Genomic DNA, 437538 nt, shown 5'->3' with positions numbered 1-437538 from the left:
TCTTGCTGCCGTTGTTGCCGTTGCGGGGAAGCCGTCGCGGCGGGGAGGCGAATAATAGGGAGGGCCTACCGGCCTGGCAAGCCATTTCGTGAAGTTTTTTTCAAATTTCTCGTAAGCGCTTGTTCTTTCATGGATCGATGCGCGGCAACGCCGCGCGGCGGCCATGGCGGCCGCCGCGCGAGCCTCAAGCCAGCTTCAAGGCGACGCGCGCGAAGTTGCGCTTGCCGATCTGCAGCACGCCTTCGAAGCCTGGGCCGAACGTGCGCTGGGCGTCTTCCACCACTTCCGAATCGATGCGCACCGCACGCTCCTTGAGCTTGCGGTTCGCTTCCGCATTGCTGGGCGTCAGCCCCGCCGCGGTCAGCAGCGCCGGCAGGCGCAGGCCTTCCGCCGGCACGGCGATCTCGGTCAGCGGCAGCAGGCTGGTATCGCCCTCCCCGCGCACCACCGCATGCCAGCCGGCAATCGCCTGCTCCGCCGCGGCCGCGCCGTGAAAGCGCGCCGCCAGCTCGCGCGCCAGGCGCAGCTTGGCGTCGCGCGGGTTGAGCGCGCCGCTGGCCACTTCGCTCTTCATACGAGCGAGCTCCTCGAGCGACACCTCGAAGCTCAGCAGCTCGAACCACCGCCACATCAACTCGTCGCCGATCTTCAGCGTCTTGGTGACGATGTCGATGGCCGGCTCATTGATGCCGATGTAGTTGCCCAGCGACTTGGACATCTTCTGTACGCCGTCCAGGCCTTCCAGCAGCGGCATGGTCAGCACGATCTGCGGCGGCTGCCCGTGATGCTCCTGCAGCGCGCGCCCCATCAGCAGATTGAACTTCTGGTCGGTGCCGCCCAGCTCCACGTCGCACTGCAGCGCCACCGAGTCGTAGCCCTGCACCAGCGGGTAGAGGAATTCGTGGATGGCGATCGACTGCTGCGCGGCATAGCGCTTGGCGAAGTCGTCGCGCTCCAGCATGCGCGCCACGGTGTGCTGCGCGGCCAGGCGGATCATGTCGGCCGCGCTCATCGTGCCGAACCACTCGGAATTGAAGCGCAGCTCGGTCTTGTCGCGGTCCAGCACCTTGTAGACCTGCTCGGCGTAGGTCTCGGCGTTGCGCAGCACGTCCTCGCGGGTGAGCGGCTTGCGCGTGACGTTCTTGCCGGTCGGGTCGCCGATCATGCCGGTGAAGTCGCCGATCAGGAAAATCACCTGGTGGCCTAGGTCCTGGAACTGCCGCATCTTGTTGAGCAGCACGGTGTGGCCCAGGTGCAGGTCCGGCGCGGTCGGGTCGAAGCCCGCCTTGATGCGCAGCGGACGCCCGGTCTTCAGCCGCTCGACCAGATCCTCCTGCTTGATGATTTCGTCGGCGCCGCGCGCGATGGTGGCCAGCGCCTGCTCAAGCTCGCTCATGTAGTCCTCAATTCCGGTGTTTGATGGTCCAGGGAAATGGCTCGGAGAAGCGACGGCCATCACGTCGGGAGGTTAATTGTGCGTTAACCAGAAAATTCACGCAAACCCTTGATGGGAAAGGCGTTGACGCACTTTGCACAGGGCCGTTATGGTACGCGGCATTACATAAATTTGTACCGCGGGGCACACGGGGCATGGGAGAGGCGAACAAGATCGCGCGCGCGGCGCGCAAACAGGCTATTCGCCGCAAGGCGCAACGACGCCACTCCCACTTCTACGAACGCTTCTCGCACTGGTCCTTCAGCAACCACAGCGAGGCCGAGCCTATCCGCTGGCATCGCGAACGCTGGATGCTCGCCGGCACGGCCCTGCTGCTTACCGCGCTTTCCGGCTTCATCATTCCCGCCTGGGCCAGCGCGATGCGGCCCGATCCGGTTTCTTCCGCGCATGCCCTTATGCCGCTGGCCTTGCCCAAGGCGCTGCCGACCACGGTGCGCACGCCCACGGTGGAAGACTGGCGCATCGTGCAGGTGCAGCCGGGCCAGACGCTGTCGGACATCTTCCAGGGCCAGGGCCTCAGCCTCACCGACCTGCAGAACGTGATGGACCAGGCCGGCGACGCCGCCAAGGCGCTGCACAACATCCGCCCGGGCCAGGAGTTCGACTTCCTGCTGTCCGGCGACGGCGGCCTGCGCGGCATCCGCTTCGACAAGGACGAAGCCAGCCGCGTCATCGTCCGCTTCGACGGCAGCAAGCCGAGCATGACCGCGCAGGCGCGCGAAGTGGAACGCCGCGAGCACGTCGTGCACGGCACCATCGACAGCTCGCTGTTCGCCGCCGGCGCCAAGGCCGGCATGAGCACGGCGATGGTGCTGAAGCTGGCCGACCTCTTCAAATACGACGTCGACTTCGTGCAGGACCTGCGCGAAGGCGACACCTTCACCGTCATCTACGACGACATCTACCGCGACGGCGCCTACCTGCACGAAGGCGAGATCGTCGCCGCGGAATTCGTCAACCAGGGCGAGCGCTACACGGCGTACCGCTTCAAGAAGGATGACGGCTCCTACGGCTGGTTCAGCGAGGACGGCCGCCCGATCCAGAAATCCTTCCTGCGCATCCCGGTCGACTTCACCCGCATCTCCTCGCAGTTCAGCGCGGCGCGCATGCACCCGGTGCTGGGCCTGATGCGCGCGCACAAGGGCGTGGACTACGCCGCGCCCACCGGCACGCCGATCCATGCGGCGGGCGACGGCGTGATCAAGTTCAAGGGCTGGATGAACGGCTACGGCAACTTCGTGATCATCCAGCACAACAGCTCGATCAGCACCGCCTACGGCCATATGTCGAAGTTCGCCAGCGAGCGCGTGGGCCAGCGCGTGAGCCAGGGTTCGGTGATCGGCTATGTCGGCATGACGGGCCTGGCCACCGGCCCGCACCTGCATTACGAATTCCGCATCAACGACGTGCAGCGCGACCCGCAGAAGGTCACCTTGCCCAAGCCCGAGCCGCTGCCGGCCGTGCAGCTGGCCAAGTTCAAGTCGACGGTGGTGCAGCCGCAGCTGGCCCGCCTGAAGGCACTGGACGCCAACGTCAAGCTGGCCCGCGTGGATGGCGCCAAGCGCAACGACGACTGAGCCGCGGCTGCACGTGGCTGAAGCTCCCTCGCTTTATATCGGCCTGATTTCCGGCACCAGCGCGGACGGCATCGACGCCGCGCTGGTGCGCTTCGAACAGGACCGCCCCGAACTCGTCGCCGCCCTGGTCCATCCGTGGCCGGCGGAACTGCGCGCGCGCATCCTGGCAGTGGCGCAGGACGAAACGCGGCTGGACCTCGACGCCTACGGCCGCCTCGACGTCGCCATCGGCCAATGCTTCGCCGACGCCACGCTGCGCCTGCTCGCCGACAGCGGCACGCCCGCCAGCGCCGTGCGCGCGGTCGGCTCGCACGGCCAGACGCTGCGCCACCGGCCGCAGGGCGAACATCCTTTCACCCTGCAGGTGGGCGACCCTGCGGTGATCGCCGAGCGCTGCGGCATCGACGTGGTGGCCGACTTCCGCCGCGCCGACGTCGCCGCCGGCGGCCAGGGCGCGCCCCTGCTGCCGGCCGTGCACGCCATGCTGCTGGGCGCGGCGGGGCGCACCCGCGTGGTGCTCAATCTCGGCGGCATCGCCAACATCACGGTGCTGCGCGCGGACGGCCATGTGTTCGGCTTCGATACCGGCCCGGCCAACGGCTTGATGGATGCCTGGTGCCTGCGCCACCGCGGCACGGCCTACGACCGCGATGGCGCCTTCGCGCTGAGCGGCACGGTCGATGCGCCGCTGCTGGCAGCGCTGCTGGCCGATCCCTACTTCGCCCTTCCCGCGCCCAAGAGCACCGGCCGCGAACACTTCCACCTGGCCTGGCTCGATCGGCATGCGCGCGTCGCCGAACTGCCGCCGGCCGAGGTGCAGGCCACTTTGCTGGAACTGTCCGCCCGCAGCGTGGCCGAGGCGCTCGCGCGGCACGCACCGGATGTCATAGAGGTATTGGCCTGCGGCGGCGGCGTGCATAACGGCGCGCTGATGCGGCGCCTGGCGGCCCTGCTCGACCCGGCCCGGGTGCGCAGCACGGCGGAAGAAGGGGTGGATCCGGATTACCTGGAGGCGACCGCCTTCGCCTGGCTGGCCCGGCAGCGCCTGCTCGGACGGCCCGGCAACCTGCCCGCGGTCACGGGCGCACGCGGCCCGCGCGTGCTCGGCGCGGTCTATCCCGCGCCGCTCCGAATGGCCTAGCCGCCCAGCGGCTCTTCGGACAAAGCGAGCTGCGACGGCGACAGCTGGGTGGGCTGCGCCATCGACAGCGCCTGCACGGCTTCCTGGAAGGCGGCTTTCTCGCGCGCATCCCACTGGCCGCTGAGCACGGTCAGCTCGCCCGGGTCGAGCATGGTTTCGGCAAACACGTTGCCGCTCGGCGCCATGCCCAATCCGTGGCGCAGTGCGTGCAGCACCACGTCATTGATCGACCACTGGCGGTCCTTGGCCAGCGACTTGATGCGCTCGGCCATGAGATTGTCGATATGGCGAATCACGATGTCCGGCACAGGCGCTACTCCGTCTGTCCACGCATGGGCCCCCTGACCGGCATCATGGTGTACAGGCGGCGGCCGGCTTGCAAGTCGGCCATCCGGGGGAATCCGTGGTCAGGTTCGCACTCGTGCGGCGAACGCCATCGCAGTTGCGGGGCCCCGGTCAGCCGGTGCCGCGGGCCCGTTCTTCCGCGCGGTAGTGCGGCCACAGGTACAGGAACAGCGCGGTGGCCGGCAGCACCGCGATCACGGTGATCACGAAGTAAGTGCCGTAACCGGTGGCCGTGGCGATGCCGCCGGCGAAGAAGCCCAGCAGCTTGCCCGGCAGGTTCACCAGGGAACTGAGCAGCGCGTACTGCGTGGCGGTGTGCTGACGGTTGACCAGCGAGGACAGGAAGGCCACGGTCGGCGGTCCCAGGATGCCCAGCGTCAGGTTCTCGCCGGAGATCACCAGGGTCAGCACCAGCAGGTTGCCCGGATACATGATCACCAGCAGGTACAGCAGGTTGCTGGCGCCGCACAGCACGATGCTGGCGCCCAGCGTGCGCCACGCGCCCCAGCGCGCCACCGCGGCGCCGCCGATGAAGACGCCCAGGATGCCAATCCAAACGCCGTAAATCTTGCTTATCGTGCCGATCTGCGTCTTGGTGAACCCCATATCTAAGTAAAACGGGCTCATCACGCCGCCGATGGTGGCCTGCTCAGGGATCTTGAACAGGAGAATGAACGCCAGCGTTATACCCGCCAACAGCCAGCCGTAACGGCGGAAGAAGTCCGCGAACGGGTCGATCACCGCTTCGCGCATTGCCTCGCCCCAGTTACGTGGCGCCGTACGCTCAACGTCTGGCTCACGCGCCAGCAGCGTAGTCAGGATCGGTAGACCCATACCCATCGCCATCACCATGTAGATCAAACTCCATGGCACATGGTCGGCCATGATGGTGGCTAGGGCGCCTGCGACCATCAGGCCGATGCGATAACCCAGCGCATAGGTGGCCACCAGCGCGCCCTGCGCCTCCACCGAGGCGATCTCGATGCGGTAGGCGTCCACCGCGATGTCCTGGGTGGCGCCGAAGAACGCCACCACCAGGGTGGCGGCAATGAATGGCCCCAGGTTGGCCGGCGTCAGCGCGGCCATCGCCAGCAGGCCGCCGGCCACCACCAGCTGCGAGAACAGCAGCCAGCCGCGGCGCTGGCCCAGGCGGCGGAACAGCGGCAGCTTCCAGTGATCGAGCAGCGGCGCCCACACGAACTTGAACGCGTAGAACATGCCCGCGCTGGCGATCATGGTGATTTCTTTCAGCTCGACGCCGTTTTCCTTCAGCCAGTAAGCCAGGGTGCCGGCCACCAGCAGGAACGGCAGGCCGGAGGAAAAGCCGAGCAGGCACATGGTCCAGGCGGCCGGCTGGGAAAACGCCTGCCACACCGACGGACGCCTGGGCGACTGCGCGCCGGGCTTCGCCGCCGGCTCAGTCGGCATAGTCGACCGTATAGGGCGCGTGGTCGGAGAAGCGCTCGTCGCGGTAGATCGAGCAGCTCTTCAGGCGCTGGCGCAGCGAGGGCGTGACCACCTGGTAGTCGATGCGCCAACCCACGTTGTTCTCGCGCGCGCGGCCGCGGTTGGACCACCAGGTGTATTCCACCGCATCGGGCTTGATCGCGCGGAAGCTGTCCACCCAGCCGCGCTGCTTGAACAGCAGGTCCAGCCAGGCGCGCTCCTCGGGCAGGCAGCCGGAGTTCTTCTGGTTGGAGCTCCAGTTCTTGATGTCGTCCTTGGTGTGCACGATGTTCCAGTCGCCGCAGATGACGTAGTCGCGGCCGCTCTCCAGCCACTGCTGGAAGATCGGCGTGATCCACTCCATCACCTGGAACTTGAACTGCTGGCGTTCGTCGCCGGAGGAACCCGAAGGCACGTACAGCGACACCACGCTCAGGTTGCCGAAGCGCGCCTCGATATAGCGCCCCTCGTCGTCGAACGGCGCCCAGCCCAGCGAGGTCAGCACCTGGTCCGGCTCGCGCCTAGCGTAGATCGCCACGCCGCTGTAGCCCTTCTTGGTGCTGGCGTCGCGGTAGAAGCAATGGTGGCCGTCGGGGCGGAACATCGGGTCGCTGAGCTGGTCTTCCTGCGCCTTGGTTTCCTGCAGGCAGACCACGTCGGCCTTCTGCTTGCGCAACCAGTCGAACACGCCTTTGTTGGCGGCGGAGCGGATGCCATTGGCGTTCAGGCTGACGATGCGCATGCGGGGTCCTCGGTGGATACGCCATCATAGCAACCATGTCCGAATCGCCCGCCATCCGCGTCGCGCCTGTCGCGCCCGCGTTCCGCCCCGCCGTGCTGGCCCTGCGCGTGCATCCCGACCAGTACGCCTTCGTCAGCCCGATCGAGGCCTCGCTGGCCGATGCCGAGCAATGCCACGGCAGCACGCCGATGGCGATCCTGCACGGCCATACGCCGGTGGGTTTCTACCGGATCGAGCAGCACGCCAGCACCATCGCGGAGCGCGACTACGCCGTACCCGCGCTGGGCCTGCGCTCGTTCTTCATCGGCGCCGACTGGCAAGGACGCGGCTTCGGCGCCGCCGCCGTGCCCGCGCTGGTCGCCGACCTGGCCACGCGCCATCCCGAAGCCCGCCTGCTGGTGCTAACCGTCAACTGCCGCAACCTGCCCGCGCTGGCGCTGTACCGGCGCGCCGGCTTCGAGGACAGCGGTGAGCTGTACCATGGCGGGCGTTCCGGGCCGCAGCATCTGATGTGGCTCCCCTTGCCCTGAATCCGCTTCCGACGAGAACTCCGCCGTGCACGACTACCAGCGCGACTTCATCGAACTCACCCTGCAGCGCGACGTGCTGCGCTTCGGCGAGTTCACGCTCAAATCCGGCCGCCAGAGCCCGTACTTCTTCAATATGGGCCGCATCGATTCCGGCGCCGCGCTGGCCCGCCTGGGCCGCGCCTACGCCTCGGCCCTGGTGAACTCGGGCGTGCCGGTGGACATGCTGTTCGGCCCCGCCTACAAGGGCATCCCGCTGGCCGCGGCCACCGCCATCGCGCTGGCCGACGAACATGGCCGCGACCTGCCCTGGGCCTACAACCGCAAGGAAGCCAAGGACCACGGCGAAGGCGGCGTGCTGGTCGGCGCGCCGCTGCAGGGGCGCGTGCTGATCGTGGACGACGTGATGACCGCAGGCACCGCCGTGCGCGAATCGCTGGCGCTGATCCGCGCGCAGGGCGCCACGCCGGCCGGCGTGCTGATCGCGCTGGACCGCCAGGAGCGCGGCACCGGCGCGCTGTCGGCCGCCCAGGAGGTGGCCGCCGACTACGGCATCCCGGTCATCGCCATCACCAGCCTCAGCGACGTGATGGCCTACGCCGGCGAGCGGCCGGAGCTGGCGGACGAATACGAACGCTTGATGGCCTATCGGGAACGCTATGGCGTGGCGGCCTGAGGCCACGGGGCGAACGGCGTCACATCCGCGAACATGCCTGAGCCGGACCATGCAGGGGCGAAGGCTATACTCCCAATTCACAGGGGGAATTCCATGCGTCGAACCAGTCTGATCCTAGCCGCCGCCATCGCGGTCGCCTGCGCCCATGCGCAGACGGAAAACACCAACGGCATGCGCTACAAGTGGCGCGACGGCCAGGGCCTGCCGCACTACAGCGACAGCCTCACCGGCGAAGCCATCAAGTACGGCTACGACGTGGTCAACGACCGCGGCCTGGTCATGCGCCACGTCGAGCGCCAGCTCAATCCCGAGGAACGCGAGGCCGCCCGCAAGGCCGCCGAGGAACAGGCCGCGCAGCAGCGCGCGGCGCAGGACCGCTCGCGCAACGACGCGCAGATGCTGGCCGCCTACCCCAGCGAGGCCGACTACAAGGCCTCGCTGCAGCAGGAAATCGACAATATCGACCAGCAGATCCGCACCACCCAGATCAACCTGCACAGCCAGGAAAAGGCGCTGACCGACCTGCTCACCCGCGCCGGCGACATGGAACGCGCCAAGCAGGCGGTGCCGAAGTTCCTCAACGACGGCATCGCCAAGCAGCGCAACGTGGTGGCCGGCCAGCGCGCCGCGCTGGACCGCCAGCAGGCCGCCCGCGACGCAGCCAGCACCCGGATGACCACCCAGCTGCAGCACTACCGCGACCTGAAAGCCGCGCAGAACAAGAAGTAAACCGGCCCCAAAAGAAAACGCCACGCGATGCGTGGCGTTTTTTTATGCCTGGGCCAAGGCCCCGCGGATCAGAACGGCAGCTTCAGCGCCGGATCCACCGCATGCAGCTGCTCGCGGAACACCTGCTGGATGCGCTTGAGCGCCGCGTCGTTGTCGGCGTCGAAGCGCAGCACCAGGATCGGCGTGGTGTTGGACGGGCGCACCAGGCCCCAGCCGTCCGGCCAGTCGGCACGCACGCCGTCGATGGTGGTCAGCGCGGCGTCGCCGAAGGTGGCGCTCTGGCGGAACTTCTCGATGAACTTGTAGTGCTCGCCTTCCTGCATCTCGATCTTCAGCTCCGGCGTGGACACGCCCTTGGGGCAGGTGGCGAAGATCTCTTCCGGCGTACGCTCTTCCAGGTCGCCGGCCAGGATCTCCAGCAGGCGGGCGCCGGCATAGATGCCGTCGTCGAAGCCGTACCAGCGCTCCTTGAAGAAGAAGTGGCCGCTCATCTCGCCGGCCAGTTCCGCGCCGGTCTCGCGCATCTTGCTCTTGATCAGCGAGTGGCCGGTGCGCCACATCAGCGGGCTGCCGCCGGCGTCGAGGATCTGGCCCTTGAGGTGCCCCGTGCACTTCACGTCGTAGATGATGGTGGCGCCGGGCTGGCGCGACAGCACGTCGCGCGCGAACAGCATGAGCGTGCGGTCGGGGAAGATGATCTCGCCCGTCCTGGTGACCACGCCCAGGCGGTCGCCGTCGCCGTCGAAGGCCACGCCGAGATCCGCGCCGGTGCTCTTCACCGCCAGGATCAGGTCTTCCAGGTTGTGCGGGTCGGAAGGGTCCGGATGGTGGTTCGGGAAGGTGCCGTCCACATCGCAGTACAGCGGGATGATTTCGCAGCCGATGCCTTCGAGCACCTGCGGCGCCACCGCGCCCGGGATGCCGTTGCCGCAGTCGACCACCACCTTCATGCGCCGGCCCGCCTGCACGTCGGAGGTGATGCGCTCGACGTAGTCCGGCACCACGTCGATATGGCGCAGCGAACCCTTGCCGCCGCGCTCCAGCTCGTTGGCGGCGATGCGGCGGTAGAGGTCCTGGATGGCGCCTTCGGACAGGGTCTCGCCGCCGACCACGATCTTGAAGCCGTTGTAGTCCGGCGGATTGTGGCTGCCGGTGACGGCCACGCCGCTGCCGGTGTTGAAGCGGTAGGCCGCGTAGTAGACGACCGGCGTCGGCACGGCGCCGACGTCGATCACGTCGATGCCGGCCTCACGCAGGCCGTCGGACAGCGCGCCGGCGAGTTCCGGACCGGACAGGCGGCCGTCGCGGCCCACCACGATCTCGCGCAGGCCCTTCTCGCGCATCACCGTGCCGATGGACTGGCCGAGCAGACGCGCCACGTCGACGGTGAGCGACTTGCCGACGATGCCGCGCACGTCGTACGCGCGGAAGATCGTCGGGTCCACCGTGACCGGACCGGGCGCCGGCGCGGCGGGCTTGGCGGGGCGGGCTTCCGGCTTGGCCGGCTCGGGCGTGTTGTCGATCAGGTCGGACAAAATCGGTTCCTCGTATGAAGTCTTGTGCTTGCCAAGGTTGAGGCCGGGGACGCGGCCGCGCAGCCACAGCAGATAAATGCCGCCGCCCAGTCCCAGCAAGGCCAGCAGGGCGGCCAGCGGCCACGACTTCGGCAGCACGATGTAGGCCGCGGGCAAGGCGGCGACCACGCTCAGGTTGCTGCCCGCCACCGGCTTGCCGGTGGCTTCGCTCTGCGCGGAGGCCGAGCCATGGGCGAGCAGCTGCAGGTCGCCGCGGCCGCGGTCGTCGCCCTGGCGAAGTTCCAGTCTGCCGCTTCCCGGCGGAACGGCGTTGAAACGTTCCTCCAGCGGAGCGAACGGAAGCTCGAACAGCACCCATGCGCTGGGCCGCTGGCGCGCGCCCATCGGCAGCACGAAGCTGAGGCTGCGCTCGCCGGCGCCCTTGGGCAGGGTCTGGGCGAGCGTGTCGCCGTCGGCGGTCTGCGCGGCCATCAGCTGTGCGGCCCTGGCGTAGCCGAAGTCGCGGTAGTTGGCGTGCAGCACCTCGTCCAGGCTGCCGCTGTAGAACTCCACGGCCCGGGTCTGCGGCAGCTTGCCGCGCAGCACGGTGGCCGCGTAGGCGTGGTCGGCCTGGGCGGCGGCAGGGTCGAGGGCGTCGAGCTGCTGCTGCAGGGCGTGGCGTTCGCGCGTCAATTCCTCGGCCAGCGACTGCGCCGCCTGGTCCTGCGCGCGGTGCACGCGCTCGATCGCGGCGCCTTCGTCGGCGATCAGCCAGGTCTGCCAGGCGCAGAACAAACCGCTCACGACCAGCAGCGTGCCGCCGGCCAGCGGCAACAGCCGCCGCCAGTCGGACGCGCGCTCGCGCCATTCCATCGCGATGTCCATCGCCATCGTCCTGTCCCCTCTGCAGGCTCTCGAATACTTAGTTGACGCCGGTGGAGCCGAAACCGCCCTCGCCCCTCTGCGAAGGCTTGAACTCCGTCACCACGTTCAAGCGGGCCTGCGCCACCGGCACCAGCAGCAGCTGGGCGATGCGGTCGCCCACCTCGATGGTGTACGGCTGCGTGCCGCGGTTCCAGCAGGAAATCATCAGCGGCCCCTGGTAATCCGCGTCGATCACGCCTACCAGGTTGCCCATGACGAGCCCGTGTTTATGGCCCAGGCCCGAGCGCGGCACGATCAGCGCGCACCAGAGCGGATCGCCGATATGGATGGCCATGCCGCTGGGCACCAGCGCGCTTTCGCCGGGAGCCAAAGTGAGCGGCGCATCGATCGCGGCGCGCAGGTCCATGCCCGCGCTGCCGGCGGTCGCCGCCTGCGGCAGCGGGATGCTGTCGCCCAGCCGTGGATCGAGGATTTTCAGTTCGACGTCGACCAGGCCCGGCCGCACCGTCATGAGCGCACCGCCCGGTAGCGCTGCGCGATGCTCGCCACCAGCTCGCGGGCGAGTTGTTCCTTGCCGGCGCGCGGCAGCTCCAGCGAGCCGCCGGGCCAGTACACGTTCAATGCGTTGTCGGCGGCCTCGAAGCCGAGGCCGTTGCCCACCAGGTTTGCGGCGATCATGTCCAATCCCTTGCGCCGGAGCTTGTCCTGCGCGTAATCCGCCACATCATGCGTTTCCGCGGCGAATCCGACCAGGAAAGGGTGCACGGTTTGGGCCGCCAGGCTGGCGAGGATGTCGGGATTCTCGGCCAGCGCCAGGGTCAGCCCGGCGCCGTCCTGCTTCTTGATCTTCTGGCCGGCCACGCTGGCCGGGCGGTAGTCGCCCACCGCGGCGGCGCCGACGTAGATGTCCGCCCCGGCGGTGGCGGCCAGCACGGCGGCATGCATTTCGGCGGCGCTGCGCACGTCCACGCGCCGTGCCACGCCATGCGGCGTGGCCAGGTGCACCGGGCCGGCGACCAGGGTCACCTGCGCGCCGGCATCCGCGGCGGCGCCGGCCACGGCGAAGCCCATGCGGCCGGAGCTGCGGTTGCCGATGAAGCGGACCGGGTCGATGTCTTCGTAGGTCGGCCCCGCGCTCACCACCATCTTCAGGCCGCGCAGCGCGCCGTCGCCGAACGAGCCCACCAGGGCCGCGCGCAATTCCAGCGCTTCGAGCATGCGGCCGGAACCGATATCGCCGCAGGCCTGGTCGCCCGAGGCCGGGCCGAGCAGGTGCACGCCGCGGCGGCGCAGGGTGTCGACATTTTCCTGCACGGCCGGATGCGCCCACATCTGCTGGTTCATCGCCGGCGCCACGTACAGCGGCGCGGCGCTGGCCAGGCACAGCGTGGTGAGCAGGTCGTTGGCCATGCCATGCGCGAGGCGGGCGATCAGGTCGGCGCTGGCGGGCGCGACGATGATGCGTTCGGCCCAGCGCGCCAGCTCGATATGGCCCATGGCCATCTCCGCCTGCTCGTCCCACAGGCTCACCCGCACGGCTTCGCCGGACAGGGCCTGGAAAGTGGTGGCGCTGACGAAATGGGTGGCGCTTTCCGTCATCACCACGCGGACCTGGGCGCCCAGGTCGCGCAGGCGGCGGACCAGCTCGCAGGCTTTGTAGGCGGCAATGCCGCCCGACACGCCGAGCAGGATGCGACGGTTGGCAAGTTGCATGTAGGACAGGCCTGACAAACGGGCAGACGCCAAGCTTACCGGAATCAACCGCGTCTTCCGCTGCAGGCGCCGGCGCGATTGCGGCATCGTGAGCGAATGAGCATTCGAGACTGGCCAGCCGGGGAACGTCCGCGCGAAAAACTGCTGCAGCAAGGCACGTCCGCGCTGTCGGATGCGGAGCTGCTCGCCGTGCTGCTGGGCAGCGGCGTGGCCGGCGTCGATGCGCTCACCCTCGGCCGCCAGCTGCTGGCCGAAGCCGGCGGCATCCATGCATTGCTGGCCGACCCCCACACCACCACGCGCATGCCCGGCATCGGCCCGGCCAAGCGGGCACGCGTGATCGCCGCGCTGGAGCTGGCGCGCCGCTCCTTGAACGAACAGCTGCGCACGGGCGCCGCGCTGCGCAGTCCGCGCGACAGCGGCGACTTCCTCCGCGCCAAGCTGCGCCACCTGCCCTACGAAGTTTTCGCCTGCCTGTACCTGGACAACCGCCACCGCGTGCTGGCCTACGAGGAGCTGTTCCGCGGCACCATCGACGGCGCCAGCGTGCATCCGCGCGAAGTGGTGCGCGCCTGCCTCAAGCACAACGCCAGCGCGGTGATCTTCGCCCACAACCATCCGTCGGGCGTGGCCGAGCCCAGCCTGGCCGACCGCGCCATCACCCGCAGCCTGCGCGAGGCGCTGCAGCTGGTCGAAGTGCGCGTGCTGGACCACCTGGTGATCGGCGCCGCCGAACCGGTGTCGATGGCCTCGCTGGGCCTGCTCTGAGCGCGGGCGGGTGCCGTTTGACCCGGAAAGAATAACGGCGCGGTGGGGACCGCGCCGTCAGGCCGTTTTTGGGGAGGTGAGAGGGACGGCGTCTCGCATACCCGTCGGCGGGGAGGGTGCCTGGGGTACGGGCGGCATTGTGGCAGTGCGGCATGACAGGACAGTGACGTGCCGGCGGGCTCCGCCGGAAGCCGGGCCGGCGCGACTTATGCACATCGGCCTCAGATCGCCGCTTAGCGGTCATTCCGTCGACACTCGTGAAATTGTCAATGTAAACTATTGATACTACGTGGAAATTTAAGTGACATATACGTTTCCGCCGCGCAAAAACCCGCGACGCTCCCGCCAGCCCTTACTTTCCCCACAGAGTTATCCACAGCCCCCGCAGCCGCGCCGCAGCATGCCCGCTCGCCGCCTTCGGCCGCCCCGCCCAGGCCTCGGAGCGGGCCGCCCCGCTCTGCTAGGATTGCCGGTTCCATCGAAGCCAGACCCAGCCCCGTGAAACAAGCGCTGCGCGATTTGCTGCTGCAGGCCATCCGGTCCCTGCAGAACGACTCCACCCTGCCCGCCGAGCTCGAAGTGCCGAACTTCGTGATCGAGCGCACGCGCAGCCGCGACCACGGCGATTTCGCCAGCAACGCCGCCATGCTGCTGGCCAAGCCGGCCCGCGCCAAGCCGCGCGAACTGGCCGAGAAACTGGTGGCCGCCCTGCCCGCCAATGCGCAGGTGGCGAAGATCGAGATCGCCGGCCCCGGCTTCATCAACTTCTTCCTGGCGCCCGGCGCCTACCACGCCGAGCTGCGCCGCATCCTGGGCGAGGGCGACGCCTACGGCCGCAACGACAGCGGCAAGGGCGTGGTCGCCGGCGTGGAATTCGTCTCGGCCAACCCGACCGGCCCGCTGCACGTGGGCCACGGCCGCGCCGCGGCGATCGGCGACTGCCTGAGCCGCCTGCTCGACGCCAACGGCTGGGCGGTGCGGCGCGAGTTCTACTACAACGACGCCGGCGTGCAGATCCAGAACCTGGCCATCTCGACGCAGGCGCGCGCGCGCGGCCTGGCGCCGGACCAGGCCGGCTGGCCGGAAGACGGCTACCGCGGCGACTACATCGCCGACGTGGCCCGCGCCTACATGGCCGGCGAATCCGTGCTGGCCGACGGCCACACCGTCACCGGCGCCAAGGATGCCGACGACCTCGAGGCCATCCGCCAGTTCGCCGTGGCCAGCCTGCGCCGCGAACAGGACCTGGACCTGAAAGCCTTCGGCGTCGGCTTCGACACCTATTTCCTCGAGTCCTCGCTGTACAGCGGCGGCAAGGTGGAGGAGACCGTGCGCGAGCTGGTCGCCCACGGCCACACCTACGAGGAAGGCGGCGCGCTGTGGCTGCGCTCGACCGACTTCGGCGACGACAAGGACCGCGTGATGCGCAAGTCCGACGGCACGTTCACTTATTTCGTGCCGGACGTGGCCTATCACCGCAGCAAGTGGCAGCGCGGCTACGTGCGCGCCATCACCGAGCTGGGTTCGGACCACCACGGCAGCCTGGCCCGCGTGAAGGCCGGCCTGCAGGCGCTGGACTGCGGCATCCCCAAGGGCTGGCCGGAATACGTGCTGCACCAGATGGTGACCGTGATGCGCGGCGGCGAAGAGGTGAAGATCTCCAAGCGCGCCGGCAGCTACGTCACCCTGCGCGACCTGATCGACGAAGTGGGCAAGGACGCCACGCGCTTCTTCCTGATCTCGCGCAAGGCCGACTCGCAGCTGGTGTTCGACATCGACCTGGCGCGCTCGCAGAGCAACGACAACCCGGTCTATTACATCCAGTACGCCCATGCCCGCGTCTGCCGCGTGCTGGAAGAACTGGCCGAGCGCGGCCTGCCGGCGCTGGATACCGCCGCGGGCGCGGCGCATTTCGAGCGGCTGGACACGGCGCACGAGCAGGCCCTGTTCGTGGAGCTGTCGCGCTATCCGGAAGTGGTGGAAGCGGCGGCCGGCAATCTGGAACCGCACCTGATCGCGCAGTACCTGCGCGACCTCGCCGGCGCCCTGCACAGTTACTATCACGAGCATAAGTGGATCGTGGACGACGCCGGGCTGCGCAACGCGCGCATCACCCTGGCGGTCGCGGCACGCCAGGTCATCCGCAACGGTTTGGATTTGCTGGGACTCAGTGCCCCGGAGAAGATGTAAATGGCAGCACGCAAGGGCAAGGGCCGTCAGGCCGTGCGCAACAACAGCGGCGGGTTTCCGGCCTGGGGCTGGGCCATCGTCGGCATCGCGGTCGGCGCGCTGCTGATGTTCGCCATGCGCGGCAAGCTGCCCATGGGCGGCCGCGCCGGCGACGCGCCGCAGCCCAACGCGCAGGCCACCGCCCAGCACGGCAGCGATGCCGGCGCGGTGGAACCGGCCGGTGCCGACTCCACGCCCGCCGCGCCGAAGAAGCCGCAGTTCGATTTCTACTCGGTGCTGTCGGAGAAGGAAGTGCGCATTCCCGACGCCGAGATCAGCGCGCAGGCGCGCGCCGAGCAGCAGAAGCAGGCCGCCGCGCAGCAGGCGCAAGCCCAGGCCCAGGCGGCGCAGCAGGCCCAGCAGCAGGCGGCCGCGCAGCGCGCCGCGGCGGCGAATGCGCCGGCCGCGGTCACCGAGAACGTCACCGCGGCGCCGGCTACCGCGGTCGCGCCGCCGGCCGCGGGCGGTGGCGGCTATCTGCTGCAGGTGGGTGCGTTTCCGAGCGCCTCCGATGCGGAAAGCCTGAAGGCCAAGCTGGCGCTGCAGGGTTTCGTCGCCAACGTGGCTTCGGTCAACGTCAACGGCCAGACCTACAACCGCGTGCGCCTTGGCCCGTTCAAGTCGGCCACGGAGCTTGAGTCGACCAAGCAGCGCTTGTCCTCGGCCGGTTTCAATGCGATCGCGCTGAAGGAAGGCCGCTGACTTGAAGCCCCTCTCCCCCCGGGAGAGGGGTTGGGGTGAGGGTACGGGCGGAGCGCGAGAGTGATGTGCACCGCTCCGGCCGTACCCTCATCCGGCTGCCGCCACCTTCTCCCGATGGGAGAAGGATCTCTCCGCTGGAAACAGAGAGAAATTCAGCGCGGCTTGCGCTTGAGCCGGATCAGCGCCGAGATATCGTCGTCGCCATAACCCTGCGCCATCAGCTCGGCGTAGTCGGCCAGCGACTTTTCGATCACCGTGCGGTCCGTGCCCGCGCCCTCGGCGATGCGGTTCACGATGCCCAAGTCCTTGTGCAGCAGGGCCAGCTTGAAGCCCACGCTGAATTCGTCGCGCAGCATGGTGGCGCCGCGCTTCTCCAGGAACCAGCTGCCGGCCGCGCCGGCGCCCAGGGTCGGCAGCAGACGCTCCGCTTCCAGTCCCAGCGCCTCGCCCAGCGCCAGGCCCTCGCACACCGCCTGCGCGATGCCGGCCACCAGCACCTGGTTCACCGCCTTGGTGGCCTGGCCGGCGCCGACGGCGCCCAGGTGGGTGACGCGCAGCGCATAGGCTTCCAGCACCGGACGCGCGCGTTCCAGCACCGCGGCGTCGCCGCCGACCATCACCGAGAGCTTGCCGTTCTTGGCGCCTTCCACGCCGCCGGACACCGGCGCGTCGAGGAAATCCACGCCGGCCGCCGCCAGCCGTGCGGCCGCGCGTTTGGCGGTGTCGGGCGCCACGGTGGAGTGGTCGACCACGATGGCGCCGCGCTTCAAGTGCGGCAGCATGGTGTCGATGGTGGCCAGCACGTCGGCATCGGCAGTCACGCACAGCGCGATCACATCGCACTGCGCGGCCAGCTGTTCCAGCGGCGGGGCGGTCACGCCCAGTTCGCGCGCCAGCGCATCGGCCTTGGCCTGGGTGCGGTTGGCCACCGCGTGCAGCAGGCCCTTGGAGTTCAGATGTCCGGCCATCGGCGCGCCCATGGCGCCGAGACCGACGAAAGCTGCCTTGAGGCTCATCGGGGAGTTCCAGCAGAGGAGAAACACGGCCGCCCCGGAAGGCGGAGCGGCCTATGTTAGCGGCGGTGCACGTCGTGCGTGACGAATGGCTTCTCCGCCGTGGGCCGCTCCAGCCACTGCGGATGCGCCAGCGTGTGGCGCATGTCGGCCAGGCCGCTCTCCCAGTGCGAGTGCATGCTGGTCAGGCTGAACTCGTAGTCCTTGTAATGGCCTTCGTACGGCTTGTCGCGGTAGATCAGGTGGATCAGGTTGGTCAGCGCGCCGGAAGCCTGCGCCTGCGCGCGCTTGAAAGCCGGATCGTCGTGTTTGTCCGCCGGCACCAGGGCCATCAGGTCGTGCAGCAGGCGCTGGTTTTCCTGGTTCAGCCGCATGTATTCGGTGATCAGGCGGGTGCGGCTGGAATACTGGATTTCCTTGGAGCGCTCGGCCACGCCGGACAGATCGCGCGGCAGCTCGCCGGTGGCGCGCCACAGGTCGACCTGGAAGATCAGCGCATCGTGGCAGGGCCGGTCCGATAGCACCTTGTACAGCGGCGTGTTGGAAACCATGCCGCCGTCCCAGTAGAACTCGCCGTCGATCTCCACCGCGGGGAAGCCCGGCGGCAGCGCGCCGGAGGCCATGAAATGCTCCACCCGCAGCTTGCCGTGGCTGTTGTCGAAGTAGGCGAAGTTGCCGGTGCGCACGTTCACCGCGCCCACCGACACGCGCATCGAACGCGGGTCGTTGACGCGGTCGAAATCCACCAGCCGCTCCAGCGTGCTGCGCAGCGGCGCGGTGTCGTACCAGCTCACGTCGCCGGGACCGGAAGCGCGGTGGAACGGCAGGAATGGCGGCGGCAGGCGCGGCACGAAGAAACCCGCCTGTCCTTCGAGCAGCGCGCGCCACGCGGCCAGGCTGCTGAAGCCGTTCTGCAGCGCCAGCGGCCAGCCGCCGCTGTCGAACGCGGGCGTGGCGGGGAAATACGGCGGCTTGCAGATGGTTTCCCAGAATTCGCGCAGCTTCTCCACGCGCTGGCCGATCGGATTGCCGGCAATGATCGCGGCATTCAAGGCGCCGATCGAAATGCCTGCCAGCCAGCGCGGCCGCAGATCCGCCTCGGCCAGCGCCTGGTACACGCCGGCCTGGTAGGCGCCGAGCGCGCCGCCGCCCTGCAGCACCAGGGCCACGGTGGAGTACGACTCGCGCACCATCTTCGCCAGCGCTTCCTTGCTGTCGTCTTGTGTCGCCTTGCCCATGGGCTCAAGCCTCCGCCAGGTAGTCGTACACCACTTCGCCCAGGTCCAGGGTGAGGTCGGTGATGAAGTGCAGCGCCGATTCCACCTTCAGCACCGGCAGGTCCGCCACCGGCGCCAGCGCATGCGAGTGCAGCTCCAGCGCGGCCGGTCCGGTCCAGGCGCCCTTGAGCGTGACATTGGTGGTGAAGTAGCGCACCAGCTCGCAGATGCGCGGGCTGCCGTCCACGTGCGGGATGATCTTGAGCAGGAAATTCGGCGCAGCCAGCGACGCGAGCACCGCGGCGCGATCGGCCTCGGCGTGCTTGAAGCCCATGGTGGCCTTGGCCACGCGCACCTTGCCGTAGTCGAGCGTGCCGACCAGGGTGTCGATCTCGGTTTCCAGCACCGGGCTGGCCAGTTTCTTGGGGAAACCCCACAGCTCGCGGCCACCGGCGATCGGCGGATGGTCGTTCAAATACATCGAATGCACGTAGCCGCCGTGCACGCCGCGGAAATTCACCGGAATCACCTGGCCCGACTCGGTGTAGTCGCCGAAGCCGGTGGAATCGGGCATGCGGATGAATTCGTACTTCACCAGCGGTTCGGTGATCTCCAGCGGCTCCGGCACCACGGCGCGCAGCGCGTCGAGGTCGGTGCGGTAGGTGATGACCAGGAACTCGCGGTTGACGAAACGATAGGGCCCGCGCGGAAACGCGGGGCTGGTCAGCGGCATGGCGAACGCATTGGCCTTGACGTCGGCGATCTTCATCGAGCCATCCTCCTGGCGATCCCGTCGGGCGCGCGCCGGCAGGGCGCACGCTGCATGCAATAGAAAAACGACGCCTGCCCGGCACTCGCCGGGCAGGCGCGCAACGCTTACTGCATGTACCAGCCGTGGCTGACCACGACCGACTGGCCGGTCAGCGCGGCCGACGGGAACGCGGCGAGGAAGAGCGCGGTCTGCGCGATGTCCTCGACGGTGGTGAAGGTGCCGTCCACCGTGTCCTTCAGCATCACGTTCTTGATCACTTCCGCTTCGCTGATGCCCAGTTCCTTGGCCTGCTCGGGAATCTGCTTCTCCACCAGCGGCGTGCGCACGAAGCCGGGGCAGATCACGTGCGAACGCACGTTGTGGGCCGCGCCTTCCTTCGCCAGCGTGCGGGCCAGGCCCAGCAGGCCGTGCTTGGCCGTGACGTAGGCCGACTTCAGCTTCGACGCTTCGTGCGAATGCACGGAACCCATGTAGATGACGGTGCCGCCGCGGTCCCCCTGATACATGTGCTTGAGCGCGGCCTTGGTGGTGAGGAAGCCGCCGTCCAGGTGGATCGCCAGCATCTTCTTCCAGTCGGCGAAGGCGAACTGGTCGATCGGGTTGATGATCTGCACGCCGGCGTTGGAGATCAGGATGTCCAGCGCACCGAAGGCGGCGACCGCCTTGTCGGTGCCGGCATTCACCGCCGCTTCGTCGGTGACGTCCATGGCGATGCCGATCGCCTTGCCGCCGGCCGCATTGATCTCCGCCGCTGCCGCATCGGCGGCCTGCTGGTTGATGTCCGCGATCGCCACGGCGCAGCCGTTCTTCGCATAGAGCTCCGCGATGGCCTTGCCCAGGCCGCTGGCGGCGCCGGTGATCAGAGCGACCTTGCCTTCGAGACTTGCTGCCATAACCACTCCTTCGAATTCGCTAGGGGATGCGGGAGACGACGAAGGCTCGCACAGCTGGGATGCCGCATCCATGCGACGAATGGACATCACGAAGAACCTTCCCTATGCCGTCATTCCGGCGTAGGCCGGAATGACGAGCATGTTTAGTGCGCGCCTTCCGACAGGTACGTATAGCCGGTCAAGCCATCGTTCAATGTGACAAACAGCTGCTCCGCCTGCGCGCCCTCGACGCCCGCGGCCGCGATGCGTTCGCGGTAGCTGCGGCGCAGGGCATCCAGATCGTAGCCGACATAGTCGAGCATCAGGTCGGTGGTGTCGCCGCGGCGGCGATGCGCAAAAACATACGAGTCGCCGTCCACCCGCACGTTCACCGCGTCGGTGTCGCCGAACAGGTTGTGGATGTCGCCCAGGGTTTCCTGGTACGCGCCGACCATGAAGATGCCCAGGCGATAGCTTTCGTCCTCGCGCAGCGCGTGCAGCGGCAGGCTCACGTCCACGCCTTCGGCGTCGACGTAATGGTCGATGCGGCCGTCCGAATCGCAGGTGAGGTCGACGATCACGCCGCGGCGGGTCGGCGCTTCGTCCAGGCGCGCGATCGGCGCGATCGGGAAGATCTGCTCGATCGCCCAGATGTCCGGCACCGACTCGAACACCGAGAAGTTGACGAAGTACTTGTCCACCAGCTTCTCGTCCAGCTCGTCCAGCGCCTGGCGATGCGAGCGCTCGGCCGGCAGCAGGCGCAGGCGCACCGCGTTGGCGATGGCGTAGTACATCTCGTCCAGCTGCGCGCGGTCTTCCAGCGCCAGCTGGCCCAGCGCGTACAGGGTCTGGCCTTCGTTGAGGTGGTGCTGGGCCTCGTGGAACAGTTCCAGCGCGGGGCGCGCGTCCAGTTCCTCGTAGGTCTCGCGCAGGCGGCGCAGCACGGCCGGTTCCTCCTCGCGCGGCGGCGGGATGCTGCCGGCGGGCACTTCTTCCACTTCGGTGACGTTGACCACCATCACCGCATGGTGCGCGGTCATGGCGCGGCCAGCCTCGGTGACGATGTGCGGCGCGGCCAGGCCTTCCTCGGCCACGGCTTCGGCCAGCGACTGCACGATGGTGGAGGCGTACTGCTCGATCGAATAGTTGATCGAGTTGTGGCTGCGCGAGCGCGAGCCTTCGTAGTCCACGCCCAGGCCGCCGCCGACGTCGACGATTTCCAGCGGCACGCCCATGCGGATCAGCTCCACGTAGTAGCGCGTGGCCTCGCGCATGCCGGCGGCGATGTCGCGCACGTTGGAGATCTGCGAGCCCATGTGGAAATGCTGCAGCTTCAGGGTGTGCTTGAGGCCCGCCTCGTCGAGGCGGCGCACCAGGGTCAGCACCTGGTTCGGCGACAGGCCGAACTTGCCCTTGTCGCCGCCGGTGTTCTGCCATTTGCCGGCGCCGATCGAGGCCAGGCGCACGCGCACGCCCAGCAGCGGCTCCACGTTCAGGGCCTTGGCTTCGGCGAAGACGTGATCGAGCTCGGAGAGCTTCTCGATCACGATGTGCACGCGCAGGCCGAGCTTGCGGCCGATCAGCGCCAGGCGCACGTATTCGCGGTCCTTGTAGCCGTTGCACACCACGATCGAGCCGGGCCGCGCCATCGCCAGCACGGCCATCAGTTCGGGCTTGGAGCCGGCTTCCAGGCCGAAGCCATGCTCGCCGGCGGCCACCAGCTCGCCGGCCACGCCGCGCTGCTGATTGACCTTGATCGGATACACCGCGGTGTAGCCGCCACCGTAGTTCCACTCCGCGGTGGCCTTGGCGAAGGCGCCCTGCAGGCGCGCCAGGCGGTCGGCGAGGATGTCGGGGAAGCGCACCAGCAGCGGCAGGCGCAGGCCTTCGGCGCGGGCGCGGTCGACGATGGCCGGCAGCGACAGGGCCGGGCCGCCGGCGCCGCGCGGGCGCATCACGATATGGCCGTGCTCGTCCACGTCCACATAGCCGTCGCCCCAATGCGGGACGGCGTAGGTGTGACGGGCGGCATCGGCGTTCCAGTGCTTCGACATGGACGGGTATTCCTTGGGGTCAGCGGGCGCGGGGCGCCCGTCGGTCATGTCGTCGCAGCGGCGAGCCTTGACGAGGAAGAAGCCGGCCGGCCGGAAGCCTCGCACGCCGCGGGGCCGGATCGGACTCTACGGTCCCGCTGCGACCGGTCGCAGGCGGGACGGCCGTCTATTGTAATGGCCGAATGTGACCATGCGGCATCCGCGCCCGGTACGCCGGGGCCCGGAACGGCTACAATTGCGCCTCTTTGCCCACCGTGACGTCAGGAACAGGAACACACGCCATGTCGCAGCCCAGCTGGTTCACCGAGGCCCACCAGGCCTCCGGCTCCTCCATCGGTTACCGCGTGGAGAAGCTGCTTCATGCCGAGAAAACCCCGTTCCAGACCATCGAGATCTACCAGACCACCGACTGGGGCAACCTGATGGTGATCGACGGCTGCGTGATGCTGACCAGCCGCGACAACTTCCTTTACCACGAGATGATGACCCACCCGGCGCTGTTCACCCATGCGCGCGCCAAGCGCGTGGTGATCATCGGCGGCGGCGATTGCGGCACGCTGCGCGAAGTGCTCAAGCACGAGGAAGTGGAATCGGCCGTGCAGGTGGAGATCGACGAGCGCGTCACGCGCCTGGCCGAGCAGTACTTCCCCGAGCTGTGCGAGGCCAACCACGACCCGCGCGCCGAGCTGCTGTTCATCGACGGCATCAAGTACATGGCCGAGGCCGAGCCGGAATCGCTGGACCTGATCATCGTCGACTCGACCGACCCGGTCGGCCCCGCCGAAGGCCTGTTCAACGCCGCCTTCTACGCCAGCTGCTACAAGGCCCTGCGCCACGGCGGCATCCTGGTGCAGCAGAGCGAGTCGCCGCTGGCGCACATCGAACTGATCAAGTCGATGCGCTCGGCCATGCGCACCGCCGGCTTCAGCGCGGTGAAGACCCTGCCGTTCCCGCAGCCCTGCTACCCCACCGGCTGGTGGAGCTGCACCATGGTGCGCAAGGGCGGCGACCTGGCCGGCTTCCGCGAGCGCGGCGCGCTGAGCAAGAACTTCCCCACCCGCTACTACAACGCCGAGATCCACAAGGGCGCGCTGGCGATGCCGGAGTTCATGAAGGAAGCGCTGGGCGAATAAGCCCGCCGCCTGCAACCCGCCTCGCGGCCACGCGGGGCGGGTTTTTGCGTTTCCGGGGGGACACTCAGAACAGCGTCGAACGCACCTTCGGCAGCAGCACCAGCACCAGGGTCGCGATCGGCCCCAGCAGCAGCGACACCAGGAACCACACCAGGCCGCTGCGATTCTTGCCCTGGGCCAGGCCCGCATTGATCAACGCCAGGGTGCCCCAGCCCACGAACCAGGGGGCTCGCCCGTCGGCCATGATCGCTATCTGATCCATCGTCTCTCCCGTGCGCGGCGCGCGAGCGCGCCCGAAGCATAGTGGTGGCGCGCGGGTGCGCGGCCGAATCGGTGAAGGGCCATGCTAACAAGCGTGGAAGCGCGCGGCGGCCGTGCGCGTTCGCAGGATCAGGCAGGCTTAATGCTGAATAAGTATGCTGGCCGCTTCGTTTTGCGGATGGAGAACAGCATGCGCGGATGGCGCTATCTCGCTTTGGGCCTGGCCGGTGTCCTGTCGATCGCCCCGGTCGCCGCCAAGCAGGCTTCCACCAAGCCGGTGCCCGCCAAGGCCGGCGATGCGCGCAACGACGCGCTGCTGGCCTTCCAGCGCGACCTGATCAGCGTGCTGGCCCCGCGCGCGGACGCCATGCCCCTGCTCGGCGCCGCCCTGCTCGCCCGCCCGCTGCCCAACCAGCCGAAGTACAACGACTTCCATACCCTGATCGAGCGCGCATCCAAAGCCGAGGACACCACCCCCGCCGTGACCTGGCTGCGCCTGAGCGACTGCGACGCCAAGGCCGACGCCTGCCCCAACGCCGACGCGCTGGCCGCGCTGGCCCAGCAGGCGCCGGACAACGCCGCCGTGTGGCTGCTCAAGCTGGGCCAGGACCACCACGACGGCAAGGACCAGGCCGCGCGCGAGGACCTGGCCAAGGCCGCCGCCGCCAAGCTCTACGACGACTACACCGGCACCAGCCTCAAGGCCCTGGCCGCCAACGTCAGCACCTTGCCGCCGCCAGCCGCGACCATCGATCCGTCCTCGCCCACCGGCGCCGCCGGCGTCGAGCTGACCCTGGTCTTCGGCATGGCCGCCACCCAGCCGCAGCCGGGCCTGCAGGCCACCTCGCGGCTGTGCGAGAACGCCGGCGACGATGCCGCGCTGAAAGAGGACTGCCTCAAGCTCGGCCGCCTGCTCGAGTGGGGTTCCAGCCCGCTGGCCCGCTCGCTGGGGCTGCATCTGCGCGAGGTGCTGGCCGCCGATCCGTCGCAGCAGGAAGACGCCAGGCACGCACGCCGCAACCTGGTCTGGCAGGTGCAGAACTTCGCCCAGCTGTCGGCCCGCGCGCAGGGCGACCTGGCCCTGGCCCAGCACCTGCTGGCGCTGGCGCGCAACGGCGGTACCGAGATGAGCCTGGTGCTGGCGGCGTTGCGCGACTACAAGATCCCGACGGATGCGCCGGCGGACTGGGACAGCCAGAAGCCGGCCGGCGCCGGGCAGGCGCAGGCGAAAGGCTGAGCACTGGCGCACGCGGCGCGCTGTTGCCGGTTCCCTCTTCCCGTGTACCCTTGGCCCACCTCGAAACGAAGGGGCGGCGCATGCTGACGGTGCTGGTGGCAAGCAGCAAGGGCGGTTGCGGCAAGAGCACGCTGGTCACCCAGCTGGCTTCGCACTGGGCGCAGGACGGCAAGCACACGGCCATCGTGGACGTCGACCGGCAAGGCTCCAGCTTCCGCTGGGCGGCGCGGCGCGCCGAACAGAACGTTCCCGGCGTGCTCGCCGTGGAAGGCAGCCGCAAGGCGCTGGAGAAACTGCCCGCGGACACCCAGCGCACCCTGATCGACACACCCGCCGGCTCGCACGAGCGCGAGCTGGAACCCTACCTGGAACAGGCCAGCGTGCTGCTGGTGCCGGTGCTGCCGTCCAGCTTCGACATGGACGCCACCATGGACTTCCTCGCCCACCTCCGGGAGATCCCGCGCATCAAGCGCGGCAAGCTGCCGGTGGGCCTGGTCGGCAACCGGCTCAAGCCGTGGACCCACGCCAGCCAGGACGCGATGGAGCGGCTCGCCGCCGACGCGCCGTTCCCGCTGGTGGCCGAGCTGCGCGACAGCCAGGCCTACGTGCTGCTCACCGCGCTCGGCAAGGGCATCTTCGACTATGCCTCCGAACAGGTGCGCAACCACCAGGAAGACTGGAAACAACTCCTGCGCTGGATCAAGCGCCAGCATTAATTCACCGTCCGTCCCGGAGCCGTCCATGCGAGAACTCATCCTGTTGCGCCACGCCGAAGCCCAGCCCTCGCAGCCCGGGGGCGACGACCTAGGCCGCCGCCTGAGCGGACGTGGCGAGCAGGAGGCCCGCGCCGCGGGCCGCTGGCTCGAGCAATGGCTGAAGCGGCATGGCCAGCAGCGGCCCAGCCGCGTGCTCTGCTCGCCCTCCGAGCGCACCCGCGCCACCGCCACGCTGGCGCTGGCCGAAGTGAACGGCGCGCCGGAGCCGGAGCTGTGCGAAGACATCTACGAGGCCACCCAGGGCGAGCTGCTGGCCCTGCTGGACGACCACAGCGACGCCGATTCGGTGCTGCTGGTCGGCCACAACCCGGGCATCGAGCGCCTCGTCGCGCTGCTGGCCGAGGGACGTTCGGACGAATACCGCGGCATGCCGCCGGCCGGCATCGCGGTGTTCCACTCGGACGAGGGCTTCGAACCGGGCCACGCCCGCCTGGAAGCTTTCTGGTCGCCGTGAGCCGCCCGCGCCGCCGCTGGCCTGGCCAGCGCGCCGCCGCCTGCCTCGTTCTCGCTGCCGCGGCCGCCTCGCTCCACGCCGCCGACTACCGCATCGACCCGGCCCGCTCGCACGCCGAATTCGGCGTGCGCCTGCTGTGGCTCACCCAGGTCACCGGCAGCTTCGAGCGCATCGACGGCGACGTGACCCTGAGCGCCCGGCGCGACGTGGCCGTGGTCGACGCGCATATCGCGGTGGACAGCATCCGCATGTCGTCCGAGCGCTTCCGCCGCTGGGTGATGGCGCCGGAATTCTTCGACGCCGAGCGCTACCCCACCATCCACTTCGTCTCCGAGCCGGTGCCGGTGGCCGCGCTGGAACATGGCGGCGAGCTGTTCGGCACGCTCACCTTGCGCGGCATATCGCGGCCGGCACGCTTCGAGCTGCTGCCCTCGCCCTGTCCGCTGAACGAGTCCATCCTCACCAACCCCAGCGACTGCCGCATCGAAGCGCGCGGCGACATCCAGCGCAGCGAGTTCGGTATGACCGGGCATCGCACCGCCTTGTCCGACCAGGTCCGCCTCGGGCTGGTCATCGCCATCGACCGCGCGCCCGCCAGCAGCGGGTCATGAACGCGCGCTGGCCCGGCGCCCGCGCGCCGGCTGGCGGACCGGCGACGGAATGCCCCGGGGTTATTTATCATCGCGGAATGTCACCGCGCTGGACGTGCGTTCTCCTTCTGCTGCTCGCCTCGACCCTGCTGCCGGGATGCAGCCTGTCGGCGGCGAAGATCCGCCGTGCCGACGCCATCGTGGCCGCGCAGACCGACCACCGGATCGACTGCGACAACCCCGGCACCGCCTGCGCCGAAGCCTCGCCCCTGCTGGATGCCGCCAGCGCCGCGATCGCCGCCTCCACCGCGCAGGCGCCGGTGCACGTGGTCACCCTGCTCAACGACAGCGAGCCGGCGATGGTGGCGCGCATCAACCTGATCCGCGCGGCGAAGCACTCGATCGACATCCAGATCTACATCTGGGACCAGGACGACGCCGGCCAGCTGATCCTGGACGAACTGGTGCGCGCCGCGCGCCGCGGCGTGAAGGTGCGCGTGCTGGCCGACCAGCTGTTCTCCTTCAACGACAGCGTGTGGCTGACCCGCCTGGCGCGGGCGCACGAGAACCTGCAGATCCGGCTGTACAACCCGACCTTCCACAAGTCGGAAACCTCGCCGCTGGAATTCGCCGCCGGCATCGTGTGCTGCTTCTACAAGTTCAACCAGCGCATGCACAACAAGATCCTGCTGGTGGACAACAGCATCGGCATCACCGGCGGGCGCAACTACCAGGACCGCTATTTCGACTGGGACAACGACTTCGACTACGTCGACCGCGACGTGATGGTCGGCGGCCCCGCCGCGCAGGCGATGGGTGAGACCTTCGAGCGTTTCTGGGCGCACAAGCGCTCGGTGCCGCTGACTCATCTGCGCGACATCTATCGCTTGCTTGTCGACGGCACGCCCTCGCCCTGGCGCGAGCCGGTGTACCTGCACCCGCAGCGCGTGGCGCGCGTGCAGGAAGAAGCCGACGACCCGGACTGGCTGGACGAATACCTGGTGGCGCCCACCCTGCGCACCACCGCGCCGGTGGAATTCTTCAGCGACCTGCCGGCCAAGACCGACCAGCCGCGCGAACGCGCCGCCCGCGAATTCACCGCCAACGTGATGCGCATGGTCGGCTCGGCCAAGCAGGAAGTGGTGCTGCAGACGCCCTACCTCGTAATGAGCAAGCGCGCGCGGAAGATCTTCGACCGGCTGCAGAAGCAGGACGCGCCGCCGCGCATCGTGGTCTCCACCAATTCGCTGGCCTCCACCGACGCGTTCGCGGTGTATGCGATGTCGTACAAGCACCGCAAGCGCTATCTCAAGGAATACGGCTTCGAGATCTACGAACTGAAGCCGCGCGCGCTCGGCCCCGCGCAGGACAACGCCTGGGCCAGCTCGGACGACGGCCCCGACGACGACACCGCCAGCGATGCCAGACCCACCGCCGGCAAGCCAGCCAGCAAGCGCCGCTACGTGGGCGTGGAGGCGCGCACCCTGCTCGGCCGCGGCGGCAAGCGCAACCGGCCGGCGCCGCTGCTCAGCGCGGGCCGGCGCTTCGGCCTGCATGCCAAGTCCATCGTGGTGGACGACCGCTTCGCCATGGTCGGCTCGCACAACTTCGACCCGCGCTCGGACCACTACAACACCGAGGCCGGCGTGATCGTGTACGACGCCGCCTTCGCACAGCAGCTGCGCACGGCGATCATGCGCGAGACCGAGCCGGAGAACGCCTGGGTGATCGGACCGCGCCAGCGCTCCATTCCGTTGCTGTCGGACCTGAGCGCCGCCATCGGCGACATCTCCGCCGCCCTGCCGCTGTTCGATTTCTGGCCGTACCGCTACGCCACCAGCTATCAGCTCAAGCAGGGCTGCACGCCGATGCGGCCGAGCGACCCGAACTTCTTCAGCTGCTACGAGGCGGTGGGCGATTTCCCGGAAGTGGCCAGCCCGCCCAAGCTGATCTACACGCGCCTGCTGACGGCGTTCGGCGCCGGGGCCAACGGGATTCTTTGATCGGGCGAGGCCGGATCAGGCCTGGCGGTCGTCCGCGGCGAAGCGCATCGGCAGGTTGCCGCTGAGGCCTTCGGGGTGGTCGGCCGGCACGGCGAAGCGCCAGCCCTGCACGGTCTGCACGGCCTCCTGGTCCAGGGCCGGATCGCCGCTGGACTGGTCCACCGTGGCGTGCGTGACATGGCCCTGGCCGTCGACCGAGAGATGCAGCACCACCAGGCCGGCGCGCGCGACGCGGCGGCTGAAGATCGAGCTGGGCGCCTGCGGCATCTCGATGGGCGTCAGCGTCGGCGTGTCTACGGCCGCCGGTGCGGCGATGGCCTGCTCGGCATCCACCGGCGGCAGATGCACGGCATGGGCGGGACGCCGCGGCACGGCAGCCAGGCGTGGATGCGCCGGCACGGCCGGTGCGGCGGCGCGCCTGGCGGCGATCCGCTCCGGCCCCTTCCAGCCTGCGGTCTGTTCGCTCAGCCATGCGGTACCGGCCACGCCCACGGCCAGCGCCAGCAGGCTCAGGGTGGTGGTGGTGCGCAGGCGGAACATGGCGGTGCCTCAGCGCTCGAGGATGGCGGTGACGCCCATGCCGCCGGCGGTGCAGATCGAGATCAGGCCGCGGCCCGAACCCTTCTCTTCCAGCAGCTTGGCCAGGGTGGCGATGATGCGCGCGCCGGTGGCGGCGAACGGGTGGCCCACGGCGAGGCTGGAGCCGTGCACGTTGAGCTTGGCCGGGTCGATGCTGCCCAGCGGCTGGTCCAGCCCGAGGCGGTTGCGGCAGTAGGTTTCGCTCTCCCACGCGCGCAGCGTGCACAGCACCTGGGCGGCGAAGGCTTCGTGGATCTCGTAGAAGTCGAAGTCCTGCAGGCTCAGCCCATGGCGCGCCAGCATGCGCGGCACCGCCACGGTGGGCGCCATCAGCAGGCCCTCGCCGTGCACGAAGTCCACCGCCGCCACTTCCGCGTCGAGGAAATACGCCTGCACCTTCAGGCCGCGCCTGGCCGCCCATTCGTCGTTGCCCAGCAGCACCGCGGCGGCGCCGTCGGAAAGGCCGGTGGAATTGCCGGCGGTGAGCGTGCCGTGGCCGGAGATCTTGTCGAACGCGGGCTTGAGCGTGCCGAGCTTCTCCATGGTGGAGTCCGGACGCAGGAAGCCGTCGCGCTTCAGGCCGCGGAACGGCACCACCAGGTCGTCGAAGAAACCGGCCTCGTAGGCCGCGGCCAGCTTCTGGTGGCTTTCCAGCGCCAGGCGGTCCTGCGGCTCGCGGCCGATATGCCATTCCTTGGCCATGCGCTCGCAGTGGTCGCCCATCGACATGCCGGTGCGCGGCTCGGCCACGCCGGGGAAGGAGGGCTTGAGTTCCTTCAGCGAGAAGCCGCGGGTGAAGGCGGCCATCTTGTCCTGCCAGCCCTTGGCGCGGTTGATCGCCAGCAGGCGCTTGCGGAAGCGCTCGCCCAGCACGATCGGCACGTCGCTGGTGGTGTCCGAGCCGCCGGCGATGCCGGCCTCGATCTGCCCGGTGGCGATCTTGTTGGCGATGATGATGGCGTTGTCCAGCGAGGTGCCGCAGGCGCGCGCCGTGGTGATGCCGGGGGTGGTCGGCGCCAGGCCCGAGGACAGCACCGCCTCGCGCGCCAGGTTCCATTCCGAGGAATGCTTGATCACCGCGCCCATCGCCACTTCGCCCAGCTCCTCGCCATGCAGGCGGAAGCGTTCGACCAGGGCGCCGAGCACCTTGACCGACATGCCGAAATTGCCGACGTCGGCATACGCGGTGTTGTTGCGGCAGAAGGGAATGCGGATGCCGCCGATCACACCGACGCGCTTGGAGGTGTTGTCCATGTCCTAGAAGGTTCCTGCCGGGCCGAGCGTTCAAGGCTAGCGCGCCCCGCCAGCGCGCGAAAGCCCGTGTTAAGTGAATGCTAGACTCCTGGTTCTTTGCCGTTCGGATTCGCCCACGTGGAAGCCTCGTCGCTGGTCGCCCTGCCCATCGTGCTCGCGCTGGAGCTGTCGCCCGGCGAGACGCCGGACCGCCTCACGCTGAGCCGCGACGAAGCCGCCGAACTGGCCGCCCTGGCCGCCGCCGACCTGCACGCGCTGGTGCCGCAGGTGGAGCAGTGCCGCCTGGCCGTAGCCGGGGCGCTGTTCGACGCGGTGGAACTGCTGCGCCCCGGCTTTCCCGTCTGGGCCACGCTGGACGAGCTGGCCCGCCGCGCGCCGCGCGGCCACCTGGACAACGTGGTCGCCTTCGGCACCCACGACGGCCACATGCCGGCCCAGCCGCTGGAGCCGGAACGCGGCTACGCCGACGGCCCGATGCGCCTGCTGCCGCTGAGCCTGCTCGCCCCCGAGGCGCTGGCCGAGGAACTGGCCGAGCGCCTGGAAGTGGAACTGGTCGGCCGCGGCGAAGCCGGCGCGCGCAGCTCGGACTGGCTGATGCGCACGCTGGGTGTGCGCCTGGAACATGCGCGGTACCTCAGCCGCAACGACCTGCTGGCCATGACTTGCGTGCAGTACGAGCACGTCAACCTCGCCGCGCTGTGGTCGCTGCTGGAATGCGCGCTGCTCACGCCCTACCGCGAGGAAGCCACCCTCACCGCCCGCGGCCTGGCGCTGCGCTATACCGAGGGCAAGGTGTGGATCCAGTCGCCGGCCGACTGGGCCGCGGCGCAGGCGATCGAGCCGGCACAACGCACGCATGAGCTGGCCGGCATCGTGTTCGAGCTGCGCCAGTACGCCGCCTTGCTCGATGCCCATCGCATTCCGCAAGCGCTCGAATCGATCGATGCCACCGCCACCGCGGCCGAGCCCGGTTATCTGCTGGAAGTGTTCGGTGCGCTCGACCCGGCCTACGGCGAGGCGCGCCTGCATGCGCACGAGGCGCCGGGCCTGGGCGTGATCGCGGTGACCCTGGCCCAGCGCGGCGAGAACGGCCGCGCACGCGTGCTGGCCAATGGCTATCCGCTGCAGCCGCGCGCACTGGGTCCGCTGGTCGCCGCGCTGGCCGAGCGCAGCGGCATCGCCGCCGAGCTGCATGCCCTGGGGCGCATCGTGCTGGATGAGTCCGGCCGCCTGGGCGCGCCGGCCGAACCGCTGCACTGAGGCCCGCAAGGCACGCTTCAGAAAAGTACGGCGGCTTAGACATTTCCTTCACCTTATCGGGGTCGCCGCCTACTGCCCACCCGCTGCGACTTGGCGCATCATGCGATCTCTAGCGTCCTACAGGGGTGGATGGACGGGCGGTATGGGCATGCAGCGGATCGAACCCGATCGACCGACCGGGCCGGCGTCGTCCGAGCCCGATTGGGCCGCTCGTGTCGTGCACGGCGCGCCGGCGCTGATCGCCTACATCGACCGCGAGCTGCGCATCCGCTTCGCCAACGCCGCGCACCAGTCCTGGCTGGGCGTGGACCCGGCGCAACTGCAGGGCCGCCACGTGGCCGAAGTGCTGGACGAAGCCAGCCTGCAACGCGCCGGCCCCTGCCTGGAAGAAGCCCTGCGCGGCCACGCTTCCGTCTACGAAGGCGAGATGTTCGCCGGCCAGTCGCGCTGCTACGTGCACGGCAGCTTCCAGCCGGACTACGACGCCGACGGCGCCGTCTGCGGCATCTTCACCGTGCTGATCGACATCACCGAGCGCCACGCGCTGGAAACCCGCCTGCGCGAGAGCGAGCAGCGCTTCTTCGGCGCCTTCCAGCATGCCGCCATCGGCATGGGCCTGGTCGCGCCGGACGGCCGCCTGCTGCGCGTCAACGCCGCGCTGTGCCACATGCTGGGCTACCGCGAGCCGGAGCTGCTGCAGCTCAATATCCGCGACATCACCCACCCCGACGACGTGGCCAAGAGCTTCCAGCTGGCCACCGAGCTGATGGAAGGCAAGCGCGATTCCTACCAGCTGGAGAAGCGCTACTTCCACCGCGACGGCCACGTGGTGCACGTGCTGCTGACCGTGTCGCTGGTGCGCGCACCGGACGGCACGCCGTTCCACGCGGTGGCGCAGATCCAGGATATCAGCCAGCGCAAGGCCTACGAGGAAGCGCTGTTCCGCGAGCGCGAACTGGCCGAGGTCACCCTGCGCTCGATCGGCGATGCGGTGATCACCACCGACCTGCAGCTGCGCGTCACCTCGCTCAACCCCATCGCCGAGGCGATGACCGGCTGGAGCCACGCCGAGGCGCTGGGCCGCGCGATCGAAGACGTGTTCCGCCTGCTCGACGGCGACAGCGGCGAACTGCTGCGCAACCCGCTGCGCGAGGCGATCGGCCGCGACACCATCGTCGAACTGCGCGGCAACGCCATGCTGGTGCACCGCAACGGCTTCCGCACGCCGATCGAGGATTCGGCGGCGTCCATCCACGACCACGCGGGCAACGTGATCGGCGGCGTGCTGGTGTTCCATGACGTCAGCGCCACCCGCGCGCTGGTGCTGAAGATGGCGCACATGGCCCAGCACGACACGCTGACCGGCCTGCCGAACCGGCACCTGCTGCAGGCGCGGCTGGCCCAGGTGATCGCCGCGGCGCGCCGCCGCCACGGGCGCGCCGCGCTGATCTTCATCAACCTGGATCACTTCAAGCACATCAACGATTCGCTCGGCCACCAGACCGGCGACCAACTGCTGCGCCTGTTCGCCGCGCACCTGCGCGGCCTGCTCGGCGGCGACCATATCGTCAGCCGCACCGCCGGCGACGAGTTCATGGTGGTGCTGCCGCACGTGGACAGCGCCGGCGACGCGGCCAAGACCTGCGAGCTGCTGATGCGCCGCTGGCACGAGCACCCGCCGCACGAGCTGGCCGAGCTGGCGCTGGGCTTCAGCGCCGGCATCAGCCTGTATCCGGACGATGCGGACGACGCCGAGGCGCTGATCCGCCACGCCGACACCGCCATGTACGAAGCCAAGATGCAGGGCCGCAACAGCTACCGGCTGTTCACCGCGGCGATGACCGAGCGCCCCGCGGCGCAGATGCGCATCGAGCGCGACCTGCGCACCGCCATGCGCCGCGGCGACCTGCAGCTGCATTACCAGCCGAAGGTGGACGCGCTCACCGGCGTGGTGGTCGGTGCCGAGGCGCTGCTGCGCTGGCAGGTGGACGGCCACGACGTCTACCGCCCCGACCAGTTCGTGCCGGTGGCTGAGGAAAGCGGCCTGATCGGCCCGCTCGGCCGCTGGGCGCTGCAGCAGGCCTGCCAGCAGGCCGCCGCCTGGCATCGCTCCGGCCGCAGCGTGTCGATCGCGGTGAACGTGGCGCCGCCGCAGTTCCTGCAACCGGGCTTCCACGACGTGCTGCGCGAGATCCTGCGCGAGAGCGGCCTGCCGCCCGGCATGATCGAGCTGGAACTGACCGAGCGCATGGTGATGGCCGGCGGCGACCACAGCCGCGCGCTGATGCAGCAGCTGAAGGAGCTGGGCGTGAGCCTGGCGCTGGACGATTTCGGCACGGGCTACAGCAGCCTGTCCTACCTCAAGCACTTTCCCATCGACGTGCTGAAGATCCCGCGCGCGTTCGTGCGCGACGTGGCGACGGATACCGACAGCGCGGCGATCGCCGACGCCATCATCACCATGGCGCAAAGCCTGGAGATGAGCGTGGTGGCCGAAGGCGTGGAAACGCCGGAGCAGGCGGATTATCTGCGCCAGGCCGGCTGCCGGCTGCTGCAGGGTTTCCTGTACGGCGCGCCGATGCCGGCGGTGGAGTTCGAACGCTTGCTGGTGCCGGCCTGAAACCCGAAGACCGATGCAGGTTGGGGTGAGCCCTGGGCGAACCCCAACGATGCGGTGCGCTCCGGCCTGGCTGTGTTGGGGTTCGCCTGCGGCTCACCCCAACCTACGCCGCTGCATTAGCTCGTCATTCCGGCGCAGGCCGGAATCCAGTAACGGTATCGCCGGGTTTTCGCGAAGAGCCTGCTCAGCCGCTTTCGCGAAAATCGGACACCGTCGCCACTGGATTCCGGCCTGCGCCGGAATGACGAGCTTTCAGAAGCCCGCCTCGTACATGAAGTAGTGGCACCGCTCCATCCCCAACCCCGCATACGTCCGCTGCGCACGCTCGTTCTCCGTCTCCACATAGAGCCGCACACCCACCGCGCGAGCCTCGCGCGCACGTGCCACCACCGCTTCGTACATCGCACGGAACACGCCTCCGCGCCGCGCGGATGCGGTCACGTACACGCTCTGGATCCAGAAGAAATCCCCGCAGCGCCAGTCGCTCCACTCATAGGTGACCAGCAGGCAACCCACCGGCTCGCCGTCGCGCTCGGCCACCAGGTAGAAGCCGCGCCGCGGTTCGTCGAACACCGCCGCCACGCCGCGCGCCAATACCTCGGGGTCCAGCCGCTTGCTTTCGGTCTCCCAGGCCATCGCCTGGTTCCAGCTGGCGATGTGATGGATATCGCCGCGCTGGGCGGCCCGGACGGTGAGCGACATGGCTGGAACTCCGCTGTGATCGTGAATGCTCAAGGCCGCGACGGCCGCCGCGTGCGCGAGGCGCCGAGCTTGCGCGTCAAGGTATTGCGGCCGACGCCGAGTGCGGCCGCCGCGTTCTGGCGATGGCCACCGTGCACGGCCAGCGCGGCCTGCATCAAGGTGTGATCCATCGCATCGCGGGCGCGCGCGTGGATGTCGCTCTCGCCATCGGCCAGCGCCTGCGCGGCCCATTCGCGCAGCGCATCCGTCCAGTCGCCCAGCGCGGGCACGGCAGGCGCGCCGCCCAGATCGGCCGGCAGGATTTCCGCGCCGGGCGCGATGACCGCCAGGCGGCGGCACAGGTTTTCCAGCTCGCGCACATTGCCCGGGAAATCGCGCTGCGCCACCGCTTTCAGCGCGGCCTTGGCAAAACGCTTCGGCGGCAGCTTCAGTTCGCGCGCCGCCGCGGCGAGGAAATGCTGCGCCAGCAGCGGAATATCCGCGCGGCGCTGGCGCAGCGGCGGCAGCTCGATGCGCACCACGTCCAGGCGATGCTTGAGGTCCGCGCGGAACAGGCCCGCCGCGACGCGCGCATCCAGATCCTGATGCGTGGCCGCCACGATGCGCACGTTGCCGCGGATCAGCTCGCGCCCGCCCACGCGATAGAACTCGCCGCCGGCCAGCACGCGCAGCAGGCGCGTCTGCAGCGCCAGCGGCATGTCGCCGATCTCGTCCAGGAACAGCGTGCCGCCTTCGGCCTGTTCGAAGCGGCCGGCGTAGCGGCGCGTGGCGCCGGTGAAGGCGCCGGCTTCGTGGCCGAACAGTTCGCTTTCCAGCAGCTCGCTGGGAATCGCCGCCGTGTTGAGCGCGACGAAGGGCCGATCGCGCCGCGCGCTTTCCTCGTGCAGCGCGCGCGCCACCAGTTCCTTGCCGGTGCCGGTCTCGCCGGTGATCAGCACATTCAGTTCGCTGGCCGCGACACGGCCGATCAGGCGAAACACTTCGCGCATCGCCGGGCTTTCACCGAGCAGTGCGTGGGCGGGGACGATCGGCGCCGGAGGCGGCGCGGCGCTGACCGGTACATCGGCCAGCGCGCGCTGCACCGCGGCCACGGCCTGATCGAGGTCGAACGGTTTGGCCAGGTAGTCGGCGGCGCCCGCGCGATACGCCGCGGCCGTCGTCGCCACGTCGGTAAAGGCGCTCATCACGATCACCGGCCCGATGCCGCGCGCCTTCAGATCGTTGATCAGCGCCAGCCCGTCCTCGCCCGGCATGCGCACGTCGGTGACCAGCAGGGCCGGCCGCGCATCGCGCAAGGCGTCGCGCACCGATTCCGCATCGCCGAACTCGCGCACCGCCAGTCCCGCGTCGCGCAGCGCCTCGGCCAGCACGAAGCGCACGCCGCGGTCGTCGTCGGCGATCCAGATTTCCTCACTCATGCGTGCGCTCCAGCGGCAGGTACAGCGAAAACACCGTCTCGCCCGGCCGGCTGGCATAGCGCAGCTCGCCGCCGTGCTCGCGCGCGATCTCGCGCGCCAGGGCCAGCCCCAGGCCGCTGCCGTCGGCACGCCCGGAGACCAGCGGTTCGAACAAGGTGTCGCGCAGCGCGGCGGGCACGCCCGGGCCGTCGTCGGCCACGTCCACGCGCAGCGCGGTGCGCAGCATGCGCTCGCCCACGCGCAGGCCGTGCTCGACGCGCGTGCGCAGGGTGAGCGTGCGCGCGCCGGCTTCCACCGCATTGCGCGCCAGGTTCAGCAGCACCTGCTGCAGGCGCTCGGCGTCGCCTTTCACGTCGGGCAGGCTGGGGTCGTAGTCGTGGCGCAGCTGCGGCGGCTCGGGCTCGGCCTGCAGCAGATCCGCCAGCCATTCGAGCTGCTCGTGGATATTCACCGGGCCCAGTCGCGGCGCGCCGTCGTGATGCAGCAGGCGGTTGGCCAGCGAGGCGAGGCGGTCGGCCTCGGCGATCACCAGTCCCGCCAGCGCCTTGAGGTCCTCATCCGCCACCCGCCGCTGCAGCAGCTGCGCCGCGCCGCGCAGGCCGGCGAGCGGGTTCTTCACTTCGTGCGCAAAGCCGCGCAGCGTCGCCGACAGCGGCGACGAAGCCGGTGCGGCCGGCGCCAGCACATGCACTTCGAGCAGCAGCCCGCCGTCCACCGGCTGCAGCGCCACGTCGGCCGGCCATTCGCGCCCGCGCGCCGTGCGCAGCGCCACGCCACGCAACTGCACCGCCCGCTGTTCGGTCAGCGCGCGCCCGGCCTGGGCGAACCAGTCCGGCTCATGCAGCAGCAAACCCAGCGGCTGCCCGGCCGCGCTGCGCGGCCCGGTATCCAACCACTCCGCCAGCGCGGGATTGATCCACAGCACCCGCAGCCCCGCGTCGACCAGGGCCAGCCCGGTCGACATCGGTTCCGCCCAGGCCCGCCAGGATGCCGTGTCCATTGCACCATCATGGACAATGCCTTGGTCTGGTGCAAATGGCGGCGATGCGCTCAGGCCGAAAGGGCCTCGGCGGTGTTCATAGTCGCATAGTCGGTACCGACTAGCGGGCCATAGTTTGTGCAAGAAGGGACCTATCCAAACGCACATTGCCCCCTAAGACGGGGCAAAGCATGTACATCCATATATAAATCAAAGACATATGGCCAATTGGCTTGGCTGCCGCCGGTGAATACCGAGCCAAAGTGTGTTTATTCCAAGCGCCAAACGGTTCTGCGTCTAGTGGGGCGAACTCGGCGCAGTCCCTAGTTGCCACCCAACTGCATTCCATGGCGATTATTGCGAAAGCAGTTTCATGATTAGCAAGAGGGGCTCGGCTCTCAAAGCGGATTCCCGCGACGAGCCGGCAAATCTGACTGCACATTAGGACTCTTGAAAATCTCCGGGCCTGCCACCAAAAGAATCGGACCACACCAAGCTGGAGCGGTGTGGGCGCTCATTACGATGTCAATCGTCGTCCGGGACTCCCGGCCGCCGATCCACATTGATCCGAGCAGCTGAGCAGCAACGAGTTGGGCAGTGATGTCCACGCGAGTGATCCTCAGTGAGCAGTTTAATACCAGTGTGATTACACCAGCGGTGACAGGGCTACGCCCTGTCGAGGGTCCCTCGGGATTCCGGAAGCTGAGGGGGCTAGTATGGGCAGCCGCGGCCCTCCCCCTCAGCTAACTATGAGCAACGACCCGCTTCGAGTCAGGTCCTATCTTCATCTGGATGAGCCGCCCCGACGAAGCGTCATTGCGGCGGCCGTCGCCGACCCTGCTCAAGTTGCCAGGTGGCAGTTCTTGCCCATGATCACGCGGGTCAAGGTGACTCGTAAGATCAAACGCCAGGGCAATGTGTTCATACCGAAAGAGAAGAAGCGCCCCATTAGCTACGCCTCCCATCGTGATGCAGCGCTGTATGCGTTCTACGCTGCCGCGCTTACTAGGCAGTACGAGCATCGCTTAGAGTTACTTGGCCTTAGCGATGTCGTCACGGCATTTCGAACGGGAGATGGACGCTGCAACATCCACTTCGCCCGCGAGGCTTTTGAATGGATTGACTTGATACGTCCTTGCGTAGCACTCGCTTACGATATCAGTGGTTTTTTTGACAATCTTGACCATCGGATCCTGCGGGACAGGTGGGCCGACATCCTCGACGAACGTTCGCTACCGGCGGATCACTACGCGTTGTTTCGGTCGCTTACGCGTTATACGTGGGTATGGCAGGTCACACTTTATGCAATGTTTGGAATCAGTCCGTATGCCCCCAAGGCGTCCGGGCGGACACGCATATGCAGCGCTTTGGAATTTCGAAACAAGGTCGTCCGCGGAAACCACCTAAATAGGCACTTGCTCGACAAGGGCATTCCTCAAGGAACCCCAATCAGCGCAGTGCTGTCAAATATCTACATGCTTGACTTCGATCGCATGCTCAGCGAAAAAATCAAGGCTTGGGGCGGACTCTACCGCCGCTATTGCGATGATGTGTTATGCATCGTGCCGCCGCAGCATGCCGTCGAAGCAAAGGCCTATGTAGAAGCGCTTGTCGCTTCGATCAAGCTGGAAGTACAGCCTGAGAAGCTTGAAGAGTGTTACTTCGGCCTACCGGGGACAGTGACGAAGCCAGCCCTGCAGTATCTTGGGCTCACCTTCGATGGGCGAAAAGTTCGACTTCGGAATGGGGGCGTTGCTAAGTTCTACAGTCGTATGCGCCAAGGTGTTCGTCAGGCACACCGTGCTCGCACCAAGGCTGCGCGCATGAAAGGTGTCCCTGTTGCCTCGGTTCCAATCAAACGAGGGAAGCTCAATCGGTCCTACCTATATGTAGGACCGAGGAATTTTGTGACCTACGCAACCCGCGCCGCTGGCCTCACCCAGAGCGAGGCAATAGGCAAACAGATATCACGCCGCGCACGCGCCATTGATGAAGCTATTGGACGAGTCAGCGAAGCGGATTGATTCATGAGCGAGCGCGTATAGGGATGAGCAAGAAACGCATCAAGGGATTCCGCGAAACCATCAACAGACCGTAGTCAGTAATACTCCCAAAGCCGCCTTGTCGGGTTTTGTAAACTTGTTCCTCCATGATCCCTGGCGACGACGTCCATCTCGATCATCAATGGGGCTGCCTCAAATGCGATTCGATGAATCGCATAAGATCATCGACTATTGTTCCATATTGAAGACGCAATCCTGTGACCCGATCAGTTTCTATGTTGATTGATGGGATATTGCCGGCACGGACCGCAGCAATCGCGGCGCTATAATGTCGCCCCACTAGCAACAACGAGATCAGGTATCGACCTCTCGTCATTGGGATGCGGAGCCCATGCTGAGCAGCCGTCAGGCGGATGGCGTCGACCAATTCTCTGGAATACATGCGAATCTCCTTAGATTCGAACATCAATCATCTGGCATCCCTTCGTGCTGCGCCTCGCAGGGCCATAGCATCGACAAGTGCGTGATGACGCTTAGGTTGTTGCTCAGGGTGAGCTTGCCACCAGCGCTCAAGCTCCGAATGCAGCCCGTCCAGGCGGACCCAAGTCACTGTGGTTATAGGACCCTCCGGCTCAGGTACATCAAAACCAGCGATCACATACTGGCAAAGTGCCCGATCGTGGCCAGAGTCGTAATGGATGCACGGATGCGAGAAGCCGGCCAAAAAGTCACGCAATCGATGCGTTAGGGTGCTGTCATCCAGTGCGGCGCCGCCGCGCTCCAGTAGTGGATAGACGACAGATCGAACCCATGGCATGGGATTAGTGGGGAGCGGATCACGTTCCCCGTAAAAGCTATGTTTCTCGTCGGCAGAGACCAATGCGATCGAAACCAGTTCCGACGCGAGTACATCTGCCCACTCGCAGTCTAGGTACAGGTTCACGGCATCTCCTTCGCGCATGCGCCATGCGCTGATCGTACTAGCCTAAGTCGTAGAACAGCTCTGCATAGTATTCGCCCATGCCGAGCGGTACCTGTTTCAAAGTTTCTCTGACGGCATCAGGAATCCATTGAAGCATTCGCATGACTTCGTCGTCGCTGTCTTCAGTAATTGGCGATGACTTAATGGCGGGATAGAAGTCCTCTTCGATCTTGCTTCTGAGGGTCTTCTCCGCATCTGCCTTGCTGCCCGCCACAGCAACACATACCCGCACGCCTTCCCCTGACGCGTGCCAGACCAGATAACTGATGTGCCAGCCGCTTCCAAGAAATCTTGGCGAAGTGAACTCATTTGCCATGACGAGTGTCCCGAATGTCGCGCATGGAGACCACGGCTTCGCCTCATGCGTCGACGAATTACCTGGTGCACGCATAGTTACGGTTGCCGCTCTCTGAATCGCCATAAGCATTCTACGCCGATGAATCGCACACCATTTCGCTAACGCGAAAAGAGATCCACGAAGTGGCCCTTCATGTCGCTTCATCGCACGTGCATGGCCATACCGAAGCATGGCTTTCTGCCATCGAAAAATACGGATTTGTGAGAATTGTTGGATGACAAAAAGTTGACCAATAGACGTCCAAACGCACCTTGCAATAGTCCGGACGAAGTGGTCTATTTCCAAGCATCCACTGTTTTGTCGAAGGATCAGGTGATCCTATGCAAGAGCAGTACGAGCTATTCCGTCGAGAGTTGTATGACGAGTTCGGACCTTATGTCCCGCTCTCTCGCGTTTGGCGGAAGCTCTCTTATCCAAGCCTAGACGCCGCACGCAAAGCTGCTTCACGTGGCTTGCTGCCGATTCCTTGTGTCTCCTTGCCGGGGCGCCGCGGGACATTTCTGCTAAGCCTTGATGTGGCGGCGTGGCTTTCGGATGCAGTTCAACGCGCCGAGCGGCCCGCATTGGTCAAAAGCGGGCACTTACCATGAAAGGCTTGAGGCGCTCCTTCGCCGAAGCTGGCTCGCGTCCACCAAAGCGAAGTGACGGTGGGTTCGGACAGCGAGCGATTGCGTATATCCGCCTGGATCAGCGGCGCCTGAACGGCAGTGGGCGGCGATCGATGCAACAAGCAAGGCCGCACAGCCGATGAAACAAAGCCGCTGCTCGCGAGGGCGGCGGCTTTAACGTTTTTTAGGCAGAGAAGCAGTCAGTGCTTCAGGAGGGCAGACAAAAACCACGTAGGTCAATCAGCGGGAAACTAAAAAGCCTACCGAGTTTGCGGCTCGCGTAGGCTTTAGTAGGTGCATGACTGGCTGGTCAGCACCTCTAGGTTCCTGCGCCCCATATCAAAAGTCAATAGGCCTTTGTAGAGGCCTAGATGGCTGCGCTCGACCTCACGGCGTCTCTATAGGTCGCCGGCAGGGAAGTGCGCACCTAGAGGAGAAAAAGCATGGCAACAAGCACGCTACAAATCAAACGCCCTGTAGTCGACGAACAGCGACTTGGTGGGCTCAGCGAATGTGAGCGGCATGAGACTTATGGCTGCGCTGGACACAGTCCTTTCCAAATTACGCAGCTGGAATGGATGGTCGCTGATAGTGGCACGCGAGACGTAGGCAAAGGTGCGCTTCGGAACGTCAAGGTCCAATTCGCTTCGGCCAAGTGCGGTGCTATCAGGACACTTGAGAGCCACACCTGTGAACGCCTGTTCGCATACGAGATCGAACTCGACGATGCGGTGAAAGGCTATTACGCGCAGGTTCCTTGCCGACGCATCCTGCGGACTAATGAGGGTGGTACAAAGCACGTTTCCAACGCAACTCTCGATTTCCTCGTCTTTTACCAAGACAGAATCGAGCTAGTTGAGTGTAAGACGGAGGACTGGCTCGCAGACAATCAACGTCATGGCGAGTGGGAGAAGCTCGAAAGCGGTTGGACATGCAGGCCTTATGAGCGGTGGGCTAACGAAAGAGGCTTCTCTTTTCGGGTGTGGACGCCACCCGACCCACTGGCGAATTACCTGCGCAATCTGGAGGCGATGTACGCGGCCAAAAGATTACCGTTAGAGCCATATGAGCTACGAATTGCCGAACGATCGCTAGCTCTTCTGGCGACGAGACCTTACTCCCTCGAAGAACTCGCCGATGCGGTCCCGGGGTTTCGGGAGCGCATCGCCTTAGTTCTTCTGGCAAACCATCGTTGTTATGGCCCAGTTACAAGCACACCGGTCACCTTACCTCAACACTTCTACTTGTACTCCACGTGTGAGCAGGCGAGGCAAGCGGATGTCTTGGCTTTTCAAGCGCTAGTTCAGGCAACGAGCCAACCTGTTGTCCAGGATGCCATCGGGCGTGCGACCACGACGGATTACAACGCTGCGCGGGAGCGGCTAGCACGGCTTGAGCGTATTGAGTATGGAGTCGAGAAACCTACCGTACGCATGAGGCAGCTCGCTTCCGACGTCAAGAAGGCCGTATCGGAGGGCCGGTCGCCCCTGTCGGCTTGTCTGACGAACTACGCAAAGAGTGGCAATCGCCACGAACGCCTGGACGCCACCCAACAGCAATGCCTCGAATGGGTCATCCGTGTGCAGTGGAATCGCGGAAAGGTCAGAACCCGGAAAAACTTGTGGTTTGAATTGGAGAAGGTTTGCAACCTCCACGGTGCTGTCACGCCATCCATAGAAACGCTATACCGATACGTACGACAAGAAGACGCAACCAAGCGAGCGCTTGCTGTAGGCGGCATGCGTGCCTATCAAGCCGCTCGACCCATCTCCGATCCCACTAAGCGATCAGGCAAAGCCATTGGCTTCGGCCATACGCTGCACATCGACTCATCGCAATTCGACAACCGATGCGAACCATGCGTTGAGATTGATTTTTGTGGAGATAAGCCGTGGTTCTATATCGGCATCGACGAAGCGTCGGACTTGCCCCGTCCTGAAACCGCCCCCACCGGCTGATGTCGTAAACAAGAACGGCCCCGAAATCCAGAGACCCAGACTCGACATCGTGGATAAGCCGTTTGAGGGCGTCCCTGCCTTCAAGACTTAGCCCGCTCTTGCCCTCGTCCGCATAGGTACGAACGATGTCCATCCCGTGCTGGGAGGCGTATTTCGCAATGGCGGCCTGTTGATTCTCAGTGGAGTAGCGCTGGTGGTCGGTGGACATGCGCACGTACTGGGCAGCCCTGAGGGGCAGCCCAAGACCACCTTGTGACGACGTTTCCGCCTTCCAGCCCACTGCCGCACCCATCCCCACGGCCCTGAGGCTTGGGATGATTAGGCAAAATATTGGAGTTTGTCAAGAAAATCCAACATTTGTGATTTCGGCTACCTGGCCTCGCCTACGCATCCGCAGTCGGCTCAACCATGACGTCCATCAGCCGCAACAGGGCGCTTCGCTGGCCATGGGAAAGCGCCTGAAACCGAGTAATCAGGCGAACTTCGTCGGCTAGAGGCGGCCCTGGGAGATCGGACGCCACCAATTCCCAAGGGTGGCATTTCAGCGGTTCGGCAAGTCGCAGAAGCCAATCCACTGTAAGGCGGCGCTTTCCAGTCTCCAGGAGACTAACCTGCTGATTTGTGGTGCCTGCTTCGATAGCGAGGGCCTCAAGTGATATCCCTCGGGCTTCACGCATGACTCGGATCCGGTTTTCCACGCAGATAGCAGCCTTCGATGGCGGGGTTGCCCCAAGTTTGCACGGCAGTCGTGCCGATCGCTTCCCAAATAGGAAGTCTAGAAAAATTATCCCCCCAAAATACCCCCACCCGATGCACTCCGGCTGGCTCGGCGTGTGGTGCGAAGTTTCGCGGATGAAGGCTTCGAATCGATCAATCGTCAACGGCGACAGTGCCTTCGCGAAACAACATCCGGGCCTTATCGGCTCGGCACGAAGGTATCAACGACCTCTGAGACGGGCGCGTCTACGCTATAGGCATGGCGTTCGGCGATGCCTTCAGCGGCATCTCGGATCCAGAGCCCACAAGACCAAAGAAGCCTGATCGGCCGACCTGACCTACTTGGGCAAAGGTAACTGCCGGAGCGAAAGATGATGGGTGAATTCATGGCGCCGCTCGAGCGTGGGCGGCGTGATCGCTTCAGATAAAGACCTCAAAACTATAAGATTACGAGGGGGATACGCCGCAGCCCTGTCAAGTTCCCGGGGTCGTGATCGAGGGTCTCGGAATAGGAAGTCGCACAGGGGATGGCAACGGATGACCAAGTCGGAAGCATTAACACGGTCAGAACTGATTGACCAAAAGCTGGCTTGGTCCGGCTGGAACGTCAAAGACCCTACCCAGGTCGTGGAAGAGTTCGGCATCTTGACTGGCCTGCCCGACGGAGTGGCTGAACCTCGTTCCCGCTATGAAGGCCATCAATTCAGCGATTACGTTTTGCTGGGCAAAGATGGCAAGCCGCTTGCGGTTATTGAAGCTAAGCGGACAAGCAAAGACGCTGCGATCGGTCGCGAACAGGCCAAGCAGTACTGCTACAACATCCAGAAGCAACTGGGTGGCGAGCTGCCTTTCTGCTTTTACACCAATGGCCACGAAACCTACTTCTGGGACCTGGAGAACTATCCTCCCCGCAAGGTCGTTGGTTTCCCCACACGCGATGACTTTGAACGCTTTGCCTACATCCGGCGCAATGGCAAACCGCTAACCCAGGAGTTCATCAATACATCCATTGCTGGTCGGGACTACCAAATCCGGGCCATCCGCTCGGTGCTTGAAGGCATCGAGCAGAAACAGCGTACCTTCCTGCTGGTTATGGCCACAGGCACTGGCAAGACCCGTACCTGCATTGCCTTGGTCGACGCACTGATGCGCGCAGGTCATGCGGAGAAAGTGCTGTTTCTGGTGGATCGCATTGCCTTGCGCGAACAGGCTCTCGGGGCGTTCAAGGAGCACCTGCCCAACGAGCCGCGTTGGCCCACAACCGGCGAGAAGGTGTTGGCCAAGGATCGCCGAATCTACGTCGCCACCTATCCCACAATGCTCAACATCATCCGGGATGAAGCGCAAAATCTGTCACCGCACTTCTTCGACTTCATCGTGGTCGATGAAAGCCACCGATCGATCTATAACACCTACGGCGAAGTCCTTGGCTATTTCAGAACCCTTACTCTCGGTTTGACGGCGACGCCGACCGACATCATCGACCACAACACTTTCCAGCTGTTCCACTGCGAAGACGGTTTGCCAACGTTTGCCTACACTTTCGAGGAGGCCGTGAACCACGTGCCACCCTACCTCTGCAACTTCCAGGTCATGAAGATCCAGACCAAGTTTCAGATGGAAGGCATCAGCAAACGTACCATCTCTCTTGAGGATCAGCGAAAGCTGATTCTTCAGGGTAAGGAGATTGAAGAAATTAACTTCGAAGGCAGTCAGCTCGAAAAGCAGGTCATCAATAAGGGCACCAACACCCTCATCGTCAAGGAATTCATGGAGGAATCCATCAAGGATTCCAATGGCGTGCTGCCTGGCAAGACCATCTTCTTCTGTGCGACCAAGGCGCATGCCCGGCGTATCGAGGAGATCTTTGACAAGCTCTACCCGCAATACAAGGGTGACTTGGCCAAAGTGCTGGTGTCTGATGACCCGCGTGTCTATGGCAAAGGTGGGCTGTTGGACCAGTTCACCAACAACGACATGCCTCGTGTGGCAATCAGCGTGGACATGCTCGATACGGGCATCGACGTGCGTGAGCTGGTCAACTTAGTCTTCGCCAAGCCGGTGTATTCCTACACTAAGTTCTGGCAGATGATCGGGCGCGGCACGCGCTTGCTGGAAACCAGCAAGCCCAAACCATGGTGCCTCGGGAAGGACGTCTTCCTGATCATCGATTGCTGGGACAACTTCGAATACTTCAAGCTGCAACCCAAAGGCAAAGAGATCAAGCCACAACTGCCTTTGCCGATACGTTTGGTGAGTTTGCGCCTGGACAAGATCGAAAAGGCTAATGACAGCAGTCTCGCTGATATCGCAGCGCGCGAAGTAAACAAGCTGCGCCGCCAGATCGCCGATCTGCCGCAAAGCTCGGTAGTCATCAAGGAGGCCGCCGCTTCGCTGGCAATACTGGACGAAGAGAACTTCTGGATCAGGCTGACCCACGAGAAGATCGAGTTCCTACGCGCCGAAATCAAACCTCTCTTTCGCACCGTGTCGGAAGCCGATTTCAAGGCGATGCGCTTTGAACGTGATGTACTCGAATACACTCTGGCCGCATTGAATGACGACCAGGAACAGGCCGATACGCTCAAGGAAGGCATCATCGAACAAATCGGCGCGCTGCCGCTCTCAGTAAATTTCGTCAAGCAGCACGAAGCGTTGATCCGGGCTGCGCAGTCCGCTTATTTTTGGGCAATGGCCAACGAAGACAGCTGCGACCAACTTGTCGCCGAGCTGGGCCCACTGATGAAGTTCCGCGAGCAGAACTCGGGTCAGGAGCAAACTCATCTCGATCTTGCCGACGAGCTGCACAAAAAGGAGTGGGTGGAATTTGGGCCGCAGCACGAGTCCGTCAGCATAAATCGCTACCGCGAGATGGTCGAAGCGCTGATTGCCGAGCTGACCGAACACAATCCTGTACTGCACAAAATCAAGAACGGCGAGCCAGTCACCTCAGACGAAGCTGCCCAACTGGCTGAATTGCTCCACGAAGAGCATCCGTACATTACCGAAACCTTGCTGCGTCAGGTCTACAAGAATCGGAAGGCCAACTTCATCCAGTTCATTCGCCACATTCTCGGCATTGAAGTGCTGAAGAGCTTCCCTGACGAGGTGAATGCAGCGTTTGACCAATTCATCCGCGCACACACTACCTTGTCGAGCCGGCAAATGGAATTCCTTAACTTGTTGAAGAACTTCATCATTGAGCGCGAGCGAGTCGAGAAGAAGGACCTGATCAACACCCCTTTCACGGTCATTCATCCGCAGGGCATTCGTGGCGTATTCGGCCCGGCCGAAATCAACGAGATCCTGCAGCTCACTGAACATTTGGCCGCATAACAGACAGGCAAGCCCATGCTGCAAAACAACCCCGAACTCAGAGGCAAGATCGGCCAGCTCTGGAATAAATTCTGGAGCGGTGGCATCAGTAACCCGCTCACCGCCATCGAACAGATAACCTACTTGCTGTTCATGAAGCGGCTCGACGAACTTGATCTGAAACGTCAGTCCGATGCGGAATTCACAGGTGAGAAATACACTTCCAAGTTTGAGGGCGTCTGGGTTCCGCCCGAGTATCGAACCAAGCTCACCGGCAATGAAACCAAGCTGGAGCTCATCGACATCAGGGCTCAGGATGCGAGCAAGTATGGCGTTGAAAAGCGCACCCTGCGCTGGGGCGAGTTCGAGCGCATGCAAGCCGAGGAGATGCTGCAGCACGTTCAGAGCAAGGTGTTCCCCTTCCTCAAAGACCTGAACGGCGCCGAGTCCAACTTCACCCACCACATGAAGAACGCCGTCTTCATCATCCCAAAGCCGGCTTTGTTGGTGGAGGCGGTGAAGACCATCGATGAAATCTTCGAGATCATGGAGAAGGATTCCCAAGATCACGGTCAGGCCTTCCAGGACATCCAGGGCGATGTCTATGAAATGCTGTTATCCGAAATCGCCACTGCCGGTAAGAACGGTCAATTCCGCACCCCGCGCCACATCATCAAATTGATGGCCGACTTGGTGCGGCCGCAGCTGGGACACAGGATTGCCGACCCAGCCTGCGGTTCGGGTGGCTTTCTGCTTGGCGCCTACCAATATATCGTCACTCAGCTGGCCATCAAGGCCGGTAGCACGAACCTCATGGCGGATGAAGACGGTTTTGTACGCACCTCGGTAGCTGCTGCGCTCACCGATAAAGCGCAAGCCATTCTGGCCAGCTCGCTATGGGGCTATGACATCGACGCCACCATGGTGCGCCTGGGGCTGATGAACCTGATGATGCACGGCATCGACGAGCCGCACATCGACTACAAAGACACTCTCAGCAAGAGCTACTTGGAAGAGGCCGAGTACGACGTCGTCATGGCCAATCCGCCGTTTACAGGCAGTATTGACAAGGGGGATCTCAACGAAAATTTGAGTCTCAGCGGCACCACCAAGACCGAGTTGCTCTTTGTCGAGAATATTTATCGATTGTTGAAGAAGGGTGGTACCGGCTGCGTGATCGTGCCGCAGGGAGTGCTGTTTGGATCCGGAGGTGCATTCAAGATTCTGCGGCAGCGATTGGTCGAACGCTGTGACCTCAAGGCCGTCATTACTCTGCCCAGTGGTGTGTTCAAGCCCTACGCGGGTGTTAGCACTGCCATCCTTCTATTCACCAAAGTTTGGGGCCCGAAGGACAAGGTGGCTCAGCCTGCCACAGAGCAGGTGTGGTTCTACGAGATGGCCGCTGACGGCTATAGCTTGGACGATAAGAGGAAGAAAGATCAGGCGAATCCATTCGGTGATCTGCAAGACATTATTACCAAGTACCACGATCGCAATGCTGCCACCGACACAGATCGCCAAGCACAGCACTTCATGGTGCCACGTGCTGAGCTAGAGGCAGAGGGCTACGATCTGTCGCCGTCCCGCTACAAAACGGACGTGTTCGAAGAGGTGAGCTACGACGCCCCCAGCGTCATTCTGGATCGGCTGATTCTGGCTGAGGTAGGTGATCTGGGCGAGGCGGATCTAGCTAAGGTGCCCGGCGGCATCGTGCGCGAATTGCTGCATCTGAAGGGGCTGGTTGGATGAACTGGTTTTCCAAGCCCCTTAGCGAAATACTGGAACAGTCCGGCCAACACCGTGCAGGCGATAAAGATCTTCCTGTGCTTTCGATCACGATGAAACAGGGATTGGTTGATCAATCGGACAAGTTTAAGAAGCGAGTTGCTAGTGCAGACACATCGAGTTACAGAGTCGCTTACAAGAATGAGCTGGTGGTTGGTTTCCCAATCGATGAGGGTGTCCTGGGCTTTCAGACGAAATACCCTGCGGGAATAGTCAGTCCGGCATACGCCATATGGAAGTTGAAGTCCGGGGTTCAGTGCCACATCCCGTACCTTGAACGCTATCTGCGCTCCTCGGAAGCAAGACGCCTTTACGCTAGGCGTATGCAGGGCGCCGTGGCGCGCAGACGAAGTTTGACGAAAGGAGATTTTCTTGAACTAGAGATTCCTTTTCCCGTCATCGACGACCAAATCCGTATTGATCTTCTACTCGGCAAATTGGAGCGACTAATCTCTGAACGGACACAACATCTTCAACAACTCGATGACTTAATCAAGAGCATATTTCTGGAGATGTTTGGGGATCCGGTGCGAAATGAGCGCGGATGGGATAAGCCAGAGCTAAAGAGGTTCGGGAAAGTGTCAACGGGCAATACGCCCCCCAGAAATGATTCAGCGAATTACAACGAAAATTTCATCGAGTGGATCAAGACGGACAACATCAACAGCGATGCTATGTTCGTCACGGCATCAGTCGAGCATCTGTCCGAGACAGGGTCAAGGCGCGCGCGAACTGTTTCAAGTGGCGCGTTGTTGGTTGCCTGCATCGCGGGTAGTGTGGAGTCCATCGGCCGTGCAGCGTTGGCCGACAGAGCGGTGTCCTTTAACCAGCAGATCAACGCCATACAGCCCGCAGACGATGTCAATCCACTCTACCTATATGGCCTGTTCAAGTTATCGCGACCATACATCCAAAGCTACGCAACAAAGGGTATGAAAAAGATCCTGACGAAGGGTGACTTTGAGCAGATCACGATGATTAAGCCTCCCATCGAGTTGCAAGACCTCTTCGCAACGATCGTCGAAAAAGTCGAAGGACTCAAGCTCAAATACCGGCAAAGCTTCACCGACTTGCAGGCACTTTATGGTGCCTTGAGCCAACAGGCGTTCAAAGGCGAGCTTGACCTATCCCGCATACCTCTGCTTGCCATGCCCATCGAAGGAGAAAACGCAGTGACGACCGTTTCTGTGCCAGAGCCGACTGCCGCTTCGGTAATCGATCTTCCTGATACAGATTTGTTGCTGGCAGCATTGGAAAGTCGCAGTAGTCTCAAGCAGTTGCTGCATGAATGGTTAGAGTTCTATTGCGGTCAGCTGGATACTGCGACCTTTTCAATAGAAGACTTCGTGAATGCTGTACAAGACAAAGCGGCTGAGATGTTCCCAGACAAGGACCTCGAGCTGGGCCAAGAAGCTTACGAACATATCAAGAGCTGGGTGTTTGATGCGCTGGCCGATGGTCGTCTCAGGCAATCTCGTGACATCACCGGGCAGGAAGAAAGTGGGAAGCCAGTTTTCGGTAACCTCATCGAGATCCGGCAGGGAGCCGAGCTTTGAAGCTGTTGCGCCTCAAGATCACTGATGCGGAAGGCTTCCGTAGCCTCCCACCTGGTTTTGAGCATGTCTTCCGTACGGAATGGACGCTACAGGATGAGGCGATCGAAGCGGAAGGTTTCGCTCCCTTTGTTTGCGCGGGCCCTAATGGCAGCGGCAAGTCGAACTTGCTTGAGGCTTTGGCGGCAATTTTTTTTCAACTGGAAGTGCAGCGCGTGAGCCGGAGCTTCTTGCCTGAGGCGCTGTCGACCGAGGACCAAGATGGCGCACCGGCGGCTTATGAGCTGGAATACCTGATGAGGCTTCCGCGGGATACGTTGCCTTACGGCGAGCGCTATGCCCACGTACGCGTAATAAAGGAGCCAGGAAAAACCCCGCGGATGTTTTGGCTCAATCCCGAGAACTTTGCCTCTTTTAGCGGGAACCTAGCTGTTGATGGTCTTTGCGGCGAATATGAGCGCGACTTCTTGCTGCCGACTTACGTACTGGGATACTCGTCTGGCGAAAACGAGATTCTAAGTCTGCCATTCTTCAAGATGCGCTTCGTACAGTTTGATGAATACTGGCGCTGCTTGAAGGACCAGATGCCATACCCCGGTCGTCCTGACTCGCGTCTGGCATATCTCGACAATGGCTTCAGCCAAGCAATCCTGCTTTGCAGTCTCCTATTCGAGGATGAACCGTTTCGCCAAGATGTAGGTATCGAGACACTTCAGCAGTTTCGCATCGTCCTCCAGCGCAGTATTCCCCTTCAACCGGAACAACTCGCTGCCTTCGCTAGTAAAGACGAGAGCGAGACCCAATCGTTGGACGAGATCGTCCGAAGCAACCCAGCCATTCGCTTGGAGTCTGACGAGACTGGCGGTACTAGGTATCGCGTGAATCTAATGCAGCTGCTGGAGGGGGATGAAAGGTCATCGCTAGTTGTGAGTGCTCTCAAGCGTTGCGCGACACTGAGCTATCTGGACCAAACCACCGACACGCTGATACTCGACTATTGGGTGAATGAAGCAACCCGCGAGGCATTCCGCGAGAACTTCGATTACGCGTTCTATCAGTCACCTTTGGCGCTGTTCCATGCCTTTCAGGTTTTGCTGACCTTAAACCTGTACGCGGTAAGCGACGCGCTCAAGGACGATCTTTACAAGTCTAAGAGCCACTACGTGACGGAAACGGTGCCGACGCTGGCCTCGGATCAGCGCATCATGCGCTTCAAGAATTTCTACTTTACTAAGCGCGGCGTGGAACGACCCATGCTTCTCAAGGAGCTATCAGACGGAGAACACCAGCTGCTACATAGCCTTGGACTATGTCTACTGTTTCGTCACACCAACGCGCTGTTCTTGCTCGATGAACCAGAGACACATTTCAACCCTGACTGGCGCTCCAACTTCATTAGCCAGTTGCGAAATTGTCTCTATCACGAGCCCCACGAGAATATCGGTCAGGAAATGCTGATCACTACCCATGCGCCGTTCCTGATCTCAGACAGTAAGCCAGACAAGGTACTGATCTTCAAGAAGGACGAGGCCGGGGGCACCGTAAGTGTGTGCTCACCTGGATACAACACCCTGGGCGCGTCGATCAACAAGATAACCATGAACACGTTTGGCAAACGCGAAACAATCGGCGCCTATGCGAAGGAAGTTCTGGACCAGGTGCGCGCCCGTTTTAATGCTGGCAATGAAGATCCTTCCTTACTGATCGACGAACTCAACCGGGAGCTCGGTGACTCCGTCGAGAAAATTCTGCTGATCAAGGCGATCTTGGACAAAGCCGAAGGCGAAGCGACGGGGGTTCAGGTCTGATGATCTTTCCGTACACCTACGTGTCGCACAAGATGGAAAGGATGCAGCGCTTTGTCAATTTCATCTTTTATCAAGTCTGGTGTCGTGCGCCGAAGGCCGGTCCTTATGACTTGAGACTGTTTGATGCCAATCCGGCACTTAAGGAGGTGATGACGGCCTTCGCCTATGACCACACCAAAGCCGGGGATCACTTTTCAACTCTTGTCCAAGCTATTTATAAAAGCTTTGCGCAATTGACCCGTTGTGAAATCGCTCAGTTCAAACGCTGGCACCAAGCCAATAACAACATTCAATTAGTCTGTGCCAACAATTCGACCGCTCATATTGTTCGCTATGCGGATCTGCCTGCTGCCAAAAAGGTCCTTTGCGATCAGCTCGCAGCGTTCTTTAAGGGTCTTTACTCACAGTCCTTGCTCGATTTGGCCGCATTGAAAGAAAAGATCGGCGACATCGACGATCACTACAAATCGTTCGTCAAGGTCAACAATAGAGGCAAGTGCCCGTTCTGCGGCATCAGTGACATGCTTGGTCCGTATCACACCAAGCGAGAGGCCTACGATCACTATCTCCCCAAGGCTCTATACCCCTTCAATTCGATCAACTTCAAAAATCTTGTCCCTGCCTGCCACCAGTGCAACAGCAGCTACAAGACCAGTAAAGATCCGGCACATCCGTTGAAAGATCCGGCAGGTGCGGTGCGGCGTAGGAAGATCTTCTATCCTTACCGAGCGAACGCGCAAGATATCGAGATTTCGGTAAGCGTCGCGAAGAAGGACGTCGACACACTCGTCCCTGACGACATCAGCTTTGACTTTGGCCCTGCCGATTTGGCGGAAGAGCTTGCCACGTGGTGCGATGTATATGGAATTGAGGAGCGCTACAGAGCGAAGCTCCTCGGGGAGAACGACGGCAAATATTGGGTTATGCAGGCACTTGAGGAGTGGTCGAGCGACGGAAAGACTACCGCGGAGCTCTTGGCAGTACTCGCTCGTCAAACCGAGAAAAGGCCCTTTGCCGAGTGCAATTTCCTCAAGAGCGCGTATCTACAGGGCTGCCACAAAGTTGGCATTCTTTGAGTCCCTGTTCAATCGTCGTTGACGATCTGAGCTCAAGCCTTGCCTCTGCGTGGTTGTGCGATGATCTCCAAGTTGATATCCGGTGTTTCGCGACCAGAGCAAAAGTTACTTGCTAAAAGGGCGACATACTTCATCTTTGCATGGACGTTTCCGCATAAAAAAGCCCCGTGCTAAGCGGGGCTTTTCCAGGCTTCTATTAGCTCGCGAATTCTCTTTTGAGGAAGGCTTATGTTTTTCGGAAATCTACTGAGCGCCTCGTCCATCACACCTCTATCAAGGCAGCCGACAAATCTACCAGGGCTGCCATGGACTATCTGACAGAGCGCCTTTGCCGTGTATTCAACGAAAAGCTGATTGCATCCAAGATAAGAGTCGTGGTCCAAGAACGGATGTTTGTCCTTCGACAACTCGATGCACTCGAAAGCCAGATCATCTTTCGCGATCTGCAACTCTGTCATCTTTGAATTGATCAAGAAGCACCTAAGAACGGGCTCTATAAGCGCAGCGACAAAAAACTTGTTTTTTTGCTTCACGCATGTCGCACAATAAAGCTTGAAGACCTGCCCTGGCTTCAATTCCATTCAGTACACGCCTTCTCGCTTTAATTTGCGGTGCCTGGATTAGGATCACTTAAGTGCGCCAACAGCGGCTTAGGATTGGCGAACGTCGCCGCAATTGCAGCTATGCTCATTGCCGGAGCCTTCCCTGGATGCATGCCACGTACTTTTTCCCAAGCGGCATCATGTGCATCCTTGACAACCACGTCCTTGCCGTTGCGCTTCATGTGGTCGAGCGCCCAGTCCAAACATTCAATGTCAGATCGACTCAGCTCGTCATAGTCAACGGCCATCCGCACCCGTAACGCATGATCAGCGCCGCAGGCAAATACCTCCATCGCTTGCTCACGTCCAGGAACGGCTAACTGTTCGCCACGGGCAGCTTTCACTAAGTTGTACGAGCCCTTGGGTACCGGCCCCTCCGGCATAGCAACATATGCATCGCCCGCAATAAACCTGCCGTACCGCTCCAAATGCATGCGGTCGGCCAGATACATCATCTTCATAACCGGATAGAGCGTGGTTTTCGCTCGGTCGGCCAGATAAGCAATAGCGGCAATCGCCTTCTCTGGTTCAAATGTCTTAGGAGCCAGTTCGATAGCCATGTGACAACCTCCTGAGCCGCGCACTCCTGCACTGCAACTCACCAAGCAACCTTGCCAACCGAAGAACAAGGCAAGTTGCTGCTTTCTGTCAGGCGTCGAGACGGCACGGGGCTACGTCAAGCCTTGACAACACTATGATATCAGGTTTACCGCTTAAACTTTTAGGGGTGATTCACTGTTCACGATTCTCAGGAGGGAAGGTCATTGCCTCATGAAATCAGCCAGTTACGCCACCAGAAAGGCGGGCGCCCTCACAAATCTGTTTCGCAATGCGACGCCATCGGCCGTCAAGAACGGTAGCCGGTTCGGCCGTGAATCCATCCCTGGCAAAGGCCATGCGTGGAATCAGTCAAGCTACACCCTGCAACTGTTGAGGGAATAAATTGCCCCGCGGGCGGACGCCACTATAAAAGTTCGCTGTGGAGCTTGTGTCCTTCGATTTGCTGGGCGGCTTGGGGCGAACGTCGTGTCGTTGAGAGGTTCTTGGATGGTGTTTTCATTGCTTTTGGTACCTGCTGCCCGCAGACAAGGCAAAGTCACCCATAGAGGACCGCCGAGTGGCCCGCCGACGGCGAATGGACCCTTAAACCAAAGGGAAATATCGCTCGCGCGAGGCTCTGTTGCCACCTGACAGTCCTGAGGTCCCGATGAAGGATCTTCAATTCATTGTTTTATCGAATTTTTCGGCAAAAATTCGAACGGCATAGTTTGTTGTGGGGTTAAACACCAAAGTTTGTACAACCTGCACAAACTATGGGCTTGGTAATAGCGGGCTGCACGTGTGCCACTGCTGCCGGGGCATCGAGCACCGCGCGGGTGAGCTGGCGAAAGATCGCGCCCAACGCATCCATGCCGGGGTTGCCGGCTTTGGAAAGCATGCGATGCAGGCTCTTGGATGGTGTGCCGGTGGCTTTGGAAAGGCCCTCGAAGCCCATCAGGCCGTGCGTCAGGTCGCGCATCAGAAGGCGGGCCGCTTCCGTCTCGCCGTTGAGCAGCATGGAGGTGGCCTCGTCCAGCAGCGCGCGCGCAAATGCCGGGTCGTTTTGGATGCGGTTCGCGATGGTCTCGCGGTAGTCGACGGTCAGTGCCATGGCATTACGCCTCGCTGGCTGTGGATCCTGGTAAGTGTTTCATCGTGAGGTGGCTCGATCATTCAGTGCTTCCTCGGGGCATCACCCGTTCTCGCTTTTGCTGCAACCGGCACTTTGGCGCCGGCGTTTTTCTTGCGCATCTTGTATTCGGCTACCAACTTGCGCGCCTGGGCAATGGCTTGCTGCTGGTCGCCTTTGTCACTGCCACCAAGCAAGAGAATCAACTCGTCACCGTCCTGATGCACATAGATACGCAGGCCCGGGCCCCAATCGAGACGCCATTCGGCCAGGCCAGCACCCAGGCTCTTGAGGCCTGACGTATTGCCAGTGGCCAGGCGGGCGCTGATGGCCGCCACTTTTGCGGCGGCAACAGCGCCGAGGGCATTGAAGAATGTCCGGTAATGGTTGTGACCGCTCTGGTCGATGTAGTCCCTGACCGCCGCCATGAGGCACCTCTATTCTATGCCAGCATGGTAACTAATAGGTTACCATCAATCGAGGCGCGATCGATCCACTTTCCGGGTGCGAGGGGCTTCTACTGCCCCACCAACCCCAACCGCACCAGGCTCTCCGCCGTCGCCACAATCGCCTCCTCCTGGCTGCGCGGCGCCCACTGGAGCAGGCGGATGGCCTTCTGGCTGGTGGCGTTCATGGTCACGCCCAGCAAGGGAACGATGCCGCGCATGATCGGGTCGCGCAGGGCGCCCAGGCGGATGACCCAGTTCGGCAGCACCCGGGTGGAGACCTTGCCGGCGGCGGCGCCCATGCGCCGGCGCAGCACCTTGGCCACGTCGACCATCCACATGCTCTCGCCGCCGGTGGCGAGGAAGCGCTCGCCCCTGGCGGCGGGGTGGGCCATGGCGAGCAGGTGCAGGTCGGCGACGTCGCGGGCGTCGACGAAGCCGCAGTTGATCTTCGCCGTGGCGAACTGGCCGTCGAGCAGGTTCTTGATCAGGCGGATCGAGTGCGAGTAATCGGCGCCGAGCACCGGGCCGAGCACGCCCACCGGATTCACCGCGGACAGTTCCAGCCCGCGCCCTTCCTTGGCGATGAAGTCCCAGGCGGCGCGCTCGGCCAGCGTCTTCGACTTCTGGTAAAGCCACACCTCGCCCGACAGGTCGCTCCAATCCGATTCGTCGAACGGCCGCTTCATATCTTTGTGTCCCGCGCAGATCGCGCCGAAGGCCGAGGTCAGCACCACGCGCTTCACTCCGGCGTCCCTTGCGGCGCGCAGCACGCGCAGGTTGCCGTCGACGGCGGGCCGCACCCAGTCGTCTTCATGGCGCTGCTCGCCCGAGGGCGTGGGCGAGGCGCCGTGCAGCACGTAGCGGCAGCCGGCCGCGGCGGCGGCCCAGCCCGCGTCGTCGACCAGGTCGGCGCGCACGAACGACAGCCGCTCGCCCGGCTCGGCGCCGCCCACCTTGAGCTGCGCCCGCACCTCCGCCTCGCGTGCCAGCGAGCGCACCGTGGTGCGCACCCGGTAGCCCTGGCGCAGCAGGGCGAGCATGCAGTGCTGCGCGATGAAGCCGGTGCCGCCGGTGACCAATACCGTTTCGTTGTTCATCTCGAATCCTGGGGAATGGCGTTGCCTGGGCGGATAAGCCTAGGCGCGCCCCGCCGCACTTTGAATGCTTGAAAGTGCGAGTTTCTGTCGCGACAGTACGGACATGAGCACCGACCCCTTCTCCGAGATCCTCAAGTTCACCAGCGCCGAATCGCTGCTGACCGGCGGCTTCACCGCCGGCGGCGCCTGGGCCATCCGCTTTCCGGCGCCGGAGAAGATCAAGTTCTTCGCCGTGGTGCGCGGCCATGGCTGGGTGCTGATCGACGGCGAGCCGGCGCCGCTGCGCTTCGACACGGGCGACGTCGGGCTGATTGCGGCGCCGCGCTCCTTCGTGCTGGCCAGCGAACCCGGCGTGGAGCCCATCGATGCGATGGCCGTGTTTGCCGGCACCAACGGCACCGCGCAGTTGGGCGACGGCCGCGACTTCGCGCATATCGGCGGCCATGTGCTGCTCGACCCGGCCAGCGGCAAGCTGCTGGCGGACGTGCTGCCGCCTTGGATCCACGTGCCGGCATCGTCGCCGCATGCCAGCAACTTCCGCTGGCTGCTCGACCAGCTGATGGAAGAACGCGCGCTCGACCAGCCGGGCACGCAGCTGGTGTCGAAGCATCTGGCGCAGTTGCTCTTCATCCAGATATTGCGGGCGCATCTGAAGACATCGCGCCCCATGCCGGCAGGCTGGCTGCGTGCGCTGGGCGATCCACGCATCGCCCCGGCCGTGCGCCTGATGCACGGCGAACCCGCGCGCGACTGGCACCTGGACGAGCTGGCCGCGGCCTGCGCCATGTCGCGCACCAGCTTCGCGCTGCATTTCCGCACGGTGGCCGGCATCACCCCGCTGGCCTATCTGGCCGAATGGCGGATGCGCCTGGCCGAGCGCAGCCTGCGCGAGCACAGCACGCCGGTAGCGGGCATCGCCCGGGCGCTGGGCTATACCTCCGAAAGCGCTTTCAGCAGCGCCTTCAAACGCATGACCGGGCAATCGCCCAAGGCATACCGCAGTGCAGCGCGAACCGTCGGCTGAGCCGGCATAGGCAGCGCTGTCGTGATCGCGCCGTCCTGTATGACAGCGCTGCTCGGCATCTTCTGTGCCAACGGAGCGACAGCGTGCCGACAGCCAGGCCTCATTTTTCACAAATGAAGATGTGCGTGCGCTCACAAAACTGCCCTACTATCACGCGATGCCGACCTCGCCTTCACCACTCGCCAACGAACCCGAACCGCGCCGCGGCAGCCTCGCCTGCGTCGGCCTGGGGATGACCCTCGGGTCGCACCTCACGCCGCTCGCGCGCAGCCATATCCAGCAGGCCGACGTGGTGTTCGCCGGGCTTTCCGACGGCGTGGTGGAGCTGTGGCTGCAGCGCATGCACTCGGACGTGCGCAGCCTTCAGCCGTACTACCGCGAAGGCAAGTCGCGCATGAAGACCTATCGCGAATGGGTCGAGCTGATGATGACCGAGGTGCGCGCCGGCAAGCGGGTATGCGGCGTGTTCTACGGGCATCCGGGCATCTTCGCGTGGTCGCCGCACAAGGTGATCGAAACGGCGCGCGCGGAAGGCTTCCAGGCGCATATGGAGCCGGGCATTTCCGCCGAGGATTGCCTCTACGCGGACTTAGGCATCGACCCCGGCCGCTACGGCTGCCAGCATTTCGAAGCCAGCCAGCTGCTGTTCTACGAGCGCCGCATCGACAACGCCGGTTATCTGGTGCTGTGGCAGGTGGGCCTGGTCGGCGACCGCTCGCTCGGCCGCTTCGCCACCGGCCCGAAGTACCGCGAGCTGCTGGTGGAACTGCTCCACCGCGACTACCCGCTCGACCACGAAGTCATCATCTATCGCGGCGCGACGCTGCCGATCGAGAAGCCGCGCATCCGCCGCGTGACCCTGGGCGAGCTGCCGCAGGTGTCCGTCACCTCCGAGGAGACGGTGGTGCTGCCGCCGGCACGGGCCTTGCAACTCAACCTGGCCATGCGGGAACGACTGGAAGCCTTGGACAAGGAGAGCGCGCTGGCATGATGCCGGCACGGCGCGCGCTTATGCTTTTGGGGGCACATCGCCCCGCGTGATCCGGCGGTACGCCGCGCTTCGGGGCGCGGCGAACGGCCAGGAAACCGACCGGTGCATCCATCGCGCCGGCGTGCGACACCAAGCAGCCGCACCATAACGAACGTAAACAGGGGACTGAGGGGAGAACCATGATGGACACCATCGATTTGCTCGAGGCCATTGGCAGCGATGCGTCGTTGCGCCACCTGCCGGGCGACGAACTGGCGAAACAGCTGGAAGCGCAGGCTTCCGAGGCGCTGAAGACGGCCGCCAGCACCGGCGACAGCGCGCCGCTGATCGTCGAACTCGGCGCGCAGAAATCCGAACCGCCGCAGGTCACGCAGGCTCCGGGCACCGAGGAGGAAGACCTCCCCGAGGATCTGCCGAAGCCGCTGTCTCCCGAAGAAGAAGAATAAGCACGGCGCCCGCGTCGGAATCGACGCCGCCATGGCCCGGCTGCCAGACCGCCTGAAGACCTGGACCGCGCTCGCGGTCCTGGCCTTGGGCGCGCTTGCGCAGCCCGGCCATGCCGACGTGCCCGTCGCCATCGCGGCCGAACCCGCCGCGGCGTCCACCATCGGCGACGCCACGGCCTTCCTCGACCAGGCCGAGAACCTGCAGCGCAAGGACCACCCGCGCTTCGTGCAGATGCTGGCGCGCCTGCACCGCGAGGCCCCGCCGCTGACGCCGCGCGATGCCTGGCGCCTGCGCTATCTCGATGCGTGGGAAGTGATGTTCCAGGGCAACTACGCCAAGTCGGAACAGGAACTGCACGACATCATCGAGCACGCGGGCGACGACGCGATCCGCCTGCGCGCTTCCTCGCTGCTGCTGATGAACCTGGGCTGGAACCAGCGCTACGAAGAGGCCTTCACCCTGGCCAACCGGCTGGCTTCCGAGCTGCCGGCGATCAAGGACCCGATGACCCGGTTCCTGGTGCTGATGAATCTCTCGCAGATGCTCGACCTGGCCGGCCAGACCGACCTGGCGATCAAGTACGCGCGGATGATGGACGAAGCCATCCCGTCCGGCGAGAACCGCTGCCTGCCGCTCAACCTGCTGGTGGCCGCGCTGTATAACGGCAAGCGCCTGCATTCGGCCAGCCCCGAGGTGCAGGCCGGCATCGACGCCTGCACCGACGCGCAGCAGCCGGTGGCGACCAACAGCATCCGCCTGGTGCTGGGCAGCCTGTTTATCGACGAGAAGCAGCCGGCCAAGGCCATGGCCCTGCTCGACCATGTCGCGCCCACCATCGAACTCAATCGCTTCTATCCGCACATGCTGTCCGCGCAGGCCGAGCGCGCGCAGGCGCAGGCCATGCTGGGCAACGACGGCGAAGCGCGCAAAGCCGGCCTCGCCGCCATCGCCATGGCGCACCAGGGCGAGATCAGCGAATGGCTGATGGTGGCCTATCAAGTGTTGTACGAAGTGGAGAAGCGCCAGGGCCACGCGGCCGCCGCGCTGGCCTACCACGAACAGTATTCGGCGCAGGACAAGGGCTATCTCAACGACGTCAGCGCGCGCACGCTGGCCTACGAGATGGCCCAGCAGCACCTGCACGTGCAGCGGCTGGAAACCGAGTCGCTGGCCAAGCAGAACAGCATCCTGCGCCTGCAGCAGGCCTTGAACACCAAGGCGGTGGAGACCAGCCGCCTGTACATCGCCATGCTGCTGCTCCTGCTGGTGTCGATCGTGTTCTGGCTGTTCCGCATCAAGCGCTCGCAGCTGCGCTTCAAGAAACTCTCCTGCGTGGATGGCCTCACCGGCATCCTCAACCACCAGACCTTCATCGCCGACGCCGACCGCGCGTTGCACTTGCTGGACAAGAAGCACGGCACGGCCTGCCTGATGTTCATCGACCTCGATCACTTCAAGCAGATCAACGACACGCACGGCCACGCGGTGGGCGACGACATGCTCAAGCACGTCGTCTCGCTGTGCCAGCCGCTGCTGCGTTCCTCGGACCTGTTCGGCCGCCTCGGCGGCGAGGAGTTCGGCATCCTGCTGCTGGACTGCGGCCGCGAGCAGGGCCTGATGCTGGCCGAACGCGTGCGCCGCACGATCGAGGCCACGCCGGCGGGCGCCGGCGACCAGGTGGTGGCGCTGTCCGCCAGCATCGGCATGGCGGTGACTACCACTTCCGGCTATGCGATGCAGCCGCTGTGCCGCGATGCGGACGCAGCGCTGTACCGCGCCAAGCGCAGTGGCCGCAATCGCGTCGTGGCCGACGGCGACGCCGCGCCCGACGCCAGGGTCGCCTGACCGCCGAAGTTAATTTAGATCGATCTTTCCAGGGTATTTTTGCTGACCTTTATGTCGCGCGTGTGACGCGCGAAGCCGTCGGCGCATGTTTCATTTAGACGTCTGGACGCGTCAGCTTGGTGTGGGTTTTTCATCCGGGCGCCACGGAATTTTCACGCATGCTCTCTAGTTTGGCCGGCTTCCCTTCGGCCACCTCCCGTGGCCGGGCTTTATCCCCACTCCGGAGTTGTACTGCATGCGTTCGACCAAACACCACCTGCTGGCGCGCGCGATCGCGGCGGCCATCGTCACCGCTGGCTTTGCCACCGTGGCTTGCGCCGGCGACGCACCCGCCGCCCCGCAGGACAGCACCACTGCCCCTGCCGCCGCCACCACGCTGGGCAAGATCACCGTGGCCGCCAACCGCTACGACGCCAGCCAGCTGCAGATGGATGCGGTGAACACGGTCAACGTGCTGTCGGCGGATGACCTGAAGTACACCGCCGTGCACAACGTGGCCGAGGCGCTGGGCCTGCTGCCCGGCGTCAACGTGTTCAATACCGGGCAGTCGTACTTCGGCGGCATCGACGGCGCCTCGCGCGGCGAAGGCATGTTCACCTCGGTGCGCGGCCTCAATGCCGAGTACAACGTCAACCTGATCAACGGCGTGAACGTGGCCCAGGGCATGGCCTACAGCCGCGGCGTGCAGCTCAGCCTGTTGCCGCCCTCGGGCCTGCAGACCATCGTATTGAACAAGACCTCCACCGCCGATATGGACGGCGACGCGATCGGCGGCACCATCGATTTCCGCACGCCCACCGCCTTCGATTTCAGCGCACCGACCAGCGGCAGCGTCACCGCCAGCGGCCGCATGGAAAGCCGCGCCCGCGACTACGGCGACAACGGCCTGGGCGGCGGCCTGGCCGGCGAGTTCCAGAGCAAGTTCGGGCAAGAAAAGCAGTTCGGCATCTATGCCAGCGCCTATTACGACAAGCGCAACTACGTGAACAGCGAAGCGGCCGCCGCTTCGTCCGCCTTGAACGACGGTTCCTGGGAATTCGCGCGCACCACCGCCAAGGGCGACAACGCGCCGGGCTTCGACCCCGTGCGCAACCTGCTCAGCACCGGCATGAACATCGGCACCTCCTCCGGCCATACCAAGCGCTACGGCGGCAACGTGTCGCTGGACTGGAAGGTGGACGACACGCTCACCGCCTACGCGCGCGCCACCTACGGCTATGCGCAGACCGAGCAGGACACCACGTATCTGCAGATCATCCCCGCCAATGTCAGCTATGCGCCGATCGGCACTACCGGCCTGTATCAGCCGGTGATCGGCCGCATCGCCACCCGCTTCTGGTACGAGACCAACCCGGAGAAGGCGGACCTCGCCACCTTCCAGGTCGGCGGCGACAAGACCCTCGGCGGCTGGACCCTGTCGCCCAGCCTGTTCTACAGCTTCGGCGACAACGACCGCCCGGACCACGTGGAGATCTCCGCGCGCAACGACCAGTACAGCTCCGCCAACTTCCCCTATGGCGCGGGCACGGTGATGAGCTACGGCGCCGACCACCTGCCCTACCCCATGCTGACGCCGGCCATGAATGCGCAGCTCAACAGCGTGGCCACCCTGTATGCGCGCCGCTCGGGCCAGTTGACCAAGTCCTACAGCGGCCAGGAGAAGGGCGGCGCGAAGTTCGACGCGCGCTACGACTTCGAAGACGGCGCGCTGCGCAGCCTGCAGTTCGGCGTGAAGTACAGCGACGCCCACCGCGAGTTCACCAACCGCGACTGGACCACCGCCAAGTACACCGACGGCCGCAGCTTCGGCTCGCTCGGCCTGATCGACGGCGGCTATTCGTCGGTATTCCCCGGCGTGTACGGCTATGACGTGCCCACCATCGACCAGGCCGCGCTCAAGCGCCTGATCGCCGCGAACGTGACCGACGCCAACCTCGACACCTGCAGCAACCTGTACATCAACAACTGGAACTGCAACACCCAGCGCGCGCGCGAAACGGTGAGCGCCGCCTACGCCATGGCCAGCTTCAAGTGGGGCGACCTGGAAGTGATCCCCGGCCTGCGCTTCGAGCATACCGACATCCGCAACACCTTCTGGAGCACGCCGCGCGACGCCGGCACCGAGCAGCCGGGCCACTTCGCGCGCAACTTCACCCACTACGACGAGCCGCTGCCGAGCCTGTTCGTCAACTACCGCGACGGCGACAACGCGGTGTACCGCGGCTCGATCTGGACCAGCTATACGCGTCCGGCCTTCGTCCAGCTGGGCGGCGGCTCGCAGGTGAGCGTGTCGGCCGACGGCCTGACCACGATTACCGAGGGCAACCCGAACCTGAAGCCGATCAAGTCGCTGAACTTCGACCTCTCCGGCGAATGGGGCAATCAGCACGGCGGCCATGCGATGGCTGCGCTGTTCTACAAGAGCCTGTCCAACTACATCTACGAATCGGGCAGCAATCCGGTGAATGCGGGCACCACCGACGCCGGCTCGATCCAGTACGTGCGTCCGCAGAACGGCGGCGACGGCAAGGTCTATGGCGTGGAAACGGCGCTGCGGCAGAAGTTCCAGGACATGCCGGCGCCGTTCGATGGTTTCGGTGTGGGCTTCAATGCCACGCGGCAGTGGACGTCGGTGGATCTGGGCCTGGATGGTTTCCACCACCAGCGCATCCAGAACGCGCCGGAGCTCATGGCGAATGCGGAGCTGTTCTACGAGAAGAACGGGTTCTCGGTGAATCTGAGCTATCACTACGCCGGTTCGTACGTGTCGACCTACGATTACTTCGGCCAGAACCAGCCTTGGGACAATCTGTGGATCCGCCCGGTGGCGCGCGTCGACCTGCATGCCGGCTACGCGTTTGCGCATGGCTTCCAGGTGGATCTGTCGATTTCGAACCTCACCAGGAACTACACGTACTGGTCGCACGTGGGCCGCAACAGCCTGGCGATTTCCGATGTGGTGGATTCGGGTATGACTACTCTGCTGACGGCGAAGTATTCGTTCTGATACTTCGCGTAATTAAGAATCGCCCTACAGACAGCCTTGGGTTGCTCTGCTAGCGTGATTCTCGTTGCCCGCGCTGTGGTTTCGATGCGCGGCGCGGGCAACCATGGCAGCAATGTCGTGAGAGCGCGGGCCAAGGGTGCGACCAACACCCCTGACCCGCTGACCATCACCAACTAAGCAGGAGTTGATCATGGCTGTGCCAGATCATACGTCACTCGTACGCTCACCGATCCCCCGGGCGACACATCCGCCGACTAATCGGGCTGTCCGCCGTCATCGCGGACACGGTTGAAGAGCCGCGGCCTAAGAGTTTTCGCAGGTAATGATTCCTAGCCGTGAAACCCGGCGCGTTGCCTCGTGCAACGGCGAAAGCACCTGAAGCCGCCATCCATTTCATCAATCAAGCCGCCCGGCGCCTGTGTTCCAGGTGGTCGGTCAGCCTCGAGTCCGTATGGTCGCGGCACGCCGTGCTGTCCGGCGGCGTGCCGTTCTCGGGGCGAGGGCGGCGCATGGCAAGGAGTTGCTTATGGATATCTTTGGCGAAGCGTGGATCACACGCCACGTGGACTATTTTTCGGATCCGGAGGCGGGGCCGGATGCGTTGTTGAACGATGCGACCGAGTGGCTGCACTACGCGCACAATGCGATTCGACTGCTGGCTGAATTGGGTGACGGACACGGCAGTATGAATACACCGCGCCTGCGGGTCATGTTGGAAAGCATCGCGGCGTTTATCGAAATGGGAACGCGCTGCGCGACGCAGGCGCATTTGCGCATGCAGCTATTTCAGGTGCGAAGTGAAGAGTGCTCGATCACCGACGACGAGCGCGACGCTTCCTAGAACATACCTAGCCACACCCTCTCAATCCCCCTCTCCCCTCCGGGGAGAGGGCCGGGGTGAGGGGCCGGGCGGAGCGACAGGCAGAGGGCCATTACAAGCGCCAAAGCTTTTCTTCCCTGCGTAGAAACACCACCGCAAGCACGCGCCCCTCATCTGCCTGCCGGCATCTTCTCCCCGGAGCGGAGAGAGTTTCGATAGGTGATGATGATAAGCGAGAAGTGCAATTCGTGAGCTATATAGTCATCAGCACGACAAATAGCGGAATTATGCCCGCATAAACAATTCTTGCCGCCAACAAAAGCCCTTTCATTCCCGCGGAATAATTTTCGGCCGGAAGGTGAGGGTCAAACAGCATCCTTGTCAAGCGGAAAGACAACCGTATCCCCAGGCTCGAAAAGTCCACATCCTTAAAATAATTCGGGTCATACCTGCTCATCCTGCGGGCGACAAATATGGTGAAAGCATGTTGCGACAATATATAAATTGCCATGATGAGCGCCACCAATTTGAATGCCATACGTCCGCGCCTTTTCATCTGAGCCAGGCATTTTACTGTCTCGTCGTGTTATCGGTCTTGTCTTTGAAAATATCGAAAGTGTACCCGGGCCCCTTAACCATTGTGCCAACCCCAAGTCCAACTTTTGGGGTGACCTCAAGGGTTCCACCAGGATTCAGCGTGAAACTGAGGCCTCCATGAAGGAACTCGCCTCCTTCCACGCTGTACGTCACCTTTGGCGTAGTCTCCTGCGGATTCTGCACAAGATTGAATTTGAAACCCTCTTTGGGGGCGATATCAATGCTTACATTTCTTCCAACTGCTACAGGATAAAGACTTGCCGTCGACTGCTTCGGATGAAGCACGTTCAATTCGTAACCGCCACCAACGTTATGACCGCCCTCCACTGAGACGGTGATGGCTACAACGCTATCCACGTGATCGTAAACCGCGCTGCCTGCTTCATAGGCCGGCCGCAATGGCGTCTTGATGTCATCGTTGACCGCCTTATTCAAAAACTTATGAAACCAGTCCAGCTCAATGAGAGGCGACTGTTGTGGCGCTCGTCCATTCGGATCGAGATACAGGAGCGGATTCCCGTTCGCATACAGATACCTATTGAATGAGTAGCTGTTTCCCGGCTGTGTTGGGAGAGGATCCACGCTCAGGAACCGACCAGAGTAGGCGTCATAAAATCGGGCCTGCATGTAGATGAATCCCGTATCGGGATCACTTACGTGGCCTGTGTAGCCCGGCCCATTGGCAGGTGCCCCCTGTGCTTGCAAGCCATAAGGCCTGTAGTCGAATGTCGCGGTGACATTTCCACTGGCGTCGGCTTCGGCCAACGGGGTGCCCTGTGGATCTGTATAGATATACGTGACTGTGGTTGCTTGAGCGCAGAGACTCAGCGATATCCATAGTGCGGCCATCAGGCAGATTTTTTTCATGCGCTTTTCCCTCACGCCCCCGAAGCAAGCCACACGCTGGCGTAGCTGCTCCAAGCGGAGCAGCCCGATGAGTTACAAGCCTGTACACGGAACTTCACGCTGCCATCGGCGGTGATCTGGGAGCCCGTATTCGTATTCGGCCCGCTGTACAGAATGAACACGCCATCCTGAGGATGGGTTTCCTCCACGTTGTAAACAGTGGCTCCGGCCGAAGCATTCCACGACACATGCACGACCGGCTTGTTGACTGCGCCCGACGTGCTGAGCGTCAAACCGGTTGGTGTCGGCGGAATCAGCGTGACCACCGTATTGGCAGTAGCGCTCCACGGACCGCAACCGCCTGCGTTGCAACCCTGGACTCGATAACCCCAGGTGCCATTGCCCCTACCTGACGCACCCCAACTGCTCGCGCCACTGGCCTGCACCTGCGTCCAGCCGCCGCCGTTCAACTGCTCCTGCAGGTTGTACGAGGTCGCACCGCTCACGGCGGACCAACTCACCGTGTAGCTGCCCGTGCTGCTGCTTCCGGGCGTGCTTAAGTTCGGTGCAGCGCTGGGCGGAATCGTAACGGTGACCTGGGAGCTGTTATTGACCGCGCCGTTCCAGCCGCTGGCGTTGTAGGCGGCAACGAAGAACAGATAAGTGCCGGAGGTGGTCGCCGTCACAGTGACGCTTGTGGAAGAGACGCTGGCCGCCAGCGTCCAGCCGGCATTGTTGATGTTCTGATACAGGTCGTAACGCGTTGCGGTCGGGCTGGCATTCCAGCTGACCGGAATGGGGCCGTTGCTCGTCGCCGGCACGGTAATTCCCGTAGGCGTAGGTGGAGGCAACAGCACCGTGGTCGTGCCCGTACTGCTCCATCCGCTCGCACAACCGCCCACGTTGCAGGCCTGCACGCGATAGCTGTAATTGCCGTTGCCGCGGCCGCTGGTCGGCCAGCTGGTATTGCCGTTGGCCTGCACCTGCGTCCAGGTGCCGCCGCCGTTGACGCTCTCCTGCAGCGTGTAGCTGGTGGCCGTGCTCACTGCCGTCCAGCTGATGGTGAAGCTGCCATTGGTGCTGTTGGCAGGGGCAGTGAGCGTTGGCACGCCGGTCGGCGGATGCGTCACCACCAGGGCATTGCTGCCGTTCTGCCAGGCGCTGCAGTTGTAGGCGTTGCAGGCCTCGACGCGGTACTGGTAACTGCCATTGGCCAGACCGCTCAGCGACGTGGTCGTGGCGGTGCCGTCGTAGATGCCGCTCCAATTGGTGCCACCGTCGCTGCTCTGCTGCACCACGTAATGCGTGATCTGACTGACCGCCGCCCAGCTCAAGCTCACGTTGCCGTCGGCGCTCGCAGCCGGCACGGTGAGGCTCGCCGGTGCCGGCGGCACCACGCCGTAGGTGGTGTCGACGGTGACTGCGTTGGACGTCACCCAGCCGCGGGTGCCATAGCTGTTCTTGGCCTGCACCTGATAGGTGTAGCTGCCGCTGCTGGTACCCGGACGGCTGATCGAGGTGGCCGTGGTGCCGGTGGCGATCGATGTCCACGCCCCGCCGTTCACTGCTTCCTGCACGTCGTAGCTCGTCGCCGAGATCGGCGCCGTCCAGCTCACTGTGTAGTTGCCGTTGACGATGCTGCCCGGCACCGTGATCACCGGCGCCGCCGGCGTTACGCCCAGGTTCTGCGAGACCGTCCATCCGCCGACGCAGCCGCTCGCGGCACAGGCCTGCACGCGGTACAGATAGCTGCCGCCATCCTGGTTGATCACGGCCAGGCTGGTGGTCGTCAACATGCCACTGCCGGCGACATTCCAGGTCGTGCCGCCATCGGCGCTCACCTGCAGGTTGTAACCCGTCGCCCCAGGCACGGCCGTCCAGCTCACCGTGTAGTTGCCGGCATTGGGGTTGGCGCTGAAACTGATGCCGGCGGGATTGCTGAGCTTCAACGACTCGTTGCGCGCGATCAGCTTCTTGCCCAGGTACACATAGTTGGTGGCCTTGGACGTGCCCGCATCGAAGGCGTACACGAGCTGTCCCGCCTGCGTGTAGAAGTAGTACGTCGCGCCGGTACCACTGGTCGGGTTCTTCACCACGCGCCGCCCGGAGGCGTCGTACTGGTAGCTGTCGTAGCCCGGGATATCGGTGAGCTGGTTCTTCTGGTCGAAGTTCAGCGTCACGCCGTTGCGGTTGTTGACGTTGCCGCGGTTGTCGTAGCCCAGCGTGATGACGTTGCTGCCGCCCTGAGTGATGCTGGCCAGGCGCTTGCTGCCGTCGTAGTTGTAGGTGAAGGTCTGGCCGCCGCTGATCCGGCTCGCGATGTTGTTGAGCGGGTCGTAGCCGTAGCTCTCGCTGCCCCACAAGTGGCTGGCCTGCGCCTGGGTCAGGCGGTTCAGCGCGTCGTAGCCGAAGCTCTTCGTACGCGTGCCGTCGGTCAGGTCGTTGATGACGGTGATGTTGCCATTGTTGTCGTAGGCATAGTCCTCGCTGAGCTTCAGCGTGCCGCCGTTGCCATAGGTGAAGTTGCTCAGCAGCAGGCGCGCGTTCTTCTGCACCGCATACGAATCGCCATTGCCGAAGGTGAAGGACGCCACGTCGCCATCCGGGTAGTAACTCACGCCGGTGGCATAGCTGCCCACCTGGGTAGCCCGGCCCAATGCATCCGGCGCGTAGCTGATGGCCTCGCCATCCGGGTATTGGATGGTGCTGATGGCGCCATAGGCATCGTGGGCATAGCCCATGCGCCACAGGTCCTGGCCGGCCACCTGCAGCGACTCGCCGGTGAGCAGGCCCAGTTTGTTGCGGTAGCCGGTCCAGTACGTCACGCCGGAGTTGGCGGTCTGCACGTTGCCCAGCAGATCGTAGGAATAGACGGTGTTCTGCGTCCCGGCCGGCGGGTCCAGTTCCCACACGCGGTTCATGGGGTCGTATCTGCGCGTAGTCCGGGCGGCAGCGGCCACCTGCTCCGTACCGCAGCCATCGCCGCTGATGCTCAGGCCCGCGGCCGTCCACGCCACATTGTTGGCATCGTCGTACGCCGTCACTTCGCTGCCGCTCTCAGGCTCCGAGGTGCGGCACAGACGGTGGTAGCTGTCGTATGCCAGCGTCTTGGTGGCATCGTTGCTGAAGCCGTTGGCGCTGCCCCACTGGTGGATCGCCAGCGGGTTGCCATACACGTCGCGGGTAATGGCCTGGTTGATTCCTTCCGGCGCCTGCACCTGGATCACCGCGTCGTAGCCGGGCTGGTCGAACACCTGATAGCTGGTAATGGTGACGTTGTTCTTGGGATCGGTGACCTGCTTGCGCGCGCCGGAGAGATACGCCGTGAGCGCGGTCAGCGTGCCCAGCTCGGAAGTCTGCTGGGTCTGGGTCAAGCGGCCCAGGGCGTCGTAGGTGCTGGTGGTACCCGCGGTGATCGTGCCGAGATCCGGCGTGCCGTTCACCGGATAGGACACAAAGGTCTTCTGTCCCTTCCAGTCGTAGTCCGTGCGCGCATTGATGCTGGTGCCGGCGATCGCCGTGCGGCTCAGCACCGGGCGCAGCATCGCGTCGAAGTACGTGGTGGTAACCGCACTACCCTTGGTGCTGGTGCGCCGCCAGTGATTTGCCGGCACGCCCTGCTCCGCGGCGCCGACGAAGGTGTAGTCGAAGGTCTTGGGCAGCCAGGCCACTTCGTCGCCGGACGGGTAGTCGATGCGGTGGATGCGCCCGATCGCGTCGTAGGCGTAGCTGGTGGTGCTGCCCGCCTGGTCGGTGATACTGGCGATCTGGCCGAAGTCATCCACCACCAGGCTCTGCGTGGTGCTGTCCGGATAACCGATCGACTGCGGGATACCTCGCTTGTAATTGCCGAGCGTGGTGGTGTGATGGTTGCCGTCGGTAAAGCTCGCCAGCTGGCCCTGGGCGTTGAACGTGTAGCTCATCACCGCCTGGCCGAAACGATAGCGCTGCGACAGCGTCACGCTGCCCGGGTCGTAGTCGTACTTGTCGGTGGTCTCGGTCTTGCCGTCGTAGGTGATGTCCACCTGCGCCGGCAGGCCCAGCACCCAGTGCGGGAGATCGTTTAGGTAGGTGGTCTGCTCCTGGACGGGATGATCGATATTGAAACTGCTGAAGCTGTTGAAGCGCTTTACCGTGGTGGCCTGGGCATATTCATTGAAGCTGATCGCCTGCCAGGTATATGTATCTCCATCCTGCTGGATGTCTCGCCGGCTCAACGGCGATTGCGTTTCCAGCTGGTCGTCATTGAGTCGCCGTTGCGGGTCATCGCCAAAGCGCACGGGCCATGGCCCGGAGGAGTACGTCGCATACGTGTTCACCTCCGACCGCAGCACGTTGGATCCGATGCCCTGCGCATAGAAATCCGTCCGCTGCAGCTGGCTATCAGTGAAGTCGTACTTGTTGCTGAAGGTGTAGCGCACCCCTTTACCCGCCGGATCGGTGACGTCTGTCCATACCGACGATGCGCAGCCAGCCGAGCAATCTTCGATCTTGCTCTCATTCGCGGGCGAGTAGCCGTAGGTCCACACCTGGTCGGCCATGCCTGCGCCAGAGAATTTCTTCTGACTCAGGGCGGCAACCACATAAGCATCGGGCACCAGCGTGAAATCACCGGAAGGACTCTGAATGCATACATTGGGTGTATACGAACGCCCACGCACGCGGCTCATCACGGTGAACGTGCCGGTGAGCCCCGACGGATGCGTGATGCTGCCTTGCGAGGACGCCCCCGTATATGCGTTGACGCTGAAGCAACCGCCAACCTCGGGACTACCGGCAAGGTTGTCCAGGCTGGGCGCACGGAACCCGCCAAGATTGAACGACCAGTTGGATCCGTCCGGCTGGGTGACCGCCGTCAGCCTGGGAATATGCGGGTCTGAGCTGTATGAGTAATTCCAGGTTCGCGCGTTCGGAGAATCTGGCTGCAGCGTCGCCGAGTGAAGACGATAAGAAGGCGGTGCATAGTAATTGCCGAACGGATCTTTCTCCGGCCGCTGCCACACTTCATAGCTGAGTGTGAGCTTGCGGCCATCGCTACCGAGAATCTGGGTCAGATTGCCGTTCGCATCGTAGGAATAGCTGAGGCTATTGCCGAAGCGGTCCTCGATACGCGATACCAGCATCGTATCGACTTGCCGATGCAGCGAGCCGCCGCCATTCCTCACCATCGATTCGCCGATCTTGTATGCGAACCAGTCGAACCAGTATTTCGTGCCGTCGGGCGAGACAGCGAAGAAGCCTTCTCCCGGTTGCCCATTTGCAGTCTGTGCCAGACAGCCGATCGACCAATGATCCTTGGTGACGATAGGAAAGGATGTGCTGCTGGTGCCGGGCACCGTCATCTGTGGTGCGAGCGTGTTGCCTGCATCGCGCTTCATCAGATCTTGCGAACTACCCGGCATGATCATCTGATAGCCATGCCACCAGTCCGAACTGCTGTAAGTCACCGGTTCGAAACCGGCCTTGGTGTCAACGACAATGTCTGGCGCGGTGGCCAATATCGAGCATCGCTGCGCGTTGTCGCGAAAGAACCAGCCCGTATGGAGCTGGCCACCGGTGTCGCTCCACTTGTAGTTGGCCGATAGGGTCTCGATGCGCGGAACATCGAGGCCCCAGTCCACCAATGTGTTGTTCAGGAATTCCTGATAGGAATAGGTGGGATCGACGTCGGCGATATGGAAAGAGCGACTGAGCTGCAGCAATGGCCCGATGCCTGCCGCGCTCACGTCCGTCTGCATGAAGGAAAGCGAACCGTTGTACAGGCTGACGCTTTCGCCAAAGGGGTTTTCCCCGAGAGGCTGGATGTCTTCAGTGACTTTGATCTTCTTCTTGTACTCGTCCTCCGGCTTCACTGCCGCTGATTGCGACCAGGCCGGGAACGAACAAATAGCCAGAGCAAAAGCCAACAGAACGCGGCGCAGCTTTCGCCAATCGCGACTCGTCATCCCTTTCCCCTTCACCTTGACGCAATGGCTGCAACAAGACGCAACGGTCTATCGCGCACCTTTTCAGGCACGACGGAGTGACGCGATGACCTTTCCCCTTTGCCGCTTCACGGGAGTGACGAGGCAGCGACAATTTAGTAGCAGACCGCAAGAAGCTTCGCAACGAAATTTATTTCGGTTTGGCGAGCGCGGCGCTGATTCGGTCAAGAGTCCCGAATGGAGGGGTTCAAATTTTCCGCGCAGCCTCGTGCGGGTACGCCTTCCGGCGGTCGAAAGGCGTTATCTCCGGGATAAATATGCCCATGGCGTATTCAGGCAGTCCGCATGTCGCTGGTTATTTGGTGCCATCGCCCGCGAGCTGGGTCGCGACCGGTGCGCCCAAATCCGCGGAGGACCGCCCCTCACTCACAACATACTCCCCCCCACGCACCACCCACCCATGCTTCACCGTATCGAAATCCGCCAGCAGCTTCCGCTCCAGCGGAATACTCAACACCCGCTGCTCCCCCGGCTTCAGAAACACCTTGGCAAACCCCGCAAGCCGCCGCACCTTCGCCCCCGGCACCTGCACATAGACCTGGGCCACATCGGCACCCGCACGCTTGCCGCTGTTGCGTACCGTTACCGTGGCAGTGACCTTGCCATCCTTCGCATCCACCTTCAGCCCACCATGTTCGAACGTGGTGTACGACAGCCCATAGCCGAACGGGAACAGCGGCTGGATGTTCTTCGACTGGTACCAGCGATAACCGACGTTCGCACCTTCGATCGCGTAATCCACGCTCTCCGGCGGCGTACCGCCGCCTGCACCCGGCAGCTCCGGACGGGGCAGCTGCGATACATCGCGTGGCCAGCTCAGCGGCAGGCGGCCGGAGGGATTGACCTTGCCGGAGAGGATGTTGGCAATGCCGTTGCCCGCGTCGCCGCCGGGATACCACACCTCCAGCACCGCGCCGGCCTGCTCCAGCCACGGCATGGCGACGGGGCTGCCGTTCTCCAGCACCACGATGGTGCGCGGGTTGGCTTTGGCAACCGCGGCGACCAGGGCGTCCTGGCCATCGGGCAGCGACAGGTCGCGCGCGTCGAAATCTTCGCCCGCCCATTTCTGCACGAACACCACGGCCACCTGCGACTTCGCCGCCAGCGCCGCTGCGGCGGCAACGTCCTCACCGCCAGCAAACTGCACCTTCGCCTGCGGCGCCATCGACTGCAGCGCCTTCAGCGGCGCATACGGGTGGTACGTCACGGGGCCTGGCCAATCGGTCGGCTTCAAACCCGGCACCGCATTGCCGCCCTTGGCCGTCACCAGCGACGAACCGCCGCCGGCCAGCACGCCCTTGTCGGCGTGCGCGCCGATCACCGCCACCGATGCCAGCTTGGCGGCATCGAGCGGCAGCAAGCCGTTCTGGTTGCGCAGCAGCACCGCGCCCGCCTCCAGCGTCTCGCGCGCCACGGCAAGGTTGGCCTTCTCGTCGATCGGGGCCTTCTTCGCCGGATGCTCGAACACGCCCGCCGCGAAGAAGCTGCGCAGGATGCGCCGCGTCATATCGTCGATGCGCGATTGCTTTACCTCGCCCTTCGCCAGCGCGTCGCGCAGCGGTGCGTCGAAGTAGATCTGCTTGTCGAAGATCTCGGCGGCCGATTCCTGATCCAGCCCCGCATTCACCGCCTTCGCCGCGCTGTGCACGCCACCCCAGTCGGACATCACGAAGCCGGGATACTTCCAGTCGCGCTTCAGCACCTGGTTGAGCAGATAGTCGTTCTCGCAGGCCCAGTCGCCATTGAGCTTGTTGTACGAGCACATCACCGAACCGGGCTTGCCGCGCTCGATCGCCAGTTCGAAAGCCAGCAGGTCGGATTCGCGCATGGCCTGCTCGCCGATGCGCACGTCCACCGTGGTGCGCCCGGTCTCTTGGTCGTTCAAGGCAAAGTGCTTGATGGTGGACACCACGTGCTGGCTTTCGATGCCGCGGATCGCTTCGCCGACGATGGTGCCGGCCAGCAGCGGGTCTTCGCCGGCGTATTCGAAGTTGCGGCCGTTGCGCGGCTCGCGCATCAGGTTGGTGCCGCCGGCCAGCAGCACGTTGAAGCCCTTGGCATGCGCTTCGCCGCCGATCATGGCGCCGCCGCGGAAGGCGGCTTTCGGATCCCAGGTGGCGGCGGTGACGGGGCCGGCAGGCAGCGGCGTGGCGTAGTCGCCGGGCCGCATGCGCTCGGAGCTGGCTACGCCCAGGCCCGCATCGCTTTCCTGGATCGCGGGAATACCTAAGCGTTCGATCGCAGGGATATAGCCAGCGGAGCCGATGTAGCCCGGCGGCGCCGGTTTGTCTTCCGGCTTGCGCGGGCCGGCGAAATAGCTGCGGATGAGCTGGAACTTGTCGTCCTGCGTGAGCTGCTTCAGCAGCAGGTCGGCGCGCTGGTCCGGCGAGAGTTTCGCATCGCTCCATGGATGCGCGGCGGGCGCCTGCTGCGCCGTGGCAAGGCCCATCCAGCCGGCCAGTCCCAACACGATGGCGCAGCGCAGTGCGTTGCCGGCTTTGCGTTTCATCCTTCAGTCCTCCGCAATGGCATCGCCGCGGTGCGATGGCCGAGGAGCCGGAGTATGCACGCCGGGCGCTTAGTTGTCCGTCGAGCTTGCCGCTGCCCTGGGGAAAATCATCAAGACATTGGCGGAAATCATCACAGGCCGTCGAGCCAGGCGGCGAAGATGCCGCGTGCTGCATGGGTGAGTTCAGCGCCGTGCGTCGCTGCATCGCGACGCAACGAATTCGGATCGATCCGATGCGCGGCCAGCTCATGCGCATGCCCGATCAGCCAGCGCTCCAACTGCGTGGCTTCCACTTCCAGATGGAACTGCAGGCCGAGCACGTGCCGGTCGATGGCGAAGGCCTGGTGGGGAAAACCCGGCGTCTGCGCCAGGCGCTGCGCGCCGGCCGGGATCGCGAACTGATCGCCGTGCCAATGCAGCACGGGCACCGTGCCGATCTCCTTGAGCACGGAAGCGCGGCCTTCGTCGGTCAACGTGAGCGGACCGAAACCGATCTCCACCTTTCCCGTGGATACCACCTCCGCATCCAGCGCCTGCGCGATCAGCTGCGCGCCGAGGCAGATGCCAAGCGTCGGTTTACGCAAGGCCAGCCGCGAGGCGATCGCCGCACGCTCACCGGCAAGAAAGGGATAGCGGTCGACTTCATACACACCGATCGGCCCGCCCAGCACCACCACCAGATCGGCCGCGTCCAGCACGCCGGCGTCGATCGCATCGACGCCCGCCTCCAGATAACGCACCGCATAGCCGCGCTCTGCCAGCATCGGCACCAGCAGGCCAAGGTCCTCGAAAGCCACGTGGCGTATGGCGATGGCGGTGCGTGTCATGCGGTCGGCTCCTTGGCGTTCCTGGATTCCCCCGGCGCATGCGCGCGCAGCGCGCCGGGCGGCCGGCCCACCACGCGCTTGAAGGCGCGGCTGAAGGCGGCCAGCGAACCATAGCCCAGCTTGTAGGCCACGCTCTCGATCGGCTCGCGGTCGCGCGCCAGCCACTGCGCGGCAAGGCGCATGCGCAGTTCGGTGAGATAGCGCAGCGGGGTCATGCCGGTGACGGCGAGAAAGCGTTCGGCGAACACCGAGCGCGAGCTGTCCATCTGCGCGGCCAGTTCCGCCACCGTCCACTGGCGGCCCGGGTCGCGGTGCAGCGCCACCAGCACCTTGCCCAGGCGCGGATCGCGCAGCGCTTCCACCCAGCCGCTGGCGTCGCCGCAGCCGCACTCCACCCAGCCGCGCACGATAAAAGCCGATACCACGTCGGCCAGCCGCGCCAGGATGCCGGCCGAACCCGCGCGCGGCGCCAGCGATTCGCGCTCCATCGCGTCGAGCATCGCGCGCAGTTCCGGATTGCTGTCCAGCAAGGTGCCGACCAGCATCACCTCGGGCATCGCAGCGACCAGCGATTGCATGCCGCCGAGATCGAATTCCATGCAGCCGCTGAAGACCAGGGTGCGCTCGCCCTGGCAGACGCCGGCGTCGGCGCAGCCACGCACGGTCGGGCACAGCTCGGTGGCGCTGAGGGTGGCGATGTCCCTGCACGGCTGTTCCGGCTGCGCGCTCGACAGCAACTGGTGCGCGCCGCCGCGCGGCAGCAGCACCGCGGCGCTGGTATCCAGCCGATGGATGACGCCGCCGGGGCTGCGCAGGAACACCGGCCCGCGCGCCACGAAATGGAACTGCGCCCGCTCCGGCTCCTCGCCGAAGGCCAGCCCGAACGGCGGCGACACCTCGATACGGCGGTACTGCACGCCGACCAGGCGCATGCCCAGCAGCAGTTCGCTGGCCAGGTCGTGAGGAATGGTTGAAGGCTGGATGTCCATGGCGATCCGGACGATCGATCAAGATCGGAAGATTCTTCATCATAGACCGTCCGGCTGTACTTTCCTACGCTGTGCCTCCCCCATACCCGAGAACGGAACGCACGATGGACGGAGGCATACAGTTGACCACCCGCGGCGAGACGCGCGAACAGCCCGCCTGGGGCGCGGTGTTCTCACTCACCCTGGGCGTGTTCGGCCTGGTCACGGCGGAATTCCTGCCGGCCAGCCTGCTGACGCCGATGGCCGCCAGCCTGGGCATTACCGAAGGCGTGGCCGGCCAGGCGGTAACCGCCACCGCGGTGGTGGCGATGATCACCAGCCTGCTGATTTCGGCCGCCACGCGGAACATCGACCGGCGCTGGGTGCTGGTGTCGTTCTCGGTGCTGCTGATCGTTTCCAACCTGCTGGTGGCCTACGCGCCCAACCTCGCCGCGGTGCTGGCCGGCCGCGTGCTGCTGGGCATCGCCATCGGCGGCTTCTGGACCATGTCGGCGGCCACCGCCATGCGCCTGGTGCCCGAGCACCTGGTGCCGCGCGCGCTGTCGCTGATGTTCAGCGGCGTGTCGCTGGCCACCATCGCGGCGGCGCCGATGGGCAGTTACTTCGGCGCGCTGATCGGCTGGCGCAACGTGTTCCTGCTGGCCGTGCTGCTGGGCTTGCTCGCGCTGGTGTGGCAGCTGGTGACGCTGCCGCGGATGGCGCCCACCGGTACCACGCGCCTGCGCACCCTGGTCGAGGTGCTGCAGCGCCCCGGCATGAGCCGCGGCATGCTCGCCTGCACCCTGGTGTTCACCGGCCACTTCGCGTTCTTCACCTATCTGCGCCCGTTTGTGGAAACCGTCACCGGCGTCGGCGTGGGCGGCTTGTCCGCGATCCTGCTCGGCTTCGGCATCGCCAACTTCGTCGGCACTTCGCTGGCCGGCCTGGTGCTGGAACGCAACCTGCGCGCGATGCTGCTGGGCATGCCGCTGCTGATGGGCCTGATCGCCATCGGCCTGGTCACGCTGGGCCGCGTGCCGGCGGCGCACGCCGCGCTGATCGCGCTGTGGGGCATGGCCTTCGGCGGCGTGCCGGTGGCGTGGTCCACCTGGATCACGCGCACGGTGCCGGACCAGGCCGAAAGCGGTGGCGGCCTGATCGTGGCGGCGGTGCAGCTGGCGATCAGCCTGGGCGCGGCGATCGGCGGCGTGATCTTCGACGCGGGCGGTGCGCGCGGCGTGTTCGCGGGCAGCGCGGTGGTGCTGTTCGGCGCGGTGGCGATTGTGGTCATGCGCTTCCGCGCCACGGCAACCGCCGCGTCCTGAAAACAGAACGGGCGCCGAAGCGCCCGTTCCATGCCTGCAAAGATTTCTGCGCCGGTCAGAGCGCGTAGTACATCTGGAACTCCAGCGGATGCGTGCTGGCGCGGTAGCGGGTGACTTCCTGCATCTTCAGCGCGATGTAGGCGTCGATGAAGTCGTCGGTGAACACGCCACCGGCCTTGAGGAAGTCGCGGTCCTTGTCCAGCGCGTCCAGCGCCTGGTCGAGGCTGGAGCACACCTGCGGGATGTTCTTCTCTTCTTCCGGCGGCAGGTCGTACAGGTCCTTGTCGGCCGGCGCGCCCGGGTCGATCTTGTTGATGATGCCGTCGAGGCCGGCCATCATCAGCGCGGTGAACACCAGGTAGCCGGAGTTCATCGGGTCGGGGAAGCGCACTTCGATGCGGCGGCCCTTCGGGTTGGACACGTACGGGATGCGGCAGCTCGCCGAGCGGTTGCGCGCGGAGTACGCCAGCATCACCGGCGCTTCGAAGCCCGGCACCAGGCGCTTGTAGCTGTTGGTGGTGGAGTTGGCGAAGGCGTTGATCGCCTTGGCGTGCTTGAAGATGCCGCCGATGTACCACAGCGCCGTCTGGCTCAGGCCGCCGTACAGGTCGCCGGCGAACAGGTTCTTGCCGTCCTTCGCCAGCGACTGGTGCACGTGCATGCCGCTGCCGTTGTCGCCGACGATCGGCTTGGGCATGAAGGTGGCGGTCTTGCCGTTCTGGTGCGCCACGTTCTTGATGACGTACTTCATGGTCATCAGTTCGTCGGCCTTCTGCACCAGCGTGTTGAACTTCACGCCGATCTCGCACTGGCCGGCATTGGCCACTTCATGGTGGTGCACTTCCACCACCTGGCCCAGCGACTCCAGCACCTTGCACATGTCGGCGCGCAGGTCGCCGAGCGAATCCACCGGGCTGACCGGGAAGTAGCCGCCCTTCACGCCCGGACGGTGGCCGGTGTTGTTGTCCTCGTACTTGTAGCGCGACGACCAGGCGGCTTCTTCGGAGCCGATTTCGTAGAACACGCGGCCCATGTCGTTCTGCCAGCGCACGGAATCGAAGATGAAGAATTCCGGCTCCGGACCGAAGAAGGCGGTGTCGGCGATGCCGGTGGACTTCAGGAACGCCTCGCCGCGCTTGGCGATCGAGCGCGGGTCGCGGCCGTAGGCCTGCATGGTGCTGGGCTCCAGCACGTCGCAGTGCAGGACCAGCTGGGTGTGGCCGCTGAACGGGTCGAGGTAAGCGGTGTCCGGGTCGGGCAGCAGGATCATGTCCGACTCGTTGATGCCCTTCCAGCCGGCGATCGAGGAACCGTCGAACATCTTGCCGTCCTCGAAGGTCGACTCGTCGATGGTGTGCGCCGGGAACGTGACGTGGTGATGCTTGCCGAGCATGTCGGCGAAACGCAGGTCGACGAACTCGACGTCGTGTTCCTGGATCAGGTCGAGCACTTTCTGGGCGGACATGACGAACCTCGAATAGATGGGGACGTGGAAACAACTTGCTCTTTGGCAAGCTCCATGCCAGCGGAAGGAGCCAAGCCGGATCAGTTACTTGCGTAAGGATTGCGTGAATGGCGATGGTCGCTTTGCACCTTTAAGGCGCTAAATCAATCGCGATTTTGCACCAACAATGCGCTTCATCCATCGCCCGCGAACAACGCCCGCCATCCTAGCCCGTCATCCCTCATTCGGGCACGTGACCCTCCGGGCCCGCGCAGCCACCCCCTCTCCCCTTCGGGGAGAGGGCCGGGGTGAGGGGGCGGGCGGAGCGATGAAGGAGGGACAGTAGTAAGCGAGCCCCGCCCCGTCGCCACGTTTTGGCGAGCCCCGGGCCCCTCATCTGCCTGCCGGCATCTTCTCCCCAGCGGGGAGAAGAGTTCGGCCTTGCGCGTCGTCACACAATCGTCACTCCCACGCACTAGCGTCCCGCGTCCACACTCCGCGCCGCGAGCGCCCGTGACCGACCCCGCCGCCGGGCTGTCGCGCCTGTTCGAGGAACAGCGCGACACCCTCAACCGCTATTTCCTCAGGCGCACCGCGCATGCCTGGGATGCGCAGGACCTGGTGCAGGAGGTCTACCTGCGCCTGCTGCGCGCGGACCGGCACGGGGCGCAGGACATCCGCAATCCCGAGGCCTACCTGTTCACCATCGCCTCCAACCTGCTGCGCGAGCACGCCGCCCTGCGCCAGCGCGCGCCGGTCAACGGCGATGCGCTGGAAGACGTGCTGGAACGCCTGGCCACGCCCTGCGAGGCCGCCGCCGGCGTGGACCGCGAGCTGCGCCGCCGACGGCTCGGCGAACTGATCGCCCGCCTCACCCCGCGTTGCCGCGCGGTGCTGGTGATGCATTACCGCGACGAACTGGGCTACCGCGAGATCGGCGAGCGCCTGGGCGTCTCCTCGAACATGGTCAAGAAATACATCGTCAAGGCGCTGGCCGCGTGCCGCGTCGGGATGGCGCGCTATGACTGACGCCATCGACCCGCGCCTGCTGCGCCGCGCCGCCGAGCAGGCGGCCGAGTGGTACCTGGACCAGCGCGAAGGGCTGGATGCCGCGCAGCGCGCGCGTTTCCTCGCCTGGCTGCGGCAGTCGCCGCTGCATGTATCCGAGTACATCGGCATGGCGCGCCTGCACGGCGACCTGGGCGCCGCCGCCGCGCTCGATGCCCTGGATACCGCCGAGCTGGCCGACCTCGCCGCCACCGAGCGTGCGGTGGTGCAGCTGCGTCCGCTGCTGCCGCGTGCGCCTTCCGCCGCACCGGTGCGCCGCGCCGGCACGCCATGGTGGCAGCAGGCCATCGCCGCCGTGGCCGTTGCCTTGATCGGCGGCGCGGCCTTCCTGCACGAGGCACCGGCGCCGATGGACGTCTATACCTCCGCCGGCGAGGTACGCGACGTCGCGCTGGACGACGGCACCCTGCTGCAGCTGGACCGCGCCAGCGCGGTGGCGGTGCGCTACGACCAGGCGCAACGCCGCTTCGAACTGCTGCGCGGCGGCGCGCTGTTCGACGTGGGCAGGGACCCGGCGCGGCCGCTGCGCGTGGGCGTGGGCGAGCAGGTGCTGGAGGACGTCGGCACGGTGTTCGACGCGCATCGCCGCGCGGACGGCGCCAGCGTCGCGGTGGTGAGCGGCGAGGTCCGCATCTGGACGGGCGAGCCCGCCGCCACGCAAGCGGAAGCGCTGGCCGACCTGCGCGCGGGCCAGTACGCGGAAGTGGCAGGCGGCCGCCTGGCCGCGCTGGAGCGCCGCGCGGACCTGGCGCAGCACACCGCCTGGCTGCCCGCGGACATCCATTTCGAACACAGCACCGTGGCCGAAGTGGCGCGGCGTTTCGCGATCTACGGCGGCACGCCGCTGCATATCGACGATGCGGCGCTGGCCGCCACGCGCATCAGCGGCCGTTTCCATGCGCGCGACCCGGAAGCTTTCGTGGCCTACCTGGGCACCCTGCCTGGCGTACGTGTGCAGCGCGGCGCGGATGACATCCGCATTACACGCAAGCTGTAAGAAAAAATTCATCGAATCGGCGGTACCCGACGGGCGCGCGGGGCACTCGTAGAGATCATGCGGCGGCGATGCGTGTGCGCTTCGCCGCCTTTGTTCTCCCTCTCGCCCCAAGGCTCGCTCCATGCGCAAGACGCTCGCCCTCCATATCGCGCTGCTGCTCGGCGGCACGCTCTCCCTTGCCCTGCATGCGCAGGATCACACCGCCGCGCCGGCGATCGCACCGATGCCGCTGGCCCAGGCGCTGGACCTGGTCGCCAGCCGCAGCGGCTTGCAGCTGGTGTATGCGGCCGACGTCGCCGAAAGCGTGAAAAGCCGCGGTGCCGCCGCCGGCGAACCGCGCGAGCAGCTGCGCCAGCTGCTGGCCGGCACCGGCCTGGATTACCGCTTCGTCACACCCACCACGGTGACCATCGTGCCGGCCGCGCGCGCGGGAAACGCACCGGCCGCGGACGCGACGGCGTCGCGCGGCCTGCCGCCGGTGGACACTGACAACGCCACGCGCGAACTGGCGCCGATCAGCGTGCACGCCAACGCGGTGGATACGCTGGCGCCGAGCGCCGCGCCGCTGGATGCCGTGCAGCCGACCTCGGTGATCGACGAGCGCTTTATCCGCGACGGCCTGCGCTTCAACTCCAACTTCGACGACATCATCAAGTACGCGCCCAGCGTCACCGTCACCTCGCCGGAAGGCCCGGGCCTGGGCAAGAACGAAGGCATCAGCATCCGCGGCTTCCAGGACGGCCAGTTCAACATCACCTTCGACGGCATTCCGTTCGGCGACGCCAGCGACCTGCACCACACCACCTCGGCCTACTTCAATAACCACGTGCTGGGCCAGGCCGAGATCGACCGCGGCCCCGGCGGCGGCTCCACCATCGGCAATGCGACGTTCGGCGGCACGGTGGGCCTGCGTTCGCGCGACCCGAGCGACGTGCCCGGCATCACGCCCTACCTCACTGTGGGCAGCTGGAACACGCGCGCCGGCGGCGTCGCCGCGGACGAGCAGATCGGCGCGCACACCAGGCTGTTCGCCGATCTCTCCAAGGAAGCCAGCGACACCTATCTCAAGGGCACCGACGACCGCCGCGAGCACGCCTTCATCAAGACGGTGAGCGACCTCGGCGCCGCCACTACGCTCACCTTCGTCACCAGCTACAACCAGGAACACCAGAACACGGTGCAGGGCGCGACGCTGGGCGAGATCGCGCAGTACGGCTGGCGCTATGGCCTGCGCGACGACCCGCGCCTGCAGTCGTACCAGGGCTACAACCGGGCCGCGTACTACTCCAGCTTCACCTATGTCGGCCTGGTCACGCGGCTGGGCGAGTGGGACGTGGACAACAAGGTCTACTACAACAGCTTCGACCACTGGTCGCTCAAGACCAGCGACGCTACCGACAACCATGCGGCCGACAACGGCGTGACCTTCTACGACGCCAAGGGCAAGAAGGTGGGCAAGTCCGCCACCGACGTGCCGGGCAAGCAGGCCGACAACGGCTTCCGCGCCTTCGGCGACGTGCTGCGCCTGGGCCGCGAGCTGGGTCCGGGCAGCTTGCAGACCGGCGTGTGGCTGGAACGCAATCTCGATCAGCGCTACCAGGTGCCGCTGGACATGACGACCGGCCAGCGCAGCGGCACCAAGTACGGCCCCGTCTACAACTATCAGTTGAAGGACCGCACCGACACCGCGCAGCCCTTCGTGCAGTACGACTGGCGCCTCACCGACCAGCTCACGCTGAGCCCGGGCCTGCGCTACTCCTCCGTCACGCGCAGCCTCGATGCCACGCTCAACAAGATCTCGCCGCCGGTGCCCGCGCACGCCGAGGCCACCTACAGCGCGACCCTGCCCTCGCTCAGCCTGCACGACCGCCTGAGCGACGAGTGGAGCGCGTATGCGCAGGTGGCCCGCGGCTTCCTGGCGCCGCCGATCGACGTGATCGAATTGAACGGCACGCGCGCGCTGGCTCCGGAACTGACCACCAACTATCAGGTGGGCACGGCATATGCGACGCGCGGACTCACCTTCGGCGCCAACCTGTACTACATCGACTTCAAGAACCTGATCGCGCAGACCGAGGTGAAGACCGCCAGCGGCAACGAGAGCGCCTACGTCAATGGCGGCGGCGCGGTCTACCAGGGCGCCGAGGCGGAAGCGACCTATGCGCTGACGCCCACGCTCAGCCTGTACGGCAACGCCAGCTACAACAAGGCCACCTACAAGGGCAGCAGCGTGCAGGTCGCCGCCACGCCGAAGGTGACGGCAGCGCTGGGCCTGCTCTACAGCAGCCGGCAGGGCTGGTTCGGTTCCTTGATGGGCAAGTTCGTGGGCCACCAGTACGGCCTGGACAACGCCACCGACGCCAGCGGCAAGGACGTCTTCGCCAACGGCGCGCGCCTGGCCGGCTATATGTCCTGGGATGCGGCCTTCGGTTTCCGCGGCGATCATGGTCCCTGGGGCGGCAAGGGTTATTCGGTGAGCGTGGACGTCAACAACCTGTTCAATGTGCACAAGCTGGCCGGCTATGCGGGCACGCAGTCGGTCAGCGGCACGCCGCTGTACTTCGGGCTGCCGGGCCGCGGCGTGTTCCTCGACCTGTCGGTGAAGCTGTGAGGGCGCGCGCCTTCGTTCGCGCGGCCCTGCTCGGCGCGGCGCTGTGCGCGCCGCTGCTGGCGCAGGCCGGCGAGGCCACGCTGCGCCTGCGCGTGGTGGTGCTGCGCCATGGCGTGCGTGCGCCGACCAAGGCGCCGGAGGCGCTGGCGCCTTATGCCAGCAGGCCGTGGACCGCGTGGCCGGTCGCACCGGGGCAGCTCACGCCGCATGGCAGCGAAGGCATGCGCGCGCTGGGCGAAAGCTATCGCCGCCTGTTCGCGGCGGATGGACTGTGGTCCGGCGCCTGCGACCGCGTGAACGACGTGGTGGTGATTGCCGACAGCACGCCGCGCAATCACGCCAGCGGCGCGGCGCTGGCGCAGGGATTGGCGGCGGATTGCCAACCCACGTATCTCGCCCTGCCCACCGACCGGAACAACCCGCTGTTCCATTTCGGCGCCAAGGACGACGACAAGGACGACGACGACAAGCCCGCCTTGCCCGCGGCCTGGCCGCCGGCCGAACTGGCGCAGCTGCAGCGCGTGCTGCTCGGCTGCGAAGGTTCGGCCTGCCTGGCCAAGGCGCATGCGGATGGCCGCAAGACGCTGCTCGACGCGAACGGCGACGGCGAACGCGCCAAGGCGCTGAAGACCGCCGGCAGCCTCAGCGAAAACCTGATGCTGGAGTACGCGCAAGGTTTCCCCGCCGCGAACGTAGCCTGGGGCCAGGGCGACGAAGCGACCATCGGCCGTCTCGTCACCTTGCACAACCTGCAGTTCGCGCTGAGCAAGAAGGCCATGCCGGCCGCGGCGCGCGGTGGTTCCAACCTGCTGGCGCACGTGCTGGCCAGCCTGCAGCAGGCCGCCGGCGAGAAGACGCCGATCGCGCCGCTGACGGCAGCGTCCACGCGCGCCGTGCTGGTGGTCGGCCACGACACCAATCTCGCGCAGCTCGCCGGCCTGCTCGATGCCGATTGGCACGACGCCGCGCATCCGGACGACTATCCGCCCGGTGGCGCACTGGTGTTCGATCTATGGCAGACGCATGGCAAGTACAGCGTGAGCGTATCCACCGCGATGCCCACGCTCGCAAGTTTGCGCAGCGCCGACTATGCCGCGCCGGATGCGCTGGTGCGCAAGGCGCTGAGGCTCGCACCCTGCCCCGCCACCGACCGATGTCCGCTGGACAAGGTCTCGCGCTGGTTGCGCACGCGCATGGATGCCACGCGCATCGATCCCGCCCTGCCGCCGATGCGTGCCTGGCCGGCGGTATCGCAAGAAGCTCCGCATGAACCGGCGGTCAGCAAGTAGCGGCATGAGCGTGCCCCAAGGAAGGGGCTAGCGCTTAAGCTATGGCGCTTTGCAGTGGCCCGGAGTCCCGCACGTGAGCGATCTGATCAAAGTCGTCCTGCTCGGCATCATCGAAGGCATCACCGAGTTCCTGCCCATCTCCAGCACCGGCCACCTGCTGATCGCGGAGAAGCTGGGCCTGGGCGAGCGCTCGGACCTGTTCAACGTGGGCATCCAGGCCGGCGCCATCCTCGCGGTCACCTTCATCTACTGGAAGCGCATCTGGGGCCTGCTCACGCAGTGGCGCGATCCGGCCAACCGCGACTACGTGCTGAAGCTGTTCGTGGCCTTCATGATCACCGCGGTGCTGGGTTTCATCGTCACCCACATGGGCTTCAAGCTGCCCGAGGCGGTGACTCCGATCGCCTGGGCGCTGGTGATCGGCGGCCTGTGGATGATCGGCGCCGAGCAGATGGCGGCGCGCCAGGCCGACCGCACCGAAGTGACCTGGACGGTGGCGATCCTGGTCGGCATCGCGCAGATCGTGGCCGGCGTATTTCCCGGCACCTCGCGCTCGGGCGCCACCATCTTCGCCGCCATGCTGGCCGGCACCAGCAATCGTGCGGCGGCGACGGAGTTCGCGTTCCTGGTGGGCATTCCCACCATGTACGCCGCCACCGGCTATGAGCTGCTGAAGGTGGTGAAGAGCGGCGGCGCGGCAAACGAGGACTGGAGCGCGCTGATCGTCGGCTTCGTGGTCTCGGCCATCGTGGCCTTTATCGCGGTGAAGTGGCTGCTGGGCTATATCCGCACGCACCGCTTCACGCCGTTCGCGCTCTACCGCATCGCGCTGGGCATCGCCCTGCTGTTGCTGATGCCGGCCGGCGCCTGAAGGCACACTTCGCAGGTTGGGGTGAGCCGCCAGGCGAACCCCGACAACGCCAGCTCCATGCGCTTGGCCATGTTGGGGTTCGCCTTATGGCTCACCCCAACCTACGTTCCATGACATAGTTCCGCGCGCCATGGAACCGTCATCCCACTACCGCCTGCTCGACCTGCATATCGACCTCGCGCGCCAGCGCGTGACGCGCGACGGCGGCGCGCTCGACGTGCAGGGCCTGAACTTCCAGCTGCTGGCCTGCCTGTTGCGGCATGGCGATGCGGTGGTGGGTTTCGACACGCTGATGGCCGAAGTGTGGGCGCCCGCGGTGGTGAACGAGGAGACCGTCACCCAGCGCGTGAAGCTGCTGCGCCAGGCGCTGGGCGATGACGGGCGCAATCCGCGCTATATCCGCTCGGTGCGCGGGCGGGGTTATCAGTTGTGCGAAGCGCCGCGGACAGCAGAGGCCTTGATCGCCGACGAGCCAGTGATGCGGCAGCGGATTTTGCGCCCATGGTCGATCGGCTTCGGCGTGCTTGCCGCGCTGGGGCTGGCCGGCGCGTGGTGGTATCGCTCATCCATCGAGCACGGCCGCATCGATCCGGCGCAGACGCTGACCGTTCGCGCCTCCTACTACGCCGGCATCGGCCAGAAGGACAACAACGAGCGCGCGATCCTGCTCTATCAGCAGGTGCTGGCGCGCAACCCGGCCAGCGCGGTTGCGCATATCGGCCTGAGCCGCGCCTACAGCGCGCGGGTCTGCCTTTACAACTTCCCTTACGAATGGACGCAACAGGCGCGCGCTGAAGCGGAGCTGGTGCTGAAAACGCAGCAGGACAACAGTGCCGCGTGGTCCGCGCTCGCCTATGCGCACGATTGCGCGGGAGAGCTCGCCGCCGCCTTGCGCGCGTATGAAAAAGCGCTGGCGCTCGATCCGGGCGACGATGCAACGCGCGCCTCGGCCGCCTACCTCTACCAGGAACAGGGGCGACTGGCCGAAGCGCTGCATGCCAACCTGCAGATGCACGGCGATCCGGCGCGCGTGCGCTTCCGTAACGTGCAGGTGGCGCGCGAACTGGAACTGCTGGGTTTCACCGACGCGGCGGAGCGCCGCTACCGCGAGAGCTTCCAGCTCTACCCGGACAATGTGTTCTCCAATATCGCGTGGCCGCGGCATCTGTTCCTGCAAGGGCGTTTCAAGGAAGCGCAGGAAGCGCTGGACCAGGCGCTGGCGCGCAACACGCCGCATGTCGATCTCTACGTGCTCGGCGGCGAACTCGCCTTGCTGCGCGGCGACCGCGAGGGCGCGCGCCGCGCCTTCGAACAGGCGCGGCAGCTACGCCCGCAGATGAGCCTGCCCACCACGCTGGCGGCGCTGTATGGCGCGACCTCGCCCACGCCGGCATGGCTGGACGAGCGCATGGCGCAGATGCAGCGCCAGTTCCTCGGCGGCGCGGGCTATCCGGGCGACTATCTCGAACTGGCCCTGTTGCAGGAAGCGCGCGGACGGCATGCCGACGCGCTGCATTCGGTCGATACCGCCGTGCAAGGTGGCTACAGCGATCGCGCCTATCTGCAGACTTCGCCCCTGCTGCGCGGCCTTGCGAACGATCCGGCCTACGCCGCGTCGATCGATACGCTGAGCCGGCGCGTCGCCGCGCAGCGTGCCCAGGTGCTGGCCGCCGACTGGCGGCCGGCGGATCTGCGCGAGGTGCGTTGAGCGCTACAGGTGGGGCCAGCGGCGTGCGAGGTCGTTGATCGCGTCCAATGCCAGCTTGAGCTCAAGGCCGCGCGGCGTGAGTTCGTAATAGACCTCGCGCCGCTGCTCGGACGAACTGCGGCTGACCACGCCGGCATGGCGCAGATAGCGCAACTGCTCAGACAGCACCTTGGCGGACACGCCCTTGATCGAGCGCTCGATGGCGCCGAAATGCATGGCGCCGCGCTCGCTCAGGATCATCAGGATGGTCATCGCCCAGCGTCCGCGCAGGACGCGAAGCACGACTTCGGCGGCGCAGATGCTCGTGGGGTCGGGTGCCATGAGCAAGAGTATGAAAGCTCGCCGGGCCGGCGCCAATCGCCGGCCCATGCGAAGGCCGGCGGGCTTACTTGCCCACGCCGATCTGCTTGAGCAGGGTCGCGTTGTCCCAGAACAGGTATTCCTCGTCCATCGTGCCCTGCTTGTTCCAGTGCCCCAGCGTTGCCATCGGCAGGTGGTAGGCCTTGCCGGTCGGCTGGATCACGGTGCCGTCGGCCAGCACCATCGGCTTGGTGAAGGTGCCATCTAGGAAACCCATCACCGCCGTCCATTGCGCATCGGCGGTGCCGAAGCGCACCGGGTGTTCGGTGATGCGGTTGTCAGGCGCCCAGGTCCACATGAATTGCAGTTCCTTGATGTGGTCCGGGATGCCCTTGGTGGTGTGGCCGTCGGGGTAGTGCACGACGATGTCCTGGCCATGGCTCTTGTGCAGGTTTTCCCACTGCTGGCCGGTATAGACGCGGAAATCCAGGTCGTCGAAGTTGGCCAGGTTCTTCGCCAGTTCGGCCGGCGTGCCGGCCACCTTCGGCACCGCCTGGCCGTTCTTGCTGGCCGGCCAGTGATCCTGCTCCGCGGCCTGTGCCGCCGCCAGCCCGCCGAGGGCGAGGCCCACGCCAAGCGCCAGGGCGAATGCGGTCTTTCGGGTCGTCATGATGCGTGCCTCCTGGTGGGTGTGAATCGACGTCGGCGGCTCCTGAAGGAGCCACCGGGAAGATTCCGTCGATAAGCGAGGCATCAGTCTGAGCGCGCCGGAGCACGCTGTAAATTGGTTACTTTTCAGTAACCCAGGTGTGCGCGTCAGCGTGCGCCGGACACCGCCTTCAGCAGATATTCGCGCAGGATTTCCTGCGACTGCGGATGCGCATAGCGCTGGTTGTAGGCCGTGCTGGTGATCACCGCGACCAGCCGCCGCGACGGCACCACGAACACGTAGTTGCCGCCATTGCCGCTCATTGCCCATACCGGTTCGTCGATGCCGGTGACCGGCTTGCGGAAGCACCACCACAGGTAGCCGTAGTCGGCGTCGTCACGCGCTTGCGCATGCACGGTCAGCATGGCGTGGATCCACGCCGCGGAAATGACCTGCCTGCCGTGCCAGCGCCCGTCATCCAAGGCCAGCTGGCCGAGCTTGGCCAGGTCGCGGCTGCGGTAGCGGGTGCCGCCGCCGCCCATGCCGATGCCCAGCGGCGAGGCATTCCATTGCACGTGCTCGATGCCCAGCGGCTTTTCCAGCGCGTCGGCGGCGAAGCGCGACAGCGGCATGCGCGCGGCGCGCTCCACCACCGCGCCGGAGACGAAGGCGCCAGCCGTGCAGTAGGAGAACGCGCGGCCGTGCGGGCTGTCCGCCGGCTTGGCCATCCATGGCGCGAAGCCCTTGATGGGCAGGTCCAGCGCGAACTGCAGCCAGTCTTCGCTGACGTACATGCGCTCCTCGTTGCCGGCGGAGAACTCGTTCTCGTCGTTGCATTCCCACAGCGAACTCATGGTCAGCAGGTCTTCCAGCGTGATCGCCTGCTTGCGCGGGTCGGCGTGCTGCACCGGCTGCTTGTCCGGAAAGAAGCCGTAGACCTTGGCCTGCACGCCGGGGATCAGGCCGCGATCGATGGCTGCGCCGGCCAGCAGCGCGGTGACGCTCTTGCTGGCCGAGCGCACGTCGTTGAGATGCCCGGCGTCGCTGCCGTTGAAGTAATGCTCATAGACCAGCTTGCCGTCGCGGGCGACCAGGACGCTGGTGATGTTCTTGAAGCTGCCGTCGGCGATCTTGCCCTCGAGCGCGGCGAACGGGGCGGTGTCGACGTGTCCGGCGCGGGCATCGGCGACGGGCCAGCCATCGTCATGCGCGTCAGGAGCGCGGTACTCGGCCGCGGACAGGGACAGCGAACAGGCCGCGAGCAGGGCGGCGAGCAGGTAAGGCCTGGGATGGTGCATGGTCGGACTCCATGGTTGAGGTGCCCATGGAGTCCAGCGCGGCGGCGAATGAAGCGCCGGAAGACCGGATGAAGATTTATGAAGCCGCGGGGCTTCAACGACTTAGGCGGCGCTCAAGCGTTCCGGCGCTTCCGCCTTCCCCGCCACCGGCGCCTTCTTGTAGCCCGGCTCGTTGGTGCGGTCGAACAGCTCGCGCACCCATTCGATGAAGGCCTGCACGCGCGCCGACAGGTGCTTCTTCTGCGGATACACGATCCACACCGGCTTGCCGGTGGAGATGGTGTCGGTCATGACCAGCTCGAGCATGCCCTTGTCGAGCATGCAGCACAGCAGCATGTGGGGGGCCTGGGTGATGCCCAGGCCCGCGGCGGCGGCCTGGATCACCGACTCGCCGTCATTGATCAGCAGGTGTGCATCGACGTCCACGCCGACCTGGCCGCTGGGCGTGTCGAACTGCCACTGGCGCGGGCGGCGGTTGGGATAGACGTAGTTGATGATGCGGTGCTGCTTGAGGTCCTCGATGCTGCGCGGCGCGCCGTACTTGGCCAGGTACTCGGGCGAGGCGCAGACCACGTTGCGCAGGTAGCCGATCTTGCGGGCGATCAGGCTGGAATCCTCCAGCTCGCCGACGCGGATGGCGCAGTCGATACCTTCTTCGTTGAGGTCGGCCGGGCTGTCGCTCATGGACAGTTCCAGGCGGATATCCGGGTAGCGGCGCTCGAATTCGTCCAGGCGGGGGATTACGGCGGCGCGGCCCACGGCCAGCGAAATACCCACGCGCAGGCGGCCGGTAGGCTTGCGGGTGGCGTAGTTCAGGGCCTCGGTGGCTTCGGCCAGATCGGCAAGGATTTCCTTGCAACGTGCGTGAAACGCGGCGCCATCGTCGGTCAACCGCAGCGAACGGGTCGAACGGAACAGCAGCCGGGCGCCGAGGCGCTCCTCCAGGCGGGACACCGCCCGGCTGACGCCGGAGGGGGTCATGCCGAGCTGGGAGGCGGCGGCGGCGAAGCTCTTGGCCTCGACCACGCGAACGAAGGCGGATATTGCGGCAAAGTCTTCCATAGCGTCGATTCTGCGCCCATTCGTGACTGACAGTCACTACTGCATTGCACAAGGGAGGGATTTTCTAAACCGGAAGGTACACCTATTCTCTCGCGCCTCGAACGGTTTGAACCGATCGGTTCACTAATTCTCGGAGCGCATCATGAAGAAACGATGGATCTTCGCCACCCTCGCCGTGGTTGCCGTGGCCGGCAGCTGGGCGGTGCTCGGCAGCCGCGGCGAAACCCACGCCCAGGCCGCCGCCGGCGGGCCGCCGGAAGTGACCGTCGCCCAGGTGCTGGTGCGCGCGGTCAACGATTCCAACGAGTTCACCGGCCGCCTGCAGGCGGTGGACACCATCCAGCTGCGGCCGCGCGTGAGCGGCTATGTGGACTCGGTGCATTTCACCGAGGGAGCCCTGGTCAAGAAGGGCCAGCTGCTGTTCCGCATCGACCCGCGCCCCTACCAGGCCGAAGTGGACCGGCTGCAGGCCAATCTCAGCCAGGCCCGTTCGGAGCTGACGCTGGCCGACGCCAATGCCGCCCGCGGCCAGCGCCTGCTGGAGCAGCACGCCATTTCGCGCGAGGAAGGCGACCGCCTCAGCACGGCCGCGCAGAGCGCCAAGGCGCAGCTGGCCTCCACCGGCGCCGCGCTGGACGCCGCCAAGCTCAACCTCGGCTTCACCGAGGTGCGCGCGCCGGTCGACGGCCGCGTCAGCAATGCCCTGATCACGCCCGGCAACCTGGTCACCAGCAATGACGTGCTGACCAGCGTGGTCAGCGTGAACCCGGTCTACGCCTACTTCGACGTCGACGAGCACAGCTATCTGAAGCTCGAGCAGCTGCGCCGCGAGCGCGGCGTGGCGCCGAAGGTCGCCATGGCGCTGTCCAACGAGCAGGGCTTCCCGCACGCCGGCCGCATCGACTTCGTCGACAACCAGCTGCGCGCCGGCTCCGGCACGATCCGCCTGCGCGCGGTGTTCGACAACGCCGACGGCAGCTACACCCCCGGCCTGTACGTGCGCGTGCAGCTGCGCAGCGACAGCCAGCGCCCGCGCGCCCTGATCGACGACCGCGCGGTGGCTTCGGACCTCGGCAACAAGTACGTGCTGGTGCTGAAGGACCGCAAGGTGGAATACCGCCGCGTCGTCACCGGCCCGCTGCTCGACGGCCTGCGCGTGGTCGAGGAAGGCCTGAACAAGGACGACGTGGTGGTGGTCAACGGCCTGCAGCACGTGCGTCCCGGCGCCGAGGTCAATGCCACCAAGGTGGCGATGGAAACCCGCAGCCTCGACCCCGACAAGCAGCTCGCCCTCGGCGGCGGCGGCAGCAACAAGGTTGCCGCGCAGCACTAATCGATGGACATGGCCCCGCGCCGAACCCGGCGCGGGGATGGAACGAACGGCATCGCCAGGCGCGTGGAACACGCGCCTTCGGGGCCGGCTTGTCCTAAAGAACTCTCAGGACCGATCCGATGAAAATCGCCCAATTCTTCGTGGACAGGCCGATCCTGGCCGGCGTCCTCTCCGTACTGATCGTCATCGCGGGCGGCATTTCGCTGTTCAAGCTGCCGATCTCCGAATATCCCGAAGTGGTGCCGCCCACCGTGGTGGTGCGCGCCAGCTACCCCGGCGCCAACCCCAAGGTGATCGCCGAAACCGTCGCCACGCCGCTGGAAGAACAGATCAACGGCGTGGAAGGCATGCTCTATACCTCCTCGCAGTCCACCAGCGACGGCGCCATGACGCTGACGGTGACCTTCGCGCTGGGCAGCGACCTGGACAACGCGCAGGTTCAGGTGCAGAACCGCGTGGCGCAGGCCCTGACCAAGCTGCCGCAGGAAGTGCAGCGCCTGGGCGTGACCACGCAGAAGAGCTCGCCCGACCTGACCATGGTCGTGCACCTCACCTCGCCCGATAACCGCTACGACATGCTGTACCTGTCGAACTACGCGCGCCTGCACATCAAGGACCAGCTGGCGCGCCTGAACGGCGTGGGCGACGTGCAGCTGTTCGGCGCCGGCGAATACAGCATGCGCGTGTGGCTGGATCCGGAGAAACTGGCCTCGCGCCAGCTCACCACCGGCGACGTGGTCCATTCCATCCAGGAGCAGAACGTGGCGGTGGCCGCCGGTGCGCTGAATGCGCCGCCCGGCCCCGGCAATGCCGCGTTCCAGCTCAACATCAACACGCAGGGCCGCCTGGTCACCGAGGAAGACTTCCTCAACATCATCGTGCGCACCACCGCCGACGGCGGCGTGACGCACCTGCGCGACGTGGCCCGGGTGGAACTGGGTTCCAACAACTACGCGCTGCGCAGCCTGCTGGACAACCAGCCGGCGGTGGCGATTCCGATCTTCGCCCGCCCGGGCTCCAATGCCATCCAGATCTCCGACGAAGTGCGCGCCACCATGGCGGAGCTGAAGAAGGAGTTCCCGCAGGGCGTGGACTATCACATCGTGTACGACCCGACCGTGTTCGTGCGCGGTTCGATCGAAGCGGTGGTGCATACGCTGTTCGAAGCCATCGCCCTGGTGGTGCTGGTGGTGATCCTGTTCCTGCAGACCTGGCGCGCCTCGATCATTCCGCTGGTGGCGGTGCCGGTGTCGCTGATCGGCACGTTCGCGGTGATGTACCTGGCGGGCTTCTCGCTCAACGCGCTGTCGCTGTTCGGCCTGGTGCTGGCGATCGGCATCGTGGTGGACGACGCCATCGTGGTGGTGGAAAACGTCGAGCGCCACATCGAGCACGGCATGCGGCCCAAGGAGGCCACGCGCCAGGCGATGAAGGAAGTGACCGGCCCGATCGTCGCCACCGCCCTGGTGCTGTGCGCGGTGTTCGTGCCGACCGCCTTCATCAGCGGCCTGACCGGCCAGTTCTACCGCCAGTTCGCGCTGACCATCGCCATCTCCACGGTGATCTCGGCGTTCAACTCGCTGACCCTGAGCCCGGCGCTCGCCGCCATCCTGCTGCGCGACCATGACGCGCCGAAGGACAAGCTCACGGTGTGGATGGACAAGAGCCTGGGCTGGGTGTTCCGTCCGTTCAACCGCGTGTTCAGCAGCGGCGCCAACCGCTACGTCGGCGGCGTGAAGCGCGTGCTGCGCGCCGGCACCGTCACCCTGATGGTGTACGGCGGCCTGGTGGCGCTGGGCTTCCTGGGCTTTGCCCACGTGCCGACCGGCTTCGTGCCGCAGCAGGACAAGCAGTACCTGGTGGCGTTCGCCCAGCTGCCCGATGCCGCCTCGCTGGACCGCACCGAAGACGTGATCCGCCGCATGAGCGACATCGCCCTGAAGCAGCCGGGCGTGCAGAGCGCGGTGGCCTTCCCGGGCCTGTCGATCAATGGTTTCACCAACAGCACCAACTCCGGCATCGTGTTCGCCACGCTGAAGCCGTTCGAGGAGCGCCGCGACGCCTCGCTGTCGGCCGGTGCCATTTCGATGGCGCTGAACCAGAAGTTCGCCGGCATCCAGGACGCGTACATCGCGGTGTTCCCGCCGCCGCCGGTGATGGGCCTGGGCACGATCGGCGGTTTCCGCATCCAGATCGAGGACCGCGGCGATGTCGGCTTCGAGGAGCTGTACAAGCAGACCCAGAACTTGATCGCCGAAAGCCGCAAGACGCCGACCCTGGCCGGCCTGTTCTCCAGCTACCAGGTGAGCGTGCCGCAGATCGACGCGAACGTGGACCGCGAGAAGGCCAAGGCCGAAGGCGTGGACCTGGCCGACGTGTACCAGGCCATGCAGGCCTATATGGGCTCGCTCTACGTCAACGACTTCAACCGCTTCGGCCGCACCTACCAGGTGAACGTGTCCGCCGACCAGCACTTCCGCCGTGAACCGGAAGACCTGCTGCAGCTGCGCACCCGCAATGCGCGCGGCGATGCGATCCCGCTCGGTTCGTTCCTGACCGTGCACCAGGGCGTGGGCCCGGACCGCGTGCAGCACTACAACGGCTACCCCACCGCCGAGATCAACGGCGGCCCCGGTCCGGGCTTCAGCTCCGGCCAGGCGCAGGATGCGATGGAGAAGCTGGCGCGCGAGAACCTGCCCAACGGCATGTCGTTCGAATGGACCGAGCTGACCTATCAGCAGATCCTCGCCGGCAATACCGCGGTGCTGGTGTTCCCCTTGTGCGTGCTGCTGGTGTTCCTGGTGCTGGCCTCGCTGTACGAAAGCCTGACCCTGCCGCTGGCGGTGATCCTGATCGTGCCGATGGTGCTGCTGTCCGCGATCTCCGGCGTGTGGCTCTCCGGCGGCGACAACAACATCTTCACCCAGATCGGCCTGATCGTGCTGGTGGGCCTGGCCTGCAAGAACGCCATCCTGATCGTGGAGTTCGCCCGCGAAGCGCAGATCCTGGAAGGCATGGACCGCAAGCAGGCCGTGCTGGAAGCCGCCCGCCTGCGACTGCGCCCGATCCTGATGACCTCGATCGCTTTCATCATGGGCGTGGTGCCGCTGGTCACCTCGCACGGCGCCGGCGCGGAAATGCGCCATGCCATGGGCGTGGCGGTGTTCGCCGGCATGCTCGGCGTCACCTTCTTCGGCCTGATCTTCACCCCGCTGTTCTACGTGATCATCCGCGGCTGGAGCGAGCGCGCCGCGGAACGCCGCGCCGCCCGCCGCGCTGCCAAGGGCCTCAACACGCCCGCGCTGGAGGAACACTGATGCTTACCTTGATTGAAACCGTGCAGGGCTGGTTCGCGCGCCGCGCGCCCAGGCAGGCACGCCTGAGTGCGATGGCCGCCGCCCTGCTGCTGGCAGGCTGCGTGAGCGTCGGGCCGGATTACCACCGGCCCGACGAGAAACCGCTCACCTTGCAGGAAGCCGATGCGAAGCAGGAAACCGCCGAAGGCTTCCAGGCCGCGTGGTGGAAGCAGTTCAACGACCCTGCGCTGGATGCACTGATCCAGCGCGCGGCGAAGAACGCGCCGGATCTGAAGATCGCCATTGCGCACCTGAAGGAATCGCGCGCCCTGCTCGGCGTGACCCGCGCCGACCAGTGGCCCACCGTCGACACCAACATCGGCTACCAGCGCAGCCGCCAGCAGCAGCCGGGCTTCACCACCGACCGCGTGACCACCGAAACCTACCGCGCCGGCTTCGACGCCAGCTGGGAGCTGGACCTGTTCGGCGGCGTGCGCCGCTCGGTGGAAGCGGCCGGCGCCGAGGCGCAGGCCAGCGCGGCCTCGCTGCAGGACGCGCAGGTGACGCTGTTCGCCGAAGTAGCGCGTTATTACTTCGACCTGCGCGGCACCCAGCTGCGCATCGACGTGGCCAAGCGCGACATCGACAACCAGCGCGAGACCATGCGGCTGATCCGCGCGCGCTTCGACATCGGCACGGGTTCGGAGCAGGACGTGGCCAGCGCCAACGCCCGGCTGGCCTCCACCGAAGCGCAGCTGCCGGTGCTGGAAACGCAGGCGCATGCGGACGAAGCGCATCTGGCGGTGCTGCTGGGCGAGCGTCCGGGCGAGCTGGACATCGACCTGTCGCCCGGCAGCTTCAAGCCGATCGACGTGGCGCTGCCGATCGGCAACGCCGGCGACGTGCTGGCGCGCCGCGCCGACGTGCGCATCGCCGAACGCGAACTGGCCGCGGCCAATGCGCGCATCGGCGTAGCCAAGGCCGACTGGTTCCCGCACATCACGCTGGGCGGTTTCGTGGGCTTCCTGGCCGGACGCAGCAACGACTTCGGCGGCCCGTCCTCGCGTGCCTGGTCGATCGCGCCGAGCATCAGCTGGCCGGGCCTGAACGTGCAGCGCGTGCGCAACAACGTGAAGGCGAGCGAAGCACGCGCCGACGCGGCGCTGGCCAACTACCAGCGCACCGTGCTGCAGGCGGTGGAAGACGTCAGCAACTCCCTGGTCGGTTTCAATCTGCAGCGCGAGCGCGTGCAGAAGCTGTTCGACCAGGTAGCGCAGAGCCGCCGCGCCGCCGACCTGGCGCGGGTGCGCTACAACGAAGGCGCCGCGGACTTCCTGCAGCTGCTCGATGCGGAGCGCACGCAGCTTTCCGCCGAGGACGCGCTGGCCGAAGCGGAAGCGGCGATCAACCTGCGCGCCGTGGCGGTGTACAAGGCCATCGGCGGCGGCTGGGAAGCCTGCGGCGACGAGAGCTGCAGCAACCTTGCCCAGGTGCCGTGAGGGTGTAGCGCCATGAGTCCTCCTGTCCCGTTTCCGCGCCGCGCGCCGCGCGAGCGCTTCGGCACCGAACCGCCACCGAGCCAGCGCGTGGCGCTGGTGAGCGGCGCCAACCGCGGACTCGGGCTGGAGGTGTCGCGCCAGCTCGCCGCGGCCGGCATGACCGTGCTGCTCGGCGCGCGCCAGCTCGCCGCCGGCGAAAAGGCGGCGAAGGCGCTGCGGCGGGAAGGCGGCGACGTCACCGCCGTGCAGCTGGACGTGACGGCGCAAGCGGACGTGGATGCGCTGGCCGAACGCATCGGGCGCGACTACGGGCGGCTCGACGTGCTGGTGAACAACGCGGGCGCGTATTTCAATCTCGACGAGCGCGCGTCCTCGGTGGACCTGGCCTACGTGCGCGGCGCACTGGACACCAACCTGCTCGGGGCTTGGCGGCTCAGCGAAGCCGCCATTCCCTTCATGCGGCGCCATGCCTACGGGCGCATCGTCAATGTCTCCAGCGGCTGCGGCGCGATCGACAGCGAGGGCGAGGACTGCCCCGCGTACCGCGTGTCCAAGGCCGCGCTCAACAGCTATACGCGCATGCTCGCCGCCGAGCTCAAAGGCAGCGGGATCCTGGTCAATGCGGTCTGCCCCGGCTGGGTCGCCACCGATATGGGCGGTCCGGGCGGTCGGCCCGTCGCCGACGGCGCGGCCGGCATCGTGTGGGCGGCCAGCCTGCCCTCGCAGGGCGCGATCACCGGCGGTTTCTTCCGCGACCGCGCGCCGATCGCCTGGTGATCCGCTAGCGCTGCACCACCATGGCGAACCAGCGCCAGCCGCGGATCTTCTCCGCGATCAGCTTGACGCTGGTAAGCATGGGCACCGCCAGCAAGGCGCCGGGAATGCCCCACAGCCAGCCCCACACCAGCAGCCACAGCAGGATCGCCACCGGGCTCAGGCGCATGCGGCGGCCCTGGATCAGCGGCGTGATCAGGTTGCCTTCCACCGCGGTGATGCCGGCGAAGGTCAGCGCGGGCAGCAAGGCCTGGCCGGGCTGGTCGAAATGGATCAGGCCTACCACTGCCAACAAGGCGGTGGTAGTGATCGAGCCGACGTAGGGAATGAAGTTGGCGATCATCGCCACCGAACCCCACAGCAGCGGATCGGGCACGGCATAGGCCCACAGCATCGTCGCGGTGACCACGCCCAGCGTCGCGTTGATCACCACCGTGGTGAGGATGTAGCGCGACACCTCCACCTGGATGCTGCGCACGATGGACACCGTGCGGCGCTTGTAGCGGAAGTTGGGCGCGATCTCGACCAGGCGCCGCAGCAAGGTGTCGCCGTAGATCAGGAAGAAAAACACCAGCAGCACCACGGTCAGCACCGCGGCCAGCACCTTGGGCGTGCCGGCCAGCACGTCCCAGGCGTCGATCGTCACCGGCGCGGCGCGCGGCGGCGGACGCGACAGCTGGCCGCCGACCAGGCTCTGCGTGGCCCGGTTGGCCGCTTCCAGCGGCTGCATGATGGTGCGCAGCTTGGGCACGAAGTTGCGCACCAGGCTGGGCGCGTCGTGGAACCATTCCAGCGCCGGCGGCGTCAGGCGCGCGATGCCGTTGCCGATGCCGGCAATCAGCGCGATGACCAGGAAGCTGGCGCTGAGCCAGCGCGGCACGCGCCGGCGCGCGGCGAAGGCGACGATGGGATTGAAGGCCAGGCCGATGAAGCCGGCCAGCACCAGCGGGATCAGCAGGTCGCGGGCGAGCGTGACGGTATAGAGCAGCGCCAGCAGCAGCAACAGGTTGAGCACGGCGCGGATGCCCAGCAGATGCCGCTGGGTGAAGCGCACCGCCGGTCGATGCCGATGGCGCGCTGGCGGTTCGTCGGCCGGCGGCAGCGGTGCAGGCGCCATTTCGCCGCTGCCTTCCGGCGGCGGCACGAGGGGACCGATGGCGCTCATGACGGGTCGAAGCCGCCTTCGCTGAATTCGGCCACCAGGCGCACGCCCTGCGCGACCAGTTCGGCGACGGTGCCGTTGAGCAGCGCGCCCAGGCCGGGAATGCGCAGCGGATGCACGTTCAACTGGCCAAGCACGAAGCCCAGGCCCGCGGCGACGCTTACCGTGCCCAGCGGATGCCGGCGTCCGCGCGCAAGCAGGGCACCGGCCGGTTCCGCCAGCGCCTCGCGCGCATCGGCCACCCGCCCGCGCGCTTCGCGCACGGCGCGCAGATGCTTGAACAGACTCATAGGCTCTCCTCCCCGTTCGCGCCCGGCCGCGCGGCGGCCGGATCCGGCGCTGCGCCTTCGGAACGGCGCATCGCCTGCCGTATGGTCTCACGCCATGCGTTGCGGGAGTCGGGCAGCGTGAGCCAATGCATGCAGCGGCGGAACAGCATGATCATGCCGCCGAGGAACAGCAGCTGCAGCACGCCGAGTATGCCCAGCGCCAGCGGCCAGGAATGCAGCCAGGCAGCCAGCAGCACGCCGGCCAGCGCCATCAGGGTGAGACCCAGGCCCACGCCGGCCACGGTGGCGGCGAGACCGGCCAGCAGCATCCAGGAGACGGCGCTGCGCGCCAGCCCGAGTTCCGCCACCAGCAGGGAGAGCTGTGCACCGAACAGGTGCCTGGCCGCGCGCCCGGCGCGGCCGATATCGTCGAGGATGCCCGGCGCGGCGGCGTCCGCGTCGGCGGACGCCTGCCCCTGCGACGGTGGGTCGGGACGGGCGGGATCGGGACCGGTGTCCTCGCGCCCGCCGCCCTCGCGGCCGGGATCATGCATCCGCCTGGACTCTTTGCCCGATCAGCGGCGCAGGATGCGGCCGAGCAGCCAGCCCGCGCCGAGCGCGATGGCCACCGACTGCACGGGTTTCTCACGCACGTAGTCGCGTGCGCGTTCCAGCCATACGTCGGCGCGGTCCATCGCCTCGTCATAGGCTTCGCGGCCGCGCTCGCTGTATTCGCCCGCTTTCTCGGTGGCGCGGGTGGCGGCATCGGCGGCCTTGTCGGTGGCGCGATGCAGGCCGTCCTCGACGCGGTCGGCGACGTGGTCGACCTTGTCCTTGGCCGTGGCCACCGCGTCGGAGGTGGCGCGCTTGAAGCGCTCGGCACTTTCCTCGATGCGGCTGCCGCCCGTGCCGAGGGCCTGCTCGGGAGCCGTTTCCTTCGCCTGGACTTCTTTGTTCATGGCGTTCTCCTTGGGGACGGGATCGTGGACTGCGGGCTATCGACTGTAGCGAAAATCCCGCCCGGATGGGCGCCGTGCGGCGCGTCTGTTCAGCTGGCCCGCCGGAAGAAGGCAATCACGGCAAGGATCAGGAAAACGATGAACAGGATCTTGGCGATGCCCGCGGCCGTGCCTGCGATTCCGGTGAAGCCCAGCAGGGCCGCGATGATGGCGATGACCAGAAAGACCAGGGCGTAGTGAAGCATGGCGCGATTCCTCTGATATCAGCGAACGGGAACCCCTGGTGCGCATTCATCCATAGCACGCGCCTCGCGAGCGTGAAGGCTGCGCGCCGCAGCCTCCACGCCGCCACCACATCGTTGCGGCACACGCGTTTTCGCTTGAATGGATCTAAGCGTGCACCGTGGCCTTCGCGTAGATCGCATAGGTGCCGACAAGCTCCGCCTGCGCCAGCACGTGGCCGTGCATCACCTTGCGCAACTCGTCGAGGGTGAAGCCGTCGGCGAGGTTGAGCTTTTCCACGTCCAGCGCATGCACGCGGAAGTGATAGTGATGCACACGCTCGTCGTTCCATGGCGGACACGGGCCGTCGTAGCCGAGGTACTCGCCGCCCATGTCCTTGTCGCCATGGAACCAGCCGGTGTAGTCGTTCTTGCCCTGCACGCTGCCGGGCGGGCCGGACGGCGCGCGCTTGCCGCGCGCGACGATGCCGTCGCTGCAGGCGCCTTCGGCCAGCTCGGTGTACTCGACCGGAATATCGGCCATCAGCCAGTGCACGAACTCCACGCGCGGAAGATCCGCCGGCACCGTGCGGCCGGCTTGATTGACGTCGTCGCCGCGGCTGGGCACGTCGGTGTCGATGCAGGTGAGCACGTAGGAACGGGTGGCCGGCGGCGCATCCTTCCACGCCAGCTGCGGGCTCAGGTTTTCCGACAGGGCGACCGGATCGCCCGGCTTGCCGAAGGCGCAGCGCGCGGGAATCGGCTGGCCGTCCTGGAAGCTGTCACTGCGAAGTTGCACGGCGGTCTCCTCGGTAGTCGCTGATCACTTTGCCTGGTAGGTGACGCGGTACACCGCGCCGCTCAGGTCGTCGCTCACCAGCAGGCTGCCGTCCGGCAGCGGCTGCACGTCGGCGGGGCGGCCCCAGGCTTTCTCGTCCTGCATGAAGCCTTCGATCAGCGGCTCGTACGAGGCCACCTTGTTGCCGTTGAGGCGCACCGTCATCACGCGGTAGCCGGATTTCTTGGTGCGGTTCCACGAGCCGTGCTCGGCGATGATCAGCGCACCCTTGTAGGCGGCGGGGAATTGCTTGCCCTCGTAGAAGCGCAGGCCCAGCGAGGCTACATGGGCGCCGAGCTTGAGCACCGGCGGCGTGTAGTCCTTGCAGTTCTTGCCCTTGCCGAATTCCGGATCGAGCGTGTCGCCCTGGTGGCAATAGGGATAGCCGAAATGCTCGCCCACGCGGGTGAGGCGGTTGAGCTCGTCGCTGGGCAGGTCGTCGCCCAGCAGGTCGCGGCCGTTCTCGGTGAACCACAGGTCGTTGCTGCCCGGGCGCCAGGTGAAGCCGACGGTGTTGCGGATGCCGTAGGCGACATCTTCCAGGCCGGTGCCGTCCTTGTTGAGGCGGGTGAGCTTGGCGTAGTCCTTGCCCTTGTCGCAGATATTGCAGGGCGCGCCGATCGGCACGTACAACTTGCCGTCGGGGCCGAAGGCGATGAACTTCCAGCCGTGGTGCGTCTCGGTGGGGAACTTGTCGTACACCACCTCGGGCTTCGGGGGGTTGTCCAGGTGGTTCTCGATATCGCGCAGCACCACGATCTTGCTCACGGCGGACACATACAAGTCGCCGTCCTTGAACGCCACGCCCACCGGCAGCTGCAGGCCGGTGGCGATCACGCGCACCTTGTCGGCCTTGCCGCTGCCGGTGCTGTCGGTCAGCGCATAGACCTTGCCGGCATCGTTCGAACCGACGAACACCGTGCCCTTGGCGCCCAGCGCGATCTCGCGCGCATTGGGGGTCTGGTCGGTATAGACCGCGATATGGAAACCCTTGGGCAGGGTCAGTTTGTCCAGCTGGGGATCGGCCAGGGCCGGCAGAGCAAGCAGGCCGAGCGCGAGAGCGAGGAACGGACGCATGGGTGACCTCCGGGTGGGCGGAGCCCCGAAGCCTATACCGACGCGCGTGAAGTTGCCTCTGCCGCTCTGATATCGTGCGCCGGCTGAGAAGGGATCCCCCATAGCCATGAGCGAACTGCAGGACCTGACCACCCTGGTGCGCGCGGCCACGCCGCTGCTGGTCATCGAGACGGTGGACGAACAGCGGGTGATCGAGTGTTTCCGCCACGTCATTTCGCAGTCGCTGCGGCCGCTGTGGCGCTGGACCCTGACCGACGGCTTGAACCGGCTGGACTTCGCCCAGGGCGGCGAGGCTTTCGCGCCGGACGCGGACGCGACCCTGGACGCCATCCGCGACGCGCCCGAGCGCGGCATCTACCTGCTGTTCGATTTCCACCCGTTCCTGCGCTACGCCATGACCTTGCGCCAGCTGCGCGAGATCGTGCAGCGCCAGCGCTCGGCGGCGCATACGGTGGTGCTGGTGGGCGCGCGCATCGAGCTGCCGGAGGAGCTGGAAGCGCTGTGCATGCGCGTGCCGCTGTCGCTGCCGGACATCAAGGAGCTGGCGGCGATCCTGCGCGCCGAGGCGCTGGCCTGGCAGCGCGAGCACGGCCGCCGCGTGGAAGTGGACGGCGACGCCGCGCGCACCATCGTGCGCAACCTGCTCGGCCTGGCCGCGACGGATGCGCGGCGCATCGTGCGCAAGCTGATCTACAACGACGGCGCGCTCACCGCCGACGACCTGCCCGAACTGATGCGCACCAAGTTCGAGCTGCTCAACCGCTCCGGCCTGCTGCATTACGAATACGCCACCGCCAGCTTCGCCGACATCGCCGGCGTCAGCCGCGTGCGCGACTGGGTGGCGCGGCGGCGCGCGATCTTCCTCGCCGCCGAGCCCGATCCCACGCTCGACCCGCCCAAGGGCGTGCTGCTGCTGGGCGTGCAGGGCTGCGGCAAGAGCCTGGCGGCCAAGGCGATCGCCGGCGGCTTCGGCGTGCCGCTGGTGCGCATGGATTTCGGCGCGCTCTACAACAAGTACCAGGGCGAGACCGAGAAGAACCTGCGCGAGGCGCTGCACAGCACCGAGCTGCTGGCCCCGTGCGTGCTGTGGATCGACGAGATCGAGAAGGGCCTGGCCAGCGGCGGCGAGGATGGCGGCGTATCGCGCCGCGTGCTCGGCTATCTGCTGACCTGGATGGCGGAGCGCAAGGCAAAGGTCTTCGTGGTGGCCACCGCCAATGCGGTGGACGAACTGCCGGCCGAGCTGCTGCGCAAGGGGCGCTTCGACGAGATCTTCTTCGTCGACCTGCCCAAGCCGTCGGTGCGCACCGATATTTTCGCGATGCATCTGCGCCGGCGGAAACTGCCGGTGGAGCAGTTCGACCTGCCGGCCTTGTCGGCCGCGAGCGAAGGTTTCTCCGGCGCGGAAATCGAGCAGGCCGTGGTCAGCGCGCTGTACGACGCCAGCAGCGCCGCCACGCCGCCGGACCAGCCGATGATGCTGGCGGCATTGGGCGCGACGCGGCCCTTGTCGGTGCTGATGCGCGAGCAGGTCGAGGCGCTGCGCATCTGGGCGCGCGGGCGCTGCGTGCCGGCGGACTGAGCTTCCGATGGATCCCGCACGCATCGATGCCGTGATCGACGCGCTTGCCGGCGAAGGCTGGTGCGTGTTCGAAGATCTGCTGCCTGGCGCGGCGACGGCGGCGCTGGCGGGCGAATGCGCGGCGCTGCATGCGTCGGGCGAGCTGACGGCGGCGCGGATCGGGCGGGAAAAAGTGGCATCTTCCCTGCGTGGCGACCACACGCGCTGGTTCGAGATGGACGCACCCACCGCCGCTCAGCAGCCGTACGTCGAAGCGCTCGAAGCGCTGCGCCTGGCCTTCAATCGCAGCCTGATGCTGGGCCTGGTGGAAAGCGAAGCGCATTACGCCGTGTATCCGCCCGGCGCGCGCTATGCGCGCCACCTGGACCAGCCGCGCCAGCTCGAAGCGCGCGTGGTGTCGGCGGTGTATTACCTCAACGCGGATTGGCGCGCCGAAGACGGCGGCGCGCTGCGCCTGTATCTGGACGATGGCAGCCACCACGACGTGCTGCCGCAGGCAGGGCGCATGGTGCTGTTCCTGTCCTCGCGCTTCGAACACGAAGTGCTGCCGGCCACGCGCGAGCGCATGAGCATCGCCTGCTGGATGCGGCGGCGCGAGCCCGGCTCGCTGATTTGATCCGGTAAAGCCGGATCAGCCGGCCAGCGCGTTGAAGCGCGCGGCGATGTACTCGTCGGTGAAGCTGGTCATGTCCATGCCGCGGATAAAGCCGCAATGGCCGCCGTGCGGCGCGATGTCCAGCTCCACGCAGGGCGGCAGTTCCAGCTTTTCGAACGCATCGACGGGGATGACCGGATCGTCCCGCGCGGTAAGGATGGTGGCCGGAATCTGCATACGCTGGAGCGCGGCGCCGGCCACCGAATAGCCGTCCAGGTAGGCCTGCAGCGAGCCGAAGTCGGTGTGGCGCAGCACCAGCGATTCGGTCAGGCCGCGCAGGTTCTGCTTGAGCTCATCCAGCTCGAAATACTGGCGGTGCGGAAACGCCGCCTGCTTGGCGCGCAGCGAGCGGCGCCACTTGCGCAGGAAGTAGGCCCGGTAGAACCACGGCGCGGTTTCTTCCAGCGAGAACAGGCCTTCGCCCGGATCGACGATCGGGCACACGGCCAGCGCGTAATCCAGCGGCACGCCGGCTTCCGGCGCGCGCAGCGCGGCGCGCAGGGCGAAGTTGCCGCCCAGCGAGAAGCCGGCCAGGGCCAGCTTGCGCGAGGGCCAGCGCCGGGCGATGTCACCCAGTGCGTGCACCACTTCGTCGATGCGGCAGGAATGGAACAGCGCTTCGTTGAGCGGATGGCTGTCGCCGTGGTCGCGGAAGTTCAGCCGGAAGACGTCCCAGCCTTCGGCCAGCAGGCGGCTGCCGGTCTGCAGCACATAGGTGGAATCGACGCTGCCCTCCCAGCCGTGGAACAGCACGGCCAGCCCGCGCGCCTGCGGGAGTTTTTTCTGCGCGGTGTAGGCGCCGGTGAGGCGCACGCCGTCGCCGCCGTCCACCATGGTCTCCTGCGCGCCTTCGCGCACGGTCTGCGCCGCGCGCGGCAGCAGCTGGCGGCGCACGCCGCTGGAGGACAGCATGGTCTGGATATGGCCGCTGGTCAGCGGCCATGGCGGGCGGAAATCGGTGCCTCGGGGAAGGGTCATGCGCTGCGGTCTTCCAGCGCCGCGGCGATGCGCTCGCGCGACAGCTCGGCCATGCGGCGGCGCGCGTCCGGCGTGGCGGGCACCGGTTCCAGGAAATGCACTTCGGCGTCCAGCGGCGCCTCGCCCAGCAGGCGCAGGAAGTTCTGCATGAAGTTCTCGTGCTCGCGGAAGCCCGCGTCGACCACGCGGCGGCCGTCGCGCGCGAAGCGCAGCGCCACCGGCTGCACCGGCACTTCCGCGTCCAGCGCGGCCTGGAAGATGCGCGCATGGAATACGCGCAGCACGCCGTTGTGGCCGGTGCCGCCTTCCGGGAACACCGCCACCGAGCGGCCGCCGCGCAGGCGGTCGACCATCACCTGCATCACCGTGGCCAGCGAATGGTTGCTGCCGCGGCGATGGAAGATGGTGCCGCCGCTGGCGGCCAGCCAGCCGACCAGCGGCCAGCTGGCGATCTCCGCCTTGGCCACGAAGCAGGCGGCGCGCTGGCTGTGCAGCAGCTCGATGTCGATCCACGAGGTGTGATTGGCCACGAACAGCACCGGATCGCGCAGCGGCTGGCCCAGGCGCACCGAGCGCAGGCCGAAGATGCGCAGCAGCGCGCGCGACCACCAGCGGATCATGCGGTGCGCGAACGGCTCGCGGCCGTCCTTCATCACCACGTGGCGGTTCCAGCTGAGGATGCCGGCGCACAGGAACACGCCCAGCACGATATGCAGGAGCAGCAGGGGGATGCGCCAGAAGTAGCGCAGCGGTCGCAGGAAATCTCGGTCCTGGGCGGAGACGGTGTCGGTGCTCATCAGCGGGTTAGTTTAGCGTTAGTGGGACTCTACGTCGGCTGTGCGCATGCGCATGGTGCAGACGGCATTCCACTGGCGTTTCAAACTGCCTGCCCCGGATGAATCACCGCGCGGCGAGGCTGGCCTCGATCAGCCGCCGCGCCATGGCCCCGAGCACGCGCGCGGGGCTGCGTGCGCCGAAGGCCTGGCCGGAGACGTAGCTGCCTTCGATCAGCAGCAGCAGGCCGTCGGCCAGCTCCTCCGCGTCGGGCGCGCCCATGCCGCGGCACAGCTCGCGCAGGCGCTCGCGCAGGGCTTCCTTGCTTTCCACGCCGACCTGGTGCGCCGGATGGGCGGGGTCGGGGTATTCGATCACCGCATTGGTGAGGCCGCAGCCGCGGTAGCCGTCGGTGCTGGCGCGCGCGGCCAGGTAGTCGACATAGGCGAGCAGCTGCGCCTTGGGGTCGTCCGGATGGCCGGCGCCCTGGGCGGCGAAGTTGTCGCGGAAGCGGCGGTCGTAATCGCGCAGGTATTGCGCGATCAGCTCGTCCTTGGACTCGAAGGCGCGGTACAGGCTGGGCTTGGTCACCCCGGCGCGGTTGACGATCTCCTCCACGCCGATGGCGCGGATGCCTTCGCGGTAGAACAGGTCGAAGGCGGTGTCGCGGATGCGGTCCGCCGCGCGGCGCGGCGTTTCGGAGGGTTCCCGGGCTTGCGGGGTGGATTTCGTGCGGTTGGACATGGTTCGACCTGTTGACAATGTTACCGATCGGTACGTACTCTGCGCTTCCGTCCCGTACCGATCGGTAACATGACTATACAACGCCACCGGCCCTTCGGCCAAAACTACGCCTTCGTCGTTGTCGCCGTGGTCTTCCTGGCCCTGCTCGCCTCGGCCGGCATGCGCGCCACGCCGGGCGTGCTGATGCTGCCGCTGGGCCGCGCGTTCGGCTGGAGCCGGGACAGCATTTCCTCGGCCGCGGCGGTCGGCATCCTGCTGTACGGCCTGATGGGCCCGTTCGCCGCGGCGCTGATGCAGCGCTTCGGCATCCGCCGCGTGCTGCTGGTGGCGCTGTCGGTGATGACCCTGGCCGCGGCCTCCAGCGCGCTGATGAGCCAGCCCTGGCAGCTGGTGGCGACCTGGGGCGTGCTGTCCGGCGCCGGCACCGGCTGCGTCGCGGTGGTGATGGGCGCCACCGTGGTCGGCCGCTGGTTCAGCAGCCATCGCGGGCTGATGATGGGCCTGCTTACCGCCAGCACAGCCACCGGTACCTTGATCTTCCTGCCCGGGCTGGCGGCGATTGCGGAGTACTTCGGCTGGCAGGCGGTGGTGCTGACCATTGCCGCCGTTTCCGCGGTGCTGATCCCGCTGGCCTGGTGGCTGCTGCCGGAGCGTCCTTCCGATATCGGCCTGCGCCGCTACGGCGCCACCGCGGACGAGCCGGCCGATGCCGGCGCCGCGGGCGGCAATCTGTTCGCGCTGACCCTGGGCGTGCTGCGCAACGCTACCCGCAACGGCACGTTCTGGCTGCTGTTCGCCACCTTCTTCGTGTGCGGCTTCACCACCAACGGCCTGATCGGTACGCACTTCATCGCGCTGTGCGGCGACCACGGCATTCCGGAAGTACGCGCCGCCGGCCTGCTGGCGATGATGGGCATCTTCGACCTGGTCGGCACCACCGCCTCGGGCTGGCTGACCGACCGCTTCGATCCGCGCAAGCTGCTGTTCGTCTATTACGGGCTGCGGGGGCTGTCGCTGATGTATCTGCCGTATTCGGATTTCTCGTTCTACAGCCTGTCGCTGTTCGGCGTGTTCTACGGCCTGGACTGGATCGCCACCGTGCCGCCCACCCTGCGCCTGACCACCGACGCCTTCGGCGAGCGCGATGCGCCGATCGTGTTCGGCTGGGTGGTGGCCGGCCACCAGGTGGGCGCCGCCGCTGCCGCCTTCATGGCCGGCGTGCTGCGCGTGCAGCTGGGCAGCTATATGACCCCGTTCGTGATCGCTGGCGCCGCCGGCGTGGTGGCGGCCTTCCTGGCCTTGCGCATCGGCCGCCGCCGCGACCGCGGCGAGCTGCCGGCGCTGGCCGGCGAGGCGGCGTAAAGGCGTAGGTTGGGGTGAGCCAAAGGCGAACCCCAACAGACCTTCAGGCGCCTCACGACGTTGGGGTTCGCGGCGCTCACCCCAACCTACGATTCGAGCTGCGACAAGGGCAGCGCCGCCGAGCGTTTCACCGTGCGCAGCACGAAGCTGGAGTTCACGTCGGCCACGCCGGAGGCATTGAGCAGGCGGTCGAGCAGGAAGCGCGAGAAGTGCTGCAGGTCAGCGACATAGACGTGCATCAGGTAGTCCATGTCGCCGGTCAGCGCGTAGCAGGCCACGATCTCGTCCCATTCGTTGACGTTGCGCACGAAGCGCTCGATCGCCTCGCCCTCGTGCTTGGCCAGCTGCACGCGTACGAAAGCCTGCAGCCCCAGGCCCACCGCCTCCGGGTCGACCTGGGCGCTGTAGCCGGTGAGCACGCCCTCGGCCTCCAGCCGCTGCAGGCGGCGCAGGCAGGCGGAGGGCGACAGGTTCACCCGCTCGGCCAGCTCGGCGTTGGTGATGCGGCCCTCGCTCTGCAGGACGGCGAGCATGCGCAGGTCGGTGCGGTCCAGGGTGGCCATGCAAGATACTCCGGCTAGATGGTGTCATTACGCATGATTATTGCGCTATCAGCGTCACATACTGCAACAAAACAACCTTCATGCGCGTCCTCCGCCGTATCCTGTTGTCCTTCTGACGGAGGCCCGCCATGGACCACAGCACGCCACGCAAAGTCGAACACCAGCAGACCGACCGCGGTTATGTGCCGGTGTATGCCACCGGCGTGGTCGAGCAGCCCTGGGCCAACTACAGCCAGACCGACCACGAGGTCTGGAATACCCTGTACCGCCGCCAGCGCGAGCTGCTGAAGGGCCGCGCCTGCCAGGAATTCCTCGACGGCATCGAACGCTTCCGTATGGGCGAGAACGGCATTCCGAAGTTCGCCGACCTCAACAAGGTGCTGGGCGAAACCACCGGCTGGGAGCTGGTGGCCGTGGAAGGCCTGCTGCCGGACGAAGTGTTCTTCGACCACCTGGCCAACCGCCGCTTCCCGGTGAGCTGGTGGATCCGCCGCCCCGACCAGCTCGACTACCTGAGCGAGCCGGACCTGTTCCACGACCTGTTCGGCCACGTGCCGCTGCTGCTCAACCCGGTGTTCGCCGACTACATGCAGGCCTACGGCCGCGGCGGCATGAAGGCTTTCGGCATCGGCCCGGAGGCGCTGATGAACCTGACCCGCCTGTACTGGTACACGGTGGAGTTCGGCCTGATCAACACCGGCGAAGGCATGCGCATCTACGGCGCCGGCATCGTCAGCTCCAAGGGCGAGTCGATCTACTGCCTGGATGCCGCCGCGCCCAACCGCATCGGCTTCGGCCTGGAGCGCGTGATGAATACGCGCTACCGCATCGACACCTACCAGCAGACCTACTTCGTGATCGACAGCTTCGAGCAGCTGTTCGATGCGACGCGCCCGGACTTCACGCCGATCTACGCCGACCTGAAGACGCACCCGCCGCACGCCGCCGCCGACGTGCTGGACAGCGACCGCGTGTTCAACCGGGGCACGCGCGAAGGCTTTGCGACCGACGCCGACACCTGAGTCCGCGCCGGCGCCGCCCATGAAAAGGCCCGCATCCGCGGGCCTTTTTTATTGCACCGATTTCTTGCCGCGCTTGAGCTCACTCACCGCCAGCACCTTGGCGATGCGCGTTCCATCCCAGCAATAGCGCAGATGCTCCGCCTGCACGCACGGCGCCACGCAGTCCGGATAGAACACCGCGATGCACTCGCCGCCGGCATGGCGCACGCTGTCGTACACGATGCCGTCGGAACCGTCCGCGCGCAGCCGGCGCGCCAGCTTCACACTGGCCACGTAGCTGTCCGGGTCGTGCTCGGCCGGCCAGCCGCCACGCAGGTCGTGCAGCTTGGCCTGCACGCTGGTGCGGTAGCAGCGCATCTCCACGTCGCAGGCGGGCTCCGCGGTGGCGGCGAGGAAGCGCTCGCGGTGATAGACGGTTTCCTCCACCGCGGTGATCAGGCTCCGCCCGGCGTAGAACACCCCCCAGCTGCCATCGGAAAAGCGGCTGCCATCGGGATTGAGATGAGTGAACGCCGCCATCACCGGCGTGGTGCCGGGGCCGCTGACGCGCCGGTCCTGCGGCACCAGCGGCAGCACGCCGAGTTCGTCGCGGATGCGCGGATTGGTCAGCGCCTCGATGGAGAACAGCGCTTCGAGGTCGGCCGCGTCGGCAATGCGGTCGTACACGCTGACCGGCGGAAACCGGCTCGGCACGATGCGGAAGGCCTGGCTCCAGCGGATGCGTTTCAGGGGCGGGGTGTCTGCCATGACGGAAAGTTCTTCACTGTGCCCAGGACTCGCCAGTATGCGGTCCCGGGATATCGCCGACTGCGACGCGTGCCGCGCCGGTCACCAGCCGCGCTGCGCGTCCAGGTACTGGCGCACCACGTAGAGGTCGGCCACGTTGCCGGAAAGCATGCGGTCCAGCGCCGAGCCGCCGCCGAACAAGGGCGCCGCGTTCGGCTTGCGCACCCAGGCGTCGGCCTGCTTGGTGTCGGGAAAGAGAATCTGCAGGTCCTTGTAGATGCCCAGCAGATAACTGATGCGCTCGAGCACGTCGCGGCCCAGGCTGCCTTCCTGCTGGCGTTTCCATTTGTAGAAAGTCGATTCCGGCGGATCGCCGAGCAGCCGGCGCTGGTCGCTGATGCGCAGCTCCCACTGCTCGGCCAGCTTGAAGAAAGCGCGCAAGGCCGGGCCGCCAAGCTCGGTAGCCGCGACGAATTCGGGCTGGAGGTGGGCCGCCATTGTCTACTCTCCATGTGAAGTTGACGTGCAGTCTACTCCACATGTGGAGTTCACGCCACTGGCGGCCCAGGGGCCGGTCCGGCGGCGCGGCTCAGGACTTGCCGCCATCCTTCGCGCAATCGCAGCCGAAGGCCGGCTCCGGCCCGCCCTCGTCGATAAAGCGGTCGATGCGCTGTTCCAAAACCGGCAACGGCACCGAGCCGATCTCCAGCACCGTGTCGTGGAAATGGCGGATGTCGAAGCGGGTGCCCAGCGCCTGCTCGGCCTTGCGGCGCAGCTCCAGGATCTTCAGATAGCCCAGCTCGTAGGACAGCGCCTGCCCCGGCCAGCTGATGTAGCGGTCCACTTCGTTGGCGATCTCGCGGGCGGACAGCGCGGTGTTGTCGGTGAGGTAGTCGATCGCCTGCTGGCGGGTCCAGCCCTGGTGGTGGATGCCGGTGTCCACCACCAGGCGGCAGGCGCGCCACATCTGGTAGGTGAGATAGCCGAAGCGGTCGTAAGGCGTCTTGTAGATGCCCATCTCGTTGCCGAGGTATTCCGAGTACAGGCCCCAGCCCTCGCCGTAGGCCGAGATATAGCCCTGGCGGCGGAATGCCGGCTGGCCCTTCTGCTCGGAGGCCAGCGCCAGCTGCAGCGAATGGCCGGGCGCCGATTCGTGCAGGGTCAGCGCGGCCACGTTGTACAGCGGGCGCGACGGCAGGTCGTAGGTGTTCACCAGATAAGTGCTCGCGCCGCCGCGGCCGGAGGTGTAGTACGGCGCGATATCCGGCGCCACCGGCACGATGGCGAAGCGCTGGCGCGGCAGCCGGCCGAACAGCTTGCCCAGCTGGCCGTCCACCTGCTTGGCCACCCAGGCGCTGCGCATCAGCAGTTCCTCGGGCGTCTTGGCGTGGAACTGCGGATCCGTGCGCAGGAACTTCAGGAACTCCGGGAAGCTGCCCTTGAAGCCGCTCTCCTGCATGGTCTTGACCATCTGCGCATGGATCTTCGCCACCTGCTCCAGGCCCACCTGGTGGATGGCGCCGGGGTCCAGGTCCAGCGTGGTGTATTCGATGATCTGCTGGCGGTACCAGGCCTTGCCGTCCGGCATGGCTTCGGCGGCGAGCGTGGTGCGCGCGCGCGGCACGTATTCCTCGCGGAAGAACTTCAGCAGCGTGGCATAGGCGGGGATCACCTTCTGCGCGATCACCTGCTTCGCTTCCTCGCGCATGCGCGCGGCCTCCTCGGCGGAGACGCTGGCCGGCATCTGTTCGAACGGCTGGTAGAAGCTGCTGCGCGTGGGGTCTTTCAGGTCCGACACCGCCACGATCGAGGCATCGCGCCCGTCCAGCACCGCGCGCGGCACGGTGAAGCCGCGGTCGAGCCCATCGCGCATGTTGGCGATCTGCTGCGCGAAGTAGGCCGGCACCTGGCCCAGGCGATCCAGATAGCGGCGGTAGTCCTGCGGCGTGCGCAGTTCGTCGGCGTTGAGCACGTAGCCCAGGTCGCTCCAGAACGCCGAGTCGCTGTTGAACGGCATCTGCCACTGCTTGTACTGCTGGCCCGCGAGCATGTTCTGGATCTGCGTGCGGTACACGGCGTAGTTGACCTTGTCCTCGGCGCCGAGCTGCTTCGGGTCGATCGCGTCGAGGTCGGCCAGCGTCTTCTTCCAGACCTCGAGCCGGCGCTGCTGGCTGGCGGCGTCGACGTCGTCCAGCCGTGCATTGCTCGGCTGCGCCTCGCCGGCGTTGTTGATGCCGGCCTGGCCGTTGCGCCAGGCCCATTCCTGCTCGTAGATGCGGTGGAAACGCGCGGCGGCGTCATCCGCCCAGGCGGGCGCGGCAAGCATGAGCGCGGCCAGCGCCAGCCAGGTGATGCGATGGGGATTGTTCACTCTCTGATTTCCTTTGCTTCCGGCGCGGCAGCCAGCACGGCATCCTCCACGCTCCAGTAATCCAGCGCCTGTGAAGGAAGCTGGGGCAGCGCCATGCGTTGCAGCGCGCTGCGCGCATGATCCTTCAAGCGGGCCACGCGCAGCGCGATGCCGCGCGCATCCAGCCAGGCGACGAAATCGCCCAGCGACTCCAGCACGGTGCCGTCCAGGTCGGGCGATTCCTCCAGGCTCAGCACCACTTCGCGCAGCGGCGTGCGCTCGGTGACGCGCTGGCGCACCTGCGCGAGCACGGCCTCGGCGTTGGCGAAGAACAGCGGCTCTTCCGGCCGCACGATCAGCACGCCCGGCATTTCGCGCGCCTGCGCGTGCGCCGCCACGTCGACGAAATCGTGGCCGCCGTCCAGCCGCCCCAGCACGCTCAGCCGCGGCGTGGCCAGGCGGCGCAGCAGCATGATCAGGCTGAAGGCGATGGCGAACAGCAAACCGTTGAGAATGCCCAGCGACAGCACCGCCAGCACCGCCGCCAGCGCCACCAGGCGGTCGCGATGCCAGCGCAGATAGGGACTGAACGCGGACAGGCGCAGCGACTTGCTTACCGCATGGATCACGATCGCCGCCAGCACCGGCATCGGAATGCGTTCGATCCACGGCAGCAGGAACAGCACCATCAGCAGCACGCAGCACGCCGCGACCAGGCCGGCCAGGCGCGAACGCGCGCCGGCGGCTTCGTTCGCCGAGGTGGCCGAATAACCCGCGCCCACCGGCATGCCGTGCAGCAGGCCCGCCACCACGTTGGCCGCGCCGAGCACGGCCAGGTCGCGGTTGAGATTCACCGCATCGCCGTGCTTCAGCGCGAAGTTGCGGATCGAGCCGTACGACTCGGCATACAGGATCAGCAGCAGCGCCGCCGCCAGCTCCACGCTGGGCAGCCATTGCCCGCTCGCCGGCCAGCGCGGCCAGGCCCACTGCGGCGCCAGCTGCATCGCGCCGACCAGGGCCACGCCATGCCGCGCCAGCCAGCCCGACGCGGCGATGCCCAGCGCGATCGCCAGCAGGCTGCCCGGCACGCGGCGCAGGCGCTCGCACAGGAACAGCAGCAGCAGCGCGGCAGCGCCCATGCCGAGCGCCGCGGGCTTGATGCCGGCGAAGTCACCGAACAGATCGACCAGCAGCACCGGCACGAAATCGCCATGCAGCGCCGGCACGCCGAGCAAGGCCGGCAGCTGCTTGAGCGCGATCACGCAGGCCAGGCCGAAGGTGTAGCCGCGCAGCACCGGCCGCGCGATCAGATGCGACAGACCGCCCAGCCGCAGCGCGCCGGCCAGCAGGAAACACAGGCCCGTAAGCACCACCAGCCCCGCCACGATGGCCGCGCGCGACGACGGATCGCCGCCTTCCAGCGCCAGCGTGCCGGCGGCGAGCACCGCCGCCGACGAAGACGTGGCCGAGACGATGGCGTAGCGGCTGCTCCCCAGCAGGCCATAGCAGACCAGGCCGGCGAACAGCGCCATCACGCCCGCTTGCGGCGGCAGGCCTGCGATGCCCGCATAGGCGACGGCTTCAGGCAGCAGCAGGCCGGCGATCGCCAGCCCGGCGAGCAGGTCGACGGTGAAGCCTGGCGCCGCCGTGGCGGCGGCCGCGCCGGTGTTCACCCGATCACGCCCGTCCAGCCGGGCAGGTAGGCCGCGTCATGCGTATGCGCGTGCAGCAGCGCTTCGTCGAGCACGCGCTTGCTGATCTTGCCGCCGGCCAGCTTCACGCGGCGGCGGTAGAAATCCGCCCACAGGAATTCGGCGTAGGGCGTGGCGTCCTTCGAGTAGCCGCCGGCCTGGCGCAGGCGGGCCGCGAGCGTGCGGTAGGGATCGTCGACGAGTTTGTCCAGGCTGGCCGGAATCGCGTCGTAGGCGATGCGCTGCCCCAGCGCGTCGTAGGGATGCGCCCAGCGGTTGAATTCCATGGTGCGCCAGAACACGTCCGGCTCCAGCCAGGAGAAATCCCGCTGCACCATCACCGGCACGCTTTTCACGCCTTCTTCGAGCAAGGCCAGGCCCAGATGATGGTGGTCGACGATATAGACCTTGTTCTTCGGCCCCAGCACGCCGGGAAACCAGTGCGCGTCGATCAGCTCCTTGCGCTTCTTCTTGCCCAGGCCGCGCCAGACGCCGCGCTTTTCCGCCACTTCGGCCTTGCCGACGGTGACCTGGGTCGGCCGCAGCTTGTCAGGCGCGACGCTCAGCAAGGGATGGCGTACATGCGGCTCGGACATGGACAGTTCCTCAAGGGCTGGCGGACGGGGGCATACCGCGGCGCGCCGAGAGTAGCCCAAGCCGGCCACAGCTTCCTGCGCCGGCGGCTGGGTTAGGCTGGGTGTCCCCCATGCAGCCCGACGGCCACGCCATGCCCGTATCCCGCTCCGCCATTCGCCTCGCTCCGCTGGTGCTCGCGCTGGCGCTGCCCGCCATCTCCTTCGCCCAGGCCCAGGACGACTTCGCGCGCTGCCTCGCCGGGCTGGCGCCCAAGGCGCTGCAGGCGCGCGTGCAGGCCGACACCTACCAGCGCTACACGCGCGACCTGGTGGCCGACACCACGGTGATCGACTCGCTCAACCGCCAGCCGGAGTTCGTCATTCCGGTGTGGGATTACCTCTCGGCCCTGGTCGACCAGGAGCGCGTGGACGACGGCAAAGCGCGCCTGCAGCAATGGTCGGAAGTGCTCGCGCGTGCGCAGCAGACCTACGGCGTAGATCCCGCCACCGTGGTGGCCGTATGGGGCGTGGAGAGCAACTACGGCCAGCAGTTCGGCCAGAAGCCGCTGCTGCAGTCGCTGGCCACGCTGTCGTGCATGGGTCGGCGGCAGGAGTATTTCCGCGGCGAGTTCTTCGCGGCGCTGCGCATCGTGCAGAGCGGCGATATCGGCGCGGACGAGTTCAAGGGTTCCTGGGCCGGCGCATTCGGGCATACGCAGTTCATGCCGTCCACCTTCGAGCGCGTGGCGGTGGATTTCGACGGCGACGGCCATCGCGACCTGATCGCCAGCGTGCCGGATGCGCTGGGTTCCACCGCGCATTACCTGCAGATGTCGCACTGGCAGGCCGGCCAGCCGTGGGGCTACGAGGTTAAGCTGCCGGCGAACTTCGACAGCAAGATCAACGGGCGCACGGCCAAGCGGCCGCTCGGCTACTGGAGCGCGCAGGGCGTGCGCCTGGTCGATGGCTCGTCCCTGCCCGGCGGCGACGAGCCGGCGGGTCTGGTGCTGCCGGCGGGTGCGCAGGGTCCCGCGTTCCTGACCTTGCGCAACTTCGATGCGATCTACGCATACAACGCGTCGATCAACTACACCCTGGCCATTGCCCTGCTGTCGGACCGCCTGCGCGGCAAGCCCGGCATGGTGGCGTCCTGGCCCACCGACGATCCCGGCACCTCGCGCGCGGAACGGCGCGAGATCCAGCAGCTGCTGATCAACCGCGGCTACGACATCGGCACCGTCGACGGCATGGTCGGCGACAAGACGCGGCAGGCGATCCAGGAAGAGCAGCGCAAACGCGGACTGCCGGTGGACGACGGGCGCCCGGGGCAGCGCATTCTCAAGGCGCTGCGCCAGTCGCCCTGACCCGTAGGTTGGGGTGAGCCGCAGGCGAACCCCAACCTACGATCAGCCCATGCCTTCGTAATAGCCGCGCATGGCTTCGAGGTACGCATCCAGATCGCGCCCCGGCTGGGGCGCGAAGCGCTCGCCGGTGGTGCGGCAGTCGGCGATGCGGTCGGGGCGGAAGTTGCGGAAGCCCTCGCGCAGGCGGCACCAGGTGCCCAGGGTCCACTTGCCGCCCCAGAAAGCCAGGCACAGCGGCTCGACTTCGCGCGTGCTGGTGCGGCCGGCTTCGTCGGCGTAGTCCAGGCACAGCACCTGGCTGTCGCTGATGGCGCTGTTGAGGCGGTCGATCATGGCGGCGAAGGCGACACGCCCCGCGTCGCGCCAGATCGGCGCATAGATGCGCGTGCGCGCCGCCCGCTCGCGCAGCTCCGGCGGCAGCACCGCTTCGATCTTCAGCAGCGCCGCCTGTGCCCCGGCGGCCAGCTTCTCGCCCGCGAAGGCGCGCACGAAGCGCGTGCCGACCACCAGCGATTCGAGTTCTTCGGCGGTGAACATCAGCGGCGGGATGTCCGAGCCCTTGCGCAGCACGTAGCCGACGCCGGCCTCGCCTTCGATCGGTACGCCCGACAATTGCAGGTCGGCCACGTCGCGGTAGACGGTGCGCAGCGAGACGCCGAGCGTGTCGGCCAGATGCCGCGCCGGCAGCGCGGTGCGGCGCCCGCGCAGGGCGTGGATGATGAGGAACAGGCGGTCGGCGCGGCGCATCCGTGCATGATCGCCGAGCCGCGCGGCGGCGGCCAGCGCCGGATGTCACGGCGCGGCGCGTCCATGACAGGTGCGTCCATAGCAGCGGGGGCCGCCGCTGCGCTCACAGGTGCCGGGTCTCCGCCGGCGTTTCCATCCAGTTGTTGTGGCGGCCGTCGAAGTAGCGCACCGGCGCTTCGGCCAGCTCAGCCGGCTCGACGTCGTCGAGGCTGGCAAGATTGACCGAGACGAACGCGCCGCCGATTTCCTCGACATAGCCGCGGCCGAACGGCTTCACGCCGCAATGCCTGCAGAACAGGTGCTGGCAGCTGTGGGTGTTGAACTGGTAGCTGGCCAGTTCGTCCTCGCCTGCCGTCAGGCGGAATGCCTCCGGCTTCACCGTCACGCCCCAGAAGCGCTGTTTCCAGCAGATCGAGCAATTGCACTTGCCGGTGCCGGTCGACAAGTCGATGTCGGCTTCGTAGCGCACGCGGCCACAGTGGCAGCTGCCGTGATAGGTCCTGGTCATCGGGCGTTTCCTCGAATGGCATGCCACGCGGCGGCGGCGATGGCCAAGGTCGCGGCAAGGCCGCTGGCCGGTTGCGGTTTGCGCCTGGCCGGCTTGGGCGACGGACGGTATTGCCCGTCCAGCGACAGGCCGCTGAGGAACAGCGGCCGGTAAGCCATCAGTGCGCGGTTGATCGGATCGGGAGAATGCATGGCGATAAGCCTCAGACGGTGACCGCGCGCTCGCCCGCATACCAGGGCGGCGGCGTGGCGTGCTTGAACAGGCGGTACCAGTGTTCGCGGTCGCTGCCGCTGTAGAGATCCAGCGTGCGGATCACCTCGCGCGCCAGCTCCACGCTGCCCAGGCTGCTGGCGGTGATGAAGCCGCCGTCGCTGACGGCCAGCGCATCGGGGTCGTACTTCCCGGAACCGTCATAGACAGCCCCGTAGCCGCCGACGAAGCCGGTGAGATTGCCGGTGTGGCGGCTGCGCGCCATCAGGCCGTGCCGCGCCAGCGCCAGCACCGCGCTGCTGATCGCCGCGACGGTGCCGCCGGCGGCGTGCACGCGTTCGGCCGCCTCCACGGCTTCCTGCCCTTCGCCGCGCTGCCACAGGTGGCCGCCGGGAAGAATCAGCAACGCCGCGCGGGACAGGTCGATCCGGTCCAGGGTCAGCTCGGGCGTGACGCACAGTCCGCCCATCGAAGTGACCGGCCGGGCCGAGAAGCCCACCGTCACGATGCGCCAGTCGCCGGGACGGCGGATCTCGCACAGGGCGAGCGCGGCTTCCCAGTCGGCATAGCCGTCGAAAGCCAGGAAATACACGGTGTCACGCATTTCAGTTCCCTCCTGATCGATGCCTGGCCGGAGCGCCGCGCGGGGATGGCGGGCTGCGGATAACGAGGACCTTCCTGGTCATGACGAATGAAGGCGGCGCGCCACGACATCGCGCCGCCTCACCCGCCCGCCGCCCGGCCCATGCCGGCGGCGGGGGAGCGGGTTTCAGGTCACTGCCGGGACCATAGGCCCACCCGGTTGCCCTCGCTGTCCCGGAATTGCGCGAATGCGCCCTTGCCTTCCGGCAGTTCCGTGCGCGGCACGATCACCGCGCCGCCGGCCGCTTCCACCTTGGCCAGGGTCTGCGCCACGTCGGCCACGCTCAGGTACACCGTGCTGCCGTGCATGGACGGCTCGCATTCGTCCAGGCGCATCAGCGCGCCGGTGACGTGCTGGTCGGCGTCGTAGGGGAACACCGCCAGCTCCATGCCGCCGAACAGTTCGCTGCGCAGCGCGGTGCCCAGCGAGGCGTCGTAGAAGCGGATGGCGCGGTCCATCTGGCGGACCGGGATTTCGAACCAGTTGGTGACGACGGGGTTGAGCATGGCCTTGTTCCTTGTGGGGTCTCGATGCGTGGAGCGAAGTCTGGGGACCCCCTGCTGCCAACGTGTTGTCAGCAGGCCGCTGCGGCCGGCGGTGATGGAACGGTGAAAGCACCGGGTCGTTTTCCGGCTGGCGCGGTTCAGCAACTGCCCGGACAATGCGCGTTCCCTTTCGTTACGGACCCGCCATGAAGCCCGTTTCGCTCATCCAGTTCCTGATCGAGGAACGCCGCGCCGGCCGCATCAACGCCGAACTGTCCCTGCTGATCGAAGTGGTCGCCCGCGCCTGCAAGCGCATCTCGGTGGCCACCGGCAAGGGCGCCCTGGGCGGCGTGCTGGGCAATGCCGGCAGCGACAACGTGCAGGGCGAGGCGCAGAAGAAGCTGGACGTGATCTCCAACGAGATCCTGCTCGAAGCCAACGCCTGGGGCGGCCAGCTCGCCGCCTGCGCCTCGGAAGAGATGGAAGACCCGCAGCCGATCCCCGACATGTACCCCAAGGGCAACCACCTGCTGCTGTTCGATCCGCTGGATGGTTCGTCGAACATCGACATCAACGTGTCGGTCGGCACGATCTTCTCGATCCTGCGCTGCCCCGACGGCATCAGCGAACCCGCCGCCGAGCACTTCCAGCAGCCCGGCACCGAGCAGCTGGCCGCCGGCTACGTGGTCTACGGCCCGGCCACGCTGATGGTGCTGACCTTCGGCCACGGCACCCACGAGTTCACCCTGGACCGCGAGGTGGGCAGCTTTACCCTGAGCCGCCGCGACATCCGCATCCCGGAAGAGACCGCGGAGTTCGCCGTCAACATGTCCAACCAGCGCCATTGGGAAGCGCCGATGCAGCGCTACGTCGGCGAGCTGCTGGCCGGCAAGGAAGGCCCGCGCGCGAAGGACTTCAACATGCGCTGGGTGGCCTCGATGGTGGCCGACGTGCACCGCATCGTGACCCGCGGCGGCGTGTTCTTCTATCCGCTGGACGCCAGGAACAAGGCCAAGGGCGGCAAGCTGCGCCTGATGTACGAGGCCAACCCGATGGCCTTCATCGTCGAGCAGGCCGGCGGCGCGGCCACCACCGGGCGCGAGCGCATCATGGAGCTGCAGCCCACCGGCCTGCACCAGCGCGTGCCGGTGTTCCTCGGCTCGAAGAAAGAGATCGAGCTGGCCACGCACTACCATCGCGAAGCCGACGGCGCGCAAGGCTGAGGCGTCACGTCAGCGGGCCGTCGCGCGACGGCCCGCCTCGCAAGGAAGGGGATATGCCGGGCGATTTCATCGAGGTCTTCCACGGCGCGCTGGCGCCGGAACACTGCGCCGCGCTGATCGAGCGCTTCGAGCACAGCGGCGACGCGGTGCCGGGCCAGGTCGGCGGCGGCGTGTATCCGGAGCTCAAGCTGAGCCACGACATCACCATCAGCGGCCAGCCGCAGTGGCGCGATGCGGAAACGGCCTTGAACCTGGCCATGCTCGAAGGCCTGGTGGCCTATCTGCGGCGTTATCCGTACACGCTGATCGCGCCGCTGATGCTGCAGGTGCCGGACCCCGCCACCGGTGAGCGCCGCCGCCTGGGCGAAGCGGACGTGGCGGCCATGGACGACGCCGCGCTCGGCGCCCTGGCGCGGCAGGTGTTCGTGCCCGGCTCGATCAACCTGCAGCGCTACCGCGCCGGCAGCGGCGGCTATCCGTACTGGCATTGCGAGCTGTTTCCGCGCGATGCCACCGCGCAGACCCTGCACCGCCACCTGCTGTGGACGATCTACCTCAACGACGGCTTCGCCGAAGGCGAGACCGAGTTCCTGCACCAGCAGCGCAAGGTGGCGCCGCGCACCGGCAGCCTGCTGCTGGCGCCGGCCGCGTTCACCCATACCCATCGCGGCAACCGGCCGCGCGGCGGCGACAAGTACATCGCCACCAGCTGGGTGCTGTTCCAGCGCGCCGAAAAGCTATACGGCGGCTGAGCCGTCCCGGGCGGCGCCGCAGCCGCGCCGCGCGCCGCCCCGATCCGGCCTTACACTCGCCCGCCATCCGACCACTCGCTGCCGATTCCATGCGCCGCCCCGCCCGCTTCGCCCTGCTGCTGTCCGCTCTCGCCCTCACCGCCTGCATCGGTGGCAAACCCAAGCCCACGCCAGCCCCGCCGCCCGCGGTGGTGCTGCCCAAGCTGCGCATCGGCCTGGCCTTGGGCGGCGGTGCGGCCAAGGGTTTTGCGCATATCGGCGTGATCAAGATGCTGGAAGCCAATGGCATCCATCCGGACGTGGTGGCCGGCACCAGCGCCGGCAGCGTGGTCGGTGCGCTGTACGCCAGCGGCATGGATCCGTTCCAGCTGCAGGAGCAGGCCTTCAACCTGGACGAGGCCAAGATCCGCGACATGCAGTTCTTCTCGCGCGGCCTGGTGCAGGGCCAGAAGCTGCAGGACTACGTCAACCAGCTGGTCGGCAACCGTCCGATCGAGAAGCTCAAGCTGCCGTTCGCCGCCGTCTCCACCCAGCTGGAGGAAGGCCGCCGCACCGTGTTCGTGCGCGGCAATACGGGGCAGGCGGTGCGCGCGTCCAGCAGCATCCCCGGCGTGTTCGAGCCGGTGGAGATCAGCGGCAAGCATTACGTGGACGGCGGCGTGGTCAGCCCGGTGCCGGTGGACGCCACGCGCCAGCTCGGCGCGGACGTGGTGATCGCGGTGGATATCTCCAGCAAGGCCGACGGTTCCAATCCGCAGGGCATGCTCGGCGTGGTCGGCCAGTCGATCAGCATCATGGGCCAGAAGCTCGGCGAGCAGGAGCTGGCGCGCGCCGACGTGGTGATCCGGCCCAAGGTCAATCAGATCGGCGCCACCGATTTCGAGCAGAAGAACCAGGCCATCCTGGAAGGCGAACGCGCCGCGATGGCGGCCATGCCGGCGATCAAGGCGAAGCTCGCCACGCTCGAAGCGGCACGCAAGGCGCCCGCCGCGCCGGTGGTGGCGACGCACTGAGCCGGTGCCGTTCGCGGAGAGAGGGCCACGGATTGTAACCAGCACGCCGGGACGCCGGCAGAGCCGGTAGCTGGGTAGTCCGGGCCGGGTTGGGCTGCTAGCTTGCGTGGCTTCCCCCCGCCCCGCCGAGAATCCCATGCGCCACGCGCTCCGTTGGCTTCCCACCGCCCTCGCCCTGGCGGTCTCGCCGCTGGCGTTCGCCGATCAGGCGGGCGTCGATCCGCGCATCGAGCACGTGCTGGCCGAGCTGGGCAGGACGCGGCCGATCCAGATGGTGCAGCTCTCGCCCGACGGCCAGCGCCTGGCCTGGGTGGTGCGCAGCAAGGGCAAGCCGATGGTGGAAGTGGCCAAGGCCGACGGCAGCGATGCGCATGCGGTCACGTCGATCCAGCCGGGCAGCTGCAGCCAGACCGATATCGCCTGGGCGCCGGATTCGCGGCACCTGGCGTTCCTGGCCGATTGCGGCAACAGCGACAAGCACAAGGATCTGTTTGTCGCCGACGCCGGCGACCCGAAGGGCCTGAAGAAACTGTCGGTGCTCAAGGGCCCGGCGCAGGATCTGAGCTGGGCGCCGGACGGCAAGGCGCTGGGCTTTCTCTACGTTGAAAACGGCACGCGCCGCGCCAGCGCGCTGGAAGCGGCCAAGCCGGCCGAGGGCGAGATCGGCGTGGACGGCGTCGAGGTGCAGCGCGTCGCCATGGTGGCCGCCGAAGGCGGCACGCCGCGCCTGCTCACGCCCGCCGGCAGCCATGTGTACGAATTCTCCTGGTCGCCGGATGCGCAGCGCATCGCCTTCGTCGCCGCGCCGCCGCCGGGCGACAACAACTGGTGGATCGCCAAGCTGCTGGTGCAGGACGCGCAGCCCGGCGCCGCCGCCCGCGCGGCGGTGGACCCGGCCGCCACGCGCGGCAGCCTGCACGGCCTGCAGCTGGCCCTGCCCACCTGGTCGCCGGATGGCCAGCGCATCGCCTTTATCGGCGGCCTGATGAGCGACCAGGGCGCCACCGGCGGCGACATCTACAGCGTGGCGGCCGGCGGCGGCGAACCCGTCAATCTCACGCCCGGCATTCACGTCACGCCGGTGTGGCTGGCGTGGAAGGACGCGGCGCACATGCTGGTCAGCCAGGTCGCCGGCGGACAGAGCCAGGTGGCGGACTACACGGTGACCGCTACCGCCGCGACGCAGGAGCGCGTGCTGTTCACCCTGCCCGCCACGATTACCGATGGCAGCGCGGCGATGGCGCTCTCGCTGTCCAAAGACCAGGCCCGCCTCGCCTTCGTGCAGCATTCGTTCGACGCCGCGCCGGAAGTCCACGCCGGCCCGCTCGGGCAGACGCCGCCGCCTGCCGTCACGCACATCAATGCCGACAACAAGCCGACCTGGGGCAAGGCCGAGTCGGTGGAATGGGAGCACGACGGCCGCCGCATGCAGGGCTGGCTGATCTATCCGGCCGGCTACGACCCGGCCAGGACCTATCCCATGGTGGTGAACGTCCACGGCGGTCCGGCCAGCGCGCTGATCTCGCACTGGCCGCGCGTCGGCTACGGCGGCATCCCGTTCGGCGCGCTGGGCTATTTCGTGTTCCTGCCCAATCCGCGCGGCAGCTACGGTCAGGGCGAGGCCTTCGTGCAGGCCAACCGCAAGGACTTCGGCTATGGCGACCTCAGCGACACCCTGGCCGGCATCGACGCCATCGAAAAGCGCCTTCCGGTGGACGACCGGCGCCTGGGCCTGACCGGCTGGAGCTACGGCGGCTTCATGAGCATGTTCGCCCCCACTCAGACCCAGCGCTTCAAGGCGGTGGTGGCCGGCGCCGGCATCGGCAACTGGCAGAGCTATTACGGCCAGAATCTGATCGACCAGTGGATGCCGCCGTACTTCGGCGCCACCGTGTACGACGACCCGGCGGTGTACGCGAAGAGCTCGGCGGTCAACTACATCAAGAAGATCACCGCCCCCACCCTGGTGGTGGTCGGCGACCGCGACGCCGAATGCCCCGCCGCGCAGTCGCTGGAGTTCTGGCACGCCTTGCGTGCGCAGGGTGTGGCCACTTCATTGGTGATCTATCCGAATGAAGGGCATCACTTCGTGGATCCGGAGCATCAGCGCGATGTGCTGCAGCGGGCCTTGCTGTGGTTCCAGAAGTATCTGCCGGCGGCGCCGTGAGGGTGGGGATGGGTGTGGGAATCTATTCACCAATCTATGCAATCGCGCACACAAGCCATTGATATAAAAGATATATCGAACGAAGAATCTATTCAGCGATCTATTCAGTGGTGCGGAGTGAACCCCTTCCGAAGCTAGGATTTGTCTTAATTTGCATCTTAAGTAGTTTTAAAGGCGTTTCTGGCACTCATATGCACTATTATGCATATAATTTCTTAGCCGATACCCTTAAATCTGCGCTAGACTGCTGATTAACGGCATAGAGGCCTTTAATAAGCAGAGTACTGCACGATGTCGACGAACATCGAAGCACCAACGGAGACGGTTCTGGCCGAACTCGGTCAACGCCTCCGCGATCAACGCATCCGCTTGGGATACAGCCAGGAGGACCTCGCCAGGATGGCGAATGTCTCGACACGCTCCATCCATCATCTGGAAACCGGCGGATCGTCGACCACGGCGACGCTGGTGAAAGTGCTCAGGGCCATGGGCATCACCGACGACCTGAAAGCCATCGCCCCGCTTCCTTCCGTCAGCCCCATGGCTGCCTTGCGCCAGGGCAGGCGCGCCCAGCGCGTGAGTGTCCCTCGCAAGAAGAAATAGGACGCCCGAGCCATGGCCATGTTCAACCATGTGGACGCCATCGAAGTACGCATCTGGAACAAGCTCGTCGGCGCCGTAAGCCCTGATCACCGCCATGGCGCCTACGCTTTTGAGTACGCGCCAGCATGGATAAAGCGCGGCGTGGAACTGGCGCCGCTCACCATGCCGCTCGCGGAGGCACGCCAGCCGTTTCTCTTTCCGCATCTTCGCGAGGACACTTACAAGCGCCTGCCAGGCCTGCTGGCGGACGCCCTGCCGGACGACTTCGGCTCAGCCCTCATCGATGCCTATATGGCCACGCGCGGCGTCGACAGGAACCAGATCACTTCCCTCGATCGCCTGGCCTACATGGGCAGGCGCGGCATGGGCGCCCTCGAGTTCCATCCAGCCCGAGGGATCACCCGCGACCGCTCGGGCCCGCTGCAGATGGCGGAGCTGGTGCGCGTAGCCCGCGATGTCCTCCACGGCGATCTGACTGACGACACCCACTCCAAAGAAGCGCTGGCCAGCATCATTCGCGTCGGCACCTCCGCCGGCGGCGCACGCGCCAAGGCCGTGGTGGCATTCAATCCCGAGACCAGGGAACTCCGCAGCGGCCAGTTCCATACCGCTACCGGCTTCGAACACTGGCTCATCAAATTCGACGGCCTGGGTGAAGACACCGAGCTTGGCCAATCGCAGGCGCATGGCCGCATCGAGTATGCGTACTACCTGATGGCAACCGCCGCCGGCATCACCATGTCCGAATGCCGCCTGCTGCATGAAAACGGCCGCCGCCACTTCATGACCAAACGTTTCGATCGGGACGGCAATTCCAAGCATCACATGCAGACGCTGTGTGGACTCGACCACATCGACTACAAGATGCGCGACACAAACAGTTACGAGCAGCTGTTCCTGGCCATGAATCGCCTAGGCCTGGACCTCGAGGCAAGGCAGCAGGCGTTCCGACGAATGGTCTTCAACTGGCTCGCCTGGAACTGCGACGATCACAGCAAGAACCACTCCTTCCTGCTGCGTGAGGAAGGCGCGTGGGAGCTGTCGCCCGCTTATGACATCACGTTCGCCCATAACCCGGACGGCTATTGGACCAGGCACCACCTCATGTCCGTCGCGGGGAAATTCGACGGCGCCGACCGCGCCGATTTCATGAAGGTCGCTGACGTGTTCCAGATTGCTGATGCAAGCGCCATCATGAAGGACGTACAGCAAGCGGTGGCTCAGTGGACTGACTTCGCTCGCCAGGCGGATGTGCCGCCGAAGGAAACCGGGCACATCGCCAGCTACCTGCTGGCCTGATCGCTCGATCGGGGATCTAGAACAATTGCCCCTGACGCGATGGCGCGCGTGGTGGCACGAAACGCGAAACATCGAGCTGCAGTTCCCACGCCCGCCCGAAACGATGTTTCCGGCAAGCCACCTCGAAGCGCCTGCGCAACAGATCGGCGAACACGCCCTGCCCGCGCATCCGCGTGGCGAAGTCGCTGTCGTAGTCGCGGCCGCCGTTCATCTGCTGCACCAGGCTCATCACGTGTTCGGCGCGCTGCGGTGCGTGCAGGGCCAGCCATTCGCGGAACAGCGTCTTCAACTCATGCGGCAGGCGCAGCACGGTGTAGCCGGCGCTGTTCGCGCCTGCGTCGGCGGCTTGTTCCAGCACCGCTTCCATGTCGCGGTCGTTGAGCGCGGGAATGATCGGCGCCACCAGCACGCCGACCGGAACACCCGCCTCGGCCAGCGTGCGCACCGCCTTGATCCGCCGGTGCGGAGCGCTGGCCCGCGGTTCCAGTCTGGAAGCGAGCTGGTTATCCAGCGAATTGATCGAGATGAAGATCTGCACCAGCCCATCGCGCGCCATGGGGGCGAGCAGATCCAGGTCGCGCTCGATCATCGCGTTCTTGGTGACGATGGTGAACGGATGCCGGCATTCGGCCAGCACCTCGAGTGCGGCACGCGTCAGCCGCCGGTGCTTCTCGATCGGTTGATAGACGTCGGTGTTGCTGCCGATATTGATCGGCCTGGGCACGTAACCGGGCTTGGCCAGTTCCGCGCGCAGCACCTCGGCGAAGTTGCTCTTGGCGCGCAGCCTGGTTTCGAAATCCAGCCCCGGCGACAGATTCAGATAGCTGTGCGACGGCCGCGCGAAGCAGTACACGCAGCCGTGCTCGCAGCCACGGTAGGGATTCATCGCCCGGTCGAAACCGATGTCCGGCGAATCGTTGCGGGTAATCACGCTGCGCGCGTGTTCTTCCGTCACCACGGTCTGCGGGCGCGGCTGATCCTCGACCAGCAGGGCGTGCTGCCAGCCGTCGTCCTCGGCGTGGCGCCGGATGGTTTCGAAGCGCCCCTGCGGATTGGACGCGGCGCCACGGCCCTTGAGCGCGCGCAGCCAAGGATCGGTCGGCACGGGGTCGGAGGGGACGGGATCGGAAGGCGCGGCCATCCGCACAGTGTGCGCCGCGCGCGTCTCGCCCGGCGCGACACATGCCCCGCTAGAACAGCTCGCCGAACAGCTCGCCCTGCGGCGACGGCGGCCGGGGCGGGACGAAGCGGCTGGCATCCGTTGGCGGCAGCCGGCCGAAGCCCAGCCGGGCATAAGCCTTGGCAAAACGCTGCTGGATGAGCTGGGCGAACGGCCCCTCGCCGCGCATGCGCCGGCCGAAGGCGCTGTCGTAATCCTTGCCGCCATGCATCTGGCGCATCAGGCTCATCACGTGCGCGGCGCGCTCCGGGTAATGCAGTTCCAGCCATTCGCGCCAGATCGTCTTCAGCTCGTGCGGCAGGCGCAGCAGCACGAAGCCGGCGGCCTGCGCGCCATGCTCCCTGGCGGCTTCCAGGATCGCTTCCATTTCGCGGTCGGTGATCATCGGGATCACCGGCGCCACCATCACGCCCACCGGCACACCGGCCTCATGCAGGGCCTTCATCGCGCGCAGCCGGGCATGCGGCGCGCTGGCGCGCGGTTCCATGCGCGAGGCCAGGCGGTTGTCCAGGGTGGTGACCGAGAAGTACACGTTCACCAGGCGCTCGCGCGCCATCGCGGCGAGCAGGTCGATGTCGCGTTCGATCAGCGCGTTCTTGGTGATGAAGCCGACGGGATGCCTCGTCTCCGCGAAGATCTCCAGGCACTGCCGCGTGATGCGGTACTTGCGTTCGATCGGCTGGTAGGCGTCGGTATTGATGCCCAGCGCGATGGACGAACAGCGGTAGCCGGGCTTGGCCAGTTCCTTGCGCAGCAGTTCGGCGGCGTTGGTCTTGGCGAACAGCTTGGTTTCGAAGTCCAGGCCGGGCGAGAGATCCAGATAGGCGTGGGTGGGCCGCGCGAAGCAGTACACGCAGCCATGCTCGCAGCCCTTGTACGGATTGACCGACTGCGAGAAGCCCACGTCCGGCGAATCGTTGCGGCTGATGATGCTGCGCGCGATGTCCTCGCGCACTTCGGTAGGCAGGCGGGGCGCTTCGTCCTGCTCCTGGTACCAGCCGTCGTCTTCCGCGGTGTAGATGCGCTTGTCGAAGCGGCTGACCGTGCGGGACGACGAACCCCGGCCCTTGATGATGCGGGCGGGTTTGGCGAGCTCGGACATGCCGCACAGGCTACGCCGGAGTCGTCGCAGCGGCTGAGATTCAGCCGCCGGACGCATGGTTCATGGCGCGCCGGAAAGCTGGGTATCGAGCGCCTCGGCCATGGTCGCCAGCGGATAGTTGTGCTCGAGCTGGCGCTGCATTTCGTCGAAGACCGGGGTGGAGATGGTCCAGCCCAGCGGGATCGGATACTCGCCGGGGCACAGCCGGAAATGCCACAGCATGTCGCCCTGCGCCGGGTCGGCCGGGTTCGGATGCAGGCTTTCCAGCAGCCGCGCCCGCGCGTACTCGCCGCGGGCGGTGCGCGTGTCGAGCAGGGCCAGCAATGGCGCCGTGGCTTCGCCGCTGGGTGCGCTGCCCTTGCCGCCGGCTACCTGGACGCCCGAGCAGGCGGTGGTGTACAGCGGCAGCGGATGCGCCGGGTCGTGGCGGTCGACGAAATCGTCCATCTGCGGATCGTTGCTGATGTGCAGCACGATGAAGCGCAGCTCCTGCCCGCGCGCCCTGGCCAGCTCGTGCAGGCGGTGCATCACTTCGCTCAGCGTCACCGCGCCGGAGTTTTCGAAATAGCCGCCATCGACCAGCTGCAGGCGCGACGGCACCGGCGGGGTCACGCCGGCAGGCGGCGCGGTTTCCAGCGTGCCGGCCGGGCTGACGTAGGTGAAGCGCGCGCTGTCGAGCACGGCTTCGCTCAGCGGCACGCGCGGATCCAGCCAGGCGGAGCCGTCGAAGGCGGCGGTCCACGGCTGCACCTGCGGCGTCGCCATCGGCCGGAACGGATGCTGGATAAAGCGCCGCCCCTCGGCCACGGTGGTGCTGTTGAGGAACAGCGCCGGCGTGCCGATGTCCGGACGGCCGTCGGCGGTGCTGTAGAGCGCGGCGAACGGCTGGGCGAACGCCTCCACGCCCTGCTTGCGGCCGGCGTGCTCCCAGGCGCGGGTGAGCGCGCGGGAGCGGTCGTCGAACCAGGCGCCCGGCAGCCAGCGCTGGGTGAAATCGACGAACAGCATGTTGGCCAGGGTCGGGGCGAGGAAATCGTGGTCGAGCAAGCTGCGCGCACGGGTTTCCATGGTGTCCGGGCGGACGCCGGCGGGCTGGCGCAGCAAGGCCGTGTAGGTGGCCAGGCCCAGGCTGCCGCCGGAGACGCCGCTGCCGGCGAACAGGTAGCGCGCCAGCAGCGGCTCGCCCTGCTGCGGATGCCGCGCATCCACCATCGCGGTGAGGCGCGCCAGCACCAGCGCCGTCCACGCCGCGCCGCGGATGCCGCCGCCCTCGGCGGCGGCCACCACCACCGGACAGGACTTGCGGTTGGCGCAGCGCTGGTCGAGCCAGGCGTTGGCGTAGTCGTCGAAGCTCGGGCGGTGGTCCGCCGGTGCGGTTTCGGGATGGCTATGCGTGCTCATGCCGGGGTATTGGCGCACGCGGTGGTTGTCGTTCAGATGCAGCACGTGCAGCAGCGCGCTGAGCGCCAGCAGTCCGGTGAGCAGCGGGAAGCCGCGGCGGTCGGCCAGCATGCAGGCCCAGCCGCCGTTCAAGGCGAGGAAGGCCGCGGCGATCAGCAGGATCGCCAGCGGGCCGATGCCGTCCAGCAGCTCGGGCCGGAACGCGATCAGCACGGTGGCGGCGATATTGGCCAGGATCGACAGCACATACACGCGGCGCGCGGCGCGGCCCAGCATGCCGACGCGCTCGACGCGTTCTTCCTGCGAGGGCAGCGCGCAGACCTTCGCCAGCTTCGGCAGCGCATTGAGCAGGCGGCGGCGCGTCATGAAGAACACGATCAGTCCCAGCGAAACCAGCAGCAGGCCGGCCGCGCGCCACATGCGTCCTTCGCAGTCCTGGGTCATGCCGCAGGGCCCATGCGGCACCCGCACCAGAGCCAGCACGTAGCCCAGCAGCACCAGCAGCGGGATCGACGCGCCCATGATGCGCGGCAGCCAGTTGCGGATGCCGGCGCCGCGGCGGTCCTGCAGCGCGGGCCAGCGCAGATAGATGAGCCGGTAGGCGTTGCGCGCGCCGTACCACACGGCCAGGCCGGCCAGCGCGCTGCTGGCCAGCAGGGCCAGGTAGCGGCCGATGCTGGGGTCGATCCACACCGCGATCAGGAACAGCTCCGCCGCCTGGTCCACGCTGGTCGCCACCACCACTGCGAAGGCGAGGATGCACAGCGACACCCGCAAGGGCTTGAGGTGATCGAGCAGCAAGGCGACCTTGCCGCCGGCGCCGTCGAACAGGCGCTGCAGCCACCCTGCGCGCCGCACATCGGTGGACTTCGCTTCCATGGGCCGTCACCGTGGTGGGATCGGGGCGATCTTACGACGCGTGCGCACGGGGATTGTGCGCGGCGCGGCAAAACCCCGGACCTTCGGCCGACTATGATCCGCGCCGGGGTCGGCGTAGCGTCGCAAGCGTCGCGCCGATCTTTTCGGCGATCTTTTCGGCGATCATTTTCTGGCAAGAACCGAGGTTCCCATGCGCTGGCTCCTGCTGATCGGCACCCTGCTCTCCCTGGCCCTGAGCTTCACCCGCCACAGCGGCGGCGCCATGGGGCTGTGGCTGCTGCTCGGCGTGGTGGGCGCGTTCGCCACCGCGCTGGCCTTCGCCCAGGCGCGCATCGACGCGCATTCGCGCGGCGACACCCTGTCCGAATACGACCTGCAGCGGCTGCGCGACGGCAAGTCGCCGTTCAATCACTGAAAAACGCCGACGCAAGAAAAAACGGCGGCCGCGATGGCCGCCGTTTTCGTGGGTGCCCGCGGATGGACTCAGGCGATGTCCACGTCCTTGGTTTCCTTCAGGAACAGCAGGCCGATAAAGAACGTGCCGATCGCCACGATGATCGGGTACCACAGCCCGTAGTAGATATCGCCCTTCCACGCCACCAGCATGAAGCCGATGGTGGGCACGAAGCCGCCGAACCAGCCGTTGCCGATGTGATACGGCAGGCTCATCGAGGTGTAGCGGATGCGCGTGGGGAACATCTCCACCAGCCAGGCGGCGATCGGGCCGTAGACCATGGTCACGTAGATCACCAGGATCGCCAGCAGGATCACCAGCATGGCGTTGTTGGTCTTGGCGGGGTCGGCCTTGTCCGGATAGCCGGCCGTCTTCAGCGCCTCGCCGACGGTGCCGACGAAGGCCTTGCTCTGCGCGGCGAACGCGGCGCCGTCGAGGCTGCCGCCCTCGAACGAGTCGATGGTGCGGTCGCCGATCTTTACCTGCGCGACCGCGCCGGCGGGCGCCGCTTCGTTGCGGTAGGGAATGCCCTTCTTCGCCAGCGAGGTCTTGGCCACGTCGCAGGAGCTGGTGAATTTGCTCTTGCCGACCGGATCGAACTGGAAGCTGCACGCATTCGGGTCCGCCACCACGGTGACCGGTGCACTGGCGGCGGCGGTCTCGATCGCGGGATTGCCGTAGTGGGTGAGGCCTTTGAAGATCGGGAAGTAGGTGAGCGCGGCGATCAGGCAGCCCGCCAGCACGATGCTCTTGCGGCCGATGCGGTCCGACAGCCAGCCGAAGAACACGAAGAACGGCGTGCCGATGATCAGCGCGCAGGCGATCAGCAGGTTCGCCGTGGCGCCGTCGATCTTCAGGCTCTGGGTGAGGAAGTACAGCGCGTAGAACTGGCCGGTGTACCACACCACCGCCTGGCCGGCGGTGGCGCCGAGCAGGGCGAGGATCACCACTTTGAGGTTCTTCCACTGGCCGAAGGCTTCGGTCAGCGGCGCCTTCGAATGCTTGCCCTCGGCCTTCATCTGCTGGAACACCGGCGATTCCTGCAGCTGCATGCGGATGTACACCGACACCGCCACCAGCACCGAGGAGATCAGGAACGGAATGCGCCAGCCCCAGTCCTCGAACACCTTGTCGCCCAGGCTCATGCGCGTGCCCAGGATCACCAGCAGCGACAGGAACAGGCCGAACGTGGCGGTGATCTGGATGAAGCTGGTGTACAGGCCGCGCTTGCCGTTCGGCGCATGCTCGGCCACATAGGTGGCCGCGCCGCCGTACTCGCCGCCCAGCGCCAGGCCCTGCAGCAGGCGCAGCGCGATCAGCAGCACCGGCGCGATGATGCCCACCGTGCCGTAGCTGGGCAGCACGCCGACCAGGAAGGTGGACAGGCCCATGATGATGATGGTGATCAGGAAGGTGTACTTGCGCCCCACCAGATCGCCCAGCCGCCCGAACACGATGGCGCCGAACGGACGCACCGCGAAGCCCGCGGCGAAGGCCAGCAGCGCGAAGATGAAGGCGCTGGTTTCGTTGAGGCCGGAGAAGAAGTGCTTGCCGATCAGCACGGCCAGCGAGCCGTACAGATAGAAGTCGTACCACTCGAAGACGGTGCCGAGGCTGGAGGCCAGGATCACCCTGCGGTGACCGGTGTCCTTCATCGCGGCGCCTGTTGCGGTCGTAGCCATGTTGCTCCCCATGCGGATGTAGTTGCCGGGCGGGCGGCGCACCCCCGTGCGCCGCCCGTGCGGATCAGAACTTGTAGAGCGCGTTCAGGCTGACCTGGTTGCCGTTGAGCTTTTTGCGGTCGGTGCCGTTGGTGGTGTAGTCGAGCTTGTCGTAGATCCACTCCGCGCCCAGTTCGTAGGCGCCGGCGGCGTACTGCAGGCTCAGCGCGGTCTGCCGGTTGCGCAGGCGCGCATTGGCGAACGGCGCCTTGCCGGCCCAGCGGATCACGTCCTTGTCGTCCGGATTGCTCTGCGCGTAGAACGCGTTGACGCTCCAGTTCTTGGTGAAGTTGTAGCCGACCTGCAGATAGCCGCCCTTGTCCTTGATATCGCCGAACTGCGAGAGGTCGCCGAACACCTGGCCGATGCCCTTGCCGGCATACACCAGGGCCTTGAGGTTCCACGGGCCGGGTTTCCAGTTGCCGCCGAGCTCCCACACCAGGCTGTCGATCTTGTCCTTGATCGGCGTAAGCACGGTGTCGCCCACGCCCTTGAGGTTGACCTGGCTGTAGTGCGCCACGAAGAAGGCCAGCCAGTCCTTGTCCTGCACGTGCAGGCGCGCCTCCACCTGCGGACGGAAACCGGCATTGCCCGCGGTGAGGTAGTTGAGGTTGTCGCCGGGTCCGTTCCAGTTGCCCTCGAACGCGCCCAGGTCCAGGCGCCATTTCGGACCGGAGGTGGAGCTGTGGTTCAACTCCTGCATCCACACCACGCCCGGGAAGCGCCAGCCGATCAGGCCGGTGCCGAAACCCAGCGGAAACGCGATGTGCGACAGCGAGGTGGAAACCATGTCCACCGGGAACAGCAGCTCCCACTGCTGGCCGATGCGCACGGTGCTGCCGGTTTCCGGATTGGTCAGGTCCATATAGGCCTGGCGCAGGCGCGGCACGGGCTGCTGCTCGCTGTAGGGGCCGGTGCCGTTGAAGCCGCCGAAGAAGTCCATTTCGATGCGGCCGCCGCCGGTCCAGTTGTCGGTGAACTTGGCGCCCTTGAAGTCGAGCCAGAAGCGCGTGTTGCGGATGTCCACGCCGCTGAGCGAACCGGATGAGGGCGCGGCGGCGGTCTTGGGAATCGGGTATTCGGCGTTCTGGCCGTTGCCGAACGAGAAGTTCTTGCTCTGGTTGAAGGCGCTGGCGCTGATGAAGCCGTGCAACGCCACGGATACACCCGGCGCGCTGCTGAAGGTTTCCTTCGGCGGCGGCGCGGCGGCCACTTTCTGCGCCACCGCGGTGGCCTCGGCGGCCTGCTGCTGCGCCTGGACCACCTGCTGCTGCTGTTGCTGCTGCTGGGTCTGTTGCTGGCGCAGCATGTCCTTCAGTTCCGCCAGCTCCTGTTCGAGCTGGGACACGCGCGATTCCAGCTGCTGCTCGCGCGTGGCGGTCTTCGGCTTGCTCTTGGCTTGCGGCTCGGCCTGCGCGGCGGCCGGCAGGGCCAGCGCGGCGGCGATGGCCAGCGCAACGGCGGCCCGATGGCCGCCTAGACGTGTAAACACCATGGTCGTGCCTCCCCAGGCTATGGCTCGAGCGAGCTTGGGGATGCTGCAATGCGGCCGCCTATTCCCCATTGGTCGAACCTCGACCAAAGTCGAACCGAGCCCGTCACGTGCGCGTTGCCGGCCTTTCGCTACACTCGCTGGACTCGCCGGCGGCAAAGGGTCTGCCGCGGCCTTCCACATCCCCGCGGGCGCGCGCGCCCGGCCAGCAGGAGCCCTCCATGAGCAAGGTGTACCCCGTCAAGCCCGAGTTCGCCGCCAAGGCCCGCGTCAGCCAGGAGGATTACCAGCGCCTCTACGAAGAATCGGTACGCGATCCGGAGGGCTTCTGGGGCCGCATCGGCGGGCGCCTGGAGTGGAACCGCCAGCCCAGCAAGATCAAGAACGTCTCCTACGATCCGAAGAACCTGCACATCCGCTGGTACGAGGACGGCGAGCTCAATGTCTCGGCCAACTGCCTGGACCGCCATCTGGCCACGCGCGGGGACAAGACCGCGATCATCTTCGAGGGCGACGACCCGAACGAATCGCGCCACATCACCTACCGCGAGCTGCACGCCGAAGTGTGCAAGTTCGCCAACACGCTGAAGAACCTGGGCGTGAGCAAGGGCGACCGCGTCGCCATCTACATGCCGATGATCCCCGAGGCCGCGGTGGCTATGCTGGCCTGCGCGCGCATCGGCGCGGTGCATTCGGTGGTGTTCGGCGGCTTCTCGCCCGACTCGCTGGCCGGCCGCATCGCCGACTCCACCGCCAAGGTGGTGGTGACCGCCGACGAAGGCGTGCGCGGCGGTAAGAAGATTCCACTGAAAGCGAATGTCGACGCGGCGCTGGAGCGCCCCGGCACCAACAGCGTGGAGACCGTGATCGTGGTGCGCCGTACCGGCAGCGCCGTGCCGATGCAGTCGCCGCGCGACCGCTACTACCACGTGCTGATGGACGGCCAGTCCACCGACTGCCCGCCGACGCCGGTGGAAGCGGAACACCCGCTGTTCATCCTGTACACCTCCGGTTCCACCGGCAAGCCCAAGGGCGTGCTGCATACCTCCGGCGGCTACCTGGTGTTCGCCAGCTATACGCACGAACTGGTGTTCGACCTGCGCGAGGACGACGTCTACTGGTGCACCGCCGACGTGGGCTGGGTCACCGGCCACAGCTACGTGGTGTACGGGCCGCTGGCCAACGGCGCCACCACCGTGATGTTCGACGGCGTGCCGAACTATCCGGACACCAGCCGCTTCTGGAACGTGGTGGACAAGCACAAGGTCACCCTGTTCTACACCGCGCCCACCGCGATCCGCGCGCTGATGCGCGAGGGCGAGGCGCCGGTGAAGAAGGCTTCGCGCGCCTCGCTGCGCCTGCTCGGCTCGGTCGGCGAGCCGATCAATCCGGAAGCCTGGGAGTGGTATTACCGCGTGGTCGGCGACGAGCGCTGCCCCATCGTCGACACCTGGTGGCAGACCGAGACCGGCGGCATCCTGATCACTCCGCTGGCCGGCGCCATCGACGCCAAGCCCGGTTCCGCCACCAAGCCGTTCTTCGGCATCAAGCCGGCCATCGTCGACGCCGGCGGTGCGGTGCTGGAAGGCGCCACCGAAGGCAACCTGGTGATCACCGATTCCTGGCCGGGCCAGATGCGCACCGTGTACGGCGACCACCAGCGCTTCGTGGAAACCTATTTCACCGCCTACCCCGGCAACTACTTCACCGGCGACGGCGTGCGCCGCGACGAGGACGGCTACTACTGGATCACCGGCCGCGTCGACGACGTGATCAACGTCAGCGGCCACCGCATCGGCACCGCCGAAGTGGAAAGCGCGCTGGTGGCCCACCCGAAGGTGGCCGAGGCGGCCGTGGTCGGCTGCCCGCACGAGATCAAGGGCCAGGGCATCTACGCCTACGTCACCCTGGTGGCCGGCGAGCAGGGCAGCGACGAGCTGCGCAAGGAGCTGGTGGCCTGGGTGCGCAAGGAGATCGGCCCGATCGCCACGCCGGACTACCTGCAGTGGGCGCCGGGCCTGCCCAAGACGCGCTCGGGCAAGATCATGCGCCGCATCCTGCGCAAGATCGGTGAGAACCAGCCCGACCAGCTCGGCGACATCTCCACCCTGGCCGACCCCAGCGTGGTGAAGAGCCTGGTGGAAGAACGCCTGATCAAATAAGGGAATAGAAAACAGGGAATAGAGAATTGGCCAAGACCCTTCGAGACCCTACCCCTATTCCCTATTCTCCATTCCCTGTTCCCATACCATGTCCGATGTCCTGATCGCCGACGATCACCCGCTGTTCCGCGACGCCCTGCAGCGCGCGGTGCTCGGCGCCCTGCCCGAGGCCAGCGTGCACTGCGCCGACAGCGTGCACAGCCTGCTGGCCCTGGTGGAGCAGTACCCGGAAGCGGAATTGCTGCTGCTGGACCTGCATATGCCCGGCGCACGCGGCTATTCCGCGCTGGCGCATATCCGCGGACAGTTTCCCGGCCTGCCGACCATCGTGGTGTCCGGCCATGAAGAGGCCCAGGTGGCGCGGCGCGCGCTGGCGCATGGGGCTTCCGCCTACATTCCGAAATCCAGCTCGGGCGAGCAGATCGTGCAGGCCATCCGCACCGTACTCGACGGCGACGTGTGGCTGCCGCATTCCCTGCTCGGCGACGCCAGCAGCGCGCTGAAAGACGACGAAGCCGAGATCGCCACGCGCGTGGCGTCGCTGACGCCGCAGCAGTTCCGCGTGCTGACCATGATCGCCGAGGGGCTGCTCAACAAGCAGATCGCCTACGACCTGGGCGTGTCCGAAGCGACGGTGAAGGCGCATATGACGGCGATCATGCGCAAGCTCGGGGTCAACAACCGCACCCAGGTGGCATTGGCGGCGAGCCAGCTCGCGGTGGAGCCGGGTTCGATGCAGCAGGCGCTGCCCGGCGACGAGGTCTAGTCTTTACGCGCTGACCTTGCGCACGCGCGCGCTGAGCAAGGCGCGCAAGGCCGCCGGACGCACCGGCTTGTGCAGCAAGGGATAGCCGAGCAGTCGCGCACGCTGTTTCAGTTCACTGCTGCCGTCGGCGGTAATCATCGCCACCGGCGGCAGGTCGCCCAGCGTGCCGCGCAGGTACTGCAGGGCCTGCAGGCCGTTCATGTCTTCGGCCAGATGGTAGTCGGCGAGAATCATGTCGATGCCGCCGCCGCGCAGCTGCTGTTCGGCCTGCTGCACGTCGAGCGCGACGCGGCAGTCCACGCCCCAGCGCGTGAGCAGGGCGCGCATGCCGTCGAGAATGGACGAGTCGTTGTCCAGGCACAGTACCGTCAGCGGCAGGCGCTCGACCGCCATGGCCGGCTGCGTGACGGTGCGGCGGCGCGGCGGCAGCGTATGCACGCGCGGCACGGCGACGGCGAAGCGGCTGCCGTGGTCAACGCGGGAGGAGAGCTCCAGGCGATGGTCGAGGATGTGGGCGATGCGGTCGCAGATCGACAGGCCCAGTCCCAGGCCTTTCTCGCCCCACGGCGAGGGACGGTCCAGCCGCTGGAACTCGTCGAAGATGCGCGCACGCTGTTCCTCGGCGATGCCAGGGCCCGTATCCCACACCTCGATGCGAACTTCGCCGCCGGTGCGCCGCGCGCCGAGCAGCACGCCGCCGCTGCGGGTGTAGCGCAGCGCATTGGAAATGAAGTTCTGCAGGATGCGGCGCAGCAGCTGGGGATCGCTGCGCACGGCCAGCCGCGTCGGCACGATGCGCAGCTGCAGGCCGCGCTGTTCCGCGATCACCGCGAACTGCGCCTTCAGCGAATCGAACAGATCGGCCAGGGCGAAGCTGCCGACGTCGGGGCGATAGCTGCCGGCATCCAGGCGCGACGTGTCGAGCAAAGCATCGAGCAGATCTTCGGCGGAGCGGAACGAGGCGTCGATGCGCTCGGCGAGCTGCGCGGCATCCTGATCGAGGCCCGGATGCTGGCGCAGCGCCGAGGTGAACAGCCGCGCGGCGTTCAGCGGCTGCAGCAGGTCGTGGCTGGCGGCGGCGAGGAAACGGGTCTTGGAAGCGTTGGCCGCTTCCGCCTCGCGGCGCGCGAGCGCGGTAGCGGCCAGCGCTTCGCTCAGTTCCGCGGTGCGCTGGCCGACGCGCTGCTCCAGCGTTTCGTTGACGTCGATCAACGCCTGCTCGGCCTGCTTGTAGGCGGTGACGTCCGTATAGGTGGTGACGTAGCCGCCGCCTGGCAACGCTCGGCCGCGCATCTCGATCACGGTGCCGTCGGAGCGCACGCGCTGGAACAGATGCGGTATGCCGGCGCGCATGTAAGCGATGCGCTTGGTCACGTGTTCCTCGACTTCGCCCGGGCCCAGCTCGCCGTGCTCGGCGTTCCAGCGGATCAGGTCCGCCACCGGCACGCCGACGTAGACCATGCCGTCGGGATAGTCGAACAGCTCCAGGTAGCGCCGGTTCCATGCCACCAGCCGCATGCCCGCGTCGACCACGCTGATGCCCTGCGATACGTTTTCCAAGGTGGTGGAGAGCAGCTCGCGGTTGAAGCGCAGTTCCTGCGAGGCTTCGTCCATCAAGGCCATGGCTTCGGCGATGTCCAGGCCGGAGCCGGACAGCGCGCCCATCAGGATGCGACGCGCGCTGGCCGCGCCGACCGCCGCCGCGAGCAGACGCTCGGTGTACTGGATCAGCGCGCGATCGGCCGATTCGCTCGGCGCCAGCGGACGGCCGCGGCGTTCGCCGTATTCCTCGAACGCGCGCTGGCTGCTGCGTTCGCCGACGATACGTTCGGCGATGGTGCGCAGGTCCGCCACCGCTACACGGCCGCGCCAGTCGCCGACGCTGCCGCGGTCCACCGCATAGGGTTCGATAAACATCGCCGCGTGCAGGCGCTCCTCCAGGCTGGGGCGGAAGCGCAGCGAGATAAACACCAGGCAGCCTACGTTGGCCAGCAGCGACCAGAACGTGCCGTGCATCACCGGGTCCCAGCCGTTGAGATGAAACAGCGCCTGCGGCTGCAGCCAGCTGAGGCCCAGCGGGCCTTGCTGCAGCCAGCTTGCATTGGGATTGGTGGCCGGAATCAGCAAGGTGTAGATCCACACGCCGAAGCCGGCGAGCAGACCGGTCGCCACGCCGCGGCGGCTGGCGCCGCGCCAATACAGCGCCGACACGATCGCCGGCGCGAACTGCGCGACCGCGGCGAAGGCCAGCAGGCCGGTCGCCGCCAGATTCGCGGCATCCGCCGCCACGCGGTAATACAGGTACGCCATGCAGGCGAGTCCGACGATGGCGATGCGCCGCACCAGCAGCACGAGCTGGGACAGGTCGCTGCGCTGCTCCAGCTGCAACCGGCGGATACGCAGCAGCGCCGGCATCACCAGGTCGTTGCTGATCATGGTCGACAGCGCGACCGACGAGACGATCACCATGCCGGTGGCCGCGGAGAAGCCGCCGATAAAGGCGAGCAGCGCCATGCCGCGGTCGCCGTGGGCCAGCGGCAGGTTCAGCACCCAGGCGTCGGCGATGCCGTGGCTCACCATCGGCAGGCGCAGGCCGGCGGCGACGATGGGGATCACCGCCACGCTGACGATCAGCATGTAGAGCGGGAACATCCAGCGTGCCCGATAGAGATCGTTCGGGTCTTCGCACTCCACCACGCCGATCTGGAACTGGCGCGGCAGGCAGAACATGGCGCAGAAGGCCAGCAAGGTCTGCGCGAGAAAGCCGGGCGAGATGCCGTCGGCGAACTGCTGTACCGGAAGCGCGACGGTGGCTTCGAGTCCCGGTCCGCGCCACAGCGCGTAGACCGCCAGCGCGGCGAAGGCGGCTAGTTTGATCAGCGATTCCAGCGCGATGGCCAGCATCATGCCGTGATGGTGTTCGGTGGCGTCGATGGTGCGCGTGCCGAACAGGATGGCGAAGGTGGCCAGCAGGATCGCGCACCATAGGGCACTGTCCCCGAACTGCGAGGCGCCGCCGCCGAGCGCGGCGTACGACATCGACACCGCTTTGAACTGCAGGGCCAGGTAGGGAACGATGGCGATCACCGCGATCAACGCTACCGTCGCGGCCAGCGCGTGCGACTTGCCGAAACGCGCGCCGATGAAGTCGGCGATCGAAGTGATGTTGCGCTGGCGCGCGATGAGCGCAAGCCGGCGCATCAGGCCGAAGCCGCACACGAACAGCAGCGCCGGGCCCAGGTAAATGGGCAGATAGCCCAGCCCTTCGCGCGCCGCCGTACCGACGGCGCCATAGAACGTCCACGACGAGCAGTAGACCGCGAGGGCCAGGCTGTAGACGATCGGGCGCAGCTTCGGCTGGCGCGGATACAGCGGCCGGCGATCGCCGGCATAAGCCACCACGAACAGCAGGCCCACATAGAGCAGCGACGCAAGCAGCAGCAGCCAGCCGGCGATCAAGGACAGTTCTCCCGTCAAAGGCCTTTACGCGCGTTCGCTGCGCCTGCAAGCGGGCGGCCAGGAGCCGGTGGCCGCTTGTTCGATCCGTGCCCGGCCGGCACCATGTGCGGATGAACACGAAGTACAGCCAGGTGCCAGCGAAAGTAGCAGAGCACCTGCGCGATGACGAGATACACGTATGGCGGATGGCTTACGACCATCATCAGGAGCGTGCGCCGTTCCAGGCGGTGCTGGCCGCTTATCTCGGGCGCGCCGCGGATGAGGTACGGCTGGAGGCGGGGGAATTCGGTCGGCCGCGGCTGGCCGGCGCCGACGCCGAGGCGCTGCATTTCAACTGGTCGCATAGCGGCGATCAGGCTTTGTGCGCGGTGGCGCGAGGGGTTGAACCGGGTGTCGATCTGGAACGCCTGCGGCCGCGGCCGCGCGCCCTGGAAATCGCCCAGCGCTACTTCAGCCACGAAGAAACCGCGGCGTTGGCGGCGTTGGCGCCAGGCCGTCGCGACGCCGCCTTCCTGCAGCTGTGGACGGCGAAGGAAGCCGTGCTCAAGGCGACCGGGCGGGGCCTGGCCTTTGGGCTGCATCGTCTAGGGATCGCCGACGAAGAGGAGCGCCTGGCGCTGCGCTTCCTCGATGGCGAACTGCCGGCGCATTGGCAGCTGCATCGCCTCGCGCTGGACGGCGGACACGTGGGCAGCATCGCGTGGCGGGGCGGCCCCAGGACGCTCGTCTTGCGGACACTTGCCACCGCCGCCGGATAGGCGCAGTGTTGCCGGTCCTGCTCCGCGCGGGATGCTGGAGTGCTTGGGTCCCGCGGGAGGTTCTTGCCTGCGAGCCGATGCGTCCATGACCCTGCTTAGCGTCAACCTCAACAAGATCGCGGTGCTGCGCAATTCGCGCGGCGGCGACGAGCCCGACATTCTCCGCGCCGCACAAACCTGCATCGAAGCCGGTTGCGGCGGCATCACCGTCCATCCCCGGCCCGACCAGCGCCATGTGAAGCCGCAGGACGTGCGCGCGCTCGCCGCCATGCTGCGCGGCCGCGTGGAGTACAACATCGAGGGCAATCCGTTTGCGCCGGCGCGCGGCACGTATCCGGGCCTGATCGAACTGGCGCGCGAAGTGCGGCCGACGCAGGTAACCCTGGTGCCGGACAGCGACAGCCAGATCACTTCCGACCATGGCTTCGATCCGCTGCAGCAGGCCGACGTCGACAAGCTGCAGCCATTGGTGAAGGCGCTGCGCGATATCGGTTGCCGCGTGAGCGTGTTCGTCGATGCGGGCGCCAGTGGCTTCGAGCGCTTCGCGGCGATCGGCGTGCAGCGCGTGGAGATCTATACCGGGCCTTATGCGCATGCGTTTGCCGAGGGCGATGCGCGTGAATCGCTGGCCTTGTGCGCGGAGACGGCGCGGCGTGCGCAGCAGTCGGGACTGGCGGTGAACGCGGGGCACGATCTGAGCCAGGCGAACCTGGGCGCGTTCCATGCAGCCATTCCCGGCCTGGCCGAGGTATCGATCGGGCACGCCTTGATCGGCGAGGCCCTGTACGAAGGGCTGTCGACGACGGTGCGGAATTACCTGCAGATTCTGCGTTGACGTTGCCGGCGCGGCGACCTTGCCGACGCCGCGCCGTATTCGCCTCGTTTTCAGATGGACGTCCAGACGTCCGTGGGTTCGTTATCTTCCACGCATAAAAAAACCCCCGCCGAAGCGGGGGTTTCAAGGGTAGTTTTGTTTCGATCCGTTGCCGGATTTACTGCCCTTCCGTAAAGCCGATCTTGGTGAGGCCGTAGCTCTTGGCAGCGGCCAGCACGCGGGCCACATGCTCGTAAGCCACGCCGTCGTCCGCATTGATCTGCAGTTCGGGCTGGTTGGACTGGCTGGCGACCACCGCGATCTGTGCCCGCAGGCCCAGCTCGTCGACCGGCGTATCGTTCCAGTACAGCGCGCCCGACTGATCGATCTTCAAGCGGATCGGATCCGGCGGATTATCCGGCTGGACCACGTTCGGGTTCGGCTGCGGAAGGTCGATCTTTACTTTGTGCGTCAGGATGGGAGCCGTGATCATGAAGATGATCAGGAGCACCAGCATCACGTCGACAAGCGGCGTGACGTTGATGTCCGCCATCGGCCCCTTGCCGCTTCCACTACTGAATGCCATGACTCTTACTCCTTGCCGGTCGTGATGAAACCGACATGGACCATGCCCTGCTCCTTGGCGCTGCCAAGAACCTTACGCACGATCTTGTACTCCGTCGTCTTGTCCGCACGGATCTGCAGCTCCGGCTGCGGCGACTTCGCCGCCGCAACCGCAAACTGGGCCTTCAGCTCGGCTTCCGTGACCTCGATGTCGTTGAGGTACATGGTGCCGTCGGGCTTGATGGCCAGATCCATCGGCTCGACCGGTTCCGTATCGACAACCTTCGGATTCGCGGTCGGCAATTCAACGGTGATTCGGTGGGACATCAGCGGCGCGGTGATCATGAAGATGATCAGCAGTACCAACATCACGTCGACGAGCGGCGTAACGTTGATTTCCGACATCGGACCGCCGGAACTATCTCCAGAGCTCATCGCCATGGGTCAATCCCTCACTTGCCTTCGACGCGGGCGCCGGTCGCGAAGAAGTCGTGCAGGTCGTGCGCGAACTCGTCGAACTGAGCGTAGGTCAGGCGGTTGGAGCGGTTGAAGAAGTTGTAGGCGAGCACCGCCGGGATCGCGGTGAACAGACCGAACGCGGTCATGATCAGCGCCTCACCCACCGGACCGGCCACCGCTTCCATCGACGCGTTGCCCGAAGCCGAGATCTTGATCAGCGCGTGGTAGATGCCCCACACGGTACCGAGCAGACCGATGAACGGCGCCGACGAACCGACCGTGGCGAGCAGGGTCAGGCCGCCTTCGAGGCGCAGGCTCTCGCGAGCCACGGCCTGGCGCAGGGCGCGGTCGATGAACTCGGAGCGGCTCAGCGACTCGGCCAGGCGACCACCGCCCGACGAAGCCTGCTGGTGGTGGGCCACCGCGGAAGCGGCGTCCAGCGCGATCTTCGAGAAGGGTTCGCCCTTGGGCTGGGCTTCCAGCTCGCGGATGGCGTCCTGCGTCGAGCCGTTGGTCCAGAAACCGTTGATCACCTTGTCAGCGCGGCCACGGACCATGGCGTTGCGGATGGCGTTGGCGATGATGAAGTACCAGGAGGAGAAGGACATCACCACCAGCACCACGAACACGATCCAGCCAAGCGGATCGAAGTTGTGGATCAGGTGGTCGAAGCCCATCGACTTCATGGCTTCGGCGTTGGAGGTACCGCCCGCGGCCGGGTTCGGAGAAGGAGTCTGTTGGAACATAACGCTACCCTTGGAAAGTCAAGCGTGAACTGGTTGACCGTAACTTTTGGTTACAGCTGATTGAGGTTGAAATTGACCGGAACGCGGACGTAACCCTCGGTCTTCTGTCCGTTCCTGATATTCGGATTGAAGCGCCACTTGCGCGCCGTTTCAATCGCAGCCTGATCCAGCTCACGGTAACCGCTGGACGTTTCCACCTTGATGTCCTTGGGCGAACCATCAACACCGACAAGGATCATCAGGGTAACCGTGCCCTCGTGACGCTGGCGAATGGCCTGCGGCGGATACTTGGGCTGAATGCGGCTGTTGTAGCTGATGTCCTGGCTGGCGGTGATGTCCGCAGGCGGAGCCGGGGGAGCAGGCGGAGCCGGCGGCGGAGCCGGGATCGGATTCGACGACGCTTCCTCGACGGCCGGCGGCGGAGCCGGCGGCGGCGGGGTCGGCGGCGGCTGCACCTGCTGGATGATCTTCGGCGGCGGCTGCTTCGGCGGTTCCGGCGGCGGCGGCGGCGGAGGGGGCGGCGGCGGCGGCGGCTCGATGAAGTTCACCTGGACGATGCGTTCCTTCTTCGCCTGATCCGTCTTCGGCGGAGCCATCGGCGCCACCAGCAAGAGGAACGCGAACGCGTGCAGCGCGATGGCAACAGCCAGCGCCCAGGTACGCCTCCAATTGAACGGCCCTTGGCCGGTTGCTTCGTTACTTGAGGCCATCTGTCACTAATCTGAAGCTGGATAATCGGTGAGACGTGGTCACGACACTTGGCGGCAAGTTGCCTCCACGAAGGATGACATTTGCCACTGGACACGAACACGGGAAGGTTTCAACGGTACACCAGCACATGGCGTTTGTATAGCATCTGAGGGGCAGATAAATGGACGTCCATCCGCCCCTTCAGATTGCACTTGAAAACGCCGTGGCTGGCCTTACTTGCCGGCTCCTGCCGTCTTCAACCAGGCCTTCGCTTTGTCGGCCGTGGCGGGGTCCTGTGCAGCCTTCTGCATGGCTGCGATCGCTCCCTGCTTGTCCTTGAGTCCACGGCAGGCTTCCGCCAGCAGCATGTAGGCCGTGCCCTTGTGCTGCACGCCCTTGTCGATGCCCTGCTGGATCAGCGTCTTCGCTTCGGCATTCTTGCCTTCGCTGATCAGCAGCTGGCCCGCGCGGACCGCCGCTTCGCCGTCGCTCGCCTTGCCCATCGCCTTCTTGTAGGCGCTGATGGCATCGGCCGGCTTGTCGGCGACATACGAGGCATCGCCGAGCAGCTTGAGGTTGTCGTAGCTGTCCGTCACCACGCCCTTGCTCATGCCCTCGTTGAGGGCGGCAACGGCCTTGGCGGCGTTCGGCTTGGGATCGGAGCTGTCCTGGCCGGTGACCAGGTAGAGCTTGGCGAGATTGACGTAGTCCTTCTCGCTCTTGAACGCGCCGGCGGCCTTCGACTTCTCCATCAGCTGGATCGCTTCCGGATACTTCTGCGACTGCATAAGCACGGCGACGGCGTTGTTCAGCGCGGCCGAATCGTTCGGGTTGGCGGCGAGCTGCTGCTGCGCGAGCTGCGCGGCCTGGTCGCCCTGGCCGGACTCGGCGTAGCTGGCCATCAGGATCTGGTTCCAGCTGTCGTTCGGCTTGTCGGTGAGCGACTGCGCCTTCTTCACCGCGGCGATCGCCTGCGGGTACTTCTCAAGACGGTAGTAGGCATTGCCTTCGAGCGCGTACGACTCGGCGGTTTCCTTCTTGCCGTCGGCGCGCCACTTCTCGATGGTGTCGATGGCCGGCTGATACTGCTCGTCGGCCAGGTAGAACTGGGCGAGCATGTACTGCAGCTGGAAGTAGGTGTCGTTCGGCATGACGCCGATGTCGAGCGCGCGCTTCAGCAGGTCGATCGCACCCTTCACGTCCTGCTCGTTGTAGTGCAGGTTGGCCAGGCCCTGCAGGGCCAGCGCCTGGGCGTACTTGCTCTTGCTGCTGTCGATGATCGGCTGGAGGATCTGCTCCGCCTTCGCCTTGTCCTGCGAATTGACTGCGTCGAGGCCGTCGTTCAGTGCCTTCTGATCTTTCTCGCTGGTGAGGTCCAGCTTCGGCTCGGCACGGGTCGCGTTCGGATACAGCGCTTCCTTCTTGTCCTTGGAATTGCTGTCTTTCGCGATCACCGGGCTGCTGGCCAGGGTCAGCGCAAGCGCCGCTCCGGCGAGCATCTTGATCAGGGGAACGTGCTTCATGGCAGTCCTCGTGTAAGGTTTCACGCACAAGAGTGCGCGGGGGATCGTTGAGCGTAACCCGAGCAGGCGCTAGGAAACAAGTCGCAGCGCCGCAACAAAGTTTGTTAAAAATCAATAAGTTGCAACATTCCCTCGCGAATCTATTTCGAGATGACCCCGCCAGAGGTCACGTAGGCGTTCGCGTACAAACCCTAGAGAATCGTCCGATTGTCTCGTGCGCGGCAAATCATGTCGTTATCGACCAAAGTCGATAGAGCTTGAATCCGGCCTCGCAGCCCGTAATCGCGTGCTAATGCATTAGTGCACGCGGGCAAAGAAAAGGGCCTGCATGCATCGTCCGGAGACGGGCAAGACAGGCCCTCTGGCGAGCGCTCGAATTTAGATATCGAGGTTCGCCACCTTCAGCGCGTTCGCTTCGATGAATTCACGGCGCGGCTCCACCGCCTCGCCCATCAGCATCGAGAACATCTGGTCGGCGACGAAGGCGTCCTCGATGCCGACCTGCAGCATGCGGCGCGTCTCCGGGTTCACCGTGGTTTCCCACAGCTGCTCCGGATTCATTTCGCCCAGGCCCTTGAAGCGCTGGATGGTACGGCCCTTCTTCGCCTCGTCCAGCAGCCAGCTGCGCACGTCGGCAAAGCTGAGCACGCCGCGCGAAGCATTGCCGCGGCGGACCACGGCGTCCTGCTGCACCAGGCCGGCGACCTGCTGGCTGGCGTGCAGGATCGGGCGGAACTCGGAGCCGGCGAAGAACGGCTGCGGCAGCAGCCAGGTGTGGCTCAGGCCGTGCTGGTCGCGCACCACCTCGATCGCCGCCGGCTGCTCGTCCACTGCCGGACGCAGCGCCAGGCGGTAGCGCGGCTTGCCCAGGCCGCTGGAAGCCAGGCGCTTGGCCACGCCGTCGAGCCAGGTCTGCATCGCCGCCGGATCCGTCCACAACGACGGTTCCACCGGCGCATGCTCGAGGAAGGCGGTCAGCACATTCGCGTCGAAGCGATGGCCCAGGCGTTCGATCTGATCCAGCGCCGCCTGATAGTCGCGCAGCAGCTTTTCCAGCGCTTCGCCGGTGACGGGGGGCGCATCCGGGCTGTAGGTCAGCTCGGCGTTGTCGACGGCGCTGGCGATCAGGTACGTGTTGAGGGCCGCGTCGTCCTTCAGGTACTGCTCCTGCTTGCCCTGCTTCACCTTGTACAGCGGCGGAAGGCCGATATAGACGTGGCCGCGCTCGATCAGCTCGGGCATCTGGCGGTAGAAGAAGGTCAGCAGCAGGGTGCGGATGTGCGAGCCGTCCACGTCCGCGTCGGTCATGATGACGATGCGGTGGTAGCGCAGCTTGTCCGGGTTGTACTCCTCCTTGCCGATGCCGGTGCCCAGCGCGGTGATCAGGGTGCCGACCTCGGCCGAGGACAGCATCTTGTCGAAGCGCGCCTTCTCGACGTTGAGGATCTTGCCCTTCAGCGGCAGCACGGCCTGGGTCTTGCGGTTGCGGCCCTGCTTGGCCGAACCGCCTGCGGAGTCACCCTCGACCAGGAACAGTTCGCACAGCGCCGGATCCTTCTCCTGGCAGTCGGCCAGCTTGCCCGGCAAGCCGGCGATATCCAGCGCACCCTTGCGGCGGGTCATCTCGCGAGCCTTGCGCGCGGCCTCACGGGCACGGGCGGCGTCGACCACCTTGGAGGCGATGGCCTTGGCTTCGTTCGGATGCTCCAGCAGGAACTCGCCGAGCTTCTCGTTGACGGCCTGCTCCACCGCGGTCTTCACCTCGGAGGAAACCAGCTTGTCCTTGGTCTGCGAGGAGAACTTAGGATCCGGCACCTTCACCGACAGCACGGCGATCAGGCCTTCGCGCATATCGTCGCCGGAGAGCGCGACCTTGGCGTTCTTGGCCAGGCCTTCCTTCTCGATATAGCCCTGCAGCGAACGGGTCAGCGCCGCGCGGAAGCCGGTGAGATGGGTGCCGCCGTCACGCTGCGGAATGTTGTTGGTGAAGCAGAACATCGTCTCCTGGTAGGAGTCGGTCCACTGCATCGCCAGATCCACCGAGATGCCGTCCTGCTGGGCATTCAGGCTGATCACGTTGGGATGCAGCGCGGTCTTCAGCTGGGACAGATGCTGCACGAAGGAGCGGATGCCGCCCTCGTAGGCGAAGGTGTCGTGGCGGCCTTCGCCGCGCTCGTCCTTCAGGTCGATGGTGACACCGGAGTTGAGGAAGGCCAGTTCGCGCAGGCGCTTGGCCAGAATCTCGTAATGGAACTCGACGTCGGAGAAGGTTTCCCTGCTGGGCAGGAAGCGCACCGTGGTGCCGTGCTTGGCCGAGGGCGCCACTACCTTGACCGGATACAGCGGCTCGCCCATGGCGTATTCCTGCTGATGCTCCTGGCCTTCGCGGTAGATGGTCAGCCACAGGTGCGAGCTCAGCGCGTTCACCACCGACACGCCCACGCCATGCAGGCCGCCCGACACCTTGTACGAGTTGTCGTCGAACTTGCCGCCGGCGTGCAGCACGGTCATCACCACTTCCGCGGTGGAACGCCCTTCTTCCGGATGGATGCCGACCGGGATGCCGCGGCCGTTGTCGCTGACGCTGACCGAGCCATCCTCATGGATGGTCACGATGACGTGGTCGCAGTAGCCGGCCAGGGCTTCGTCGATGGAGTTGTCGACGACTTCGAACACCATGTGGTGCAGGCCCGTGCCGTCATCGGTGTCGCCGATGTACATGCCGGGGCGCTTGCGCACCGCTTCAAGACCTTTGAGTACCTTGATGTTGCTCGAATCGTAGGATGAGTTCATGCCTTGATCGTTTCCTGGCGCCATCTGCCCTGCCCGGTACGGCGCCATGGAAACCGGAACAGGGACACTAAGAAGTAATTATAGCAGGCGCGGCGACTTTCCCTTGTTCCACGTGGAACACATGCGCTGAGAGGCTCTGTAAGGGCGCAGGAAGCTCAGTTCCCGTGACCAGCACCTGGGCACCGACCCCAGCCAACTGCCCCACCACGGCCGTCTGGTGCGCGAGATCGAGTTCGGAAGCAAGATCATCCAGGCAAACGACCGGCCACTCGCCCTTCTGGCTGGCAAATAAGGCGGCCTGAGCAAGCAGGCACCCTAGGGCAGTCAACTTCTCCTGTCCGCGCGAGAGATGCTCCCGCATAGGGGCATGCTCAAAGCTGATAGACCACTCGGCGCGGTGTACGCCCTGCGTGGTGTGGCCGCGGGAGAGGTCCCTATCGCGCTGATCCGCCAAGACCTCGGCCAGGTCCCGCTCTTCAGGCCAGCCACGGCGATAGCGGAGCTCGATCGCTCCCAATTCGGGAAGCAGGCCGCCGATGGTCTGTTCCAGGTGCGGCAGTAGCTGGTCCAGATAACGAACCCGCATAAAGTGGATTCGCTCGCCGGTTTGGGAAAGCTCCGCCTCCCAGGAAAGGAAGAGTTCCGGCGCGACCGGGCTGTTCGACCTCAGCAAGCTGTTTCGCTGCTTCAACGCGCGCTGATAGCGCCGCCAAGCCAACAGAAACTCATGTTCCACGTGGAACACGCCCCAATCCAGATAACGACGACGCTCTTCGGCACCGCCGGCGATCAGTGCATGAGAGCCAGGCTCAAAGCACACCACGGCGCATTCACTGACGACCTCGCCGAGGCTTGCGCTCCGTCCATCCAGGCGCGCATCCCAGCGCGCGCCCTCACGCCCAAGGCCAACCCGTCCGATCCGACCATCCTGATGGCGAATCTCACCAAACACGGAAAGCGATGACGCGCCCCGCTGCAGCAAGACCTCCTTTGCCCCGCCACTACGGAACGAACGGCCATGGGAAAGCAGAAACGCCGCCTCCAGCACGCTCGTCTTGCCTGCCCCGTTCGCCCCGACAAAGACATGAATCCCCTCGCCCAGCTCGATATCCGCTTCGGCAAGGCAACGCAGCCCGCGAATCCGCAGACGCTCCAACCTCATGACGCAAGCCCAGAAGCAAGAACGCCGGAGCGTCTTTCGACGGCTCCGGCGTTGTTGGCTGGCATGCTGACCGATCCGGCCCGCATCCCTGCTGCCATCAGAGGCGCAACGGCATGATCACGTGCCGTGCCTCTTCGCTGTCGTCTTCCTGCACCAGGCAGCTGGACTGCGCATCGCGCAGATTCAGGCGTGCCCGCTCGCCGCGCAGTGCCGACAGCGCATCCAGCAGATACCCGACGTTGAAGCCCACGGCCAGATCCGAAACCACGGTTTCGGCTTCCAGCTCTTCCACAGCCTCTTCCTGCTCCGGGTTGTGCGCCACGATGCGCAGCTTCCCGGACGAAAGCTCCAGCTTTACGCCGCGGTACTTCTCGTTCGACAGAATCGCAGCACGCTGCAGCGCGCTGCGCAGCACTTCGCGATCCAGCGTGGCCGACTTGTCCGCACCGAGCGGGATCACCGCCTCGTAGTCCGGGAAACGGCCGTCGATCAGCTTCGAGGTAAACACCACGTCGCCGCGGCGCACGCGCAGATGATTGCGGCCGAACTCCAGTTCCACCTGGCCGTCGCCGGTTTCGAACAAGCCGATCAGCTCGTTCACGCCCTTGCGCGGAATGATGATCTGGCGGCGGGTGGAAACCTTGCTGTCCAGCTTGGTTTCCTTCAATGCCAGACGGTGGCCGTCGGTGGCTACGCAGCGCAGGGTGTGTTCCTGCAGATCCAGCAGCATGCCGTTCAAGTAATAGCGCACGTCCTGGTTCGCCATGGCGAACGCGGTGCGCTCCATCAGATCCCGCAGTACTTCTTCCGGCAAGCTCACCCGCTCCACCAGCTCGATCTCGTCAATGGTGGGAAATTCCGTGGCAGGCAGCGTGGCCAGCGTAAAGCGGCTGCGTCCGGCGTTGAGCGCGATGCGATCGCCGTTGAGCTTCAACTCGATCTGCGCGCCATCGGGCAGTGCACGCACGATATCGAACAGCTTGCGCGCCGGGATGGTGATCTCGCCGTCGACCAGCTTGTCGGCCGGCGTGGTGGCAACCATCTCGACTTCGAGATCGGTGCCGGTCAGCGAAAGCTTGCCGTCGCCGACCTTGACCAGCAGGTTCGCGAGCACGGGCAGGGTCTGGCGACGTTCGACGACGCCCACCACCTGTTGCAGCGGCTTGAGCAGAGCTTCTCGTTGGATGCTGAATTGCATGTAGGCGCTTCCCCTAAACCTGCTGTTCTGTTTTTAAAAGAAGTTCTGTGGTGGTTGTAGGTGCCGTGGATAACTTGAAAACCGCGTTTTCCACTTAAGAATCAAAAACTTGAAACAAAAAGACGGTGTGCTTTAACAGGCCCGCAGCGTGTGGGTCGCTTGTGGATAACTGGGGAGCCCTCGAACGTCCACCTATTATCCACAGCTTCTACCATCCCTTTTCAAGCGCTTATCCCCACCGGTGCCGATTTCTCCGCTTCATCACCTCAACCGGTAAGGATGCGGATCAGCTGTTCCCAGTCCTGGCGCATGCGCGTATCGGTCTCGCACAGCTTCTTGATGGTGCGGCAGGCGTGCAGCACGGTGGTGTGATCGCGCCCGCCGAACGCCTCGCCGATCTCCGGCAGGCTGTGCTCGGTCAGTTCCTTGGACAGCGCCATCGCGAACTGCCGCGGCCTGGCCAGCGAACGCACGCGGCGCTTGGACAGCAGATCCTGCAGGCGCACCTGGTAGTAGTCGGCCACCTGCTTCTGGATGTTGGGCACCGTCACCGCCTGGGCGTGCGTGGCCAGCAGGTCGCGCAGCGTTTCCTCGGCGAATTCGGTGGTGATCGGCTTGCCGTAGAAATTGGCGCGCGCGGCCAGCGTGTTGAGCGCGCCTTCGAGGTCGCGCACGTTGGAGCGGATGCGCTTGGCCAGCAGCATCGCCACGTTCTCCGTCACCGCCACGCCCTTCTCGTGCGCCTTGGCCAGCAGAATCGCTGCGCGCGTCTCGAAATCCGGCGGCTCGATCGCCACCGACAGGCCCCAGCCCAGGCGCGACTTCAGGCGCGGCTCCAGCTTGTCCACTTCCTTCGGGTACCGGTCGCAGGTCAGGATGATCTGCTGCTTGGATTCGAACAGCGCGTTGAAGGTGTGGAAGAACTCTTCCTGCGTGGTGTCCTTGCCGGCAAAGAACTGGATGTCGTCGATCAGCAGCGCGTCGACCGAGCGGAAGCGGCGCTTGAACTCGTCCATGCTCTTGGTGCGCAGCGCTTCGATCATGGCGCCCACGAACTGCTCCGAACGCAGGTACAGCACCTTGAAGTCCGGATTGCGCTCGCGCATCAGGTTGCCGGCGGCATGCATCAAGTGGGTCTTACCCAGGCCGGTGCCGCCGTACAGCAGCAGCGGGTTGTAGGCGCGGCCCGGATTCATCGCCACCTGCATCGCGGCGGCCTTGCCCAGCTGGTTGGACTTGCCTTCGACGAAGGTTTCGAAGGTGTAGTGCGGGTCCAGGTTATGGCTGAAGGGCGCGGGTGGCTGCGTCGGCGCGGGTTCGGCCACGGCGGGCGCCGGCGCGGGGCGCGCCATGGACGAAGCCGGGCGCTGCGGCACGCGCGCGGCGCTCGAACCCACTTCCAGGCGCACGGAAAGTTCGTGCCCGGTCAGCTGGGCGAGCATGGCTTCGATGCGCGGCAGATAGCGCTCGCGCACGGTGTCCAGGGTGTAGGGATTGGGCGCGAACAGCTGCAGACCCATGGTGTCGTCGCGAGCCTGCAGCGGCATCAGCCAGGTGTGCACGTCCTCGGCGCTCAATTCGCCTTCGAGACGCTCGAGACAGCGCCGCCACAGATCACTCATGGGTATTCTTCAACCACAGCAGGGGCGCTTGCGCGCGGGGTGGACCGGAAAGTCTAACAGCAGCTTGCCGGTTCTCGGCCAGGGCCTATCCACACAATTATCCACAGGATACGCAAACCCTCGTTGCAGCGGGGGTTTGACAGGGCCCGCAAGCGCGCGGCATAATTTCCAACCTTTTTATCCACATACCAACGAGGAGGAAGCCATGTCGAAGCGGACCTTCCAGCCCAGCAAGCTCAAGCGCGCCCGCACGCACGGCTTTCGTGCCCGCATGGCCACGGCCGACGGTCGCAAGATCCTGAACGCCCGTCGCGCCAAGGGCCGCAAGCGCCTGATCCCGTAAGCGCCGCGGTCACAGGCACAGCACCGATGCGTGCCGGACTGCCGCGCGAGTCGCGGATCCGTCGCGCCGGTGACTTTGCAGCGATGCGCCATGCCAGCGGCCGCCTCGGCGGCCGCTGTTTTTCTGTGCGCTACAGGGACAACGGACTCGGCGAGCCCCGCCTCGGGCTGGCCATCTCCAAGCGCGTATCCAAGCGCGCCGTCGAGCGCAATCGCATCAAGCGCCTAGTGCGCGAATCCTTCCGGCGCATCCGCACCCAGCTTCCGGCCGTCGACCTGCTGGTGATGGCGCGCGACCAGGCCAGCGGCCTGCCCGGCCCCGAACTGCTGGCCGAGATCGACCAGCTGTGGAAGAAGCTGGTGTCGCAGCGATCCGTGCCCATATCCAAGGCCGGCTCGCATTGATGCCGGGCCACGCGGCCGGCACAATCGCGCGTTGACCCTTTTCCCGCCTTCCTCTCCGCGGCTCGGAGCCGCGGCGCTCACCGGATCTGTCACGCGATGAATCAAACGCGCACGTTCCTCACCTTTGCCCTGCTCGCCGTGGCGTACCTGCTGTGGATGGCCTGGGACAAGGACTACAGCCCCAAGCCGGTCCCCGCGCCGGTGGCGAGCGCCAGCAGCGCCGCGGTGCCTTCCGCCGACAACGGCGGCAACGTGCCCGCCGCCAGCTCCAGCTCCAGCACCGGCGCCGCTGCAGTACCCGCCAACGGCGGCAGCGCGACCGAAGCCAAGGCCCAGCTGATCACCATCACCACCGACGTGCTGCGCCTGACGGTCGACACCCGCGGCGGCAGCGTGGTGCGGTCCGAACTGCTGCACTACCCGTCGGTGCCGATCACCAAGAAAGACCCGAGCCCTGCGCCGGTGCGCCTGCTCGACGAGCAGCCCGAGCATTTCTTCGTGGCGCAGAGCGGCCTGGCCAGCGCGCAGGGCAATGGCGCGCCGGTCGCGCCGACGCATCTGTCGGTGTTCGACAGCGCGCAGACCGCCTACCAGCTCGCCGAAGGCCAGAACGAACTGAAGGTGGACCTTACCTGGCAGGACGCCGCCGGCCTCAAGGTCACCAAGAGCTATACGCTCAAGCGCGGCAGCTACGACGTCTCGATGCAGCAGAAGATCGACAACGGCGCGTCGGTGGCCTGGCAGGGCAACGCCTACGAGCAGCTACAGCGCGCGGGCCAGGTCAACAACCGCACCTGGCTGCAGAACTACACCGACCCTGCCGCGCACAGCTTCTTCGGCGCCGGCTGGTACAGCCCGCAGGACAAGTTCGAAACCCTGCCCTTCACCGACTTCCAGAAGAAGCCGCTCGCGCGCTCCATCACCGGCGGCTGGGCCGCGATGCTGCAGCACTACTTCGTGGTCGCGTGGATTCCGTCGGCGCAGGAAGCGAACGGCTACTCCACCAGCGTCGTCAATCCGGATACGGCGCAGCCGTACTACCTGATCCGCACCGTCGGCCCGTCGCTCAACGTGGCGCCGGGCCAGAGCGCCACCGCCGTTTCGCGCCTGTACCTGGGTCCGAAGCTGCAGGGCACGCTCGACGCGATCGCGCCGGGCCTGGAGCTGTCCACCAACTACGGCTGGCTCACCGTCATCTCGCAGCCGCTGCACTGGTTGCTGTCGCAGCTGCACGCGATCAGCGGCAACTGGGGCGTGGCGATCATCCTGCTGGTGCTGCTGCTGAAGGCCGCGCTGTGGAAGCTCACCGCCGCGCAGTTCCGCTCCGGTGCGCGCATGCGCAAGCTGCAGCCTCGCGTCACCGCGCTCAAGGAGCGCTATGGCGACGACAAGATGAAGATGCAGCAGGCCATGATGGAGCTGTACAAGAAGGAGAAGGTGAACCCCATGGCCGGCTGCCTGCCGATCCTGGTCACCTTCCCGGTGTTCCTGGGCCTGTACCGCGTGCTGATGGAAAGCGTGGAGCTGCGCCAGGCGCCGTTCTTCGGCTGGATCCACGACCTGTCCGCGCCCGATCCGCTGTTCGTGTTGCCGGCGATCTACGTGCTGGTGATGCTGGCCACGCAGTGGCTTACGCCCACCACCGGCATGGATCCGGCCCAGGCCAAGATGATGAAGGTGATGCCGATCCTGTTCGCGGTGCTGTTCGCCTTCTTCCCGTCCGGCCTGGTGCTGTACTGGGTGATCAACGGCGCGACCAGCCTGGCCCAGCAGTGGTTCATCACCCGCCAGGTGGACCGGGCCGATCACAAGGCCAAGACCGCCTGATGAAGAAAAGGCCGCGCAAGCGGCCTTTTTCTTAGGCGGCGGCGATAATCTCCCGGGTATGAGCCACACCGCCGACACCATCGCTGCCGTCGCCAGCGCACCCGGAGCCGCAGGCGTCGGTGTGTTGCGCATATCGGGTCCGGCGGTGCCGGCGATCGCACAGACGCTGCTGGGTCGCGCCGCCGCACCGCGCCACGCGCACTTTGCCGCCTTCCGCGATGCGAACGGTGAGCTGATCGACCGTGGCCTGCTGCTGTACTTCCCCGCCCCCGCCTCCTACACCGGCGAACACGTGCTGGAGCTGCAGGGCCACGGCAACGCGGTACTGCTCGACGCGCTGCTGCGCCGCGTCTGCGAACTCGGCGCACGCCTGGCGCGTCCCGGCGAGTTCACCGAGCGCGCTTTCCTCAACGGCAAGCTGGATCTCGCGCAGGCCGAGGCCGTCGCGGACCTGATCGCCGCCGGTTCACAGGCCGGCGCGCGCGCGGCGCTGCGTTCGATGGAAGGCGTGTTCTCGCGCCGCGTCGACGAGCTGCTGCAGGCGCTGATCCTGCTGCGCGTGCATATCGAAGCCGCGATCGATTTCCCGGAAGAGGAAATCGACTTCCTCGCCGACCCCGCGATCGCCCGCCAGCTGCACGCGCTGCGCGAGCAACTCAGCAGGCTGCTGCGCGAAACCCAGCGCGGCGTGCGCCTCACCGATGGCTTGCGCGTGGCCATCATCGGCCGCCCCAACGCCGGCAAATCCAGCCTGCTCAACGCACTGGCCGGCAGCGACCGCGCCATCGTCACCGACATCGCCGGCACCACGCGCGACGTGCTGCGCGAAAACCTCGACCTCGACGGCGTCGCGCTGGAACTGGCCGACACCGCCGGCCTGCGCGAAACGGACGATCCGGTGGAACGCGAAGGCGTCCGCCGCGCGCGCCACGAGCTCACCCGCGCCGACGTCGCCCTGCTCGTCACCGACGCCGCCGGCGCCGACGCGGACCAGCAGCTGTTCGCCGACGTGCAGGCCGACGTCGAACGCATCGTGCTGGTGAACAAGATCGACCTGGACCGCCGTCCCTCGCACAGCGAAACACGCGCTGGCGTCTGGTGGCTATGGGCCTCAGCCAAATCCGGCGAAGGCCTCGACGTGCTGCGCGACCACCTCAAGCGCCTCGCCGGCGCCGGCAGCGGCGAAGGCGCCTTCAGCGCCCGCCGCCGCCATGTGCTCGCGCTGGAACGGGTCTCCGAACATCTCGACCGCACCGCATCCGTGCTGCTCGACGTGCACGCGGGCGAGCTGGCCGCGGAAGAACTGCGCCACGCGCAGCACGCACTGGGCGAAATCACCGGCACCTACAGCAGCGACGACCTGCTGGGGGCGATCTTCAGTTCGTTCTGCATCGGCAAGTGAAAACGAACGGTGGGCGAACGCTGGTCGCCCTTCTTCTTTAGACGCTTGGCCAGCTCCCGTTGCGCCCGTCTGGCCGGACAGTCATCAATGACCCGCGCCAGCAACCCGCGAAAGGCGCCACAGTAGGACCTCTCCCTGTGGCGTGGCGCTCGACACAACAAACGCTTATCGCATCTTCTAGTACAGCGGATGACGCCTTGGCGCTAACATGCCGAGTTTGCGGGGCGCTGTTCCGGTCGAAACGCAGGCATGCTCACTTTCTTGTTCGGCGCCTTCGGGCTGTCCACTCTCTGGTTGATTCCACTGCTCTGGCGCGGCTTGCGCGCCCTCGTCGCCAAAGGCCGCAAGCGGCCGGTGGGTGGTGAGGGCACGATCCGCCATGTGCTGGGCGGACTCCTGGTGTTGCTGTCGAGCGCCACGCTCGAAGGCCTGGTCGTCGCGCATTACACGGACGATCCGGCGGCTGGTGGCGTGGTGTGCCGTGCCTTGGCCGGCGGCCTCGCCTCTGTTTTCGGCGCAACGGTCACCTCGCTGCTGATGCTGGCGATGCTGGCAGTCGCTCTGCGCTGGTATCCCGGGCTGTCGTGGCGCGCGCTGTTCGCGGGGACTTCCTCGAAGGTCGATGGCTTCGCTGGCGCGATCGAGCGGCTGCTCGCAGCGCGCGGCGTCCGCTTTCCTGCGCGTCGACAGCGCGGCGCCGTACGCCGCGCCGGTGCGGCAACGGCGGCGCGGCGGCAGGCGCAGCATGCGGCGCGGCGTCCGCCTGTTGCGCCGGCCAGCCCATCCTCGCCGGTCATGGAGCGCGCGGCACCTTTCTCCGGCGCGGATACGCAGCGCACGAAAACGCCCACGCCCGAAGCGGTGATCCGCGAGCCCTGGAAGCAGCCTCGCGTCACGCCGGTTTCGGCGCCGCGGGTATCGACCGGACGTATCGCCGCGGCGATGGCGGCCGCGGCCGAACGTGCTTCGGCGGACGAGCCGCCTGCGCGTGCGCAGGTTCGAGCCCAGAGGACGGACATCGATGCTCGCGTGCGCACGCACGCTCCCCTCGGGATCGAAAGCCCGGCCGTCGCGGCGATGCGGACGATTGAGCCCGCGATCGCGCAACGCGCCATCGTCGAATCCGCGCCGATCGAATCGGCGCCAGTCGAATTCGCGCCGATCGAATCCAGGCCGATCGAATCCAGGCCGATCGAATCCACAGCGGCGGACACCGCGGAAGACGCACCCGACTTCATCCCGGCGCCGCAGGTCTCCCGCACGGCTCCGGCATCATCCCGCCGTCTCGCCGCCAACGACGACGAGCCGGTCCCCGCGGCTCCTGTGCCGGCGCCGACCCCGTCGCGGCCGCGCACGAACGTGCTGGTTCCGCCGCTGTCCCTGCTCGCCCCGCCGCCGCCGGGTTCCACTACCGTCAGCGAAACCCAGCTCGCCGAAACCGGCGAACTGATCGAACAGCGCCTGCGCGAGTTCAAGGTGCCGGTCAGCGTGGTCGGCGCCTCGGCCGGCCCCGTCATCACGCGCTTCGAAGTCGAACCCGCCGTCGGCGTGCGCGGCAACCAGATCGTCGCGCTGATGAAGGACTTGGCGCGCGGCCTCGGCCGTACCTCGATCCGCGTGGTCGAGACGATCCCCGGAAAAACCTGCATGGGCCTGGAGCTGCCGAACGAGCAGCGCCAGATGATCGCGCTGTCGGAGATCCTCGATTCGCGCGAATACCGCGGCTCCGATTCGCTGCTCACCCTGGCCATGGGCAAGGGCATCACCGGCGAGCCGGTGGTGGCGGACCTGGCGCGCGCGCCGCACATGCTGGTGGCCGGCACGACCGGTTCCGGCAAGTCGGTGGCGGTCAACGCCATGATCCTGTCGATGCTGTACAAGGCCACGCCGGACGAGGTGCGCCTGATCATGATCGACCCGAAGATGCTGGAGCTGTCGGTCTACGAAGGCATCCCGCATCTGCTCGCGCCGGTGGTCACCGACATGAAGCTCGCTGCCAATGCGCTGGCCTGGTGCGTGGCCGAGATGGAAAACCGCTACCGCGTGATGTCCGACCTGCGCGTGCGCAACCTCGCCGGCTACAACCACAAGGTGCGCGAAGCGCGCGCCGCCGGCCGGCCGCTGCTCAACCCCTTCCCCGCGCATCCGGAAATCCCCGAGACGCTGGATACGCTGCCGATGATCGTGGTGGTGATCGACGAGCTGGCCGACCTGATGATGGTGGCCGGCAAGAAGATCGAGGAACTGATCGCGCGCCTGGCGCAGAAGGCGCGCGCCGCCGGCATCCATCTGATCCTGGCCACGCAGCGTCCGTCGGTGGATGTGATCACCGGCCTGATCAAGGCGAACATCCCCACCCGCGTGGCCTTCCAGGTGTCCTCGAAGATCGACTCGCGCACGATCCTCGATCAGATGGGCGCCGAAAGCCTGCTCGGCCAGGGCGACATGCTGTTCCTGCCGCCGGGCACCGGCTACCCGCAGCGCATCCACGGCGCGTTCGTCGCCGACGAGGAAGTGCACCGCGTCGTGGCGCACCTCAAGCAATACGGCGAGCCGGACTACAAGGACGAAATCCTCGCCGGCCCGCCCGGCGAAGGCGGCAACGGCGAGCTGTTTCCCGAGGAAGGCGCGGATGCCGAACTCGATCCGCTCTACGACGAAGCCGCGGCCTTCGTGCTGCGCACGCGCCGCGCGTCGATCTCGTTCGTGCAGCGGCAGTTCCGCATCGGCTACAACCGTGCGGCGCGGCTAGTAGAAGCGATGGAGGCGGCAGGCTTGGTGTCGCCGATGGGGATCAACGGGCAGCGCGACGTACTCGCGCCTGCTCCGTCCGAATAGCAAGCGCAGGTTGGGGTGAGCCGTGGGCGAACCCCAACGCGGTAACGCCCGAGCGTCGCGCATTGTTGGGGTTCGCCTCTGGCTCACCCCAACCTACGCGTCAGGCGTCGTTGCGGCCCGACACGGTTTCCCAGCTCAAGCCAAAACGCCCGAGATATTTGCGCAGCCGGTCCGCATCGTTCGTGCTGGTGCGCTTGCTGCGCGAAGCGGCGAACAGCTGGCGCCCCGCTTCCGAAAGACTGCGGCAGCGGCGGCACAGGCGGACCACTTCGCGCAGCTGCAGCTGGTCGAACAGGTCCAGCGCATCGAGTTCGGCGCCAAGCCATTCGCGCAGCACGTCCGTCTGTTCGTCGCGGCGCCACAGCCGGCGCAGGCGTTGCAGTTCTTCGTCCACCACGTCGACCGTGATGCGCCCCGCCGGTGCCAGCGTCGCCATGCGCGTCAGCGATGCGCCGAGGTCGCGGAAGTTGCCATGCCAGGTGGCTTCGGCGGATTGCGCGAAACGCAGATAGCGTTCGCGCGCCTCACGGTTGAAGGTCACGCGATGGCCATGCTGCGCGTGGCGATCCAGCTCGTAGTCGAGATTCGGCTCGATGTCTTCCAGCCGTTCCGCCAGGCCTGGCAGATGGAAGCTCCAGATATTGAGCCGCGCATAAAGGTCGTCGCGAAACCGTCCTTCCGCGACGCGGCGGCCCAGGTCGCGGTTGGTGCCGGCAATCAGCTGGAAATCGCTCTCCACTTCCTTGTCGCCGCCCACCGGCAGAAAGCGCCGATCTTCCAGCGCGCGCAGCAGCATGGCCTGCTCGTCCGCGCCCAGCTCGCCGATTTCGTCGAGAAACAGCAGGCCTTGATGCGCGCTGCGCAGCAGGCCTGCTCGTTCGCCCACCGCGCCGGTGTAAGCGCCTTTGACGTGACCGAACAACGCACTCATCGCGCCATCGCCGCGCAAGGTGGCGCAATTGACCTCGACGAAGCGCCCGCTCAATTCATGCCGCGCCTTCTTCAGCTCGAACAGGCGCCGCGCCAGCTGGCTCTTGCCCGCGCCGGTCGGACCCATCAGCAGGATCGGCGCGGTGGAGCGGCTGCCCACGATCTCGATCTGCTCGATCATGCGGTTGAACGCGGCGTTGCGCGTGGCGATGCCGCTTTTCAGATGCGTGCGGTCGTCTTCCTGTTCGCGCTCGAAGCGCCGGGCCAGGCGGTCGTAGCGAGACAGGTCCAGGTCGATCAGGCTGATCGAACCGCCGTTCGCGCCCACCTGCTGCTTGCGTGGCGGCGACAGCTGCAGCAGGCGCGCGGGCAGGCGGCGGCTCTCGGTGAGCAGGAACAGGCAGATCTGCGCGACGTGGGTGCCGGTGGTGATGTGCACGAGATAGTCCTCGCGCTCGGTGTCGAAGGCGTAGCCCTTGGCGAAGTCGTGCAGCACGCCGTACATCGACTCGAAATCCCAGGGGTCGGCCAGGTAGGTGTCGTGCAGGCGCACCTCGGTCTCCGGCGAGACCTGGGCCAGGTCTTGCTGCACCTGCCGCGCCACGTCGCCGTAGCGGCGCAGATCCACCAGCAGTTCCAGGCGGTGCACCAGGAAATCCTCGTGCATGCCCAGCGCCACGGTGGGTCGCCATTTCTCCCAGCGGCCGGCGCCCTGGCCGGCATCGAGCTGGGTGCCGAGGAATCCGATCACGACCTGGGGCTTCATACCTATAGCCAAAGATAAATGCAGATATCCAAATATATGAAATGAGCAAGTCCGGCGTCATCACACCGTAGTGCGCCGACAATGTTTTCCTTCAAAAACATGTAGATACGAATTCAAAGGCGACTTGGCACGCTTGCTGCTCTCCCCAGGCAAACGGAGAAACAGCCATGCCGAACCTTCAACTCTTCCAAAGCCATCGCGGTCCCCGGGTGCCCAAGGCCAATACGGCCAACGAGGCCGGCGGCGCCGCCTATCGGCGCTCGCCCGAAGCCGCCCTCGCGCTGTACGCCGCGACCGGCTGCCTCAGCAGCACCTTCCATGCGGATGCCCAGCAGCAGCTGGACCGGGTGCTGGCGCTGTGCGCGGCGGTGGAGCCGGAGTTCGTGGCCCGCACCGCCCTGTACGCCCGCCGCCATGCACATATGAAGGACATGCCGGCCCTGCTGGTGGCTTACCTGGCCAGCCGCGACGGCGCGCTGGCGGAGAAGATCTTCCACCGCGTGATCGACAATGGCCGCATGCTGCGCAACTTCGTGCAGATGCTTCGCAGCGGCGAGCTTGGCCGCAAGTCGCTCGGTACCCGCCCCAAGCGCCTGGTGCGCGAATGGCTGGACCGCGCCACCACCGAGCAGCTGATGTCGGCGGCGATCGGCGAGCGTCCTTCGCTGGCGGACATCGTGCGGATGGTGCATCCGCGTCCGCTCGATGCGTCCCGCGAAGCGCTGTATGCGTGGCTGCTGGACAAGCCGTACAAGGCCGAAGCGCTGCCCGCGATGGTGCAGGCGTACGAAGCCTTCAAGGCCGATCCGCGCGGCGCGGCGCCCGACCTGCCGTTCCCGTACCTCACGGCGCTGCCGCTGGAAGCGCGCCATTGGAAGCAGATCGCGGCGCGCAGCTCGTGGCAGGCCACGCGCATGAACCTCAACACCTTCCTGCGCAAGGGCGTGTTCGAGGACGCGGCGATAGTCAAGCAGGTGGCGGCGCGTCTGCGCCAGCGCGAGGCGATCAAGCGTGCGCGGGTGTTCCCGTACCAGCTGATGGTGGCCTACCGCGCGGCGGCGGGAAACATGCCGGAGGCGATCAGCGAAGCCTTGCAGGACGCCATGGAAGTGGCCACCGAAGCGGTGCCGCGCCTGTCCGGCGAGGTGGTGCTGGCGATCGACGTATCCGGTTCGATGCAGTCGCCGGTTACCGGCTACCGCCGCGGCGCCACCAGCGTGGCGACCTGCGTGGAAGTGGCGGCGCTGATCGCGGCCTGCTTCCGCCGCCGGCATGGCAAGACGCGGATCGTGCCGTTCGCCGAAGCGGTGCGCGCGATCAAGCTCAATCCGCGCGACAGCGTGATGAGCCAGGCACGCGACATCGCCCGGATGGTCGGCGGCGGTACCTGCGTAAGCGCCCCGCTGGCGCTGCTCAACCATGAGCGCACGGCGCCGGACCTGGTGGTGATCGTGTCGGACAACCAGAGCTGGCTGGATACGCGCCAGCGCGGCGGTACCGAAACGATGCGCCAGTGGGCGGCGCTGAAGGCGCGCAACCCGAGGGCGCGGCTGGTCTGCATCGACCTGCAGCCGTACGGCACCAGCCAGGCGAAGGAAGCGCCGGACGTGTTCCATATCGGCGGCTTCAGCGATGCGGTGTTCGAGCTGGTAGCGGGCATCGCGCAGGGCAAGCATGCGGGCCATTGGGAGGAACGCATCCAGGCCATGGAGTTGTGATCGCCACGGATGGCAGCGTAGTACCCCGGCAGGAATGGGCCTGCCGGGGCCAGGGAAGGACATACTTTTGAGTTTGCGGCGAATGCCGATGAAAGCTACTTGGAGAAGCCTTCGGGCGACGGGTTCAAATCCCGGCCCGCGCAAGCGGGATGCTTTCATCACTTTCGTCGCCGCAAGCGCACGGCGCAGCGAATGCCGGCGGACCTACTATCCCAAGCCGGTTCGTCATTTGTTTGTCGCTGCCCCATGCGCACTTTTTCACCGCGGCGAATGCCGGTGGACCTACTAGCTTCATAAGCTCCGGGTCGCGGGTTCGAGTCCCGCCGCCACCGCATCTATGGTGGCGTAGCTCAGCGGTAGAGCAGGACGGTTCACCTACTTTGTCGCCGCAGCTCTTCGAGACACGCCGGCCCGGCGGCGCAACAGCCCGGGCAAAGGAAACGAGGCCATGGAAAACCGCAACTACGATGTGATCCATCTTCCGGGCGCGGCGCCGATCAAGCTGTGGACGCGCGGCGTGCCGCTGGAAGACGAGGCGCGCGAGCAGCTGATCAATATCGCCCGCCTGCCCTTTATCCACGGCTGGGTGGCCGTGATGCCGGACGTGCACCTGGGCAAGGGTGCGACCGTCGGCTCGGTGGTGCCGACCGTCGGCGCGATCGTGCCGGCCGCGGTGGGCGTGGATATCGGCTGCGGCATGATCGCCGCGCGTACCACGTTGACCGCGAGCGACCTGCCGGAAAATCTCCAGGGCGTGCGTACGGCGATCGAAACCGCCGTGCCGCATGGCCGTACGCCGGGCCGCCGCGACAAGGGCGCGTGGGAAAACCCGCCGCAGGCCGCGCTGGAGGGCTGGAGCACGCTGCACGAGGACTTCAAGCGCATCGTGGAGAAGCATCCGAAGCTGGAGCGCGTGAATCACCTCAGCCACCTGGGTACGCTCGGCACGGGTAATCACTTCGTCGAGGTGTGCCTGGACGAAGAGCAGCGCGTGTGGTTCATGCTGCACTCCGGATCGCGCGGCGTGGGTAATGCGATCGGCTCGTACTTTATCGAGCTGGCCAAGCAGGACATGCGCCGCTGGGTGATCAACCTGCCGGACCAGGATCTGGCGTACCTGCCGGAAGGCAGCGAGCACTTCGCCGACTACGTGTTCGCGGTGGACTGGGCGCAGCGTTTCGCCCGCGCCAATCGCGCGATCATGATGCGCCACGTGGTGGAAGCGGTGCGCAAGGTTATCCCCAAGCCGTTCGAGGCGCAGGCCGAGGCGGTGAACTGCCACCATAACTACGTAAGCCGTGAACATCATCTCGGCAAGGACGTGCTGGTGACCCGCAAGGGCGCGGTTAGCGCGAAGCGCGGCGAGCTCGGCATCATTCCCGGCAGCATGGGCGCGAAGAGCTTTATCGTGCGCGGCCTGGGTAACGAGCAGAGCTTCCACAGCTGCAGCCACGGCGCCGGCCGCGTGATGAGCCGTACCGCCGCGCGCAAGCTGATCACGCTGGAGCAGCATCGCGAGGCGACCGCGCATGTGGAATGCCGCAAGGATGCGGAGGTGATCGACGAGTCGCCGGCGGCGTACAAATCGATCGATGCGGTGATGGAAGCGCAGCGCGACCTGGTCGAGATCGTGCATACGCTGCGCCAGGTGGTTTGCGTCAAGGGTTGAGAGAAAGGAAACGCGATGTTGGAAATCGATGGACAGGCCGGCGGTGGGCAGCTCCTGCGCACCGCCCTGGCGCTCAGCCTCTGCACCGGCGAGCCGTTTCGCATGGAGCGCATCCGTGCGAAACGCTCGCGCCCGGGGCTGATGCGCCAGCATCTGACCGCCGTGCAGGCGGCGCGGGAGATCGGTGCTGCGCGGGTGACCGGCGATGCGCCGGGATCGGCCACGCTGGAATTCGTGCCGGGCCCGGTACGCGGCGGCGATTATCACTGGCCGATCGGCACGGCAGGTTCCACCACGCTGGTGCTGCAGACGGTGCTGCCCGCGCTATGGCTCGCCGGTGTGACGGCGAGCCTGCGTCTCGAAGGCGGCACGCATAACCCGCTCGCGCCGAGTGCGGATTTTCTGGAGCACAGTTTTCTGCCGCTGATGCAGCGCATGGGCTTGCGTGCTTCGTTCGCGCTGCAACGCCATGGCTTCTTTCCGGCCGGCGGTGGCGCGTTGAAGATCGATATCGACGCGAGCGAGGCGCCCAGGCCGTTGCACCTGCCGGAGCGCGGCGCGCAACAGGAGCTGTCCGCGACAGCGCTGATGTCCTCCATCCCCGGCCGTGTCGGCGAGCGCGAGCTCAATGCGGTGCGCCGCCTGCTCGGCGTGGCGGACGAGCATCGCCATATCCGCCAGGCGATCCACTCGCCTGGCCCCGGCAATGCCTTGATGGTGCGCGTCGACAGCGAGCACGTGTGCGAGCTGTTCACCGCCTTCGGCGAGCGCGGCGTGTCGTCCGAGCGCGTGGCCGAATTGACCTGCGCCGAAGCCCGCGCGTACCTGGACAGTGGCGCGGCGGTCGGCCCCTACCTCGCCGACCAGCTGCTGCTCCCGCTGGCGCTCGCCGGCGAAGGCAGCTTCACCACGCAGCAACCCACCGACCACGCGCGCAGCAACGCCGCGCTGATCGAAAAATTCCTGCCGGTGCAGATCGATTTCGAGGAACTGGGCAAGGACCGCTGGCGGGTTGCCGTCAGCCGCTGACCCAGCGCTGGAGGGCGGCGTCCAGCATGGTTTCGTCGATATCAGTCTTGCTGGCGAGTCTTGGACCGATCGCCGCGAAGCGCTCGAGCTGCTGGCGCATCCATGGCCGCAGCGCGACGGGAAGCGGTTCGCGGTCGCCTTCGCTGGCCAGCGCCTTGCGTGCTTCGAGTTCGGCGATCCAGCCACGCTCCTCATCGCTGACCCACGGCGCCGCCAGCAGCTGCGCGAAGCGGGTCGGCGGCTGCGTGCGCGCGTGCTCGATCCAGCGGCAGGCCAGGATCGGGCGCAGGAAATAGAACAGCTTCTTCAGGCGCACCGTGTCGCCGGACAAATGCTCGTCGTGCGTGGTCGTCGCCATGCTCAGGTAATGGAACAGTGCGCGCGCCGGCTGGAAGTGGCGTCCGATGAGCTGGCGCACCTGCATCGCGAAGGCTTCGTCGGCGCGGTACACGATGGGCGAATCGAACCATTCGTTCAGGGCGAGGTTGCACTTGGCCATCAGGCGCAGCGCCTTGCGCAACTCCCAGCCGCTGACGTCGAGATCGCCGGGCAGCATGCGTTCGATCACGTCGCGCTGTTCGAACACCCTCAGGTACCAGTCGGGTGCATGCACGTAAACGAAGCGCACGTCGTAGTCGCTGTCCGGCGAGGCGAAGCCCCAGGCGCGGCTGCCGGACTCGGCGGCATAGAGCACGCGCACGCCGTGATCGCGCTCGATCGCGTCGATGGCGGACTGGATCGCTGCATCCATCACTGGCGTTGCTCCCAATGGGCGGTGAGTTCGCGCAGCAGAACATTGGCCGCGTCGGTATCGATGGTGTCGGGCAGGCTGCTGGCCGCGGTCTCGCGCTCGCAGCGGGCCGCGATGTCCTGGGCCATGTCGATCAGTTCGTCGTAGCTGAAACGCCCGGCGCGGATGTCCAGCAGCAGCGAACGCTGCTCGCCTTCGAAGCGCACGATCGGCCGCCCGTGGCGCACGATGGATTCGCCGGAAAGCAGCAGGCGCACGGTGTGCATCATGTTCTTGGCGTCGTAGTCCAGTTCGCCGCTTTCCTGCTGCCGCCAGCGCGCCTCGTTGCGTTCGCGGCGCCAGGTCCAGTAGTTCTGGTGGTCGGCCATAGCCTGCTTCCAGGCCTGCTCGTTGTAGAACAGCAGTCCGGCGAAGCGCTCGGCTTCTTCATCCAACGGGATGGATTCGCATACCAGCATGCCGTCGCGGAACACGCCGCGCGCGTCGCGGCCGTAGCGGTAGAGCCGGTAGCCGTCGCGCGCATGTTCGAGGCTGGCCGCGTGGAACTCGTCCAGGTTCCAGCCCAGCGTTTTCAACGGCAGCGGACGGCATGGTGCCGCGTTGCCGGGGATCAGCCGCTCGCGCGGGATGACATGGCAATAGTCTTCTTTCACCGGCCGCGCTTCCGGCCGCGGCTGGTTGATCCATTTGTTTTGGCCGCGCGCCTTGCGGATCTGCGTGAGCGCATAGCCGATATGGCTTTGCACGCAGGGTTTAGCGAGGAACAGCGAGCGCCGTGCCGCCAGCTGGTCCATTTCCGGGCTGCTCGAGCGCACGGTGTCCCGCGGCATGAACAGCAGTTCCAGCACATTGGGGTTGGCGGCCGAGAGCAGCTCGATCACACGCCGCAGGCCGTAGTAGACGATGTCGTTGCGCGCATCGGCGATCTGCGCGGCGGGTGCTTCCAGGCCCAGATACGCCGCGGCCGGCATCGCATAGATGCCGCGCAGGTCCTGGTCGCTTTCCGCCGTGGCCGTGCCATAGGCGTGGCTGCCCGCGATGCATTCGAACAACAGGGCAGGCGTGGCATGGGCGCGCAGTGCTTCCAGGGTGATCATGGCAACGCGCTCAGGGCTGCTGCGCAAGCCACGCATCGAGCTCCGCCAGCGTCGGCATGCCGCCCTGCGCGCCCAGGCGCGTGACGGACAGCGCCGCGGCCGCGCAGGCCTTGCGCACCGCCTGCGGCAAGCCTTCGTGCAGGAATACGGCGAGGGCGCCGTTGAAGGTGTCGCCGGCGCCGGTGGTGTCGACCGCGTCTACCTTGAAACCGGGCTGGTGTGCGGGGTCGCCGTCTTCGCGGTACCAGGCGCCTTCGTTGCCGCGGGTGAGCACCACGGGGCTGGGGGCCTGGCGCATCAGGGCGCGGAAATCCTGTTCGGCATCGGCGCCGAGCAGGATGGCCAGTTCGTGCTGGTTGGGCGTGACATAGCGGGCGAGCCGCAGCCACTCCACCGGCAGCCGTCGCGCGGGTGCGGGGTTGAGGATGACCGGCACGCCCAGGCGCTGGCCCAGGCGCAAGGTGGCTTCGACGCTTTCCAGCGGGATTTCCATCTGCACCAGCACGGCGTCGGCGCGGGCGATCGCGTCGCCGGCCGCTTCGACCTGCGCGGGTGTCACGCGTGCGTTGGCGGCGGGCACCACGATGATTTCGTTTTCGCCGCCGGCCACGGTAATCGAAGCGGTGCCGCTGCCGCAGTCGGCGATGCGCCGCACGTGGTCGAGCGCGATGCCTTCGCGCGCCAGGCCGTCGTAGAGCTGCTGGCCGAAGGCGTCGTCGCCGAGCGCGCCGACCAGGGCCACCTCGGCGCCGAGCCGCGCGGCGGCCACGGCCTGGTTCGCGCCCTTGCCGCCGGGGATGGTGAGGAAGCGCTCGCCCAGCACGGTCTCGCCCGGCCCGGCAAAGCGCTCAGCCAGCGTGACCAGATCCATGTTGATGCTGCCGACCACGACGACGCGCGCCATACCTGCTCCGGAACTCGGTGGGGAAAATCGCCGCCGAGCATACGGGATGGCACGCGTGCCGGTGGAGTGCGCTCAGTGCCCGGTATCGGGCATCGGCTTGGAGGGTTCGGCCGTGCCCTGCTTTTCCTGGCGCTTCTCGATCATGCGTTCCTTCATGGCCAGGTAGCGCTGGCGCTGGCTGTCGCTCAGCACGGACTGAATCTGGCGGTCGCCGTCTTCCATGATGGCGCGCGCCTGGTCGCGGCGATCCTGGCCCCTGGCGCTGCCGCGCAAGCTCTGCATCTTCTGCTGCTGGGCCTGCAGGATGCCGGCGACCTGGACCTGCTGCTGCGCGTTGAGGTCGAGGTGCCTGGCCAGCTTCTGGGCGCGTTCCTGCGGATCCGGCGGACGGCGCTGGCCGTGCATGGCCTGGCCGTCCGGCGGCGGTGCGCCGTTGTCCTGGGCGTGGGCGCCGAAGGCGGCGGCGAGGGCGAGAGCGATCAGGCACAGGCGGGTCTTCATGGCGCGACTCCTTGAGAGGTGCGCCCGGGAACGGCCCCCGGGGCCCGGGCGTTGACTTGAAAGGCACGCGCCGGACCCGAACATCGCTGTGCATTGCCGCCCGAGGATCACCTCATGATCGAACTGCACTACTGGCCCACGCCGAACGGCCACAAGATCACGCTCTTCCTGGAAGAGGCCGGCCTGCCCTACGAGATCAAGCCGGTGAACATCGGCAAGGGCGAGCAGTTCAAGCCCGATTTCCTGGCCATCGCGCCGAACAACCGCATGCCGGCCATCGTCGACACCGCGCCTGCCGATGGCGGCGGGCCGCTGAGCATCTTCGAGTCCGGCGCCATCCTGGAATACCTGGCGGAGAAGACCGGCCGTTTCCTGCCGAAGGACACGCGCGAGCGCTACAAGGTGCTGCAGTGGCTGTTCTGGCAGGTGGGCGGGCTGGGCCCGATGCTGGGGCAGAACCATCACTTCAACCGCTATGCGCCGGAGAAGATCCCCTACGCGATCGACCGCTACGTCAACGAAACGCGCCGCCTGTACGGCGTGCTCGACAAGCAGCTCGACGGCCGCGCGTTCATCGGCGGCAAGGACTACAGCATTGCGGACATGGCCTGCTATCCGTGGATCGTTTCGCACGAGGCGCAGGGCATGTCGCTGGACGATTTCCCGCATCTGAAGCTGTGGTTCCAGGCCATCGCCGCGCGGCCGGCCACGAAAAAAGCCTATGAAATCGGCGAATCGATCAAGGACCGCTTCGACCTGACCCAGGACGAGGAAGCGCGCAAGGTGCTGTTCGGCCAGGGTGCGAAACGCTGAGGCCGTGGTGCCGCATCGAGCCCGATGCGGCACTTTTTCCCGGGAAAAGGCTGGCTTCGCGCAGCATGACGGGTTTTAATCCGCGCTTGTTCTTGCGCCCCCGTTGCAGTCCAAGGAAGTACCCATGCGCGCTCTTCTGTTCGCCGCCCTCACGATGGTGACCCTGCCGACCATGGCCGAAAAACTCACCATCGAACGCATCTTCGACGGCGGCAGCCTCGCCGGCCCCGCGCCGCGCGGCCTGCAGATCTCGCCGGACGGCAGCCGCATCACCTTCCTGCGCGCGCGGCCGGACGACCAGTTCCAGCTGGACCTGTGGGAATACCGGCCCAAGGACAACAGCACGCGCATGCTGGTCGATTCGCGCAAGCTGGAGCCGCAGGGCGAGCAGCTGTCGGATGCGGAAAAGGCCCGCCGCGAGCGCGCCCGCACCGCCGGGCTGCACGGCATCCTCAGCTACCAGTGGTCGCCGGACGGCAGGCAGCTGCTGTTTCCCATTGGCGGCAAGCTGTACCTGTACGACCTGGCCGCGGCCAGGCCGGCGCCGCGCGCGCTGGAGACCGGCGGCGATGCGATCGATCCGAAGATTTCGCCCAAGGGCCGCTACGTCTCCTACGTGCGCGACCAGAACCTGTGGGTGATCGACCTGGAAAGCGGCGACGCGCGCCAGCTCACCCGCGACGGCGGCGGCACCGTGCACAACGGCGAGGCCGAGTTCGTCGCGCAGGAGGAAATGGGCCGCAGCAGCGGCTACTGGTGGGCGCCGGACGACAGCGCCATCGCCTTCGAGCGCTATGACGAGGCCAAGGTGCCGGTGGTCAAGCGCACCGAGGTGTATGCCGACCGCACCGACGTGATCGAGCAGCGCTATCCGGCCGCGGGCGATCCCAACGTGGCGGTGAAGCTGGGCCTGGTCGCGCCCACCGGCGGCGCGCCGCGCTGGGTGGATCTGGGCAAGGACGGCGACATCTACCTGGTGCGCGTGAACTGGCTGCCGGACGGCAAGCACCTGAGCTACCAGCGCATGCCGCGCAGCCAGCAGAAGCTGGAGCTGCGCCTGGTGGATGCGAAGACGCTGGCGCAGCGCAGCCTGCTCACCGACACCAGCAACACCTGGATCAACCTCAACGACGACCTGCGCTTTCTCAAGGACGGCAAGAGCTTCCTGTGGGGCAGCGAGCGCAGCGGCTTCCATCATCTGTACCTGTACGGCATCGACGGCAAGCTCAGGCATCCGGTGAGCCAGGGCGAATGGCAGATCGACGGCGTGCTGGCGGTGGACGAGCATGCGGGCACGGTCTACGTCGGCTCGAACCGCGACTTCGTGCCGGATCACCAGGTTTACGCGCTGAAGCTGGACGGCAGCACGGCCAGTGCGCCGGTGCGCATCAGCAAGGGCGACGGCAGCCATATCGCCGAGTTCGCGCCGAATGCCGCGTTCTACCTGGACACCTATTCCAGCGCCGACACGCCGCCGCAGGTCAGCGTGCACAAGCCGGACGGCGCCTTCCTCAGCTGGATCGAGCAGAACAAGCTCGACGAGAAGCATCCGTTCTGGCCTTACCGCGCCAGCCTGATCAAGCCGGAGTTCGGCACGCTGAAGAGCGCGGACGGGCAGACGCTGTACTACCGCCTGTACAAGCCGGCGGGTTTCGATCCGACCAAGAAATACCCGGTATTCGACACCTACTACGGCGGCCCGCACGCGCAGCTGGTGGCCAATGGCTGGGGCGACTACTTCAACCAGTACATGGCCAACCAGGGCTATGTGGTGTTCACCCTGGACAACCGCGGCATGGCGCGGCGCGGCCGCAAGTTCGAGGATCCGATCTACGAACAGCTCGGCGCCGCCGAGGTGGACGACCAGCTCGCCGGCATCGACTGGCTGAAGGCGCAGCCCTGGGTCGATGGACGCCGCATCGGCGTGTTCGGCTGGAGCTACGGCGGCTACATGACCACCATGCTGCTGGCCAAGGCTTCGAAGGAGATCGCCGGCGGCGTGGCGGTGGCGCCCGTCACCGACTGGCGCCTGTACGACACCTTCTATACCGAGCGCTACCTCGGCCGCCCGCAGGACAACGAAGCCGGCTATACGCGCAGCAGCCCGTTCGCCTGGCTCGACGGCCTGACCAGCAAGCTGTACCTGGTGCACGGCATGGCCGACGACAACGTACTGTTCGTCAACTCGACCAAGCTGATGGCCGAGCTGCAGAAGCGCGGCACGCAATTCCAGTTCATGGCCTACCCCGGTGCCAAGCACGGCTTGAACCTGCCGGGGCAGCGCAGCCATGTGTACCACCTGATCGCGAACTTCTTCGATCGCGAGATCAAGGGTGCTGCCTTGCCGGCGGCGCCGAAGCCGGCGGCCGCGGCTTCGGTCGCGCCTTAAGCAGAAAAGCCCGCCGGTCGGCGGGCTTTTTTTAAGCGGTGCCGCGGATTACTTGCTGATGCTGGGGCCGCGGATCGGATCGGCGCGGACCTTGCCGTCCACTTCCACGTTGATGACCCCGGGCTGCGCGCGGAAGCGCACCATGCCCTCTTCCGCCGACATGCCTTCCGGCAGCAGCACCACGACGGCCGGCGCCCAGCCGATGTCGCGCACATAAGTGGCACCGGCGGCATCGCAGGCGGTGCGCATGGTTTCGAGCGGAGTGCCGTCGCGGAAGCTGACGATCAGCTGCACCCGCGTGGCGGGTTGGGACGGCGTGGACGTGGCGGTGCTGTCGGTGTCGGCCATGACGATGGAGCTCCCTGGCGTGTCGGAGGCGCAGGCCGTGCTGCCCGCGCCGATCAGAAAGAACAGAAGGTACAGCTTGCGGCGGCCCGGCAAGGCGTCATCCATCACGCAATGCGGACCTGGCGCGGCGCGCTCACTGGGCGTGGCCGCCGACGCCCGAATCGCCCTGTTCCAGCGGCGGCGCCGTGCCGGCCACGGCCAGCAGGGCCAGCGCGTAGCCGTCCTCGATGCTGACGGTGGACACCTCGTCCCAGGAGAAGAACGAAGCCTCGCGCAGCCATTCGGCGTCGGGGCTGATCTCCTGCATGTAGAAACCGTCGTCCTCGAAGGAAATCAGCTTGCCGATGTAGCAGACCTCGGCCTCGTCCTCGCTGTCCACGTGCACGCCGATCACCGGCGCCTGCTTGGCGGCGGCCTGCACCACCTCGCGGATATCGTCCAGCGGGAAACCGCGCGGCGGCCGCGGCAGCAGCTGCTTCATGGCCAGGGCTTTCTCCATGAAGGGGGCGTGCTTGTCGGGCGCTTCCAGCTCGGTGATGTCGCGGTGCCGCATCACGTACATGCCGTCGTACGTGATGGCGTCGCCGACCACCCACAGCAGGAAGAATTCGCGGCCGACCCCGCCCACATAGCCGCAGAAGCTGCCGTGTTCGAGTTCACCGCGCCATAGACGGACCAGCTGTTGCTGCTGCTGCGCCTCGCGCAGCTGAGCGCGCTGGCCCGTCGTCTTAAGTTCGATCACCTTTCCCATACACCACGAATTCTATCAGCGGGGGTCTTTCCCCATGTTTACAGGATGTAGCGGCTCAGGTCCTCGTCCTTGACCAGGCTCGCCAGGTTCTTATCGACATATTCGGCGTCGATCAGGTATTTTTCGCCGGATTTGTCGGCAGCTTCGAAGGAGATTTTCTCCAGCAGCCGCTCCATCACGGTATGCAGGCGGCGGGCGCCGATGTTCTCGGTGCGTTCGTTCACCTGGAAGGCGACCTCGGCCAGCCGGTTCACCCCCGACTCCGTGAATTCGATCGTCACGCTCTCGGTGCCGAGCAGGGCCACGTACTGCTTGGTCAGCGCGTTGTGCGGCTCGCTCAGGATGCGCTGGAAGTCGTCCACCGACAGCGCGGACAGTTCCACGCGGATCGGCAGGCGGCCCTGCAGCTCCGGAATCAGGTCGGAGGGCTTGGCCAGCGAGAACGCGCCCGAGGCGATGAACAGCATGTGGTCGGTCTTGATCGGGCCGTACTTGGTCGACACGGTGGAACCTTCCACCAGCGGCAGCAGGTCGCGCTGCACGCCTTCACGGCTGACGCCGGCGCCGCCCCATTCGGAGCGCTGGGCGATCTTGTCGATCTCGTCGATGAAGACGATGCCGTTCTGCTCGGCGACGTAGACCGCCTGCGCGCGGATCTCGTCGTCGTTGAGCAGCTTGCCGGCTTCCTCGTCGATCAGCAGCGGGCGCGCGACCTTGATCGCCAGCTTGCGCTTCTGCGACTTGGCGCCGCCGATGTTCTGGAACATCTGGCGCAGCTGCTGGCCCATTTCCTCCATGCCGGGCGGCGACATGATCTCCACGCCCACGTTCATGGCGAAATCCAGCTCGATCTCGCGCTCGTCCAGCGCGCCTTCGCGCAGCTGCTTGCGCAGCTTCTGGCGAGTATCGTTCTCGATCGCCGGCGCCTGCTCGTGGTCCTGCGACCAGTCGGTGGGCGACTGGCGGCGCGGCAGCAGGGCGTCGAGGATGCGGTCCTCGGCGCGGTCTTCCGCCTGCGAACGCACGCGCTTGACCGCCTGCTCGCGGGTGAGCTTGTAGGACACGTCGGCCAGGTCGCGGACGATCGATTCCACATCTTTGCCGACATAGCCGACCTCGGTGAACTTGGTCGCTTCCACCTTCACGAACGGCGCATTGGCCAGGCTGGCCAGGCGGCGCGCGATCTCGGTCTTGCCCACGCCGGTGGGGCCGATCATCAGGATGTTCTTCGGCGTCACTTCGTCGCGCAGGTTCGGCTCCAGCTGCATGCGGCGCCAGCGGTTGCGCAGCGCGATCGCCACGGCGCGCTTGGCGTCGTGCTGGCCGATGATGTAGCGGTCGAGTTCGTTGACGATTTCGCGGGGAGTGAGTTCGGACATGGCTTTTGCTCGGGGAACGGGGACCGGGGATCAGGGAAACGGGTAGCGAAGCAACAGCGAACGGGCTCCCGTTCCCTGTTCCCCGTTCCCCGCAGACGTCACAGCTCTTCGATCGTCGTGTTGTGGTTGGTATAGATGCAGATGTCGCCGGCGATCTTCAGCGCGCGCTCGACGATCTGCCGCGCGTCCAGCTCGGTGTTCTCCAGCAGCGCCAGCGCCGCGGACTGCGCATAGGGGCCGCCGGAACCGATCGCGATCAGGCCGTGTTCGGGTTCGAGCACGTCGCCGTTGCCGGAGATCAGCAGCGAGGCGTCGCGGTCGGCCACCGAAAGCATGGCTTCCAGGCGGCCCAGGCGGCGGTCGGTGCGCCATTCCTTGGCCATTTCCACCGCGGCGCGGGTGAGGTTGCCGCTGTGCTTGGCCAGCTTTTCCTCGAACAGCTCGAACAGGGTGAAGGCGTCGGCGGTGGCGCCGGCGAAACCGGCCAGCACGTCGCCCTTGCCGAGGCGGCGGATCTTGCGCGCATTGGCCTTCATCACCGTATTGCCCAGGGTGACCTGGCCGTCGCCGCCGATCACGACGCGGCCATTGCGGCGGACCGAAACGATGGTGGTGGCGTGGAACGATTCCATGGGGAGCTGCCTCGGATGCGGAGCACAGGATGTGGGGAGAGCGCGGCCCAAACCCAAGTCCATGACGTCCGCCACCGGCGGCCGCGGCGCAAGAGATTGCTGCTACGCAGCATGGGAATTCGGACTTTTTGCGATTGACAGCAGCCTTCACACGCTTTTTACTGCGGGAAGAGGGGTTCCGCCGCATGAACTTGTGGCGGGCGAGAGGGAGGAAGGCGTCTCACGGGGAAACGGCCCAGCAGGGCCGTGCGAGAAGCCTCACATCGCCGCAGCGAACCGGGCAGTCATGCCGAAAAGATCTGGCTTGGAATTTGGATCGATCCATATTCTGTAGTTCGGAATTTAGATCGATTCAAATTCGTAAGAGACTGATTTCAAAAGGCAGTGATCGTCCCGCTCGCGTCCGGCTGCATGGGAGCGACCCCTCGAAGTCCGGTTTTTCCGCCCGCGTGGGTGGGCCGGGTCCGCCCCGCAAGGGGTGTCATGGGGAGATCACAACCAATGTCGAGCAGTAGCAATTCGAGCAGGAGATCGTTGGGCGGTCCGCTGCGTCTGAGCGTGCTGGCCCTGGCTCTGGGCAGCTGTTTCGTCGGTACCGCCGCCTTGGCGCAGTCCAATGCCTCCGGTGCCATCTTCGGCCGCACCGAAGCCGCACCGGGTACCACGGTGCATGTCGAGAATCCTTCCACCGGCATCAGCCGCGACGTCGCGGTGGATGCGGACGGCCGCTATCGCGCCGGTTCGCTGCCGGTGGGCGTGTACAAAGTGACCGTGCAGCGCAACGGCCAGACCGTGGACAGCCGCGACGCCGTCCAGGTCAACGTCGGCACCAGTACCGAAGTGACCTTCGGCGCGGCCGCCACCGCCGGCAGCGGCGCCAGGAATCTTGAAGGCGTGAGCGTGGTGGCCAGCGCCGTGCCGGCCATCGACGTGTCCTCGGTGGACACGCGCACCGTGCTCAATGCCGAACAGCTGCGCCGCCTGCCGATGCCGCAGACGGTGAACGCCGCGGTGCTGCTGGCGCCGGGTGCGGTGAATGCCGACTCGCGCTACGGCAATGCCGTTTCGCTGGGCGGTTCGTCCGCGGCGGAGAACCAGTACTACGTCAACGGCTTCCCGGTGACCAATCCGCTCACCGGCCTGGGCGCCACCAGCCTGCCGTTCAACTCGATCGAACAGGAACAGGTGTTCACCGGCGGCTACGGCGCCGAGTACGGCCGCTCGACCGGCGGCGTGGTCAACATCGTGACCAAGCGCGGCACCAACGAATGGAAGGGCGGCATGCAGGTGCTGTACACGCCCGCCGGCCTGCGCGAGACCGAGCAGCCCACCTACCGCCCCGGCGACGGCGCGCAGATCACCGGCCGCGACAAGCACTCGGCCAAGCTGTGGGAAACCACCTATGCCGCCTACCTGGGCGGTGCGCTGATCCAGGACAAGCTGTTCTTCTTCGGCGCCGCCGAGCGCATCAAGTCGGAGAACGACACCTACTCGCTCAGCAAGAACACCACCCGCTCGTACAACACCAACAAGACCAACCGCTGGCTGGCCAAGGTCGACTGGAACATCACCGACAACCACATCATCGAGTTGACCGGCCTGAGCGACACCGCGTCCACCTACGCCGACCAGTTCGTCTACGACGGCGTCAACGACATCCAGTACAACCACAAGGGCTGGCGCAGCCAGAAGAACCAGGGCACGGCCGGCTCCTCGCCGGGCGGCCAGGTCTACGTGGGCCGCTACACCGGCTACATCACCGACAACCTCACGGTGGATGCGCTGTACGGCAAGGAGCGCACCGACCACGTCGACCTCACCTCCGGTTCCAGCTGCACGTACTTCCAGGACAACCGCGACAGCGTGCCGCCGTCGCAGCGCCTGCAGGGCTGCAACATCTCCAGCGGCATCGCCGCGCCGGGCGCGTACGACGAAACCAACGGCTGGCATCTGAACCTGGAATACCGCCTGGGCAGCCACGACCTGCGCGCCGGTGTCGACCACTACAACGTCACCTCGCTCAACGGTTCGGACACCTCCGGCGGCGTGGGCTGGTTCTATTACGACAACCCGGCCAGCGGCGTGATCGAATCGCGCGGCAACCTGGCGGTGCCGCCGGGCCACACCGGCATCGTCGAGCGCTATGTGTTCCGCGCCATCGGCCAGGCCAAGGTGCGCCAGCAGGCGCAGTACCTCGAAGACCACTGGCAGGTGACCGACCGTTGGCTGGCCTATGTGGGCCTGCGCAACGAGCAGTTCGAGAACCTCAACGCCGACAACGACGTGTTCGCCAAGCAGCGCCACCAGCTGGCGCCGCGCCTGGGCCTGTCGTGGGACGTGATGGGCGATTCCAGCCTGAAGATCTACGCCAACGCCGGCCGCTACCACCTGGCGATCCCGAACAACGTCGCTGTGCGCGGCGCGTCCGGCTCGCTGTACGAAACCCAGTGGGGCACCTACGACGGCGCGGTCAACACCAACGGCACGCCGCCGAACTGGCATCCGATCGAAAACGTGGTCTACGCCAACGGTGCCGACGGTACCCCGCCCGACCCGCGCTCGATCTCGGCGCAGAACCTCAAGGCCTACTACCAGGACGAGTACATCCTGGGCTTCGACCAGCAGTTCGCCGACCATTGGACCTTCGGCGCCAAGGTGCGCTACCGCAAGCTGCGCAGCATCATCGACGACTGGTGCGACGACCGCCCGTTCATCAAGTGGGCCGCCGACCACGGCGTGAACTACGCCGATCCGTCGCCGGCCTGCTACATCATCAACCCGGGCGCGTCCAACCGCTTCCTGATCGACCTCGACGGCGACGGCAAGCTGGAAGACATCAAGCTCAGCAAGAACGACATCGGCCTGCCGGAAGCCAAGCGCAAGTACTACGCGCTCGACGCCTACCTGGAGCATCGCTTCGACGGCAAGTGGTACGGCCGCCTCGACTACACCTTCTCGCGCAGCTACGGCAACTCCGAAGGCCTGCTCAAGTCCGACATCGGCCAGCTCGATCCGTCCGTGACGCAGGACTGGGACCACAAGGAGCTGATGATCGGCTCGAACGGCCCCGAGGCCAACGACCGCACGCACCAGGTCCGTGCCTACGGCTACTACCAGATCAACCCCGAGTGGCTGGTCAGCGCCAACGTGCTGATCCAGTCGGGCCGTCCGAAGAACTGCATCGGCGTGTACCCGGGCGACATCCCGGCCGACATGAACTACGGCGCCTCGTACTTCTACTGCAAGGGCCAGCCGACGCCGCGCGGCAGCCAGGGCCGCCTGCCGTGGACGTACCGCCTGGATCTGGGCGTGCAGTACGCGCCGTCGTTCGCCAGGAACAACCTGACCTTCAGCGCCACCGTGGTCAACGTGTTCGACAAGCAGACGGTGCAGAGCATCAACGAGTCGGGCGAAACCGGCAGCGGCGCGCCCAACCTCAGCTACACCCAGCCCCTGTCGTACCAGACGCCGCGCTACATCCAGTTCGGCGCCCGCTACGACTTCAGCCTGTAAACGCGCAACCGCGAGCGCCACGGCGGCGGAAGATCGCCGTGGCGGCTCTCCCCTTTGACCACCGCTGGCCGGTGGTCTTTTTTTTGGCTCCAGCGCCGCGTCGTAGGTTGGGGTGAGCCACAGGCGAACCCCAACAATGCGGAATGGCTGAAGGCCGCGACGTCGGGGTTCGCCCGCGGCTCACCCCAACCTACCCTTTGCGCTTCGCCCGTGGATGCGCCGCGTCGTACACCTTGGCCAGGTGCTGGAAATCCAGGTGGGTGTAGATCTGCGTGGTGGCGATGTCGGCGTGGCCGAGCAGTTCCTGCACGGCGCGCAGGTCGCCGGAGGATTCCAGCATGTGGCTGGCGAAGGTATGGCGCAGCAGATGCGGGTGCACGCGCTTGGCGAAACCTTGCGCAAGCGCCAGCTGCTTCAGGCGCGCCTGCACCGTGCGCGGACTGATCGGCGCACCGCCGCGGCCGCGGAACACCGGGGATTCCGGCGTCTTCTGCCCGGTCTCGCCCAATGCACGCAAGGCCGTCACCGCATGCCGACCCACCGGCACGATGCGCGTCTTGCTGCCCTTGCCGAGCACGCGCACCTCGCCGGCTTCCAGGTCCAGGTCCAGCCAGCGCAGCCCGACCAGTTCGGAAAGGCGCAGGCCCGAGGAATAGAACAGTTCCAGCATCGCGCGATCGCGCACGCCCAGCGCGCCGTCGCCGCCCGATTCCACCAGCGTGGTGGCTTCGTCCACGTCCAGCACCTGCGGCAGCTTGCGGTGCACCTTCGGGCCGCGCACGCCGGCCACCGGATCGTTGTCGAGCAGGCCCTCGCGCCGCAGCTGGCGGAACAGGCTGCGGCAGGACGACAACAGGCGCTGCAGGCTCTTCGGCGCAAGGCCGGCGCGATGCTCGGCGGCGACGAAGCCGCGCATGCGGTGCGCATCCAGGCGCGAGAACGCATCGATCTGCTGGGCTTCCATCCAGCGCAGCAGCTTGTCGAGATCCCGCCGGTAGCCATCCACCGTATGCGGCGAGGCCTTGCGCTCGCCGGCGAGGCGGGCGAGCCAGGCCTCGACCTGGCCGCGCGGGTCCATGCTCAGGCGCCGTCCCGCGAGCGTTGCAGGGCGGCGGTCACGGTGGCGGCGATCATCTTCAGGAACACCGTGCCCATGCCGGGTTGGAAGCGGTCCTGATCGCGGCTGCCGATCGCCAGCATGCCCAGGCCGTCCAGCGGCATCAGCGCGGACGAGTGGATCTGCGGCGCTTCGTCGCCGAACAGGCGGTACAGGCGTTCGGCGGAAAGGCGGCCGGCGACCGGTTCGTGATGGGCGAAGAACTCGGCGAATTCCGGCAGCGCCTTCGGGCCGCCGGGCGCGCGCACCAGCCAGTCCGCCGGCGGCAGCTCCAGGTCGTACACCAGCAGGCGCACCTGGTCGGTCTGGAAATCCTCGGCCAGCCGCGCGATCACGCTGCGCGCGGCCACGGCCGGCGTGCCGGCGCGCAGCACGGCGACGTTGAGCTCGTGGATGCGCTGCATCAGCCGCTCGTTCTCGGCCGCGATGCGGGTCAGCTCCGCCAGCCGGCGTTCCAGCTCGGCATTCTTCTCGCGCAGGTTCTGCGTCTGGTAGGCCGCCAGCGAGGCGACCTGGCCCTGCTCGCGCGGCAGTTCCAGCTGCCCGGCCAGTTCGGGGAATTCATTGAGGAAGCCCGGATGGCGGCGCAGATAGGCCGCCACCTCGTTGGCCGTGAGGGTGTCGTCCAGAGCGGTGTCGGTCATGCGCGGGTACCTCGTCAACCGGTGCGGCCGGTTCGCTGCCCGGTCCGGAGTGTGTGCTGCCCCGGGCGGCGCTTCAATGCGCCCCGCCCAGCCATTCGCCTTCGAACGCGAAGGCGGCCGGCCCGGTCATCCACAAGGTGTGGCCGGGCCCTTGCCAATCGATCTGCAGGCGGCCGCCGGGCAGGTCCACCTGCACGCTGTCGTCCACTTCGCCGCGCTGGCGCAGCACCGCCATCGCGGCGCAGGCGCCGGTGCCGCAGGCGCGCGTCCAGCCGCTGCCGCGCTCGTGCACGCGCAGGCGCAGATGGGCGCGGTCCACGATGCGCACGAAGCCGGCGTTGACGCCTTGCTTGAAACGCGGATGCGCGGTGAGCGCTGGACCCAGGCGGTACAGCTCGGGCGCGCCCAGGTCGTCCACCGCCACCACCGCGTGCGGATTGCCCATCGACACGGCGCCGATCTCCAGCGTGTGGCCGTCGGTGTCCAGCGTGTAGCGTTCGGACGGTGCGGCGGCATCGAAGGGAATCTGCGCCGGTGCGAAGGCCGGCTCGCCCATGTCCACCGTGACGCGGTCCGCCGCCAGCAGGCGCACCGCGACCGGACCGGACGGGCTTTCCAGCCGCACCGTCTCGCCCAGCGGCAACTCGCCCGCGCGGTGCAGCCAGGCGGCCACGCAGCGCACGCCGTTGCCGCACTGGCCCGAGGGCGTGCCATCGGCGTTCCAGATGCCGTAATAGAAGCGGCAGGACGGATCGCGCGGCGCCTCGATGCTGATCAGCTGGTCGAAGCCCACGCCGCCATGGCGGTCGGCCATGGCGCGGATTTCTTCGGCGTCCAGCGCAAAGCCTGACGCGCGGGCATCGACCATGGCGAAGTCGTTGCCGATGCCGTGCATCTTGGAAAAGCGCAGCGTCATCGCTTGCCTCAGTGCGAAGCCGGCTGCGCCGCGGTGGCGGCCGGGGCCGGCGGCATGGTGGTGGGCGTCTGCGTGGGCTGCGGCGGCACGGTATTGGCCGGTGCGGGCGCCGGCTTCGGCGGCGGCATGTACAGCGGGCCCTTGTTGCCGCAGCCCGAAAGCGCGGCGGCGGCGACGCAGAGCAGCGGAAGCAGCAGGATGGATCGGCGCATGGGGGTGGGTTCCTACGGAGTCCGCGGCAGTATAGCGAGGCGCAGCCGCCGGGCTGCATGAACCGTCCGCGTCCGCATTCCATGACGCACCGCGCACGCCGCCGCACGGAGCGGCCGGCGCGACTCGCTATCATGCGCGCACCGGCCGCACCGCGGCACCGAGAGATCCGAACGACGATGGACTGGAACACGCAGGACTGGACCACGCTGCTGCGCCTGCCCAGCACGATCCTGCTGGCGCTTGCCGCGATCGCCCTGCTGTTCGCCCTGGCCCAGCTGATCGCCTTGCGCGCACGCCTGCAGGCGCGCCAGCGCGCCGCCGCCGCGCTGCGCAGCCTGCTGCTGCTGGCCGGTTTCGCGCTCACCCTGCTGCTGGCCGGCATGGGCTGGAGCCTGCGCGGCTATCGCCTGCTGTCCGAGGAAGCGCCGGTGGTGGATATCGACGCGCGCATCCTGTCGCCGCAGCGCTGGGCGCTCACCCTGCGCTGGCCCGACGGCAGCACGCGCCAGGTGCAGCTGGCCGGCGATGCGTGGCGCGTGGAAGCGGTGGTGTTGAAGTGGAAGACGCCGGCCCTGCTGGCCGGCCTGCCGCCGCTGTACCGGCTGGACCGCCTCAGCGGCCGCTACGACGACGCGCAGCAGGAAGCGCAGGCGCCGCGCACGGTGATCGGCTTCGACCAGGCCGGCGCCTTCGACCTGCCGCACTGGCTGCCGGGCGTGGACACCGTGTTCGGCAGCGGCGCCTTCCTGCCGCTGGTCGACGAAGGGCATTACAGCGTGAGCCTGATGCGCACCGGCGCGCTGGTGGCGCGGCCGGACGAGGCGACGGAGCGCCGGCTCGGCCAGCCGTTCGGCGGCTGAGCCGCCGCCGCGGCTTCAGCCGAGCGCTTTCTCGTAGCGCCACGCATCGGCGCCGTCTTCGTAATAACTCGCGTAATGGCCGATGCGTGCGTAGCCCAGCCGCTCGTACAGGCGGATCGCCGCGTGGTTGTCCGTGCGCACTTCCAGCCGCAGCGCATGCCGGCGCTTGCGCCGGGCCGCCAGCTCGGCCGCCTCGATCAGCGCCGAGCCCACGCCCTTGCCGCGCGCCTCGGCCCGGGTGGCGATGGAATACAGCCGCGCCACCTTGCTGCCCTTGCGGAAGAACACCACCGCGGTGCCGAGGAAACGCCGGTGATTGGCGCTGGCCACCAGCACCTGCGCGCTTTCGCTGTCCAGGTGGCGGCGGTACTGGGCACGGCTCAGGCGGTCGCCGGCGAAGCTCTGCTCCTCCAGCGCGACCAGGTCGTCCAGGTCGGAAAGCTCGGCACGTCGCACACGCACGGCGGCGGTCGCGGGCATGGGGGTCATCGGCGGTGGATTCCGGTGCGGCGGTAACGCGGCGGCGAGGGGCGGAGGGACGAAACGAAGCGCGGCACTCTAGTCCCGTGGCGGTCGCCTCGCAATCGCCCGTGCGTCATGGCCGGCGCGGCGGCGTTTAGACGAGAGTCATCCCACTCCCTTGTGCACGCTCCGGCCTGTGCGAAACTGCGCGCTCCGTGCCGCCCCGTTCCATCGACGAGACGACACCCTCGTCTGCCCAAGCCCAAGGTGCCATGGCCCGGCTCGTCATCGTCGTCGAGAAAGCCTCCGACTGGAGTTCCTACTATCCGTCCGTCGACGTAGTCACGGCGATGGACTACCTGCGCGAGCCGGTCTCCACCGACGACGAACGCACGCAGGTGATCAACCTCTGCCGCAGCTACAAGTACCTGGGCACCGGCTACTACGTGTCGCTGCTGGGCGAGGCGCGCGGCCACAAGGTGATGCCCTCGGTGCGCACGGTGAACGACCTGCGCCGCCGCTCGCTGTACGGCCTGGATATCGAAGACCTCAACCAGAAGCTCACCCACTTCCTGCCCGCCGGCGGGCGCGACACCACCGACTTCGGCATCCTGGTGTACTTCGGCGAGACCGCCTACACCGCGCTGCAGGACCTGGCGCGCCAGGTGTTCGAACTGTTCCCCTGCCCGCTGCTGCGCATCGAGTTCGAGCGCGACCGCGTGTGGCAGGTGAGCTCGATCAAGCCGGTGGGCCTGCACAGCCTGGACGATGCCCAGGAAGACGCCTTCGCCGAGGCGCTGGACCGCTTCTCCAAGAAGCTGTGGCGCAAGCCGCGCGCGCGCAAGCGCTACCGCTACGACATCGCCATGCTGGTGGACCCGAACGAGTCGATGCCGCCTTCGAACAAGAAGGCGCTGAAGTCCTTCATCCAGGCCGGCAAGGAACTGGGCATCGAGGTCGACCCGATCGGCAAGGACGACTACCAGCGCCTGGCCGAGTACGACGGCCTGTTCATCCGCGAGACCACCGCCAGCGACAACCACACCTACCGCTTCGCCCACCGCGCCGAGCGCGAGGGCATGGTGGTGATGGACGACCCCAGCTCCATTCTTCGCTGCACCAACAAGATCTATCTCAACGACCTGATGGTGTCGCGCAAGCTGGCGGTGCCCAAGACCGAGATCCTGTACCGCGAAGACGCCAAGGGCATGAAAGAGATCGCCGCGCGCCTGGGCTATCCGCTGGTGCTGAAGATCCCGGACGGTTCCTTCTCGCGCGGCGTGATGAAGGTGGAGGACGAGCGGGCGCTGGAAAAGGCCGCCGGCGAACTGTTCCAGCACAGCTCGCTGCTGCTGGCGCAGGAATTCCTCTACACCGAATTCGACTGGCGTATCGGCGTGCTCAACCGCGAGGCGCTGTACGCCTGCAAGTACTACATGTCGCGCGGCCACTGGCAGATCTACAACCACGGCGCCAAGGGCACGGACAAGTCCGGCGGCTTCGAGACCATCCCCGTGCGCGACGCGCCCAGCGACGTGGTCAAGCTCGCGCTGAAGGCCACCCAGGGCATCGGCGACGGCCTCTACGGCGTGGACCTCAAGCAGGTCGACGGCAAGCCGGTGGTGATCGAGGTGAACGACAACCCGTCGATCGATGCGGGCGTCGAAGATGCGTACCTGGGCGAGGACCTGTACCTGCGCATCATGCAGGAGTTCCTGCGGCGCATGGAGCGCAAGCGGCTGGGCATCGCCGACTGAGGTCGGGCCGCCCCGGTGTCCTTCCTGGATCACCGGGGCTCGAGGCGCCATTCCCTGCGCCGCGACGACAGGTGCACCGCCAACCCTGGCGACTGCCATCGCGTCCCTTCAGGCGCACATCCCGTACGCCAAAGCTCCACTGCCAAGCGGAAGCCGTTTCGATCAGTGCCACACGGCCTGGCGCGCCCGCGGCCGGCGGCGCAGCACCAGCGCGAGCAGGTCGCGCGGCAGGCGCGGTTCCAGCACCAGCAGCAGGGCCAGCGGCGCACCCAGCAGCCAGAACGCCGGCGTCCAGCCGAGCAGGTCGGTGCGCGCCGGCACCAGGGTGGTCAGCAGCAGCACGGCGCCGGCCAGCAGCCACAGCAGGGCGCCGGCGGCGAGGCGGTGGTGGCGGGCGGCATCGGAGGTCTGCGTGCGCATGGCGGCGGTCCGTCGTGGTCGATGGAGTGAGTTTGCGCGTGGCCCATCTCATAGCCTGCGACCGTTGCAATTACCTCCCAAGGACGAATCCTTCTCCCCCCGGGAGCACGCGGGGAGGGCACAGGGATGTGCCCGGCTGTGAGGAGCGAGGAAGGTGGCGGCAGCCGGATGAGGGTCCGGCCGGAGCGAAGCACATCACTCTTGCGCTCCACCCGCACCCTCACCCCCAACCCCTCTCCCGACGGGAGAGGGGCTTACAATGTGCGGCTGCGGTCGACCATTCAGCCCCGCGTGGCGGCCGCTATTTCTTCCAAGGAGCATTCGATGAGCGCAGCGCAGTTCGCCGTCTTCGGCCACCCGATCGCCCACTCCCTGTCGCCGCAGATCCACCAGGCCTTCGCGCGGCAGTTCGGCATCGCGCTGGAGTACCGCACCATCGATGCCGCGCCGGCCGAATTCGCCGCCGCCGCGCGGCGCTTCTTCGCCGAGGGCGGCCGCGGCGCCAACGTCACCCTGCCGCACAAGGCCGCCGCGTTCGCGCTGGCCGACGAGCGCAGCGAAGCGGCCATGCGCGCCGGCACCGCCAACGTGCTCACCCCGCTGCCGGACGGGCGCATCGCCGCGCACAACACCGACGGCGCCGGCCTGGTGCGCGACCTCACCGAGCGCCACCGCATGGACCTGCGCGGCCACGACGCCCTGCTGCTGGGCGCCGGCGGCGCCGCGCGCGGCGTGGCCTGGTCGCTGCTGGATGCCGGCGTGCGCACGCTGACCATCGTCAACCGCACGCCGGAAACCGCCGACGCACTGGCCGACGCCATCGGCGAGCCGGCGCGCGCGCATACCCGCTACTGGGAAGACCTGGACGACATCGGCAGCTTCGACCTGATCATCAACGCCACCTCGGCCGGCGTGCTGGGCAAGCCGCTGGACCTGCCGTTCGGCTTCGTCGGCAACCGCGCCACCTGCTACGACCTCTCCTACGGCAAGGCCGCCGCCAACTTCGTCGCCTGGGCCCGCGCGGCCAACGCGCTGCATGCCTTCGACGGCCTGGGGATGCTGGTGGAAACCGCCGCCGATGCGTTCGAGCTGTGGCACGGCAAGCGCCCCGACACCGACCCGGTGCACGACGAACTGCGCCGCCAGTACGGCTGAGCCATGAGCCTGGCCTGCCGCCCCGGCTGCGGCGCCTGTTGCATCGCGCCGTCGATCAGCTCGCCGATCCCCGGCATGCCCCAGGGCAAGCCGGCCGGGGTGCGCTGCATCCAGCTCACCGGGGACAACCGCTGCGCCATCTTCGGTCGGCCCGAACGACCGGCGGTGTGCTCGCGGCTGCGGCCAGAAGCGGCGATGTGCGGCGGCGGCAGCGCGCATGCCTTGCGCTATCTGGCGGCGACGGAAGCGGCCACAGCGTAACGCCGATGGAACAGCTTCGATGGAAGCGCGCCACTTGGACGTTCAAAAAATCATTTAGACGTCCAAATAGCGACTCCCGCAAGCTCCTGCGAAGCTTCGCGTGCTAGCGTTCGCCGACCAGGGGGATCCACATCATGCGGGGAGAGAGCATCATGTCGTCGAAGGGTTCCGTACGTCTCGGTCCGGCGATCGCCGTCGGACTGTTTGCCATGTTCGGGAGCATGGCCGCGGCGCACGCGGCGGCGGGAGACCCGCCGATCGGTGCGAAGGGCGTGGTGGTGGCCGATCCGGCCGTGCCGCGTCCGCCGGGCACGCCGTGCGTGGTGCAGTTGTTCAACGATGACGTCTTCAACGATTTCAATGCGCGCCCCTACGACTACGCGCCGCCGGCCGGCTGCGCAGGCAAGTGGTCGAAAGTGGTGCTGGAAGCGGATTTCTCGGTCACCGCCGGACGCCAGTTCGACCGCACCGCCAATCTGTGGCTGGGCGGCGTGAACATCTACTTCGGCACCACCCAGGAACCCTCGGCCACGGTGTCGCCGAGCTGGCACGTGGAGCGCGACCTCACCGACTACGACGCTCTGCTGCGCAGCCCCGGCAAGGGCCAGGCGGTGATCGGCAACGTCGTCAACGACACTTACACCGGCGTGATCCACGGCAGCGCGCGCCTCCTGTTCTATCCCGCCTCGCTGATCGCGCCGGCCGCGCCGGTGCCGGATGCGGTGTATCCGCTCGGCGCCGACCCGATCGGCAATACCACCACGCTCAATACGCCGACCGACAAGCTCGCCAAGACGCTCACGCTGCCGCGCAACGTGGTGCGCGCCTACCTGGACGTGTTCGCGCAAAGCCAGAGCGGCGATGAGTTCTGGTACACCTGCGTGCCGGACCAGTACGCCGCGGAAACCGAAGAATGCGGCGGCGGCAATTTCCGCGAAGCCGAAGTCAGCATCGACGGCCAGCCGGCCGGCGTGGCCCCGATCTATCCGTGGATCTACACCGGCGGCATCGATCCTTACATGTGGCGCCCGACGCCCGGCGTGCAGACGCTGAACTTCATGCCCTACCGCGTGGACCTCACGCCGTTCGCCGGCCAGCTCAGCGACGGCACGCCGCACGAAGTGGCGGTCAACGTGGCCGGTGCGCACGGTTACTTCTCCGCCACCGCGGCGCTGCTGGTGTATCGCGATCCGCATGCCAGGCAAGTGACCGGCCATGTCACGCGCAACACGCTGGTGGGCCAGGCGCCGACGCCTGCCATCGGCGACACCCTGGTCACCGACGCCAGCGGCAACCTGACAGGCGACATCACCACCAAGCTCTCGCGCCAGTTCGTGATCGAGGGCTACACCACCACCTCCAGCGGCCGCGTGGTGAGCACGGTGGCGCAGACGGTGGGCTTCGACGACACGCAGAGCTTCGTCATCAACGCATCGACCTTCCACCAGATCTCCGCGCAGGTGACCAGCGTGGACAGCGTCAGCCGCAGCCGGATCGGGCCGCTGCTCACGGTGGAGTCGCGCCAGCAGGCTTCGTATCCGCTGCGCGTGGACTACAACCAGGTGCTGGCCGCCGACGGCAGCCTCAGCGCGGCCAGCACCGTGCACCAGGGCCTGACCAGCCACGCCGAACGCCGCTGGCTGGGCTTCCCCACCTATGCGGCTGACTTGAGCAACACCATCGATACTGGCGACACGCTCAACTTCGACGCCAGCGGTGCGCTCACCAGCCATACCGGCCAGCACAGCACGCAGGGCTACAGCTTCCGCGACAGCTACGGCAGCTGCTATCGCGTGGACCTCGCCACCGATACCGGCGCGCTCGCCAGCTATGCCTCCGGCACCGGCTGCCCCGGCGGCCAGAACCGGGTGTGGTGGATCGCCCATCCGGACGGCTCGCCCGACAGCCGCAACCTGCAGGTGCTCTGGTAAGGAACCGGCGCGCGCCGCTCTCCGGCGGCGCGCGCCTCCTGATCTGCAGCTTGCTTTTTGCGGGCAACATCTCCGCAATATCGCCTCCCTAAGCTGGCGCGCCCCGCGTCTCCCCACGCCGAAGCCGCCATGTCAAAGCTCAACTCTTCCCGCCGCACCGCGGGTGCGACCCGCTACGCCCTGCTGATTCTCGTCGTGCTGCTGGCCGGCGCCGGCGGCGTGATCGCCTGGGTGCTGCACGCCAACCGCGACGTGCCGACCGTGGCCGATACCGCCGCCGCCGACACCGGCGAAATCCATCGCGAAGGCGCGCCCGGCGGCGTGGCCGACCTGCTCAAGCGCGCCCGCGCCTCGGTGGCGCAGCAGCGCCTGCTGGCGCCGGCCGGCGACAACGCGGTGGAGTGGTATCTGCGCGTGTTGAAGCAGGAGCCGGCCAATCCGGTGGCGCAGGATGCGCTGCGCGAGCTGTTCCCGTTCGCCGCGAATGCGGCCGAGCAGACCATCGGCGAAGGCAATGCGGCCGAAGCGCAGCGCGAGATCGACCTGCTGACCCGCGCGGACCCGGCCAACTACACGCTCACCATCCTGCGCGCCAAGCTGCAGGCCCAGGCGCAGGTGGCGGAAGACCACCGGCGCAAGGAGGAACAGCTGGCGCAGGCCGCGGCGCAGAAGGCGCAGGTGCGTTCCGCCGCCGCGCCGGTAACCACCGCGCCGGCGCCGGTAGTGGCGAACAATGCACCGCCGCCGGTGGCGCATCCCACACCTGCCGCGCCGGCGGAAAACCCGGCACCGCATCCGGCCGCACCGGCGCCGGCTGCTGTTGCCGCCAGCACCTCGCCGGTGCTCAAGCGTCGCGTCGAACCGTATTACCCGGACGACGCGCGCCGCACGCGCCGGCAAGGCTGGGTCGACGTGCGCTTCACCGTGGAAGCCGACGGCTCGGTCAGCCATGCCGGCGTGATCGGCGCCGAGCCGCGCAACGTGTTCGACCGTTCCGCGCTCACCGCGGTGGAACGCTGGCAATTCACCCCGGGTACGCGCGACGGCAACGCGGTGCCGATGGAAGTGCGCCAGCGCATCGATTTCCATTTGTGAACTCCATTAGAGAGCGCTACGCGGCGCATAATCGCCGCCTGCTTCCAGGAGAACCACGCCATGCGCAAGGCCATGCCCGCCCTGTTCCTGCTCGCCGCCGCGATCGCCACCGGCGCCTGCCATGACACGACGCATGACGGCGCGAAGACGGAGGCGAAACCCGTCGCCGGCTTCGTCACCGACACGGCGGCGTTCGACGCCTTCATCGCCACGCATCCCACGCCCGCGCAGTTCCATGCGCGCTACCCCGACGTGCAGCTGGTCACGCCGGACATGGTCACCACCATGGAAATGCGCAGCAACAACAGCCGCTACTTTCCCGAGCTGGACAAGGACGGCCGCATCACCGGCGGCGGCTTCCGCTGATCGTCACAAAGCGATTGCCAAGCACGTCACATCGCTGACATCTGCCGGGACTACCGTGGCGCGCCGTCCTGCCGTGTGAAATGCACGTGTAGGGCGCTCCATCCCATCGGCCAGCTGTCATGTCCCGTGCGTTCCCTGCCGCGTTTCCCCGACGCGGCCTGCTTGTGGTTTCCATCGCGCTGTTCGCGGCCGCGGCGATCGCCGCGTATGCGTTCCTGCGCACGCCCGCCATGGATGGTGCGGGCGTTCAAGCCAAGGGACCGGCCGAAGCGGCCAGCAGCGGCGGCCAGGACAGCGGCGTCGGCATCATGCTCGGCCTGGCCAGGAGCGCGGTGGACGAGAAGCGGCTGATCGCGCCGGCCGGCGCCAATGCGTTCGAGTTCTATCTCAGCGCGCTGCAGCTTGAGCCGGACAACGCCACCGCAACCGCGGGCCTGCACGAGCTGTTCGAGCCGGCCGCGGACGACGTCGAGCGCGCCATCAACGACAACCATCTCGACGAGGCGCAGCGCGAGCTGAGCCTGCTGCGCGAATTCGACGGCACCAACTACAAACTGGCGCTGCTCGGCGGCAAGCTCGATGCGCAGCGGCAGATCCAGGTGCGCGAGGACGAGGCGCGCGCGGCGGTGATCCAGTCGCAGGCGACGTCGTCGTCTTCCGCGCCGGCGCAGTAGCCATGCCGTAGCTTGGGGTAAGCCAGAGGCGAACCCCAACATCGCCAGCTTCAAGCGCATCGCCACGTTGGGGTTCGCCTTCGGCTCACCCCAACCTACTTGAGCAGAGGACCGGTCTTGCGCAGCAGCAGCTCGACCAGTTCGGGCTGCATGAAGGCGTAGTCGTCGGGAATGCCCAGCACCACCACGCGCTTGTCCTTGAGCTGCCGCGCATGGCGCGACTGCAGCCGGCGCCGGTGCGCGTTCTCCATCACCACGATGAGTTCGGCCCAGTCGATCTGTTCGGCCGATACCGGTGTTTCGGCGTCGGCGGCCAGCCCCGCGGAGTCGACTTCGATACCGGGCCAGCCGCGGAACACCTGTTCCGCGGTGGGACTGCGCAGCCGGTTGCGGCTGCACAGGAACAGGACGCGCAGCTTGCTCATCCGGCGGCGAGGTACTCGTCTTTCAGGCGCACGTAGTGGTCGGCGGAGTAATGCAGCTGCTCGACCTGCTTGTCGCTCAGCTGGCGCACGCACCTGGCGGGGTTGCCGACCCACAGTTCGCGTTCGCCCACCACCTTGCCGGGCGGGATGACGGCGCCGGCGGCGACGAAGCCGTACTTCTTCACGGTGGCGCCGTCGAGCACGGTGGCGTGCATGCCGATGAGGCAGTAGTCCTCGATGGTGCAGGCGTGGATGACGGCGGCGTGGCCGATGGTGACGCCTTCGCCGACCAGGGTGGGGAAGCCGCCGGGGGAGTAGGGGCCGTCGTGGGTGACGTGGATGATGCTGCCGTCCTGGATGTTGCTGCGGGGGCCGATGCGGATGTGGTGGACGTCGCCGCGGAGGATGGCGCCGGGCCAGATGGAGGTGTCGTCTGCCAGTTCGACTGCGCCGATGATGGTGGCGGCGGGGTCGACGTAGACGCGGGCGCCGAGGGTGGGGGCTATGCCCCGGTAGGTACGGAGGTTGCTCATGTGCGCATTGTCCTTGCGCGTTGGACTGAGCGCTAGCTCGTCATCCCGGCGTAGGCCGGACGAGCGCGTAGCGCGAAGAACGCCCGTAGGGCGGCCCCGAAGGGGTGAGCGAAGCGAATCATCCAGTAGCGACTAGGTGTGGTTGTCGCGACTTGGCCGCTTATGCAGCGGGCATTTCGGACGCCTGCCGGCGCCCGAGTCACTTTCTCTTTGCTGGCCCAAAGAGAAAGTAACCAAAGAGAGAATGGCCTGAGAGCCAAGGCTCGCGACGCGACTAGAAGGAGCAGTGGGCGGCTGCGGTAACTTGATTAACCTGGGTCTACACGAAACATCAGTGCGTTTACGTAACGGCTGCTTCAACGTGCCGTGGCCGAGAGGATGTTCAAGAATCGAGGCCAGCTTTTGCTCTTCGTTCCTGTATGCGACACCACCCCACTTCTCCCTCTCCCCTCCGGGGAGAGGGCGGGGTGAGGGGCCGGGCTCGCCACGACGTGACTGACCGAAGGCCGCGCGTGAGCTTGGCCTTATGGATTTTCCAGCACCCGCATCGTCTCGCGATAACCCGCTTCGACCGCCCTCTCCCAATCGCCCCAATCGAGCACGCTCACATGCTCCAGTGGCGGCGTCACCAATACATCGGCTAACCCGCGGCGGTGTTCGCTGGCGCCTTCGCTGTTGACCATCGCTGCGCGCACCAGTGTGGAGACCAGGCCTGGGCGCTGGATCGCTTGGCGCTGCAGCATCAAGCGCCACCACGGAGGGGTGCTGTATTCCTCGGCGGTAGTGAGGAGGGAGATGTCGGCGCGGATGTCGATGGCGGTGATGTGGGCGATGCCGTCGGTGGACATGACGTCGGTGGGGAGGTTGTCGACCAGGGCGCCGTCGACGTAGACGCGGCCGCGGTGCAGTACGGGTGGCAGGACGCCGGGGATGGCGCTGGAGGCGCGTAGCCACATCCATAGCGGGCCGGCTCGCTGCACCACCATGCCGTCGCCGGACAGGCAGGTCGCCACGCAGAAGAACGGGAGCTTGAGGTCTTCGATGTCCAGGGCGCCGAAGGCGCGGCGCAGCATGCTGGCGGCGCGGCGGCCGCGGGTCAGGGCGACGACGGGCAGGGTCCAGTCCGAGAGCGGGCGGCCTTGCACGAAGGCGCGGCGGTAGACCTCGGTCATTTCCTCCAGGCCCCAGCCGGCGGCGACGCCGGCGCCGATGATGGCGCCGATGCTGGTGCCGCCGACGCAGTCGAATTCCTGGCCGGCTTCCTTCAGCGCGCGCAGCGCGCCCAGATGCGCGAGGCCGCGCGCGCCTCCGCCGGCCAGCACCAGGCCGCGCGCATTGCCGCTGACCAGGCGCGCCAGCCGTGCGATATCCACCTGGCCGCCGACGTGGTGGTGCTGCAGTTCGCCGCCGAACGGTGCGCGCCAGCGCTGCGCCGCGCCCAGGCTGGGCTGGCGGCCGGCCTGCAGCAGGATCAGATGGCGCGGGCGGTGCCCGAGGCGCGAGGGATCGAGGATCGCCGCTTCCGGCCACGGCCGCGCCGGCCGCGCGGCCTGGGCCGGCAGCAGCAGCACGTCGGCCTGGCGCAGGCAGCGCTGGCGCCACAGCGGATCGCCCTGGGTGTCCAGGTAAATGACGAAGCGGGCCTGCGCCTCGCGCGCGGCGAACCAGTCGCTGCCGCGGCCGGCGCCCTGCTCGCCGTCGATCACGATGCAGCTGCCATACGCCTCCAGGGCCATCGCCAGCTGCATGGCCAGGGTGCGCGCCGGCACCTCGGCATCCGGCGGCAGCAGGGCGAAGGTGCGCGCCACGCCGGGGCTTTCCTCCTTGCGCAGGCGCCGCTGCAGGCGCGCCACCGCCACGCGGGCGATGCCGAGCATGGCCTGCGGATGGCGTCCTGCCAGTGCTTCGAAAGCCGTGCGGTCCAGCCGCAGCAGTTCGCAGTCGCGCAGGGCGCGCACGGTGAGCTGGCGGGCGTCGCCGCTGACCAGGCCGATCTCGCCCACGCTGTCGCCGGCCGAGACCAGATGCACCAGGCGTGCCGGCTCGTCCTCGTCGAACAGGCCCAGGCTGCCGCTGACCAGCAGGTACATGGCATCGGCCGCCTCGCCCGCCTTGAACAGCGGCCGGCCGCCGGGAAGGCTGAACCAGACCAGGCCGTCGGCGAGGTCGGCCAGGGCCTCGTCGCCGAGGTGGCCGAACACGTCGCTTTGACGCAACAGGTCGCTGAAATCCGTTTGACGCATAAAGGCCATGGTAGGGCGCGCTATATGACACCCCGGCGTAAGCGCGCCCCCGTCCGGCCTTGATTTCGCCCAGGCCCGTCGCCACGCTGGCGCTCCCAAGGAGAGACGCATGGCTCACGAAAACACCGCCCGGGACACCCAGGCGCACGCCGCTCCGGCGCATGACAACCCGCTGCTGGACGGCGGCGAACTGCCGGCCTTCTCGCGCATCAGGCCGCAGCACGTCGGCCCCGCCATCGATGTACTGCTGGCCGACTACCGCGACGCCATCGACCAGCTCACCGCCGCCGGCGGCCCGCGCGATTTCGCCGGCCTGATGCTGGCGCAGGAACGCCTGGAGCAGCGCGTGTCGCGCGCCTGGGCGCCGGTGGGGCATCTGCATTCGGTGGCCGACAGTGAAGCGCTGCGCGAGGCCTATGGTCCGGCCGAGGAAAAACTCACCGAGCACGGCATCGAGCTGGGCCAGAACCGCGCGCTGTACCAGGCCGTGCAGGCACTGGCCGACGCGCCGGAGTTCGCCGCGCTGGCACAGCCGGAGCGCACCCTGGTCGAGCATGCGTTGCGCGATTTCCGCCTCTCCGGGGTGGCGCTGGAAGAACCGGAGCGCACGCGCTACCGCGAGATCGGCGTGGAGCTGAGCAAGCTGTCCACCGAGTTCTCCAACGCGGTGCTCGACGCCACCGACGCCTGGCACCAGCACATCACCGACGAGCGCGACCTCGCCGGCATTCCCGAATCCGGCCGCGCCGTGCTGCGCCAGTACGCGCGCGAGCAGAACCTGGACGGTTATCTGGTGACGCTCAAGCAGCCCAGCGTGCAGGCGGTGCTGACCTACGCCGACAACCGCGGCCTGCGCGAGCGCGTGTACTGGGCGTACCAGACGCGCGCTTCGGACCAGGGTCCGCACGCCGGCAAGTTCGACAACGGCCCGCGGATCGAGCGCATCGTGGCGCTGCGCCACGAGGCGGCGCAGCTGCTGGGCTTCGCCAATGCGGCGGAGGAATCGCTGGCCACGAAGATGGCGGCCTCGCCCACCGAGGTGATGGAGTTCCTGCACGACCTGGCCCAGCGCGCCCGTCCGGTGGCGCGCCAGGAGCTGGCGGAACTGCGCGAGTTCGCCGCGAAGGAACTGAAGCTGGACAACCTCGAATCCTGGGACGTCGCCTACGCATCGGAGAAGCTGCGCCAGCGCAGCTACGACCTCGACGAACAGCAGCTCAAGCCCTACTTCCCGCTGCCGGCGGTGATCGACGGGCTGTTCGGCCTGGTGCAGCGCCTGTACGGCGTGACGCTGGCGCCGCGCGACGGCATCGACGTGTGGCATCCGGACGTGCGCTATTACGACGTGCGCGATGCCGGCGGCCGCGTGTTCGCCGGTGCGTATGTCGACCTCTACGCGCGTTCCGGCAAGCGCGGCGGCGCCTGGATGGACGTGTGCCGCTCGCGCTTCAGCGACGGCGCACAGGAGCAGCTGCCGGTGGCCTTCCTCACCTGCAACTTCGCGCCGCCGACCGAGGGCCGCCCGGCCCTGCTCACCCACGACGACGTGCTCACCCTGTTCCACGAATTCGGCCATGGCCTGCATCACCTGCTGACCGAGATCGCGCTGCCTTCGATCGGCGGCATCGACGGCGTGGAATGGGATGCGGTGGAACTGCCCAGCCAGTTCATGGAGAACTTCGGCTGGAACCGCCAGGCGCTGGACCTGTTCGCGCGCCACTGGCAGACCGGCGAGCCGCTGCCGGAAGAACTGTTCCAGCGCATGCTGGCCGCGCGGCATTTCCATGCCGGCCTGTTCCTGGTGCGCCAGCTGGAATTCGCCATGTTCGATTTCCGCCTGCACCTGGAATACGAACCGGCGCAGGGTGCGCGTCCGCTTGCCGTGCTGGAGGAAGTGCGGCGCGAGGTGGCGGTGCTGCACCCGCCGATCTGGCAGCGCTTCCCCAACAGCTTCACGCATATCTTCGCCGGCGGTTATGCCGCCGGTTACTACAGCTATCTGTGGGCGGAGCTGCTCAGCGCCGATGCGTTCGGCGCGTTCGAGGATGCCGCGCAGGCAGGCGGCAGCGTGATCGACCGCGACACCGGCGAGCGCTTCCGCCGCGAGGTGCTGGCCGTGGGCGCCAGCCGCCCGGCGCTGGACAGTTTCGTCGCCTTCCGCGGCCGCAAGCCCGAACCCGATGCGCTGCTGCGCAGCCACGGGCTGAGCTGAGCGCATGTGAACGTCCCGCGGTTCGCCGCGGGACGTTCGGCGCGGCATCAGCGATCCCTTACATCGAATGGCATGGGTCTGGCGGCGCACCGCCACGGGACGGCGGTGTGCGTGTGCGCCAGTCGATGTTTTTTCATCGCGGCGCATTCATCCGCGCGGTCGCGCCTGCATGCAATGTGTGGGCCTTCCCCTACGGCCTTGGCGCTAAGCCTGCTAAGCGCTTGGATTTAGCTCTCTTTGCCGAATGGTTCCGCGCGCTGCGCGCGGCTACGAATAGCGGCCCTGATCGTCCTACGAATCGTCCTGCGATCAGCCATCGGCGCCTGCGTGCGCCTGTTACCGCCCATTCGGAGCCTTACTGTCATGGCCAAATCAGACAATGCATTCATCACGCTTCGCGTCGCCGCCGAGTTCCTCAAGGCGGAAAGCACCGACCAGCGTCCCGCCGTCGCCGCCTACGCCTATAGCGATGGCGGCCGCCTGCTCTCCTACGCGGCCTTGGGTGAGAAGGGCGAGACCAAGCTTGAACTGCCCGTAGCGCGCGAGGCCTCCGCCGTGCGCGTGGTGCTGGGACCTGCGCCCGAAGAGAAACAGCCGCCCGCGCTCGAAGAGCTGCTGCGCCGCGGCGCGATCGAGCGCCACATCACGCTGCGCCCCGGCGACACCGCGCCGGATCTGCGCATTCCGGTGTTCCCGGATGTCTGGCGCTACTGGCTGCTGGGGCTGTGCCTGGTCAAGGGCACGGTGCTCAAGCGCGTGGTGCGCGACGGCGTGTCGGTGGATTTCCCGGTATGCCACGCCACGGTGGAGATCTACGAGGTCGATCCGCTGTGGATCGTGCTGCCGAAGCTGCCGCCGTATGTGATCGATCATCTGCGCGAGATCCTCGCCGGCCGGCAGCCGCCGCGTCCGCTGCCGGGACCCGGCCCGGTGGAGGAGATCAACGCGCACCAGGTGGACGAAGCCTCGCTGCAGGCGCTGCACGCCGCCGCCGGCAACCAGAAGCTGCGCTTCGCCGCGATGAGCGGCAGCGCGCAGATGTTCCAGCAATCGCTGGTGGAGCATGCGCAGCTGATCCGGCCGATCCTGTGCTGGCTGTATCCGCGCTTCGTCACCATGCAGCTGGTCGGCACCGCCGCCACCGACGAGTGCGGGCATTTCGCGCGCTTTATCTTCAAGGGTTTCCGCAATCCGGACCAGCCGGACCTGTACTTCAAGGTGAAGCAGCGACTGTTCGGCTTCTTCGAGGTGACGCTGTACGCGCCGACGCCGGTCGCCTGCCATACCTGGTGGGACTACCAGTGCGGCACCGAAGTCACCTTGCACGTGACCAACCCGCTGGCCATGACCTGCCGCCCGTGCGCGCCGGTGATCGCCGGCAACAATTGGGTGCTGTTCACCGCCATCGGCAATCATTCGCTGGACGATATCCGCGGCAGTGCGCAGACCCTGGCCGGCAGCAGCAATGCCGGCAATCTCGGCCTCACCGGCGGCGGTGCGCCGTGGGGCGGCGTGCTGATGCCGCGGCTGGATTTCGACAACGCGTTGCGCGACAGCCTGGGTGTGAAGTTCTACCGCCTGTCGTGGAAGCGCGACGGCGAGCCGGACAGCCAGTACAAGCCGCTCAATGCCGCGATCAGCCGCCACTATGCGCAGATGATCGGCACCGACCTGGTGCTGACGGCGTACCCGCTCGGCCCGCAGGTGGCCGGCAGCGAAGGCAATCTGTTCGAGATCCCGCCCGCGGTGCCGCCGGCCGGCCAATGGAGCGTGGCCGACGCGGTCGAAGACACCGCCAACGGCAAGTTCGACACCACTACCGCGCTCGGCGGTGCGCCGATCCTGGACGGCCTGGTGCAGCTGCGGCTGGAACTGTTCGATGCGGCCGGCCTGCCGGTGAACATCGGCGCGCTGGGCATCGATTACTACGTGCCCACCTATGTCGATGGCAGCGGCAACATCCACACCATCAAGGCCAGCGATCCGCAGCTGGGCCTGGGTGCCGGCCTGGTGCAAGGCAGTGCGATGGTGCTCACCCTGCACGTGAACAATGAGCCCTGCTCGGCGCATATCGGCGCGCCGATGGTCGGCGGCACCGGCGCGGACGATTGCTGCGGCGTGCTGGGCTACCACAGCGACGGCGACAACGTGACGATGCCGTGGCAGGCCAGCCATCCGCACGGCTTCGCCACCTACGGCTTCCTGGTCCGGCGCGGCGCGCGCGACGTGCTGTCCGACAGCGGTGCGGTGGGTGGCGGCAGCTTCAGCGAGACGCGCTCGGTCGGCTACCTGATGACGACCAATCCCGCGCCGGGCTGCACGGGCGGCTGCACGGTGGCGGGATTCACCGAGAACCTGTCGGTCTATGCGATGGCGACCAACGGGTGGGGCCGCCTGTCCAACTACGACGGCTGGGATGCGCGGGCCTTCGTGCTCAGCCACCTGTAAGCAGGAGCACAGCGGGAGGCCGGTCACGGACCGGCCTCCCCTGCGTCCGGCGGAGTGCCGAAGCGGCGGCATCCCCCTACAATGCCGGGCATGAAAATCGCCTCCTGGAACGTCAACTCGCTCAAGGTCCGCCTGCCGCAGCTCACCGAGTGGGCGGCCGAGGCCAAGCCCGACGTCATCGCGCTGCAGGAAACCAAGCTGGAGGACGCCAGGTTCCCGGTCGACGAGCTGGCCGCCGCCGGCTACCGCGCCGTGTACTCCGGGCAGAAGACCTATAACGGCGTGGCCATCCTGGCCCGCGAGGAACCCACCGACGTCGTCACCGACATCCCCGGCCTGGACGACCCGCAGCGGCGCATCCTCGCCGCCACCGTCGGCGGCGTGCGCGTGGTGGATCTGTACGTGGTCAACGGCAAGGCGGTGGGCGACGAGAAATACGCCTACAAGCTCGACTGGCTGGCCAAGGTGCGCGATTTCCTGGAAGCGGAACACCAGCGCCACCCGCACCTGGTGGTGCTGGGCGATTTCAACATCGCGCCGGACGACCGCGACGTCTACGACCCGGTGGCCTGGGGCGAGGACGTGCTGTGCTCGCCGCCGGAGCGCGCCGCGCTCAAGGCGATCACCGAACTTGGGCTGCACGACAGCTTCCGCCTGTTCGAACAGGAGGCCGGGCACTTCAGCTGGTGGGACTACCGCCAGGCAGCGTTCCGGCGCAACATGGGTTTGCGCATCGATCTGATCCTGGTCGGCGACGCACTGAAGCAAGCGGCGAAGGCGGCAGCCATCGACCGCACGCCGCGCCGCTGGGAAAGGCCTTCGGACCACACGCCGGTGACGCTGGATCTGGATATCTGATGAATACGAACAAGACCGACTGGCCCAGTTCGCTCACGGACGACGAGCTCGACGAACTGGACCGCTATCTCCGCGCCCATTCCGGCGACGGCGACCTGCTGCTCGACGGCGTGCACGGCATGCTCTCCGCGCTGGCGGTCGGCCCGCTGCAGGTGCTGCCGGAAGAATGGCTGCCGGAAGTGCTGCACGAGCCCTTCGCCGACGAGGAAGAAGGCAATCGCGTGCTGGCGCTGCTGGCCAAGCTCAACGACTCCATCGCCGCCGAACTGGACGTCGACGCCTACGAGCCGATCCTGGGCGAAGTCGACACCGAAACCGGTCCCACCCTGTCCGCCGCGGGCTGGTGCGAAGGCTTCAGCCGCGCCATCGACCTGCGCGCCGGCCTGTGGGAAAAGCGCCTGGCCGACGACCCTTCGCTGATGGAACTGCTCGGGCCGGTGATGGCGCTGGCGGTCGACGAAGGCATCCTCAGCGCCGAGACCGATTTCGAAAAGCTCAGCGACGACGAATACGACGAGTGCCTGGCCCAGCTGCCGGCCGTGCTGTCCGCGGTGGAGCATTACTGGCAGCAGCACCCGGTGACCGAGGCCGACATGGAAGCCATGGCCCAGGCCACCCCCGCCAACGCCGGTGGCGGCGGCGAGGACAGCGGCCAGGCGCCGCCGCGGCACCGCAGCGGCCACTGGCTGCATTGACGCCGTAGGAAACAATCCGTTCGCGCGGCGCGGCTTGGACCGGGCCGGCCGCGCAACCATCATGTGGCGCATTCCTTACGGAGTCCCATCATGAGCGAGCGCAGCATCATCCGCCGCATCCGCGGCACCGACACTTCCGATGGCGCGGGCGTGCGCCTGAAGCGCATCATCGGCCAGCCCGGCCTGGACATGCTCGATCCGTTCCTGCTGCTGGACGAATTCCGTTCCGACAGCGCGGACGACTACCTCGCCGGCTTCCCCGAGCATCCGCACCGCGGCTTCGAAACGGTGACCTACATGCTCGCCGGCCATATGCGCCACGGCGACAACCACGGCAACCAGGGCGACCTCGGCCCCGGCAGCGTGCAGTGGATGACCGCCGGCCGCGGCATCCTGCATTCGGAAATGCCGCAGCAGGAAAACGGCCTGATGTGGGGCTTCCAGCTGTGGGTGAACCTGCCCGCGAAGGACAAGCTGACCGAGCCGCGCTACCAGGACATCGACCCCGCGCGCATTCCCACCGTGCGTCCGCAGGACGGTGTGGAAGTGAAGATCATCGCCGGCGAAGTGTTCGGTGCGGCCGGCCCCGTGGCCGGCATCGCCACGCAGCCGGTGTATCTCGATATCGCCCTGCAGCCCGGCGCGCAGCTGGAAGTGCCGCTGCCGGAAGGCCATAGCGCCTTCGCCTACGTGTTCGATGGCGCGGATGCCCAGGTGGCCGGCGACGTGCTCAGCCGCAGCGAACTGGCCGTGCTTTCCAAGGGCGGCTCGGTGCGCATCGGCGGCCGCGAAGCGCCGTCGCGCGTGCTGCTGGTGGCGGGCAAGCCGCTGGGCGAGAGCGTGGCGCGCTACGGACCGTTCGTGATGAACACGCCTGCCGAGATTCATCAGGCGATCGCGGATTTCCGCGCCGGCAAGTTCTAAGCCCCGGAACCCTTTACGTAGGTTGGGGTGAGCCGAAGGCGAACCCCAACATGACCAGGCGCTAATGCTGATGCTGGGGTTCGCTGTCGCTCACCCCAGCCTACGAAGTGACGCGATTTACCGGGGCGTCGCCATCACGGCAGTGACAGGCAATGCGCGGATCACCAGCTCTCCATCCCGCCACACCGTGGACGTGCCATTGACTACGACCTTGCCGGCAGGTTTACCCGCATAAGGCCACGGCAACACCAAGCCACCCGGCGGCACATCGAGTCCTTGCTCCACGCGCAACTCAAGCGTGCCATCGCGCTCATACAAGCGGTAACTCAGCTGCCCATACGGCGTGCGCAGACGCCGGATCCCGATGCCCTCGCCCTTCAGCCATTCGGCCGGAATCCCGGCTGCCAACACCAGCGCCTGATCGCGCGGTCGTTCGTACGCGAACAAGTCGTACGCCGAGCGCAGGTAATCCGAAGCAATCCACGCATGCGGCATATCGCCCACGAAGCGCGGCTTGCGCGCATCGCGCCCCACCACTTCGGCCCACTGGTTCCACGCGGCCGGACGCCGGTCGGCGAAGAAGAACGCCAGCAGCTCGCCGATGCGGCCGCGCCAGCCCAGCCGCACGAAGCTGGCGATGGTGCGCAGTTCGTACGGTGTGTAGTCCTCCCATTCGCGCGTGCCGTCGCGGCGTTCCACGAAGCCCTGCCAGTAGCGCTCGAAGGTGCGCTCCAGCAGCGCGGGCGGCAGCCAGGTCTGGCCGTCGCCGGGCGACAGCGCGATGGTGGTGGAGGTTGCGTCGAAGTCGCCGAGCTCCGCCGCGCCGGGCAGGTAGTCGATACGGTGCTGGCGCACGGACAGGTCGATGGAGGCTTTCAGGTCGCCGCGGAATACGTCGCGCGACTGCGCGATCCGTGCCGCCGCCGCCTCATCGCCGCGCGCCTTGGCCAGCAGCACCGCGTCGTCGTAGCCCTGCAGCGCCCAGAAGTCGTCCCAGTAGGAATGCATCGGCTTGGCCGAATAGCCTTCGTGGCTGATCGATGCGGGCATCAAGCCATACAGCGCGCGCCGCTCTTCGGTCTGGTTGGCGGGGCTGCGTTCGCTCTCGCGCAAGCGGTCCATATAGGCGATGGCGCGCTGCACGGCCGGCCATTGCCGTTCCAGCACGGCGCGGTCGTGCGTATAGCGCCACAGCTCGGCGATGGCGAAGATCAGTTCGCCGTGGCTGTCGTTCTCCGGCACCGGGTCGGCACCGCGCGCATCCACGCAGCACGGCACCTTGCCGCTGCTGAACTGATGCGGCGCATACCAGCGCACGAAGTCGGCGGCGGCCTCGGCATGGCCGCTGCGCACCAGCCCCTCGGTCATCATGGCGCCGTCGCGCACCCAGCTGCGCGCGTAGGAGCGCGTACCGGGCTGCAGGGCGGGGCCGTCGCGCGACATCAGGATCTGCGCCAGGGCGCTGCGCGCCGTGTCGGCGATGGCGTGCTGCGACGACGGCAGCAGCAGCGCCACGCGGTTGAGCTTCTCCCGCCATGCCGACGCCGTGTGTTGCAGCTGTTCGCGCAGCCAGGTTTCCGGTGCGCGCGGCGCCGCGAAGTCGGCGCCGCGCGGTGGCACCACCAGACCGAGCGTGCGGCTGCCGTGGGCGGGCAGGTCGATGGCATACAGCAGCGCGCCTTGCAGGAAGCCCGCGCCGTCGTGCAACGAGGTGACTTCGGGGCGCTCGCCCTGCGCGAGCCGCTCCGGCAAGGGTCCGGCTTCATGGCTGCTCGCCACGAAGCCATCTACGGCCTGCAGCGGCACCACGCGAGTCTCGTCGTTGACGGTGAGCGCCTTGCCGTCCCAGGCCAGGTCGTGGATGCGATGGATGCCGCCGGGCATATTGAGGAACTGCGTCGGCGGATTCACCTGGAACGGCCGCGCCAGCAGCGCCAGGGTCACGCGCTGCGGCTGCGCGGTGCGGTTGGTGAGGGTGTAGCGCAGCACCAGTTGCGTGTGCGCGGCATCGCCGGTGGCGAAGGCGGTGGTATCGAGGGTGAGGCTGTCGGCGGTCCAGCGCACCGAGGGAATCGGCAGGTAGCCGTCGAGCAGGCTCTGCGAGCTGCGCACGGTGGCCCAGTCGATCACGTTGCGGCCGGCAAACAGCATCGGTTCCAGCGACCAGCCGCCCTTGCCCACTTCCACCGCGCCATCTTCCGAGATCAGCGCGGAATCGCGCGCGCCGCCATCCGTGCCGAGCAGGGTCCAGTAGCTCTGCTCGCCGGAGAAGCCGCGCGGATACATGCCGCGCGGCGCGCGCCTGGCTTCTTCCTGGAAGAACACGTTGGGCGACGCGCCCCAGGCGCGGTCCTTCACTTCCAGCTGCGTCAGCCCATACGCCTTGCCGGGGCCTTCGAGCAGGCGCAGGCGCACATAGCGGGCCTGTGCTTGCGGCAGGAACAGCGCATCGTCGCCGCCATTGCCGCCGGTGACCTGCGTGGCCGTGCGCCAGTGCGTGTTGTCGTCCGAGAGCTCCACCTCGTAGCGCGAGGCCTGCGCGCCGGGCAGCCAGTGCAGCAGCAGGCCGCCGAATTCACGCGAAAGGCCAAGGTCCAGCGCAATGCTCTGCTCGCCCGCCGCGGACGGATCGCTGCGCCACTCGCCCTTGCCTTCCAGCATGCGCTGCACGCCGTAGCCGGTGAGCGTGGACGAAGCCTGCGCACGCGGCGCCGGCGTTTCGGCGGGTTCCACCGGCAGCGGGCGCAGGCGCAGGTTGCTGAGGCACAGCTCGCCGCGCCCGCCTTGTCCGGCGTAGATGGTGAATTCGAGCGCGGCGGTGCGATGCAGCGTGCGGTTCTTGGTCGGCCCCCAGGCGAACTCCACCTGGTTGCGGCGCACTTCCACGGTCTGCCAGTCAGCGCCGGGCTGAAAGGCTTCGCGGCGATACCACCAGACGTTGTCGCCGCTGGCATCGGCCAGCTTCAGCTGCAGGTCGTTGGGCGGCATGCTGCCGCGCACGTCGAAGGAGAGCGCGAAGTTGTCCGGCCAGTCCATCGGCAGCGCGCGCTTGAGCGCGGCTCCGCCGGAGACGCCGTGAAAATCGAAGTCGAGGCAGACGGCCTTGCCGCTCTGTCCGTCGGCCACGCGCAATTGCGTGCCGATATCGTCGGTGCCTTCGGCTGTCCAGGCGGCCGGCCGGCTGAAGTCGTCGATGACGCGTGCCTGCTCGGCGGCGTGCACAACAGGCGCCAGCAAGGCCCACGACAGCAGCAAGGCGCGCCACTTCATCGCATCACCCTTTCACGCTGCCGAGCAGCAGCCCCTGCAGGTAATACCGCTGCAAGGCCAGGAACAGCACCAGCACCGGCAGCACCGTCACCACCGAGCCGGCCATCATCAGCTCCGAATCCTGCACGTGCTCGCGCGACAGCGAAGCCAGTGCGATGGGCAAGGTGTAGTGCTCCTGGCCGGTCAGTGCGATCAGCGGCCACATGAAATCGTTCCATGCGGTGAGGAAGGTGAAGATCGCCAAGGTCACCATGATGGGCTTGAGCAGCGGCAGCACGATCTGCGCGAAGATGCGCAGCTCGCCCGCGCCATCGATGCGCGCCGCTTCCAGCAGGTCATCCGGAATGCCGCGCGCATACTGCCGGACCAGGAAGATGCCGAAGATGGTCGCCATCGCCGGCATCACCACCGCGGCGTAGCTGTTCACCAGCCCCAGGTATTTCAGCAGCAGGAACAGCGGCAGCATCGCCACCTGCGCCGGAATCACCAGCCCGCCGAGCAGCATCTGGAACAGCCGCTCGCGCCCGGCGAAGCGCAGCTTGGCGAAGGCGTAGCCGGCCATCAGGTTAAACGCCAGCGACAGCAGCGTGATCGCGCTGGAAATGGCCAGGCTGTTGAGCAGGTAGCGCCCCATGCCGGCGCGCTCGAACAGCTCGTGATAATTGGCCAGCGTGGCGTGGGCCGGCCACAGCGGCGGCGGCAACGCACTCGCCTCGCCGGGCCGCATGAACGACACCGACAGCATCCACAGCAGCGGGAACACCGCCACCAGGGTGCCGCCGATCAGCAGCCCGTTGATCAGCGCCTTGGCCAGCCGCGGATTCATGCCTCGCCTCCCCGGCGCGCCACGCGCAGCATCAGCGCGGTCACCGCGAACATGATCAGGAACAGCAGGAAGGCCACCGCCGACGCAGAACCGAGGTTCCACCATTTGAAGCCTTCCTCGTACATCAGGTACAGCACGCTGGTGGTGCTCTGCAGCGGGCCGCCTTCGGTCATCACGAACGGTTCGGCGAACAGCTGGAAGTAGCCGGAAACGGTCAGGATGCTCACCATCAGCAGGGTCGGCCCCAGCATCGGCAGCGTGATATGGCGGAACTGGCGCACGGGCGAGGCGCCGTCGATGCGCGCGGCTTCGTACAGGTCGGCGGGGATCGCCTGCAGCGCGGCGAGGAAGATGATCATGTTGTAGCCGAAGTTCTTCCACACCGCGAACAGGATGATGGTGGGCATCGCCCAGCGCGGATCGCCCAGCCAGTCCACCGGATGGATGCCCAGCCCGTCCAGCGCGTAGTTGGCCAGGCCATACTTGGTGTTGAACAGGTAGCGCCAGATCACCGCCACCGCCACCACCGTGGTCACCACCGGTGCGAACAGCGCGGTGCGGAAGAACGGCTTGCAGCGCGCCAGCGGCGAGTTGAGCAGCAGCGCGGCGCCGAGCGAAACGGCGATCGACAGCGGCACGCCCACCACCACGAAATACAGCGTGTGCCCCAGCGCGGACCAGAACAGCGGCCGGTGCAGCAGCTCCCAGTAATTGCCCAGCGCCACGAAACGCAGGTTGCGGATGTCGGCCAGCGCATACAGGTCGTAGTCGGTGAGGCTGAGCACCAGCGCGGCGATCACCGGCAGCAGGAAGAACAGGCCCAGCACCAGCAGGGCGGGCGCAAGGAACAACCAGGCGGCGCGTGGTGGATTCATGCGTGGCCTCCGGCGGTCATGGCGCGGGTTTCGCGTGGTCGAGGATCCAGCGCCGCTTTTCCAGGATCAGGTCGGCGCGCCGGTCGATCTCCGCCGCGGCCTGATCGATGTTCAGGTCGCCGTGCACTGCCCGCGCGGCGACCAGCTGCATCTCGGTCACGATACGCTCCCATTCGGGGATCGGCGGCGTGGGCTTCACCCGCTCCAGCTGTTCGCGGAAGCCGCGTGCCTTGGGATCGCCGCGCAGCGCACCGCCCTCCCAGGAGGAGCGGCGCGGCGGCATGTCGCCGAGCAGCTCGTAGAAGCGCTGCTGGACGGCGGGGCGGGACAGGAATTCGATCAGCTGCCAGGCTTCGTCCTTGTGCGCCGAGCGGCGGAAGACCACCAGGCTGGAGCCGCCCGCGTTGGAGGCGCCAGGGCCGTGTTCGCCGGGGAGCGGCGCGGTGTTCCAGTCGTCCTGCTGCGAAGCCGGCAGGCGCTTGCGGAACTCGCCGATATTCCACGGGCCGGACAGATAGAAGGCATAGACGCCGCGGCCGAACTCCGTCCACGGGTTGCCGGCTTCCACATTGGTGATGGCCGGCGCCTGCCGTTCGCGGAAGGTATCCACGTAGAACGCCAGCGCGCGCTTGAAGCCCGCGCTGCGGAAGTTGCCGTAGCGATTGCCGTCGCGCAGCAGCGGCTCGTCCTGCTGCAGCGCCAGCACCAGCAATTGTTCGAACTCGTTGGTGGGCAGCAGGATGCCGTAGCTGCCGCGGTCCGGATGGCTGAGCGCGGCCAAGGCCCGGCGCCATTGCGCCCAGTCACGCGGCGGTGCGTCGAAGCCGGCTTGCTTCAATAGATCGCTGCGGTAGAACAGCAGGCGCGTGTCCACGTACCAGGGCACGCCGTACAGCGTGTTGCCGATGCGGTTGGTGGTCCAGATATTGGCGAAGTAGTCGTCCGGGCGAACGACCTGCGAAGACGCCACGCGGGCATCGAGCGGTTCGAGCGCATCCAGCGCGGCGAGTTCGGGAATCCAGGTGTTGCCGAGCTGGGTGAGATCTGGCGTGGAGCCACCGGCGATGGCGGTAAGCAGTTTCTGGTGCGCGGCGGTCAGCGGCAGCTGCTGCACTTTCACATGCAGGCCGGGATGTTCGCGTTCGAAATCCGGCAGCAGCTTGGCCACCGCTTCGCCTTCCCGGCCGACCGTCCAGAACGTCAGCGTGCGCGCGTCATCCGCAGGTTGGCAACCGGCCGACAGCGCAGCGGCGACACCTGCGCAGGTCCACGCCAGCGCGTGCAGCAGCACGCGCCATGGCCGGCGCTGGCGCGAACGCGTGCTCATGGCTTGGGCGGGGCCTCATCCAGCCAGCCGCCGGTAAAGCCGGCGCGTTCCAGGCCCTTGCGCACGTACGGGTTCTTCTTCATCACGTTCCATACAAAACCGCTGCGCCAGTTCTCCACCATCAGCACGATCGGGCCCTGGTCGATGCCCAGGTGCACGGTGTCGACCCAGCCCAGCTCGGGTACGAGCTTGCCGGTGCGCAGGTCGGTCTTGCTGTGGAAGCTGGGATTGAAGGCATCGACGAAGCCGTATTTGGTGTAGATGTCCTTGCCGTAGCGCTGCTTCATTTCTTCCAGCGCAGGCACCACGATCTCCGGTGCGAAGGGGATCGAGCCACCCGCGGCCATGGGCACCAGGGTGCCGTCGTCGCTGATGTAGTCCAGGCCCGCGCCGCGCGCGGTGTAGCCGTGGAAGGTGCGTTCCTTGTCGCCGCTCTTCACTACCAGCCCGCCGGGGCCATTGCTCGCGCTGATGCCCCACATATTGGCGCCGTAGCCGGTCCAGCCGCCGGGGTTGGCGATGGCATAGGCGCGCTGCGAGTACGTGGCGCGGCGGCTGTTCTCGAAATAGTCCAGGCCCTTCTCGCGATTCCATGCGTCGCGGATGCCGCGGAAGTCCACCCATACGTGGCTGAACTGGTGGCCGAACAGCGGCGCGAAGTTGAGGAAGGTCTGGCCGTGGAATTCGCCCCAGGTGCGGTTGTAGGTCGATGTCCAGGCTTTCCACGCGTCATCGCCCACCGCATGCGTCGGCGAGCCCAGCGCGAGGATGTAGACCAGCATGCCTTCGTTATAGCCCTGCCAGTCGTGCGGGATGAACTTGCCGCCCGGCGTCCAGCCCATGGTGATCAGCGGCTTGCGCACCTGCACCCAGGTCCAGTCGACGCGGCGGTAGATCTCGTCGGCGAGCTGGCGGATCTGCTTTTCCCGCGGCGTGTCGCGGTCGTAGTACGACTGCGCGAACAGCACGCCGCCGAGCATCAGCGAGGTATCCACCGTGGACAGCTCCACGTTGCGATCGAAGCGCTTGCCCGAGTCCATGTCGAGGAAGTGATAGAAGAAGCCGCGGTAGCCGGCGGCATCGTCTTCGCTGTCGTTCTGCGGGGCGTCGTGGAAGAAGCGCAGCGTGGCCAGCGTGCGTTCCACCGCCTGGTCGCGCGTGATGTAGCCGCGTTCGGCGCCCACGCCATAGGCGGTGAGTCCGAAGCCGACCGCGGCGATGCTGGCGAAGGACTTGGTGGGGTAGTGATCGGGGACGAGGCCGTTTTGGGGGTTGGCGCTGTCCCAGAACCAGTTGAAGGTGCGGTGTTCGAGGTCGTCGATCAGGGGCGGCACCTGCGTACTCGCTACCGCGTGCGCCGGCTTCGGCTTGGATGCTTGCGCGGCTAAGGGATTGGCCACGCAAGCGAGCGATAAAGAAAGCGCGATGGCGAAGCGGGTCAGGGTATTCATGCGCATGATGTCGCCTTTGCAAACCGGTTCGGCAGGGAGCTGGTTTGCCCATGATCCCGCCGTGAAGAGAAATTTGTGAGACGTAAACGTTTACGTCTCGACTTCAAAAAAAAGCCCCAAGGCTCTCGTCCGGCCGGGCGCACAGTTACCTGCGCACCCGGCCGATATCGATCAGAACTTGATGCCGGCGGTCAGCTTCAACGTGCGTGGGACGTCGATGATGTTGCCGATCGGGTTGTATATCACTGCGTTGCGATTGAGCACGCCGTTGGAACCGAAGTCGGTGATGTAATCGTTGTAGTTCTTCCAGTTGAAGACATTGAGCACGTCCAGTCGGACATAGGCGCTCAGGTTGTCCCATACCTTGAAGTTCTTGGTGACTTGCAGATCGAGATCGCGGTAGCCGAAGACCTTGCCTCCCACCAGGAACTTGCCGGTGCCTGGCGGTACGACCGTCATCGGAACGCAGCCGTTGGGTGAATCGACTGCTCCGTAGCACGCGTTGTTCACCGAAGCGGTGGGTGTGGCGAGCGTCAGCTTGGCGGCGAGCAGCAGGCCCCACGGGCCGTCGACAGTGCCGGTGGTGACCAGTCGATGCTTTGCGGTCGGCCCTGGAATGAACGGGTAATCGTGGATCGTCGCCGCGTCAAAGGCGTACTGATCGGTCAGATCCTGCACGTCATGATTGAACCGGCTCTTGGTATAGGTGTACGCGACGGTGACGCCCCAATGCGACTCCTGTGTGTACGGTTTCTCGGCGGAAACCAGCACCTGCGTAGTCTTGGTCTTCAGACCGTTGTCCGCAATGATCAGGCTGCCATAGCCGGGAATACCGTTGCCCCAGGGCTGGCTTTTGTTCTTCCAGAACGAACCGTCCGGATAGCGATTGCCCAGCTGGAAGACCAGTCCGTCGAAACTCTTGACGCTCTGAACCGTGACGTCGGTATTCCACTCGCCGATCTTGTTGCGCATGCCGAGGCTGATCTGATCCGAGTATGGCGTCTTGAGGTTGTTGGTGATCATGTCTACCTCTTTGCCGGCATTGCTGCTGGCAATGAGGGCTTGCAAGGTATTCAGACCGGTCAGGTAAATCGGGTTCCACGGAATACAGGTGGGACCGGGAGTGCAAGGGTGGTTGGCGTTGATGAAATTGATGGTCGGCTGCGAAAGAACCGACTTCGTCTGCTCGAGCTGGAGGATCTGGTAGAGGTCGCGGTCGTACGAACGGCCGGCGCCGCCGTGGATCACGTGCTCCTCGTCGCCATTGATGTCGTAGGCGAAGCCGAAGCGCGGCTGGAAGTTGTAGCGCGGCGGATGGCGGTTATGACCATTGCTGATGTAATCGTTTACATTAACGCCACCAAGAGCGAGTGACTGGGCATACGTCTGACCCGCCGGGGCTGCCGGATCCTGTGAGTTGATGGCTGCGACGACGCCGGCTGGAGTAACGAAGTCGTGATACGACGGAGTGACTTCATAATCCCAGCGCACGCCCAGATTCAGCGTCAGGTGGTCGTCGATTTTCCAGTCGTCCTGGATGTATGCGCCGATCTGGCGATCGATCGTGCTGGCCACGGGGCTGGTGCCGGGCGCGGCCAGAGGAAACAGCACTTTGTAAGGTATTGCAGCCGTTCCATCGGGCGTGGTGTCGAAGAAGAATTGCGGATTGAATTCGCCGGCATCCTGCGCGGTCAGGCGCACCCATTTGATCTTGGCGCCCATCTTGATGACGTGGTCGCCATGCCATTCGATGTTGTTGAAGGTGAAGTCGTCCTGCAGGGACGGACCTTTCTGGCCCTTATTCTGCGAAGCGAGTGGCGACGCTGCGCCGGTTGCCAGAATCTGCTGATCGTTGTTGCCGAAAGCGGTGTAGACGTAGCCGTTGCCGAAGTTGGTTGCGGTCGGCGTATAGAACGCGTTCTCGTAAGTCGCCTGCAGTCGATTGAACCAGGCGTCGGCGCTGTGATCCCAGCGGACGACATAGCGCTTGTCTGTGTTCTTGGTGTTATAGGAGGCCGAGGCGGCGGTTCCGGTTCCGATGCCGCTGATGGCACTCTCGTCGCGATACTTGCCGGTAAGCTCGATGCGGTCCCGATCGGTGGGTTCCCAATCGATCTTGGCGAAGTAGAGATTTTCCTTGAATGGCTGGCTGGCGGCACCGAGCTGCGAGCGCGCCGAGGCAGGCAAGCCGGCCGCATAAGTCAGCGGACCGCCAGGAATCACGGTGATCGGCTGGTCGAATTCCTTGCCTTCATAGGTGGCGAAGAAGTGCGCCTTGTCCTGGATGATCGGGCCGCCTACGGCGAAGCCGTACTCCTTGTTGTGCGAAGGGATTTTCTTTCCGCTGTCTTCTTCAGCGGGAGTCCGCGCACGTACGGACTGGTTCGTATAATTGCCAAACACTTCGCCATGAAATTCGTTGGTGCCGGACTTGGTTTCCGCCGTCACCGCCGCGCTGGAGATCTGGTCGTACTCCGCCTTGTAGTTCGACGTGATGACCTTGTATTCGCTGATTGCTAGCTGCGGAAATGGATTGCCCTGTGTATTGAACTGGCCGGAGACGCCAGAAGAGAGAATGTAATTTTTCTGACCAACGCCATCGATATAGACGTTCATCGCGCCCGATGCCTGACCACCCGATTGCAGGTTGGTCTGGCCATTCTTCACCGTGAAGACCATGCCGGGAACGATGTCGGCGAACTCGAGGAAGTTGCGCGTAATCTGCGGCACCGTGGCGATCTGGTGCTGCGAAATCGACGTGCCGACTTCGGACGTGGTGACTTCCGCGAGCGTGGTGGCGTTGACGGTGATCGCGTTGAGGTTCGTCGCGCTGGCCTCGGCGGCGGCCGGTGCCGGCGCTGCCGGCTCGGTGAAGTTCAACGTGCCGACGGAGGCCACGGTCAACGTCACCGTTTTCTGATTGCCGCCGGCATCGACCTGGTATGTGCCGGGCTGAAGACCGACCAGCGCGTAGCTGCCGTCCTTGTCGGTGCGGGTGCGGCGTGTCGATCCCGTCGCCACGTTCTTGGCAACCACTTCGACATTGGCCGGACCGCGGCCGCGGAGAGTGGAGTCGGAGGTCTGCGACCAGGCGACGGATGGCAGGAAGGTCGCGGTGGCGGCCAGAGCGGCCAGCGCCAGCGAGATCTGCAGCGAAAGTGCGTGTTTGCGTGCCATGACTTGGACACCCTCCCTCAAGGGTTCGATACGGCTGACTTTTGGTTGTGGATACGCTACCGGTACGGTCCCGCGCCGGCGGCGGTGAACCGGCCTCCGTGGCCGGCCCCCTGGTGATCCGGCGGCGTCAGTCCGCGCGCGCCGCTTTGCTTTTCTGGTTGCGTGTCGTCGACGCCCGCACCATCAATTCCGCCGCTATGCGCATATGCACCGCGGGCGCTTCATCGCCTTCGATCTGTCCGGCCAGCTGTTCCAGCGCGGCCTTGCCCAGCTCCGCGATGCGCACGCCGGCGGTGGTCAGCGCGGGGCTTACGTAGCGCGCCATCGGCACGTCGTCGAAGCCCGCCACGGCGATGTCTTCGGGAATGCGCAGGCCCGCTTCGCGGATCGCCGCCATGCAGCCGATCGCCATCATGTCGTTGGCGGCGAACACGGCATCGGGACGCGGGCTCATCGCGATCAGGCGCTGGCCGGCGCGGTAGCCGGAGGCTTCGTCGAATTCGCCGGGCAGCACGATCGGCGGTACGCCCGGCACGCGCGCGGCGAGCGCTTCGCGGTAGGCCTGTTCGCGCTCGGCCACGTCGTGGTTGCCGACGGGGCCCTGGATGAAAGCGATGCGGCGATAGCCTTCGCCGAGCAGGTGTTCGACCACCAATCGCGCGCCGCCTGCGTTGTCCACCGACAGCGCCGCGTAGTCGTCGCGTTCCAGCACCGTGTTCATCAGCACGGTGGGCAGGCCCACCGGCAGGTTCTGGCGCAGGAAGGCGGCGTCGGCGTGGGGCGACATCACCAGTAGGCCGTCGACGCGGCCCTGCATCGCGCGCAGGGCGGAGGCTGCCTCGGCGGCGCCGTCGTGCGAGCTGGAGACCAGCAGCTGCAGGCCGTGCACGCGCGCCGCCAGGTCGATGCCGCGGATCAGCTCCGAGAAGAATTCACCATAAAGGTCCGGCAGCAGCGCGCCGATAGTGTGGGTACGGCGGGTGATCAGGCTGCGGGCGGCGCCATGGGGGATGTAGCGCAGGCGGGCCGCGACTTCGCGGATGCGCTCCAGCGTCTCGGCGGTGACTCCGCCGTGGCCGTTGAGGGCGCGGGAGACGGAAGCCACGGACACCTTGGCCTCGCGTGCCACGTCTTTGATGGTCACACCCATTGCCGCTCCCAGGAGGTCCGGATTCGCCGGGAGGGCAACGTAAACGTTTTCATCGATGCTTGTAAAGCTTTTGCAAATCAAAGACTTTGCTGCATCGCAATAATTTGATCGGCCAGAAGTTCTAGCGAAGCGCGCGGTTGCCTTAAGGAAACGCCGTAAAAAACCGTTATCCGTCAAAACGGTGTGAACTGTGGCAACGCAACAGAGGCGGGCGGAAGCACCCCGGCGGAACGAGGCTTGCTTTGCATTTCACGCACTTAGCCCCTTTGGGGGATTGTAAAAATCCATAAGGCCGCGGTTAAATCACGGTTAATCCCAGTGTCATCGTGCGGATGTACCATGTATCTGCTGCGTACTTGAGAAACAACGTGTAAATCATTGAATTAAAAAGATCATGATCGCTCTACTGACCGTCCTCGCCGCCCTCCTGGCACTTTCCGCCGCCGCCATCCGGCGCGTCCCCGCTGGCCAGGTGGTCAGCGTCTACCGCCACGGCAAGCCGCGCCGCCTGCTGCAGGAAGGCACCCACATGGTGGTGCCGGGGCTGGACCGGATGGGGCATCGGATCAGCCTGGGCGGGCAGGTGCTGGAATTCCGCGAGCCGCTGGCCAATGCGCACGACGTACGCGGCACGGTGTACTGGCAGGTGCTGGAGCCGGAGCGCGCCGACGCGGTGATCGACCAGGCCGACCAGCTGATCCGCGGCGGCGCCCTGGCCGCGCTGCGCGAGGAGCCGGCCGCGATCGAGGTCGACCGCCGCGACCTCGGCGCCCGGCTGAAGCTGGCCATGAACAAGGCGCTGCGCGAGCGCGGCGTGATGGTGACCCGGGTCGACCTGGATTTCGCTTGAAGCCATACGCGAGGCTGCCTTAGAGCGCCCGCGAAAAAAGGGGAACTTGAGAGCCTTTGAAACCCGCTTCGGCGGGTTTTTCTTTGCGCCTTCGCTGGCGCCGCGGGCCGCGCGCCCGGATACTGCCGCCCTTTTCGCCACGCAGGATCCCGTCCATGGCCGACCGCGCCGCCTTGCAGACCCAGCTGGAACGAGGCATCGCCGCGCTCGGCCTGAGCCTGCCGGAGGGCGCGGTGCAGCGCCTGCTGGATTACCAGGCCCTGCTCGAACGCTGGAACGGCACCTACAACCTCACCGCCATCCGCGATCCGGCCGAGATGGTCACCCGCCACCTGCTCGATTCGCTGGCGATCCTGCCCTACGTGCAGGGCCGGACCCTGGCGGACCTCGGCACCGGCCCCGGCCTGCCCGGCATCGTGCTGGCGATCGCCGCGCCGGGGCGGGAGATCCTGCTGGTGGATTCCAACGGCAAGAAGGTCCGCTTCCTGCGCGAGGCGATCCGCGCGCTGAAGCTGGAAGGCGTGCGCGCCGAGCAGTCGCGGGTGGAAGACGTGCAGGGCCAGTTCGACTGCGTCACCGCCCGCGCCTTCGCCACCCTGGCCGACATGCTGGGCTGGGGCGGCCACTTGCTGGGGCCGGAAGGAATCTGGCTGGCCATGAAGGGCAAGCGGCCGGACGAGGAATTCCCCGGCATTCCCGCCGGCTTCGCGCTGCGCGGCACGCATGGGCTCAACGTGCCCGGTTTGGACGCGGAGCGTCACCTCGTGGTGCTTGGCCGGACCTGAGCGTGCCGGCAGCCCCGAAGCCCTGCCGGGCCGGGGTTCCGATGGTAACCTAGCCCTCTTTTCCCACGTTCACGGCATCGACGACACCATGGCTCGCATCATCGCTGTCGCCAACCAGAAGGGCGGCGTCGGCAAGACCACCACCGCCGTCAACCTTGCCGCGGCGCTCGCCGCCGCCAAGCGCAAGGTGCTGCTGGTCGACCTCGATCCGCAGGGCAACGCCACCATGGCGTCCGGCGTGGACAAGCGCGTGGCCAAGCCCAACGGCTGCGAGGTGCTGCTGGACGAAGCGCCGATCGAGCGCGCCATCGTCACCACCGAAGCGCATTACGACCTGCTGCCCGGCAACGGCGACCTCACGGCCGCCGAATTGAAGCTGATGGACGCGATCGCCCGCGAGATGCGCCTGAAGGAGCAGCTGGCCAAGATCGGCGACAAGTACCACACCATCCTGGTCGACTGCCCGCCCACCCTGCACCTGCTCACGCTCAACGCGCTGGCCGCGGCGGACGGGCTGCTGATTCCGGTGCAGTGCGAATACTTCGCGCTGGAAGGCCTGTCCAGCCTGCTCGATACCGTGAAAGCGGTGCGCCAGCGGCTGAATCCGCAGCTGGAGATCGAAGGCCTGCTGCGCACCATGTACGACGTGCGCAACAACCTGGGCAACGAAGTCTCCGCGCAGCTCACCACGCATTTCGGCGACAAGGTGCTGCGCTCGATCATCCCGCGCAACGTGCGCCTGGCCGAGGCGCCCAGCCACGGCCAGCCGATCCATCTCTACGACCGCAGCTCGCGCGGCGCCATCGCCTATATCGGCTTGGCCGGCGAGATCATCCGGCGCGAACGCGGCCTGGCCGCCGGCGCCGCCGCCGAAGCGGCCTCCGTGCCGCACGACGACAGCAGCGAAACGGCGTTCGACGCCGCCGCCGGCATTCACCAGGAGTAAGCATGGCCGCAGCGAAGAAACGAGGCCTCGGACGCGGGCTCGACGCCCTGCTGGGCGGCGGTGACGACACCCCTTCGGTGATCGAGCAGGAAGGCGAGCTGCGCACCCTGCCCATCCAGTACATCCAGCCCGGCAAATACCAGCCGCGCCGGCACTGGAACGACGAGGCGCTGGACGAGCTGGCCGCCTCGATCAAGGCGCAGGGCCTGATCCAGCCGGTGGTGGTGCGCGAGATCGGCAAGAACAGCTACGAGCTGATCGCCGGCGAGCGCCGCTGGCGCGCGGCGCAGCGCGCGCAGTTGAGCGAGCTGCCCGCGCTGGTGAAGGACGTGCCCGAAGTGGCCGTGCCGGCGATGGCGCTGATCGAGAACATCCAGCGCCAGGACCTCACCCCGCTGGAAGAAGCCGACGCGCTCAAGCGCCTGATCGACGACTTCGATCTCACCCACCAGCAGGCCGCCGAAGCCGTCGGCCGCTCGCGCGCCGCGGTATCGAACCTGCTGCGCCTCACCGAGCTGCCCAACTCCATCAAGCGCCTGCTCGACGAAGGCAAGCTGGAGATGGGCCACGCCCGCTGCCTGCTCACCCTGCCCCAGCACGACGCCGAGGGCCTGGCGCTGGAAGCGGCGCGCCACGGCTGGAGCGTGCGCGAGCTGGAAGAAGCCGCGCGCCGCGCGCAGACCGCGCCCAAGGGCAAGGCCAAGAGCGCCGCCGCGCGCGACCCCAACGTCGACGCCCTGGAGCGCGAGCTGGCCGAGCGCTTCGCCACCCGCGTGGAAGTGGCCCACGGCCGCGGCGGCCGCGGCAAGCTGGTGATCCACTACCACAGCAACGACGAGCTGGAAGGGATCCTCGGCAAGATCCGCTGAAACCCGGCGGCGAGGCCCACCGTGGCCTCGCTCAGCGGCCCTGCACGTCCTTGGCGCGGCGCCTCGGCTCGCCGCCAACCCCCCTACGCACTAGAATGCGCCCCGGGCGCCGCGCGCCCTCCTTTCCGCAAGAGCTAAAGGCTGCCTCTCATGCCGCAACTGTCCGTGGTCGTGCCGGTGTTCAACGAGCGCGACAACATCCCGCCGCTGCTCGCCGAAATCGCCGCCGCCCTGCGCGGCAAGGTCGAGTTCGAAGTCGTCTACGTGGATGACGATTCCAGCGACGACAGCGTGGCGGTGCTGGCGGCGGAGAAGGCCAAGTACCCCGAGCTGCGCATCGTGCGCCACCTCACCCGCAGCGGGCAGAGCACCGCGGTGTGGAACGGCGTGCGCGCGGCCCGCTCGCCGTGGATCGCCACGCTCGACGGCGACGGCCAGAACGATCCGGCCGACATCCCCAAGCTGCTCGCCGCGCGCGACCAGGCTCCGCAGGACGTGCGCCTGCTCGCCGGCTGGCGCACCACGCGCCGCGACAGCTTCAACAAGCGCATCTCCTCGAAGATCGCCAACGCGGTGCGCTCGCGCATGCTGCGCGACGCCACGCCGGACACCGGCTGCGGCCTGAAGCTGTTCGAACGCGAAGTGTTCCTGCGCCTGCCCTACTTCGACCACATGCACCGCTACCTGCCGGCCCTGGTCAAGCGTGCCGGCTTCCAGAGCCAGAGCGTGCCGGTCGGCCATCGTCCGCGCACCGCGGGCACGTCCAAGTACGGCATGCTCGACCGCCTGTGGGTGGGCATCGCGGATCTGCGCGGCGTGGCCTGGCTGATGCGCCGGGGCAAGGTCACCCGCGTCGAAGAGCTGTAAGCCTTACGTTCCTTACGTGCGCCCGGACGTGTTCCGCGCGCACGGTCGGCGTATGCTCGTGGACCGGTTCCTTCCGCCCGGGCCACTGCCATGAGCATTGCGATCAAGCGCGTCTACGAGCCCACCGCCAAGAGCGACGGCAAGCGCGTGCTGGTCGATCGCCTGTGGCCGCGCGGCCTGAACAAGGACGAGGCCGCCCTGGACATGTGGGCCAAGGAACTGGCGCCCTCGGTGTCGCTGCGCCGCTGGTTCGGCCACGACCCTTCGCGCTGGGACACCTTCCGCCACCGCTACGCCACCGAACTGGACGGCAAGACCCGCACCGAGCACTGGCGCGAACTGGTGCGCGAAGCGGCGCATCGCCGCGTCACCCTGGTCTACGGCGCCAAGGACGAGGAACACAACAATGCGGTGGCGCTGAAGGCGTATCTCGAAGCCTGGCTCAAGGGCCACGGTCCGCATTGAGGCCGGCGTCGCCGACGAAGCGTTGGTGCGGCGGCTTCCATTCGCTCAGCACGGTGTTGGCGCGCTCGCGGCCCAGCTCGATCAGTTCGCGCGCCCGGTAGAACTCGTAGGCCATGGAGATATTGCGCGGCAGCTGGATCAGCAGGTCCGGCGCATACGCCGCCAGGCGCAGCCGCGCCAGGTTGGCCTGCATCAGGTCCATCGACTGCGCCAGCAGGTCGAGCATGCCGGGATCGCGCGGACGCGCTGCCTCGGCGTCCTTCGCTTCGCCGTGCGGCATCAGCCGGCCGATGAATTCGCCGATGCGGTGGCGGTAGCCGTTCTGCGCTTCCACCGGGTGTTCGTGCGCCACTTCGGGCTTGGCCGCTTCGATCGCGCCGTCCACGCTCACCGCGAACATGTAATCGGCCGGTTCGCGGATCAGCGGCGTCACCGGCACCGGATTGAGCAGGCCGCCGTCGACCAGCCGCCGGCCGTCCAGCAGCTGCGGGCGGAAAATGGTGGGAATCGCGATGGAAGCGCGGATGGCGTCGAACAGCGAGCCGCGGGTGAGCCAGATCTCGCGCTCGCGGTCCAGGTCGGTGGCGACGGCGGTATAGGCCAGCGGCAGGTCTTCGATCCGCGCATCGCCGATCAGCTCGCGCAAGGTGCCGATGATGCGCTCGCCCTTGATCAGGCCGCCGCCGGAGAAGGTCCAGTCGACCAGCTTGAGCACGTCCATCCTGGCCAGCGCCGACACCCAGTCGCGGTAGGCCTCCAGCTTGCCCATCGCATAGATGCCGCCGATCAGCGCGCCCATCGAGGTGCCGGCGATGGCGACGATCTGGTAGCCGTGGCGCTCGATCTCCTCGATCGCGCCGATATGCGCCAGCCCTTTCGCGCCGCCCGCGCCCAGCGCCAGCGCCACGGTGGGCTTGCGCGCGGCCGCGGCGGGTGCGGCGTCGACGGGGAGCGGACTGCTCATGCGGATGCGGCGGAAGCGCCCGGCCGGACGGCGCTCAACGCGGCGCCTGCTGGTAGCCGGTCAAGGCCAGCTGCAGCTGGATCTTCAGCTCTTCGCGCAGCGACAGCGGCGCGACCACTTCGGCATCCGGGCCGTACTTGAGCACGTCCATCAGCAACTCCTTGGAGTTGGAATACGGCACCTGCAGTTCGTAGCGGCCGTCGGGCAGCCACATGCCCTTCTGCTGCGAATGCCAGTGCTCGTCCGCCACCCAGCGCGCCGCATGCTGCGAGAAGCGGATGGTGGCCCAGGCCTTGGGCTTGCCGGCGAAGATGCCGTAGCTGGAGGCGAGCATGTCGTTGAGTTCGGCCTCGGCCACGTCGCGCGCCGGCATGTCCAGCGCCAGCGGCTCGGCGATGCGGTCCACGGCGAAGCTGCGCAGCGCCTCGCGGTCGTGGTCCCACACGTCCAGGTACCAGTTGTCGCGGTAGTGGGTCAGGCGCTGCGGCGAGACGGTGCGCTTGCTGTCGGCATTGGTGGTGCGCGCGCGGTAGCGGAAGCGCAGCTGCTTCCGCTCCAGCACCGCGCCGGCCACGATGCGGAACACCTGCTGGTCGAGCTTGCGCTCGCCCCAGGCGATCACGCGGATGCGCTCGATCGGCAGCGCCTTGCCGCTGCCCTGGTCGGACAGCAGGTGTTCGATGCGTGCCTTGAACGGCGCCAGCGCGCCGGCCAGCACGCCCGGCCCGCTGCGGCCGATCAGCTCGTTCAGCGCCAGCAGCGCGGCCAGTTCGTCCGAGGTGAGCCACAGGCCCGGCAGTTCGAAGCGCTCGCCTTCGCCGGCCGCATAGCGGAACGCGGCGTGCTCGCCGCCGGCGCTTTCGATCGGGGCGCCCAGGGCGTCGCGCAGGAAGGCCACGTCGCGGTAAAGCGTCGCGCGCGAGCACTCCAGCTCGTCCATCAGGCGGGGGAGCGGTACCGGATAGTGCGCCGACTTCAGCAGCCGGTGCAGGGTGAGAATGCGCTCGTAGCGGTCCATGGCCCAGGAAGGTGACGCGTAGATTCGCCTAGCATGCGCATCGCCCATGGCGGTCGCAAGTACGCAGAGTCTGACATGCGCGGCGCCCATCGCGGCGTGAAAATCGCCTAGACTCCGGAGGCTCCCTGGCCCATCCGAGGATGCAGAGCGAGCCGAGATGCCCGGCGACCCCACGTTCCCCCACCGCACATCCGCACCCGCCACCGTTGCTGCGCCGTCCCCGAGCCTGCCGAGCAGGGCTTTGCGGGTGCTGGCGAGCAGCGGCTACGGCCTGTGGCTGTTGCTCGGCGCGGCGCTGGCGCTGGGCGTATATCCGGCCGGGCGCGGCGACGCGCTGGTACCGCTGGCCCTGGGCGGCGTCCTGGTGAGCTTCGCGCCGCTGGCCGCCTTACTGCGCCTGCCGCGGGTACCGGGCTGGCTCGGCTGGCGCTTCGGGCGCGGCAGCCGGCCCACCGCCAAGGCCATGCTGGCCCTGGCGGCCTACCTGCCGATGCTGGGCGTGGCGGGGCTGGTACGCGGGGACAACCTCTTCTGGGCCACCCGCCTGGCCGCGGCGGCGCTGGCGCTGGGCGCCCTGGCCTGCCTGATCGACGCCTTGTCCGAGGATGCGCAGGAAGGCCGCGCGCGGATCTTCGCCCGCCTGGTCTCGGCCAGCTATGCCGGCGGTTTGTGGCTGTGGCTGTGCCTGGCCGCGCAGGACGGCGACCAGCCGATCCATTCGGTGCCATGGATCTTCGCGCTGCAGCTGCTGGCGCTGCTGGTCGGCGGGATGTTCTGGTGGCGCGACGGCGCGGTGCGCTCGCGCGGCTGGCCCGGCCGGCTGCTGTTCCTGGCCCTGGTCTACCTGATTCCCTGCCTGATCGTGCTGGCCCAGCGGCCGGAGTCCAGCGGGCTGCTGCTCCTGCTGGCGGCGGTCAGCTGCCTGGTCGGCAAAAGCGTTGAACCTCGTTTATGCGGCAGGCTGTCCAGTCATGATGGTGGCGTTTTCCATTCCACATGATGGACTTTCGGCGCCATTCGCAACCAATGCCGGCGTATTCACAGCAAGTTCAAGCCTTTCCGCTAAGGTTTCACCCGATTACAATCGTTTAACAAACAAGACGGATCTCGCCCCGATGAGAAAAGCCCTAATCACCAGCGCCCTGCTGGCCAGCCTGGTCAGCCTCACCGCCCACGCCCAGGATGCGGCGCCTCCGGCCGACCCGGCGAGCAACAGCAATCCGGGCGCCAACGGCGGCTGGAGCGGTTCCGGCGAATTCGGCTTCGCTTCCGCGCACGGCAACTCGCGCACCGAAAACGTCAACGCCAAGCTCGGCCTGAACCAGGAAAACGAGCTGTGGAAGAACAACTTCTTCCTAAACGGCATGCGCTCCAAGGGCGAAGTCCAGGTGCAGGACTCGGCCGGCAACACCATCGACCGCTTCAGCACCACCGCCAACCGCTACGACACCGGCGCCTCGGTCGGCTACAAGCTGGACCCGCGCAGCTACATCGTGGGCGCGCTGCGCTACGAGCATGACGACTTCGGCGCCAACATCTGGCAGGGCATCGTGTCGATCGGCTATGGCTACATCGCGCTGAAGACCGACCGCACCGAGCTCTCCTTCGAAGCCGGCCCCGGTTACAAGCGCTACCGCCCGGCCGACCGCACCGTGCAGGTCGACGGCGTGGACGTGAAGCAGCGCCAGGACACGCAGAGCGAAGCGGTCGGCCGCGGCCTGGTCAACTACAAGTACCGCCTCACCGCCAACACCGCGGTGGAAGACACGCTGCTGCTGGAAGCGGGTTCCAAGAACCAGTACTACCAGAACGACATCGGCCTCTCGGTCAGCATGACCAAGAAGATGGCGCTGAAGGTGGGCTACCAGGTGCGCTACAACAGCGACGTGCAGCCGGGCACCAAGAACACCGACACGCTGATGACGACCAACCTGGTCTACAACTTCTGAGCCGTCACCCGCACGCGCTTTCGACGGCCCCGCCTGGCGGGGCCGTTTTTATTTCGGGTTTCTCTCAGTGTTCGCGGAGGAAGGCCGAGGCGCCTTGCGCGAACAAGGTCTCGGCCACGCGCCGGCCCAGCGCCTGCGCTTCGTCGCTGCCGCCTTCGGCTTCCGCACGCAGCAGGCGGCCGCTGGCCACGTCGCCGACCAGGCCGCTCAGATGCAGGCCGCGCTCGGTGACCACGCACCAGGCGCCGACCGGCACCGTGCAGCTGCCGCCCAGGGCCTGGTTCATGGCCCGCTCGGCGTCCACCGCGATGCGCGTGTGCTCGTCGTCCAGCGCGGCCAGCAGGGCCAAGGTGGCGGGCTGGTCGCTGCGCGCTTCGATGGCGATGGCGGCCTGGCCCGGCGCGGGCAGCCAGTCGGGCGCGGCGAGGCGGCCGCGGATGCGCTCGGCGAGCCCTAGGCGTTCCAGGCCGGCGCAGGCCAGCAGGATCGCGTCGTAATGGCCGGCATCGAGCTTGCCCAGGCGCGTGCCCACGTTGCCGCGCAGGTCCAGCAGGGTGAGGTCCGGGCGCAGCGAGCGCAGCAGCGCCTGGCGCCGCAGCGAGGAGGTGCCCACGCGCGCGCCCAGCGGCAGCGCGGCGAGGTCGGCGTAGTCGTTGCTGATGAAGGCGTCGGCGGCGTCCGCGCGCGGCAGCACGGCCGGCAGGGTGAAGCCCGGTTCCAGCTCGGACGGCACATCTTTCAGCGAATGCACCGCCAGGTCCGCGCGCCCTTCCTGCATGGCCACTTCGAGTTCCTTGAGGAACAGCCCCTTGCCGCCGATGGTGGCGAGCGAGCGGTCCTGGATCTCGTCGCCGCGCGTGGTCATCGGCACCAGTTCCACCATCAGGCCCGGATGCGCGTTGCGCAGTTCCGCCGCCACATGCTCGGCCTGCCATAGCGCGAGCGCGCTCTTGCGGGTGGCGATGCGCAGGATCGATGGCGTCATGGGAGTTTCTTCATTCCGGGCGGAAGGGGCGCCATTGTCGCGTAAACCGCGCTCGTCCCGCAGTCCGCCATGCGCGCCGCGCCGCCGCACCCGGCCTCAGCCCATGCGCAGCAGCTTGCGCACCGCCGGCAGGTTGCGCCGGCTCACCTCGGGCGTGAGTTCGGTACCGCCCAGCCGCGCCAGCACACGGCCGTCGGCCAGGGTCTTCAGGCCGAGCAGGCGCTGCGGCGGCACCAGGCAGTTGCGATGCAGGCGGATCAGCTGGTCGGGATAGGCCTCTTCCAGCTGGCGCAGCGACTCTTCCAGCAGCAGCTGGCCGCCGCGATGCTGCACCACCACGTATTTCTCCTCGGCCAGCAGGCACACCACTTCGTCCAGCGCGATGCGCACCTGTTCGCCGCGCAGGCGGCCGAACAGGTAGCTGGTCTCGCGCGGCAGCGCGGCCAGCCGCTGGTGCGCGCGCTGCAGCGCCTCGCGCAGGCGTTCCAGCCTGACGGGTTTGAGCAGGTAATCCACCGCGCCCAGTTCGAAGGCCTGCAGCGCGTGGTTCTCGTACGCCGTGCAGAACACCACCTGCGGACGCTCCTTGCCAGCCAGGCGGCTGGCCAGGGTGACGCCGTCGAGGCCGGGCATGTTGATGTCCAGCAGCAGCAGGTCCGGCTGGGTCTCGGCGATGGCGGCCAGCGCGGCGTCGCCGTCGCCGACGCTGCCGGCGATTTCCACCGCCTCGCCGCATTCGTCCAGCAGCGCGGCGAGGCGGGCCCGCGCCAGCGGTTCGTCATCGGCGATCAGTACGCGCATCGTTGTCTTCCGGTAGCAGCAGGCGCACCACGAAGCGTCCGCCCAGCGGGCCGGCGCTCACTTCCGCGCGCGGGCCGTAGCGGTAGGCCACGCGCTGGCGCACATTCGCCAGGCCGTGGCCGTTGCCGCCGCGGGCGGGCGTGTCGGGCAAGGGGTTGTCGATTTCGATCTCGATCGCGCGCTGCAGCCGCCGCCCGCGCAGGATCACCTCGCCGCCTTCGCGCAGCGGCTGGATGCCGTGGCGCACGGCGTTCTCCACCAGCGGCTGCAGCAGCAGATGCGGCAGCGGAAACGCGCCGGGCAGGCCGTCCAGTTCGCGCCGGATGCGCAGGCGCGGCCCCAGGCGCAGCTGCTCGATGGCGAGGTAGCGTTCGATCAGGGCCAGTTCCTCGTCCAGCGTGCCGTCGCGCGTGTCGTGGCGGCCCAGCGCGGCGCGGAACAGTTCGGAGAGATCTTCCACCGTGCGTTCGGCCGCGCGCGGATCGACGCGGATCAGCGCGGCCACCGTATTCATGCTGTTGAAAAGAAAGTGCGGCCGGATGCGCGCCTGCAGCGCTTCCACCTGGGCCCGCGCCACCGCGGCCAGGCGCGCCTGCCACTGCGCCAGCACGTAGAAGTAGCGCAGCATCGCGGCGCCGAGCAGGGCGGCGATGGCGCTGTTGTCGCGCACGAATTCGAACGCGTCGTCGCCGCGGATCAGGCCCATGTGCAGCGCGCCGTCCATCCATGCGGCCAGCACGCTGGTCAGCGCCACGATCAGCAGCATGATCAGCCACACCGCCGCATACGGCAGCAGGCCGTGCAGTTTTTCCAGCGCGGGGCGCAGCTTGCACAGCGCCACGCCGGTGAGCATGGCGATCCACTCGGCGAACAGCATGCCCACGCTGTAGCCGCGCCAGCCGCGGCTGCTTTCCGGCGCCAGCAGCATCACGGTGACGGTGAGCGCGGCCACCACCAGCAGTGCGAACAGCGCCGGCGCGCTGCAGAAATCCGGCAGCGGGCTCGGTTCGAGACCGGCCTGGGCGAGGCGTTTGGCGGCGGGTTGGCGCATGGACGCACAGTATGCCCAAGCGCATCGGCCGCAGCCGTGTCCTGGCGCGCGCTCAGCCGGTGAGGCGCTGGGTCATCCAGGCACGCAGGTGGGCGATCTCATCGGCGCAAACCGAATGCGGCATCGCATAGGTATGCCATTCCACCGGATAGCCCAGGCCTTGCAGCACGTCGCGCGAATGCACGCCGCGGGTCAGCGGCACGATCGGGTCGGCGGTGCCGTGGCCCCAGAAGACCGGCGTGGCGGCATTGGCCGCGCTGCGCTCGGCCTCGAACGAGGACTGCATCGGCAGATACGTGGACAGCGCCACGATGCCGGCCAGCCGGCGCGGATGGCGCAGGCCGCCGGCCAGCGCGATGGCGCCGCCCTGCGAGAAGCCGGCCAGCACGATGCGCTCGTCCGGCACGCCGCGTTCGTTCTCGCGCGCGATCAGCTTCTGCACGGCTTCGATCGAGGCGCGCATGCCGGTTTCGTCCTGGCGCGAGGTGAGGTCGACCCCGGCGATGTCGTACCAGGCGCGCATCGGCATGCCGCCGTTCAAAGTGACCGGGCGTACCGGCGCATGCGGAAACACGAAGCGCAGCCCGGGCCATTCCTGCGCCACCAGCTCCGGCACGATCGGTTCGAAGTCATGGCCGTCCGCGCCCAGGCCGTGCAGCCAGATCACGCTATGGGTCAGCCGGGTGGCGGTTTCGTGCTCGACGGTAGGCAGGGACATGCAGGAGGCTTACGCAAGGGGGAGGGGGCGGAGCGGTCCGGGTGGCCGGGGAGCCATCAAACGCACGATGCACGCAATCGCTTACGCGAAGCGGACGCGATGGCCCGTGCATGCAAAACCGCCCGCCGCGGTCGGGGATGCGGGCGGTGCGGCTGACGCATGGTGCCTCCTGGCGGCGCGTGTGGGGCTCGGCTGCAGCAGCCTACGTTGCGCCTTCACCTGCCGGATACAGGACCCATGGCGCTTGCGGGCGGAGCCGTCTTGGTTATGCTCCGGCGTTTTTGCAGTGGAGCGCGCCCATGCGCCGGATGCTTCTCGCGGCCCTCGCCGCCCTGGCGGCCAGCCCCGCCCTGTTCGCCGACACGCCGGCCGCCACCCCCACGGGCACGCTCGACCTTGAAACCATCATGGCCAGCCCGGACTGGATCGGCGCCGCGGTGGAAGCGCCGTACTGGAGCGTCGACGGACGCAGCCTCTACTACTCGCTCAAGCGCGACGGCAGCAAGCTGCGCGATCGCTACCGCATCGACGCGGCCAGCGGACGCAGCGAAAAGCTGGGCCCGGAAGCGCTGGCGCAGGCCGATGGCCCGGCGGTGTTCGATCGCCAGCACAAGCAGGCCGCATTCGTATTGCACGGTGACGTGTTCCTGGTGGAAGCGGGCACCGGCAAGCGCGTGCAGGTCACCCGCACGCCGGAGACCGAAACCTCGCCGCGTTTCTCCAGCGACGGCCGCAGCCTGCAGTACCGCCAGGGCAAGCAGTGGTTCGTCTATGACATCGCCGCGGGTGTCGCGTCGCCCGCGGCCGTGCTCAACGTGGGCGAGGATCCGCGCGGCAAGCAGCCCGATGCGCTGGGCCGCGACCAGCTGCGCCTGTTCAAGGCGCTGCGCGCGGCCAAGGCCGACAAGGATGCGGCGCGCGCAAACGAGGAAACGCTCGCCGCCGCCGATCCCGGCCGCGCGCCGCGCCCGATCTGGCTGGGCGACGTGGGCGAACTGGTCGATGCCGAGTTGTCGCCGGACGGACGCTGGATGCTGGTGGTCACCCAGCCCAAGGATGCCGGCGGCAAGACGCCGGAACTGACGCATTACGTGACCGAATCCGGCTACGCCGAACAGCAGTCCACGCGCACTTATGTAGGCCGCCGCGATCCCGTCCCGCAGTCGCTGCTGCTGGTCGACCTGCGCGCGCGCAAGAGCTATCCGCTGGATGCCGGCGTGCTGCCGGGCATCAAGGACGATCCGCTGAAGGAGCTGCGCGCCAGGGCGATCGCCGACTTGAACAAGGCCGGCCGCAGCGACGAGGCCAAGGCGCTGAAGGCGCCGGAGCAGCGCGCCGTGCGCATCATTTCCGATGCGGACGACGGCGGTGGCGGCGGCATCGCGTGGAGCGACGACGGCGGCAACCTCGCCATCCAGCTGCGCGCGATCGACAACAAGGACCGCTGGATCGCCAGCGTCGATTTCGACACGCACGCGCTGGTGAATCAGCACCGCCTCACCGACCGCGCCTGGATCAACTGGAACTTCAACGATTTCGGCTGGCTCAAGGACGGCCGCACGCTGTGGTATCTGAGCGAGGAAACCGGCTATTCGCAGTTGTACGCCAAGAGCCTCGGCGGCAAGGCGCATGCGCTTACGAGCGGCAGGTTCGAACTGAGCCACTCGGTGCTGAGCGAGGATGGCCAGTGGTTCTATCTGCGCAGCAATCAGGTCGCGCCGTACAGCTATGACGTGTACCGCGTGCCGGCACAAGGCGGCACGCTGGCGCGGCTCACCCAGTACCAGGGCACGGACGACTTCGTGCTCTCGCCCGATGGCCGCCAGCTGGCGGTGCTGCATTCGGCGCCTTACGTGCTGCCGCAGCTGGCGGTGCAGGACAGCGCCGGCGGCACGCCGCGCGAACTGACCCAGACCATGAAGCCGGCCTTCGCGCAGCGCGCGTGGATCGCGCCGAAGATCGTCGGCGTGGCTTCGTCGCACGGCGCCGGCACCATCTGGGCGAAGTACTACGGGCCGGCCGATGAAGCGGCCGCGGCGTCGAAGCCGGCGGTGATCTTCGTGCACGGCGCGGGTTATCTGCAGAACGTCACGCTGAGCTGGTCCAACTATTTCCGCGAGCAGATGTTCCACAACCTGCTGGTGCAGGAGGGCTACGTGGTGCTGGACATGGATTACCGCGCGTCCGAAGGCTACGGCCGCGACTGGCGCGATGCGATCTACCGCCAGATGGGCCATCCGGAACTGGAAGACCTGCTCGACGGCAAGGCCTGGCTGGTCAAGGAACATGGCGTGGATCCGCGCCGCGTGGGCATCTATGGCGGCAGCTACGGCGGCTTCATGACCCTGATGGCGCTGCTGCGCGCGCCGGGCGAGTTCGCCGCGGGCGCGGCGCTGCGGCCGGTGAGCGACTGGTCCAGCTACAACCACGAATACACCTCGAACATCCTCAACGATCCGCAGCTGGACCCGGAGGCCTACACGGCCAGCTCGCCGATCGAATACGCCGACAAGCTGCAGGATGCGCTGCTGATCCAGCACGGCTTGGTCGACGACAACGTGCTGGCCAGCGATTCGATCCGGCTGTACCAGCGCTTCATCGAGCTGCACAAGCGCAACTTCTGGATGTCGCTGTATCCGATGGAACGGCACGGCTTCGTGCAGCCGGATTCCTGGTACGACGAGTACCGCCGGATCGACGAACTTTTCGACGCCTACGTCAAGCCGGTGCGAACGCAGGAAACTGCGGCGGGGCGCTGATCGGGGCATTCATGTGGCAGTCGGGCCGGACCCTGTTTTTGGCCTGACTGCTCACATATTCATCACGGATTTCACTGATAGAGTGCCGCGGTTCGCGCCAAGGACCTATAGGAAGGGCCGTTATGCTGAGTGCACGTAGTCTGTTTCGGGCAGGCCTGTTCGCCGCCCTGGCGGTTTCCACCTCGGCCATGGCCCGCCAGTTCCCGGCCACCGGCCTGGGTCAGTCCTGGCCCAACGCCACCGACGTCAGCTCCAGCCCGCGCTGGCACGTCTACGTCTTCATCAAGGACGGCGTGCGCTACATCCAGGTCAACGACCTCAACGGCAAGGTGCGCGGCGCCTTCGCGGCCGCCAACGGCCAGTTCCTGGTGCTGCCGATCGGCTCGGATGCCGAAACCGTCTCGGCCGGCCCGAACGCCTCGGCGCTGACCACCGCCGCCACCGGCCAGACCGGCGAAACGGTGTACCGCGACAACGACGTGCGCGTGACCGTGCAGCCGCTCGCCAACGGCCATTCGGCCTTCGCCGCCGACAGCACCACCTGCAGCGACCCGGTGGAGTGCAGCACCCACGTCCAGTAAGCGGCGGGGCCGGCGGACCAACAAAAAGGGCGCGCCTTCCGGCGCGCCCTTTTTTTCATGCCGCCCGGCGTTGCTGCTTATTCCGGGTTGTGCAGGATCAGGCTGATGCGGTTGCCATGGGCGACGCGGCGCTCGCGCACCTGGCCCTCGAACAGCGCGACCTGGTCGCGGATCGCTTCCAGCCCGGTGCTGGTGGTGGCCAGGCCCTGCATCAGCTCGCCCCAGCGCACGGCGCGGGCGGCCACTTCGTCGCGCAGGCCGTCGATGCGCATCACCACCCAGCGGCGGCCGTCGAACGCACCGCCGCGCAGGCGCACGTGGATGCCGCTGATGTCGCGGTCGCCGCACAGGCTGCCGGCGATCTCGCCGATGGTCCGGTACAGCACCAGGTGGATGCCGGGCGAGAGCTGGCTCAGGCCGCGGCCTTCGATGTCGCAGGTGTAGCGCACGCCGGCCGCTTCCAGGGTGCGGGCCACGGCGCCTTCGCGCAGCGCGGCCGGCAGCCCGCGCTGGCGCCAGCTCACCGGATGGAGGTTGTCGGCCAGGCGGAACAGCTGGTCCTGGTTCAACGCCGTCTGCAGGCGGTACTGGCGTTCTTCGGACGTGGGCACGGTGTAGCGCAGGCGCTCCAGCATCAGGTTGCTGGTCTGCTGGATGCTGCCGCGCACCTGCTCGATCGCCATCGCGGTCTGGCGCATGCGCAGTTCGCCGAGGAACAGCGTGCGCTGCGCGAGGGCCAGGGTCTGGCGTGCGTCGAGGCGCTCCTGCAGGTCGCGCCGGTTGAGCACCGAGATGCGCGCGCCGAACATCATCATGGTGGAGATGGTGAAGGCGATCAGCACTTCGGCCTGCATGGTGCCGGGATCGAACGCCGCCGGCATGGTGAACACCACCGCCGTGCTGGCCATGGTTCCGCCGATGGCGACGCCGTACCAGCCATGGCGCAGGGCCAGGAACACCACCGGGATGAACATGCTCATGCGCGCCACCTGGCGCGCCTGTTCGCCCATGCCGCCGCCGCCGATCCAGGCCAGCAGCATCAGCACCGGCAGCAGGCCGAGCGCGCTTTCCAGGAACAGGCGGCTGTCCATCAGGCGCGTCCAGCGCTCATGCGCGGAGGTGAGCTGCCATACCTCGCGGATCATCAGCGCCAGCGGCGCCACGGTCAGCACGCCGAGGTAGTTGCCGATCAGCCAGCGGCCGGCCAGCAGCGGGTAATCCATGGGCGGATAGCCGGCCGGCTTGATCGACACCGAGACGGCGGCCAGGTTGGCCAGCGTCCACACCAGCGAACAGGCCAGCGCGCACAGCAGCAGGATGCTGATGCGCACATGGTGGCGACCCTGGAACAGTTGCCAGCGCTCGCGGCACAGATGCACCACCGGCATGGCCAGCGCGATCGGCGGCACCATCATGATGGCCGACCAGGTACCGCCGAAATCGTCCATGCACAGCCACGCGGTATAGCCGAGCGGGCCGAGTTCGCCCACGGCGAGCGCGGGCCAGTAGCGCCGCGGCACCAGCAGCAGGACGGTCAGGCGATAACCGGCGAACAGTACCCAATACGAAAAAGAGACCTGGCGCAGCAATACGAAACCCAAGGCGTAAAGCAGCGCCGCCGCTCCATGGCGTAGCAGAGGATTCTCCACAGCTCTCGATTGCATCCCGGCTCCCCTGAGCTTGTTAGAGCGATCGGCTTCGACAAATGTGAAGGCGGCCGCCTGCGGATACAGCAAATTATCGAATGGGACAGCGGTAGCCGTGAAACCATAGTGAAGGATTCCACATGGCCGGTAACGTTAACGGACGCCGCGTGGATGGCCTTGAGTTCCGCTTTCCCCTAAAGCTCCGGACGCGACCCTCCCGTCCGCCGGAACGACGCCCGTTTGTACTGCGGGCGGCCGCGACTTATCGCCGATCTCGTCGCAAATGGACAGTCGAAGCGGCGCCAAGGATAGGACGTTGCCGTTCACTTACGTGAAACTTTCAGCCTTTATGCCGCTACGGCGGGCCGGGGCCTCGTGCCACAATGTCCGCTCCGGTCGACCTCCCCGCCTTCGATGACCATCCCCAAAGACGCATACCGGCGCTTCCAGGAAGAGCTCGCCGCGCTCGATCAGAAGCAGGAAGCGGATGCAGGCAAGCCTAGCGGCGCTACGCGCATGGCCCGCGCGCGCGAGGAATTTCTCGAGCTGCGCAAGCGCTACGACCTCTCGGTGGCCGACGTGGTCGCGTTCTTTCCCGAACCGGACGGCGTCGGCTATATCCAGGGGCTGATCGCCGCCAGGGACGCCAAGCCCAAACGCGGCCGCAAGCCGAAAAGCGCCTCCTGAAGGCCGTTCAGGCGATCACCGCCTGCGTATCGAAATAGCGCCCGGGCGACAGCCCGAAACTGCGCCGGAACATCGCCACGAAGGCGCTGACGCTGGCATAGCCCAGCGCGTCGGCCACGCTGGCCACCGCCTCGCCCGAGGCCAGCCGCTCCAATGCGCGGGCCAGCCGCGCCTGCTGGCGCCACTGGGCGAAGCTGCTGCCGGTTTCGTAGCGGAACAGGCGCGTCACCGTGCGAGGCGAAAGCCCCGCCCAGTCGGCCCATTCCTCCAGCGTGCGCACGTCGTCCGGGTGTTCGAGCACCGCGTGGGCGATGCGCAGCAGGCGGCGGTCGCTGGGCAGCACCAGGTGCAGCGGTTCTTCCGGGGCGCGACGCATTTCGTCCATCAGCACGGCGAGCAGGCGTTCCTGCTCCTCCACCAGCGGCTGCATCGGCGACCAGGTCGCCGCGCGCAGCACCAGGGCGCGCATCAGCTCGTTGCCGTTGAGCACGCAGGTGCGCCCGGGCAAGCCTGCCGAGGCGTTGGGCGCGACGTAGACGCCCCAGCCCTGGGTGGCCTCGGCGACGCGCACGGTGTGCAGCTCCCCCGGCGGCAGCCAGCCCACGCGGTGCGGGGGCAGGGTCCAGGCGCCGTAGGCGGTGCGTACGCTGATCAGGCCTCTTTCCAGGTAGAAGAACTGGCCGCGCACGTGGCTGTGCCAGTCCGATTCCACGGTGTGGAAGGCCTTGTTCTTGCCCTCGCCGTTGAGCACGTAGGCGATCAGGTCGGGGCCTTCGGCGCTTTCCAGCCAATGGAAATGTTCGATGGAGCCGTGCGGGGTGTCGGACATGGCGATATATCGAATGACCGGTTCTAGATACAAATTGTCCCTCTGACGATATCAGGCCATTAAGGCCTCCGCCTAGGCTTACGTACTGCGCCTACCCCGGGCGCGACGTCCCCTCGCCACGCGCGGTCACGCTCAAGCCTCCGCGGACGTCCTACTGGAAAACTTCCTGAAGGAGACTGGCATGTCAGCCCAAGACTCGCCGTCCATTCCGATGGACGCCGCCGAGGTTCTGACCCGTTTCGTGGTCAGCGCCCAATTGATGCTCGACCCGCTTACCCCCGAAAGCCTGCGCCGCCAGGTGGAACCGAAACTGCTGGACGCCTTGCCGGCCCTGCAGGCGCTGGGCGTGTTCGACCTGTTCGCCATCCGCGACCCGGCCCTGGCCGCCATGGTCGCCGACGAGCTGGCGGCGCGGCGTGCGCAGGTCCCGTCGCGGCCGCGGCCGCTGGCGGCAGCCTGAATATTTGCGAAGGCAGAATATGCTTGTCATATATTTGCCTTGACAAATATTTGAGCGGCAATAGAATGCGCGGCTATGAATCCCGCCAATCCCCCCATGCAGGAAAGCATCGGCATGCTGCTGGCCGCCGTGCGCACGGAAATCGTCCGCGCCATGGAGACCGAACTGGCCGCCCGGGGCATCGAGCTGCGCTTCACCCAGTTCCTGATCCTCAAGCGGCTGTCCGCGTTGGGGCCGATGACGGCGGGCGAACTGGCCCGCTCGATCGAGCTGGACGGCGGCGCCATGACCCGCCAGCTCGACCAGCTCGAAGGCAAGGGCTACCTGCGCCGGCGCCCGCATGAGCAAGACCGGCGCGCCCTGCGCATCGAGCTGACCGACGAAGGCCAGGCGATGACGCAGGAACTCATCAACTGCAACGACCGCGTCGTGAAAGCCGCCCAGGTATCGCTGGACGAGACCGAGCGGCAGCAGTTGCGCGACTACCTCACGCGCGTGCTGCACGCATTGCGCGACAGGCACTGATCCACCACTTCACTTCTGGACTTATGACCATGCGTCTGCACATCACGGCGGCGGCGATCGGACTGAGCCTGGCTTTGGCCGGCTGCGTCAGCAGCGGCGGCCTGCATCCGTCCGGCACGCTCGCGGAAGCTTCCGCGCTCAAGAGCGAGCGCAGCCTCCAGGGCATCGAGGTCTCGCCGGCGGCCTGGCCGCAGCAGGACTGGTGGAGCGCTCTGGGCGACAGCCAGCTCGATGCGCTGATCGGCGAAGCGCTGCGCGACAACCCCAGCCTGGCCGCCGCCGATGCGCGCGCCCGGCAGGCCCAGGCCACCGTCGGCGCGGCCGATGCCGCGCGCGGCCCCACCGTGAACGCGGGCGCCAGCATCGCCGGCGCGCGCCTGCCGGACGGGCTGATCGCGCCGGAAGGCCATTTCGCCTGGGCCAAGTACGGCTATGCCAGCTTCAACTGGGGCCTGGACCTGTGGGGCGGCAAGCGCGCCGCCTGGGAAGCCGCGCTGGGCGAGGCGCGCGCCGCGGAGATCGACCGCCAGGCCGCGCGCATCCAGCTGTCCACCAACGTGGCCCGCGCCTACACCCAGCTCGGCTACGCCTATGCGCAACAGGACGTGGCCAAGGCCGAACTGGAACGCGCCAACCGCGCCCGCGACCTTACCCGCCAGCGCGTCAGCGCCGGCATCGACAACCAGCTGCAGCTCAAGCAGGCCGATACCGAAGTCGCTTCCGCCGAACAGCAGCAGGCCGCGGCCGACCGCTCCATCGATGCGGCGCGCTCGGCCCTGTCGGTGCTGCTGGGCAAGGGTCCGGACCGCGGCCTGGACATCCAGCGCCCGCAGGCCCTGAAGCCGGCCGCGCTGCGGGTGCCCGGCAACCTGCCGGTGGACCTGATCGGCCACCGCGCCGACCTGGTCGCCGCGCGCTGGCGCGTCGAGGCGGCCGGCAAGGACATCAAGGTCGCCAAGAGCGAGTTCATGCCCAACGTCAGCATCGGCGCCATGGCCGGCGTGCTGAACCTGGGCGGCGGCAATCTCTTCAGCCTGCGCAACCGCTTCTACGAGCTGGCGCCGTCGATCAGCCTGCCGATCTTCGACGGCGGCCGCCTGCGCGCGAACCTTGCCGGCAAGGACGCGCAGTACGACCTGGCGGTGGCGCAGTACAACCAGACCCTGGTCGCCGCCACCAATGAAGTGTCGGACGACTACAACGCGCTGCAGTCCGCGCAGCGCCAGATCGACGCGCAGCAGCGCGCGCTCGACGCCGCCACCCAGGCCTGGCAGCTCTCCGACCAGCGCTACAAGGCCGGCATCGGCAACTACCTGGAGGCACTGATCGTGCGCCAGCAGCTGTTGCAGGCGCAGCAGCGCATGGCCGCGCTGCAGTCGCAGCAGGTCGATCTTTCGGTGCAGCTGATCCAGGCGCTCGGCGGCGGCTTCCGTCCGCAGGGCGAGGCGCATGACGTCGCCTCCGCGCCGGCTTCCGCCGCGTCTTCTTCCTCCGTTTCCGCACGCTCTCTCTGAAGGCTTTTCGCCATGTCTAGCCAAACTCCGCTCGCGGCCGACAACGCCGCTCCCCAGCCCCCGAAGAACCGCCGCGGCCTGCTGCTGCGCCTGCTCGGCGTGGCCGTGATCCTTGCCGCCGCCGGCTGGACCGCGTGGTACTTCCTCGACGGCCGCTGGTACGAAGGCACCGACGACGCCTACGTCAACGGCAACGTGGTGCAGATCACCCCGCAGGTGCCCGGCACCGTGGTCACCATCGGCGCCGACGACGGCGACCTGGTGCATGCCGGCGACGTGCTGGTGAAGCTCGATCCGAGCAACACCGAAGTCGCCCTGGCCGAAGCCAAGGCCAGCCTGGCCAGCACCGTGCGCCACGTGCGCGGCCTGTACAGCAATGTCTCCGGCGCGCAGGCCGACGTCGCCGCGCGCAAGGTGGCGGTCGACAAGGCGCGCGCCGACTTCAACCGCCGCCGCGACCTGGCCAAGTCCGGCGCCATCTCGGCCGAGGAGCTGTCGCACGCGCAGGACACCCTCACCACCGCCGAAAGCGGCCTGATCACCGCGCAGCAGCAGCTGGAAACCAGCAAGGTGCTGGTCGACGACACCGTGGTCGCTTCGCATCCGGACGTGCAGGCCGCCGCCGCCAAGCTGCGCGCGGCTTACCTGGACAACCTGCGCACCACCATCGTGGCGCCGGTCGACGGCTACGTCGCCAAGCGTTCGGTGCAGCTGGGCCAGCGCGTTGCGACCGGCGCGCCGCTGATGGCGGTGGTGCCGCTGCACCAGGTGTGGATCGACGCCAACTTCAAGGAAACCCAGCTCACCCACATGCGCATCGGCCAGCCGGTGGAGATCCGCGCCGACGTGTACGGCGGCAAGGTCACCTACAAGGCGCATGTGCAGAGCCTGGGCGTGGGCACGGGCAGCGCGTTCTCGCTGCTGCCGGCGCAGAACGCCACCGGCAACTGGATCAAGATCGTGCAGCGCGTGCCGGTGCGCGTGTTCTTCGACGATCCGAAGCAGCTCGACGAACACCCGCTGCGCATCGGCCTGTCCACCGACGTGGAAGTGAACCTGCACGACCAGACCGGCCCAATGCTGGCCAGGCAGGCGCCGACCCAGCCGGCCTTCAACACCGACGTCTACGCCAAACAGATGGCCGAAGCCGACAGCGCGATCGGCCAGATCATCCACGCCAACATGGCCGGCCAGAAGTAAGCCGCCGGCGGCGGGTTTCCCCACGGGAACCCGCCGCAGCCGGCCTTCTCTCCCCCACGCCCTCCGGCACGCCTATCCCATGAGCACACAATTCCGTCCCCCCAACATGGCGCTGACCACGGTCGGCCTGTCGTTGGCGACCTTCATGCAGGTGCTGGACACCACCATCGCCAACGTGTCGCTGCCGACCATCGCCGGCAACCTCGGCGTGAGCGTGAACCAGAGCACCTGGGTGATCACCTCGTTCGCGGTGAGCATGGCCATCTCGCTGCCGCTCACCGGCTTCCTCACCCGCCGCTTCGGCGAGGTGAAGATGTTCATCTGGTCCACCCTGTTGTTCTCGCTGGCCTCGTTCCTGTGCGGCATCGCGCAGAGCATGGGCATGCTGATCCTGTTCCGCGCCATCCAGGGCGCGGTGGCCGGGCCGATGTATCCGGTGACGCAGGCGCTGCTGATCTCGATCTATCCACCGGCCAAGCGCGGCATGGCGCTGGCCTTGCTGGCGATGGTGACGGTGGTGGCGCCGATCGCAGGCCCCATCCTGGGCGGCTGGATCACCGACAACTATTCGTGGCCGTGGATCTTTTTCATCAACGTGCCGATCGGCATCTTCGCCAGCTTCGTCATCGGCGCGCAGATGAAGGAGCGCAAGGACGTGACCACGCGGCCGAAGATGGACTACGTCGGCCTGATCACCCTGATCATTGGCGTGGGCGCGCTGCAGATCGTGCTGGACAAGGGCAACGACGAGGACTGGTTCAATTCCACCTTCATCGTGGTGACCAGCATCGTCGCGCTGCTGGGCATCCTGGTGTTCCTGATCTGGGAGCTCACCGACAAGGAACCGATCGTCGACCTGCGCCTGTTCCGCCACCGCAACTTCCGCATGGGCACGCTCTCGCTGGTGCTGGCCTATGCGGCGTTCTTCGCGATCGGCCTGCTGGTGCCGCAGTGGATGCAGCGCAACCTGGGTTACACGTCGACGTGGGCGGGCTTCGCCAGCGCGCCGCTGGGCATCCTGCCGGTGCTGCTGACCTTCGTGGTGGGCAAGTACTCCACGCGCTTCGACCTGCGCCTGGTGGCCTCGATCTCGTTCCTGGTGATGGGCACCACCAGCTTCCTGCGCTCGGACTTCTTCCTGGACATCGACTTCATGCACATCGCCGGCGTGCAGTTGCTGCAGGGCCTGGGCGTGGCGCTGTTCTTCATGCCGGTCACGACCATCCTGCTGTCCGACCTGCAGCCGCACGAGATTGCCGCGGGCGGCGGCCTGGCCACCTTCCTGCGTACGCTGGGGGCGAGCTTCTCGGCTTCGCTGACCACGTTCATGTGGGACCGCCGCGCGGTGGTGCACCACGCCCACCTGAGCGAGCACATCACGCCGTACGACCCCACCGCGACGCAGGCGCTGGGCCAGCTCGGCGGCGGCGACCCGCAGACGGCGGCGGCCGTGGTCAACCAGATGATCACCCAGCAGGCTTACCAGATCTCCTTCAACGAGGTGTTTCACGTGCTGGGCTGGATCTTCGTCAGCCTGGTCGCCGTGGTCTGGATGACCAGGCCGCCATTCACGGCCAAGGCCGGACCCGCCGCGGGCGGTGGGCACTGACCGCTCCGGAGAAAAAAACAACGGCCCCGTTCGGGGCCGTTGCAATTTTCGGGGGTGAAAGCGTCTTACAGATCGAAGCCCACGCCTACCAGCGCCATGGTCTCGCCACGGTTAGGACCGTGCGTGCCGCCGTTGGAGATGTGGCGGATCTGGAAGCTGAGGTATTTGCCTTGCCAACCCACCGTATTCACGAATTCGCCCACGCTGCTCAGCGCCATCGTGCGGCCCGTCTGCACGGCGCCCTGCAGGCTGTAGAAGAAGCCCTGGTACCAGTCGCTGTCGCTGCCGTAGCGCAGGCGGGCGCCGCCGGCCACGAGCCAGACGTCGTCGCCGGTCTCGTAGCGGTTGCCCTGGTAGCGGGAAAGGTTGCGGCCGCCGATCCAGCCCACCGAGACGTCCGGCGCCCAGGTGAACCGGCTGCTGCCGATCGGGTGGGCGTCAAAAGTAGCTTCCACGAACGCCGCATTGGTGCCGTGGGAATCCATGTAGCTGCGGCCGCCCTGGAGCTCCAGGTGGGTCGCGGCCGCAGCGGCCGACGTAGCGCCGGCCAGTGCCAACGCAAGAGCGCTAAGAAAAACCTTGTTCAAACGCATGGGGGTGCCTTTTGGGGGACAGTTCTTTTATGAACTATATGGTTCAATAAGTGTCGTCGATCACAGGTGAACTCGTAAATCCCACCTTCGTTCGACGCAGCGTTCCCCCAGACGCATCAATTGGTTTAGCCCGGATGGTTATTGCGGAATTGCAATAACCCGGATAAAAAGCATTACCCCACATTCTCCCCGGATGAAATGTCATGCACCCTAGCCAGAGCCAAAGCTGCACCGCTTTCGATGGCCACCGCCTGATCGCCTCGGGTCCGCTGCGCGAGGTGGCCGCCGCCACCAAGCAGGCGATCGACGCCGGCGCCAAGGGACCGGTGCTCGTGTTCGACGACCAGACCAGCCTGCCCGTGGAAATCGATTTCCGCGGCGGCGTGGACGATGTGCTGTCCCGCCTGGGCCTCGCCAGCGCGGCCACCGACGCCGCCCCGCGCGGCCCGGGACGCCCCCGCCTCGGCGTGGTGGCGCGCGAGGTCACCTTGCTGCCGCGCCATTGGGAATGGCTGGCCGCACAGGCCGGCGGCGCCTCCGCCACCCTGCGCCGGCTGGTGGAGGACGCCCGCCGCGGCGAGCAGGACCGCGCCCTGCGCGCCGGCGAAGCGCTGGACCGCTTCATGCAGGCCATGGCCGGCGACCTGCCGCACTACGAGGAAGCCTCGCGTGCCTACTGGCGCGGCGAGCGCGATCGTTTCGGACAATTGATCGAGACGTGGCCCTCCGACGTGCGCGATCATGCGCGTCGCCTGGCGGCGGCTGCCTGGAACGACGCGGACGCCATCGCCTGATGCCCTGACGTCCCGCCGTTCGCTCCAGCCCGGACCACCCGCTAGCCCATGTCCTCGCCAGCCACCCGCCAGCCCTCGCTCACCGAAGGGCCGATCGCCCGCACCCTGCTGCTGTTTGCGCTGCCCATCATGGGCAGCACGGTGCTGCAGTCGCTCAACGCCTCCGTCAATGCGATGTGGATCGGCCACTTCCTGGGCGAGTCGGCGCTGAGCGCGGTGAGCAATGCCAGCCTGATCGTGTTCCTGCTGCTCACCGCCGTGTTCGGGGTGAGCATGGCCAGCACCATCCTGGTCGGCCAGAGCCTGGGCGCGCGCAACATGGTGGAAGCCAAGCGCGTGGTCGGCACCGGCGTCACCTTCTTCGTGGCGCTGTCGACGCTGGTTTCGGTGTGCGGCTACTTCAACACCGCGTGGATGCTCCGCCAGCTGGGTACGCCGCCGGATGCCATGCCGTACGCCGTGCCCTACCTGCGCATGGTGTTCGTGGCCATGCCGTCGATGTACTTCTACAACTTCCTGATGATGACCCTGCGCGGCGCCGGCGACGCGCGCACGCCCTTCATGTTCATGGGCATGTCGGTGCTGCTGGACATCGCGCTCAATCCGCTCTTCATGTTCGGCTGGGGTCCGGTGCCGGCGATGGGCACGGCCGGCTCGGGCTTCGCCACGCTGATCTCGCAGAGCTTGGCCCTGGTCGCGCTGCTGGCCACGCTGTACCGGCGCAAGCACTTCCTGCGCCTGACCGGCGACGAGCTGGCGTATCTGAAGCCGGATCCGGCGATCCTGCGCGCGCTCATCTTCAAGGGCCTGCCGATGGGCCTGCAGATGATCGTGATCTCCTCCTCGGCCATGCTGATGATGCGCCTGGTCAACGGCTACGGCTCGCAGACCACCGCCGCCTACGGCGCCGCCACCCAGCTGTGGACATACGTGCAGATGCCGGCGATGGCGATCGGCGCGGCGGTGTCCTCGATGGCGGCGCAGAACATCGGCGCGCGGCTGTGGGACCGCGTGCACCGCATCGCCCGCGCCGGCGTGGCCTACAACTTTCTGTTCGGCGGCACCCTGATCGCGCTGATCTATCTCTTCAACCGCGCCGCGCTGCACCTGTTCCTGCCCGGCGACGGCGAGGCGATCGCGCTGGCCCAGCACCTGAACATGATCGCGGTGTGGTCCTTCCTGTTCTTCGGCATCACCTTCGTGCTGTTCGGCGTGGTGCGCTCCACCGGCGCGGTGTGGCCGCCGCTGATCGTGCTCACCATTTCGATGTGGCTGATCCGCCCGCCGTTCGCCTTCGCGCTGATGCCCAAGCTCGGTGCCGACGCCATCTGGTGGAGCTTCCCGCTCGGCTCGCTGGCCTCGATGCTGATGGCCATGGCGTATTACCGCTGGGGCGGCTGGCAGAAGGCGCACATGCTGGCGCCGCCGGCTCCCGCGCCGGCGCCAGGCCTGCCCGAAGCCGCGGCCGCCGAAGCCGCCGACTAAACTAAACAGCCCCGCCCGCTGCCACGCGACTGTCATGCCGCGTGCCTAAGGTCGGGCGGATGACCCGTCCCCTCCTTCGCTGCCGGCGGTGCGCATGAGCTTCTCGCGCCGCCGTTTCCTGCTCGGCGCCGGCGGTGTGCTCGCCGCGCCGCTGTTCCCCGGCTTGCTGCGCGCGGCGCCGGCCATGCCGATGGCGGACAAGCGCATGGCGCCGCAGCTGGCGCAGCCGAACCAGCCGCTGGTCAATCCCGCCACGCTGGCGCGCTTCGTCGATGCCCTGCCGCTGCCGCCGGTGGCGCGCCCGATCGGGCAGCGCGAGCACCCCGCGCATCCCGGCCGGCGCCTGCCGCTCTATCGCATGGAGATGCGCGCGTTCCAGGCGCGCCTGCACCGCGACCTGCCGCCCACCACGCTATGGGGCTACCAGGGCAGCAGCCCCGGACCCACCCTGGAAGCGCGGCGCGATGAGCCTTTTCTGGTGGAGTGGGCGAACGCGCTGCCCACGCATCATCTGCTGCCGATCGACCACAGCATCCACGGCGCCGAAAAAGACCGCCCCGACGTGCGCACCGTCGCGCACGTGCATGGCGCACGCGTCGGCCCGAACGACGACGGCTGGCCGGAAGACGCCTTCGCGCCCGGCCACTCGCTGCTCTACCGCTACCCGAACGCGCAGGACGCCGCGACGCTCTGGTACCACGACCACGCGATGGGCATCACGCGCCTCAACATCTATGCCGGCCTGTACGGCGCCTACCTGCTGCGCGATCCGGAAGAACAGGCGCTGGCCCTGCCTTCGGGCGACTACGAACTGCCGCTGATGCTGTGCGACCGGCTGATCGCGCGCGACGGCCAGCTCTACTATCCGGTGTCCGACGACCCGGCCGCGCCGTGGGTGTCCGAGGCTTATGGCAATGCCACGCTGTGCAACGGCAAGCTGTATCCGTACCTGGAAGTGGAACCGCGCCGCTACCGCCTGCGCCTGATCAATGCGGCGAATGCGCGCCATTACGAACTGAGCCTTTCCAGCCGCCGTCCCTTCGTACAGATCGGCAGCGACCAGGGCCTTCTCGGCACACCGCTGGAACGCATGCGCGTGGAGCTGTATCCGGCCGAGCGCGCCGACGTGGTGGTCGATTTCTCCGGCCTGGACGGCAAGACGGTGGAACTGCGCCAGCCTTCCGAACCGCTGCTGCAGTTCCGCGTGCGCAACCGCGACAACAAGAGTGCGGCGTCGGTCGCCGTGCCTGCCGCGCTGCGCGCCGTACCGCGCATGGATGCCGCCACCGCCGTGCGCGAACGCATCCTTACCGTCGGCGAGATGGACGACGCCAACGGCAACGCGATGATGATGACCCTGGGCGGCCATCACTGGTCCGATCCCATCACCGAAGATCCCGTGCAGGACAGCGTGGAGATCTGGAGCCTGGTCAACCTCACCGGCGACGCGCATCCGATCCACCTGCACCTGGTGCGCTTCCAGATTCTCGAGCGCCGCCCCTACGACCTGTTCGCCTGGAACGAGCGCAAGGAACTGAAGTACACCGGCCCCGCCCAGCCGCCGCCGCCGCATGAGGCCGGCTGGAAGGACACGGTGCGCGCGGACGCCGACATGGTCACTCGCATCATCGTGCGATTCGAGGGCGAGCCCGGCAAATACGTGTGGCATTGCCACCTGCTCGAGCATGAAGACAACGAAATGATGCGGCCTTTCAAGCTGTTGCCGAAAGCCTGAAAAACCGCTGGTTTTTGCGCTTGCGCAAGCCCTTGCGCCTGTCGCCGCGCTGTCATCTGCGCCGCCATCGCTGTCGCTTCGCTGCCAACGCAACGTCATGGGCGAAGACCATGCTCCGCGCCGGCCCGCGTCATTCCACGGCATGCGGCCGCATCAGGGGGACCACGTTGCAGCCTTCGCGTTGCAGGAGTCCAAAGTCATGCCCAAGCTTCACGGCTGTCCGCGTTACCTGCCGTTCCTCACCGCTGCGCTCGCCACCGTCCTGGCCGGCGCGGCGGGTGCGCAAACCACTAACGCCGAGCAGGATGCCGCGTTCCGCCATGGCATTCCCGGCGCCGGCACCAGTTCGCGTCCGGGCATACCGGGCGGCATCGTCACGCTGCACCGACCCGGTGAGCCGGGCGACCGCAGCGACCGCACGCGCACCCCGATCAAGCACGTGATTCTGCTGATCGGCGAAAACCGCACCTTCGACCACATCTACGCCACCTACACGCCGCCCAAGGGCCAGAGCGTGCGCAACCTGCTGTCCGAAGGCATCGTCAACGCCGACGGCACGCCGGGCCCGAACGTGGCCCTGGCCAGGCAGTGGCAGGCCACCGACACCGGCAAGTTCGCCATTGCGCCCAAGCGCACCGCGCCCTACGCCATGCTGCCGGCGATGAACACCGGCGGCGCGCCGACCCAGCCCTACTTCGCTTCCGCCGCGCAGGCCGAAGCGGTGGAGCCGGGCCTGCCCGCGGGCGAATACGGCCAGCTCGCCAGCGGCGGCACCGGCCTGCCGGGGCACGTGGTCGATACGCGCTTCCCCACGCAGTTGCCGAATGCGCCGGTCGACATGAGCGCGTCGCTCAGCTACGACGACTACGCCAACAGCCCCGTGCACCGCTTTTTCCAGATGTGGCAGCAGCTCGACTGCTCGGCCGGCGCCGCCACGCGCAGCAACCCCAGCGGCTGCCGCAACGATCTGTTCCCGTGGGTGGAAACCAGCTTCGGCGCCGGCAGCAACGGCGCGCCGCGGCCGGCCAACTTCGACGAGCAGACCACCGGCGAAGGCTCCACCGCCATGCAGTTCCTCAACATGGCCAAGGGCGACGCGCCGTACTTCAACGAGCTGGCGCGCGACTATGCGCTCAGCGACAACTTCCACCAGTCCGTGATGGGCGGCACCGGCGCGAACCACATCATGCTCGGCTATGCCAGCCTGATCTATTACGCCGACGCACAGGGCCGTCCGGCCACGCCGCCGGCCAACCAGATCGAGAACCCCGATCCCATGCCCGGCGCCGACAACTGGTACACGCAGGACGGCTACGGCGGCGGTTCCTACGTGAACTGCGCGGACGAAAGCCAGCCGGGCGTGGCCTCGGTGAAGGACTACCTGCGCAGCCTGCCGTACCGCAGCTTCCGCGGCGGCGACTGCAAGCGCGACGCCTATTACCTGGTCAACAACTACAACCCCGGCTACCTGGGCGACGGCACGCCCGCGCCGCTGGGCGCGGACCAGTTCACTATCCCGCCGACGCGGCAGGAAAACCTGGCCCTGCTGCTCAGCCGCCATCACGTGAGCTGGAAGTACTACGGCGAAGGCTGGGGCGACGGCAAGGAGAACGGCGAGGCCGGCACCTTCTGCAATATCTGCGATCCGTTCCTGTACTCCACGCAGGTGATGACCGATCCCAAGCTGCGCGCGAACAACCAGGACATCAACGACCTGTACCGCGACATCCAGAACAACACCTTGCCCGCGGTGGCGATCGCCAAGCCGGACGGCATCCTCGACGGCCATCCGGCGTCGTCCAAGCTCGGCCTGTTCGAGGGCTATGTGAAGAAGATCGTGGACATGGCCAAGGCCAATCCCGAGGTGTGGAAGGACACCGCCATCGTGGTCACCTTCGACGAAGGCGGCGGCTATTGGGACTCCGGTTATATCCAGCCGATCGACTTCTTCGGCGACGGCACGCGCATCCCGATGCTGGTGATCTCGCGCTACTCCACCGGCGGCCGCGTGGTGCACACCTATTACGACCATGTCTCCTTCGACAAATTCGTCGAAGCCAACTGGGGCCTGCACGAGACCATCTCGCCGCGCGGCCGCGACAACCTGCCGAATCCGCGCTCGCGTCCGGACAATCCGTACGTGCCGGTGAATGCGCCGGCGCTGGGCAATCTGATGGACATGTTCGACTTCGGCCGCTACGCGCGGCACGACGCCGACGGCGACGACAACGACGACCTGCAGGACTGACGGCCGCCAGTCACCGCGCCATGGCCACGGGGCCATGGCGCCTCCGCGCCGGTGCCACAGGGAGGTGGCGCCGGCCAGCATGGATCACCGGGCAGGGCTTACCGATGCAAGTGGCTTATCAGCTGGCGCGCTTCGTCCGCGCCGCGCTTACCGTATTATTGCTGTCGTCCGTGCTGGCGCCGCGCGCGCACGCCGACGCCGGCGATTTCCAGGCGATGCCTGGCCTGTGGAAGATCGTCACGCATGCCAAGGGCGCGCCGCATGAGACGGTGGCGTGGCATTGCGTCGATGAAGACGCCGATCCGTGGGCATCGTTCGCGCTGCCGCCACCGGATGCGAGCTGCCAGCGCAGCGATGAACACCGCAGCCGCACGTCGCTCGATTGGAATATGCAATGCCATGCGCTACCCGCGCTGCATGGCCGGGTCGCCTTCGATTCGCCTGAGCACTACAGCGCCAGCTTGGGCGCCGAGGGCGCGGAACCGCTGCTTCGCGTCGACGGCCGGCGCTACGCCGCCTGCACCAGCCCCAAGGATTGACCGCCGCTCCCCGTAGGTTGGGGTGAGCGCAGCGAACCCCAACGATGCGTGGCGCTATGGATGGCGAATGTTGGGGTTCGCTGCGCTCACCCCAACCTACGCGTTCTTTCAGGCGCCTTGGCTGGCCGCCTTCAGCGCACGCTTCGCCTGCCGCCGCGCGCGCCGCGCGGCCTTGCGCGCCTTGCGGTCGTATACGCGCAGGTAGATGGCCGGCGTGCTGAGCAAGGTCAGCAGCTGCGACACGAACAGGCCGCCCAGGATCGCTACGCCCAGCGGCTGACGCATTTCCGAACCCGCGCCGAAGCCGATCGCCAGCGGCAGTGCCGCGCCCATCGCCACCAGGGTGGTCATGGTGATCGGACGGAAGCGCACCAGGGCCGCCTCGCGGATCGCCTCCGGCGGCGAGCGGCCGTGTTCGCGTTCGGCGACCAGGGCGAAGTCCACCATCAGGATGGCGTTCTTCTTCACGATGCCGATCAGCATCAGGATCGCGATCACCGACATCATGGTCAGCTGGGTATGCGTGACCAGCATGGCCAGGAAGGCGCCCATGCCCGCGGCCGGCAAGGTGGACAGAATGGTCAGCGGATGCACCAGGCTCTCGTACAGGATGCCCAGCACGATATACATGGCCATGATCACCGCGAAGAAGATGAACAGGCCATTGGTCAGCGCTTCCATCAGCTGCTGGTTGTTGCCGCTGTACTTCTTCTGCACGCCGGCCGGCAGCCCGGCCGCGGCCATGGCGTCGTCGACGCGGCGCAGCCCTTCCACCTGCGACACGCCATCGGCGAGGTTGTAGCTGATGGATGAGGATTCCAGCTGGTTGTAGTGGCGGATCTCCAGCGGCGCGATGTTCGGCTCGATCTTGGCCACCGCCGAAAGCGGGATCATCTTGCCCTGCGTATTGCGCACATAGGTGTTGAGCAGCGTGTCCGGGCTGATCGACTGCGCCGCCGAGGTCAGCACCACCCAGTACTGGTTGATGTCCGAATAGATCACCGACACCGGACGCTGTCCGAACGCGTTGTACAAGGCCGTGTCCACCGACGCCGCGCTCAGCAGCAGGCGGCCGGCCGCATCGCGGTCCACCTTCAGCTTCTGCTGCTTGCCGATGGCGTCGAAGTTGGTGGTGACGTCGCGGAATTCCTTCAGGCCGCGCATGACGCGCGCCAGCTTGAGGGTCGGGCCTTGCAGGTCGGTGCCGTCGGCGCTGCTGAGCTGGAACTGATACTGCCCGCCGCCGCCGCCACCCCCGCCGCCACCGCCGATGAACTGTAGCGGGGTCAGCGAGGCGGTGATGTCCGGGATGGCCTTGTACTGCGCATCCAGGCGCTTGATCACGTCCTTGACCGGGTCGTGGCGCTGGCCGGGCTGCTTGCCCAGGGGCTTCAAGTCCACGAACAGCGTGATGCTGTTGCCGACCGCGCCATTGTTGTTGTTGCCGCCCAGGATGGTGGTGACGTCGAGCACCGCCGGGTCCTTCAGCATGATCGCGCCCATTTTCTGCGCGCGTTCGGCGAGCAGGGTCGGCGAGATGTTCGCATCTAGATTGAAATTGGCCTGCAGCATGCCGATGTCTTCCTCCGGCATGATGCCGCCGCCGGCGGTCTTGGCCACCGCGAAGGCCAGCACGCCGGTCAGCACCAGCAGCAGCGGCGGCTGCCAGCGCATCAGGCCGCGATGGCGCATGGCCCAGTCCAGCGAGCGCTCGTACACGTGCAGCAGCCAGCCGTCGAAGCGTTCGGCCAGGCGCGACAGCGCGGAGGCGGGCTTGCCGTCCGGATGTTCGAGCGAGAGATAGCGCCCGCACAGCGCCGGCGTCAGGGTCAGCGAGACGATGGCCGAGATCACCACCGTCGCGGTGAGCGTCACCGAGAACTCTTTCATCAAGGTGGTGAAAAAGTTATTGCCGAACAGCATCGGCGCGAACACCGCCACCAGCGACAAGGTGATCGACACCACCGTGAAGCCGATCTCACGCACACCGGTCAGCGCCGCCTGCAGCGGCCGCTCGCCGTGTTCCATGTGGCGCACGATGTTCTCGATCACCACGATGGCGTCGTCCACCACGAAGCCGATACACAGCACCAGGGCCACCAATGACAGCGTGTTCAAGGTGTAGCCCAGCACCCACATCAGCACGAAGGCACCGGCCAGCGACAGCGGCACGCTGAGCATGGCGATCAGGGTGGGGCCGATGCGGCGCAGGAAGATCAGCATCACCACCGCCACCATGGCGATGCTGAGCAGCAGCGCCACTTCCACTTCGTGCAGCGCGGACTTGGTGGTCTGGGTGAGGTCGAAGATCGGGGTGATCTTCACGTCCGCCGGCATCAGGTGCTGGAACTCCGGCAGCTTGGCGCGGATGGCGTCCGCCGTGGCCACGGCGTTGGCGTCGGCGCGCTTGCTGATCTGCATCGCCACCGTGCGGTCGCCGTTGAACCAGGCCGCCTGGAACTCGTCCTGCTGGCCGCTGGTGATGGTGGCCACGTCCGACAGCCGCACCGGCGTGCCCTTGCGCGAGGCGATCAGCAGCGCGCCGAACTCGTCGGCGGTATGCAGCGAATCGTTCGCCAGCACCGTCATCTGCGTCCAGCCATTGCTCAGCACGCCCTGCGGCGCGGTGACATTGGCCGCGATCAGCGCATTGCTGACGTCGTCGCTGGTGAGCTGCTTGGCGGCCAGCGCATCCGGGTTCAGCGCCACGCGCACCGCATGCGGCGTGCCGCCGAACACCTGCACCTGGGCCACGCCCGGCACCTGGGCCACGGCAGGCTTGAGCATGGTGTCGGTGAGGTCGTAGAGCTTGTCCGGCGGCAGGCTGGTCGAGGTGAGCGAGACCAGCAGCACCGGGATCTGCGAGGTGTCGAACTTGAAGTACTGCGGCGGACTGGGCATGCCCGGCGGCAGATCCGGCTGGGCCGCATTGATGGCCGCCTGCACGTCGCGTGCGGCCTTGTCGGCGCTGCGGCCGAAATTGAACAGGATCTGGATCTGCGTGGCGCCGTCGTTGGTGGTCGACACCATCTGCCGGATCTCCGGGATCCGGCCCAGATGCCGCTCCAGCGGCGCCACCACCGAACTGGCCATGGTCTGCGCATTGGCCCCCGGCATCTGCGCGAACACCACCACGCCGGGAAACTCGATGGTCGGCAGCGCCGCGACGCCCAGCAGCAGGTAGGCCCAGAAACCGGCCAGCACCAGCCCGATGGCGAGCAGCGAGGTGCCGATGGGTCGACGAATCAGCGGCGCAAAAATGTTCACAAGGCTTCCGTACCGGAGGTGCGCTGCGCGTAGCCTGCAGGGCGAATCGGCGCGCACCGGGGAGTACCGATGCAACGGGCATCGGGGGCATGGGCAATCATATCGGCTATAAGACCGCGCCACCCGTGACGCGCGGATGTGCCTTTAGTCCGGCCGTGTCGAAAGGCAGGGGGCTTCTTGAGCTCAAGAGCTTTTTTCTGCGCTTCGTAAAAACGCTGTCGCTAGAGCGGCCCCTCACCCCGACCCTCTCCCCGGAGGGGAGAGGGGGATGGAGGGTGGGGCGACAATCGAGCGAAGAGCGTTCGGCTTGCGCGCTTTTGCTCTTGATCTTCAGGGTCCCCTTGGCGCCGGCGGTGAGGGCTGGACGAAAAGGCCCCCGCAGGGGGGCGGGGACACGATGTCCCCGCCTTTTTGATCAGGGCATGGATGCCCTGTCAAAAAGCCCGGCCAGCCCTCACGGACCCTCAGCAGCTTTGCTGCTGAGGGCGCCAAGCAGGGTGCCCTTCTCTTTGCTTACTTTCTCTTGGGCACGCAAGAGAAAGTAAGTCGGGCCGCGGCAGCGGCACGAAACACTCGCCAAAGGCGAGACAATCAAGCACCAACGCGACAACCAGGCGATACCGCCACTGGATCCCGGCCTACGCCGGGATGACGAGCAAAGGCGACGCCGGGATGACGAGCAAGGGTCACGCCGCCTGCCCCGCGGCCTTGAGTGCGCGCTTCGCCTCGCGCCGCGCCCTCCGCGCCGCCTTGCGCTCCTTGCGATCGTGATTCCACAGATAGATCGCAGGCGTACTCAACAACGTAAGCAACTGCGACACCAGCAACCCCCCCACAATCGCCACCCCCAGTGGCTGCCGCGTCTCCGCGCCAATACCAAACCCGATCGCCAGCGGCAGCGCCGCACCGATCGCCACCAGGGTCGTCATGGTGATCGGGCGGAAGCGCACCAGCGCCGCCTCGCGGATCGCCTCCGGCGCGGACAGCCCGTACTCGCGCTGCCGCACCAGGGCGAAATCCACCATCAGGATCGCGTTCTTCTTCACGATGCCGATCAGCATCAGGATCGCGATCACGCCGATCAGCGACATCGGCGTCTGCGTCACCAGCATGGCCAGGAACGCCCCCGCGCCGGCCGCCGGCAGGGTGGAAAGAATGGTCAGCGGCTGGCCCAGGCTCTCGTACAGAATGCCCAGCACGATATACATGGCGAAGATCGAGCCCAGCAGCAGGAGCATGGAGTTGTCCTTGCTCTCCTGCAGGTTCTCGTTCTCGCCGGTGTAGCCGATCTTCACGCCGGCCGGCAGGCGCGCCGCGGCCACCAGCTGGTCGATCAGCTGCATGCCCTTGTCGCGCGGGAAATCCGGCGGCAGGTTGTAGTAGATCTGCACCGCTTCCATCTGGTTGTAGTGATTGACGATGGAAGGCGTCACGTTCGGCTCGATCCGGGCCACCGCCGACAGCGGCACCATGCCGCCGGTGCCGTTGCGCACATAGGTGTTGAGCAGGGTGCCGGGGGTGAGCGTGTGCTCGGCGCTGGAGGTGAGCACCACCCAGTACTGGTTGATGTCCGAATAGATGATCGACACCTGGTTCTGGCCGAAGGCGTTGTACAGCGCCGTGTCGACCATGCCCATGCTGATGTTGAGCCGGCCGGCGGCCTGGCGGTCCACCTTCAGCATCTGCTGCTTGTCGATATTGTCGTAGTCGCTGCTGACGTCGCGGAACGGCGGCCGGTCCTTCATCAGCTTGGTCACCTTGTAGACCCAGGGCTGCAGGTCGATGGTGCTGGCGCTGATCAGCTGGAAGCTCTCCGCGCCCTGGCCGCCACCACCGCCGCCGCCGTTGAAGAAGCTCAGCGAACTCAGCGACACCTGCACGTCCGGCAGCAGCTCGTACTGTTTGCGCAGGCGCTCGACCACCTTGTCGATATGTTCCGGGCGCTCGCCGGGACCGTTGCCCTTGGGCTTGAGGTCGACGTACATCACCGACTGGTTGCCCACCGCGCCGCCGGCATTGTCGGCGCCGAGGAAGGTGGTGACGTCCAGCACCGCCGGGTCCTTCAGCATGATCTCCGCGGCCTTCTGCGCGCGCAGCGCCATCAGGCCGGGCGAGATATTGGTGTCGGCGCGCACCATCGCGCGGATCAGGCCGATGTCTTCCTTGGGCATGAAGTTGAAGCCGGCGGTCTTCACCACCGCCATGGCCAGGCCCACGGTCAGCGCCAGCAGGATCAGCGGCTGCCAGCGCATCAGGCGGCGGTGATGCATGGCCCAGTCCAGCGCTCGCTCGTAGACGCGCTGCATGCCGCGGTCGAAACGCTCCACGGCGCGCTCGATCCGGCCCGGTTCGCGCCGTTCGCTCTCCTGCTTGAGCATCCAGCCGCACAGCGCCGGCGTCACGGTGAGCGAGATCACCGCCGAGATCACCACCGCGGCGGTCAGCGTCACCGAGAACTCGCGCATGATCACGGTGAACTGGCTGTTGCCGAACAGCAGCGGCACGAACACCGCCACCAGCGACAGGGTGATCGAGATCACCGTGAAGCCGATCTCGCGCACGCCCAGCAGCGCCGCCGGCAGCGCCTGCTCGCCGTGCTCCATGTGGCGCACGATGTTCTCGATCACCACGATGGCGTCGTCCACCACGAAGCCGATGCACAGCACCAGCGCCACCAGCGACAAGGTGTTGAGCGTGTAGCCCAGCGACCACATCACGATGAAGGCGCCGGCCAGCGACAGCGGCACGCTCAAGGTGGCGATCAGGGTCGGGCGCAGCCGGCGCAGGAACACCAGCATCACCAGCGCCACCAGCAGGATGCTCAGCAGCAAGGCGATCTCCACCTCGTGCAGGGCCGAGCGGGTGGTCTGGGTGAGATCGAAGATCGGCGTGATCTTGAGGTCCGCCGGCAGCCACGAGCGCATTTCCGGCAGCTTGGCGCGGACCGCGTCGGCGGTGGCCACGGCATTGGCTTCCGGGCGCTTGCTCACGCGGATGGTCACCGAGCGCTGCCCGTTGAACCAGGCCGCCTGGTATTCGTCCTGCTGGCCGCTGTAGACCTTGGCCACGTCCGACAGCCGCACCGGCGTGCCGTTCTTCACCGAGATCAGCAGCTGGCCGAATTCTTCGGGATTGTGCAGAGAGTCGGTGGCGGTCACCGTCATCTGCGTGGTGCCGTCGCTCAGGATGCCCTGCGGCGAGGTGACGTTGGCCGCGCGCAGCGCATTGCGCACGTCGTTGCCGGACAGGCCCATGGCCGCCAGCTGCGCATTGTTGAGCTCGACGCGCACCGCCTTGGGCCGTCCGCCCATGATGCGCACCTGCGCCACGCCCGGCACCTGCGACAGCACCGGCTTGATCAGCGTGTCGGCCATGTCGAACAGCTTGTCGGGGCTCTGCGTGCTCGAGGTCATCGACAGTAGCAGCACTGGCATCTGCGAGTTGTTGAATTTGAAGTAGCGCGGCGGGATGGTCATGCTCGAGGGCAGGTCCACCTGGGCGGCATTGATCGCCGCCTGCACGTCGCGCGCCAGCTTGTCGGTGGACTTGCCCGGCTCGAACAGCAGGATCACCGAGCTGGAGCCGTCGTTGCTCTCCGAACTCATCTCCTTGATGCCGGGAATCCGCCCCAGGTGCCGCTCCAGCGGCGCGGCCACGGTGGACGCCATGGTCTGCGCGCTGGCGCCGGGCACTTCCGCATAGACCGACATGCCGGGGAATTCCAGCGCCGGCAGCGCGGCCACGCCGATCAGGAGGTAGGTCCAGATGCCGGCCAGCGCCAGGCCCAGCGCGAGCAGCGAAGTGCCCACCGGGCGGCGGATCATTGGAGCGAAGATGTTCACGTAGTCCCCGGGCGGCGCCTCCTGCGGCGCTCCGCAGGCGGGACTTTATGCCGGGGGGCACATGCTTGGGATGTGCCTGAAGTGCGTGGCGCATATAGGTCGTAGGTTGGGGTGAGCCATCGGCGAACCCCAACGTCGCGGCCTATGACGGTGCCACGTTGGGGTTCGCCTGCGGCTCACCCCAACCTGCGCCCGGATCTCAGTGCGCCGGGCTGTAGCGCAGCGTCAGGTAGGCGGTGCGGCCCAGCTGGTTGTAGAAGCGCACGGTCTCGTAGCGGTGGTCGAACACGTTGGCCACGCGGCCCTGCAGGGTCCAGCCCGGCTGGAAATGCCAGCTCGCGCGCAGGTCCACCGTGGCGTAGCCGCCCAGGCGCTGCAGGTTGGCCGCATCGTCGTAGCGGTAGCCCTCGGCATTCACCGTGCCGCCGATGCTGAAGGCGCCGCCCAGATCGCGGTCCAGGTCGAGGCGGGCGATGCGTTCCGGACGGCGCGCCAGCAGGTTGCCGCGGTTGGGATCGTCCTCGCCGCGGTTCTCCGGCTTCTGGAAGGTGAGATAGCCGCGCAGGTGCCAGCCGTCGACGTCGGCGCCGGCCTGGCCCTCGATGCCGCGGATGCGCGCCTTGCTGATGTTGACCGGCACGAAGAAGGCGTCGTAGCCGATCAGGTCGTCCACCTTGGTCTGGTAGGCGTTCACCGCCCAGTTCCACACGCCCGGACGCGCCGACAGGCCGATCTCCGCCGTGCGCGACTTCTCCGGCTTCAGGTCGGGATTGGCGGTGGCGAAACCGAAGAACGGCGGGAAGTACAGGTCGTTGAAGGTCGGTGCATGGAACGCCGTGCCGTACGAGGCGGTGAACTTCAGGCCGTTCTCGAAGCCGTAGCCGTAGGCGGCCAAGCCGGTGTCGTGGTTGCCGAACTGCTGGTTGTGGTCGTGGCGTGCCGACAGCTGGATCTCGTGCGGACCGAACTGGCCCTGGTACAGCGCGAACACGCCGGTGTTGTCGCGCTTGCTGCGCAGGTAGTCGGTGTCGCTCTGCACGTGTTCCTGCTGGTAGTCCACGCCGGCGCTGAGCAGCTGGCCCGGCGCGAGCGTCACGTCGTTCTGCCAGCTGGCCTGGTTGCGGCGCGAATACAGATGGCCGGCGGGCGCCATATCGGCGCCGAGGTCCGCGCGGTTGAGATAGTTGTCGGCGCGGTCGATGTTCTGGCCGGCGCTCAGGCTCATCTTCCAGGCGTCGAGCACGGCGAAGCGCAGGTTCGCGCCGGCCACCTGCTGCGAGCGGCGCGTGTAGTTCTGGAAGTCGCCGTCGTATTCGATGTCGCCCTTGCTCTTGAGCACGCTGGCGCTGAGTTCGGTGCCGCCGTCCCAGCGATAGCCGCCGCTGAGCGCGCCGTTGTAGGTGCGGTAGCCGTCGTCGTCCGGCTCGTTGGTGAAGCAGCCGCCCACGCCGGCCGCCGCGGCGCGGCAGGCATTGATGCCGCGCGTGTACTGGCCGCCCACGCTGGCGTTGAACCAGGCGTTGCGCGAACCGCCCGACAGGCCGAACTGGCCGTCGGCCAGGCGATGGCTGCCCACGCCTACGGTTACCGACGGCGTGAGCGCCTGATCGGGCTGGCCGTGGCGGGTGAAGATCTGGATCACGCCGCCGATCGCATCCGAGCCATACAGGCTGGAACGCGGGCCGCGCACGATCTCGATGCGCTCGATCTGTTCCACCGGCAGCTGCTCGAAGGCCGGAATGCCCGCGCCCACCGTGCCGATGCGCACGCCGTCGACCAGCACCAGCGTGTGCGAGGAATTGGTGCCGCGCATGAACAGCGAGGTCTGCTGGCCCAGGCCGCCGGCATTGCCGAAGGCCACGCCCGGCAGGCCGGACAGCAGATCCTGCACCGACTGCGGCTGCAGGCGTTCGATGTCGGCGCGGGTCAGCACGGTGACCGGCGCCAGCGTCTCGTCGATCGGCGTGGCCGTGCGGGTGGCGGTCACCACCACGGTGGGGAGCTGCCCGGCGTCGTTCTGGTCGGCGGCGTGGGCCGCGGCGAAGCAGGACAGCAGGGCGGTGGCCAGCAGGGTCTTCTTCATGGAGCGTTTTCCTCGGCCGCGCCTCGCGCACGGCCCATCGATGACGAGCTGGCGGCATGACGGAGGAGGAGGCGCAAACGACGGCAGGCGAACGGCACCGGCACGTGGTCCGGCTGCGCCCTCCGCGAGCCACCAGGAAAGATATTCGGGCCGGTCTCCGGGCTTGCGAGTGCGCTTTGCCGCGCGATCCTCCCGCGGCCTTCCCGCGCTCGTGGGAGCGCAGTGGCATGTCGCTGGAGGCAAGAACTGCTCGCTTACCGTTGCGGGGGCAGCGCCGGCCTTGCCCTCAAGGCGCGCCGGCTTCCCGTTTCATCCCTTGGCAGCGTGGCTTTGGGACACCCGAACGAACGCAACTTTAACGGGGAGGCCGGGTGGCTGACAACGCGGGGCGGAATGACCCGATGGGGGGGGCGCCTGTTCCTGCGATCATCATCGTTTCCCATGGCCGACATTTCTGTCATTTCTTGACGGTTTGGCCACCAAATATTGTCCGGAAGCAAGTTTCGCGAAGGTTTTACGCAAGCTCCGGGTAATATTTCATTTGTTTGCCTAAGTCATTGTTTCAGTGAGCTTCGTAAGCTTCGCGTAAGCGTAAATATTTTGTTGACGCCCAGCGATTTTCGCAATTATGTTCGGACCGCTTACCGCGGGAACTTGCGTGCGGCGCGACGAGGCTTGGGGAAGTTCTCTCGCTGCGATCCGGGGCTTACGAATGCCCCACACGCATTCTTGCGCTAGGCGTTTTCGGCGCCTTGCGCCTGTCGGCCTTCAGGCCATCATGGGGAGAACACAGATGATCAAGTACCAGCACGCTGGTCGCGCGCCGCGTTGGCGTCAGACCGCACTCGTCGTTGCGTTGGGAATGAGCCTTGCCGGAGTGGTGCAGGCGCAGTCGAACGCATCAGGCGTGATCTTCGGCCGCGTTGACGCTACCCGCGGCAACACCGTCCATATCGAAAACATCGACACCGGCCTTGCGCGCGACATCAGCGTCGACCAGTCCGGCCGCTACCGCGCGTCCTCGCTGCCGGTCGGCCGCTACAAGGTCACCCTGGTCAAGGATGGCGCCACCGTCGATACCCGCAACGATGTGCTCGCGGCGGTCGGCACCGGTACCGAAGTGAGCTTCACCGCGGCTGCGGTCGCGGCCGGCGAGGCGAAGAACCTCGAAGGCGTGCAGGTGGTGGCCAGCGCGCTGCCGGCGATCGACGTGTCGTCGGTCGACTCCCGCACCGTGCTGACCGCCGAGCAGCTGTCCAAGGTGCCGGTGGCCCGCAACGTGACCGCGGCCGCCCTGCTGGCGCCCGGCACCGTGCTGGGCGACTCGCGCTACGGCAACGTGGCTTCGTTCGGCGGCGCTTCGGCGGCCGAGAACCAGTACTACATCAACGGCTTTTCGGTGACCAACGCGCTGACCAACCTGGGTCTGGCGCAGCTGCCGTTCGATGCGATCGACCAGCAGCAGGTGTTCACCGGCGGTTACGGCGCCGAGTACGGCCGTTCCACCGGCGGCGTGGTCAACCTGATCACCAAGCGCGGTACCAACGAATGGAAGGCCGGCGTGATGGCGCTGTGGATTCCGAAGTTCCTCCGCTCCGATCCGCGCAACATCATCCAGCCGTCCGACAACACGCTGTTCCAGTACCGCAACGACAACAAGTCGTGGGTCACGGAATACGGTGCGTACATCAGCGGTCCGCTGATCAAGGACAAGCTGTTCATCTATTTGACCGGTGATTTCACCAAGCAGGAAGGCAAGACCATCGCCTCGGCCACCGCGCAACAGGTGGCGTATTACGACGTGAAGTCGCCGCGCTGGTTGGGCAAGATCGACTGGAACATCACCGACAGCCACATCCTCGAACTGACCGCCTTCTCGGACAAGACGACCGAGCAGGACCAGGTCTACGGCTACAGCTACACCCCGACGCTCGCCGAAGGCGCCAAGCGCGGCACGGTCGATCTGAAGAACTATTCCGGCGGCGCCAACCCGACCCCGGGCGGTGACTTCTACATCGGCAAGTACACCGGCTACATCACCGACAACCTCACGGTCAACGCGCTGTACGGCAAGAGCAAGTCGGTGCACACGCAGACGCCGACCTCGGCCAGCGGCGGTTCGTGCCCGATCGTCAGCGGCCAGTACCGCAATGCCAGCGGCGCGCTCGTGCGTCCGCCGGCGTGCTACCTGATCGGCAACCTGCTCGCCCCGGGCGCTGAGGACAAGACGCACGGCTGGCGTCTGGACATCGAGTACCGCCTCGGCAGCCACGACCTGCGCGTGGGTGTGGACAACCAGACGCTGGAGTCTTATTCGGGCACGTCGTACGAGTCGAACCAGCGCTACATCTACACGCTGGCTCCGGCGAGCGGCAACATCGCCGGCCGTCCGGACATCCATTTCCCGACCGGCACGCTGAACTACGTCGACTACCGCGTGTTCAAGGCCGCCGCCAACGTGCGCGTGGAACAGGAAGCGCAGTACATCGAAGACCACTGGCAGATCAACGATCGCTGGCTGGCCTACATCGGCCTGCGTAACGAGCAGTTCAACAATTTCAACGGCAGCGGCGAGTCCTACGCCAAGCAGCGCCACCAGCTCGCGCCTCGCCTGGGCATCAGCTGGGACGTGTTCGGCGACTCCAGCCTGAAGGTCTACGCCAATGCCGGCCGCTACCACCTGGCCGTGCCGGCCAACGTGGCCATCCGCGGCGCCTCGGCTTCGACCTACAGCAGCCAGTACGGCACCTTCACCGGCGTCGATGCGCAGGGCCGCCCGATCAACTTCCAGCCCTATGGCCGCGTGTACTACCTCAACGCCGCCGACGGCACCACGCCCGATCCGCGCACGGTGGCGGCGAAGGGCCTGGGCGCCTACTACCAGGACGAGTACATCCTGGGCTTCGACAAGCAGCTGGGTTCGAACTGGACGTTCGGTGCGAAGGCGATCTATCGCAACCTGAAGAACATCATCGACGACATGTGCGATACGCGTCCGTTCGAGAAGTACGCGGCGCGCAACAACATCGACATGAGCAACGCCGTGCTCAACGGCTGCTACCTGTTCAACCCGGGCAAGGGCAACAACTTCCTGGTCGACGTGACCGGCAACGGCAACTTCCAGGAGTTCAAGCTCACCAAGGCCGACCTCGGCTTCCCGGACCTGAAGCGCAAGTACCTCGCGCTGGACATGTACCTGGAGCACCAGTTCAGCGACAAGTGGTACGGCAAGGTCGAGTACGTGCTGTCGCACAGTTTCGGCAACTCCGAAGGCCTGCTGAAGTCCGACATCGGCCAGGCCGATCCGTCGGTGACGCAGGACTGGGATGCGCCCGAGCTGATGCTCGGCGCCAACGGCAACCTGCCGAACGACCGCCGCCACCAGCTGAAAGCCTATGGCTGGTACCAGGCCACGCCGGAATGGATGTTCGGCGCCAACGTGTCGATCTACTCGGGCCGTCCGAAGAACTGCATCGGCGTGGCCCCGGGCGATCCGATCCAGTACGGCGAGGCGTACTTCTACTGCGACGGCAAGATCGCTCCGCGTGGCTCGCGCGGCCGCACGCCGTGGGCTTATCAGCTGGATCTGAGCGCGCAGTACAAGCCGCACTGGGCTGGCGACAACCTGACGCTGGAAGCGAATGTGTTCAACGTGCTCAACAGCCAGAAGGTGCTGAGCCGCCAGGATCTGGGCGAAACCGACGTCGGCGTGCCCGACCCGGTCTACAACCGTCCGATCAGCTTCCAGGTGCCGCGCTACGTGCAGTTCGAAGCCCGGTACGACTTCTCGCTATAACAACGACAGAGGAAAGCGCGCCTGGCTTCGCCGGGCGCGTATCTCCCCGAATTGGCCGCCGGGAACGGCGGCCTTTTTTTGCGCACACGGCCGCGATTCCCTGCTGGCAGGGGGGGTGAAATTCCTACGATCCGGTCGCGTCGGTGTACGTTAAGTATTTATTCACTTTTTTTCTTGCCGGGCGATTTTTCCAAATTGCTTTCCATACAAGGTGTTGCAAGCGTATCAGTGCATGACTCCGCCTAAGAAAAAATCTTAGTTTTTTGTTGACTCCCTTTCCGACCCCCCTCTAAGGTCGGCGAGCGACCCGCGAGAAGTTGCGAAGCGCGCCAGGCGAGGGGTCGCCTGCCGCTTTCCGCCGATCCGCTTTCGAAGGGACCTGCCGCGATTTCCCGCGACGCTTTGGGGCGAACTTTTCGCCCGTCCTTTTGGATTTCTCGGGGAGATCAACCAATGCAGACGTTCCGCCAACCGCGTCACGCGGCGGTGTGCCGCCGTACCGCCCTCGCCCTCGCGCTGGGCATGAGCCTCGCCGGCACGGCGATGGCGCAGTCCAATGCCTCCGGCGTCATCTTCGGCCGCTCGGCCGAGGCCGGCAGCACCATCCATATCGAAAACCTGGACACCGGCTTCGCCCGCGACATCGGGGTGGACGCCGACGGCCGCTACCGCGCCGCTTCGCTGCCGGTCGGCCGCTACAAGGTCAGCGTGCAGAAGGACGGCAAGACGCTGGAAAGCCGCGACAACGTGCAGGTCGCGCTCGGCGGCGGCGTGGATGTCTCGTTCACCGGCGCGGCCACCGCGGCATCCGGCAATGCGCAGACGCTGGAAGGCATCCAGGTGATCGGCAATGCGCTGCCGGCGATCGACGTGTCGGCGGTGGACTCGCGCACCGTGCTCACTTCCGAACAGCTGCAGAAGCTGCCGCTGGCGCGCAACGTCACCGCCGCCGCGCTGCTGGCGCCGGGCGTGGTGTCGGGCGACTCGCGCTACGGCAACGTGGCTTCGTTCGGCGGTTCGTCGGCGTCGGAGAACCAGTACTACATCAACGGCTACGCCGTGACCAACGCGCTGACCGGCCTGGGCTTCACCAGCCTGCCGTACGACGCGATCGACCAGCAGCAGATCTACACCGGCGGCTACGGCGCCGAGTACGGCCGCTCCACCGGCGGCGTGATCAACGTGGTGACCAAGCGTGGCGGCAATACCTGGAAGGGTGGCGTCGGCATGTACGTCATTCCGCAGTACTTCCGCGATTCGCCGCGCAGCATCTACCGCGAGAACGGCCAGCTGTACCAGTACCGCGCCGACAACAAGACATCGTCCGAGCAGTACACCGGCTACGTCAGCGGTCCGCTGATCAAGGACAAGCTGTTCCTGTACGCCGCCGGCGACTTCACCCGCACCACCGGCCGCACCGTGCTGCCGATCACCACGCCGCAGCAGACCAACGACGTCAGCAAGGCCACCAAGTGGCTGGCCAAGATCGACTGGAACATCACCGACAACCACCTGCTGGAACTGACCGGCCTGTCGGACAAGACCAATATCGATCGCCAAGTCTACCGCTACGACTACAAGACCTTCCACACCACCGATTACCTCGGTTCGGACAAGACCAAGAACTTCGATTCCGGCCCGGGCTCGCAGCCGGGCGGCGACGTCTACATCGGTAAGTACACCGGCTACATCACCGACAGCCTGACGGTGAACGCGCTGTACGGCCGCAGCAAGACCGAGCACGTGCGCAACCTCGGCTACGCCGCCAATCCGAACTGCCCGTGGATCCTCGATTCGCGCCAGGGCGCGGGCGTCGGCACGCCGATCACCGGTTGCGGCCTGGTCAACGGCACCGTGCTGGGCAAGGGCGCGCAGGACAAGACGCACGGCTGGCGCCTGGACGTGGAATACCGCCTGGGCGACCACGACCTGCGCGCGGGCGTGGACAACCAGACGCTCGAATCCACCGCCGGCAACGTCTATGAAGGCGGCTACCGCTGGGTCTACCGCAATGCCGGCCCGGTCACCGGCCGCCCGGACATCGTGCCGCCGCCCGGCACCCAGTACGTGGCCGAGAAGCGCCTGTTCCAGACCGGCGCCAGCGTGAAGGTGGAGCAGGAAGCGCAGTTCATCGAAGACCGCTGGCAGGTCAACGACCGCTGGCTGGCCTATGTCGGCCTGCGCAACGAGCAGTTCAAGAACCTCAACGGCGCCGGCCAGGTCTACGTCAAGCAGCGTCACCAGCTGGCGCCGCGCCTGGGCCTGACCTGGGACGTGTTCGGCGACTCCAGCTTCAAGGTGTACGCCAATGCGGGCCGCTACCACCTGGCGATCCCGTCGAACGTGGCCATCCGCGGCGCCTCGGCGTCCAACTACTACAGCGAGTACTACACCTACAGCGGCGTCGGCCCGAACGGCGAACCCACCGGCCTGACCCAGCTCGGCTCGCGCAGCTACTTGAACGGCGAGGACGGCACCACGCCCGACACCCGCAGCGTCGCCGCGCAGAAGCTCAAGGCCTATTACCAGGACGAGTACATCCTGGGCTTCGACAAGACGCTCGGCGCGAACTGGACCTTCGGCGCCAAGGCCACCCTGCGCAAGCTGAAGAGCTCGATCGACGACTTCTGCGATTCGCGCCCGTTCGAGAAGTACGCCGCGCGCAACAACATCGACATCAGCAACGCGCGCATCGCCGGCTGCTACCTGTTCAACCCGGGCGAGTCCAACACCTTCCTGGTGGACACCACCGGTCAGGGCAACTTCGTGCCGTTCAAGCTGACCAAGGAAGACTTCACCACGCCGGCCGGCGTGTCGTTCCCGGACCTGAAGCGCAAGTACTATTCGCTGGACCTGTACCTGGAACACCAGTTCAGCGACCAGTGGTACGGCCGCGTCGACTACACCTTCTCGCGCAGCTACGGCAATTCGGAAGGCCAGCTCAAGTCCGACATCGGCCAGCTCGACCCGTCGGTGACGCAGGACTGGGACGCGCCGGAAATCATGCAGTTCACCAACGGCCCGCTGCCGAACGACCGCAAGCACCAGCTGAAGGCCTACGGCTACTTCCAGGCCACCAAGGAATGGCTGTTCGGCGCCAACCTCGCGGTGGCCTCGGGCCGTCCGAAGAACTGCATCGGCTTCGACCCGGTCGACGCGATCCACTACGGCGCCTCGTACTTCGAGTGCAACTTCGAACCCAGCCCGCGCGGCTCGAAGGGCCGCCTGCCGTGGACCTGGTCGCTGGACCTCAACGCCGAATACCGTCCGACCTGGGCGGGCGAGAACCAGCCGCTGGCCTTCACCGCCAACGTGTTCAACGTGTTCTCGAAGAAGGAAGAACTGGCGGTGATCGAAGTGGGCGAGAGCTCGATCAGCAGCGCCACCGGCAAGCCGGTGCGCAGCGTCGACTATCTGCGTCCGGTGGCGTTCCAGCAGCCGCGCTACTTCCAGTTCGGCGTGCGCTACGACTTCTCGTTGTAAGCCACACCGGCGCCGGCCTCGCGCCGGCGCCTTTCATCCGAAGCGAGCCGCCGGCATCCCCGGCGGCGTTTTTTTTGCGCGGACCTCAGTCCGTATGCAGCTCGGCCACGAAGTCGTAGATGTCGCCGCGGTACCAGGACACGGTGAACTCCACCACGCGCCCGTCGTCGAGAAAGCTGCGCCGCTCGATATTCAGCCCCGCGCTGCCGGTCGGCACGTGCAGCAGGCGCGCCTGCTGCGCGCCCAGCGACACCGCGCGCAGGCGCTGCAGGGCGCGGCGCGGGCGGCAGCCCAGGCTTTCCAGCACTTCATACAAGGAGTCGTGCACGATCAGCGGATCCGGCAGCACGCTGGCCGGCACCACGGTGCGCTCGATCGCCAGCGGCTCCTCGCGCGCATAGCGCACGCGGTGCAGGCGGGCGACCTGCACGCCGGGCGAGAGGTTCATCGCCATCGATTCCTCCGGCGTCACTTCGCCGATGCCGCGCTCGAAGAACTCCGAACGCGGATTCAGGCCGCGCGCGCGCAGGTCTTCGGTAAAGCTGGTCAGGCGCGACATCGGCTTGATGATGCGCTCGGCCACGAAGGTGCCCGCGCCATGCCGCTGGGTAAGAATGCCTTCCTCGACCAGGCCGGCGATGGCCTTGCGCACGGTCACCCGCGACAGGCTGAGCGCGCGCGACAGGTCGCGCTCGCTGGGCAGGGCCTGCCCGGGCTCGATGTCGCGGTGCTCCACCACATTGCGAATGGCCCGGCGCAGCCGCAGATATGCCAGTGGCTGGTGGGTGGCCGCGTCGCGGCTCAGGCGGAAGTATTCGTTGACCAGGGCGGTTTCCATGGCGGCCAACATACCAATGACCATACCAATTCCACAAGCGCGCCTTGAAACCGGGCCTTGCAGGGGTTACCACTTGGCCTCCAGCCGGGTCCGGAAGGCCGCCATCTTGCGGTCCGCGCGAAGTGGTGTTGTCTGGTATTTGACTGGTACGTTAGGATGCACCGAACGGGCCGGATGAAAACGCCGGCCTCCGTCTACGCCCTATCCCTGAGGTGACTGCAGTGACGGCTTCTCCCCCCCTGGTCGACGCCTTCGACCTGGTGATCTTCGGCGGCACGGGCGACCTTGCCCTGCGCAAGCTGCTGCCCGCCCTGTTCCATCGCTTCCTCGACGGCCAGATCCCCGCCGGCAGCCGCGTGATCGGCATCGCCCGCGAAGGGCTGGACGACGACGGCTACCGCGGCAACATACGCAAGGCCCTGCTCGAGGCCGGCGGCGCCAAGGACCAGGTCGACGCATTCCTCAAGCAGGTCGCCTACCGCTCGCTCGACGCGCGCAAGGACGAAGGCTGGGACGCGTTCGCCGCGCTGATCGGCGAGCAGCCCGAGCACGTGCGGGTGTTCTACCTGTCGACCTCGCCCGAGCTCTTCGTCGATATCTGCAATCGCCTGGGCGAATACGGCCTCAACCGCGGCAAGTCGCGCGTGGTGCTGGAGAAGCCGATCGGCCGCGACCTGGCCAGCGCCAACCAGATCAACGACGCGGTCGGCCGCATCTTCGACGAGTCGCAGACCTACCGCATCGACCATTACCTCGGCAAGGAAACGGTGCAGAACCTGCTGGCGCTGCGTTTCGGCAACGCCCTGTTCGAGCCGCTGTGGAATGCCGGCCATATCGACCACGTGCAGATCACCGTGGCCGAAACGCTCGGCGTCGGCACCCGCGGCGCCTACTACGACCGCGCCGGCGCGCTGCGCGACATGGTGCAGAACCACATCCTGCAGCTGTTGTGCATGGTGGCGATGGAGCCGCCGTCCTCGCTGTCGCCCGACGCCGTGCGCGACGAGAAGCTCAAGGTGCTGCGCTCGCTCCGGCCCATCGACGAATCCAACGCCGCCCAGTACACCGTGCGCGGCCAGTACCGCGCCGGCGCCGCCGAAGGGCAGAGCGTGCCGGGCTATCTGGAAGAACTCGGCCCCGGTTCGAAGTCGCACACCGAAACCTTCGTGGCCTTGAAGACCGAGATCGAGAACTGGCGCTGGGCTGGCGTACCGTTCTACCTGCGCACGGGCAAGCGCCTGCCGGAGCGCGTGTCCGAGATCGTGGTGGTGTTCAAGTCGGTGCCGCATTCGATCTTCGACGCCTCGGCCGGCCCGCTCTCGCAGAACCGCCTGGTGCTGCGCCTGCAGCCGGACGAAGGCGTGAAGCTGTGGCTCACCATCAAGCACCCCGGCCCCGGCGGCCTGCGCCTGCGCCACGTGCCGCTGGACATGAGCTTCGCCGAAGCCTTCGGCGTATCGCAGCCGGATGCTTATGAACGCCTGCTGCTGGACGTGGTGCGCGGCAACCCCACCTTGTTCATGCGCCGCGACGAGGTCGAGGCCGCATGGCACTGGGCCGGCCCCATCCTGGATGCCTGGGGCGCCAGCGGCGAGGCGCCGCGTCCGTACACCGCCGGCACCTGGGGTCCGAGCGCGGCAGTGGCGCTGATCGAGCGCGACGGCCGCACCTGGAACGAAGACAGCGAGTAAGGCCGCACCACCCGCGACGGTGCAGCCTGGCTTCACCGTCGCGTTGCACGCCCCCACCTACACTCGATAACCCCGCCGGCGCGAGCGCGCCCACCGCTTCCTCCCACCGCCATGCCCGAGCACACCGACGTCACCACGCACAGCTTCACCGATTGCCACGCGCTGGCCCGCGCGCTGGCCGAACGCGTCGCCGAACGCCTGCGCGCCGGCATCGCCGCGCGCGGCCAGGCCTTGCTCGCGGTCTCCGGCGGCAGCACGCCGGTGCATTTCTTCCGCCAGCTGGCGCGCGCGGAACTCGACTGGTCGAAAGTGCAGGTCACCCTGGTGGACGAGCGCTGGGTGCCGGAAAGCCACGAGCGCTCCAACGCGCGCATGGTGAAGGCCGACCTGCTGCAGCACGCCGCCTCCGCCGCGCACTTCGTGCCGCTGTATACCGACATGCCCACGCCCGAAGCCGGCGTCGCCGCGGTGCGCGCGCGCATCGCCGCGCTGCCGTTTCCGTTCGACGCGGTGATCCTCGGCATGGGCACGGACGGCCATACCGCATCGTTCTTCCCCGGTGGCGACCGCCTTGCCGAAGCGCTGGACCTGGCCGGCACCGCGCAGGTGCTGCCGATGCGCGCCAATGGCGCCGGCGAGCCGCGCATCACTTTCACCTTGCCTGCGCTGCTCGACACGCAGGCGCTGTATCTGCACATCGAAGGCGACACCAAGCGCCAGCTGCTCGCCGATGCCCGCCTCGGCCTGGGCGCCGGCAAGGATTACCCGGTACGCAGCGTGCTGACCCAGCCGCGCGTGCCGGTCGCCGTGTACTGGTGCCCTTGAGCACCGGACGCCAGGAGTGGGGAACGGGCGACCCTCAACGCCCGTTTCCCGCTTCTCCCTCTCTTCTCCGATCGAAAGCCATCGCATGAGCACGCCACTGCATCCCGTCCTTGCCGAAGTCACCGAACGCCTGCGCGAACGCAGCCGCGACACGCGCGCCGCCTACCTGGCGCGCATCGACGCGGCCGGCACCGGCGGCACGCACCGCGAGCGGCTCTCGTGCGGCAACCTCGCGCACGGCTTCGCCGCCTGCGGCACGGACGACAAGGCCGCGCTGCGCGACGGCCATGCGCCGAACCTCGGCATCGTCACCTCGTACAACGACATGCTGTCGGCGCACCAGCCGTACGAGCGCTATCCGGAATTCATCCGCCAGGTGGCGCGCGAAGCCGGCATCACCGCGCAGGTGGCCGGCGGCGTGCCGGCGATGTGCGATGGCGTTACGCAAGGGCGCGCCGGCATGGAGCTGTCGCTGTTCTCGCGCGACCTGATCGCGATGGCCACGGCGGTGTCGCTGTCGCACGACATGTTCGACGGCACGCTGTACTTAGGGATCTGCGACAAGATCGTGCCCGGCCTGCTGATCGGCGCGCTGAGCTTCGGCCACCTGCCCGGCATCTTCGTGCCCGGCGGCCCGATGCCCAGCGGCATCACCAACGAGCAGAAATCCAAGGTGCGCCAGGCCTATGCCGAGGGCAAGGCCAACCGCGCCGAGCTGCTGGAAGCGGAAGCCGCCGCATACCACGCGCCGGGCACCTGCACCTTCTACGGCACCGCCAACTCCAACCAGATGCTGATGGAGATCATGGGCCTGCACCTGCCGGGCGCAAGCTTCGTGGCGCCGGACACGCCGCTGCGCGACGCGCTCACCGCCGAAGCCGTGCGCCGCGTCGCCGCGCTGAGCGCGAAGGGCGGGCAGCACCTGCCGATCGGCCATGTCGTGGACGAGCGCGCCATCATCAACGGCGTGGTCGGCCTGCATGCCACCGGCGGTTCCACCAACCATCTGCTGCACCTGGTGGCGATGGCGCGCGCGGCCGGCATCCAGCTGCGCTGGGACGATTTCGACGCGCTGTCCTCGGTGGTGCCGCTGCTGGCGCGCGTGTATCCGAACGGCTATGCCGACGTGAACCAGTTCCACGAAGCCGGCGGCATGGGCTTCCTGATCGACCAGCTGCTGAGCGCGGGCCTGCTGCATGCGGACGTGCGCACGGTGTTCGGCACCGGCCTGGACGGCTATACCCAGGTACCGTCGCTCGATGATGCCGGTACCGTGCAGTGGACTCCGGTGGCGAAGGAAAGCGGCAACCGCGGCGTGCTGCGCGGCATCGCCGAACCGTTCCGCGCCGACGGCGGCCTGCGCCTGCTCGCCGGCAATCTCGGCCGCGCGGTGATCAAGGTGTCGTCGGTGCCGGACGACCGCCAGGTGATCGAGGCGCCCGCCATCGTGTTCCACGACCAGGACGACGTGCGCAAGGCTTTCGAGCGCGGCGAACTCAATCGCGACTTCATCGCGGTGGTGCGCTTCCAGGGGCCGCGTGCGATCGGCATGCCGGAGCTGCACAAGCTCACCCCCACGCTGGCCGTGCTGCAGGACCGCGGCTACCGCATCGCCCTGCTCACCGACGGCCGCATGTCGGGCGCCTCCGGGCGCGTGCCGGCGGCCATCCACGTCACGCCGGAAGCGCAGGCGCAGGGGCCGATCGCGAAGATCCGCGACGGCGACCTGATCCGCCTCGACGCCACCCGCGGCACGCTCGACGTGCTGGTGGATGCGTCTGAATTTGCCAGCCGCGCGCCGGCCACGGCCGACCTCTCGCCGCACCATAGCGGCATGGGCCGCGAACTGTTCGGCCTGTTCCGCCAGGCCGCGGTCGAAGCCGATCTCGGCGCCGGCGTGCTCTGACCTTTCTTCCCAGGATTCCCCATGAGCCTCATCGAAACCAAGCAGCAGCAAGTCGAAGCCACTCTACGCCTGGCGCCGGTGGTGCCGGTGGTGATCATCGACGATGCCAAGGCGGCCGTGCCGATGGCGCGCGCGCTGGTGGCCGGCGGGATTCCGGCGATCGAGGTGACTTTGCGTACGCCGGCGGCGCTGGAGGCGATCCGCGCGATCGCCGCGGAGGTGGAGGGCGCCGTGGTGGGCGTGGGTACGGTGCTGACGCCGCGGGATCTGGAGAATGCGCGGCAGGCTGGCGCGAGGTTCGCGGTGTCGCCGGGTGTGTCGCCGAAGTTGCTGGCGGCGGCCGACGACAGCGACCTGCCTTTGCTGCCGGGTGTGGCGACTGCGTCTGAGGCGATGAGTCTGTTGGAACGTGGCTATCGCCATTTGAAGTTTTTTCCGGCGGTGCCGGCGGGCGGCCACAAGCTGCTCGGTGCTTGGGCTAGTCCGCTGCCGCAGATTCGTTTTTGCCCGACTGGCGGTATCAGCCTGGCGAGTGCGCCGGAATTCCTTTCGCTGCCGAATGTGGTTTGCGTGGGGGGGTCGTGGCTTACGCCGGTGGATAAGTTGAAGTCTGGCGACTGGGCAGGGATCGAGGCGCTGGCGCGTGAGGCAGCGCAGCTCAAGGCTCGCCCTTGATCGTCATCCCGGCGTAGGCCGGGATCCAGTAACGGTATCGCTCGGTTGTTGCGTTGACGCGTGGGTGTCTCGCCTACGGCGAGTGCTTCGCCCCGCTGCCGCGGGGCGAGTTACTTCTTCTTTGCGTGCCCAAAGAAGAAGTAACCAAGAAGAAAGGGCACCCTGCTTGGCGCCCTCAGCAGCGCAGCTGCTGAGGGTCCGTGAGGGCTGGCCGGGCTTTTTGACAGGGCATCCATGCCCTGATCAAAAAGGCGAGGACGTCCTGTCCTCGCCCCCTGCGGGGCCTTTTCGTCCAGCCCTCACCGCCGGCGCCAAGGGGACCCGGTAGATCAAGAGCAGAAGCGCACAAGCGGAACGCCGCGGCTGCGCCGCGTGCTCTTCGCCCGATTTTCGCCGCGCGCTGCATCCCCCTCTCCCCTCCGGGGAGAGGGTCGGGGTGAGGGGTCGGTGCTGGCCATAACCTTGAATCGAGCGACAGCAAAAAGCCGGCCCGGTTACCCGGGCCGGCCATATCACTCCATCACTCGCCAACCTCAGTTGACGCTGACGGCACTCCACGCCGAAGCCACACCCGCATACTGCGTCGACGTCGTGCCATACAGATCCGCCGCTGCCTTCAGCGTCGCCGTACGCGCCGCCGCATAGTTCGTGTTGGACGTCATATACACCGTCAACGCCCGATACCAGATCTTCTGCGCCGCATCGCGCCCGATGCCGCCGGCCGCGGTGTTGCCGTTGCACACCAGCTTCGCCGCCGTCAGGTTGGCCGAGCTGCCCGCGCCAAAGCCCGCCGGCACTACGGCGCCTTCGGCCAGCAGATAGAAGAAGTGGTTGCCCACGCCCGAGCTGTAATGCACGTTGAGCGAACCCACCGAGCTGCTCCAGCAATCGGCCGAGGCGCCGTCCAGGCTGGGCTTGAACATGTAGCGCAGCGCGGTGGTGCCGTTGGGATTGCTGCGGTAGATCTTCTCGCCGATCAGGTAGTCCGGGGCGTCGGTGCCGTTGTTGGCGTAGTACTCGACCATGGTGCCGAAGATGTCGGAGTTCGCTTCGTTCAAGCCGCCGGACTCGCCGGAATAGGCCAGGCCGGCGGTGGCCTGCGTCACGCCATGGCTCATCTCGTGGCCGGCCACGTCCACCGCCACCAGCGGGAACCAGGTAGTGCCGCCGTCGCCGTATTCCATCGCGCTGCCGTTCCAGGCGGCGTTGTTGGAGGTGTAAGTGCCGCCGCCGACATTGATCTTCACGTGGGCATAGCTCTTCACGCCCTTGCCGTCGTTGAAGATGCCGTTGCGGCCGTGCACGTTCTTGTAATAGTCCCAGGTCTTGGACACGCCGTAGGCGATGTCGCCGGCCACGGTGGCGCGGTCGCTCTCGGCGTTGTTGCCCCAGGTGTTGTCGGTGTCGGTGAACAGCGTGGCATTGCGCAGGTTCGCCGAGGTGTCGTTCCTGCCCTGCGCGTCGTACACCGAGCCGTTGCCGCGCGAGGGATCGATCATCTGGTAGCCGCCGCTCACCGAGTTGGTGACGATGCCCACGTTGCCCACCAGCAGGGACTTGCCGGTGCCGTTGGCGGCGATGGTCTGGAACAGGTTCCAGCGGTCCAGCACCTTGCCGCTGGAGGCATCGACGAAGTAGCGCATGTTGGCGGTGCCGAAGGTGTCGGACGCGCCCTGCACGTTCACCTCATAGGCCAGCACCGGCTTGGCGCCGCGCGCATAGATCACCAGGCCGCGGCTCTCGATGCTCTCGATCTCGCCGTTGAAATCCTTGCCGGCGGCAAGCTGTGCCTCTTCGGCCGTGGTGCGCGGCGACAGGCTCGGGCGGCCGCGGCCGCGCAGGGTGAGGCTGGCTTCGCGGAAGCGGCCGTTGTTGCTGTGCACGACCACGTCGCCGCCGATCACCGGCAGGCCGCGGTAGCTGCGCTGCATGCGCACGTGTTCCGTGCCGTCGGGATCGACGATCACGTCGGTCGCTTCGAACGCGTCGTCGCTGTCGGCCTGCAGCGCGGCAGGCTGCTGCTTGGCGAGACCCTTGGCGACGCCGGCAATGGCCAGATGATCGAAACGTGCAGCTTGCGCGCTGCCGGCGACGGTCAGCGCGGCGGCGATGGAGAGGCTCAGGACGTAAGGCTTCAAAGACATCACGACACTCCTGGATAAAAGTGGGCAAAAGGGCAGCGCGGCCGCATGCGTTGCGCATGCCGCCGAACAGGCACCGATAAGAAAGCTCCCTAGAGATCCCTCCCCTGAGCGCGGCTATCCTCCGGGTGCATCCATCGCAAGAACATAGGAATGTTTCGTAAGTTCTTCACGGGTCTATCACGCAAGGCTCGCGCAAGTGGCGGGTGTGATGTGCATCGAATTTCGATGGCGAGAAATGCTCGCGAAGTACTGCAATGCAGAGCCCCTCCCCCACTGGGAGAGGGGCTGGGGTGAGGGTACGCGCGGAGCGCAAGAGTGATGTGCTTCGCTCCGGCCGGACCCTCATCCGGCTGCCGCCACCTTCTCTCCCACGGGGACTACCTTCGGATCGCCGGAGGGAGAAGGATTCAAGCGTGAGTACCGAAGCAATGGTGAAGGCAGCTATTTACACGCCGCGTTCAAGCCCGAAGCCTTCGTCGATCCATCCGGTCAGCCCGCCGATCATTTCCTTCACCGGCCGTCCGAGCTGCGCCAGCTTCACCGCCGCCTTGTTGGCGCCGTTGCAATGCGGGCCGGCGCAATACACCACGAACAACGTATCGGCCAGGAACTCGCTCAAGCGCTGCTCGCTGATGGTGCGCGTGGGCACGTTCAATGCGCCAGGCAAGTGGCCGGCGGCGTACAGGGTCGGCGTGCGCACGTCGAGCAGGACGAAATCCTTGTCCTCGTGCTGCGTGGCGTAGTGCACGTCCGCGCAGTCGGTTTCGAAGCCCAGGCGCGCCTGGAAATGGGCCAGGGCCTGCGCGCTGGCGGCGGCGGGGACGCGGTGGACGACGCTGCTCATGGGGCGGTACTCCGTGCTGAGGATGGTGCCAGTGTGGGCACTGGCGGCCGCCGCCGACATTGGCAAGAATGCCAGGCATCATGAAGAAACCGCCAAAGCGTGCGAGCACTCCGACCGGCCCCGCCAACCGCAACGTGGCGGCGCTGGTGTACGACGGCCTGTGCACCTTCGAGTACGGCATCGCGGTGGAGATGTTCGGCATCGCCAGGCCCGAACTGGACAGCTGGTACCGCTTCACCTCCTGCGCCGTGGATCGCGGCGCGATGCGCGCAGCCGGCGGCCTCAGCGTGCGGGCGGATGCCGGGCTGGAAGGCCTTTCCCGCGCCGGCACCATCATCGTCCCCGGCTGGCGCGGCGCCGATGCCGCGCCGCCGCCCGCGTTGCTCGATGCACTGCGCGCGGCGCACAAGCGTGGCGCGCGCCTGCTGTCGTTCTGCTCCGGCGTGTTCGTGCTCGCCGCCGCTGGCGTGCTCGACGATCGCGCGGCGACCACGCATTGGCGCTACGCGGAGACGCTCGCGGCGCGCTATCCGCGCATCCGGCTCGCACCCGACGTGCTCTATGTCGACGAAGGCAAGGTGATGACCTCCGCCGGCAGCGCCGCGGCGATCGACCTGTCGCTGCACCTGATCCGCCGCGACTACGGCCCGCGCATCGCCAACCAGGTGGCGCGCCGCGCGGTGGTGCCAACCCATCGCGACGGCGGCCAGGCGCAATTCATCCCGGCACCGCTGCCGGAACAAGGCGCCGCCCTGGGCACGCTGCTGGAATGGATGCGCCGCCGTCTCGACCAGCCGCTGCCGATCAGCGTGCTGGCCGAACGCGCGCGCATGAGCGAACGCACCCTGTTGCGCCGCTTCGAGGAAGCCACCGGGCATTCGCCCAAGCAATGGCTGGTGCACGAACGCCTGGCGCGGGCGCGCGAGCTGCTGGAAGGCAGCGACCTGGCGGTGGAGCAGATCGCCGACCGCTGCGGCTTCGGCAGCGCCGATACGCTGCGGCATCATTTCCGCCGCGCGATCAAGCTCAGCCCGGCGCGCTACCGCGAGCGATTCGCGCTGGCGGGGCAGCGGGCATAGAGAAGCGGCCCCATCGCCGCTAAGCTGCGCCCCGTTCCCCGCCGGCATCGACCCATGCTCTACATCCTCCTCGCCATCGGCTGCAGCGTGCTGGTGTCCGTCCTGCTGAAACTGGCGCGGCGCCACGGCATCGACGTGGGGCAGGCGGTCGCCTGGAACTACGTGGCCACCAGCGCGCTCACCGCCTGGGTGTTCCATCCCTCGCTCGACACGCTGGCGCGGCCCGGTGCGCCGTGGATCGGCTTCGTCGGCCTGGGCCTGCTGCTGCCGGTGATCTTCCTGGCGCTGGCCGCCTCGGTGCGCCATGCCGGCATCGTGCGCAGCGATGCGGCGCAGCGGTTGTCGCTGATCGTGTCGCTGCTGGCGGCCTTCCTGCTGTTCGGCGAAGCGGCCAGCGCCTTCAAGCTGGCCGGCATCGGCGTCGGCCTGGTCGCCATGGCCTGCATGGTGTGGCGCGGCGGCGCGGACGAGGCGGAAGCGAGCGCCGCATGGTGGTGGCCCCTGATCGTGTTCGTGGGCTTCGCCGCGATCGACATCCTGTTCAAGCACGTGGCCCAGGCCGGCACGCCGTTCGCCGCTTCGCTGCAGGCGATGTTCGCGCTGGCCCTGGTGGTGGCGCTCGCGATCCAGCTCGGCCGCCGCATCACGGGGCGCATGCGCTTCACCGTGCGCGGTGCGCTGGCCGGCCTGTTGCTGGGCCTGGCCAACTTCGGCAACATCGTGTTCTACGTGCGCGCCCACCAGGCCCTGGCCGACCGACCGTCGCTGGTTTTTGCGGCGATGAACCTTGGCGTGGTGGCGCTGGGCGCCCTGGTCGGCACGCTCGCCTTCCGCGAAAAGCTCAGCCGGCTCAATCTGGCCGGCGTGGCGCTGGCCGCCGTGGCGATCGTGCTGGCCACGCGCGGCTGAGCGCAGGCATGACTTCTGGCGTGTGAAAGCCGGCACTTGCAGCGCCTAAGCTCGGGGACTCCAAGCCCCTCCCCGAAGGAACTCCGATGCGCACGCTCCCCCTGGCCGCCGCCCTGGCCTCCCTGCTGCTCGCCGGTTCGGCGCTGGCCGCCGACAAGCAGGACAAGGACAAGCCCCAGGAAAGCAAACCCGACGCCGCGCTGCTGCAGCCGCAGTCGTCGGAGAGCACCGGCTCCGTGCGCGTGGAAGGCAAGAGCATCGACTACAAGGCGGTTGCCGGCACCCTGATCATCCACGGCAAGGGCGACAAGGAGCACGAGCCGCAGATCAGCATGTTCTACACGGCGTACTTCAAGAAAGGCGCCGACGCCGGCAAGCGGCCGGTCACCTTCATCTACAACGGCGGCCCGGGCTCGGCCACGGTGTGGCTGCACATGGGCGCGTTCGGGCCCAGGCGCGTGGTCACGTCCGACGACAGCCACACGCCCGCCGCGCCCTACGGCCTGGTCAACAACGACTACAGCCTGCTCGATGCGTCGGACCTGGTCTTCATCGACGCGCCGGGTGCGGGTTTCAGCCGCCTGATCGCCGCGGACGAAGACAAGAGCAAGCGCGACGAGCAGATGAAGGAGCGCCGCAAGGAGGTCTACGGCGTGGACGGCGACGGCCATGCCTTCGCGCAGTTCATCACGCAGTTCCTGTCCACCTACGGCCGCTGGAATTCGCCCAAGTACCTGTTCGGCGAAAGCTACGGCACCACGCGCTCGGCGGTGCTGGCCAATATCCTGGAGAACCAGTCCAGCGTCGATCTCAACGGCGTGATCCTGCTCTCGCAGATCCTCAACTTCGATACCAGCATCGACGGTCCGGAGACCAACCCGGGCATCGACGTGCCCTATGTCGTGGCCTTGCCCACCTTCGCCGCGACGGCGTTCTACCACCACCGCCTGCCGCAGCAGCCGGCCGCGCTGGAGCCGTTCCTGCGCGAAGTGGAACAGTTCGCGCTGAACGACTATGCCCAGGCGCTGATGGCCGGCAGCCGCCTCGACGACGCGCGCAAGCAGGCGGTGGCGGAGAAGCTGCACCAGTACACCGGCCTGCCGGTGGCCTATCTGCTGAAGGCCGACCTGCGCGTCACCGGCGGCATGTTCGAGCAGCAGCTGCAATCCGACGGCGGCGTCACCACCGGCCGCCTGGACGGCCGCTTTTCCGGCCCGTCGCTCGATCCGCTGAGCAAGGACTCCGAGTACGACCCGCAGTCCTCGGCGATCAGCGCCGCCTATGTCGCCGCGTTCAACGACTACGTGCGCAAGCAGCTGAAGTACGGCGACGGCCAGCAGTATCGGCTGTTCGCCTCGATCGACAACTGGGACTTCCGCCGCCCCGGCGGCGACGGCGAGCGCCCGATCAACGTGATGCCGGATCTCGCCAAGGCGATGAAGACCAACCCGAATCTGCGCGTGTCCCTGCATGGCGGCTATTACGACCTGGCCACGCCGTACTTCGCGGCCGACTACGAGATGCGCCACCTGCCGATTCCCGCCTCGCTGCAGAAGAACATCTCCTACGAGTGGTATCCGTCGGGCCATATGGTCTATGCGCACGAGGACTCGCTGAAGAAGCTGCACGACAACGTGGCGCGATTTATCGGCGAGACCGACAACGTCAAGTAAGGCCCGCCGGCGGGCGTCCGCGAGTTGCTATGCTTGGCGGGCTACGCGCCCGCCCTTTCCATACCGACTCCGGATTCTCCTATGCGCGACCTGATCGATCGCTACCTCGCCGCTTACAACCGCATGGACGTGCCGGCCATGCTCGATACGATGCATGCCGGCGTGGTGTTCGAGAATTACACCAAGGGTGTACTGAGTGTGCGCACTCAGGGGGTGGCTGAGTTGCGCCATCTGGCGGAGAGTTCGCTGCATTTGTTTTCGGCGCGGCGGCAGATCATCACGGCGTTCCGGGAGCATGGTGGGGATGCCGCCACTGCGGATATTTTGTTCGATGGCACTTTTGCCATCGATCTGCCGAATGGGGTGCGGGCGGGGCAGACTATTGCGCTGACTGGGCGCAGCGAATATCGCGTCAGCGAGGGTAAGTTGGTTTATATCGCTGATTTTAGTGAGTGATGCTTTGCTTGTTGGCCTGGCGTAGGGCGGGATACTTTTGCGGTGTCGCCCGGTTTTTGCGTTACCGCGACTTGGCCGCTTATGCAGCGGGCATTTCGGACGCCTGCCGGCGCCCGAGTCACTTTCTCTTTGCTGGCTCAAAGAGAAAGTAACCAAAGAGAAATAGCCTTAGAGCAAAGGCTCGCGACGCGACTAGAAGGAGCGGTGGGCGGCTGCGGTAACTTGATTAACCTGGGTCTACACGAAACATCAGTGCGTTTACGTAACGGCTGCTTCAACGTGCCGTTGCCGAGAGGATGTTCAGTGACTGAGGCCGGCTTTTAGGCTTAGCCCTGTTCGTCGCGTAAGCGCGCGGCGTAGGTTGGGGTGAGCCGTAGGCGAACCCCAACATGGCGAGGCGCGTGAAGGTGCGGGTGTTGGGGTTCGCCTGCGGCTCACCCCAACCTACGCCACGGCAAGATTTAACGTTACGCTCCGCCCGACCCCTCACCCTGCCCTCTCCCCGGAGGGGAGAGGGGTGAAAGCGTGAGGTAGGCAGGAACGAAGAACAGAAGCTGGCCTCGTTCCTTGAACCTCCTCTCGGCCACGGCACGTTGAAGCAGCCGCTACGCAAACGCACTGTGGTTTCGTGTAGACCCAGGTTAATCAAGTTACCGCAGCCGCCCACTGCTCCTTCTAGTCGCGTCGCGAGCCTTTGCTCTTAGGCTATTTCTCTTTGGTTACTTTCTCTTTGAGCCAGCAAAGAGAAAGTGACCCGGGCGCCGGCAGGCGTCCGGAATGCCCGCTGCATAAGCGGCCCAATCGCGGCAACGCGACAATCGAACGATACCGTTACTGGATTCCGGCCTGCGCCGGAATGACGAGCAAAGCGGCCCCAGGCTCAGCGCGACGCAACAGCGCGTTCTTCCACCGCTGCTGCCGCGCGGAATCGGCCTCCACCAACCACTGCGGCTTGCCCGCCACCAACGCGGCCACCGCCACACCATCCTCATACAGCACCCGCGTACCAACCACCGCCGGCAGGCGATTACCACTCAGCACCGTGCCAACCAGATTGAGCGGATCGCAACCGCTCAGGCAAACGAACTGGCCATCATTCGGCAGCTGCCGGACATGGCGCAGCTTGCCGATCGCCTCCGGCAGCGCGAACTGCTCACCGACCAGGCCCTCGACGAAGCGCCCGCCGCGGATCTCGCCGCGCGCCTCCAGCCGGTGATACACGCGCAGCAGCTCGCGCCACGTCGGCAGCCACGAAGCCTCGCGCTCCAGCAGCTTCCAGAACACCACGCCATAGCGGCGCAGCAGGGTGCGCGCGACGTGCTCGACGTATTCGGCGCGCTTGCCGTCCTTGCCGTCCGGCACCAGCGGCGCGCGTACCAGCGACCAGCGCCCGGCGTCTTCGATGCCGCTCAGCATATGGCGGCGCACGCGGCGATGGCGGTGCGCATCGCGCTTGGCGGCGGGCAGCAGCAAGGCGCGCAGGCCGGCGAAGCTGTCGGCGGTGACGCGGCCGGCGGCGACCAGTTCGCCCAGCGCGTCTTCCAGTTCGGTGCGCAGCAGATGCGCGGCGCTCATCAATTCGTCGAAGAACAGCGCGCCATGCTCGCGCAGCATGTCGGCCACGGCCTGGGCGCGCGAGGACAGCTGCAGCTCCTGCGGCTGGCCCGCGGCGGCGATGCCGCTCCACAGCGCCATCTCCTTGCGCGGCAGCAGCACGATCGGCGTGGCGCGCACGGGGCTGCTGCCGCCGGTGGCGCCGCGCAGGCGGTTCCAGCCGACGCGGCCGGCGCGGCACAGATCGTCCAGCCAGGTGATCGAATAGTCGTCGATGCGCGCCGGCAGCAACTCGGCTTCCCAGGCCCCGGCGGCGGCTTCGTAGCCTTCGAGCTGGGCGATGGCGGCGGGCAGCGCCTCCGGTCCGCTCAGCCGCGCGCCGGGTGCGACGTGCTGCCAGTCGAACTGGAAGCGCATGAAGTCGCGCCGGCTGACCGGCTCGATCTCGCGGCGCAGGCGGCCGATGGTGTAGCGGTGGATGCGCGCCAGCAGGTGGCGTTCGCACCATTCGGTGTCGGCGGCTGCGGGTGTGAACTGGCCCTGCATCACGTAGCCTTCGGATTGCAGGCGCAGCAGGGCCGTTTCGACGTCGCTGCGATCGGCAGCGAGCGAGGCGGCGAGCGTCGCGACCGTCACCGGACCGAGGCCGACCAGGCGCCCGCGCACCATTTCCAGCAACGCGTCTTCGCGCGTCCACGCTTGCGCGAGGAACTCGGCCGGCGCTTCGATCGCCGGCTGCATGGCGATATCGGCATGAATGGCCGCCCACAGCGGCAGCTTCTCTGCCGCTACCCAAACCTGCCAACCGGCGTGAGCCGGTGAACTCAACAGAGTGGCGCGGCGGGCGTTCGCCAAGGCCTGCAGCAAGTGCTCCCAACCGTCGCGCGCCGCTTCCTCCGCGGCGACGAAGCCGAGCACGCTCAAGGCTTCGTGCATCTCGTCGGCGCCACGCACCTGCGGCCAGGCTTCGCCGCGTACCGCGTCGATGGCGTCCGGATCGAGCTTGCCCAGGTCTTCCGCGCTGTCGCCGTCGTTCCAGCGGCGCGTCTGCACGGCTTGGGTGCGGCGCTCTTCCAGCGGCGCGTCGTCCAGGTAGGCATAAGGCGCGGCGGTAAGCACCTCGGCGGCCAGCGGGCTGGCCGTGGTGAGGTCGCGCGCGACCACGCTGATCTGGCCGCTCTCCAGCCCGCGCAATATATGCAGCAAGCCGTCCACATCCATGGCGTCGCGCAGGCAGTCGTACAGCGTCTGCTCGACCAGCGGGTGATCGGGAATCTGCCGTTCGCCGACGATGTTCTCCAGGCAGGCCACCTGGTCGGGGAACACGGTGGCGAGCAGGTCTTCGCTGCGCATGCGCTGGATCTGCGGCGCCACTTTGCGCCCGCCCTGGAAGCGCGGCAGGGCCAGCGAGGTGGTGGCATTCCAGCGCCAGCGCACGGGGAACAGCGGCGCATCCAGCAGCGCCTGCACCAGTACGTGTTCGGCTGTGTTGGAGTGCAGATAGCGCGCCACTTCGATCAGCGGGAAGCTGTGGCTGGTCGACAGCGACAGTACGATGGCGTCCTCGGTCGCCGCCGCCTGCAGCTCGAAATTGAACTGGCGGCAGAAGCGCTTGCGCAGCGCCAGGCCCCAGGCGCGATTGATGCGGCTGCCCCAGGGCGTGTGGATCACCAGCTGGGTGCCGCCGGATTCGTCGAAGAATCGCTCGAACACCAGCTGGTGCTGGGTGGGCAGCGCGCCGAGCGCGGCCTTGGCCTTCGCCAGGTAGTCGGCCAGCTGCTGCGCGGCCGGCTCGCTCAGGCCCAGCGTGTCCCGCAGCCAGGCCAGCACTTCGGGCACGCCGCCTTCGTCGAGCTGCGCACTGATGGCTTCGCGCAGGCGCGACACGCCATGCGAAAGCTCATTGCTGCGCCCCGGCGCCTCGCCCAGCCAGAACGGAATGCTCGGCGGCACGCCGTGCGCATCTTCCACGCGCAGGCGGTCGCGCTCTACGCGCAGGATGCGATAGCTGGTGTTGCCGAGCTGGAAGATATCGCCGGCCAGGCTTTCCACGGCGAAATCTTCGTGCACGCTGCCGATCACCGTGGCCTGCGGTTCGAGCACCACGAGATAGTCGGCGGTATCGGGAATCGCCCCTCCGGAGGTGACCGCCGTGAGCCGCGCACCGCGCCGCGCGCGCAACTGCTTGTGCACGGCGTCGCGATGGATGTACGCGGCACGCGCGCCGCGGCGCGTGGTGAAGCCGTCGGCCAGCATGCGCACGATGGCGTCGAACTGCTCGCGCGGCACGTCGCGATAGGGATACGCGCGGCGCACCAGGGCGAACAGCGCGTCCTCGTCCCATTCCTGGCAGGCCACTTCGGCCACGATCTGCTGGGCCAGCACGTCGAGCGGGCGCGGCGGGATCGCCAGCGTGTCCAGCTCGCCGCGGCGCACGCAGTCGAGCAGGGCGGCGCATTCGGCCAGGTCGTCGCGCGAGGTGGGAAACAGGCGCGCCTTCGGCGTGCCGTTCACCGCGTGGCCGGAGCGGCCGGCGCGCTGCAGGAAGGCGGCGATGGAACGCGGCGAGCTGAGCTGGCAGACCAGGTCGACGTCGCCGATATCGATGCCCAGCTCCAGCGAGGCGGTGGCCACCAGCACTTTCAGTTCGCCGCGCTTGAGGCGCTGTTCGGCATCCAGGCGCTGCTCGCGGGCGAGGCTGCCGTGGTGCGCGGCCACGGCTTCCTTGCCCATGCGCTCGGACAGATGGCGCGCGACGCGTTCGGCCATGCGCCGCGTATTGACGAAGATCAGCGTGGTGCGATGCGCCTGCGCGAGTTCCGCGAGGCGGTTGTAGACCAGCTCCCAGGCATCGTTCGACATCACCGCTTCCAGCGGCACCGGGGTGACTTCGATGGCGAGGTCGCGGGCGCGGGTGTGGCCGACGTCGACAATGTGAATTCCCTTCTCCCCGCCGGGGAGAAGGTGCCCCGGAGGGGGCGGATGAGGGGCCGGGGCTCGCGCTAGCGTTTCGACGAAGCGTCGCTTGCTTTGCTGCTTCCGCCTCGCCGCTTCGTAGGTCCCCCCTCACCCCAGCCCTCTCCCCGCTGGGGAGAGGGGGTAGGGGTTTCGCCAACCAGGAACTTTGCTACCTCTTCGATCGGCTTCTGCGTGGCCGACAGGCCGATGCGCAGCAGCGGCCGCTGGCATAGCGCTTCCAGCCGTTCCAGCGACAAGGCCAGGTGCGAGCCGCGCTTGGTCGAGGCCATCGCATGGATCTCGTCCACGATCACCGTGCGCGTACCGCCCAGCATCTCGCGCCCGGAAGCCGAGCCCAGCAGGATGTACAGCGATTCCGGCGTGGTCACCAGGATGTGCGGCGGCTGGCGGCGCATCAGGTTGCGCTCGGCCTGCGGCGTGTCGCCGGTGCGCACGGCGGTGCGGATGGCGACGTCCGGCAGGCCCAGCGCGGCCAGCTCAGCGCGGATGCCTTCCAGCGGCGCTTCCAGATTGATGTGGATGTCGTTGGACAGCGCCTTCAGCGGCGACACGTACACCACGGTGGTGGCGTCCGGCAGCGCGCCGCCGTGCGCCAGGCCTTCGCGCACCAGGCCGTCGATGGCGGCCAGGAAGGCGGTCAGGGTCTTGCCGGAGCCGGTCGGCGCGGCCACCAGGGTGTGACGGCCATCGCGAATGGAAGGCCAGGCGGCTAGCTGGGCCGCGGTGGGCGCCGGGAACACGCGCTCGAACCACTGCCGGACCGCGGGATGAAAATCTTGCAGGGACATGGGCTTAGGCTCGCCTGGAGCCGGGGCGGAGAGAATATTCTAGATGGGGGCGCGTAAGAGCGCCGGCAAGGCGCCGGCCGGGGTCACTTCCGCCGGTAGCACGCATGAATGACAATATTGCGTCACAGCAATGCGCCGGCGTACTGCGCGCCATTGCCTACGGTTGCTTATCCATCCCGGGGAAAACCAATGTCCGTCGCCCACCCGTCGCGGTTCGCCGTGCTTGCCGTATCCATTGCCCTCGCCCTGTCGGCCGCCGCCGCCCAGGCGCAGGACGCCGACAACCAGCCCGCCGGCAAGAAGAAGCCGGTCGAGCTGCAGGCGGTGACCGTGACCGCCGAAAAGCGCGTGGAGAACCTGCAGAAGGTGCCGATCTCCATGACCGTGCTCACCTCCGAGAAGCTCGAGGCCTTCGGCCAGGCCGGCGACGGCGTGCTGCAGCTGGCCTCGCGCGCGCCGAGCGTGTACGCCGAAACCTCGTACGGCCGCGAATTCCCGCGCTTCTACATCCGCGGCCTGGGCAACAGCGACTTCGACCTCAACGCCTCGCAGCCGGTGTCGATGGTGTACGACGACATCGTGCAGGAGAACCCGATCCTCAAGGGCTTCCCGCTGTTCGACCTGGAGCAGGTGGAAGTGCTGCGCGGCCCGCAGGGCACGCTGTTCGGCCGCAACTCGCCGGCCGGCGTGATCAAGTTCGAATCGCGCAAGCCCAGCCAGGAAACCACCGGCTACGCCCGCGTCTCCTACGGCACCCTGGGCACCGCCAACGCCGAGGCGGCGCTGGGCGGCGCGCTGAGCTCGCACTGGTCCGGCCGCGTGTCGGCGCTGGCGCAGCACCGCGACGGCTGGATCGACAACGACTACACCGGCAAGAAGGACGCGCTCGGCGGCTACAACGACCGCGCCGTGCGCCTGCAGGCGCTGTACGAGAACGGCGACTTCAGCGCGCTGATCAACACCCACGCGCGCTGGCTCGACGGCAGCGCCATGGTCAACCGCGCCAACGCCATCCCGATGGGCGAGAACAGCTTCGCCCCGGGCTTCAGCCGCGACACCGTGTACCAGGACGGCCGCAACAAGCAGCACCTGTTCACCTGGGGCAGCAACCTGCACCTGAACTGGAAGCTCGGCGACTACACCTTCACCTCGATCACCGGTTTCGAGAAGGCCACCACCTACAGCCTGGGCGACGTGGATGGCGGCATCGCCATTCCGCACGACCCGAGCCAGCAGAAGGCGGTGACGCCGTTCCCGTCCGAGACCGCCGACGCGCTGCCGCACGACCGCCAGCTCACCCAGGAATTCCGCCTGGCCAGCAATCCGCAGGACCGCCTGAACTGGCAGGTCGGCACGTACTACTTCCACGAAGACATCGCGATCAACAACTACGACTACGCGACGCTCAACAACCACGTGCTGGACGGCTACGCCAAGCAGCAGCAGCGCACCAATGCGTGGGCGGTGTTCGGTTCGGCCGACTACCACATCACCGACGACTTCGACGTGCGCGCCGGCGCGCGCTACTCGCACGACTCGCGCACCTTCCGCGTCGACCGCCTGCTCTCGCCGATCGGCGGCGGCCCGCTGACCCTGGGCGCCGAGCCGCACGATTCGCGCTGGAGCGGCGACGTCACCGCCACCTGGACGCTCAATCCCAACCTCAACGTGTACGCCCGCGTGGCCAACGGCTTCCGCGCGCCGAGCGTGCAGGGCCGCGTGCTGTTCGCCGACTTCATCTCGCAGGCGAAGCCGGAGACCATCACCTCCTACGAGCTGGGCCTGAAGAGCACGGGCATGGACAACCGCGTGCGCTTCAACGCGGACGTGTACACCTACAACATGCACAACCAGCAGCTCACCGCGGTGGGCGGCGACATCAATGTCACGCGCCTGTTGAACGCGAAGAAGACGCAGGGCTACGGCGCCGAGTTCGACCTGGAGGCCTACCTCACGCCGAACTTCATCGTCACCGCCGGCGGCAGCTACAACCACACCGAGCTGAAGGATCCGACGCTGGCGGTGGCGCCTTGCGGCTCCGGTTGCACGGTGCTCGATCCGCTCAATGCCTCCGGCAACGCGCTGGTCAACGGCAACGACCTGCCGAATGCGCCGCGCTGGATCGGCACGCTGACCGCGCGCTATGGCATCCCCTATGGCGATAGCGGCGAGTTCTTCGTCTACACCGACTGGAATTACCGCAGCGATGTGAATTTCTTCCTGTACGAGTCGAAGGAGTTCCAGAGCAAGCCGTTCCTGGAGGGTGGCCTGCGGCTGGGCTACAACTGGGGTTTCGGTAAGCGCGAAGTGGCGCTGTATGCGCGCAATGTGACGAACAAGAAGGTCATCACTGGCGCGATCGATTTCAACAATCGCACTGCGTTCGTGAATGATCCGCGGGTGGTGGGTGTGGAGTTCCGCACCGAACTCTAATGGCGGCTGGGCGCCGCGGCCTTTTTGTGGCGGCGCCCTCCTTGCTCGTCATCCCGGCGTAGGCCGGGATCCAGTAACGGTATCGCTCGGTTTTTGCGGTGACGCGAACTGGCCGCTTATGCAGCGGGCATTTCGGACGCCTGCCGGCGCCCGAGTCACTTTTTCTTTGCTGGCCCAAAGAAAAAGTAACCCAAAAGAAATGGCCTAAGAGCCAAGGCTCGCGACGCGACTAGAAGGAGCGGTGGACGTCTGCGGTAACCGGATTAACCTGGGTCTACACGAAACCACAGTGCGTTTACGTAGCGGCTGCTTCAACGTGCCGTAGCCGAGAGGACGTTCAAGAACCGGGGCCAGCTTTCGCTCTTCGTTCCTGCCTACCTCACGCTTTCACCCCTCTCCCCTCCGGGGAGAGGGCAGGGTGAGGGGCCGGGCGGAGCGCAACGTTAATTCTTGCCGTGGCGTAGGTTGGGGTGAGCCGCAGGCGAACCCCAACACCCGCACCTTCCCGCGCCTCGCCATGTTGGGGTTCGCCTATGGCTCACCCCAACCTACGCCGTGCGCTTACGCGACGAACAGGGCTAAGCCCAAAAGCTGGCCTCGGTCACTGAAAGTCCTCTCGGCAACGGCACGTTGAAGAAGCCGTTACGTAAACGCACTGTGGTTTCGTGTAGACCCAGGTTAATCAAGTTACCGCAGCCGCCCACTGCTCCTTCTAGTCGCGTCGCGAGCCTTTGCTCTAAGGCTATTTCTCTTTGGTTACTTTCTCTTTGAGCCAGCAAAGAGAAAGTGACTCGGGCGCCGGCAGGCGTCCGAAATGCCCGCTGCATAAGCGGCCAAGTCGCGACAACCCCACCTAGTCGCTACTGGATCCCGCCCTACGCCGGGATGACGAGCAAAAAGCAAGCGTCTAAGCCGCGATATCGCAACATCTGGCGACACAACCAGAGGGGGCCGGCAGGGGCCCACCCCAGCCCATGCAATCCATGCCAATATGCCGCCCATTCCGTCGTGACAAGGACGCCCGGAGGGGGCCCCGGCGCCGGAACTCACGCGCGGGAAACCTATGCGGAACACGAAGTGGTCGCTGATCGGGGGCGAAGGACTCGCCCGAACCTGGGCCTGCGCCCTCGCGCTATGGCTGGCCGCCACCGGCGCGGCCGCCGCCGCCAGCCTCGACGCAGCCCTGCTGCCGAAGATTCAGGGCGCCACCTTCGAAGTGGTCGCCGCCAAACCCGCCGACGACCCGCTCACCTACGAAAAGGCGTTGCCGCTGGACCTGCTCCCGTTCCAGGAGCGCACCGACAAATACCACTCGATCGGCACCGCCTTCGCCATCGGCAAGAACCAGTTCGTCACCGCCGGCCACGTGCTGCTCACCGGCGTGGACAGCCTGTGGGGCGCGCCCTCGCTGCGCGACGCCAACGGCAAGGTCTATGCGATCGACAAGATCGAGAAGTTCGACCTGCGCAAGGACTTCGTGGTGTTCACCGTGTCCGGCAACCCGGGCCCGGAAACGCTGGACGTCGACACCAAGCCGGTGCTCAACCAGGAGGTCTACGCGGTGGGCAATGCGCTGGGCACGGGCGTGGTGATCCGCGACGGCCTGTATACCTCCGATACGCCCGAGCAGCAGGACGGCGCGTGGAAGTGGATGCGCTTCTCCGCCGCCGCTTCGCCGGGCAACAGCGGCGGTCCGCTGCTCAATAAGGAAGGCAAGGTCATCGGCGTGGTGCTGATGAAGTCGGCCAACGAAAACCTCAACTATGCGCTGCAGATGGGCGAGGTGCTCAATGCGCCGGCGCAGGCGGTGATGGACAGCCGCGTGCCGTTCCGCTTCGACATCTTCAGCAGCACGCTGAGCAACACCTTGAAGGGCCAGTTCGCGCTGCCGCTGGGCGTGGCTGAATTCTTCAAGCGCTACGAAGCCGTATTCAACGGCTATATCGACAACCAGCTCAAGGAAATCCTGAGCCGCGATACCGACAAGCTGTTCCCGCGCGGCGACGGTTCCAACCAGCTGCTCTACGGCGCCTCGTGGATGAATACCGTGCCGGGCCTGATCGTGCGCAACAGCGCCGGCGAATGGGGCCTGGTGGAGAAGCAAGGCAACCGCATGTCGCTGGCCGCCAACGGCTATGTGCAGGCGGGCGTGTCGGGCCACAACTTCCTGCTGCATCTGCGCCGCCCGGACAATCTCCCGGCGGACAAGCTCTACAACGACCCCAGCGCCTTGTCCGAGCAGCTGTGCAAGATGGGCATCTTCATGCGCCCGGTCGGCTCGGAGCAGGTGCGTATCACCTCGCTGGGCAAGCCCGCCACCGACAGCGTGTATGTCGACCACTCCCAGCGCCGCTGGCAGCTGCGCGTGTGGACGCTGCCGTTCGCCAATACGCGGGTGATCACCTTCGCCCTGCCGGTGCCGGACGGCTACGCGATGCTGATGCGCTTCGCCTCGGCCGACGACAGCTACGACAACCTCGCCGACATGCGCGCCCTGCTCGACTACATGTCGGTGGGCTACGAGGGCTCGCTGGCGCAGTGGAAGGATTTCCTGAAGAACACCGCCCTGCTGCCCGATGCGCTGAAGTCCGTGCATATCCAGGCGGATTACCAGCAGCGCTTCAGCTACAGCTCCAATCGCCTGGCCTTCTCGGTGACGCCGCAGCTGCAGAAGATCGAGCCGGAAAGCACGCTCACCTTGGGCATGGGCTTCGTGCCCGACCATGGCAAGGTGGTGTGGGACGTCAACGCGGTCTCGCTGCGCGCCAACCCGCAGGAGTCCGACCGCCTGCATATCGAGCGCAACGTGGTGCCGCCGGCGGCGCTCGACGACGACGCCAAGAGCTACTGGGACAAGCTGCTCAAGCGCCGCCACCCTTACGAGGGCACGGCGTACTCGGCCAATGGTGAGACGCGCATCGGTGCGCCGGCCAGCGGCGCGGGTGCGACGCCCGGCGTGGTCTATTCGGTGTTCTATGCCATGGCCGGCTCGCAGGGCCAGGACAGCATGAAGCCGAAGCTCGATCTGCTGATGAAGGATCTGAAGGTGACCGAGCAGTAAGCCGCGCTCTGACGCTTAAGCCCTTCTCCCCTCGGCGACCCGAAGGGAGAAGGGTTCTATCTCCAGGCTTTGTCTCAAGGTTTGGCGCCCGAAGCCGCCGGCGCCGGCCGCGTCAGCGACTTCAGATAATTGGCGACATCCTCTTTCGACACCTGCCCGCGATGCTCGCGGTCGATCTGGTCGAAATGCTTGGCGATGAACGGCACGTTGCCGTTCTGCGCTTCTTCCTTGCTCAGCAGGCCGTCGTGGTTGCGGTCGGCCGCGTCGAAGTTCTTCACGGCGACGTCCAGTTTTTTCGCCATATAGCCGAGCCCGGTCTGGGCGGCCACGGGCGCGGCGAGCGCCAGCGCGATGGCGGCGATGAGAAAACGTTGGCGCACAGGCATGAGCTGCTCCTTTCCGGTGAGTAGGCCCGGTGGCGCCGGGCGATCGGGTACCGCGGCGGTGCAACGGGATACAGCATAGCCGCGTATTGGAGATAACTTTCGGACATCGCCCGTCTACGCATCGCCAAGGCATGCGCCTAAGCTGGTGCGCGTTCGTCTCGGAGCCTCTCGGTCATGTCCCTGCGGATCCTTCTTGCCGACGATCATCCCGTCGTGCGCATCGGCGTGCGTTCCGTCATCGAAGCCCACGAGGCTGGCAAGGTCGTGGCCGAGGCGGGCACCGTCGACGAGCTGCTCGCCCTGCTCGCGGAACAGGTCTTCGACATCCTGGTCACCGACCTGTCCATGCCGGGTCCGTTGAACCCGGACGGCTACGCCATGATCGAGCGCATCTGCCGCAACCATCCGGACCTGCCGGTGCTGGTGCTAAGCATGACCAGCAACGCCAGCATCCTGCGCCTGCTGCAGACCGCGGGCGTGCTCGGCCTGCTCGACAAGGCCTCGTCGATGGCCGAGCTGCCGACGGCGATCCAGGCCATCCGGCGCGGCAGCGTCTACGTGAGCGCGCCGTTGCGCAAGTTGCTGGCGCAGGCGGGCCTGCGCCGGCCGCATGCCGCGGGCCAGCGCCTGCTGTCGCCGCGCGAAGTGGAAGTGCTGCGCCTGGTTGCCAAGGGCATGCGGGTGAAGGAGATCGCGCTGCAGCTCAACCGCGGCATCACCACCATCAGCAAGCAGAAGAGCGACGCGGCGCGCAAGCTCGGCATCCGCAACGATGTGGAGCTGTTCGACTTCCTGCGGCGCGAGGGTTTTTCCGGTTGAACATTCCGGCATGCAAGGATCGCCGCACGATGCATCCGAGGCTTGACGCGCAACCTATTCACGCATGGTGAAAAGCCACCATAAGCGGTTGCAATGTGAGGCGCGGCGAAGCGCCGTTCGGTGGTAATCGGATTGCTCCCAAAAGTGCGTCGAAGCCCGATATCGGCTCATTTTTACAATTCGTACTATGGATGGAGCCGCAAGTCGTTTCCTATGATTCAGCCGTCCAAACCCGCACGGGATGCGTCGTAACTAGCGAGGCAGGCATCCCGTGCGGGCAGCGCATCCGCTTTGCGCTGTCCATCCATCGCGAACCTGACATCGACATCGCCGGAAACAGCGATGGCGGACAGGTATGCCCTGAACAAGGTGGAAAGCGCCGAAGCGGAATGCTCCCAAAGGTCTTTGTCTTCGTGGCATGGCCGACGGACGACGAAGAAGGCCGCGGAGGCGGCAGACAAGCGAACCAACCGATCCACTTCATCCAATGGAGCAACCATGAAGCACATCAAGACAGCCATCTTCGGCCTGGCGCTCGCCGCCACCGCTGGTGCGGCCAACGCCGACCAGGGGCTCATCACCTTCACCGGCGCCGTGTCCGACAGCACCTGCGTGGTGAGCGGCGGCAACGGCAGCAACGGCGCTTTCGGCAACTTCACCGTGGCGCTGGATCCGGTCAGGACCACCGCGCTGGATGCTGCCGCCAAGACCGCGGGGCGCAAGGGCTTCGAAGTGGTGTTCAGCAACGGCCAGGGCGGTTCCTGCGCCACCGCGGCGATCACCAAGGCGCATTTCCGCTTCGTCGGCAGCAGTCCCAGCGTCAATATCGATGGCCGTATGAAGAACGTGCTCGGCCTCACCGGCGCGGCCAATGTCGACCTGCAGATGCTCGATGAGAGCAACGCGGTGATCAATCTCACCAATCACACGCGCAAGGACGTCACGCTCGCCACCACCGGCCCCACGGCCATCAGGTATGGCGTGCAGTACTACGCCACCGGCGTGGCCACCGCGGGCAATGTCCGTTCGGACGTCATCTACGAAGCCAGCTACGACTGAGCCGGTTTCATCTCCGCAAGCGGGCGGCATCGCGCCGCCCGCGATCCATCCGAACGGAAAGCCTATGGAACACATGTTACGCAGCCGCCTGGCCGGCCTGCTTTGGCTGGTCTGCTTATGCGCGGGCCGCAGCGAGGCGGATGTTGTCATCCTGGGCACCAGGGTGATCTATCCCGCCGCGCAGAACGAGGTCAGCGTGCAGCTCTCCAACCAGGGCGAGCGGCCGGCGCTGGTCCAGCTGTGGATCGAAGAGGACGGCGTGATCACCACGCCATCCGAAACCAAGGCGCCTTTCATCGTGTCGCCGCCGCTGGCGCGGATGGAGGCGCACAAGGGCCAGGTCGTGCGCGTACTGCATCGCCCGGCTGCGCTGCGGGAGGACCGGGAAACCCTGTTCTGGTTCAACATGCTGGAAGTCCCGCCCAAGCCCGCGACGGCGGCGGAACAGAACCTGATGCAGTTCGCGGTCAAGACGCGCATCAAGCTGATCTACCGTCCCGAAGGCCTGCCTGGCGACCCTGCGGAGGCGCCCGGCGAACTGAGCTGGGCGCTGGCATCGGACGAACACGCCAGGCCGACGCTGCAGGTGCGCAACCCCACGCCCTACTACGTGAACTTCGCCAGCATCGGCCTGCAGCTCGGCGAAGGCGAAGTGCTGCAGCGTGAGGAAGGCGGCGGCAAGGTCGCGCCGGGCGGGAGCGAGAGCTTCGCTTTCCCGTCGTTACCGAAGAACGGCGACGGCGAACTGAAAGTGGCCTTCACCGCGCTGTCCGATATGGGCGCGCCGATTTCGCTCACCCGGCCGGTGGCCCGCTAGGGTCGTGGCCGCCTTGCTCATGGAGATATCACGCTTGCCGCAGCCACGGAGCTGGGCCTGGTGCGGCTCGCGTGCCCGCCTGCCGCTCATGCGCAGCAAAGCCGCTTCGAACCGCGAACCTCATGCGTCCGCGCCGCCGTACCCCAAGCTGCGGACCGCCTTGTTGCCTGCGCTGATTCTCGGCGCGCTGGTGCGTCCGTCGCACGCCACCGGCGAAGCCCCTGCGCCCGCCGCCGCCAAGGCCGTGTCCTTCCATGAAGGGCTGCTCAACATGGGCGCGGGTCCGCAGGTGGACATCTCGCGCTTCGAGAAGCCCCATGCCGTGCTGCCGGGACGCTATGACAGCAACATCCTGCTCAACGGCGAATGGCGAGCGCGCCTGGACATACGCATCGCCGACGCGCCGGACCACCAAGGCACGCAAGCCTGTTTCGAGCGCGACATGCTCGCGCGCATCGGCATTGCGCTGGACAAGATCGACGCTGAAGCCGTTGCGGGCGGACGCCAGACCCTACCCGCGTCCGGCGAGTTCTGCGGCCCGCTTGGCGACTACATACCCGACGCCACCGCGTCCTTCGACGGCAGCGACCAGACGCTCGCGCTGAGCGTGCCGCAGATCTACCTCCGCCATGAGGCCCGCGGCTATGTGGACCCGAAGTACTGGGATGCCGGCATCAACGCAGGCGCCATCAACTACAACGCATCGCTCTATCGCAACCGCGCAGGCCCGGGCCCGGCGCGCCTCAGCGGCTATGTGGGCATCAACGCTTCGGTCAATCTCGGCTCCTGGCATCTGAGCCACCTGAGCGCCTTCAACTGGAACGAGCGCGGCCGGCGCAGCTACGAGACGGCTGCCAACTATCTGCAGCACGACCTGCCCGCGTTGAAGTCGCAGTTGTATGCGGGCGATCTGTTCACCTCGGGAGCGCTGTTCGACAGCGTCAGCCTGCGCGGCATCGCGCTGCTGGCGGACGACCGCATGCTGCCGGAATCGCAGCGCGGCTACGCACCCAGCGTGCGCGGCATCGCCGAAACCAACGCCAGGGTGGTGATCCGCCAGCGCGACTACGTGCTGCTGGACACCGCGGTGGCGCCAGGGCCTTTCGTCATCGACGATCTCTACCCGACCGGCTACGGCGGCGATCTCGACGTGGAGATCCACGAAGCCGACGGCCGCATCAAGCGCATCCGCGTGCCGTATGCCGCGGTACCGCAGCTGCTGCGCGCGGGGCAGCAGCGCTGGGAACTCGCCGCCGGCAAGCTGCGCCAGCCGGGCCGCGGCAATACGCCCGTGCTGGCCAGCGCGACCTATCAGCGTGGCATCACGGATCTCCTCACCGCCTACGGTGGCGCGATCCTGGCGAGCGGCTATCGCGCGGCGCTGATCGGCGGGGCGCTCAACACGGACGTGGGCGCCTTCTCGCTCGACGTCACGCACTCCCACACCCGGGTCGCCGGCCTGCCGCCCGCCCAGGGCAGCAGCCTGCGCCTCGGCTACAACCGCAACCTGCCGGAGCTGGGCACCAGCTTCGGACTCGCGGCCTATCGTTATTCCACGCGTGGCTACGCCGACGTGGCGGACCTGGTCGACCTGCGCGACGCGGCCAGCCAGGGGAGTGCCGCCGATCGCGCCGCCTTGCGTTCGCGCGCGCGCAGCCAGCTCACCGTGAGCATCAACCAGCGGCTCGGCCAGCGCGGCGGGCAGGTCTTCTTCAATGGCGCGCGGCGGGATTACTGGTCCGGCGGCGCCCGGCAGATCGACTTCACCCTGGGCTATTCCAACCAGTGGCGTTCAATCAGCTACGCGCTGTCGGCCCAGCGCACGCGTGAGACGGTGCGCACGCCGGATGCCGTGCAGAACAACATTCCCGGCGCGAACCTTCCTGGCCTGCGCGACAGCTTTCGCTTCACGCGGCGCGATACGCGGGTGTTTCTCTCCGTCACTGTGCCGCTGGGCAACAGCGGTTCGGCGCCCAGCCTCTCCGCCCTGGTGGAACGGTCGAACCTCGCGGGCCGCAGCGGCCAGCTCGGCATCAACGGGCTGGCCGGCGCCGAGCAGCAGCTCAGCTACAACGCTTCGCTCGCGCGCCAGGGCGGCCGCAACGCCTTCAACGCCTCCGGCCAGTACAACAGCGGACACGGCAACGTGCGCGCCGGCTATGGCCGCGGCGAGGGCTATGCGCAAGCCAGCCTGGGCATGAGCGGCGGCCTGGTGCTGCATGGCGGCGGTCAGACCTGGTCGCCGCCGCTGGGCGAAACGATCGGCCTCGTCCGCGTGCCCGGCGGCCAGGGTGCGCACGTCGAAGGCGGGCAACGTTCGGTGGTGGACGCGAACGGATACGCCGTGGTTCCCAGCCTCCTCGCTTATCAGCGCAACCGCGTCGCCATCGATCCGAAGGGCATGTCCATGGATACCGAGCTGGAGCTGGCCGCGCAGCAGACCGCGCCGCGCGCGCGCGCGGTGGTGCTGCTCCACTACAAGACCCGCGGCGGCCGTCCGCTGCTGATCGACGGCACGCTCGACAGCGGCGAGCCGCTGCCGTTCGGCGCCGAAGTGCTCGACGAAAAGGGCGAGGTGGTGGGCATTGCCGGCCAGGGCGGTCAGGTGCTGGTGCGTGGCATCGAGCAGGCCGCCACGCTCACCGTGCGCTGGGGCGAAGGAGATGCGCACCGATGCCGGCTGCGCGTCGATCCGTCGCCGGCGGCGAAGCGTGGCGGTGAGCTGGAGCACGAGCAGCGAACCTGCGAGACATCGGAGTCTTCGCCGTGATGATTTGCGTGAGCGAAGCGTCAAACCGCATCGGTCTAGTCCGAACTTCCTTGCTTTTAAGAGCCGTCTGATAGTCCTGCCTCGGTTTACTCGCTCAGAATCGCCCTGCTCGATCAAGCATGGCTTCTTGCCTATCACCACGCTCGCGCAGCGATGCAGCGCCGGCCTCCATCGGAACAGTCCACTGTCCACTCGCCTGAGCTATCTCCTGTCTATCCGATGCATGCCCGCAGGCGTGCTGCGCGGCGTCGCCACGCGCCTGCATCGCGCACGGACAACGCTGTTGATCGCCTGCCTGACGACGTTCGTTGCGCTTCCGCTGCAGGCGGGCGTGCTGATCAGCGCCACGCGTTTCATCTACGCCGCGGACCAGCAGGAGATCGGCCTCACACTCGCCAACCGCGGCAAGCTGCCGGTGCTGGTCAAGGCATGGATCGACGAAGGCGATCCGTCCATCGCCGCCGAGCGGCTCAAGCCGCCCTTCCTGCTCACGCCGCCTTTGGCGCGGGTGGACGCCGGTGGCGAGCAGGCTTATCGGCTGCGCTACACCGGCGTGGCCGGCGCACTGCCGCAGGACAGGGAATCGCTGTTCTGGATCAACCTGCTGGAGGTTCCGCCGAGCCCGCCGGAGGAAAGCGACGGGCAGGCCACGCTCCAGCTGGCATTCCAGTACCGGCTCAAGCTGTTCTACCGCCCGGCGGGCCTGTCCGGCGACCCGGGCGATGCGGCGCGCGGCCTGCGCTGGTCCGTCGCCTCGTCGCGCCGGCAGCTCGTCGCCGAGAACGATGCGCCTTATCACGTGTCCCTGGGCCGTCTCGCGCTGGCGTTCGGCAGCGGCGAGACCGAGTTGCCGCCTGCGACGATCGCGCCGCGCTCGCGCACACCGTTCGAACTGCCCGAGGACGCCGTCTCCAGCCAGGGCGAGCTGAGCATCCGCTACGCCTGGATCGACGACTGGGGCGGCCTGGCGACGATCGACAAACCGATCGCGCGCCTGCGCTGAACCGTGACGCGAGGACGTCCATTGCAAGCACCCCCGGACAATCAGGCGATCGTGACCTCGGTGAAGATGCGCGCCAGGGAAAAACTCCTGCGCGACCTGGGCCAGGATTTCATCGAGGCCTTCGGCGATCCGCGCACCGTTGAGATCATGCTCAACGGCGACGGCGTGCTGTGGCAGGAGCGGCTGGGCGAGCGCATGCGCGCCATCGGCCGCATGAGTCCCAGCCAGGCGGAAGCCGTCGTCAAGACGGTGGCCGGCTATTACGGCAAGGAAATCACGCGTAGCAATCCGACCATCGAATCCGAGTTCCCGCTCGACGGCTCGCGTTTCGCCGCGCAGCTGCCGCCCGTGGTCATCGGGCCGACCTTCGCCGTGCGCAAGCGGGCGGTCGCGGTCTTCACGCTGGACGAATACGTCGCCGAAGGCATCCTCAGCCCCGCCCAGCGCGAGGCCATCGGCCAGGCGGTGCGCCGGCACCGCAACATCCTGGTAGTCGGCGGCACGGGTTCGGGCAAGACCACCCTGGTCAACGCCATCATCCGCGAGATGTCCGACGCGGACGGCGAAGAGCGCGTACTGATCATCGAGGACACCGGCGAGATCCAGTGTCTGGCGAGCAACCACGTGCAGTACCGCACCTCGCCCGAGGTGAACATGACGCAGCTGCTGCGCGCCTCGCTGCGCATGCGGCCGGACCGGATCCTGGTGGGCGAGGTGCGCGGGCCGGAGGCGCTGGACCTGCTGATGGCATGGAACACCGGCCACGAAGGCGGCGCCGCCACCTTGCATGCGAACGATGCGCGCGCGGGGCTCAGCCGTCTCGCCATGCTGATCAGCATGCATCCGGACGCGCCCCATCCGATCGAGCCGCTGATCGGCGAAGCGGTGCACCTGCTGGTCTATATCGCACGCACCGCCGGCGGCCGGCGCGTGCAGGAAATCCTCGAGGTCGACGGTTACGCCGACGCGCGCTACCGCCTGTGCCGGATCTGATTGCTCAAAACGTTGAAGGTGAAAACCATGCGGATGTCCAACAGCAACATGCTTTCCGTGCCGCGGCCTTATCTGCTCGCGCTGTTCCTGCTCGCGCTGGCCAGCCTGCTCGTCCTGCTGCCCGAGCTGGCCCATGCCACCGATACGGCCGAGGGCGGCAGCATGCCTTACGAAACACCGCTCAAGGCGCTTACCAAGTCCATCCGCGGCCCGGTGGCGTTCGGCATATCGCTGATCGGCATCGTCGCCGCCGGCGCCGTGCTGATCTTCGGCGGAGAAATGAGCGGCTTCCTGCGCACGCTGGTGTTCCTGATCCTGGTGATCGCGATCATCGTGAACGCCGCCGGCCTCATCAAGCTGATGGGCGGCGACGGAGCGACCCTGGACGCGCAGGCATCCGGTCAACGCCCCGGCATGGCGGAACACGGACGGAGCCTGGCCTGATGGCCGTCCGCACCGTGCCGATCCGGCGCGCCGGCAATCGCGACAACCTGTTCCTCGGCGGCGATCGCGAGATGGTGATGTTCGCGGGCGTGATCGCCGTCGCCCTGGTCTTCAGCGCGCAGCAGCTCAAGGCCCTGATCGCCGGCGCCGTCATCTGGTGCCTGTCGCTGTTCGTGCTGCGCCTGATGGCCAAGTCGGACCCGAAACTGCGCCAGGTGTATCTGCGGCAGCGCCGCTATCGCCGCTACTACCCGGCGCGCAGCACGCCTTTCCGCGTCAATGGCGCGGCCGAAGAATGGCGCTACCGGTGATGCTGCCGGCATTGATGGCCGTGATCGCCGCCATGGTGCTGGTCTGCCTGGCGCTGGCGCTGCTGGTGTTCGGGCGGATCCAGGCGCTGGGCTGGGAACCGGCCCTGGCGCGGCATCGCTCGCGCCAGCAGAGCATGGCCGACCTGCTCAACTATGCGGCCGTGGTCGACGATGGCGTGATCGTCGGCAAGAACGGCGCATTCATGGCGGCCTGGCGGTATCTGGGCGACGACGTCGCCAGCAGCACCGACGAGCAGCGTGAGCTGCTGTCCATGCGCCTCAACCAGGCCATGTCGCGGCTGGGCAATGGCTGGATGATCCATGTGGATGCGGTGCGCCGCCACGCCACGGGCTATGCGCCGCCTCACGCATCGGCGTTTCCCGACCCGGTGTCCGCCGCGATCGACGAGGAGCGCCGCCGCCTGTTCCAGAGCCTTGGGGCCATGTACGAAGGCTACTTCGTGCTCACGCTCACTTACTTTCCGCCGCTGCTGGCGCAGCAGAAATTCGCCGAGCTGATGTTTGACGACGAGCGCGAAGTGAAGGGCGACGCGGAACGCACGCGCGCCGCGATCGATCACTTCGCGCGGGAGATCGCCAGCTTCGAATCGCGCCTGTCCAGCTCGCTGCGCATGACGCGGCTGCAGGCACATGCCGACGTCACCGAGGAAGGCGGCCTGGCCAACCACGACGCTTTCCTGCGCTGGCTGCATTTCTGCGTCAGCGGCCTGGATCATCCCATCGCCCTGCCCGGCAGTCCCATCTACCTGGATGCCCTGATCGGCGGGCAGGAGCTGTGGACCGGCGTGGTGCCCCGGATCGGACGCAAGTTTGTCCAGGTGGTGGCGATTGAGGGTTTTCCGCTCGAATCGTATCCCGGCATGCTCGGTGCACTGGCGGAACTCTCGTGCGAGTACCGCTGGTCCAACCGCTTCATCTTCATGGACACGCACGAGGCGCTGCGCGACCTGGAGAAGTTCCGCAAGCGGTGGCGCCAGAAAGTGCGCGGCTTCTTCGATCAGTTCTTCAATACCAGCAGCGGCGCGATCAATCAGGACGCCCTGATGATGGTGCAGGACGCCGAGGCCGCCATGGCCGAAGTCAACAGCGGGCTGGTGGCCCAGGGCTACTACACCAGCGTGGTGGTGCTGATGCATGAGGAGCGTGCGCACCTGGAGGCCAACGTGCGACAGGTGGAGAAGGCCATCCACGCCCGCGGCTTCGCGGCCCGCATCGAAACGGTCAACACCATGGAGGCGTTCCTGGGCTCGCTGCCCGGCCATGGCGTGGAGAACGTGCGGCGGCCGCTGATCAATACCCTGAACCTGGCCGACCTGCTGCCGAGCAGCACGATCTGGACCGGACAGGCCCACGCGCCCTGCCCCATGTATCCGCCGGACGCGCCCCCGCTCATGCAGTGCATGACCCAGGGCGCCACGCCGTTCCGCCTCAATCTGCATGTCGACGACCTGGGCCACACCTTCCTGTTCGGTCCGACCGGCGCGGGCAAGTCCACCCACCTGGCGATCCTTGCCGCCCAGTTGCGCCGCTACCCGGGCATGTCGCTGTACTGCTTCGACAAGGGCATGTCCATGTATCCGCTGGTCAAGGCCTGCGGCGGCCGGCATTTCGAAGTGGCCGCCGACAGCGAGGAGCTGGCGTTCTGCCCGCTGCAGTTCCTGCAGACCAGGGGCGACCGCGCCTGGGCCATGGATTGGATCGACGGCATGCTGGCGCTCGGCGGCCTGCAGACCATCCCCGCCCAGCGCAACGAGATCGCCCAAGCCGTGGCCAACCTGAGCAACAGCCGCGGCAGGACGCTGTCCGAGCTGGTGGTGACGATCCAGGACGAGCGCCTGCGCGAAGCGCTCAAGCCTTACACCGCCGACGGCGCGATGGGCTATCTGCTCGACGCGCCCGAGGACGGTCTGGCGCTGTCCGACTTCACCGTGTTCGAGCTGGAAGACCTGCTCCATCTCAGCGAGAAATACGTGCTGCCGGTGCTGCTGTATCTGTTCCGGCGCATCGAGAAGTCGCTGCGCGGGCAGCCGGCGGCGATCATCCTGGACGAGGCCTGGCTGATGCTCGGCCACCCGGTCTTCCGCGCCAAGATCCGCGAATGGCTCAAGGTGCTGCGCAAGGCCAACTGCCTGGTGCTGATGGCCACGCAGAGCCTGTCGGACGCGGTGGAGTCCGGCATCCTCGACGTGATCGTCGAATCGACCGCCACCAAGATCTTCCTGCCCAACAGTTTCGCGCGCGAGGAAGACGCCGCCGCGCTGTACCGGCGCATGGGCCTCAACCGGCGCCAGATCGAGATCCTCGCCACCGCGGTGCAGAAGCGCCACTACTACTACACCTCCGACCAGGGACGGCGTCTCTACGACCTGGCGCTGGGGCCGCTGGCGCTGGCTTTCGTCGGCAGCTCGGACAAGTCGTCCATCGCCGCGATCAAGAAGCTGGAAGCACGCCACGGCGACGGCTGGGTGGACGAATGGCTGCGCGCCAAGGGCTTGCGGCTGGAAGACTATGGAGTGTCCGCATGAGTATCTTCAAACGACGCCCGCCAGCGGCCAGCGCCGCGAACATGGCGCCCAATCCCTATCTCGACGCACGCCGCCGCTGGAACTCCCGCGAAGGCAGCCTGATCGCCGCGCGGCTGATCTGGCAGATCGCCGGCATCGTCTCGCTGCTGATCGCATTGGCCAGCGTGGCCGGCCTCATCTACCTGGGCAGCCAGCCGAAGTTCGTGCCTTATGTGGTGGAAGTGGACCAGCTCGGCCAGGCCCGGGCCGCCACCGCGCTGGCCCGCGCCGCACCGGTGGACCAGCGCATGGTGAAGGCGGCGGTGATCGCCTTCGTTGCCAACGCGCGCCTGGTCACGCCGGACATCGCGCTGCAGCGCAAGGCCATCTTCGACGTCTACGCCATGCTGGCCAGCCAGACGCCGGCGTCGAACAAGATGACCGCCTTTCTCAACAGCACGCCGGAACTCAATCCGTTCAAGCGCGCCGAAGCGCAGACGGTCAACAGCGAAATCACCTCGGCGATCCCGCTAACGCCCCATTCGTGGCAGGTCGACTGGAAGGAGATCGTGCGCAACCGCAGGACCGGCGCGATCGTCGACCAGCCCTACCGCATGCGGGCTGTGCTGACGCTCAAATTCCTGCCGGACCTGTCCGGACAAAGCGAGGCGCAGATGCTCGCCAATCCGCTGGGCATCTACGTCTCCGACTACGCGTGGTCGAAACAGAACTGATGAGCAATTTCCCGATGAAGTCATTTGCGCTTGCCATGGCCATGGGCCTGGTCGCACCCATGGGAATGGCGCAATCCGACACCGAACTGGCGGAGCCGTTCTTCAACAAGGCCAATCCGGTGCTGACGCCGCAGGAAAAAACCGGACTGGCCATCGCCAAGGCCTGGATGGACCGGTCCGGCCAGTCGGTCAGGCCGGCGCCCGGCGCGGATGGCGCGGTCCGCTTCGTATACGGCAGTTCGCAGCCGGGCATCGTATGCGCGGTGCTGCAGGTATGCGACGTGGAGCTGCAGCCGGGCGAACAGGTCAGCTCGGTCAACCTGGGCGATGCGGTGCGCTGGCTGGTCGAGCCGGCGGTCAGCGGCACCGGCCAGGGCGCCGTGCAGCACTTGATCATCAAGCCGTTGGACGTCGGCCTGGAAACCTCGCTGGTGGTGACCACGTCGCTGCGCACGTATCACTTGCGCCTGCGTTCGCATCGCACCGACTACATGCCGAAGGTCGCTTTCAGCTATCCGGAAGAAGCCGCGACCAAGTGGGCGGCGCTGAAGCAGGCGGAGGCGGTGCAGCGCAAGGCCGACACCTTGCCGGCCACCGGCGAATACCTGGGACAGCTCGACTTCGGCTACCGCGTGAGCGGCAAGGCCGCATGGAAGCCGGTGCGTGTCTACAACGATGGCGTGAAGACCATCATCGAGATGCCCAAGGCCATGGCCGAGACCGAGGCGCCGACCTTGCTGGCGGTGCGCGACAGCGGCACGCCGTTCAAGCAGGACGAACAGGTGATGGTGAACTACCGGCTGCAGGGCAGCCGCTTCATCGTCGATACGCTGTTCGAGAAGGCCGTGCTCATCGCCGGCGTGGGCGCCGGCCAGCAGAAGATCGTGATCCAGCGGGTGAGGCCGTGAGCGTGCTTGCCCGCCTGACGATGGCAGCCATCGTCGCCTGCGGCTTGCCCGGCTGCGCCGCGCCGCCGGCGCCGCGCGCGGCACCGGCGGTGGCCACGCCGGCGCGTGTCGCTCCGCTGGACATGCTGGGCGGACCCCGCGGCGAAGATTTCGTGCCGGGCGGCGCGACACGCAAGGAGATCGTGCGGATCTTCGCGCAGCGCCATCCGCCGGCGCAGACGCGGCTCACTGTCCGCGATACGAACAGGGACAGCCTGGGCCAGGCCTTGCTGGTCGCGCTGCGCGAGCGTGGCTACGCCATCGAGGAAATCCCGCCAGGCTCTAGGCCAGCCGCCGGTGGATTGCCGCTGCACTACCGTTTCGCGCCCATCGGAGGCGAGTCCGGGCGCTATGTGCTGTCCATTGCGCTGGGGCCGACCCTGCTGAGCCGGATCTATGCGCGCGGCGCGGACGGCCACGCGATCGCGCCGGATGGCGCGTGGTCGCTGCGGGAGTAAGGCGCCATGGAAAGCCCGACGCATGCTCCCGATCCGTTCGACGCTCCTCTCCGCGCCGAACCGGTGTCTTCCGGCGTAAGGCGCGTCAACAACGTACCTTTGCTGATCGTCGGCGTCGTGCTCGCGGTCTTCGTGCTGATCGCGTCGATGGTCGCCTACGACCGCGCCGACGAGGTGAGCGAGAAAGCCGCCGAGAGCGCCACGGTGGACGAGGGCCTGGCCGACCAGGTGCTGAGCGCCAGTGGCGGGCGTACCGGCGGCGTCGTGGGTGCACCGGACGCTTCCGCATCGCTGTCCCTGCCGCTGGCGCCGGTCGGCGAGCCGGACCTGCCGCCCTTGCCGCCGTCGCCGCAGCCATCGCCGCCGCCGGAGCAGGACTCGCTGGAGGCCAGGTTCCGCTCCAGCCGGCTCGTGCTGCTGCAGAACGCGATCGTTGCGAAGAGCTCGGCGGCGGCGCGTTTCGCCGAGGCCGCGACCGGCGACCGCAGCGATGCGGCTCCGGCGCCGCAGGGCACACGCATGCCGGCCGCCGCCGGCGCGGATGCGCCGCTGCCGCCAGCGCTGCCGCAGGCGGACCAAAGCGCACGCAACGATGCCGACGGCCCCGGCGAAGCCGGGCCCAGGACGCCGCCGACGTACGGACGGTTCGATCGCCGCGGCGAAGGCGACCGCTGGCAGCTGGATTCGCGCGTGGAAGCGCCGCGTACACCGTTCGAACTGCGCGCGGGCGCGGTGATTCCCGCGATCCTGCTGTCCGGCATCAATGCCGAGTTGCCGGGCCAGATCATCGCCCAGGTCAGCCAGGACGTGTACGACACGCCGACGGGCAGGCATCGCCTGATCCCGCAGGGCACGCGGCTGATCGGTACCTACGACGCGGACGTCGGCTACGGCCAGCGGCGCGTGCTCGTCGCGTGGCAGCGCCTGGTATTTCCGGACGGCAAGGCGCTGGACATCGGCTCCATGCCGGGCACCGACGCGGGCGGCTACGCCGGTTTCAAGGACAAGGTCGACAACCACTACCTGCGCGTATTCGGCAGCGCCTTGCTGATGTCCGGCGTGATCGCCGGCGTCAGCAGTTCGCAAAGCGACCCGCGCGAGGATCCCTTCGGTACGTCCACGAACACGGTGCTGCTGCAGGCGGTTGCTCAGCAGCTGGGGCGTGTTGCTGCCGAAATGATCCAGAGAAATCTGAATATTGCTCCCACATTGCAGATACGGCCGGGCTTTCGATTTAACGTGATGGCCATAAAGGATCTGGCCTTCGACAAGCCCTATCGGCCATTCGACTACTGATATTTCCGAGCTGCGCTCACGCAAAGGCGAACACGACCGGCGCCATCGCGCACTCCGGTCAACACGGCGGAACGACACCATGCACAAGCCATCGAAGCGGAAACACGTCCTCATCCTGACCATGCTGGCCGGCCTCCTGGCCTGCGGCAGCGCGCAGGCGACCTGGTGCCTGATCTTTCCCTGGCTCTGCCCGCCACCGCCGCCGCCGGCGGAGAAGTGCGACAAGTGCGCGCTGCTGAAAGATATCCGCAACTTGAACAGAAGCTCGAACAACAATACGAAATCCATCAGCAACCACACGCAGAACATCAGCAGCCACACACAGAACATCAGCAACATCGAGAACAAGAACTACAACACCACCAACGAATACAAGAAGTGGGTCACCCATAACTATTACGGCAATCAGTGTCCTCCCGGCACCACGCCGGACGAATGCACCGGCATCCTGAGCAGGAAGGTCGATGAGGATTTCGCGAAACTGATCGGCGACGAATCGCTCGATGGCTACATGGGCAACTACCGGAGCGCCGCGGACTATGAAGGCAGGATCGCCGACGGCGACAGCCTCAAGGACATAGGCATGCGCGCCTCGGCCAACCAGAAGCTGGCCAACGATGCACTGGCGCGCACGCTCGGCACGCAGCGCGATGCGCTCAAGCAGCAGGCCGCCGGCGTCATCAAGCTGATCGAACGTGGCATCCGCGCCGAGGGTCATGGCAACCAGCTGCAGACGGCCAACGCCCTGGCGGGTGCGCAGGCCATCCAGCTGCAGGAAATGCGCAGCCTGATGCTGGCTTCGGAGAACGCCCGCGCCGCGCAGGCCCAGGCCGAGGCGGACCGGGAAGCCCGTGAGCTGGCCGCTTCGCGCAGCCTGCGCCGGGGCCTGCGCGATTCGGCCCGATCGCAGCGCAAGAGCGGCATGGCCAACGAACAGTACTGAACGCCACGGTCCCCCCATCCGCCGGATCGCCGAACCTCGGGACGCATGCGTGCGAAGCGCGGCGTCCATCGCAGGAGCCCCACCATGTGTGCTTTCTCGTGCAGGCCATGAGCTTTTCCAGATTCGCGGGGCTGGCACTTCCATGGCTGGCCGCCGTGCTGCTCTGTCTCCTCGCGTCGGATGCGCCGGCAGCGCCGCGGCATGGCGAACTGGTCTCCAGCCTCGGCGAGCTGTTTCCCCGGCAGGCGGCGCCCGGCGCCATCCTCGCAGCGGCAAGGCGCCTGTTCTGGACCTTGGCAAGCATGAGCCTGGTCTGGAGTTTCGGCGTACTGCTGCTGCGGCGCGCCGACATCGGCGAAGTGCTGCTTGAGCTGTTCCGCTTCATGGTGTTCACCGGGCTCTTCTACTGGCTGTTGAGCGGGGCGAGCACCGCCGATGGTTTTATCTATGCCGTCTTCGACTCGTTCAAGCTGATGAGCGGAGTGAACGACGCCGCCACGCGCGGCGACAACATCGTCCAGCTCGGGCTGGACATCTTCTACAAGGTGCTCGAGCAATCGCAGAACTGGAAGGAAGCCGACATGCTGGTGGCCGCGGGACTTTCCGTCGCCATCGTCGTGGCGCTCACCTTGCTGGCCGCGCAGATCGCGCTGATCGTGGTGATGGCCTGGATGCTCGCCTACGGCGGCATCTTCCTGCTGGGCATGGGCGGTGCGCGCTGGACTTCGCCGATCGCGATCGGGTTCTACAAGCACGTGCTGGCGCTGGGCATGGCGCTGCTGGTGCTGGCGCTGCTGCTCAAGGTCGGGCAAGGGTTTCTGCAGGCGCAGGCATCGCGGGTTCTGGTCGACGGCAGCAACGCCAAGGGGCTGGACTATGTTTCGCTCGCCGATATGTTCGTGGTGGCCTTGCTGCTGTCGGTGCTCGGCATCAAGCTGCCGGGTCTCGTCTATACGGTGGTGACGGGTTCGCGGCTGGGGCTGCTGGCCGGCACCGCCGGCATGGCCGGCTCGGTGCTCGCGACGGGGGGCGGCCAGCTGTACGCGACGGCCTATTCGGCGCTATATCCTCCGGCTGCCGGGCCGCGCGGCTATCACGGTGCAGGCGCAGGTCCGGATGGTTCGCCGGGCGGTGGCGGAGCGATGCAGGCCATTTACCGCGCGGCGGGCCGCGCGCCGGTGGAAGAGGCGATCTTCGAGCCGTTCGGACGCCGGTCCCCGGCCGGCGCGGTGTTCTCCCAACGCGCTGCGCAAGCTGCGCCAAGCCATGCGCAGCCGTCGGCGATGCCTGCGGCAGCACCGCACACGGACCTGCATCGCGGGCCGTCCCCGGCATCCGTATCCGAACCCGCGGCGGGTTTCACCGCAGGCCATGCATCCGGGCAGGAATCCTTGTTCGCTGTATCGGAAAACAGACTGCAGGTGCAGCGGCAAGCATCCGTTGCGCCGGCATCGCCTTCGCAGGAGGCGGCCGGAGCCGGCGAGACACGGGACATGTTCGCGCCTCATCGCCAAGCCGGCGCGATCAGGCCGGCGCAGGCGACGGAGCCATCGAGACCAGACCATCGGGAGCTGCTCTCCATGCATGCTCCGCGCGCCGCCGCACCGCATGCGCGGGTGGACCGGGCGTCGATACCGGACATGCCGGTACAACACGCACCCGATCCGTCCGCCATGCCGACGCCCGGCAGCCAGCACTTTGCCGCAGGCCGTCGTTCCGGCGATGCCGCGCCGGAGGGAGCAGCCTTGGCCCACCGGCCCGGTTCGACGGCATCGCGCGATCACTCCGCGTTGGCGGCAGCAAACGCCGCCATGGAAACGATGGCACCGGAACAGCTGACACCGATCGGCACCGGCATGTCGGATGCATCGTCGCCGCATCGTCACCTAACCGGCGCCGAACAGATTCACTCCATCGATGCGCCGGCGCCCGACCCATCGATGCCGCCCGCCGCTGGCGCGCCACCCTTGCACGGCCCGCCCGCTCCGGCAGAACAAGTCCATACCATCGCTGCGCCGATGCCCAAGCCCTCGGCGCAACAGGCCGGGTCCTCGACGCAGCGGGCCGGTCTGCCGGAAGCGACGGCGTTGCATCGCATGCCTGCGGCGGAGGAACCCCTCCATGCTGCGGACGCGCTCCTGCCGGGACAACCGACCCAGGAAACGGCCGGCATGCCCGCTGCGCCGTCCCAGCACACCTCATCCATCGTGCAAGAACGGCATCGAGCCGCGGATGTAGGCGTGCCGGGCGGAGCGAGCTCGAAGGCCCCTGTCGCGCCCGGCAGCGCATCACCACCGCAAGGCCAGTTGGCGGCGGGGACCGCGCCGGTGGCGGACGCGTTTGCGACTGGCCGAGATGCATCGAACCAGCACGCACGGTCATCGACAGCGAGCGCAGGCGACGAAGGGCAGCATGCCGCCTCAGCGATGGGACGCTCCTTGCCCGACCCGCCGTCGCACGCTTCTCCGCAGGCAGCGCCGAATGTCTCCTCCGATGATGCAGCGGCGCAGCGGGAATCGGCCGCCGCGTCGCCGGCTACCGATGGATACCGCTCCGTACCGGGGCATGCCGGCGGCGCGGCACCCCCATTCGCTGGCATCTCGCCGGACTTCGAATACGCCACGCCGTCGGCAAGGCTCGACATGGAGAACGCGCCGCAGGCTGACGAATCGGCAGCCCCGATGCATGAATCCTCCACGCACAGGGCTGCGGCCATGTCGACGGAGGATCTGTCCATGGCGACGCCTGCGCCGCGCGATGCAGGCATCGGCGACCGTTCCACACCTGTCCCGGATGCCGCCGGGGAGGAGCCGGTTCCCGCCGACCCTCTCGATGGCTGGGCCTACGGCATCAAGCCCGTGCTCCCCGGCGACGAGCTGCCGAGCCATGCCAGCGACGAGGAGATAAAGGCGTTCCGCGACCGCCCCGATCGCCATGGAGACAGCGCGTGATGGCGATGCCCGCGGACTTTGCCGAGCTGCCGCCGCGGCAACACGAAATGGTGGTCTGCGCCATCAGCGCGGGGCTGGCCTACGAGGTGCCGGTCAATCTCATGCTGGCGGTGGCCGAGCAGGAAGGCGGCCGGCCCGGGCAATGGATACGCAACGCCGATGGCAGCTACGACGTAGGTGCGCTGCAGTTCAACACGACTTACCTGCGGCAGCTGGCGAGCTATGGCATCACCCCGGACAGCGTGGCGGCGCCGGGCTGCTTTGCCTATCGGCTGGCCGCGTGGCGATTGCGCGGGCATCTGCGCAAGGACGGCGGCGACTTGTGGACACGTGCGGCCAACTATCACTCGCGCACGCCCCGGCACAACGCGCGCTACCGCGAGCAGCTGATGCGCAGGGCCTGGCGTTGGAGCCAGTGGCTGCGCAGGCAGTTCCACACGCACAGCATCGACGACATCCGGCCGCCCTCGCCGCCGGCGGACCACCGCATCGGCCAGCGTGGCGAAGCCAACATGGCCGGCGTTCGAAACCATGGAGATCATCCCGCATGGCCTTGACCCGATTCCTGTTCCTCGCCGCATGCGTCGCCGCGGCCTGCCATGCCCGTGACGCAAGCGCGGCGTGCACCGTGACCTATACCCCGCCCTTCATCGTCAACCGCACGGACGGGATCGTGGTGGATGGCGATCTGCCAGTCGGCGCGGTCATCCGGGCTACGCCGGCGGACAGCGCCACCGCGAGCATCAACTGCTCGGCGCAGACCACGACCGAGGTCAGCATGGAGCTGCAGGGCGACGGGCTGGTCGACGGCACGGTGCGCGAACTGACCGTGGGCGGGCAGCGCTCCGGCGTGGGCATCCGGCTTTATGCCAAGGTCCCCGGCGATACGGGCTACACGGCATTGCCACGCAAGGCGATCAGGACATTTGCGGCCGGCGCATCCACGTGGCAGACGTTTTTCTACGCGGAGTACGTGCGCACCGGCGGACCGGTGCGATACGGCCACGCCGATACCGCCGTCAACGCCCGCCTGGGCCGGATCTGGGTGCCGGACATGACGGTCTTCGCACCCAACCGGATCATCAATCCGGTCACGATGGTGCACCTGGAACTGATCCGCCCGGCCTGTTCGATCGAAACCGGTTCGCTCAACCAGGAGGTTTCGCTGGGGAATTACACCGCGTCCGACCTGCGTGGCGGCAAGGTCACGCCCGCGTGGCAGGCGTTCAAGCTGACCATGGCGTCCTGCGCGGATCCGGCGGGCCTGCTGACCGACGTCACCTTCGGCACCGCGGCGGATGCCGACGCCAGCCATGCGGATCTGTTCGCCATGAACGCCAACGGTCCCGGCGGCTACGGCATCGCCATCGAAACCGGCGACGGCGCCGCGCGCATGCGGCCCGGCGTGTCGCGCGGATTCGCCGCGATCGGCACGGGCTCGAGCTATGCGTTCCGCGCGCGCCTGGAGCGCAGCACCGGCACCATCACGGCAGGACGCATCCAGCGGCCGATCGCCGTGCGCGTCACCTTCCGCTGAGATGGCGCCGTGCCGGTCGCGCTACGGCAGCGGACTGCGGCGTGCCGGCATCGCCTGTTTCGGCGTGCTGCTGGCGGCGCTGATCCTGCTGGAGCTGGGCTATGCCGCGGGCCTGCGCCTGAACCTCACGCGCAGCCTGCCGCCGGGCCTGTACCGGGTCGTGGACCGGCCGGTGCAGCGCGGCGCCTACGTGCGCTTCTGTCCGCCGCGCTCCGGCAGCATCGCGCTGGCCATGGAGCGCGGCTATCTGCACGAGGGCGAGGCCTGCGGCAATGGCTATCTGCCGATGCTCAAGCGCGTGGCCGCGGTGGGCGGCGCATGGATCAGCGCACAGGACGACGGCGTGCGGGTGGATGGGCGGCTGCTGCCGCTGAGCGCGCATCGCGCGGTGGATGCCGCCGGCCGGCCGATGCCCCGGCCGGTGCCGGCGCAGTTGCGGCTGGCGCCGTCCCAGCTGTGGGTGATGTCCGACACGCATCCGCTTTCCTTCGACAGCCGCTATTTCGGGCCGATCGAGCGCGCCTGGGTGATGGAAGTACTGGTCCCCGTCGCGACGTGGGGGCCGGGCGGCACGTAGTCCGGCCAGCGAAGCGGCCTGGCCATGCAAAAGGCCGGCATCCGTTCGCGGCGTTTCCTGGACAGCGGGATGGAGTGCATGCGTAGCTTCATGGTTTTTGCCTTGTTCGCGGCGGTGCTTTCCGGCTGCCATTCCTCGGACGATGCGCGCGTCGAACCGGCGGTCGCGCCGCCGATGCCGGAGATTCCCGCCGCCACGCCCGCCGGCGTCGCCGCGGATGCGGCCGCTCAACCCACCGCCGAGGACGCCCGCGACGCCGGCATGGACATGGTCGCCGCGCGCGACGTCTGCCGGCTCCCCGCCCCGGCGCTGGCCAGGTTCGCGGCGTACAGCGAATGGGTGGTCCAGGGCGATGCGCAGCGCAAGGCGATCTTCGTCGGTGCGGCGCAGGAGGCCGCGCAGCTGCATGCGTCGATGATCGGGCAGGGAAGGCAGGAGGCTTATCGGAAAGCGACCTGCGAACGTGTGCGGCGCATCCTTGCCGTGCTTGAGCGGGACGGTGCATCGGAGCGCGAAGGAAGCGCGCGATAGGACCTGCGTGCGTTGCGTCGCCTTACCCGCCGCGCGCGGCGCTTGCGCCCAGGCGCGCCGCCAGCGCACCCACGGCGGCGCGCAGGCCTTCGGGTCCGCGCACGCTGAAGTCGAACGGCTGCCGCGCCAGCTGGCGGGCGAACCAGTCCAGTCCGTCGACTTGTGCGCGCAGCAGCACGCCGGCTCCCGTCGGCTCGAACAGGCCCATGGTGCCGCCCAGCCGTTCGAGCGCGTCGTCCAGCGTGGTGTGCAGCAGCACTTCGACGCTGTGTTCGCGCGGCAGCGTGGCCAGGCTGAAGGTCAGATGCGCCACGGCGTCGAAGTCGCGCGGGCGCACGAACAGTATTTCCTGCGCGGCGGCCTCGGCGATGCGGTCGAGCCGGAACGAACGCAGTCCACCGCGCAGATGGCAATGCCCCACCGCGTACCAGAAGCCGCCGGTATGGGCCAGGCCATAGGGATCGATCTCGCGCTCGCTCTGCACGCCATTGGCCGCGCGGTAACGCATGCGCACGCGCCGGCATTGCTGCGCGGCCGCGCTCAGCGCGAACAGCGTGTCGCTGGTGCCCGCCGCCGCGGAACGCGCCAGGTCGAGCATCACCGTGTCGGCCACCGCGCGCGTGCGCGCCATCAGGCGTTCGGGCATCACGCGTTCGAGCTTGGCCTGCGCGCTGGCCACGGCCGCGGATGCTTCGGTCAGCCCCATGCTGCGCGCCGCCAGCAAACCTACCGACAAGGCCAGCGCCTCGTCGTCGGTAAACATCATTGGCGGCAGCTTGAAGCCGGCCACCAGCAGGTAGGCGCCGTGGCGGCCGCGCTCGGCGGTGATCGGGATGCCCAGTTCTTCCAGCGCGGCGATATAGCGGCGCACCGTGCGGCCATCCACGCCCAGCCGCTGCGCCAGCTCCACGCCGCTGATGCGGCGATGGGTCTGCAGCAGTTCCAGCACGGCCAGGGCGCGGGTGGCGGGGCGATACATGGCCGCAGCCTAGCGGATAAACAGGACCGTCTTCGCCCTGATTCGGCCCTAGGCTGAAGCCGTTAGCCCACGAGGTCGCCGCCATGATCCCTGCCGTGCAGCTGGGCCTGTTCTTCCTGCTGGTGCTGGGCATCGTGGCCCTGCCCGGCCTGGACATGGCCTACGTGCTGGGCAGCTCGCTGAGCGGCGGGCGCCGCGGCGGCCTGGCCGCGGTGGCGGGGATCATGGCCGGCGGCGCCTGCCATGTGCTGCTGACCGGGCTGGGCGTCGGCGCGCTGCTGCAGTGGTCGCCAGTGCTGTTCCAGGCGGTGCTGTGGATCGGCGCGGGCTACGTGGCCTGGATCGGCTACGGCATGTGGCGCAGCGAAGGCGGCGCGCTGCATACCGCCGAGGTGGCCGGCCAGTCGCGCTGGACCACCTTCCGCCGCGGCGCCGTCACCTGCCTGCTCAATCCCAAGGCCTACCTGTTCATGCTCGCGGTGTTTCCGCAGTTCATGCGCCGCGAGCAGGGGCCGCTATGGCCGCAGGCGGCGACGCTGGGCGTGGTGATCGTGCTGACCCAGCTGGCGGTGTATGGCGCGCTGGCGTGTGCGGCGGGCGGCGCGCAGCTGTGGCTGGCAGAGCGGCCGGGGTATACGCGGATGGCCTTGCGGGCGGTGGGGGCGTTGCTGATGGGCATCGCACTGCTTACCGCGGCCGAAGGCATTCGCCGCCTTCTCTGATGGCATCAACGCCTCCCGCTCGTCATTCCGGCGCAGGCCGGAATCCAGTGGCGGTGCGCTGCATTGAGCGTGGTGCTCCAAGGCGTGCTTTTTAACGTTCCCACGACAACCCAGTGTTGTCGCTACTGGATTCCGGCCTGCGCCGGAATGACGAGCGGCTTTCACTCCGCCGGCAGGCTGTAGTCGAAGGTGTAGGAGTGCGCACCCTTCGCGTCGATATGGATCGCCAGCGTCCCGCTCAGCCCTTGCAGTTCGCCGCTGCCGGAATCGGGCACCACCGTTACCGACAAGGCCGGCGCGCCGCGCGTCATGGTGGCGCTGTGCATCAGCACGAAGCTGCCCTGCCTGCCGCCCAGCGTGCCGGTGACCCGCTCCAGCGCCACGTAGGCGCCGGAGCCGGTGTTCTTGTCCATCACCGCCAGCATCTCGCCCAGGCTGCTGCCTTCGAGGTCGCCGTGGAACTGCTTGTCGATGGTCTGCCGGCCCAGCGCCGCGGCTTCGGTGCCGGGTGCGGCGGGCTGCGGTGCGAGCTTGACCTCGAAGCTGCCTTGGGCGTGCTTCATGCGATTCTCCGACAGGTGTGATGCGGCGGGCGCCATCGCCAGCACGGCGACGGCGACAAGCAAGGGAAGCCGGGGGAACATAGCGTGCTCCGTCAGTGCGTGGCCATTGCAACAGGAAGCCCTTCCCGATGATTGGAAAAACGCGACAGCCATGAGCGCCAAGGCTCCCGAACCGCGCGGCGTGCTGCACCCGCGCCTGCCGCAGGGCGAGTTCCGCCACGAGCGCCGCCTGCCCGGCGCCGCGCTGGCGGGGCTGGTCGAGCATTACTGGTTCGTCGCCTGGGACCTGCGCGGCCTGCCGCCGCAGACGCAGGAAACCCTGCCGCATCCGAGCGTGCATCTGGTGGAGGGGCGCATCCATGGCGTGCACCAGGGGCGCTTCGTGCGCGTGCTGGAAGGCCGGGGGCAGGTGTTCGGCATCAAGTTCCGGCCGGGCGGCTTTCGTCCGTTCTACGCAGCGGAGGTGGCGAAGCTGATGGACGCGTCGATGGCCGCCGGCGATCTGTTCGGCGCCGACGCCGACAGCTACGAAGCCGCGATAGCCGCCGCGCCTGAAGTCGACGACATGGCCGCTGCCGCCGAACGGATGTTGATGGCACATCTGCCCGCGCCCGACGCCACCGTCGACCGCGTGGCCGCCCTGGTCGCCGACATCGCCGCCGACCGCTCCATCACCACGGTCGAGCAACTGTGCGAACGCAGCGCACTCAACGCACGCGCCCTGCAACGCCTGTTCAAGAACTACGTCGGCATCGGCCCGAAATGGACGATCAACCGCTACCGCCTGCACGAGGCGATCGCCCAGCTGCAGCAAGGCCAGTCCGCGGACTGGATCGAGCTGGCCCTGTCGCTGGGCTACTTCGACCAGGCGCATTTCATCCGCGACTTCCGCGCCCTGGTCGGTTGCACGCCCGCGCAGTACGCGCGGCGCCTTCAGTCCACCGGATAAGGCATCTCGCCGAAGCTGGTGGCGTGATAGCCCTTGGCGCCCACCGCCACGGCCAGCGGACTGCGGAAATCCCGGTCCGCCGCCAGGCAGTTCAGCACGTGGGCGAAGTGATGCCGCGGCTGCCAGCCCAGCTCATGCCGCGCCAGCGCGTTGACGTAGACGCGATCCACGCGCGGAAACATGCGCCAGCCGCGCGCGCCGTACAAGGCCTCGAACGAAGGAAACAGCCGCCGCAGCACGGCCGGCGCATCGCGGTGCAGCAGCGCCAGGTCTTCCGGCGCGAACGGCGTGGTGGCGCAGAGGATATAGCGGCCGAAGCCCAGCGCCGGCGCACGCTCCACCGCCAGCAGATGCGCCTTCGCCACGTCTTCGATATCCGCGCGGCGGTACAGCAGCTCGTTGGCCTGCGCATTGGCCAGCGTGTAGGCGGCGCGCTTGCCCGCATCGTCGTCCGCTTCGGGAAAGAAGCGCGACGTGCGCAGCACCACCACGGGCAGGCCATGGCGCCGGTGATACAGCTCGCACAACTGCTCGGCCGCGAGCTTGGTGGTGCCGTAGATATTCTTCGGCACCGGCGCCACGTTCTCGGTGATCCAGGCCGCCGGCGCATCCGCGGCCGGCGTCAGCGCCGCGCCGAACACGCTGGTGGTGCTGGTGAAGACGAAGGCGCGCACGCCGGCCGCCAGTGCTTCGTCCAGCAGGGCCAGGGTGCCGCTGATATTGGTGTCGACGAAATCCTGCGCCGGATGCGTCGCCACATGCGGCTTGTGCAAGGTGGCGGTGTGGATCACCGCGCTGATGCCGCGCATCGCCGCGCGCACGAAGGCGCGGTCGGCGATATCGCCGGTGTGCCGCGTGAATGGCGAGGGTTTCAGGTCGATGCCGACGGCCTCGCGCGAGGCGGCTTGCAGGCTGCGCATCAGCGCTTCGCCGAGATGGCCGGCGCTGCCGGTCACCAGGATGGTCATGGCTTGCTCCCGTGCTGCTGGGAACCGGAGCGTAGCGAGCGGCGCGGCGTGCCCGCCACGCATTAAATATGCGCGGCGCTCAGGCCAGCGTGGTGACCAGCCGCCCCATGCTGCCGTCCGCCAGCGCGATGCGTTCCCACAGCGCGGTGCCGGGGCGGATGGGCAGCTCCGCATTGGTGCCGGTGGCGATGCGCAGCGAGCCCTGGCGGTCCTCGTACCAGCCGCGCGCATCCAGCGTGGCTTCGGCGGCGAGGATTTCCGGCGTGGCATAGACCAGCATGCAGGTGCCGAGCAGCTCGGCGGCCGGCCGGCGCCAGTCGGCGAAGCGCGCGGGCGACACCGCCAGCAGGCGGTGCGTGCGGTCGCAGACCAGATGGACCTTCTGCGCCGAGTGCTCCACCAGCCGTTTCAGCGCGGCGTCCTGCGCGGGGTCGGGCCGCGCTTCCAGCAAACGCTGCACGGCGAGCCGCTGTGCGGCGGACAGGTCGAGGTCGCCGCGCTCCCAGCGCGACACGGTCGATTGGGTGACGCCGAGCAGTTCGGCGAGGTGGCTCTGTTTCATGCCGCGCAGCTGGCGCAGGCGCCGCAGCGCGCGTCCGAAGGGTGCCATGGCGGCCTCCGTCATCCGGTCATCCGGTCAGTGGCAGAACGATAGCGCGAGCAGGCGCTCCAGCGTGCCGGGCCGGCGCGCGCGCTCGATCCACCAGCGCAGCGCGGCGCCCTCCTCGCCGGTGCGCCAGGCCAGGTAGAAGGTCTCGGCCGGCTTGGGCTCTTCCACCTGCTTGACCACCAGCTCGCCGGCCTGGATCGCGGGGCGCGCGTAGGGTTCCGGCAGGAAGCCGAAGCCCAGGCCCGCGCGCTGGAAATCCAGCTTGCTGCGGATATCCGGCACGGTCATCGCCTCCTGTCCGAAGGCCAGGCCCACGGTGCGCGAGACCAGCTTGCGCGCGCTGTCGGCCACGGCGATGGCGCGGTACTGCTGCAGGTCCAGCCGGCCCAGCGGGCGGTCGAGCGCGGCCAGCGGGTGATCCGGCGCCACCGCGAACACGAACGGCAGCGAGCCCATCGGCTCGGCCACGTAGCCGCCGCCGGAGGGGCCTTCGCCGGCGGCGCCGATCAGCAGGTCGGCGCGGCGCTCCAGCAGCGCCTCCCAGGTGCCGGAGAGCGCTTCCTGCCCCACCCGCAGCCGCGTGCGGTCGGCCACGGCGCAGAACGCCTCGATGTCCTCGCGCAGCGCGATGGGGGCGAACATCGAGTCGATCTCGATGGCGAACTCGGTTTCCCAGCCCGAGGCCACCCGGCGCACGCGCGCCTCCAGGTCCTGCGCTGCGCGCAGCAGGTGGCGGCCCTCCTTCAGCAGCACGCTGCCGGCCTGGGTCAGGTCGGCGCGCGGGCCGGCGCGCTCGAACAGCTGCACGCCCAGTTCCTCCTCCAGCTTGGCCACCGTGTAGGAGATGGTGGAGGGCACCTTGTGCAGCTCCTTGCCGGCCGCGGCGAAGGAGCCGCGGCGGTCGATGGCGTCCAGGATCTGCAGGGCGTCGAGGCTCAGGCGCAGCATTCGAAATTCTCGATGATAGGCCGGCAATCCACTCGCTTTTCCCCGCCGGCGAGGGCGCCCATACTCTCTCCATCAGGACGCGATGGCAAGCAAAACAAGGCTTCTTTGGGCTGGGTGGCCCGGGCCGGCAAGCCATCGAATCCATCGCACATCACTATGGAGGCATCCCATGTTGGAAGTCCGCAAGAGCCAGGAACGCGGCCGCGCCGAGCACGGCTGGCTGTCGTCCCGCCACACCTTTTCCTTCGCCGAGTACTACGACCCGCGCCATATGGGCTTCGGCCCGCTGCGTGTGATCAACGAGGACCGCGTCACCGGCGGCCAGGGCTTCGGCACGCACGGCCACCAGAACATGGAGATCATTTCCTACGTGCTCGGCGGCGCGCTGGAGCACAAGGACAGCCTGGGCACGGGCTCGGTGCTGCGCTACGGCGACGTGCAGCGCATGAGCGCGGGCACCGGCGTGCGCCACAGCGAGTTCAATCATGACGCCAGGGAGCCGGTGCACTTCCTGCAGATCTGGATCATGCCGGAGCGCCAGGGCGTTGAGCCCAGCTACGAGGAAAAGCATTTCGATGAGGCTTCCAAGCGCGGCCAGTTGCGTCTGGTCGTTTCGCCGGATGGCCGCGATGGTTCGCTGCGCATGAATCAGGACGCGTATCTGTACGCCTCGATCCTGGCGGACGGCGACAAGCTTGCCCATGCGCTTGCGCCGGGGCGGCTGGGCTATGTCCATGTGGCGCGCGGCAGCGTTACCGTCAACGGTATTGTGCTGAATGCGGGCGATGCGTTGCAGCTCAGGGACGTTGCGTTGATCGAGCTCGAAGGTAATGGCGATGCTGAGCTGCTGCTGTTTGATCTGCCGGTCTGAGTGCTCTCCTTTTCCCGCGGGGGAGATTGTTGCGTTGCGGTTGGTTGTCTCGCCTTTGGCGAGGGTTTCGCCCCGCTGCCGCGGGGCGAGTTACTTTTTCTCTGCGTGCCCAGAGAAAAAGTAACCAAAAAGAGAGGGCACCCTGCTTGGCGCCCTCAGCAGCAAAGCTGCTGAGGGTCCGTGAGGGCTGGCCGGGCTTTTTGACAGGGCATCCATGCCCTGATCAAAAAGGCGGGGACATCGTGTCCCCGCCCCCCTGCGGGGGCCTTTTCGTCCAGCCCTCACCGCCGGCGCCAAGGGGACCCGGTAGATCAAGAGCAGAAGCGCACCAGCGGAACGCCGCGGCTGCGCCGCGAGCTCTTTGCTCGGTTTTCGCGTTAATCGACATCCCCCTCTCCCCTCCGGGGAGAGGGCCGGGGTGAGGGGGCGGGCGGAGCGTTGATGCAGGAACGGCGATCAAGCCACACGCCAGAAGCCGCACTTCACGCCCTGCGCCCGTGCGCCCCCGCTTCGAACACCACCTGCCCCGGCACATGCAGCACCACGTCCGTCCCGCGAGCCTTGCCGCGCCGGATCGCCAGCGTCGCGCCCAGCCGCCCGGCGCGCTCGCGCATGCCTACCAGGCCCCAGTGGCCCGGCCTGCCGCCGTGCCGGAGGATGTCGAGCGGGATGCCGATGCCGTCGTCGCGCACGCGGATGCGCAAGCCCTGCGGCAGGTACGCCACGCGCACGTCGATGCAGCCGGCATGCGCATGCCGGAAGGCGTTGCGGATCGCCTCGCGGGCGATGTCGATCACTTCGTCGGCGGCCGCGGGGCACAAGGCGCGTTCCGCGCCTTCGGTACTTACCTGGAAGGCGATGCTGCCGCCGTCGCGGTACTCCTCGCCCACCGCGCGCAGCGTGTGCGCCAGCCGCTCGCCTTCCTCGCTTTCCCCGCGCAGCGCGACGATGCGGTCGCGCCCCTCCATCAGCACGTCGCGGGCGCGGCGGATCGCCGCGTCCAGCGCCTCGCGCGTGCGCCCGCCTTCGCTAAGCCCGGCGGCCAGCGCCTGCAGGCGCAGCAGCAAGCCTTGCACGCCCTGCAGCAACGTGTCGTGCAGCTCGCGCGCGATGCGTTCGCGCTCGCGCGTGCGCTCTTCCAGGCGCAGATGGATGCGCTCGGCCATCAGGCGCAGCCGCCACAGGTAAAGGCCGGCGGCCAGCAGCGCGCCGGCGGCCAGGCACAGCGCGCGGAACCAGCCGGTCTGGAAGAACTGCGGTTCGATCGAGAAGGCCAGGCTGGCGCCCTGCTCGTTCCACACGCCGTCCTCGTTGGCGGCGATCACGCGGAAGCGGTAGTGCCCGGGGCCCAGGTTGGCATACGAGGCTTCCCGCCGCGTGCCCGCCTCCTGCCAGTCTTCGTCCACGCCGTCGAGGCGGTAGCGGAAGCGCACGCGATCGGGCATGGCCAGGCTGGTGGCGGTGTACTGCACGCGCACCGCGCTGGTCCGCTGCGGCAGCCGCGGTTCGCCGGCGGCGGCGTAACGCCGGTCGCCGGCGATCAGGGTCTGCACGAAGGTGGCCGGCGCCGCGGGGTTGCGCCGCACCTGCGCCGGGTCGATCCATGCGGCGCCCTGGTTGGTGTTGAACCACACCCGTCCGCGCGCATCGATCGCGGCGGTCGATACCGGCGTGGCCTGCAGGGCGATGCCGGGCAGGCCGTCGTGATAGTCGAACAGCTCGTATGCGGCGGCCTGGCCGCCGAAGCCGCGCGCCAGGTCGCGCGCGCTCACGCGCAGCACGCCGCGGCTGCCGTTGATCCATGCCTCGCCCTGCGCGGTAAGCGCGATGCCGGACACCCCGGCCAGCATCGCCGGGTCCGCCGCGAGCGGCTCGAAACGTCCATCGCGCCAGCGCGCCACGCCGCGGTCGCCGCCGACCAGCAGCTCGTCGCCCCGCCGGGCGAAGGTGGCGATGGCGCCGACGCGGGGCCCCTCGGCGCCGGCATAGGTGCGCTGTTGCTCGCCGTCGACGCACAGCACGCGGCCATCGGGATAGCCGGCCCACAGCCGGCCCGCGGCGTCGGCGAGCAGCGCGGTGGGCGCGGTGCGGCCGCGGCCGATGCTGCCTTCGAGCGCCGTCCAGCGGCCATCGCGCAGATGGAACACGCCATGGTCCATGAAGCTCGCCCACAGGCCGCCGCGGCCGTCGCCGGCCAGCGCTTCCAGGCTCCAGCGCGGCTCGCTTACCGGCACCTCGATGTGCTCCACGCGGCCGTGTTCCAGCCGGCCCAGCCAGGAGCCGCCCATCAGCCACAGCGTGCCGTCCGCGGCCAGCATCGCGTTGATGTCCGGCAGGCCGTCGGCGACCACCTGCGCGCCGTCCGCGTCGAGCCGCTGCAGCACTCCGCCGTTGGCCAGCCAGAGCGTGCCCTGCGCGTCGGCGGCGAGCGCGGTGTTGATGCCGGGGCCGACCTTGCTGCCCGGCGGCACGCGCACATTGTTGGCGTGGTAGCTGGCCAGGCCCAGGTTGGTGCCCACCCACACGGTGCCTTCGCGGTCTTCCAGCAGCGGCACCGCGACATTCGACGGCAGGCCGCCGCCGCGGTCGTGCAAGGCGTCGAACGCCGATGCGCGCAAGGCGCGGCCATCGGCCAGGCGCGCCGGCGCATCGATGCGGTAGACGCCGCCGCGCATCGCCTCGGTGCCCCACAGGTAGCCGCGGCGGTCGAACAGCAGCCGTTTGGAATGCACCAGCGCCGGGTCCTCGCGCAAGCCTTCCGATGGCTGCGCGGCCGGCGCCGCGGGCAGGGCGCTGGTGCCGCGCGGTCCGCTGGAAAGCCAGATCCGTCCGTCCGGCGCCTGGCTCAGCGTGGTATCGCGCGCCACGCGGATGCCGGTCGCTTCGAAGCGATGCCCGCCACGGCGCAGCGACAGCAGCTCATCGCCGGTGGTGACCCACAAGGTGCCGTCGCGATCGGTCATCACCCATTCGGCACGGGCGGCCGGATAGTTCCAGTCCGCGCCGGCGATCTCCCAGCGCGTGCCGTCGAAGCGCGCCAGCCCGCCGCGGCTGGCCGCCCACAGCGCGCCGTCGGCGGTGCGCGCGAAGGAGGTCACCATGCTGGTGGGAAAGCCGTCGCGTGCCGAATAGCTGGTCAGGCGGCCGTCGCGCAGGGCGCTGGCCCCGCCGTGGAACAGGCCGATCCACAGCGTGCCGTCGGCTTGCATCGACAGCGCGGTGATGTCGTTGGTGCGCAGGTTCTCGCCCTGGCGCGGCTCGAAGCGCTCGAAGGCGACGCCGTCGAAGCGGTACAGGCCCGAGCCGGTGCCGAGCCAGAGGAAGCCGTCGCGATCCTGCGCGAGCGCCCAGATATCCGCCGGTGCGCCGTGTTCCACGCTCCATACCGTCTGGCGGAACTGCTCCCCGTTCCAGTGGCCGGCATCCTGTCCGCGCAGGGCCGGGCACAGCAGCGCGGCGCACCAGAGCAGCAGCCAGGGCGCGCGGCGCCCGCGTCGTTTCATGCCTGTCGTTCCCCCGGCGGACGCATGCCGCCCTGTACGCCGGCACCATCCGGGGCGCCAGCGAGGTCTGCATGCATGAGTGGGCGGCAGTCTAGCGAGCGCGGCCGTGGCCTGCCTTTCGACCTTGGCCTCATTCACCCGATCGGGCATTGCCAGGGCCATGGCGCGCGCCGATAGTGCGCAGCGGCCACGCCGCGATGATGCGCAGGACGGGCTCGGAGGCCGGGCAGCGTGAACAGCCACAACAGGACGCTCAGGATCTTGATCGCCGACGACCATCCGGTCATGCGCGACGGCCTGCGTGCCGCGATCGAAAGCGCGCCGGACATGCAGGTCGCCGGCGAGGCCGGCGATGGCGTGGAAAGCATCGAGTGTTTCCGCGCGCAGCGGCCGGACGTCGCCGTGCTCGATCTGCAGATGCCGCGCATGGACGGACTGCAGGCGATCGCCGCGATCCGCGGCGAGTTTCCCGATGCGCGCATCGTCATCCTCACCACCTATCCGGGCGATGCGCGCGTGAAGCAGGCGCTGATGCTGGGCGCGATGGCCTATCTGCTGAAATCCTCCACCCGCGACGACATCCTGCAGGCGATCCGCGGCGCCGCGCTCGGCCGGCGCGTGGTGGTGGGCGAGATCGCCCGCGAAGTGGCCTCGCACGTCGACGCCGACATGCTCACCGCCAAGGAGCTGGCCGTGCTGCGCCTGGTTGCCACCGGCCACGGCAACCGGCGGATCGCCGAACTGCTGTGCGTCTCCGAGGACACGGTGAAGGCACGGCTGAAGAACATCACCGCCAAGCTCGGCGCCGCCGATCGCACGCATGCGGTGACGATCGCCCTGCGGCGCGGTTTTCTCGATTCCTGATCGCACGCGTTTCCCAGGCAAAAAACCGCGCATTTTCGCCGTTGTCCCCTCTTTGCGCCATGCCCGATCGGGTAGCCGCGGCATGCCCAAACCGGGCTGTGCCGCGGCGCGGCGGCGCGCGACATTGCGCAGCCGGCGCGGCGGCATCCATGCCGCGCGCCCGGCCCTCCGTCACGCCCAAGGAAACCTCGACATGTCTCAGCCAAAGACCGACATCAGCCATGGCCGCCGCGCCTTGCTCGGCCACGCCGCCCTCGCCTCCACCGCCGTAATGGCCATGCCCGCGCTTGCCGCGGCCGCGGAAGCCTCCAAGGGCGCTGCCGCCACCCGCGCCGGCAAGACGCCGGGCTCGCGCTTCGTCACCAGCGACGGCACCGAGATCTTCTACAAGGACTGGGGCAACGGGCAGCCGGTGCTGTTCTCGCACGGCTGGCCGCTCAGCGCCGATGCCTGGGACGGGCAGATGCTGTTCCTGGGCCAGCACGGCTACCGCGTGATCGCGCACGACCGCCGCAGCCATGGCCGCTCGGCGCAGACCTGGGACGGCAACCACATGGACCGCTACGCCGACGACCTGGCGGAGCTGATCGAGAAGCTCGATCTGCACGACGTCGTGCTGGTCGGCCACTCCACCGGCGGCGGCGAAATCGCCCACTACGTCGGCCGCCACGGCACCAGGCGGATCGCCAGGATGGTGCTGATCGGCGCGGTGCCGCCGATCATGCTCAAGACCGCCAGCCATCCCAATGGCCTGCCGCTGGAAGTGTTCGACGGCATCCGCAAGGGCGTGTTCGACGACCGCTCGCAGTTCTACAAGGACCTGACCCTGCCGTTCTTCGGCTACAACCGCGCCGGCGCGAAGGTCTCCGAGGGTGCGCGCGAAGCGTTCTGGCTGCAGGGCATGATGGGCGGCATCAAGGGCCAGTACGACTGCATCAAGGAGTTCTCGGAAGTCGACTACACCGAGGACCTGAAGAAGATCGACGTGCCTACCCTGGTCATCCACGGCGACGACGACCAGATCGTGCCCATCGACGGCTCCGCGCGGCTCACCGCCAAGCTGGTGAAGCACGCCACGCTCAAGGTCTACCCGGGTGCGCCGCACGGCCTGGCCGTCACGCACCAGGACCAGCTCAACAGCGACCTGCTGGCCTTTATCAAGAGCTGATGCCGCGTGGCCGGCGGACGGCTTGCCGCGCGGCATTCGAATTTATCGATGCTAGGGCGGCAAGCTTTCCGCTTTTTGCGCCGAAAGAGAGCGCAGATACTGTTGATGCACGGAATAAACCGCTGATCGCCGATCATCGATTTATTCGCATCTGAAACGACATTTTTTCATTTCGCCGCAAGGAATCCTTCGATGTCCATCACCGCCACGCCCACCCCCGGCAAGCTGCTGCTGACGCCCGCGGATCACACCTTGATCATGATCGACTTCCAGTCGCAGATGTCCTTCGCCACCCATTCCATCGATGCGGTGAATCTGCGCAACAACGCCGGCCTGGTGGCCAAGGCGGCGGCCAGCTTCAAGGTGCCGGCCATCCTCACCACGGTGGCGGAGAAGAGCTTTTCCGGCCCGATGTTCAGCGAAGTCACCGAACCCTTCCCGGGACAGGCCCTGCTCGACCGCACCTCGATGAACACCTGGGAAGACGCCGCGGTGATCGCCCGGGTCAACGAGATCGGCAAGGGCCGCATCGTGCTGGCCGGGCTGTGGACGTCCGTGTGCATCGTCGGCCCCGCGCTGTCCGCGCTCGACCAGGGCTTCGAGGTGTACGTGATCGCCGATGCCTGCGGCGACGTGTCGGCCGAAGCGCATGACCGCGCGATGGACCGCATGGTGCAGGCCGGCGCCCGCCCGATGACTTCGCTGCAATACCTGCTGGAGCTGCAGCGCGACTGGGCGCGCGGCGAGACCTACGAAAGCACCACCGGCATCGCCAGGAGCAACGGCGGCGCGTATGGCCTGGGCGTGACTTACGCCAAGACCATGTTCGGCGCGCACGAGGGCTGAGCCTCCTCGGTCATCAAGTTGGAACCCTTCCCCCTCCGGGGGCACGCGGGGAGCGCACATGGATGTGCGCGGCTCTGAGGAGCGAGGAAGGTGGCGGCAGCCGGATGAGGGTACGGGCGGAGCGGTGCACATCACTCTCGCGCTCCGCCCGCACCCTCACCCCAACCCCTCTCCCGGAGGGAGAGGGGCAATAAACCCTCACACCGAGGAAGCACCGATGAAGCCCTACATCCTTTCCCTCGCCGCCGGCCTGCTGGTGGGCGTCGTCTACGCCCTGCTCAAGGTGCGCTCGCCGGCGCCGCCGGTGATCGCCCTGGTCGGCCTGCTCGGCATCCTGGTGGGCGAGCAGATTCCGCCCCTGGTCAAGCAGCTCCTGCATCGCGACAGCGCGCAGACCACCTGGCTGCGCGGCCAGGTGAGTCCGCACGTGTTCGGCCAGCTGCCGCAGGGCCCGCATACCAGGCGCGATACCACCGCCGCGGAGCGCAAAGCATGAACGCGCCGGCCAGCCCTCCCGACCTGATCCTGCACCACGGCCTGATCACCACGCTGGACCGCGCGCGCGCCACCGCCAGCGCGGTGGCGATCGCCGACGGCCGCTTCGTCGCGGTCGGCGGCGACGCCGAGGTGATGGCGCTGGCCGGCCCCGCCACCCGCGTGATCGACCTGCATGGCCGCCGCGTGCTGCCCGGGCTGATCGACAACCATCTGCACATCATCCGCGGCGGCCTGAACTACAACCTGGAACTGCGCTGGGACGGCGTGCGTTCGCTGGCCGATGCGATGGCGATGCTGAAAGCGCAAGTCGCCATCACGCCGCCGCCGCAGTGGGTGCGTGTGGTCGGCGGCTTCACCGAACACCAGTTCGCCGAGAAGCGCCTGCCCACCATCGACGAACTCAACGCGGTGGCGCCCGACACACCTGTGTTCCTGCTGCATCTGTACGACCGTGCCCTGCTCAACGCCGCCGCGCTGCGCGCCGTGGGCTACACCCGCGACACGCCGGAGCCGCCGGGCGGCCAGATCGTGCGCGACCGCGACGGCAACCCCACCGGCCTGCTGCTGGCCAAGCCCAATGCCGCGATTCTCTATGCCACGCTCGGCAAGGGTCCCAGGCTGCCGTTCGACTACCAGCTCAATTCCACCCGCCATTTCATGCGCGAGCTGAACCGCCTGGGCGTCACCGGCGCCATCGATGCCGGCGGCGGTGCGCAGAACTATCCCGACGACTACGCGGTGATCCAGCAGCTGGCGGACGACGGCCAGCTCACCATCCGCCTGGCCTACAACCTGTTCACGCAGAAGCCCAAGGCGGAGAAAGAAGACTTCCTGAACTGGACGAAGACCTCCAAGTACAAGCAGGGCGACGATTACTTCCGCCACAACGGCGCCGGCGAAATGCTGGTGTTCTCCGCCGCGGATTTCGAGGACTTCCGCCAGCCGCGCCCGGACCTGCCGCCGGAAATGGAAGGCGACCTGGAAGGGGTGGTGCGCATCCTGGCCGAGAACCGCTGGCCATGGCGCATGCACGCCACCTACGACGAGACCATCAGCCGCGCGCTGGACGTGTTCGAGCGGGTGAACCAGGACATTCCGCTGCAAGGCCTGAACTGGTTCTTCGATCACGCCGAAACCATTTCCGACCAGTCGATCGACCGCATCGCGGCGCTGGGCGGCGGTATCGCCGTGCAGCACCGCATGGCGTACCAGGGCGAATACTTCGTCGAGCGCTACGGCCCCGGCGCGGCCGAGGCCACGCCACCGGTGGCGCGCATGCTGGAGAAAGGCGCGCGGGTTTCCGCCGGCACCGATGCCACCCGCGTGGCGTCGTACAACCCGTGGGTGTCGCTGGCCTGGCTGATCACCGGCCGCACCGTCGGCGGCCTGCGCCTGTATCCGCAGCGCAACTGCCTGGACCGCGAGACGGCGCTGCGCATGTGGACCGAATACGTCACCTGGTTCTCCAACGAGGAAGGCAAGAAGGGGCATATCGCCGCCGGGCAGCTGGCCGACCTGATCGTGCCGGACCGCGATTTCTTCGCCTGCGCGGAAAGCGAGATCGCCGACATCGTCTCGGAACTGACCATGGTGGGCGGCAAGATCGTGTACGGCGCGGGCCGCTTCGCCGATCTGGACGAAGCGCCGATTCCGGCGGCGATGCCGGATTGGTCGCCGGTGAATCGCTACGGTGGCTACGGTGCATGGGCGGCAAAGCAGCCGGCGCGCGCAGCGGCGCCCGTGGCCTGCGCTTGCTCGCATGCCTGCGGCATCCACGGCCACGACCACGCCACCGCCTGGTCCAGCCGCCTGCCGATCGCCGACCTGAAATCCTTCTGGGGCGCGCTGGGTTGCGCGTGCTGGGCGCTATGAACGCGGCGCCCTCGACCGCCTGGAAAGCGGCGCACTGGATCGCGCTGTTGCTGCTGTGCGCCGCCTATCTGCAAGGCGGCATCGACAAGGCGCTGGATTTCCCCGGCGCCATCGCCGAGATGGCGCACTTCGGCCTGGCGCCGCCGGCCGTATTCGCGGTGCTGGTGATCGCACTGGAACTGGGCGCCTCGCTGGCCATCCTCAGCGGGGTGCTGCGCTGGGCCGGTGCACTGGCGCTGGCGGTGTTCACCCTGGGCGCCACTTTTCTCGCCGTACGTTTCTGGGAACTGCCGCTCGCGCAGCGCCTGCCGGCGGCCAATACGTTCTTCGAACACTTAGGTCTCGCCGGCGGCTTCCTGCTGGTGGCCTGGCACGACTGGCGCGGACGCCGCGCCGCACGTTGATCGCATCATCAAGACCCGTCGCATCATCAAGATCCAAGGAGTTCTCCCATGCGCAAGGCTTCTGTCCTATCAATCTTCGCCCTGTCACTGAGCCTTCTGGCCGCGTCGGCGGGTGCGCGCGAATCAGCGTTGCCGCACGTGGCGGTGGCCCCGCAGTACGACACCACTCATGTCTATGTCGATCCGGCCGACGTCGACCGCTTCGTGCAGAGCTTCACCGCCACCTTCGGCGGGCAGAGCACCAAACAGGTAGTGGTGCAGGTGACGCCCACGCCCAGCCAGACCAGCTCGCAGCTGCTGCAGACGCCGGCCGGCACGGTGTCGCTGTTCGGCTTCCGCACGCCGATCCCGTATCCGTTCGGCGCCGAGCGCACGGGTTATCTGGTGAAGGACATGGACGTGGCGATCCGCGCCGCGCGCGCCGCCGGCGCCGACGTGCTGGTGGCGCCGTTTCCCGATCCGATCGGCCGCGACGCCGTGATCCAGTGGCCCGGCGGCGTGAACATGCAGCTGTACTGGCACACCACCGCGCCGAACTACAAAGCGTTCGGCACCGTGCCGGAGAATCGCGTGTACGTGTCGCCGGATCGCGCTGATGCTTTCGTCCACGCCTTCCTGGCGTTCTCGCACGGCAAGGTGGTGTCCGACGACAAGCAGGCGCCGGGCGTGGAGATCGGCCGCGCCAGCGATCGTTTCCGCCGCATCCGCATCGAATCGGACTTCGGCAAGATGTCCGTGCAGGTCACCGATGGTCTGCTGCCCTGGCCTTACGGCCGCGAGATGAGCGGCTACGAAGTGGCCGATCTTGCCGCGACGCTGGCCAAGGCCACGGCGAGCGGCGCCAAGGTGCTGGTCGAGCCGTACGAAGCCGATGGGCGCCGCATCGCGATGGTGTCGTTCCCCGGCGGCTATATCGCCGAGATCCACGCTGCGGCCAAGGGCGGTTGAGCATGCCGCGGCGGCTGCTGGCGATTGCGCTGCTCGCAGGCGCCGGCGCGGCCGCCGCGCAGGAGGCCGCGCGGCCGGCCTTCGCCTCCAACCGCTGGCAGGAAGACTGGTCGCCGCTGGCCGATCCGGCGCTGCGTACCGAGCCGGGCGATGCGCTGAAGTACATCGCGCTGGATGGCGGCGACCCGGCCAGCTATCTCTCGCTGGGCGCCAACCTGCGCGAGCGTTTCGAGCGCAATGACGCGGCCGGTTTCGGTGCCGGCGGTGCGCGGGCCGACGGCTATGTGATCCAGCGTGCGCAGGTCCATGCCGACCTGCGCCTCGGCAGCCACTGGCAGGCCTTCGTGCAACTGGAAGACGCGCGCGCCTACGGCAAGCGCAACCCCACGCCCACCGACCGCAACCCGCTCGATCTGCGCCTGGCCTTTATCGCCTACGTGCATGCCTTAAGCACGGGCACGTTCAAGGCGCGCGCCGGCCGGCAGGAGTTCGCCTTCGACCTGCAGCGCTTCGTCTCGCTGCGCGACGGACCGAACGTGCGGCAGGCCTTCGATGCGGTGTGGGCGGATTGGGAAACGGGGCGCTGGCGCTTGATCGGCCTGCTCAGCCAGCCGGTGCAGTACAAGGACGACCGCCATTTCGACGATACGTCCAACCGGCACGTGCGCTTTCACCTGCTGCGCGTGGAGCGGCTGATCGACGGCAAGCACGAGCTGTCCGCCTATGCGGCGCTGTACCGGCGCGACAACGCGCGCTTTATCGATGCGGCCGGGCGCGAATCGCGCCAGGTGTTCGACACGCGCTACGCCGGCAACGCCAACGGCCTGGACTGGGATCTGGAAGCGATGGCGCAGCGCGGTTCGGTGGGCGGCAAAGATATCCGCGCCTGGGCCGTCGGCACGCGCGGCGGCTATACCTTCGCCGCGCTGCCGTGGATGCCGCGCTTCGGCCTGCAGCTGGATGCCGCCTCCGGCGACCGGCATCGCGGCGACGGTACGCTGGGCACCTTCAATCCGCTGTTTCCCAATGGCTATTACGTCACCTTGGCCGGGTATACCGGCTATGCCAACTTCATCCACCTGAAACCGTCGCTCACCGTAAAGCCCATGACCGGCCTGGCGCTCACCGCCGCTATCGGCCTGCAATGGCGCCAGACCACCGGCGATGCGGTGTACACGCAGCCGAACGTGGCGGTGCCTAATACCGCCGGCCGTGGCGGCCGGCGCACGGGCACTTACGGCCAGCTGCGCGCCGATTACGCCGTCAACCGGCACGTGGCGACGGCGCTGGAGCTGGTGCGCTTCGAGGTCAGCGATGCGCTTCGCCGCGCGGGCGGCCGGGACAGCGATTATCTTGGCGCCGAGCTCAAGTTCACCTGGTAGGCCAATATCCGGGAATCCCATGAAACTTACCGTCCCCACCTTGCTGAGCTTCGCCGCCGGCTATACCGACACCGCCGGCTTCCTGGCCATGCATGGCCTGTTCACCGCGCACGTCACCGGCAACTTCGTCACCATCGGTGCGGCGCTGGTGATGGGCGCGACGGGCATCGTCACCAAGCTGCTGGCGCTGCCGACATTCTGCGTGGCGGTGATTCTCGCGCGGCTGCTGCGCTATCGGCTGGTGGCTGCGGGCCGGCCGGTGTTCCGCACTTTGCTGGCGATCCAGTTGGTGCTGCTGGTGCTGGGCGGCGGCGTGGCGATCTGGCACGGCCGTTTCGAGCAGGGCGATGCGCCGGCGGCGATGTTCGCCGGCCTGGTGCTGGTGGCCGGCATGGCGGTGCAGAACGCGGTGCAGCGCGTGCACCTGGGCAAGGCGCCGCCCACCACCATGATGACCGGCACCACCACGCAGCTGATGCTGGACGTGGCCGACCTGCTGCACGGCGTGCCGCAGGAGCAGCGCGCCGCGGCGCGCACGCGCATGGCGAGCATGGGCGGTGCGGTGCTTACCTTTGCGGCCGGCTGCGCGGCGGCGGCGCTGCTGTATCGCTATGCCGGCATGTGGTGTTTCGCGCTGCCGCCGGTGCTGGTGCTGGCGGCGCTGTGCCATGGCGATACGGCCGGCGACGCCTAGGCCTTATTCCTCGATCGGCACCAGCACGCCGCGCTTGAGCGTGCCCAGCGCCACGCGCGTCTGGAAGCGCCGCACGTTGGCGTTATCCGCCACCAGCTTCTGCATCAGCGCGTCGTAGTCCTCCACGTCGCGCGCGCTGACCACCAGCACGTAGTCGCCTTCGCCGGTGACGTACCAGGCTTCCTGCACCGCCGGTTCGGCCGCGATCCATTGCTTCAGGCTGGCCAGCAGTTCGGGGCGCTCGCGCTCCACTTCCACGTCCACGATCAGGGTGAGCGGACGCCCCGCGCGTTTCGGATCGACGATGGCCACCTCGGCCAGGATCACGCCTTCCTCGCGCAGCCGCGCGATGCGCCGCTGCACGGCGGAGGCGGACAGGCCGATCTCCGCGCCGATCAGTTCGGCGGAGCGCCGCGCATCGAGCTGCAGGATGGACAGGATGCGGCGGTCGAATTTATCCAGGGCGGTGGGCATGGCCGCGTGGTCTCTCGGAAGATCGGGGAGAAAACCCGCCGGTTCTGGGGCGGACGCGGCCCCGCCGCGCGGCGCCACCCTAGCATGGTCGGCCTTCGCCACCGTAGCGAGCGCACCGCATGAACACCCCGCTGGATCTGGACGGCATCGTCGCCGCCCCGTCATCGATCGATCCCGTATTCCTGCGCACGCCAGTACGCCGCAGCTCCGCACTCGACGCCGCGCTGGGCTGCCGCCTGATCGCCAAGGACGAAACCGGCAATCCGATCGGCTCGTTCAAGGGGCGCGGCACCGAATGGTTCGCCGCTACCGCCCTGCATCCCGGCGAAGCCATCGTGTCCGCCTCGGCCGGCAACTTCGGGCAAGGGCTGGCGCGCGCGGCGACGCGGCGAGGCCACGCCTGCACGGTGTTCGCCGCGGCAACCGCCAACCCCGCGAAGCTCGATGCGATGCGTGCACTGGGTGCGGATGTGCGACTAGCCGGTGCGGACTTCGATGCCGCGAAAGCAGCGGCGCGCCACTACGCGCAAGAGCAAGGCTTGCGCTTTGTCGAAGACGGCGCGGAACCGGCGATCGCACAGGGCGCCGGCACCATCGCCACGGAGTTGCTCGCCGACGCCGCACCGGAGGTGGTGCTGGTGCCGCTGGGCAATGGCGCGCTGCTCGAAGGCATCGGCTCGGTGCTGCGCGCACGCTTGCCGTCCGCCGAGATCGTGGCGGTGGTCGCCGCCGGTGCGCCATCGATGAAACTGTCGCTGGAAGCGGAGCGCGCCATCGAAACCGCGCGCGCCCACACCATCGCCGACGGCATCGCGGTACGCGTGCCGATCGCCTCGCGCCTGCCGCAGCTGCGGCGCTGCTGCGACCGCATCGTGGCCGTGGACGAAGCGCAGCTGATGAGTGCGATGCGCCTGCTCCATCGCCACCTGCATCTGGTCGTCGAACCGGCCGGCGCCGCCGGCGTGGCGGCCATCCTCGCCGAACCGGCGCGCTACGCCGGCCGCCTTGCCGCCACCGTGCTGTGCGGCAGGAACATCCATCCCTCGCTGCGCGAAAAGCTGCTCGCGGACTGACCCATGAAACTCCTCTATCAGACTCACTCGCCTTATGCCCGCAAGGTGCTCGTCGCCGCGCACGAAACCGGGTTGGCAGGCCAGCTCGACGTGATCCATCACGAAACCAGCCCCACGCGGCGCAACGAAGCGGTGTATGCGGTCAATCCGCTGGGCAAGGTGCCCGTGCTGCTGCTTGACGATGGTGAGGTTCTGCTCGACTCCGGCGTGATCTGCGAATACCTCGATGGTCTGCACGGTGGGCCGAAGCTGATTCCCATGCACATTGCCGGGCGCTATGGCGTGCTGCGCATGCAGGCTCTGGCGCAAGGTATCGCCGATGCGGGTATTGCGGCACGCTGGGATATCGAGCGCAGGCCGGAGGCGCTGCGCTGGCCGGTGCTGGTCGATGCGTATCGCGGGAAGATCGCGGCGACTTGCGATTACCTGGAACGTGAGATCGATGAGGGCGCCGTCGACCTCGGCACGATCGCGCTCGCCACCGCGCTGAGCTGGATCGAATTCCGCGAGGTCTACGATTTCCGCGCCGGCCGCCCGCGCCTCGCCGCGTGGTACGAGCGGTTCTCGTCGCGCCCTTCCATGCAAGCCACCGCCTTGAGCGGTGCGACACACGACTGAGCGGAGACTTCCATGGACCCGGCATCATCCAAGCCTTCGCTATGGACCGCGCTGCTGTTCCTGCATGGCTACGTCGCCGATCCGCAACTGGCGCAGCGCCTGGTAACGGAGGAGGCCGCCGAACATCCGGACGCCGCACCCGCAGGCAGCGGCGAGGCCATGCGCCGCCTGCTCGATCGCGGTCGCAAGCTTTCGCTGCGCCTGTGCCAGGGCATCGGCAGCGGGCTCGTGCACATGCAGTAACGGCGCTGCCGACACGCGATTCGCCGCCGCTTCTGTGCGACACTCGGCGCCCATTCCATCGGCGGCGTAAGGGGGCGGCGCGATGCAATTCTTTGCTCTGGAACATTTCGCGGGACATGTGGGCGAGACCTTCACGGTCGCCCTGGATCACGACGGCAACGCACCGTTTGCCTTGGTGGAGGCCAGGCCGCTGCCGGTGCAGCAGTACCAGGGCATGGTGCGCTCGCCGTTCTCGCTGCTGTTCCGCCACGAGGCGGCGATCGTGTTCCCGCAGAAGATCTACCAGATGAAGCACGCCAGCATCGGCGAGTTCGGCATCTTCCTGGTGCCGGTCGCGCGCGACCAGACCGGTTTCATCTACCAGGCGCTGTTCAACTGAGCGCCACCGCGGCGGCCATCCAGCGCATGCGCAGGTGGCTGCCGATGTCTTCCTCCACGGCGAAACCCATGCGTTCGTAGAGCCGGCGCGCGCCGGTATTGCGGTGTTCGACGTGCAGCATCACGCTGGCCAGGCCGTCGCGATGCGCGGTCTGCTGCACTAGCTTCAGCAATGACGAACCGAAGCCGCGGCCACGCGTGGCCGAGAGCAGGGCGATGTCGATGACATTGGCCTCCCGCCCGTCGTGGTGCAGGTACAGGCGGCCAATCGGCGTGCCGGTGTCTTCGATCACCAGGTAATCCGACGGCTGGTAGTGCGCGGTGTAGTGCTGGTGCTGCAGGGTGAACTGGCTGTCGAGAAAGGCCTGGCGCACCGCGTCGGGCCAGGGGGTGAGCGCGAGTTCGTCGGCGCGCACGTCGGCGTAGAGCTTGCGGAAGAAGGGCAGGTCCGTGTTTTGCGCTTCGCGCCAGCTAAGGCCGGGCGGGAGGTCTTTCCCCGTTGCGGGCAGCCAGGCTGCCCGCAACGGGGGAAAGGTCAGTGCATGGGCCGTGCTCACGGACGCTGCGGGAAGACACCCGACAGGCAGATGCAGAAATTCAGCGTGAGGTAGGGCTGCTGGTTTTCGTGTGCCGTGCTGCCGCCCGCGACACCGATTGTCGCTGGCGGGAAGGTGGTGTTGAAAGATGGGTCTGCGGTGAATGTCTTCATGCCCGGCTTCTGCAGCGGGATGATGGCCGCGCCGGTTACGGGTGTACCGGTGCGCTTGGTGGCGTCGGTCTGGTTATAGATGCGAGCGTTGTGGTTGTGCGCCGGCATCTCATTGGTCAGCAGCGTGACGCTATCCGAGCCGAACGTTTCGCCCATGACGCGCGGCGTCAGTCCGGGACCGGCACCCTGGCCGCACGCGGCGTTGCCAACGTAGTTCGGCAATTGGTAGTTGGAGGTGCCATTGCCGCCGAATGTAACGCCCAGCAGCGAGAACAATGCCGTGTTCTGCTGGATCGGCATCAATTGCCCTTGGCACATGGCCCAGTTGTAGGGGGCGAAATTGAACGCGTAGATCTGGATCTCGCCAATGAAGGGATCGCTCATGATGTTGGTCCTTGTAATCTATCGATGAGCATCAACCCTGGGAGGGGAAGACGCCGGCCCAGGCGATGCAGAAGCGCGCGACCAGCGACGGCATGGTGTTCTCGTGCGGCTGGCTGTTGCCCATGGAGCCGACGGCGGAAGTTGCCATGGGAACACTGGGGATGCTTGCGGTGCTGGTCGTATAAAGCACATCACCGCTGACCGCGCCAAGCTGCAACGTAGCGGCTGGCGCGGCGGCACCGCCGGCCGAACTCACGGCATAGTAAGCATGGGTATGTGCCGGCATCTGGTTGGGCAGCAGCGTGACCGACTCGGTACCGGCCAGCTGGCCCAGCACGTACGTACCCATGCCAAGTCCGGTGCCTTGATGAATCGGCACGCGCCCGCAGAGGTTGGGCAGGCCGAACGTGGTCACGCCGTCACCGCCATAAGTGGTGCCGAGCAAGGTGTACAGCACTTCGTACTCAGAGATGGGAAGCAGGCTGCCATCGCAATCGAACCAGCCGTTCGGCGCGAAGTTGTAGGGAAACAGGCGGACTTCGCCAACATATGGTTGAGACATGGCGGGGCTCCGGTCAGCTGCGCGAGGGATAGATGCCATTGAGCGCGATGCAGAAATTCAGCACCAGGTATGGCTGCAGATTGGAGTGCGGGAGCGTCTGGCCCGCGTTGTCGAGCACATTGAGCGCGATCTGCGTACCGGTGTTGGCGCCGTAAATCTGCTCGGAACCGGTATTGCCAAAGAGCCCCTTGCTGGGATCGACTGCGGTGGCGGCAGCCGTATTGGCATTGAAGCCATGGTTATGCGACGGCAGATTGGCGGTCAGCAGCGTGACGTTCTCGACGCCGCCGATCTGGCCGATGTCCGCACCACTGTTGGAGCCTACCGGCGTGCGGCTGCGCAGATCGGGCAGCTGGAAATTCGTGGTGCCGTTGCCGCCGTAATACGTACCTAGCAGCGAGAACAATGCCTGGTTCTGCGCGATCGGCAGCAGCTGTCCATTGCAGAAAGCGAATCCCTTGGGCGCGAAATTGAACGCCACGGGCATGACCTGCCCGAGAAAGGGTTGTGACATGAGTTTTCCCCCTTGGTTGTGCCGGCGAAAAGAGCCCCTGGCCGGATCGCTTAACTTTCGCGCGCGGCCGGCATCTTGACAAGCACTTCGTGCGCAAGGTCACAATATTGCGTTGCTTGCCCAAGGAGGGTAGGCACTTAGGGGAAGGTGCAGGACCGCCAGGCAAGGCTGACAGCTGTCCGGCGGAGGGGGTCCGGTACCGCGGCTGCTCGTTCACGAGCCACGGCAGCTTTCACATTGGCGCCGCCAGGTGCCCGCCCGTTGGGAAGACGGGCAAGCAGGGGACAAGTCATGTGGCATACGGAGTCGAAGCATCGCGATGCGATGCGCCATGGGCTCGGCCGTCATTTATTCGGCCGCTGGACTGCATTTTTATTGCTGTGCGTCATGCTGGCCTTGCCCGGCATGTCCTACGCAAGCTGCCCGGACTTCACGCCGCCCAATGCGAGCGTCGGGTCACCGGTGCCCTCAGGCGGCACCATCGTCATCGACGTGCCCGTAAGCTGCAGCGGCTCTTCCTTCAATGTGATCGGTGATGTCACGGTTCCGGCCAGTCACGGTACAGCGCAGACCACTGACTACAGCAATCGCAAGATCACCTATACCAACAACGCTGACGGTGCTACGACCGACTCCTTTAAGTTCGATGACGGCCTTGGCACGAACCCAGCCATCACCGTCACCTTGAATATCGCGCCGCACACGTCGCCGATCAGCATTACGCCGACCAGCCTGCCCGGTGGCACCGTGGCTGTCGCCTATACCACGACGACGTTGGTTGCTTCCGGCGGCACCGGGTCCTACACCTACGCGGTCACTAGCGGCGCCCTGCCCCCTGGCTTGAACCTGAGCTCCGCCGGCGTGATTTCCGGTACGCCGACGACGGACAACACCTATTCGTTCACCGTCACCGCGACGGACAGCGCCAGCGTGACCGGCATTCAAAGTTATACGGTCACGATCGCGGCGCCGAACGTGCACATCACGAATACGCCAAGCAATCCGATCATCAACACACCCTACAGCTTCACGCTTACGGCGACCGGTGGCACGGCGCCTTACACTTACACGCTCGACGGCTCCACTACGCTGCCGACCGGCCTGGTGCTTGCGAGCAACGGAACAATCAGCGGTACGCCTACGACGGCGGGTGCGAAGAGCTTTACCGTAAGAGTGACCGACACGGGCGGATTCTTCTCCGCCACTATTTTTAATGTCACTGTCCAGACCCTGCCGCCCCCCGTCGCCAACCCGGTCAGCGCCACCGTCGCCTACAACAGCACCAACAACCCGATCACTCTCAATATCACCGGCGGCGCGCCGGCTTCCGTTGCCGTCGGCACGCAAGCCGCACACGGCACGGCCACCGCGAGCGGTACGTCGATCACGTATACGCCGACGCCCGGCTACGCCGGTCCCGACAGCTTCACGTACACGGCAACTAACGCGAGCGGCACCTCCGCACCCGCCACCGCGACGATCACCGTCTCGCCCCCCACCATCACCTACACGCCGTCCAGCCCCGCGGCCGGCACCGTCGGCACCGCGTACAGCCAGTCGCTCGCCGGCGCCAGCGGCGGCGCCACGCCGTACAGCTACACCATTGCTTCCGGCGCGTTGCCGGCCGGCATCACGCTGGCCAGCAACGGCACGCTGTCCGGCACGCCCACCGCGAACGGCACGTTCAACTTCACGGTGAAGGCCACCGACAGCAGCACCGGCACCGGCCCGTTCAGCGCCACCAGCGGCACGCTGACGCTGACCATCGCCGCGCCCACCATCAGCTACGCGCCGACCAATCCGCTGCCGGCCACGGTGGGTACCGCCTACAGCCGCTCGCTGGCGGGCGCCACCGGCGGCACCGCGCCGTACAGCTATACGATCGCTTCCGGCAGCTTGCCGGCGGGCATCACGCTGGCCAGCAACGGCACACTGTCGGGTACGCCGACCGCGGGCGGTACGTTCAACTTCACCGTGACCGCCACCGACAGCAGCACCGGCACCGGTCCGTTCAGCGCCACCAGCGGTGCGCTGACGCTTACCGTGAACGCGCCGAGCATCACCCTTGCGCCGGCTTCGCTGCCCAACGCGACGGTGGCGGGCTCGTACTCGCAGAACGTCACGGCCTCCGGCGGCACCAGCGCGTACACCTACGCGGTGAGCGCGGGTTCGCTGCCGCCGGGCCTGAGCCTGAGCAGCAGCGGTGCGATCACCGGCACGCCTACCGGTGCCGGCGCCTACAACCTGACCATCACGGCGACCGACAGCAGCACCGGCACCGGTCCGTACACCGGCAGCAGCGCCTACACCCTGACGGTGAACGCGCCGACGCTGACGCTGACGCCCAGCACCGGCACCACCATCAACGGCACGGCCGGCGTGGCGGTGAGCGGCAGCTTCACCGCCGCCAACGGCACCTCGCCCTACACCTATGCAATCACTTCGGGCGCACTGCCGCCGGGCGTGACGCTGTCGTCCACCGGCACGCTGTCCGGCACGCCGACCGCGGCCGGCAACTTCAACTTCACGGTGCAGGCGACCGACAGCTCCACCGGCACCAGCGCACCGTTCCACGTGTCGGGCAGCTACACGCTGGCCATCGTCGCGCCGACCATCACGCTGTCGCCGGGCAGCCTGCCGGCACCGTCGGTGGGCGTGGCCTACAGCCAGGCGATCACCGCCTCCGAAGGCCATCCGGCCACGTTCACCTACAGCGTGAGCTCCGGCGTGCTGCCGGCAGGCCTCAGCCTGGACGGCAGCTCGGGCGTGCTCAGCGGCACGGTGACCGCGGCGGGCGCCTACAGCTTCACCATCACCGCCACCGACAGCGGCGGCTTCACCGGCAGCCAGGCCTATAGCGGCACGGTGGGCGCGGGCACGGTGGTGTTCACCTCCGCCGCGCCGGCCAGCGGCACGGCGGAAGTGGCCTACAGCCACACCTTCACCGCCAGCGGCGGCACGCCCACGTACACCTACGCGCTCAGCGTGGGCACCTTGCCGGCGGGCCTGTCGCTCTCGTCGAGCGGCGTGCTGTCCGGCACGCCGACGGTCGCCGGCACCTTCAACTTCACCGTGCGGGCGACCGACAGCAGCACCGGCACCGGCGCGCCGTTCACGGCGACCCAGCCGGTGGCGCTGGTGCTGGCCGCGCCGACGGTCGTCCTGGCGCCGTCCACGCTGCCGGCGGGCACCGGCGGTGTCGCCTACAACCAGACGATCACCGCGAGCGGCGGCAACGGCACCTATACCTACAGCCTCTCGGCCGGCGCGCTGCCGCCGGGTATCGGCCTGACCAGCGGCGGCGTGCTGTCCGGCACGCCGACCACGGCCGGCACCTACAACTTCACCGTCACCGCCACCGATGGCCACGGCTTCACCGGCAGCCAGGCCTACACCTTCACGGTGAACGCGCCGGCCATCACGCTCACCCCGGCCACGCTGCCGGCGGGTTCGGGCGGCGTCGCCTACAGCCAGACGATCACGGCCAGCGGCGGCAACGGCGGCTACACCTTCAGCCTCACGGCGGGTGCGCTGCCGGCCGGCATTGCGCTGAGCAGCGCCGGCATCGTGTCGGGTACGCCGACCACGCCGGGCTCCTACAACTTCACCGTCAAGGCCACCGACGGCTTCGGCTTCAGCGGCAGCCAGGCCTATACCGTCACGGTGAATGCGCCGACGATCGCCATCACGCCGACCACGCTGGCGGCGTTCACCGGCAGCGTCGCGTACAACCAGCCGCTGACCGCGAGCGGCGGCAACGGCGGCTACACCTTCAGCCTGCTCTCCGGCGCGCTGCCGCCAGGCATCGCGCTGAGCAGCGCCGGCGTCATCAGCGGCACGCCGACCACCGCCGGCCCCTACAGCTTCACCGTCAAGGCGACCGACGGCTTCGGCTTCAGCGGCAGCCAGGCCTACACGGTGACGGTGAACGCGCCGGCCATCACCTTCACCCGCACCACCTTGCCGGGCGGCCAGGTGGGCGTGGCCTACAGCCAGACGGTGAGCGCCAGCGGCGGCAGCGGCAGCTTCACCTACAGCCTCACGGCCGGTGCGCTGCCGCCCGGCATCGCGCTGAGCAGCGCGGGCGCGATCAGCGGCACGCCGACCGCAGCGGGCAACTACAGCTTCACCGTGACGGCCACCGACACCAACGGCTTCACCGGCAGCCAGGCCTATACGGTGGGCATCAACCAGCCCGTGCCGGTGGCGGTGAACGACACCGCCAGCACGCCGGCGAACGCGCCCGTCACCATCAACGTCACCGCCAACGACACCGGCCCGATCACCAGCATCGCGGTGGCGCAGGCTCCGGCGCACGGCGCGGCGACGGTGAGCGGCCTCAATGCGGTGTACACGCCAGCGGCCAACTTCTTCGGCACCGACACCTTCACCTACACGGCCAGCGGCCCCGGCGGCACCTCGGCGCCCGCCACGGTGACCGTCACCGTGACGCCGCTGGCCGTGCCGGTTGCGGCGGCGCAGAGCGGCACCGTGCTGGCCGGCCAGTCGGTCACCATCCATGCCACCGCCGGCGCCACCGGCTCGCCGTTCACCGGCGTGGCCATCACCACGCCGCCTGCCAAGGGCACGGCGGCGGTGAGCGGCACCGACATCGTGTACACGGCGCCGCAGGACGCCTCGGGCGCGGTGGGCATGGACTACACGCTGTCCAACCCGTTCGGCACCTCCACGCCGGCGCACATCACCGTCACCGTGAATCCGATCCCGCTGCCGGCGGCGCTGACCGCCAACGTGGTGGCCGGCCGCACGGTGCAGGTGGACCTGACCACGGCGGCGCACGGCGGTCCGTTCACCGGCGCCACGCTGATCTCGGTGTCGCCGGCCGCGGCGGGCAACGCGCACATCCACAACAGCGGCACCTCGGGCTATACGCTGGAATTCACCGCGGCCAACAGCTACAGCGGCCAGGCGCAGGTCAGCTACACGCTGAGCAATGCCTACGCCACTTCCGCCACGGCGACGGTGAACATCACCGTGACCGGCCGCAGCGATCCGTCGAAGGACGCCGAAGTGCTGGGCATCCTGCAGGCGCAGGCCGATTCCGCACGCCGCCTGGCGGTGGGCCAGATCGACAACTTCCAGCGCCGCCTGGAAACCCTGCACACCGGCGCCGGTGGCGGCGGCTTCAGCAACGGCATCAGCTTCAGCTCGGCCAGCGCACGGCAGAACCGCGACCCGATGGCGGGCCTGCACGGCCGCGACGACGACTGGGGTCGTGAAGATTGGGGCCGCCGCTTCCTGGTGCAGCCGGACGAGCCGACGCCGGGCCAGGGCCAGCGCTCCGGCGCGGCGGGCCAGCCGGGTACGTGGTCGGTGTGGACCGGCGGTGCGGTGAACTTCGGCAAGACCTTGCCGGGCAGCAGCAGCGACGGCATCGACTTCACCACCTCGGGCGTGAGCCTGGGTGCGGACCGCGCCTTCGGCGACAACTTCGCGGCGGGCGTGGGCGTCGGCTACGGCCACGACTCCTCCGACGTGGGCAAGCACGACAGCCGCAGCACGGTCGACGCCTACAGCGCGGCGGTGTACGGCAGCTACCGCCCGGTGCCGCTGGTGTATGTCGACGCGCTGATCGGCTACCAGAAGATGTCGTTCGACTCGCGCCGCTACGTCACCGACAACGGCAACACGGTGACCGGCAGCCGCGACGGCAAGCAGTACTTCGCCTCGCTGTCGGTGGGCTACGAGCACCGCACCGAGGACGGCATGCTGATCTCGCCGTACGGCCGCTTCGACTTCGCCCGCGCCACGCTCGACAGCTACACCGAGCACGGCGACAGCGTCTACGCGCTGCAGTACGAGCGCCAGACGGTGAAGACCAGCACCGGCGTGCTGGGCCTGCGCGCGCAGTGGGTGGTCAAGCGCGACTACGGCGTGTGGATGCCGCAGCTGCGGGCGGAATTCCGCCACGACTTCCAGGGCGCGAGCATCGCGGCGATGCGCTACGCGGATCTGCTGGGCGGCCCGCTGTACCAGGCGGCGCTGGGCAACACCAACCGCAACCACACCCTGGTGGGCGCGGGCGTGATGCTGCAGACGCTGAAGGGCTGGTCGATGCGGCTGGAGTACCAGAACCTGCTGGACAACAGCACGCGGGACAACCAGTCGATCCAGCTGGGGGTCGAGAAGAAGTTCGATCCGTAATGTGGAAGGCCGCGGGTGCGGTGCGCCCGCGGCCATGCTCGTCATTCCGGCGCAGGCCGGAATCCAGTAGCGATATCGCCCGATTTTCGCTAAGAGCCCGACTGGCGCTTTTTGCGACAATCCCACGTTGTCGTCACTGGATTCCGGCCTGCGCCGGAATGACGGCGCTTTGGGGGCGAATGCGAGTCCAGCCTCCTCATGCCGCACCGCGGCGAATCGATAGCATCCCTATCGTCTGAACAAGCCCGCGCTGTACCGATCGCGCGGGATCGCTGCCGCACACTACGGGCATGCCGATTTCGCCGCCCATCCTCCATGCGTAGCAAGCTGTTCGTCCCCGGGGGGCGGCCGGAGCTGTTCGCCAAGGCGCTGGCCGGCGAGGCCGATGCGCTGTCGTTCGACCTCGAGGATTCGGTCACGCCCGACCTCAAGGGCGCCGCGCGCAGCGCCGTCGCAGCCTTTCTTGCCACCGAGGCAGTGCGGCAATCGCCCAAGCTGATGATCGTGCGCACCAATGCGCCATCCACGCCGTACTTCAGCGACGACGTGGAAGCGGTGGTCGGCGACGGCGTCACCCTGATCAACCTGCCCAAGATCGAATCCGCCGAGGAAGTGCGCGCGGCGGTGGACATGATCGCGCGGGTGGAAGCGGCGCGCGGCTGGCAGCGCCGCACGCGGCTATTGGTGAACATCGAGACGCCGCGTGCGCTGGCCCGGGCCGCGTCGATTGCCGGCGCGCATCCGCGCGTGGCGGGGCTGCAGCTGGGCCTGGCGGATATGTTCGAGCCGTACGGCATCGAGCGGCGCGATCTGGCTAATGTGCAGTCCGTGCTTTTCGCCATGCGCATGGCCGCCGCACAGGCGGATGTGTTCGCACTCGATGGCGCCTTCGCGGACGTCGCCAACAGCGACGGCTACCGTGCCGAAGCCGCGCTGGCACGCCGGCTCGGCTATCTCGGCAAGAGCTGCATCCATCCGCGCCAGGTGGTGCTGGCCAACGAAGCGTTCGGCGTCTCCGAAGCGGAGATCGAAAGCGCGCGCCGCATCGTCGAAGCCGCGCGCGAGCCGGGCAACCAGGGTCGCGGCGCCTTCATGGTCGATGGCAAGATGGTCGACCTGCCGTTCCTGAAACGGGCGCAGGCCTTGCTCGCCGCGGCGCGCAAGCCGTGACGGCGGCGCGCCCGGCGCAGGAACCCGTTCCGCGACGACCGTATCGAGAGGCCCGGCTCCACGTGTTCCGTTCGTGCCTGTTCTGCCTGGCCTGGCTGTTGCTCGCGCTGCCGCTGCATGCCGAAAGCCTGACGCCTTTGCGTACCGCGGACTTGCCGCCGTTGGCGACCGCGCAGGCGCTGGTCGGCATGGCGGTGATCGATGGGCAGACCGTGGCGGTGGGGCAGGGGCAGGCGTGGCGGCTCGACGATGCGGGCAGGCGCTGGCTGACGGTGGCCTGGCCCGCGGCGACGCCGAACGATGTGTCGCTGATCCAGGATGGCGCTCGCGCTTACCTGGTGTGGCCGGCGCAGGGGCGCACGGCGCTGGCGGAATTGCATCTGCGCAACGATCGCCTCGATGCGACCGGACTCCCTGCGCTGCCGGCGGCATTGGCCGATCCGCGCGGCGCCGTGTCCGCCGATGCGCTGTTCGTGGCCGGCACGGTCGCTGGCAAGGCGCACGCATGGCGAGCGAATCCGGCCGATCCCCGCGCAGGGTGGACCGATATTCCCGCCTGGCCCGGCCACTCGCCGCCGCTATCGCTGGTCGCGCAAGGCCCCAATCTGTTCGTCGCCGTCGCGCACGACGGCAAACAGCAACTGCTGCGCTGGTCGGCCACGAAAGGCTGGACCGAAGCCACCACCATCCCCGGCACGCTGCTGCCCGCCGCCCCGCGCGCGCTGGGCCAGGCCCATCTGCTCTATCTGGTCGGCGCGCCGGAAGGCGCGCGCCCGATGACGTACCACAGCATCACCGGCTCCTGGGCCACGCTGCCCGGCGCGCAACCGGCGAACGATGCATTGATGGCCGCAGCGCAGGATGGCTTCACGTGGGCGCAGCGCGACGGCGCCGGCTACGCCATCCACACCGCGCAGCTGCAATCCGGCAAGCTGCTGCTGAAGTGGCTGGACTGGGTGGTGATCCTGGTCTATCTCGCCGCGATGTTCGGCATCGGCCTGTACTTCTACCTGCGCGAGAAGCGCAACAACACCGCGAACTTCTTTGTCGGCGGCCGCAGCATTCCGTTCTGGGCGGCGGGCGTGAGCCTCTATGCGGCCAATACCAGCTCGATCAGCTTTATCGCCATCCCCGCCAAGTCTTTCGAAAGCAACTGGACTTACCTCACCAACAACCTGATCGCCGTGCTGGGCCTGGCTTTCGTGGCGGTGTGGATCGTGCCGTTGCTGCGCCGCCTCGACCTGATGTCGGTGTTCTCGTATCTGGAAACGCGCTTCCATCCGGCCATCCGCATGCTGGCCAGCGCGCTGTGCATCCTGACCCAGATCGGCAGCCGCATGAGCGTGATCCTGTTCCTGCCGGCGCTGGCCATCGCTACCATCACCGGCATCAGCGTCAGCTTGAGCGTAGTGCTGATGGGCGTGTTCACCATCGTCTACACCGCGATGGGCGGCATGAAGGCGGTGATCTGGACCGACTTCGTGCAGGTGCTGGTGAAGATGGGCGGCGCGCTGTTCGTGATCGGTTTTATCGTGTGGCATCTGCATGGCGGAGTGGGGCAGTTCATGCACACCGCTACCGCCAACCACAAGATGCACCTGCTGGACTTCAGCTTCGACCTGACCAAGGCGACCGTCTGGGGTTTTCTTTTCCTGGTGCTGTTCGACGTGGTGCTGACCTTCCCCAAGGACCAGGTGCTGATGCAGCGCACCTTGTCGACGGAATCGGACAAGGAAGCGGGCCGTTCGATCTGGATGTTCGCCGCGATCATGATCCCCGGCGGCTTCGTGTTCTATCTGATCGGCACGGCGCTGTTCGTGTTCTACAAGGACAATCCGGACCGCCTGAATCCCTTGCTGCCCATCGACGCCACGTTCCCGCTGTTCATCGCCGCGGAACTGCCGATGGGCGTGACCGGCCTGATCATCGCCGGCATCTTCGCGGCGGCTATGGCGACGCTGTCGGGCATCATGAACAGCGTGGCGACGCTGATCTCGGTCGACTTCTACGAGAAGCTGGTGAAGAACCCGTCGCCGAAGAAGAGCGTGCTGATGGCGGAGATCATGACGGTGGTGGTGGGGCTGGTCGGCATCGCCACGGCATTGCTGTTGTCGCGCTTCGACATCCACTCGCTGTTCGACGTGTCGATCGAACTGGCGGGCTTGCTGGGTGGCGGCTTCGCGGGCGCCTATACGCTGGGGATGTTCACCCGCCGGGCGAATTCGCCCGGCGTGGCGATCGGTATCGCCTCGAGCATCGTGCTCACCTTGATCGCCTGGTCGTTCCACCTGGTGCATCCGTATTTCTATCTGGCCATCTCCATCCTGCTGTGCATCGTGATCGGCTATCTGGCGAGCCTGCTGTTCCCGGCGCCGACGCGTTCGCTGGAAGGCCTGACGATCTACTCAAGACCCAAACGCTAACGGCACCTGCCCCCTCTCCCCTGCGGGGAGAGGGTTGGGGTGAGGGGGACCTACGGAGCGGCGAAGCAGAGCAGCCTCCGCTTCGTCGAACCTCTTTCGCGAGCACCCGCCCCTCATCTGCCTGCCGGCATCTTCTCCCCGGAGGGGAGAAGAGTTTCACTAGGGAGCTCCTTATGGCTCTTGACGCTTTTTCCCCGCTCTCCCATCGTCCCCCCGGGGGCAAGACCGATGAGGGCGGCACGTGGAAACGCAATTCCTGAATACTTTCGTCACCGTCGTCGACCAGGGCTCGATGGCGGCGGCGGCGCGCGTGCTCAACGTGACACCGGCGGCGGTGGCGCAGCAGATCCGCACGCTGGAGCGCGAACTCGGCGCCACGCTGATCGCGCGCGTGGGCCGCACCGTCAGTGTCACCGAGCAAGGCTCGCGCATCCTCGAACGCGCGCGCGAACTGCTGCGCAGCGTCTCGGACCTGCGCAGCGTGGCCAACGACAGCGCCGTGTCCGGCGAGCTGCGCCTGGGCGCCTGTCCCACCGCGCTGGCCGGCATGCTGCCGGACGTATTGGCGCGCATGGTCGATGCGTTCCCGCAGATCAATGTCTTCATCAAGCCCGGCTACTCGGTCGATCTGTATCGCGCCGTGGAAGCGGGCGACCTCGACGCGGCGGTGGTGCTGCAGGCGCCATTTCCGCTGCCCAAGACCTGCGAATGGCTGCTGCTGCGCGAAGAACCGCTGATCGTGCTGGCGCCGAAAAGCATGGCCGGCCGCGATCCGCACGAACTGCTCGCCACCCAGCCGCTGATCCGCTACGACCGCAATCAATGGGGCGGACGCCAGGCCGATGACTATCTGCGCGCGAACGGCATCGTGCCGCGCGAACGCTTCGAACTGAACGCGCTCAATGCGATCGCCGTGATGGTCGACCGCGGCCTGGGCGTGTCCCTGGTGCCGGACTGGGCGCAGCCGTGGCCGGAAGGCCTGCAGCTGGCGCGCATTGCGCTGCCCAATCCGGCGGTGCCGCGGCGCATCGGCATCGTGTGGTCGCGCTCCAGCGTGCGCGTGCGCCTGGTCACCGTGCTGCTGCAGGAAAGCCGCAAGGCGATGCAGGCCAGAGCGCGCTGAGGCAAGCACGTTGCGTGCTGCAACGCCGCATACATCCGCTTGCTTCGTAAGCAACAAAAACTAGCCTCTGAACATAGTCCGCGACGGTTCTACGCCGGCAGCGAAGCGCATAGGCTCGCTCGCAATCCAACGTGGTTGCAGTACGGCCGCCGCAAGCGGCTCGCATAAGAAGACATGGGCCGTCGGGACGCCTGGGGGAGGGCGTCGCCAGTTCGAAGACGAAGCACCGTCCCCGGCGCGCCGCGCGCGCCGACCCGCCGCAAGGCGGTACCAAGACGAGACAAGACATGATCAAGCCACTCACCGCCGCCATCAGCGGCATCCTGCTGGCCTATGCCGTCGGCGCGCCGGCGCAGGATGCACCCGCCGCTGGCGCCGCGCCGGCCGACAGCAGTACGAAGAAGGACGGCAAGGACAAGGACGCGGTCAACCTGCAGCAGGTGATCGTCACCGGCACGCGCAGCCCCAAGGCGATCGACGAGATCCCGGGCGCGATCACCGTGGTGTCGAAGGAAGAAATCCAGCACACCTTGCTGGTGACCGAGGACGCGACGGCGGTGCTGGCGCGCTCGGTGCCGGGCTATGCCGAATCCTCGCAGGCCATGAGCAATACCGGCGAGACCTTGCGCGGCCGCATCCCGCTGCGCCTGTTCGACGGCGTGCCGCAGGGCTCGCCGCTGCGCGAAGGCACGCGCAACGGCACGTTTACCGACATGGGCATCGTCGGGCGCGTGGAGGTGATCAACGGTCCGTCCGCTTCCGAAGGCATCGGCGCGGCCGGCGGCATCATCAACTACATCTCCAAGACGCCGACCAAGGACGGCGACGAAGTCACCCTCACCACGCGCTACCAGACCCAGGCCCACAGCGACAGCGAAGGCTGGAAGGTCGGCGCCACCTATTCGCACAAGCAGCAGGAGTTCGATGCGCTGCTGGCCGCTTCGTATATCGACCGCGGCATCAGCTACGACGGCAACGGCCGCCGCATCGGCCTGAACACCAGCGGTTCGCTGGCGGATTCGGAAACCAAAAATCTATACGCCAAGGTCGGCTTCAACTTCGGCGCGGACAACGAGCAGCGCCTGCAGGCCAGCGTCAGCCGCTTCCGCATCGAGGGCAAGGGCGAGTACGTGCAGGTACTGGGCTGCCGCGGCCCCACCGACACGCCGCCGTGCGCGGTGCCGCGCACCAATACCTCGGAGAAGGGCCATATCTTCGGTTCCAAGGACGCCTTCAACGACTTCAAGCAGTACCAGCTGCAATACACCAACGACAAGTTCTTCGGCGGCTACCTGGACATCAACGCCTACAAGGCCGACCAGTCCATGCGCTACCTGCCGGAAAACACCGAGGACAAGCAGGATCCGCTGATCGCCCCGCTCGGCACGCTGTACGACCAGTCGGAAATCGTGGTGCACAAGAAGGGACTGCGCACCTCGTGGACGCGCCCGGACATCTTCAACGTCACGGGCCTGGAGCTGCACACCGGCATCGACTTCGGCAAGGACCAGGCGCAGCAGCGCCTGGCCCTGACCAGCCGCCTGTGGGTGCCGCCGATGGACTACAAGAGCGTGGCGCCGTACGCGCAGCTGTCCTGGGACGTCGGCCCGGTGACGCTGAGCGCCGGCTACCGCCGCGAGGACGACAAGCTCACCGTCAACAGCTACACCACTACGTACTACCGCAACCGCGTGTTCGTGCAGGGCGGCGGCCTGAAGTACAAGGAAGGGCTGAAGAACTTCGGCGCGATCTGGCGCGTGAACGACCAGTGGTCCACCTTCCTGTCCTACAGCGAAGGCTTCACCCTGCCGAACATCGGCATCCCGCTGCGCAATATCAATACGCCGGGGCAGTCGGTGGACAAGATCCGCGATCTCAATGCGATCGTGTTCAAGAACTACGAGGGCGGCTTCAACTGGCATGGCGAGCATGGCGCGTTCGGCGCCACGCACTATGTGTCGAAGTCGCCGTTCGGTTCCTCGCTGGCGGTGGATCCGCATACCACCGACTTCATCCTCAGCCGCGCGCCGGTGCGGATCGAAGGCACCGAAGTTACCGGCGAATGGCGTTTCGACCGGGACTTCAAGATCACCGGCCTGTACTCGCATATCCGCGGCAAGACCGCGTTCTGGTCGGCCGATCCGGCCGGGCGCTATGGCTCGGGCGGCTTGAACAAGCCGCTGGGCGTGCTGGATATCAATCCCGACAAGTTTGCGGCGGCGGCCACGTGGAAGTTCCTGCCCAACGCCGATGCCACGCTGGGCTTCACCACCTTGTTCAGCCGCCACGTATCCGGCCAGGACACGCGAGCCTATGACGGCGCGCAGTTCAGCTACTCGGAACAGACCAAGGGCTACACCCTGTTCGACCTGGGCGTGAACTACGACCTCGGCAAGCACGGCAAGCTGTCGCTGGGCGTGGAGAACCTGTTCAACCGGCAATACATCCTCAGCTGGTCGCAGCTGGCGGGCTACCAGAATTACTGGGCGGGCCGCGGGCGCATGACCTCGCTGACGTACACCATCACGCTGTGACGAGGTGGTTGGCGCATGGGCGACGGGCCGTCCTGGTGGCGGCCGTTGCCTTGTGCGCGGTGCCGGCGATGGCGGCGCAGGGGCCGTTGCCTTTTGCCGCGGCGAAGGACGAGGGCTTGTCGGCGGAAAGGCTGGAGCGCCTGCATGCCTATCTGCGCGATGCGACCGGCGCCGAGGGTTACGTGGGCGCGGTGGCATTGATCGCGCGGCACGGCCGCATCGTCGATTGGCAGGCGTACGGCTATCGCGATCTGGCCCGGCGCGAGCCGCTGCGCCGCGACGATATCTTCCGGATCTATTCGATGACCAAGACGGTAACCACGGTGGCCGTCCTGATGCTGATGGAAGAAGGCAAGCTGTCGCTGGACGATCCGCTGTCGCGCTACCTGCCGGGCTTCGAGCATCCGCGGGTACTGATGGGCGACGGCAGCGAGCGTCCCGCTGCCAGGCCGGTCACCTTGCATGCATTGCTGACGCACACCGCAGGCTATCCGGCCGGTTTGAAGGGCGACGAAGCCGCGGTCAAGCGGATGGAGAGCATCGATCCGCATGCCGCCGCGGATCTGCGCGGCTTCGCCGAGCGCATGAGCCGCGTGCCTTTGGCCGCCGATCCCGGATCGCGCTTCGGCTACGACGGCGCGTCGCTGGAGCTGGCGGCGCGGGTGGTGGAGGTGGTGTCCGGGGAATCCTTCGAGCGCTTCCTGCGGGAGCGCATCTTCCAGCCGCTGGACATGCGCGATACCGGCTTCGCGGTGCCGGAGGCCAAGCGCGCCCGGGTGGTCGACATCACCACCATGGGCGCGAACGGCAAGCTGCGCATCGCGGAAGGTCCCAGTGCCGCGCATCCCGGCGCGCCACTGAATGCCTACGCCAGCGGCGCCGGCGGCCTGTATTCCACCGCTGCCGACTACGCCCGCTTCGCGCAGATGCTGCTCGGCCAAGGCACCCTGGACGGCCACACCGTGCTCGGCCGCAAGACGGTGGAGCTGATGCTGCGCAACCACCTCGCCATGCTCGACCCGCCGGTGAATCAGTTCAATGCGGGCGAGGGTTTCGGCCTGGGCGGCTATGTGGTGCTCGATCCCGCACGGCGTGGCCAGCCCGGTTCGCCGGGCCAGTTCGGCTGGTCCGGCGCGGCGTCGACGTATTACACGATCGATCCGCACGAAGACCTGCTCGCCATCCTGCTGCTGCAGCACCTGCCGCGCGAAGACGCGGCCAAGGACCTGCCGCGCCTGAGCCGCGGTTTCTACGCCCTGGTCTACCAGGCGCTGCAGCCATGAAGCGCGGCGTGCTGGTGGCCGGCTCGGCCAATCTCGATTTCGTGGTGCGCGCGCCGCACGTGCCGGCGCCGGGCGAAACCGTGCTCGGCAACGGCTTCGCCACCTTTCCCGGCGGCAAGGGCGCCAACCAGGCGGTGGCCTGCGTGCGGGCCGGCGGCGCGCCCACGCGGATGCTGCTGGCCCTGGGCGACGACGTGCATGCGGCGCCGATCGAAGCCTCGCTGCGCGGGGCCGGCGTCGGGCTCGACATCGTACGCATGCGCGGCACGGCCACCGGCGTCGCCTTCGTCTGCCTGGCGGGTGACGGCGAAAACGCGATCACCGTGGCGCCCGGCGCCAATGCGCGGCTGTTGCCCGAGCATCTGCCGCCGCTGGCCGATGTCGGCCATCTGCTGCTGCAACTGGAAACGCCCTTGCCGACGGTGGAAGCTTGGGCGCGGGCAGCACGCCGCGCCGGTGTGCAGGTGGCGCTCAACGCCGCACCGGCGCAGGCCTTGCCGCGCAGCCTGCTGGGCGACTGCCAGCTGCTGATCGTCAACGAAGGCGAGCTGGCGGCGATCAGCGGCAGGCAAGGCATCGGCGCCGGCCTCGACGCACTGGACGCCCCCGCCGTGGTGGTCACCCTCGGCGCGCGCGGCTGCTGCGCGCGGGTGGGCGGCGAGTACCTGCTGCAGCCGGGCTTCGCCGTGAATGCCGTGGACACTACCGGCGCCGGCGACACTTTCTGCGGCACCCTGGTCGCCAGCCTGAGCCTGGGCCTGCCGTATCCGGCCGCGTTGCGCCGCGCCTGCGCCGCATCTGCGCTAGCCTGCACCCGCCTGGGCGCGCAGACCGGCGTGCCGCGGCAGGACGAGGTGCGGCGGCTGCTGGCGGCGCGTCCCGGCGATGCGACCGAGGCGCTCGCCGCCTACGTCGGCATCGCCTGATTTCCTTCCTTACCGATCACGCTTCCCATGACGCCTTCCTCCGAACAGCCGCGCGACGTGAACGCCGACGACGCCAACCCGCCGCCGGTGAAGACCGAATACAAGTTCTCCCACGTCACCACCGGCCGCTACCTGCCCACGCCGGGCAAGGCGCCGGGCTGGCCGTTCGCCGAGATCGGCCACTGGAAGATGGATGTCGACGGCACCGCCGACGACTGGATCGCCGAGCTGAAGGACTGGCGCCGCGAACATCTCACCCGCATCGGCTACGACGATGCCAACTACCGCCGCCCCGAGCTGCAATGGGCGCAGCACAACTTCGTCCACACGCAGATGATGGTGGAGGACCGCTACTTCTACGATCCGGAGGCCCGCCGCTACACGGTGGACCGCTACCTCGACGATCTGGAACAGCGCTACGGCGGCATCGACAGCGTGCTGCTGTGGTACGTCTACCCGAATATCGGCGTCGACGACCGCAACCAGTTCGACCTGGCGCGCGACCTGCCCGGCGGCCTCGATGGCCTGCGCGGCGCGGTCGAGGATTTCCACCGCCGCGGCGTGCGCGTGTTCCTGCCCACCATGCCGTGGGACAACGGCACGCGCGAACAAGGCCAGCGCGATTGGGAGGCGGCGGCCGAGCTGGTGAAAGCGGTGGGCGCCGACGGCCTCAACGGCGATACCTACAACGGCGTGCCGCGCGCCTTCTTCGATGCCTGCGATGCCGCCGGCCGGCCGGTGGTGCTGCAGCCGGAATCCACCATCAGCGCCGAGGAGCAGCTGATCTGGAACGTGCAGAGCTGGGGCAAGAAGGCGCCGAACGAGGCGGTGCCGCCGGTGGCGAAATTCAAGTGGCTGGAACCGCGCCACATGATCAACTACGAGAACCGCTGGGGCCGCGAGCGCAACCACGACCTGCAGTACATCTTCTTCAACGGCGTCGGCTACAACGCCTGGGAGAACGTGTGGGGCATCTGGAACCAGCTGACGCCGCGCGATGCGGAGTCGCTGCGGCGCATCGCGGCGATCGAGCGGCAGTTCGCGCCGGCGATGGTGAGCATGGAGTGGCGGCCGTATGAGCGCAGCTTGCAGCATGGAGTGTTCGCTTCGCGCTTTCCGCTGGCCGATTACACCGTGTGGAACCTGGTCAACCGGCACGAGTACGACGTCGACGGCGAGCAGCTGGCCGTGCCGCACCGCGAAGGCACACGCTACTTCGACGCCTGGCATGGCGTGGCGCTGCAGCCGCGCATCGAGCATGGGCGCGCCGTGCTGTCGTTCGCGCTGGAGGCACGAGGGTTCGGCGCCGTGCTGGCGTTGGCGCCGGGTGCGCCGACCGACGGGCTCGATGCTTTCCTCGCACGCATGCGCGGACTCGCTGCAACACCCTTGAGCGCGTATTCCGCCCAGTGGCAGCCGTTGCCGCAGCAGTTGCGCCCGATCGCGGCCACGGCGCCGGCCGCAGCGGCGCCTGAGGGCATGATCGCCATCCCCGGCGGCGACTTCGACTTCGCCGTCGGCGGCATCGAGATCGAAGGCCAGACCTGGGCCGGCAACGACGTGCAGTATCCCTGGGAAAACACGCCGCGCCGCGGCCATCGCCGGCGCATGCAGCTGAAGCCGTATTTTATCGACCGCACGCCGGTGACCAACGCGCAGTTCCATGCGTTCCTGCAGGCCAGCGGCTGGACGCCGGCCGATCCGCACCACTTCCTGCGGCACTGGATCGACGGCGCGCCGCCGGCCAGCTGGGACAACAAGCCGGTGACCTGGGTGTCGATCGAGGATGCGCGCGCCTACGCCGCATGGGCCGGCAAGCGCCTGCCGCACGAGTGGGAGTGGCAGTACGCCGCGCAGGGTACGGACGGCCGCCTCTATCCCTGGGGCAACGCGTGGGATGAGAGCAAGGTGCCGGCCGTCAACCGCGGCCGCACGCTGCGCGCGCCGGACGACGTGGACGCGCATCCGCAAGCCGCCAGTCCGTTCGGCCTGCTCGACCTGGTCGGCAATGTGTGGCAATGGACCGACGAGTATCTGGACGAACATACCCGCGCCGCCGTGCTGCGCGGCGGCAGCAGCTACCAGCCGCGCACCTCGCACTGGTATTTCCCGCAGGCGTACCGGCTGGATCAGCACGGCAAGTACCTGCTGATGGCGCCAAGCAAGGATCGATCGGGCTGCATCGGCTTCCGCTGCGCGGTGGATGCCTCGTGAGCATGGCCGTGCATCTGGAGGGTCTGCTCGGCGAAGCGCTGGCCGCGAATGCGCGTGGCCGCCTGTCGCATTTCATCATTGACGAACACAGCCCCGCCATCGCCCTGTTCGCGCCCGAGCGGCGCGCGCAGAACACCGAAGGCGACTGGTATGGCGAACACGCCGGCAAATGGTTGTACGCCACCGCCAAGGCCGCGGCGCGCAGCGGCGATGCGGAGCTGACCGCGCGCCTGCGCCGCGTCGCCGATTTCCTGGTGTCGGTGCAGGAGCCGGACGGCTACCTCGGCACCTATGCGCCGGAGCGCCGCTTCATGCGCCCGCAGCCGCCCAAGCCGCCGAGCTGGAACGGCGAGCCCAGCGTGCGCACCTGGGATATCTGGACGCATGCCTATCTGGTTCTCGGCCTGCTGGAAGCGCACCGGCATTTCGCCGAGCCGCGCTGGCTCGATGCCGCGCGGCGCATCGGCGACCTGTGCTGGCACACGCTGACCGAAGGCGGCATCGACATCACCGAACTGGGCAATCACTTCGGCCTTTCGGCGACGGTGCTGCTCGATCCGGCGATGGAGCTGCATGCCGCCACCGGCGAGGCGCGCTACCTGGAGCTGGCGAAGCGGGTGCTGGCGCAAGCCAATGCCCATCGCGACCTGGCGCTGCTGCCGCGCATCCAGGCCGGCGCCGATGCGGCGGAGATCGCCACCGGCAAGGCGTACCAGCTGGCGTGGAATCTGGTCGGCCTGGCCAAGCTGTACAAGGCCACCGGCGAGGCGGCGTATCGCGATGCGCTGCAGCGCATGTGGACCAGCATCCGCACCCACCACCTGACGCTGGGCGGCGGCCCCTGGGGCGGCGTGGCGCATCGTTCGCGCGAGGTGTTCAACGCGCCGGGTGCGTTCAGCCCGTATGGCTATGTCGAGACCTGTTCCAGCCTGGCGTGGATCCAGCTCAACCGCGAGCTGCTGTCGATCGAAGGCGATCCGAAGTACGCCGAGGAAATCGAGCGCACCGCCTACAACGACCTGCTCGGCGCGCAGGCGCCCAATGGCGAGGACTGGTGCTACTACGTCTTCCCCAACGGCCGGCGCGTGCACACCACCTACTGGCGCTGCTGCAAGTCCAGCGGCGCGATGGCATTGGAGGAACTGCCCGGCGTGGCGTATGCAGGCGATGCGCATGGCGTGGCGGTGAACATCTACGGCCCCGGCAGCGCTTCGTTCGACTGGCCCGGTGCCGGCAAGGTCATTTTGGAACAACGCACCGCCTACCCCTTTCACGGCGGCGTGATCCTCCGTTTGCGCATGCCGTCGTCCGCCCGCTTCCGGCTGAAACTGCGCATGCCTTCCTGGGCCGAAGGCGCCAGGGTCCGCGTCGGCGGCGAATCCATCGCCGCCGCGCCTGGAAGCTACGCCGCCATCGAGCGCGAATGGCAGGACGGCGACGAAGTGATGCTGGATTTCCCCATGGCCGCGCGCGTCCACCGCGCCGTCAACCGCAATGTGCAGGAGTCGCGCGCGCCCGACGGCGAGCCGGTGCAGCAGCAGGTGCTGCGTTTCGAATACCTGGGCCTTACGCGCGGCCCGCTGGTCTACGCCACCGGCCTGATCGACGGCTTCAAGACCGAGGAAACGCTGCGCCTGCCCACCAGCGACCCCACCGACTGGCTAACCGTGCTGCCGCCGGAGGAAGGCGATGCCGCGCCGCTGCTGGAACTGCGCCCGCTGCAGCGCGCACCGCTGCGCTTCGAGCCGTACTACCGCGCGGGCGGCCGCGCCGACGGCGCCTGGCGGCTCACCTGGATGCAGCTCGCGCCGGAGCCCCTGCGGTGAAGCAAGCGATCGTGCTGACAGAACATATCGGGCGCGCCTGTTTCCACGCGCGGCCCCGGCGCAAAGTAGCGGCGACACGACACCAGGAATCACGCGGACTCGCGGCGTATGGAAAGCACTCCACCTGATCCGGCCGGCGCGGCGCGCGGTCCCCTGCATGGCATCCGCGTGCTCGACCTGAGCGCGTATATCGCCGGCCCTTACGCCTGCACCCTGCTCGCCGACCAGGGCGCGGACGTGCTGAAGATCGAACCGCCGGGCGGCGACAACCTGCGCCAGTATCCGTCGACGCTGCCCACCGAAAGCCGCGCCTTCCTCGGCGTGAACCGCAGCAAGCGCGGCATGGTGCTGGACCTGAAAGACCCCGCCGACCACGCCGTGCTGCTGCGCCTGGTGCGCGATGCCGACGTGCTGGTGCACAACTTCCGCCCCAGCGTGCCCAGACGGCTGGGCATCGATTTCGACCAGCTCGGCGCCATCAACCCGCGCCTGATCTACTGCGCCGTCACCGGTTATGGCGAGACCGGCCCGATGCGCGACAAGGCCGGCTACGACCAGGTGCTGCAGACCATGACCGGCATGTGCGCGCTGCAAGGCAAGCGCGGCGGCCCGCCGGAGATCATCTACGGCTCGGTGGTCGACTACTACGCCGCCGCGCTGCTCGCCGCGGGCGTTTCTTCCGCGCTGTACGAACGCGAACGCAGCGGCCTGGGCCAGTTCGTCGGCGTCTCGCTGCTGCGCGCCGCGCTGACCATGCAGTCCGCCCGCCTGATCTGGGCCGAGGGCGAGGCCCTGGATATCGGCCGCGACATGCGCTCCGGCGGCGTCACCGGCATCCATCCCACCGCCGACGGCCACATCTATATCTCCGCCAACACGCCGCGCTTCTGGCGCGCGCTATGCGAGAAAACCGGCCTGCACGCCCTGGCCGACAACCCCCGCTACGACACCGTGCGCAAGCGCGCCGAACACGCCAGCGAAATCCTCCCGCAATTGCATCAAGCGCTCGCCACCCGCTCCGCCCCGGCCTGGGAAGCCCTGTTCGGCGACGAAGTCCCCAGCGCCGCCGCCCGCCGCATCGAAGACATGTTCGAACACCCCCAGGTACTGGCCGAAGGCATCGTCGGCACCATCGAACACCCCGTGGTCGGCCGCTATCACGGCGTCGCCCAATCCATCAAATTCAGCCGCACCCCCGGCCCCCCGCCCTTCGCCGCACCGATGCTCGGGCAGCATACGGATGAAATAAAGCGCAAGTCTTAAGCAAGAAAGCTCGCTTTATAGCCACATCGTGGCGAGCCCCGGCCCCTCACCCTGCCCTCTCCCCGGAGGGGAGAGGGGTGAAGTCGTGAGGTAGGCAGGAACGAAGAGCGAAAGCTGGCCTCAGTTCTTGAACGTCCTCTCGGCAACGGCACGTTGAAGCACGCGTTACGTAAACGCACTGCCGTTTCGTGTAGACCCAGGTTAATCAGACTACCGCAGCCGCCCACTGCTCCTTCTAGTCGCGTCGCGAGCAGTGGCTCTCAGGCCATTCTCTCTTTGGTTACTTTCTCTTTGGGCCAGCAAAGAGAAAGTGACCCGGGCGCCGGCAGGCGTCCGGAATGCCCGCTGCATAAGCGGCCCGTTCGCGATAACGCGAAAACCAGGCAATAACGCCACTGGATCCCGGCCTACGCCGGGATGACGAGCAAGGAGCAGGCGCCCGAAATGCCCGCTGCATAAGCGGCCCGTTCGCGATAACGCGAAAACCAGGCGATAACGCCACTGGATGATTCGCTTCGCTCACCCCTTCGGGGCCGCCCTGCGGGCGTTCTTCGCGCTGCGCGCTCGTCCGGCCTACGCCGGGATGACGAGCAAGGAGCAGGCGCCCGAAATGCCCGCTGCATAAGCGGCCAAGCCGCCACCCCCTCCCCCGAAACGACGCCATTTGCCTCGATCCATGTGGCAACCGCAAACGAAGAAACATTACCCCCAAATTTCAATTTCGTAATTGTGCGCAGCGCTCCCCCATCCCAGCATGCGACCCACCGCACCCCGGCACGGCTGCCACCCAGCCACCGATAGGGGAAATCGGCCGAGGCATGCGTACATCCGCCGGACAAACGTCCACGGACACAAAAAATCTGTTGGGGAGTCGAACGACCATGATCGAAAGATTGCATGGCGGGGCCTCGCGCCACCCGTCCAAGGCACCTGCGCGCCTCGCCATGGCCGCCGCCATCGCCGTAGCCCTGCTGTACGGCAGCGCCGCCTCGGCGCAACAGACCCCGCCCGCGCAGGACAACGGCGCCCCCGCCAAGCCCGGCGAACCGGCCAAGTCCAAGAAGGACGGCAAGAAAGACGACAAGTCCGTGCAGGAACTGGCCGGCGTCACCGTCACCGGCGTGCGCGCCAGCCTGCAGTCGGCCCAGCAGATCAAGCAGAACGCCGACCAGATCGTCGACTCCGTCACCGCGGTGGACATCGGCGCCTTGCCCGACCGCAGCGTCACCGAGACCCTGCAGCGCATCAGCGGCGTCACCATCGACCACTTCATGGCGCGCAACGACCCGGACCACTTCTCCGCCGAAGGCAGCGGCGTGATGATCCGCGGCCTGACCCAGGTGCGCGGCGAACTGAACGGGCGCGACGTATTCAGCGCCAACTCCGGCCGCGGCCTCAGCTTCGAGGACGTGCCGGCCGAGCTGATGGCCGGCGTGGACGTGTACAAGAATCCCTCCGCCGAGATCATCGAAGGCGGCATCGGCGGCACGGTGAACCTGCGCACGCGGCTGCCGTTCGACTCGCCGGGGCGGGTGATCGGTTTCACCGGCGGCGTCAACGAAGGCGATTTCGCCAAGAAGAGCAAGCCGTCGGCCTCGTTCCTCTACAGCAATGTGTGGAAGACCGAGAATCATGGCGAGTTCGGTGCGCTGTTCGACGTGGCCTTCTCCGAGCTGGCCACGCGCTCGGACGGCATCCAGATGGAGCCCTACGTCAAGCGCAACGACGCCGCCGTGCTCAAGGGCACCAACTTCGCCAACGTCTATGTGCCCGGCGGCGCCGACTGGCGCACGCTGGATTTTCAGCGCCGCCGCATCGGCCTGGCCGGCGCGCTGCAGTGGCGCCCGACCAAGGACCTGGAGCTGACCAGCCAGGTGCTGCGCTCGGACTACCGCATGCAGTGGGACGAGTTCGGCGGCATCTTCAACGACAGCAGCAACAACGTGCATCCGGCCGACGGCGGCACCTTCAACTACGACAGCAACGGTGTGTTCCAGAGCGGCACGCTGGCGTCCGATTCGTGGCGCGGAAACCTGACCACCGATGGCGTGCGCTTCATGGCCGACCGCCGCTATGCGACGCAGCGCACCATCACCACCGACTGGTCCAACAGCCTCAAGTACAACATCAACGACCAGATGGTGCTGTACGCCGACGCGCAGTTCGTCAAGTCGACCAGCCAATCGCTGGACTTCACCGTGTTCGACGCCACCTACCTGCCGGGCGTCACCCTGAACGTGCCCACCGGATCCAAGCCGACCATCACCTCCGACCCCGCCTCCTACGCCAGCAATCCGGCGAATTACTTCTGGAGCGCGGCGATGGACCACCACGAGCGGAACAAGGGGCTGGAGCGCGCCCTGCGGCTGGACCTCGAATACAACTTCGAGGACAGCAAATGGCTGCGCTACGTGAAATTCGGCGTGCGCGCCACCAGCCGCAGCGAGTTGAACAAGAACAACGGCTACAACTGGGGCGTGGTGTCCGACAACTGGGCCGCCATCGACAGTCCGAGCGGGCTGGCCGACCTGGCCACGTATCTGCCGGGCATGTCCTCGCTGTACACGTATTCGAACTTCTTCCGCGGCAACGCCAGCATGCCGCCGCAGCTGTACTTCCCCAGCGACAAGCTGGTGCGCGACTATCACTACGCCTATCAGCAGCTGCATTCGTTCGGCTCGCCCACGGGCTGGGCGCCGCGCGACATCTATCGCAAGCAGGACGTCAACGACCAGAGCGAGAAGACCAAGTCCGCGTATGGCGTGCTGTACTTCGGCAGCGACGATGCGCTCGGCGTGCCGGTGGACGGCAACGTGGGCATCCGCCTGGTGCGCACCGACGTGGCGGCGAACGGCTACGGCCAGTATCCGGACCTCACCACCAGCGGCGTCGACCCCAGCCTGATGGCCCTGTACCACGGCCAGTATTTCCCGCTGAACTCCAACGGGCACTACAAGAACGCGCTGCCCAGCTTCAACCTGCGCTTCAAGTTCACCGACAGCCTGCAATGGCGACTGGCCGCCTCCCGGGCCATGACCCGGCCGGACTTCACCCAGCTGCAGCCGTACCTGCAGATGGGCGCCACGCTTACCTCGGACAACACCGCGGTGACCAAGTGGACCGGCTCGGCCGGCAATCCGGACCTCAAGCCGATGCGCGCCAACCAGTACGACACCGCGCTGGAATGGTATTTCGCACCCACCGGCCAGCTGTACGCCACCTTGTTCTACAAGGACGTGCACGACTACATCTCCAACCAGACGCGCACCGAGACCTACAGCGGCCAGCCGTTCGAGGTGACCCGCCCGTACAACATGAGCAGGGGCAAGATCCGCGGCGGCGAACTCGGCTACCAGCAGTTCTTCGACTTCCTGCCGGGCTGGCTGAAGGGTTTCGGCGTGCAGGCCAACTTCACCTACGTCGACAGCAAGGGCGGCACCAACAGCGCCACCGATCCGTACTCCAACGTCACCGTCACCGGCGTGGCGCTGCCGCTGGAAGGCTTGTCCAAGCGCAGCTACAACCTGGTCGGCATGTACGAATTGGGCAACTGGTCGATGCGCCTGGCCTGGAACTGGCGCTCGCGCTACCTGCTGACCGCCAGCGACGTGGCCACCAAGCTGCCGACCTGGTCGGACGACTACGGCCAGCTCGACGGCTCGATCATGTACCGCCTCAACAAGAACGTGCAGGTGGGCCTGCAGACCAACAACCTCACCAACTCCACCACCAAGGTCCTGATGGGCCCGACCAGCTACGCCGACGGCACGATCGACCACCGCCTGTACAACCGCGGCTGGTTCGTCAACGACCGCCGCTACGAGCTGGTGGTGCGCGCGACGTTCTGATGGCGGGCTACGCGGGGAAAGGCGACAGGGGCCGCCTCATGCGGCCCGGCTGGAAAGCGGCGCTGGCGCTGTGCGCGCTGGCGTTCGCCCTGGCGGCGAATGCGCAGAAGGCCGTGCCGTACCGCTATGCCGGCGTGCGCATCGGCGGCGGCGGCTTCGTCAGCGGGCTGGTGTTCCATCCGCGCGAGAAAGGGCTGTACTACGCGCGCACCGACGTGGGCGGCGCGTATCGCTGGGACGACGCGGCGAAGCGCTGGGTATCGCTCACCGACTGGATCGAGGCGAAGGACGAGAACCTGCTGGGGATCGACAGCCTGGCGGTGGATCCGTCGGACGCCGGGCGCGTGTACCTGGCCGCCGGCACCTACACCACGCCGCAGGCGGGCCAGGCTGCGGTGCTGCGTTCTGCCGATCGGGGCAAGCACTTCGAACGCGCCGATCTGCCGTTCAAGCTGGGCGGCAACGAGCTGGGACGCGGCAATGGCGAACGCCTGGCGGTCGACCCGCACGATGGCCGCGTGCTGTTTCTCGGTTCGCGCGACTCCGGGCTGTGGCGCAGCCAGGACTACGGTGCGCATTGGTCGAAGGTGGAAAGCTTTCCCGCCGTGGCCACCTCGCCTTCCGCCAGCGCCGAGAACAAATGGCGCCGCCAGGCTATCGGCATCGTCTTCGTGGTGTTCGAGCCGGCCAGCGGCAAGCCGGGGCGGCCCACCCCCACGCTGTATGCCGGCGTGTCCACGCAGCAGGCCAGCCTGTTCCGCTCCGACGATGCTGGCCGCAGCTGGCAGCCGGTAGCGGGGCAGCCCACCGGCCTGCGGCCGAACCATATGATGCGCGGCGGCGATGGCACGTATTACCTGAGCTATGGCGACGAGCCCGGCCCCGATGCGATGAGCGACGGTGCGGTGTGGAAATTCGAGCCGGCAACGGCGCGCTGGACCAGGATCACGCCGTGGAAGGACCAGCCGAGCGGCTGGGGCGCGGTGGCGGTCGATCCGCGCGATCCCAAGGTGCTGATGACCGCGACGTTCGCGCACTACGCGCCCAAGGACGAGCTGTTCCGCAGTACCGACGGCGGTGCGCATTGGGCGCCGGTATTTCCGCGCTCCGAGTTCGACCACGGCAACGCCACCTGGACGCGCGACCACACGCCGCATTGGCTGGCCTCCATCGAGATCGACCCTTACGACCCGGACCATGTGCTGTTCGTCACCGGCTATGGCATCTGGGCTTCGCGCGACATGCGCAACGTGGAGCGGGGCGGCACGGTGCATTGGTCGTTCCAGGACGAGGGACTGGAAGAGACGGTGGCGCTGGGCCTGATCAGCCCGCCCGAAGGCGCGCATCTGCTCAGCGCCATCGGCGACCTGGACGGCTATCGTCACGACGAGCTGGACACCGCGCAGCTGCAGTTTGCCGCGCCGCCGCGTTATGCGAACGGCGAGAGCATCGACTTCGCGCAGGCGAAGCCGGCGTTGATCGTGCGCAGCGGCTTTCTGCGCAAACCCTTCGGCGCGGCGATCCGCGCCGCATGGTCCGAGGATGGCGGCAGGCAATGGCGCGCGTTCGCGAGCGAGCCGCCCGAAGGCGAGGGCGCGGGAAGCATCGCGATCGCGGCCGATGGCGGCGTGGTGGTGTGGGCACCGCGCCATGCGCAGCATGTGTATCTGACGCAGGATTTCGGCAAGCGTTGGACGGTGATCGATGGCCTGGGCGGCGATTTGCGGGTGCTGGCAGACCGTGTCGATGCGCGACGCTTCTACGCCTACGACCGCATGAGCGGTGCGCTGTACGCCAGCCACGATGGCGGTGCGCACTTCGCCGCGATGGGCGGCGCGCTTGGCGACGCATCGCGCGGCCGTGCGCAGACACGGGTGCAGGCCGCTCCGGATGAAGCGGGCGTGCTGTACGTCGGCAGCCGCGAAGGCGAATGGCTGCGCGGCGACGACACGGGGCGCGTGCTCAAGCGCTTCGACGGCGTGACCGGCGTCGATGCCTTCGGCTTCGGCAAGGCGGCGCCGGGTTCGCCGAAGCCCACGCTGTTCCTTGCCGGCCGCCTGCACGGCGCGCAAGGCATCTTCCGCTCGCTGGACGACGGCAAGAGCTGGCAGCGCATCGACGATGCGGAGCACCGCTACGGGCGGATCAGTCAGCTCGTCGGCGATCCGCGCATGTTCGGCCGCCTGTACTTCGCCACCAGCGGACGCGGCATCTTCTACGCCGACCCAGCCAGCGAGGTACACCCATGATCGCCGTACTACCCCCTCTCCCCTCCGGGGAGAGGGCTGGGGTGAGGGGCCGTCCGGAGCGCCGCGCCAAGGGCCGCCACACCCTGAAGCTCCTGCTGCTCCTCATTTCTCTGCTCACCACCCCGCTGCTCGCCACAGAACTCCCCCGCATCGCCACCGACCACGGCCGCCACGCCTTGCTCGTCGACGGCAAGCCCTTCCTCATCCTCGGCGCCCAGGTCAACAACTCCAGCAACTGGCCCGCCGTGCTCGACCAGGTATGGCCCGCCATCGACCAGCTGCACGCCAACACGGTGCAGGTGCCGATTGCCTGGGAGCAGATCGAGCCGAAGGAAGGCCAGTTCGATTTCGCCTTCCTCGACACCCTGGTCAACCAGGCCCGCGAGCATCGCGTGCGCCTGATCCTGCTGTGGTTCGCCACCTGGAAGAATAACGGCCCGAGCTATGCGCCTTCGTGGGTGAAGCTGGATGAGCACCGCTTTCCGCGCGTGCTGAATCGCGAAGGCCGCCGCCTCAATTCGCTGTCGCCGCTGGCCGGGGCCACGCTGGAAGCGGACCGCAAGGCGTTCGTCCAGCTGATGACGCATCTGCGCCAGATCGACGGCGAGCAGCACACCGTGATCATGATCCAGGTGGAAAACGAGTCCGGCACCTACGGCACCGATCGCGACCACTCGCCGATGGCGGACCAGGCTTTTGCCGGCCAGGTGCCCGAGGCGCTGCTGCATGCGGCCGGCAAGTCCGCCGGCAGCTGGAGCCAGGTGTTCGGCAACGATGCGGCGGAGTTCTTCCACGCCTGGCACGTCGCGCATTTCATCGGCCAGGTCGCCGCTGCGGGCAAGGCGGTGTATCCGCTGCCGATGTACGCCAATGCCGCTTTGCGCGATCCGTTCAATCCCGGGCCGCCCGGTGCCTATGAAAGCGGCGGGCCCACCGACAACGTGCTGCACGTGTGGAAAGCCGCCGCACCCGCGCTGGACGTGCTGGCGCCGGATATCTACCGGCCGGACTACGCGCATTACGCCGCTTACCTGGAGCGCTACGCGCGCAAGGACAATCCGCTGTTCGTGGCCGAAACCGGCAACGACAAGGTCTACGCGCGCTATGTCTATGCGGCGCTCGGCGCCGGGGCCATCGGCTGGTCGCCGTTCGGCATGGATTTCACCGGCTACTCCAACTATCCGCTGGGCGCGCGCAAGCTGGACGACGAAACGATCGGGACCTTCGCCGCCAACTACGCCGTGCTGGCGCCGATGTCGGGCGAACTGGCCGCGGCGGCGTATGCCGGCAAGCTATGGGGTGCTTCCGAGCCGGACGACACCCACGAACAGACGCTGGACCTGGGCGACTGGCAGGTGCATCTGGGCTATGGGCAGTTGCAGTTCGGTAACGAGCCGCCCAAGGGCAATCCCGACCGCTCCGGCGGCGCGCTGATCGCGCAGCTGGCGCCGAACGAATACCTGCTCGTCGCCCGCGACGTCCGCGTGAACTTCCAGCCGGCGCGCGGGCGCAAGCTGGATTTCCTGCTCGACCGCGTCGAGGAAGGCCACTACGACCACGGCCGCTGGATCTTCCGCCGGCTGTGGAACGGCGACCAGACCGACTGGGGTTTGAATGTCATCGGCGAGCCGCGTGTACTGCGTGTGCGGCTGGCCACGTACTGAAGGAACGAGATGCGCATGTCCCCGATCGCCAGCCGCCCGTGGCTGCCGTTGTGCGCGCTGGCGCTGGCCGTGGTCGCCGGTTGCGGCAAGGCGCCGGGGCAGAACGCCGCGGCGCACGCCGCGCCGGTCCAGGCCGGCCACGCCGAGAAACTCGCCGACGGCGTGATCGTCCATCTGGACCATTCCGCACAGCAGGTGCGCCTGCAGGCGGTGGACGAGCGCATCGTGCACGTCACCGCCGTGCCCGACGGCAAGTTCGATCTGCCGGCCAGCCTGATGGCGGTGAAGACCGGCGGGGATACGCATTTCACCGTGGACGAAAGCGCCGATGCGGTGACGCTGAAGACCGCGCGCCTTTCGGCCCAGGTGTCATTGCACGATGGCGCCGTCCGCTTCCTGGATGCCAGCGGCAAGCCACTGCTGGCGGAACGGGCCGACGGACGCTCGTTCCAGCCGGAAACGATCGAAGGCAAGCCGTACTACGCCGTGCGCCAGCGCTTCGATTCGCCCGCCGACGAGGCCTTCTACGGCCTGGGCCAGCACCAGAACCGCCAGATGAACTACAAGGGCGAGGACGTGGAGCTGGCGCAGCACAATATGGACGTGGGCATTCCGTTCGTGGTGTCCTCGCGCAACTACGGCCTGCTGTGGGACAACAACTCGATCACCCGCTTCGGCGATGCGCGCGAATACCAGCCGCTCAGCCGGTCGCTGAAGCTCTACGACGCCGAAGGCAAAGCCGGCGGCCTCACCGCCAGCTACTACGACGCGGGCGGCACGCTGAAGCTCAAGCGTGTCGAGCAGCAGCCGGATTACCAGTACATCAAGGATCTCGCCCGGTGGCCCTCCGGATCGCCGGCCAGGACCACCGGCAAGGTGGTGTGGGAAGGCAGCATCGAGCCTTCCGTTTCCGGCGTGCACAAGCTGCGGCTGTATGCCAGCAGCTACGCCAAGGTCTGGCTGGACGGCAAGCTGGTCTATGACGACTGGCGGCAGAACTGGAACCCCTGGTACCACAACCTGCGCCTGCCGATGGACGCGGGCAGCCGGCACCAGCTGCGCATCGAATGGTTGCCGAACGAGGGCTATCTCACCCTGCTGCATCTCGATCCGCTGCCCGGCGACGAGCAGAACGAGCTGTCGCTGTTCTCCGAAGCCGGCCATGCGGTGGACTATTACTTCGTGGCGGGCGACAACCTCGACCAGGTGATCGCCGGCTACCGCCAGATCACCGGCAAGGCCACCATGCTGCCGCGCTGGGCCTACGGTTTCTGGCAGAGCCGCGAGCGCTACAAGACGCAAGCGGAGATCCTCGATACCGCCAAGCGCTACCGCGAACTGGGCCTGCCGCTGGACAATGTGGTGGAAGACTGGAGCTACTGGCCGGAGGACGCCTGGGGTTCGCACGATTTCGACACCGCGCGCTTCCCGGATGCGAAGGGCCTGGTCGACCAGCTGCATGCCATGCATGTGCAGCTGATGATTTCGGTGTGGCCGAAGTTCTATCCGGCGACGAAGAACTACCAGGAACTCGACGCCAAGGGCTTTATCTACCGCCGCAACGTGGAAAAGGGCGAGGTCGACTGGATCGGCAAGGGCTATCTCAATGCCTTCTACGATCCGTACGCCGAAGAGGCGCGGCGCATCTACTGGCGGCAAATCCAGCAGAAGCTCGGCGCGATCGGCATCGATGCGTGGTGGCTGGATGCATCGGAGCCGGATACGCATTCCAATCTGGATATCGCCGAGCGCAAGCTGCGCATGGGGCCGACGGCGCTGGGTCCGGGCGCGGCGTTCTTCAACTCGTATCCGCTGCTGCATTCCACCGGCGTGTACGACGGCTGGCGGCGCGACCATGGCGATCGCCGCGCCTTCATCCTCACCCGCTCCTCCTTCGCCGGCCAGCAGCGCAATGCGGCAGCGACGTGGAGCGGCGACGTGGCCTCGCGCTGGAGCAATCTGCACGATCAGATTTCCGCGGGCGTCAATTTTTCGCTGGCCGGCATCCCGAACTGGACGACCGATATCGGCGGCTTCGCGCTGGAGCCGCGTTACGAGAAGCCCGGCGCGGCGGATCTGGACGAATGGCGCGAGCTCAACCTGCGCTGGTTCCAGTTCGGCGCGTTCAGCCCGCTGTTCCGCTCGCATGGGCAGTTTCCGTACCGCGAGATCTATAACCTCGCTTCGCCCGGTTCGCCGATGTACGAGGCCTTGGCCTATTACGACCGCCTGCGTTATCGCCTGATGCCGTATGTCTACACCTTGGCCGGCGATACGTATTGGAAGGACGGCACCATCATGCGCGGGCTGGTGATGGATTTCCCGGGCGATGCGAAGGTGCGCGGCATCGACGACGAGTACCTGTTCGGTCCCGCCTTCCTGGTGGCGCCGGTGACCGAGTACAAAGCCACCTCGCGCGAGGTCTATCTGCCTGCCGGCACGGGCTGGTACGAGTTCCATACCGGCAAGTACCACGAGGGCGGCGCAACCCTGCAGGCCGACGCGCCGCTGGCGCGGATGCCGCTGTTCGTGCGCGCCGGGGCGATCGTGCCGACGGGGCCGGAGATCCAGTACACGGGCGAGCAGCCGGATGCGCCGGTGACCCTGCTGGTCTATGCCGGTGCGGATGGCCGGTTCTCGCTGTACGAGGACGAGGGGACCACGTACGGCTACGAGCAGGGGCGCTACTCGCGTATTCCGCTCAGCTATGACGACAAGGCGAAGACGCTGACGATCGGCAAGCGCGAGGGGGACGGCAGCGGGGCGCCGGCGAAACGGCAGTTCGTGGTTCGGGTGATTCGTGGGGATAAGGCGAATGCGGATGGGGTCGATGCGTCGGGTGACGTCAAAGTCGATTACGACGGATCCGCGCAGACCTTGAAGCTATAACGCCACCTGCCCCTCTCCCCTCCGGGGAGAGGGTTGGGGTGAGGGCCGGGCGGAGGGTCGCGAAAGACGCGTAGGTTGGGGTGAGCCGCTATGCCCGCGCAGCCCCCAAAAACTGCCTCGGCGTGCAATTAAACTCTCGCCGAAACACCGCATACATGTACTGCAGCGAGGTAAACCCGCAGCGTACGGCCACGTCCGCCAGCGGAATCGAGTTGTCCACCAGCATCGACCGCGCCATCTCCAGCTTGTGCTCCAGGATCGCCTGGTGCACCGTCTGCTTCAGCTCGCGCTTGAAATGCTCTTCCAGCAAGGTGCGCGAAATCCCGACGTAATCCGCCACCTGCTCGGTCTTGATGCCGAGGCAGGCGTACTGCCGGATGTAATGCTTCGCCCGCATCACATACGGACTGCGCAAAGGCTCGTGCTGGCTGCTGGCCTGCACGCTCAGGCCCACCGGCGGCACCAGCACGCGCGTGCTGGAGCAGTCGCCGCCGTGCAGCATCTGGTGCAGCACCTGCGCCGCCATGCGGCCCATTTCTTCCGCGCCCTGGATCACCGAGGTCAGCGGAATGCGGCTGAGCAGCTGCGCCATCGGGTCGTTGTCGATGCCCACCACGGCGATCTGTTCCGGAATCGGCACATCCGCCACCACGCAGGCCTGCAGCAGCTGGCGGGCGCGGGCGTCGGTCACCGCCACCACGCCGATCGGCTTGGGCAGCGAACGCACCCAGGCCACCATGTCTTCCTGCGAACGGCCCCAGCCGCCCGCGCTGGTGGGCGAACCGCGGTAGACGCTGCCCTCCAGGCCGTCGGCGGCGATCATGCGCAGGAAGGCGTCCTCGCGCTCCTGCGCCCAGCGGTTGCCGGGCGACGGCGGCAGGCCGTAGAAGGCGAAGCGCTGCAGGCCCTGCTCGATCAGATGGTCGTAGGCCACGCGCACCAGCTTGGCGTTGTCGGTGGCCACGTAGGGAATATTGGCCGGATAGCGGCTGTCGTCGGCATAGGAGCCGCCGATGGCCACCACCGGAATGCTCAGGTGCGCCAGCGCTTCTTCCACCGTGGGGTCGTCGAAGTCGGCGATGATGCCGTCGCCGCGCCAGTGCTGGATGCCCAGCGTGCGGCAGCGGAAATCCTCTTCCAGGAACAGATCCCACACCACGCGGGTGGATTTCAGGTATTGGCCGATGCCGGCGATCACCTGCCGGTCGTAGACCTTGTTGGCATTGAACAGCAGGGCGATGCGATGGGGCGACATGGGCGTACCAGTGACAGTAACCGACGGCACCTGCCGTGGATCCGGGACGCTACCAGTTCGCTCCTGCGCCCGCATGTCGCAACGCGACAGGGAAAATGAATGCCAGGGTGATGGATTTCGCAATTGCGCCTGGCTGACGCCGATTGCAGCATCCGGAGCATCCGCAGCCGACCCTGAATCCCCCGGGCGGCTCGCATGGGAGGTTTTCGATGAGTTACTTCGAGCACGTGGCGCCGATTCGTTACGCCGGCGCTAAGACGGACGATCCGCTCGCGTTCCGCCATTACGATCCGTCGCGCATCATCCTGGGCAAGCGCATGGACGAGCACCTGCGCCTGGCCGTGTGCTACTGGCACAGCTTCGTGTGGCCGGGCATGGACATGTTCGGCGCCGGCACCTTCCAGCGGCCGTGGCAGCAGGCCGGCGACCTGATGGCGCAGGCGCATGCCAAGGCGGACGCGGCCTTCGATTTCTTCCAGCGCCTGGGCGCGCCGTTCTATACCTTCCACGACACCGACGTGGCGCCGGAAGGCGCCAGCCTGGCCGAGTACGCGCGCAATTTCGCCAGCATGGTCGACGTGCTGGAAGCCAAGCAGGCGCAGACCGGCGTGAAGCTGCTGTGGGGCACCGCCAACCTGTTCAGCCATCCGCGCTATGCCGCGGGCGCGGCCAGCAGCCCGCAGCCGGAAGTGTTCGCCTACGCCGCCAGCCAGGTGTTCCACGCGATGGGCGCGACGCATCGCCTGGGCGGCGCCAACTACGTGCTGTGGGGCGGCCGCGAAGGCTACGACACCCTGCTCAACACCGACCTGCGCCGCGAGCGCGCGCAGCTGGGGCGTTTCTTCCAGATGGTGGTGGAGCACAAGCACAAGCTCGGCTTCCAGGGCACCATCCTGATCGAACCCAAGCCGCAGGAACCGACCAAGCACCAGTACGACTACGACACCGCCACCGTCTACGGCTTCCTCAAGGAGTTCGGGCTGGAGCAGGAGGTCAAGGTCAACCTGGAAGCCAACCACGCCACGCTGGCCGGGCATTCCTTCCACCACGAAGTGGCCACGGCGATTTCGCTCGGCGTGTTCGGCAGCATCGACGCCAACCGCGGCGACGCGCAGAACGGCTGGGACACCGACCAGTTCCCCAACAGCGTGGAAGAACTGACCCTGGTGATGTACGAGATCCTGCGCGCCGGCGGCTTCAGCACCGGTGGCTTCAATTTCGATACCAAGGTGCGCCGCCAGAGCGTGGACGCGGCCGACCTGTTCCACGGCCATGTCGGCGCGATCGACGCGCTGGCCCTGGCGCTGGAGCGCGCGGCGAAGATGATCGAGGACGACCGCCTGGCCGCCTTCAAGGCGCAGCGCTACGCCGGCTGGGACGGTGAGCTGGGCCGGCGGATCCTGGACGGCGGCTACACCTTGCAGGGCCTGGCGGACGAAGCGGCGAAGCACGATTTCCGTCCCGCCCACGTCTCCGGCCAGCAGGAATGGCTGGAGAACCTGGTCAACCGCTACATCTACGGTTGAACCCGATGTTCCTCGGGCTGGACCTGGGTACCTCCGCGGTCAAGGCCGTGCTGGTCGACGCGGCCGGCGCGGTGCGCGCCACGGCCTCGCAGCCGCTCACCGTCGCGCATCCGCAGCCGCGCTGGTCCGAGCAGGACCCGGCGGACTGGTGGCGCGCTTCCGTGGCCGCCATCGACGAACTGCTGCAGGCCGCCGCGCGCGACGGGATCCCCGCCAGCCGCGTCGCCGCCATCGGCCTCAGCGGCCAGATGCACGGCGCCACCCTGCTGGACCGCAGCGACCGCGTGCTGCGCCCCGCCATCCTGTGGAACGACGGCCGCAGCGATGCGCAATGCCGCTGGATGGAAACGCTGCCGGACTTCCACGCCATCACCGGCAACCTGGCCATGCCCGGCTTCACCGCGCCCAAGCTGGCCTGGCTGCGCGAGCACGAGCCGGCCGCGTTCGACGCGGTGGCGAAGGTGCTGTTGCCGAAGGACTACCTGCGGCTGTGCCTCACCGGCGAATACGCCACCGATGCCTCCGACGCCGCCGGCACCTTGTGGCTGGACGTGGGCAGGCGCCAGTGGAGCGCGCCGATGCTGGCCGCCTGCGGCCTCACCCGCGAGCACATGCCGCGCGTGCACGAAGGCAGCGAACCGGCCGGCCGCCTGCGCCTGGAACTGGCCCGGCGCTGGGGCATGGAGCGCGTGCCGGTGGCGGCCGGCGGCGGCGACAACGCGGCTGGCGCGGTGGGCGCGGGGATCGTGCGGCATGGCCAGGCGATGCTGTCGCTGGGCACATCCGGCGTGTACTTCGCCGTGTCCGACGGCTTCCTGGCGCGGCCCGAGCAGGCCGTGCACAGCTTCTGCCACGCCCTGCCGTACACCTGGCACCTGATGTCGGTGATGCTCAACGCCGCCAGCTGCCTGGACTACACCGCGCGCCTCACCGGCCACGCCGAGGTCGGCGCGATGCTGGCCGAAGCGCAGGCCACGCCGTGGCGCGACGACGGCCCCGTGTTCCTGCCGTATCTCAGCGGCGAGCGCACGCCGCACAACGACGTGCATGCCACCGGCTCGTTCACCGGCCTGCGCACCGACACCACGCGCGCGGACCTGGCCAATGCCACGCTCGAAGGCGTGGGCCTGGGGCTGCTCGACGGTATCGAAGCGGTCGACGCCGCCGGCCTGCGCGCCGACCGCGTGGCGGTGATCGGCGGCGGCACGCGCAGCGCCTACTGGCTGCAGATGCTGGCCGACATCGCCGGCCGTCCGCTGGAACTGCGCGCCGGCGGCGACGTCGGCGCCGCGCTAGGTGCGGCGCGCCTGGCGCATCTGGCCGCCGAACCGGGCGCGCGCATCGAGGAAGTGTGCGCCATGCCACCGCTCGTCGCGGTGCACCTGCCCGACGCCGGCCGACATGCCTACTATCGCGAACGCCGGCAGCCGCTGTTCCGCCGCACCTACGCGCAGCTGCGCGCGGCGGCGGCAACGTGAGCGGCCCGGCTATCCATTCGAGGGAGAATTCCATGAAGCGTCTGTTCGTGCGGGCCATGCTGGCCCTGGTCTCGGTCGCCCTGGCCGCCGCCGTGCTCACCGCCTGCAGCGGCAAGGCTTCGGACCAGCCGAAGATCGGCTTTTCCATCGACGACCTGCGCCTGGAGCGCTGGACGCGCGACCGCGACTACTTCGTGGCCGCGGCCGAGAAGCTCGGCGCCAAGGTCTACGTGCAGTCCGCCGACGGCAACGAGCAGCGCCAGGTGCAGCAGCTGGAGAACCTGATCTCGCGCGGCGTGGACGTGCTGGTGATCGTGCCGATGAACTCCAAGGTGCTGGACAACGTGATCGCCGACGCCAAGCGCAACGGCATCAAGGTGATCGCTTACGACCGCCTGATCCTCGGCGCCGACGTCGACGCCTACGTCTCCTTCGACAACGAGAAAGTCGGCGAACTGCAGGCGCAGGGCGTGCTCGACGCCAGCCCTAAGGGCAACTACTTCCTGCTCGGTGGCTCGCCGACCGACAACAACTCCAAGATCCTGCGCGAGGGCCAGCTGAAGGTGCTGCAGCCGGCCATCGACCGCGGCGATGTCAAGGTCGTCGGCCAGCAGTGGACGCCGGAGTGGGATGCGTCCAAGGCGTTGCGCATCATCGAAGACGCGCTTACCGCCAACCACAACGACATCCAGGGCATCGTCGCCTCCGCCGATTCCATCGCCGGCGGCGCGATCCAGGCGCTGGCCGCGCAGCAGCTGGCCGGCAAGGTCGCCGTGTCCGGCCAGGATGCGGACCTCGCCGCCGTGCGCCGCGTGATCGACGGCACCCAGACGATGACCGTCTACAAGCCGTTGAAGAGCATCGCCGGCACCGCGGCGGAGCTGGCGATGAAGCTGGCCAAGGGCGAGCAGCCCGCGTACACCAGCAAAATCAACAACGGCAAGAAGGACGTGGATGCCGTGCTGCTGCAGCCGATCCTGCTGACCCGCGACAAGGTGGACGACACCGTGATCAAGGACGGCTTCTACACCCACGACCAGATCTACGGCGCGAAGTAAGCGCGATGGCCGCGGAGTCCTGCCTGTTCGAGATGCGCGGCATCGCCAAGTCCTTCGGCGGGGTCAAGGCACTGGACGGCATCGATCTGGCCTTGCGCGCGGGCGAATGCCTGGGGCTGTGCGGCGAGAACGGCGCCGGCAAGTCCACCCTGATGAAGGTGCTGTCCGGCGTCTATCCGCACGGCAGCTGGGACGGCGAGATCCGGTGGCAGGGCCAGCCGCTGCGCGCGCGTTCGGTGCGCGACAGCGAGCGCGCCGGCATCGTGATCATCCACCAGGAGCTGATGCTGGTGCCGCAGCTGTCGGTGGCCGAGAACATCTTCCTCGGCCACGAGCTCACCCGCCCCGGCGGCCGCATGGACTACGACGCCATGTATGCCAGGGCCGATGCGCTTTTGCGGGAGCTGGGCCTGCACGACGTCAACGTGGCGCTGCCGGCCATGCACTACGGCGGCGGCCACCAGCAGCTGTTCGAGATCGCCAAGGCGCTGGCCAAGCAGGCCAAGCTGCTGATCCTGGACGAGCCCACCTCGTCGCTGACCTCCAGCGAGACCGAGGTGCTGCTGCGCATCGTCGAGGACCTCAAGCGCCGCGGCGTGGCCTGCATCTATATTTCGCACAAGCTCGACGAGGTGGAACGCGTGTGCGACACCGTCTGCGTGATCCGCGACGGCCGCCACATTGCCACGCAGCCGATGCACGAGCTCAGCGTCGACACGCTGATCGCGCTGATGGTGGGCCGCAAGCTGGAGAATCTGTATCCGCGCGTGGAGCACGCCATCGGCGAAGTAATTTTCGAGGCGCGCCACGCGACCTGCCTGGACCCGGTCAATCCGCAGCGCAAGCGCGTGGACGACGTGTCGTTCCAGCTGCGCCGCGGCGAGATTCTCGGCATCGCCGGCCTGGTCGGTGCGGGCCGCACGGAGCTCGTGAGCGCCATCTTCGGCGCGTACGCGGGCAAGAGCTCGGTCGAGCTGTTTCTCGAAGGCCGCCCGCTGAAGATCCGCTCGCCGGCCGATGCCATCCGCGCCGGTCTCGGCATGGTGCCGGAGGACCGCAAGCGCCACGGCATCGTGCCGCTGCTGGGCGTTGGCGACAACATCACGCTGGCCACGCTGGAGCACTACGCGCACGCCGGCCATATCGACCGCCAGCGCGAACTGCATACGGTCGAAGCGCAGATCGCGCAGCGCCGCGTCAAGACCGCCAGCCCGGCCCTGCCCATCGCACGGCTTTCCGGCGGCAACCAGCAGAAGGCCGTGCTGGCCAAGATGCTGCTGGCGCGGCCGAAAGTGCTGATCCTGGACGAACCCACGCGCGGCGTGGACGTGGGCGCCAAGGCCGAGATCTACCGGCTGATTTTCGAACTGGCCGCGCAGGGCGTGGCCATCCTCCTGGTTTCCTCGGAAATGCCGGAAGTGCTCGGTATGGCCGACCGCGTGCTGGTAATGGGCGAAGGCCGCCTGCGCGGCGATTTCCCCAACCAGGGCCTGACCCAGGAACAGGTGTTGGCCGCGGCGATCGACCCCGATGCGTCCGCGCGCGCGGCCTGACTCAAAGACACGGAATCCGCATGCAAGCCCAGTCCATCCAGCAACTGTTCGCGCGCTACAAGATCATGGCCCTGCTGCTGGCGGTGGCGGCGATCTGGATCTTCTTCCACGTGGCCACCGGCGGCGACTTCATCACCGCGCGCAATGTGTCCAACCTGTTCCGGCAGATGGCGATCACCGGCATGCTCGCCTGCGGCATGGTGTTCGTGATCATCGCCGGCGAAATCGACCTTTCAGTGGGTTCCTTGCTGGGATTGCTCGGCGGCGTGGTGGCGGTGCTGACGGTCAACCAGGGCTGGTCCACGCCGGCGGCGATCGTGGCGGTGCTGCTGCTGGGCCTGCTGATCGGCCTGTTCAACGGTTTCTGGGTGACGCATCTGCGCGTGCCCTCGTTCATCGTCGGCCTGGGCGGCATGCTGGCCTTCCGCGGCGTGCTGCTGGGCACGACGCATAGCGCGACCATCGCGCCGGTGCCGGCCGACCTGGTCTATCTCGGCCAGGGCTATGTGTCGCCGCTGCTGTCCAGCGTGCTGGGCGTGGCGATCTTCGCGGTGGCGGCGGTGCTTGCGCTGCTGCGCCGGCGCCGCCGCGCGCAGCTGCAGATTCGCCAGCTGCCGTGGTGGGCGGACGTGCTGAAAGTGCTGGCGATCGGCATCGCGCTGGCGGTGTTCGTGGCCACCCTCAACAGCTACGGCGGCATTCCGCTGCCGGTGCTGATCCTGGTGGCGTTGCTGGCGCTGTTCTCCTACCTCGGTGCGCAGACCGTGCTGGGCCGGCATATCTATGCGGTGGGCGGCAACCTGGAAGCCACGCGGCTGTCCGGCGTGAACGTGGCGCGGGTGAAGCTGGTGGTGTTCGGCGTCATGGGCGTGATGTGCGCGTTCGCCGGCATCGTCAATACCGCGCGGCTGGCGGCAGGCTCGCCGTCGGCGGGCACCAATGGCGAGCTCGACGCGATCGCGGCCTGTTTTATCGGCGGTGCCTCGATGCGCGGCGGCGCCGGTACCGTGCATGGCGCGCTGATCGGCGCGCTGGTGATGGCCAGCCTCGACAACGGCATGTCGATGATGGATGCGGAAACGTATTGGCAGTACATCGTGAAGGGCGCCATCCTGGTGCTCGCCGTATGGGTGGACGTGCTGTCCCGCCCGCAGCGCGACTGAAGGCCGGCCGGTTTTCCGCGCTGCCCCCTTTCCACGGAAGGCAGAAGCGAGAGGAAAACCAACCGTTTGTTTTCTTGGCCGCGCTATGGATATCCCCACTTCCACATCAAGTCATTCGCCCGGTTGATCAAGGCCTTGCGATAAGCCTCGATGATCATCCGCGCATCGATGCTGAGTCCGGAATCCCATCCGCGATCCATCGCTTCGAGCAGCGCGTGCGCCACCGCCGCGTCGTATTCGATCTTGGTCGGATCGAAATCCTCTGGCCAGGGCCGGTAATTCCCTTCGACGCAACGCATCGGTGCTTTCAAGCGCATCGCACAGTCCTCCGCCGGGTGTGGAGACCGGCGATTACAGCAAGCGCGAACAGGGCTTTGTAGTAGCCAAACGGCCGAGACGCTTTACTCGCCGTCCGGCGCATCCGCCACGTGCGCGGCCCATAACTTGCGTCCGAATTCGCGCAAGGGCCTGGGCGCTTCCAGGAAGGCTGTATCAAAAACGTAACTGCCGCCCTGGCCGCCGGCATCCCTGGTTTCGCCGCGCATCGCGTACTTCTGCGCACCCTGGTAGGCGATCACCTTCATCGTGTCCGAAGAAATATCGCCGCGGCACATCAGGCGATACGCCATCCACATTTCCGCCGTGCCGTTGCCATCGAGGTCGGTGACCTGCAGCGCCGCGCCGCGGAAAAAAGTGGCCTGGTGGTCGACGCCGCAGTCGTGCACGTAGTCGTGCAGACTCCAGCGCAACTGCGCCTTGCCGCCGGCGAGGGTGTAGCGCACGGCGTAGAGGTCGTCGTTGTAGCCGTATTCGCTGTTGTCGTCGCTATGCGTACTGACCACGACGAGGTTGTCGCCCTCGGCGTCGGCCCAGCGGAGGGCTTGCTTGAAGTTGCCTTTGAAGGTGATGCCGGTGGGCAGCTGTGCAGCGGTGATGGGCTGGGCGATGGGGCTGGCCTGCGTGGAGAAGATGAAAGCGGACAGCAGGAGTGTGGCGAATCGCTTCATGGGTTTCATCCTTGAATGGTGGAATATCCCGCTTGGCATTGTCTTTCAAAGGCAGCTTGGATGCGCTGCCAGACGTGTCTCCTTAGACGAGTCTTAGGAGATAACTCGCTTCCTTGCAGTAAATAATCGGATTCTTCGTTAAAGCAGATTCCTCTGATGGTCGAGAGCACGATGCATTTCTACGATGGGCCGCAACTCACATCAGAGAAGTGCCCATGCAGCGGTTGCGCAAGTCCGCTCTCGAACATGTCACGCGCCGTTGCGCTCTGATGTTGATCTGGCTGATCGCGGCGTCCTCGGCACACGCACAGTCCGCACCGCATTCAGGCGTGCGCTCAGGAAAGAGCATGCCGATCGAACTGGTGGCTACGGAAGCGAAGCGGCAGATGGAGGTGCGGTTATCCCGCCGGCTCCATGAGGTGGCCAATCAGCGCATATGGTTCGATGAACGGCCAGGTCCGATCCGTGTGGACGTGCGGTTCGACGATGGAGGAAGGGTGCTGATCGACTTGGGTCCAGGCCTTGGCAAGCTATCGAACACGCCGGATATGGAGGACCTGGAGAGCTTGCTGATCAACACTTTCGATCTGGAGCTGGCCGACCAGGTCACCCACCATGGAATCAGCTTTCTGTTCGATGGCAAGGACATGTATTTCTACCATCCGGAGGAGCGGCCTCCGCCGCCAAGGCAAAGGGCGGGGATGCGTAGCTGGCCACGGGTGGTGCTGGGAAAGACGGGCACAGCGAATCTACGCGGTGCCCGTGTCCCGCCTTGCGGTCAGAGATCGGAGAAATGCGGATCCAGCGGCCGCACCTCGCACTCCACTTCCCACTGGTCGCCGTGCGCCTGCAGAAAGCGCTCGATCCAGCCAGCGGCTTCTTCCGTGCTTGCGGCCTTGAGCATGAAATAGCCGCCGATCACTTCCTTGGTCTCGGTGAACGGGCCGTCTGTGGATTTGATGCGGCCCTTCGACAGGCGTAGCCGCTTGCCTTCCCTGGTCGGCGCCAGGCCGGCAGTGTCGATCAGCACGCCGGCCTCTTTCATTTCCTCGATCAGCTTGCCCATCTCGGTCATCAGGCGCTCGTCGGGGGCTTGGCCGGAGTTTTCGTTGATGCGGATGAGGGTAAGGAAGCGCATGGATTTCTCTCCTGGGTGAGTTGGAATAGTGGCGGCGCAACCTGTCGAGGGTGCGTTCCATCCAGGCGACGAACGAAGGGCGGAGGAATCGACATGCGTAAGACTCTGAATCTGAGCGCAAAGCCTTGTCGGGCACCGGTGAGCCGGGGCAATGTGACGGCAAGAGGGGCCAAGGCAGGCCAAGGGGAAGCAGGTGATCCCATCTTTCAATCATTCCGGCGTTCTTCCACCCTTTGTGGGGGAGGCACACCGCACAGACGGCAGGTCGCCTTATGTGACTGATCTCGCCACCATCAGTCGTCAGTTCGTGACGAGCGATGAGAGGCAGACGATATTCGAAGGACTGCTCCGGTATCGTTCGGCTTTGCGCATCGTGGGACTCGTCACGGGGTTCCAATGGATCGATGGAAGTTTTGTGGAGGCCGCCGAGCTCACCCGTCTGCGGCCACCGGAGGACGTTGACGTCGTCACTTTCTGTTGGCGACCAAAGGAGATGGACATCGATGCGTGGGTCGCTCTGGTCAACGAGCGCACGGATCTCTTCGATCCGGAGGAAAGCAAGCGCATCTACAAGTGCGATGCGTATTTTGTGGATCTCGGCGTAGCTCCAAACTGGCTGGTGATGCAAACAGCGTATTGGTCAGGGCTCTTTTCGCATCAGCGAGAAACATTCCTGTGGAAAGGCCTGCTTCAGATCGACTTGGGAGAGGATCTGTCGGTCGAAACGGCGGAGGCGGGCCATGATTAAGCAGCCGAGGCTTCAAGGCTTGCGCGCCGATCTTGGCGCGGCCCGCTCCATGCTGGCCGGCGCGGAAAAAGCTGGCGACCCGGTTGGAATGTTGCAGTTCCAGAAGAAGAACGATGCCTTGGAGCAGGAGCTCGCGGAGCTGGCAGGGACCACGGATAAGCTGGCGAAAGTTGCAGTCTTCTTTGGTGGCCGGCCTGTCATCGGTTCACGCGGCGTAGATGCAGAATTCGCCAGCAAGGCCATGGACAGCTTCCAGAAGCTCGTATCGCGTCAGTTCGCGCGTATGGAAGCCGGCGATCTTGGCTCGCGAGGTCCCGTTTCGGTGCAAGGCGAGGCGCGACTGATGATTACCGATGTGGCGCGAGGTTCTGTGGGTTTTGTGCTTGAGGAAGCGCCGGAGCAAAGTCAGATGGTTGAGACTGAGCTGGCGGTCGCCATAGAGCAGGTCTCGGACGCCATCTCCAGGCTGGGAGGGGACGGAGACGAATGGACCGATACGATCGAGCAGCTCGATGATCGCGTGGTCGCTTGTCTTAAAGAGTTCTTCTCTGTGCTGGATGAAGGCGGGGCGACCTTCAGGATCGTGGAAGGCAGTCGAGACCGGGAGGTATCGCGCGCTGAAATAAGCAGGGCGCGATCCCGGGCCGATCTGACGCGCATAGCCCAGGAGCAGACGGGGTGGATCGAAGGTCAGATCGTTGGCTTTACCAGCAAGTCATTCGAATTCGCCCCAGTGGCGGGTGAAAAATTGACAGGAAGGATGGACCCGGGGCCTGCGCGCCTGCTCGAAAAGGCCGGCATGGAGCATGAGCTCGACAAACTGCTCTTTACGCCGATACGAGCCAAGTTTCAGGTAAGAACGGTTGCAAATGGCTCGTTGATTCGTCGTTACCACACGTTGATCGCGATCGATGATCGCAGCAGGAGCGATTGAGCTTTGCTGACTTTCCCGGGTTGCTTGGGTGGAGTTCGCGCTATCAGGCCAAACCCCAGAGGTGCATGGCTTCTGCCGCAATGACCTCCGGATACTCCTCCTGAAAGAACAACTTCCCCTCCGCCACCCGCCGTATCCCACGCGAGCGCGGAAACACCCGATCCAGATACTCCGCATCCCCCATCGCAAAAATATCGTCGCTCGCCCCCCACACCATCCGCACCGGCACCTGGCTGCGCTGGAGCTTCGCCTCGATCCCCGCCAGCGGATTCGGCTCCAGCGCCAGGTGAAACGCGTGGTACTGCTTTCGCCGCAGCGGCGTGCTTACCAGCGGCGTCACGTAGTAGTCGATCGTTGCGTCCGCGAAGCGGCTCGGGTCGTGGAATACGCTGGCGCCGAAGGTGGAGCGGGCGAGCGCGCGGTCCGTCAGCCATTCGGCGGTGGCGTCGGCGAGCGTGCCCTTGCGCGCCATGTCGATGGCGGGTTGCACCTTCGCCGGCGGGCTGTCGATTTCCACGTCGCCGTTGGTGAGCAGCAGGGTGCGCACGTGCTCGGGGTAGCGGACGAGGAACAGCTGGGCGATGGCGGTCCCGCAGTCGCTGGCGACGATGTCGACACCGCGGATGGAGAGCTTGTCCAGCAGCGCGGCGAGCATGGCTACCTGATCCGCGGCGCCCAGCGCCTGGTTTTCGTGGACTTCCGAATAACCCAGGCCCATCAGATCCGGTGCGATGCAGCGGCGGTGCGCGGCGAGGCGGTCGATCGCGCCGCGCCACTGATAGCTGTTGAGCGGGGCGCCGTGCAGGAACAGGGCGGCCTTGCCGCGGCCGCGGTCGGCGTAGGCGATCCGGCCGAACGGCAGTTCGGCGTAGCGGCGCATGGCGCGGAAGGCCGCGGCATCGGTGCGGCTTTCTCCCGGCAGGCCGCGGGCCTGCGCCGGAGCGATCCACCCGGCCGTCGCGCCGGCGGCCAGGGTGGCGAGGCTGTACTGCAGGAACTGGCGGCGCTGCATGGTCGGACTCCGTTCGGGGACGGCCGCCATGCTGGCGCCTGCGCTGGAGCCGCACCGGCACGAACGGCCGGCGCCGGGCACGGATGGATGATTTCCGGCACATGCCGGTCGGCCCGGATCGTCGAACGATGGAGGGCATGACCGGCCGCCCCGACTGCTATCCCGCCCCTGCCGCCGCCGCGGGGCCGTTGCCGCTGCTGGATGTGCTCACTTCGCCGGTGCCGTCGGGCCGTTTCGACTCGCCGGTCGATCATCGCCACGTGCTGTGCCTGCACCTGGGCGTACCGGTGCCGGTGTCGTACCGCGCCGGCCGCGTGGAACGCGAAGGCACCCGCCTGCACGGCCAGTTCTGCGTCGTCCCCGCCGGTTCCAGCACACGCTGGACGCTGGCCGCGCCGGCCACCTCGCTGCTGCTGCGCTTGTCACCCCAATTGCTGCGGGAAACGGCCGAGGCGATGGGCACCGGCGCCTATGACGCAGCCCTCGCGCCTTCCATCCACGTCCGCGACCCCCAGGTCGAACGCATCGGCTGGATGATGCAGGCGGAGGAACGCGACGCGCATCCGGGCGGCCGGCTGTTCGCCGACAGCCTCGCCTCCGCGCTGGCCGCGCGCCTGCTGGTGCTGCAGACGCGCCGGGAAGCCCCGGCACAGACACGGGCCCTGCCCGCCTGGCGCCTGCGCCGCGTCGTCGAATACATCGAGGCCCGCCTCGACGAAGACCTCACCCTGCCCGAACTAGCCGCCGTGGCCGGCTACAGCCTGTCCCACTTCAAGCCGCTGTTCCGCCAGGCCACCGGGTTGCCGGCGCACCGTTTCGTGATGGAGCGGCGCGTCGAGCGCGCGCGGCTGCGCTTGATGGAGGGCCGGCTGAGCCTCACGGCGATCGCGGCCGAAGCAGGCTTTGCGCATGCGGGCCACATGACGCGCTGCGTGCGGCGGGTGCTGGGGGTGAACCCTTCGCAGATCGTGCCTGGCAAGCGTTGAATTATCCGAATTTGCCCGTGGCATGAAGCGGTTCACATCCTCGCGTTACCGTTAACCGCATTTACACCCGGCTCCCGCACAAAGCGGCTAAAGTCCCGCCGCTACTGTGATTTCGCAGGAAGCCGACCGTGATGCGAAGGAGACGTCAGATGTACAAGATCACCGGGGCAGGACTCGCCCTGTCCGTGCTGCTGCTGGGCCAGACCGCGTGTGCCGCCCCCGCGACGGACCTCAACGCCATCGTCAAGGCGGTCATGGAAGACCAGTACGGCAAGCAGTACGACGCCAAGCACGCCTGCTGGACCTTTACCCACACCACCGAGCAGGGCGACGACCTCACCTATTGCATGCAGCCGGGCAAGCCCGAGCTGGTGGACACGGCCAAGGGCAAGCAGCTGTTCGTCTACGCCGCCAATGCGTACGACATCCACGACGACAACCGCTACAGCTACGGCCAGACCGATCCCGGCCTGCTGGGCGCGTTCCAGGTCAGCATCGACGCCAAGGGCGAGTGGACCTTCGTGGCCATGGACAGCGCCATGGAATTCGGCAGCAACGGCTACTGCGGCTGCAACAAGGCCGGCTTCGTCAAGCTGAGCCACCAGGGCGACTACGGCTGGCTGTTCGTCAGCGGCAGCGCCATCCAGGGCAAGGTGGTGGCGGACTACAGCATCGTCATGTCGCGCCAGGGCGGCTTCGTCGACGTCAGCCGCATCCCGCAGACCAAGGCCAGCGCGCAGGACGTGACCTACGAGCTGAAGGTCGCCGAGCGCGCCGGCCCGGGCCTGTTCCCGCTGACCGTGACCAAGACCCGGGCGAAGGCCAAGGTCGAGGACATCACGGTGAATTTCGACCCGAAGAAATACGCGTACCAGCTGCCCGCGGGCAAGTAATCCGCCCGGGCGCCCTTGTTCACGGAGGAAACGAACATGTCCAAGATCGACGAACGTTGGGAAGCGAACAAGCAGGACCTCGCCGAGGCCGCCGCCAAGGCCGGCATCGAGCCGGGCCTGATGGCCAAGATCGCCGGCTTCGAGTCCGGCTACAACCCGCATGCGCGCCCCATCGCCGGCGCCAAGCACGCGGAACTGAACACGGTGACGCAGTTCGACGGCACCAAGGCGATGTCCTCGGCCTATGGCTACGGCCAGTTCCTGGACGACACCTGGGTCGGCATGGTGCACAAGTACGGCGAGAAGTACGGCGTGCCCAACGCCGACAAGCTCACCGCCGACCAGATCAATTCGCCGGAGATGCGCAACAACTCCAAGCTGCAGGCCGGCATGCTGGCGGAATTCACCAAGCAGAACATGCAGCTCGGCGCCAAGCTGGGCGGCCCGGATGCGGACGCCAACGTCTATGCGCTGCACAACCTCGGCCAGGGCGGCGGCACCAAGTTCCTGGAGGCGCTGAAGGCCGATCCGAACCAGCGCGTGGACCACGTACTCTCGCACAAGGTGATCGAGCGCAACCCGGGCCTGTACGGCGACGGCAGCATGACGGTGGCCGAGGCCTACAAGGGCATGGGCCAGCAGATGGACAAGTACGCCAAGTACGCGCAGGAGCTGGAAAAGGGCGTGCCGGCCAAGTCGGCCAGTGCGCCGGCCGCTCCCATTCCGGTGCCGCCCGCCAAGTCCGAGGCGCAGCCGCCCAGGCACGCGGCCCCGGCCGGCCATGCGGTGCTGAAGGAAGGCGACAAGGGCCAGGACGTCAGCGCGCTGCAGAAGCAATTGCACGACCTGGGCTACAAGGGCGCCGACGGCAAGCCGCTGCGCGTGGACGGGCAGTTCGGCCCCGGCACCAAGGGTGCGTTGGAAGCGTTCCAGCACGACCATCACCTCCAGCGCGACGGCGAAGCCGGCCCGCTCACCCAGAAGCAGCTGCAGACGCAGACCAGGCTGCATGCGCAGGAGCAAGCAGCCAAGCCGCTGCTCAACCAGCCCGGGCACCCGCAGCACGCGCTCTACAACCAGGCGCTGGACGGCGTGCAGAAGCTGGGCGGCGGCGCCTCCAGCGCGCAGCGCGAGAACTTCGCCGGCTCGCTGGCCGTCGAGGCGCAGCGCCAGGGCCTGAAGCAGATCAACCACGTGGTGCTGAATGACGACGGCTCGCGCGCCTGGGCCGTGCAGGGCGACCTGCGCTCGCCGTTCAAGCAGCACGCCGAGGTGAACGTGGGCCAGGCGATCAACACGCCGCTGGCGCAGAGCAGCGCTTCCAGCGCGCAGTTGCACAGCGCGCCGGGACAGGAGCAGGCCAGGAACCAGCAGCAGCAACAGCAACAGTCTCAGCAGCTTGGCTCGCCATCTCGCTGAGGCTCCAAAGCGGCGCCCCATTGTCGGCATCCCGGCGTAGGCCGGGATTCGGTGGCGGTATCGTTCGGTTGTCGCACTGACGCGTGGGTGTCTCGCCTACGGCGAGTGTTTCGCCCCGCTGCCGCGGGGCGAGTTACTTCTTCTTTGCGTGCCCAAAGAAGAAGTAACCAAGAAGAAAGGGCACCCTGCTTGGCGCCCTCAGCAGCGCAGCTGCTGAGGGTCCGTGAGGGCTGGCCGGGCTTTTTGACAGGGCATCCATGCCCTGATCAAAAAGGCGGGGACATCGTGTCCCCGCCCCCCTGCGGGGGCCTTTTCGTCCAGCCCTCACCGCCGGCGCCAAGGGGACCCGGTAGATCAAGAGCAGAAGCGCGCAAGCGGAACGCCGCGGCTGCGCCGCGTGCTCTTGGTTCGATTTTCGCCTCGCGCTCCATCTCCCTCTCCCCGCCGGGGAGAGGGCCGGGGTGAGGGGCTGGGTGGAGCGCGTCATCGAATCTCGCGACAAGCCCAAGAACCATCCCCGTCGAAGCGTCCCCATGTGCGCCCCGTCAAGCTTTGGTCGCCATGGCCGACATATGTTGGCTACAGTGTCGGGCTGATCCGCAGCGAAACGCGCCATGGAAACCCATCGAGCCACTCCTCCGCCCCGCCGTTCCGCCGGCCCGCAAGGCACGCGGCTGTTTTCGGCCGAGGAGCTCAAGCGCCTGGCCGCCCAGGCCGAACCGGACACCGACGGCCGCGCCAGCGCGCAGTCGCCGGTGCTGGAAGGGGCTTCCGAAGGCTTCGAAGGCCGCCGCTTCGCCCTGCACGCAGGGCGCCAGACAGTAGGCCGCGGCGGCCATAACGACGTGGTGATCGACGACCTCAGCGTGTCGTCCACCCACGCCTGGATCATGAACCAGCAAGGCCACTACGTGGTCATGAACACGCTGTCCACCAACGGCACCTTCGTCAACGGCCAGCGCGTGCACGAGGCGCCGCTGCGCCACGGCGACCGCGTGCGCTTCGGCCAGGCGGAGTTCGTGTTCCTCACCCGCGAACCGGGCGGGCGCATGCGCGCCGTTACCGGCTGGCTGATCGCCGCCGTGGCGGTGGCGCTGGCCGGCGCCGCGGCGCTCACCTGGTGGCTGACCACCCGCGCATGAACGCCGTCGCCGCACCGCGGATGATCGGCCGCTACCGCATCGACGGCGTGCTCGGCGCCGGCGCCATGGCCATGGTGTATGCCGGCTTCGACCCCGGCATCGACCGCCCCGTGGCGATCAAATGCCTGCACCGCCGCGCCGCCGCGCGCGGCCTGGAAGAACGCCTGCTGGCCGAGGCGCGCGCCGCCGGCCAGCTGGTCCACCCCAATATCGTCACCATCTTCGACACTGGGCGCACCGAGGACGGCCGCGCCTATATCGCGATGGAGCGGCTCACCGGCGAGTCCCTGGCCAGCCGCGTGGCGCGCGAAGGCCTGCCGCCGCTGTCGGTGGTGATCGAGCTGGCCACGCAGATGGCCGCCGCGCTGGACTACGCGCACGGCCAGGGCGTGCTGCACCACGACGTGAAGCCCGAAAACATCATGCTGGTCGACGACTGGCACTACGCCAAGCTCAGCGACTTCGGCATCGCGGAGCGCCGTGCCGAGGGAGCAGGCGACGGCCGCATCGTTGGCGGCACGCCCGCCTACATGGCGCCGGAGCGCCTGCGCGGCGAAGCGGCCGATGCGCGCAGCGACCTGTTCTCGCTCGGCGTGGTGCTGTACTGGCTGATCACCGGCAAGCTGCCCTGGCCGGACATGCCCGACCTGCCGCGCCTGCTGCGCGAACGCCAGCGCCTGCCGCGCCCGGTCATCGATCCGATCGACCCGGCCACGCCGGCCATGCTGATCGGCGTCGTCAACACCCTGCTCTCGCCCGCCCCGTCCACGCGCTACCAGCGCGGTGCCGAGGTGATCGACGACCTGCGCCTGGCGCGCAAGGAGTACGAGCGCGCGCACGAATCGCCGCTGGCCTCGCGCATCATCTCGCTGCGCACGCGCTGGATCGGCGCGCTGGCCGCGATCCTGTGCGTGGTGCTGCTGGCCGGCCTGGCCGCCATCTACGCCAAGCAGAACACCGCGGTGAACGGGCTGGCCACGGATTTCGGCGGCTCGCTCGGCCGCGTGGTCGCCGGCGAGGCGGCGGAAAACCTGCTGCTGCACGACGACGCGGCCACCCGCGCCCTGGTGCAGGACGTGGCGCGCAACCAGCAGATCCATTACCTGGCCATCGCCAACCGCGACGGCAACGTGGTGGCCAGCACGGCGCCGGCGGAACTCGGCGGCGCGCTGGCGCCCGCCCCCCTGTCGCGCCGCGTGCTGGACGACGGCGTCACCAGCTACCGGGGCCGCATGGGCAGTGCGGGCGAAGCGGCGATGCTGCTGTTCGACGTGCCGATCCGCTACCAGGACAAGGGCGTCGGCATGCTGCGCCTGGGCGTGAGCACCGCGCCGCTGGCGGCCGCGCAGCGCACCACTTTCTGGGTGATCGCGGCGGTGCTGGTGGTGACCCTGGCGGCGATGGTCGGCGCGGCCTATGCGCTGTTCCGCCGTCCGCTCGCCCTGCTGGGCATGCTGGGCGAGGCCATGCTGCGCGTGGCGCGCGGCGAATACGGCTACCGCATCCGCCTGGTGCGGCGCGACGAACTGGGCCGGCTGTTCGCCACCTTCAACCTGATGAACAGCTCGCTGCAGGCACGCCAGCCGGGCGAGACGCCCTCCGCCCCGGGTGCCGCCGCCGATGCCGCCGCGCAGCCCACCCTGGTGCTGCAGGCCGACGACGAGGACCGCCAGGCGCTGGGCTGAGCCCGTCTCAGAGCTGGCCCGTCTCCGAGCTGGCCCGCCTCAGAGCTGCTTCAGGCGCTGCTTCAATTCCACCGCGCGGGCGCGATAGATCACCGCCCGCTCGTAGCTGGGGTCGATATCCAGCACGTGGTCCCACAGCGCGATCGCCTGGTCCAGCTTCTGGTCGCGGTACAGCAGCACCGCGCGCTCGTGGTAGGTGGACAGCAGCTGGTCGCGCAGCAGCTGGTCGCCGGCCGGCTTCAGGTGGGGATCGAGCTTCAGCGCCTGGTCCAGCCGCGCCAGCGCGTCGGTCTTGCGGCCCTGGCGCAGCAGCACGGTGCTTTCGGCCTGCAGGCGCTGGGCGTCCGCGGGCGTGGCAGCCGGCGCGGGATTGCCCGCGGGCGCCGTGGGCGCCGCCAGCAGGTCGTCCGCCGTGGCGCGCACCACCAGGGTGTCGGCGGCCGGCGCGCGCGACGGCGCGGTCGGCAGGCGCACGGTGTCGCCCACGTGCAGCGCGGAGGGGTCGTCCGAGCCGTTGTAGCGGGCCAGGATCAGGAAACGGCTGGCGTCGCCCAGGAAACGCGAGGCCAGCGTGCTGTACGAATCGCCCGGCTGCACCACGTAGTTGCGCGAAGCCGCGCCCAGCGCCTCGCGCGGATCGGCAGTGAGCTGGCGCAGCAGGCCCTGCGCGGCGCGGTCGCCGGGATAGCGCGCCAGGTACTGGCGCAGGCGGCGTTCGCCGTCGGCGTAGCGGCCGTATTGCAGATAGGTGTTGACCACGGTGGCCGGCGGCATCAGGTCCGCGTCGCGCACATCGGCATTCGCGGCCGGCGCCGTTTTCGCCGCGGGCGCGTTGCCCAGGGCCTTGTCCACTTCCGAACGGACCACCTTGACCTGCGCGCAGCCGGCCAGCGCCAGCACGGACACGACCAGCGCCAGGCGCCTGCAATGCAACGAAACCACCACCGTCTTCCCCTGTATCGTCCGGCGCCGCCTAGTCCGGCGCCGCCCCGAGGCGGCGATCTTCCGGGATCGCCTGCCCTGCCGCGTTCTTCCCGCATTGGCGCGGGGAAGAGCGAAGCGACATTAGCGCCGACACGGCCGGCGCGCGAGAGGGCCATGCCTGCGTGGCCCGGAACGATCAAGCCAGTCATGCCGATTCGCCATCGCTGAAATACGCCCCGGCCGGCTGTTCGACGCCGCGGCGCGGGCCTAGCCTGCACTGGCTTCCCCACGCATCGAGGATCCCCATGCTTCGCCATCGCACCTGCATGCTTTCGGCCGCCCTGCTCGTGGCGCTGTCCGCTTCCTTCGCCCAGGCCGCCGTTGCCGCGCCGCCGGACAGCGCCACCGCCAAGCCCGCCATGGACATGGCCGCCATGCCGGTGCCGGCCTGGCTGGTCGGCACCTGGACCCTGGTCCGCTGCGACAACGTCTATCCGGACGGCCGCCGCGTCGAGCTGTACGGGCACGACCCGCAGGGCCAGTGGATGATCGACGCGCACGGCCATTACGCCATGGTGATCGCGCGCGCCACGCGCACGCCGTTTGCCGCGGGCGACAAGGCCAAGGGCACGCCGGAGGAATACCGCGCCGCGTCGCTGGACATCAATGCGCACTACGGCACCGTCGGCGTGCAGGGCGACCAGCTGACCTCGCATATCGCGCAGGCCACCTTCCCGAACTGGAACGGCCGCGGCGGCAGCACCGGCTTCAGCCGCGACGGCAATCAGCTGACCTATATCGTGGCCAGGCCGTCGAGCGGTTCGTCAGAGGGTGCGCACGGCGAAGTCGTCTGGCGGAAGCTCGACTGACGGGGAGGTTGGGGTGAGCGCAGCGAACCCCAACGTGGCCGCAGCGTTGGGGTTCGCTGCGCTCACCCCAACCTACGCCGCCAGGTGCTTGAACGCCTCGGCCAGGGTTCGCAGCGCCTGCCGCGAGCGCGGGTCGTTGAGCCCCGTGTACAGCACCACGTCCTGCCGCGGCAGCTCCGGCAGCGACAGCGCCGGCCCGACGTCGACCGTGCCGCCCGGCGCCGCGCGCCGGGCGAGCACGGCCACGGCAAGTCCGGCCGCGGCGGCGGCGCCCAGCACCGCCGCGCCCTTGCCGATGAAGACTTCGGTCCAGGCGATGCCGGCCTGGTCCAGCGCGCGCACCGCCGCCGCGCGGATGCTGCACGACTCGCCCTGCGTCGACAGCGGCAGCGGTTCGCCCGGGCGCAGCCGCCAATGCGCGGCGGCGATCCAGGCGAACTGCTCCGCGTAGATCACCTCGCCTTCCTGCCGGCGGCTTTCCGGCTGCATCACCAGGATCGCGTCCAGCGCGCCCTCCTCGTAGGCCTGCAGCAGTTCGCGCGAACCGCCCACGCGCAGCTCCAGCAGCAGCTGCGCGTCGTGCTCGTTCATGTGGCGCAGCAGGGCCGGCAGTTCGCTGCCGACGATCAGCTGGCTGATGCCCACCGTCAGACGGCGCCGCTCGACGTGGAACGACGACACCGCACGCTCATGCGCCCCCACCAGTTCGCGCGCCGCTTGCAGGAACAGCGAGCCTTCCGCCGACAGCCGCACCTGGCGCGGGGTGCGTTCCAGCAGGCGCCGGCCCAGCTGCTCTTCCAGCCGCCGCAGCTTCAGGCTGAGCGCCGACTGCGTGGTGGCCAGCGTCTGCGCGGCGCGGGTGAAACTCTGCAGGTCGGCGATGAAGACGAAGGCCTTCACGGCATCCAGGTCGAGGGCTTTGGTGGAGGACTTCATCGAGGCGCTTCCGGTGGACGGTCCGTGTGACTGCGGGGCGGCGCGGCGGTTCCGTGCGCGCCGGGCGCCTTCTTGTAAAGCGTCCGGCGCGGCAGGCATAGTCCCTGGCGGCAGTCGACGTGGGGAATGGCATGCGGGTCCGCCTGGAAGACGTAGCGCGCGCGACGGGCGTGTCGCCCAAGACGGTGTCCCGCGTGCTGAACGAGGAGCCGTCGGTCAAGGAATCCACGCGCAAGAAAGTGCTGGCCGCGATGGAGCAGATGAACTACCGGCCCAGTCCCGCCGCGCGCGGCCTGGCCGGCAGCCGTTCGTTCCTGATCGCCATGCTGTACGACAACAACGAGAACCCCGCGTCCACGTACCTGGCCGAGATCCAGGACGGCGTGCTCGACGCCTGCGATGCGCACCGCTACAGCATGATGGTCAGCCCGCTGCGCCTGCGCGGGCACGATCCGATCCGCCGCATCGACGCGCTGGTGGCCGACCACCATATCGACGGCGTGATCATGACGCCGCCGCTCACCGACCACGCGCCCCTGCTGCGCCGCCTGCAGGAACACGGCGTGCCCTGCGCCAGCATCTCGCCGCTGCAACGCGAAGCGGCCATCGGCGTGTGCATGGACGAACAGCAGGCGGCGAAGGCGGTGGTGCAACATCTGCTCGAGCTGGGCCACGAGCGCATCGGCCATATCCTGGGCATCGCCAACCACGGCGCCAGCCGCTGGCGCCTGCAGGGCTACAAGGACGCGCTGGCCGCGGCCGGCCTGCCGTTCGATCCGGCGCTGGTGGTGCAAGGGGAATTCACCTTCGGCTCCGGCGTCATCGCCGCGCGCGGCCTGTTCGAGCTGGCCAGGCGGCCGACGGCGATCTTCGCAGCCAATGACGACATGGCGGCGGGCGTGATGTGGGCGGCGAACGAGCGGGGCCTGAAGGTGCCGAAGGATCTCTCGGTCTGCGGCTTCGACGACACCCCGCTGGCGACCCAGCTGTGGCCGCCGCTGACCACCGTGCGGCAGCCCAGCCGCGAGATGGGCAAGCTGGCCACCTTGCAGCTGATGGACAAGCTGCGCGGCCGCGGTCCGGGCTTGCTGTTGCAGGTGCCCTATTCCCTGCAAATACGCGAATCCACCGCCAAGCCCTGACGTAGGTTGGGGTGAGCCGCAGGCGAACCCCAACGGTGCGGTGCGTTTGGACGTTGCGATGTCGGGGTTCGGTCTGGTCCTAAAGTGCTGCAACGCCAATTGACAGCGCTGTCATTTCTGGCAGGCTCAGCGGCTCTGGGGGCAGCTCCGGGGTGAGCGCCGATGGTTCTTATCGTGGAAGGGAGAAAGGCGTGCTGGCGTCCGTTCGTCGTATGCGTGTTGCACCGATCGCTTGGGCCCTCGCCCTCGCCTGTCTGCCGCCCGGCGCCGTGACGGCCGCCGATACGGCCGTCCATCCCGAGCAATGGCCCGCGGCGCATTGGCCGCTGCCGCGCGATGCCGCGCTCGAACAGCGCGTCGCCGCGCTGATGGCGAAGATGAGCGTGGAAGAAAAAGTCGGCCAGCTGATCCAGGCCGACATCTCCGCCATCACGCCGGACGACCTGCGCACCTACCGCCTCGGTTCCATCCTCGCCGGCGGCAATTCCAAGCCGGAAGGAAAGACCACCGCCACGGCGGCACAGTGGAAGGCGCTGGCCGATGCGTTCTACCGCGCCGCGATGGATACCAGCGACGGCCGCCAGGCCATCCCGCTGCTGATCGGCATCGACGCCGTACACGGCCACAACAACACCGTGGGCGCCACGCTGTTTCCGCAGAACTCCGCGCTGGGCGCCACGCGCGATGCGCAGCTGATCCGCGACATCGGCGCGGCGACCGCGGCCGAAGTGCGCGCCACCGGCATCAACTGGACCTTCGCGCCCACCCTCGCCGTGCCGCAGGACCTGCGCTGGGGCCGCGCCTACGAAGGCTATGCGCAGGACCCGAAAGTGGTGGCGCAGTACGCGGCCGCGATGATCGAAGGCTTGCAGGGCAAGGCCGGCACGCCGCATTTCCTCGACGCCTCGCACGTCGTCGCTTCGGCCAAGCACTTCCTCGCCGACGGCGGCACCAAGGACGGCAAGGACCAGGGCGACGCGCAGGTCAGCGAAGCCGGGCTGCGCGAAGTGCACGCCGCCGGTTATCCGCCGGCGATCGATGCCGGCGTGCAGACGGTGATGGCCTCGTTCTCCAGCTGGAACGGCCAGAAGATGCACGGCAACAAGGCGCTGCTCACCGGCGTGCTCAAGGGCCGCATGGATTTCCAGGGCTTCGTGGTCGGCGACTGGAACGGCCATGGCCAGGTGCCGGGCTGCAGCAACGTCGACTGCCCCGCTTCGATCGATGCGGGCGTGGACATGCTGATGGCGCCGGACAGCTGGCGCGGCCTGTACGAGCACACGCTGGCCGAGGCGAAATCCGGTGCGATCTCCGCCGCGCGCCTGGACGACGCGGTGGCGCGCATCCTGCGCGTGAAGTTCCGCGCCGGCCTGTTCGAAGCCGGCCTGCCCTCCGCGCAGCCGCTGGCCGCGAAATCCGCCGAGGTGATCGGCAGCCCCGCGCATCGCGCGCTGGCGCGCCGCGCCGTGCGCGAGTCGCTGGTGCTGCTCAAGAACAACAACGGCCTGCTGCCGCTGGATCCGCGCAAGCGCATCCTGGTGGCCGGCGATGCGGCGGACAACATCTCGCGCCAGAGCGGCGGCTGGACGCTCACCTGGCAAGGCACGGGGCTGAGCAATAAGGACTTCCCCGGCGCGCAATCGATCGGCGCCGGCATCGCCGAGCAGGTGAAGGCAGCGGGTGGCCAGGCCGAGATCGCCGCCGACGGCCGCTACGCGAGCAAGCCGGACGTCGCCGTGGTGGTGTTCGGCGAAGACCCTTATGCGGAATTCCAGGGCGACCTGCCCAACCTGCTGTATCGCCCGGGCGACGAACACGATCTGGAACTGCTGCGCCGCCTGCATGGCGACGGCATTCCCGTGGTGGCGGTATTCCTCAGCGGCCGTCCGCTGTGGGTGAATCGCGAGATCAACGCCTCCGATGCCTTCGTCGCCGCATGGCTGCCGGGCAGCGAGGGCGGTGGCGTCGCCGACGTGCTGCTGCGCAAGCGCGACGGCAAGATCGCCAACGACTTCCACGGCAAGCTCGCTTACGCATGGCCGGGCAGCGGCGTGCACGGGCAGGGCGAATCGCGCTTTCCGTTCGGCTACGGCCTGCGCTATGCCGACCATGCCAGCGTCGCCGACCTGTCGGAAGCCTCCGGCATCAGCGGCGAGCAGATTCCGGTGGGCAACTATCTCGACCGCGGCAAGTCGGTGCGCGGCTATACGTTCCGCCTGCTCGGCGCCGACGGCGTTGCCTCGGTGGTCAGCACCTCGCAGTCGGCCACCGGCGACAGCAGCCTGCGCATGAGCGCGCTCGACTACAAGGCGCAGGAAGACGCACGCCGCTTCGAGTGGACGAAGAGCGGCGCGGAGTTGACCATCCAGTCGCGCGCACCGTTCGATCTGGATCGCCAGACCAATGGCGACGTGCTGCTGGTGGCGACCGTGCGCGTGGATGCGCTGCCGGGCAAGGACGCATGGATCGGCATGGGCTGCGGCGCCGGCTGCAAGGGGCGCGTGGCGCTGGGTCCGACGCTGGCGGCCTTGCCCACCGGCACGTGGACGCGCATCGGCGTGCCGCTCAAATGCTTCCGCGCCGCGGGCGCCGACATGCACCGTATCGACCAGCCGTTCGTGTGGGGCGCGGGCGCCGGATCGTCGGTGGCGCTGGCGCGCGTCGCGCTGGGCACCGACGCCGACCAGGTCGTCGACTGCGCCAGATAAGCGCCGAACCGGGCAGCCCGGCACGGCGCTGCCGCAAGCATCTTCCCGCTATGCACCATGGGGGCCGCCACGTTCGCTGGCGGACCCTCGCAAAGCCCGTCACAGCAAGGGTTTGATGTGGAGTTCACGCGTGCTGCCACGCGTCAAGCTTCCGCGGGAAAGGCGGTCTATCATCCCCGAATGACAGCGCTGTCATTTTGACATCCAGCATCACGCCGCCGTCGGGGAGACGGCGGCGCCCATCGCCAAGAAGTAGGGGAGACTTACATGAAGTTGCGCTACTCAGCTTTGCACGTCGCCTTGGCCCTGGCGCTCGCCACGCCGGCGGCGTTCGCGGCGGACGGTCCGCAGGCCGCGCCTGCACAGAACACACCTGCACAGGGCGGCACCGCGCCGGACAAGAAGGTCAAGCAGCTCGACGCCATCGAGGTCAGCGCCACCAAGCGCGAAACCCCGCTGCAGAAGACGCCGGTCGCCGTCAGCGCCATCACGCCCGACACGCTCGACAAGGAGCGCGTGATGACGGTGCAGGACCTGACCCGCCTGGTACCCGGCCTGCAGGCCACCGCGCAGGGCGACCACGGCGTGGTGACGCTGACCATGCGCGGCATCGGCAACGACAGCGCCAAGACCGAATACGCCGACCCGGAAGTGGCCACCTTCGTCGATGGCGTGTACTCGCCGCGCGCCGAAGCCGCCGCCGGCCTGCTGCTGGACATGGACGGCGTGGAAGTGCTGCGCGGCCCGCAGGGCACGCTGTGGGGCCGCAACTCCACCGCCGGTGCGATCAGCTTCCAGACCGCCAAGCCCGACATCAATGCCGGCTTCTACGGCAACGCGCAGGTCGAAGCGGGCAACTACAACATGATGGGCGCGCGCGCGGCGGTGAACCTGCCGATCAGCAGCACCTTCGCCATGCGCGTGGCGGTGGTGCACGCCCAGCACGACGGCTACGTCGATTACCAGAATCCGGCCAGCCAGCTGCCCAGCGTGGCGCAGCAGCAGGCGACGTATCTCGCCGCCGGCGGCAACCCCGCCAAGTTCCGCCCGATCGACCCCAGCCTGTTCGTGCAGGGCGGCGACAAGTACAGCGCGCAGGATCAATCGGCCGCGCGCGTCAGCGCCTTGTGGCAGCCGAGCGAGGCGTTCAAGTGGAACCTCTCGTACGAGTACTTCATCGATCGCGGCACGCTCAACATGGGCCTGATGCAGCAGCCGCGGCAGGGGCAGAAGTTCTGGTCCGCGCTGATCGACACCGCGCCCGATCTGCACCGCAACTCCGGCACCTTGCGCAGCCGCATGGACTGGAACATCGGCAGCAATATGCAGCTGAGCTATGTGGCCGGCTACAACCATTTCTCCGGCAAGAGCCAGTTCGACCAGGATTCCGGCGTGCAGGTGCCGACCAGCTTCGCCACCGGCGCTTCCTCGCAGAACGACCGCACCAACTCGTCGAACTACAAGAGCTACAGCCACGAGTTCGACCTGAAGTCGGTGGGCGAGCAGACCGTGGACTGGATCGTCGGCGCCTATTACGGCTACGAAGACAACAACATCCGCTTCGACATCCCGATCATGAACGGCACGATGGTGTCGGAGTCGGTGGCGTGGCAGGGCTCCTTCATCCAGCCCAAGGAGACGGTGAAATCCACCGCGCTGTTCGGCCAGGCCACCTGGCATCTGTCCGACCACTGGCGCCTGACCGGCGGCCTGCGCTGGTCGGACGATGAGAAGAAGAACATCGGCGGCCGCGGCTGGGGCTGGGCGTACGATCCCACGGTGCCGCAGGTGCCGATCGCGCCGAGCACATACCCGAGCCCCGCGACCGGTTTCAATATCTCCACGCGCAACGACGCCAAGTACAGCGACGACCGCGTGACCTGGCTGGCGCGCATCGACACCGACATCAGCGAACACGGCCTGCTGTATGCCAGCGTTTCCACCGGCTACAAGTCCGGCGGCACGCAGGACGCCGGCACGCTGTACAAGCCGGAGACGCTGACCAACTACGAGATCGGCACCAAGTTCGTCTTCCTCGACGGCAAGCTCACCTGGAACACCGCGGCGTACTACGAGGACTTCAAGGACTTCCAGCTGTCCGCGCCGATCACCTATCCGGACGGCAACCGCGGCCTGGGCTTCAACAACGTCAAGGGCAGCACCAAGGTGGCGGGCCTGGAGTCGGAGCTGGCGTACCAGGACAAGGACGACCGCGCCAACCTGGTGCTGTCGCTGATCCCGAAGAAGGAACTGGGCACCTTGCTCTATGCGGGCAGCAACGATTACCAGGGACTGCCGGCGTGCGCGCCGCAGTCGGGTATTTCGGCCTGCATGAATATCTCCGGCAACGATCTGCCGCATGCGCCGAATGTCGCGCTCACCGCGATCTACGAGCACGATTTTCATCTGGGCAATGGCGGCCGCCTGACGCCGCGTTTCAGCGGGCAGTACCAGAGCGACCAGTGGCTGAGTACGTTCAACCTGGGGGCAGGGGATAAGCAGAAGGCTTATTTCCGCGGCGACCTGGCGCTGCGCTATACCGAGCCGCAGGATCGCTGGTGGGCGGCGGCCTTCGTGCAGAACGTCACCGACGGCCGCGTGCGGACCAGTGCGGGGCGGTTTGCGATGCCGGACGGGAGCTTCCAGTACGTGTCGCAGTATCTGCCGCCGCGGACGTTCGGGGTGCAGTTGGGCGTGTGGTTCTGACCGGGTTCCATCCGCCGGCGCAGCGATGGCGCCGGCGTACTCCCCTTGGCCGGGTCCGCGCGACCCGGCCCTTTCTTCAGGGCGAAAGCGGACACGCCGCTGCCGCCTGACGCGTAGGTTGGGGTGAGCCGAAGGCGAACCCCAACAGGCCTCCCGCGTGGCCGCACCGTTGGGGTTCGCTGCGCTCCCCCCAACCTGCGCTGCTGCCACGGGATGTCAGCAGTCCGGCTTCGCTGCGACCGCTTCGACCATGCCTGCTGGCATGATGTACGGACCTCACCCCGTGATGGCCCCCACATGCCGCCCCGCACCACCCACGCCCAGGTCGCGCTCGCGATCGGGGTCCTGCTGATCGCCATGGTGTCGTACCAGTGCGGCGCCTCCCTGGCCAAGCACCTGTTCCCCCAGGTCGGCGCGCAGGGCGCCACGGCGTATCGGCTGGGGCTCAGCGCATTGATCCTGCTGCTGTGGCGCCGCCCGTGGCGCCGCGTCCACCGCGGCAAGGACTGGCGCGTGCTGTGGGGCTACGGCCTGGCGATGGGTGCGATGAACCTGGTGTTCTACATGTCGCTGCGCACGATCCCGCTGGGCATCGCAGTGGCGCTGGAATTCACCGGCCCGCTGACGCTCGCGATGATCGGCTCGCGCCGCCTGATCGACTTCGTGTGGATCGCGCTGGTGATCGGCGGCCTGCTCCTGCTGCTGCCCCTGCAAGGCCAGGTGCATGCGCTCGATCCGGTGGGCGTGATGTATGCGCTGGCGGCGGGCGTGGGCTGGGTGCTGTACATCGTGCTGGGCCAGCGCACCGGCGCGGCGTATGGCGCCGATGCGGTCACGCTGGGCACTTCGATCGGCGCCCTGCTGGCGATCCCCTTCGGCGTGGCGCACGCCGGCACCGCACTGCTGTCGCCTTCGCTGCTGCCGTACGCGCTGGGCGTGGCCTTCCTCAGTTCCGCGCTGCCGTACTCGCTGGAAATGATCTCGATGACGCGCCTGCCCGCGCGCACCTTCAGCACCTTGCTGAGCCTGGAACCCGCCGTCGCCGCGATGGCCGGCGTCACCCTGCTGGGCGAGCGCCTGACCACGCTGCAGTGGCTGGCCATCGGCGCCATCATCATCGCTTCGGCCGGCACCGCCTTGAGCGTGCGCCGGCCGACCGCCGTCGAGCCGGGCACGGCCGTGAATTGAAGCGGCTCAGCGCTCCACCACCGGCAACCACACCGCCGACGGCTGCGCGCCCGACCGCAGCACCGTGATCGTCGCCGCGCGGTAATCGCCCGGCTTCGCCTCGAAGATATTCGGCACGAAGGTCTGCGGGTTGCGGTCGTACAGCGGAAACAGCGAGGACTGGATCTGCACCATGATCCGGTGCCCCGGCTGGAACACGTGGTTCACGTTCGGCAGCTCGAAGCGATAGCGCTGCGGCTGGTTCGCCGGAATCGCGCTGGGATGCTCGAAGCTCTCGCGGTAGCGGCCGCGGAAGATATCCAGCGCAATCGGCAACTCATAGCCGCCCATCGACGGATCGTGCGTCACCTGCGAGGGATACACGTCGATCAGCTTCACCACCACGTCGCCATCGGTGCCCGTGGTGGCCGCGCGCACGTCCGCCACGGGGATGCCCTGCACGCGCACCGGCGCGGTCAGCACCGGCGTTTCGTACACCAGCACGTCGGTGCGTCCATCGACAAAGCGCTGGTCGCTCACCAGCCATTTGCTCCAGGGCAGATAGCCGGCATAGGTCGAGCCGTAGGCGAAGAACGGATCCAGCACGGGGCGCGGCAGGAAGGGCACCGGCCTGGCCGGATCGCTGACATAGCTGTCGCCCGCATCCGCTTCGGTGGGCGCGGCGAAGCTCAGGCCGAAATCCTTGCCCAGGTACAGCGGCTTCAGGGCGTTCGCGCAGCCGTGCTCGCAGGCCGTGGGCCAGTCCTCGAATCGGTCCCAGCGGTTGTCGCCGGTGTTGTAGACCGAGACGCGCGCCAGCGGCGCCGCCGGCTTGTCGCGCAGGTAGTGTTCGAGGAAGGGCAGCACCATGTCGCGGTTGTATTCCAGTGCGGTGTCGCCCGACCACTTGAGCGACCCCAGCGCAAAACCGGTGCCGTTGACCTGGCTATGCGACCACGGGCCCAGCACCAGCCAGTTGTTGGACGCATGGCCGGCGGCCTTCAATGCCAGCCATGCGTGGTTGGCACCCCACATGTCCTCCTGGTCGAACAGGCCCTGTTCCCACAGCGTGGGCACCGACGAAGGATGCGCCGCCAGCAGCCGCACCAGGTCCTGCCCCTGCCAGAACGCATCGTAGGCAGGGTGTTCCATCACCCGCGCCGTGAACGGCAGCTTGTCCAGGCCGCGGCTGCGCACGTAGTCGCCGGTGGAGCCGGCGCGCAGGTACTCCTCGTACTTGTCGTAGGTGTCGCTGGGCGTGACCGCGCCGGCACCCTTCTGCACCGTCTGCATATGCACATAGCCGAGCATCAGGTTGCGGAACGCGCCATGGTGGAACCAGTCGTCGCCCATATAGGCGTCGATCACGGGACTCTCCGGCACCGACGCCTTCAGCGCCGGATGCGGATCGAGCAAGGCCATGGCGGCGGTGAAGCCTTCGTACGACGAACCGATCATGGCGACGCGCCCGTTCGATTCCGGCACGTGCTTCACCAGCCAGTCGATGGTGTCCCAGGCGTCGGTGACGTGATCCACCTTGGTGGGATTCAGCGGCCCGCGCACCGGCCGCATCATCACGTAGTCGCCCTCCGAACCGTATTTGCCGCGCACGTCCTGATACACGCGGATATAGCCGGCCTGCGCGAACACCGCATCGCCCAAGGGCAACGCGGACAGCAGCGACGAGCTGGTCGCATTGCCCGCGCGCTCGTCCGCGTTGTACGGCGTGCGCGTCAGCAGGATCGGCGCATCGTGCGCGCCCTTGGGCAGCATGATCACCGTGTAGAGCTTCACCCCGTCGCGCATCGGGATCATCGCCACGCGCTTGACGAAGTCCTGCCCGCCCGGCACCGCGTCGTCGAATGTCTTCGGGATATCGTTGACGCCGTACAGCGGCGCCTGCTTCCGCGGTGCGTCGGCCGCGGCCACCGTGGCCGCCATGGCGAAGAGGCACAGCAACAGCGACCTGCCCAGGGTGGTCCTCATGCGTCCGATCCTTTCAGCGGGGATGTCCGTTCGATCTTAGGCACGGCCCGCGCGCCGGCGAAAACTAAAAACGCTAATGGCTCTTATAAGATGCGATTATCCGGCGAGGCCCGGCATCCCCCACGGTCCGGCCCACCCACCTGATCACGGACAGCGGCATGGGCATCCGACTCGATATCGCATTGCTGCGCAGCTTCGTCGCCATGGCCGACGCCACCTCGGTCAGCGGCGCCGCCGGGCAGGTGGGCCGCACGCAGGCGGCGCTCAGCCAGCAGCTGAAAAAGCTGGAGCAGGCCGTGCAGCAGCCATTGATGATCCGCAGCGGCCGCGGCGTCTCGCTCACCACGCATGGCGAACGGCTGCTGGCGCATGCGCAGCGCATCCTGCGCACGCACGACGAAGCGGTGGCCGACCTCACCGGCGAGAACCTGTCGGGCCGCCTGCGCTTCGGTTGTCCGGACGATTACGCCCGCGTGTTCCTGCCCGGCCTGCTGCAGAGTTTCGCCAGCCTGCATCCGCAGGTATTCATCGAAGTGGTGTGCGCGCCATCGCCGCGGCTGCTGGAACGCTTGCGCGACAAGTCGCTGGACATCGCCCTGGTATCGCAGCCGGACAGCGCGGAGCGCGGTCATTTCCTGCGCCGCGAACCGCTGGTCTGGGTGGGCAGCAAAGGCAGCCAGGCATTCCGGCGCGATCCCCTGCAGCTGGCGCTGTCGGATCCGGATGCGCTGGATCATCTGGCCGCGACCGCCAGTCTCGATCGCGCCGGCCGCGAATACTGCATCGCCTATGCGAGCGGCAGCGTGGCCGGCCTCACCGCGGTGGTGCGTTCCGGACAGGCCATCACCGTGATGACCCTCACCGGCGTGCCGCCGGATCTGCGCGTGCTGCCGCCGTCCAGCGGACTGCCGGCGCTGCCCTCGATCGGCATCACCATCCAGAACGCCGCGCATGCATCGAGGCTGTCGAGCCGTTTCGAAGCGCATGTGCGGGCGGTACTGCCCACGCTTTGACCGCCCAGGCCGGGCAAACCGCCTACTTCATGCCGATGCGCATCGCCTTTCAATGCACCGTACGGCGTATGTCGGGCCTGCCAGCCAGCCCGTAGATTCCGGCAGGGAGGCGCTGCCTCCCCGGGGCGGCGGCCAGGGCTACGCCGCGATCGACGCCCGTCACCATCACCGAGGGTCAGCCATGAAGCATCTGCTCATGACCACGGCCGGAACGCTCCTGCTCATCGTCGCCGGCGGCACCGTGCTTTCCGCGCAGGAGAAAGCCAAGGGCCCGCCGGGCACGCACGACAAGTACTCGCTGGTCTCGCCCAGCGGCATCGCCTTCGCCGACTTCAAGGGTTACGAGGACTGGTCGGTGGTATCCAGCGCGCGCACCGACGAGGTGCTGAAGGTGATCGTGGCCAATTCCATCATGATCAAGGCCTACAAGTCGGGCATTCCCGGCAACGGCAAGCCGTTCCCGGAAGGCTCGAAGATCGCCAAGCTGCAGTGGAAGTTCAAGAAGAGCACCGAGGCGCCGTTCGTCGTCGACGTGCCCGACGTGTTCTCGCAGGCCTTCGTGATCGAGAAGGACAGCAAGCGCTTTCCCAGGAGCGGTGGCTGGGGTTATGCGCTGGTCGACTACGACGCGGCCGCGGATACGTACAGCGCCGACCCCACCGGCGTCGCCGACTGCGGCCACTCGTGCCACGTCAAAGTGGCCGCGAAGGATCACATCTTCCATCCGTACCAGAAGCGCTGATGCCGGCAGGCAAGGGGCTTGCATCGCCGCAAGCCCCTTGCGCCGACGTCAGGGTCCGATCGGCAGACTGGCAATGCCGGTTGCCGCTGCGCCGGAGCCGCCGGCCTCGGTCACCCACAGCAGGCCGGCGCGCTGTTCCAGTGCGATGTTGTAGTAGCCGCTGTTGGCCGGCGTAATCGTGTACTGCGCGATGCGGCGGGCCTTCGGATCCAGCATGCCGATATAGCCCGCGTCCTGCTCGAACCAGACCCGGCCGCGGCTGTCCACGCGCATGTCTTCCGCGTTGGCGTTGGCGATGGGCAGGGGATATTCGATCCAGCCGCGCGTTACCTTGGGCTTGACCTCGCTGGTGCTCGGCGGTGCCGGTGCACGCGTAGGCATCGCGCGTGCCGTGACGGTGGGTTTGATCGTCGCGGGCTGCGGGCTCGCCGCGCGCGTCGCCGGCTTGGCGGTTTCGTCGGTGTGCGGCGCCACGGCCGGGTCGAGCAGCGCCAGCGCATTGCCGTAGTACTCGGACACCCACACCGTGCCGTCGGCATTGGCGATCACGCCGGAGGGTGTGCCACCGGCTGTCGGCACCAGGTAGGTGCTGATCGTGTTCGTGCCTGGGTTCAAGCGCCGGACCTTGTTGGTCCCTTTCGGCCCGGCGCCAGCGTAGTTGCGTTCCACGAACCACACGTTGCCCTGCGGGTCCAGGCTCAGCTGTTCCATATGGTCGTCGGGATGCTCCAGCCGCACCGTCCACTCGGTGACGCTGCCATCCGGCGCGAGGCGCCCGACGCCGGCGGTGACGGTGAACCATTGGCTGCCGTCCGGCGCGAGCTGGATGAAATACGGTTTCTCGCGCGAAGGAATCGCGTACTCGACGAGCGCGCCGCTGCGCGGATCCAGGTGCCCGATCGCGCGGCGGACCTGATCGGTGAACCAGATACCGTCCTTGCCGGTTTTAAGAATGAAAGGCTGGCCGCCGTCGGGCAGCGGGTACTCCGCCGAACTGCGATCCGGCCGGAGCACGGCGATCTTTCCGGCGCTGGTTTCCGAGTACCACACGTTGCCGTCGGCGGCGACGTCGACGCCCTGCGGCGTGCTGGCCTGGGTAGGCGTGGCGAAGGTGTCGAAGCCGGCCTTGGCGGGAGCCGCATCGGCGGCGGCGAGAGCAGGCACGGGAAGCAGGAGGGCAACGGCGCCGAACATGGCCGGCGCGGCCAGACAGAGCATGCGATGCATCACTCATCTCCTTGTGATGGGCGGGAATGCCCGCGATCCGGACGGCTGCCCGGATCGCGCGGCACGCTAGCACAGGGTTTCGTGAAGGCCCGTGCATGCCAAGCCCGCTCCCCGCCGGCGTTTTCAGCGGATGGCAGGCGAGAGGATGGCCCATGCCGCGGCAGTGCGTGCCTGCCACCCGCCGGTGAGCAGGCGATAGCGGACGCCGCGGGCGGCGAGTTCGCGCAGGTACCACCGGTGTTGCCATGCGCGGAAGGCTTCGTCGCGCCGCGTGCCGTCCTGGATGAAGGGGACGTCGGGCGCGCACAGCAGCACCTCGTCGTAGGGGCGTTGCGCGAGCGCTTCCAGTTCGGCGCAGGCATGGCCGAACATGGCCTGCGCGTAGAGCAGGGTGGTCAATGGCGTGGTGTCGCAGAGCAGGAAGCGTTGCGCGGTGGGCGCCAGTTGTTCTTCGCGGGCCACCTGGGTCCGGGCGATAGGCAGCATGTCGTCCGCGACGAGTCGCCCCTGCTTGTGCTCCCACAGTTCGCGGCCGTATTCGGCGGCATGGACCGTGCCCAGCGCGTTGGCCAACTGCGCCGCGAGGGTGGACTTGCCGGTGGATTCGCCGCCGAGGATCGCCACGCGCCGCACGAAGTCGCCATACACCAGGGGATCGAGCGAAGCGCGCGCACGATGGACGTCCGCACGCACCGCCGTGCCCGATACGGGGATGGCGGTGCGCGCGGCATCCACGCAGACATGCATCACCGCCGGGCCACCGCGCTCGCCCTGCGCCCGCGACAGCGACGCGGCGAAGCCGTCGCCGTAGGCTTCGCTGGTAAAGACGGCCTCCACGTCCACGCGCAGCACTTCGCGCAGCAGCCAGGCCACGAAAGCGCGATGTTCCTCGTCCGATGCTTCGTTAGGCGGCAACGCGACGCCATGAGCCGCCAGCCGCGCGTCGTCGACCACCAGACGCGTCGCCCGCGGATACAGCGCCGCCAGCCAGCGCTCGCGCCGCTCCGGTTCGCAACCGGGAAACTCCGGCCTGGTATAGCTGACGATCACCAGCTGCTCGCATGCGGCTTGCGCACGGTCGAGCAGATATTGATGTCCCCGATGCAGCGGACAGAACTTGCCCACCACCAGAGCGGCGCCGAAACGCTTCACGCCACCGCTTCCGCACGCCGGAACAGATTGTGCCAATGCCGCCACGCCACCCATGCATTGATCCAGTACGCCGAATAAAGCACGGCCGTCAGCATCAGCCCGCGCGAGGCATACAGCGGCACCGCCACGCTGTTGACCAGCAGCCAGATCGGCCAGGTCTCGATCCGCCGCCGCATCAGCAGCAGCTGCGCCAGCACCGACAAGGCCAGCACGGTCGAATCGGCAAACGGTGCGTAGGCATCGGTAAAGCGATGCAGCAGCGAACCGTACACGAGGGTGGCCACCGCCGCGCCCGCCACGAACCAGGCCAGCGTGCGCGGCGCGGTGCGGCCGATCGGCAGTTCCGCGCGCCCGCCATGCCGGCTCCAGTACCACCAGCCGACCACGCTGGCGCCGACGAAGAACACCTGCAGCAGCACGTCGGCGTACAGGCGCGTTTCCCAGAACAGCAGGGCGAACAGGGAGCAGCCGGCGATGCCGGTCCACCAGGTATGCACGCTGTTGCGGCCGGCCAGCAGGATCGATGCGGTGGCCAGGGCGTTGGCGACGCCTTCCAGCAAGGTCATGCGGCCATGCCTCCGGGCAGGTCGGTGGTGTATTGCAGCACTTTGTCCTCGCTGGTGAGTTCGATAACGCGGACGTGGCGTCCGCGCAGCGCGGCGGATACCCGGTTTGCCGCTTCGCTGGCGTAGTTCATCTCGGCCTGCGCCAGCGCCACCGCCACGTCGCCGTTCGCGGCCTGATGCACGGCGTAGCGCGACAGCGGCAACGGCAGCAGCGCATGGGTCAGGTCGATATTGTTGATCCAGTCGCCGTCCCGGGTGAGGAAGCGTACCGGCTGGCGTCCATGCAGTTGTGCGATGGCGGGGCCTTCAGGGGTGTCGATCAGCACGCCGTGGTCGCCGGTGCGGTAGCGCAGCAGCGGCAGGCAGAAGTTGAAGCCGCCGGTCAGCGCGATTTCGCCGGGTTGTCCCTGCGGCACCGGCTGGCCGTGCGCATCCAGGGTTTCCACGTACATGCGGGGCTGCAGCAGCACGAAGGAATCGAGTGTCTCGTCGTACACACCCAGCGGGCCCGCCTCGTTCATCGAATACACGTCCAGCACCGGGCAGCCGAAGCGCTCGCTCAAGTTCGCGCGCAGCGATGCGGACAAGGCCATCGATACCGAGAGCAGGGCGCGCGGCCGGTGGCGTACCGGCAGTTCCAGCAGCGCCGCGAAGGAAATCGGATCGCCGGCGATCACCTCCGGCTGCATCGCATCGAGATAGCGCGCGCGGTCGGCGGGATCGCGCCAGTCGTCCGGATGCAGGTTGATCTTGGCCAGGCCCGACTCGTCCATGGTCGGCGTGACCGAGATATAGGTGAAGCATTTGCGCTGCAGGCCCAGCAGCATCACGCCGACCTGGCCGCGGCCATGGCGCAGTTCGATGCCGGCGCGCCGCAGCGCGCGCTGGTGGAACGCCAGATAGCGGCCGGCTACCAGCGGGTGCGATGGCAGGATCAGCGGATGGCCGGTGGTGCCGGTGGTGCGGAAGTTGATGAGTCGATCCAGTGGCACGGCGTCGGGCACGAACTGTGCGATATCCGCGGCGAGATCGCCGCGGCCCACCGTGGCGATCTGCGCGAAGCCAGCCGGCCGGCCGAGCGAGCGATAGTGCGGGACCTGCGCGAACACCTCATCGACGAAAGTATCGAGCCATGGCGGTGCGTGGCGCGTGCTCCATGCGAAGCGCGCAGCGGCCACCTCGCGCTCGTAGGCGCGCAAGTCCTCGACCTCTTCGGCCAGCAGGCGATTGCCGCTGCGATTGCGCAGCATCGGCGCACTGGGGTGCTCGCTCATGAAGCGCAGCATCGCCCGGCCCGCCTCGCTCAGCGTCGGATAGCGCTCGGCGTCCGTCGGTTCGCGGCTCACTCGCGCGTCCACTTGTCCGCGGACTCCTCGGCCGCCTTGCGCGCCAGCGCTTCGCGGATGGCGCGCGCACGCGCCTCGGCTTCGCGGCTGGCCTCCAGCAGCCGGCGCCGCTCGACGCCGCTGACGCTGGCGAGGCGATCCGCCGCCTGGCTGGCGGTTTCGCCTTCGGGCGTCAGGCCCAGCCGTGCGATGGCGGTGCGCGCCAATTCCTCGCGGCGCTCGGGTTCGAACACGTAGCGCGAGGCATTCGCTTCGGCCGCGAGCGCGGGAACCGCGTCGGCGAACAAGGCGGGCAGCGCGGGCGAGGCCTTGGCGAGACCGTGCCAGGCATCGTCCGCCAGCAGCCAGGCCAGCACCGCCGACAAGCTCAGCTGCTCGGCGGACACGGCTTTGAGTTCGCCGGACAGCGTGGCGAGCAGGCTCATCGGCGCCTGGACATCCAGCGCGGCGAACACGTCGTTGACCACGGCGGCCACGCGCACCTGGCCTTCGCCGCCGCGCCACGGCGGGGCGAGGAAATCCGGCGGCGTCTCGATCAGGCGCCGCAGCAATCGTTCGAGCGAAGGTCCGGCCGGCATGCTCATGTCCCGAACTTGGCGAAAACCTGGGTGGAAGGACAGTCCGCGCACACCGCCGCGGACTGGCGGACGGCGAGCCGTGCGCGCAGGGCGGTTACGTCGTGCGCGGTGCGGATGTCGCGGGTGCTCATGGGGCTATGGTCGATGGTGAAGCTGCACGGCGCGATGCGGCCGTGCTCGTCGATAAAGATGGTGGGGCGGCGCGGTGCGCAATCGGCGACGGCAATGGCGCGGCCGGTGGCGCTGGCCTCGAAGCGGTCGAGGTAGGCGTCGTGCGCGCACAGGCGCACGCCGCGCCCGGCCATGCGCGCCGCCAACGGCGGCAGCCGGGTGCGCAGCCAGGCCACGTCGGCGGCGCGCAAGGCGTGGCCGGCGTGGTACTGCGGACGGTCGCGGCCGCCGAGCTGGTTGAAGGTGATCTCGTCCACGCCCCAGTCCGCGAGGCGGTCGCACAGCGCCGGGAAGCGTTCCAGAGTGTCGTGCATCAGCACTGTGTTGACGCGCAGTTTCGGGGTGCCGCCTGCAGCGCCGCGCTGCGCAACCAGGCGCGCGATGCCCTGCTCCAGCCGCCGCCAGCCACCGGGCCAGCCGCGCAGGCGTTCGTGCGCCTCGCCGACGTCGTCGATGCTGAGCGTCACTTCGTCGAACGCCGCGGCCATGGCCTCCACCACGCCGGGCCGATGCAAGGTGCTGCCATTGGTGGTGACGCTGATGCGCAGGCCGTGGCTTTCGCGCAGGCGCTGCGAAAGCGCGAGCACGCCCGGCCACAGCAGCGGCTCGCCGCCCAGCCAGCTGATCAGCATGTCTTCGCCATGAGCGCGGCCGTACGCGCCGAGCAAGGCGGCGAAGCGTTCCACCTCGGCCGGATCGGATTCCTGCCGCACCAGCCGCAGCCGCCGGTCGTACGCGCAAAAACCGCAGGCCAGGTTGCATACCGTACTGATGCGCCACAGCACGATCATGCGCGTACTCCCGCTGCCGGCCGCTCGTAATGCCGCCGGCTGAACTCGCGCGCAAAGCTGAGCAGGTCGGCCATGTCGCGCACCGCGTGGATCGCCCAGCCGGCCTCTTGCGCACGCAACAGGTCCGCTTCCCAGGGCCGGCTCGTCGGCGCCAGATGCGCCGGCAACGGGGTGTACAGGTTCAAGGCCATGGTGCCGCCCGCGCGGCCCGCGGCCAGCGCACGCGCCGCGACATCCCATCCGCTGTTGCCGCGCTCGTCGTTGGCGAACATGGTAGTGATGCCGTCGTCGGAGATATGCAGGATATGCACCGCGCGTTCGTGCGGCGCGCGCTGGGCGTAGGTATCGCGCAGGCGGTGGATGGGAAACGCCGTGCCGCCGCCGAAGAAGCCGGTGAGCACGCGCAGGATGTCGTCCTCCGAACGCACGAAGCCGCCGGTGTGCAGCACCTGCTGCTTGCCGCTCCACAAGGTGACCTGCACCCGCGCGCCGACGCGCAGCGCGGACAGCGCGATGATGGCGCCGGCGAGGGCCAGGTAAGAGGTGTGCGTCTGCGGATTGGGCATCGAGCCGGAGCTGTCGACGTACAGATCCAGGTCCACCGGCTCGCTGGCCGGATCCTGCCCCGGCGCATCGCCATACGCGCGCTGCACCGTGGTCAGCCCCGGAATCACGCGCGGCGACTGCAGCAGGCTCTGCATCCAGTCCAGCACATCCAGCGGATCGCCCGCTTCCCACGGCTCCAGGCCTTCCAGCTGCGGCTCGAAGGCCTGCGGCTGCGGCCGCACCGGAAAGCGGATCAGGTGCGGCAGCGCGCGCTCGCGGTAGTAGCGCACGGCGATATCGTGATCGCTCAGGTCCAGGCCGGCGGAACGCAGGATCTCCCCGTACTCGAACGGCTCGCGCGCCTGGCCGCCCTGGCGGCTGAGCGCGGCCGGCAGCTCCGGCGGTGTCGGCGGCAGCGTCTCCGCTTCGCCGGTGATGCGCGGATCCAGCGCGGGATGCACGGCCTGATCCAGCTCGCCGTCCTCGATGCGCTCCAGCCCCACCGGCTGGCTGCCCTGTCCGGCGTTGCGCGTATCCATCAGCACGTCCACCCGCCAATCCTTCACCGAGCGCAGCAGATGCGGCAGCAGCAGGGCGGCGAAGCGCGAGGCGCCATCCATCCATTCGCCGGCATAGACGCGCACCACGCGCGCGCCGAGCCAGGCGTCGCCGCGCAGCGCCGCATCATCCACCGGGCCGCCCAGCGAGCCGGGCGCCAGCTGCCACAGCTGCTCGTAGATGCCCATGTAGAGCGTCCACACCGGCGTCGTCTCTGTCGACGTATCGCGTTCGGCCAGGCGGCGGTAGATATCGGCCATGCGCAGGCCGCACTGGCGCTGCAGGCGGTCGTTGATCAGCAGGTCGGTATAGAGGTTGGCCACCATCGGCGCCTGTGCTTCCAGCGTGGGCAGCGCATGGCGCAGGCGCGCGAGCAGGCGGGCATGGTCGGTGGCGGTGGCCGGGGCCAGCACGTGGTGGCCGATTTCGTGCGCCAGGATTTCCACGGCGTGATCGGTCAGGCCCAGGCGCTCCACTTCGGGCAGGTCGATCACCACGCGCTGGTCGAACAGGCGGATCATCGCAAAACTGCCGAGCAAGCCTTCGGCGGCGGCATCCACGCGGCTCTCGCACAGGCGCGGATCGCGCAGGCGGGTGAAGCGGCTCCAGGCTTCCAGCGCGGCCGGCCATGCGGCCTGCCAGCGGGACAGCGTGTCGGTGGCAGGCCCCTCGCTCACGCGCGCGCCGGCACGATGCGCACGTGGTGCGACCACGGCGAGAAGAGCGCCACGCTGTCGGCGCGGCCCACCGCCTGCATGCGGTCGCCCGGCACAGCGAACGCGATCTCGCGTCCGCCCACGCTGCCGCCGCGCGGCGTGATCGCCACGCCGGGCGCCGCGGCTGCGTCGGCCTGCGCAAACTCGTTCGCCGCCGCCGGCAGCACCACCGCGCCGAAGGCATCGGCCATCAGCAGGAAGTGGCGCCCCGCGCTCTCGGCCACGAAATGCCCGGTGCCGGCGCGAATGGCCGGCGGCACCGCGAAGGGGCCATCCATGCCGCTGAAACCGCCGAGAGTCTGGCCCTGCGCATCGACCGCACCGATGGATGGGTTCCACCAGCGATCGGCCGCCAGCCGTTCGCGCAAGCCCGCCCATGGCACGTCGGGCGCACCGAGCGCGGCCGAAGCCAGTGCCGGGTCCAGCCGATCGGCCTGCACCAGCGCCGGCTCGCGCAGGTGCGCCATGCCGGCGCGCCAGGCGCACAGCGCGCCGAGTGCGCGCAGCTCGTCAAGCGCGGCGCAGCGGCCGGCCAGCGCGCGCATGGTGTCGATCCACTCTTCCACCCGCACGCCGCGCACGCTGCTCAGGCGCACGACGGCATTGGTCACCGTGCCCAGGGTTTCGGTGGGCGCCTGCGCGATCAGCCTGGCGATGGACGCAGCGAGCTGTTTCCACGCGCGGTCCACCCACGGCAGCCGCGCCTTCGGTCCGGCCAGCCCCTGGCCGACCAGGGTAAGGCCGATCTCGAACGCCGCCTCCACCGCCGCGCCGGTGGCCAGCGGATCCACGGCCTGCACCGCCCCGCACACTGCATCGAGCGTGTCGCCCACGAAGGCGCTGAAGGCCGCGGTATCGAACCCGGGCTGCTGATGCCGCGCTTCGGCCACGCGCTGGTTGAGCAGCGCGCGCCGCGAGGCCAGCACGCCGGCGAGCGTGTCGGAGACCATCAGCGCGCCTGCTGCCAGTGCAGGTAATTGGTGTAGCGCTGGTGCAGGTATTTGAGCTTCAGCAGATCGTCGTACAGATGCCCGTAGAGCTTGCGGCCCTTCACCCGCTCCTCGATCAGCCGCTCGATGCGCACCAGCCGCGCGCGCGTCTCGCGCTCGCTCAAGCCGTCCAGCCCGCGCGCGAATTCCGCCGACAGCTCGCCCACCGGGTCGTTGCGGTCCAGGTCCAGGCGGTCGTATTCCGCGTTGGAGGCGTCGAACAGCCAGCGCAGCCAGCTCAGCCGGTCGGTGCGGTAGGCGGCGTTCTCGGGCAGGCCGAAGAACGGCGCGTCCAGGTCCGGCTGCAGCTTGTCGTTGAGCACGAAGGGCAGCACGTGGCGCACGTCGTCCAGCGCCACCGCCGCTTGGCCGCGGAAATAGGCCAGCGCCTTGGCGAAGACCAGCAAGGTGGTGAGGTTGCGCACCGACAGGCCGTTGCGGGTCTGGCAGCCCAGGTCCTTCATGCGGTCGCGGCCGGTGTCGGCGGCGGTGGCCTGCGCCCAGTCGGCGCCGGCCAGGCGCACGGTGTCCTTGGTGAGGTATTCGAACTGCGCGCCGGCGGTTTCCATCAGCTCGAACTGGCTGGCGAAGAATTCCACGCGCCGGCGCACGTCCTGCGGCACGTCCACCGCGCGGATTTCCTCGCCCAGGCGGTCGACTTCCGCCTCGGCGAAGATGATGTCGCGCGGCACCACTTCTTCCGGCCGGATGTTCTCCTCGATGCGCAGCAGCAGCTCGTCCAGGAAGCGCGGATTGAAGGCCAGCGCCTGCACCACCACGTCGATGCGGTCGCGCAAGGCCTCCACCACCTGGTAGGTGCCGCCGCCGCGGTCGTCGTTGGCGGTGAGGTACCAGGCCGACTCCGGGCATTCGTAGACGTGGTTGAGGATCTCGGCGTAGTTGTCGCCCATCACGGTGAGCAGGGCGCTCTGCGTGCGGGTGGGGATGCGGTTGTACTCGTCGATGATCTTCACCCGCATCGACAGCCACTTGCGCCAGGCGATGCGGATATCGCCCATGTCCTGCGCCGCCACGAGGTCGGCCGGCAGCGGATTGCCGAGCAGGTCGGCGATGGTCATCTGCGGATGCCCGTGCTGCATGGCGCGGCGCACCTCGCGCACCGGATAGCCGGCCAGCACGCCCATCAGGATGGCGCTGGCCGTCTTGCCGCGCCCGGGGCCGCCGATGAACAGGCATTTGCGCCGCGCCGCGAAGGCGAGCAGCGGCAGCAGCACGTAGCTGGAATAGCTCTGCGCCGAGGGCAGGGTGAGCGTGCGGCGGGTATCGCCCACCGCGAAGGTGGCGGCGGGGCCGTCGTGGTATTCGATGTCGTAGTGCGGGCTGATGATCGCGTTGTTGACGATCCAGAAATACGCCTGGCGCAGCTTCTCGTCGAGGCGGACCGGTTGCGCTTCGGCATCGGCCGCGGTGCGCACGGGCCCTTCGTACAGCTCCGCCACGTCGAAGTTGCGCGGCGCCGGCTCGGCCCGCGGATTGGTGGGCGCCTTGGACACGCGCTGAAACAGATTGAACGGCGACACTCGATCCCTCGCTGGGCAGCCATTCGCGGCATTCTAGAACGCGTGCCTGGCGGCCGTAAGTGCAGCCCGGGGAGGCCGGGCGCGGCTTGCCATGTGACAAAGCCGCCAGTCCCGCCGCCGCGGGATAGCAACCTCGCCGTGGCTGGTCATAATGGCGCCCATGACGACGATTTACCGGTTCGGCGCATTCGAGCTCCATCCGCAGGCGCGCCAGCTGCTGCAGAACGGCGATCCCGTCGAACTCACCGCCAGCGCCTTCGACTGCCTGGCCTACCTGGTCGAGCATCGCGAACGGGCGGTGGGCAAGGACGAGCTGATCGCCGCGGTCTGGGGCAGCACCGAGATCAGCGACAACCTGCTCGCCCAGACCATCGTCCGCCTGCGCCGCGTGCTTGGCGACAACGCGGACGAGCAGCGCTGCATCAAGACCTTGCCGCGCATGGGCTACCGCTGGGTGATGGCCACGTCGATCATGTCGGACATACCCTGCCCGCCGGCCGCGGCGGGCGATGAGCCGGTGGTCATCGCGCGCCGCGCGCCATCGCCCCGGCGCCGCCGCCTGCGCTGGGGCGTGGCGCTGCTGTTGCTGGTGGCCGTGGCCGGCTTCGGCGCATGGCGCTTCCACGGGCGCGCCAGCAAGGCTTTCCAGCGAGGTACCGCGGTAGTCCTGCCCGCGCAGATTCATGCACCGGAAGAGTGGGCGTGGCTGCGCCTGGGCCTGATGGACCTGATCGTCGGCGACCTGCGCGGCGCCAGGGTGCCGGTGGAAAGCAGCCGGACCGTGGTCAACCTGCTCGACCGGCCGGAACAGGGCGGCGCGGCGCCGCTTGCATCGTATGCGCTGGTGATCCAGCCCCAGGTAACGCTGGACAACGGCCGCTGGCATGTCCAGCTCGAGGCGAGCATGCGCGACGGCGGCGCCCTGCAGGCCGAAGCCTCCGCCGTCAACATGCTGAAGGCCGCGCACGAGGCCAACGCTCTCCTGCTTGCCCAGCTGGGCGCGAGCGATTCCGACCGCGTCGCTTCGGAAGACGACAAGGAGCAATACCTGCTGCGCATGGAGGCCGCGTCCTATGCGGGCACGCTCGGCGTGCTGCGCGAGCTGATCGACAACGCGCCGGCGGATCTGCGCACGACGCCGGCGTTTGCCTACGCCAAGGTCGCCTTCTACTGCGACCAGGGCGAGTACGAGGCATGCAAGACCGAATCGGCCAACCTGCTGGACCGCCTGCCGGCCAGGACCCAGCCGGTGCTGCGCGGAAGGACGCTGGCGAAGCGGTGGTACGTCTACTTCCGCGAACACAAGCACGCGCAGGGGGCGCAGGCGCTGCTCGAAGCGATCAGCCTGCTGAAGCAGCAGAACAACACGGGCTATCTGGCCTATGCCTATGCGCAGCGCGCCGAGCTGCTGAGCATGGCGGGCCGCTTCGACGAGGCCCAGGCGGATTTCGGCGATGCGCGCGTCAACTATGCTCTGGCGGGCGACACCGCCGGCGTGGTGGGCATTGACGAATCGCTGGCGGAACTGAACATGCAGCACGGGCACTTCGCCCAGGCCGTTCCGGTGATCCAGCGTGCGGTCGGGCAATACGAACGCCTGGGCATGCGCCAGTATGTGCCGCCGCTGATGACGGACCTGGTGATCTCGCAGAAGATGCTGCTGCAGCATGCCGATGCCTTCGCCAGCACGGAGCGGTACTGGCCGCTCGACAAACAATTTCCGGAATACACCGAGAACATCGGCCGCCATATCCTGATGTTCCATCGCGCCGATGCCCTGGGCGGCATGGGCCGCGCCGCCGAAGCCGGCGCGTTGCTGGAGCAGGTGCTCGCGCAGATCGATGCCGACCCCCATGGCGAGCCCGGCCTCAAAGCCACGGTATACATGTTGCTGGCCAAGCTCGCGCTGCAGCGTGGCGATATCGGCGGCGCGCAGGCGTGGATAGCCAAAGCCCTGTCGGGGCATCTGCTGGCATGGGACGGCGACCAGCGCGACACCGCCGATGCGTGGCTGCTGGACGCGCTGATCGCGCAGCAGGCCGGCGACGTGAAGGAAATCCAGCGGGCGCTGTCCGCCATGCAGGCCTGGGCCGACAAGCTTTCCTCCACCGACCGCGACGACTGGATCGCCATCCGGCTGCTGCGTGCGCAAGCCATACAGGCCCAGGCCGAGGGCCGCCGCGAGACGGCGCTGGATCTGCTGAAGCAGGCCATGAACCGGGCCAGCCGCTACGGCGTGCCGGAACTGATCGCCGACACGGGTCTGGCCTACACCCTGGCCCTGCTGGAAAGCGGCCAGGTGAGCGAAGCTTTCGTGATCAGCGGCCAGCTCTCCGCCTGGGGCCAGCTGGACTGGCGCGTGGCCTGGGCGCAGGCCTGCGTGTACCGCGCGATGGGACAGACCGAGTCCTGGAACCGCTACCAGCGCAAGGCGCGCGAGTTGGCGGGCGACCGCGTTTTGCCCACCCCGCGCCCGAAGGCTTGAGGCGGGGGCGCCCGCGGCTATGATGCGGGTGACGGGCAGGGGAGACAGTGATCCGGCATGATTTGCAGCGCAGGCGACAGGGTTTTCAAGCACCATGGATGAGCGAGGATCGGAAACCGGCCGGATGGCCGCCGTCTTCATCGCCTTGATCGCCCTGCTCACCCTGGGTGCGCTCTACGTTCCGCGCTTCGAAGGCGCACCCGTCAAATCCAGGATCGTCACGTCCGCGCGGCCAGTGATGCCTTCGGTCGAGCTGTGGCTGAGCACCGAAGATCGCCGCCTGCAGCTGAAACCGCAGCCCGATATCGAGATGAGCATCCGCGGCGAGCAGGACGCCGACGTCATCATCGACCGCAAGACCACCTACCAGAGCATGACCGGCTTCGGCGCGGCCATGACCGATGCCTCGGCCTGGCTGCTGCAGAACAAGCTCAGCGTGCTGCAGCGCGCGACGCTGATGCACGAGCTGTTCGGGCCGCCGCCGAACCTCAACTTCAACATGCTGCGCCTGACCATCGGCGCCTCCGATTTCTCCCTGCAGCCCTACACGCTGGACGACGTGCCGTTCGGCCAGACGGACCCGGGCCTGGCGCATTTCAATATCACGCCGAATCTGCAGCAGGAGGTGATCCCGGCGGTGCGCGAGGCGCTGGCGGTGAATCCCGCGCTGCTGATCGTCGCCTCGCCGTGGAGCGCGCCGGCGTGGATGAAGAGCAGCGAGAATTTGATCGGCGGCGAACTGCTGGAGCAGTACGAGAGCACGTACGCGGATTATCTCGTCAAATATCTCGACGCCTTCCGCGGCTTTGGCATTCCCATTTTCGCGCTGACCCTGCAGAACGAGCCCAGCTTTACGCCGGTGACGTATCCCGGCATGGAGATGGGGCCGGAGACGCGGACGCGGATTGTCGCGCAGTACCTGGGCCCGAAGCTGGCCAACCGCCGGCCGAAAACGCGCATTCTGGAATGGGATCACAACTGGAGCCATCCCGAGCAGCCGACCAGCGTGCTGAACAACGCCGACGCCGCGCGCTATATCGACGGCGTGGCCTGGCATTGCTATGAGGGCAGCCAGTACGCGCAGGGCGAAGTGCATCGCGCGTTCCCGCAGAAGGATGCCTACCTCACCGAGTGCTCCGGCGGCGACTGGGCCTCGAGCGTCAATGGCGAGCTGATCTGGTTCACGCGCAATCTGCTGGTGCTGGGCACCAAGCAGTGGGCGCGCGGCGTGATCTATTGGAACCTGGCACTGGACGAGAACCACGGCCCGCACTTCGGCGGCTGCGATCTGTGCAAGGGCGTGGTGACGATCGATTCCAGGACCGGCGCGGTGAGCCGCAACGACGAGTACTACGCCCTGGCCCACTTCAGCCGCTTCGTGCTGCCGGGCGCCGTGCGCGTGAAGTCAACCGACACCGATGCCGACAAGGGCATTGCCAATGTCGCCTTCCAGAACGAGGCGGACGGTTCGATCGTGCTGGTGATGGTGAACACGCATGCGGCGCCGCGCACCGTGACGGTGGCCGAGGGACCGACCCGCTTCGAGTACACCATGCCGGGGCGCAGTGTCGGGACCTTCGTGTGGAATTCGGATCGGGCAGGGTCGTTGATACGGCAGGCGTTCCGGTGGTTGAAGGGCAGCAGATAAGTGTCTTCGGGAAAGACAAGCGAATGGCCGATGCATGCGAGAGCTGGCGGGATGCCTGACCGATGAACGAGCAACGCAAAGCCGGTTTCGACTGGATGGTGTACGGCGCGATCCTGTTTGCAGCCATCGCCTTATGCAATGGCTGCATGGGAAAGATATTCACGTGCCCGGCCTGGGTCTGGCATGCGGTATTCCGGGGGCGCTGATCATGGCCGGCCTGATCAAGCTGGTCACCGGTGTTCCCGTCTGGCAGGCCGCGGAACGATGGGGCGCGATGCCCTCGTGGAAGCAGAGCTTGTTCGGGCTTCTGTTGATCCTGGCCGGGGTGGGGCTGATAGGCGCGGTGATCGCCGTTTAAGTTCACTACTTGATCTGAGTGTGGCCGCTCCGGGCGGCATCGAAAGGGGGAAGGCCGTGGAAAAGATCGTGGTATTCACCGGCGCCGGTGTCAGCGCCGAAAGCGGCTTGAAGACGTTCCGCGACATGGGCGGCCTGTGGGGCGAGTACGCCATCGAGGACGTGGCTTCGCCGGCCGGATGGAAGCGCAATCCCGCGGTGGTGCTGGATTTCTATAACGAGCGCCGCAAGGCGGTGCTGGCGGCGCGGCCCAATGCCGCGCATGAGGCCATTGCACGCCTGGAAGAGCAGTTCGACGTCGTCGTGGTCACGCAGAATGTCGATGACCTGCACGAGCGCGCCGGCTCATCGAAGATCATCCATGTGCATGGCGAGATCCTGAAGGCCAGAAGCTCGATCGATGCTTCGCTGGTCCACGTACTGGACAAGCCCAGGATCGAACTGGGCGAGTTGTGCGGGAAGGGCAGCCAGCTGCGGCCGGATATCGTCTGGTTCGGCGAGAACGTGCGGCATATGGATGAATGCGCCGAACATTTCGCCGAGGCATCGCGGGTGATCACGATCGGCACGTCGCTGACCGTCTACCCCGCCGCCGGCCTGGTCGAGAAAGCGCCATGGCGCGCCGAGAAATACCTGGTCTCGCCCGAGCCGCAGGAGATTCCCTACGGCTTCAAATTTCTCAGAGGAGCAGCGGCGACCGTCGTGCCCCAGGTGGTGAAGTGCTGGCTCGAAGGGCGCAAGCCGGTGTAGGTCCGTACTACCTGGAGGCCGGCCGGGATTCCCGCACGCCACCCCGCACCGAATGCAGGCTGCTCACCGCCTCGTGCCGCGGGTAATGCGCGGCCGGCGGCCGCGTCACCGTGCGGAACACCGACTCCGGCATCACGTAGTAATAGCCCAGCTGGATCGCCTTCTCGATCAGGTCCTGCTTGGTCAGTACGTTGAATTTCTCCTTGAGGAAGGTCACGTACTGCTCCACCGTGCGCGAGGAGATCGACAGGAAATCGCCGATGCGCTTCGCCGTGGCGCCGCGCAGCATATAGAACAGCACTTCGTACTCGCGGCGGGTGATGTCCAGGTCCGTATCGCCGCCGGCGATCACGTAGCTGACGCCGCCCGGCTGGTCCAGGTCGTTGAACACGCGCGGCGCATTGCTGCGGTAAGGGCCGAGCAGGCCGGTGTTGAGCGCGGACATGTCGGTGAGGTGGAACAGCACGCCGCAGGTCTGGGTTTCCAGGTCCACGAACGGCTTCTTGGTCACCAGGAAGGCGTTGATGCGGGCGCATTTCATCCGATAGACGTTGAAGGTGGTCATCGGCGTCTTGCGTTCCAGCACGTACTGGTCCTGCTCGCGGAAGGTCTGTGCATGCACCGCCATGTCGCCGGGCAAGTCGAAGTCGGTGAGGCCTGCGATCGGCTCGTCCGGGCGCAGGCCGGCGATGGCTTTGAACTCCTGATTCGCGTAAAGGAAAATCGAGTGTTCGTCCTTGCAGCCGCAGGCGCCAGGTATCTGGTCGATAATGGAAGCTAATTGTCTGCTAATGGCTTGCGGCATGGCTTTGGCTCCTTGCGTATCGATATCAATGGCGTAATTACTTAATCGCCCGCGGCCTGTGCTTTATCCGAAATAAAGTGCGGCCGGTCGTGATCGTCCTTTTTCATCGGCGCAGGCGTTATACGCGGCAAAAACATCTGCGCCTATCTGTCATTTGTATTACGGCCAAATGCACAAACACCTTGTATCAAGCTGTTTCGCGCAGCATCGAGCGCCCGCGGCCTGCGCGGTGCAGTCGCGAGTGCCGGGCTCCGTCGAAGCCTCTCGTGTCAACCCTTCGGCAGGGGATGAAAGTAAACACGAAACCAGTTTCGGTTTCGTGACGTGATTAACCGTTGCTTTGTTTCCGCATTTCGCCGAGGCGCATTAATAAGATTAATTCCGAGCGCCTCGACAGATGCTTCACAAACGTATGTTGACTAATGAACATGCGGCCATTCGCCTTAATGAATTTGGCGACTATGACTAATGTCGGTGTGAATGCGGCGTGTAACGGGTGGGAGCTCCAAGGGTGCAGGTATTGAACCCGTCACTCCGGCCCACTCCCCGGAGGGGAGAGGGGGATGTCGATTAACGCGAAAACCGAGCAAAGAGCACGCGGCGCAGCCGCGGCGTTCCGCTTGTGCGCTTCTGCTCTTGATCTACCGGGTCCCCTTGGCGCCCTCAGCAGCTTTGCTGCTGAGGGCGCCAAGCAGGGTGCCCTTCTCTTTGCTTACTTTCTCTTGGGCACGCAAGAGAAAGTAAGTCGGGCCGCGGCAGCGGCACGAAACCCTCGCCAACGGCGAGACACTCAACCAGCAACGCAACAACCGAGCGAGACAGTCACTGGATGATTCGCTTCGCTCACCCCTTCGGGGCCGCCCTGCGGGCGTTCTTCGCGCTACGCGCTCGTCCGGCCTACGCCGGGATGGAAAATGAGACGGCGAGGCAAGACCGTTGCTCTCCCGCTGGGAGAGGGGTGAGGGTACGGCCGGAGCGCAACGGTGATGTGCGCAAAAAAACAGCTACCGCGATGGCCGATCGCGATAGCCGTCCTACTCGCAGCCCCCAACTGGACTGCCATGAAACCGCCACGCCCTCAGGCAATCGGCGTCGCCACACTATCGCTCGAAGGCGCCCGCAACGGCGTATGAAAAGCCGCCGGCGCAAAGCTGTATCCCGCGTAGCCGCTCGACACGATCTCGGCCAGCTTTTCACGATAAGCCGCCAGCCCGCCGAAGAAGAACAGCACCCGGTTCGGCCGGCCCTCGATATTCGCGCCGAAGATCCACGACTTCACTTGCGGGAACAGCGTGTACGCGGCCATGTGTTCGCATTGCACCGTCCACTCGTCCTCGGCCGTCGCATCGGTATCGACCGTGAGCCGGCCCAGCTGCTCGGCGCGGCCCACCAGATGGGCGATCCAGTCCACCTGGGTCTCGATCGCCGGCGCCAGGTTGCTGAATACGCTGTTCGGCCCCAGCACCATGAAGAGGTTGGGAAAGCCGTGCACGCTGATGCCGAGATAGCTGCAGGGCCGGTCGCCCCAGTGGTCGACCAGCAGCTTGCCGTCGCGGCCGGCGATGCGCATTTCGCGATAGCTGCCTTCCACGCATTCGAAGCCCGTGGCATAGACCAGCACGTCGAGGTCGTGCTGCTTGCCGTCCGCGGTGCGGAAGCCGCGCTTGTTGACCTCGGCGATCGGGTTCGCCTTCAGATCGACCAGCTCGACGTTCGGCCGGTTGTAGGTCTCGTAGTAGCCGTCGGCGCAGACGGGGCGCTTGGCGTAGGGTTCCCGCGGCGAGAGCTTCGCGGCCGTGGCCGGGTCGGTGACGATGGTGGCGATCTTCTCGCGGATGAAATCGCAGGCCGCCTCGTTGGCCGCCGGATCGATCGCGATATCGCAGAACGTGCCGAACATGAAGCGGAAGCCGTTGCCGGCATCCCAGTGCTCCTGGAATACGCGGGTGCGCTCCTCGGCGGACACCGACATGGCCGCCACGCCGGCTTCGGCAAAGCCGCAGGCGATGCGGGTCTGGCGCAGCTGGTCCCAGTAGCCGCCGAAGTTGGCGCGGTACTCGCGGATGAAGTCGGGCGACAGCTGGTCGTTGCCGGCCGGCACGCAGTACTGCGCCGAGCGCTGGAACACCGTCAGGTGCCCGGCCACCGCCGCTGCCGCGGGAATGAACTGCACGCCGGTCGAGCCGGTGCCGATCACGCCAACCTTCCTGCCTTCCAGCGACAGGTCGTCCGGCCAGGCACCCGTATGCACCTGGCGCCCCTCGAAACGATCGAGGCCGGGGAGATTCGGCTTGTTGAGCTTCGACAACACGCCCACGGAGGTGACCAGGTAGCGCGCCTCCACCACCTCGCCATCGCCGGTCTCCACGGCCCACACGCCGCGCGCCTCGTCGAAGGTCGCCGCTACCACGCGGGTGTTGAAGCGGATCGCCGGGCGCAGGCCATGCCGATCCACCACGGCATTCAAATAGGCCAGCATCTGCCCCTGCGGCGCGTACTTCTGCGTCCAGTTCCAGCCATCGTAGGTTTCCTGGTCGAAGGAATACCGGTAGACGAAGCTCTCGGTATCCGAACGCGCACCCGGGTACCGGTTCCAGAACCAGGTGCCTCCCACGCCGGCGCCCTTCTCGAAGCCGCGCACCTTGAGCTTCAGCTCATTGCCCAGCTTGTGCAGCGCATAGATGCCGGCAATGCCGGTGCCGATCACGATGGCGTCAATTGCGGGTTTCCGATCGATGTCCACGACATAACCTCCTTGAGAATGGCTTGGGTCCTGCGTACGGCACGGGAAAAGCTTGGCCTAGCCGCTGCGCGGGGAGCGCTCGGCAACGGCGTTGTAAGTGCGGGTGATGCGGTCGATCTCGGCGGCCTTGTCGGCGCCCGCCGCCGCGGCCAGCGAGCGCTCCGCCGCATCGCGGTCGCGGTTGGCCTGGGCGATGCTGCTGGTCGGTGCCTGCCGGCGGATCTCGTAGTCGCGCAGGCCTTGCACCAGGTCGGTGCTGGCGGCCAGCGTGTCGGCCAGTTCGAAGCCATCGACGATGGCCTGCGAACCGCCATGCGCGCCGACCGGATACATCAGATGCGCCGAGTCGCCCAGCAAGGTCACGCGGCCCTTGCCCCACCACGGCAGCGGCGGCCGGTCGACCATCGCCTGCCGCAGCACGGAGTCGCTGCCGGCCAGCATCGCCTGCAGGTCGAACGCTTCCATGGTCCAGTCGGCGTAATGCGGAAGCACGTCCTGCGCCGACACGCGCTCGCGCGACCACACATCCGAGCTCGACGGCAGCAGTTCGTCGGGAATCATGCAGACCCAGTTGACCTGCGCCCGGCCCTGCTGCGCATGCCGCGCGGAAATGGGGTAGGCGATCAGGCGCCGCTTGCTGCTGTCGTTGGCGACGATCATGGTCTCGCCATCGAAGAACGATGGCAGCTCGGTCACGCCGCGGAACATCTGCAGCCCGCCGGAACGCACGGCCATCGCCTCCGGATGCAGCTGGCGCCGCACATTGGAGTGAATGCCGTCCGCGCCGATCAGCAGATCGCCGGAAATCTCGTCGACGCCCAGCGCCGCACCGGAGGCCAGCCGCACGGTGACCGTGCTGTCCGATTCGTAGAAGGCGACCACCCGGGCGCCGCCGATCACGCTTTCCGGCCCGAGCCGGTCGCGCACCGCATACAGCAGCATCGCTTGAAGGTCGCCGCGGTGCAGCGAGTACTGCGGAAAGCGATGCCCCGCCGCCGTGCCGCGCGGCTCACTGCGGTGCTGCCGGCCGAACTCGTCGAGGTAGGCGATGGCGCGCGTGCGGATGCCGCTGCGCTCGAACTCATCGCCCAGCCCCGCCAGGCTCAGCTCTGCCACCGCCGCGGGTTGCACATTGATGCCCACCCCGACGCGCTCGATGGTCGGTGCCGATTCCAGCAGGATCACGTCGCGGAAGCCCGCCGCATGCAGGGCGAGGGCGCAGGCAAGGCCGCCGATCCCTGCTCCGGCGATAAGAATGCGCGGCTGTTGCGCGGACGACTTCATGCAATCTCTCCCAGGGCAGGCAGCGGTTGGAACCGGGCGCCGCGCGGCGCCCGGTTCCGGCGCGATCAGGCCGTATGCACCGACGACACGGTGAACACGTTCGGCGTGGCCTTGGCCAGTTCCGCCATGCGCTTGGCGAACGGCGCGGCGTTGGGGTCTTCGCGAGTGGCCTTGACGTCGTCCAGCGACTTCCACTGCGCGTAGTTGACGACGCGGGTGCCGTCCTTGCTGGCCAGCACGCTGGCGGAGATAAAGCCCGGGCGCTTGCTGATCACCTTCTCGGCGCCTTCGTTGAGCACGTCGATCAGCTGCTGCTGCTTCTCCGGCTCCACGTCGAAGACGCTGATGAAGGTGACGGTCTCGTCGGCGCGGATAACGGCTTGCTTCTTGGTCATGATGAATTCCTTGACGTACGGGGGTATGGCCAGTCGATGGCTCGGTAGACACCCGGCACGCTGCTCGGTGCCGGGGCGTATTCGACGGTAGCGAGCGGAACGGCGCAGCACATCGGTAATTTCTACGGACTCGACTGGCTGCATTCACCGGATGCGATCGGCACCGGCGAAGTTCACGGCATGTCCACATCGCTGCGTGTCTTCAGACCGGCACCGCCTCGACGATGCTCATGCCGGTGGACGTGGGGATGATCCGCTGCAGCTTGAAACCCGACGCCGCGAACAGATCGCGGAACTCGTTGGCCGTACGCTCGCGCGCGCCGAGCAGCACCGCCATATGCATGTCCAGCCACTTGCCGAAGAACGGCGTCTGCCCTTCCGGCAGCACCAGCTCCACCACCAGCAGGCGGCCGTTCGGCGCGATGGCGCGGCGGATGTTCTTGAGGATGGCGATGCTGCGCTCCTCGTCCCAGTCGTGCAGCAGCAGCGACAGGATGTAGGCATCGCCGCCCGGCGGCACCGCGGCGAAGAAATCGCCGCCTTCGGCCAGACATCGGCCGGTGAGACCCGCGGCCTGGATGCGTGCCAGCGCGGCGTCGGCGACGTGCGGCTGATCGAACAGAATGCCGCGCAGATGCGGATAGCGGCCGAGCAGCTTCAGCAGCATGGGGCCGTAGCCGGCGCCGACGTCGACCACCGTGGCGAACGGCGTGAAGTCGTAGGCATCCACCACCGCGCCCGCCACTTCCTTGGTGTAGCCGGCCTGGGCTTCGTTGAATACGCGGTCGGCTTCCGGATGCTCGGCGAGATAGCCGAAGTAGGTCTTGTCGTATTCCTTTTCGAACGCAATCTCGCCGGTCTTGACGTTCTGCAGCACGTGCGACCAGGCGCGGTACTGCTCTTCGCCATGCATGATGGCCTGCGGCCGCATGGTGTTGGGCAGGTCCGAACGCAGCAGGTTGGCCAGCGGCGTCAGGCCGTAGCTGTCCTTGCCGTGCGCGGTGAAGATGCCGACGCTGCTGAGCGCGCGCAGCACGCGGTTGAGCAGGTCCGCCTGGGCGCCGCAGGCGCGCGCAAGATCGTCCACTTGGCGCGGGCCGTCGGCGACGAGATCCGCGATGCCGAGCTTGGCGGCGACATAGATCGACTGCGTCATCCAGTAACCGGTGATCATCTGCAGCAGCTGGTAATGCGGCGGTACGTCGGCGGCGGCGTGCGTCTCGCGCACGGCTTCGGCTTGCGTTGACATGTGGCGCTCCTCGGGTTGGTTGGGCGATGGCGTAGGCCAGTCGCGGTAGCTGGCGTGCGCAACGTAATGCACATGCACCGGCGACGCTTACCGGGTTTTCTACGGTTCTTTGCCCCGATGCGTTTTGTTAGCTTGCCGATCCGCCGATGCAAATCGGCGCTGCATCGCGTACCGCCGGTCAGGGCCGGCGTATCCATGTCGTCGCACACGGAGGTCGGTGAGATGAGCAGTCAACACAGCCACACGCGGGAGAACGGCGGCTGGCATCCGTCGTCCTGGCGCGCACGCCCGGCGCTGCACCAGCCTACGTACGAGGACGGCGCCAGGCTCGATACGGTCGTGCGGCGCATCGGCAAGCTGCCGCCGCTGGTGACGTCGGGCGAGATCCAGGAACTGAAGCGCGCGCTGGCCGACGCGCAGGAAGGCCGCCGCTTTCTGCTGCACGGCGGCGATTGCGCGGAGAGCTTCGGCGATTGCGATGCCGACACCATCGTCAATCGCCTGAAAGTGCTGTTCCAGATGAGCCTGATCCTGGGGCATGGACTCAAGCAGCCGGTGATCCGCGTCGGCCGTTTCGCGGGGCAGTACGCCAAGCCGCGTTCGAGCGACAAGGAAACCGTCGGCGGCGAAACCTTGCCGGTGTTCCGCGGCGATATCGTCAATGCGCCGGAATTCGATGCGTTCGCCAGGCAGCCGGATCCGGAGCGCATGTTCCAGGCCTATGCCTTCTCCGCGCTGACGCTGAACTTCACGCGCGCGCTGTTCGAAGGCGGCTTCGGCGACCTGCGCCATCCGGAGTACTGGCAGCTGGACTGGATCGACCAGTCGCCGCGTGCGCTGGAATACCGTACGGCCGTCGAGGAAATCGCCAATTCCTGGCGCTTCCTGCATGCGCTGGGCGGGCAGATGGGCACCGAGCGCGTCAGCGCAGGTTTCTACACCTCGCACGAAGCGCTGCTGCTTCCGTTCGAGGAAGCGGTGACGCGCCGCGTGCCGCATCGCCGCGGCTGGTTCAATCTGTCCACGCACCTGCCGTGGATCGGCATGCGCACCAGCGCTATCGACGGTGCGCACGTCGAGTATTTCCGCGGCCTGCAGAATCCGGTGGCGTTGAAGGTCGGGCCTGCGACCAAGCCCAACGATCTGCTGCAGCTGATCGAAGTGCTCAACCCGCACGAAGAGCCGGGCCGCCTGACGCTGATCACCCGCATGGGGCGCAAGCACATCGCCGAAGCCTTGCCGCCGCTGCTCGCGGCGGTGCGCCGCGCGGGGCGCCACGTGCTGTGGGTCGCCGACCCCATGCACGGCAATACCGAAACCACGCCCACCGGCATCAAGACCCGGCATTTCGACAATATCCGCTACGAGCTGGAAACCGCCTTCCAGATCCACGCGGCCGAAGGCACCCGCCTGGGCGGCGTGCATCTGGAAATGACCGGCGAGGACGTGACCGAATGCCTGGGCGGCGCCCGCAGCCTCACCGAGCAGGATCTGCAGCGCGCTTATAAATCGGCGGTGGATCCGCGCCTCAACTACGAGCAGGCGATGGAGCTGGCCATGCTGATCACCAAGGCGGAGCGCTCCGGTCCCAAGGCCGTCGAACGCACCGCTACCGGCCCCAGGCCTGTCGCCGTTATCTGACCCGCGCTTCTTTCGACTCGCGCCTTATCGACATCAAGAGGTTTGCAGACGCCATGACCGGGATTCCCGCGATCAGCGCTTACACCCTGCCCGTGTCCGGGCAACTGCCGCGGAATATCCCGCGCTGGACCATCGATCCGGCCCGCGCGGTATTCCTGATCCACGATATGCAGCGCTACTTCCTGCGCCCGCTGCGCCAGGCCGGCCTGGATGTGCCGTTGATCCACAACCTGCGCGCCATCCGCGATTTCGCGCTCGACCACGACATGCAGGTGGCCTATACCGCGCAGCCGGGCGGCATGAGCCGCGACGAGCGCGGCCTGCTGCGGGACTTCTGGGGCGACGGCATGCAGGTGGCGCCGGATGACCGCGCCGTGATCGACGAGCTGGCGCCGGAAGACCGCGATTGGGTATTCAAGAAGTGGCGCTACAGCGCGTTCTGGAAATCCGACCTGCAGGCGCGCATGCGCGTGCATGGGCGCGACCAGCTGATCATCGGCGGCGTCTACGCGCACATCGGCATTCTCACCACGGCGCTGGAGTCGTTCTCGCACGACATCGAAACCTTCGTCGTGGCTGACGCCACCGCCGACTTCTCGCTGGAACGCCACCTGATGGCGCTGGAGCATGCGGCGCGCTGCTGCGCCGTCGTCCTCACCACCGCGGAGGTCGTGCAATGAGCCTGCTCGAACGGATAGTGAGCGGCAGCGTGAGTGATGCGTTCGCGCTGATCGTGCGCGAGAACGGCACCGGTCCGCGCCTGCTCGAGGCCTACGCGGGGCACGCGCGGACCTGCGAGTCCTTCGTCGACCTGCCGGATACGGGCGAGTCCAGGGACGGCGTGCTGGTGCTGATTCCCTACGCCCAGCTGCGCGAGCGCGGCTTTGCCTGCATCGACGACGGCGAGCGGCTGTGCGCGATCCAGATCCGCGAGCGCGAGGTGTATCCGCTGGACGAAGTGCTCGAAGTCTTCCCCGAGGTGGCGCTGCACCTTTCGGAAGGCGCGTTCGACATGGAGGACGAGGCCTACGAGGAAGCGGTGCGCCGGGTGATCCACGACGAGATCGGGCATGGCGAAGGGGCGAACTTCGTCCTGAAGCGCACCTACCGGGCCAAGCTGCACGGCTATTCACTGGCTACCGCGCTGGCGGGGTTCCGCCGGCTGGCCGTGCAGGAATCCGGCGCCTACTGGACCTTCCTGGTGCACGTCGGCGGCCGCACGTTTATCGGCGCCAGCCCGGAGCGGCATGTGAGCGTCGAGGATGGCGTCGCCGTCATGAACCCGATCAGCGGCACCTACCGGTATCCGTCGACCGGGCCGACGCTGGACGGCGTGCTCGATTTCCTCACCAACGAGAAGGAAGTCGACGAGCTCTACATGGTGGTCGACGAAGAGCTGAAGATGATGGCGCACTTCTGTCCGGCCGGGGGCACCGTGCGCGGACCGTACCTGAAAGAGATGTCGCGCCTGGCGCATACCGAGTACTACATCGAAGGCCGCACGCAGGCCGAGGCGCGCATCGTGCTGCGGCAGACGCTGTTTGCGCCGACGGTGACGGGCAGCCCGATCGAGAACGCCTGCCGGGTGATCGCGCGGCAGGAGCGCGAGGGGCGCGGCTTCTATGCCGGCGTGATCGCCCTGATCGGCAACGATGCCGCGGGTGGGGAGCGTCTGGATTCCGCGATCCTGATCCGCACCGCGGAGATCGCCGCCGACGGTTCGATGAAGATCGGCGTCGGCTCCACCATTGTCCGTCACTCGCAGCCGCACGCCGAGGCCGAGGAGACGCGTGCCAAGGCGAAAGCGCTGCTCGCGGCGCTGGGTGTGCAGGCGACGCGCAGCTTTGCCGGCGTGCCGGCGGTACAGGCCGCGCTCGGCAAGCGCAACGGCGCGGTCGCCAACTTCTGGCTGACCGACAGCAGCCAGCGCATCTGCGTCGACCCGTCGCTGCGTGGACGCCGCGCGCTGATCATCGACGCCGAAGACGCCTTCACCGCCATGCTGGCCCAGCAGCTCGAGGCGATCGGCCTGGAAGTGACGATCAAGAGCTGCACCGATCCGGATCTGTTCGACAGCGATTGCGACGTGGCGGTGCTGGGGCCAGGCCCTGGCGATCCGCGCGACGTGCGCGACCGCCGCGTGGCGAGCCTGCGCCACGCGATGGGCGAGCTGCTGGCGCGCCGCAAGGCCTTCCTGGCCGTCTGCCTCAGCCATCAGATCCTGTGCCTGGAGCTGGGCCTGGACCTGGTGCCGCGCGCCGAGCCGAACCAGGGCGTGCAGAAGGAGATCGACCTGTTCGGCAGCCGCGAATGGGTGGGCTTCTACAACTCGTTCGTCGCCAAGTGCGAGGCGAGCGCGATCAACGTGCAGGGCGCCGGCAATGTGGAAGTAAGCCGCGACCTGGCCTCGAACGAAGTGCACGCGCTGCGCGGCGACCGCTTCGCTTCCATCCAGTTCCACGCCGAATCGCTGCTGACGCGGCGCGGCGTCGACATCATCGCATCCAACGTCAAGAGAGTGCTCTCATCATGATCGCTACGATAAGTTGGTGGAATCTCGACCGCTCGGCGCAGACCATCGAATCGCTGCGCGGCTACCTGCATGGGGAAGGCGTGGCGCCGTGGGAAGCGATTGCCGGCATGCGCACCAAGTTCTGGATCTCCGACCCCGCCAACAACCTGTGGGGCGCGGTGGTGCTGTGGGAGCACCACGAGGCGATGAGCCAGTCGCTGCCGCCGAACCGCGCCACGGAGCTGATCGGCTATCCGCCGACCTGGCGTTCCAGCTTCGACGTCGAAGCGCTGATCGACCAGGGCTCGCCCACCGCGTGGTTTGGCCTGGCCGGCACCGGTGCCCCGGCGCCGGGGCATGCGCCGGTCGGCTTTCCGCGGGGAGGCGCCTGACCATGGCCGAGTACGAAGTGGCGACGGTGGCCGCGCGCGATACCAGCGTATTCGGCGCGCCGCCGGCCGATCCGATGGCGGTGATCCGCAGCTGGTTCGACGCGGCGCGCGAGCTGGGCGTGCCGGAATGCGGCGCGATGGCGCTGGCGACTTCCGATGCGCAGGGGCGCTCTTCCGCGCGCATGGTGCACGTGATCGAGGTGCGGCCGGATGCGCTGATCTTCACCACGCACCGGCATAGCCAGAAGGGCCGGGAGATCGACGAGACGCATTGGTCGTCCGGCGTGCTGTATTGGCGCGAGACGAAGCAGCAGATCACCATCGCCGGGCCGACGCGCCTGGTGTCGACCGAGGTCTCCGACGCGTTGTGGGGCCGCCGGCCGATCACCACCAATGCGATGTCGTTCGTGTCGCGCCAGAGCGCGCCGCTGGACGACGAGGCCGCGCTGCGCGACGAAGCGAACGCGCTGCTCGCTGCCTCGCTGGGCTTGCCGCGGCCCGATGGCTGGGTGGGCTATGCCATCTACCCCGAGAGCATCGAGTTCTGGCATGCCGCGCCGGATCGCCTGCACCAGCGCCTGCGCTACGACCGCGACGGACAGGCCTGGAGCTGGCGGAGGCAGCAGCCTTGAAAGCGATGCCTTATGCCGTGGCGGATGTGTTTACCGAGAACCCGCTGGAAGGGAATCCGGTGGCGGTGTTCTTCGATGCGCAGGGGCTGGAAGCGCAGGACATGCAGCGCATTGCGCGGGAGCTGAACCTGTCGGAGACGACGTTCGTGTTTCCGCCGCCGGCCGGTGCCGACGTGCACGTGCGGATCTTTACGCCGGTGAACGAGTTGCCGTTCGCGGGGCATCCAACCCTGGGCACGGCCGTGGTGCTGGGGCAGCGCGGGCATAGCGGCACGCTGCGGATGGCCACGGCGATGGGCACGATACCGTTCGAGCTGGAACGCGACCGCGAAGGCGTGGTGCGCGCGGCGTCGATGGTGCAGCCGGTGCCGACGTGGTTGCCGTACGAGCACGCTGATGTATTGATCGATGGCCTGGGGATCGAGGGTTCGACCTTGCCCGTCGAGGTGTATCGCATCGGTCCGCGGCATGTTTTTGTCGGGCTGCCGACGGTCGAGGCGCTGTCGGCGGTAAAGCCGGATCTGCGCGTGCTGGCGACCCTGCCCGATGTGGCGGTGAACTGTTTTGCCGGGGCAGGGCGGCATTGGCGCATGCGGATGTTTTCGCCGGCCTATGGCGTGGCGGAGGATGCGGCGACGGGGTCGGCGGCGGGGCCGCTGGCCTTGCATCTGATACGGCATGGGCTGTTGGAGTTCGGCACCGCCATCGAGATTCTGCAGGGTGTCGAGATGGGAAGGCGCTCGCTGATGCGGGCGACGATCCACGGCTCGATGGACGCGATCGGCCCGATCGAAGTCTCCGGCGCCGCCACGGTAGTAGCACGCGGCGAGCTGCTGCGCTGGAAGGCATAGCGCCGAAAAATCCAGCTTACGTAGGTTGGGGTGAGCAAAGCGAACCCCAACGGTGCGCGACGTTGGGGTTCGCCTGCGGCTCACCCCAACCTACATTCGGGAACTGACGAAAGGAATGCTTATGTCGACCACCAGCTTCGCTAACGACCACGAACTCCGCGCCCAACACCGCCGCGTCATCGAAGACTACTTCAGCCGCCGCGGCGAAGGCCGCCTCACCCGCTACCAGCTCTTCACCGAAGACGGCAGCGGCGGCCTGTGGACCAACGACACCGGCGGCCCGATCGCCTCCTACGGCCACGAAGCCCTGAAGGCCCATGGCGCCTGGTCGCTGCAATGCTTCCCCGACTGGCAATGGACCAACGTGCAGATCTTCGAAACCCAGGACCCCAACCGCTTCTGGGTCGAATGCGACGGCGAGGGCCAGATCCTGTTCCCGGGCTATCCGCCGGGCATCTACCGCAACCACTTTATCCACTCGTTCCATATGGAGAACGGGAAGATCAAGCAGGGCCGCGAGTTCATGAATCCGTATGAGCAGATGCGTGCGCTGGGCATTCCGTTTCCCGCGATCAAGCGCGAGGGAATTCCCGCCTGAGCGAAGATGCGCGGCTGGTTCGGACCTGCGGTGGCGGCGCTACTGCAGTTCGCCAATGCTCCGCTGCATATCGTCCTTGCGCGCCGGGTCGCGTTCGCTCGCCACCATGCCCTGCAGGATCTTCAGCTGCGCCGTGTCGAGCGCCTTTTTGGCGGAGGTCTTGATATCCGGGATGACACCGGTGCCTTCCCAGTCGCCATGCGTCACCGGATTGATAGGCCGCCCCGAGGGCACGAACATCATGAAATGCTCGCTCAGGCGCTGCGGCGAGCCGGCGTGGGCGGCGCCGGCGGTCACCTCGCCGACGAGTTTCGCGCGGCCGGCGTTCTTCAGCGCATAGGCGAAGTCCTCGCAACCGGACGCGGTCTCGCCGCTGGTCAGCACATACAGCGGGCGCGCTTGGCCATAGCGTTTGCCGGTGACGCTGGCAGTGGTCCAGCGTTGCTCGGTGCGGCCTTCGTCGCGGAAGTAGATGTCGTTGAGATGGGTGGGCTGGTCGAACAGATAGCTGGCCACCTGCATCACCGTCTCCGGATCGCCGCCATGGCATTCGCGCAGATCGACGATCAGCGCATCGGTATCGCCCAGCAGGCTCATCGCGGCGGCAGTGCGTTCGGCCGTGTGCTGCGGGCGGCCGAAGGCATGCAGTTCGAGCAGGCCGATATTGAAATGCAGGCGGCCGACGTTGGCGAAGCCGTAGTTGACCTGTTTCTGGTGCAGGTCTTCGGCGGCCCGCTCCTGCGGCGACGGCCCGCCATCGGCGCTCGCGGGAATGGCCTGCTCGAAATAGCGGATCTCCAGATGCTTGTCGCTGGTCGTGCCCTGCAGCAGATCGGTCAGGCGTTCGGCCAGGCCCTGGGCACTTTGGATCGCATCGAAATCGCCATGCGCCATGCGTGCGCGCAGGTCTTTCTCGATCGCTGCCGCCTTGTCCGGAAAGACGTAGCCGCGATCGAGCTTGGCGATGACGCCTTCGAGCACCGCATCGCGCGCGGCCTTATCGATGGCCATATCCTTCTGCGGCGGTCCCTGGTTCGGCCCGCTGGGCCAGGCCAGCACCGCCACGCTCCCCAGGCCCGCCATGCCGATCGCAGCCATCGCCACGAAGATCCCCGTTCGCCTGTTCATTGCACTTCTCGTGTATGGGCGCCATCGCCCGGCCAGCACAGGCTGCGGGCACAATGTGGGGAAATTGTGTGGACGGCGGTGGCGTTACCAGTCGACGCGGTAGCCGACGCCGTAGATGGAATGGATGATTTCCACCTCCGGCAGCACGGCGGCGAGCTTGCGGCGCAGGTTCTTGACGTGCGTGTCGATGGTGCGGTCGTTGGCGTCCAGATTGTCGCGCTGGATCACGTCGAGCAGCTGCGTGCGCGAATACGCCATGCCCGGGCGCCGCAGCATCGTTGCCAGCAGCTGGTACTCGCTCGGTGTCAGATCGAGCGGATGCGCACCGACGCGAATGGATCGCGCGGCTTCGTCGATCCGCCACAGCGGACGATCCGCGGCATCGGCGCGCGTGCGGCGCAGAATGGCCTTGATGCGCGCCACCAGTTCGCGCGGACTGAACGGCTTGCACAGGTAATCGTCGGCGCCGGCTTCGAGGCCCAGCAGGCGATCGACTTCCTCGACCCTGGCGGTGAGCATCAGGATCGGCACCTCCGAAAACGCACGCAGGGCCTGGCACACCGACAGCCCATCGAGCCCCGGCAGCATCAGGTCGAGCACGATCAGATCGGGCATGGCCTCGGTGGCGCGTTCGAGCGCGACTTTGCCGTCGGCCACCACCTCGGCGGTATAGCCGGCGGCGGCGACATAGTCGGCGACGATGGCGGCGAGTTCGCTTTCGTCCTCGACAATCAGGATCCGTGCGGTCATCGGTCGTCCAGGGGTAGGATCATCGTTGCGCGCAAGCCGCCCAGCGGAGAAGGCGCGAACACCAGGCGCCCGCCATGCGCGGCGAGGATCTGCCGGCACAGGGCCAGACCCAGGCCGAAGCCGCCGGAGCTGCGGCTGCGCGATTCCTCCAGTCGAAAGAAGCGTTCGCCCAGGCGTTCGAGCGATGCCGTCGGCACGCCCGGGGCGGAGTCGTCGACGACGATGCGGATGGTGTTGTCCACGACGGCGCCGGTAAGCGCGACGCTGCCGCCGCCGGCGGTATAGCGCACGCTGTTCTCGAGCAGGTTGGCGAGCACTTGCCGGATGCGGGCGGCATCGCATGGCGCCACGCAGCGCGACGGCGCGGCGCCGATCGATGCCTGCAGATCGTGAGTGCCGAAGCGCGCCGAGAAGTCGGCGAAGACCTCGCAAGCCATCCGCCACACATCGTGCGGCGCAAGCGCGTAGCGGCTCTGCCCGAGATCGCCGCGCGCCAGCTCGTGCAGGTCATCGACCAGCCGGTTGAGCGAGTGCACCTGCCGCTCCATCAAGTCCAGGTGCTCGGGCGTGGCGGCGCGCACACCGTCCTGCACGCTTTCGATCTGGGCGCGCAACACCGCCAGCGGCGTGCGCAGCTCGTGCGAGGTCTCCGCGATCCACTGCTGGCGCATCCGCTCCACCTCCTGCAGGCGCGCGGCGAGGCGATTGAAGGCGCTGGCAAGTTCCCCCAGCTCGTCGCTGCGGGTCACCTCGATGCGCGTCGCGAACTGGCCATGTTCGAGCCTGCGCGCACCCGTGACCAGTTGCATGATCGGGCGGCGCACATGGACGGCCAGCAGCCAGGCGACGCCGATGCTGAGCAGCAGGGCGGCGACCAGCGCCCAGGCCAGGCGGCTCTGTTGATCGATCAGGAAGGCGACGGCCAGCGCATCGTCCGGATGCTGGGGATAGGCCACGAGCAGACTGCCGATCGGGCGGCCATCGACGCTCAGCGGGTGCGCGGCACGATCGATCGAGGTAGCGGCGATCAGCCACGGGGATGCGACGGCGCCCGCCAGATACCGGCCGTGCGTATCGGTCAGCCCGATGCGATAGGCCACGCTCGAGGCTCCGGACTTTGCATCGGGCGCGCCAGTACGCGAGCGCTCGTACGCGTCGCGCAACCAGGCCTTGCGCTGTGCGGTATCGCGGGGAAGAAACGACCAGTCGCCATGTTGCCGATAGCTGGCCTCCAGCGTGGCCCCCAGCGCGTCGAGAAAGTGCGTGTCGGTATCGAGCCGGTGCTCGGCAAAGTTGTCCAGCAGCCGCCACCGCACCAGCTCCACACCCAGCGCCCCGGCGACGATAATCGTCAGCCAGATGGCCAGGAACAGGCGGTAGCCGATGGATAGCTTCAAAGGCGCGATACCTTGCAAGGAAGAGCATCAGCTTAGGCAAGCCGTCGTGTGCCGGCTAGGCCTTCGTCGCGCCGATCAGCGCCGCAGCGCCTCTGGATGCGCCGCCAGCCACTGCTGCACCCGCCGCATATTTCTGGCCTTGGCCTGCTGGGCCAGCGTTCTGCCATCGTCATACCGGCCCTTCGGGCTCGCGCCGGCTTCCAGCAGGCGCAGCACGATGGCGTCGGTCCAGCTGCCGAACAGCATGCTGTTGCCGTCGTTCGACTTCAGCGAGGCATCGGCGCCGTGTGACAGCAGTACGTTCAACAGTTCCAGGTTTTCCACACCGTACAGCGGCGTGCGGCCCTTGCTATCGCGGTGGTTGGGATGGGCGCCCCGCGCTAGCAGGCGCTCGGCGGTGCGGATGCGGTCGGCGTCGTCCCGCCTGCAGGTATAGGTACCCGCGAGTTCCGCCAATGCGGTTCGCCCCTGCGGTTCGTCGTCACCATTTGCCTTGCGTACCGGGGCAAAATCGATATCCAGGCCGGCATCGGCGAAGGCGTCGACCATGGCGGGGGAGCAGCCCCCGCCTGTATCGGCAAAGCGCTCGATAGCCTTTGCCTTGCCGTAGCGATCGAGCCATCCATCCTTGGCCAGGCGCTTGAAGACTTCCGCGTGCCCGCGCCGGATCGAGTCTTCGATCAGGGTGACGCCAGCGACCGTAACGTCTCCCGGCACGGTTCCGGGCGGCAAGGTCGTCTGATCCAACGGAGCGCCGCGTTCGATGAGCGCCAGGATCGTGGCTTCGTCCGCTTCGTTAGCTTCGCCATTCACCGCCAACACCGTGGCCTGGTTCGAGTGGAAATCGAAATGGTTCTGCTCCAGCCACGGAATGAGCGCGGCCGTTCCTTTCACCCAGCGGTCGGCACCGGCGGCGCGGTCGATCGCCTCTTCCAGCTCGTCCACCGCCTTGGGCATGCCGGCCTCGATACCGACATAGTCGACCACACGCTTGTTGCGGCCGCCCACGGTGAGACTCACCACCTGGGTGGGGTTATCGGTGATCCAGGCTCGATATTCGTCCTTGAGCTGCCAGAAATCAGCGGCCTCGAATTGCTTGAGCAGCGCCTGTACGGCTTCGGGGCTGATCCGATCCTCATGCGTGCCCGGCAGCAGCACGCCGTTGGAGCGGGAGAAGCGCCGGTGCACCTTGTCCACCTCGTCGACCGGATCCGTGCCGGTGGTGAAATGCACCAGGCCGTCGCCGCGGATGGTCAGTTCGTAGGTGGGACAGGCGCCGAAGCAGGCGGTGCGCGTGAGGCTGATTTCCACGTTGTCGCTGGCTACCGACGGTGCGGTAGCCGCCGCGATGGCAATCAGGAGCCCGGCTTTGATCACGCCGGACAGACAGGAACTACGTGCTGCCATGGATTCCCCCGAATCGTTGTTTGCGCAGGCGTCTGACCTGGCGAGTCTATCCGGCTCCGGAGGGGGTCGGAAGTTGGCCGAAGGCGACAGGCAGGGTGTTGTCCATGGACACGATGCCCCGTTCGGCGGGACCATTCGCTTTCGCAAAGGGGGTTGTGATGACGAATATCGAGAACAAGCAGATAAATGCGGGCACGCCGCCGCATGAGCCGGTTGCGCTGGGCGATTACAGAATCAGCCTCGAGGATGGGCGGCTGGTTGTTCGTACCGCTTCGGGAAACAGGGCGGAAGTTTTTTTCCCCGGGAAGTTCAACAGAGAAAGTTTCTCGCTGACCATCGAATCCCAGGGGCTCGGGCTTACACTCCTGAAGAGATAGCGGGGCGCTTATGGCTTACAAGCTGTCTTTGGCCGCCCGGAACGAGGGGCTGATCTATGTCGACGAGCAACACTCGGACGCATCGTACTGTTGGGGTTCGCCTGTGGCTCACCCCAACCTACGTCCGGCAAAGACAAGTACCAACGGAGAATCGAAGTGGAAACGATCGGGCGCGACCTGAGGGAAATGCAACGCGTGCCGCTGGCCAGCACGCACGTCGCGGCGATGCGGGCGGAAGGTACCGAGGTGCGCTATGCGGCGGGCGAGTTTGTCGTCCAGCTCGGCGACCCGATCGACCGCTTCGTCTATGTGGAGGACGGCGAGATCGAAGTGGTGAACCCCTTTACGGGCGAACGCCATTTCCCTTCCACGCTGGGACCGACCCAGTTCATGGGCGAGATTTCCTTCCTTAATGGCGGCGTGTGGGCCTTGCCGATGCGCGCGGTCAAGGACACCCGCGTGCTCCAGGTGCCGCGCACCGCCATGCTGCGGCTGATGTCCGAGATCCCGGAGATGTCGGACATCATCATCACCGTCTTCGCCGCCCGCCGGCGCCGCCAGCTCGACGAGCGCGACGGCACCCTGGTGCTGATCGGCGAAGACCTGGACCGGAATATCCAGCGCGTCGGCGAATTCGCCAGCCGCAACCGTTTGCCGTATGCGTCTTACGCGCTGGGCAGCGCGGAAGCCCAATGCATTGCCACCAGCTGTGCGATTCCCGCGGACCGGCCGGCGGTGATCTTCGGCCGCGATCACGTGGTGAACGAACCGACGCCGGACAAGATCGCCAAGCTGCTGGGCCTGAGCTTCGAGCTGGCCGACGAGGAGGCGGTGGACGTGCTGATCGTCGGCGGAGGCCCCGCGGGTGTGGCGGCCGGCGTGTATGCCGGCGCCGAAGGCTTGAGCGCGATCGTGGTGGAAGACCTCGCGGTCGGCGGCCAGGCCGGTACCTCCAGCCGGATCGAAAACTATATGGGCTTTCCCACCGGTATTTCCGGCGCCGACCTGGTGTGGCGCGGCGAAGTGCAGGCGATGAAGTTCGGCACGCGCTTCATCATGCCGCGGCGCGTGGTGAGCGTGGAGCGGCGCGAGGACGGCAAGTTCTGTTCGACCTTCGACAATGGGCAGCGCATCCTGGCTGGCGCCATCGTGGTGGCGACGGGGGTGCAATATAAGCGGCTGCCGATCGACCGGTTGGCGGAGTTCGAAGGGGCTGGTGTGTATTACGCCGCAACGGAAAACGAAGCGCGTTATTGCAAGGATGGTGAGGCGCTGGTGATCGGCGGCGGCAATTCTGCCGGGCAGGCCGCCATGTTTCTCAGCCGCTCGGCCAACCGCGTCCGCCTGCTCGTCCGCGGCACCTCGCTGGCGTCGTCGATGTCCAGCTACCTGTCCAGCCGACTGGAAGCGGACCCGAAAATCACCATCGAATACGGTTCCTCGGTGCGCCTGTTGCATGGTGGCGAACGGATCGATGCCGTCACCGTGCATAACAGCATCAATGGATCGGATTACACGTTGCCGACGTGTGCGCTCTTCATCATGGTGGGGGCGGAGCCGAATACGTCCTGGCTGTCGGGGCTGGTGAAGCTGGATCAGAAGGGCTTTGTCGAAACGGGCGATGCGGTGGGGGCGGATTCGCCTTATGCGACGTCGCAGCCGGGGATTTTTGCGGTGGGGGATGTAAGGGCGGGGTCGGTGAAGCGCGTGGCTTCGGCGGTGGGCGAGGGGTCCGTCGTTATTTCGAAGGTATGGACTCATTTGAACGGCTGAGGCTTGCCTTGAAAGCCCCTCTCCCGCCGGCGACCCGAAGGTAGTCCCCGTGGGAGAGAGGGGGTGGGGTGAGGGTACGGTCGGAGCGCAAGAGTGATGTGCATCGCTCCGTGGCTGCAGCAGGCAAAGACACGCACGCCCTTTACCTCCGTGTCAGTACATTGACGACGCGCCGCCAAGTCCACGAAACTACCCGCGCATCGTCACGACGATGCCTGTCATTGCGCGTCGTCTATTGCCGCGCAGTCGAATCCGAGGGGTGCTGCGACGGACTCGATCCGCCACGCTCGGCTTCGATATCCCAGCAAGGGCGCCCTCCATCGATGGAGGATTTGCCATGTCCCATGTTTTTACACACCGTCTCGCCATCGCTACGTCCTCGATGGTTCCGGGCATCCATCCGGACGACCGGCACCTGGCGGATTCGCTGCTAAGCCTTGGCATCGAGACGAAGCCCTGTGTCTGGAACGACCCCGGCGTGGACTGGTCGCGGTACGACGCGGTGCTGATGCGTTCCACCTGGGATTACTTCAAGCATTACGCAGCGTTCGTCGAGTGGTTGGATCACTTGCCCATTCCGACGATCAACGATAAAGCCTTGCTGCGCTGGAACAGCGACAAGCGCTATCTGCTTGAGTTGGCGGCGCAGGGTGTCGACATCATTCCTACGACCATCGCGGCGGGAACCGAGCTGCGGCAGACGCTGGCGCGGATGCCGGGGCAGGAGGTGGTGGTCAAGCCTACGGTCAGCGGCACGGCCTGGTATACGGCGCGCGGTGTCGTTGGCGATGCCGCGTTCGAGCAGGTCGTGGCGCAACTGCCGAGGGAATTCGAATATCTGGTGCAACCCTTCGTCCCTGAAGTAGTCAGCGACGGCGAATGGTCCCTGTTGTTCTTCGGCGGCGAGTACAGCCACGCCGTGATCAAACGGGCGGCAGCCGGCGATTACCGGGTGCAGTCGGATTTCGGAGGGACAGCCGATGCGGTCGATCCCGATCCGGTGCTGATCGCCAGCGCCAGGCGCGCCCTTGCCGCCGCGGCGGCGCTAGGCCATGCCGACAGTGCCTATGCGCGCGTCGATGGCGTGATCTGCAAGGGCCGCTTCCTGCTGATGGAACTGGAAATGATCGAGCCGTTTTTGCACCTTGGGGCGCGGCCGGAGGCGGCAGAGCGCTTTGCGGGGCATTTGCAGAGGCGGTTGGCTAAGCGGACTGCCTGAGCGTTTCCTTCGGGCGCACTTTAAAGGCGGTGGTTTAAAGGGGGCGGGTGGAGTTCTGTTCTCGCCCCCTTCTGCCTTGCTTAAAGGCCCAGGGCGTGAATGAATGCCCGTATCTCATCGACCACAGCATGAAGATCCGGCGCGGAAAGGCGGTTCCTGCGCAGAAAGGCGTTCCATTGCGCCTGCTTCTGCGCATCGGCAGAAAATTCTTTTGTCAGCCCGAACGGAATCTCATCGCGTAGCTCAGTCCCGCGCCGGGCGAACGTGGCGCTGATGGCGGCGACCAGTTCCGGTCGATCCATGGCGCCTTCGCGAACGAGCGCCAGCAGATCGAAGTAGTCCTTCATCCTGCTGTTGGCAATGCCCAGCGTGGCAATGGCTTCCAGTTTTTCGGCAAACACCGTCTCCCGCGGATAGACGCGCAGATGGGGTGCCGGAAATTCGTCGAGCAACACCGGATAATCCGTTTCCATGGGCATCGGAGTGACGGCGTCACCGAAGCCGACGTCCCACTGCACGTGGCACCGTGCGTTCCCAAGCAGAGCCCGCAGGTGCAGGCGCAGGCCTTCGTAGCTCGCTTCCTCGCGTATCGACTCCACCACGATGGCATCGGGATCGAAGTGCAGGCCATCGTCCAAGTAAATCATGCAGAGATTGCGCGCGATGCCTGCCAGCCGTTCCGGGTCGGGTGAGCCGAAGCCCAGGAAGTCGGCATCGCGCGTGGGCCGGTGCGGCTGGTCGAACCAGAGTGCAAACAACATCGCTCCCTTCAACAGGAACAGGTCGCGGTGCGAGGAAATGGACAGCCTGTACAGCAACCGCTCCACGGCGAATCGATCCAGCAAGAGCTGAAAGTCCTCGCCCCGTGCGCGAGCCCGATCGAGCAGGCGTTGCCGGATCGACGCCGCGCGGCCGGCGGCAGGGAACATCGTGTTTATGCCATCGCCTCCAGATACGGACGCATAAGCTTGGCCACGCGGCAGATGCGCGCGTACTTCCACAGTTCGTCCACGGTGGTGGCGCGCGCGCGAAGCGCATCACGCAGGGCTTCGATAGCGACATCCAGCCCGACGAGGTTGCGAAACTTGAAGCAGTCCGCGATGGTTTTCGCGACGCTGGTTACTCGCACCGATCTGCCACCGATCTTACGTATCTCCAGGCCCACCGCGAGCGTTTCACCGGAAAATCGGACGACTCGCAGTGAAGGCCAGTCCAGGCGGGGAGCACGATCCTTGTTGCCGATGGCGATCCATATCTCGAACGGTGCCTGCGTAGTCAGTTCATGCAGGCGCAGGGCGGTCAGCAGGCACAGGCGCGCGCCGGGAATGCGTTGGGCAACCACCAGGACGCCTTCATCGCCCTCTGCCTGGGGCATCCCGGGAAGGGTGTAGACGCCGCGGGAAAGCCGGACCAGATCCCCCGCAGCGACAAGGCGGGAAACCTGGGCACGGGCGACGCCCGCTTCGACAAGCTCGCGAGAACGAACCGCGCCGCGGCGGCGAATGAGTGCCTTTGCAAGGGCGGCCGGACTGGTCATGGCCGGAGTGTTCCATATTGTCGGTAGTTTTGGAATAACTACCGACGTTTCGGAACAGGCGCTCGTCCGCCCCTGACCCATGGCCCGCCCGCATCAACCCATCGGTCTCACGCCCCAGGCATGCCGTACTCGGCGTATTGAAAAAACACCTCCACCGCCCCGAGATGCTCCGTGCCAACGATAGCCGCGATATACCCATCCGGCCGCACCAGCACCCATTCCCCCGCGGACACCGCATATCCCGCCCGGAAATGCCCTCCCTCATCGACAAGCTCTCCGCCTTCGCCGACGGTATGGATACGCAGCCCCGCCCGCGCAGCTACGCAAGCGCGATCGGCGTCATAACCGAACAACGTCCAATGCGTACCTTTAAGCAAATCGAATAGCCGCACCGGCCGGCCGCTGGCGCCACGCATCGGCGCATCGGGGGCGCGGCCGCCGGCGTAGGGGCCATGAAGGCGTTCCGGCCGTTCCAGCGCAAGCACCGAATCTGCGTAGCCAAGATCCAGCTGCCGCACATTGCGCCCACGCCGCATATCCCCTTGCTTCGCCGCGGCAAGCAACTGCGTGGAAAGACCGAGCACCTCCGCAGCAACGGGGCGGCGCTCCTGCTCGTAGGTATCGAGCAACGCATCTTCTGCACCGCGCAGCACCGCGGCCAGCTTCCATCCAAGGTTGTAAGCATCCTGGATGCTGGTATTGAGGCCCTGGCCGCCGGTCGGCGGATGGATATGCGCCGCATCGCCCACCAGAAACACCTGCTGCACGCGGTACCGATCGGCCAGTCGCGCATTCATCTGATAAGCCGACGCCCACGAGACGGATTTCACCAGCAAGTCGCCGCGCCCGGATCGATCGTGCAGCATCGCGGTGAGTCCGGCGGCGGAGAGATCGACCTCGCCTTCCAGCGGTATCGGCGCCTGGATCTGGAACAGCGCCGTGCCCGCCAGCGGACACACCGCCAGTTGCTGCTCCATCGAGCCGTCGTTGAAGCGATGCCACGCATCGCGTGACAGGCCATCCAGGACGACGTCCGCCACGATGGCGCGCACACCCAGCGTCTTGCCGGGAAAGTCGACGCCCAGTGTTTTACGCACGAAGCTGCGGCCGCCATCGGCGCCGACCAGATACCGCGCTTGCACCACTTCGTCGTTGCCATGCCTGCGCAGGCGCGCCACGACGCCGGCTTCGCCCTGGCTGAAATCGATCAGCTCGCAGCCGAATTCCGGAGCGTGCCCCAGCTCGCACAGCCGATCGCGGAGGATGGCCTCGGTGAGGTACTGAGGAAGCATCTGCGGCAACGCATAAGGCTCGGCGGGCGTCGGCTCCGCGCGCTCGACCACCTCCGATTCGGTATGGCTGCCGTCGCTGCGGTATTCGCGCACGGCCGGATACAGGCCGCCGGCCGCGATGATCCGGTCCACGATGCCCAGGTCCTCGAAGACCTCGAGTGTGCGTGGCTGTATGCCCTTGCCGCGCGAACCGTGGAAAGGGCTGTCCATCTTCTCCACCAGGCGGAAGGCGATGCCGCGCCGCGCCAGCTCGATGGCCAGGGTGAGTCCGGCGGCGCCGGCGCCGCAAATCAGCACGTCGATCTTCGAATGACTGGTCATGACTGCTCCAATATGTGTAAAGTGCACATAACTGGAGCGAGCATATGCCAAGCAAAAAAAATGTGCAAGATGCACATATATCGACTCAGCTGCGCAACCTGCACGGCGCACTGATCACCATCATCAGCGTGTTCAACCGGCCGGACCGCGACGAGGCGATGATCCAGGAGGCCGGCATATCGCTGGACCGCGCCCTGTTTCCGCTGCTGGTGCTGGTCGAGCGCCTGGGGCCGATCGCGGTGGGCGAGCTGGCCGGGCGGGTAGGGCGCGACTATTCGACGGTGAGCAAGCAGGTGGCCAAGCTGGAAGCGCTGGGGCTGGTCAGCCGCCAGGCCGGCGCGACCGACCGCCGGGTCACCGAAGCCAGCATTACGCCGAAAGGCAAAGTCATGACGGACGCCCTGGACGCGGCGAGAGAGCGTTTCGGCCGGGCGCTTTTTGCGGACTGGGAGCCGGGCGAAATGGACGAACTGGTTCGCCTGCTGCAGAAGTTTGCGCACGACATCGATGCGCTGAAATGAATAAACGGGGACGGGTGCAGTTATCCCGACTTAACTAAGCGCGTTCCTTTTCCGTCTATCAATTCGAACTCACCTTGAAATCCAAGGTGACGTCGGCCGCCGCCGGCTGCGGCGAATCGATCGACGTTTCAAAATGCCCGCCGAGCCGATTGCCGGACGGATCCTCCAGCGTGCCGTGCACCATCAGCCGATAATCCCCTGCTTTCCACGCCGAGTCCGGCGTAAACGTCCACGTCGTTTCGCCATTCCGTAATTGCCGCTGGCCCTCGACCAAGTGATCGCCGGCATCGACGACCGCCAGATAACCGGCATCCCGTCCATCGATGGGGCCATCCAGGCTGACCACGAACGGCTCCCGCGTACCGGGCCGCACAGCCGATAGCTTCCACGCCGCAGCAACCGGACCGTTTCCATCCACGGGACCGATATGCCACCGCTTGATGGGGCGACCATCGAAGCTAAGCACGACGTCCTCGCCCTCGCTCAGGATCGGCCCCTGCTGCTCGCGCGCGATCAGGCCGGTTTTTACGCGGCCGGGATGGAACAGCAAGGTCAGCACCTTTCCATCGGGCGACCACAGCTCCTGCTGCAGAAACGGCTCCTGCAATAAACGCCCGTCAGCACGGGAAAGCGCGATCCGCGGCAACACTTCGCCTTCGATCGGCGCGGCGAACACCACCGACAAGCGCAGCAGATTGGTCGGCACCTCGGCACTGGAAGGCTGCACGGCGACAACCTCCGGCGCCGGCTGCGCGGCTTGTGCGGCGGTGGGCAAGGCGGCGGCAAACACCATGCCGCCGATCAGCAGTCGCCAGCGCATGGCTTTATTCCGACGCCTTGATCAAATCGGGAAAGCCCTCGTCCTTCAGCAGGATGTCCTGCCGCGGCTTGATGTATTTCTGCTGGAACGCATTGCCCTTGAAGCTGAAATTCCGGAAGGCGTATTCGGAGATATGGTCCGACAGGCGGAAGCTCAGGTCCTTGCCCATCGACACCAGCTGCAGTGCGTCGTGCTGCAGATCGCGGCGGACCATGACGAACGACTTGTCGTCCAGGTTATCCAGCCGCATCACG

351 protein-coding genes, 4 pseudogenes and 2 riboswitches (1 of these 357 only partly in view) are annotated in these 437538 nt (G+C 67.0%); of the genes and pseudogenes, 196 read left to right on the top strand and 159 right to left on the bottom strand.

The genetic code is table 11. From position 1 onward, the window contains the following. Positions 1-184: 184 nt before the first annotated feature. Positions 185-1396: a tyrosine--tRNA ligase gene (gene tyrS / locus ISN75_RS23025; RefSeq protein ID WP_167252765.1), complete on the bottom strand. Its 1212-nt coding sequence runs from the start codon at positions 1394-1396 to the stop codon at positions 185-187. 194 nt (positions 1397-1590) lie between these two features. Between tyrS and ISN75_RS23020 the strand changes: the two genes are divergently transcribed. Continuing rightward, a complete protein-coding gene (locus ISN75_RS23020; RefSeq protein ID WP_168648881.1) occupies positions 1591-3033 on the top strand; it encodes an OapA family protein in 1443 nt (480 codons plus the stop codon). 13 nt (positions 3034-3046) lie between these two features. After that, the gene (locus ISN75_RS23015) at positions 3047-4174 is read left to right on the top strand and encodes an anhydro-N-acetylmuramic acid kinase (RefSeq protein ID WP_423385112.1); all 1128 of its coding nucleotides are present in this window, start codon (positions 3047-3049) and stop codon (positions 4172-4174) included. On the opposite strand, the gene ISN75_RS23010 is transcribed toward ISN75_RS23015, so the two are convergent. The 3 genes from ISN75_RS23010 to ISN75_RS23000 all read right to left on the bottom strand — a co-directional run bounded on the left by ISN75_RS23010 (position 4171) and on the right by ISN75_RS23000 (position 6707). Further along, positions 4171-4482, bottom strand: a complete 312-nt coding sequence (locus tag ISN75_RS23010; RefSeq protein WP_167252768.1) for a hypothetical protein — start codon at positions 4480-4482, stop codon at positions 4171-4173. The two genes, ISN75_RS23015 and ISN75_RS23010, sit on opposite strands and share 4 nt — an antisense overlap. A 148-nt stretch (positions 4483-4630) precedes the next feature. After that, positions 4631-5947 carry an AmpG family muropeptide MFS transporter gene (locus ISN75_RS23005; RefSeq protein ID WP_246866787.1) on the bottom strand — a complete coding sequence of 439 codons (1317 nt, stop codon included), beginning with the start codon at positions 5945-5947 and terminating at the stop codon, positions 4631-4633. Further along, positions 5937-6707: an exodeoxyribonuclease III gene (locus ISN75_RS23000; RefSeq protein ID WP_168648879.1), complete on the bottom strand. Its 771-nt coding sequence runs from the start codon at positions 6705-6707 to the stop codon at positions 5937-5939. Before ISN75_RS23000 ends, ISN75_RS23005 begins: the two co-directional genes overlap by 11 nt. 35 nt (positions 6708-6742) lie before the next feature. Between ISN75_RS23000 and ISN75_RS22995 the strand changes: the two genes are divergently transcribed. The 3 genes from ISN75_RS22995 (at position 6743) to ISN75_RS22985 (ending at position 8639) form a co-directional block, all read left to right on the top strand. Next, on the top strand, positions 6743-7237 hold the full coding sequence (locus tag ISN75_RS22995; protein ID WP_168648878.1) for a GNAT family N-acetyltransferase: 495 nt from the start codon (positions 6743-6745) through the stop codon (positions 7235-7237). A 25-nt stretch (positions 7238-7262) separates the two neighbouring features. After that, positions 7263-7910 (top strand): orotate phosphoribosyltransferase, encoded by a 648-nt coding sequence (gene pyrE, locus ISN75_RS22990; RefSeq protein WP_167252771.1) that lies wholly within the window; start codon positions 7263-7265, stop codon positions 7908-7910. 93 nt (positions 7911-8003) lie between these two features. Continuing rightward, positions 8004-8639 carry a DUF4124 domain-containing protein gene (locus tag ISN75_RS22985; RefSeq protein ID WP_343820328.1) on the top strand — a complete coding sequence of 212 codons (636 nt, stop codon included), beginning with the start codon at positions 8004-8006 and terminating at the stop codon, positions 8637-8639. A 68-nt stretch (positions 8640-8707) separates the two neighbouring features. Here ISN75_RS22985 and ISN75_RS22980 read toward each other — a convergent pair whose 3' ends face one another. The 3 genes from ISN75_RS22980 to coaBC are packed head-to-tail and all read right to left on the bottom strand — an operon-like array spanning position 8708 to position 12751. After that, on the bottom strand, positions 8708-11044 hold the full coding sequence (locus tag ISN75_RS22980; protein ID WP_343820329.1) for a phosphomannomutase/phosphoglucomutase: 2337 nt from the start codon (positions 11042-11044) through the stop codon (positions 8708-8710). A gap of 31 nt (positions 11045-11075) precedes the next feature. Further along, positions 11076-11531, bottom strand: coding sequence for a dUTP diphosphatase (gene dut / locus ISN75_RS22975; protein WP_167253737.1), 456 nt, complete (start codon positions 11529-11531; stop codon positions 11076-11078). A gap of 14 nt (positions 11532-11545) precedes the next feature. Continuing rightward, positions 11546-12751, bottom strand: coding sequence for a bifunctional phosphopantothenoylcysteine decarboxylase/phosphopantothenate--cysteine ligase CoaBC (gene coaBC, locus ISN75_RS22970; RefSeq protein ID WP_167252774.1), 1206 nt, complete (start codon positions 12749-12751; stop codon positions 11546-11548). 96 nt (positions 12752-12847) lie between these two features. Between coaBC and radC the strand changes: the two genes are divergently transcribed. From radC to ISN75_RS22955, 3 genes are all read left to right on the top strand, one after another. Beyond that, complete coding sequence (gene radC / locus ISN75_RS22965; RefSeq protein ID WP_168648875.1) at positions 12848-13519, top strand: RadC family protein; 672 nt, start codon at positions 12848-12850, stop codon at positions 13517-13519. A gap of 498 nt (positions 13520-14017) precedes the next feature. Further along, complete coding sequence (gene argS / locus ISN75_RS22960) at positions 14018-15709, top strand: arginine--tRNA ligase (protein ID WP_167252776.1); 1692 nt, start codon at positions 14018-14020, stop codon at positions 15707-15709. Continuing rightward, on the top strand, positions 15710-16450 hold the full coding sequence (locus tag ISN75_RS22955; protein WP_343820331.1) for an SPOR domain-containing protein: 741 nt from the start codon (positions 15710-15712) through the stop codon (positions 16448-16450). A 152-nt stretch (positions 16451-16602) separates the two neighbouring features. On the opposite strand, the gene ISN75_RS22950 is transcribed toward ISN75_RS22955, so the two are convergent. The 5 genes from ISN75_RS22950 to speA all read right to left on the bottom strand — a co-directional run bounded on the left by ISN75_RS22950 (position 16603) and on the right by speA (position 22378). Next, positions 16603-17466, bottom strand: a complete 864-nt coding sequence (locus ISN75_RS22950) for an NAD(P)-dependent oxidoreductase (RefSeq protein ID WP_343820332.1) — start codon at positions 17464-17466, stop codon at positions 16603-16605. Positions 17467-17522: 56 nt separating this feature from the next. After that, a complete protein-coding gene (locus ISN75_RS22945) occupies positions 17523-18701 on the bottom strand; it encodes a DUF3734 domain-containing protein (RefSeq protein WP_167252779.1) in 1179 nt (392 codons plus the stop codon). A gap of 4 nt (positions 18702-18705) precedes the next feature. Then, on the bottom strand, positions 18706-19449 hold the full coding sequence (locus ISN75_RS22940) for an acetoacetate decarboxylase (RefSeq protein ID WP_343820333.1): 744 nt from the start codon (positions 19447-19449) through the stop codon (positions 18706-18708). Between the two features lie 107 nt (positions 19450-19556). Beyond that, a complete protein-coding gene (locus ISN75_RS22935; RefSeq protein ID WP_167252781.1) occupies positions 19557-20345 on the bottom strand; it encodes a 3-hydroxybutyrate dehydrogenase in 789 nt (262 codons plus the stop codon). 143 nt (positions 20346-20488) lie between these two features. Continuing rightward, a complete protein-coding gene (speA, locus tag ISN75_RS22930) occupies positions 20489-22378 on the bottom strand; it encodes a biosynthetic arginine decarboxylase (RefSeq protein ID WP_343820335.1) in 1890 nt (629 codons plus the stop codon). Positions 22379-22659: 281 nt separating this feature from the next. Between speA and speE the strand changes: the two genes are divergently transcribed. Further along, on the top strand, positions 22660-23511 hold the full coding sequence (gene speE / locus ISN75_RS22925) for a polyamine aminopropyltransferase (RefSeq protein WP_214572727.1): 852 nt from the start codon (positions 22660-22662) through the stop codon (positions 23509-23511). A gap of 64 nt (positions 23512-23575) precedes the next feature. Here the strand turns inward: speE and ISN75_RS22920 are convergent, their stop codons facing one another. Then, positions 23576-23773, bottom strand: coding sequence for an antitermination protein NusB (locus ISN75_RS22920; RefSeq protein ID WP_167252784.1), 198 nt, complete (start codon positions 23771-23773; stop codon positions 23576-23578). Positions 23774-23962: 189 nt separating this feature from the next. Here ISN75_RS22920 and ISN75_RS22915 point away from each other — a divergent pair, with 189 nt between their 5' ends. The 5 genes from ISN75_RS22915 to ISN75_RS22895 all read left to right on the top strand — a co-directional run bounded on the left by ISN75_RS22915 (position 23963) and on the right by ISN75_RS22895 (position 28832). Next, the gene (locus tag ISN75_RS22915; RefSeq protein ID WP_343820339.1) at positions 23963-25009 is read left to right on the top strand and encodes a hypothetical protein; all 1047 of its coding nucleotides are present in this window, start codon (positions 23963-23965) and stop codon (positions 25007-25009) included. Positions 25010-25089: 80 nt separating this feature from the next. After that, entirely contained in the window at positions 25090-25725 is a 636-nt protein-coding gene (locus ISN75_RS22910; RefSeq protein ID WP_343820341.1) for a ParA family protein, read from the top strand. A 25-nt stretch (positions 25726-25750) separates the two neighbouring features. Next, the gene (locus tag ISN75_RS22905) at positions 25751-26239 is read left to right on the top strand and encodes a SixA phosphatase family protein (protein WP_167252787.1); all 489 of its coding nucleotides are present in this window, start codon (positions 25751-25753) and stop codon (positions 26237-26239) included. Then, complete coding sequence (locus tag ISN75_RS22900) at positions 26236-26850, top strand: YceI family protein (RefSeq protein ID WP_168648871.1); 615 nt, start codon at positions 26236-26238, stop codon at positions 26848-26850. The genes ISN75_RS22905 and ISN75_RS22900 overlap by 4 nt, the downstream gene beginning before the upstream one ends. A 77-nt stretch (positions 26851-26927) precedes the next feature. Beyond that, entirely contained in the window at positions 26928-28832 is a 1905-nt protein-coding gene (locus tag ISN75_RS22895; RefSeq protein ID WP_168648870.1) for a phospholipase D-like domain-containing protein, read from the top strand. Between the two features lie 15 nt (positions 28833-28847). Here the strand turns inward: ISN75_RS22895 and ISN75_RS22890 are convergent, their stop codons facing one another. Next, positions 28848-29372 carry an energy transducer TonB gene (locus tag ISN75_RS22890; RefSeq protein WP_343820345.1) on the bottom strand — a complete coding sequence of 175 codons (525 nt, stop codon included), beginning with the start codon at positions 29370-29372 and terminating at the stop codon, positions 28848-28850. A gap of 9 nt (positions 29373-29381) precedes the next feature. Next, a complete protein-coding gene (locus tag ISN75_RS22885; RefSeq protein ID WP_168648868.1) occupies positions 29382-30665 on the bottom strand; it encodes an acetyl-CoA C-acetyltransferase in 1284 nt (427 codons plus the stop codon). Between the two features lie 117 nt (positions 30666-30782). On the opposite strand from ISN75_RS22885, the gene ISN75_RS22880 reads away from it, so the two are divergent. Continuing rightward, entirely contained in the window at positions 30783-31925 is a 1143-nt protein-coding gene (locus tag ISN75_RS22880; protein WP_343820347.1) for a hypothetical protein, read from the top strand. Positions 31926-32073: 148 nt separating this feature from the next. Continuing rightward, positions 32074-34545: a sensor domain-containing protein gene (locus ISN75_RS22875; protein WP_167252793.1), complete on the top strand. Its 2472-nt coding sequence runs from the start codon at positions 32074-32076 to the stop codon at positions 34543-34545. Between the two features lie 252 nt (positions 34546-34797). Here ISN75_RS22875 and ISN75_RS22870 read toward each other — a convergent pair whose 3' ends face one another. From ISN75_RS22870 to ISN75_RS22860, 3 genes are read right to left on the bottom strand one after another with little or no spacing between them, the layout of a single operon-like run. Then, positions 34798-35247 carry a GNAT family N-acetyltransferase gene (locus ISN75_RS22870; protein WP_167252794.1) on the bottom strand — a complete coding sequence of 150 codons (450 nt, stop codon included), beginning with the start codon at positions 35245-35247 and terminating at the stop codon, positions 34798-34800. 29 nt (positions 35248-35276) lie between these two features. Beyond that, on the bottom strand, positions 35277-36665 hold the full coding sequence (gene ntrC / locus ISN75_RS22865) for a nitrogen regulation protein NR(I) (RefSeq protein WP_167252795.1): 1389 nt from the start codon (positions 36663-36665) through the stop codon (positions 35277-35279). Then, complete coding sequence (locus tag ISN75_RS22860) at positions 36658-37665, bottom strand: two-component system sensor histidine kinase NtrB (protein WP_167252796.1); 1008 nt, start codon at positions 37663-37665, stop codon at positions 36658-36660. Before ISN75_RS22860 ends, ntrC begins: the two co-directional genes overlap by 8 nt. A 695-nt stretch (positions 37666-38360) precedes the next feature. Between ISN75_RS22860 and drt2 the strand changes: the two genes are divergently transcribed. Continuing rightward, a complete protein-coding gene (gene drt2 / locus ISN75_RS22855) occupies positions 38361-39668 on the top strand; it encodes an antiviral reverse transcriptase Drt2 (protein ID WP_423385111.1) in 1308 nt (435 codons plus the stop codon). A 448-nt stretch (positions 39669-40116) separates the two neighbouring features. On the opposite strand, the gene ISN75_RS22850 is transcribed toward drt2, so the two are convergent. Both ISN75_RS22850 and ISN75_RS22845 read right to left on the bottom strand, forming a co-directional pair. Further along, positions 40117-40590, bottom strand: a complete 474-nt coding sequence (locus tag ISN75_RS22850; protein WP_343820350.1) for a hypothetical protein — start codon at positions 40588-40590, stop codon at positions 40117-40119. A gap of 37 nt (positions 40591-40627) precedes the next feature. Continuing rightward, entirely contained in the window at positions 40628-40945 is a 318-nt protein-coding gene (locus ISN75_RS22845; RefSeq protein WP_343820351.1) for a hypothetical protein, read from the bottom strand. A 1093-nt stretch (positions 40946-42038) separates the two neighbouring features. Between ISN75_RS22845 and ISN75_RS22840 the strand changes: the two genes are divergently transcribed. Then, positions 42039-43553, top strand: coding sequence for a hypothetical protein (locus tag ISN75_RS22840; protein WP_343820447.1), 1515 nt, complete (start codon positions 42039-42041; stop codon positions 43551-43553). 7 nt (positions 43554-43560) lie between these two features. On the opposite strand, the pseudogene ISN75_RS22835 reads toward ISN75_RS22840, so the two are convergent. Then, positions 43561-43761, bottom strand: a pseudogene (locus tag ISN75_RS22835) (recombinase family protein); the annotation flags it as partial. Positions 43762-43936: 175 nt separating this feature from the next. Further along, positions 43937-44230, bottom strand: a complete 294-nt coding sequence (locus ISN75_RS22830; protein ID WP_423385110.1) for a helix-turn-helix domain-containing protein — start codon at positions 44228-44230, stop codon at positions 43937-43939. Between the two features lie 577 nt (positions 44231-44807). Between ISN75_RS22830 and ISN75_RS22825 the strand changes: the two genes are divergently transcribed. From ISN75_RS22825 to ISN75_RS22805, 5 genes are read left to right on the top strand one after another with little or no spacing between them, the layout of a single operon-like run. Then, positions 44808-47606 carry a DEAD/DEAH box helicase family protein gene (locus tag ISN75_RS22825; RefSeq protein WP_343820352.1) on the top strand — a complete coding sequence of 933 codons (2799 nt, stop codon included), beginning with the start codon at positions 44808-44810 and terminating at the stop codon, positions 47604-47606. Between the two features lie 15 nt (positions 47607-47621). After that, the gene (locus ISN75_RS22820; RefSeq protein WP_343820353.1) at positions 47622-49334 is read left to right on the top strand and encodes a type I restriction-modification system subunit M; all 1713 of its coding nucleotides are present in this window, start codon (positions 47622-47624) and stop codon (positions 49332-49334) included. After that, positions 49331-50926 (top strand): restriction endonuclease subunit S, encoded by a 1596-nt coding sequence (locus ISN75_RS22815; RefSeq protein WP_343820355.1) that lies wholly within the window; start codon positions 49331-49333, stop codon positions 50924-50926. Before ISN75_RS22820 ends, ISN75_RS22815 begins: the two co-directional genes overlap by 4 nt. Beyond that, complete coding sequence (locus ISN75_RS22810) at positions 50923-52731, top strand: restriction system-associated AAA family ATPase (RefSeq protein ID WP_343820357.1); 1809 nt, start codon at positions 50923-50925, stop codon at positions 52729-52731. The genes ISN75_RS22815 and ISN75_RS22810 overlap by 4 nt, the downstream gene beginning before the upstream one ends. A gap of 41 nt (positions 52732-52772) precedes the next feature. After that, a complete protein-coding gene (locus ISN75_RS22805; protein ID WP_423385109.1) occupies positions 52773-53807 on the top strand; it encodes an HNH endonuclease in 1035 nt (344 codons plus the stop codon). 170 nt (positions 53808-53977) lie between these two features. Here the strand turns inward: ISN75_RS22805 and ISN75_RS22800 are convergent, their stop codons facing one another. The 5 genes from ISN75_RS22800 to ISN75_RS22780 form a co-directional block, all read right to left on the bottom strand. Beyond that, positions 53978-54388: a hypothetical protein gene (locus ISN75_RS22800; protein WP_343820360.1), complete on the bottom strand. Its 411-nt coding sequence runs from the start codon at positions 54386-54388 to the stop codon at positions 53978-53980. Between the two features lie 20 nt (positions 54389-54408). Beyond that, the gene (locus tag ISN75_RS22795; protein WP_343820361.1) at positions 54409-54969 is read right to left on the bottom strand and encodes a Panacea domain-containing protein; all 561 of its coding nucleotides are present in this window, start codon (positions 54967-54969) and stop codon (positions 54409-54411) included. 719 nt (positions 54970-55688) lie between these two features. Beyond that, entirely contained in the window at positions 55689-56060 is a 372-nt protein-coding gene (locus ISN75_RS22790) for a transcriptional regulator (protein ID WP_343820363.1), read from the bottom strand. Positions 56061-56122: 62 nt separating this feature from the next. Next, positions 56123-56506 (bottom strand): type II toxin-antitoxin system RelE/ParE family toxin, encoded by a 384-nt coding sequence (locus ISN75_RS22785; RefSeq protein WP_343820365.1) that lies wholly within the window; start codon positions 56504-56506, stop codon positions 56123-56125. 89 nt (positions 56507-56595) lie between these two features. Beyond that, positions 56596-57624 carry an aldehyde reductase gene (locus ISN75_RS22780; RefSeq protein ID WP_343820367.1) on the bottom strand — a complete coding sequence of 343 codons (1029 nt, stop codon included), beginning with the start codon at positions 57622-57624 and terminating at the stop codon, positions 56596-56598. A 103-nt stretch (positions 57625-57727) separates the two neighbouring features. Between ISN75_RS22780 and ISN75_RS22775 the strand changes: the two genes are divergently transcribed. The 6 genes from ISN75_RS22775 (at position 57728) to ISN75_RS22750 (ending at position 65779) form a co-directional block, all read left to right on the top strand. Next, positions 57728-58648 (top strand): AraC family transcriptional regulator, encoded by a 921-nt coding sequence (locus ISN75_RS22775; protein ID WP_208399622.1) that lies wholly within the window; start codon positions 57728-57730, stop codon positions 58646-58648. Positions 58649-58805: 157 nt separating this feature from the next. After that, positions 58806-59639, top strand: a complete 834-nt coding sequence (locus ISN75_RS22770; protein WP_168648887.1) for an SAM-dependent methyltransferase — start codon at positions 58806-58808, stop codon at positions 59637-59639. A gap of 179 nt (positions 59640-59818) precedes the next feature. Continuing rightward, positions 59819-60085 (top strand): hypothetical protein, encoded by a 267-nt coding sequence (locus ISN75_RS22765; RefSeq protein ID WP_167252800.1) that lies wholly within the window; start codon positions 59819-59821, stop codon positions 60083-60085. A gap of 31 nt (positions 60086-60116) precedes the next feature. Beyond that, the gene (locus ISN75_RS22760) at positions 60117-61931 is read left to right on the top strand and encodes a GGDEF domain-containing protein (RefSeq protein WP_343820370.1); all 1815 of its coding nucleotides are present in this window, start codon (positions 60117-60119) and stop codon (positions 61929-61931) included. Between the two features lie 235 nt (positions 61932-62166). After that, positions 62167-64938, top strand: a complete 2772-nt coding sequence (locus ISN75_RS22755; RefSeq protein ID WP_343820372.1) for a TonB-dependent receptor — start codon at positions 62167-62169, stop codon at positions 64936-64938. Between the two features lie 526 nt (positions 64939-65464). Next, a complete protein-coding gene (locus ISN75_RS22750) occupies positions 65465-65779 on the top strand; it encodes a hypothetical protein (protein WP_343820374.1) in 315 nt (104 codons plus the stop codon). Between the two features lie 232 nt (positions 65780-66011). On the opposite strand, the gene ISN75_RS22745 is transcribed toward ISN75_RS22750, so the two are convergent. The 6 genes from ISN75_RS22745 to ISN75_RS22720 all read right to left on the bottom strand — a co-directional run bounded on the left by ISN75_RS22745 (position 66012) and on the right by ISN75_RS22720 (position 77510). Beyond that, complete coding sequence (locus ISN75_RS22745; RefSeq protein ID WP_167252803.1) at positions 66012-66296, bottom strand: hypothetical protein; 285 nt, start codon at positions 66294-66296, stop codon at positions 66012-66014. Between the two features lie 32 nt (positions 66297-66328). Continuing rightward, positions 66329-67222 (bottom strand): RHS repeat domain-containing protein, encoded by an 894-nt coding sequence (locus ISN75_RS22740; RefSeq protein WP_167252804.1) that lies wholly within the window; start codon positions 67220-67222, stop codon positions 66329-66331. Positions 67223-67233: 11 nt separating this feature from the next. Next, positions 67234-73053, bottom strand: coding sequence for a hypothetical protein (locus ISN75_RS22735; protein WP_343820377.1), 5820 nt, complete (start codon positions 73051-73053; stop codon positions 67234-67236). Between the two features lie 427 nt (positions 73054-73480). Continuing rightward, entirely contained in the window at positions 73481-75694 is a 2214-nt protein-coding gene (locus ISN75_RS22730; protein WP_343820379.1) for a beta-glucosidase family protein, read from the bottom strand. A 131-nt stretch (positions 75695-75825) separates the two neighbouring features. After that, positions 75826-76521 carry a glutamine amidotransferase gene (locus ISN75_RS22725; protein WP_343820380.1) on the bottom strand — a complete coding sequence of 232 codons (696 nt, stop codon included), beginning with the start codon at positions 76519-76521 and terminating at the stop codon, positions 75826-75828. Further along, a complete protein-coding gene (locus ISN75_RS22720; protein ID WP_343820381.1) occupies positions 76518-77510 on the bottom strand; it encodes an AraC family transcriptional regulator in 993 nt (330 codons plus the stop codon). Before ISN75_RS22720 ends, ISN75_RS22725 begins: the two co-directional genes overlap by 4 nt. Positions 77511-77614: 104 nt before the next feature. On the opposite strand from ISN75_RS22720, the gene ISN75_RS22715 reads away from it, so the two are divergent. After that, the gene (locus tag ISN75_RS22715) at positions 77615-78814 is read left to right on the top strand and encodes an MFS transporter (protein ID WP_168648859.1); all 1200 of its coding nucleotides are present in this window, start codon (positions 77615-77617) and stop codon (positions 78812-78814) included. A 55-nt stretch (positions 78815-78869) separates the two neighbouring features. Here ISN75_RS22715 and glnA read toward each other — a convergent pair whose 3' ends face one another. Then, positions 78870-80279 (bottom strand): type I glutamate--ammonia ligase, encoded by a 1410-nt coding sequence (glnA, locus tag ISN75_RS22710; protein WP_167252810.1) that lies wholly within the window; start codon positions 80277-80279, stop codon positions 78870-78872. Positions 80280-80771: 492 nt separating this feature from the next. Between glnA and ISN75_RS22705 the strand changes: the two genes are divergently transcribed. From ISN75_RS22705 to ISN75_RS22680, 6 genes are all read left to right on the top strand, one after another. Then, the gene (locus ISN75_RS22705) at positions 80772-81287 is read left to right on the top strand and encodes an RNA polymerase sigma factor (protein WP_343203559.1); all 516 of its coding nucleotides are present in this window, start codon (positions 80772-80774) and stop codon (positions 81285-81287) included. After that, entirely contained in the window at positions 81280-82323 is a 1044-nt protein-coding gene (locus ISN75_RS22700) for a FecR family protein (RefSeq protein ID WP_343820383.1), read from the top strand. The genes ISN75_RS22705 and ISN75_RS22700 overlap by 8 nt, the downstream gene beginning before the upstream one ends. A gap of 121 nt (positions 82324-82444) precedes the next feature. After that, positions 82445-84934 (top strand): TonB-dependent receptor, encoded by a 2490-nt coding sequence (locus ISN75_RS22695; protein ID WP_343820385.1) that lies wholly within the window; start codon positions 82445-82447, stop codon positions 84932-84934. Then, positions 84931-86223 (top strand): histidine-type phosphatase, encoded by a 1293-nt coding sequence (locus tag ISN75_RS22690; RefSeq protein ID WP_343820386.1) that lies wholly within the window; start codon positions 84931-84933, stop codon positions 86221-86223. The genes ISN75_RS22695 and ISN75_RS22690 overlap by 4 nt, the downstream gene beginning before the upstream one ends. A gap of 73 nt (positions 86224-86296) precedes the next feature. Continuing rightward, positions 86297-87094, top strand: coding sequence for an undecaprenyl-diphosphate phosphatase (locus ISN75_RS22685; RefSeq protein WP_167252814.1), 798 nt, complete (start codon positions 86297-86299; stop codon positions 87092-87094). Positions 87095-87224: 130 nt separating this feature from the next. Further along, positions 87225-88802 carry a winged helix-turn-helix domain-containing protein gene (locus ISN75_RS22680; protein ID WP_343820388.1) on the top strand — a complete coding sequence of 526 codons (1578 nt, stop codon included), beginning with the start codon at positions 87225-87227 and terminating at the stop codon, positions 88800-88802. Positions 88803-88805: 3 nt separating this feature from the next. Here the strand turns inward: ISN75_RS22680 and ISN75_RS22675 are convergent, their stop codons facing one another. The 4 genes from ISN75_RS22675 to ISN75_RS22660 all read right to left on the bottom strand — a co-directional run bounded on the left by ISN75_RS22675 (position 88806) and on the right by ISN75_RS22660 (position 92111). Further along, positions 88806-89123, bottom strand: a complete 318-nt coding sequence (locus ISN75_RS22675; protein WP_423385108.1) for a winged helix-turn-helix transcriptional regulator — start codon at positions 89121-89123, stop codon at positions 88806-88808. Between the two features lie 64 nt (positions 89124-89187). After that, entirely contained in the window at positions 89188-89772 is a 585-nt protein-coding gene (locus tag ISN75_RS22670) for an ester cyclase (RefSeq protein WP_343820392.1), read from the bottom strand. 146 nt (positions 89773-89918) lie between these two features. Beyond that, positions 89919-91049 (bottom strand): serine hydrolase domain-containing protein, encoded by a 1131-nt coding sequence (locus ISN75_RS22665; protein ID WP_167252818.1) that lies wholly within the window; start codon positions 91047-91049, stop codon positions 89919-89921. Between the two features lie 102 nt (positions 91050-91151). Continuing rightward, the gene (locus ISN75_RS22660) at positions 91152-92111 is read right to left on the bottom strand and encodes a LysR family transcriptional regulator (RefSeq protein ID WP_343820393.1); all 960 of its coding nucleotides are present in this window, start codon (positions 92109-92111) and stop codon (positions 91152-91154) included. Positions 92112-92253: 142 nt separating this feature from the next. Here ISN75_RS22660 and ISN75_RS22655 point away from each other — a divergent pair, with 142 nt between their 5' ends. The 4 genes from ISN75_RS22655 (at position 92254) to ISN75_RS22640 (ending at position 99016) form a co-directional block, all read left to right on the top strand. Beyond that, a complete protein-coding gene (locus tag ISN75_RS22655; protein WP_343820395.1) occupies positions 92254-93444 on the top strand; it encodes an efflux RND transporter periplasmic adaptor subunit in 1191 nt (396 codons plus the stop codon). A 119-nt stretch (positions 93445-93563) separates the two neighbouring features. Further along, entirely contained in the window at positions 93564-96761 is a 3198-nt protein-coding gene (locus tag ISN75_RS22650; protein WP_167252821.1) for an efflux RND transporter permease subunit, read from the top strand. Next, positions 96761-98239 (top strand): TolC family protein, encoded by a 1479-nt coding sequence (locus ISN75_RS22645; protein WP_343820397.1) that lies wholly within the window; start codon positions 96761-96763, stop codon positions 98237-98239. The genes ISN75_RS22650 and ISN75_RS22645 overlap by 1 nt, the downstream gene beginning before the upstream one ends. A 12-nt stretch (positions 98240-98251) precedes the next feature. Beyond that, positions 98252-99016, top strand: a complete 765-nt coding sequence (locus ISN75_RS22640; RefSeq protein ID WP_167252823.1) for an SDR family NAD(P)-dependent oxidoreductase — start codon at positions 98252-98254, stop codon at positions 99014-99016. A gap of 4 nt (positions 99017-99020) precedes the next feature. Here ISN75_RS22640 and ISN75_RS22635 read toward each other — a convergent pair whose 3' ends face one another. From ISN75_RS22635 to ISN75_RS22605, 7 genes are all read right to left on the bottom strand, one after another. After that, a complete protein-coding gene (locus tag ISN75_RS22635; protein ID WP_167252824.1) occupies positions 99021-100178 on the bottom strand; it encodes an AI-2E family transporter in 1158 nt (385 codons plus the stop codon). Further along, complete coding sequence (locus tag ISN75_RS22630) at positions 100175-100465, bottom strand: hypothetical protein (RefSeq protein WP_167252825.1); 291 nt, start codon at positions 100463-100465, stop codon at positions 100175-100177. Before ISN75_RS22630 ends, ISN75_RS22635 begins: the two co-directional genes overlap by 4 nt. After that, the gene (locus ISN75_RS22625; RefSeq protein ID WP_243867873.1) at positions 100462-100998 is read right to left on the bottom strand and encodes an ABC transporter ATP-binding protein; all 537 of its coding nucleotides are present in this window, start codon (positions 100996-100998) and stop codon (positions 100462-100464) included. Before ISN75_RS22625 ends, ISN75_RS22630 begins: the two co-directional genes overlap by 4 nt. A 21-nt stretch (positions 100999-101019) precedes the next feature. Next, positions 101020-101403, bottom strand: a complete 384-nt coding sequence (locus tag ISN75_RS22620; RefSeq protein WP_167252826.1) for a DUF883 family protein — start codon at positions 101401-101403, stop codon at positions 101020-101022. A gap of 89 nt (positions 101404-101492) precedes the next feature. After that, the gene (locus tag ISN75_RS22615; RefSeq protein ID WP_167252827.1) at positions 101493-101648 is read right to left on the bottom strand and encodes a DUF1328 domain-containing protein; all 156 of its coding nucleotides are present in this window, start codon (positions 101646-101648) and stop codon (positions 101493-101495) included. A gap of 145 nt (positions 101649-101793) precedes the next feature. Next, positions 101794-102423: a YbhB/YbcL family Raf kinase inhibitor-like protein gene (locus ISN75_RS22610; protein WP_167252828.1), complete on the bottom strand. Its 630-nt coding sequence runs from the start codon at positions 102421-102423 to the stop codon at positions 101794-101796. Positions 102424-102447: 24 nt separating this feature from the next. After that, the gene (locus ISN75_RS22605; protein ID WP_167252829.1) at positions 102448-103539 is read right to left on the bottom strand and encodes a PQQ-dependent sugar dehydrogenase; all 1092 of its coding nucleotides are present in this window, start codon (positions 103537-103539) and stop codon (positions 102448-102450) included. Positions 103540-103645: 106 nt separating this feature from the next. Here ISN75_RS22605 and ISN75_RS22600 point away from each other — a divergent pair, with 106 nt between their 5' ends. After that, entirely contained in the window at positions 103646-105121 is a 1476-nt protein-coding gene (locus ISN75_RS22600) for an AAA family ATPase (protein ID WP_343820400.1), read from the top strand. A gap of 7 nt (positions 105122-105128) precedes the next feature. Next, the gene (locus ISN75_RS22595) at positions 105129-105737 is read left to right on the top strand and encodes a 2OG-Fe(II) oxygenase (protein ID WP_343820401.1); all 609 of its coding nucleotides are present in this window, start codon (positions 105129-105131) and stop codon (positions 105735-105737) included. Positions 105738-105752: 15 nt separating this feature from the next. Here ISN75_RS22595 and ISN75_RS22590 read toward each other — a convergent pair whose 3' ends face one another. The 3 genes from ISN75_RS22590 to ISN75_RS22580 form a co-directional block, all read right to left on the bottom strand. Then, a complete protein-coding gene (locus tag ISN75_RS22590; protein ID WP_167252832.1) occupies positions 105753-106754 on the bottom strand; it encodes a YheT family hydrolase in 1002 nt (333 codons plus the stop codon). Continuing rightward, positions 106751-107551, bottom strand: a complete 801-nt coding sequence (locus tag ISN75_RS22585) for a lysophospholipid acyltransferase family protein (protein ID WP_167252833.1) — start codon at positions 107549-107551, stop codon at positions 106751-106753. Before ISN75_RS22585 ends, ISN75_RS22590 begins: the two co-directional genes overlap by 4 nt. A 103-nt stretch (positions 107552-107654) precedes the next feature. Then, the gene (locus ISN75_RS22580; protein ID WP_343820402.1) at positions 107655-108272 is read right to left on the bottom strand and encodes a TetR/AcrR family transcriptional regulator; all 618 of its coding nucleotides are present in this window, start codon (positions 108270-108272) and stop codon (positions 107655-107657) included. 69 nt (positions 108273-108341) lie between these two features. Here ISN75_RS22580 and ISN75_RS22575 point away from each other — a divergent pair, with 69 nt between their 5' ends. Next, the gene (locus tag ISN75_RS22575; RefSeq protein ID WP_167252835.1) at positions 108342-109634 is read left to right on the top strand and encodes an MFS transporter; all 1293 of its coding nucleotides are present in this window, start codon (positions 108342-108344) and stop codon (positions 109632-109634) included. 86 nt (positions 109635-109720) lie between these two features. Here ISN75_RS22575 and ISN75_RS22570 read toward each other — a convergent pair whose 3' ends face one another. Next, complete coding sequence (locus ISN75_RS22570; RefSeq protein ID WP_167252836.1) at positions 109721-110197, bottom strand: Lrp/AsnC family transcriptional regulator; 477 nt, start codon at positions 110195-110197, stop codon at positions 109721-109723. Positions 110198-110325: 128 nt separating this feature from the next. On the opposite strand from ISN75_RS22570, the gene phhA reads away from it, so the two are divergent. Next, complete coding sequence (gene phhA / locus ISN75_RS22565; RefSeq protein ID WP_167252837.1) at positions 110326-111219, top strand: phenylalanine 4-monooxygenase; 894 nt, start codon at positions 110326-110328, stop codon at positions 111217-111219. 48 nt (positions 111220-111267) lie between these two features. Here the strand turns inward: phhA and ISN75_RS22560 are convergent, their stop codons facing one another. The 5 genes from ISN75_RS22560 to ISN75_RS22540 all read right to left on the bottom strand — a co-directional run bounded on the left by ISN75_RS22560 (position 111268) and on the right by ISN75_RS22540 (position 116582). Further along, a complete protein-coding gene (locus ISN75_RS22560; protein ID WP_167252838.1) occupies positions 111268-111966 on the bottom strand; it encodes an RES family NAD+ phosphorylase in 699 nt (232 codons plus the stop codon). 81 nt (positions 111967-112047) lie between these two features. Further along, on the bottom strand, positions 112048-112443 hold the full coding sequence (locus ISN75_RS22555) for an MbcA/ParS/Xre antitoxin family protein (RefSeq protein ID WP_167252839.1): 396 nt from the start codon (positions 112441-112443) through the stop codon (positions 112048-112050). 91 nt (positions 112444-112534) lie between these two features. Beyond that, the gene (locus ISN75_RS22550; protein ID WP_343820445.1) at positions 112535-114271 is read right to left on the bottom strand and encodes a DUF885 domain-containing protein; all 1737 of its coding nucleotides are present in this window, start codon (positions 114269-114271) and stop codon (positions 112535-112537) included. 41 nt (positions 114272-114312) lie between these two features. Beyond that, entirely contained in the window at positions 114313-115968 is a 1656-nt protein-coding gene (locus tag ISN75_RS22545) for a SulP family inorganic anion transporter (RefSeq protein WP_168648842.1), read from the bottom strand. Further along, positions 115965-116582 carry a ParB-like protein gene (locus ISN75_RS22540; protein WP_167252841.1) on the bottom strand — a complete coding sequence of 206 codons (618 nt, stop codon included), beginning with the start codon at positions 116580-116582 and terminating at the stop codon, positions 115965-115967. Before ISN75_RS22540 ends, ISN75_RS22545 begins: the two co-directional genes overlap by 4 nt. A gap of 170 nt (positions 116583-116752) precedes the next feature. Here ISN75_RS22540 and ISN75_RS22535 point away from each other — a divergent pair. Then, positions 116753-117922 (top strand): annotated as a pseudogene (locus tag ISN75_RS22535) (lytic murein transglycosylase); the annotation flags it as partial. 45 nt (positions 117923-117967) lie between these two features. Here ISN75_RS22535 and ISN75_RS22530 read toward each other — a convergent pair. The 5 genes from ISN75_RS22530 to ISN75_RS22510 form a co-directional block, all read right to left on the bottom strand. Then, a complete protein-coding gene (locus ISN75_RS22530) occupies positions 117968-118672 on the bottom strand; it encodes a helix-turn-helix transcriptional regulator (protein WP_167252842.1) in 705 nt (234 codons plus the stop codon). Between the two features lie 103 nt (positions 118673-118775). After that, positions 118776-119180, bottom strand: coding sequence for a GFA family protein (locus ISN75_RS22525; protein WP_168648840.1), 405 nt, complete (start codon positions 119178-119180; stop codon positions 118776-118778). Continuing rightward, entirely contained in the window at positions 119177-119371 is a 195-nt protein-coding gene (locus tag ISN75_RS22520) for a hypothetical protein (protein ID WP_167252844.1), read from the bottom strand. The genes ISN75_RS22525 and ISN75_RS22520 overlap by 4 nt, the downstream gene beginning before the upstream one ends. A gap of 11 nt (positions 119372-119382) precedes the next feature. Next, positions 119383-119994 (bottom strand): DJ-1/PfpI family protein, encoded by a 612-nt coding sequence (locus tag ISN75_RS22515; protein WP_167252845.1) that lies wholly within the window; start codon positions 119992-119994, stop codon positions 119383-119385. A 170-nt stretch (positions 119995-120164) separates the two neighbouring features. After that, the gene (locus ISN75_RS22510) at positions 120165-120539 is read right to left on the bottom strand and encodes a VOC family protein (RefSeq protein ID WP_167252846.1); all 375 of its coding nucleotides are present in this window, start codon (positions 120537-120539) and stop codon (positions 120165-120167) included. Between the two features lie 185 nt (positions 120540-120724). Between ISN75_RS22510 and ISN75_RS22505 the strand changes: the two genes are divergently transcribed. From ISN75_RS22505 to ISN75_RS22480, 6 genes are all read left to right on the top strand, one after another. Continuing rightward, positions 120725-121741: a class 1 fructose-bisphosphatase gene (locus ISN75_RS22505; RefSeq protein WP_167252847.1), complete on the top strand. Its 1017-nt coding sequence runs from the start codon at positions 120725-120727 to the stop codon at positions 121739-121741. 53 nt (positions 121742-121794) lie between these two features. After that, on the top strand, positions 121795-122493 hold the full coding sequence (locus tag ISN75_RS22500) for a 2OG-Fe(II) oxygenase (protein WP_168648839.1): 699 nt from the start codon (positions 121795-121797) through the stop codon (positions 122491-122493). 89 nt (positions 122494-122582) lie between these two features. Next, a complete protein-coding gene (locus ISN75_RS22495; RefSeq protein ID WP_167252849.1) occupies positions 122583-123506 on the top strand; it encodes a patatin-like phospholipase family protein in 924 nt (307 codons plus the stop codon). 136 nt (positions 123507-123642) lie between these two features. Then, on the top strand, positions 123643-125673 hold the full coding sequence (locus ISN75_RS22490) for a S9 family peptidase (RefSeq protein ID WP_168648838.1): 2031 nt from the start codon (positions 123643-123645) through the stop codon (positions 125671-125673). 291 nt (positions 125674-125964) lie between these two features. Next, on the top strand, positions 125965-126276 hold the full coding sequence (locus ISN75_RS22485; RefSeq protein ID WP_168648837.1) for a helix-turn-helix domain-containing protein: 312 nt from the start codon (positions 125965-125967) through the stop codon (positions 126274-126276). Between the two features lie 12 nt (positions 126277-126288). Continuing rightward, positions 126289-127575, top strand: coding sequence for a type II toxin-antitoxin system HipA family toxin (locus tag ISN75_RS22480; protein ID WP_208399624.1), 1287 nt, complete (start codon positions 126289-126291; stop codon positions 127573-127575). A 16-nt stretch (positions 127576-127591) separates the two neighbouring features. Here ISN75_RS22480 and ISN75_RS22475 read toward each other — a convergent pair whose 3' ends face one another. The 3 genes from ISN75_RS22475 to ISN75_RS22465 are packed head-to-tail and all read right to left on the bottom strand — an operon-like array spanning position 127592 to position 132137. Next, positions 127592-128716 carry a PA0069 family radical SAM protein gene (locus ISN75_RS22475; protein ID WP_343820409.1) on the bottom strand — a complete coding sequence of 375 codons (1125 nt, stop codon included), beginning with the start codon at positions 128714-128716 and terminating at the stop codon, positions 127592-127594. Positions 128717-128765: 49 nt separating this feature from the next. Continuing rightward, the gene (locus ISN75_RS22470; protein WP_168648835.1) at positions 128766-129857 is read right to left on the bottom strand and encodes a PA0069 family radical SAM protein; all 1092 of its coding nucleotides are present in this window, start codon (positions 129855-129857) and stop codon (positions 128766-128768) included. 60 nt (positions 129858-129917) lie between these two features. Then, positions 129918-132137: a hypothetical protein gene (locus tag ISN75_RS22465; protein WP_168648834.1), complete on the bottom strand. Its 2220-nt coding sequence runs from the start codon at positions 132135-132137 to the stop codon at positions 129918-129920. A gap of 190 nt (positions 132138-132327) precedes the next feature. On the opposite strand from ISN75_RS22465, the gene ISN75_RS22460 reads away from it, so the two are divergent. Continuing rightward, positions 132328-132552, top strand: a complete 225-nt coding sequence (locus tag ISN75_RS22460) for a hypothetical protein (protein WP_167252855.1) — start codon at positions 132328-132330, stop codon at positions 132550-132552. Positions 132553-132620: 68 nt separating this feature from the next. On the opposite strand, the gene ISN75_RS22455 is transcribed toward ISN75_RS22460, so the two are convergent. Continuing rightward, a complete protein-coding gene (locus ISN75_RS22455; RefSeq protein ID WP_168648833.1) occupies positions 132621-134273 on the bottom strand; it encodes an MFS transporter in 1653 nt (550 codons plus the stop codon). A gap of 64 nt (positions 134274-134337) precedes the next feature. Then, positions 134338-135807, bottom strand: coding sequence for a porin (locus tag ISN75_RS22450; RefSeq protein ID WP_167252857.1), 1470 nt, complete (start codon positions 135805-135807; stop codon positions 134338-134340). A gap of 218 nt (positions 135808-136025) precedes the next feature. Between ISN75_RS22450 and acs the strand changes: the two genes are divergently transcribed. Both acs and ISN75_RS22440 read left to right on the top strand, forming a co-directional pair. Then, positions 136026-137966: an acetate--CoA ligase gene (acs, locus tag ISN75_RS22445; RefSeq protein ID WP_167252858.1), complete on the top strand. Its 1941-nt coding sequence runs from the start codon at positions 136026-136028 to the stop codon at positions 137964-137966. A gap of 88 nt (positions 137967-138054) precedes the next feature. Next, on the top strand, positions 138055-138732 hold the full coding sequence (locus ISN75_RS22440; RefSeq protein ID WP_167252859.1) for a response regulator transcription factor: 678 nt from the start codon (positions 138055-138057) through the stop codon (positions 138730-138732). 3 nt (positions 138733-138735) lie between these two features. On the opposite strand, the gene ISN75_RS22435 is transcribed toward ISN75_RS22440, so the two are convergent. Next, complete coding sequence (locus ISN75_RS22435; protein ID WP_210427817.1) at positions 138736-142191, bottom strand: hybrid sensor histidine kinase/response regulator; 3456 nt, start codon at positions 142189-142191, stop codon at positions 138736-138738. Between the two features lie 110 nt (positions 142192-142301). Between ISN75_RS22435 and ISN75_RS22430 the strand changes: the two genes are divergently transcribed. Beyond that, entirely contained in the window at positions 142302-142949 is a 648-nt protein-coding gene (locus ISN75_RS22430) for a 4'-phosphopantetheinyl transferase family protein (RefSeq protein ID WP_168648832.1), read from the top strand. 85 nt (positions 142950-143034) lie between these two features. Next, complete coding sequence (locus ISN75_RS22425; RefSeq protein WP_343820411.1) at positions 143035-143784, top strand: pyridoxine 5'-phosphate synthase; 750 nt, start codon at positions 143035-143037, stop codon at positions 143782-143784. A 157-nt stretch (positions 143785-143941) separates the two neighbouring features. Here ISN75_RS22425 and ISN75_RS22420 read toward each other — a convergent pair whose 3' ends face one another. From ISN75_RS22420 to dnaA, 9 genes are all read right to left on the bottom strand, one after another. Further along, the gene (locus ISN75_RS22420) at positions 143942-144349 is read right to left on the bottom strand and encodes an ExbD/TolR family protein (protein WP_168648830.1); all 408 of its coding nucleotides are present in this window, start codon (positions 144347-144349) and stop codon (positions 143942-143944) included. A gap of 5 nt (positions 144350-144354) precedes the next feature. Next, the gene (locus tag ISN75_RS22415) at positions 144355-144768 is read right to left on the bottom strand and encodes an ExbD/TolR family protein (RefSeq protein ID WP_167252863.1); all 414 of its coding nucleotides are present in this window, start codon (positions 144766-144768) and stop codon (positions 144355-144357) included. Positions 144769-144779: 11 nt separating this feature from the next. Next, a complete protein-coding gene (locus ISN75_RS22410) occupies positions 144780-145532 on the bottom strand; it encodes a MotA/TolQ/ExbB proton channel family protein (protein WP_167252864.1) in 753 nt (250 codons plus the stop codon). 50 nt (positions 145533-145582) lie between these two features. Further along, the gene (locus ISN75_RS22405; RefSeq protein ID WP_167252865.1) at positions 145583-146242 is read right to left on the bottom strand and encodes an energy transducer TonB; all 660 of its coding nucleotides are present in this window, start codon (positions 146240-146242) and stop codon (positions 145583-145585) included. 213 nt (positions 146243-146455) lie between these two features. Next, positions 146456-147745: a tetratricopeptide repeat protein gene (locus ISN75_RS22400; RefSeq protein WP_208399626.1), complete on the bottom strand. Its 1290-nt coding sequence runs from the start codon at positions 147743-147745 to the stop codon at positions 146456-146458. 378 nt (positions 147746-148123) lie between these two features. After that, positions 148124-150538, bottom strand: coding sequence for a DNA topoisomerase (ATP-hydrolyzing) subunit B (gene gyrB / locus ISN75_RS22395; protein WP_343820414.1), 2415 nt, complete (start codon positions 150536-150538; stop codon positions 148124-148126). Between the two features lie 67 nt (positions 150539-150605). Further along, on the bottom strand, positions 150606-151700 hold the full coding sequence (recF, locus tag ISN75_RS22390; protein ID WP_168648828.1) for a DNA replication/repair protein RecF: 1095 nt from the start codon (positions 151698-151700) through the stop codon (positions 150606-150608). Positions 151701-151797: 97 nt separating this feature from the next. Continuing rightward, a complete protein-coding gene (dnaN, locus tag ISN75_RS22385; protein WP_167252868.1) occupies positions 151798-152898 on the bottom strand; it encodes a DNA polymerase III subunit beta in 1101 nt (366 codons plus the stop codon). Between the two features lie 266 nt (positions 152899-153164). Beyond that, positions 153165-154520 (bottom strand): chromosomal replication initiator protein DnaA, encoded by a 1356-nt coding sequence (gene dnaA, locus ISN75_RS22380; RefSeq protein ID WP_167252869.1) that lies wholly within the window; start codon positions 154518-154520, stop codon positions 153165-153167. Between the two features lie 205 nt (positions 154521-154725). Between dnaA and rpmH the strand changes: the two genes are divergently transcribed. The 5 genes from rpmH to ISN75_RS22355 all read left to right on the top strand — a co-directional run bounded on the left by rpmH (position 154726) and on the right by ISN75_RS22355 (position 161334). Next, positions 154726-154863 (top strand): 50S ribosomal protein L34, encoded by a 138-nt coding sequence (gene rpmH / locus ISN75_RS22375; protein ID WP_019464789.1) that lies wholly within the window; start codon positions 154726-154728, stop codon positions 154861-154863. Between the two features lie 26 nt (positions 154864-154889). Next, the gene (gene rnpA / locus ISN75_RS22370) at positions 154890-155267 is read left to right on the top strand and encodes a ribonuclease P protein component (protein WP_167252870.1); all 378 of its coding nucleotides are present in this window, start codon (positions 154890-154892) and stop codon (positions 155265-155267) included. A gap of 96 nt (positions 155268-155363) precedes the next feature. Further along, entirely contained in the window at positions 155364-157094 is a 1731-nt protein-coding gene (gene yidC, locus ISN75_RS22365) for a membrane protein insertase YidC (RefSeq protein ID WP_343820417.1), read from the top strand. Between the two features lie 58 nt (positions 157095-157152). Beyond that, a complete protein-coding gene (gene mnmE / locus ISN75_RS22360; RefSeq protein WP_343820419.1) occupies positions 157153-158496 on the top strand; it encodes a tRNA uridine-5-carboxymethylaminomethyl(34) synthesis GTPase MnmE in 1344 nt (447 codons plus the stop codon). Between the two features lie 249 nt (positions 158497-158745). After that, a complete protein-coding gene (locus tag ISN75_RS22355; RefSeq protein ID WP_343820421.1) occupies positions 158746-161334 on the top strand; it encodes an FtsK/SpoIIIE family DNA translocase in 2589 nt (862 codons plus the stop codon). 178 nt (positions 161335-161512) lie between these two features. On the opposite strand, the pseudogene rtcR reads toward ISN75_RS22355, so the two are convergent. After that, positions 161513-163030 (bottom strand): annotated as a pseudogene (gene rtcR, locus ISN75_RS22350) (RNA repair transcriptional activator RtcR); the annotation flags it as partial. Positions 163031-163197: 167 nt separating this feature from the next. Here rtcR and ISN75_RS22345 point away from each other — a divergent pair. From ISN75_RS22345 to rtcA, 3 genes are all read left to right on the top strand, one after another. Beyond that, on the top strand, positions 163198-164748 hold the full coding sequence (locus ISN75_RS22345) for a TROVE domain-containing protein (protein ID WP_168648823.1): 1551 nt from the start codon (positions 163198-163200) through the stop codon (positions 164746-164748). A 448-nt stretch (positions 164749-165196) separates the two neighbouring features. Continuing rightward, entirely contained in the window at positions 165197-166417 is a 1221-nt protein-coding gene (locus tag ISN75_RS22340; protein ID WP_168648822.1) for an RtcB family protein, read from the top strand. 15 nt (positions 166418-166432) lie between these two features. Then, complete coding sequence (rtcA, locus tag ISN75_RS22335) at positions 166433-167446, top strand: RNA 3'-terminal phosphate cyclase (RefSeq protein ID WP_168648821.1); 1014 nt, start codon at positions 166433-166435, stop codon at positions 167444-167446. On the opposite strand, the gene ISN75_RS22330 is transcribed toward rtcA, so the two are convergent. The 4 genes from ISN75_RS22330 to ISN75_RS22315 all read right to left on the bottom strand — a co-directional run bounded on the left by ISN75_RS22330 (position 167436) and on the right by ISN75_RS22315 (position 170699). Then, the gene (locus ISN75_RS22330) at positions 167436-168197 is read right to left on the bottom strand and encodes a nucleotidyltransferase domain-containing protein (protein WP_167252878.1); all 762 of its coding nucleotides are present in this window, start codon (positions 168195-168197) and stop codon (positions 167436-167438) included. The genes rtcA and ISN75_RS22330 overlap by 11 nt on opposite strands. Continuing rightward, on the bottom strand, positions 168197-169294 hold the full coding sequence (locus ISN75_RS22325) for a DNA polymerase beta superfamily protein (RefSeq protein ID WP_168648820.1): 1098 nt from the start codon (positions 169292-169294) through the stop codon (positions 168197-168199). The genes ISN75_RS22330 and ISN75_RS22325 overlap by 1 nt, the downstream gene beginning before the upstream one ends. Positions 169295-169304: 10 nt before the next feature. Continuing rightward, a complete protein-coding gene (rbsK, locus tag ISN75_RS22320) occupies positions 169305-170198 on the bottom strand; it encodes a ribokinase (RefSeq protein WP_168648819.1) in 894 nt (297 codons plus the stop codon). A 72-nt stretch (positions 170199-170270) separates the two neighbouring features. After that, the gene (locus tag ISN75_RS22315; protein ID WP_168648818.1) at positions 170271-170699 is read right to left on the bottom strand and encodes a hypothetical protein; all 429 of its coding nucleotides are present in this window, start codon (positions 170697-170699) and stop codon (positions 170271-170273) included. Between the two features lie 114 nt (positions 170700-170813). Between ISN75_RS22315 and ISN75_RS22310 the strand changes: the two genes are divergently transcribed. Both ISN75_RS22310 and ISN75_RS22305 read left to right on the top strand, forming a co-directional pair. Further along, complete coding sequence (locus ISN75_RS22310; protein WP_168648817.1) at positions 170814-171512, top strand: glutathione binding-like protein; 699 nt, start codon at positions 170814-170816, stop codon at positions 171510-171512. A gap of 124 nt (positions 171513-171636) precedes the next feature. Continuing rightward, positions 171637-173901 carry a S9 family peptidase gene (locus ISN75_RS22305; protein ID WP_168648816.1) on the top strand — a complete coding sequence of 755 codons (2265 nt, stop codon included), beginning with the start codon at positions 171637-171639 and terminating at the stop codon, positions 173899-173901. Positions 173902-173949: 48 nt separating this feature from the next. Here the strand turns inward: ISN75_RS22305 and ISN75_RS22300 are convergent, their stop codons facing one another. The 4 genes from ISN75_RS22300 to hslV all read right to left on the bottom strand — a co-directional run bounded on the left by ISN75_RS22300 (position 173950) and on the right by hslV (position 177011). After that, positions 173950-174354: a S8 family serine peptidase gene (locus tag ISN75_RS22300; RefSeq protein ID WP_168648815.1), complete on the bottom strand. Its 405-nt coding sequence runs from the start codon at positions 174352-174354 to the stop codon at positions 173950-173952. Between the two features lie 28 nt (positions 174355-174382). Beyond that, positions 174383-175000: a hypothetical protein gene (locus tag ISN75_RS22295; protein ID WP_167252885.1), complete on the bottom strand. Its 618-nt coding sequence runs from the start codon at positions 174998-175000 to the stop codon at positions 174383-174385. Between the two features lie 38 nt (positions 175001-175038). After that, on the bottom strand, positions 175039-176379 hold the full coding sequence (hslU, locus tag ISN75_RS22290; RefSeq protein ID WP_167252886.1) for an ATP-dependent protease ATPase subunit HslU: 1341 nt from the start codon (positions 176377-176379) through the stop codon (positions 175039-175041). A 98-nt stretch (positions 176380-176477) separates the two neighbouring features. Then, positions 176478-177011, bottom strand: a complete 534-nt coding sequence (gene hslV / locus ISN75_RS22285; RefSeq protein WP_167252887.1) for an ATP-dependent protease subunit HslV — start codon at positions 177009-177011, stop codon at positions 176478-176480. A gap of 534 nt (positions 177012-177545) precedes the next feature. Between hslV and ISN75_RS22280 the strand changes: the two genes are divergently transcribed. Next, positions 177546-180524, top strand: coding sequence for a TonB-dependent receptor (locus ISN75_RS22280; RefSeq protein WP_168648814.1), 2979 nt, complete (start codon positions 177546-177548; stop codon positions 180522-180524). A 190-nt stretch (positions 180525-180714) separates the two neighbouring features. Here ISN75_RS22280 and xerC read toward each other — a convergent pair whose 3' ends face one another. From xerC to lptM, 4 genes are all read right to left on the bottom strand, one after another. Beyond that, positions 180715-181602, bottom strand: coding sequence for a tyrosine recombinase XerC (xerC, locus tag ISN75_RS22275; RefSeq protein ID WP_168648813.1), 888 nt, complete (start codon positions 181600-181602; stop codon positions 180715-180717). Positions 181603-181604: 2 nt separating this feature from the next. Further along, positions 181605-182285 (bottom strand): DUF484 family protein, encoded by a 681-nt coding sequence (locus ISN75_RS22270; RefSeq protein WP_167252890.1) that lies wholly within the window; start codon positions 182283-182285, stop codon positions 181605-181607. Positions 182286-182358: 73 nt separating this feature from the next. Next, positions 182359-183201 carry a diaminopimelate epimerase gene (gene dapF, locus ISN75_RS22265; protein ID WP_343820431.1) on the bottom strand — a complete coding sequence of 281 codons (843 nt, stop codon included), beginning with the start codon at positions 183199-183201 and terminating at the stop codon, positions 182359-182361. Between the two features lie 8 nt (positions 183202-183209). Then, positions 183210-183413 carry an LPS translocon maturation chaperone LptM gene (gene lptM / locus ISN75_RS22260; protein ID WP_343820433.1) on the bottom strand — a complete coding sequence of 68 codons (204 nt, stop codon included), beginning with the start codon at positions 183411-183413 and terminating at the stop codon, positions 183210-183212. 177 nt (positions 183414-183590) lie between these two features. Between lptM and ISN75_RS22255 the strand changes: the two genes are divergently transcribed. Continuing rightward, positions 183591-184274, top strand: coding sequence for a hypothetical protein (locus ISN75_RS22255; RefSeq protein ID WP_167252893.1), 684 nt, complete (start codon positions 183591-183593; stop codon positions 184272-184274). Between the two features lie 15 nt (positions 184275-184289). Here ISN75_RS22255 and ISN75_RS22250 read toward each other — a convergent pair whose 3' ends face one another. Then, positions 184290-184763 carry a GNAT family N-acetyltransferase gene (locus ISN75_RS22250; protein ID WP_167252894.1) on the bottom strand — a complete coding sequence of 158 codons (474 nt, stop codon included), beginning with the start codon at positions 184761-184763 and terminating at the stop codon, positions 184290-184292. A gap of 245 nt (positions 184764-185008) precedes the next feature. On the opposite strand from ISN75_RS22250, the gene ISN75_RS22245 reads away from it, so the two are divergent. Next, positions 185009-186493, top strand: coding sequence for a RimK family protein (locus ISN75_RS22245; protein WP_167252895.1), 1485 nt, complete (start codon positions 185009-185011; stop codon positions 186491-186493). A 162-nt stretch (positions 186494-186655) separates the two neighbouring features. Here the strand turns inward: ISN75_RS22245 and ISN75_RS22240 are convergent, their stop codons facing one another. After that, on the bottom strand, positions 186656-186913 hold the full coding sequence (locus ISN75_RS22240) for a hypothetical protein (protein WP_343820435.1): 258 nt from the start codon (positions 186911-186913) through the stop codon (positions 186656-186658). A 324-nt stretch (positions 186914-187237) separates the two neighbouring features. On the opposite strand from ISN75_RS22240, the gene aroE reads away from it, so the two are divergent. From aroE to ISN75_RS22210, 6 genes are all read left to right on the top strand, one after another. After that, on the top strand, positions 187238-188068 hold the full coding sequence (gene aroE, locus ISN75_RS22235) for a shikimate dehydrogenase (protein WP_343820436.1): 831 nt from the start codon (positions 187238-187240) through the stop codon (positions 188066-188068). A gap of 3 nt (positions 188069-188071) precedes the next feature. Further along, positions 188072-188329, top strand: a complete 258-nt coding sequence (locus ISN75_RS22230; RefSeq protein WP_168648809.1) for a YkgJ family cysteine cluster protein — start codon at positions 188072-188074, stop codon at positions 188327-188329. Positions 188330-188538: 209 nt separating this feature from the next. Further along, positions 188539-190260 (top strand): peptide-N4-asparagine amidase, encoded by a 1722-nt coding sequence (locus ISN75_RS22225; RefSeq protein WP_343820438.1) that lies wholly within the window; start codon positions 188539-188541, stop codon positions 190258-190260. Between the two features lie 129 nt (positions 190261-190389). After that, complete coding sequence (locus ISN75_RS22220; RefSeq protein WP_343820439.1) at positions 190390-191355, top strand: energy transducer TonB; 966 nt, start codon at positions 190390-190392, stop codon at positions 191353-191355. Between the two features lie 60 nt (positions 191356-191415). Then, complete coding sequence (locus ISN75_RS22215) at positions 191416-191721, top strand: hypothetical protein (protein WP_343820440.1); 306 nt, start codon at positions 191416-191418, stop codon at positions 191719-191721. A gap of 119 nt (positions 191722-191840) precedes the next feature. Continuing rightward, entirely contained in the window at positions 191841-192395 is a 555-nt protein-coding gene (locus ISN75_RS22210) for a hypothetical protein (RefSeq protein WP_343820442.1), read from the top strand. A gap of 95 nt (positions 192396-192490) precedes the next feature. Here the strand turns inward: ISN75_RS22210 and ISN75_RS22205 are convergent, their stop codons facing one another. The 3 genes from ISN75_RS22205 to ISN75_RS22195 all read right to left on the bottom strand — a co-directional run bounded on the left by ISN75_RS22205 (position 192491) and on the right by ISN75_RS22195 (position 195596). Next, the gene (locus ISN75_RS22205) at positions 192491-192820 is read right to left on the bottom strand and encodes a low molecular weight protein tyrosine phosphatase family protein (RefSeq protein WP_343820443.1); all 330 of its coding nucleotides are present in this window, start codon (positions 192818-192820) and stop codon (positions 192491-192493) included. Next, entirely contained in the window at positions 192817-193353 is a 537-nt protein-coding gene (locus ISN75_RS22200; protein WP_167252903.1) for a gamma carbonic anhydrase family protein, read from the bottom strand. Before ISN75_RS22200 ends, ISN75_RS22205 begins: the two co-directional genes overlap by 4 nt. Before the next feature lie 524 nt (positions 193354-193877). After that, a complete protein-coding gene (locus tag ISN75_RS22195; protein ID WP_343818375.1) occupies positions 193878-195596 on the bottom strand; it encodes a patatin-like phospholipase family protein in 1719 nt (572 codons plus the stop codon). A gap of 109 nt (positions 195597-195705) precedes the next feature. Here ISN75_RS22195 and ISN75_RS22190 point away from each other — a divergent pair, with 109 nt between their 5' ends. The 5 genes from ISN75_RS22190 (at position 195706) to ISN75_RS22170 (ending at position 202733) form a co-directional block, all read left to right on the top strand. Next, on the top strand, positions 195706-197808 hold the full coding sequence (locus ISN75_RS22190; RefSeq protein WP_343818372.1) for a M3 family metallopeptidase: 2103 nt from the start codon (positions 195706-195708) through the stop codon (positions 197806-197808). A gap of 363 nt (positions 197809-198171) precedes the next feature. Then, positions 198172-200256, top strand: a complete 2085-nt coding sequence (locus ISN75_RS22185; protein WP_167252906.1) for a hypothetical protein — start codon at positions 198172-198174, stop codon at positions 200254-200256. Positions 200257-200346: 90 nt separating this feature from the next. After that, positions 200347-201114 carry an exodeoxyribonuclease III gene (xth, locus tag ISN75_RS22180; protein WP_167252907.1) on the top strand — a complete coding sequence of 256 codons (768 nt, stop codon included), beginning with the start codon at positions 200347-200349 and terminating at the stop codon, positions 201112-201114. After that, positions 201114-201809 carry a YecA family protein gene (locus tag ISN75_RS22175; protein ID WP_343818369.1) on the top strand — a complete coding sequence of 232 codons (696 nt, stop codon included), beginning with the start codon at positions 201114-201116 and terminating at the stop codon, positions 201807-201809. Before xth ends, ISN75_RS22175 begins: the two co-directional genes overlap by 1 nt. 90 nt (positions 201810-201899) lie before the next feature. Beyond that, complete coding sequence (locus ISN75_RS22170) at positions 201900-202733, top strand: pirin family protein (protein WP_343818367.1); 834 nt, start codon at positions 201900-201902, stop codon at positions 202731-202733. A gap of 117 nt (positions 202734-202850) precedes the next feature. On the opposite strand, the gene ISN75_RS22165 is transcribed toward ISN75_RS22170, so the two are convergent. From ISN75_RS22165 to ISN75_RS22135, 7 genes are all read right to left on the bottom strand, one after another. Beyond that, the gene (locus ISN75_RS22165) at positions 202851-206003 is read right to left on the bottom strand and encodes a discoidin domain-containing protein (RefSeq protein ID WP_343818365.1); all 3153 of its coding nucleotides are present in this window, start codon (positions 206001-206003) and stop codon (positions 202851-202853) included. Positions 206004-206007: 4 nt separating this feature from the next. Further along, positions 206008-206829 carry a carbohydrate ABC transporter permease gene (locus ISN75_RS22160; protein ID WP_167252911.1) on the bottom strand — a complete coding sequence of 274 codons (822 nt, stop codon included), beginning with the start codon at positions 206827-206829 and terminating at the stop codon, positions 206008-206010. Beyond that, positions 206826-207704 carry a carbohydrate ABC transporter permease gene (locus tag ISN75_RS22155; protein WP_167252912.1) on the bottom strand — a complete coding sequence of 293 codons (879 nt, stop codon included), beginning with the start codon at positions 207702-207704 and terminating at the stop codon, positions 206826-206828. Before ISN75_RS22155 ends, ISN75_RS22160 begins: the two co-directional genes overlap by 4 nt. Before the next feature lie 16 nt (positions 207705-207720). Further along, positions 207721-209031 carry a sugar ABC transporter substrate-binding protein gene (locus ISN75_RS22150; RefSeq protein ID WP_343818362.1) on the bottom strand — a complete coding sequence of 437 codons (1311 nt, stop codon included), beginning with the start codon at positions 209029-209031 and terminating at the stop codon, positions 207721-207723. Then, on the bottom strand, positions 209028-210488 hold the full coding sequence (locus tag ISN75_RS22145) for a glucoamylase family protein (protein WP_343818360.1): 1461 nt from the start codon (positions 210486-210488) through the stop codon (positions 209028-209030). The genes ISN75_RS22150 and ISN75_RS22145 overlap by 4 nt, the downstream gene beginning before the upstream one ends. 165 nt (positions 210489-210653) lie before the next feature. Then, the gene (locus ISN75_RS22140; RefSeq protein ID WP_168648796.1) at positions 210654-213659 is read right to left on the bottom strand and encodes a TonB-dependent receptor; all 3006 of its coding nucleotides are present in this window, start codon (positions 213657-213659) and stop codon (positions 210654-210656) included. Between the two features lie 127 nt (positions 213660-213786). Then, positions 213787-214809 (bottom strand): LacI family DNA-binding transcriptional regulator, encoded by a 1023-nt coding sequence (locus tag ISN75_RS22135; RefSeq protein WP_168648795.1) that lies wholly within the window; start codon positions 214807-214809, stop codon positions 213787-213789. Positions 214810-215203: 394 nt separating this feature from the next. Here ISN75_RS22135 and ISN75_RS22130 point away from each other — a divergent pair, with 394 nt between their 5' ends. The 6 genes from ISN75_RS22130 (at position 215204) to ISN75_RS22105 (ending at position 219591) form a co-directional block, all read left to right on the top strand. Continuing rightward, positions 215204-215659, top strand: coding sequence for an SPFH domain-containing protein (locus ISN75_RS22130; protein ID WP_168648794.1), 456 nt, complete (start codon positions 215204-215206; stop codon positions 215657-215659). Positions 215660-215814: 155 nt separating this feature from the next. Continuing rightward, positions 215815-216444, top strand: coding sequence for a 16S rRNA (guanine(527)-N(7))-methyltransferase RsmG (rsmG, locus tag ISN75_RS22125; protein WP_167252918.1), 630 nt, complete (start codon positions 215815-215817; stop codon positions 216442-216444). Between the two features lie 88 nt (positions 216445-216532). Beyond that, complete coding sequence (locus ISN75_RS22120; protein ID WP_343818357.1) at positions 216533-217390, top strand: ParA family protein; 858 nt, start codon at positions 216533-216535, stop codon at positions 217388-217390. Between the two features lie 2 nt (positions 217391-217392). Continuing rightward, complete coding sequence (locus ISN75_RS22115) at positions 217393-218259, top strand: ParB/RepB/Spo0J family partition protein (RefSeq protein ID WP_167252920.1); 867 nt, start codon at positions 217393-217395, stop codon at positions 218257-218259. Between the two features lie 150 nt (positions 218260-218409). Beyond that, entirely contained in the window at positions 218410-219126 is a 717-nt protein-coding gene (locus ISN75_RS22110) for a glycosyltransferase (RefSeq protein ID WP_167252921.1), read from the top strand. Between the two features lie 90 nt (positions 219127-219216). Then, positions 219217-219591, top strand: coding sequence for a DUF488 domain-containing protein (locus tag ISN75_RS22105; protein WP_167252922.1), 375 nt, complete (start codon positions 219217-219219; stop codon positions 219589-219591). On the opposite strand, the gene ISN75_RS22100 is transcribed toward ISN75_RS22105, so the two are convergent. Together ISN75_RS22100 and ISN75_RS22095 are read right to left on the bottom strand one after the other, a co-directional pair. After that, a complete protein-coding gene (locus ISN75_RS22100) occupies positions 219569-220555 on the bottom strand; it encodes a patatin-like phospholipase family protein (RefSeq protein WP_343818354.1) in 987 nt (328 codons plus the stop codon). The genes ISN75_RS22105 and ISN75_RS22100 overlap by 23 nt on opposite strands. Positions 220556-220589: 34 nt before the next feature. After that, positions 220590-221573: a helix-turn-helix transcriptional regulator gene (locus ISN75_RS22095; RefSeq protein WP_168648790.1), complete on the bottom strand. Its 984-nt coding sequence runs from the start codon at positions 221571-221573 to the stop codon at positions 220590-220592. Between the two features lie 247 nt (positions 221574-221820). On the opposite strand from ISN75_RS22095, the gene ISN75_RS22090 reads away from it, so the two are divergent. Further along, on the top strand, positions 221821-222573 hold the full coding sequence (locus ISN75_RS22090) for a hypothetical protein (protein WP_168648789.1): 753 nt from the start codon (positions 221821-221823) through the stop codon (positions 222571-222573). 115 nt (positions 222574-222688) lie between these two features. After that, complete coding sequence (locus tag ISN75_RS22085; protein ID WP_167252926.1) at positions 222689-223522, top strand: DUF481 domain-containing protein; 834 nt, start codon at positions 222689-222691, stop codon at positions 223520-223522. Between the two features lie 64 nt (positions 223523-223586). Here ISN75_RS22085 and hemC read toward each other — a convergent pair whose 3' ends face one another. The 4 genes from hemC to ISN75_RS22065 form a co-directional block, all read right to left on the bottom strand. After that, positions 223587-224507, bottom strand: a complete 921-nt coding sequence (gene hemC, locus ISN75_RS22080; protein ID WP_343818350.1) for a hydroxymethylbilane synthase — start codon at positions 224505-224507, stop codon at positions 223587-223589. A gap of 96 nt (positions 224508-224603) precedes the next feature. Continuing rightward, the gene (locus ISN75_RS22075) at positions 224604-225308 is read right to left on the bottom strand and encodes a LytTR family DNA-binding domain-containing protein (protein WP_343818348.1); all 705 of its coding nucleotides are present in this window, start codon (positions 225306-225308) and stop codon (positions 224604-224606) included. After that, positions 225286-226359, bottom strand: coding sequence for a sensor histidine kinase (locus tag ISN75_RS22070; RefSeq protein ID WP_167252929.1), 1074 nt, complete (start codon positions 226357-226359; stop codon positions 225286-225288). Before ISN75_RS22070 ends, ISN75_RS22075 begins: the two co-directional genes overlap by 23 nt. A 52-nt stretch (positions 226360-226411) precedes the next feature. Next, positions 226412-227077: an alpha/beta hydrolase gene (locus ISN75_RS22065; protein ID WP_343818345.1), complete on the bottom strand. Its 666-nt coding sequence runs from the start codon at positions 227075-227077 to the stop codon at positions 226412-226414. 299 nt (positions 227078-227376) lie between these two features. Between ISN75_RS22065 and ISN75_RS22060 the strand changes: the two genes are divergently transcribed. Together ISN75_RS22060 and ISN75_RS22055 are read left to right on the top strand one after the other, a co-directional pair. Next, the gene (locus ISN75_RS22060; RefSeq protein ID WP_343818343.1) at positions 227377-229836 is read left to right on the top strand and encodes a S9 family peptidase; all 2460 of its coding nucleotides are present in this window, start codon (positions 227377-227379) and stop codon (positions 229834-229836) included. A 122-nt stretch (positions 229837-229958) separates the two neighbouring features. After that, a complete protein-coding gene (locus tag ISN75_RS22055) occupies positions 229959-230417 on the top strand; it encodes a hypothetical protein (RefSeq protein WP_168648786.1) in 459 nt (152 codons plus the stop codon). A gap of 77 nt (positions 230418-230494) precedes the next feature. Here the strand turns inward: ISN75_RS22055 and ISN75_RS22050 are convergent, their stop codons facing one another. Beyond that, positions 230495-232081, bottom strand: a complete 1587-nt coding sequence (locus ISN75_RS22050; protein WP_168648785.1) for an MASE1 domain-containing protein — start codon at positions 232079-232081, stop codon at positions 230495-230497. 396 nt (positions 232082-232477) lie between these two features. On the opposite strand from ISN75_RS22050, the gene ISN75_RS22045 reads away from it, so the two are divergent. Further along, entirely contained in the window at positions 232478-232750 is a 273-nt protein-coding gene (locus tag ISN75_RS22045) for a 2-hydroxyacyl-CoA dehydratase (RefSeq protein WP_167252934.1), read from the top strand. 7 nt (positions 232751-232757) lie between these two features. Here the strand turns inward: ISN75_RS22045 and ISN75_RS22040 are convergent, their stop codons facing one another. Beyond that, positions 232758-233579 (bottom strand): AraC family transcriptional regulator, encoded by an 822-nt coding sequence (locus ISN75_RS22040; protein ID WP_167252935.1) that lies wholly within the window; start codon positions 233577-233579, stop codon positions 232758-232760. A gap of 181 nt (positions 233580-233760) precedes the next feature. On the opposite strand from ISN75_RS22040, the gene ISN75_RS22035 reads away from it, so the two are divergent. The 5 genes from ISN75_RS22035 (at position 233761) to ISN75_RS22015 (ending at position 238887) form a co-directional block, all read left to right on the top strand. Beyond that, on the top strand, positions 233761-234039 hold the full coding sequence (locus ISN75_RS22035; protein ID WP_343818339.1) for a hypothetical protein: 279 nt from the start codon (positions 233761-233763) through the stop codon (positions 234037-234039). Between the two features lie 96 nt (positions 234040-234135). Continuing rightward, positions 234136-234564 carry a MarR family winged helix-turn-helix transcriptional regulator gene (locus ISN75_RS22030; protein ID WP_246866783.1) on the top strand — a complete coding sequence of 143 codons (429 nt, stop codon included), beginning with the start codon at positions 234136-234138 and terminating at the stop codon, positions 234562-234564. Between the two features lie 29 nt (positions 234565-234593). Further along, complete coding sequence (locus ISN75_RS22025; protein WP_167252937.1) at positions 234594-236078, top strand: efflux transporter outer membrane subunit; 1485 nt, start codon at positions 234594-234596, stop codon at positions 236076-236078. Positions 236079-236090: 12 nt separating this feature from the next. Further along, positions 236091-237278: an efflux RND transporter periplasmic adaptor subunit gene (locus ISN75_RS22020; RefSeq protein WP_167252938.1), complete on the top strand. Its 1188-nt coding sequence runs from the start codon at positions 236091-236093 to the stop codon at positions 237276-237278. Positions 237279-237357: 79 nt separating this feature from the next. After that, positions 237358-238887 carry a DHA2 family efflux MFS transporter permease subunit gene (locus ISN75_RS22015; protein ID WP_167252939.1) on the top strand — a complete coding sequence of 510 codons (1530 nt, stop codon included), beginning with the start codon at positions 237358-237360 and terminating at the stop codon, positions 238885-238887. A gap of 65 nt (positions 238888-238952) precedes the next feature. Here the strand turns inward: ISN75_RS22015 and ISN75_RS22010 are convergent, their stop codons facing one another. Continuing rightward, entirely contained in the window at positions 238953-239480 is a 528-nt protein-coding gene (locus ISN75_RS22010) for a lipid A 3-O-deacylase (RefSeq protein WP_343818335.1), read from the bottom strand. 203 nt (positions 239481-239683) lie between these two features. Between ISN75_RS22010 and ISN75_RS22005 the strand changes: the two genes are divergently transcribed. The 5 genes from ISN75_RS22005 (at position 239684) to ISN75_RS21985 (ending at position 246281) form a co-directional block, all read left to right on the top strand. Further along, positions 239684-240274, top strand: a complete 591-nt coding sequence (locus ISN75_RS22005) for a DUF2239 family protein (protein ID WP_168648780.1) — start codon at positions 239684-239686, stop codon at positions 240272-240274. A gap of 48 nt (positions 240275-240322) precedes the next feature. Then, positions 240323-241759: an MATE family efflux transporter gene (locus ISN75_RS22000; protein ID WP_343818333.1), complete on the top strand. Its 1437-nt coding sequence runs from the start codon at positions 240323-240325 to the stop codon at positions 241757-241759. A gap of 94 nt (positions 241760-241853) precedes the next feature. Further along, a complete protein-coding gene (locus tag ISN75_RS21995; RefSeq protein WP_343818331.1) occupies positions 241854-243494 on the top strand; it encodes a multicopper oxidase family protein in 1641 nt (546 codons plus the stop codon). 199 nt (positions 243495-243693) lie between these two features. Then, a complete protein-coding gene (locus ISN75_RS21990) occupies positions 243694-245742 on the top strand; it encodes an alkaline phosphatase family protein (protein ID WP_343818329.1) in 2049 nt (682 codons plus the stop codon). Positions 245743-245846: 104 nt separating this feature from the next. After that, a complete protein-coding gene (locus ISN75_RS21985) occupies positions 245847-246281 on the top strand; it encodes a DUF3617 domain-containing protein (RefSeq protein ID WP_343818327.1) in 435 nt (144 codons plus the stop codon). Between the two features lie 108 nt (positions 246282-246389). Here ISN75_RS21985 and ISN75_RS21980 read toward each other — a convergent pair whose 3' ends face one another. The 3 genes from ISN75_RS21980 to ISN75_RS21970 all read right to left on the bottom strand — a co-directional run bounded on the left by ISN75_RS21980 (position 246390) and on the right by ISN75_RS21970 (position 255473). Further along, a complete protein-coding gene (locus ISN75_RS21980) occupies positions 246390-249548 on the bottom strand; it encodes an efflux RND transporter permease subunit (RefSeq protein ID WP_343818325.1) in 3159 nt (1052 codons plus the stop codon). A 686-nt stretch (positions 249549-250234) separates the two neighbouring features. Continuing rightward, on the bottom strand, positions 250235-253390 hold the full coding sequence (locus tag ISN75_RS21975) for an efflux RND transporter permease subunit (RefSeq protein WP_343818322.1): 3156 nt from the start codon (positions 253388-253390) through the stop codon (positions 250235-250237). A 199-nt stretch (positions 253391-253589) separates the two neighbouring features. Further along, positions 253590-255473, bottom strand: coding sequence for a TonB-dependent receptor domain-containing protein (locus ISN75_RS21970; protein ID WP_343818320.1), 1884 nt, complete (start codon positions 255471-255473; stop codon positions 253590-253592). Positions 255474-255604: 131 nt separating this feature from the next. Further along, a riboswitch (cobalamin riboswitch) is annotated at positions 255605-255831 on the bottom strand. A 504-nt stretch (positions 255832-256335) separates the two neighbouring features. Here ISN75_RS21970 and ISN75_RS21965 point away from each other — a divergent pair. Both ISN75_RS21965 and ISN75_RS21960 read left to right on the top strand, forming a co-directional pair. Beyond that, positions 256336-259269, top strand: coding sequence for a TonB-dependent receptor (locus tag ISN75_RS21965; protein WP_243867883.1), 2934 nt, complete (start codon positions 256336-256338; stop codon positions 259267-259269). A gap of 453 nt (positions 259270-259722) precedes the next feature. Beyond that, positions 259723-262752, top strand: a complete 3030-nt coding sequence (locus tag ISN75_RS21960; RefSeq protein WP_167252950.1) for a TonB-dependent receptor — start codon at positions 259723-259725, stop codon at positions 262750-262752. 85 nt (positions 262753-262837) lie between these two features. Here the strand turns inward: ISN75_RS21960 and ISN75_RS21955 are convergent, their stop codons facing one another. Beyond that, the gene (locus ISN75_RS21955; RefSeq protein ID WP_167253761.1) at positions 262838-263590 is read right to left on the bottom strand and encodes a GntR family transcriptional regulator; all 753 of its coding nucleotides are present in this window, start codon (positions 263588-263590) and stop codon (positions 262838-262840) included. A gap of 221 nt (positions 263591-263811) precedes the next feature. Between ISN75_RS21955 and zwf the strand changes: the two genes are divergently transcribed. From zwf to eda, 4 genes are all read left to right on the top strand, one after another. After that, complete coding sequence (zwf, locus tag ISN75_RS21950; RefSeq protein WP_167252951.1) at positions 263812-265281, top strand: glucose-6-phosphate dehydrogenase; 1470 nt, start codon at positions 263812-263814, stop codon at positions 265279-265281. Between the two features lie 111 nt (positions 265282-265392). Next, on the top strand, positions 265393-266106 hold the full coding sequence (gene pgl, locus ISN75_RS21945; protein WP_167252952.1) for a 6-phosphogluconolactonase: 714 nt from the start codon (positions 265393-265395) through the stop codon (positions 266104-266106). Positions 266107-266191: 85 nt separating this feature from the next. Then, positions 266192-268012, top strand: coding sequence for a phosphogluconate dehydratase (edd, locus tag ISN75_RS21940; RefSeq protein WP_168648772.1), 1821 nt, complete (start codon positions 266192-266194; stop codon positions 268010-268012). A gap of 21 nt (positions 268013-268033) precedes the next feature. After that, positions 268034-268687 carry a bifunctional 4-hydroxy-2-oxoglutarate aldolase/2-dehydro-3-deoxy-phosphogluconate aldolase gene (gene eda / locus ISN75_RS21935; protein WP_168648771.1) on the top strand — a complete coding sequence of 218 codons (654 nt, stop codon included), beginning with the start codon at positions 268034-268036 and terminating at the stop codon, positions 268685-268687. Positions 268688-269220: 533 nt separating this feature from the next. On the opposite strand, the gene ISN75_RS21930 is transcribed toward eda, so the two are convergent. Together ISN75_RS21930 and ISN75_RS21925 are read right to left on the bottom strand one after the other, a co-directional pair. Continuing rightward, a complete protein-coding gene (locus ISN75_RS21930; RefSeq protein ID WP_343818384.1) occupies positions 269221-270825 on the bottom strand; it encodes a M4 family metallopeptidase in 1605 nt (534 codons plus the stop codon). 451 nt (positions 270826-271276) lie between these two features. Beyond that, positions 271277-271675, bottom strand: a complete 399-nt coding sequence (locus tag ISN75_RS21925) for a rhodanese-like domain-containing protein (protein ID WP_343818314.1) — start codon at positions 271673-271675, stop codon at positions 271277-271279. Positions 271676-271755: 80 nt separating this feature from the next. On the opposite strand from ISN75_RS21925, the gene ftrA reads away from it, so the two are divergent. From ftrA to ISN75_RS21905, 4 genes are all read left to right on the top strand, one after another. Beyond that, complete coding sequence (gene ftrA, locus ISN75_RS21920) at positions 271756-272754, top strand: transcriptional regulator FtrA (protein ID WP_343818312.1); 999 nt, start codon at positions 271756-271758, stop codon at positions 272752-272754. Positions 272755-272808: 54 nt separating this feature from the next. Then, positions 272809-273663, top strand: coding sequence for an EamA/RhaT family transporter (locus ISN75_RS21915; RefSeq protein WP_343818310.1), 855 nt, complete (start codon positions 272809-272811; stop codon positions 273661-273663). An 86-nt stretch (positions 273664-273749) separates the two neighbouring features. Beyond that, entirely contained in the window at positions 273750-275336 is a 1587-nt protein-coding gene (locus ISN75_RS21910) for a S10 family peptidase (protein WP_167252958.1), read from the top strand. Positions 275337-275417: 81 nt separating this feature from the next. Beyond that, positions 275418-275792: a nuclear transport factor 2 family protein gene (locus tag ISN75_RS21905; protein WP_168648768.1), complete on the top strand. Its 375-nt coding sequence runs from the start codon at positions 275418-275420 to the stop codon at positions 275790-275792. Between the two features lie 831 nt (positions 275793-276623). Here ISN75_RS21905 and ISN75_RS21900 read toward each other — a convergent pair. Then, positions 276624-281113, bottom strand: a pseudogene (locus ISN75_RS21900) (DEAD/DEAH box helicase). 189 nt (positions 281114-281302) lie between these two features. Here ISN75_RS21900 and ISN75_RS21895 point away from each other — a divergent pair. Together ISN75_RS21895 and ISN75_RS21890 are read left to right on the top strand one after the other, a co-directional pair. Continuing rightward, positions 281303-283546 (top strand): TonB-dependent receptor, encoded by a 2244-nt coding sequence (locus tag ISN75_RS21895; RefSeq protein ID WP_343818305.1) that lies wholly within the window; start codon positions 281303-281305, stop codon positions 283544-283546. A gap of 1063 nt (positions 283547-284609) precedes the next feature. Next, complete coding sequence (locus ISN75_RS21890; RefSeq protein ID WP_167252962.1) at positions 284610-286607, top strand: S1 family peptidase; 1998 nt, start codon at positions 284610-284612, stop codon at positions 286605-286607. A gap of 74 nt (positions 286608-286681) precedes the next feature. Here the strand turns inward: ISN75_RS21890 and ISN75_RS21885 are convergent, their stop codons facing one another. Beyond that, entirely contained in the window at positions 286682-286993 is a 312-nt protein-coding gene (locus ISN75_RS21885; RefSeq protein WP_167252963.1) for an EF-hand domain-containing protein, read from the bottom strand. A 174-nt stretch (positions 286994-287167) separates the two neighbouring features. Here ISN75_RS21885 and ISN75_RS21880 point away from each other — a divergent pair, with 174 nt between their 5' ends. Then, the gene (locus ISN75_RS21880) at positions 287168-287812 is read left to right on the top strand and encodes a response regulator transcription factor (RefSeq protein WP_167252964.1); all 645 of its coding nucleotides are present in this window, start codon (positions 287168-287170) and stop codon (positions 287810-287812) included. A gap of 218 nt (positions 287813-288030) precedes the next feature. On the opposite strand, the gene ISN75_RS21875 is transcribed toward ISN75_RS21880, so the two are convergent. Beyond that, positions 288031-288312: a hypothetical protein gene (locus tag ISN75_RS21875; protein ID WP_343818301.1), complete on the bottom strand. Its 282-nt coding sequence runs from the start codon at positions 288310-288312 to the stop codon at positions 288031-288033. Here ISN75_RS21875 and ISN75_RS21870 point away from each other — a divergent pair. From ISN75_RS21870 to ISN75_RS21785, 18 genes are all read left to right on the top strand, one after another. Next, the gene (locus ISN75_RS21870) at positions 288311-288871 is read left to right on the top strand and encodes a fimbrial protein (RefSeq protein WP_167252966.1); all 561 of its coding nucleotides are present in this window, start codon (positions 288311-288313) and stop codon (positions 288869-288871) included. The genes ISN75_RS21875 and ISN75_RS21870 overlap by 2 nt on opposite strands. Positions 288872-288935: 64 nt before the next feature. Next, positions 288936-289688 (top strand): fimbrial biogenesis chaperone, encoded by a 753-nt coding sequence (locus tag ISN75_RS21865; RefSeq protein ID WP_343818298.1) that lies wholly within the window; start codon positions 288936-288938, stop codon positions 289686-289688. Positions 289689-289776: 88 nt separating this feature from the next. Continuing rightward, positions 289777-292458, top strand: coding sequence for a fimbria/pilus outer membrane usher protein (locus ISN75_RS21860; protein ID WP_343818296.1), 2682 nt, complete (start codon positions 289777-289779; stop codon positions 292456-292458). A 223-nt stretch (positions 292459-292681) separates the two neighbouring features. Then, positions 292682-293461 (top strand): fimbrial biogenesis chaperone, encoded by a 780-nt coding sequence (locus ISN75_RS21855; protein ID WP_343818294.1) that lies wholly within the window; start codon positions 292682-292684, stop codon positions 293459-293461. Between the two features lie 21 nt (positions 293462-293482). Next, positions 293483-294454 (top strand): P-type conjugative transfer ATPase TrbB, encoded by a 972-nt coding sequence (gene trbB / locus ISN75_RS21850; protein ID WP_343818292.1) that lies wholly within the window; start codon positions 293483-293485, stop codon positions 294452-294454. A 27-nt stretch (positions 294455-294481) separates the two neighbouring features. Next, positions 294482-294898, top strand: a complete 417-nt coding sequence (locus ISN75_RS21845; RefSeq protein WP_343818290.1) for a TrbC/VirB2 family protein — start codon at positions 294482-294484, stop codon at positions 294896-294898. After that, on the top strand, positions 294898-295209 hold the full coding sequence (gene trbD / locus ISN75_RS21840; protein ID WP_343818288.1) for a conjugal transfer protein TrbD: 312 nt from the start codon (positions 294898-294900) through the stop codon (positions 295207-295209). The genes ISN75_RS21845 and trbD overlap by 1 nt, the downstream gene beginning before the upstream one ends. Before the next feature lie 14 nt (positions 295210-295223). Continuing rightward, complete coding sequence (locus ISN75_RS21835; protein WP_423385180.1) at positions 295224-297755, top strand: VirB4 family type IV secretion/conjugal transfer ATPase; 2532 nt, start codon at positions 295224-295226, stop codon at positions 297753-297755. Next, positions 297752-298468 carry a VirB8/TrbF family protein gene (locus tag ISN75_RS21830; RefSeq protein WP_343818286.1) on the top strand — a complete coding sequence of 239 codons (717 nt, stop codon included), beginning with the start codon at positions 297752-297754 and terminating at the stop codon, positions 298466-298468. Before ISN75_RS21835 ends, ISN75_RS21830 begins: the two co-directional genes overlap by 4 nt. 14 nt (positions 298469-298482) lie before the next feature. Further along, positions 298483-299376: a P-type conjugative transfer protein TrbG gene (gene trbG / locus ISN75_RS21825; RefSeq protein ID WP_423385107.1), complete on the top strand. Its 894-nt coding sequence runs from the start codon at positions 298483-298485 to the stop codon at positions 299374-299376. After that, positions 299373-299873: a hypothetical protein gene (locus tag ISN75_RS21820; protein ID WP_343818284.1), complete on the top strand. Its 501-nt coding sequence runs from the start codon at positions 299373-299375 to the stop codon at positions 299871-299873. The genes trbG and ISN75_RS21820 overlap by 4 nt, the downstream gene beginning before the upstream one ends. A gap of 6 nt (positions 299874-299879) precedes the next feature. Further along, positions 299880-301169: a TrbI/VirB10 family protein gene (locus ISN75_RS21815; protein ID WP_343818282.1), complete on the top strand. Its 1290-nt coding sequence runs from the start codon at positions 299880-299882 to the stop codon at positions 301167-301169. Between the two features lie 79 nt (positions 301170-301248). Next, entirely contained in the window at positions 301249-302112 is an 864-nt protein-coding gene (locus ISN75_RS21810) for a hypothetical protein (protein WP_343818281.1), read from the top strand. Positions 302113-302219: 107 nt separating this feature from the next. Then, complete coding sequence (gene trbL / locus ISN75_RS21805; RefSeq protein WP_343818280.1) at positions 302220-305063, top strand: P-type conjugative transfer protein TrbL; 2844 nt, start codon at positions 302220-302222, stop codon at positions 305061-305063. After that, on the top strand, positions 305063-305620 hold the full coding sequence (locus ISN75_RS21800) for a conjugal transfer protein TrbN (RefSeq protein ID WP_423385179.1): 558 nt from the start codon (positions 305063-305065) through the stop codon (positions 305618-305620). The genes trbL and ISN75_RS21800 overlap by 1 nt, the downstream gene beginning before the upstream one ends. Then, a complete protein-coding gene (locus ISN75_RS21795) occupies positions 305617-306600 on the top strand; it encodes a fimbrial protein (protein WP_343818278.1) in 984 nt (327 codons plus the stop codon). Before ISN75_RS21800 ends, ISN75_RS21795 begins: the two co-directional genes overlap by 4 nt. Position 306601: 1 nt before the next feature. After that, on the top strand, positions 306602-307177 hold the full coding sequence (gene traF / locus ISN75_RS21790; protein ID WP_343818276.1) for a conjugative transfer signal peptidase TraF: 576 nt from the start codon (positions 306602-306604) through the stop codon (positions 307175-307177). Between the two features lie 24 nt (positions 307178-307201). Next, positions 307202-307708, top strand: coding sequence for a hypothetical protein (locus ISN75_RS21785; RefSeq protein WP_343818274.1), 507 nt, complete (start codon positions 307202-307204; stop codon positions 307706-307708). Positions 307709-307730: 22 nt separating this feature from the next. Here ISN75_RS21785 and ISN75_RS21780 read toward each other — a convergent pair whose 3' ends face one another. Further along, complete coding sequence (locus ISN75_RS21780) at positions 307731-308687, bottom strand: YafY family protein (RefSeq protein ID WP_343818272.1); 957 nt, start codon at positions 308685-308687, stop codon at positions 307731-307733. Positions 308688-308770: 83 nt separating this feature from the next. Between ISN75_RS21780 and ISN75_RS21775 the strand changes: the two genes are divergently transcribed. Next, positions 308771-309409 carry a LysE family translocator gene (locus ISN75_RS21775; RefSeq protein WP_168649382.1) on the top strand — a complete coding sequence of 213 codons (639 nt, stop codon included), beginning with the start codon at positions 308771-308773 and terminating at the stop codon, positions 309407-309409. A gap of 161 nt (positions 309410-309570) precedes the next feature. Here ISN75_RS21775 and ISN75_RS21770 read toward each other — a convergent pair whose 3' ends face one another. Next, positions 309571-309972: a DUF3224 domain-containing protein gene (locus tag ISN75_RS21770; protein WP_167252972.1), complete on the bottom strand. Its 402-nt coding sequence runs from the start codon at positions 309970-309972 to the stop codon at positions 309571-309573. Positions 309973-310123: 151 nt separating this feature from the next. On the opposite strand from ISN75_RS21770, the gene ISN75_RS21765 reads away from it, so the two are divergent. Then, positions 310124-310921 carry a helix-turn-helix domain-containing protein gene (locus tag ISN75_RS21765; protein ID WP_168649381.1) on the top strand — a complete coding sequence of 266 codons (798 nt, stop codon included), beginning with the start codon at positions 310124-310126 and terminating at the stop codon, positions 310919-310921. Here the strand turns inward: ISN75_RS21765 and ISN75_RS21760 are convergent. The 3 genes from ISN75_RS21760 to ISN75_RS21750 form a co-directional block, all read right to left on the bottom strand. Further along, the gene (locus tag ISN75_RS21760) at positions 310906-311889 is read right to left on the bottom strand and encodes an NAD-dependent epimerase/dehydratase family protein (RefSeq protein WP_168649380.1); all 984 of its coding nucleotides are present in this window, start codon (positions 311887-311889) and stop codon (positions 310906-310908) included. The two genes, ISN75_RS21765 and ISN75_RS21760, sit on opposite strands and share 16 nt — an antisense overlap. A 79-nt stretch (positions 311890-311968) precedes the next feature. Beyond that, positions 311969-312499 carry a helix-turn-helix transcriptional regulator gene (locus ISN75_RS21755; RefSeq protein WP_167252975.1) on the bottom strand — a complete coding sequence of 177 codons (531 nt, stop codon included), beginning with the start codon at positions 312497-312499 and terminating at the stop codon, positions 311969-311971. 27 nt (positions 312500-312526) lie between these two features. Continuing rightward, positions 312527-313444 carry a LysR substrate-binding domain-containing protein gene (locus tag ISN75_RS21750; protein WP_210427871.1) on the bottom strand — a complete coding sequence of 306 codons (918 nt, stop codon included), beginning with the start codon at positions 313442-313444 and terminating at the stop codon, positions 312527-312529. Between the two features lie 172 nt (positions 313445-313616). On the opposite strand from ISN75_RS21750, the gene ISN75_RS21745 reads away from it, so the two are divergent. Next, a complete protein-coding gene (locus ISN75_RS21745) occupies positions 313617-314318 on the top strand; it encodes a pirin family protein (RefSeq protein ID WP_168649378.1) in 702 nt (233 codons plus the stop codon). A gap of 482 nt (positions 314319-314800) precedes the next feature. Here the strand turns inward: ISN75_RS21745 and ISN75_RS21740 are convergent, their stop codons facing one another. Beyond that, positions 314801-317821, bottom strand: a complete 3021-nt coding sequence (locus ISN75_RS21740) for a sensor histidine kinase (protein WP_343818246.1) — start codon at positions 317819-317821, stop codon at positions 314801-314803. Between the two features lie 258 nt (positions 317822-318079). Here ISN75_RS21740 and ISN75_RS21735 point away from each other — a divergent pair, with 258 nt between their 5' ends. The 9 genes from ISN75_RS21735 to ISN75_RS21695 all read left to right on the top strand — a co-directional run bounded on the left by ISN75_RS21735 (position 318080) and on the right by ISN75_RS21695 (position 326497). Next, positions 318080-318685, top strand: coding sequence for a response regulator transcription factor (locus ISN75_RS21735; protein ID WP_343203570.1), 606 nt, complete (start codon positions 318080-318082; stop codon positions 318683-318685). A 193-nt stretch (positions 318686-318878) separates the two neighbouring features. Beyond that, positions 318879-319853, top strand: a complete 975-nt coding sequence (locus tag ISN75_RS21730; protein WP_167252980.1) for an alpha/beta fold hydrolase — start codon at positions 318879-318881, stop codon at positions 319851-319853. 192 nt (positions 319854-320045) lie between these two features. Next, entirely contained in the window at positions 320046-320699 is a 654-nt protein-coding gene (locus ISN75_RS21725; RefSeq protein ID WP_343818244.1) for a hydrolase, read from the top strand. A 217-nt stretch (positions 320700-320916) separates the two neighbouring features. Further along, a complete protein-coding gene (locus ISN75_RS21720) occupies positions 320917-321195 on the top strand; it encodes a XapX domain-containing protein (RefSeq protein WP_167252982.1) in 279 nt (92 codons plus the stop codon). Further along, entirely contained in the window at positions 321192-323069 is a 1878-nt protein-coding gene (locus ISN75_RS21715; RefSeq protein WP_343818242.1) for an amidohydrolase, read from the top strand. The genes ISN75_RS21720 and ISN75_RS21715 overlap by 4 nt, the downstream gene beginning before the upstream one ends. After that, positions 323066-323473: a DoxX family protein gene (locus ISN75_RS21710; protein ID WP_168649373.1), complete on the top strand. Its 408-nt coding sequence runs from the start codon at positions 323066-323068 to the stop codon at positions 323471-323473. The genes ISN75_RS21715 and ISN75_RS21710 overlap by 4 nt, the downstream gene beginning before the upstream one ends. Before the next feature lie 48 nt (positions 323474-323521). Further along, a complete protein-coding gene (locus ISN75_RS21705) occupies positions 323522-324421 on the top strand; it encodes a glyoxalase (RefSeq protein ID WP_343818240.1) in 900 nt (299 codons plus the stop codon). A gap of 2 nt (positions 324422-324423) precedes the next feature. Further along, complete coding sequence (locus ISN75_RS21700; protein ID WP_343818238.1) at positions 324424-325803, top strand: alginate export family protein; 1380 nt, start codon at positions 324424-324426, stop codon at positions 325801-325803. Between the two features lie 19 nt (positions 325804-325822). Next, positions 325823-326497, top strand: coding sequence for a DUF1275 family protein (locus ISN75_RS21695; RefSeq protein ID WP_343818236.1), 675 nt, complete (start codon positions 325823-325825; stop codon positions 326495-326497). Between the two features lie 3 nt (positions 326498-326500). Here ISN75_RS21695 and ISN75_RS21690 read toward each other — a convergent pair whose 3' ends face one another. Continuing rightward, the gene (locus ISN75_RS21690; protein ID WP_168649370.1) at positions 326501-326971 is read right to left on the bottom strand and encodes an Lrp/AsnC family transcriptional regulator; all 471 of its coding nucleotides are present in this window, start codon (positions 326969-326971) and stop codon (positions 326501-326503) included. A gap of 119 nt (positions 326972-327090) precedes the next feature. Here ISN75_RS21690 and ISN75_RS21685 point away from each other — a divergent pair, with 119 nt between their 5' ends. The 4 genes from ISN75_RS21685 (at position 327091) to ISN75_RS21670 (ending at position 329284) form a co-directional block, all read left to right on the top strand. Next, entirely contained in the window at positions 327091-328044 is a 954-nt protein-coding gene (locus ISN75_RS21685; protein ID WP_343818233.1) for a threonine ammonia-lyase, read from the top strand. Positions 328045-328047: 3 nt separating this feature from the next. After that, positions 328048-328662: a glutathione S-transferase family protein gene (locus tag ISN75_RS21680; protein ID WP_343818232.1), complete on the top strand. Its 615-nt coding sequence runs from the start codon at positions 328048-328050 to the stop codon at positions 328660-328662. A gap of 12 nt (positions 328663-328674) precedes the next feature. Continuing rightward, complete coding sequence (locus ISN75_RS21675; RefSeq protein WP_167252991.1) at positions 328675-328905, top strand: hypothetical protein; 231 nt, start codon at positions 328675-328677, stop codon at positions 328903-328905. 82 nt (positions 328906-328987) lie between these two features. Continuing rightward, complete coding sequence (locus ISN75_RS21670) at positions 328988-329284, top strand: DUF6916 family protein (RefSeq protein WP_167252992.1); 297 nt, start codon at positions 328988-328990, stop codon at positions 329282-329284. Here ISN75_RS21670 and ISN75_RS21665 read toward each other — a convergent pair. From ISN75_RS21665 to ISN75_RS21650, 4 genes are read right to left on the bottom strand one after another with little or no spacing between them, the layout of a single operon-like run. Then, positions 329277-329840 carry a GNAT family N-acetyltransferase gene (locus tag ISN75_RS21665; protein ID WP_167252993.1) on the bottom strand — a complete coding sequence of 188 codons (564 nt, stop codon included), beginning with the start codon at positions 329838-329840 and terminating at the stop codon, positions 329277-329279. The two genes, ISN75_RS21670 and ISN75_RS21665, sit on opposite strands and share 8 nt — an antisense overlap. Then, positions 329837-330376, bottom strand: coding sequence for a phage tail protein (locus ISN75_RS21660; protein ID WP_167252994.1), 540 nt, complete (start codon positions 330374-330376; stop codon positions 329837-329839). The genes ISN75_RS21665 and ISN75_RS21660 overlap by 4 nt, the downstream gene beginning before the upstream one ends. 31 nt (positions 330377-330407) lie before the next feature. After that, the gene (locus ISN75_RS21655) at positions 330408-330938 is read right to left on the bottom strand and encodes a phage tail protein (protein ID WP_167252995.1); all 531 of its coding nucleotides are present in this window, start codon (positions 330936-330938) and stop codon (positions 330408-330410) included. Between the two features lie 13 nt (positions 330939-330951). Then, complete coding sequence (locus ISN75_RS21650; protein WP_167252996.1) at positions 330952-331452, bottom strand: phage tail protein; 501 nt, start codon at positions 331450-331452, stop codon at positions 330952-330954. Between the two features lie 405 nt (positions 331453-331857). Here ISN75_RS21650 and ISN75_RS21645 point away from each other — a divergent pair, with 405 nt between their 5' ends. The 14 genes from ISN75_RS21645 (at position 331858) to ISN75_RS21580 (ending at position 363029) form a co-directional block, all read left to right on the top strand. Continuing rightward, positions 331858-337617, top strand: coding sequence for a putative Ig domain-containing protein (locus tag ISN75_RS21645; protein ID WP_343818229.1), 5760 nt, complete (start codon positions 331858-331860; stop codon positions 337615-337617). Between the two features lie 315 nt (positions 337618-337932). Continuing rightward, entirely contained in the window at positions 337933-338787 is an 855-nt protein-coding gene (locus ISN75_RS21640) for a CoA ester lyase (RefSeq protein ID WP_343818227.1), read from the top strand. A gap of 62 nt (positions 338788-338849) precedes the next feature. Beyond that, entirely contained in the window at positions 338850-341210 is a 2361-nt protein-coding gene (locus tag ISN75_RS21635) for a sodium:solute symporter (RefSeq protein ID WP_343818225.1), read from the top strand. Positions 341211-341451: 241 nt separating this feature from the next. Then, on the top strand, positions 341452-342333 hold the full coding sequence (locus tag ISN75_RS21630; RefSeq protein WP_167253000.1) for a LysR substrate-binding domain-containing protein: 882 nt from the start codon (positions 341452-341454) through the stop codon (positions 342331-342333). 287 nt (positions 342334-342620) lie between these two features. Next, positions 342621-344867 (top strand): TonB-dependent receptor, encoded by a 2247-nt coding sequence (locus ISN75_RS21625; RefSeq protein ID WP_167253001.1) that lies wholly within the window; start codon positions 342621-342623, stop codon positions 344865-344867. A 35-nt stretch (positions 344868-344902) separates the two neighbouring features. Further along, positions 344903-346150: a serine hydrolase domain-containing protein gene (locus tag ISN75_RS21620; protein WP_343818223.1), complete on the top strand. Its 1248-nt coding sequence runs from the start codon at positions 344903-344905 to the stop codon at positions 346148-346150. Further along, positions 346147-347076, top strand: a complete 930-nt coding sequence (locus ISN75_RS21615) for a ribokinase (RefSeq protein WP_343818221.1) — start codon at positions 346147-346149, stop codon at positions 347074-347076. Before ISN75_RS21620 ends, ISN75_RS21615 begins: the two co-directional genes overlap by 4 nt. 27 nt (positions 347077-347103) lie before the next feature. Next, entirely contained in the window at positions 347104-349290 is a 2187-nt protein-coding gene (locus ISN75_RS21610) for a formylglycine-generating enzyme family protein (RefSeq protein WP_343818219.1), read from the top strand. Between the two features lie 2 nt (positions 349291-349292). After that, positions 349293-351116, top strand: a complete 1824-nt coding sequence (locus tag ISN75_RS21605) for a glycoside hydrolase family 127 protein (protein WP_343818264.1) — start codon at positions 349293-349295, stop codon at positions 351114-351116. A 108-nt stretch (positions 351117-351224) separates the two neighbouring features. Next, positions 351225-352379: a CoA transferase gene (locus tag ISN75_RS21600; protein ID WP_343818217.1), complete on the top strand. Its 1155-nt coding sequence runs from the start codon at positions 351225-351227 to the stop codon at positions 352377-352379. Between the two features lie 881 nt (positions 352380-353260). Continuing rightward, the gene (locus ISN75_RS21595) at positions 353261-356227 is read left to right on the top strand and encodes a TonB-dependent receptor (RefSeq protein ID WP_343818215.1); all 2967 of its coding nucleotides are present in this window, start codon (positions 353261-353263) and stop codon (positions 356225-356227) included. Between the two features lie 38 nt (positions 356228-356265). Next, entirely contained in the window at positions 356266-358476 is a 2211-nt protein-coding gene (locus ISN75_RS21590) for a cellulase (protein WP_343818214.1), read from the top strand. Beyond that, complete coding sequence (locus tag ISN75_RS21585; protein ID WP_343818212.1) at positions 358473-360140, top strand: DUF5597 domain-containing protein; 1668 nt, start codon at positions 358473-358475, stop codon at positions 360138-360140. Before ISN75_RS21590 ends, ISN75_RS21585 begins: the two co-directional genes overlap by 4 nt. A 15-nt stretch (positions 360141-360155) precedes the next feature. After that, positions 360156-363029 carry a TIM-barrel domain-containing protein gene (locus ISN75_RS21580; RefSeq protein WP_343818210.1) on the top strand — a complete coding sequence of 958 codons (2874 nt, stop codon included), beginning with the start codon at positions 360156-360158 and terminating at the stop codon, positions 363027-363029. A gap of 88 nt (positions 363030-363117) precedes the next feature. On the opposite strand, the gene ISN75_RS21575 is transcribed toward ISN75_RS21580, so the two are convergent. After that, positions 363118-364284 (bottom strand): XylR family transcriptional regulator, encoded by a 1167-nt coding sequence (locus tag ISN75_RS21575; RefSeq protein ID WP_167253009.1) that lies wholly within the window; start codon positions 364282-364284, stop codon positions 363118-363120. Between the two features lie 209 nt (positions 364285-364493). Here ISN75_RS21575 and xylA point away from each other — a divergent pair, with 209 nt between their 5' ends. Genes xylA through ISN75_RS21550 form a run of 5 tightly spaced genes read left to right on the top strand, consistent with a single transcriptional unit; the run spans position 364494 to position 371062 of the window. Next, complete coding sequence (xylA, locus tag ISN75_RS21570; RefSeq protein WP_167253010.1) at positions 364494-365810, top strand: xylose isomerase; 1317 nt, start codon at positions 364494-364496, stop codon at positions 365808-365810. 5 nt (positions 365811-365815) lie between these two features. Further along, a complete protein-coding gene (gene xylB / locus ISN75_RS21565; RefSeq protein WP_343818207.1) occupies positions 365816-367288 on the top strand; it encodes a xylulokinase in 1473 nt (490 codons plus the stop codon). A gap of 32 nt (positions 367289-367320) precedes the next feature. Further along, positions 367321-368346, top strand: coding sequence for a D-xylose ABC transporter substrate-binding protein (gene xylF, locus ISN75_RS21560; protein ID WP_167253012.1), 1026 nt, complete (start codon positions 367321-367323; stop codon positions 368344-368346). Positions 368347-368351: 5 nt separating this feature from the next. After that, the gene (locus ISN75_RS21555) at positions 368352-369899 is read left to right on the top strand and encodes a D-xylose ABC transporter ATP-binding protein (protein ID WP_167253013.1); all 1548 of its coding nucleotides are present in this window, start codon (positions 368352-368354) and stop codon (positions 369897-369899) included. Positions 369900-369919: 20 nt separating this feature from the next. After that, the gene (locus ISN75_RS21550; RefSeq protein ID WP_343818204.1) at positions 369920-371062 is read left to right on the top strand and encodes a sugar ABC transporter permease; all 1143 of its coding nucleotides are present in this window, start codon (positions 369920-369922) and stop codon (positions 371060-371062) included. 83 nt (positions 371063-371145) lie between these two features. On the opposite strand, the gene ISN75_RS21545 is transcribed toward ISN75_RS21550, so the two are convergent. The 3 genes from ISN75_RS21545 to ISN75_RS21535 all read right to left on the bottom strand — a co-directional run bounded on the left by ISN75_RS21545 (position 371146) and on the right by ISN75_RS21535 (position 373207). Next, positions 371146-371379, bottom strand: a complete 234-nt coding sequence (locus tag ISN75_RS21545; protein ID WP_167253015.1) for a hypothetical protein — start codon at positions 371377-371379, stop codon at positions 371146-371148. 84 nt (positions 371380-371463) lie between these two features. Beyond that, positions 371464-372069 (bottom strand): M949_RS01915 family surface polysaccharide biosynthesis protein, encoded by a 606-nt coding sequence (locus ISN75_RS21540; RefSeq protein WP_343818202.1) that lies wholly within the window; start codon positions 372067-372069, stop codon positions 371464-371466. Positions 372070-372847: 778 nt separating this feature from the next. Continuing rightward, positions 372848-373207, bottom strand: a complete 360-nt coding sequence (locus ISN75_RS21535) for a YciI family protein (RefSeq protein WP_343818200.1) — start codon at positions 373205-373207, stop codon at positions 372848-372850. A 193-nt stretch (positions 373208-373400) separates the two neighbouring features. Between ISN75_RS21535 and ISN75_RS21530 the strand changes: the two genes are divergently transcribed. Both ISN75_RS21530 and ISN75_RS21525 read left to right on the top strand, forming a co-directional pair. Beyond that, positions 373401-373955: a DUF6932 family protein gene (locus tag ISN75_RS21530; RefSeq protein WP_423385106.1), complete on the top strand. Its 555-nt coding sequence runs from the start codon at positions 373401-373403 to the stop codon at positions 373953-373955. Continuing rightward, entirely contained in the window at positions 373948-374889 is a 942-nt protein-coding gene (locus tag ISN75_RS21525) for a hypothetical protein (protein ID WP_343818197.1), read from the top strand. Before ISN75_RS21530 ends, ISN75_RS21525 begins: the two co-directional genes overlap by 8 nt. A 43-nt stretch (positions 374890-374932) precedes the next feature. Here ISN75_RS21525 and ISN75_RS21520 read toward each other — a convergent pair whose 3' ends face one another. Further along, the gene (locus ISN75_RS21520) at positions 374933-375901 is read right to left on the bottom strand and encodes an alpha/beta fold hydrolase (protein ID WP_343818195.1); all 969 of its coding nucleotides are present in this window, start codon (positions 375899-375901) and stop codon (positions 374933-374935) included. 137 nt (positions 375902-376038) lie between these two features. On the opposite strand from ISN75_RS21520, the gene ISN75_RS21515 reads away from it, so the two are divergent. From ISN75_RS21515 to ISN75_RS21495, 5 genes are all read left to right on the top strand, one after another. Continuing rightward, the gene (locus ISN75_RS21515) at positions 376039-376887 is read left to right on the top strand and encodes an AraC family transcriptional regulator (RefSeq protein ID WP_343818193.1); all 849 of its coding nucleotides are present in this window, start codon (positions 376039-376041) and stop codon (positions 376885-376887) included. A 149-nt stretch (positions 376888-377036) separates the two neighbouring features. Then, the gene (locus ISN75_RS21510; protein ID WP_343818191.1) at positions 377037-377780 is read left to right on the top strand and encodes a hypothetical protein; all 744 of its coding nucleotides are present in this window, start codon (positions 377037-377039) and stop codon (positions 377778-377780) included. A gap of 36 nt (positions 377781-377816) precedes the next feature. Further along, the gene (locus tag ISN75_RS21505) at positions 377817-379199 is read left to right on the top strand and encodes an XVIPCD domain-containing protein (RefSeq protein ID WP_343818189.1); all 1383 of its coding nucleotides are present in this window, start codon (positions 377817-377819) and stop codon (positions 379197-379199) included. A gap of 614 nt (positions 379200-379813) precedes the next feature. Further along, complete coding sequence (locus tag ISN75_RS21500; protein ID WP_343818187.1) at positions 379814-380341, top strand: FHA domain-containing protein; 528 nt, start codon at positions 379814-379816, stop codon at positions 380339-380341. Next, positions 380338-382026 (top strand): protein kinase domain-containing protein, encoded by a 1689-nt coding sequence (locus tag ISN75_RS21495; RefSeq protein WP_168649348.1) that lies wholly within the window; start codon positions 380338-380340, stop codon positions 382024-382026. The genes ISN75_RS21500 and ISN75_RS21495 overlap by 4 nt, the downstream gene beginning before the upstream one ends. Before the next feature lie 39 nt (positions 382027-382065). Here the strand turns inward: ISN75_RS21495 and ISN75_RS21490 are convergent, their stop codons facing one another. Then, positions 382066-382971: a LysM domain-containing protein gene (locus ISN75_RS21490; RefSeq protein ID WP_343818183.1), complete on the bottom strand. Its 906-nt coding sequence runs from the start codon at positions 382969-382971 to the stop codon at positions 382066-382068. A gap of 284 nt (positions 382972-383255) precedes the next feature. On the opposite strand from ISN75_RS21490, the gene ISN75_RS21485 reads away from it, so the two are divergent. Beyond that, the gene (locus tag ISN75_RS21485) at positions 383256-383819 is read left to right on the top strand and encodes a lipocalin-like domain-containing protein (RefSeq protein ID WP_343818182.1); all 564 of its coding nucleotides are present in this window, start codon (positions 383256-383258) and stop codon (positions 383817-383819) included. A gap of 72 nt (positions 383820-383891) precedes the next feature. Here the strand turns inward: ISN75_RS21485 and ISN75_RS21480 are convergent, their stop codons facing one another. Then, positions 383892-384755: a LysR family transcriptional regulator gene (locus tag ISN75_RS21480; protein WP_167253028.1), complete on the bottom strand. Its 864-nt coding sequence runs from the start codon at positions 384753-384755 to the stop codon at positions 383892-383894. A gap of 131 nt (positions 384756-384886) precedes the next feature. On the opposite strand from ISN75_RS21480, the gene ISN75_RS21475 reads away from it, so the two are divergent. From ISN75_RS21475 to ISN75_RS21460, 4 genes are all read left to right on the top strand, one after another. Next, on the top strand, positions 384887-385897 hold the full coding sequence (locus ISN75_RS21475; protein WP_343818179.1) for a LacI family DNA-binding transcriptional regulator: 1011 nt from the start codon (positions 384887-384889) through the stop codon (positions 385895-385897). Positions 385898-386109: 212 nt separating this feature from the next. Then, on the top strand, positions 386110-388605 hold the full coding sequence (locus tag ISN75_RS21470; protein WP_423385105.1) for a glycoside hydrolase family 3 N-terminal domain-containing protein: 2496 nt from the start codon (positions 386110-386112) through the stop codon (positions 388603-388605). Positions 388606-388872: 267 nt separating this feature from the next. Further along, complete coding sequence (locus ISN75_RS21465; RefSeq protein WP_343818175.1) at positions 388873-391311, top strand: TonB-dependent receptor; 2439 nt, start codon at positions 388873-388875, stop codon at positions 391309-391311. A gap of 297 nt (positions 391312-391608) precedes the next feature. Then, positions 391609-392499, top strand: a complete 891-nt coding sequence (locus ISN75_RS21460; RefSeq protein WP_167253032.1) for an EamA family transporter — start codon at positions 391609-391611, stop codon at positions 392497-392499. 6 nt (positions 392500-392505) lie between these two features. Here ISN75_RS21460 and ISN75_RS21455 read toward each other — a convergent pair whose 3' ends face one another. Next, on the bottom strand, positions 392506-394464 hold the full coding sequence (locus tag ISN75_RS21455) for a CocE/NonD family hydrolase (protein ID WP_343818172.1): 1959 nt from the start codon (positions 394462-394464) through the stop codon (positions 392506-392508). A gap of 158 nt (positions 394465-394622) precedes the next feature. Between ISN75_RS21455 and ISN75_RS21450 the strand changes: the two genes are divergently transcribed. Continuing rightward, complete coding sequence (locus ISN75_RS21450) at positions 394623-395477, top strand: LysR substrate-binding domain-containing protein (RefSeq protein ID WP_343818170.1); 855 nt, start codon at positions 394623-394625, stop codon at positions 395475-395477. A 181-nt stretch (positions 395478-395658) separates the two neighbouring features. Further along, positions 395659-396219, top strand: coding sequence for a cytochrome P460 family protein (locus ISN75_RS21445; protein WP_343818166.1), 561 nt, complete (start codon positions 395659-395661; stop codon positions 396217-396219). A 48-nt stretch (positions 396220-396267) separates the two neighbouring features. Here ISN75_RS21445 and ISN75_RS21440 read toward each other — a convergent pair whose 3' ends face one another. From ISN75_RS21440 to ISN75_RS21400, 9 genes are all read right to left on the bottom strand, one after another. Beyond that, a complete protein-coding gene (locus ISN75_RS21440) occupies positions 396268-397446 on the bottom strand; it encodes a virginiamycin B lyase family protein (protein ID WP_343818164.1) in 1179 nt (392 codons plus the stop codon). 123 nt (positions 397447-397569) lie between these two features. After that, a complete protein-coding gene (locus tag ISN75_RS21435; protein ID WP_343818162.1) occupies positions 397570-398598 on the bottom strand; it encodes an AAA family ATPase in 1029 nt (342 codons plus the stop codon). Next, complete coding sequence (gene pnuC / locus ISN75_RS21430; protein WP_343818161.1) at positions 398595-399164, bottom strand: nicotinamide riboside transporter PnuC; 570 nt, start codon at positions 399162-399164, stop codon at positions 398595-398597. Before pnuC ends, ISN75_RS21435 begins: the two co-directional genes overlap by 4 nt. Continuing rightward, positions 399161-400510 carry an AMP-binding protein gene (locus tag ISN75_RS21425; RefSeq protein ID WP_343818159.1) on the bottom strand — a complete coding sequence of 450 codons (1350 nt, stop codon included), beginning with the start codon at positions 400508-400510 and terminating at the stop codon, positions 399161-399163. The genes pnuC and ISN75_RS21425 overlap by 4 nt, the downstream gene beginning before the upstream one ends. After that, on the bottom strand, positions 400507-401088 hold the full coding sequence (locus ISN75_RS21420; RefSeq protein WP_343818157.1) for a hypothetical protein: 582 nt from the start codon (positions 401086-401088) through the stop codon (positions 400507-400509). The genes ISN75_RS21425 and ISN75_RS21420 overlap by 4 nt, the downstream gene beginning before the upstream one ends. A 2-nt stretch (positions 401089-401090) precedes the next feature. After that, positions 401091-402050, bottom strand: a complete 960-nt coding sequence (locus tag ISN75_RS21415; RefSeq protein ID WP_343818155.1) for a radical SAM protein — start codon at positions 402048-402050, stop codon at positions 401091-401093. Further along, entirely contained in the window at positions 402047-403831 is a 1785-nt protein-coding gene (locus tag ISN75_RS21410) for a hypothetical protein (protein ID WP_343818153.1), read from the bottom strand. Before ISN75_RS21410 ends, ISN75_RS21415 begins: the two co-directional genes overlap by 4 nt. After that, entirely contained in the window at positions 403828-404820 is a 993-nt protein-coding gene (locus ISN75_RS21405) for a hypothetical protein (protein WP_343818151.1), read from the bottom strand. Before ISN75_RS21405 ends, ISN75_RS21410 begins: the two co-directional genes overlap by 4 nt. Further along, complete coding sequence (locus ISN75_RS21400; protein WP_343818149.1) at positions 404820-406400, bottom strand: MoxR family ATPase; 1581 nt, start codon at positions 406398-406400, stop codon at positions 404820-404822. The genes ISN75_RS21405 and ISN75_RS21400 overlap by 1 nt, the downstream gene beginning before the upstream one ends. A gap of 160 nt (positions 406401-406560) precedes the next feature. Between ISN75_RS21400 and ISN75_RS21395 the strand changes: the two genes are divergently transcribed. The 4 genes from ISN75_RS21395 to ISN75_RS21380 all read left to right on the top strand — a co-directional run bounded on the left by ISN75_RS21395 (position 406561) and on the right by ISN75_RS21380 (position 411640). Further along, positions 406561-408885: a winged helix-turn-helix domain-containing protein gene (locus ISN75_RS21395; protein ID WP_167253046.1), complete on the top strand. Its 2325-nt coding sequence runs from the start codon at positions 406561-406563 to the stop codon at positions 408883-408885. Positions 408886-409009: 124 nt separating this feature from the next. After that, positions 409010-410533, top strand: a complete 1524-nt coding sequence (locus ISN75_RS21390) for a glycoside hydrolase family 30 protein (RefSeq protein WP_343818147.1) — start codon at positions 409010-409012, stop codon at positions 410531-410533. Positions 410534-410567: 34 nt separating this feature from the next. Next, positions 410568-410891 (top strand): hypothetical protein, encoded by a 324-nt coding sequence (locus tag ISN75_RS21385; RefSeq protein WP_343818145.1) that lies wholly within the window; start codon positions 410568-410570, stop codon positions 410889-410891. 56 nt (positions 410892-410947) lie between these two features. Further along, a complete protein-coding gene (locus ISN75_RS21380; RefSeq protein ID WP_343818143.1) occupies positions 410948-411640 on the top strand; it encodes an NAD-dependent deacylase in 693 nt (230 codons plus the stop codon). Positions 411641-411647: 7 nt separating this feature from the next. Here the strand turns inward: ISN75_RS21380 and ISN75_RS21375 are convergent, their stop codons facing one another. From ISN75_RS21375 to ISN75_RS21355, 5 genes are all read right to left on the bottom strand, one after another. After that, positions 411648-412445: a LuxR C-terminal-related transcriptional regulator gene (locus tag ISN75_RS21375; protein ID WP_168649326.1), complete on the bottom strand. Its 798-nt coding sequence runs from the start codon at positions 412443-412445 to the stop codon at positions 411648-411650. 1078 nt (positions 412446-413523) lie between these two features. Further along, positions 413524-415188 (bottom strand): NAD(P)/FAD-dependent oxidoreductase, encoded by a 1665-nt coding sequence (locus ISN75_RS21370; protein WP_343818141.1) that lies wholly within the window; start codon positions 415186-415188, stop codon positions 413524-413526. Positions 415189-415245: 57 nt separating this feature from the next. Then, positions 415246-416472 carry an FAD-dependent monooxygenase gene (locus tag ISN75_RS21365; protein WP_343818139.1) on the bottom strand — a complete coding sequence of 409 codons (1227 nt, stop codon included), beginning with the start codon at positions 416470-416472 and terminating at the stop codon, positions 415246-415248. Positions 416473-416537: 65 nt separating this feature from the next. Further along, positions 416538-416867 carry an antibiotic biosynthesis monooxygenase family protein gene (locus ISN75_RS21360; RefSeq protein ID WP_167253053.1) on the bottom strand — a complete coding sequence of 110 codons (330 nt, stop codon included), beginning with the start codon at positions 416865-416867 and terminating at the stop codon, positions 416538-416540. Positions 416868-417069: 202 nt separating this feature from the next. Then, positions 417070-418116, bottom strand: a complete 1047-nt coding sequence (locus ISN75_RS21355; protein WP_343818136.1) for a methyltransferase — start codon at positions 418114-418116, stop codon at positions 417070-417072. 222 nt (positions 418117-418338) lie between these two features. Between ISN75_RS21355 and ISN75_RS21350 the strand changes: the two genes are divergently transcribed. The 7 genes from ISN75_RS21350 to ISN75_RS21320 all read left to right on the top strand — a co-directional run bounded on the left by ISN75_RS21350 (position 418339) and on the right by ISN75_RS21320 (position 424742). Further along, positions 418339-419757, top strand: coding sequence for a class II 3-deoxy-7-phosphoheptulonate synthase (locus ISN75_RS21350; protein ID WP_343818134.1), 1419 nt, complete (start codon positions 418339-418341; stop codon positions 419755-419757). Positions 419758-419810: 53 nt separating this feature from the next. After that, complete coding sequence (locus ISN75_RS21345) at positions 419811-420437, top strand: isochorismatase family protein (protein WP_343818133.1); 627 nt, start codon at positions 419811-419813, stop codon at positions 420435-420437. Further along, positions 420434-422290 carry an anthranilate synthase family protein gene (locus ISN75_RS21340; RefSeq protein ID WP_343818131.1) on the top strand — a complete coding sequence of 619 codons (1857 nt, stop codon included), beginning with the start codon at positions 420434-420436 and terminating at the stop codon, positions 422288-422290. The genes ISN75_RS21345 and ISN75_RS21340 overlap by 4 nt, the downstream gene beginning before the upstream one ends. Continuing rightward, on the top strand, positions 422287-422661 hold the full coding sequence (locus ISN75_RS21335) for a hypothetical protein (RefSeq protein ID WP_168649320.1): 375 nt from the start codon (positions 422287-422289) through the stop codon (positions 422659-422661). The genes ISN75_RS21340 and ISN75_RS21335 overlap by 4 nt, the downstream gene beginning before the upstream one ends. 2 nt (positions 422662-422663) lie before the next feature. Continuing rightward, a complete protein-coding gene (locus ISN75_RS21330; protein WP_343818129.1) occupies positions 422664-423293 on the top strand; it encodes a pyridoxal 5'-phosphate synthase in 630 nt (209 codons plus the stop codon). A gap of 5 nt (positions 423294-423298) precedes the next feature. Continuing rightward, positions 423299-424144, top strand: coding sequence for a PhzF family phenazine biosynthesis protein (locus ISN75_RS21325; protein ID WP_343818262.1), 846 nt, complete (start codon positions 423299-423301; stop codon positions 424142-424144). A 121-nt stretch (positions 424145-424265) separates the two neighbouring features. Continuing rightward, a complete protein-coding gene (locus ISN75_RS21320; RefSeq protein ID WP_343818127.1) occupies positions 424266-424742 on the top strand; it encodes a PhzA/PhzB family protein in 477 nt (158 codons plus the stop codon). Between the two features lie 39 nt (positions 424743-424781). Here the strand turns inward: ISN75_RS21320 and ISN75_RS21315 are convergent, their stop codons facing one another. The 4 genes from ISN75_RS21315 to ISN75_RS21300 form a co-directional block, all read right to left on the bottom strand. Then, positions 424782-425870: a S41 family peptidase gene (locus ISN75_RS21315; protein ID WP_343818125.1), complete on the bottom strand. Its 1089-nt coding sequence runs from the start codon at positions 425868-425870 to the stop codon at positions 424782-424784. 84 nt (positions 425871-425954) lie between these two features. Further along, on the bottom strand, positions 425955-426620 hold the full coding sequence (locus ISN75_RS21310) for a response regulator (RefSeq protein WP_343818123.1): 666 nt from the start codon (positions 426618-426620) through the stop codon (positions 425955-425957). Next, the gene (locus ISN75_RS21305; protein WP_343818121.1) at positions 426617-428035 is read right to left on the bottom strand and encodes an ATP-binding protein; all 1419 of its coding nucleotides are present in this window, start codon (positions 428033-428035) and stop codon (positions 426617-426619) included. Before ISN75_RS21305 ends, ISN75_RS21310 begins: the two co-directional genes overlap by 4 nt. Positions 428036-428092: 57 nt before the next feature. Then, positions 428093-429424 (bottom strand): DUF6438 domain-containing protein, encoded by a 1332-nt coding sequence (locus tag ISN75_RS21300; protein ID WP_343818119.1) that lies wholly within the window; start codon positions 429422-429424, stop codon positions 428093-428095. Positions 429425-429528: 104 nt separating this feature from the next. Between ISN75_RS21300 and ISN75_RS21295 the strand changes: the two genes are divergently transcribed. The 3 genes from ISN75_RS21295 (at position 429529) to ISN75_RS21285 (ending at position 432793) form a co-directional block, all read left to right on the top strand. Next, positions 429529-429801, top strand: a complete 273-nt coding sequence (locus tag ISN75_RS21295; protein ID WP_167253077.1) for a hypothetical protein — start codon at positions 429529-429531, stop codon at positions 429799-429801. 156 nt (positions 429802-429957) lie between these two features. Further along, positions 429958-431574, top strand: a complete 1617-nt coding sequence (locus ISN75_RS21290; protein ID WP_168649390.1) for an FAD-dependent oxidoreductase — start codon at positions 429958-429960, stop codon at positions 431572-431574. Between the two features lie 248 nt (positions 431575-431822). Then, positions 431823-431897: riboswitch (S-adenosyl-L-homocysteine riboswitch) on the top strand. Positions 431898-431911: 14 nt separating this feature from the next. Next, positions 431912-432793 carry a hypothetical protein gene (locus tag ISN75_RS21285; protein WP_343818114.1) on the top strand — a complete coding sequence of 294 codons (882 nt, stop codon included), beginning with the start codon at positions 431912-431914 and terminating at the stop codon, positions 432791-432793. Positions 432794-432873: 80 nt separating this feature from the next. Here ISN75_RS21285 and ISN75_RS21280 read toward each other — a convergent pair whose 3' ends face one another. The 3 genes from ISN75_RS21280 to ISN75_RS21270 all read right to left on the bottom strand — a co-directional run bounded on the left by ISN75_RS21280 (position 432874) and on the right by ISN75_RS21270 (position 435994). Next, a complete protein-coding gene (locus ISN75_RS21280; RefSeq protein WP_343818112.1) occupies positions 432874-433722 on the bottom strand; it encodes a nucleotidyl transferase AbiEii/AbiGii toxin family protein in 849 nt (282 codons plus the stop codon). Positions 433723-433727: 5 nt separating this feature from the next. Continuing rightward, a complete protein-coding gene (locus ISN75_RS21275; protein ID WP_343818109.1) occupies positions 433728-434330 on the bottom strand; it encodes a type IV toxin-antitoxin system AbiEi family antitoxin domain-containing protein in 603 nt (200 codons plus the stop codon). 107 nt (positions 434331-434437) lie between these two features. Continuing rightward, positions 434438-435994 (bottom strand): FAD-dependent oxidoreductase, encoded by a 1557-nt coding sequence (locus ISN75_RS21270; RefSeq protein WP_423385104.1) that lies wholly within the window; start codon positions 435992-435994, stop codon positions 434438-434440. Here ISN75_RS21270 and ISN75_RS21265 point away from each other — a divergent pair. Further along, positions 435988-436464 carry a MarR family winged helix-turn-helix transcriptional regulator gene (locus ISN75_RS21265; protein WP_423385103.1) on the top strand — a complete coding sequence of 159 codons (477 nt, stop codon included), beginning with the start codon at positions 435988-435990 and terminating at the stop codon, positions 436462-436464. The genes ISN75_RS21270 and ISN75_RS21265 overlap by 7 nt on opposite strands. 58 nt (positions 436465-436522) lie before the next feature. On the opposite strand, the gene ISN75_RS21260 is transcribed toward ISN75_RS21265, so the two are convergent. Together ISN75_RS21260 and ISN75_RS21255 are read right to left on the bottom strand one after the other, a co-directional pair. After that, positions 436523-437284, bottom strand: coding sequence for a hypothetical protein (locus ISN75_RS21260; protein ID WP_343818103.1), 762 nt, complete (start codon positions 437282-437284; stop codon positions 436523-436525). A gap of 4 nt (positions 437285-437288) precedes the next feature. Next, positions 437289-437538, bottom strand: the end of a protein-coding gene (locus ISN75_RS21255) for a hypothetical protein (RefSeq protein ID WP_343818101.1). It continues 980 nt past the right edge of the window; the window shows 250 of its 1230 coding nt (coding positions 981-1230); its start codon lies off the right edge, out of view — the gene reads right to left on this strand; it ends in the stop codon at positions 437289-437291.

It is taken from the genome of Dyella marensis (genome assembly GCF_049532885.1).
GTDB lineage: Bacteria > Pseudomonadota > Gammaproteobacteria > Xanthomonadales > Rhodanobacteraceae > Dyella_D > Dyella_D marensis.
Note: the sequence above shows the minus strand (reverse complement) of the source record. Positions and strands in the feature narration are given on the sequence as shown.

Coding starts and splice junctions, on each gene's coding strand:
- ISN75_RS21710 (WP_168649373.1), top strand. CDS start 323,066: ATGAACGCGGCGCCCTCGACCGCCTGGAAAGCGGCGCACTGGATCGCG.
- ISN75_RS21345 (WP_343818133.1), top strand. CDS start 419,811: ATGACCGGGATTCCCGCGATCAGCGCTTACACCCTGCCCGTGTCCGGG.
- ISN75_RS21505 (WP_343818189.1), top strand. CDS start 377,817: ATGTCCAAGATCGACGAACGTTGGGAAGCGAACAAGCAGGACCTCGCC.
- ISN75_RS21485 (WP_343818182.1), top strand. CDS start 383,256: ATGCTTCGCCATCGCACCTGCATGCTTTCGGCCGCCCTGCTCGTGGCG.
- ISN75_RS21590 (WP_343818214.1), top strand. CDS start 356,266: ATGCGGCCCGGCTGGAAAGCGGCGCTGGCGCTGTGCGCGCTGGCGTTC.
- ISN75_RS21500 (WP_343818187.1), top strand. CDS start 379,814: ATGGAAACCCATCGAGCCACTCCTCCGCCCCGCCGTTCCGCCGGCCCG.
- ISN75_RS22410 (WP_167252864.1), bottom strand. CDS start 145,532: ATGTTCCAACAGACTCCTTCTCCGAACCCGGCCGCGGGCGGTACCTCC.
- ISN75_RS22760 (WP_343820370.1), top strand. CDS start 60,117: ATGGCCCGGCTGCCAGACCGCCTGAAGACCTGGACCGCGCTCGCGGTC.
- ISN75_RS22515 (WP_167252845.1), bottom strand. CDS start 119,994: ATGCGTGACACCGTGTATTTCCTGGCTTTCGACGGCTATGCCGACTGG.
- ISN75_RS21890 (WP_167252962.1), top strand. CDS start 284,610: ATGCGGAACACGAAGTGGTCGCTGATCGGGGGCGAAGGACTCGCCCGA.
- recF (WP_168648828.1), bottom strand. CDS start 151,700: ATGAGGTTGGAGCGTCTGCGGATTCGCGGGCTGCGTTGCCTTGCCGAA.
- mnmE (WP_343820419.1), top strand. CDS start 157,153: ATGAGCCACACCGCCGACACCATCGCTGCCGTCGCCAGCGCACCCGGA.
- ISN75_RS21275 (WP_343818109.1), bottom strand. CDS start 434,330: ATGACCAGTCCGGCCGCCCTTGCAAAGGCACTCATTCGCCGCCGCGGC.
- ISN75_RS22040 (WP_167252935.1), bottom strand. CDS start 233,579: ATGTCCGACACCCCGCACGGCTCCATCGAACATTTCCATTGGCTGGAA.
- ISN75_RS22010 (WP_343818335.1), bottom strand. CDS start 239,480: ATGCGTTTGAACAAGGTTTTTCTTAGCGCTCTTGCGTTGGCACTGGCC.
- tyrS (WP_167252765.1), bottom strand. CDS start 1,396: ATGAGCGAGCTTGAGCAGGCGCTGGCCACCATCGCGCGCGGCGCCGAC.
- hslU (WP_167252886.1), bottom strand. CDS start 176,379: ATGTCCGAACTCACTCCCCGCGAAATCGTCAACGAACTCGACCGCTAC.
- ISN75_RS21265 (WP_423385103.1), top strand. CDS start 435,988: ATGCCAAGCAAAAAAAATGTGCAAGATGCACATATATCGACTCAGCTG.
- ISN75_RS21885 (WP_167252963.1), bottom strand. CDS start 286,993: ATGCCTGTGCGCCAACGTTTTCTCATCGCCGCCATCGCGCTGGCGCTC.
- dnaA (WP_167252869.1), bottom strand. CDS start 154,520: ATGAGTGATCTGTGGCGGCGCTGTCTCGAGCGTCTCGAAGGCGAATTG.
- ISN75_RS21680 (WP_343818232.1), top strand. CDS start 328,048: ATGAAACTCCTCTATCAGACTCACTCGCCTTATGCCCGCAAGGTGCTC.
- ISN75_RS21335 (WP_168649320.1), top strand. CDS start 422,287: ATGATCGCTACGATAAGTTGGTGGAATCTCGACCGCTCGGCGCAGACC.
- ISN75_RS21575 (WP_167253009.1), bottom strand. CDS start 364,284: ATGTCGCCCCATCGCATCGCCCTGCTGTTCAATGCCAACAAGGTCTAC.
- ISN75_RS21280 (WP_343818112.1), bottom strand. CDS start 433,722: ATGTTCCCTGCCGCCGGCCGCGCGGCGTCGATCCGGCAACGCCTGCTC.
- ISN75_RS22510 (WP_167252846.1), bottom strand. CDS start 120,539: ATGCTCAACCCCGTCGTCACCAACTGGTTCGAAATCCCGGTCCGCCAG.
- ISN75_RS22985 (WP_343820328.1), top strand. CDS start 8,004: ATGCGTCGAACCAGTCTGATCCTAGCCGCCGCCATCGCGGTCGCCTGC.
- ISN75_RS22130 (WP_168648794.1), top strand. CDS start 215,204: ATGATCGCTCTACTGACCGTCCTCGCCGCCCTCCTGGCACTTTCCGCC.
- ISN75_RS22160 (WP_167252911.1), bottom strand. CDS start 206,829: ATGAATCCGCGGCTGGCCAAGGCGCTGATCAACGGGCTGCTGATCGGC.
- ISN75_RS22950 (WP_343820332.1), bottom strand. CDS start 17,466: ATGAGCCTCAAGGCAGCTTTCGTCGGTCTCGGCGCCATGGGCGCGCCG.
- ISN75_RS21310 (WP_343818123.1), bottom strand. CDS start 426,620: ATGACCGCACGGATCCTGATTGTCGAGGACGAAAGCGAACTCGCCGCC.
- ISN75_RS21690 (WP_168649370.1), bottom strand. CDS start 326,971: ATGCCCACCGCCCTGGATAAATTCGACCGCCGCATCCTGTCCATCCTG.
- ISN75_RS21625 (WP_167253001.1), top strand. CDS start 342,621: ATGATCAAGCCACTCACCGCCGCCATCAGCGGCATCCTGCTGGCCTAT.
- ISN75_RS22980 (WP_343820329.1), bottom strand. CDS start 11,044: ATGGCGATGGACATCGCGATGGAATGGCGCGAGCGCGCGTCCGACTGG.
- ISN75_RS21375 (WP_168649326.1), bottom strand. CDS start 412,445: ATGCCGCAAGCCATTAGCAGACAATTAGCTTCCATTATCGACCAGATA.
- ISN75_RS21970 (WP_343818320.1), bottom strand. CDS start 255,473: ATGAAGAAGACCCTGCTGGCCACCGCCCTGCTGTCCTGCTTCGCCGCG.
- ISN75_RS22450 (WP_167252857.1), bottom strand. CDS start 135,807: ATGGTGTTTACACGTCTAGGCGGCCATCGGGCCGCCGTTGCGCTGGCC.
- ISN75_RS21600 (WP_343818217.1), top strand. CDS start 351,225: ATGGAAAGCACTCCACCTGATCCGGCCGGCGCGGCGCGCGGTCCCCTG.
- ISN75_RS22460 (WP_167252855.1), top strand. CDS start 132,328: ATGCGCTGGCTCCTGCTGATCGGCACCCTGCTCTCCCTGGCCCTGAGC.
- ISN75_RS22825 (WP_343820352.1), top strand. CDS start 44,808: ATGACCAAGTCGGAAGCATTAACACGGTCAGAACTGATTGACCAAAAG.
- ISN75_RS21765 (WP_168649381.1), top strand. CDS start 310,124: ATGAGCGCCAAGGCTCCCGAACCGCGCGGCGTGCTGCACCCGCGCCTG.
- ISN75_RS22000 (WP_343818333.1), top strand. CDS start 240,323: ATGTCCTCGCCAGCCACCCGCCAGCCCTCGCTCACCGAAGGGCCGATC.
- ISN75_RS21760 (WP_168649380.1), bottom strand. CDS start 311,889: ATGACCATCCTGGTGACCGGCAGCGCCGGCCATCTCGGCGAAGCGCTG.
- ISN75_RS22070 (WP_167252929.1), bottom strand. CDS start 226,359: ATGCGCCAACCCGCCGCCAAACGCCTCGCCCAGGCCGGTCTCGAACCG.
- ISN75_RS22030 (WP_246866783.1), top strand. CDS start 234,136: ATGCAGGAAAGCATCGGCATGCTGCTGGCCGCCGTGCGCACGGAAATC.
- ISN75_RS22155 (WP_167252912.1), bottom strand. CDS start 207,704: ATGAATCCACCACGCGCCGCCTGGTTGTTCCTTGCGCCCGCCCTGCTG.
- ISN75_RS21465 (WP_343818175.1), top strand. CDS start 388,873: ATGAAGTTGCGCTACTCAGCTTTGCACGTCGCCTTGGCCCTGGCGCTC.
- ISN75_RS22630 (WP_167252825.1), bottom strand. CDS start 100,465: ATGAGTCTGTTCAAGCATCTGCGCGCCGTGCGCGAAGCGCGCGGGCGG.
- ISN75_RS22520 (WP_167252844.1), bottom strand. CDS start 119,371: ATGCATTCTCCCGATCCGATCAACCGCGCACTGATGGCTTACCGGCCG.
- ISN75_RS21295 (WP_167253077.1), top strand. CDS start 429,529: ATGGACACGATGCCCCGTTCGGCGGGACCATTCGCTTTCGCAAAGGGG.
- ISN75_RS22225 (WP_343820438.1), top strand. CDS start 188,539: ATGTTCGGGAGCATGGCCGCGGCGCACGCGGCGGCGGGAGACCCGCCG.
- ISN75_RS22095 (WP_168648790.1), bottom strand. CDS start 221,573: ATGGACCGCTACGAGCGCATTCTCACCCTGCACCGGCTGCTGAAGTCG.
- ISN75_RS21350 (WP_343818134.1), top strand. CDS start 418,339: ATGAGCAGTCAACACAGCCACACGCGGGAGAACGGCGGCTGGCATCCG.
- traF (WP_343818276.1), top strand. CDS start 306,602: ATGGCGCCGTGCCGGTCGCGCTACGGCAGCGGACTGCGGCGTGCCGGC.
- ISN75_RS23000 (WP_168648879.1), bottom strand. CDS start 6,707: ATGCGCATCGTCAGCCTGAACGCCAATGGCATCCGCTCCGCCGCCAAC.
- xylA (WP_167253010.1), top strand. CDS start 364,494: ATGAGTTACTTCGAGCACGTGGCGCCGATTCGTTACGCCGGCGCTAAG.
- ISN75_RS21360 (WP_167253053.1), bottom strand. CDS start 416,867: ATGACCAAGAAGCAAGCCGTTATCCGCGCCGACGAGACCGTCACCTTC.
- ISN75_RS22540 (WP_167252841.1), bottom strand. CDS start 116,582: ATGTCCGAGCCGCATGTACGCCATCCCTTGCTGAGCGTCGCGCCTGAC.
- ISN75_RS21315 (WP_343818125.1), bottom strand. CDS start 425,870: ATGAACAGGCGAACGGGGATCTTCGTGGCGATGGCTGCGATCGGCATG.
- ISN75_RS22670 (WP_343820392.1), bottom strand. CDS start 89,772: ATGACGACCCGAAAGACCGCATTCGCCCTGGCGCTTGGCGTGGGCCTC.
- ISN75_RS22295 (WP_167252885.1), bottom strand. CDS start 175,000: ATGGGAAAGGTGATCGAACTTAAGACGACGGGCCAGCGCGCTCAGCTG.
- ISN75_RS22420 (WP_168648830.1), bottom strand. CDS start 144,349: ATGGCATTCAGTAGTGGAAGCGGCAAGGGGCCGATGGCGGACATCAAC.
- ISN75_RS22910 (WP_343820341.1), top strand. CDS start 25,090: ATGCTGACGGTGCTGGTGGCAAGCAGCAAGGGCGGTTGCGGCAAGAGC.
- ISN75_RS22890 (WP_343820345.1), bottom strand. CDS start 29,372: ATGTTCCGCCTGCGCACCACCACCACCCTGAGCCTGCTGGCGCTGGCC.
- ISN75_RS21670 (WP_167252992.1), top strand. CDS start 328,988: ATGCAATTCTTTGCTCTGGAACATTTCGCGGGACATGTGGGCGAGACC.
- ISN75_RS21700 (WP_343818238.1), top strand. CDS start 324,424: ATGCCGCGGCGGCTGCTGGCGATTGCGCTGCTCGCAGGCGCCGGCGCG.
- ISN75_RS22175 (WP_343818369.1), top strand. CDS start 201,114: ATGAATACGAACAAGACCGACTGGCCCAGTTCGCTCACGGACGACGAG.
- ISN75_RS22775 (WP_208399622.1), top strand. CDS start 57,728: ATGAGCACCGACCCCTTCTCCGAGATCCTCAAGTTCACCAGCGCCGAA.
- ISN75_RS22425 (WP_343820411.1), top strand. CDS start 143,035: ATGACCCTGCTTAGCGTCAACCTCAACAAGATCGCGGTGCTGCGCAAT.
- ISN75_RS22830 (WP_423385110.1), bottom strand. CDS start 44,230: ATGCGTGAAGCCCGAGGGATATCACTTGAGGCCCTCGCTATCGAAGCA.
- ISN75_RS21470 (WP_423385105.1), top strand. CDS start 386,110: ATGCGTGTTGCACCGATCGCTTGGGCCCTCGCCCTCGCCTGTCTGCCG.
- ISN75_RS22165 (WP_343818365.1), bottom strand. CDS start 206,003: ATGAAGTGGCGCGCCTTGCTGCTGTCGTGGGCCTTGCTGGCGCCTGTT.
- ISN75_RS22195 (WP_343818375.1), bottom strand. CDS start 195,596: ATGCGTCAAACGGATTTCAGCGACCTGTTGCGTCAAAGCGACGTGTTC.
- ISN75_RS21525 (WP_343818197.1), top strand. CDS start 373,948: ATGATTAAGCAGCCGAGGCTTCAAGGCTTGCGCGCCGATCTTGGCGCG.
- ISN75_RS22585 (WP_167252833.1), bottom strand. CDS start 107,551: ATGAGCACCGACACCGTCTCCGCCCAGGACCGAGATTTCCTGCGACCG.
- speE (WP_214572727.1), top strand. CDS start 22,660: ATGTCGCAGCCCAGCTGGTTCACCGAGGCCCACCAGGCCTCCGGCTCC.
- ISN75_RS22485 (WP_168648837.1), top strand. CDS start 125,965: ATGTCGACGAACATCGAAGCACCAACGGAGACGGTTCTGGCCGAACTC.
- ISN75_RS21925 (WP_343818314.1), bottom strand. CDS start 271,675: ATGAGCAGCGTCGTCCACCGCGTCCCCGCCGCCGCCAGCGCGCAGGCC.
- ISN75_RS22115 (WP_167252920.1), top strand. CDS start 217,393: ATGGCCGCAGCGAAGAAACGAGGCCTCGGACGCGGGCTCGACGCCCTG.
- ISN75_RS22475 (WP_343820409.1), bottom strand. CDS start 128,716: ATGGCCGCGCCTTCCGATCCCGTCCCCTCCGACCCCGTGCCGACCGAT.
- ISN75_RS21585 (WP_343818212.1), top strand. CDS start 358,473: ATGATCGCCGTACTACCCCCTCTCCCCTCCGGGGAGAGGGCTGGGGTG.
- ISN75_RS21615 (WP_343818221.1), top strand. CDS start 346,147: ATGAAGCGCGGCGTGCTGGTGGCCGGCTCGGCCAATCTCGATTTCGTG.
- ISN75_RS22210 (WP_343820442.1), top strand. CDS start 191,841: ATGTCCCGTGCGTTCCCTGCCGCGTTTCCCCGACGCGGCCTGCTTGTG.
- ISN75_RS21655 (WP_167252995.1), bottom strand. CDS start 330,938: ATGTCTCAACCATATGTTGGCGAAGTCCGCCTGTTTCCCTACAACTTC.
- ISN75_RS22020 (WP_167252938.1), top strand. CDS start 236,091: ATGTCTAGCCAAACTCCGCTCGCGGCCGACAACGCCGCTCCCCAGCCC.
- glnA (WP_167252810.1), bottom strand. CDS start 80,279: ATGTCCGCCCAGAAAGTGCTCGACCTGATCCAGGAACACGACGTCGAG.
- ISN75_RS22695 (WP_343820385.1), top strand. CDS start 82,445: ATGCGCAAGACGCTCGCCCTCCATATCGCGCTGCTGCTCGGCGGCACG.
- ISN75_RS21605 (WP_343818264.1), top strand. CDS start 349,293: ATGGCCGTGCATCTGGAGGGTCTGCTCGGCGAAGCGCTGGCCGCGAAT.
- ISN75_RS21895 (WP_343818305.1), top strand. CDS start 281,303: ATGTCCGTCGCCCACCCGTCGCGGTTCGCCGTGCTTGCCGTATCCATT.
- ISN75_RS21845 (WP_343818290.1), top strand. CDS start 294,482: ATGCGGATGTCCAACAGCAACATGCTTTCCGTGCCGCGGCCTTATCTG.
- ISN75_RS21545 (WP_167253015.1), bottom strand. CDS start 371,379: ATGCGCTTGAAAGCACCGATGCGTTGCGTCGAAGGGAATTACCGGCCC.
- ISN75_RS22455 (WP_168648833.1), bottom strand. CDS start 134,273: ATGGCTACGACCGCAACAGGCGCCGCGATGAAGGACACCGGTCACCGC.
- ISN75_RS22905 (WP_167252787.1), top strand. CDS start 25,751: ATGCGAGAACTCATCCTGTTGCGCCACGCCGAAGCCCAGCCCTCGCAG.
- ISN75_RS22200 (WP_167252903.1), bottom strand. CDS start 193,353: ATGAGCAACCTCCGTACCTACCGGGGCATAGCCCCCACCCTCGGCGCC.
- ISN75_RS21815 (WP_343818282.1), top strand. CDS start 299,880: ATGGAAAGCCCGACGCATGCTCCCGATCCGTTCGACGCTCCTCTCCGC.
- ISN75_RS21495 (WP_168649348.1), top strand. CDS start 380,338: ATGAACGCCGTCGCCGCACCGCGGATGATCGGCCGCTACCGCATCGAC.
- rnpA (WP_167252870.1), top strand. CDS start 154,890: ATGCGTGCCGGACTGCCGCGCGAGTCGCGGATCCGTCGCGCCGGTGAC.
- ISN75_RS21905 (WP_168648768.1), top strand. CDS start 275,418: ATGCGCGACCTGATCGATCGCTACCTCGCCGCTTACAACCGCATGGAC.
- ISN75_RS22995 (WP_168648878.1), top strand. CDS start 6,743: ATGTCCGAATCGCCCGCCATCCGCGTCGCGCCTGTCGCGCCCGCGTTC.
- ISN75_RS22045 (WP_167252934.1), top strand. CDS start 232,478: ATGACCATCCCCAAAGACGCATACCGGCGCTTCCAGGAAGAGCTCGCC.
- radC (WP_168648875.1), top strand. CDS start 12,848: ATGAGCATTCGAGACTGGCCAGCCGGGGAACGTCCGCGCGAAAAACTG.
- ISN75_RS21740 (WP_343818246.1), bottom strand. CDS start 317,821: ATGAAACGACGCGGGCGCCGCGCGCCCTGGCTGCTGCTCTGGTGCGCC.
- ISN75_RS21325 (WP_343818262.1), top strand. CDS start 423,299: ATGCCTTATGCCGTGGCGGATGTGTTTACCGAGAACCCGCTGGAAGGG.
- ISN75_RS21835 (WP_423385180.1), top strand. CDS start 295,224: ATGGCCGTGATCGCCGCCATGGTGCTGGTCTGCCTGGCGCTGGCGCTG.
- ISN75_RS21715 (WP_343818242.1), top strand. CDS start 321,192: ATGAACGCGCCGGCCAGCCCTCCCGACCTGATCCTGCACCACGGCCTG.
- ISN75_RS21870 (WP_167252966.1), top strand. CDS start 288,311: ATGAAGCACATCAAGACAGCCATCTTCGGCCTGGCGCTCGCCGCCACC.
- rtcA (WP_168648821.1), top strand. CDS start 166,433: ATGTTGGAAATCGATGGACAGGCCGGCGGTGGGCAGCTCCTGCGCACC.
- ISN75_RS22920 (WP_167252784.1), bottom strand. CDS start 23,773: ATGGATCAGATAGCGATCATGGCCGACGGGCGAGCCCCCTGGTTCGTG.
- ISN75_RS21685 (WP_343818233.1), top strand. CDS start 327,091: ATGAACACCCCGCTGGATCTGGACGGCATCGTCGCCGCCCCGTCATCG.
- ISN75_RS22675 (WP_423385108.1), bottom strand. CDS start 89,123: ATGGCACCCGACCCCACGAGCATCTGCGCCGCCGAAGTCGTGCTTCGC.
- ISN75_RS21675 (WP_167252991.1), top strand. CDS start 328,675: ATGGACCCGGCATCATCCAAGCCTTCGCTATGGACCGCGCTGCTGTTC.
- ISN75_RS22240 (WP_343820435.1), bottom strand. CDS start 186,913: ATGCGCACGCAGACCTCCGATGCCGCCCGCCACCACCGCCTCGCCGCC.
- ISN75_RS21260 (WP_343818103.1), bottom strand. CDS start 437,284: ATGCGCTGGCGACTGCTGATCGGCGGCATGGTGTTTGCCGCCGCCTTG.
- ISN75_RS22330 (WP_167252878.1), bottom strand. CDS start 168,197: ATGGATGCAGCGATCCAGTCCGCCATCGACGCGATCGAGCGCGATCAC.
- eda (WP_168648771.1), top strand. CDS start 268,034: ATGAGCCTCATCGAAACCAAGCAGCAGCAAGTCGAAGCCACTCTACGC.
- ISN75_RS22805 (WP_423385109.1), top strand. CDS start 52,773: ATGCAGCGCTTTGTCAATTTCATCTTTTATCAAGTCTGGTGTCGTGCG.
- ISN75_RS22595 (WP_343820401.1), top strand. CDS start 105,129: ATGGATCCCGCACGCATCGATGCCGTGATCGACGCGCTTGCCGGCGAA.
- ISN75_RS21475 (WP_343818179.1), top strand. CDS start 384,887: ATGCGGGTCCGCCTGGAAGACGTAGCGCGCGCGACGGGCGTGTCGCCC.
- ISN75_RS22790 (WP_343820363.1), bottom strand. CDS start 56,060: ATGGCACTGACCGTCGACTACCGCGAGACCATCGCGAACCGCATCCAA.
- edd (WP_168648772.1), top strand. CDS start 266,192: ATGAGCACGCCACTGCATCCCGTCCTTGCCGAAGTCACCGAACGCCTG.
- ISN75_RS22270 (WP_167252890.1), bottom strand. CDS start 182,285: ATGACCGACACCGCTCTGGACGACACCCTCACGGCCAACGAGGTGGCG.
- hslV (WP_167252887.1), bottom strand. CDS start 177,011: ATGGAATCGTTCCACGCCACCACCATCGTTTCGGTCCGCCGCAATGGC.
- trbD (WP_343818288.1), top strand. CDS start 294,898: ATGGCCGTCCGCACCGTGCCGATCCGGCGCGCCGGCAATCGCGACAAC.
- xth (WP_167252907.1), top strand. CDS start 200,347: ATGAAAATCGCCTCCTGGAACGTCAACTCGCTCAAGGTCCGCCTGCCG.
- trbG (WP_423385107.1), top strand. CDS start 298,483: ATGAAGTCATTTGCGCTTGCCATGGCCATGGGCCTGGTCGCACCCATG.
- ISN75_RS21320 (WP_343818127.1), top strand. CDS start 424,266: ATGTCGACCACCAGCTTCGCTAACGACCACGAACTCCGCGCCCAACAC.
- ISN75_RS22580 (WP_343820402.1), bottom strand. CDS start 108,272: ATGTCCAACCGCACGAAATCCACCCCGCAAGCCCGGGAACCCTCCGAA.
- xylB (WP_343818207.1), top strand. CDS start 365,816: ATGTTCCTCGGGCTGGACCTGGGTACCTCCGCGGTCAAGGCCGTGCTG.
- ISN75_RS21875 (WP_343818301.1), bottom strand. CDS start 288,312: ATGGTTGCTCCATTGGATGAAGTGGATCGGTTGGTTCGCTTGTCTGCC.
- ISN75_RS21720 (WP_167252982.1), top strand. CDS start 320,917: ATGAAGCCCTACATCCTTTCCCTCGCCGCCGGCCTGCTGGTGGGCGTC.
- ISN75_RS22755 (WP_343820372.1), top strand. CDS start 62,167: ATGCGTTCGACCAAACACCACCTGCTGGCGCGCGCGATCGCGGCGGCC.
- ISN75_RS22780 (WP_343820367.1), bottom strand. CDS start 57,624: ATGAACAACGAAACGGTATTGGTCACCGGCGGCACCGGCTTCATCGCG.
- ISN75_RS22590 (WP_167252832.1), bottom strand. CDS start 106,754: ATGACCCTTCCCCGAGGCACCGATTTCCGCCCGCCATGGCCGCTGACC.
- ISN75_RS21480 (WP_167253028.1), bottom strand. CDS start 384,755: ATGAAGTCCTCCACCAAAGCCCTCGACCTGGATGCCGTGAAGGCCTTC.
- ISN75_RS22405 (WP_167252865.1), bottom strand. CDS start 146,242: ATGGCCTCAAGTAACGAAGCAACCGGCCAAGGGCCGTTCAATTGGAGG.
- ISN75_RS22065 (WP_343818345.1), bottom strand. CDS start 227,077: ATGTCCCTGCCTACCGTCGAGCACGAAACCGCCACCCGGCTGACCCAT.
- ISN75_RS21995 (WP_343818331.1), top strand. CDS start 241,854: ATGAGCTTCTCGCGCCGCCGTTTCCTGCTCGGCGCCGGCGGTGTGCTC.
- ISN75_RS22605 (WP_167252829.1), bottom strand. CDS start 103,539: ATGCGTCCGTTCCTCGCTCTCGCGCTCGGCCTGCTTGCTCTGCCGGCC.
- ISN75_RS22105 (WP_167252922.1), top strand. CDS start 219,217: ATGAGCATTGCGATCAAGCGCGTCTACGAGCCCACCGCCAAGAGCGAC.
- ISN75_RS21860 (WP_343818296.1), top strand. CDS start 289,777: ATGCGCAGCAAAGCCGCTTCGAACCGCGAACCTCATGCGTCCGCGCCG.
- ISN75_RS22700 (WP_343820383.1), top strand. CDS start 81,280: ATGACTGACGCCATCGACCCGCGCCTGCTGCGCCGCGCCGCCGAGCAG.
- coaBC (WP_167252774.1), bottom strand. CDS start 12,751: ATGCAACTTGCCAACCGTCGCATCCTGCTCGGCGTGTCGGGCGGCATT.
- ISN75_RS21660 (WP_167252994.1), bottom strand. CDS start 330,376: ATGAGCGATCCCTTCATTGGCGAGATCCAGATCTACGCGTTCAATTTC.
- ISN75_RS21405 (WP_343818151.1), bottom strand. CDS start 404,820: ATGGTCTCCGACACGCTCGCCGGCGTGCTGGCCTCGCGGCGCGCGCTG.
- ISN75_RS22770 (WP_168648887.1), top strand. CDS start 58,806: ATGCCGACCTCGCCTTCACCACTCGCCAACGAACCCGAACCGCGCCGC.
- ISN75_RS21365 (WP_343818139.1), bottom strand. CDS start 416,472: ATGAAGTCGTCCGCGCAACAGCCGCGCATTCTTATCGCCGGAGCAGGG.
- ISN75_RS22505 (WP_167252847.1), top strand. CDS start 120,725: ATGAAGCCCGTTTCGCTCATCCAGTTCCTGATCGAGGAACGCCGCGCC.
- ISN75_RS22625 (WP_243867873.1), bottom strand. CDS start 100,998: ATGCATGATCCCGGCCGCGAGGGCGGCGGGCGCGAGGACACCGGTCCC.
- ISN75_RS22915 (WP_343820339.1), top strand. CDS start 23,963: ATGCGCGGATGGCGCTATCTCGCTTTGGGCCTGGCCGGTGTCCTGTCG.
- dnaN (WP_167252868.1), bottom strand. CDS start 152,898: ATGCAATTCAGCATCCAACGAGAAGCTCTGCTCAAGCCGCTGCAACAG.
- ISN75_RS22635 (WP_167252824.1), bottom strand. CDS start 100,178: ATGAGCGCCATCGGTCCCCTCGTGCCGCCGCCGGAAGGCAGCGGCGAA.
- rbsK (WP_168648819.1), bottom strand. CDS start 170,198: ATGGCGCGCGTCGTCGTGGTCGGCAGCATCAACATGGATCTGGTCACG.
- ISN75_RS21990 (WP_343818329.1), top strand. CDS start 243,694: ATGCCCAAGCTTCACGGCTGTCCGCGTTACCTGCCGTTCCTCACCGCT.
- ISN75_RS22205 (WP_343820443.1), bottom strand. CDS start 192,820: ATGAGCAAGCTGCGCGTCCTGTTCCTGTGCAGCCGCAACCGGCTGCGC.
- ISN75_RS21645 (WP_343818229.1), top strand. CDS start 331,858: ATGTCCTACGCAAGCTGCCCGGACTTCACGCCGCCCAATGCGAGCGTC.
- ISN75_RS22470 (WP_168648835.1), bottom strand. CDS start 129,857: ATGTCCGAGCTCGCCAAACCCGCCCGCATCATCAAGGGCCGGGGTTCG.
- ISN75_RS21415 (WP_343818155.1), bottom strand. CDS start 402,050: ATGATCGTGCTGTGGCGCATCAGTACGGTATGCAACCTGGCCTGCGGT.
- ISN75_RS22800 (WP_343820360.1), bottom strand. CDS start 54,388: ATGGAATTGAAGCCAGGGCAGGTCTTCAAGCTTTATTGTGCGACATGC.
- ISN75_RS22005 (WP_168648780.1), top strand. CDS start 239,684: ATGCACCCTAGCCAGAGCCAAAGCTGCACCGCTTTCGATGGCCACCGC.
- ISN75_RS21985 (WP_343818327.1), top strand. CDS start 245,847: ATGCAAGTGGCTTATCAGCTGGCGCGCTTCGTCCGCGCCGCGCTTACC.
- ISN75_RS22150 (WP_343818362.1), bottom strand. CDS start 209,031: ATGAGCACGCGTTCGCGCCAGCGCCGGCCATGGCGCGTGCTGCTGCAC.
- drt2 (WP_423385111.1), top strand. CDS start 38,361: ATGGGCAGCCGCGGCCCTCCCCCTCAGCTAACTATGAGCAACGACCCG.
- ISN75_RS22555 (WP_167252839.1), bottom strand. CDS start 112,443: ATGGCGGCCCACCTCCAGCCCGAATTCGTCGCGGCTACCGAGCTTGGC.
- ISN75_RS21445 (WP_343818166.1), top strand. CDS start 395,659: ATGAAGCATCTGCTCATGACCACGGCCGGAACGCTCCTGCTCATCGTC.
- ISN75_RS22055 (WP_168648786.1), top strand. CDS start 229,959: ATGCTGAGTGCACGTAGTCTGTTTCGGGCAGGCCTGTTCGCCGCCCTG.
- ISN75_RS22060 (WP_343818343.1), top strand. CDS start 227,377: ATGCGCCGGATGCTTCTCGCGGCCCTCGCCGCCCTGGCGGCCAGCCCC.
- lptM (WP_343820433.1), bottom strand. CDS start 183,413: ATGCGCCGATCCATCCTGCTGCTTCCGCTGCTCTGCGTCGCCGCCGCC.
- ISN75_RS21730 (WP_167252980.1), top strand. CDS start 318,879: ATGTCTCAGCCAAAGACCGACATCAGCCATGGCCGCCGCGCCTTGCTC.
- ISN75_RS22745 (WP_167252803.1), bottom strand. CDS start 66,296: ATGGCATTCAAATTGGTGGCGCTCATCATGGCAATTTATATATTGTCG.
- ISN75_RS21455 (WP_343818172.1), bottom strand. CDS start 394,464: ATGAGGACCACCCTGGGCAGGTCGCTGTTGCTGTGCCTCTTCGCCATG.
- ISN75_RS22440 (WP_167252859.1), top strand. CDS start 138,055: ATGTCCGATGTCCTGATCGCCGACGATCACCCGCTGTTCCGCGACGCC.
- ISN75_RS21770 (WP_167252972.1), bottom strand. CDS start 309,972: ATGAAGCACGCCCAAGGCAGCTTCGAGGTCAAGCTCGCACCGCAGCCC.
- ISN75_RS22050 (WP_168648785.1), bottom strand. CDS start 232,081: ATGCAATCGAGAGCTGTGGAGAATCCTCTGCTACGCCATGGAGCGGCG.
- ISN75_RS21550 (WP_343818204.1), top strand. CDS start 369,920: ATGCAAGCCCAGTCCATCCAGCAACTGTTCGCGCGCTACAAGATCATG.
- ISN75_RS22300 (WP_168648815.1), bottom strand. CDS start 174,354: ATGGATGACGCCTTGCCGGGCCGCCGCAAGCTGTACCTTCTGTTCTTT.
- ISN75_RS22570 (WP_167252836.1), bottom strand. CDS start 110,197: ATGGCCACCCTGGACCGCACCGACCTGCGCATGCTCGCCGTCCTGCAG.
- ISN75_RS22230 (WP_168648809.1), top strand. CDS start 188,072: ATGAGCCTGGCCTGCCGCCCCGGCTGCGGCGCCTGTTGCATCGCGCCG.
- ISN75_RS22400 (WP_208399626.1), bottom strand. CDS start 147,745: ATGAAGCACGTTCCCCTGATCAAGATGCTCGCCGGAGCGGCGCTTGCG.
- ISN75_RS21330 (WP_343818129.1), top strand. CDS start 422,664: ATGGCCGAGTACGAAGTGGCGACGGTGGCCGCGCGCGATACCAGCGTA.
- ISN75_RS22315 (WP_168648818.1), bottom strand. CDS start 170,699: ATGAAGACCCGCCTGTGCCTGATCGCTCTCGCCCTCGCCGCCGCCTTC.
- ISN75_RS21725 (WP_343818244.1), top strand. CDS start 320,046: ATGTCCATCACCGCCACGCCCACCCCCGGCAAGCTGCTGCTGACGCCC.
- ISN75_RS21450 (WP_343818170.1), top strand. CDS start 394,623: ATGGGCATCCGACTCGATATCGCATTGCTGCGCAGCTTCGTCGCCATG.
- ISN75_RS22325 (WP_168648820.1), bottom strand. CDS start 169,294: ATGATCACCCTGGAAGCACTGCGCGCCCATGCCACGCCTGCCCTGTTG.
- ISN75_RS21745 (WP_168649378.1), top strand. CDS start 313,617: ATGTTGGAAGTCCGCAAGAGCCAGGAACGCGGCCGCGCCGAGCACGGC.
- ftrA (WP_343818312.1), top strand. CDS start 271,756: ATGAAGAAACCGCCAAAGCGTGCGAGCACTCCGACCGGCCCCGCCAAC.
- ISN75_RS21395 (WP_167253046.1), top strand. CDS start 406,561: ATGACGACGATTTACCGGTTCGGCGCATTCGAGCTCCATCCGCAGGCG.
- ISN75_RS22465 (WP_168648834.1), bottom strand. CDS start 132,137: ATGGAAGCGAAGTCCACCGATGTGCGGCGCGCAGGGTGGCTGCAGCGC.
- ISN75_RS22740 (WP_167252804.1), bottom strand. CDS start 67,222: ATGAAAAAAATCTGCCTGATGGCCGCACTATGGATATCGCTGAGTCTC.
- ISN75_RS21865 (WP_343818298.1), top strand. CDS start 288,936: ATGGAACACATGTTACGCAGCCGCCTGGCCGGCCTGCTTTGGCTGGTC.
- ISN75_RS22530 (WP_167252842.1), bottom strand. CDS start 118,672: ATGCGCCGCGCCGACCGCCTGTTCCTCATCATCCACGCCCTGCGCGGG.
- ISN75_RS22355 (WP_343820421.1), top strand. CDS start 158,746: ATGCTCACTTTCTTGTTCGGCGCCTTCGGGCTGTCCACTCTCTGGTTG.
- speA (WP_343820335.1), bottom strand. CDS start 22,378: ATGTCGAAGCACTGGAACGCCGATGCCGCCCGTCACACCTACGCCGTC.
- ISN75_RS22415 (WP_167252863.1), bottom strand. CDS start 144,768: ATGGCGATGAGCTCTGGAGATAGTTCCGGCGGTCCGATGTCGGAAATC.
- ISN75_RS21705 (WP_343818240.1), top strand. CDS start 323,522: ATGCGCAAGGCTTCTGTCCTATCAATCTTCGCCCTGTCACTGAGCCTT.
- ISN75_RS22650 (WP_167252821.1), top strand. CDS start 93,564: ATGAAAATCGCCCAATTCTTCGTGGACAGGCCGATCCTGGCCGGCGTC.
- ISN75_RS22655 (WP_343820395.1), top strand. CDS start 92,254: ATGAAGAAACGATGGATCTTCGCCACCCTCGCCGTGGTTGCCGTGGCC.
- ISN75_RS22945 (WP_167252779.1), bottom strand. CDS start 18,701: ATGGGCAAGGCGACACAAGACGACAGCAAGGAAGCGCTGGCGAAGATG.
- ISN75_RS22145 (WP_343818360.1), bottom strand. CDS start 210,488: ATGCGCATGAATACCCTGACCCGCTTCGCCATCGCGCTTTCTTTATCG.
- ISN75_RS22665 (WP_167252818.1), bottom strand. CDS start 91,049: ATGCACCATCCCAGGCCTTACCTGCTCGCCGCCCTGCTCGCGGCCTGT.
- ISN75_RS22120 (WP_343818357.1), top strand. CDS start 216,533: ATGGCTCGCATCATCGCTGTCGCCAACCAGAAGGGCGGCGTCGGCAAG.
- ISN75_RS22310 (WP_168648817.1), top strand. CDS start 170,814: ATGATCGAACTGCACTACTGGCCCACGCCGAACGGCCACAAGATCACG.
- ISN75_RS21520 (WP_343818195.1), bottom strand. CDS start 375,901: ATGCAGCGCCGCCAGTTCCTGCAGTACAGCCTCGCCACCCTGGCCGCC.
- ISN75_RS22660 (WP_343820393.1), bottom strand. CDS start 92,111: ATGGAAGACTTTGCCGCAATATCCGCCTTCGTTCGCGTGGTCGAGGCC.
- ISN75_RS21785 (WP_343818274.1), top strand. CDS start 307,202: ATGCAAAAGGCCGGCATCCGTTCGCGGCGTTTCCTGGACAGCGGGATG.
- ISN75_RS21420 (WP_343818157.1), bottom strand. CDS start 401,088: ATGCCGGCCGGACCTTCGCTCGAACGATTGCTGCGGCGCCTGATCGAG.
- ISN75_RS22495 (WP_167252849.1), top strand. CDS start 122,583: ATGCGCCGCCCCGCCCGCTTCGCCCTGCTGCTGTCCGCTCTCGCCCTC.
- ISN75_RS22500 (WP_168648839.1), top strand. CDS start 121,795: ATGCCGGGCGATTTCATCGAGGTCTTCCACGGCGCGCTGGCGCCGGAA.
- ISN75_RS22715 (WP_168648859.1), top strand. CDS start 77,615: ATGGACGGAGGCATACAGTTGACCACCCGCGGCGAGACGCGCGAACAG.
- ISN75_RS21515 (WP_343818193.1), top strand. CDS start 376,039: ATGACCGGCCGCCCCGACTGCTATCCCGCCCCTGCCGCCGCCGCGGGG.
- ISN75_RS21610 (WP_343818219.1), top strand. CDS start 347,104: ATGACGCCTTCCTCCGAACAGCCGCGCGACGTGAACGCCGACGACGCC.
- ISN75_RS22840 (WP_343820447.1), top strand. CDS start 42,039: ATGGCAACAAGCACGCTACAAATCAAACGCCCTGTAGTCGACGAACAG.
- ISN75_RS21650 (WP_167252996.1), bottom strand. CDS start 331,452: ATGTCACAACCCTTTCTCGGGCAGGTCATGCCCGTGGCGTTCAATTTC.
- ISN75_RS22480 (WP_208399624.1), top strand. CDS start 126,289: ATGGCCATGTTCAACCATGTGGACGCCATCGAAGTACGCATCTGGAAC.
- ISN75_RS21595 (WP_343818215.1), top strand. CDS start 353,261: ATGATCGAAAGATTGCATGGCGGGGCCTCGCGCCACCCGTCCAAGGCA.
- ISN75_RS22035 (WP_343818339.1), top strand. CDS start 233,761: ATGTCAGCCCAAGACTCGCCGTCCATTCCGATGGACGCCGCCGAGGTT.
- ISN75_RS21775 (WP_168649382.1), top strand. CDS start 308,771: ATGATCCCTGCCGTGCAGCTGGGCCTGTTCTTCCTGCTGGTGCTGGGC.
- dapF (WP_343820431.1), bottom strand. CDS start 183,201: ATGACGCTGCGCTTTTCCAAGATGCACGGCATCGGCAACGACTTCGCC.
- gyrB (WP_343820414.1), bottom strand. CDS start 150,538: ATGAACTCATCCTACGATTCGAGCAACATCAAGGTACTCAAAGGTCTT.
- ISN75_RS21355 (WP_343818136.1), bottom strand. CDS start 418,116: ATGTCAACGCAAGCCGAAGCCGTGCGCGAGACGCACGCCGCCGCCGAC.
- ISN75_RS22750 (WP_343820374.1), top strand. CDS start 65,465: ATGGATATCTTTGGCGAAGCGTGGATCACACGCCACGTGGACTATTTT.
- ISN75_RS22245 (WP_167252895.1), top strand. CDS start 185,009: ATGGCCCGGCTCGTCATCGTCGTCGAGAAAGCCTCCGACTGGAGTTCC.
- ISN75_RS21965 (WP_243867883.1), top strand. CDS start 256,336: ATGAGCCTTGCCGGAGTGGTGCAGGCGCAGTCGAACGCATCAGGCGTG.
- xylF (WP_167253012.1), top strand. CDS start 367,321: ATGAAGCGTCTGTTCGTGCGGGCCATGCTGGCCCTGGTCTCGGTCGCC.
- ISN75_RS22215 (WP_343820440.1), top strand. CDS start 191,416: ATGCGCAAGGCCATGCCCGCCCTGTTCCTGCTCGCCGCCGCGATCGCC.
- ISN75_RS22305 (WP_168648816.1), top strand. CDS start 171,637: ATGCGCGCTCTTCTGTTCGCCGCCCTCACGATGGTGACCCTGCCGACC.
- ISN75_RS22025 (WP_167252937.1), top strand. CDS start 234,594: ATGCGTCTGCACATCACGGCGGCGGCGATCGGACTGAGCCTGGCTTTG.
- ISN75_RS22680 (WP_343820388.1), top strand. CDS start 87,225: ATGGAACCGTCATCCCACTACCGCCTGCTCGACCTGCATATCGACCTC.
- ISN75_RS22615 (WP_167252827.1), bottom strand. CDS start 101,648: ATGCTTCACTACGCCCTGGTCTTTCTGGTCATCGCCATCATCGCGGCC.
- ISN75_RS22730 (WP_343820379.1), bottom strand. CDS start 75,694: ATGAAACGCAAAGCCGGCAACGCACTGCGCTGCGCCATCGTGTTGGGA.
- ISN75_RS21880 (WP_167252964.1), top strand. CDS start 287,168: ATGTCCCTGCGGATCCTTCTTGCCGACGATCATCCCGTCGTGCGCATC.
- ISN75_RS22085 (WP_167252926.1), top strand. CDS start 222,689: ATGAGAAAAGCCCTAATCACCAGCGCCCTGCTGGCCAGCCTGGTCAGC.
- ISN75_RS22875 (WP_167252793.1), top strand. CDS start 32,074: ATGCAGCGGATCGAACCCGATCGACCGACCGGGCCGGCGTCGTCCGAG.
- ISN75_RS22430 (WP_168648832.1), top strand. CDS start 142,302: ATGAACACGAAGTACAGCCAGGTGCCAGCGAAAGTAGCAGAGCACCTG.
- ISN75_RS22220 (WP_343820439.1), top strand. CDS start 190,390: ATGTCAAAGCTCAACTCTTCCCGCCGCACCGCGGGTGCGACCCGCTAC.
- ISN75_RS22720 (WP_343820381.1), bottom strand. CDS start 77,510: ATGGACATCCAGCCTTCAACCATTCCTCACGACCTGGCCAGCGAACTG.
- phhA (WP_167252837.1), top strand. CDS start 110,326: ATGGACCACAGCACGCCACGCAAAGTCGAACACCAGCAGACCGACCGC.
- ISN75_RS21755 (WP_167252975.1), bottom strand. CDS start 312,499: ATGGCACCCTTCGGACGCGCGCTGCGGCGCCTGCGCCAGCTGCGCGGC.
- ISN75_RS22765 (WP_167252800.1), top strand. CDS start 59,819: ATGATGGACACCATCGATTTGCTCGAGGCCATTGGCAGCGATGCGTCG.
- ISN75_RS22490 (WP_168648838.1), top strand. CDS start 123,643: ATGCGCCACGCGCTCCGTTGGCTTCCCACCGCCCTCGCCCTGGCGGTC.
- ISN75_RS22895 (WP_168648870.1), top strand. CDS start 26,928: ATGTCACCGCGCTGGACGTGCGTTCTCCTTCTGCTGCTCGCCTCGACC.
- ISN75_RS21800 (WP_423385179.1), top strand. CDS start 305,063: ATGGCGATGCCCGCGGACTTTGCCGAGCTGCCGCCGCGGCAACACGAA.
- ISN75_RS21340 (WP_343818131.1), top strand. CDS start 420,434: ATGAGCCTGCTCGAACGGATAGTGAGCGGCAGCGTGAGTGATGCGTTC.
- ISN75_RS21960 (WP_167252950.1), top strand. CDS start 259,723: ATGCAGACGTTCCGCCAACCGCGTCACGCGGCGGTGTGCCGCCGTACC.
- ISN75_RS22140 (WP_168648796.1), bottom strand. CDS start 213,659: ATGGCACGCAAACACGCACTTTCGCTGCAGATCTCGCTGGCGCTGGCC.
- ntrC (WP_167252795.1), bottom strand. CDS start 36,665: ATGAGTGAGGAAATCTGGATCGCCGACGACGACCGCGGCGTGCGCTTC.
- ISN75_RS22550 (WP_343820445.1), bottom strand. CDS start 114,271: ATGCTTGCCGCGCCCGCCTGGGCGGATGACGCCGCCGCGCGTTTCCAC.
- ISN75_RS21285 (WP_343818114.1), top strand. CDS start 431,912: ATGTCCCATGTTTTTACACACCGTCTCGCCATCGCTACGTCCTCGATG.
- ISN75_RS22015 (WP_167252939.1), top strand. CDS start 237,358: ATGAGCACACAATTCCGTCCCCCCAACATGGCGCTGACCACGGTCGGC.
- pgl (WP_167252952.1), top strand. CDS start 265,393: ATGCCCGAGCACACCGACGTCACCACGCACAGCTTCACCGATTGCCAC.
- ISN75_RS21810 (WP_343818281.1), top strand. CDS start 301,249: ATGCACAAGCCATCGAAGCGGAAACACGTCCTCATCCTGACCATGCTG.
- ISN75_RS22820 (WP_343820353.1), top strand. CDS start 47,622: ATGCTGCAAAACAACCCCGAACTCAGAGGCAAGATCGGCCAGCTCTGG.
- ISN75_RS22190 (WP_343818372.1), top strand. CDS start 195,706: ATGGCTCACGAAAACACCGCCCGGGACACCCAGGCGCACGCCGCTCCG.
- ISN75_RS21385 (WP_343818145.1), top strand. CDS start 410,568: ATGCGAGAGCTGGCGGGATGCCTGACCGATGAACGAGCAACGCAAAGC.
- ISN75_RS21580 (WP_343818210.1), top strand. CDS start 360,156: ATGTCCCCGATCGCCAGCCGCCCGTGGCTGCCGTTGTGCGCGCTGGCG.
- ISN75_RS22340 (WP_168648822.1), top strand. CDS start 165,197: ATGGAAAACCGCAACTACGATGTGATCCATCTTCCGGGCGCGGCGCCG.
- ISN75_RS21460 (WP_167253032.1), top strand. CDS start 391,609: ATGCCGCCCCGCACCACCCACGCCCAGGTCGCGCTCGCGATCGGGGTC.
- yidC (WP_343820417.1), top strand. CDS start 155,364: ATGAATCAAACGCGCACGTTCCTCACCTTTGCCCTGCTCGCCGTGGCG.
- ISN75_RS21695 (WP_343818236.1), top strand. CDS start 325,823: ATGAAACTTACCGTCCCCACCTTGCTGAGCTTCGCCGCCGGCTATACC.
- ISN75_RS22075 (WP_343818348.1), bottom strand. CDS start 225,308: ATGCGCGTACTGATCGCCGATGACGAACCGCTGGCGCGGGCCCGCCTC.
- ISN75_RS22860 (WP_167252796.1), bottom strand. CDS start 37,665: ATGGACACGGCATCCTGGCGGGCCTGGGCGGAACCGATGTCGACCGGG.
- ISN75_RS22795 (WP_343820361.1), bottom strand. CDS start 54,969: ATGGCTATCGAACTGGCTCCTAAGACATTTGAACCAGAGAAGGCGATT.
- hemC (WP_343818350.1), bottom strand. CDS start 224,507: ATGACGCCATCGATCCTGCGCATCGCCACCCGCAAGAGCGCGCTCGCG.
- ISN75_RS22935 (WP_167252781.1), bottom strand. CDS start 20,345: ATGGCAGCAAGTCTCGAAGGCAAGGTCGCTCTGATCACCGGCGCCGCC.
- ISN75_RS22170 (WP_343818367.1), top strand. CDS start 201,900: ATGAGCGAGCGCAGCATCATCCGCCGCATCCGCGGCACCGACACTTCC.
- ISN75_RS22250 (WP_167252894.1), bottom strand. CDS start 184,763: ATGACCCCCATGCCCGCGACCGCCGCCGTGCGTGTGCGACGTGCCGAG.
- ISN75_RS21540 (WP_343818202.1), bottom strand. CDS start 372,069: ATGAAGCGATTCGCCACACTCCTGCTGTCCGCTTTCATCTTCTCCACG.
- ISN75_RS22940 (WP_343820333.1), bottom strand. CDS start 19,449: ATGAAGATCGCCGACGTCAAGGCCAATGCGTTCGCCATGCCGCTGACC.
- pnuC (WP_343818161.1), bottom strand. CDS start 399,164: ATGACCTTGCTGGAAGGCGTCGCCAACGCCCTGGCCACCGCATCGATC.
- ISN75_RS21300 (WP_343818119.1), bottom strand. CDS start 429,424: ATGGCAGCACGTAGTTCCTGTCTGTCCGGCGTGATCAAAGCCGGGCTC.
- ISN75_RS22560 (WP_167252838.1), bottom strand. CDS start 111,966: ATGGCAGACACCCCGCCCCTGAAACGCATCCGCTGGAGCCAGGCCTTC.
- ISN75_RS22815 (WP_343820355.1), top strand. CDS start 49,331: ATGAACTGGTTTTCCAAGCCCCTTAGCGAAATACTGGAACAGTCCGGC.
- ISN75_RS21955 (WP_167253761.1), bottom strand. CDS start 263,590: ATGGAAACCGCCCTGGTCAACGAATACTTCCGCCTGAGCCGCGACGCG.
- ISN75_RS22600 (WP_343820400.1), top strand. CDS start 103,646: ATGAGCGAACTGCAGGACCTGACCACCCTGGTGCGCGCGGCCACGCCG.
- ISN75_RS21780 (WP_343818272.1), bottom strand. CDS start 308,687: ATGTATCGCCCCGCCACCCGCGCCCTGGCCGTGCTGGAACTGCTGCAG.
- xerC (WP_168648813.1), bottom strand. CDS start 181,602: ATGGACCCGCGCGGCCAGGTCGAGGCCTGGCTCGCCCGCCTCGCCGGC.
- ISN75_RS22525 (WP_168648840.1), bottom strand. CDS start 119,180: ATGACCAGGACCTATCACGGCAGCTGCCACTGTGGCCGCGTGCGCTAC.
- rpmH (WP_019464789.1), top strand. CDS start 154,726: ATGTCGAAGCGGACCTTCCAGCCCAGCAAGCTCAAGCGCGCCCGCACG.
- ISN75_RS23020 (WP_168648881.1), top strand. CDS start 1,591: ATGGGAGAGGCGAACAAGATCGCGCGCGCGGCGCGCAAACAGGCTATT.
- ISN75_RS21855 (WP_343818294.1), top strand. CDS start 292,682: ATGCCCGCAGGCGTGCTGCGCGGCGTCGCCACGCGCCTGCATCGCGCA.
- ISN75_RS22620 (WP_167252826.1), bottom strand. CDS start 101,403: ATGAACAAAGAAGTCCAGGCGAAGGAAACGGCTCCCGAGCAGGCCCTC.
- ISN75_RS22845 (WP_343820351.1), bottom strand. CDS start 40,945: ATGGCAAATGAGTTCACTTCGCCAAGATTTCTTGGAAGCGGCTGGCAC.
- ISN75_RS21910 (WP_167252958.1), top strand. CDS start 273,750: ATGCGCACGCTCCCCCTGGCCGCCGCCCTGGCCTCCCTGCTGCTCGCC.
- trbL (WP_343818280.1), top strand. CDS start 302,220: ATGAGCTTTTCCAGATTCGCGGGGCTGGCACTTCCATGGCTGGCCGCC.
- ISN75_RS22135 (WP_168648795.1), bottom strand. CDS start 214,809: ATGGGTGTGACCATCAAAGACGTGGCACGCGAGGCCAAGGTGTCCGTG.
- ISN75_RS22645 (WP_343820397.1), top strand. CDS start 96,761: ATGCTTACCTTGATTGAAACCGTGCAGGGCTGGTTCGCGCGCCGCGCG.
- ISN75_RS22110 (WP_167252921.1), top strand. CDS start 218,410: ATGCCGCAACTGTCCGTGGTCGTGCCGGTGTTCAACGAGCGCGACAAC.
- ISN75_RS21535 (WP_343818200.1), bottom strand. CDS start 373,207: ATGCGCTTCCTTACCCTCATCCGCATCAACGAAAACTCCGGCCAAGCC.
- ISN75_RS21915 (WP_343818310.1), top strand. CDS start 272,809: ATGCTCTACATCCTCCTCGCCATCGGCTGCAGCGTGCTGGTGTCCGTC.
- ISN75_RS22885 (WP_168648868.1), bottom strand. CDS start 30,665: ATGGACAACACCTCCAAGCGCGTCGGTGTGATCGGCGGCATCCGCATT.
- ISN75_RS21640 (WP_343818227.1), top strand. CDS start 337,933: ATGCGTAGCAAGCTGTTCGTCCCCGGGGGGCGGCCGGAGCTGTTCGCC.
- ISN75_RS22345 (WP_168648823.1), top strand. CDS start 163,198: ATGCCGAACCTTCAACTCTTCCAAAGCCATCGCGGTCCCCGGGTGCCC.
- ISN75_RS22870 (WP_167252794.1), bottom strand. CDS start 35,247: ATGTCGCTCACCGTCCGGGCCGCCCAGCGCGGCGATATCCATCACATC.
- ISN75_RS22725 (WP_343820380.1), bottom strand. CDS start 76,521: ATGACACGCACCGCCATCGCCATACGCCACGTGGCTTTCGAGGACCTT.
- ISN75_RS22640 (WP_167252823.1), top strand. CDS start 98,252: ATGAGTCCTCCTGTCCCGTTTCCGCGCCGCGCGCCGCGCGAGCGCTTC.
- ISN75_RS21390 (WP_343818147.1), top strand. CDS start 409,010: ATGGCCGCCGTCTTCATCGCCTTGATCGCCCTGCTCACCCTGGGTGCG.
- ISN75_RS21440 (WP_343818164.1), bottom strand. CDS start 397,446: ATGCATCGCATGCTCTGTCTGGCCGCGCCGGCCATGTTCGGCGCCGTT.
- rsmG (WP_167252918.1), top strand. CDS start 215,815: ATGGCCGACCGCGCCGCCTTGCAGACCCAGCTGGAACGAGGCATCGCC.
- ISN75_RS23005 (WP_246866787.1), bottom strand. CDS start 5,947: ATGCCGACTGAGCCGGCGGCGAAGCCCGGCGCGCAGTCGCCCAGGCGT.
- ISN75_RS22785 (WP_343820365.1), bottom strand. CDS start 56,506: ATGGCGGCGGTCAGGGACTACATCGACCAGAGCGGTCACAACCATTAC.
- acs (WP_167252858.1), top strand. CDS start 136,026: ATGAGCAAGGTGTACCCCGTCAAGCCCGAGTTCGCCGCCAAGGCCCGC.
- aroE (WP_343820436.1), top strand. CDS start 187,238: ATGAGCGCAGCGCAGTTCGCCGTCTTCGGCCACCCGATCGCCCACTCC.
- ISN75_RS22185 (WP_167252906.1), top strand. CDS start 198,172: ATGGCCAAATCAGACAATGCATTCATCACGCTTCGCGTCGCCGCCGAG.
- ISN75_RS21830 (WP_343818286.1), top strand. CDS start 297,752: ATGAGTATCTTCAAACGACGCCCGCCAGCGGCCAGCGCCGCGAACATG.
- ISN75_RS21510 (WP_343818191.1), top strand. CDS start 377,037: ATGTACAAGATCACCGGGGCAGGACTCGCCCTGTCCGTGCTGCTGCTG.
- ISN75_RS22575 (WP_167252835.1), top strand. CDS start 108,342: ATGACTATACAACGCCACCGGCCCTTCGGCCAAAACTACGCCTTCGTC.
- ISN75_RS21555 (WP_167253013.1), top strand. CDS start 368,352: ATGGCCGCGGAGTCCTGCCTGTTCGAGATGCGCGGCATCGCCAAGTCC.
- ISN75_RS22100 (WP_343818354.1), bottom strand. CDS start 220,555: ATGAGCAGTCCGCTCCCCGTCGACGCCGCACCCGCCGCGGCCGCGCGC.
- ISN75_RS22255 (WP_167252893.1), top strand. CDS start 183,591: ATGGACTGGAACACGCAGGACTGGACCACGCTGCTGCGCCTGCCCAGC.
- ISN75_RS22955 (WP_343820331.1), top strand. CDS start 15,710: ATGGCAGCACGCAAGGGCAAGGGCCGTCAGGCCGTGCGCAACAACAGC.